The sequence below is a fragment of the Paenibacillus sp. Soil750 genome (assembly GCF_001428045.1).
GTDB lineage: Bacteria > Bacillota > Bacilli > Paenibacillales > NBRC-103111 > Paenibacillus_E > Paenibacillus_E allorhizoplanae.
In genome coordinates this window covers 343,120-804,492 of the sequence record NZ_LMSD01000012.1, presented here as the reverse complement: position 1 = coordinate 804,492, position 461,373 = coordinate 343,120, and the positions used below count along the sequence as shown (strand labels likewise).

General features: G+C 43.7%; 307 protein-coding genes and 5 pseudogenes (1 of these 312 only partly in view). 283 read left to right on the top strand and 29 right to left on the bottom strand.

Going from position 1 to position 461,373, the window contains the following annotated elements:
- The 26 genes from ASL11_RS15460 to ASL11_RS15335 all read left to right on the top strand — a co-directional run.
- Positions 1-112, top strand: partial view of an ABC transporter substrate-binding protein gene (locus tag ASL11_RS15460; RefSeq protein ID WP_056615828.1) — the final stretch only. 1,247 nt of this gene lie to the left of the window's left edge; 112 of the gene's 1,359 nt are visible here — the last part of the coding sequence; the start codon falls outside the window, past its left edge; the stop codon is at positions 110-112.
- 93 nt (positions 113-205) lie between these two features.
- Positions 206-1,081: a carbohydrate ABC transporter permease gene (locus ASL11_RS15455; protein ID WP_200962439.1), complete on the top strand. Its 876-nt coding sequence runs from the start codon at positions 206-208 to the stop codon at positions 1,079-1,081.
- On the top strand, positions 1,078-1,905 hold the full coding sequence (locus ASL11_RS15450) for a carbohydrate ABC transporter permease (protein WP_056615825.1): 828 nt from the start codon (positions 1,078-1,080) through the stop codon (positions 1,903-1,905). Before ASL11_RS15455 ends, ASL11_RS15450 begins: the two co-directional genes overlap by 4 nt.
- Positions 1,906-2,772: 867 nt before the next feature.
- A complete protein-coding gene (locus tag ASL11_RS15445; RefSeq protein ID WP_056615821.1) occupies positions 2,773-9,186 on the top strand; it encodes a discoidin domain-containing protein in 6,414 nt (2,137 codons plus the stop codon).
- A gap of 143 nt (positions 9,187-9,329) precedes the next feature.
- Complete coding sequence (locus tag ASL11_RS15440; RefSeq protein WP_056615820.1) at positions 9,330-11,543, top strand: helix-turn-helix domain-containing protein; 2,214 nt, start codon at positions 9,330-9,332, stop codon at positions 11,541-11,543.
- 406 nt (positions 11,544-11,949) lie between these two features.
- Positions 11,950-12,906: an ABC transporter permease gene (locus tag ASL11_RS15435; RefSeq protein ID WP_056615817.1), complete on the top strand. Its 957-nt coding sequence runs from the start codon at positions 11,950-11,952 to the stop codon at positions 12,904-12,906.
- Between the two features lie 11 nt (positions 12,907-12,917).
- Positions 12,918-13,808 (top strand): carbohydrate ABC transporter permease, encoded by an 891-nt coding sequence (locus tag ASL11_RS15430; RefSeq protein WP_056615813.1) that lies wholly within the window; start codon positions 12,918-12,920, stop codon positions 13,806-13,808.
- 90 nt (positions 13,809-13,898) lie between these two features.
- The gene (locus ASL11_RS15425) at positions 13,899-15,530 is read left to right on the top strand and encodes an extracellular solute-binding protein (protein ID WP_056615811.1); all 1,632 of its coding nucleotides are present in this window, start codon (positions 13,899-13,901) and stop codon (positions 15,528-15,530) included.
- Positions 15,531-15,609: 79 nt separating this feature from the next.
- Positions 15,610-17,694: a glycosyl hydrolase 115 family protein gene (locus ASL11_RS15420; RefSeq protein ID WP_056615808.1), complete on the top strand. Its 2,085-nt coding sequence runs from the start codon at positions 15,610-15,612 to the stop codon at positions 17,692-17,694.
- A gap of 19 nt (positions 17,695-17,713) precedes the next feature.
- Positions 17,714-18,823: a rhamnogalacturonan acetylesterase gene (locus ASL11_RS15415; protein WP_056615805.1), complete on the top strand. Its 1,110-nt coding sequence runs from the start codon at positions 17,714-17,716 to the stop codon at positions 18,821-18,823.
- Positions 18,824-19,087: 264 nt separating this feature from the next.
- Positions 19,088-20,437 (top strand): ABC transporter substrate-binding protein, encoded by a 1,350-nt coding sequence (locus ASL11_RS15410; protein ID WP_056615802.1) that lies wholly within the window; start codon positions 19,088-19,090, stop codon positions 20,435-20,437.
- 87 nt (positions 20,438-20,524) lie between these two features.
- A complete protein-coding gene (locus tag ASL11_RS15405; protein ID WP_157256934.1) occupies positions 20,525-21,472 on the top strand; it encodes a carbohydrate ABC transporter permease in 948 nt (315 codons plus the stop codon).
- Entirely contained in the window at positions 21,469-22,299 is an 831-nt protein-coding gene (locus ASL11_RS15400; protein WP_056615796.1) for a carbohydrate ABC transporter permease, read from the top strand. Before ASL11_RS15405 ends, ASL11_RS15400 begins: the two co-directional genes overlap by 4 nt.
- Before the next feature lie 96 nt (positions 22,300-22,395).
- On the top strand, positions 22,396-23,679 hold the full coding sequence (locus tag ASL11_RS15395) for an ABC transporter substrate-binding protein (RefSeq protein WP_056615792.1): 1,284 nt from the start codon (positions 22,396-22,398) through the stop codon (positions 23,677-23,679).
- Between the two features lie 38 nt (positions 23,680-23,717).
- Positions 23,718-25,496, top strand: a complete 1,779-nt coding sequence (locus ASL11_RS15390) for a sensor histidine kinase (RefSeq protein WP_056615789.1) — start codon at positions 23,718-23,720, stop codon at positions 25,494-25,496.
- 33 nt (positions 25,497-25,529) lie between these two features.
- A complete protein-coding gene (locus tag ASL11_RS15385; RefSeq protein WP_056615786.1) occupies positions 25,530-27,140 on the top strand; it encodes a response regulator transcription factor in 1,611 nt (536 codons plus the stop codon).
- A gap of 100 nt (positions 27,141-27,240) precedes the next feature.
- On the top strand, positions 27,241-30,600 hold the full coding sequence (locus tag ASL11_RS15380; protein ID WP_056615782.1) for a discoidin domain-containing protein: 3,360 nt from the start codon (positions 27,241-27,243) through the stop codon (positions 30,598-30,600).
- A 296-nt stretch (positions 30,601-30,896) separates the two neighbouring features.
- A complete protein-coding gene (locus ASL11_RS15375) occupies positions 30,897-33,059 on the top strand; it encodes a CBM35 domain-containing protein (protein ID WP_200962438.1) in 2,163 nt (720 codons plus the stop codon).
- Positions 33,060-33,279: 220 nt separating this feature from the next.
- Positions 33,280-34,593, top strand: a complete 1,314-nt coding sequence (locus tag ASL11_RS15370) for an ABC transporter substrate-binding protein (RefSeq protein WP_056615777.1) — start codon at positions 33,280-33,282, stop codon at positions 34,591-34,593.
- Between the two features lie 61 nt (positions 34,594-34,654).
- The gene (locus ASL11_RS15365) at positions 34,655-35,599 is read left to right on the top strand and encodes a carbohydrate ABC transporter permease (protein WP_157256954.1); all 945 of its coding nucleotides are present in this window, start codon (positions 34,655-34,657) and stop codon (positions 35,597-35,599) included.
- Positions 35,596-36,411, top strand: coding sequence for a carbohydrate ABC transporter permease (locus tag ASL11_RS15360; protein ID WP_056615771.1), 816 nt, complete (start codon positions 35,596-35,598; stop codon positions 36,409-36,411). The genes ASL11_RS15365 and ASL11_RS15360 overlap by 4 nt, the downstream gene beginning before the upstream one ends.
- A gap of 201 nt (positions 36,412-36,612) precedes the next feature.
- Positions 36,613-37,926, top strand: coding sequence for an ABC transporter substrate-binding protein (locus tag ASL11_RS15355; RefSeq protein ID WP_056615769.1), 1,314 nt, complete (start codon positions 36,613-36,615; stop codon positions 37,924-37,926).
- A 22-nt stretch (positions 37,927-37,948) separates the two neighbouring features.
- Positions 37,949-39,706 (top strand): cache domain-containing sensor histidine kinase, encoded by a 1,758-nt coding sequence (locus tag ASL11_RS15350; RefSeq protein ID WP_056615765.1) that lies wholly within the window; start codon positions 37,949-37,951, stop codon positions 39,704-39,706.
- The gene (locus ASL11_RS15345) at positions 39,703-41,193 is read left to right on the top strand and encodes a response regulator transcription factor (RefSeq protein ID WP_056615754.1); all 1,491 of its coding nucleotides are present in this window, start codon (positions 39,703-39,705) and stop codon (positions 41,191-41,193) included. Before ASL11_RS15350 ends, ASL11_RS15345 begins: the two co-directional genes overlap by 4 nt.
- A 1,136-nt stretch (positions 41,194-42,329) precedes the next feature.
- A complete protein-coding gene (locus ASL11_RS15340) occupies positions 42,330-42,905 on the top strand; it encodes an S-layer homology domain-containing protein (RefSeq protein ID WP_162261647.1) in 576 nt (191 codons plus the stop codon).
- 280 nt (positions 42,906-43,185) lie between these two features.
- Complete coding sequence (locus ASL11_RS15335) at positions 43,186-44,703, top strand: family 43 glycosylhydrolase (protein WP_056615749.1); 1,518 nt, start codon at positions 43,186-43,188, stop codon at positions 44,701-44,703.
- A gap of 129 nt (positions 44,704-44,832) precedes the next feature.
- On the opposite strand, the gene ASL11_RS15330 is transcribed toward ASL11_RS15335, so the two are convergent.
- Complete coding sequence (locus ASL11_RS15330) at positions 44,833-45,567, bottom strand: hypothetical protein (protein WP_056615746.1); 735 nt, start codon at positions 45,565-45,567, stop codon at positions 44,833-44,835.
- 435 nt (positions 45,568-46,002) lie between these two features.
- Here ASL11_RS15330 and ASL11_RS15325 point away from each other — a divergent pair, with 435 nt between their 5' ends.
- From ASL11_RS15325 to ASL11_RS15280, 10 genes and pseudogenes are all read left to right on the top strand, one after another.
- Positions 46,003-46,284, top strand: coding sequence for a hypothetical protein (locus ASL11_RS15325; protein WP_157256933.1), 282 nt, complete (start codon positions 46,003-46,005; stop codon positions 46,282-46,284).
- Entirely contained in the window at positions 46,281-48,797 is a 2,517-nt protein-coding gene (locus ASL11_RS15320) for a CBM96 family carbohydrate-binding protein (protein ID WP_056615740.1), read from the top strand. The genes ASL11_RS15325 and ASL11_RS15320 overlap by 4 nt, the downstream gene beginning before the upstream one ends.
- 337 nt (positions 48,798-49,134) lie before the next feature.
- Positions 49,135-49,797, top strand: a complete 663-nt coding sequence (locus tag ASL11_RS15315; protein WP_056617125.1) for a rhamnogalacturonan acetylesterase — start codon at positions 49,135-49,137, stop codon at positions 49,795-49,797.
- A gap of 277 nt (positions 49,798-50,074) precedes the next feature.
- Positions 50,075-52,126, top strand: a complete 2,052-nt coding sequence (locus ASL11_RS15310; protein WP_056615737.1) for a beta-galactosidase — start codon at positions 50,075-50,077, stop codon at positions 52,124-52,126.
- Positions 52,127-52,179: 53 nt separating this feature from the next.
- On the top strand, positions 52,180-53,073 hold the full coding sequence (locus ASL11_RS15305; protein ID WP_056615734.1) for an ABC transporter permease: 894 nt from the start codon (positions 52,180-52,182) through the stop codon (positions 53,071-53,073).
- Between the two features lie 3 nt (positions 53,074-53,076).
- Positions 53,077-53,970 (top strand): carbohydrate ABC transporter permease, encoded by an 894-nt coding sequence (locus tag ASL11_RS15300; protein ID WP_056615732.1) that lies wholly within the window; start codon positions 53,077-53,079, stop codon positions 53,968-53,970.
- A 61-nt stretch (positions 53,971-54,031) separates the two neighbouring features.
- Entirely contained in the window at positions 54,032-55,711 is a 1,680-nt protein-coding gene (locus tag ASL11_RS15295; protein WP_235550477.1) for a hypothetical protein, read from the top strand.
- Between the two features lie 333 nt (positions 55,712-56,044).
- Positions 56,045-57,817: a sensor histidine kinase gene (locus ASL11_RS15290; protein WP_235550476.1), complete on the top strand. Its 1,773-nt coding sequence runs from the start codon at positions 56,045-56,047 to the stop codon at positions 57,815-57,817.
- Between the two features lie 14 nt (positions 57,818-57,831).
- Positions 57,832-59,427: a response regulator gene (locus ASL11_RS15285; protein ID WP_056615726.1), complete on the top strand. Its 1,596-nt coding sequence runs from the start codon at positions 57,832-57,834 to the stop codon at positions 59,425-59,427.
- 48 nt (positions 59,428-59,475) lie between these two features.
- Positions 59,476-59,712: pseudogene (locus ASL11_RS15280) on the top strand (glycosyl hydrolase 115 family protein); the annotation flags it as partial.
- A 92-nt stretch (positions 59,713-59,804) separates the two neighbouring features.
- Here ASL11_RS15280 and ASL11_RS15275 read toward each other — a convergent pair.
- Positions 59,805-62,309 (bottom strand): discoidin domain-containing protein, encoded by a 2,505-nt coding sequence (locus tag ASL11_RS15275; RefSeq protein WP_056615722.1) that lies wholly within the window; start codon positions 62,307-62,309, stop codon positions 59,805-59,807.
- An 852-nt stretch (positions 62,310-63,161) separates the two neighbouring features.
- On the opposite strand from ASL11_RS15275, the gene ASL11_RS15270 reads away from it, so the two are divergent.
- The 9 genes and pseudogenes from ASL11_RS15270 to ASL11_RS15235 all read left to right on the top strand — a co-directional run bounded on the left by ASL11_RS15270 (position 63,162) and on the right by ASL11_RS15235 (position 75,244).
- Positions 63,162-64,187: a TniQ family protein gene (locus ASL11_RS15270; protein ID WP_056615720.1), complete on the top strand. Its 1,026-nt coding sequence runs from the start codon at positions 63,162-63,164 to the stop codon at positions 64,185-64,187.
- Positions 64,188-64,266: 79 nt separating this feature from the next.
- On the top strand, positions 64,267-64,542 hold the full coding sequence (locus ASL11_RS15265; RefSeq protein ID WP_056615717.1) for a hypothetical protein: 276 nt from the start codon (positions 64,267-64,269) through the stop codon (positions 64,540-64,542).
- A 559-nt stretch (positions 64,543-65,101) separates the two neighbouring features.
- Positions 65,102-66,115 (top strand): response regulator transcription factor, encoded by a 1,014-nt coding sequence (locus ASL11_RS15260; protein WP_056615714.1) that lies wholly within the window; start codon positions 65,102-65,104, stop codon positions 66,113-66,115.
- Positions 66,116-66,117: 2 nt separating this feature from the next.
- Positions 66,118-67,950, top strand: a complete 1,833-nt coding sequence (locus tag ASL11_RS15255) for a sensor histidine kinase (protein WP_056615710.1) — start codon at positions 66,118-66,120, stop codon at positions 67,948-67,950.
- A gap of 81 nt (positions 67,951-68,031) precedes the next feature.
- On the top strand, positions 68,032-69,549 hold the full coding sequence (locus ASL11_RS15250; protein ID WP_056615707.1) for an extracellular solute-binding protein: 1,518 nt from the start codon (positions 68,032-68,034) through the stop codon (positions 69,547-69,549).
- Positions 69,550-69,648: 99 nt separating this feature from the next.
- The gene (locus ASL11_RS15245; RefSeq protein WP_056615704.1) at positions 69,649-70,608 is read left to right on the top strand and encodes an ABC transporter permease; all 960 of its coding nucleotides are present in this window, start codon (positions 69,649-69,651) and stop codon (positions 70,606-70,608) included.
- On the top strand, positions 70,608-71,477 hold the full coding sequence (locus ASL11_RS15240; RefSeq protein ID WP_056615701.1) for a carbohydrate ABC transporter permease: 870 nt from the start codon (positions 70,608-70,610) through the stop codon (positions 71,475-71,477). Before ASL11_RS15245 ends, ASL11_RS15240 begins: the two co-directional genes overlap by 1 nt.
- A gap of 6 nt (positions 71,478-71,483) precedes the next feature.
- Positions 71,484-71,612 (top strand): hypothetical protein, encoded by a 129-nt coding sequence (locus ASL11_RS37855; RefSeq protein ID WP_268796199.1) that lies wholly within the window; start codon positions 71,484-71,486, stop codon positions 71,610-71,612.
- A gap of 931 nt (positions 71,613-72,543) precedes the next feature.
- Positions 72,544-75,244 (top strand): annotated as a pseudogene (locus ASL11_RS15235) (TrlF family AAA-like ATPase).
- 19 nt (positions 75,245-75,263) lie between these two features.
- Here the strand turns inward: ASL11_RS15235 and ASL11_RS15230 are convergent.
- On the bottom strand, positions 75,264-75,464 hold the full coding sequence (locus ASL11_RS15230; RefSeq protein ID WP_157256932.1) for a hypothetical protein: 201 nt from the start codon (positions 75,462-75,464) through the stop codon (positions 75,264-75,266).
- Between the two features lie 440 nt (positions 75,465-75,904).
- Between ASL11_RS15230 and ASL11_RS15225 the strand changes: the two genes are divergently transcribed.
- Entirely contained in the window at positions 75,905-76,813 is a 909-nt protein-coding gene (locus tag ASL11_RS15225) for an ATP-dependent DNA ligase (RefSeq protein ID WP_056615692.1), read from the top strand.
- Positions 76,814-76,892: 79 nt separating this feature from the next.
- On the top strand, positions 76,893-77,465 hold the full coding sequence (locus ASL11_RS15220; RefSeq protein ID WP_056615687.1) for a restriction endonuclease: 573 nt from the start codon (positions 76,893-76,895) through the stop codon (positions 77,463-77,465).
- Positions 77,466-77,507: 42 nt separating this feature from the next.
- Here the strand turns inward: ASL11_RS15220 and ASL11_RS15215 are convergent, their stop codons facing one another.
- The 4 genes from ASL11_RS15215 to ASL11_RS15200 form a co-directional block, all read right to left on the bottom strand.
- A complete protein-coding gene (locus ASL11_RS15215) occupies positions 77,508-78,710 on the bottom strand; it encodes an NAD(P)-binding domain-containing protein (protein WP_082595470.1) in 1,203 nt (400 codons plus the stop codon).
- Positions 78,667-79,155 carry an arsinothricin resistance N-acetyltransferase ArsN1 family A gene (locus ASL11_RS15210; protein WP_056615679.1) on the bottom strand — a complete coding sequence of 163 codons (489 nt, stop codon included), beginning with the start codon at positions 79,153-79,155 and terminating at the stop codon, positions 78,667-78,669. The genes ASL11_RS15215 and ASL11_RS15210 overlap by 44 nt, the downstream gene beginning before the upstream one ends.
- A complete protein-coding gene (locus ASL11_RS15205) occupies positions 79,146-79,631 on the bottom strand; it encodes an ArsI/CadI family heavy metal resistance metalloenzyme (protein ID WP_442953067.1) in 486 nt (161 codons plus the stop codon). Before ASL11_RS15205 ends, ASL11_RS15210 begins: the two co-directional genes overlap by 10 nt.
- Before the next feature lie 67 nt (positions 79,632-79,698).
- Positions 79,699-80,157 (bottom strand): MarR family winged helix-turn-helix transcriptional regulator, encoded by a 459-nt coding sequence (locus ASL11_RS15200; RefSeq protein WP_056615673.1) that lies wholly within the window; start codon positions 80,155-80,157, stop codon positions 79,699-79,701.
- Between the two features lie 94 nt (positions 80,158-80,251).
- Here ASL11_RS15200 and sigZ point away from each other — a divergent pair, with 94 nt between their 5' ends.
- The 22 genes and pseudogenes from sigZ (at position 80,252) to ASL11_RS15085 (ending at position 119,156) form a co-directional block, all read left to right on the top strand.
- Entirely contained in the window at positions 80,252-80,818 is a 567-nt protein-coding gene (gene sigZ, locus ASL11_RS15195) for an RNA polymerase sigma factor SigZ (protein ID WP_056615671.1), read from the top strand.
- 251 nt (positions 80,819-81,069) lie between these two features.
- On the top strand, positions 81,070-81,234 hold the full coding sequence (locus tag ASL11_RS36505) for a hypothetical protein (RefSeq protein WP_157256931.1): 165 nt from the start codon (positions 81,070-81,072) through the stop codon (positions 81,232-81,234).
- 614 nt (positions 81,235-81,848) lie between these two features.
- A pseudogene (locus tag ASL11_RS35860) lies at positions 81,849-83,106 on the top strand (glycoside hydrolase family 32 protein).
- A 145-nt stretch (positions 83,107-83,251) separates the two neighbouring features.
- Positions 83,252-84,844 carry a spore germination protein gene (locus ASL11_RS15175; protein WP_056615659.1) on the top strand — a complete coding sequence of 531 codons (1,593 nt, stop codon included), beginning with the start codon at positions 83,252-83,254 and terminating at the stop codon, positions 84,842-84,844.
- A 50-nt stretch (positions 84,845-84,894) separates the two neighbouring features.
- Positions 84,895-86,106, top strand: a complete 1,212-nt coding sequence (locus tag ASL11_RS15170) for a Ger(x)C family spore germination protein (protein WP_056615656.1) — start codon at positions 84,895-84,897, stop codon at positions 86,104-86,106.
- A 15-nt stretch (positions 86,107-86,121) separates the two neighbouring features.
- A complete protein-coding gene (locus ASL11_RS15165) occupies positions 86,122-87,213 on the top strand; it encodes a GerAB/ArcD/ProY family transporter (RefSeq protein WP_056615653.1) in 1,092 nt (363 codons plus the stop codon).
- A gap of 95 nt (positions 87,214-87,308) precedes the next feature.
- Positions 87,309-88,313, top strand: a complete 1,005-nt coding sequence (locus ASL11_RS15160; RefSeq protein ID WP_056615650.1) for a LacI family DNA-binding transcriptional regulator — start codon at positions 87,309-87,311, stop codon at positions 88,311-88,313.
- An 86-nt stretch (positions 88,314-88,399) separates the two neighbouring features.
- Entirely contained in the window at positions 88,400-89,314 is a 915-nt protein-coding gene (locus tag ASL11_RS15155; protein WP_056615647.1) for an ABC transporter permease, read from the top strand.
- 12 nt (positions 89,315-89,326) lie between these two features.
- A complete protein-coding gene (locus ASL11_RS15150; protein WP_157256930.1) occupies positions 89,327-90,223 on the top strand; it encodes a carbohydrate ABC transporter permease in 897 nt (298 codons plus the stop codon).
- 117 nt (positions 90,224-90,340) lie between these two features.
- The gene (locus tag ASL11_RS15145; RefSeq protein WP_056615641.1) at positions 90,341-91,999 is read left to right on the top strand and encodes an extracellular solute-binding protein; all 1,659 of its coding nucleotides are present in this window, start codon (positions 90,341-90,343) and stop codon (positions 91,997-91,999) included.
- A gap of 24 nt (positions 92,000-92,023) precedes the next feature.
- Complete coding sequence (locus ASL11_RS15140; RefSeq protein WP_056615639.1) at positions 92,024-94,267, top strand: GH32 C-terminal domain-containing protein; 2,244 nt, start codon at positions 92,024-92,026, stop codon at positions 94,265-94,267.
- Positions 94,268-94,303: 36 nt separating this feature from the next.
- Complete coding sequence (locus ASL11_RS15135) at positions 94,304-95,272, top strand: carbohydrate kinase family protein (RefSeq protein ID WP_056615635.1); 969 nt, start codon at positions 94,304-94,306, stop codon at positions 95,270-95,272.
- Positions 95,259-96,734 (top strand): glycoside hydrolase family 32 protein, encoded by a 1,476-nt coding sequence (locus ASL11_RS15130; protein WP_056615632.1) that lies wholly within the window; start codon positions 95,259-95,261, stop codon positions 96,732-96,734. The genes ASL11_RS15135 and ASL11_RS15130 overlap by 14 nt, the downstream gene beginning before the upstream one ends.
- A gap of 194 nt (positions 96,735-96,928) precedes the next feature.
- On the top strand, positions 96,929-97,936 hold the full coding sequence (locus ASL11_RS15125; protein WP_056615629.1) for a substrate-binding domain-containing protein: 1,008 nt from the start codon (positions 96,929-96,931) through the stop codon (positions 97,934-97,936).
- A gap of 38 nt (positions 97,937-97,974) precedes the next feature.
- The gene (locus ASL11_RS15120) at positions 97,975-99,579 is read left to right on the top strand and encodes a response regulator (RefSeq protein WP_056615626.1); all 1,605 of its coding nucleotides are present in this window, start codon (positions 97,975-97,977) and stop codon (positions 99,577-99,579) included.
- A gap of 12 nt (positions 99,580-99,591) precedes the next feature.
- Complete coding sequence (locus ASL11_RS15115) at positions 99,592-101,370, top strand: sensor histidine kinase (protein WP_056615624.1); 1,779 nt, start codon at positions 99,592-99,594, stop codon at positions 101,368-101,370.
- A 182-nt stretch (positions 101,371-101,552) separates the two neighbouring features.
- Positions 101,553-108,521: a GH32 C-terminal domain-containing protein gene (locus tag ASL11_RS35440; RefSeq protein WP_063795576.1), complete on the top strand. Its 6,969-nt coding sequence runs from the start codon at positions 101,553-101,555 to the stop codon at positions 108,519-108,521.
- 409 nt (positions 108,522-108,930) lie between these two features.
- Positions 108,931-112,980, top strand: a complete 4,050-nt coding sequence (locus tag ASL11_RS15105; protein ID WP_056615621.1) for a GH32 C-terminal domain-containing protein — start codon at positions 108,931-108,933, stop codon at positions 112,978-112,980.
- Positions 112,981-113,450: 470 nt separating this feature from the next.
- Complete coding sequence (locus ASL11_RS15100) at positions 113,451-114,449, top strand: substrate-binding domain-containing protein (RefSeq protein WP_235550475.1); 999 nt, start codon at positions 113,451-113,453, stop codon at positions 114,447-114,449.
- Positions 114,450-114,550: 101 nt separating this feature from the next.
- Positions 114,551-116,107 carry a sugar ABC transporter ATP-binding protein gene (locus tag ASL11_RS15095; protein ID WP_056615616.1) on the top strand — a complete coding sequence of 519 codons (1,557 nt, stop codon included), beginning with the start codon at positions 114,551-114,553 and terminating at the stop codon, positions 116,105-116,107.
- Positions 116,104-117,081: an ABC transporter permease gene (locus ASL11_RS15090; RefSeq protein ID WP_056615613.1), complete on the top strand. Its 978-nt coding sequence runs from the start codon at positions 116,104-116,106 to the stop codon at positions 117,079-117,081. The genes ASL11_RS15095 and ASL11_RS15090 overlap by 4 nt, the downstream gene beginning before the upstream one ends.
- Before the next feature lie 17 nt (positions 117,082-117,098).
- The gene (locus ASL11_RS15085) at positions 117,099-119,156 is read left to right on the top strand and encodes a methyl-accepting chemotaxis protein (RefSeq protein WP_056615610.1); all 2,058 of its coding nucleotides are present in this window, start codon (positions 117,099-117,101) and stop codon (positions 119,154-119,156) included.
- A gap of 207 nt (positions 119,157-119,363) precedes the next feature.
- Here the strand turns inward: ASL11_RS15085 and ASL11_RS15080 are convergent, their stop codons facing one another.
- Positions 119,364-120,245, bottom strand: coding sequence for a helix-turn-helix domain-containing protein (locus tag ASL11_RS15080; RefSeq protein WP_056615607.1), 882 nt, complete (start codon positions 120,243-120,245; stop codon positions 119,364-119,366).
- Positions 120,246-120,601: 356 nt separating this feature from the next.
- Here ASL11_RS15080 and ASL11_RS15075 point away from each other — a divergent pair, with 356 nt between their 5' ends.
- The 5 genes from ASL11_RS15075 to ASL11_RS15055 all read left to right on the top strand — a co-directional run bounded on the left by ASL11_RS15075 (position 120,602) and on the right by ASL11_RS15055 (position 126,713).
- Complete coding sequence (locus ASL11_RS15075) at positions 120,602-121,981, top strand: ABC transporter substrate-binding protein (RefSeq protein WP_056615603.1); 1,380 nt, start codon at positions 120,602-120,604, stop codon at positions 121,979-121,981.
- A gap of 69 nt (positions 121,982-122,050) precedes the next feature.
- Complete coding sequence (locus ASL11_RS15070; protein WP_056615599.1) at positions 122,051-122,932, top strand: carbohydrate ABC transporter permease; 882 nt, start codon at positions 122,051-122,053, stop codon at positions 122,930-122,932.
- Between the two features lie 16 nt (positions 122,933-122,948).
- Complete coding sequence (locus ASL11_RS15065; protein WP_200962437.1) at positions 122,949-123,794, top strand: carbohydrate ABC transporter permease; 846 nt, start codon at positions 122,949-122,951, stop codon at positions 123,792-123,794.
- Between the two features lie 39 nt (positions 123,795-123,833).
- Positions 123,834-125,333 (top strand): glycoside hydrolase family 32 protein, encoded by a 1,500-nt coding sequence (locus ASL11_RS15060; protein WP_056615597.1) that lies wholly within the window; start codon positions 123,834-123,836, stop codon positions 125,331-125,333.
- 36 nt (positions 125,334-125,369) lie between these two features.
- The gene (locus ASL11_RS15055) at positions 125,370-126,713 is read left to right on the top strand and encodes a NosD domain-containing protein (protein WP_056615594.1); all 1,344 of its coding nucleotides are present in this window, start codon (positions 125,370-125,372) and stop codon (positions 126,711-126,713) included.
- Positions 126,714-127,313: 600 nt separating this feature from the next.
- On the opposite strand, the gene ASL11_RS15045 is transcribed toward ASL11_RS15055, so the two are convergent.
- Positions 127,314-127,667, bottom strand: a complete 354-nt coding sequence (locus ASL11_RS15045) for a hypothetical protein (protein ID WP_056615584.1) — start codon at positions 127,665-127,667, stop codon at positions 127,314-127,316.
- A 1,140-nt stretch (positions 127,668-128,807) separates the two neighbouring features.
- Here ASL11_RS15045 and ASL11_RS15040 point away from each other — a divergent pair.
- From ASL11_RS15040 to ASL11_RS15015, 6 genes are all read left to right on the top strand, one after another.
- Positions 128,808-130,550, top strand: coding sequence for a sensor histidine kinase (locus ASL11_RS15040; protein WP_082595468.1), 1,743 nt, complete (start codon positions 128,808-128,810; stop codon positions 130,548-130,550).
- Positions 130,543-131,631 carry a response regulator gene (locus ASL11_RS15035; protein ID WP_056615579.1) on the top strand — a complete coding sequence of 363 codons (1,089 nt, stop codon included), beginning with the start codon at positions 130,543-130,545 and terminating at the stop codon, positions 131,629-131,631. The genes ASL11_RS15040 and ASL11_RS15035 overlap by 8 nt, the downstream gene beginning before the upstream one ends.
- Before the next feature lie 121 nt (positions 131,632-131,752).
- The gene (locus ASL11_RS15030; protein WP_056615577.1) at positions 131,753-133,063 is read left to right on the top strand and encodes an ABC transporter substrate-binding protein; all 1,311 of its coding nucleotides are present in this window, start codon (positions 131,753-131,755) and stop codon (positions 133,061-133,063) included.
- A gap of 34 nt (positions 133,064-133,097) precedes the next feature.
- Positions 133,098-133,985, top strand: coding sequence for a carbohydrate ABC transporter permease (locus ASL11_RS15025; RefSeq protein ID WP_056615574.1), 888 nt, complete (start codon positions 133,098-133,100; stop codon positions 133,983-133,985).
- Positions 133,982-134,842 (top strand): carbohydrate ABC transporter permease, encoded by an 861-nt coding sequence (locus ASL11_RS15020; RefSeq protein ID WP_056615571.1) that lies wholly within the window; start codon positions 133,982-133,984, stop codon positions 134,840-134,842. The genes ASL11_RS15025 and ASL11_RS15020 overlap by 4 nt, the downstream gene beginning before the upstream one ends.
- A gap of 35 nt (positions 134,843-134,877) precedes the next feature.
- Positions 134,878-136,530: a glycoside hydrolase family 5 protein gene (locus ASL11_RS15015; protein WP_235550474.1), complete on the top strand. Its 1,653-nt coding sequence runs from the start codon at positions 134,878-134,880 to the stop codon at positions 136,528-136,530.
- A 664-nt stretch (positions 136,531-137,194) separates the two neighbouring features.
- Here ASL11_RS15015 and ASL11_RS15005 read toward each other — a convergent pair.
- Positions 137,195-138,454, bottom strand: coding sequence for a molybdopterin-dependent oxidoreductase (locus ASL11_RS15005; protein ID WP_063795575.1), 1,260 nt, complete (start codon positions 138,452-138,454; stop codon positions 137,195-137,197).
- Between the two features lie 293 nt (positions 138,455-138,747).
- Between ASL11_RS15005 and ASL11_RS15000 the strand changes: the two genes are divergently transcribed.
- The 14 genes from ASL11_RS15000 to ASL11_RS14935 all read left to right on the top strand — a co-directional run bounded on the left by ASL11_RS15000 (position 138,748) and on the right by ASL11_RS14935 (position 165,097).
- The gene (locus tag ASL11_RS15000) at positions 138,748-140,067 is read left to right on the top strand and encodes an ABC transporter substrate-binding protein (RefSeq protein ID WP_056615562.1); all 1,320 of its coding nucleotides are present in this window, start codon (positions 138,748-138,750) and stop codon (positions 140,065-140,067) included.
- 230 nt (positions 140,068-140,297) lie between these two features.
- Positions 140,298-142,364, top strand: a complete 2,067-nt coding sequence (locus tag ASL11_RS14995; RefSeq protein WP_056615559.1) for an alpha-glucuronidase family glycosyl hydrolase — start codon at positions 140,298-140,300, stop codon at positions 142,362-142,364.
- Between the two features lie 221 nt (positions 142,365-142,585).
- Positions 142,586-143,497 carry a carbohydrate ABC transporter permease gene (locus ASL11_RS14990; RefSeq protein WP_056617113.1) on the top strand — a complete coding sequence of 304 codons (912 nt, stop codon included), beginning with the start codon at positions 142,586-142,588 and terminating at the stop codon, positions 143,495-143,497.
- Complete coding sequence (locus ASL11_RS14985) at positions 143,494-144,336, top strand: carbohydrate ABC transporter permease (protein WP_056615555.1); 843 nt, start codon at positions 143,494-143,496, stop codon at positions 144,334-144,336. Before ASL11_RS14990 ends, ASL11_RS14985 begins: the two co-directional genes overlap by 4 nt.
- Before the next feature lie 98 nt (positions 144,337-144,434).
- On the top strand, positions 144,435-146,168 hold the full coding sequence (locus tag ASL11_RS14980; protein WP_056615553.1) for a sensor histidine kinase: 1,734 nt from the start codon (positions 144,435-144,437) through the stop codon (positions 146,166-146,168).
- A 192-nt stretch (positions 146,169-146,360) separates the two neighbouring features.
- Positions 146,361-147,980, top strand: a complete 1,620-nt coding sequence (locus ASL11_RS14975; RefSeq protein ID WP_056617110.1) for a response regulator transcription factor — start codon at positions 146,361-146,363, stop codon at positions 147,978-147,980.
- A 75-nt stretch (positions 147,981-148,055) separates the two neighbouring features.
- Positions 148,056-149,132, top strand: a complete 1,077-nt coding sequence (locus tag ASL11_RS14970) for a Gfo/Idh/MocA family protein (RefSeq protein WP_056615550.1) — start codon at positions 148,056-148,058, stop codon at positions 149,130-149,132.
- A gap of 573 nt (positions 149,133-149,705) precedes the next feature.
- Positions 149,706-154,853 (top strand): cohesin domain-containing protein, encoded by a 5,148-nt coding sequence (locus ASL11_RS14965; protein WP_056615547.1) that lies wholly within the window; start codon positions 149,706-149,708, stop codon positions 154,851-154,853.
- Positions 154,854-154,928: 75 nt separating this feature from the next.
- Positions 154,929-156,656 carry an S-layer homology domain-containing protein gene (locus ASL11_RS36500; protein ID WP_056615543.1) on the top strand — a complete coding sequence of 576 codons (1,728 nt, stop codon included), beginning with the start codon at positions 154,929-154,931 and terminating at the stop codon, positions 156,654-156,656.
- A 199-nt stretch (positions 156,657-156,855) separates the two neighbouring features.
- Entirely contained in the window at positions 156,856-157,692 is an 837-nt protein-coding gene (locus tag ASL11_RS14955) for an AraC family transcriptional regulator (protein ID WP_056615540.1), read from the top strand.
- Between the two features lie 278 nt (positions 157,693-157,970).
- A complete protein-coding gene (locus ASL11_RS14950) occupies positions 157,971-158,915 on the top strand; it encodes an ABC transporter permease (RefSeq protein WP_056617107.1) in 945 nt (314 codons plus the stop codon).
- 14 nt (positions 158,916-158,929) lie between these two features.
- Positions 158,930-159,802, top strand: coding sequence for a carbohydrate ABC transporter permease (locus ASL11_RS14945; protein ID WP_056615537.1), 873 nt, complete (start codon positions 158,930-158,932; stop codon positions 159,800-159,802).
- A gap of 68 nt (positions 159,803-159,870) precedes the next feature.
- Positions 159,871-161,475 carry an extracellular solute-binding protein gene (locus ASL11_RS14940; RefSeq protein WP_056615535.1) on the top strand — a complete coding sequence of 535 codons (1,605 nt, stop codon included), beginning with the start codon at positions 159,871-159,873 and terminating at the stop codon, positions 161,473-161,475.
- Between the two features lie 1,033 nt (positions 161,476-162,508).
- Complete coding sequence (locus ASL11_RS14935; RefSeq protein WP_235550473.1) at positions 162,509-165,097, top strand: endo-1,4-beta-xylanase; 2,589 nt, start codon at positions 162,509-162,511, stop codon at positions 165,095-165,097.
- A gap of 250 nt (positions 165,098-165,347) precedes the next feature.
- Here ASL11_RS14935 and ASL11_RS38145 read toward each other — a convergent pair whose 3' ends face one another.
- Positions 165,348-165,710 carry a helix-turn-helix domain-containing protein gene (locus tag ASL11_RS38145; protein WP_162261642.1) on the bottom strand — a complete coding sequence of 121 codons (363 nt, stop codon included), beginning with the start codon at positions 165,708-165,710 and terminating at the stop codon, positions 165,348-165,350.
- A 397-nt stretch (positions 165,711-166,107) separates the two neighbouring features.
- Here ASL11_RS38145 and ASL11_RS14925 point away from each other — a divergent pair, with 397 nt between their 5' ends.
- The 4 genes from ASL11_RS14925 (at position 166,108) to ASL11_RS14910 (ending at position 169,653) form a co-directional block, all read left to right on the top strand.
- Positions 166,108-166,533: a hypothetical protein gene (locus ASL11_RS14925; protein ID WP_056615527.1), complete on the top strand. Its 426-nt coding sequence runs from the start codon at positions 166,108-166,110 to the stop codon at positions 166,531-166,533.
- Between the two features lie 180 nt (positions 166,534-166,713).
- Positions 166,714-167,373, top strand: a complete 660-nt coding sequence (locus ASL11_RS14920) for a type 1 glutamine amidotransferase domain-containing protein (protein WP_056615525.1) — start codon at positions 166,714-166,716, stop codon at positions 167,371-167,373.
- Between the two features lie 155 nt (positions 167,374-167,528).
- Entirely contained in the window at positions 167,529-168,560 is a 1,032-nt protein-coding gene (locus ASL11_RS14915; RefSeq protein WP_082595464.1) for an NADH:flavin oxidoreductase/NADH oxidase, read from the top strand.
- A gap of 220 nt (positions 168,561-168,780) precedes the next feature.
- The gene (locus ASL11_RS14910; RefSeq protein WP_056615522.1) at positions 168,781-169,653 is read left to right on the top strand and encodes a LysR family transcriptional regulator; all 873 of its coding nucleotides are present in this window, start codon (positions 168,781-168,783) and stop codon (positions 169,651-169,653) included.
- A gap of 98 nt (positions 169,654-169,751) precedes the next feature.
- Here ASL11_RS14910 and ASL11_RS14905 read toward each other — a convergent pair whose 3' ends face one another.
- Positions 169,752-170,720, bottom strand: coding sequence for a TIGR03571 family LLM class oxidoreductase (locus ASL11_RS14905; RefSeq protein WP_056615520.1), 969 nt, complete (start codon positions 170,718-170,720; stop codon positions 169,752-169,754).
- A 17-nt stretch (positions 170,721-170,737) separates the two neighbouring features.
- Positions 170,738-171,946, bottom strand: a complete 1,209-nt coding sequence (locus ASL11_RS14900) for an MFS transporter (protein WP_056615517.1) — start codon at positions 171,944-171,946, stop codon at positions 170,738-170,740.
- Positions 171,947-172,098: 152 nt separating this feature from the next.
- Between ASL11_RS14900 and ASL11_RS14895 the strand changes: the two genes are divergently transcribed.
- From ASL11_RS14895 to ASL11_RS37850, 34 genes are all read left to right on the top strand, one after another.
- A complete protein-coding gene (locus tag ASL11_RS14895; RefSeq protein ID WP_056615514.1) occupies positions 172,099-172,434 on the top strand; it encodes a winged helix-turn-helix transcriptional regulator in 336 nt (111 codons plus the stop codon).
- Between the two features lie 107 nt (positions 172,435-172,541).
- Positions 172,542-173,555, top strand: a complete 1,014-nt coding sequence (locus ASL11_RS14890; protein WP_056615511.1) for a LacI family DNA-binding transcriptional regulator — start codon at positions 172,542-172,544, stop codon at positions 173,553-173,555.
- Positions 173,556-173,649: 94 nt separating this feature from the next.
- Positions 173,650-174,684 (top strand): zinc-dependent alcohol dehydrogenase, encoded by a 1,035-nt coding sequence (locus tag ASL11_RS14885; protein WP_056615508.1) that lies wholly within the window; start codon positions 173,650-173,652, stop codon positions 174,682-174,684.
- Positions 174,685-174,717: 33 nt separating this feature from the next.
- Positions 174,718-175,761: a zinc-dependent alcohol dehydrogenase gene (locus tag ASL11_RS14880; protein WP_056615507.1), complete on the top strand. Its 1,044-nt coding sequence runs from the start codon at positions 174,718-174,720 to the stop codon at positions 175,759-175,761.
- A gap of 37 nt (positions 175,762-175,798) precedes the next feature.
- Positions 175,799-177,247 (top strand): aldehyde dehydrogenase family protein, encoded by a 1,449-nt coding sequence (locus ASL11_RS14875; protein WP_056615504.1) that lies wholly within the window; start codon positions 175,799-175,801, stop codon positions 177,245-177,247.
- 19 nt (positions 177,248-177,266) lie between these two features.
- Entirely contained in the window at positions 177,267-178,427 is a 1,161-nt protein-coding gene (locus tag ASL11_RS14870; RefSeq protein WP_056615502.1) for an iron-containing alcohol dehydrogenase, read from the top strand.
- A gap of 101 nt (positions 178,428-178,528) precedes the next feature.
- Positions 178,529-179,386, top strand: a complete 858-nt coding sequence (locus ASL11_RS14865) for a transketolase (RefSeq protein ID WP_082595457.1) — start codon at positions 178,529-178,531, stop codon at positions 179,384-179,386.
- Positions 179,383-180,351: a transketolase family protein gene (locus ASL11_RS14860; protein WP_056615499.1), complete on the top strand. Its 969-nt coding sequence runs from the start codon at positions 179,383-179,385 to the stop codon at positions 180,349-180,351. The genes ASL11_RS14865 and ASL11_RS14860 overlap by 4 nt, the downstream gene beginning before the upstream one ends.
- A 37-nt stretch (positions 180,352-180,388) precedes the next feature.
- On the top strand, positions 180,389-181,834 hold the full coding sequence (locus ASL11_RS14855) for an aldehyde dehydrogenase family protein (protein ID WP_082595456.1): 1,446 nt from the start codon (positions 180,389-180,391) through the stop codon (positions 181,832-181,834).
- Between the two features lie 46 nt (positions 181,835-181,880).
- Positions 181,881-183,284, top strand: a complete 1,404-nt coding sequence (locus ASL11_RS14850) for an NAD-dependent malic enzyme (protein WP_056615492.1) — start codon at positions 181,881-181,883, stop codon at positions 183,282-183,284.
- 183 nt (positions 183,285-183,467) lie between these two features.
- Positions 183,468-184,433 carry a phosphotriesterase family protein gene (locus ASL11_RS14845; protein WP_056615489.1) on the top strand — a complete coding sequence of 322 codons (966 nt, stop codon included), beginning with the start codon at positions 183,468-183,470 and terminating at the stop codon, positions 184,431-184,433.
- A gap of 21 nt (positions 184,434-184,454) precedes the next feature.
- A complete protein-coding gene (locus ASL11_RS14840; protein WP_200962436.1) occupies positions 184,455-185,381 on the top strand; it encodes a phosphoglycerate dehydrogenase in 927 nt (308 codons plus the stop codon).
- 27 nt (positions 185,382-185,408) lie between these two features.
- Positions 185,409-186,059, top strand: a complete 651-nt coding sequence (locus ASL11_RS14835) for a bifunctional 2-keto-4-hydroxyglutarate aldolase/2-keto-3-deoxy-6-phosphogluconate aldolase (protein ID WP_327205104.1) — start codon at positions 185,409-185,411, stop codon at positions 186,057-186,059.
- A gap of 5 nt (positions 186,060-186,064) precedes the next feature.
- Complete coding sequence (gene nagB, locus ASL11_RS14830; RefSeq protein WP_063795573.1) at positions 186,065-186,889, top strand: glucosamine-6-phosphate deaminase; 825 nt, start codon at positions 186,065-186,067, stop codon at positions 186,887-186,889.
- 143 nt (positions 186,890-187,032) lie between these two features.
- The gene (locus ASL11_RS14825; protein ID WP_056615486.1) at positions 187,033-187,854 is read left to right on the top strand and encodes an SDR family oxidoreductase; all 822 of its coding nucleotides are present in this window, start codon (positions 187,033-187,035) and stop codon (positions 187,852-187,854) included.
- Positions 187,855-188,020: 166 nt separating this feature from the next.
- A complete protein-coding gene (gene glpK, locus ASL11_RS14820; protein WP_200962435.1) occupies positions 188,021-189,517 on the top strand; it encodes a glycerol kinase GlpK in 1,497 nt (498 codons plus the stop codon).
- A gap of 33 nt (positions 189,518-189,550) precedes the next feature.
- On the top strand, positions 189,551-190,522 hold the full coding sequence (locus ASL11_RS14815) for a sugar ABC transporter substrate-binding protein (protein ID WP_056615483.1): 972 nt from the start codon (positions 189,551-189,553) through the stop codon (positions 190,520-190,522).
- Between the two features lie 35 nt (positions 190,523-190,557).
- Positions 190,558-192,078 carry a sugar ABC transporter ATP-binding protein gene (locus tag ASL11_RS14810; RefSeq protein ID WP_056615480.1) on the top strand — a complete coding sequence of 507 codons (1,521 nt, stop codon included), beginning with the start codon at positions 190,558-190,560 and terminating at the stop codon, positions 192,076-192,078.
- Positions 192,062-193,054 (top strand): ABC transporter permease, encoded by a 993-nt coding sequence (locus tag ASL11_RS14805; RefSeq protein WP_056615476.1) that lies wholly within the window; start codon positions 192,062-192,064, stop codon positions 193,052-193,054. The genes ASL11_RS14810 and ASL11_RS14805 overlap by 17 nt, the downstream gene beginning before the upstream one ends.
- A 75-nt stretch (positions 193,055-193,129) precedes the next feature.
- Positions 193,130-194,056 carry a MurR/RpiR family transcriptional regulator gene (locus ASL11_RS14800; protein ID WP_082595455.1) on the top strand — a complete coding sequence of 309 codons (927 nt, stop codon included), beginning with the start codon at positions 193,130-193,132 and terminating at the stop codon, positions 194,054-194,056.
- 162 nt (positions 194,057-194,218) lie between these two features.
- Positions 194,219-195,259 carry a zinc-dependent dehydrogenase gene (locus ASL11_RS14795; protein ID WP_056615470.1) on the top strand — a complete coding sequence of 347 codons (1,041 nt, stop codon included), beginning with the start codon at positions 194,219-194,221 and terminating at the stop codon, positions 195,257-195,259.
- Positions 195,260-195,276: 17 nt separating this feature from the next.
- Entirely contained in the window at positions 195,277-196,329 is a 1,053-nt protein-coding gene (locus tag ASL11_RS14790; RefSeq protein ID WP_200962434.1) for a galactitol-1-phosphate 5-dehydrogenase, read from the top strand.
- 15 nt (positions 196,330-196,344) lie between these two features.
- Positions 196,345-197,283 carry a shikimate dehydrogenase family protein gene (locus ASL11_RS14785; RefSeq protein ID WP_056615466.1) on the top strand — a complete coding sequence of 313 codons (939 nt, stop codon included), beginning with the start codon at positions 196,345-196,347 and terminating at the stop codon, positions 197,281-197,283.
- A gap of 27 nt (positions 197,284-197,310) precedes the next feature.
- Positions 197,311-197,892 carry a glucose-6-phosphate isomerase gene (locus tag ASL11_RS14780; RefSeq protein ID WP_056615462.1) on the top strand — a complete coding sequence of 194 codons (582 nt, stop codon included), beginning with the start codon at positions 197,311-197,313 and terminating at the stop codon, positions 197,890-197,892.
- A gap of 149 nt (positions 197,893-198,041) precedes the next feature.
- Complete coding sequence (locus tag ASL11_RS14775; RefSeq protein ID WP_200962433.1) at positions 198,042-199,241, top strand: sugar ABC transporter substrate-binding protein; 1,200 nt, start codon at positions 198,042-198,044, stop codon at positions 199,239-199,241.
- 35 nt (positions 199,242-199,276) lie between these two features.
- Positions 199,277-200,770: a sugar ABC transporter ATP-binding protein gene (locus tag ASL11_RS14770; RefSeq protein ID WP_056615459.1), complete on the top strand. Its 1,494-nt coding sequence runs from the start codon at positions 199,277-199,279 to the stop codon at positions 200,768-200,770.
- A gap of 3 nt (positions 200,771-200,773) precedes the next feature.
- Positions 200,774-201,766, top strand: a complete 993-nt coding sequence (locus ASL11_RS14765) for an ABC transporter permease (protein WP_200962432.1) — start codon at positions 200,774-200,776, stop codon at positions 201,764-201,766.
- Between the two features lie 31 nt (positions 201,767-201,797).
- Entirely contained in the window at positions 201,798-202,673 is an 876-nt protein-coding gene (locus ASL11_RS14760; RefSeq protein WP_056615455.1) for a D-psicose 3-epimerase, read from the top strand.
- A 26-nt stretch (positions 202,674-202,699) separates the two neighbouring features.
- Positions 202,700-203,497, top strand: a complete 798-nt coding sequence (locus tag ASL11_RS14755; RefSeq protein ID WP_056615452.1) for an SDR family NAD(P)-dependent oxidoreductase — start codon at positions 202,700-202,702, stop codon at positions 203,495-203,497.
- A gap of 78 nt (positions 203,498-203,575) precedes the next feature.
- Positions 203,576-205,279 carry a methyl-accepting chemotaxis protein gene (locus tag ASL11_RS14750; RefSeq protein ID WP_056615449.1) on the top strand — a complete coding sequence of 568 codons (1,704 nt, stop codon included), beginning with the start codon at positions 203,576-203,578 and terminating at the stop codon, positions 205,277-205,279.
- A gap of 226 nt (positions 205,280-205,505) precedes the next feature.
- Positions 205,506-206,951: a spore germination protein gene (locus ASL11_RS14745; RefSeq protein ID WP_056615446.1), complete on the top strand. Its 1,446-nt coding sequence runs from the start codon at positions 205,506-205,508 to the stop codon at positions 206,949-206,951.
- The gene (locus ASL11_RS14740; protein WP_082595453.1) at positions 206,905-208,173 is read left to right on the top strand and encodes a Ger(x)C family spore germination protein; all 1,269 of its coding nucleotides are present in this window, start codon (positions 206,905-206,907) and stop codon (positions 208,171-208,173) included. The genes ASL11_RS14745 and ASL11_RS14740 overlap by 47 nt, the downstream gene beginning before the upstream one ends.
- A complete protein-coding gene (locus ASL11_RS14735; RefSeq protein WP_056615440.1) occupies positions 208,170-209,267 on the top strand; it encodes a GerAB/ArcD/ProY family transporter in 1,098 nt (365 codons plus the stop codon). The genes ASL11_RS14740 and ASL11_RS14735 overlap by 4 nt, the downstream gene beginning before the upstream one ends.
- The gene (locus ASL11_RS37850) at positions 209,267-209,392 is read left to right on the top strand and encodes a hypothetical protein (protein WP_268796198.1); all 126 of its coding nucleotides are present in this window, start codon (positions 209,267-209,269) and stop codon (positions 209,390-209,392) included. Before ASL11_RS14735 ends, ASL11_RS37850 begins: the two co-directional genes overlap by 1 nt.
- A 229-nt stretch (positions 209,393-209,621) precedes the next feature.
- Here the strand turns inward: ASL11_RS37850 and ASL11_RS14730 are convergent, their stop codons facing one another.
- Positions 209,622-211,985, bottom strand: a complete 2,364-nt coding sequence (locus ASL11_RS14730) for a helix-turn-helix domain-containing protein (protein ID WP_056615437.1) — start codon at positions 211,983-211,985, stop codon at positions 209,622-209,624.
- 244 nt (positions 211,986-212,229) lie between these two features.
- Here ASL11_RS14730 and ASL11_RS14725 point away from each other — a divergent pair, with 244 nt between their 5' ends.
- The 9 genes from ASL11_RS14725 (at position 212,230) to ASL11_RS14690 (ending at position 221,958) form a co-directional block, all read left to right on the top strand.
- On the top strand, positions 212,230-213,210 hold the full coding sequence (locus tag ASL11_RS14725) for an ABC transporter permease (RefSeq protein ID WP_082595452.1): 981 nt from the start codon (positions 212,230-212,232) through the stop codon (positions 213,208-213,210).
- Between the two features lie 13 nt (positions 213,211-213,223).
- The gene (locus tag ASL11_RS14720) at positions 213,224-214,093 is read left to right on the top strand and encodes a carbohydrate ABC transporter permease (RefSeq protein ID WP_056615435.1); all 870 of its coding nucleotides are present in this window, start codon (positions 213,224-213,226) and stop codon (positions 214,091-214,093) included.
- Between the two features lie 73 nt (positions 214,094-214,166).
- Complete coding sequence (locus tag ASL11_RS14715; protein WP_056615432.1) at positions 214,167-215,747, top strand: ABC transporter substrate-binding protein; 1,581 nt, start codon at positions 214,167-214,169, stop codon at positions 215,745-215,747.
- A gap of 130 nt (positions 215,748-215,877) precedes the next feature.
- Positions 215,878-217,152, top strand: a complete 1,275-nt coding sequence (locus ASL11_RS14710; RefSeq protein ID WP_056615429.1) for a Gfo/Idh/MocA family protein — start codon at positions 215,878-215,880, stop codon at positions 217,150-217,152.
- 58 nt (positions 217,153-217,210) lie between these two features.
- A complete protein-coding gene (locus tag ASL11_RS38140; protein WP_200962445.1) occupies positions 217,211-217,318 on the top strand; it encodes a family 20 glycosylhydrolase in 108 nt (35 codons plus the stop codon).
- Between the two features lie 232 nt (positions 217,319-217,550).
- Positions 217,551-218,216, top strand: coding sequence for a GntR family transcriptional regulator (locus ASL11_RS14705; RefSeq protein ID WP_056615426.1), 666 nt, complete (start codon positions 217,551-217,553; stop codon positions 218,214-218,216).
- 43 nt (positions 218,217-218,259) lie between these two features.
- A complete protein-coding gene (locus ASL11_RS14700; RefSeq protein WP_056615424.1) occupies positions 218,260-219,357 on the top strand; it encodes a mandelate racemase/muconate lactonizing enzyme family protein in 1,098 nt (365 codons plus the stop codon).
- A gap of 212 nt (positions 219,358-219,569) precedes the next feature.
- On the top strand, positions 219,570-220,499 hold the full coding sequence (locus tag ASL11_RS14695; RefSeq protein ID WP_056615421.1) for a glycoside hydrolase family 43 protein: 930 nt from the start codon (positions 219,570-219,572) through the stop codon (positions 220,497-220,499).
- 295 nt (positions 220,500-220,794) lie between these two features.
- Positions 220,795-221,958 (top strand): DUF4317 domain-containing protein, encoded by a 1,164-nt coding sequence (locus ASL11_RS14690; protein ID WP_056615418.1) that lies wholly within the window; start codon positions 220,795-220,797, stop codon positions 221,956-221,958.
- Between the two features lie 426 nt (positions 221,959-222,384).
- Here ASL11_RS14690 and pdxR read toward each other — a convergent pair whose 3' ends face one another.
- The 3 genes from pdxR to ASL11_RS14675 all read right to left on the bottom strand — a co-directional run bounded on the left by pdxR (position 222,385) and on the right by ASL11_RS14675 (position 226,006).
- Positions 222,385-223,821, bottom strand: coding sequence for a MocR-like pyridoxine biosynthesis transcription factor PdxR (gene pdxR, locus ASL11_RS14685; protein WP_056615415.1), 1,437 nt, complete (start codon positions 223,819-223,821; stop codon positions 222,385-222,387).
- A 583-nt stretch (positions 223,822-224,404) separates the two neighbouring features.
- Positions 224,405-224,614, bottom strand: coding sequence for a hypothetical protein (locus ASL11_RS14680; protein WP_056615412.1), 210 nt, complete (start codon positions 224,612-224,614; stop codon positions 224,405-224,407).
- 204 nt (positions 224,615-224,818) lie between these two features.
- Positions 224,819-226,006: an RCC1 domain-containing protein gene (locus ASL11_RS14675; protein ID WP_056615409.1), complete on the bottom strand. Its 1,188-nt coding sequence runs from the start codon at positions 226,004-226,006 to the stop codon at positions 224,819-224,821.
- Positions 226,007-226,227: 221 nt separating this feature from the next.
- Between ASL11_RS14675 and ASL11_RS14670 the strand changes: the two genes are divergently transcribed.
- Positions 226,228-227,013, top strand: a complete 786-nt coding sequence (locus tag ASL11_RS14670; RefSeq protein WP_056617072.1) for an SDR family oxidoreductase — start codon at positions 226,228-226,230, stop codon at positions 227,011-227,013.
- 169 nt (positions 227,014-227,182) lie between these two features.
- Here ASL11_RS14670 and ASL11_RS14665 read toward each other — a convergent pair whose 3' ends face one another.
- Complete coding sequence (locus ASL11_RS14665) at positions 227,183-228,019, bottom strand: AraC family transcriptional regulator (protein ID WP_235550472.1); 837 nt, start codon at positions 228,017-228,019, stop codon at positions 227,183-227,185.
- 174 nt (positions 228,020-228,193) lie between these two features.
- On the opposite strand from ASL11_RS14665, the gene ASL11_RS14660 reads away from it, so the two are divergent.
- The 19 genes from ASL11_RS14660 to ASL11_RS14570 all read left to right on the top strand — a co-directional run bounded on the left by ASL11_RS14660 (position 228,194) and on the right by ASL11_RS14570 (position 261,170).
- Positions 228,194-230,083, top strand: coding sequence for a beta-L-arabinofuranosidase domain-containing protein (locus ASL11_RS14660; RefSeq protein WP_235550471.1), 1,890 nt, complete (start codon positions 228,194-228,196; stop codon positions 230,081-230,083).
- A gap of 157 nt (positions 230,084-230,240) precedes the next feature.
- Entirely contained in the window at positions 230,241-232,034 is a 1,794-nt protein-coding gene (locus tag ASL11_RS14655) for a cache domain-containing sensor histidine kinase (RefSeq protein ID WP_056615406.1), read from the top strand.
- The gene (locus ASL11_RS14650) at positions 232,012-233,613 is read left to right on the top strand and encodes a response regulator (RefSeq protein ID WP_056615403.1); all 1,602 of its coding nucleotides are present in this window, start codon (positions 232,012-232,014) and stop codon (positions 233,611-233,613) included. The genes ASL11_RS14655 and ASL11_RS14650 overlap by 23 nt, the downstream gene beginning before the upstream one ends.
- 267 nt (positions 233,614-233,880) lie before the next feature.
- Positions 233,881-235,224, top strand: a complete 1,344-nt coding sequence (locus ASL11_RS14645) for an ABC transporter substrate-binding protein (RefSeq protein ID WP_056615400.1) — start codon at positions 233,881-233,883, stop codon at positions 235,222-235,224.
- A gap of 91 nt (positions 235,225-235,315) precedes the next feature.
- Positions 235,316-236,218 (top strand): carbohydrate ABC transporter permease, encoded by a 903-nt coding sequence (locus ASL11_RS14640; protein ID WP_056615398.1) that lies wholly within the window; start codon positions 235,316-235,318, stop codon positions 236,216-236,218.
- A 1-nt stretch (position 236,219) separates the two neighbouring features.
- Positions 236,220-237,050 carry a carbohydrate ABC transporter permease gene (locus ASL11_RS14635; RefSeq protein WP_056615392.1) on the top strand — a complete coding sequence of 277 codons (831 nt, stop codon included), beginning with the start codon at positions 236,220-236,222 and terminating at the stop codon, positions 237,048-237,050.
- Between the two features lie 105 nt (positions 237,051-237,155).
- Positions 237,156-238,310: a glycoside hydrolase family 88 protein gene (locus tag ASL11_RS14630; protein ID WP_056615388.1), complete on the top strand. Its 1,155-nt coding sequence runs from the start codon at positions 237,156-237,158 to the stop codon at positions 238,308-238,310.
- A 16-nt stretch (positions 238,311-238,326) separates the two neighbouring features.
- Positions 238,327-239,919 (top strand): glycoside hydrolase family 43 protein, encoded by a 1,593-nt coding sequence (locus tag ASL11_RS14625; protein ID WP_056615386.1) that lies wholly within the window; start codon positions 238,327-238,329, stop codon positions 239,917-239,919.
- Positions 239,920-240,107: 188 nt separating this feature from the next.
- Positions 240,108-240,824 (top strand): hypothetical protein, encoded by a 717-nt coding sequence (locus ASL11_RS14620; protein ID WP_082595450.1) that lies wholly within the window; start codon positions 240,108-240,110, stop codon positions 240,822-240,824.
- Positions 240,825-240,933: 109 nt separating this feature from the next.
- Entirely contained in the window at positions 240,934-241,215 is a 282-nt protein-coding gene (locus ASL11_RS14615) for a hypothetical protein (protein WP_056615380.1), read from the top strand.
- 92 nt (positions 241,216-241,307) lie between these two features.
- On the top strand, positions 241,308-241,763 hold the full coding sequence (locus ASL11_RS14610; protein ID WP_056615376.1) for a DinB family protein: 456 nt from the start codon (positions 241,308-241,310) through the stop codon (positions 241,761-241,763).
- A gap of 154 nt (positions 241,764-241,917) precedes the next feature.
- Positions 241,918-244,245 carry an AraC family transcriptional regulator gene (locus ASL11_RS14605; RefSeq protein ID WP_056615374.1) on the top strand — a complete coding sequence of 776 codons (2,328 nt, stop codon included), beginning with the start codon at positions 241,918-241,920 and terminating at the stop codon, positions 244,243-244,245.
- A gap of 238 nt (positions 244,246-244,483) precedes the next feature.
- The gene (locus tag ASL11_RS14600; protein ID WP_056615371.1) at positions 244,484-245,467 is read left to right on the top strand and encodes an ABC transporter permease; all 984 of its coding nucleotides are present in this window, start codon (positions 244,484-244,486) and stop codon (positions 245,465-245,467) included.
- Positions 245,468-245,483: 16 nt separating this feature from the next.
- Complete coding sequence (locus tag ASL11_RS14595; RefSeq protein WP_056615368.1) at positions 245,484-246,365, top strand: carbohydrate ABC transporter permease; 882 nt, start codon at positions 245,484-245,486, stop codon at positions 246,363-246,365.
- 52 nt (positions 246,366-246,417) lie between these two features.
- Positions 246,418-248,031 (top strand): extracellular solute-binding protein, encoded by a 1,614-nt coding sequence (locus ASL11_RS14590; protein ID WP_056615365.1) that lies wholly within the window; start codon positions 246,418-246,420, stop codon positions 248,029-248,031.
- Between the two features lie 82 nt (positions 248,032-248,113).
- Positions 248,114-251,521, top strand: a complete 3,408-nt coding sequence (locus ASL11_RS14585) for a hypothetical protein (protein WP_056615363.1) — start codon at positions 248,114-248,116, stop codon at positions 251,519-251,521.
- Between the two features lie 39 nt (positions 251,522-251,560).
- On the top strand, positions 251,561-254,689 hold the full coding sequence (locus tag ASL11_RS14580; protein WP_056615360.1) for a heparinase II/III domain-containing protein: 3,129 nt from the start codon (positions 251,561-251,563) through the stop codon (positions 254,687-254,689).
- Between the two features lie 203 nt (positions 254,690-254,892).
- The gene (locus ASL11_RS14575) at positions 254,893-260,793 is read left to right on the top strand and encodes an immunoglobulin-like domain-containing protein (protein ID WP_056615357.1); all 5,901 of its coding nucleotides are present in this window, start codon (positions 254,893-254,895) and stop codon (positions 260,791-260,793) included.
- Positions 260,790-261,170 (top strand): S-layer homology domain-containing protein, encoded by a 381-nt coding sequence (locus ASL11_RS14570; protein WP_056615354.1) that lies wholly within the window; start codon positions 260,790-260,792, stop codon positions 261,168-261,170. The genes ASL11_RS14575 and ASL11_RS14570 overlap by 4 nt, the downstream gene beginning before the upstream one ends.
- A gap of 60 nt (positions 261,171-261,230) precedes the next feature.
- On the opposite strand, the gene ASL11_RS14565 is transcribed toward ASL11_RS14570, so the two are convergent.
- Positions 261,231-262,106 carry an AraC family transcriptional regulator gene (locus ASL11_RS14565; RefSeq protein WP_056615352.1) on the bottom strand — a complete coding sequence of 292 codons (876 nt, stop codon included), beginning with the start codon at positions 262,104-262,106 and terminating at the stop codon, positions 261,231-261,233.
- Positions 262,107-262,258: 152 nt separating this feature from the next.
- Between ASL11_RS14565 and ASL11_RS14560 the strand changes: the two genes are divergently transcribed.
- The 11 genes from ASL11_RS14560 (at position 262,259) to ASL11_RS14510 (ending at position 277,674) form a co-directional block, all read left to right on the top strand.
- Complete coding sequence (locus ASL11_RS14560) at positions 262,259-264,466, top strand: GH92 family glycosyl hydrolase (protein ID WP_056615349.1); 2,208 nt, start codon at positions 262,259-262,261, stop codon at positions 264,464-264,466.
- 406 nt (positions 264,467-264,872) lie between these two features.
- Positions 264,873-265,556: a hypothetical protein gene (locus ASL11_RS14555; protein ID WP_268796197.1), complete on the top strand. Its 684-nt coding sequence runs from the start codon at positions 264,873-264,875 to the stop codon at positions 265,554-265,556.
- On the top strand, positions 265,553-268,192 hold the full coding sequence (locus ASL11_RS14550) for a polysaccharide lyase family 8 super-sandwich domain-containing protein (RefSeq protein WP_056615345.1): 2,640 nt from the start codon (positions 265,553-265,555) through the stop codon (positions 268,190-268,192). The genes ASL11_RS14555 and ASL11_RS14550 overlap by 4 nt, the downstream gene beginning before the upstream one ends.
- 177 nt (positions 268,193-268,369) lie before the next feature.
- Complete coding sequence (locus ASL11_RS14545) at positions 268,370-270,085, top strand: extracellular solute-binding protein (RefSeq protein WP_056615343.1); 1,716 nt, start codon at positions 268,370-268,372, stop codon at positions 270,083-270,085.
- Positions 270,086-270,207: 122 nt separating this feature from the next.
- A complete protein-coding gene (locus tag ASL11_RS14540) occupies positions 270,208-271,107 on the top strand; it encodes an ABC transporter permease (protein WP_056615340.1) in 900 nt (299 codons plus the stop codon).
- 13 nt (positions 271,108-271,120) lie between these two features.
- Positions 271,121-271,999, top strand: coding sequence for a carbohydrate ABC transporter permease (locus ASL11_RS14535; RefSeq protein ID WP_056615338.1), 879 nt, complete (start codon positions 271,121-271,123; stop codon positions 271,997-271,999).
- Between the two features lie 52 nt (positions 272,000-272,051).
- The gene (locus ASL11_RS14530; protein ID WP_056615335.1) at positions 272,052-273,779 is read left to right on the top strand and encodes a sensor histidine kinase; all 1,728 of its coding nucleotides are present in this window, start codon (positions 272,052-272,054) and stop codon (positions 273,777-273,779) included.
- 8 nt (positions 273,780-273,787) lie between these two features.
- Positions 273,788-275,410 carry a response regulator transcription factor gene (locus ASL11_RS14525; protein WP_056615332.1) on the top strand — a complete coding sequence of 541 codons (1,623 nt, stop codon included), beginning with the start codon at positions 273,788-273,790 and terminating at the stop codon, positions 275,408-275,410.
- A gap of 117 nt (positions 275,411-275,527) precedes the next feature.
- Positions 275,528-276,646 carry a glycoside hydrolase family 88 protein gene (locus ASL11_RS14520; protein ID WP_056615329.1) on the top strand — a complete coding sequence of 373 codons (1,119 nt, stop codon included), beginning with the start codon at positions 275,528-275,530 and terminating at the stop codon, positions 276,644-276,646.
- A gap of 3 nt (positions 276,647-276,649) precedes the next feature.
- On the top strand, positions 276,650-277,354 hold the full coding sequence (locus tag ASL11_RS14515; protein WP_056615326.1) for an SGNH/GDSL hydrolase family protein: 705 nt from the start codon (positions 276,650-276,652) through the stop codon (positions 277,352-277,354).
- A gap of 107 nt (positions 277,355-277,461) precedes the next feature.
- Complete coding sequence (locus ASL11_RS14510) at positions 277,462-277,674, top strand: alpha/beta-type small acid-soluble spore protein (protein ID WP_056615323.1); 213 nt, start codon at positions 277,462-277,464, stop codon at positions 277,672-277,674.
- An 85-nt stretch (positions 277,675-277,759) separates the two neighbouring features.
- Here the strand turns inward: ASL11_RS14510 and ASL11_RS14505 are convergent, their stop codons facing one another.
- Positions 277,760-278,656, bottom strand: a complete 897-nt coding sequence (locus ASL11_RS14505; RefSeq protein ID WP_056615320.1) for a helix-turn-helix transcriptional regulator — start codon at positions 278,654-278,656, stop codon at positions 277,760-277,762.
- 144 nt (positions 278,657-278,800) lie between these two features.
- Here ASL11_RS14505 and ASL11_RS14500 point away from each other — a divergent pair, with 144 nt between their 5' ends.
- The 6 genes from ASL11_RS14500 to ASL11_RS14475 all read left to right on the top strand — a co-directional run bounded on the left by ASL11_RS14500 (position 278,801) and on the right by ASL11_RS14475 (position 283,855).
- Positions 278,801-279,886: a fatty acid desaturase gene (locus ASL11_RS14500; protein WP_056615317.1), complete on the top strand. Its 1,086-nt coding sequence runs from the start codon at positions 278,801-278,803 to the stop codon at positions 279,884-279,886.
- Positions 279,887-279,935: 49 nt separating this feature from the next.
- Positions 279,936-280,259: a MocE family 2Fe-2S type ferredoxin gene (locus tag ASL11_RS14495; protein ID WP_056615315.1), complete on the top strand. Its 324-nt coding sequence runs from the start codon at positions 279,936-279,938 to the stop codon at positions 280,257-280,259.
- A gap of 266 nt (positions 280,260-280,525) precedes the next feature.
- Entirely contained in the window at positions 280,526-281,728 is a 1,203-nt protein-coding gene (locus tag ASL11_RS14490; protein WP_056615312.1) for a multidrug effflux MFS transporter, read from the top strand.
- A 217-nt stretch (positions 281,729-281,945) separates the two neighbouring features.
- On the top strand, positions 281,946-282,692 hold the full coding sequence (locus tag ASL11_RS14485) for a phytanoyl-CoA dioxygenase family protein (protein WP_056615309.1): 747 nt from the start codon (positions 281,946-281,948) through the stop codon (positions 282,690-282,692).
- Between the two features lie 51 nt (positions 282,693-282,743).
- Entirely contained in the window at positions 282,744-282,965 is a 222-nt protein-coding gene (locus tag ASL11_RS14480) for a DUF1450 domain-containing protein (protein ID WP_056615306.1), read from the top strand.
- A gap of 35 nt (positions 282,966-283,000) precedes the next feature.
- Complete coding sequence (locus ASL11_RS14475) at positions 283,001-283,855, top strand: helix-turn-helix domain-containing protein (RefSeq protein ID WP_056615301.1); 855 nt, start codon at positions 283,001-283,003, stop codon at positions 283,853-283,855.
- Between the two features lie 10 nt (positions 283,856-283,865).
- Here ASL11_RS14475 and ASL11_RS14470 read toward each other — a convergent pair whose 3' ends face one another.
- Both ASL11_RS14470 and ASL11_RS14465 read right to left on the bottom strand, forming a co-directional pair.
- Positions 283,866-284,105 carry a Beta-galactosidase C-terminal domain gene (locus ASL11_RS14470; protein WP_162261641.1) on the bottom strand — a complete coding sequence of 80 codons (240 nt, stop codon included), beginning with the start codon at positions 284,103-284,105 and terminating at the stop codon, positions 283,866-283,868.
- A 15-nt stretch (positions 284,106-284,120) separates the two neighbouring features.
- Positions 284,121-284,402, bottom strand: coding sequence for a hypothetical protein (locus ASL11_RS14465; RefSeq protein WP_056615295.1), 282 nt, complete (start codon positions 284,400-284,402; stop codon positions 284,121-284,123).
- A 232-nt stretch (positions 284,403-284,634) separates the two neighbouring features.
- On the opposite strand from ASL11_RS14465, the gene ASL11_RS14460 reads away from it, so the two are divergent.
- The 19 genes from ASL11_RS14460 (at position 284,635) to ASL11_RS14370 (ending at position 328,446) form a co-directional block, all read left to right on the top strand.
- On the top strand, positions 284,635-290,082 hold the full coding sequence (locus ASL11_RS14460; RefSeq protein WP_162261640.1) for a family 43 glycosylhydrolase: 5,448 nt from the start codon (positions 284,635-284,637) through the stop codon (positions 290,080-290,082).
- Between the two features lie 30 nt (positions 290,083-290,112).
- A complete protein-coding gene (locus tag ASL11_RS14455) occupies positions 290,113-291,165 on the top strand; it encodes an S-layer homology domain-containing protein (protein ID WP_056615290.1) in 1,053 nt (350 codons plus the stop codon).
- Between the two features lie 453 nt (positions 291,166-291,618).
- Entirely contained in the window at positions 291,619-294,423 is a 2,805-nt protein-coding gene (locus ASL11_RS14450; RefSeq protein ID WP_056615287.1) for a family 43 glycosylhydrolase, read from the top strand.
- A gap of 187 nt (positions 294,424-294,610) precedes the next feature.
- Positions 294,611-295,642, top strand: coding sequence for an ABC transporter substrate-binding protein (locus ASL11_RS14445; protein WP_056615286.1), 1,032 nt, complete (start codon positions 294,611-294,613; stop codon positions 295,640-295,642).
- A 106-nt stretch (positions 295,643-295,748) separates the two neighbouring features.
- Positions 295,749-297,269, top strand: a complete 1,521-nt coding sequence (locus ASL11_RS14440) for a sugar ABC transporter ATP-binding protein (RefSeq protein WP_056615283.1) — start codon at positions 295,749-295,751, stop codon at positions 297,267-297,269.
- The gene (locus tag ASL11_RS14435) at positions 297,256-298,296 is read left to right on the top strand and encodes an ABC transporter permease (protein WP_056615281.1); all 1,041 of its coding nucleotides are present in this window, start codon (positions 297,256-297,258) and stop codon (positions 298,294-298,296) included. Before ASL11_RS14440 ends, ASL11_RS14435 begins: the two co-directional genes overlap by 14 nt.
- Positions 298,280-299,308, top strand: a complete 1,029-nt coding sequence (yjfF, locus tag ASL11_RS14430; RefSeq protein ID WP_056615278.1) for a galactofuranose ABC transporter, permease protein YjfF — start codon at positions 298,280-298,282, stop codon at positions 299,306-299,308. Before ASL11_RS14435 ends, yjfF begins: the two co-directional genes overlap by 17 nt.
- 51 nt (positions 299,309-299,359) lie before the next feature.
- A complete protein-coding gene (locus ASL11_RS14425) occupies positions 299,360-301,147 on the top strand; it encodes a cache domain-containing sensor histidine kinase (protein WP_056615273.1) in 1,788 nt (595 codons plus the stop codon).
- Between the two features lie 11 nt (positions 301,148-301,158).
- Complete coding sequence (locus ASL11_RS14420) at positions 301,159-302,361, top strand: response regulator transcription factor (protein ID WP_056615270.1); 1,203 nt, start codon at positions 301,159-301,161, stop codon at positions 302,359-302,361.
- 4 nt (positions 302,362-302,365) lie between these two features.
- Positions 302,366-304,267, top strand: coding sequence for a substrate-binding domain-containing protein (locus ASL11_RS35845; protein ID WP_200962431.1), 1,902 nt, complete (start codon positions 302,366-302,368; stop codon positions 304,265-304,267).
- A gap of 190 nt (positions 304,268-304,457) precedes the next feature.
- Positions 304,458-305,048 carry a TlpA family protein disulfide reductase gene (locus ASL11_RS14410; protein ID WP_162261639.1) on the top strand — a complete coding sequence of 197 codons (591 nt, stop codon included), beginning with the start codon at positions 304,458-304,460 and terminating at the stop codon, positions 305,046-305,048.
- 114 nt (positions 305,049-305,162) lie between these two features.
- Positions 305,163-309,320 carry a family 16 glycoside hydrolase gene (locus tag ASL11_RS14405; protein WP_056615264.1) on the top strand — a complete coding sequence of 1,386 codons (4,158 nt, stop codon included), beginning with the start codon at positions 305,163-305,165 and terminating at the stop codon, positions 309,318-309,320.
- A gap of 258 nt (positions 309,321-309,578) precedes the next feature.
- Positions 309,579-313,808, top strand: a complete 4,230-nt coding sequence (locus ASL11_RS35435) for a PA14 domain-containing protein (protein ID WP_063795572.1) — start codon at positions 309,579-309,581, stop codon at positions 313,806-313,808.
- 287 nt (positions 313,809-314,095) lie between these two features.
- Positions 314,096-320,878 carry a polysaccharide lyase family 8 super-sandwich domain-containing protein gene (locus tag ASL11_RS14395; RefSeq protein ID WP_056615262.1) on the top strand — a complete coding sequence of 2,261 codons (6,783 nt, stop codon included), beginning with the start codon at positions 314,096-314,098 and terminating at the stop codon, positions 320,876-320,878.
- Between the two features lie 233 nt (positions 320,879-321,111).
- The gene (locus ASL11_RS14390; RefSeq protein WP_056615259.1) at positions 321,112-323,475 is read left to right on the top strand and encodes a helix-turn-helix domain-containing protein; all 2,364 of its coding nucleotides are present in this window, start codon (positions 321,112-321,114) and stop codon (positions 323,473-323,475) included.
- Positions 323,476-323,675: 200 nt separating this feature from the next.
- The gene (locus ASL11_RS14385) at positions 323,676-325,313 is read left to right on the top strand and encodes an extracellular solute-binding protein (RefSeq protein WP_056615258.1); all 1,638 of its coding nucleotides are present in this window, start codon (positions 323,676-323,678) and stop codon (positions 325,311-325,313) included.
- Positions 325,314-325,384: 71 nt separating this feature from the next.
- A complete protein-coding gene (locus ASL11_RS14380) occupies positions 325,385-326,350 on the top strand; it encodes an ABC transporter permease (protein ID WP_056615255.1) in 966 nt (321 codons plus the stop codon).
- A 54-nt stretch (positions 326,351-326,404) separates the two neighbouring features.
- On the top strand, positions 326,405-327,283 hold the full coding sequence (locus ASL11_RS14375; protein WP_056615253.1) for a carbohydrate ABC transporter permease: 879 nt from the start codon (positions 326,405-326,407) through the stop codon (positions 327,281-327,283).
- A gap of 32 nt (positions 327,284-327,315) precedes the next feature.
- Positions 327,316-328,446, top strand: a complete 1,131-nt coding sequence (locus ASL11_RS14370) for a glycoside hydrolase family 88 protein (protein WP_200962430.1) — start codon at positions 327,316-327,318, stop codon at positions 328,444-328,446.
- Positions 328,447-328,569: 123 nt separating this feature from the next.
- Here the strand turns inward: ASL11_RS14370 and ASL11_RS14365 are convergent, their stop codons facing one another.
- Positions 328,570-330,429 carry a heparinase II/III family protein gene (locus ASL11_RS14365; protein ID WP_056615247.1) on the bottom strand — a complete coding sequence of 620 codons (1,860 nt, stop codon included), beginning with the start codon at positions 330,427-330,429 and terminating at the stop codon, positions 328,570-328,572.
- Positions 330,430-330,650: 221 nt separating this feature from the next.
- Between ASL11_RS14365 and ASL11_RS14360 the strand changes: the two genes are divergently transcribed.
- The 8 genes from ASL11_RS14360 to ASL11_RS14325 all read left to right on the top strand — a co-directional run bounded on the left by ASL11_RS14360 (position 330,651) and on the right by ASL11_RS14325 (position 339,858).
- Positions 330,651-332,384 (top strand): sensor histidine kinase, encoded by a 1,734-nt coding sequence (locus tag ASL11_RS14360; RefSeq protein WP_056615246.1) that lies wholly within the window; start codon positions 330,651-330,653, stop codon positions 332,382-332,384.
- Positions 332,381-333,166, top strand: coding sequence for a response regulator transcription factor (locus tag ASL11_RS14355; RefSeq protein ID WP_056615243.1), 786 nt, complete (start codon positions 332,381-332,383; stop codon positions 333,164-333,166). The genes ASL11_RS14360 and ASL11_RS14355 overlap by 4 nt, the downstream gene beginning before the upstream one ends.
- A gap of 171 nt (positions 333,167-333,337) precedes the next feature.
- Positions 333,338-334,999, top strand: coding sequence for an extracellular solute-binding protein (locus ASL11_RS14350; RefSeq protein ID WP_056615240.1), 1,662 nt, complete (start codon positions 333,338-333,340; stop codon positions 334,997-334,999).
- 85 nt (positions 335,000-335,084) lie between these two features.
- Positions 335,085-335,975 carry an ABC transporter permease gene (locus tag ASL11_RS14345; RefSeq protein WP_056615237.1) on the top strand — a complete coding sequence of 297 codons (891 nt, stop codon included), beginning with the start codon at positions 335,085-335,087 and terminating at the stop codon, positions 335,973-335,975.
- An 18-nt stretch (positions 335,976-335,993) separates the two neighbouring features.
- Positions 335,994-336,881, top strand: a complete 888-nt coding sequence (locus tag ASL11_RS14340; RefSeq protein ID WP_056615234.1) for a carbohydrate ABC transporter permease — start codon at positions 335,994-335,996, stop codon at positions 336,879-336,881.
- A gap of 21 nt (positions 336,882-336,902) precedes the next feature.
- Positions 336,903-337,697 (top strand): endonuclease/exonuclease/phosphatase family protein, encoded by a 795-nt coding sequence (locus ASL11_RS14335; RefSeq protein WP_056615231.1) that lies wholly within the window; start codon positions 336,903-336,905, stop codon positions 337,695-337,697.
- Positions 337,698-337,723: 26 nt separating this feature from the next.
- Entirely contained in the window at positions 337,724-339,028 is a 1,305-nt protein-coding gene (locus tag ASL11_RS14330) for a CehA/McbA family metallohydrolase (RefSeq protein ID WP_056615229.1), read from the top strand.
- Positions 339,029-339,090: 62 nt separating this feature from the next.
- The gene (locus ASL11_RS14325; protein ID WP_056615225.1) at positions 339,091-339,858 is read left to right on the top strand and encodes an MgtC/SapB family protein; all 768 of its coding nucleotides are present in this window, start codon (positions 339,091-339,093) and stop codon (positions 339,856-339,858) included.
- Positions 339,859-340,021: 163 nt separating this feature from the next.
- Here ASL11_RS14325 and ASL11_RS14320 read toward each other — a convergent pair whose 3' ends face one another.
- Positions 340,022-340,918, bottom strand: coding sequence for a helix-turn-helix transcriptional regulator (locus ASL11_RS14320; RefSeq protein ID WP_056615221.1), 897 nt, complete (start codon positions 340,916-340,918; stop codon positions 340,022-340,024).
- A 147-nt stretch (positions 340,919-341,065) separates the two neighbouring features.
- Between ASL11_RS14320 and ASL11_RS14315 the strand changes: the two genes are divergently transcribed.
- The 9 genes from ASL11_RS14315 (at position 341,066) to ASL11_RS14275 (ending at position 359,162) form a co-directional block, all read left to right on the top strand.
- Positions 341,066-341,926, top strand: a complete 861-nt coding sequence (locus tag ASL11_RS14315; protein WP_056615217.1) for a sugar phosphate isomerase/epimerase family protein — start codon at positions 341,066-341,068, stop codon at positions 341,924-341,926.
- Positions 341,923-342,924 (top strand): hydroxyacid dehydrogenase, encoded by a 1,002-nt coding sequence (locus ASL11_RS14310; protein ID WP_056615214.1) that lies wholly within the window; start codon positions 341,923-341,925, stop codon positions 342,922-342,924. Before ASL11_RS14315 ends, ASL11_RS14310 begins: the two co-directional genes overlap by 4 nt.
- A 76-nt stretch (positions 342,925-343,000) precedes the next feature.
- Positions 343,001-346,048 (top strand): glycosyl hydrolase, encoded by a 3,048-nt coding sequence (locus ASL11_RS14305; protein WP_235550470.1) that lies wholly within the window; start codon positions 343,001-343,003, stop codon positions 346,046-346,048.
- Positions 346,049-346,142: 94 nt separating this feature from the next.
- Positions 346,143-348,344 (top strand): helix-turn-helix domain-containing protein, encoded by a 2,202-nt coding sequence (locus tag ASL11_RS14300; RefSeq protein ID WP_056615208.1) that lies wholly within the window; start codon positions 346,143-346,145, stop codon positions 348,342-348,344.
- A 251-nt stretch (positions 348,345-348,595) separates the two neighbouring features.
- Positions 348,596-354,484, top strand: a complete 5,889-nt coding sequence (locus tag ASL11_RS14295) for a DUF4962 domain-containing protein (RefSeq protein WP_056615205.1) — start codon at positions 348,596-348,598, stop codon at positions 354,482-354,484.
- 213 nt (positions 354,485-354,697) lie between these two features.
- Positions 354,698-356,239 carry an extracellular solute-binding protein gene (locus ASL11_RS14290; RefSeq protein ID WP_162261638.1) on the top strand — a complete coding sequence of 514 codons (1,542 nt, stop codon included), beginning with the start codon at positions 354,698-354,700 and terminating at the stop codon, positions 356,237-356,239.
- Positions 356,240-356,339: 100 nt separating this feature from the next.
- Positions 356,340-357,248, top strand: coding sequence for an ABC transporter permease (locus ASL11_RS14285; RefSeq protein ID WP_327205103.1), 909 nt, complete (start codon positions 356,340-356,342; stop codon positions 357,246-357,248).
- 14 nt (positions 357,249-357,262) lie between these two features.
- Positions 357,263-358,129, top strand: a complete 867-nt coding sequence (locus tag ASL11_RS14280) for a carbohydrate ABC transporter permease (protein ID WP_056615198.1) — start codon at positions 357,263-357,265, stop codon at positions 358,127-358,129.
- A 16-nt stretch (positions 358,130-358,145) separates the two neighbouring features.
- Positions 358,146-359,162 carry a M14 family zinc carboxypeptidase gene (locus tag ASL11_RS14275; RefSeq protein WP_056615194.1) on the top strand — a complete coding sequence of 339 codons (1,017 nt, stop codon included), beginning with the start codon at positions 358,146-358,148 and terminating at the stop codon, positions 359,160-359,162.
- Between the two features lie 79 nt (positions 359,163-359,241).
- On the opposite strand, the gene ASL11_RS14270 is transcribed toward ASL11_RS14275, so the two are convergent.
- Positions 359,242-359,808 carry a helix-turn-helix domain-containing protein gene (locus tag ASL11_RS14270; protein WP_056615192.1) on the bottom strand — a complete coding sequence of 189 codons (567 nt, stop codon included), beginning with the start codon at positions 359,806-359,808 and terminating at the stop codon, positions 359,242-359,244.
- Between the two features lie 219 nt (positions 359,809-360,027).
- Between ASL11_RS14270 and tdh the strand changes: the two genes are divergently transcribed.
- The 14 genes from tdh (at position 360,028) to ASL11_RS14215 (ending at position 375,693) form a co-directional block, all read left to right on the top strand.
- Positions 360,028-361,122, top strand: a complete 1,095-nt coding sequence (gene tdh, locus ASL11_RS14265; protein WP_056615189.1) for an L-threonine 3-dehydrogenase — start codon at positions 360,028-360,030, stop codon at positions 361,120-361,122.
- Positions 361,100-362,275, top strand: a complete 1,176-nt coding sequence (locus ASL11_RS14260; protein WP_056615186.1) for a glycine C-acetyltransferase — start codon at positions 361,100-361,102, stop codon at positions 362,273-362,275. The genes tdh and ASL11_RS14260 overlap by 23 nt, the downstream gene beginning before the upstream one ends.
- Positions 362,276-362,618: 343 nt before the next feature.
- Complete coding sequence (locus ASL11_RS14255) at positions 362,619-363,479, top strand: DUF421 domain-containing protein (protein ID WP_157256926.1); 861 nt, start codon at positions 362,619-362,621, stop codon at positions 363,477-363,479.
- A gap of 275 nt (positions 363,480-363,754) precedes the next feature.
- Positions 363,755-365,317, top strand: a complete 1,563-nt coding sequence (gene hutH / locus ASL11_RS14250; protein ID WP_056617052.1) for a histidine ammonia-lyase — start codon at positions 363,755-363,757, stop codon at positions 365,315-365,317.
- A gap of 17 nt (positions 365,318-365,334) precedes the next feature.
- Positions 365,335-367,011, top strand: coding sequence for a urocanate hydratase (hutU, locus tag ASL11_RS14245; RefSeq protein ID WP_235550469.1), 1,677 nt, complete (start codon positions 365,335-365,337; stop codon positions 367,009-367,011).
- A 13-nt stretch (positions 367,012-367,024) separates the two neighbouring features.
- Entirely contained in the window at positions 367,025-368,338 is a 1,314-nt protein-coding gene (hutI, locus tag ASL11_RS14240; protein WP_056615180.1) for an imidazolonepropionase, read from the top strand.
- The gene (gene hutG, locus ASL11_RS14235; protein ID WP_056615178.1) at positions 368,328-369,290 is read left to right on the top strand and encodes a formimidoylglutamase; all 963 of its coding nucleotides are present in this window, start codon (positions 368,328-368,330) and stop codon (positions 369,288-369,290) included. The genes hutI and hutG overlap by 11 nt, the downstream gene beginning before the upstream one ends.
- A gap of 246 nt (positions 369,291-369,536) precedes the next feature.
- A complete protein-coding gene (locus tag ASL11_RS37845; protein WP_268796196.1) occupies positions 369,537-369,665 on the top strand; it encodes a hypothetical protein in 129 nt (42 codons plus the stop codon).
- Positions 369,666-369,869: 204 nt separating this feature from the next.
- Positions 369,870-370,010 (top strand): hypothetical protein, encoded by a 141-nt coding sequence (locus tag ASL11_RS36485; protein WP_157256925.1) that lies wholly within the window; start codon positions 369,870-369,872, stop codon positions 370,008-370,010.
- 352 nt (positions 370,011-370,362) lie between these two features.
- Positions 370,363-372,195, top strand: coding sequence for an FAD-dependent oxidoreductase (locus ASL11_RS14230; RefSeq protein WP_200962429.1), 1,833 nt, complete (start codon positions 370,363-370,365; stop codon positions 372,193-372,195).
- On the top strand, positions 372,152-373,768 hold the full coding sequence (locus ASL11_RS14225; protein WP_056615175.1) for a tannase/feruloyl esterase family alpha/beta hydrolase: 1,617 nt from the start codon (positions 372,152-372,154) through the stop codon (positions 373,766-373,768). Before ASL11_RS14230 ends, ASL11_RS14225 begins: the two co-directional genes overlap by 44 nt.
- A gap of 22 nt (positions 373,769-373,790) precedes the next feature.
- Complete coding sequence (locus ASL11_RS38135; protein ID WP_442953066.1) at positions 373,791-374,048, top strand: alpha/beta hydrolase; 258 nt, start codon at positions 373,791-373,793, stop codon at positions 374,046-374,048.
- A complete protein-coding gene (locus ASL11_RS14220) occupies positions 374,020-374,505 on the top strand; it encodes an alpha/beta hydrolase family protein (protein WP_056615172.1) in 486 nt (161 codons plus the stop codon). Before ASL11_RS38135 ends, ASL11_RS14220 begins: the two co-directional genes overlap by 29 nt.
- Positions 374,506-374,775: 270 nt before the next feature.
- A complete protein-coding gene (locus tag ASL11_RS14215) occupies positions 374,776-375,693 on the top strand; it encodes an aldo/keto reductase (protein WP_056617046.1) in 918 nt (305 codons plus the stop codon).
- A 76-nt stretch (positions 375,694-375,769) separates the two neighbouring features.
- On the opposite strand, the gene ASL11_RS14210 is transcribed toward ASL11_RS14215, so the two are convergent.
- A complete protein-coding gene (locus tag ASL11_RS14210) occupies positions 375,770-376,690 on the bottom strand; it encodes a hypothetical protein (RefSeq protein ID WP_056615169.1) in 921 nt (306 codons plus the stop codon).
- Between the two features lie 137 nt (positions 376,691-376,827).
- On the opposite strand from ASL11_RS14210, the gene ASL11_RS14205 reads away from it, so the two are divergent.
- The 20 genes from ASL11_RS14205 (at position 376,828) to ASL11_RS14110 (ending at position 406,455) form a co-directional block, all read left to right on the top strand.
- Positions 376,828-377,805 (top strand): phosphotransferase, encoded by a 978-nt coding sequence (locus tag ASL11_RS14205; RefSeq protein ID WP_056615165.1) that lies wholly within the window; start codon positions 376,828-376,830, stop codon positions 377,803-377,805.
- A gap of 69 nt (positions 377,806-377,874) precedes the next feature.
- Positions 377,875-379,629, top strand: coding sequence for a sensor histidine kinase (locus ASL11_RS14200; RefSeq protein WP_056615163.1), 1,755 nt, complete (start codon positions 377,875-377,877; stop codon positions 379,627-379,629).
- A 71-nt stretch (positions 379,630-379,700) separates the two neighbouring features.
- Positions 379,701-379,910, top strand: coding sequence for an alpha/beta-type small acid-soluble spore protein (locus tag ASL11_RS14195; protein WP_056615159.1), 210 nt, complete (start codon positions 379,701-379,703; stop codon positions 379,908-379,910).
- Positions 379,911-380,050: 140 nt separating this feature from the next.
- Positions 380,051-380,818 (top strand): sugar phosphate isomerase/epimerase family protein, encoded by a 768-nt coding sequence (locus tag ASL11_RS14190; protein ID WP_056615155.1) that lies wholly within the window; start codon positions 380,051-380,053, stop codon positions 380,816-380,818.
- Positions 380,819-380,986: 168 nt separating this feature from the next.
- Positions 380,987-381,433 (top strand): chemotaxis protein CheX, encoded by a 447-nt coding sequence (locus tag ASL11_RS14185; RefSeq protein WP_056615152.1) that lies wholly within the window; start codon positions 380,987-380,989, stop codon positions 381,431-381,433.
- 18 nt (positions 381,434-381,451) lie between these two features.
- On the top strand, positions 381,452-381,808 hold the full coding sequence (locus tag ASL11_RS14180) for a response regulator (RefSeq protein WP_056615144.1): 357 nt from the start codon (positions 381,452-381,454) through the stop codon (positions 381,806-381,808).
- 334 nt (positions 381,809-382,142) lie between these two features.
- Complete coding sequence (locus ASL11_RS14175; RefSeq protein ID WP_056615139.1) at positions 382,143-382,547, top strand: hypothetical protein; 405 nt, start codon at positions 382,143-382,145, stop codon at positions 382,545-382,547.
- A 20-nt stretch (positions 382,548-382,567) separates the two neighbouring features.
- Positions 382,568-384,142: a methyl-accepting chemotaxis protein gene (locus tag ASL11_RS14170; protein WP_056615137.1), complete on the top strand. Its 1,575-nt coding sequence runs from the start codon at positions 382,568-382,570 to the stop codon at positions 384,140-384,142.
- Between the two features lie 16 nt (positions 384,143-384,158).
- On the top strand, positions 384,159-385,367 hold the full coding sequence (locus ASL11_RS14165; RefSeq protein ID WP_056615135.1) for a chemotaxis protein CheW: 1,209 nt from the start codon (positions 384,159-384,161) through the stop codon (positions 385,365-385,367).
- Between the two features lie 16 nt (positions 385,368-385,383).
- The gene (locus tag ASL11_RS14160) at positions 385,384-387,534 is read left to right on the top strand and encodes an EAL domain-containing protein (RefSeq protein ID WP_056615130.1); all 2,151 of its coding nucleotides are present in this window, start codon (positions 385,384-385,386) and stop codon (positions 387,532-387,534) included.
- A 393-nt stretch (positions 387,535-387,927) separates the two neighbouring features.
- Entirely contained in the window at positions 387,928-390,183 is a 2,256-nt protein-coding gene (locus ASL11_RS14155; RefSeq protein ID WP_063795570.1) for a right-handed parallel beta-helix repeat-containing protein, read from the top strand.
- A gap of 169 nt (positions 390,184-390,352) precedes the next feature.
- Positions 390,353-395,695, top strand: a complete 5,343-nt coding sequence (locus ASL11_RS35430) for a carboxypeptidase regulatory-like domain-containing protein (protein ID WP_063795569.1) — start codon at positions 390,353-390,355, stop codon at positions 395,693-395,695.
- Positions 395,696-395,871: 176 nt separating this feature from the next.
- Positions 395,872-396,831, top strand: a complete 960-nt coding sequence (locus tag ASL11_RS14145; protein ID WP_056615117.1) for a carbohydrate ABC transporter permease — start codon at positions 395,872-395,874, stop codon at positions 396,829-396,831.
- On the top strand, positions 396,831-397,667 hold the full coding sequence (locus ASL11_RS14140) for a carbohydrate ABC transporter permease (RefSeq protein WP_082595537.1): 837 nt from the start codon (positions 396,831-396,833) through the stop codon (positions 397,665-397,667). The genes ASL11_RS14145 and ASL11_RS14140 overlap by 1 nt, the downstream gene beginning before the upstream one ends.
- A gap of 86 nt (positions 397,668-397,753) precedes the next feature.
- Positions 397,754-399,457, top strand: a complete 1,704-nt coding sequence (locus ASL11_RS14135; protein ID WP_056615113.1) for a sensor histidine kinase — start codon at positions 397,754-397,756, stop codon at positions 399,455-399,457.
- A gap of 31 nt (positions 399,458-399,488) precedes the next feature.
- Positions 399,489-401,045: a response regulator transcription factor gene (locus tag ASL11_RS14130; RefSeq protein ID WP_056615111.1), complete on the top strand. Its 1,557-nt coding sequence runs from the start codon at positions 399,489-399,491 to the stop codon at positions 401,043-401,045.
- 122 nt (positions 401,046-401,167) lie between these two features.
- Positions 401,168-402,493, top strand: a complete 1,326-nt coding sequence (locus ASL11_RS14125; RefSeq protein ID WP_056615110.1) for an ABC transporter substrate-binding protein — start codon at positions 401,168-401,170, stop codon at positions 402,491-402,493.
- Between the two features lie 74 nt (positions 402,494-402,567).
- The gene (locus ASL11_RS14120) at positions 402,568-404,652 is read left to right on the top strand and encodes a glycosyl hydrolase 115 family protein (protein ID WP_082595444.1); all 2,085 of its coding nucleotides are present in this window, start codon (positions 402,568-402,570) and stop codon (positions 404,650-404,652) included.
- A gap of 74 nt (positions 404,653-404,726) precedes the next feature.
- Positions 404,727-405,284: a GNAT family N-acetyltransferase gene (locus ASL11_RS14115; RefSeq protein ID WP_056615108.1), complete on the top strand. Its 558-nt coding sequence runs from the start codon at positions 404,727-404,729 to the stop codon at positions 405,282-405,284.
- Between the two features lie 466 nt (positions 405,285-405,750).
- Positions 405,751-406,455, top strand: a complete 705-nt coding sequence (locus tag ASL11_RS14110; RefSeq protein WP_056615106.1) for a phytanoyl-CoA dioxygenase family protein — start codon at positions 405,751-405,753, stop codon at positions 406,453-406,455.
- A gap of 23 nt (positions 406,456-406,478) precedes the next feature.
- Here the strand turns inward: ASL11_RS14110 and ASL11_RS14105 are convergent, their stop codons facing one another.
- On the bottom strand, positions 406,479-407,306 hold the full coding sequence (locus tag ASL11_RS14105; protein ID WP_056615105.1) for a helix-turn-helix domain-containing protein: 828 nt from the start codon (positions 407,304-407,306) through the stop codon (positions 406,479-406,481).
- A gap of 816 nt (positions 407,307-408,122) precedes the next feature.
- On the opposite strand from ASL11_RS14105, the pseudogene ASL11_RS37180 reads away from it, so the two are divergent.
- Positions 408,123-408,764, top strand: a pseudogene (locus ASL11_RS37180) (family 16 glycoside hydrolase); the annotation flags it as partial.
- An 81-nt stretch (positions 408,765-408,845) separates the two neighbouring features.
- A complete protein-coding gene (locus ASL11_RS37175) occupies positions 408,846-410,057 on the top strand; it encodes a right-handed parallel beta-helix repeat-containing protein (RefSeq protein ID WP_056617040.1) in 1,212 nt (403 codons plus the stop codon).
- A gap of 59 nt (positions 410,058-410,116) precedes the next feature.
- On the opposite strand, the gene ASL11_RS14095 is transcribed toward ASL11_RS37175, so the two are convergent.
- Positions 410,117-410,947 carry an AraC family transcriptional regulator gene (locus tag ASL11_RS14095; protein WP_056615102.1) on the bottom strand — a complete coding sequence of 277 codons (831 nt, stop codon included), beginning with the start codon at positions 410,945-410,947 and terminating at the stop codon, positions 410,117-410,119.
- A 170-nt stretch (positions 410,948-411,117) separates the two neighbouring features.
- Here ASL11_RS14095 and ASL11_RS14090 point away from each other — a divergent pair, with 170 nt between their 5' ends.
- From ASL11_RS14090 to ASL11_RS13950, 30 genes and pseudogenes are all read left to right on the top strand, one after another.
- Positions 411,118-412,311, top strand: coding sequence for an alpha/beta hydrolase family protein (locus ASL11_RS14090; RefSeq protein WP_056615101.1), 1,194 nt, complete (start codon positions 411,118-411,120; stop codon positions 412,309-412,311).
- Positions 412,312-412,430: 119 nt separating this feature from the next.
- Positions 412,431-413,993, top strand: a complete 1,563-nt coding sequence (locus ASL11_RS14085; protein WP_056615099.1) for an extracellular solute-binding protein — start codon at positions 412,431-412,433, stop codon at positions 413,991-413,993.
- An 89-nt stretch (positions 413,994-414,082) separates the two neighbouring features.
- A complete protein-coding gene (locus ASL11_RS14080) occupies positions 414,083-416,458 on the top strand; it encodes a glycoside hydrolase family 95 protein (protein ID WP_056615096.1) in 2,376 nt (791 codons plus the stop codon).
- 3 nt (positions 416,459-416,461) lie between these two features.
- Complete coding sequence (locus ASL11_RS14075; protein WP_056615093.1) at positions 416,462-417,478, top strand: response regulator; 1,017 nt, start codon at positions 416,462-416,464, stop codon at positions 417,476-417,478.
- On the top strand, positions 417,475-419,274 hold the full coding sequence (locus ASL11_RS14070) for a sensor histidine kinase (protein ID WP_056615091.1): 1,800 nt from the start codon (positions 417,475-417,477) through the stop codon (positions 419,272-419,274). The genes ASL11_RS14075 and ASL11_RS14070 overlap by 4 nt, the downstream gene beginning before the upstream one ends.
- Positions 419,275-419,288: 14 nt before the next feature.
- The gene (locus ASL11_RS14065; RefSeq protein ID WP_056615088.1) at positions 419,289-420,245 is read left to right on the top strand and encodes an ABC transporter permease; all 957 of its coding nucleotides are present in this window, start codon (positions 419,289-419,291) and stop codon (positions 420,243-420,245) included.
- 67 nt (positions 420,246-420,312) lie between these two features.
- The gene (locus ASL11_RS14060; RefSeq protein ID WP_056617037.1) at positions 420,313-421,140 is read left to right on the top strand and encodes a carbohydrate ABC transporter permease; all 828 of its coding nucleotides are present in this window, start codon (positions 420,313-420,315) and stop codon (positions 421,138-421,140) included.
- A 172-nt stretch (positions 421,141-421,312) separates the two neighbouring features.
- Positions 421,313-422,338 carry a response regulator gene (locus ASL11_RS14055; protein ID WP_056615084.1) on the top strand — a complete coding sequence of 342 codons (1,026 nt, stop codon included), beginning with the start codon at positions 421,313-421,315 and terminating at the stop codon, positions 422,336-422,338.
- Positions 422,338-424,167: a cache domain-containing sensor histidine kinase gene (locus tag ASL11_RS14050; RefSeq protein WP_056615083.1), complete on the top strand. Its 1,830-nt coding sequence runs from the start codon at positions 422,338-422,340 to the stop codon at positions 424,165-424,167. The genes ASL11_RS14055 and ASL11_RS14050 overlap by 1 nt, the downstream gene beginning before the upstream one ends.
- A gap of 165 nt (positions 424,168-424,332) precedes the next feature.
- Positions 424,333-425,298, top strand: coding sequence for an ABC transporter permease (locus tag ASL11_RS14045; RefSeq protein ID WP_235550468.1), 966 nt, complete (start codon positions 424,333-424,335; stop codon positions 425,296-425,298).
- Between the two features lie 18 nt (positions 425,299-425,316).
- Positions 425,317-426,213 carry a carbohydrate ABC transporter permease gene (locus tag ASL11_RS14040; protein WP_056615080.1) on the top strand — a complete coding sequence of 299 codons (897 nt, stop codon included), beginning with the start codon at positions 425,317-425,319 and terminating at the stop codon, positions 426,211-426,213.
- Positions 426,214-426,254: 41 nt separating this feature from the next.
- Positions 426,255-427,913 carry an ABC transporter substrate-binding protein gene (locus tag ASL11_RS14035; RefSeq protein WP_063795568.1) on the top strand — a complete coding sequence of 553 codons (1,659 nt, stop codon included), beginning with the start codon at positions 426,255-426,257 and terminating at the stop codon, positions 427,911-427,913.
- A 91-nt stretch (positions 427,914-428,004) separates the two neighbouring features.
- Positions 428,005-428,835, top strand: a complete 831-nt coding sequence (locus ASL11_RS14030; protein ID WP_162261636.1) for an AraC family transcriptional regulator — start codon at positions 428,005-428,007, stop codon at positions 428,833-428,835.
- Positions 428,836-429,018: 183 nt separating this feature from the next.
- The gene (locus tag ASL11_RS37170) at positions 429,019-432,342 is read left to right on the top strand and encodes a discoidin domain-containing protein (protein ID WP_056615077.1); all 3,324 of its coding nucleotides are present in this window, start codon (positions 429,019-429,021) and stop codon (positions 432,340-432,342) included.
- 163 nt (positions 432,343-432,505) lie between these two features.
- Positions 432,506-433,675: pseudogene (locus ASL11_RS37465) on the top strand (glycosyl hydrolase family 8); the annotation flags it as partial.
- The gene (locus tag ASL11_RS37460) at positions 433,673-435,043 is read left to right on the top strand and encodes a discoidin domain-containing protein (RefSeq protein ID WP_235550491.1); all 1,371 of its coding nucleotides are present in this window, start codon (positions 433,673-433,675) and stop codon (positions 435,041-435,043) included. The pseudogene ASL11_RS37465 and the gene ASL11_RS37460, both read left to right, overlap by 3 nt.
- 203 nt (positions 435,044-435,246) lie before the next feature.
- Positions 435,247-438,378 (top strand): OmpL47-type beta-barrel domain-containing protein, encoded by a 3,132-nt coding sequence (locus tag ASL11_RS14015; RefSeq protein WP_056615074.1) that lies wholly within the window; start codon positions 435,247-435,249, stop codon positions 438,376-438,378.
- A 196-nt stretch (positions 438,379-438,574) separates the two neighbouring features.
- Positions 438,575-439,525, top strand: coding sequence for an aldo/keto reductase family protein (locus ASL11_RS14010; protein WP_056615071.1), 951 nt, complete (start codon positions 438,575-438,577; stop codon positions 439,523-439,525).
- Positions 439,526-439,556: 31 nt separating this feature from the next.
- Positions 439,557-441,353, top strand: coding sequence for an alpha-L-fucosidase (locus ASL11_RS14005; protein ID WP_056615069.1), 1,797 nt, complete (start codon positions 439,557-439,559; stop codon positions 441,351-441,353).
- A gap of 33 nt (positions 441,354-441,386) precedes the next feature.
- The gene (locus ASL11_RS14000; protein ID WP_056615067.1) at positions 441,387-442,400 is read left to right on the top strand and encodes a glycoside hydrolase family protein; all 1,014 of its coding nucleotides are present in this window, start codon (positions 441,387-441,389) and stop codon (positions 442,398-442,400) included.
- Positions 442,401-442,432: 32 nt separating this feature from the next.
- The gene (locus tag ASL11_RS13995) at positions 442,433-445,033 is read left to right on the top strand and encodes a discoidin domain-containing protein (protein ID WP_056615063.1); all 2,601 of its coding nucleotides are present in this window, start codon (positions 442,433-442,435) and stop codon (positions 445,031-445,033) included.
- A 15-nt stretch (positions 445,034-445,048) separates the two neighbouring features.
- Positions 445,049-446,110 carry a beta-galactosidase BglB gene (gene bglB / locus ASL11_RS13990; protein ID WP_056615058.1) on the top strand — a complete coding sequence of 354 codons (1,062 nt, stop codon included), beginning with the start codon at positions 445,049-445,051 and terminating at the stop codon, positions 446,108-446,110.
- A gap of 262 nt (positions 446,111-446,372) precedes the next feature.
- On the top strand, positions 446,373-448,661 hold the full coding sequence (locus ASL11_RS13985; RefSeq protein WP_082595435.1) for a chondroitinase-B domain-containing protein: 2,289 nt from the start codon (positions 446,373-446,375) through the stop codon (positions 448,659-448,661).
- Between the two features lie 234 nt (positions 448,662-448,895).
- Positions 448,896-450,110, top strand: a complete 1,215-nt coding sequence (fdhA, locus tag ASL11_RS13980; RefSeq protein ID WP_056615051.1) for a formaldehyde dehydrogenase, glutathione-independent — start codon at positions 448,896-448,898, stop codon at positions 450,108-450,110.
- A gap of 159 nt (positions 450,111-450,269) precedes the next feature.
- A complete protein-coding gene (locus ASL11_RS13975) occupies positions 450,270-452,312 on the top strand; it encodes a MerR family transcriptional regulator (protein ID WP_056615048.1) in 2,043 nt (680 codons plus the stop codon).
- Positions 452,313-452,480: 168 nt separating this feature from the next.
- The gene (locus ASL11_RS13970; protein WP_056615046.1) at positions 452,481-452,837 is read left to right on the top strand and encodes a VOC family protein; all 357 of its coding nucleotides are present in this window, start codon (positions 452,481-452,483) and stop codon (positions 452,835-452,837) included.
- 92 nt (positions 452,838-452,929) lie between these two features.
- Complete coding sequence (locus ASL11_RS13965) at positions 452,930-453,694, top strand: MOSC domain-containing protein (RefSeq protein WP_235550467.1); 765 nt, start codon at positions 452,930-452,932, stop codon at positions 453,692-453,694.
- Positions 453,695-453,747: 53 nt separating this feature from the next.
- On the top strand, positions 453,748-454,503 hold the full coding sequence (locus ASL11_RS13960; protein ID WP_056615041.1) for an IclR family transcriptional regulator: 756 nt from the start codon (positions 453,748-453,750) through the stop codon (positions 454,501-454,503).
- A 157-nt stretch (positions 454,504-454,660) separates the two neighbouring features.
- Entirely contained in the window at positions 454,661-455,434 is a 774-nt protein-coding gene (locus ASL11_RS13955) for an SDR family NAD(P)-dependent oxidoreductase (protein ID WP_056615039.1), read from the top strand.
- Between the two features lie 46 nt (positions 455,435-455,480).
- Positions 455,481-456,389 carry a fumarylacetoacetate hydrolase family protein gene (locus ASL11_RS13950; protein WP_056615036.1) on the top strand — a complete coding sequence of 303 codons (909 nt, stop codon included), beginning with the start codon at positions 455,481-455,483 and terminating at the stop codon, positions 456,387-456,389.
- A gap of 108 nt (positions 456,390-456,497) precedes the next feature.
- Here ASL11_RS13950 and ASL11_RS13945 read toward each other — a convergent pair whose 3' ends face one another.
- The gene (locus ASL11_RS13945) at positions 456,498-457,244 is read right to left on the bottom strand and encodes a helix-turn-helix transcriptional regulator (protein ID WP_056615034.1); all 747 of its coding nucleotides are present in this window, start codon (positions 457,242-457,244) and stop codon (positions 456,498-456,500) included.
- Between the two features lie 169 nt (positions 457,245-457,413).
- On the opposite strand from ASL11_RS13945, the gene ASL11_RS13940 reads away from it, so the two are divergent.
- The 3 genes from ASL11_RS13940 to ASL11_RS13930 all read left to right on the top strand — a co-directional run bounded on the left by ASL11_RS13940 (position 457,414) and on the right by ASL11_RS13930 (position 460,959).
- The gene (locus ASL11_RS13940; RefSeq protein ID WP_056615032.1) at positions 457,414-458,331 is read left to right on the top strand and encodes a nucleoside hydrolase; all 918 of its coding nucleotides are present in this window, start codon (positions 457,414-457,416) and stop codon (positions 458,329-458,331) included.
- 156 nt (positions 458,332-458,487) lie between these two features.
- Entirely contained in the window at positions 458,488-459,387 is a 900-nt protein-coding gene (gene rbsK, locus ASL11_RS13935) for a ribokinase (RefSeq protein WP_082595433.1), read from the top strand.
- Positions 459,388-459,606: 219 nt separating this feature from the next.
- Positions 459,607-460,959 (top strand): hypothetical protein, encoded by a 1,353-nt coding sequence (locus tag ASL11_RS13930; protein WP_056615030.1) that lies wholly within the window; start codon positions 459,607-459,609, stop codon positions 460,957-460,959.
- Positions 460,960-461,373 lie beyond the last annotated feature (414 nt).

The following is a 461,373-nucleotide window of genomic DNA, read 5'->3' as shown; positions in this document are numbered from 1 at the left end:
GCAAGACATGCTCGTTGGTGGAAAAACGCCAGTAGACGTAGCGAAAGAACTGGACAATGATTTTGCAAAAGCAGCCAAGGCAAAACAAGATCCCAATTGGTCAGGGAAATAATTATATATTCATAGAGAAATGAAATTCGGTTGACTTACCTTTGATCTTAGAGGAAAGTCAACCGAATATCTTATTAATGGTAGGAGCGTATATGTGCTGAACAATTACACAAAAAGGATGTATCCCCTGTGGGGCTTGGCTCCAGGATTTATCGTTTACTTCGTTTTTTTTCTAATACCTTTTATAACTACTTTCTATTACTCATTTACAAGTTGGGATTTTTATACAGCTAAATTTATCGGACTTAGTAATTATCAAGATATAGTAATTGATCCCTTAATGAAAATTGCTCTGAAGAATACGCTGATTTTTACGTTTGTTACAGGTATTGCTAAGGTTGCATTAGGAATGGGGCTTGCTTTATTCGTTAATCAGAAATTAAAATCAAGTAATTTTATTCGGACCGTATTTTTCCTGCCTGCAGTATTAAATACAATTGCAGTCGGTATTTTGTTCACTGCAATCTTACATCCTACTAACGGATTGCTTAATCAGACACTAGGAAATTTGCACTTGAATGTATTCCAATTGAATTGGTTAACGGACATAAAACTTGCTATTTTTTCTATTGCTGGAATCGAAACTTGGAAGTGGGCTGGATATAATATGGTGATTATACTTTCCGGGCTGCAATCCATCTCTAAGGAGTATTATGAATCAGCAGAAATCGATGGCGCTTCGGGCTCAAAACGCTTCTGGCATATTACATTCCCGTTAATTATGCCTGCCTTCAATGTGGCTTTAGTAGGTAATATCATTGGTGGACTTAGAGTGTTTGACTTGGTTGCTGCGACAACCGGAGGCGGTCCAGGCCGGGCAACTGAGGTTTTAAATACAGCAATATTTGAAAATTTCGGAAACAATCTGCAAGGCCTCGCTAGTGCAGGGAATGTTGTATTGACTATATTCGTTGCGGTTACTTCCATTATTACTTACGTATTCATTCGTAGAAGAGAAGTGGAACTATGAAATTATCTATGCGTAAATTTTCCATGGAAACCATTGCGGTGCTGCTTAGTTTGCTAATCTTAGTGCCCATCTATATGATTCTTGTGAATTCATTTAAAGATTATGCCAGCAGTAACAAGCTAAGCTTGTCCTGGAATGGTGTAACAGTACATCAAATTATGAATAACTATAGCGAGGTCATACAGATCGCCAAACTTGCAACAGCTTATAAAAATAGTTTGCTAATTACATGTGTATCCGTCATTTTAATTGTCTTTTTTGGAGCTATGAGCGGTTTTATTATCCAACGAAGAAAAAGTCGACTGACAGAAGGGATAAACTATGCGATTATTGCTGGACTATCTGTTCCATTTTGTGCTCCAGCAACGTTCTTCCTAATTAAAAGCTTAGGACTTTCACAGACATACACAGGCATCATTCTTGTATTTGTTGCTTTATCGTTTCCAACAAGCGTGTTTCTTTTTACCGGTTATTTTAAAAGTATACCAATTCATTTAGACGAATCCGCAGCTCTTGATGGTTGTGGGCCTATCAGGTTATTCGGACAAATCATATTGCCTCTGATTCTTCCTGTTACTGTAACAGTTATCATAATCTCGTTTATGGGTATTTGGAATGACTTTTCAGTTTCGATCTTCCTAATGAATACACCCAAAAAGTTTACTGTTGTGTTGACCACTTTCAGTTTTTACGGACAGAAACACTCGGACTGGAATTTATTATTTGCTAATATAATTCTGATCTCGTTGCCAATTGTTGTCATCTTTCTTGTACTTCAAAAATATGTAGTGTCGGGGCTTACATCTGGTGCTGTGAAAGGTTAATCGATTAAGGGTGAATAACTGTTGATTTTATATAGAGAGACAGGAATGGTTTAATCGTTTCTGTCTGTTTTCTTTTTAATAATGAGTAAAATTATTTCACAACAATTAAAAAAGCTAACAAATTGAAATATATGTCCAAATAGTGAAATTATCATTTAACTTTCTTTCAATTAAAATGATGAAGTATACCTTCGCTATAGATATATTGGTGTTGAAACTGTTTAGTTGTGCTTTTTTGTTTGCTAGGTGTACCTGTCTAAGGGGAACGGAAAACAGTTAAGGAACTGAAATGAGTTTATTGTGAAGGATAGTGGCTTACTCTTATAGTGTGTTTTGTAAGCGTTTTATAATGCTGACTATTTGAGGAAGGAGAGTAGAAGTTAATATACAAATTAGATTCCAAAAAAGAAAAATCTAAAACTTAGTTTGGAAGATTTAGATGAAATTAAACAAATGGAAATTTCAGTATTAGAACAAGTAGTAAACAAAATAAGTAATCAGCATAATCCATAACTTCAGAAATTATTTAATTAAAAAAGCTAACGAAATGATACAAATATTAAAATATTGAAATTATCGTTTAAGTTTTTTTCCTTTAAAATGATGGAGTATTCCTTCACTTTAAGAAAAATAGGAGCTTTTGTAGTAGGGGAATAGATGATTTCATGAGGGATGTTTTTAGGAGGTATGAAATATTTTGGGGGAGAAGGCGGCGATCTACATACTTCGATGGGATCTTTGCCTTGAAATATAAGCGACGTCAACTGGTGTAGTTTTAGGTGTTTTGAAGCGGCCTTCAGCCTCATGTGGCTGAGAAATAGGCGTTTATATAGCTTCAAAAAATATACTTCGAGAGGGGAAAGTCAGATGGGTTTGTTTGTAAAGAGATTATCAATGACTGGGTTGGCATTCCTGTTATTTGTTTCAATTTTCATGGGGGCTGTAGGACCGGGACTGGTTCAAGCGGCGGGATCAACGACATTATCGGCAGATTATGATGTAACAACCGGAAGTTACGACAAGGTGAAAATACAGAATTTAGCGCGTGGTGGTCATTTAACAAACAACAACTTAAATTGGTTGCCATCGTATTATGATCAAATGAAGGAAATTGGAATAAAAGTCGTTCGGATCGATTGGGTCATAACTGACTTGTTCTATCATGTGGTTTCCCGCAACGCTGTTACTCAGCAATTGGAATATGATTTCACTAAATTGGACAAAGTTGTTCTTCCTCTTGTTGAGCGGGGAATGACCCCGATGATGTGCCTAGGGTATTTGCCAAGTGCACTAGGCGGAACCGGTATCTCGGGTGAAGGTGCGCCTTCTGCACAAGGAATTATCGAATTTGGTCAAATTTCGGGAGTAATTGCTCAGCATTATAAGAATCTTGGTTACACAGGCTGGTATTGGGAGTCTCATAATGAGCCGGAGAATTTCAATAAGCCGACAACTCCTGCACAGGTAGCACAAATGTACGGCGCTTTTGCAACTGCAATCCGAGGAGTAGATGCAACCGCTGTAATCGGGGGGATTGGCTTCAGGAACTTAAATATTGCAGATGGAAGTTGGAAACCGACCTTCATGAATTACCTGAAGAACAATCCAACAATTCCGTTCGACTACATTTCTGTCCATCAATATGGAGCGGCTGATTTCTCATCTACAAATATCTACAATTTGTTTTCCAGTAACAATGTTCCAGTAAAACCGATCAAATATACCGAGTGGAACTATGACTACACAAGTGGTGGTGCAGGGGGGACTCAGAAGGATACGAATTTGAACGCTGCCTATGCAGCAAAAAGAATGTATGATGCTGTTCTTCGTCCGGAAGTGGATCAAATCTACTACTTTACGCCTGTTGATGCTCTATCTCCAACAAGTTTGTTTTTTTCAGATTCCGGTATATTTACCATTGACGGACATAAAAAGGCTGTTGCTAATACGTTTGAGATGTATGACAATTTGGAATCACAAATTGTGCAGTCATCAATAACGGGTACTAATTCAGACAACAAAAATACTTACGGGTTCGTAACGAAGGATTCTGCGACAGGTAAAGTCTCAATGCTCCTTTGGAATTATTCCAATACTGACGTTAATATGACGATCAACCTCTCAAATCTACCATACCAAGAAATGGGGAAAAACTATAAAGTAACGAAAAAGCTTGTTGACAGCAATAACGGGAACTATTGGAGGGATTATGCTACAGGCTTAAGAGGATATCCTGTTGGTCCCTCTGAAAATGCGACACTAAAGGAAAGTTCCATTCAAAGCTCGTCGGGCAACTTTAACCGTATTGAGAACATGACTGCATATAGTGTTATGCAGATTGTGTTGGAACCAACTGATGGTGCGCCGACTGCCGGTCCTGTAGATAGTACGCCGCCTTTGCCGTTTGTCAATGTTGCAGCAGGACGCCAAGTTTTTGCCCGCACCTCTTACGAGAATCCACAGACAGGTTGGACGAAAAATTTACTAACCGATAGTATTATATTTTCGTTCACAATGGCGGATGTAGGCAATCCAAATAGAGGTTACTCTAGCTTAGGTTATGATACTCCTAATCAAACAGAATGGGTATCTGTAGATTTGGGTGAAACTCGCTCTATTAATAAAGTTGAACTGTACCCCAGAGATGATGAGGGAAATAGCGGTAAGGGATTCCCGATAGATTTCAAAATACAGGGTTCTGCAGATGGCGGACACTGGACGGATCTATCCTCTTACACAAATTATAACAATGGAGCAGCGGTTTCAGGCGTGCAGACGTTCAATTTCGATTCAGCTAATGTTCGCTATGTTCGCCTATTATCTACGCAGTTGTCTCAGGCTGATGGTAAGTATCGCTTGCAACTAAATGAACTCAAAGCATTTAGCGCTATAGCTAACGTAACGAATAATCCGTCCCCGTTGGTATATCCTGAGAATATCGCGAAGACTAAGACAATAACCGCAACAAGTTCGTTAATTTCTACGGGTTGGTCTAACGCTTACGTTGTGGATGGAGTGACGCAATCCAATTCTAGCAGTCTAGGTTGGTCGAGCTCATCTGGAAATGCTAGTAATCATACAGAGTCCTTGACAATCGATTTAGGTACGGTGAATTCAATTAATCAGGTTTCCTTATTTCCTCGTTCGGATGCTGGAAATTTGGGCAAGTATTTCCCGTCGGATTTCAATATCCAGCTTTCACAGGATGGAGTGAACTGGTTAAAGGCAATAAATGAAACCGACTATCCGAATCCCTCAACTGGCAATCCTCAGGGTTTTCAATTTGAGAATAAGCAAGCTCGCTATGTGAAGATTGAAGGGACGAAGCTTCGTAATGAAGGTGGAGCCAATTATATGATGCAGCTTGCAGAAGTAGAGGTATATCAAGCTCCTCATATTACGGCTACGGATGTTTTAATCACGGGTGATACTTCAATTTCACACGACCGTGGAAATTTGCAACTATCAGGCCAGGTTATTCCTTTTAACGTGAGTGACCCAACTATTCTTTGGTCAGTATCTGAGGTCAATGGCACAGAAACAGATCGTGCCTATGTGACAAATAGTGGAGTATTAATTGCGAACAAAAATGGACAAGTAAAAGTAACCGCAATGACCGCAGATGGTTCAGGAACGAAGTCTTCAATTATTGTTGATATCACTGGGCAAGATATATCCGATAACCGACTGCCAATATGGGGAGATGGTAAAGTTTCCGCCACGAACTTGCTGGCAACGGAATTGACGTTGAATTGGACTGAGGCAATGCCTAGAGACAATGTCTCTGAGTATCGTATATTGAAAGATGGCGTAGAGTTGACAACAGTGGAGGCAACATACAAGACATATGAAGTTAAAAACCTCACAAAGTTGACCAACTATACTTTTCAGATTCAGGCTAAGACAGGTACAAGCGATTGGAGCACTGATGGACCTACACTTACATTAACTACCCCTGATATTCCACAGCCTGTCAGCGGAGTCACCCTTAGTGCGGGAACTTTGAGCTTACTATCGGGGAACAAGGGTCAATTAACTGTAACTGTACAGCCAACTAACACTTTAAATAAAGTTGTACATTGGTCAAGCAGTAATGAAACTGTTGCAACTGTAGATATTAATGGAGTTGTAAAAGGTATAAGCAATGGAAATGCGACGATTACGGCAACAACTGATGAAGGTGGCTTTACTGCTACGAGTACTGTGACAGTAAGTAATCTGCTTACAAAGGGGAAACCCGCAAAAGCTCAGTCAACTGGTAGTAGCTCTTCAGCAAACAACTTTGTTGATGGGAATACGAATACAGCGTGGTGTAGCAATTCATCAGCGGTACCTCGCTGGGTACGAATTGACTTAGGTGCAAAAGCAAAGCTGTCGAGAGCCGACTTAGTTGCATTTGCAAACGTTTATAAGTACAAAGTAGAAATATCTGATTCCGAGACAACGGGGTATACCTTAATCTTGGACAAGACGAATAATAGCGTTGTCGGACCGAATTACTCTGATAATTTAGGGGATAATGCAGTCGGTCGATGGATCCAAATCACGATTACAGGTGTTACACCGTCATCACAATATCCTTGTATTGTGGAATTTCAAGGATTCGGTACGTACTTGACCTCTGTTTCTGGGATTCAAATAGATAATACAACTTTAACATTGGGTCAGAATACCTCAGCGCAATTGACTGCAACGGTGCTACCTGAAGATGCGGATAATCAGATGGTTACATGGTTGTCAAGTGATTCATCCATCGCCAGTGTTGATTCCCTTGGTTATGTAACTGGGCATAACGCAGGTAGCGCGACGATTACCGCAACTAGCGTGGATGGAAAATATACGGCAATATCTTCAATTTCAGTAGTAGGGAAAAACCTGGTAAATCTTAGTACTGCGATTGGCATGGCAGAAGCGATCCTAGATGATACTATTATTGGTGATAAGGAAGGACAATATACACAAGACAAAGTTGATGCCTTTATTGCTGTAATTGAAAATGCAAAAGCAGTACAAGAGGATCTATTGTCGACTCAGTCCGATGTGAATGCGGCCAGTTCCGCTTTATCGAGTGCAGATCTAATTTTCCGCAATTCGGTTAATACCATTGATCGTGGCCCACTTAATGCTGCTATTGCACAGGCACAATTGATAATCGCTAATTCAGTAGTGGGAGAAGATGAGGGTCAATATACATCGGAAATTGTTGACACGCTGCAAGAAGTCTTAAATCAGACATTAACTAAAAGTAGCAGTAGTTTATCTCAAACTGAAGCATACTCAGCAGTTGTAGACCTCCAAACAGCAATAGATACATTTCTAGGCAAGGTTAATGGTGTTAATAAAAATCTGCTTAGCAGTACAATTTCTGTAGCAGAAGCAGTATATCATGAGGCAATAATTGGAGAATTCAACGGAAATTATTCCATTGAGTCCAAAGCTCTTTTGCATATTGCAATTGAGACGGCATCAGAAGTTATTAATGATTCATTAGCCGATCAAACAATGGTGAATAATGCAAATGTAGCTCTAATGGTGGCAATTAAAGCCTTTAATTCTTCGGTTGTTGTTGTTAATAAGTTAACTTTATCAACGAAGATTGCAGCGGCCATTGATTTGATTGAACATTCTGAAGAAGGGGAAATGGGCAGTCAGTATCCATTAGGTTCGAAGGCTCTCCTGCAAACAGCACTCGATGCTGCGGAAATCATATACAACCGTATCAATGTCAGTCAGTCAGAGGTTGATGAAGTTGTTGCCAATTTAATTGCAGCTATTAATACCTTCTCCAACTCTGTCAACGGTGTGAATTCCTCAGCGCTTGACGCTGCCATTCAGAATGCCGAAGAACTGTACACCAATTCAGTGGAAGGAACAGAAAACGGCAATTACTCCACAGCGTCCAGAGAGGCACTGAGAATTGCGATCGAGTCAGCGCATACGATCTTAATGGATGGGGAGGCCGAACAAAGCATAGTGAATGAAGCAGTCACTCAATTGAATTTGGCAATCTCACTATTCAAGGCTGCTGTAATCATCAAAAATCCTACTCCTGATAGTAACAATAATAATGTTAATAACGGTAATGTGTCCATTATCGACAATAATCAACATGAAGTTACCGTGAGAGAAGGTACATTATTCGTTGCTCCGACTGTAGATGCTGCTGGTCATGTGCAGGTAAACATTAAGGCTGAGGATATCGCTAAAGCAATAGAATCGGCAACTGGCAAGCAGCTGGTCATTGAAGTATCGGCACTATCGGATTCTGGTGTCCAAAGCACAAGGATTGACATTCCAGTCCAGGGCGTTGTTGATAAAAATAATGAGATTTCGAAAATCGTAGTAAAATCTGGTACGGTCATAATCACTCTCAACGTGAATGAGTCTTCAAATATATTGAATCCAGAATCCAAAAATGTTGAACTGACGATTACTCAAGTGGACTCAAGCGCATTCCCTGTTGAAATACAGCAGAAGATTAATGGAAATACAGTCTATGACTTCAATTTACATGTTAATGGTCAGCGAGTAAGTCAGTTCGAGGGGACAGATTCAGTCAAGGTTGAGACCGACTATTCGCCAAAACCAGGTGAAAATCCACATCAAATTATCGTTTACTCACTATCTGACGATGGTAACTTGAGTATTGTAAAGACTGCAAAATACGACGTGACGACTGGGAAAATCGTATGGAATGCATCCCACTTCAGCAAATATGCAATCGCATATAATAGTGTTGGATTCACCGATCTTGCTAAAGTAACATGGGCAAAAGAGATTATTGAGTCACTCGCAGCGCGTGGGATCATTAATGGGATGGAGAATGGTAGTTTCGAACCAACCCGTCCGGTTACCCGATATGAATTTTTGCAAATATTGATGAACGCACTTGATTTATCAGAATCACAGGCGGTCAGCAAATTCACCGATGTGAAGGTGGGAAGTTGGTATTATGAAGCACTTTCTTCCGCTGAACAGCTTGGAATTGTAACAGGCAATGGTGATGGAACTTTCGGTGGAGAGCGTGTAATTACACGAGAAGAAATGGCAGTAATGACATATAGAGCACTTCTTCTTAATCGTATGATCAATACTTCAGCAGTATCTGATGGAGGATATATTGATCAAGCGATGATTTCTACCTATGCTTCTGAAGCCATAGCAGCATTAAAAGGAGCTAGTTTCATTAACGGGTTTATCGACGGCAGTTTTAAACCACAAGGTGTGGCTACTAGGGCAGAGGCAGCCACCGTCATATTTAATATTATGTTAGGTAATTGAACAACCCAGTAACCGGAATACTCTAACTTAATAACAATTGACTCTAATTTAATAACAAATGGCTCCTCTTGTTGATGAAATTCGAGATTACATTCAGCCTGAGGAGTTATTTGTATACAAGGGTAATGAACAGGAGTTTAAATATGAAAAATAGCACTTATATTAAACGTATGTTGTTTTCATATCTTCCTATTTTGTTCCTCACCATCAGTGTGCTAATCTTTATATTTATTACAATTTTAAACGAATTAAATGTGCGTAACGCGATTCAAGCTAATAAAGTAACAACTGAGTACATCAGTAATATGATTGATAATTCGTTAAAAACGATTGATACAGATGCCAGGAAATTGATTGAGGCTAATGTGGAACTACATGCATTCCTTGACAATCCTTCAGATAGATTGCTGAACGTTTCAGCATCTAACGTACTGAGCGGTATGATGGTTCAACATGCTTTCATCGATTCCGTCTATTTTTATCGGGCAATAGATAAGCAAGTGCTTGATCAAAGCAAGATTCGTCCCTTGGACGTATTTCCTGATCGCAGCGTTATTTCAGAATTGTTAGAACAGCCATATCCAGTGAATTGGTCTTCTCCGAGATTTAAAAAGGGGAGCAATGAGGAGGATTTGGCTATTAAGGTCATATCTTTGGGTAGAAAAATCCCGCTAAATACAGGCAGTCTCGGATATATAGTTATAAACGTAAAAGTCGACGCACTATCCAAATTCATCGATGAGATGATTGACCGTAATTTGACCAATGCACAAATTTATGATGATCAGCACGTTCCTTTTCTACCAGAAGTGGCTTTTGCTTCGAGTGATAAAGGAGTTCATGCTGAAGTCGTTTCGGATTATACGGGATGGAGCTATCAAACGGAGATTAAAGGTGGCAGATTGTATAGCATTTTACTGAATGGCGGCGTGTTTTGGATTTTTGCCATCCTTGGCTCCATCTTACTTGCCATTGGTTCAACCTTTTATGTAACACGTCGAAACTATAAGCCGATTGAGGCGATTTTACATCGGATAGATCGATTTTCAACGATAATTAAGTCTGCTGATTTGAAAAATGACAAAAATGAGTTTTCTTTTATTGATCAGGCTATTGAGCGATTAATTACTAATAATATGGCTTTTCAGGAGAAACGGCAGGAAGACTTAACGATACGCAGGCAACAGTTTTTGCTTAGTTTAATAAATGGTGAATATGAAGCAGAGAAGGCAATATGGGTACAAGAGCGTGAACATTATGCACTTAAAGAGGGTACCCGATTTGTTGCGACAATTCTTGAGATGGATCATTACGTACAATTTTGTTTGAAATATAACCAGAAGGATCAGTCTTTATTTAAGTTTGTTATTAATAGTGTTGTGGTTGAATTCGCCGAGCAGCAGAACCAACAAGTTATGATCGAGTGGATTGCCAAAAATCGGCTAGTCATTCTTCATATGTCTGAGGAAGATCAAGACATTGAACATAATGCACTAAAATTAACAGAGCAAATTCGTTCATGGATCGCAGATCAGTTGGATTTTACAGTTACATTCGGTATAGGTAACGCTACCGATTCGAGTATGATCAGCCGATCATATCAAGAAGCTACTCATGCGGTTAACCGCAAGGTTACGCTAGGAATTAACAAAATTATTGACACCGTTGAAGTTCAAGAAGGATTATCAGGTGAATGGTTTACCTATTTGCAATGGATTCAATCCGTTGTGCGTCAAGTTCGGCAAGCGGAATTAGGATGGCAGGAGCATTTGGTGAATTTATTTCAGGAAATGCGAAGTCAACAACTGCCCAAGGAAGATATTGATCGACTTCTCCATTATTTAATCTTTCAATTGGAGCGGGAATTAGAAGGTATTATGCCAGAGATAGGAAAGTACTGGCGATCAATTTTAAAGCCCGATTTACTGCTTGCCATGGAACAATCGGACACAATCGACCAGATTGAGACTAGTTATCGTCAAGGGATTGAACAGATGGTTGAGCAATTACTGGAACTTTCACAGAATCGAAGGCATCATGTGCTTATGAAAGAGATACGAAGTTTCGTCGCAGAGAACTTTAAGGATCCGAATCTTTCTTTGACCTATTTGAGCGACCGCTTTCAAGTTAATTCCAAATATCTAAGCCAGTTGTTTAAAGAAGAAATTGGCGAGAATTTCAGTGATTTTTTAATCTCACTTCGGATGGAATACGCCAAACAGCTATTGATTCAGACGAAAGAAAATGTTCAAGATATTTCGGAGAAAACAGGCTATAGTAGCTCTAACTCGTTCAACCGGGTTTTTAAAAAATTGGTTGGTATGTCGCCGAGCCAGTATAGAGAATCGCAGCAATGAGTAACTTTCTCATTGAGAAAATAAAAAAGCAGTAGTCTTGGAGATTTAAATCCTGACTACTGTTTTTTTATTAACGTTAAGATAGGACATTTTCGGAATCTTTAAGCTTAATTGAATTAACTTAATTCCGTTAATAACCCAATTTTCAGTTTTTTCCTATTATTGGGCTTAAATCACTAATATAAGGATTAAGCAAAGTAAGTATCTAGAAAGCGGAAATTTGCTTTTATTTATTGAAAAAGCCTATTAAATCAAGGGTTTCGGAATTTAGCTAATGACCTGAAATTAGAATGTTGTACCGTGTACGGTATTACTTTATATTGTGGTTATTCAACTGAATCAGTTCGCTCAGGCATGGTGGCCATATGAAATAGGCTGCCTAACTAAAAGAAAAGAAGGGATGCATATGGACCAAACTAATACACAAAGTAAGCTGCAATCGTTACCGGTGTCCGTGAGGCGTCGAAAAGAAAAGTGGTTTCGAAAGGATTTTCAATTATATCTACTGCTAACTCTCCCACTCTTATATTTCATTGTTTTCAAATACGTGCCGATGTATGGCGCGGCGATAGCGTTCCAGGATTACAGTATTTTTCAAGGGGTAACCGGCAGCAAATGGGTAGGGTTCCAGAACTTCCAAGAAATATTCGCAATGAGTCAGTTCTATACGGTTGTAAGGAATACACTAGTTCTGAACTTATTGGATTTGATATTTTCGTTTCCAGCACCAATTATTCTAGCGCTTCTGCTTAATGAATTGCGAGTGGTATGGTTTAAAAAAGTGGCACAGACACTCTTGTACCTGCCTCACTTTATTTCGTGGATCATTATCGGTGGTCTCGTCTATCAAATGTTTGCCACAAAAGGCGGCCTCGTTAACAACATGCTCAACTCGGTCGGCATTCCTGCAATTCCATTTTTAACGGATAAGATCAAATGGGTACTTGTGTACTTGGGAACAGGAGTTTGGCAAAGCGCTGGATGGGGAACGATTATCTACTTGGCGGCATTAACGGGTATCAATAAGGAACTTTATGAAGCGGTAGAGGTCGACGGGGCCGGAAGGTGGAAGAAAATGTGGCATATTACGCTCCCAGGCATTCGGTCGACAATCGTGGTACTTCTCATTATGCAGATTGGCCATATCATGACAATTGGTTTCGAGCGTCCTTTTGTAATGGGTAATTCACTTGTTAAGGATTATGCAGAAGTCATTTCCACCTATGTCTACAAAGTAGGTCTGCAATCAGCACAATTTTCTCTAGCCACAGCGATTGGTTTGTTCCAAGCTCTGATTGGACTCGTTTTCGTAGTATCAGCCAATATGATCGCGAAACGATTCGGTGAGGAAGGATTATGGTAGGAGGAATCAACATGAGAAATGAAATTTTACGTAGTAAACCTAATCGTTTGCGTGTAATCGACGCGGTTATTATGCTAGTAATCAGCGTGACGCTGTTGCTCTGCCTGCTGCCGTTTCTGCATATCATAGCGATTTCGCTTAGCTCGAAGCACGCAATTCTTTCTGATTTAGTTACTTTTTTCCCGCGTGAACTGGACTTTCACGCTTATGGCATCGTGTTTCAAGATGCGAGAATATTGTGGTCGATGGGGCTGACGATTATTCTAACAGTTACTTATACGGCACTGAGTATGCTTATGAGCATTTGTGCTGCATATCCGTTAACTAAAGATCGACTTAGAGGGAGAAAAGTGTTCATGATCATTATCGTGTTCACGATGTTTTTCAGCGGAGGTTTAATTCCCGAATATTTGCTAGTGAAACAACTAGGGATGTTGGATAGTTTGTCTGCGTTGATCGTACCTAGCATGATCTCAGCATTTAACCTAATCATTTTACGAACCTTCTTCTCCTCCATACCAGCCAGTTTGGAAGAGTCGGCCTATTTAGATGGCAGCTCCCACATCGGGACTCTCGTGCGTATCGTTTTGCCTCTTTCGATGCCAGCTTTAGCAACACTAAGTTTGTTTTACGCGGTATCCAGATGGAATGGATTTTTGGATGCACTATTTTACATCACCAACTCAGAATTGTATCCGCTTCAACTCAAGTTGTATCAGATCGTTGTAAACAGCCAGATAACGGATTTGACAGCGCAGGAAGGTGCTTCTCAGATCGAATCTGTACCGGAAAGTATTAAGGCAGCGAGCATAGTATTTGCTACTATTCCGATCTTAATTGTATATCCATGGCTTCAGAGGTACTTTGTCTCCGGCGTTATGATTGGAGCAGTGAAGGGTTAATTTGGGACCACTGAAATCGGTTAATTCCTCGTTTTATTCGAGGTCTAACATACATGTAAATTACAAACAAATGTGAAGGGGAGTTTGAACATGAAAGTTTCGCAACGTAAATGGTTTGGGGCTTCGACAACAGTTATCGTATTAGCTAGTTTGCTTTCAGCTTGTTCGAGTTCAACGAAGGAAGTTTCTCCCAGTGCTACAACAAGTGCTACGACAGGTGCTACTGCAACTCCTGCTGTGAGTAAAGATCCCGTTACACTTAAGGTAGAAGTATTCGACAGAGGGAATGCGCCAGCAGGTGCAGGTCCTGTTGACAACAACTTCTGGACACAATGGATTCAGAAAAATTTCGGCGACCCCAACAATATCAAACTACAGTTCATTCCTGTCCCACGGAGCCAAGAGGTGGATAAACTCAACGTTCTTATGGCTTCCGGCGATGCTCCTGATCTCGTGTTCACGTATGATACAACGACGATTAACAACTATGTGAAAAGTGGAGGCTTGACCGATCTCAGTTCGGTAATCGATGCCAATGGACCCAATCTGAAGAAGTTCCTTGGTACGGAAGTCCTTTCCTACGGTATCTTTAGCGGGAAGCAGTATACAATCCCTGCAAAGAGAACGCTACAATTTACACAGTCTTCCTACATTCGCAAGGATTGGTTAGATAAGCTTGGCATGCCGGTTCCGAAGACAACAGATGAATTTTACAAAACAATGAAAGCGTTTAAAGAGAAAGATCCTGGCAAAACAGGTGGTAAAGTAATCCCATACGATTTCAGTGCTCTTGATAGTGCGGCGATTACGTCCGCAGGTAGTATAACTTCGTTTATTAAGAAATTGTCAGAAGAAGATAACTATGCCTTGTCGACGTCGAATTACATCCCTGAATTGACGAAACCAGGTTATAAAGAAGGCATACAATTCTTGAATAAAATGAATAGTGAAGGTTTAATTAATCCAGACTTCGCACTTGATAAAGATGGCAAAAGCTTTGAGAAAGATGCTTCGAATGGTCTTGTAGGTGCCTTTACTGCACTTGCTGCTCATCAAAACTTATTTGGTACTGGCAATGTATTCGATACGCTCAAAAAGAATGTGCCAGGCGCCGAGTATGTTGCGATGGATCCATTCACGAATGAGGAAGGCAAGTCAGTAAAAGCAATTTACGACCCAATTGGCGCATATCTGATGGTTCCTAAGTCGAGTAAGCGTGCGGTTGAAGTCATCAAGTATTTAGATTGGATGTCGAAGCCAGACGTACTGTTCACACTGCAAAATGGTATCGAAGGCCAACACTATACGTTAGAGAATGGCTTTCCGAAAGCAATCACAACGGATGAAGCGAAGAAAACATTCTACAATAACGCCGATATTGCGATGGTGATTAACGGTAAAGATTTCGGTTCCCTTGATAAAAATATTGAAGCGACTGCTCTATCATTTCCTAACTATAAAGAACTAGCGATACAAACAATTAAAAATGGGCTTAAAGACGGCTACACGATTCCACGTTTCGATCGTCCTATTGATTCCGAGATTAAATATGGAAAAACCTTAAAGGATAAGGCGATTGAGGTTGTCATAAAAAGTATCATGGCGAAACCAGACGATTTTGGAAAAACATTTGATGCAGGTGTTCAAGAATATTTGAAGATTGGCGGTCAAACGGTTACTGATGAGCGCAGAGCTGCCTACAAGGATATGAAGAAGAAATAAATGGTTTGAGTAACCCCCATGCTGTTTATGGGGGTTTTCTAAATTTCATAGTGAGTTAAATGAAAGGATGTTATATGTAATGAGTAATCAAGCAATTGAACAACTGGATTTAAAAGGACAGGTGCACATTGAAGTCCCTGGAATACTGCTTTCATCGGTTGAACATGCCCTGAGGATGTTGGTAAGAGATTTCGAAACGGTATTGGGTACTAAGCCACAATTGGTAACGGAAGCTGATGAAAAATCACAGTTATGCATAAGGCTTGCCGTAGAAAAAGACGACATACCGAAACGATCTGAGGCGTTTGGCTTTCGTTTCCACTCGGATGGTGGAATATCCCGCATGGAGATTATTGGTCATGATGATTTGGGACTGGTTTACGGAATTCTTGAATTTAGCAGAAAATTCTTAGGCATACAGCCGTTCTGGTTTTGGGGCGATCAATCTATTGCTAAGCAGACCGGAATTAACATTCATTGTCTTGAATACGATTCCCCAGTGCCAAAGGTTCGGTATCGAGGTTGGTTCGTTAATGACGAAGTGTCATTGATTGGTTGGAAAGACCCTTATCCACCTACAAGGGATGTATGGGAACCCGTTTTTGAAGCGCTTTTACGTAGCGGTGGCAACATGGTCATTCCGGGTACGGACCTACCGAGAGATGGCATTCACTACGAGCTTGCCTCAGAAATGGGGCTATGGGTGACACATCATCATGCTGAGCCGTTGGGTGCAGAAATGTTTTTACGCGCTTTCCCAGGCAGGAACGCCAGCTATCAGGAGGCTCCGGAGTTGTTTGAAAGCTTGTGGGCAGAAGCTATCGAAGGGCAAAAGGACATGAAGGTCCTTTGGGTACTTTCCTTCCGAGGCCAAGGAGATGCGCCTTTCTGGCATAACGATCCTTCGTTCGACACGTCTGAAAAGCGCGGTGCAATGATCAGTAAGGTTATCCGCAAGCAGTACGATATGATCGGCAGTAGCGTGCAGAATCCCGTTTATTGCGTAGCTTTATATGGGGAGATCGCCGAATTGTTCAAAGGTGGCTATGTTGATTTGCCTGACGATGTGATTAAAATATGGGCTGATAACGGGTACGGGAAAATGGTTTCCCGGAGACACAACAATCAGAATCATCGTGTACCATCGCTTCCTACCATCGATGACAGAGGCAGAGATGGTCTGTATTATCACGTGACGTTCCATGATTTGCAAGCATCGAATCATTTGACAATGTACCCAGGGTCAGCGACATTTCTGAAGCAGGAGATCGAGACGGCGTTCGCTGCCGGTACTGACGATTATTTGCTAATTAATTGTGGGAATATTCGGCCTCATGTCTATTCCTTGGACATTCTTCGGGAGCTATGGAGTGCCGGAACTATTGATGTTAGTAAGCATTTAAAGGAATTCGTAAGTAGCTATTATGCTGGTCATCAAGATGAGCTAGAAGAACTCTATCAAAGCTATTCGGAAGCAGCGATACAATATGGACCCCATGCTGATGATTTAGCTGGAGATGAGTATTATCATCATCCTGCCAGACAAATCATCGGTCATTGGTTGCAAGGAAAGCGTGAACAGCCAGATTCGAGATTGTTCTGGGCTGTGGGAGATGTTCCATTTTCCCAACAAGTGAAGAATTTTGAAGATCTCCTGGCACAAGGTATTGAGAAATGGGGAGCTTGGCTTCAACGATGCGAAGAAGTTCTTACAAAATTAGGGACAGACGATGTGAGAAGGGCTGCGGACCACCTTCGTTTCCATGGAGCCCTGCATTTATCCGGATGCGAAGGATTTTACTGGCTGTGTCGTTCGTATAGGGAGTACCATGAGCAGCGATATCCACAAGCTTTTGTTTTCGCCTCTGAATCGATGTGGTCTTATAAAAAAGGGCTAGATATACTGAGAGATGCCGAACATGGAAAATGGGATCGTTTCTACCGAGCAGATTGGCTCACGAATATAGAGAGTACGGTTAATAACGTAGATACGGTAAGGCGGTTTTTGCGTATGCATGGCGATAGCCCGGATTTTTTCTTATGGTATAAGGAATATTTGATGCCAGAAACGGAAAAGCATATCTATCTGGAAAATACGCACCGAAACCCATTATCCGACAACGAGTTAGCTCTTCTTCTGAAGCAGCATTTTTCTCGCAGGTAACCAAGAAAGGAATTCTACGATGACACATGCGTTTAAGTTTGATTTCGGGGTAGCGAATCCCGAGCAAGGTTACACGAAAATCTCACCGGGTGACCAGTATGAGAAGGCAATTGGCTACGGATTCAGCAACGTGAAAAATGTCCATGCTAAGGATCGTGAAGAACCAGGCCCATTGCGCAGAGACTTTTGCATTCCGCTCGATACCTCGTTTCTCGTGGATGTTCCAGCAGATGGGAACTATAAGGTTTCGGTGCTAGTAGGCGATGAGATCGCTGAAACAGAAACGACGATTACCACAGGTGAGGGCAGACTTGTTGTGCATAAGCAGCGTACGTCAGCAGGACATTTTGTTCGTACGAGCTTCTCCGTGTGGGTGACGGATGCGCAACTCAAGCTAACATTCACAGGCAGAGCACCGCGCATTAATGCGTTGGAAATTGAGTATTTTCCAACTGCATGTACACTCTTTCTAGCTGGGGATTCTACCGTAACTGACCAACCAACAGATGGCTATCCATATGCAGGTTGGGGACAAATGCTGCCGCTGTTCGTCAAAGCTGATGCGTCAGTAGCCAATTATGCGCTGTCAGGTCGCAGCTCATTGAGCTTTATAGGCGAAGGTGTATTGGATACGATTTGGAGCAAAATCAAGCCACACGATTATCTGCTCATCCAGTTCGGGCATAACGACCAAAAGCCAGATGAAGCAAGGTTTACCGATCCTTTTACGACCTATAAAGAAACGTTAAAGATTTATATCGATGGAGCTCGCGAGCGAGGCGCCTATCCGATATTGGTTACGTCCGTACAGCGGCGATTCTTCGAAGAAGATAGTTCGCTTCGGGATACACATGGCGATTATCTGAAAGCGATGCGTGAGCTGGCCGTCGAACAAGAAGTGCCATTGATTGACTTGGCTGAACGGAGCAAGGTGTTATTCGAATCGGAGGGACCTGAGGGAACCAAACGGTTATTTATGTGGCTGGCACCTGGTGAATTCATGAACTTCCCTGATGGTGTGGAAGACAATACTCATTTCCAACAGCAGGGTGGAATTGAAGTTGCGAAGCTTGTCTACACGGGATTGAAAGAGTTGAAGATTCAGCCGTTAAACTTGTATTTGAGGTAGTGTAGGGGTCAAGAGCATCTGTCAGGCATGAACGAATGTACTTATTGAGAGAATTATTGTAAAAAAACGCCAAGACCAATCCGCAACTTCAGGAATTCTCGGCGTTTTTTCTGTAGGAAACGAATGAATAGGATCTGAAGATTTCGAAGGAAACTCGAAAGATATCGTATTCAAGGAGCGAGATTGAATCCGTATACTTTACTCATAGACGGAATGAATGCTAAATGCATTGATCCCGGTCTTCACTATGAGGGGGTAATGAATTTGAGTAATTTGAAGAAGATAACGAGTGCGGCATTTGCGGGTATTATGACCTTGGGCTTACTTGTTGGCTGCAGTGATTCTTCCAAACCGGAAGCAAGTGTTAGCAGTTCCGTACCGAAAGCGACTGCAGACAATTCTGCAGGTGCAAGCAAAACGGATAAGAAGCCGGAGGATTACAAAGGCGAAATCACAGTGTGGACTTGGTGGAAGCCCTATTTTGACGAATCCATTGCTGATTTCAATAAAACCTATCCGAACGTTAAGGTAAACCTGACCGTCATGGGCTGGGGAGACTACGTCACCAAGTTTGAGACGGCCAAAGCTTCCGGAGGAGCGCTGCCGGATGTGGCAATGGCTGAGTCGTACTGGTGGGGCAGATTCCTCTCATACAAAAATACGTTTGTCGATTTATCGACGCTTGGTTTCAAAAAGAGTGAAACTGTCGATGCGGCTGCGAATGCGGTCGTAGATGCCGATGGTAAATTCGTTGCCATTCCACAAGGTCTGGGGCTAGGAGCGATTTGGTACCGGAAGGACTTGGCGAAAGAAGTATTCGGTACGGATGATGCCGCAACAATCGTCGGCAAATATGCCTCGATGGATGAATTCATCTTGAATGCTGGTAAGGAAGTTAAGGAAAAAAGTGGGGGCAAATTGACCGCGTTTACGAATGCGACCGATGTGATGGAAGGCTTGATTGCTTCTCAGGTGTCGACCGGCAAAAGCTACGTGGACGGTGATACGCTGAAAGTAAAAGAAAACATGACTTCTGCATACAATACATTGGATAAGGCACTGAAAGAAGGGTATATTGCTAAAGTGAACGGACCGGCGATGGATGCTGCCTGGGCATCTGGCAAAGTCGTATTCTTCCCGTCGGCGGGTTGGAGAGAAGGAACGATTCCAGCCAGCGATAAAGATGGCAAAGGTCGTTGGGGTATGTTCGCGCCTCCAGGAGGAGAATATTTCCGCGGCGGCACGGCTGAACTGGTTGTGGACAAAGGCGATCGTAACAAAGCCGAGCTTGCAGCACTGTTTATTAAGCATCGCTTGTTCTCGGAAGCAGGTATGAAGGTTAACAACAAGTTCGGAAACCTTACCGCAGTCAAGGATATTCAACAGAAAAAATGGACGAACGGTGTAAATGACTATTTCAATCTTGACATTACGGCTTATTTCTATGACGTCATCAAAAATATGAAACCGGTGAAATATGGCAAACATGACAGTGTCATTGAAGATCAACTGAAAGCTGTTGCGCTGGACATGGAAAAATCGGGTCTGGAGCCGGACAAAGCTGTAGTTAAAGCCGTAGAGGCAATCAAATCGAAAGACGATTCGATCAAATAATTAAGCAAAAGAATTTAATGCAAGGGCTGGGTTTCCAGCCCTTGCATTATAATTCGGATAAGGAAGATTGGAGTGGGAAAGTTGCATATGGAAACGAAAGTGGATCGCCAAAAGCCAATGCTGATCAAACACACCGAGAATTACGGATACTTCTTTATTGCGCCATATTTACTTCTTTTGATCGTTTTTTCTTTGGCTCCAACGGTGTTCACGCTTTGGATCAGCTTCACAAAGTGGAATTATTTTAACGATATGACTTGGGTTGGTCTGGATAATTATATCCAAATTTTGAAAGGGAAGATGTTCTATAAATCCCTGCTGAATACGGTGCGTATTATTGTGCTGGCCTTACCCGCCTGTATCATTACTGCTCTTGGCATGGCTTATATGCTGGAGGTTAAATTCAAAAGGTTCTCACAGGCATTCAAATCTATTTCTTTCCTGCCCTATGTAACGACGCCAGTAGCGGTAGGCGTTTTGTTCGGTCTTCTGTTTGATTACCAGACCGGATTCATTAATATCTTTATACAGAAGCTAGGATTGGTGAAAGCACCTATTTATTGGATGGCGAATCCGAACTATGTCGTGTTAATTGTAGCATTAATAGTATTTTGGAAGAATCTCGGTTATTTTATGTTGCTGTATTTTGCTGGTTTAAAATCCGTGCCGGTGGAATTGTATGAGGCGGCCGATATTGATGGTGCCAGTACGTGGCAGAAATTTTGGTATGTGGCGCTGCCGATCATTAAACCGATTACAGTATTTATCGTTATCACTTCGATCATATGGGGGCTGCAAATATTCGATGAGCCTTCCTTGCTCGTCGTAGGCACGGATAGCAATTTGAGCATTGCAAGTACATTGGGTGGTCCAGAGAAAAGTGTGTATACGCTCGTCAGTTATGTTTACGAAGAAGGCTTTATCTTATTCAGAGCAGGAACGGCTTCCGCCGTCGCGTACTTGATGACGGTTGTCATTATCTTTTTGGCCTGGGTTGGCTTCAAAGTGTTGAATCGGGAGGGGAAAGGCAGATGAATTCAGGCAGCAAAACACATTTTGCGGGAGGGACTTTGTTCTATTCGATTGTCGCTGTATTGACCGTTGTCTCGTTGGCCCCCTTCTACGCCATGATCGTTATGGGAACTTACGACAGCTTTCAGATGTTTAGCTTTAATGGTCTCCCATCCAACTATATCTTGCAAAACTTCGTGACGATTTCGAAAACGTCGTTTCCGACTTTCATGAAGAACAGCATGTTGATGTCGATGTCCAGCGTCATCTTTTCCCTGTTGACCTCGGCGCTATGCGGCTATGGTTTTGCGAAGTTCCCATTCAAAGGGAACAAGTTGTTCTACAATATTGTATTGTTCTCTATGATGGTCCCCTCTCAACTGAGTATTGTCGCTTACGTATACGAAATGAAGCTCTTCCACTTGAATGACACGCTTATTCCTGCTATCTTGCCCTATGTATTTGCAGGATTTGGCGTGTTTTGGATAACTCAATATATCAAGGATATCGTTCCGATGGAGGTGCTGGAGAGCGCCAGAATCGACTCGGCAGGAGAATTTCGGATTTTTTTTAGCATCGTGACTCCCATGATTACACCTGCACTCATTACTTTAGGGCTGCTCAATTTCGTCTGGTCCTGGAATTCCTTCTTCGTGCCTTTGGTCACTATCAACGACAGCCGGATGTTTACGGTGCCGCTCGGTATCAACTCTTTCAATTCCTTATATTATCAGGACAATGGTGCTAAGATCCTTGCGCTTTCGATCGCTACACTGCCCGTGGTGCTGCTGTATTTAATTTTCTCCAACCGGGTACAAAGTGGTTTGACGGCAGGTGCTGTAAAAGCGTAAATGGCAGAGGCCAGGGTGCAGAGGATGGAGCGCTTCAGAGAAAAGGGACTGACGTCGGTATTATAATGCTTTTACTTTGCCTAAGGTGGTTTCAGCATGAGAATGAAACGATTGTCCTTTCTGCTTATCCTATCCCTTATATTCAGCTCAACTGGTTGCAGGGATGCAGCGATCGATGACGCTTTCCCGAATTCGGGGAACGAAGATGTGACGATTACGTTATGGGCTTATGACAAGGGCGTCGAAGACAAGATTAACGAGGAATTTAACAAGATCTATCCTTATATTCACGTTAATGTTGTTTTGGTACCCTGGTCGGAGTACGAAAATCGGTTTCTTCTTAATCTGAGTACGGGTTCGGATGTACCGGATATCGTGAAAGTCGAATCGTATTGGTGGGGCAAATGGCTTTCTATGGAAGGCGCTTTCGAGAATCTGACGATTTACGGGGTCGATTCGAACAACGTTGCTCCCGGCTTGACTGATGTAACGAGAAATGCACAAGGGGAGTTCGTCATTCTCCCAGTGGCTACGGGAATTGCATGTTTTTGGTACAATAAGGCGGTTGCCCGCCGCTATTTGGGTACGGACGATCCGGCTATACTTGCAGACCGGTTGAAGAAATGGGACGATCTTCTCGCTATTGGGGACACCATCAAAACGAACAGTGGCGGTAAAGCCTTTTTGTTTCCTGATTCCATGTCGATTGAAGAGCTGCTCGTCTCTTCCAACAAAAATTACCTCGAGGGCAACACACTCCTGTTGAGAGAAAATATGCTTCCGCGGTTTCGTTTCATCGAGACATTACTCGACAGAGGATACATCGCCAAATTTCAGGACATCAAACTGGAGCGTTCCTATACGGAAGATACCGTTTTGTTTTACCCGTATGCAGACTGGCATGCTGCCAGCATACAGAATGTAGACAAAGATGGCATCGGACGTTGGGGCGTTTTAGCCCCGCCTGGCGGCATCTTTTACCGTGGGGGGAATGGTTACGCCATGCCGAAGAAGTCCAATCCGAAACACAAAAAAGCCTCAGCTTTGCGGATGAATTTCGCCCTTTCCCGGCAAGGCTCAGAGGCTGTCATTCGTACGAACCAGTTCTCGGCCTACAAAGATGCTTACTCGGATGAGATATTGAATGCGGCCGATCCCTATTTCAATGATCGTCTTTCGAAAATGTTCTTTGATTGGACTGTCGGGAAACAGATCAAGCAGCAGTTCAGACCTTACGACAATGTGATTGAAAAAGAGCTGCGCATGCAAGCTTTCTATATGATGGTTGACAATATCGATGCCTCTATGGCTATAGGAAACGCCGTAAGTGAGATAAAAGCCAGGATAGGAACGGCAATCAATTTCGGCGATGATAGATGACGGACAAGAATTGTATCCGTTTCCGTCAGGAGGGTACCATGAGAAAATGGATTGCCGGTTTGAAGATACGTCAGAAGATATTTGTCAGCTTCATGTTGTTGATTTCATTCTGCTTGCTTACGACGCTTTATATCACTTCGACTCGGGTTAGAGAGGTTATCAGGAATAAAACGATCAATTATTCCCTTCAGCTCGTAAGTAAAACGATGGAAAATATTGAATATTACTTACTTGACACCCGTTATTTGGCCAAAAATATCGCACTCGATGAGCAGGTGAATCATAAAGTGCTCGAGTTATCGGAGCAAAAAGCAGCGGTGGATTACCGAACCCAAGGTCAATTGGGCGTCCTGCTGAATAAATACAAGTATTTGAAGACTTATATTACTGATATTACGCTTGTAGATGATAATGGAAGAGGCTCGGAGATATATAATCTTGCCTATGATAATAAGTATCACATTGCTGAGCAGACCTGGTACCAACATTTCTGGAATTCTGGCGCAGAGTGGATGTTTTCTGACTTGCATAAGTCAATTGTACGCGATACTTCAATGTCGAGTCTGGACACGTTCACTTTTTTTCAGAAGGTATATGATGCTGAACGACCGACCAGGTACTTATACACCATTGCCATCGAATTGGACGCGAGAGTGATAAGTGGTGCTTTGGCACAAGTGAATTTCAACCAAGGTTGGATTAACAGGGTCTATAACGGTAACGATGAGCCAATGATCGGCAAGGAAGATTCCCGATTTCCTAATAATGGGGACATTGCCGGACAGTTCGGCGACAAGTCGAACCAGATTGTACAAGTTGGCGGCGACAAATATACTCTGCTTCAGAGTGATTCGAAAGATTATGGCTGGCACATCAGGAGTCTTGTTCCACAAGAAGCCATTATGTCCGAAGCTAATTCCATTCAGCTATTCATCGCCATTATCGGATTGATTTTGCTGCTACTCGCCATTTATTTGTCGAACGTGATCTCGAAGAACATCACTCGGCCTCTTATGCAGCTGATGAAGGCGATCAGGGAAATTGAGAGAGGCAACTTTGATATAAAATCCATCGTGAATACCGGCGACGAAATTAAGGAATTAAATGACGTCATCCATTCAATGGCCTTCAACATTAAAGAGCTGCTGGTTCGTAACAAAGAGGAAGAGCAGGCCAAAAGGAAAGCAGAATTGACAGCATTGGAAGCGCAAATTAATCCGCATTTTCTCTATAATACATTGGAATCCTTGAACTGGTTCGCGGTTCGCAAGAAGGAGCCGGAGATCAGTGAAGTCATTACGAATCTCGGAAAGTTTTTTCGGATTAGCCTTAGCAAAGGCAGCAAGTTTATCACAATTGAGCAGGAAATTGAGCATGCTAAAAGTTATTTAAGCATTCAGAAATTCCGCAATGCGAATCGGTTCGAGTCCTCTATTCGGGCGGAGGAGGTCAGTTTGGAGCAATATACGCCCAAGCTGATATTACAGCCGATTATCGAGAACGCACTCATTCATGGTTTGAGAAACAAAGAATTGCCAGGACGAATTGAAATCCGAGTCGAACAAGAGAAGGATGCAGTTCTCTTTATTGTCTGGGATGATGGGGTTGGCATCGACGCAGAGAAGCTTGCGGAAATCCGAAGCGCTTTAGGCGGAACGAAAGCGGCCGTGACGGGCTCCTTCGGGTTGAAGAACGTAAACGAGAGAATCTGCTTGTATTTTGGATCATCCTATGGATTATTTCTCAACAGTTCCGCAAACAGCGGAACTGAAGTCCGTATCCGAATACCGATTTTGACGGAGCCACCTGGTGAATAAAGAGCAAGCAGACTAATATGCGGAGGAACGCCTATGCTGAAAGTTATGGTCGTGGATGACGAGGAAAACATCCGGCTCGGAATTGTTGAAGGAATAGACTGGGAGAGTTACGGGCTCGAAGTCGCATGCCAAGCCGCAAACGGCCGAGACGCGCTGATCGAGGCGAAGCTTCATCGGCCAGACATTATCCTGCTGGATATCAACATGCCCTTCGTCAACGGCTTGGAATTTGCCAAGGTGGTGAGGCCGTTATTACCCGACAGTTTTATCATTATCTTGAGCGGATACAACGACTTCGAATACGCCAAGGAAGCTATCAAATATGGCGTTAGTGAGTATTTGCTGAAGCCTATATCTCCACTTGAGTTAATGGAAGTAATCGTGAAGACCCGCGACAAGCTGACAGAGAACCGACGAAAGGAGCAGTTCCTGGAGAGCTTGGAGCAACAGTTCCGCGAGTCCCTGCCGGCTCTTCGTGAAAAATGGGTCTACGATTTGCTTCATTCCAGTTATTTGGATAGCGAAATCGAAATGAAAAATAAGTTGGGATGGCTTGGTATCGACTTTCCATCGGATAAATTCGCAGCTTGCGTCATCCGAATCGAGGATTTGGCCGAACGGTCTTCCGGCAATGAAGAGGGCAAGCACTTGTTCCTGTATGCGGTTAAAAATATTAGTGACGAAATATTAAATCAAAATGCCTGGGGACTATCGATCGTTACGAATGAAGGTCTCCTGGAAGCGCTTATCAGTCTCGACGGTAGAGATGGGCAACTGTATCAAGAGGAGCTAGAACAGAAAGCCGGAAGCTTGGAAAAGAGCATAGCGGAATTTCTTGGCTTGACGGTCACGGTACAATTCGGTTCCATCTACTCAGGATATGGACAAATTGCTTTTTCTTACAGAGAAGCTTATGGATCTGTTCAAAAGAGGAAATCGGATAAGAAAAATGAAAAAATCGGAAGGGGTATTGAGAAGGATTCTGTCTTGGGGCTGGTCTTCCCGTTCGAAAAGGAACAGGAAATTGTTCGTCACCTGAAGGCCATGAACGAAAGGGCGGTGAGCGTAACTGCGGATTTACTGGATGAGCTCGAATCGAATGAGTTGATTGCAGGGGAAACAGGGTATTTGGCCGAGGTTGCCATCCAAATCGCAAGAACAGTACGCAAGCTGCTGGCAGACACCGGGATCCATGCGGAAGACGCGGACCGGCAGTATGAGCAATTATGTGCAGTGGATGATCTCGCGTCGGAAGTAGCTTCCGAGATACGGACCAAGCTTTTGCAGTATGTCTCCTCTGGGTTAAAAGAAATCATCAAAACAAAGAGCAAACCTTATAGGGTCGAGATTGAGCAGGTCAAAAAGTACATTGAGGACCATTACAATCAAGATCTCTCTTTAAAGGCTATTTCTTCGAGTATCTTTATGAATCTGAATTATCTCTGCACCATATTCAAAAATGAAGTTGGAGAAACCGTTAACAACTATATTACGAGGGTTCGGATGGAGAAAGCTACGGAACTTCTTCGAACAACCGATTTGAAAGTTTTTGAAATTGCGGAGCGCGTTGGGTATCCGAATTCGAATTATTTTAGCTACGCATTTAAAAAATTTACAGGGGCGGCCCCGATTGAATATCGATAGGAGAAACAGAAATACTCTTTAAACTTAAATGTAAGCGGATTCAAATTTAAGCTGAAGATTTCGAAGGAAATTCCAAAGATATCGCATTCAAAGAGCAGAATTGCAGCCGTATACTTTACTCATTGACGAAATGAATGCTGAATGCATTGATTCCGATCAACACTTTGAAGGGGGGAATGAAATTGGAAAATCTGAAGAGGTAACGAGTGTGGGATTTGCGGGTATATGCAATAGACTCTCAGGTTTCAAAGTATCAGAATTTAAAATTGGAGGTAAATTGATGATGATATTAAGAGTAAAAGGTATGAAAAGAGAATTTTCTGCGTTTCTAGTTATGACAATGATACTAACAACTGTTTTGGCATTCATTGGGCTGGGCGGGCCCACAGTTTATGCTGCAGGTAATCATGACATATATGTTAACGCATATACGGCTGCTAACGACCAAAACGCTGATGGAGCAGGCATACAAAGTGCTATTAATGATGCAATCATATGGAAGAATTCACACCCGAATGATGCTATAAGAGTAATTTTTGATGCAGGTACGTATATATTGAATCAAAATAAAAACAGAATAGACATTGCAGGGGCAAAGGACCTAACAATTATGGGGCAGATTGAGGCTTCAGGGAAGCCTGGAACTCTTATACAGACTAACTTTGGCCAGGCAGGAGGGTTTAAAATAAATGGCGGTTCCAATATAAAAGTTCAGAATTTTTCCTGGGAAATTTCTCCGAATTGGTATACAATTGCACAGGTTATTGCAAAGGACAGTGGTTCGGTTACCGTAAATGTAATGAACAACACTACAGCGGATACCAGTACAGCACTGCGTTCTTCACCTTCTCAAACAAATGTTCCTGCAATGACGTTGTTCGACAAGGACAAAATGATGGCAGGTTATGGCCAGAACTACCATGAAGTCAATACATGGGAATCTCCGTATTGGGGGACAGACAATTATATTCTCTATACAAGTCAACCTGGGAAAAAATGGAGTCTTGTTTCAGGGTACACTTCCCGTATGGTAATGAACGATACAAAGCTTCCTACAGAAGTTGAGGTTGGGAATTATATTTTCTGGAAAACAACAATGCCTTCTGAATATTATCCCTTCAGTGCAGAAGACGTTGACGGATTGACTATAGAAAACCAGTACTGCTATAATTTCGGGAACTTTTACTTAAGCAGAGTTAATAATCCTACATTGAAGGATATTGACCTCGGTCCCAAATTTGACAGGGGATGGAATGGCTTTAATCTTGGAGATATATATGGTACACCTTGGTTTTTAAACTGTTCAGGGATAATTACGGTTGACCATTTTAGAGGTAGCGCGTCAAGAGACGATTTCATGAATAACGCTATTAAAGGTAAACCGGTAGTTGCAAAACCTGCTGCCAATCAAGTCATATTGAGTGATTTTAGCAATGGATATGAGGATCCGAGCAAAATATACGCTGGAGATACTATTGAATTTTATAAGAATACAGCAGATCACTTGACTGATTTAACTATGACGCTTGCTGGCTCTCCGCAAATCTACAAGTATGATTGGAACAACGACGGAAAACAAGAGGATTGCTGGCTGCTAACCTTTACATCTAATATCCCTTCAGGTTTTGACCCACTACAAACGCTGTTTGCTTTTCCGTCTAAATATGGACATACTGCAGAGATTTATAGGAATGTTGAATCTAACAGCTTAAAACAAGCAGAGATGCTGCTACATAATGGCGTTCTAATTGATAACAGTGTTATTAATTCCAATGTCAATATACGATCGGATGTGGAGTGGTATGAGGGGAGTTTCCCTCATGATATTGAGATGAAAAACTCAAGGTTCTATGACATGGGAATAATAAAAAACAGTTTAAACCATACATTGTTAAACACCGACCGTCCTTATTTTAACATTAATATTCACGATAATGTGTTTCTTCCTCTGGTTGACATCTATTCCTGGTCTAATGATAAGACGAGTATAAGACTGGATCATACCCTTAATGGATATGTAAACAACAACCGTTTTTCAGATGCTACCGAGAAATTTGTAGATTTGACCAACAACAATACCAATGTCTCTGAATCAAACAGCAGTATCTTGGCAAAAGGAACTACCGAAAATTTTCCGGATGGAAATCTTAACGGAGGGATGTCCGGATGGACAACAGTTGTAGGCTCCGGAATTGGAATCGAGAATGAAAGTGGGAGCAACAGGCTTATGTTCCCTGCCGGGAATATTTACAGCGAAGCAAGAAAGGTACTGACGGGTCTGAAGCCGGATACTTATTACTTTTTATCTTCTGATGCCAAGGTTGTAAATGGACATAACGGAACTAACAAGATATTTCTGACAGTCAATGACGTGATGAAAGGAAGTTCACCCTTTGCAGCAGCTTCTCAAACAAGTTACACCAAGATGAATACAGCATTTAAGACAGGTCCGGATGCTAACAATTGGAAAGATTATACGTTCACTGCGGATGTAATAAGGTATAGTGGTGTTGAAACTGCCTTGTTGGCTAAGTATGCAGCACCTAATAAGTATTATCAGCTTGTGATGAAGGATAACGTAATCCAAATCGACAAAAACGACGGTGGGTCATGGTCAACAATTGCAACTGCAAATTATACCTTTACGAATTATAATTGGTATAATCTTAAATTTGAATTGAACGGAAATTCACTTAAGGGTTATGTAAATGGGAATCTTGTAGTCCAAGGTACCGATGCTACTCCGTTTGCTATCGGTGGAATTGCGCTTAAAAACCACAACTCGGAGGCGGCATTCGACAATGTTGCTGTTATGCCTATGGAAAGGACTGCCAAGGTAATGATGTCTGATGACTTCAATGACGGAACTGCAGTAGGCTGGACTGCTGTAAGTGGTAATTGGTCAACTAATGAAAACGGTACACCTACGTATAGAAATACCGGTACTTCAGGTGAAGCAATAACAACATATAATAACACAAGTGTCAAACTCAAAGCCTGGAGGTTTGGTGGTACGAATAAGGCTTATCTTGATAATTTCTCAGTGAAAGAGCTTATTGGAGTAGAATCCAATCTTGGTCTTAATAAAGGAGTAAGTACAGATAGCAATGCAGCGAATTATAATGCAACCAATAGCAATGATGGAAACGCATCAACAGCATGGAAAGCTAATAATAGCAATGCTGGACATTCGCTAACGATTGACCTTAGCAACGAGTACTATATTACTGGTGTGGATTCCAATTGGCTTAGCCAAACCTCCGTATATAAGTACTATGTTGAAATCTCCAATGACGGGACCAACTGGAAGAAGGTTATAGATAAGAGCGGAAACACTATTGCGGAAGCTAAATCAAGGCTTATGTTTGATTCCGAAAAACGTGCAAAGTTTGTCCGTATAACCTTTACTAGTGGTTCTGCTCAGCCTGGAATCAATGAGTTTGCAGTTCTTGGTATGTAATTTTGTCTCAAGGTTTTGAAAACAGAAAGCAGACCGCACAAGGCGGTCTATTTTCTGTTTTTTGTTTCTTGCTCGAGGAATCGTTAGACATTTGTAAGCAGTAGTAAATAAGTACATCAAGCGTAGTTTCCAGTCTCACGAGAGCGCTAACAACGGTGCTATACTTTACTCACGGCCGAGATGAAAGCGCTTTAAACTGTCGCAATTATTTATAAGGGTGGTGAGTGTTTTCATCAATATTAAGTGTTCCTAGTTAGGAGAATCGAATTAATTAATCAGTTAGGGAGGGAATGAAGTTGTTCAAAAAAGTAACGATGATTGCATTCGCATGTTTGCTATCCTTATCCGTATTACCTGTAGGGCGTAGCTACGCCGCTAATCCTCAACTTCAAGTGAATTTGTCCTCGAATACAGGTCCCTTGCTTTATGGCGCTACAGGTTACCTCTATGGGCTTGGAAATGATGGGATTCCAACAGATAATATGTTGGCTCCGCTCAAAACGCAATATGCCAGTCAAAAGCCACCGAATGGTCTACAGCACCCGAACGGTGACGTATTTGATGTGCAGAATCAATTTTTCCGCACGGGTGGCAAACAAATCCAAGTGATTATGCAGGACATATATAAGAATTGGCCTTATGATAATTTAGGTATGGCTGATTATTTGGCCAAAGTAACTACGATGGTTACCCAAATGGCGGCAGATCCCAATCACAGTAATTATGTGTATGTACCTTTTAATGAGCCAGATTGGATTTGGTATAACAATAGTAATAAATTGCAGACATTATTCAACGATTGGAAAACCGTTTATCAGAAGATACGTTCGATTGACCCGACGGCTAAAATAGGCGGCATTAATTTCTCCTACTACGATAGCTCCGTATATCAGCAGTTTATGACTTTTGCCAAAAACAATAATTGTTTACCGGACGTTACGACTTGGCATGAGCTAGGAAATGACTTCTTCACAGACTGGTATACGCATTACAATCATTATCGCGGGGTGGAAACGAGCTTAGGCATCTCACCGAGACCGATATCAATAAATGAATATGGCCGTAGTTCCGGGGATATTGGTGTGCCAGGTAACTTAGTGCAGTTTATATCCAAATTTGAGAGCAGTAAGGTGTACGGCAGTTTGGCTTATTGGACAACAGCTGGTTCGCTTAATGATCTCGTTACACAAAATAATAAAGCAACAGGCGCTTGGTGGCTGTACAAATGGTATGGGGAAATGGTAGGTAATACGGTTGCTGTAACCCCACCATCAGTAACGGGGTCATTGCAAGGTCTTGCTTCTTTAGATAGCGTCAAGCAGCAGGTTAGAGTGATTTTTGGCGGCTCGGCGAACAGCACGAATGTGTTTAATACGGATGTTGTGGTCAAAGGATTAGGTTCAGCTTCTTATCTAGGCAGTACGGTGCATGCGACGGTATGGGGTGTTGATACGTCAGGGCTAAATCCATCTAGCGGTCCTTATATCGTTCAAGAAGGTGATTATGCTGTTACATCGGGGCAGATTACCGTTCCAGTGAACAATATGAAGGCATTATCAGCCTATCAAATGATTGTGACCCCGAATCGGGACTTGTCTACGGCTACAAACTCACGATATGAAGCTGAGTATGCCAGCATAGGCGGAACAGCGGTCGTCCATACCGGTACGAATACTGGCTACGCTGGAACCTCTTACGTCGAGGGTTATGGCGGTAGTAGTACGGCAAGTACGAACTTCGTGGTAACAGCACCAACGAATGGCTTCTACAATGTAACTTTGCGCTATTCTGCAGGTCCTCTAACTGGTGCTACAACCAATAGAAATGCGCGCTTTATGCTGAATGGTGTGCATCTGAAGGATTTAAGTTTGACGGGAACGACGAATTGGAGTACATGGGCTAGTAATACGACCAACGTTTTCTTAACTGCAGGTATTAATCGCATTGCAATGAATGCTTTCACAACAGATGATAACGACGCCTATAACATTGATTATATCGATGTAGCGGCATCTACAGGTACTATAACTGGCTATGAGGCCGAGGCCGCTGGTAATACACGTGCTGGGGCTGCAGTGATTACGAGCGACACTGCGGCTTCCGGTGGATCTTATGTGGGTTGGATTGGTGGAGGAGCAGCCAACACGTTACAGTTCAAAAACGTAAATGTAGCTACTGCTGGCGTTTATCGAATGATTATCACCTATGCAAATGGTGAGTTAGGTGCGGGTGCGTCGAATTACAATGCTAACATTGTTGATCGCTACGCGAATATTAGCGTGAATGGCGCCACCGCAAAAAAATTGTATTTCCGTAATACACTAGGGTGGTCGAACTTTGGTACAACGGTAGCGGATGTCACATTAGCTGCTGGGAATAACACGATTAAGTTTTCAAATAGTTCATCTGGATATGCGCCAAATATAGATCGTATTCAGATTGCTGCAGTGACAAATTAACGATAGCATGACTTGGAAAAAGCTATCTACCTGGGCGACTGCTCGTGGTAGATAGCTTTTTTTTGAACGCTCAAGAAACATTGTATACGCAGTAGAAATGAGAACATCTCTTGTAGTTTCCTTTCTCACGTAAGCGCTAACAAGGGGGCTATAATTTACGTATAGGTCGTTAGAAACAACCGAGGCCTTATCAAATAACAGATATCCAGGAGGGGTTACCATGTTTAAGAAATCTGTGTTTACTGTTTTAGCTTGCACATCAATCGTATCCTTAGCGATGGTTGGATGTTCGAACACAACTACGAAAGAAGCAGATCCGTCACCATCTGTAAGCACTACAGCTGCTCCAGCGAAAGTAGAGACAAAGTCAGGGGATAAGGTTACATTATCCGTTCTAATGAACGTGGCACAACCAGCAGGACAAGAAGCGTATAAAGTGGTTGCAGCAGATTTTGAGAAAGCAAACCCGACAATTAAAGTTGATTTACAATTCCCAGGTGAATACGAGAACTTGTTGAAAGTGAAAATGGCTGCAAGTGATCTGCCGGACGTGTTCGATACACATGGATGGGCGCAAATTCGCTATGGCAAATATTTGGCTGATTTGAAAGGCGAGAGTTGGGCATCACAATTGACGGATACGATTAAAGATGTCGTAACAGACAAACAAGGCAAAGTGTATGCGCTTCCGATTAGTGAAGCCAAAGATGGGATTTCCTACAATGTGAACGTACTTAAGAAATATAATATCGAGGTGCCCAAAACCTTTGATGAATTAATGGCAGCTTCTGAAAAGATCAAAACTGAAAGTAAAGGCGAGGTTGTTCCGTTTTACTTTGCGGGTGCTGACAATTGGACGGTGGGCGAGCATTTTGACTTGTTTGCTATCCCGCAACTCATTTCGCCGAAGGACAATTCAGCAAGTGCTTTATTGGATGGTAGCTTCGACTGGTCCAAATGGACACCGCTGCCAACGAAGTTCAAAGAGATGTACGATAAAGGGTATATGAACAAAGATGTCGTGACAGCGAAGTTTTCAGATCTTGCTAAACTATTCGCTCAAGATAAGGTTGCTTTCTTTGACGGTGGTCCTTCATTCGCTGACGATGCGTATAAAGTGAACAAGGATGTCAAAATCGGTATTATGCCAGTTCCTTCAATCGTTGCGGGAGATACACCGAATTTCTCTGGTGGAGAACGCGACACGATGGGGATTTGGAAAGACACGAAGCATATGGATGAAGCGAAGAAATTGCTTGCGTTTTTTGCGAAACCTGAGAACTTAGCGAAAATTTCCAATGTTATGAAGCTTCCGGCAGGTTTGAAGGGTGTTACAGCTACGCACGAATTCGCAGTCTACTATGAGCAATATAAAGACATTCGTGTATTCCCTTACTTCGACCGTGTATATTTGCCGAACGGGATGTGGGATGTAATGTGTACGAGTGGTCTTGATTTAATTACAGGACACATTACAGCAGAGAAATATAGTCAGATCATGAAAGAGAATGTGGCTCGATTATCGAAAAAATAACATCAATGACGGGTTCCCATATCACGACCCAAGTGGTATGGGAATCTTCATTCATCTAGAGATGGGAGGTAAGCCATTGGATACTGTTTATAAAAAGAGATCAGAACCCGTTGCAGCCCCGAGAAAGTGGGGGAAATCGTTAAGTTCGCCTGTTTGGCTTAATTTCCTGTATCTGCCGACGGTGATACTGCTCCTCGCTTTTGTTATATACCCTTTGATCAATGGGGTGAAAATTTCCTTAACAGATTGGGACGGCTTCTCTCAGGATGCCACTTGGATTGGAATTGATAATTATGTGAGGATGTTCAAGGAAGCAGATATCTGGACAGTCGTCAGAAATACGTTTATTTATGGCGTAGGCTCAACAATTTTTCAGAATAGTGTCGGTCTAGCTTATGCACTCTTACTTAACTACAAAATGCGTACAGCAGGCATTGCCAAAACCATTGTGTACATGCCAGTTATTATTAGCCCGTTAATCATGGGATATGTCTGGTACTTTTTCTTCCAATACAATGGCGGTGCGATTAACGACATTATTCATATTTTCTCACCCAAGACATTTAATTTGTTGGCAGACTCCAAGATTAACGTGTGGATTATTACCTTTGTGAATACGTATCAGTATCTCGGAGTCGCAATGATTATTTATTTGGCTGGACTTCAAACCATTCCCAAAGACTATTATGAGGCTGCTGATATTGATGGCGCTTCTGCTTTTTCTAAATTTAAACATGTCACGATCCCATTACTCTCACCTTCGATGACGATCAGTGTTGTTTTAAATCTCATCGGGGGCTTGAAGCTTTACGATGTAATCGTTTCGTTAACCAACAGTGGGCCAGGGGTTGCGTCAGCTTCCTTATCTACACTGATGTATAAATTATATTTCACAAGACAAGACGCAGGGTTCGCTTCAGCACTAGGAATCTTAATGTTTGTCCTCATCTCTGTCATCTGTTTGAGTGTCTTGTATTATCTGAGAAGAAGGGAGCAGGAACTATGAAGCAGGCAAAAGGTTGGATGAGCATCCTTGTACTGATCATTGGCATTCTTCACATCTTGCCTTTCTATATCTTGCTAACCAGCTCGTTTAAAAAGGATTCAGACCTCAGTTCGAAGTGGAGCATTCCCCACTATTTGTACACAGGGAATTTCACGAATGCGTGGGTGAATGCGAAGCTGGGTAAAGCCTTCATTAACACGAGTGTGATCACGGTTATAGTCATTATTTTACTTATTGTCTTAGGTACAATATCGTCGTATCCGTTGGCGCGATACAAGACACGCTTGAATCGGATGATGTATCTCTTTTTTATCGCAGCTCTGATTGTTCCGCCACTTACAATTCTAGTACCCCTCTACAAATTTTACGTTGATCTTGGAGCTTTAAACACCTATTGGGGGATCATTCTGCTGCATGTGACGTTCTATCTACCAATTACAATCTTTCTGTATACCGGATTTATCAGCTCCATTCCACGTGAATTAGATGAAGCGGCTATGATGGACGGTTCGACTAGGCTCGGAGTTATTTTCAAATTAATCGTCCCACTACTAAAGCCAGTAACGGCAACGGTCATTATTCTAAACGGGGTAAATGTGTGGAACGATTATCAATTCTCAACATTTTTTCTGCAAAAAACGGCCATTCGACCATTCACTGTTGCGCTTTCAGCCTTTTTCGGTCAGTATACGAGCAACGTAGGCTGGGTGGCTGCTGGTTCCGTAATTGCGGCATTGCCACTTGCGGTGCTGTACTTGTTCTTGCAACGGTATTTTATTCATGGGTTATCCGCTGGTGCGGTAAAAGGATAATTAACTCTTCGGTATAAAAAGGAACCCGGTGGACTTTTATGTCTTATCTGGGTTCCTTTTACGTTGGAAAGGGTGGAGTAGAAAAGTAGACAAGAATTGTAGTTTTCTTACTCGCGAAAGCGCTATCAACGATGATATACTTAGCACATAGCTGTTATCATAGAGAGACCGAATAGAGGTAAAGGTCCCTGGAGGTTCACCATGTTTACCAAAGCCGCGCTAGCTATATTGACATGTACGACTGCTCTTTCAATATTCTTACTGGGGTGCTCAAGCAGCATAACGAAGGATGCCAACTCTTCACAACTTGCAGGTGCTTTGGTGGATTCAACCAAGACGGGAGCAAATGTGGGTAATATTGTTACACTATCCGTTCTGATGAATGTCGCAACCCCTGCGGGACAAAATATTTACAAAGCTATTGCATTAGATTTCGAACGGGCTAATCCAGCGATTAAGGTTGATATCCAGTTTCCTGCCGAATATGAGAGCCTATTGAAAGTGAAAATGGCTGCGAGTGATCTACCAGATGTGTTTGATACCCATGGTTGGGCTCAAATTCGGTATGGCAAGTATTTGACAGATTTAAGGAATGAGAGCTGGGCTTCCCAGTTATCGGATAGTATTCGTGATATCGTGACAGATAAGCAGGGTAAGGTGTATGTGCTACCTATCAGTGAAGCCAAAGATGGGATTTCGTATAATGTGAATGTTCTCAAAAAATATAACATTGAGGTGCCCAAAACCTTCGATGAATTAATGGCAGCTTCCGAGAAAATCCTCACTGAAAGCAAAGGCGAAGTTGTTCCGTTTTATTTCTCTGGAGCTGATAATTGGACCGTCGGGGAGCACTTTGATTTATTTGCCATTCCACAACTAATTTCATCAAAAAACAATGAAGCTAACGCTTTGATGAACGGCAGCTTTGATTGGTCCAAGTGGACACCGATGGCCGAGAAGTTTAAAGAAATGTTTGATAGGGGTTACATCAATAAGGACATCATTACAGCGAAGTTCGCGGATCTTGCAAAGCTCTTTGCCACAGATAAAATAGCTTTCTTTGATGGTGGGCCCAATTTCGCTGAGGACACGTATAAGGTGAACAAAGACGCTCAAATTGGGATAATGCCGATTCCTTCGATCGTCGCGGGGGATACGCCAACCTTCTCAGGTGGAGAGCGCGATACCATGGGGATATGGAAAAATACGAAGCATATGACAGAAGCTAAGAAATTGCTTGCCTTCTACGCGCAGCCAGATAATTTGGCGAAAATAGCTAAAGTAATGAAGCTGCCGGTCGGTTTGAAAGGCGTTACAGTTAATCATGAATTTGCTAAGTATTATGAGCAATATAGGGATGTGCGTGTTTTCCCTTACTTTGACCGGGTTTATTTGCCGAACGGCATGTGGGATATCATGTGTACAAACGGACTTGATCTGATTGCTGGGCATATAACAGCAGCTGAATTTAGTACGATTATGAAAGAGAATGTAACCCGATTAGCGAGAAGGTAACCAGCAGTTATGGAGGAGTTTGATGAAATTTGCATACTCATTTCGGGTAAAGTTGTCTATTCTATTTTTACTGACGATTATTATTCCTACCCTGCTTATTACGATTGTTATGCCTTACTATTATAAACAAATCATTGTCCGAAACGCATTGACAGAAACGGACAGTGCGTTAGTCTCCATGAAACGTAATATGGAAATGTATTTAACGGACCTCGAGAAATTGACAATCATCCCCTATTTAAGTGAAGACGTCATGAATGCTTTGAAGCTAAAAGCAAGTCCAAGCTATGCCTCCTCAGACCTGTATACGACGTTAGTCTCCAATCGAGCTCTGTATAATACGCTTTTTACCTACATGAAAATGACGCGAGAAGATATCGTTGGAACGATGATTATTGCTAATGATGATACTATGTATGCCAGAATGGTGAATTCAACAGAAACGGTCGATCAATACCCCTATACCACTAAAGATTGGTACAAGAAAACACTGGCAGGCGACGGTCAAGTCGTATTCATTAGTCCCCATGCACAGGATTATTTGCGCAATCCGCCGGTAACTAACGTTTTTTCGGTAGCCAGGTTGATTAAGGATCCCGACACGGAAGCACATGTTGGGGTAATAATGGCAGATGCCGATACGAATGTTATGAAAAAAATTATTGGGGATATGCATTTGAATCCCAAATCGATCATTGCCATTTTAGATGACCAAAACCAACCACTTTATGCGACTTCACCTTTATCCACGGAAATTTTGGATGGAATTAAAGAGGATGTAACGAAGGTAAAAGGCAATAATGATTCGTATTTCGTCATTAAGAAAAATTTGGAGTTAGCCCATTGGAATATAGTTATATTCATCTCCAATTCGGGTATACAAGCACAATTTAAATGGGTGTATATTCTTGGCTTAGCCTTTGGAATTGGCGGGTTACTCACAACAATTATTATGTTCTTCTCTCTTTCTCGATGGATTATACGGCCATTTAAGAACATGGTTGCTTTAATGAAAAGAGTTCAAAGAGGAAACATAGACGCACAAATGGACGTCCACGGAAAAGATGAGATCGCACAAATAGGGATGGCGCTTAACTCGATGATTTCACATCTTAATGAGCTCATAGATAGAGAATATCGAGCGCAGTTAACCCTACGTAATACCGAATTAAATCTACGAAATGCAGAGTATCGATCTCTACAGGCACAGTTGCAGCCCCACTTTTTATATAATGTATTAAGTGGCTTTATCGGTCTGAATCGTTTGGGACAAAAGGATTTATTGGAGCGGTATATTGTTTCGCTCAGTCGAATGCTTCGTTATGTCCTGGATAAGAAGGATCAATCGACATTAAAAGATGAGTTTGACTTCCTAGTCAGTTACTGTAACTTGCAAAAGATGAGGTTTTCCCGAAAAGGGTTTGATTTTTCGATGGAATTAGACCCCGCATTAGGGAATTTATTGTTCCCGAAGTTGCTACTGCAGCCACTTGTTGAGAATTCAATCCTACATGGCATTGAACCCATAAATCGCGCTTGTTCGCTAGTAGTATCAGCTTCAATGCACATAGAGAATGATATTGCCTATGTGGTTATTGTGGTAAAGGATGATGGCGCAGGTTTTTCGAAAGAGCCTCATTCAGGGACACACGTTGGCTTAGACAACGTGCAAGAACGTCTACAACTGGTCTATCAACAGGCAACATTCGCCATTCACAGTGAGCAGGATGTTGGTACTCAAGCAACCCTTCAAATCCCATTAAAGGAGATGACAGCATGAGGATTGTTATTGCGGATGATGAATATCTGATTCAAGAAAGTCTCATTAGCATGATTTCGGAGCTTTCACAGACATGGAACATTGTTGGAACTGCATCGGACGGCAGAGAAATGATGGAGCTCATCCGGAATGAGCAGCCTGATTTGGCTATTGTGGATATTAAGATGCCTTATTTATCTGGCATTGAGGCTATTCAATTAATCAGAAACGAGTATCCGAAGATGAAATGGATCGTGTTGACGGGATACTCGGAATTCTCATTTGCACAAGATGCCATTCGGCTTGGAGCTTCCAATTACTTGTTAAAACCTGTAGATCAGGCAGAGTTAGCTTTATCACTTTCCGATATTGAACTTGCTTTGCTTACACAGAACGATGGAATGAACGTGAAGTTTGGGTCAAGGATGACAGATATTTGCCATGGGCTAGTCGTGGATGATGGGTTAGAAGATTCGGCTGAGCAGAAAATTACGGATTTTCATTTGTTCGTATTTTACGTGGATAGTGGCTTGGAAGAATCATTGAAATCCAGCAGGTTGAGCTCTTTTTATAAACAGATGCGGGAGCGAATCGGGAGCAGGCTGCAAGGACATTCGAAAATTCGATATTCCTTTATTTTTCTACCTAGTGGTGAATTGGCTTTGATTACTGAGAGTAATGAGCCGAATATCACTCGCTTAATGGGTAAAGTCGCACTAGATATGGAACAGGTGATGCAGGAGGCTGTAATCGGTAATGAATTTTGTTTAACTATGCTGACAGCACAATGTCACTCCTATTCAGGTGTGAAGGAGCAGTTGGATGGTTTGCAGCGTGTATCTGTTATGCGGATCGGCTATGGGATGAATCGAAGATGGCATTTGCAAGACTGGGTGAAGGGCACCGATGAAGAGCATTTACAACTATGTAAATGTGTAGAGAAGCTGGTCAAGCATTACGAGGAAAGCTCTTATGCACTGTATATTAATGCAATTAGTGAATGTAGAGAACGGTTTGAAAAGATGTGTCACGATCAGCAGCATAGAAAGGTAAAAAGCATGATCAGTCAATACTTGAGCTCGACCATCGGTTGCCGTTTGGATGTCAAAGAAACTGCTGACGTATGGATCAAACAACTGAAAGAGCATGGTCAACTTCTTCTATCTGTACATATTCCTAAAATGCAGAGGCCTCAGGATACCGTCCAGCAAACGCTTCTTTTCATTGAGAAGAGCTATATGAATGAGATTAGTATCCTACAAATCGCAGATGAGCTGAAGGTAACGCCAAACTACTTAAGCACAATATTTCATAAGAAAATGGGAACAACGTTTATTAAATATTTGACCAATATCCGATTGAAGAAGTCTCAAGAATTATTGAAAGACCCTCATGTACAAGTTCAGAAAGTTGCAGAAATGGTCGGATATTCAAATCCGCGTTACTTTGCAAAGCTGTTTACTGACCAGTATGGATGCAATCCTAGTGATTATAGGCGAACTCTTTAGTAAAAGGCGATTGTTTCTCAGATTCAAATCGACGAAGCTGGCATTTCAATCCTTATCATTAATTCGAATTCTATGCAGATAACTCGGGATCAGCATATTATTTGAAAGCATAGCAGTAATCTGTTACACGGCTTTTTACTTTGGAAAAAAATACGTACATAACCCGCTGTAGGATAAACCTATAAAAAACATCCGATCTAATCCCAAAACATCCGTTCTAATCCCCAGTACGAGACAAGTGAAAAAAGAAAAAAACGCAAACCCTTACCATTGTCGGTTGACAAGAACATTGTCAGAATGAAGTCCGCAAAATCCGCGGGCTTTTTTAGTTATCGGATCAAGTTCTTGTCAAGTGACGCCAACTCGCGATTGAGTAGATTCTCAGCCACCTGTTGCGGTGTAGAATTTTTTTATGGAATCGTAATTGAAGTAATCTCAGTATATCGAGTCAATTATGTGTGAACATACGTGGATGATAGAAGAGACTAGGCAGCGATAAGTGCCAAAGTTCTAAGCATAATGATAGAAATCTAATAGATGTCACATGGATGGCCGTCCTTTTCACATATAAAATGTATATTATAAATCTTTATAATTAATTTCCATACCACCGACACCAAAAAGGTGACTATGAATCTTTTACAGCGCTGCGATGAAAGATGGCTACACCTGTTTAAAAGAGCATGAGAAGTTCTTTATTCGTCAGTTAAAGAAATCAAAATATACTGCGAGGGAAAGCATAACGAAAAAAAGATGCCGGTGAAGTCTCTAGAGTGGCTATGGTCGGATATGACAGGAAACAGGTATTGGAGATTTCCGGTGAGCCATTTTTCTTTAATGGCATTCAGATCCGTATCGACAAGATAAAGGTTCACCGTTGTGAATGCACAGATTCGGTGGATGGATGTCCAACCAGATCAATCTTACATGGCTACTGAAACTACTTACATTGCGGATGGGAATTATCGGTCTTTGAATTTTTCTAACAGCAGTACCATCCAGACGGGATTCGGTCAAGAACATTCTTTTTCGCAATCCTTAGCCTATGTAAAATTTGATTTTAACTGCTTCAGTTAAGGCAAATGGTTACGTTTAAACCAAATCATTTTAGCAAATATGTGGCGTACCATTCCACAGTGTATTTTAAGGATATGGACGGATATGCATGGGCTGGTGAAGGCATTCTGGGGTTAGCTTCTCGTGAAATTATTGATGGTAGAAGCGAGGGCTATTATGTACCGGAAGGTCAGGTGACAAGAGCGGAGTTTGTAAAACTCCTTGTACAGCTTTTCGACCTAGAAGATATGACAGCTACTGCTGCTTTTTCGGACGTTGTGCAGGATTCTTGGTATTATAGCTCCATTGCTTCCGCCCAGAAATCAGGCTTAGTACAAGGTAAGGATAATGGAACTTTTGGGGTAAACGACGAAATCAGTCGTGAAGATATGGCTGTGCTTATTTTCCGCGTCTCCAAGCTGTTAGGAATAGCAAATGGCATACCTTTAAGCACGTACAACATAACAACTAGATTTCAAGATTTAGATATTGTTTCCGTCTATGCGAGAGATGCTGTCTCAGCGTTACAGCAATCAGGTCTAATGAACGGAACGAAAGAGGGTTATTTTGCTCCTAAGAACCCATCTACTAGAGCACAAGCTGCAACTGTCTTGTATAGATTGTTTCAAAGCATTAACGATAGCACTAGTGATTAACTGCTCCAACCATAGCTTTGGGTGATTTTGTCACGCAGTGGGAGACAGTAAAAACCAAGAGCAACTACAATAAGAGAACAGGTTTACAAATATTATATACATAAATACTTAATATCCCAACACCTCTGTCGAATGCATCCAAAAATTCTGACAGAGGTGTTTTATTTTTGCACATTCTCCTTAAGGGGGTGATCGAATGATTTAGTTAAGGTGAATTAATTGCTTTAAGTGTGTACCTCAAGTCTGATTTTAAAACTAATATTCGAAAGGATGATCCGAAATGAAAAATGGCTTTAAACGTTTATCTAAGTTCCCTGTCTTTCTATTACTTTTTGCTTTGGTAATATGCTTTGGGGTAACGCCAGCTAGCGCTGCCAGTCAGAAGCTTACGAATGATGTTTTTTGGAAAGATACTGCAGGTAATCCGATCTATTCGCAGGGAGGCGGTGTACTTAAAGTTGGGAATACGTATTACTGGTATGGGGTTAAGTATAATGGTGCCGTGACGTACTATAATAATCCGACATCCTTAAACAGTGATAGTAGCTTTAATGCAATTACCTGTTATTCATCTACTGATTTGGTGCATTGGAAATTTGAAGGTAATGTCGTTACTGCAGCAACAGATGGATCGACATGGGATGCAGATTGGATAGGTCGAGTTGGTGTGGCTTATAACAGTAACACACAGAAGTACGTATTAGTAACTCAATACCAAGGACCAAATGGTAAAGGAACTGCTTTTGCCACAAGTAGTACACCTACGGGGACTTTTACTTATAATAGTCTGCAGCCTATTATTACTAATGTAATAAATGAAAGAACTGGAGATCAATCTGTTTTCATTGATGACGATGGCAAAGCTTATTTGGTTTATAGTAATAGAGCGGGTCGTGCTAATATTTATATCTCAGCACTGCGTCCATCTGATTATTTAAACGTTGAACCGGCAACACAGATCTTAAATGTTCCAGCAGGTCGAGAAGGTAACGCTATGTTCAAGTATAACGGCGTTTATTATGTCTGCGGCTCTGAATTGCATGGATGGAATGCTTCGAAGACCTACTGTATTTCCTCTACGAACATTTATGGGCCATATTCGAGTGAGTTTGTCATGGGTAATACGGATAAAGACTTCTCACATGTTACGCAAACTGGATTGTTCGTTAGTGTGCAGGGTACTTCTGGCACTACCATCTTATTTGGCGGTGATCGTTGGAGTAATTTAGCGGGCAACGGTATCGGCTACAACCAATGGATGCCGCTTTCTTTTAACGGTACGACCCCGAGTATGAATTCTTTAAGTGAATTCAATTTAGATGCGGCCGCTGGAACATGGAGTGTAGGTAGCGGAAACAACTATGCATTGAATCCAAGTTATGAAGCTGATCGCGTTGCTCAAAATTCATTGGCAGGATGGACGACATGGACGAATGCAACAACCAATCCGAATGCCAATGCATTAGGCGGTCACTCAGGAAGATGGTCAGCTAAGCAGTCAGGGACAGCGGCTTATAGTGCTACCCGTTATCAAGATTTAACGAATTTGCCAAACGGAACCTATACCTTAAAGGCATGGGTAAAAAGTAGTGGAGGACAGTCTACTGCATACATATATGTCAGCAACTATGGCGGATCTGAGCTCAGATATAATGTTAATTCAGCAATAAGCAGCTGGACTCAAATTACAATTCCGAATATTAATGTAACGAACGGTAAAGCACGTATTGCACTATACTCTGTAGCAAATGCAGGAAATTGGGTCAATGTGGACGATTGGTCCCTGGTTAAAAACTAAACTATTTGAAATACAAACTCTAAGAACACCAATAGACAATGGAGTTAACACCAGGTTTTGATGTTATTAAGGAACAAGATCGTTACTCGGAACGCCTGTTATATATTTATGGGCGTTCCCTGTTTATGGCTAAAAATCTAGATTAATAGTAAGAAATAAGTTTGTTAATTTTAGAGTAGCCCAGGTACAGTGAGAATAAGAGGTGATGAAAAGATTTTGGGAGCATCCGTGTTTCACCATTGATAAAAGCGTTTTAAAATAAAAAGGAGGCAATAGAATGAGTAAAGGGGTTTTCAAAAAGGTTATATTTTCTTTATTGGCGGGTGTAATGGCATTCAAGGGTTCAACATAATCTAGTTTTGATCCATATTTAGTAATAACTTTTTTGATAATATCTTGATATACACTCCAGTCTTTTGGAACTCCTTTAGCGGTACCACTATAAGTAAGCCAAGGTGGAGCATAAAACATATTTAACATTGTAGTTATACCGTTTGCCTTCGCAAAATCAACCCACTGCAGTCCAGTCCAATCCCACGTATTTGGATCTTGTACATTATTTACATTATTTTTGTAATCCGCGAGGGTGATGTTGCTGGGCAGGAGAGTGTCCATATGGATCGTGCCTCGTTGATACTTCAAACCTGCACCTTTCAGTTTGGGATAAATATTTGAGTTATGTTCTGGACTAGGTTCATTGGAACCGCCAAATAACAATGGACTATCTGAACTGTTTGTTGCGGTTGTGTAGTTAAAAGTTACTGTTACGGCTGCATAGGCAGTTTGGAATGTTCCGATTATTGTAGTAGTGACGATTAAAAGAGACATTGCAATTAAAAATGATTTCAATGTTTTGGATTTCAAAATTTTCGCACTCCCTTCATAATAAAGCCGTTTTCATTTGTAAAGTGCCAAAGTTCTAAGCATAATGATAGAAATCTAATAGATGTCACATGGATGGCCGTTCTTTTCACATATAAAATGTATATTATAAATCTTTATAATTAATTTCCATACCACCGACACCAAAAAGGTGACTATGAATCTTTTACAGCKCTGCGATGAAAGATGGCTACACCTGTTTAAAAGAGCATGAGAAGTTCCATATTCGTCAGTTAAAGAAATTAAAATATACTGCGAGGGAAAGCATATGGTTGAATCACGAAAAAAAGATGCCGGTAAAGTCTCTAGAGTGGCTATGGTCGGATATGACAGGAAACAGGTATTGGAGATTTCCGGTGAGCCATTTTTCTTTAATGGCATTCAGATCCGTATCGACAAGATAAAAAAGTCTCTAGAGTGGCTATGGTCGGATATGACAGGAAACAGGTATTGGAGATTTCCGGTGAGCCATTTTTCTTTAATGGCATTCAGATCCGTATCGACAAGATAAAGGATATATATAAGTATACCGACGACGAGATCAAACATCTCTTCCAGGTTGCGAAGCAGGACGGGTTCACCGTTGTGAATGCACAGATTCGGTGGATGGATGTCCAACCAGATCAATCTTACATGGCTACTGAAACTACTTACATTGCGGATGGGAATTATCGGTTTAAGTATGAGAAACAAATTTGAACGACGAGATCAAACATCTCTTCCAGGTTGCGAAGCAGGACGGGTTCACCGTTGTGAATGCACAGATTCGGTGGATGGATGTCCAACCAGATCAATCTTACATGGCTACTGAAACTACTTACATTGCGGATGGGAATTATCGATCTTTAAATTTTTCTAACAGCAAAACCATCCAGACGGGATTCGGTCAAGAACATTCTTTTTCGCAATCCTTAGCCTATGTAAAATTTGATTTTAACTGCTTCAGTCAAGGCAAATTAGCTGGCGCGAAGATCAGGGTATTTGTCACCGAGGCGATGGCACAGGGCCATTCCATAAAGCTGTACGGAATTGAAGACGATTCTTGGGATGCTTCGACACTCACATGGGAAAATGCTTCAAACAATCAGGGGTATGCGATTAGTGAGGCGCATGAGGTCACCAAATCACCTTCCTATGATCTTGTAAAGGACGTTTTTTATTATGACTTCAATGTGACCGAATTTATCAATTCGTACTGTCTGGGAGATAAAAAGGCGAGCTTTATCTTGCAGTCAGAAACCAGTAACCCTCAGGATGGGCAAACGATTCAGATTGATGGTGCGGATGGTGCTCACCCGCCACAGCTGATTCTTTCAATTGATCAAGTTTATGATTGGGACTACCTTGATAAAGTGATAGGGTGGGCGGAGGATGCGGGTTTGAAGCTGGAGATATTGTGGTTTGGCACCGATACTTGCAGCCTCAGTATAGATAACCGTGTCCCCTATTATGTCTTTCACCAATACCAGAAAGCCTTGACTGACAAAGCCGATGGCAGACAGCTGTTAGAAGATATCCCGTTCTTTAGGAAAAATAAGGATCCAATGTACGGGGTATACCATCACCTCATGTGTAAGAATGATCCTAGCCTGCGTGAGCGAGAAAGTACCGTAGTTAAGGCCATGTTCGACCATATTGCGGATTATAACGTCAAGCATGGTTACCAAAACACAGTGATTGGCTGTCAGGTTTCGAATGAACCTGCTGTTAGTTTACTGCATGGGGGACGCAGAGTAAACAGCAGGGGTGAGCTAGTTCTCTATTGTCAGTGTGATAATTGCATGGAAGCTTTATCAGCTGCGGGGAACGACTTGCAGACCTACTATGAAGAAACCATGTGGAGGTACAACAACTCGATTGCCACAGCAGTCAAAGAATCTAGGTATTCGGTATGGGCACGCGTGAATAATTTCCATGTCCCGGACGCGACCGGTGTACACCTTAATGAAATAAAGAGAAGCACTACCGGAACCAACATAGACTTTATCGGGTTGGATGTGTACTCGGATGTTCCTAAGACTTTGTTCACCTACGGTCATGCCCCTATTACCTACATCGATCCTTTGCATCCTGGAAAAGTTCCAAACTATGCCGTAGGGAACAATTTGGTGATGAACATGGAAAACGGGGGGAGCGGCATCCACAAAGAGAGGCATGGCGATGATGGGCACAGTATAGGTACCCCGAAATATGCCAATCTCGATCGGTTACTCCTAGCCTCGCTAGCAGGTGGGGGCTTCCTGAACGTATATGACCTTTGTAGTCCAGACGAATTGGGTTTGTATGAAAATACAGAGGACCACATACCGATGCCAATCAATCCGGATGCTGTGGATAGGCTCAGGAAGACGCAGCTTATGTTAAATAAATTAGCCCATGATTTGGCGACGAAACAAGCGGACGGGGCTGGTGGCACTATGCTAAAATTCTTTAATCCAATATCGGATTTGGAGAAAAGCTCTGTTACCAAAAGTTTTAGGAAAAGCATACGTTCACTAGAGGTAATGTACACGACAAAGGACAATGGTGTAGGAATTGCTGTTGAAAGAGGGGAAAAAGAAATTGCGTTAGTCAGTACGACCGCGTCGGATTTTAGGTTGCAGGAACTGGCTAGGCATGGCGTATTTTCTATCACCCAAGGCTTCTATAATGCTGACAACAGGTGGATTGGCTCGGGCATAGCAGACTATGAGATTATCGGTGATGATGTTATTGTACACATGCCTGCCTATGGCTGTGTGCAAGTTCTAACCACGACCTTAATACCGGCAGTTGACACTTATCTCTATGAAGCGGAAGGTCTCCCTTATGATTTTTCCGGGAAGGCAAAAAATGAAATAGGGGAAGAAGGTGGGCATGGAGGACATTGGCTGAAAATTTCTTCGATGTCAGAAGGAATGTTTGGGGTAAACGATTTTATTACCTTCACGGTGCATGTCCCTTCCAATGCTTCGAAGTATGAAATTGTGACAGGCTACAGAAGTGCTGTGGCAAACGGTACTGTACAGCTTTCAATTGACGGTGAAGAGTATGGCAGCTCAGTCGATATGTATACTACGATACCCGCCTTCAAACAGGCGTCTGCCGGAATTGTAAGTTTTAGTCATTCGGGAGAGAAAAAATTCAAATACACAGTAATTGGCAAGAATGCTATGAGCACCGACTATCAATTGGGTTTTGATTACATTGAATTGATCCCTGTCATTGATTAGGTTCCAAAATGATACGGCTGTCGGCAAAATTAGGAGAAGTAGTTTCGAATATTTAATCCAAGCAGGCGCCTTGGCGTCTGCCTTTTTTCTGTGAGAGTCGCTAATGCGCATATGTTCGCACTCATGAGGCTAGGACGCCTAAGATCTGCACGAACCTCTCTTGGCACACTGAAATATGGGAAAAAACAACAAGATGCCCGGGCTTCAACGTTTTTCGAAGCCTGTTCAAGAAGCTATTTATAAGGGAATACTGTTAAGCCCCTTTGTGTGTCGGGGTTGCGGCGGGGAAACCATGATTGTTTTTGTTTACACCCAAATGGAGGGGAATGAATCGATAATGAAACAAACACTTTACTTGGCAGGAGACTCAACAATGGCAGATTATCCATCTAAATCGTATCCTATGCAAGGTTGGGGCAACAAGCTGCATTTATTTATTCCCGATTCAGTCAGTGTTGTCAATAAGGCCATGTGTGGAAGAAACTCCAAGAGCTTTATCGAGGAGGGTAGGCTAGATGAAATTATATATGTGATCAGGCCGAAAGACTACTTGTTTATCCAATTCGGTCACAATGACAGTAAGGAAGATGTCGAAAGACATACGGTGCCTTGGAGCACATACCATCAATATTTGAGACAATATATCGACGAAACTAGAGCGGCAGGGGCATATCCTGTACTCATTTCACCTCTTTGCCGTAGACATTTTGACGTTGACGGTTTACTAATCAATACGCATGGGGATTATCCCCGATCAATGGAAGCATTGGCAGCTCTGGAAAATGTACCTTTCATCGATTTATGCGGCCGAAGCGCCGTCGCGTTTAAGGAAATGGGAGAAGCTAGATCGAAACAATGGCTGACGTGGCTGAGCCCGGGCGAACATCCGAACTACCCGGAAGGGATCCAAGACAATACGCATTTGAATGAACCAGGCGCGGAAGCTGTCGCTCAAATGGTGGCCGATGCCATTTTCAACTTGATGCTGAACATCAGTTGATGTCTGCAGGAGCTTAATTCTTTCTGGTCATGACATCCTGTTGCTCCGGTATTAGAGAGCGGTGTAGTTCGTCACTGCTTCTTCTCCCTGTCCATAATACCGGGATACTTTAAACATCATATGAAATTGATAGTAATCTAATCGATGTTATATTTCGTTACTTCTAATCAATCGTTAAAATATAAGGAAATGCAGTTAATCTTGATGGAACTTCCATTGGCAAGACATAAACGAATTTGAATGTCCCGATTTTATCAAATGTGAGAAGGTGCACAAGATGACTTATGGAAACAAACCAAAAATTTGGTACGGCGGTGATTATAACCCTGATCAGTGGGAGAAGCCGATCTGGGACGAGGATTTACGTATGTTTAAGCTCGCTGGTATCGATGTTGCAACACTAAACGTATTCGCATGGGCGAAAAATCAACCTGACGAGGATACGTACGATTTCGGCTGGCTTGATGAAATGATGGACAAACTTCACGCAAATGGAATCGGTGTCTGTCTCGCAACAAGCACGGCTGCACACCCCGCTTGGATGGCTCGCAAATACCCCGATGTCCTTCAAGTTGATTTTTACGGCCGCAAAAGGAAGTTCGGCGGGCGACATAACTCTTGCCCAAACAGTCCAACCTACCGCAAGTATGCAGCGCGTATGGCGGAGAAACTGGCAGAACGCTACAAGAATCATCCGGCTCTACTCATATGGCACATTAACAATGAATACGGCGGAGCGGGGAATTGTTACTGTGACAACTGTGAAGCGGCGTTTCGCAAATGGTTGAAAGTGCGGTATCGTACACTGGATGCTGTAAACCGCGCCTGGAATACAGCATTTTGGGGTCATACATTCTACGATTGGGAAGACATTGTTTTGCCGAGTGGTCTAAGTGAGGAATGGATTGGTGCGAATGGGCGAACGGAAACGAACTTCCAGGGGCTCTCACTTGATTATATTCGCTTCCATTCCGATAGCCTGCTTGAATGCTACAAGATTGAATATGAAGCAGTCAAGAAACACACGTCGAATATTCCCGTAACCACGAATTTAATGGGAGCCTTTAAAAAGCTCGACTATCATAAATGGGCTAAGTATATGGACATAGTTTCTTGGGACAGCTATCCTCGATTCAACACACCGCACAGTTACACAGCCATGATGCACGATCTGATGCGTGGATTGAAAGAGGGCCAGTCATTCATGCTGATGGAGCAGACTCCCAGTCAGCAAAACTGGCAGCCTTATAATTCGCTCAAGCGTCCGGGTGTGATGCGGTTGTGGAGCTACCAGGCGGTGGCTCGAGGTGCGGATACTATCATGTTCTTCCAGCTTCGTCGATCGATCGGGGCCTGTGAAAAATATCATGGTGCCGTCATTGAGCATGTCGGTAACGAACATACCCGTGTATTCCGCGAATGTGCACAGCTCGGCGCAGAATTAGTGAAACTTAGTGATACGCTTCTAGGTGCCAGGGTTATGGCAAAAGTTGCGATCCTATTCGATTGGGAGAACTGGTGGGCGATTGAGATGTCAAGTGGGCCGACCATCGCCCTTCGATATGTGGATGAAACGCATAAGTTCTACGACGCGCTGTACCGTTCAGGGGTTGCGGCAGACGTCGTCAGCGTGGAAGCCGATTTGTCCGGCTACGAACTTGTAATCGCACCTGTTATGTACATGGTAAAGCAAGGCATATCCGATAAGATTGAAAGATATGTTGAATCCGGTGGCACATTTATCACGACCTTTTTCAGCGGCATTGTCAATGAGAATGACCTTGTTAAAACGGGTGGATATCCAGGGGAGCTGCGGAAGTTGCTCGGGATTTGGGCGGAAGAGATTGATGCACTTCTTCCTAACCAACACAATCGAATGATTATACAAGGCGACATTCCTGGTTTCAAACCGGAATATGAATGCGGCATGCTCTGCGATCTAATTCACTCCGAGGGCGCAGAAGTCAAGGCAGTGTATGGTGAGGACTTCTATCGAGGCATGCCGGCACTTACTGTCAATAAATTTGGTGCCGGAGAAGCATGGTATATGGCAACAAGTCCGGAAGCGGCATTCCTCCAGGATTGGTTGCAGCTGCTGTGCGCTTCTCGAGATATCAAACCATTCCTTCCAACTGCACTGGAAGGGGTCGAAACGACGCTCCGGCATAAGGATGGGCAAGAATATTTATTCGTGCTGAATCATAACGCAGATGCCGTTACGATTGACCTTGGAGCACGAATCGGAATCGATCTCTTAACCGGTCGGACATGGCAAGGAAGTAATATGGAGATTGCGGGCCATGATGTGGCGATCCTAAAGTTTAATTAACAATGGGCTCGTATGATTCATCAAAAAATAATAGTCAGACAAGGAGGGGCTGTATGATCGCACGCGTATATAAATATCGCTGGCAGTACATCATGATTTTACCTGCGATTATTTTGCTTTTTCTTTTTCAGTATATTCCAATGGCTGGTATTCAGATCGCTTTCAAGAACTTTGCTATCGGGTCTTCTATGTGGGAAAGTAATTGGGTTGGTTTGGACAATTTCTCATTTGTTCATGATTCGCAATTCTGGAAAATTGTGAAGAACACTCTGTCTATTTCAATCCTGAAGTTCATTTTTGCTTTTCCGATGCCGATTATCCTGGCTCTAATGATAAATGAGGTTAGAAACTCGACCTTTAAGCGTTTCGTGCAGTCTGTCAGTTATTTACCGCACTTCTTCTCCTGGATCGTGGTAGCCTATATCCTGCAATCATTCTTAACAATGGACGGTGGAATTGTAAACGATGTTATTGGACACTTAGGAGGGAAACCTATCTTCTTCTTAGGATCAACAGACTGGTTCCGGCCTATGATCATCTCGAGTAGCTTGTGGAAAGAAGTCGGTTGGAACACAATTCTTTACTTAGCGGCGATCTCCTCAATTGATCCGCAGCTTTATGAAGCAGCGAAGGTGGAGGGAGCTGGCAAGTTTGCGCAGATTCGTCATATTACACTTCCGGGCATCTTACCAACCATAACCATCGTTTTAATACTGAGTATACCGGGATTGATAAATGTGGGGCTAGATCAGATCTATCCGCTGATGAATTCAGCGAACCAGGAGGTTGCAGATGTTCTCGATACCTATGTGCTACGGAATGGTCTCCAACAAGGTTATTTCGGTATGGCCACTGCAGTCGGATTAGTGTCTTCAATCCTGGGTCTCCTTCTCGTTGTGACGACGAATTCGATCTCCAAGAAAATCAATGACGAGGGGCTGTGGTAACCGATGAAAGTAACGGCCTTAGAACGAGTTGGACAGTGGCTAATCATTCTACTCCTAACATTGTTGTGTTTTTCTATTCTTTTTCCCTTTCTCTATATGCTGGCGATTTCGCTCAACACTGGATCGGATGCGGCAAAAGGAGGTGTATATTTCTGGCCACGAGACTTTACTTGGCTCAACTATCAAATCGTACTGGGTAACGAGTTAATCCGAAATGCCTATCGAATCACAATTGCGAGAACGGTTATAGGTACGCTTGGCGGGCTTGCAGTCACATTAGCAGCTGCATTTGGATTATCGTATAAACTTCTGCCATTCCGAAGAGTCATTCTGACTTATGTTCTCATTACCATGCTATTTCATGGCGGTCTAATTCCTTTCTACATTCAGTTGTATAAGATGGGGTTGACCAATACCTTCTGGGTTTATATCATCCCAGGTCTATTTTCGGCATGGAATATGTTCGTCATGCTGAAATTTATACAGGGTATTCCCGAAGCATTGATTGAATCGGCGGAGTTAGACGGCGCAGGTCCCATTCGGATTTTATTGCAAATCATTGTACCTCTTTCGAAACCGATGCTTGCTGCTCTCGGACTATTTACTGCCGTGGGTCATTGGAACGATTGGTTCTCCGGCGCCTTTTATGTAACCGATCAACTATTGATTCCTGTCCAGACTTTTCTGCAACAGTTACTGACAGCGCAGGACTTGTCAAGTATTATGAGCTCTAATGAAAATCAGGATCTGCTCAGACAACAATCTCTGACAAACATCACATTGATGTCGGTAAAAATGGCTACCGTCATGATCAGTGCGATTCCGATTCTTATTGTGTATCCTTTCCTGCAGAAATATTTTGCCAAAGGTGTTTTGATTGGTTCTGTGAAAGGATGACTACGGGTATAAGGCTTTATTCATATACCGATTTTGTTTATATTAAAAAAGGAGGCAGAATATGAAGGTTATCAAAAGTAGGTATAAAGGTGCAATGGCTCTGACCTTGGCAACCTCGCTGATCTTGGCAGCTGGCTGCTCAAGCAGTAGTGGAGGAGTGAATTCAAAAGCAAATAGCGCTGCTGATGGAAAAAATACGGCGGCAGGGAGTAGCTCCAACGGCTTTAAGCTTTGGTTGGGCTGGTCTGTAACGGTTAATAACGACAGCTTGGTTCAACAATATTGGAGAACTGAGGAACCTGGCGTTGATGTTCAGGTTGAAGGCACACAGGGGGACGCTCCCACTGCGCTTAACCTCAAATTGAATACAGGCGGCTTTGATGATGCGGCTCTATTCGGAAGAAATCAGGTTATTAATGACGCTATGAAGCGCTCCAATCAGATTCTGCCACTTGAGAAGTACTTCAATATGCCAGACAAATACCCGAATCTGGCAGCGATTCCAAAGATATATCTGGATCAGATGAAGGACGCTGACGGACATATATGGTCGATTCCTGGTAACTTTGATATCAATCCAACCGATCCATTTCCGAGTTGGTCCCCCAACGCATGGATGATTCGGACGGACATCTTAGAGAAAACCGGAATGACGGAGAAAGACTTGACAACGCTTAAAGGTGTGGAAACCTATTTGGAGAAGGCATCGCAGTTAAAGGATGCATCGGGCAAACCGCTTCTTCCGGCTGGTATGCTATTGGATGGAAAGGATGAGAATGTTGTTCTCTCCTCTTTCGGAGTGACAGTCGCATCTGCGGGTGGGGTTACTCCGGTACAAAAAGATGGTGACAATTTTATCTTTGAATTCGACAACCCAGGTTTTAAATCAGCTTTCAAATGGATGAATGGCTTGTATCGTAAAGGACTCATTGACCCTGAGGCTGTTACCGATAAGGTAGAACGTTATAAAGAGAAGGTCAAGACTGGCCGGTATGCCATGAATATCGGGAGTTTCTGGAATATCGATACATCCATATGGGAGAAGTTAGATGGTCCTACTGGGCCTGGTTGGTTCTATAAACCGATTCCGTTCCCTCAAGTCGATGGTGTTAAGAAACTTGGTGTGAATCAAGTCATTAATCCATATCCGCAATTCGATACGTATATCAGCAAAAATACGAAGAATTTAGATGCTATCCTTAAGTTTTATAATTATGCGTTAAATCAGAAGCCAGAGTTTCTACATGTTATTAATGAAGGACCTGTAGGTAAGTACTGGAACTGGGTTGATAAGCCTTACGGAAAGTGGAAGTTTACGGATCCTCAATACGATGCTCTTCGCAATTCGGGCGACAAGGTCAAACTAGCTCAAGTAACGCCGCAATTGGCTCAGATCACGGCTCGCAGCAAAGCTTGGTACCCTTGGTGGACTAATGTGAACGAACATGCAGGATTTGAAAAAACAGCACAATTTTCACAGCAGATTAGCAAATATGGGGCTGTCAAGATTGCGGAGAATCAAGATATTGTGAAAGCTAATACTGGTGGGGTTTGGGAAAAATACGCGCCGGAACTTAACACAGTGTATAAAGAGTACAGTGCCAAATTGTTGATGTCTAAGGACGATGCGCAATTTGAACAGGCTTATAGCGAGTTCACTTCTGCTCTCGAGAAACGCGCTCACTGGAGCGAACTTAAGAAAGAGTGGAACGAATTGTATCAAGCGATTGGCAAGAAGTAAGTAAGTGTGAAGGTTAGTTAATGAGGAGCAACCTCTTATTGGGGTTGCTCCCTTTACAATTACACGGATAGGCTAACAAAAGCGCTATGCTGCTTTCTTTAATTCGGAAAATACGAAAGCTAGACGAACGTTGGAAAAGACGGCGCAGTTGAAGGATAAAACAAGCAATCCACTTATACTGCACAATGTACTTTGCTCCAAAGGTTCAGGCTGATAAAATAGAGTAATAAATTCATGATTGAAGCAATTGCAGAGCGCCCCGTTGGTTCGGGGTGCTTCCTTTGCAGTATCTCGTCCGTGTAGTGATCCGGGCAAAAGATGGGAGAATGCTAAGTGCGACGCTTGCTAGAAAGATATATCATCCGTCTGACCCGCACCATGAATCTTCGCGGCAAAATCGTCGTATTATACGGGCTGGTCGTGTTCGTTCCTACGTTTATCCTGGGGGGAGGTGCCGGATATTTGGCTCTTCAGAACGTCAGGACCAACTACATGCTTACGATTGATGAAGCCGTTCGGCAAACCACGCAGAGCATTGACTTCAGGAAACAAAGCTACGATCTTCTTGCCACCCGGACCGGGACGGACGGTGAACTGGTTTCCAGGTTGGCTCGAACCTATGAAAATATGTCGGATCAGCTTGAAACCGTTAATTATGTAAATCGTTCCTTTCAGGTCACAAGCCAGTACTTACCCGGGATCGCAGATTTCCGGATTTATCATGACAACCCTACACTTGTGCAAGACGGAGGTTTGTTGTGGAAGCCAACTGACCGCTCATTGAGGGGGATGAACGAGATGACCTGGTATCAAAGCGTCATTTCTTCACCGCTTACATTACAATGGTCATATATTCCGGGGAACACCGTTCAACTGATCGCATCTCATAGAATAACGAATGCTACCGGTTATGTTTTTGGTGCTATCTATATGCTCTTAGATTATGACAGTGTCTTTGGCAAATTGATGGATCATCCCTTTAACGGTTCCGGAAGATTGTATCTTTTGGACGAGTCAGATCGGATTGTCGCAGCCTCAGATCGTACGCTAATCGGTCAGCCGGTAACGGCTACCTCGTTGTCGAAGCTATGGAAGTATAGTGATGGAACCCAGAGTGTTTCCGATGATGGAAAATATTTTGCAGTCCAACGTATAAGTGGAAATTGGAAAGTCGCTGCTCTTATTGAGATGCGTCAGATGGAAAAAGAGTCAGCAATGACCGTATACAGCATTGTTGCAATCACTGTATTCTTCCTTTCCCTCTCTACGTTCCTTATCTTGATCGTCCTGAAGAACGTCGTTCGGCGTATTCGCAAGTTGGGTGACAAGATGAGTGATATCGCCGAAGGAGACTTCGAAGTTTCCGTATGGAGCCGGAATAGCGACGAGATTGGTGAACTGGAAGTTATGTTTAATCAAATGGCTGGACGACTTGGGAGTCTGGTCGAGATGTTAAGCAGTGCAAAAATAAAAGAGAAAGAATCGTCGTTTCAGGCACTGCAAGCGCAGATCAATCCCCATTTTATCTATAATTCACTTAGTTTGCTTCAATGGCGGGCTCTTGATCAAGGGGATCAGATTCAAGTTGAGGCCATTCAGTCCTTGACTACATTTTACCGGTTTGCACTAGATAACAAGTCAAATGTAACGTTAATTAAGAATGAGTTGGAGCATGTAAGAGCCTATCTTGATATTCAACAACTCCGTTATCCGGGGAATGTTCAAACCGATTGGAAAGTAAACGAGGAGACCTTAGAGTTGTATTCCATTAAAATGATTTTGCAGCCGATCGTTGAGAATGCATATATCCATGGGCGAATCTTTACTCGTCCCAACGCCTGTATTGTCATTCAAATCAAGAAAAATGATACTACGGTTCAATTTCAAGTCAAAGATAATGGGATTGGCATGAGTCCTGATACCCTCTCACGCATAAATAATGGTGAGAAAGCAGGATCGGGCAATGGTTTCGGGCTTTTGAACATACGAGAACGACTACGGTTGTATTTCGGAGACGCCGGTCGACTAATCATCGAAAGTGCTCCTGAGGTAGGAACGGTGGTCACGATTGAACTGCCTATTTATACGGAAAAGCCTCACATTTAACGGGAGGGATAATTATGCTTAAAACACTAATTGTGGATGATGAACCGTCTCATGTTCAGGGGCTGATACGGCATATTCCGTGGATGGATCTTGGATACTCTACTCCATTAACTGCGTTATCGGGCGAATCGGCCCTTCCTATACTTCAAAGCCATAAAATTGATGTCCTAATAACTGATGTATCCATGCCCGGCATGAACGGGATTGAGCTCGCTGCCACGGCCAAAACAATACATCCAGACATTCAAATACTGATCATCAGCGGCTATAATGAATTCGAATTTGCTCAGGAAGCTATCGATGTGGGGGCAATGGGCTATGTACTGAAGCCGCTTAAACTGCAGGAAGTCTTGCGAAAGCTATCAACCTTTCGACAAACCTTAGAGAATATTAACCAAATCAACGAACAAACAATGCGACTCAAAACAATGGTATCAGAAAGCCGGGAGCTGCTGAAGGATTCATTTATTTTTGATCTACTCGAAGATGAACCAGTGGAGGAGGATATGCTGGTCTCTTGGTGCCAGCTTCTCAATCTGCCCGAGTTGAAGGAGGGAATTCAACTCATTGTGGCCTCGCTCGATAATTATGCAGCTTCTGGTAACGACGCCAAAGAAAGACTTATGTTGAGTTCGGCACTCCTTCAATCTGTTACTGTCTCTTTACGAGACATGGGCGTCGTACTGGTATCGAAACTTAGACCCGACGAGGTTGCAGTCATTATGGTAAACCCTACAGCTGATTATAAGAGCGGAATCGACAAACAAATGAGTTTTGTTCAGGAGTTCATCCTCAATGCTTATAAAGCATCGGTCACGGTGGGCATCAGCCGGAGTGGTGATGAATGGAAAGAAAGCTGGCAGCTTTTCCGTGAGGTTAAGTATACGATTGCCGATTCCCGGCAGAGTGGAAGCGGTCTGCTCGTGCATGTTGGGAGTATGGAAAGGAAGGCCTACGAGGACTTTAGAGTTCGTGAAGCATTGATTCCCAGTTTGCTCACACTTGCAGAAAATTATGAGTCGGTTCAACTGTCAAAAGCGATTGGGCGAGCATTCAATGATTTAGACGCCAAAGCTCACTCTTTTGCTTATATCCAGTCATTCAGTATAAGCTTGTTAGGTGAGCTGACACATAAGTTTTGGCACGATACGGAGGTCATCACTTTCCAAAGCAAGCGTGTATTACATCGGTTGTTGGAGTGCAATACGGTGAGCGAATTGAAAGACATCGTACTCGAATATATCGATTCGGTTATCCTACTTGCGCAGAAAGAGCGTACGCTTCAGCAGCATCATCTCATCAATTGCATATCTTCTTATATTGAAGATCAGCTGCCGAGCAATGTGACAGTGAAACAGCTTGCTGATAAGTTTCATCTCAGTGCAGGGCACTTAAGCGTATTGTTTAAGAAGGAAACAGGACAGACAATTTCCGACTTCGTCAAGAAACTAAGAATGAAGAAGGCCAAGGAATTACTTCAGGACCCGACAATTAAAGTTTACGAAGTAGCTGATCGCGTTGGCTTTCAGACTCCCGCGTACTTCACCTATCAGTTTAAAAAGAATGAAGGCTGCACGCCGCAAGAATATCGGGACCGATTTTACCGTTGATAATTGCACCTGACCGCTAGCGCTTCATGTAGCTGAACACGACAATAGGAGAGTTTCTATCGTGCCGATTGGCTAACGAATATGGCAAGTACTGTAAATAATGTAGATACACTCCGTCGATTCCTGCGCATGAAGGGGGATAGTCCAGACTTGTTCCACTGGTACAAAGAATACCTCATGCCAGAAACGGAGAAATATATTTACTTGGAAAACACACATCGTAATCCACTTTCGGACGATGAGCTTGCTTTACAATTGCAGCACTATTTTAGTAATCAAGGGTAATTCATTATGTCATTGAGATCTGAGATTTCATTCAGCAAGAGACATAGAAAAAGGCGACCATTCCAGTATGAGGAATGATCGCCTTTGTTCAATTAATAGACTTCCATTTCTGGAATTTGCATCATATAGTTTAAACCGTCCTCAACCCTTAGGTTAGTACTCTCTACTTTTACATATCGAGCATTTACAGTTGCGAAGGTGAAGCTTTGAACACTGCCTGTTGTTGGTTTCGTGTAATTAGTTTTGCTGACGACTGTTGTCCAGGTTGTTCCATTTGAAGATACTTGAATTGTGAAGTCTATAGGAAAATAGCTTCCTATTTGCCCGCTGTCGTTTCTTGGATACAAATCGACTTTACTGATGGAATTCACTGTTCCTAAGTCGATTGTTACGGATTCAGTATGGTTTGTAGTTACCCCTAAAGCACTTGACCAACCACGTGCTGTACTTGATGTGCTGCCTCGCAGTCCATCATTTATTTTGGTTTTCAACCATCCGTAGTTTTCTACACTGCTTGTAGCGGAAACGCTTTTATTTAATGCCAAATTGAGAGGAGTAGTAGATGCACAACCGCTGAGATTTGTATTATAAACTTGAAACTCAGCTAGCTGCATTTTATAACTGCCACCTACACTTGAAAGTTTTGTAGCATTTACTCGTACATAACGATAGCTGCCGCTTGTAAATGAAAATGGTTGTTGCCAATTGACCGGATTAGCTGAATTAAAATTTGTTTTCGTCACCAAATCAGTCCAATTGGTAGCATCCGTTGATCCTTGTATTTTAAAGTCAACAGGAAATGCTTTTCCATCATTTGAAACATCGTTTCTAGCATACAGCACGATTTTATTTACTGTCGTGGATGTTCCTAAATCGACATATGCCCATTCCGTATGGTTAGGATCTGTATAGCCAGGATTGCTCGTCCATCCCATGTTTGTGTTGCCAACATCAGCCATTTCAAACGAGTAATTGATACCGTCTGTTAATAATGATTTTTGCCACCCTGTTGTTGGTGACTCTAATGAGGAACTTGTTACAACTGGTTTTGATGCTGCAAGGTTGCATGGAGGTAAGGGTGCAAGTGTATCAACCGGACCAGCAGTAGGAGCACTAGTTGTAGGTGATAGTGTTATTTGCATAACGCTATTTGCGGGCAATGTCTCGATTCTTGAAAAAGTTGAACTAGAGGATAAGATTGAGCTTTCCTTAAGTCCAGGATTTTCATTTGGACCTACTTGTGTTCCTCTGTATCCAGAAGCGTAATCAGCATAATAGTTTCCGTTTGTACTATCTACCAATGTTTTATTAACTTTAATATTGGTAGCATCAGCAAGATAAGGTAAGTTACTCAAGCTAATTGTCATATCTGCTGGAGTAGCTGTATAATTCCACAGGAGCATAGAAACTTCCTTGGTAACAGGATCCTTAGTAACTATTCCATAAGTATCACGGGTACTTGTTCCCGTACCAGCCAAAGTACTAGTTAATATTGTAGGCTCCAACTTGCTGTACATGTTAAAGGTATTGGCGCCAGACTTGCGATGTCCATCAAGCGTATAGATACCGGAGTCACCAAAGAATAGATCTGTAGTGGAGAGTGCATCAGCAGGTGTAAAGAACATGACTTTCTTCAGTTCCGGACGTAAGATTGCGCTGTACATTCTCTTGGCCATATATGCTGCATTAATATTGGTATCCTTTACCGAGCCTGCTGTACCGGATGTATAATCGTAATTCCACTCAGAATATATGATATCTTTTTGAGGAATGCCTCTGCTTGTAAACATAGCATTCAATGAGTCATTAAAATCAGCCCCTCCATATTGATGGACCGATAGATAATCAAACGGTATAGTCGGATTTGCTTGAATAAAATCCATAAATCCAATTATTTTGGTATTTGTAGCTTTATTGTTTGCAAATCCTGCCCCTCCGATCTTGGCTGTCGAGTCAACAGCACGAACGCCAGTAGCAAAATATTGATACATGGTATTAATTTGGGTTGCCGATAGACCTCCACCTACGCTAGCATCCGCTTCATTATGAGACTCCCAATACCAACCTGTATAACCGAGGTTTACGTAATGCTGAACAACTGCTTGCACGATGGCTTGATACTCGCTCAAGTTTGTTGGATATCCTACTCCGGAGACACCTGACCCGCCAATTACGCTTGGAAGATACGCCAAGCACATAAACGGTTTAATACCTTTTTGTACTAGAGGCAAAACAACAGCATCAAGCATTGTAAAATCGTAAACTAATTGGCCGGACCCATTACGCGAAACTAGATGGTAGAATTGATCGGACAGTACCCAATCAATCCGCATCATATCAATGCCATCGGCAGCCATCATATCATAATAAGAGGGAAGCCAGTGTAGATTCTTATTCGTCAGATGTCCACCACGAGCTACATTTAATAATTTTGTTTTATCGTAGTTCCCGGCATTTGTTGCGTAATTGGATGTAATGGAAACGGCGGTGTTTGCCGCATTTACCTTAGATGAATTAAGACTCCAATCAAATAAGGCGAATACTAATGAAAGAATTAAAATAACAACCACATTTCTCCTCAACTGCAGAATATACATTTTCAACCTTCTTTCTTAGATTTTTGATAATGGGGAGTTACAGGAACTAAAGAACACCTTAAAATGTAATCGCTTGCAAGTGCTCCTAACGTACCCTCCTTTTTATTTAGGTACTTACACTTAAATTTTAATTAATTAAAAAGGTGGTAACAATGTGATTTTATTAATATTCATTTCATTCTGTTAACTTGTTATGGAATCATGATTATTGAAATAACTCTAAATTATTTAATTAAAAGCTCCAAAGTTATACTGAGGCTGGATGAAGAACAGATATTAAGTGAAAGTAAATTTAGATTGAACATAAGCATAGTGTAGGAAAAAAAGTGCTCCAGTAACAAAATTTGACCTTGCGTCTAATCTCAAGAATGATGTTTTAGCAAGGCAGAGAAAGTGATAAAACTGGTTCGGAACTGAAACTAAATGGAAACAATAATATTTTCTCTTTGGTGCTGAACGCGTATTTACCTTGCTTCGTGTTCACAACCTCAATAGGAAGTGAACAATAAGTAAAACAGTATAAATGGTACAAACATACTTCAAGGATGTTCCGCTAGAAACCCTTACTCAAGTTGTTACATAGAAATAGCGCTAAGTTGTCGTGGAGATATCGCGGCTTAGCGTGTTAATGTTATTGTATAAGGTATTCTACCAACTTTTTAAGATACTCCGAATAAATCATGTTAAGAGTAGTGTTTATAATTATAATAATTTGGGAATCATAGTTAATAAATATGGATATCATTGTTAGTTAAATTGGAATGTTGAAGTAAATCTTTGTGAGAGAGGTATGATTAGTATTGTATCGTTTGTTAGGGAGAGATTATTGCTACTATAGAAACTTACTCAATTATGAATAAATATTCACAAAATATAAACGATGAAAATGTTTTGATAGAAAGTTTAATATCATTACCAAAACGACCTTTTCCATTTAGTGATGAAAGCCTAGGGAGTTACATTGTAAGATTAGCTCATGCAAATGGATATTCGTCATCGAAAGTATTATGCAAAGAAGCTGGATTAATAACGGGATTTTCAAGCAATACCGTATTAATAAGATTAAATACGATTGATACAACAAAGTGGAATTTTAAAAAACTCAGTACTTTAGGAAAAGTACCAAAAGAACAGCTTTTAGAATTAACATTTAATGCGCTTGACCGTGAAATTCCAGAATACGCACTTCACAATAAAAAAAGAAAGATTTGCCCGGAATGTTTAAAAGAACCTAAAGTATACGGTCGTAAATTATGGGATATTAACCTTGTTACCATTTGTACGATACATAATTGTCTACTAGTTGATGCATGTCCAAAATGTTCAAGTTTACTACACTGGGATAACATTTCAAAAAAATACTGTATTTGTGGTTATGATTTTTCACAAATTAAACCGCTAATAGTTGCCAAAGATGAGATCCAACTTTCAAATTATATTGAGTTGTATTTTAATGAGTATATAAATTTGAAGGAAAAATCGAGTGAGTTTGATTTATTTGATTTTCTGAATCTAGTCATATTTTTAATTGGTCAGTTCTTTACTCAATCACAAAATGATACGGATAATAGGACATGGAGCGGAAGTATTTTAAGAGCTATGAGAAATCAAGAGTTACATTTCCATATAAAGCTAGTTTTGAGGTTGTTTGATAACTGGCCAAGTAACTTCTTAGATTTTTTAAATAAATATAACCTTGAAAAGATGCGAGCAATGTTATCTAGTAAAAAGAATAATGCTATTACACTTTGTTTCTTTCCATATGTTTATGAAGAATTTTGTGAGGATGGGTTCATGTTTTCATTGGACAAAATGAAAATATTTGTTATGGTTAGAACAGAAATGATTCAAGAATATGTTAATAGATTACGTAGTTAAAAACCAATTAAACTTGATAACGTCAGTATTTGTTGTAAGATACATCAGAATTATTTTGCATCAATTGGAGTGATGTTAAATGTCAATAAATATTGAGCAAGAAAGTAATCACCTATCCGAGACAAAGCACAAAGTCTTGCCATCAATTAGTCGCGATGTACATAAAAAATTGCAATTGCTTGCCGTAGTATGTGACATAAATAAGACACAATTGGCAGGGGGAATTATTGAATTCGCAGTTAATAGTCCTGAAATAATAAATTGGTTTCAAGATAAATACAAAGTGAAACAAAAAGAAAGAATAGTACCATTTATTGATTCAGATGGAAAAACTATCTATAAAAGAAACATATAAATATTAATGTTAATAAGAAAATCACGAGCCATTTGGGTATCGTGATTTTTTTGCATTCTTTGATTGTTTTACGACATTATATATTACAATATTTATGTCAAATGACAAATTATAATACAAAAAGCGCCAAAACTTAAATGCTATAACATTAAAAGTAGCGCTGAAAAAACGACAAAACAAGTTACAACTCACATTATTTTGTGAAATTCCATAATTAATTAGAATTGTTTCAAATATCTTTGGAATATTTATTTCATAATTCGTTGGAATGAAATATTTATGCAAAAAATTGAATAAAAATACAATAAGGGTAGGCGAATATGAACATTGCCTACCCTTATTGTATTTTTGTTAATGGAGAGATTATTGAAATGAGGTTTTCTAACCATTTAGAAATGTATTCAAATGAGTCTTTTAAAGGATACCTTCATCGTTTAGCAATCATCAACCACCGTAAGATCAATGACTTCGACTTGGAGTAACAGTTAATATTCGAACTTGTTCTTCCCAAGAAAGAACAGAGTAAGCTATTCTTATAAAAAAAAGTATGGAGGCTCATATGTTAAAAGTACTAGTGGCAGAGGACGAACCATGGATCAGAGCGGCTATTGTCGAAGCGGTAGAAAGTATAGGACATGACATTAAAGTAGTAGGGGATGTTACGAACGGCGTTGAAGCTTGGCACGTGATTCAGCAACTGTGGCCAACTGTATTAATAACGGATATTATGATGCCGGAAATGGATGGACTGGAATTGGTTCGAAATATTTCGGAGAACAAAATCCCGATGGCCGTTATTATCATCAGCGGGTATGAGAATTTTCAATATGCGCAAAGAGCAATTAGTTACGGTGTGAATAAGTACCTCCTTAAGCCTGTCAATCGGGATGAATTGCGGGAAGCTGTGTTGGATGGAATGGGGAAATTAACGGAAATTGAGAAAATGAATCATTATTTGATTCGTATCCAAACCTATTTCGATACGATCAATGATTTGGACCCTAAGGAGGGTATAAAAAAAATATACAAACTTATTGATGATATAAAAATCATCAAGCATTTGAACTATGGCGCTTACTTAAGCTTGCTTAGAATTATCGAGTCCAAAATCTGCTCTTTGCTGGCCAGCATTGAAGCGGAGCATATGACAATAGCTCAATTCAACGGGGTTCCCGATCAAGAAATTCGAACGCATCTGGGCAAATTGGTGGAAGCCTGGTTCCTCCATCCGGAACGTAATAAAAAGGAATTCAAACAAATCATTAAATTCGCATGTGATTTTATTCGTGCCCATTATCAGGATGACATCACACTGACGCAAATGGCGGAGTATACAGATTTAAGCATCTCTCATTTCGGCTCCCTCTTCAAAAGATATACCGGGGAATCGCTGATAAGTTATATCAACCAAGTGCGAGTGGAGAAGGCGAAGGAGCTTCTTCGAAACTCTAAAGATAAAATATACGCAATTGCCGAAGAAGTTGGATTCTCGAGCCAAACCTATTTTATACGAGTTTTCAAAAATATGACGGGGATGTCCCCCAATGAATATCGGAAGAATTTGGGGATATGAACATGAAACATTTTCTCTATCGCATGTCCTTGAAACAAAAAATCATTCTAAGTTTTATCAGCATAGCCATGATCGCAGTATTGTTAATGAATTATGTCTCTCATTATTATTATAGTCGCTCGACCCAGCAGGATTTCTACAACATCGCAGAAACCACGACCGAAAGTCTTAACCATCAATTGGAAATCTATTTTCAGCAAATCGCTAAATCAACGTATGCCATGAATGCAGGGGTATTACGTTATTCAAGTGTACTCCTGCAGATAGGGGACTCGTCCATAATTCAGGATTGGCTTCGAGATGCGTCCTCGGTGGGGCCCGAAAAGCAGGCTATGATCAAAGAGATTCTCAATAAGTATATTGCGTTTAATTATCCAGAAATCGAGAACATGTATCTAATATCAAAGGATCGAAATGTTTTGCAGTCGTCAGGAACGACAACAGATACCGAATTGGCAAGACAACCGTGGTATCAGATGCCACCAAGCCCCAAATTAGAAATATTTCCCACTATGTACAGGGACGGTGGCAATATTCCTCTTATTGAAGCTGCCATTCCGATTTTTGACGTGAATAATACAAAGATATCGGGCCGCCTTGTGCTGCAAATGGGATTGACCGAGATCAAGAATATGATCGGGAGCATGCGCATTGGCAAAACCGGTTATATCTTTATGGTGTCAACAGATGGAAGAATCGTCTATCACCCTAGCTCTAATATGCTCTCATCTCCAATTGAAGACACGGAGCTTTCCTGGCTTACGCTGGATGAGCCAAACTCCCTGCAGCAATGGCGGGGGGAAGAATATCTTGTTTCCTATAGCATCTCAAACCTCACAGGATGGAAGACGATCGCATTAGTGCCGCTGAAGGAAATGGCGACAGGCTTGGCAATCGCTCAAATTTCCGCAATCGTCGTCATGGCGCTGCTCATTCTGCTTATTATCATAGCTGTACCGATTGCAGCTAATCGGATTACGCGTCCAATGATGCAGCTGAAGAAAGCGATGGAAAAGCTGCAGACCGGTGATTTATCCGTCCGGGCGCCTGTTACGCCAGGGCGTGACGAAATACAACTGCTGAGTGTAAGTTTTAATCGTATGGCGGAGAGACTGAATGAGCTTGTCAATACGCTGTACAGTATGGAGCTCAAGGAGGTCCAGATGCAGCTGCTTCAGAAAGAGGCGACGATTCAAGCACTTCAAAATCAAATCAACCCTCACCTCTTGTACAATACCTTGGATATCATCAAGAGTATCGCGTTCTTGGAGGGAGTTCCTAGGATAGAGAAAATGGCAGAAAATTTAGCATCCTTATATCGATTTACCGCAAGGTTGGAGCCGAAGGAGATTAGTCTTGAGGAGGAGCTGGAGAAGCTTAAGAAATACCTGGAGATCATTCATATACGTTTTACCAAACATTTCGAAAGCAAAGTTTATGTGGATGAGAAGTATTTGCTAACACCTATTATCAAGCTGTCTTTACAGCCCATTGTCGAGAATGCGGTGAAATATGCGGTTGAACCCCGTAACGGAAAGGCTGCTGTGCTTGTCAGTGCATATCCCGACGGTAATGACCTGATTATCGAGATTGCGGACAATGGTGTAGGTATGGATGAAACCATTTTACGCAACCTGAAACAACAGTTGGCAACCATTACGAATCAGATAGAGCAGGGAATGAAATCATATGAATCGCTTGGACTCACTAACGTTCATCATCGGTTAGTGCTTTATTACGGAAAAGGGTATGGCATCGACATCCACTCCTTTCCTAAGCAGGGAACAGTCGTTTCGGTGAGAATTCCTTTTCACAAATCGTATAACAATTCGTGAGATTGTACAATTTTCTGGGCTAAGGGAAGTTATATACTTAACATTGTCAAGAGAATATAACCAAGGGGAGTGTTACTCTAAATGAAGCTAACAAAGACGGTTACAGGATCCTTTCTTGCCCTTAGCCTGATCGCAGGTTGTTCATCTGGCGATAACGGTGGAAACGCACCGAGTGCAAGTACATCGTCAGATTCCGGGAAAAATAAAGAAAGAATCCCGATTACGATAGCTGCTCAGTACTGGAGTGGTCCGAAATGGGCAGAAGATCACCCAACTATCAAGTATTTAAATGAAAAATTTAATGTTGACATTAAGCTCCAGCTTATTAACGGACCTGAGTACAACGAGAAGTTGAAGGTTATGGCGGCGTCGGGTTCTCTGCCGGATTTATATCGAGCATACAGTGACACGTATATAACTTGGCAGCGTGAAGGTGCGTTCATGGATTTATCGGGAGTACTACCGGAATATAAGAACCTAAGCAAAGCTTTCCCGATGGATCATGAAGCTGTGAAAGTACTTAACCCTAGTGGAAAGCTGTACGGTCTCCCTGAAATTAGCTGGACTGTTAGGGATACGGTGCAAATCCGACAGGACTGGCTGGATAACCTCGGGATGAAGCTTCCTTCAGCAGATGAATTTACAGTTGACAAATTCTATGAAATTGCCAAGGCGTTCGCGAAACAGGATCCAGACAAGAACGGCAAAAATGACACGGTAGGCTTTGCAGCCAATAACATCTCTCTCCGTAATGCGTTCGGCATTGCAAACGAGTGGACAAAGAAAGATGGGAAACTAATCCCGCACCAGTTGCAAGTTGAGGAATATAAAGCTTATCTTGCCTTCATGAAGAAGGCTTATAGTGAAGGCGTGTTGGATCGAGACTTTGTGCTTCGCAAGACGCCTGAGATTGAAGATCTAATGAAGTCGAATAAACTGGGTCTGTTTCAGTACCACAACGCTTACAATGACATTGAGTCAGCTGTCAAAAAAACCTTCCCTGAAACGAAACCGGTTATCGTTCCTATGGCTCCACCTGCCGGACCTGCGGGACTTCGCGGAAACACGAATATGGCGATCGGCCTTACCAAGCAGGTTATCAACGCGAAGGCGGGTAAGGAGAAGATCGATCGCATTCTTCAAATCCTTGATTGGTGGGTCACAGAGGAAGGTACGAAGGTCATGAAGAATGGTGTCGAAGGTGTCCATTATAAGAAGAACGCAGAAGGGAAGTACGAGATCACCGATAAGTGGGAGCCTGACGTGCCACGCCACCTGAACAGCAATCTGTTTAAACGTCCAGGAACGGATTTCAACCTCTATTTATGGACTAGCCCAGCTGAAATTAAACGTAATGAGGATTACAAGGCACTTGTCGAAAAATATCCATGGCCGAATGCCGCAATGGGACTTGAAGTCTATTCGGATACTTACAAGAAGAAGAGCGCTGATTTGAACGCAAAGTTTCAAGAAGCAACGTACAAAATTATTATGGGTGAACAGCCAGTCGAATCCATCGATAAGGCTTCCAAGGACTGGGTTGCAAATGGTGGGGAACAAATCATAAAAGAAATCAACGAAGCAGCGGTACAGAAATAATGACTTTCACGAGCTTCGGTATGCACAGGCCGCATCTTTATTGCGGCCTGTCCTACTCTTCACGCTCGTGTTAGGTTGGACTTGGAGGTAGAGAAATCTATGAATCAAAAGGTATCACACACGAATATCGCAAGAGCACAATCGATTCCTTCGGCGAAAACAAAAGCAAAGTACTTAAAACGAGCATTCCCGTTTTATTTGATGATCTTTCCAGGGCTGTTGTATTTCCTAATTTTCCGATACGGTCCGATGTTCGGTCTATTCATCGCATTCAAGGATTACTCACCATTTCAAGGCGTATGGAAGAGTGAGTGGATCGGATTCGACCATTTCGTTCGATTATTCTCTGAGAGTGACTTTTTGCTGTTACTTAAAAACACATTACTACTAAATCTTCTGGATATCGTGATAGCTTTCCCATTCCCGATTCTAATCGCAATTTTGCTCAATGAAGTGAGATTTAAATACTTTAAAAACGCCATGCAAACCATATTGTACGCGCCGCATTTTCTTTCATGGGTTGTCATTGTTGGAATCACGATGATATTCTTCCGGGCGCAAGATGGCGGTGTAAACATGATGTTGGAAGCTTTGGGATATGACCGCATCAATTTGATGACGGATCAGCAATATTTTCGCTGGGTTTGGCTATTTCACAATATTTGGCAAGGAGCTGGTTGGGGCGCGATTATTTATTTGGCGTCAATCGCTTCTATCGATCCAGCATTGTATGAAGCTGCCAGGGTGGATGGAGCAAGCAGGATTCGCCAAATCTGGCATATTACCTTGCCATCGCTGAAATCCGTTATTCTGATCATGCTTATTCTGCGGGTTGGAAATTTTATCGATGTTGGCTTCGAACATATTTTTCTGCTGCAGAATCCAATGAACCTTCAAGTGTCGGACGTTTTTGAAACCTATGTATATCGCCAAGGACTAGTACAAGGCGATTTCAGCTATGCTACCGCGATCGGATTGTTTAAATCGTTCGTAGGACTCGTAATGGTCTTAGGTGCGAATAAAATCGCGAAACGGTTCGGAGAGGAGGGGGTGTATTAATGGTGAAACGCATTTCGAAGGGCGACCTCGTTTTTACGTGTCTCCTATACGCTTTTCTTATCATCTTCACGATTTCGATTCTGTTTCCGCTACTGTACGTAATTACGACTTCGTTCGCTCCAGTTCGAGATTACTACACGCGGGGCTTCTTTCTCCTCCCAAGCTCTTGGACATTGGAAGCTTATCAATACTTATTGAACAATCCCGGCTTTCTTAGCGCGTTCAAGAGTTCAGTGATCATTACCGTTGTCGGAACACTTATCAATATCACCCTTACTTCTTTGATGGCATACGGTTTGTCGGAATCTTGGATTAAGGGCAGGTCTGTCATTAACTTCTTAATCTTGTTTACGATGCTATTCTCCGGCGGCCTGATCCCGACTTATTTAATCGTGGACGGACTTGGGCTCACCAACACCTATTGGGCGCTATGGCTTCCAGTGGCAATCGCCCCTTTTAATGTGATCGTTATGCGCAGCTTCTTTGCGGCTCTTCCTAACGAACTTAAGGAATCGGCGAGGATAGATGGCTGCGGGGAGTGGAGGATGTTCGCAACGATTATCTTGCCTTTGGCGAAGCCTGCGATCGCAACATTTACCTTATTTTATCTGGTTGGAAACTGGAATACTTATTTTTCAGCCGTTATCTATTTAAATGACGATTCAAAGTGGCCGCTTCAAGTATTCTTAAGACAAATGTTGGTCCTTAATGATGAGAAAACTGGTCAATTGAACGAAGTGTTATTTACTTACACCCCTGCTGCGCGTATGGCAGCAATTTTGATTACGGCACTTCCGTTACTCGTTATCTATCCGTTTCTTCAGAAGCATTTCAATAAGGGGATGTTCGTAGGTTCAGTTAAAGGATGACTGTTTATGCAAGAGGAGGAGACTTACTTTGGCATTTCTCCATTAATCATTAACCGAATCAAATTACGCATACAGAAAGATCTGACTCGCCTGTCCGTCTGCATGGAAGATGGTAAAGCGCGTGACCATGAATAGGTACTTGGCACAGTTCCGGACCCTGTCTCGGGAGAGGAGGAACGAGCTGACGTCATGATCCAATATGCAGTACCCGAGAATCACTGCCCGGAGTGGTCGGAGGCTTATTGAATCCCATGAAAATGCTAAGAACTATAAGCTTTTCCTGATAAAAATTTTTCGATGAATATTTATGTATAAACCGTATTAAGGCTGAAATTTTTTTCTAACGAATTCTGCAACAAACAGTTATTTTCGCCGAGTCGAACTTTAAATCTAACAAATTCTGAAACAACAGAAACGGAGCCACGCGGGTTTGCGGACTCCGTTTTATAATTATTTATGAAACATCACAATTTTGTGAAATTCCATAATTCTTTAGAATTGTTGTAGGACTTCATTAGGTTTGACAATACGAGCAGAAACTCTGGCAAAGAAGGCGGATAGTTTGACAAAGGAAAGGCTTCAATCCCGCATTGTATAAGGATCATGGTTTCAAATGCTTGGCAAAAGTGTTGTTTTAACAACATGGAATATTATGGTGTGAATTGTCCATAGAAAGAATCAACAATTTTTAGTCATAAGGTGTGGCAAAAAGCTAAAAATCAATGTGTTTCATGGAGTTTGACAAAATGTTGTTTCATAAGCTGTGACAAAAAACATCGCCTAGAAAATCAATTTCTAGACGATGTTTTTTATGTTTACGGTAAGAGAATTTTAGTTTTTTCTATACAACAATGGGCAAATGAGTTAATCAAAGAATTACACATCATTATTCAATCGATAATTGTATAAACTTAAGTCGCAACTAGGAACACATGGTTCTATTTGAGTTAGCTAATCATTTTATAGTGGCTTCAGGGAGATTCCAAAAAAAGGAATTAGTCGATATTTAGCGAATATTACACATTTATGGTTTAAGTATTCTTCGTAATAATTGGAGGTTTCATAAATGTACATTGGTTCAAAATGGTGGAAATTTGATTTTCACACACACACCTATGTCTAATGATTATAGAGATATGACTCGAACTGCCAAACAGTGGCTTTTAGATCACATGGCACAGGAAATCGACTGTGTAGCTGTAACGGATCATAATTCAGGGCATTGGATAGATGAATTAAAGTCAGAGTTAGAATTAATGCGGATTGAAGGGGAAGAAGGATTTAGAGAACTTGTTATATTCCCTGGTGTTGAAATTACGGTGAATGGAAATATACATGTATTGGCAATATTTGATCCCTCAGATGGTTCAGAAAAAATCAGCAGAGTCTTAGGCAGATGCGAATATGAGGGACAAATAGGTGCGTCAGATTCTTGCACAAGAAAATCGTTCAACGAAGTTATAGATATTATTTGCAATTTGCAAGGTATTGCTATACCTGCACATGTAGATCAGCCATGTGGCCTTTTTGTAGAACAGAGAGGGAACTCATTATCAACATGTTTAACAGCTAAAGGTATTTTTGCAATGCAAGTGTGTAATCCAGAATATGAAAAACCCCAATTGTACATACAATCAAAACTTAATTATACGGAAGTATGTGGTTCTGATAGTCATCGGCCATCGCAGGTTGGGAGTAGCTTTTCGTGGGTTAAAATGGAACAACCTAATCTAACTGCCCTGCGACTTGCTTTACATGATGGTGATGATGGAGTTATTAGAGGGGATTGTTTTACAGGGAGTCCAAATGATTTAGGAAATAGATTTTATATTAATAATATCTCTATTGTTAATGGTGCAAAGGTCGGTCGGCCGCAGGCACTAGAAGTCTCATTTAGTCCTTGGTTAAACTCAATTATAGGTGGCAGGGGATCGGGAAAATCTAGCCTAATTGAGTTTATGAGGCTCCCCCTAGATAACACGAGAGGTATGCCTAAAAAGATTGAGGATGAGTTTTTGAATTTTAAAAAAGTTCCATCAGATAGAGGAAGACCAGGCATGTTATTGAGTAACACAAAAATAAGGGTTGAACTTAGAAAAGATGCAAGGGATATTGCACTAACATGGGAAAACAATACAATCACCGAGGAACATAAAGATCCGCAATCGCATGAGTGGCTTGCTAAGGAAGAGACTAGTGATATTGATATTAGGTTCCCGATAAGAATATTTAGTCAGAAGCAACTCCATGCACTAACTGAAGATCCAAATTCGATAATTAATATTATTGATGACCAATTCGATAAAAAGGGATGGAATGAAAAAAACAAAGAGTTAATAAGAAAATGGTTAGAACTTCGAAGCAGTCTAAGAGCAATAAATTCAGAAACCACTTCGAAAGTAGGGATTGTTTCAGAGATTGATGATATAAAAGCGAAGATGAAGGTATTTGAGGAGTCAGGGTATAAAGAGATCCTTGAGAACTTTCAAAAATCACAGCTTCTGCAAAATCGCATATTGGAAAAGTTCTCAACCATAGATGCCTTCGCTACAACCCTTAGCACAAATGTAATTGCTCATCCAGATATCACATTTAGTGAAGGTGAGCTAATTCAATTGGATACTGAAACAAAAGTAATAATTGAAGCTCAACTCCAGAGATATAGAGGACTAATTGAGCAATTAGTTGGTTTATCACTGGAGTTGAAAAGTTTTTCTGATTCAGCACAGGTAGCAGTGGAAGCTTTACCGTGGCAAAAAACACGCAATGAGCATCAAATAATCTATGAACAATTTGTTGAGGAACTGAGAAAAGCTGGAGAGAGAAATCCAAATGCATATGGGGACTTAGTTGGACGAAAAAGGGTCCTCGAACAAAAAATTATTGATATTGAAAAATTGGAAGTACAACTCGGTGCTCTAAAACAAGAAAGCAATTCAATTTATGCTCTAATAAATGAGCATCAAAAGGAACTTAGAAATTTAAGAATGCAAGTAATAAATCGATGGCAAGGTGACAATAGACATATTCGTATGTATCTCGAAATCATGGGCAATCTCGATGATGCAGAAAATAATTTCAGAGGTATTATTCGAAAAACTTCAAATGAATACTCCAGGGATATTCTTGAGAGGGATGAAGATGGCAACCCCTCAGGTGGATTTATTTATGAATTGTCAAAATCCGATGATCGTTGGGAATTCAGACAGGAAATTATTAAACGAATTGTAGCTGCATCAGAATCTGATACCAAGGGGCTAAGTAGATTTTTAGTTAGACATCTAGCCACAATAAACACCAGTACACCTGAAGATACGGACAGGCTAATCCTCTGGTATCCTGATGACAAGATAACATTAAAGATTGTAAGTCCCTCGGGACGGGAAGAGGATATTGAAACAGGATCTGCGGGACAAAGAACCGCAGCGATGTTGTCATTAATGTTACTTCTTGATGAATCTCCATTAATCATTGATCAGCCTGAAGAAGACCTTGATACAAAAAGAATTACAGATCTAGTTGTAAAGGGGCTTAGGGATTTTAAATCAAAACAACAGATAATTGTAATTACACATAATCCTAATATTCCAGTTAATGGTGCTGCAGAGAATATTATTCATATGGCATTTTCTGGTGGTCAAATTAGAAAACAAAGTTCAGGAGCACTTCAAGATAAAGACATAAGGGAATCTGTTTGTGAAGTAATGGAGGGTGGTAAAGATGCCCTTGATAAAAGGTATTTTAGAATATCGAAAGCATTAGGTTAATTTATCAGACTGTCGAATTCTAATTCGGCAGTCTGTTCATTTTATAAACCTTAACTGGTGTGGCAAAGCCATTTTTTAAATTTTCAATGTTTTCAATGTATGCTGTATAAATACCGTTTTGTTTAGCGTAATATGATTTAGCTCTCTCCAAATCACCGAACCGTGCTAAACACTCAGCATCTTTATTCTTTTCAAGCTGAAGAATTTGTTGTTTAGTCATCTCAATATACAGATTGTCCACCTCCATTTTCCATTATTTCTATTTTATAAAATTCATAGATATTCCATTTGTTTTCCTTTATATCGATATTCTTTTTTGCATTACTTTTAATTTGAGTGAATTTTTAAACACACCTATAAGGAATAACGTAATTCCTGCGTTATCCCTTCTAAATTGCGGATCGGCGCTTATTTCTAATTGTTTTGGAAGCAATATTTTATGATACATTATGTTATTGTTGTTTTGGTTTTCAACGAGCTCTAAATTGAGGTACTATTTGGTCTGGATTTTTGTTTGCAAAAAAATAAGTGGCATGATTACGAAGGGTTCTAAGTTATCTAAACAAATACAGGTAGAAAATGATAAGGAGTATGCTTGGATAGGGATCGAGGACATAATGGATATAATTCTACTCTGAGGTTAAAAAAAGGTGTAATTATATGCTATTTTCTCCTATAAAGCCAATGATTGTTTCCATCGGTAAAGAAGCTTTTGATGATAATGAATTTATTTTTGAACCCAAATGGGACGGATGGAGAATTCTCTTACACAAACAGGGTACACGTTTAGAAGCGTATACTCGAAATGGTAATATTGTAACGAGTAAATTTCCTGAATTGAAGGAAGCTGTTTCTTCAATAAAAGCAGATACGGCAATATTGGATTGTGAAGGTGTATGTATTCGAGACGGCAGATCCGTGTTCGATGATTTTTCCTATCGTGGTCGTATTTCTGATTCAGCAAAAATTAAAGCAGCACTTAGAACTCATCCTGCTACCTTTGTTGCTTTTGATGTATTACTTACTTCCTCTGAGCACCTAAAGGAACCACTTATGTCCCGTAAGAGTCGGCTGAATGAGATCATAAATAGTACAGACATTATTACTCCAACCGCTTTTATCGAAGGGCGAGGAAAGGATTTAAGCTCTTGGAGCATTGAACATGATATGGAAGGTATTGTTGCGAAACGAAAAGATTCAAAGTATGTCTTAGGTGTTGAAACGAAAGATTGGTTGAAAATTAAGAATTTCAAAACGATCGACACCATGATCTTAGGTTATCGAACAGAACCACAGTTTGGTTTGGTATTAGGACTGCACTTTAAAACAGTTAGGTATAAGCCTGTTGGTATTGTTGAATTTGGTTTTAGGGTCGATGACAAGCGAGCATTTTTAGAAATAGCAAAGCAGATACAGACTAGAATTGATAAGAAAACATATTGGATTGAACCAAAGCTTTGTTGTCGGATTCAATATCTAGAGCGAACCGATCAACATCAGCTTCGAACGACCATATTTAAAGGGTTTTTATTTGATAAGGACCCTGAAAACTGCTATTGGACGTATTAATTATCTTGAATTTTGTGTCTAGTTCACTCCCCAAAAGTCAATAATGATAATGAAAATTTGTTAAGGGGAGATTGTTACAATGTCATATGTAATTGTTGTGCTAATAGTCGCTGGTTTTATGGGGTTTTACCTTTTAAAGACGAAACAGGATTCAATAAGACGATCAGTTATTGATTTTATTTCAATCAACGAAGAGATGAAAAAAACGCTGCTTGTTGGTTTGTATCAGCGTTATAAGAAAAGTGATGATCCAGAAAAAGAAAACCCATTAGACTTTGAACGATTCGTTGCTAAGATTATGTCTGATGTAAATCAAGGTGAAGCATTTGTAACTAGTGGATCGGGTGATTTCGGAGTTGATATAGAAGAAAGACGTGGTGATGGGTTGTATCTAGGGCAAATAAAGTGTTATGCCGACTATAACCCAGTCTCATTTGATCCGATTGCGATTATTCATTCGCAAATGATAAAACAAAATGCTAAAGGTAGTTATGTAATTACCACGAGCACGTTTACCCCAAATGCAAAGGCTTATGCAGAGGGATTAAATATAAGACTAATTGAAGGACGAGAATTAATTGATTTGTGGGTTAGAAGTTTGGAGCATAAAAATGCTTCATCAAAATTCATATTCAATCCTTCTATTGCTTGAATTAAAAGGGAGTCCGCTATGTAAGCGCGGACTCCCTTTTAATTAACAGCATGCGTTAATCAGACCGCTCTTTACATTGATGTTTGTAATGATCGTTTGACTAGCTTTCTTTAAACCAAGAATGAATCTAAACGTTGGACCGTGTGAATGTGACGAAAGTGGTCCAGTAAAATAGAGCCCAGAAAAACTTGATTTGAATGATTCATCTAATTTTGGGAATTGAGTAAAATCATCTTCTCGAACGATGTTAGTGAGCAGTTCCTCGGTTAGGAAAGGAACTCGTTCAAGGTTAATTCGGAATCCAGATGCTGAAATGACATGATCGACAACACGCAAAGTTCCATCGGATAGGGTTAGTTTTACCTTGTCATCGGAAGTTTGTTCGGCTCTGACAATCGTAATGCCGCTTGTCTCAGGTACTTTTCCCTCCACGTAAGGTCTTAGGAAGTGTGCTACACTGCCTGGTGATTGACCCCATTCTTCTTGTTTTTCATCGTGGGGTAACTGATAAAAAACGTCCCCGAGATTACGAAGCTGAATTTCATCTGCTGTGCTTCCTGCATAATTGGCGGATTCTCTTCGATACAGAAGCTCAACTTCACTTCCAGCTATATGTAGAAGAGCGGCTGCCTCCCATGCGCTTTGTCCACTCCCAACAACGGCAACATTTTTACCTGCAAAAGTTTGAAAGCTTGTATAACCAGATGAATGAAAAACGAGGTGTGAAGGTAATGAACTAAACATCTCGGGCATGTATTTGTAATGTTCAACACCTGTAGCAATGATCACATTTTTAGCTTGAAAACTTTGTCCCATTTCAGTTTCAATCTTGTAACCTTCGCCTTCTTTATAGAGAGAAGAAACTAGTTCAGGAGTAAATTCTACACCTGCTTCTTTGGCGAACCACATCGCATAATCAACAAATATAGGTCGTGGCAGTGGCGTTACAAGTTCAATCCCAGTTTCCTTTGCAAAGCGTTGAATTGTAAGTTCATCCTGTGCGTCTGAGAAACTGCAAAAGTCGTGAGGCGTACGAATGAACATATTTTGTGGCATTTGGTTTTTCCAAAAATCCATTGGATACCCCAGAATTCTATAGCTCAAATTGTTAGCTATTGCATGTGCAGCGAGTGAGATCCCGTAAGGACCAGCCCCAATAATAATTAGGTCGTACATATTAGTGCCCCCTTTTATAAACGAGCTACAAAAGCTTCTCCATTGCCATAACATCAATAAAATTTCCATCTAGGATTCCTTGATTCTGAAATACACCGACTTCGCGGTAACCAGCTTTTCGATACAGACTCTGCCCGAGTTGATTAAACGGAAACGTGAATAGAACAATTTTGTAGAACTTATTTTCTTTTCCCACTGTTTCGATTTCACGAAGCAGTTGACTGCCAATCCCTTTGCCGCGATGATCCCGATGTATGTAAATCGATAAATCACCAACACCATCATAGGCACATCTGTTGCTATATGGGTTAATGGAAGCCCAGCCGACAACATTTCCATTATCTTCGGCTACAAGAACACAATATCGCCCTTGATGTTTCTCGAACCACTCTTGCATGTAGATCACATCTTTGACTTCGGATTCTAACGTAGCGATGCGGTCTTCGATCCCTTGATTATAAATTTGAAGAAGGCTTGAGATATCAGCTTCGGCGGCTCTTCGGATTAACAGCATGTATTTTTATCTCTGAAATCAGTTAATTTAATGCTTGTTGATGTCGGTTCAGGTGTTGTGCAACAGACAGAAGAAACAGGGATTACGTGATCTTCTGCTGCTTCGAATTCTGAATCTTCACGTGTATAAAATACTTCCCACGGGTTTCCTTCAGGATCGCTCACCCAAATTTTATCTTGAACAGCATAGCAACAAGTTGTATTCATTTCATCAAAGGAGACAAGACCTGCTTCTTGCAAACGATGCTTAGCCGCAAGAACTTCTTCTGTATTTTGTACTTGGAAACCAAAATGGTTGAGGACTCCCTTATTATCGTAGTCACGAACATTTAAAGAAAAATGTAGGGCTGGCTGATCTAGTTCGAACTTTGCATAATTCTCCTTTACTTTTGCTGGTTCAGCATCAAATAACTTTTTGTAAAACGCCAGAGATTGTTCAAGGTTTTTTACGTTAATAGCAACATGCATTTTCATAATTAACACACTCCTATTGAAATTTTCAATAATTGATATTTGCAACTATATGATAAAAATGAACTCCTCTTTATAGAGGAGGCGTGCAGCAATTTGGACTTTGACTCATTGCATCACTAAGAATTTGAAGACTTTCTAGGACTTGTTCCTTTTTTTCTGAAGGAACATGTTGAAAAATACCCAGAACATACTCTTCCATTGTCTTCGCTATTTCATGGTACTGTTTCTCCCCTGTTTCAGTAAGGGAGAGTACAACGTAGCGTCGATCCTTAGGATCAGGCAGACGGTTAATCAAATCGTTTTCGACGAGTTGCTGGACCTGGCGACTCAGCGTACTTGTATCAATACTCAAAATCTCGGATAGCTCGTTTAAAGAAATATTTGGGCGTTTGTACAGCTCATACATAATATGACTCTGCACAACAGACACGCCGCAGCACTGGGCACCATCTTTCTGAAGTAACCCAAAGCGTCTGACAAGTAATTGAAGGACTTCACGTACGTTTACGTACTGTGGTAATTGTTTCATTATGATCACCTGAAATATTTATAACATACAATAGTTGATAACTGCAAGTATTTCATTTAACATTTAATTATCGAATATATCGGAGGTAAATGAAATGAAAACTGAGGAGCTTTGGACGAGATTTAGCAAGGATTTATTGTCATTTATTCAAAAGCGAGTACGTAGCGAGTTCGATGCCGAGGATATTTTACAGGACGTATTTAGAAAGATTCATCTCTCCATTCATACATTATCCGATGAAAGTAAAATTCAAAGTTGGATGTATCAGATTACGCGAAATGCCATAACGGATTATTATCGTTCTTTTGCCCGTAGTAATGGAGCCGAGACACATTTAGATGATGAGATAGAACTTATAGAAGAAACCGAGGAAGCAAGCAATTTGAACAAACTTGTTAGTGGCTGGCTTACCTGCATTGCGCAAGGATTAGATGAAAAGTACAGAGAAGCAATTTTGCTGACGGAGTTAGGCGTTCTTACTCAAAAGCAGCTCGCTGAACGGCTTGGCATTTCGATATCGGGAGCGAAATCGAGAGTGCAGCGCGGCAGGGAAAAGATAAAAGAAATGCTCCTGGCGTGTTGCCATATTGAACGAGATCGCCTCGGAAACGTCATTGATTATCAGAGGAAATCAGCAAGTTGTAGCTGTAACCTTTGTTAATTTTGAAAAAGATCATCAGACTTGCGTCCTTTTGAATTTGCCTCCGTCTTAATAGCTGAACAAACAATTAGGAGGTTGATCCATATGACAGATGTAAAAAAGAATAACAATGATACTTGTTGTGCAGATGATTGCTGCACCGATAATCTCCAAATCGATGACTGCTGTGAACCAAACTGTTGCAAAACGGAAACAAAGAAGTCCTCTGGTTGCTGCTAATTTTAAGTTCTAAATGTTAAGGTGGGATTTGGATGTTAAATGAGTATGCGCTGGGTAAAATGGTAGAATGGAAAGCGAAAGAAATGGAACAATACTTCATTCAACGCGATCCACAAATCAAGGATGGCAGAATAAGTAGGCAATTGTCTGGTTTATTTAATAGTAAAAAACAGCAAACGATTTGTTGCAGCTGTTGACTGGTGTATTTGATTTTAACTCGTTAACTTAAAAAGCAATGGGCAGCCTCTAGAGGATGTCCATTGCTTTTTGGTGTTATTTGTTTATAGAAGGTATTACTTACCTCGTTCTTAGGAATTGACAAGTTTCCTTCGAATATTTCTCATCATTACTGTCAGTTACGATTTCATTATCGTGAGATTGTATGAGAATATCACGAAGTCGAAAAACAAAAAATAGTGAAGTATCCACAATAAAGCAAAAGAAAATACCGATGTATTGTAATTCGGCGTTTTCTTTTTTGTAAAAAGGATTAAGCAGCAGCAAAGAGAGGAGGTGTCAGCTTGAACGATACAATAAATTATAAGAATGCAGCAAAACGAACAGGTGTAGTTATGATTTGTTTCATTATTTTGATGACGATAGGGTTAGTGGTACATTATTCAGAAAGCAATAAGAAGAACGAAGCCAACTCATCAATAAATGACTCTTCCATTTGGCCAATTTTATAAATTATAAGAAAGCAGCAAAACGAACAGGTGTAGTTATGATTTGTTTCATTATTTTGATGACGATAGGGTTAGTGGTACATTATTCAGAAAGCAATAAGAAGAACGAAGCCATCGACACAGTTATGCCAACGTATCGAGCTAGTTATCATTTCACTACGCCWGACAAATGGAAAAACGACCCACAGCGGCCGATTTATTTGGATGGAAAGTATCATTACTATTATCTCTATAATCATGATTATCCGAACGGAAATGGAACCGAATGGCGGCATGCGACATCAACGGATTTGGTGCATTGGAAAGATGAAGGGGTGGCCATTCCTAAATATACAACCAGTAATGGCGATCCATGGAGCGGATCAGTCGTTGTGGACGAGAATAATACGGCAGGCTTTGGAAAAGAAGCGCTTGTAGGGGGAAGCATCGACATTGAGCGCTATATTACGCACCGTGCCTCCTTCGGTGGCCATTCCTAAATATACAACCAGTAATGGCGATCCATGGAGCGGATCAGTCGTTGTGGACGAGAATAATACGGCAGGCTTTGGAAAAGAAGCGCTGTTAGCGATCGTGACACAGCCGTCTGCAGAAGGCGGGAAGCAGGAACAATATCTGTGGTACAGCACGGACAAAGGAAAAAMATTTACTTCTTATCGTGACGATCCCATTATTCCGAATCCGGGTACAAAAGATTTTAGAGACCCGAAAATCATCTGGGATTATCCCCATAATACGCCAACTCTTCAAGAAGGGTTTAACGGAACGGATTCGATTGTTCGTCAAATTAACTTAAAACATGATGGCGATACGTATCGTTTGGTTTCACAACCCCATTGAAGCATTGAATCAATTGACAAGTACAACGGATTCGTTGAAACAAATAGAGGTTAATGGCTCTAAAACTCTTCATGTAACAGGCGATGCATACCAGCTTGAGACAGATATATCGTGGTCATAGATCAAAAATGTAGGATTGAGACTTCGAGAATCAACAGACAAAAACCGCCATGTAGATGTAGGTGTTTTTGCAGAGGGAAGGTACTCTTATGTCAACAGAGCTTTTACAGGTCAGCCTGACCTGAGTGGTAAATATGTTGAAAGCAGGGCCCCCTTTGATGTGAGTAAGAAGCACGTTCACTTAAAGATTCTCGTCGATAAAACAGTAAATATGTTGAAAGCAGGGCCCCCTTTGATGTGAGTAAGAAGCACGTTCACTTAAAGATTCTCGTCGATAAAACAAGCATTGAAGTCTTTATAGATGATGGAACCATCGTTTTTTCCAATGGAATTTTCCCAGAATTAAACGATCAAGGGATTACCCTTTTTTCGGAAGGAGGCACCGCGATCTTTCATAATGTTGTAATCAAGCACTTCAACTAGCCAAAGAAGATTATCTCATTAAGGGCTGCGTAAATCGCGGTTACGGGTATCTTTGTATGTTTATGGTGGTTCGATGAAGGTATATCTCTTGGAACCTAAGGCGAAAATGAATGGTATTATATGGCATACTTGGTGAGGCTATCGGATGAACAGACTTTTACAGAGATTTACTCGGAAATATAATGAGGGCTCACAACAGGATACTCAAGCAAAAAGCAAACAAATCGAACCCCTTTCCAATAGCTTACAGAAAAATATCAAGAATTTATCTGCGTTAACCGGTAACAGCTCAGATGTTGTCATCCGTACATTTCAAGGGGCTAATAGTTTACCTATGGCTATTGTGTATATAAGCGGTTTAACCGATACTGTGGTCATTAACGATCACATCTTGAATCCGATTATGTCGGATGCAGAAGTAAATGAAGCTCAACAGAGAAATTCATCCGATTCTTTGACGGTTATTAAAGACCAAATTCTTACTGTTAGTTCCACAAAAACGGTGAGTAATATAGATGAACTCATGTCTTCTCTATACAGCGGATCTACCGTTATTCTCGCAGAGGGCTGGGATCAAGGCATTTCCGCAAATTCAGCTAAATGGATGCAAAGGGGGGTAGAGGAACCCTCATCTCAATCTGTTATTCGCGGACCCAAAGATGGATTCACCGAGGATATTAGCACGAATATAGCATTACTTCGGCGCAGAATCAAAAGTCCGAATCTATGGAAAATCGACAGGCGAATCGGAAATGTGACCCAAACAGATGTTAGTGTGATGTATCTGAAAGGGACCGCCGATGATTTAGTCGTGAATGAAGTGCTTCGAAGGCTGGATCGCATCGAAATAGACGGCATACTGGAAAGTGGCTATTTGGAAGAATTTATTCAGGATCAAACCTTTACTCCGTTTCCAACAATTATTAACACGGAACGCCCCGATACGGTTGCGGGTTCTATCTTAGAAGGGCAGGTTGCTGTTCTGGTGGATGGAACACCCTTTGTTCTGGTTCTGCCAATCACCTTTCTTAAGTTCTTTTTGGCCAGCGAAGACTATTATCAAAGATTCGATATTTCTTCAGTTTTGCGAATTTTGCGCTTCTTTGCGTTTACCATATCTATGATTCTGCCCTCCTTATATATTGCAATTACGACTTTTCATCAAGAAATGTTACCGAGAACTCTCTTGGTCAGTCTTGCTGCACAAAGGGAAGGAATTCCTTTTCCAGCGTTCTTTGAAGCTCTATTGATGGAGTTAACATTTGAGGTGTTAAGGGAAGCAGGGGTTCGAATGCCTAGAGCTATCGGTTCTGCAATTTCCATCGTTGGAGCTCTTGTTTTGGGACAGGCAGCAGTTGAAGCTGGACTAGTCTCGGCAGCCATGGTGATCGTGGTAGCTTTTACGGCGATCTCTAGCTTCGTCGTTCCAGCTTTTAATATCTCAATTGCCGCCCGATTGATTCGGTTTATACTGATGGTTCTTGCCGGAGTTTTAGGGTTGTTCGGGATTATGTCGGGGCTCTTTTTTCTATTGCTCCATATGTTGTCTCTACGCTCTTTCGGAGTTCCTTACATGGCACCCATAGCACCTTTTATACCAAGCAACTTAAAAGATACGGTGATCAGGGTGCCTTGGTGGATGATGGTAACTAGACCGCGTCTATTTGCTAAGAATAATTATGTGCGCCAACAAGCAAACTTACGTCCGGAGCCCTCTGATAAGGAGGGAAAAAAGTAATTGTCTGTCATTCATACGGGTGGGAAACGGACATCAAGGGGGATTAGGAAGTGAAACGATGGATAATCCTGCTGTTGATCACTTTTATGCTAGTCGTTAATAGTGGCTGTTCGAACCATATCGAACTAAACAAATTGGGGATTATCAGTGCAATAGCCTTTGATTTAGATGAAAGTAATCAATGGGTATTAACCTTTCAAATTATCATACCAAAGTCAATTCAGAGTAAGTCCGGCGGAGGCAGCTCCCAATCTCCGGTTACTGTCTTTTCATCGAAGGGGAAGACCATACAGGAGGCCATTCAAAAGAGTGATTTAGAGGCTCCTCGTCACCTCTTTTTCTCCCATACTCAGGTCATTATTATCAGCCAACGTGTTGCTAGATATGGTGTCAATCAAATAGTAGACGCGTACTTGAGAAGTTACGAATCAAGGGAAAATACGAATGTTCTCCTTTCGGAGGGAGACGCAAAGAATGTACTTGAGATCCTTACTCCATTAGAATCCATTCCCGGAAACGCGATTTCCAATTTGGTAGGTGAACAAGCAGATTTAACCAACTTAGTCCCATCTAAAATGCACGAACTCATTTCCACAATGACAAATCCTACCGCTAGCTCTACAGTGCCAGAAATCAAAATCACAGGTCAGCGAGAGGGACAAAATTCTTTAGACGCACTCAAAGAAACGCGTAAATCCACCGTATTGAAATTGGATAGAGTCGGGGTATTTAAGGAAGATAAATTTGCAGGATGGTTAAGCCGTAATGAAAGCTTCGGAATCCCTTGGATAACGAATCAGATAAAGAAAATGACCATCGTTTTTTCTTGTGAAGGGGAGACGCTCAGTGAGAATCTTTCCTCCTTTTTGGTTGACAAATCCCACACCAACTTAAAACCGAAAATTTCGGATGGTAACTTGTTCATGACAGTAGAAATTGAAGCCAAAGGGAATCTGAATGAAACGGCATGTAATCTGAAACTGAAAGAGCCTAAAACCTTACATAAACTCGAGACATATATCCAGGAAGAAATAAAAAATGATGTGGAAGACTCCTTTCAAGCCGTGAAAAAGATGAAAGCGGACATACTGGGCTTCGGTGACAAATTCCACAAGTCTTACCCGCAAGACTGGAAAGAACTGAGTAAGAACTGGGAGAAAGAGTTCGCTGTGATCAGCTTGGACGTTAAAGTTCACGTAACAATTCGACGAACCGGAATGATTAATGACTCCTTTTCCAAGTTATCCGGCAAAAAAGAATAAGAAAGGAGGCTTCGTATGGCGCGGATCAGCAAATATCAGTTAGGTGCGATGATTATCTTATTTCAAATTGGAAGCACGCCATTATTTGAAATAGGAATCAAAACTGGTCAAGACGCTTGGTTGGTGGTAGTAATTAGTATGTTGCTAGGATTACTGCTGCTTTTTCTTTTTTTGGCGATCCAGTGCAGGGAACCTGAAAAAAATTTAAGCCAGTTATTGATTACTTATTTCGGTTCATTTGTGGGAAAGACCGTCTTATTCCTCTATGCCCTAATGTTTGCTTACGAAGCCATGCGAAATGTACGTGACTTTGGTGATCTTACGCTCTTGACTATTCTTCCTAAGGGTCCTATTTCAATCATTATGCTGATTATGGTGACTTTGTCGATTTATGCGATATACAAGGGAATAGAAGTTTTCTTTCGGTTGGCCGAATATATTGTAATGGGTGTGCTGGCTTTTTATTTTATTATACTTAGTATGCACTTTGTATCGGGTGTTGTTCATTTTGCTCATCTCCTTCCTATTATGGAAAAAGGGATTCAACCTATATTAAAAGAAAGTATAACTGAGTCCGTCTGGTTTCCATTTGGTCAAATGGTGATTTTTCTCATGTTCTGGAGTTATTTAAACGAGAAGAAAGAGCTGACAAAAACAACGATTCGATCTTTTTTTGTCTCTGGGCTTGTTATCATTCTCTGCAACATCATGAACCTGATCGTTCTGGGTCCGCGATTAGCTAACATAAGTACAGTACCCTTATTACAATCCGTACAACTGATTCAGATCGCAGAAGTATTTGAGCGTTTCGATGCACTGGTTATCTTACTTTTTTATGCTGGGATATTAATCAAAGCGACATTATGGTTTTTGGCCACCGTACTTGGGCTATCTCAACTGTTTCATACGGATTATCGAAGGTTTGCTCTTCCAGTCGGGGGTCTTATTTATATAACAGCTCTTCTGCCGACAAGTTGGCAGTCGCATTTAGAGATCGGGAAAATCGTGGCGAATCAATTTATGGTCAACAAGATTTTCATTGGAATCATACCGTCCATTCTTTTTCTCGTTATGTTAATGAAAGGCCGAGGAAACAAACCGCTATAAATCCCTGTAAAAAACATTGACAACTTAAATAAAGGAAACCTATAATTGAGAAAGCGGTTGCGTAAACGTTTTTATGAGAAATGAGGGCAATTATTATGCGTTCCGGTATTAAGCAGGTAGCCGAACATGCTGGTGTTTCAATAGCATCTGTGTCTCATGTTATTAATAACACCCGCTATGTATCGGATGAAGTTAAGCGAAAGGTTTACCAAGCGATGGAAGAGCTTGATTACCGTCCCAATTCAGCAGCCAGAAGTTTGCGCAGCCAGAAATCTAACACTATCGGCCTTATTGTGCCGGTACTTCCCTCGGATACCTCTAATTTCTTCTTTATGATGGTAGCGCAGGGGATTCAGTATACATTGAAGCAGCACGGGTATCATTTACTGCTGAGCAACAATACAACGGAACAAATTGAAGATGAACAAGAACAGATTAAATTGTTTAATTCCAAGCTGATTGACGGTTTGTTCATTGCTTCTATTGCTGAAGATGTCAGTTATTTAACCGATATCGTACGTTCGAATTATCCCGTCGTGTTTATCGACCGTAAACCTACCGGTTATAATGGGGATAGTGTACTGGCTGACGGCATCGGAGGCGCTTATGAGGCAGTCCAAACCCTTATTATAAAAGGCCACCGTCGAATAGGGATGCTAACCGGGGAACTTGGTATTACAACGAGCAATGAGCGCTATGAGGGATATAAAAAAGCATTAGCAGATCACGACATTCCATTTGATTCTTCCATTGTGAGGATAGCGGAATCCAATCTTGAGAGCGGTTACGAGAGTATGAAAGATCTGCTTGCAGAACAGGAAATAACTGCGCTGTTCATTGCTAATAATGTGTTAACAATGGGCGCCATGAAATACATGCAAGAAAGACGGATTCAAATCCCGGCCGAACTGGCCATTATTGGCTTTGACGATTATGATTGGACTCAGATTACTACCCCGCCGTTGTCGGTTATCCGGCAGCCTTCTTATGAGATTGGTGTGAAGTCGGCAGAGATCATGTTAGAGCGGATTGAGAACCCAGGTTCGCTTGGCAAAGAATACAGACTGCCAACTGCGTTAATCCTGCGAGGCTCTTGTTAAAAGCTGATCCGGCTTTTTTTTGACTATTAGAAAAACGTTTACGTAAACGATTTCCCGATAAAAAGAAAGGGGTTGCACCATTTAAAATGAGCATATTCAAAGAACCTCTCAAACAGATCAAAGCCAACTACGAGCTGTATCTTCTCATTTTGCCAACTGTGATTTATTTCATTATTTTTAAATATTGGCCGATGTACGGGGTCCAAATTGCATTTAAGGATTTCATCGCTTCCAAGGGATTCTGGGGAAGTCCCTGGGTAGGATTGACGCATTTTCAACGGTTCTTCGATTCTTTTAACTTCTGGACGGTCATTGAGAATACATTAGGACTTAGTCTTTTCTCGTTAGTGGTTTCATTCCCAGTACCGATTCTTATTGCACTGATGCTTAATCAGCTGCTCCACGAAAGGTATAAACGTTTTATTCAAACGGTCATTTATGCTCCTTATTTTATCTCTACCGTAGTGCTTGTTGGTATGATGTATGTTTTCTTATCACCTGGAAGCGGGCTCATCAATCACATTATTCAACTGTTTGGCGTTGAGCCAATCTACTTTTTATCTAAGGCAGAATGGTTTAAAAGCCTGTATGTCTTCTCTGGCGTTTGGCAAGAAACAGGATTTGCTTCAGTTATCTATTTAGCAGCATTAGCCGGTATCGATCCGCATCTTCATGAAGCGGCGGTCGTGGACGGAGCAACGAAATGGCACCGGATTTGGCATATTGATATCCCGGGGATTCAGCCGACAATTCTCATTTTGTTCATATTGGCGATCGGGAATCTTATGAATGTTGGATTTGAAAAAGCGTTTCTCATGCAAAATGATCTAAACGCCAGTTCATCTGAGATTATCGCTACGTATGTGTACAAAATTGGTCTGCAGCGAGCGGAATACAGCTTCTCCGCAGCAGTTGGTTTGTTCAATTCCTTGATTAATTTCGTCCTTCTGGTCTCCGTTAACCGTTTTGTCAAAAAAATAAACGGCAGTGGGCTATTTTAAAAGAGAGGAGGCATTCGCCTTATGATTACAGCAAAAAGCACTGCTGATAAATGGTTCGACGTTTTAAACATTCTAGTATTGAGTGGCTTTGCGCTGCTCATATTGTATCCGCTATATTTCGTAGTTATAGCTTCCGTCAGTGAGCCCGATCATATTTATGCCGGCCAAGTGTGGATTTGGCCCAAAGGTTTTACGCTTGAAGGTTACAGCAGAATTTTATCGGATCCCCAGATCTGGACAGGATATGGAAATTCTATTATCTATGCAGCCGCAAGCGCGCTGATCAGTGTTGCTCTAACGATAGGAGCCGCATATCCGCTTTCTCGTAAGGATTTTTATGGGCGTAATGTGTTTATGCTGTTTTTTGTATTTACGATGTTTTTCTCTGGCGGCTTAATTCCTACCTATTTGTTGGTCAAAAAGCTGGGTATGGTGGATACGATTTGGTCAGTCATTTTGCCATCAGCCGTGGATGCATTCGGAATTATTATTGCCCGGACGTTCTTCCAATCCACCATACCGGATGAACTTAGGGAAGCGGCATTCATGGATGGCTGCAAGAATACACGATTTCTTTGGAGTATAGTAATTCCTTTATCCAAACCGATCATTGCTGTGCTAGTGCTGTTTGCGGTTGTTCGGCAGTGGAACGGATTCTTTGATGCATTAATTTATTTGGAAAATGAAAAACTGTATCCTCTTCAGCTAGTTTTGCGTAATATTCTGGTCCAAAGCCAGCCAATCGGCGACATGGTGTCGGATATTGACTCACTTTTAGCTAAACAAAGGGTTTCGGAACTAATTAAATATGGGGTTATTCTCATTGCAGCAGGACCATTGCTCATTTTATACCCATTCTTGCAGCGCTACTTCGTTAAAGGTGTTCTAATTGGATCTGTAAAAGGTTAGAGATGCGAAGGCAAGCATTAGAGGAGGTGGTGGCGGTCTTGCGGTGATATTAAAAGAGTGCATCTAAGGATCAGTCATAAATCTTAACGGTTACATATAAAGAGGAGGGTATCGAGAATGAAGAAAAAATTAACGACAATAACGATGGTGACGATGAGTTTGAGTCTGGTGCTGGCAGCATGCAGTGACAAAACGCCTGAGGTAAAAGATACGGTAGCCCCGCAAAACAGCGAGAAAGCGGCAGCCAAGAACTTTAACGAAAGCGGTTACCCGATCGTAAAAGATAAAGTAACAGTGAAAATGGTATCGCCGAAAGCGCCGCTTGCACCGAATTACGGAGAGATGGAGATCTTCAAACGTCTGGAAGAACAGACCAACGTGCATGTGGAATGGGATAATGTGCCGGAAGCGAACTACAACGATAAGAAGAACATTTTGCTTGCCAGCTCCAACTTACCAGATGTCTTCTACGGTGCTCGATTCACAGATAACGATTTGATGAAATACAGCAAAGACGGCACGATTATTCCTCTGAATGACCTTATCGATAAGTATATGCCTAACGTGAAGAAGCTGTTTGAAAAAAGACCGGAGCTGAAAGCGTTCGTTACTGCCCCCGACGGGAAAATTTACTCCCTTCCTGTGGCGGAAGAGCTGGGCAAAGGGCAAGCTGGCATCGGTTCGAATCCGGATTTTCTCTTCTTGAACAAAGCATGGCTGGATAAGCTGAGTTTGAAGATGCCTGCGAGCATTGAAGAGCTGCATGATGTGCTTAGCGCTTTTAAAACGAAAGACCCTAATGGTAACGGTAAAGCCGATGAAGTGCCGATGTCTTTTATGAATACCTTCTGGACCGGCGATATCGGTTATTTATTCGGAGCTTTCGGAGTTCCTGACAAAACGTATCAGCCTGGCGATAACTCGTTTATTGAACACTTGAATGTGAAAGACGGCAAAGTGAATTATGCGGCAACCGATCCCAAATACAAAGAAGCAGTCTCCTATTTTCACAAATGGGTTGAAGAGGGCCTCATTGATAAAGATTCCTTTACTTTCAACAACAATCCGGCTCCTTACTTTGCAAAAGGAAAAACGAAGGATGTTACGCTAGGCTCCTACCTCTGGTGGGAAGAGACGGAAATTGTCGGACCGGACCGCGCCAAGGATTATGCGCTCGTACCGCCTTTCAAGGGCATGGTCGTGAAATATAATAATGGCTCTCCTTGGAGTCGTGGAGGTCCTGTCATCACGAAAGTGAACAAAAATCCTGAAATCACAGCAAGATGGCTAGATCTGCAATATGAGCCGAAGATGGCTGCGCAGCTTCATTGGGGACCGATTGGCGTTGCATTCGATGAAAAAGACGGCAAACTTGTACAGAAACCACTTGATGCAGGGGTAGCCGCAGGCGAATTCCGTCAAAAGGTTGCGCCGAACATGACGGGTGTTATCTTGGCTGAGGATTTCCAAAACCTCGTCGCTCCCGAGCCTCGCGCATTGGAAAGAATGAATCGCATCAAGGATACCTTCGTTCCTCAGATGGAAAAAGAGAATTACCCGAGTATTTTCTTTACGCCGGAGGAGCTGGATAAAATCGGTAAAATTAAACCTGATCTTGCCAAGCTGACCAATGAAAAACGCTCCAAATGGTTGATGGAAGGCGGCGTAGAGAAGGAATGGGATTCTTACTTAACGACGCTAAAGAAAATGGGATTAGATGATTTGTTGAAAATCTATCAAGACGCATTGGACCGCTACAACAAAGCGTCCAAGTAATGAGAAATCAGGAGGTATCCAACCATGGAACCTATTGCCTATTGGTCCTTCGATGAGGGGCAGGGGTGTATAGCGCATGAGCGAAGTACGAGTAGTTGGGATCAAATTCATTATGCGCTTGCCAAAGGCCGGTTTCAGCCTCCGCAAGATCCGGTTTGGCGGAAAGGCATTCGCGGATATGCCCTGTTATTTGATGGTTATTCAACATGGCTGCAGCGCTCAGTAGACCAAAGTCCAAGGTTGTCGAAATCGTTGACGATTACCACTTGGATAGCTCCACGCAGCTATGACTTCGGAGATGAGCAGCGCCTAGCAGCGGTCGTGAATCAACATGACAGAGAACGCTGCGAGGGTTATGTATTTGGATTATCCCGTCATGGGTCTTGGTCACTCCAGCTAGCGTTAGGCAAAGAGTGGGTGGAGCTCTGGTGCTATGATCACCCGATCCCTAAGGGAGCGTGGTCCTTTGTCTCTGCTACGTACGAAGCTTTAACAGGTCTTATGAAGCTATATTTAAATGGTTGTAAGGTTGCCGAAAAGCAGCTTTCAAAGAAGGATATAGGGATTACTGCAAGTACGGAAGATTTGTTAATAGGACGAAATAATAAAGGGGTTATCTTAGCAGAAGCCTTTACTATGAATATGTTCGACGGATTGATGGATGAGCTTCGTCTCTATGATCTTTCGATGTCTGAGGAGGATATCGCAAGATCATACCGGGATTATTTAAGCGAACACGGCGGGGTTGTACCAGCTATTCCTTACGAACATCTGGCCATTCATAGAGCTAACTTTGCTCAGGATCGGCATCGTCCGCAGTACCATTTGACTTCACCGGGTCATTGGATGAATGAACCGCATGCGCCTATTTATTTTAATGGGCTCTATCACTTGTTTTACCAGTTCAATCCGAATGGCCCTTTCTGGCATTATATCCATTGGGGACATTGGGTGAGTGAGGATTTGGTTCATTGGCGAGATCTTCCGGTTGCTTTAGCGCCAGAGCCCGGTATAGATCCGGACGGGATCTGGTCAGGCAGTGCGGCGTATGATGAAAATGGATATCCGACCTTATTTTATACAGCAGGGAATTACGCTTATTCTCCAAATCAATCGGTAGGTCTGGCTTATACGACTTATCCGCAGGATGGGGATCTAGATTTGAAAAAATGGGTGAAACATTCTGAGCCAATTGTTGTTCAGAAGCCTGGAATAGGATACTTTGGTGAATTCCGGGATCCCTTTGTTTGGAAAGAAAATGATACATGGATTATGCTCGTCGGTACGGGAATTGAGGGGAAAGGCGGTACCGCGATGGTCTACCGCTCAGAGAACTTAACCGATTGGGAGTTAGAAGGTCCCCTGTATGTAAGCAATTACGAGCAATACCCCTACCTTGGGGTTGTATGGGAGCTTCCTGTACTGCTGCCGTTAAAGCGTGATGGCCAGGAAACAGGTAAACATATTTTGCTAATAAGCCCATGGGGGCCAGAAGCAAAAGTAGAAGTGAATTATTGGATAGGAGAGTGGGATAGCAGCCGTTTCCACTTTATCCCTGATCATGAAGAACCAAGGCTCATGGATGTAGGTGATTTCCATTTCACTGGCCCAAGCGGCATGGTTGATCCTGTAACAGGAAGATCGCTGCTGTTTACGATTGCTCAAGGTGAGCGAACACCAGAAATCGATTACGATTGTGGTTGGTCGCACGGTGCCGGCATGCCGATCAGTTTGACTATGCGGGAGGATGGGCAGCTCGGGATTGAACCTTTCGAGGAGATGCGTCAACTCCGGGGCGCGCAGCTTCTGAACTTACAAAATGTTAGGTTAGATGAAGCCAATGAGTGCTTGCAGCACATACGGAATGATTCATTTGAGATCGAGCTAACCTTTGGTCCAGGAGCCGTGCACCAATATGGAATTTCGGTCAGACGAACACCGGATGGGGAAGAGGAGACGGTTCTATTCTATGATCAGGATCGCGAGCGGCTTGGCGTGAATCGTAATAAATCAACGTTAGATGTGCGTGAACGAACGACAGGCATTCAAGAGGGTTTGCTTGAACTCCATGGAGAACCACTGAATTTGCGGGTGTTTGTTGATCGTTCATTAATCGAGGCTTACGCTAACGGGCAAAAATCCTTAACGACACGCGCCTACCCATCTAGGTTGGACGCGTTAGGTTTACTTTTGCATGGGGAGCGAGACATTCGAATCATATCCATGCAAATGTGGGAGATCAAACCGGCATTTCAAGTGTCGGTGTAGAAAAAAGGAAGAGCATATCGGGAGGTAGAGAGAGCGATGTATGATATCGTTGCATTAGGTGAGGTGTTAATCGACTTCACACCAGCTGGGCAGTCAGATTTAGGATATGTTTTATTTGAACGCAATCCAGGAGGCGCGCCAGCCAATGTGCTGGCTGCATTAGCCAAGTGGGGCAAACGGACTGGCTTCATCAGTAAAGTAGGAGCTGACAATCACGGACAGTTTCTAGTGGATACGCTAGAAAATTGCGGTATTCATACGCAGGGCGTAGTAATGAGCAAGGAAGCAAATACGACGCTGGCTTTTGTTCAATTAGATGCAAGTGGCGACCGTTCCTTTAGCTTTTATCGTAAACCGGGAGCTGATACCCTGCTAGCAGAAGATGAAGTACGCTTGGATTTAATCGCAGATTCAAAGTTGTTTCACTTTGGTTCGTTGTCTATGACGAATGAACCCTCAGCTTCCGCGACAAAGAAAGCACTCCTTTTCGCCAAGGAAAATGGCTGCAAGATATCGTTTGACCCTAATTTGCGAATTCCGCTTTGGGACGATTTGGAACACGCCAAACGTATGATGGAGTTTGGGTTGGCTTATGCTGACTTCGTGAAATTATCCGAAGAAGAGCTCATATTCCTAACGGGTGTTACGGATCTTGAAGAGGGATCACGCATGCTATATGAGACCTTTGGTACTTCGGTCATCTTAATAACACTAGCAGAAAAAGGAGCTTTCTACCGCTTGGGTCAAAGAACGGGAAGCGTTCGTGGATATGCAGTAGATGCCATAGATGCTACAGGTGCGGGCGACGCGTTTTTTGGCGGTTTTCTTCACGGATGGCTGGATGCAAATCATGACGTTCACACCATGAGCGAATCTGACATTCAGGGCTTGATCACCTTCGCCAATGCAGCAGGTGCCTTAACCACGACCCGAAGAGGTGCCATCCCGGCGATTCCAAGTCTAGACGAGATACGAAAGGTGACGAAGATTCATGATAACAGCTAACAATCAAACACAATTCCGGCCGCAGCTTCATTTCTCACCGAAAGATCAGTGGATGAATGATCCGAATGGGATGGTGTTTTATGAGGGGGAGTATCATCTTTTCTATCAATACCACCCCGAAAGTACGGTTTGGGGACCTATGCATTGGGGTCACGCTGTCAGTCAGGATCTGGTTCATTGGGAGCATCTTCCTATCGCGCTTGCTCCTGATGAACATGGCGCTATTTTTTCAGGAAGCGCAGTGGTAGATAAGCATGATACGAGCGGATTTTTTGCTGGAAAATCGGGTCTTGTCGCTATTTTCACGCATCATGATACGATACCAGGGACGGATCAAATTAGGCAAAGACAGAGTCTTGCGTTCAGTATGGATCGCGGGCGCACATGGACGAAATATGCAAATAACCCTGTACTTACGGAGGAAGCTCTTCCTGATTTCCGAGATCCCAAAGTATTTTGGTACGTACCTGGGCAAAGCTGGGTAATGGTCATTGCTGCGGGTGACTACGTTCGATTCTACAAATCACCGAATTTGAAAGAATGGACATATACGGGTCAATTTGGATTAGGGCAAGGCTCGCATGACGGCGTTTGGGAGTGTCCGGATTTATTCGAGTTGCCTGTCGACAAGGACGTCAACAACACGAGATGGGTGCTTATTGTTAGTATTGGAGAAGATGTTAACTTTCCTGAAGGATCCCGTACGCAGTATTTTATTGGGGCTTTTAATGGGGACACTTTTGTTCCTGAGGAATGTCCTGCCCCCCTACTTTGGCTGGATCACGGGAGAGACAACTATGCAGGCGTTACATGGTCAGATGTGCCTGAACAGCAGGGAAGGCGTCTGTTTATCGGGTGGATGAACAATTGGAAATATGCCAACATCATTCCAACTGCCAATTGGAGAGGGGCGATGACGCTTCCTAGAGAGCTAACACTTGCGACAGAATCAGAGGGAGTCCGACTCCATCAGAATCCGATCCGCGAGCTGGAGGCTAAGAGGCGGAATAAAGTGGATCGAACAGCATTCGAGCTGAGCAATTCCGAAATAACAATAACTGACGGCGATTTATTTGAAATTATTGCTGAATTTGAAATTGGCGATGCCTTAGATTTTGGTTTGAAGCTAAGGTCCTCCGAGACAGAAGAAACGGTTGTAAGCTATGGCGTTCAGGAGCAATTGCTGTATATGGATCGAAGTCGTTCTGGAGTTACCGATTTTCATGAACATTTTGCATGCAAGCACAGTGTTGTATTGAAACCGGAGAATGGCATTATTAAAATGCATATTTTCGTAGACCGATCGTCCATTGAAGTTTTTGCAAATGATGGGAAGCGTGTCATGACAGATCAAATTTTCCCATTATCAACACTAGCAGAAATAAAAATGTACGCGAAAGACGGTACTGTTAGAGTGAAATCATTAACGATTTACACACTTAATTCCATATTGCTTGATTAGTATTTTTTATGAGAAGAAAGTGCTGCGGATAAGATTGCAAGAACCCCCTTACGGATGAAGGGGGTTTTGTTTACGAAGTACTTCGATAGAAGTTTTTCTCAATCAGAGTCTTAGAAAACTTAGCATCATCCTTTATTATTTTTTTAACTGGCAGGTTTCAATTGAAGGTAAATGATTATAGGGGATAGTCTAATATGAAAAGTATTAAAGTAGTATCGTTTATATTAATTGCCGTTGCTTGGGTTACACTTACCGCATGCTCTTCAAGTAAAATAACGGAACCTTCAGAAACATCTGAAGAAACGTTTGCACCTTTAGTAACAGAAAAAGCAGTACCGGCAAAAAAAGAGCAAGAAGTAGTGGTAGGATTTACTTTACAAAATTTAAGTAATCCATTCTTCGTCGCGATGTCCAAAGGTGCTACTGCAGGTGCTATGCTGCATGGTGCTGATGTAATCATAGTAAGTGCAGAAGGTGATTTGGCTAAGCAAACAGCTCAAATAGAGGATTTTATTACAAAAAAAGTAAGTGTAATTCTTCTAAATGCTGTAGATTCCAAAGGTATAGCGGGTGCTGTTAGCCAAGCTAGAGCGGCGGGTATCCCCGTCATTGCAGTTGACGTAGGTGCTGATGGAGGTGTGAACACGGTTGTAACCTCAGATAACTTTCTTGCCGGAAAATTAGCAGGGGAATATATTGTTAAGCGTTTAAATGGAAAAGGAAATGTTGTTGTCATTGATGGTCCTCCTGTATCTGCTGTAACGGATCGTATCAATGGATTTGAAGAAGCAATTAAAGCGACTCCAGGAATTAGGGTAGTTGCTAAACAGAATGGGTTTGGTAACCGTGAAACATCGGTTACATTGATGGAAACCATTTTACAAGTCAAAGGAAAAGGAAAGATTGACGTTGTATTTGCAACGAATGATCCTTCTGGAGTTGGTGCTAAAATTGCTGTTGAACAAGCAGGTCGGGACAAAGAAATGTTTATTGTTGGTGTAGATGGAGCGCCAGATGCCGTTAGTGCGCTTAAAGAAAAGAAAAGCTTCGTTGCAACCTCAGCACAGTATCCGTTTGAAATGATTAAATTGGCAATGGATGAAGGCTTTAAAGTTCTAAAAGGTGAAAAGGTAGAATCGTTAATTAAAATTCCTGTTGACTTGATTACTCAAGATAATGTGGAAACCTACAAAGGTTGGTAATATTCTTTATCAAATTCGAAAGCATAGTGGTGAAATGTATGTATAAGATTATCATTGCGGATGATGAAGATAACGTTAGGGAAGGAATACGAGATAGTTTAAACTGGGATGAGTTGGGATTTGAGGTGGTTGGCGACTTTGAAAATGGTCGTGAGGTGCTCCAGGCCCTTGAACAGATTCAACCTGATGTGGTTTTAACGGATATTAACATGCCGTTGATGGATGGTTTAGAAGTGTCACGCTATCTCTATGAACATTATCCGCAGACAAAAATAATTATTCTTACGGGTTACGATGAATTTGAATATGCTCAGCAAGCATTGAAGCTGAAGGTACATGATTATATCTTAAAGCCGAATACAGCTGATGAATTATGTCAAATCCTCTCCAAAGTAAAGGCGGATCTTGATGATGAGAATCGTAAGGTGGAGGATTTAAGCAAGCTTAAGCAGCAGCTAAGAGAGAGTTTGCCTCTCGTTAGAGAGCGGTTCTTGAATCAGTTGGTTACAGGAGAACTACGTGAAAGCAAGCTAGAGGATAAGCTTGCCTATTTGGATATTGATTTACCGGGAAGCCATTATTTAGTCGCAGTGATTGATGTAGATGATCATGGGGAACTGCAAAGATTTTATCCCGAAAGCGAGAGTGAACTGCTTTATTTTGCAGTGTGTAACATTAGTGGAGAAATTATTACAAGAAAAAAGAAGGGGATCGTGTTCCAAAACAATAATGAAAAAACAATTGTAATCCTCTTTGGCGATAATATGGAAACGCTCAGTGAAGAAGCACTGCAAATTTTCGAAGAGATCAACCTATCGGTAAGAGAGTATCTGAAGTTTACAGTGTCTATTGGTGTGGGAGATATTTGCTCTTCTCTAAATAAAATTCATCATTCTCATAAAAGGGCTTCATTTGCTCTTGATTATCGTTTTTTTCTTGGAAAGAATCGGATCATACATTTTGGCGATATGGAAGGGGGAATGAGTGGAAGAACTCCTTACGATAAACATTGGGAAAGGAAGCTCAACACTACCTTAAAGTCAGGAACTCAGCAAGAGATAGAATTGATCATTGAGAAAATTATTGAAAATCTTAAGGAATCCTATCTGCCTATGAATCGTTGTTATATTCACATACAGCAATTAATCGTCTCGATTTTGGATGTTTTGGATGAGCTTGAGATTCGCGAAACACTTCATAGCACATCTTCCAATCCTTTGACCGAAATTTACGCGTTAAAAACACTTGATGAAGTTGAAGATTGGCTGAAAAATTATTGTTTGCAAACCACAGGTTCCATCCTCGAAACAAGAAACAACTTTTGCAAGATGCAAGCTTTAAAGGCAGAAGAATATATAAAGGAAAATTATGCGGATGCAAAAATTTCCATGGATATGGTTTGTAAGTATCTGGTTCTAAGCACAAGTTACTTTAGCCTTATTTTTAAAAACCATACTGGAGAAACATTCATAAGTTATCTTACTCGGATTCGTGTAGAAAAGGCGAAAGAATTACTTAAATGTACGGATTTGAAGACTTATGAAATCGCAAATCGTATAGGCTATGTTGACCCCCATTATTTCAATTTAATTTTCAAAAAAGCGACGGGTATGACCCCGACTGTATATCGCAGAATGGTGTAAAGGGGCGTAAAAATGGTAAGAAACCGAATCAAGCACTTTTTTCATTTTAAAAGTATCCAGTCAACCATTGCTGTCGCTTTTTCATGCTTAATTGTGGTCACAATTACGGTGATTGCATGGATGTCTTATCACCTTTCTACAGATGCAGTGAAAAAAAATTCGCGGGATTATACCTATCAGCTTATGGGACAAGTAAGCTCGAATATAGATAGTTACATCAATTATATGGACAATATTTCGCGAATGGTTCTTTCCAATTATGATATTAAAGAGTACCTTTTGAAGCAAGTATATCTTGGTGCTATTGGTAAGGAAGACTTGAAACAGAAAATATCCTTCCAATTGAATACTGTGTTGAATACAAGAAAGGATATTTCGTCGATTCTTATATTTGGTACAAATGGGGAGATTATCCCTTACAATGAAAATATTAAACTAAATCCACAAGTGAATCCAACGGTGCAAAGCTGGTATAAGAAGGCAATTGAAGCGAAGGGGAAAGTCGTTATTTCTTCTTCACATGTTCAAAATATGATTCTTAACGACTATAATTCAGTGATATCCTTAAGTCGTGAACTGAGTAGTGATGTCGGGAATGAAAAGCTTGGCGTTCTGCTTGTAGACTTGAACTATAGTGTCATCAACGATATTTGCAATAAGATTAAACTTGGAAATAGGGGATATGTTTTCATTGTGGACGCAAATGGAAACATTGTTTATCACCCTGAACAGCAAATGATTAACAACAATCAGAAAATTGAATTGATCTCTGAAGTTATGCGTACTCCTGGCAGCAGCTTTGTGACTTCAGAAGGTAAAAATAGCCGGATGTACACGATTAAAACATCGCAAAGCACCGGATGGAAAATTGTCGGAGTCACTTATGTGGACGAATTAGTCTCCAATAAGAAAGAGTTGCAAATGTATACTTTTTTTGGAGGTATAGGATTTCTTATCATCGTAGTTTTGCTCTCTATTATTCTATCCTTACGTATTTCAAGGCCCATTAAACATCTTGAAAGTTCGATGAAAGAGGTAGAGAAGGGGAATTTCGACATTCAGGTTGATATTCAAAGCTCCAATGAAATCGGGCACTTAAGTAATCGATTTAATCGAATGACGACAGAGATCAAAGAACTGATGCTGCAAAATGTGAAGGAACAGGAGTTAAAAAGAAAGAGCGAGTTGCAGGTATTACAAGCTCAAATTAATCCTCATTTTCTTTATAATACGTTGGATTCAATTATATGGATGGCAGAGACTGGAAAGTCGAAAGAGGTTATCCTTATGACAGCTTCCTTAGCAAAGTTATTCCGTTTAAGCATTAGTAAAGGACAAGAATTCCTTTCTATTTTTAACGAAATCGAGCATATTAAGAACTATTTGACGATCCAGAAAATGCGGTACAAATCTAAATTGGATTTTGAAATCAATGTGGATAAGAGTATTCTTTCCTGTAAGCTGATCAAGATTATTTTACAGCCTCTAGTAGAAAATGCCATTTATCACGGAATAAGAAATAATGAAGGGAAGGGTAATATTCAAATAACTGGTATACGTAAGGGGGATCGTATTCTTCTTCAGGTCATCGATAATGGAATTGGAATGTCTCCCGAGGAGATCCAAAACATATACCATAAAGATCGTACGACTGCGAAAGGTAGTGGTATCGGCGTGCAAAATGTGGATCAAAGAATCAAGCTCCATTTTGGCGATCTGTATGGGCTGCATTTCGAGAGTGAATTTGGGAAAGGTACTACCGTCAATATTTGGCTGCCAGTCATAGAATAGAAGTAAATATATAGCCCTAGCCTGATTCTTCATAACAGGCCGGGGCTTTTTTGTTCTGTAGAAAAATTTCAACACTTGCAAGAGAATTTTCTATTATTTTTAGTTTTTATCGAATGTATGATGAAGACGAGGAAAAAACAAATATCTACTCATTTAGGGGTTTTATGAAAGGGGTTACAGAAATGGCGATTAGCGCCCGAAGGTTAAAAAGTAATGTTGCGTTAGGTTTAGCTAGTTTTATGTTATTTTCTAATGTTGTTGCTTTTAGTGGAATATCAACAGCCGCGAATGCTTTACAACATCCTGTCACAATTGAAAATCCTGATTTTGAAGCTGGCGATCTATCAGGATGGATGACAACCGGGAATGCATTTAGCGATCTGCCCTCATCTATACAGCATTTTTGGGGAGACCATCCTTTTAAACAGAACGAGACTTATCATGCATGGGGATGGAATCCGGAAGCAGTAGATCCAAGCGATAGCAGCAAAAACATCTCAGATTCAAGAACAGGTACGTTGAAATCTAGTACGTTCAGGCTTTCTGGGAATGGTGAGGTTAACTTCTTGGTTGGCGGAGGCAATGATATCGACAATTTGTATGTTTCTCTCGTTCGTGCCTCTGATCATACAATCTTGTTTAAAAGTGCGGGGGTCGCATTGCCGGATCAATTTGAGCGATATGTACGAGTGAATTGGCAAGCTCAAGATTACATAGGTGAAGATCTCTATATTGAAGTTGTAGATAATAGTACATATCAGCACATTAATGTGGATGATTTTCACGTATACAATGTAACGAACAGTATTGACAATCCAAGCTTTGAAACGGGAGACTTGAGTGGTTGGAACGCTGAGGGCGATGCTTTTTCAGTCTCAAACGAGGTATCTTATGGCGAAGATCAAACCTCTTATTATCAAAAAAGAAAATACTTTGTAACCGGCTTGACCGATGATGATGGGAGGGCAGAAGCGAAGTCAGGTTCTCTGCAGTCTTCCTCATTCAAGCTAGAAGGAACAGGCGAAGTAAACTTTCTTATCGGCGGAACGAATGATATAGATCATACTTATGTCACTCTAGTCAGAGAGTCCGACGATACAGAATTATATAGAGCAACCGGTTCTTCACTAGGTGACGGTCCAGAATCCATGAGAAGAGCGATCTGGGATGCTTCGGCTCATCTTGGCGAAGTGGTTTACTTGAAAGCTGTTGATCTGGGTCAAGGGCACATCAATGTTGATGATTTCCACGTATATAATACCATTCATAACATTGTAAACCCTGACTTCGAAACGGGCGACTTAACAGGATGGACCGTTGTATCCGGAGAAGCGCCCGGTCAAGTTTCGCCAACCGTAAAATATTGGCATGAAAATCCGATTAATAAGACAGGTCAGTTCCATTTTTGGGGCGATGACATGAAGCAAGGATCAATCAATTCCAGTGTGTTTGTCCTTGGTGGAACTGGCGAAATTAATTTCATGATGGGTGGCGGAAATCTTGATACGCAGTATGTTGCTTTAATGCGTGCTTCTGACAATACAGAACTGATGAGAGCAAATAATACACAATTTGCAGATTCGGAGGCGTATGCAAGAGTGACTTGGGATGCTTCGGCTTACCTGGGCGAGCAAGTCTATTTAATGCTTGTGGACCAGATAGCAGCAGGCGGGTGGCAGCACGTGAATCTTGACGATGTCCAAGTTTATAATCTGCCTCATGACATTGTGAATCCTAACTTTGAAACCGGGGACTTGACGGGTTGGACGGTTACGAGCGGAGAGGCGCCTGGTAGGGTTACTTCAGAAGTAAATTACTGGCATCCTGACCCAATTAATAAAGTCGGTGAGTATCATTTCTGGGGTGATGATTGGAAGGAAGGCAGTATCCAATCAAGCACGTTTGTACTTGGCGGGAACGGCGAAATTAATTTCATGTTAGGTGGAGGTAATTTCCCTCAAACGGAGTATGTTGCACTTGTTCGCGCTTCAGACGGGAAAGAACTGATCAAATCCACGCATACAGCTCATGCAGGCTCTGAGGGCTATGACCGAGTTGTTTGGGATGCTTCTGCATATTTAGGCGAGGAAGTGTATCTGAAAGCAGTGGATAGCGTTCCTGGCGGAGGATGGCAGCATGTTAACCTCGACGATATTCATGTATTCAACAACGACCCGGCAGATATCTTGAATCCAAGCTTCGAAACAGGCACTTTAGAGGGCTGGCAAGCTGCAGGTGATGCTTTTACAGGAACTGTTTCCGCTGAGACAATGTCGGGTGAAGACCCAATCAACCAAATAGGCAATTACTATATTCAAGGCTTAGCCGGGACCGGTTCCGGTAATGCGGATGCAAGAACAGGCTCTCTTCAATCGTCAGTTTTTAAACTTGGCGGTAGCGGTGAAATAAACTTTATGTTAAGTGGAAACCATGATCCGAATAATCTTTACGTTGCGTTAGTAAAGGCGGAAGACAATTCAATTCTATTCAGTGAGACGCCGGCAAATGGTGCGGTAAGTCCTGAATCTCTTCGACGGATCGTTTGGGATGCCAAAGCCTACTTAGGGCAAAAGGTGTTTTTGAAAGTTATGGATAATAGCCTAACAGGACACTTGAATGTCGACGATTTCCATGTTCGCAATACAGGTTCTCCTTCTTATGTGATGAATAATGAAGATTTTGAAAAAGGAGATTTATCTGGATGGACAGTAGTTGGAAACGCATTTTCAGTTTCTGATCAGGACAATGATTCTTCGGGAAATGCCTACGGGCAACAGCGCAATTATCATGTTATTGGAAATAACGAAGCGACAGGCACTTTAACATCCAGTACATTCAGGCTGGCCGGGACAGGGACTGTTAATTTTAAAATTAGCGGAGATATAGACGTTGACCATCTTTATGTATCATTAGTTCGAGCATCCGACCATAAAGAATTGTTTAGAGCAACAGGTCACATCTCTCACAGTTATCAAACTGTCAGTTGGGACGCTTCGAAATTTATAAACGAAGAGCTTTATTTCTCCATAGTCGACAATGTGGCGACGGGTCATCTCAATGTCGATGATTTCAACTATTATGTGTCTCATGAAGTTATGAATGGCGATTTTGAAAGCGGAGACCTACGTGGTTGGAAGGTTGTTGAGGGTAACGCATTCGATAATACGATTACTACGCAGGATAAATTCTGGGGAACAAAGCCATTTAAGCACAGTGGACTGTATCATCTCTGGGGCTTTCAAGGCGGCGGAGACGGTAGAAAGGGAATTATGGAATCCAGCCATTTCATCGCTTCGGGTGATAAGAATATCCCTACATCGGGAAGATTAACTTTCCTGATGGGCGGCGGTTCGGATATCGATAACTTATACGTTGCGCTAGTTAGGGATCGAACAGGCGAGATTCTTTTCACGACTACAGGCAAGGGTGATGAGCAATATTCAGAGCATGTTTTTGACGCTACCCCGTATGCAGGGGAAGAACTCTATTTCCGGATTGTGGACCAAACAACTGCCGGATTTGGACATCTCAACCTGGATCGCTTTGTAACGGTGAATGCAGTTTCACAATTGGAAAACTCTGATTTTGAAACTGGTGATTTCTCTGGGTGGACACTGGAAGGTGATGCATTCGCAGATTCTGTCTCAAATTTACCTGGGAATGGAAACTATGGAACGTATTATGTGAACGGGAATAAAGCGAATAACCCTGCCTTGACAGGTACATTGTCATCCAAAGTATTCCAATTGACAGGGACTGGTATTCTGAGCTTCTTGGTCGCTGGAGGTAAGGATTCTGATCAGCTGCATGTAGCCCTAGTCAGAGCTTCTGATCATATGGAACTGTTTAGAGCCACGGGATCGGACTCAGACAACTTTCAGGATGTTACATGGGATGCTTCAGCTTACCTAGGGGAAGAAGTATATTTTAAAGTCGTGGACAATAAGACCTCAGGCGCTTTTGGTTATATCAATGTAGATGATTTTCAATTGAGTATTCCGCGTGAAAACTATTCAGAACCATACAGACCACAGTTCCATTACACACCTGAAAAAAATTGGATGAATGATCCAAACGGTATGGTCTATTATAATGGAGAATACCATCTGTTTTACCAGTATACTCCTTCTTCCACATCCCCTGCTTTCGATAAGATGCATTGGGGGCATGCGGTAAGTACAGATCTTACCCATTGGAAAGAACTACCACCGGCAATAGCGCCTGATGAACATGGTGCCATATTCTCAGGCGGCGCTGTAGTAGATGCGCATAACTCATCCGGATTTTTTAATGAAGAAGGCTCCGGTCTGGTAGCGTTCTATACGCAAAATGGACCGAAGCAGGTGCAGAGTATCGCTTACAGCAAGGATAATGGCAGAACCTGGACGAAATATACAGGAAATCCTGTCCTGTTACCAGAAGCTGCAGCGGATTTAAGGGAACCTAAAGGAACTGCACCGGATTTTAGGGATCCTAAAGTATTCTGGCATGAGGCTACTTCCAAATGGATAATGTTATTAGCGGTAGGTCATCACATCGAGTTTTATTCATCGCCCAACTTAAAAGAATGGACTTATGAAAACTCATTTGGTTCTGACGGTCTTGGCTCACATTTCGGCATTTATGAATGTCCTGATTTGATCGAATTACCCGTCGATGGAGATCCAACCAAGAAGAAATGGGTTATGATCATTAGTACCGGCGATGGTAACGGAAACAGAAGAGATGTTGACCCAGAGCCTCCTGGCAAAGGATCAGGTATGATGTATTTTGTCGGCACGTTCGATGGCAAAACCTTTACACCTGATGAACGGCCAACTGCTGATCAATCCAATTGGATTGACTATGGTTCAGATTTCTATGCAGCAGTAACATGGAGCAATATTCGGGATGAGCTAGAAAGACCCGTATGGCTCGGCTGGATGAGTAACTGGAGATATGCGAGCAATACGCCTACAAGTACTTGGCGGGGTGCAATGAGCATTCCGCGTACGGTTGAGCTTAAGACGACAACGGATGGAATTCGTCTGATTCAGCAGCCGGTGCAGCAGTTGGAAGAATTAAGAAAGCCGGTTCTGCATTGGACTAATTTCCAAGTTGGGCAGGATAACAATGTGTTGCAAGCCGTATATGGAAGTACAATGGAAATTGTCGCGGAATTCGGTATTCAGGATGCATCAGAATTTGGATTCAAAGTTCGTAAGTCCAACTCTCAGGAGACAGTGATCGGGTATGACACGTCAAGTCAAAAAGTGTTTGTGGACCGTACACATTCTGGAGGGCCTGATGTAAGTGATATTGTCCCTGTCCGACAAGAAGCTCCTCTTATTCCGGAAAATAACAAAATTAAACTTCATATCTTCGTAGATGAGGATACCCTTGAAGTGTTTGCAAATGATGGGAGAAAAGTTTTCACAGATCAAATATTCCCTGATTCGAACAGTAAGGGCCTTGAGCTTTATGCTGAAAATGGGGAAGTGAACGTCAACTCTTTAAGTATTTATCAGTTTGACAGTATTTGGGCAGATAGGTCGATCAAGAAGCTTCAAATGGATAAAAGAAGCTACACGCTTGAAACGAATAGTACCCTCTCAACCGTTGTATCGGCTCTTGTTTTAAGTCCAATGACTCAAACTGTAAGCCAAGCGGTATACGGCGGTGCCATTCCAGATACAAGCAACTCTGTAACGGGAATCGTGTATGGAGGTTTGCAGGGTATGCCATTAACGGTATATGGATATGGCGATCTGACAAGCAAACAAATGGTTACGGACCAAGCCGTCTTCAAAAGCTCTGATCCTTCTGTAGCCATTGTGACTGCTGCCGGCATAGTGTACGGAAAGCGACCAGGTCAAACCTTGATTACAGCTGTGTATAAAGGACATGTGACAACAGCTTCTGTCACGGTTTTACAATCAAATGAAACTCATTCAGACCCTACACCAGAAACCCCAGTAACTACAGGGGCGGGCACAACGCCAAACAATCAGGGCCGACTTGTTGTTCCGACTAGTTTAATTAATAAAATTGCTGTGGGTAAAGTTTCGAAAGAGACGTTGAGTACAGCGTTGGATGCTGCAAGGGTTGACGCGAAAGGCACCAAAAAAATGACAATCGAATTAGACAAAGTGGATGATGTTAAAGGGTATAGCATCGAGATACCATCTGCGTTCATATCGAGTAATCATGCTAATCGACAATTTGAAATTCGTAGTCCAATAGGCACCATGACTTTATCGAGTCAGATGTTTACCGAAGGCGCGTTCAATGAGAATGACAACATTGTAGTAAGTATGACCCTTGTTGATCGTGATGCAGCTGGTAACGGCAAACAATCAGAAATCGGAGCAAGACCAATTCTTGAATTAATTGCCACTTTGAATGGTAAAGTTATTCCATGGCGTAATGCGGATGCTCCGGTACAGGTAGCTATCAAATACACGCCTACAGCAGAAGAAATGAACAATGCAGATCATTTAGTTGTCTGGTATCTGGATCCATCCGGCAGCATCGTGCCTGTTCCGAATGCCAAATTTAATAAAGCAACAGGTGAAATGATCTTTAAAACGATCCATTTCAGCTATTATGCAATTGCTTACGTGAATAAGTCCTTCGATGATCTTAATGATTATGCTTGGGGTAAAAAGCAGGTCGAACTCCTTGCATCCAAAGGCATTATTCAAGGCACAACAGAGACAGCATTTGCTCCGCAAGAGGATATTACAAGGGCAGACTTCATTCTGCTGCTTGTACGCGCACTTGAATTAACGGCCCAAGCGGATTCCAGCTTTGATGATGTTAACTCTGACGATTATTATTATGAAGCGGTCAGCATCGCCAAAAAGTTAGGCATTACCACTGGCATAGATGGGAGTCATTTTAACCCGAATGCTTCCATTACAAGGCAAGATATGATAGTTATGCTGAATAGAGCGATGGCTGCAGCGAAACGCGATACAGCCAAAGGTGCAAAATCGGATTTGACTGTATTCCAGGATAGTAATGATATTTCGTCATATGCCATTGACAGTGTTTCTTCTCTTGTGAAATCCCATATTATTGAAGGAAACAACGGGAAGATTCATCCACTCGATCATACAACGAGAGCTGAGACGGCTGTAGTCCTTTACCGATTATTGATACAGGAATAATCGCAGCCAAGACGAATAGTGTTGGTGTGAAGAGAAGTAACAAAATAGCCCTAGCCTGTCATAACAGGCTAGGGCTATTTTGTTTAGTGGGAAAATTTCAACTGTTGTAAGAAAATCTTCTATTATTTTTTGTGTTTATCACAGGTATGATTAAGGTGAAAAAACAACAATCCACTCTTTTAGGGAGTGCAAGGCAAATCGACAACATGACAACATGTGGCAACGTTACGGGAACAGACTTATTCTTGTTTCATTCGGAGCCAAAGGTTGTTTTTTTTCGTTTTGGCGAATTGCCATCAATAATCTGTTAAGGGGGTGATATCATGTCGTGAAAAAAATAGCAAGTGGAGAGAAGTTAAAATAATGAATTGCTGTACTAATTATCAGAAAATAAAAGGAGAGCTGATACATGAAAATTAAATGGACACAATTGCGGGTCCTGTTTTTCACAATGGTTATTTTTGCTTCAAGTATAGTGATTAATTCCCCGGTTTCTAACGCGGCTTCAAGCGTTGTCGCTCAATGGAACTTCAATGAAGGGACGGGCAATGTGACGAAGGAGCAAATTTCCCAGATAGATGATCCGATCCATTATTTTAAACCTGTGCCTGCTATTCCGGAATGGAAAACAGATGGCATTAGCAGCAGCGCTCTGCTTTTTGACGGCTATTCAACCTGGGTATCGCATCCTGCCATTTCCATTCCTCAGAGCAAAATAAGCGTTGAAACTTGGGTTGCTCCGCGGGCTTATACATGGGGTGATGATTTCAAACTGGATGCTATTGTCAATCAGCAATCCAAAAACGAAAAACAAGGGTTTTTATTAGGTATGTATCGTTATGGGACATGGTCCTTCCAATTTGGTTCGAACGGTACCTGGTACGATGTATGGTCCTATGAGCCCTTGCCTAAATTCGAATGGTCCCATATCGTAGCTACTTATGACAGCGCTTACGATAATGCGGGAGGGCTGGTTGTGCTTTACTTGAACGGCAAGCAGGTGGCTTCGAAAAGAACGCCACTCAATACGTTGATTACTTCATCCGCAAACAATTTGTTGATTGGGACTAATAACGAAAGCACATACGGCGCTAGTCCATCCTTGTTTCCGTATCATACATTTAACGGATTAATTGATGAGTTGAAAATTTATAACGGCGCTTTGACAGCAACTGAAGTCCAAAATTCGTACAACTCGTATTTGACCAACCTTGGCGGCAACTTGCCAACACCCGATTTGTCTTTTGATCGGAGGGTTTATAACGGGGATAATGACCGACCGACCTACCATGCCATTGCGCCCCAGCATTGGATGAATGAGCCACATGCATCACTTTTTTTTAACGGGCAATATCATATGTTCTATCAATTTAATCAGCAAGGGCCTTACTGGCATAATATGCATTGGGGCCACTGGGTCAGCACGGATATGGTGCATTGGCGGGATCTTCCCCCTGCGCTCGCGCCTTCACTTTTTCAAGTTGATCCGGACGGCGATTGGACGGGCAGTTCGGTTATCGATGACAGTGGGAATCCTGCGCTGTTTTTCACGGCGGGTAATGATGCAAAGGCTACTAATAAAGAAAATGTTGGATTGGCCAGAAGCACGTATCCTACAGATCACGATAATGATTTGAAGCGATGGGATAAAGACGCTTCACTTGCGGTCACTCAACAGGATGGTCAGGGAATACAAGGCCAATTTCGTGATCCATTTGTATTTAAGGATGGTAGCACCTGGAATATGCTTGTTGGATCGGGCGTTAACGGTCAAGGCGGAACAGCATTAGTCTATACCTCGTCGGACATGACAAACTGGCAGTATAAGGGACCGCTTTATCAAAATAATCTATACCCTGAGAAGTTGGGTAATGTATGGGAGCTGCCTGTTCTGCTGCCGATCAAGGATTCATTGGGCAACCAGAAATACATATTTATGGTCAGCCCTGTCGGGGGGCAAGCCCGCGTATTTTACTGGATTGGCACCTGGGATAACGTCACATCCAAGTTTAAACCTGATCCCGGTTCAGATGCGCCGCAGTTGATGGACTATGGCGGTTTCCATTTTACCGGGCCGAGCGGATTTGTAGATAAATCAACATCAGCGTACAATACACCAAATCGTACAATATTGAATACGATCGCTCAAGGAAATCGGAGTTCGCAGGCAGACTCGGATGCCGGTTGGGCGCACAATGCTGGATTACCTGTTGTACTGGATCTGCGTCCTGACGGTCGACTCGGCATCAATCCGATTTCTGAACTGCAATCGCTCAGGGGTACGCAGCTGCTGGATATCGCTACGGACACTTCGTTTACTGATGCGAACGAACGTTTGTCCCACATTCAGGGTGATACGCTTGAAATCGATATGGAACTAGCGCCCGGAGAGGCGGATAAAGTCGGCATGTATGTACGGAAGTCTCCTACCAGCGGTGAGAAGACACTGCTGTACTACAAAAAAAGCACGAAAGAATACGGAGTAGACCGGACGAACACCATCACCGGGCCGCCGCAGCAGGGCATCGACAGCGGCACGATCGATTTGGCCGGCGATACGGTAAAGCTTCACATTTTCCTCGATAAATCGATGGTGGAATCCTATTTGAACGGGCTGAAATCGATTACTACCCGTACATATTCAAAATCCGATGCGCTAGGTTTGGAGTTGTTCGGGGATGTCAACCCGGATACGATCAAGGTGAAACATTTGCAGATCTGGAACATGAATTCTGCCTATACTCCCGTACCCGTAACCGGAGTAAGCCTGAATACGGAGAGTTCCCAAGTTTTCACCGGAGGCAAGCAAACGCTTTACGCTACTGTAGCTCCGTCCAACGCAACGAATAAAGACATCGTTTGGATTTCAAGCAACCCTGCCGTCGCAACCGTAACAAATGGAAGTGTTCGCGGAAACTCGGTTGGAACCGCGATCATTACGGCGAAAACGCGAGACGGAGGTTTCCTGGCGACAAGCACCGTTACAGTTATTGCGCCTCCTGCATCAACACCTCTGACCAATGGCAATTTCGAAGCGGGGGACTTAAGCAATTGGACGGTCGTCAGAGGCAATGAATTCACCGATCCCGCCGTTGTGACCCAATCTCCAACCTGGTGGGGCGTGCAACCGTTTAACCAACAAGGCGCCTTTCACCTGTGGGGTTCCAATGGAGGTGGAGGAGACACCTCAATCGGCGAGCTTAGATCGCAAACCTTTACGTTAGGAGGTAATGGACAAATTAATTTCCTGGTTGGAGGCGGTATTGATATTGACAACCTTTATGTTGCTTTTGTTCGTTCTTCTGACGGCAAAGAGCTTTATCGGACTAGCGGGCCTGGGACCTATAAGGATTGGCCAGATCATAAAGGGAACACTGAACAGTATACGAGGAAGTACTGGGATGCAACCCAATACATCGGAACGTCTATGTATATTAGAGTCGTCGATAATAGATCCGATTCATGGGGTCATATTAATGTAGATGATTTCAATATACCAGTCCAAGCAACAGAGCAACTACCCAATCATAATTTTGAAGCAGGCAACTTGAGCAGTTGGATTGTGGAAAGTGGCAATGCGTTCACCGATGGTGATGTGAGCTCTGCATCGACTTTTTGGAATCCACCGCAATCTTTCAACAAAGAAGGCGATTATCACTTCTGGGGCTTCAATAATGGAGGTGATAATCGAGTTGGCGCGATGAGATCCGTAAGCTTTGTGCTTGGAGGGAACGGATTAATCAACCTTCGCGTAGGAGGAGGGCAAGACATTAATAACTTGTACGTTGCTCTTGTTAGAGCTTCCGACAACGCTATATTGTTCAAAGAAACGGGACTTAACAACGAGGGATATACAGTAAGTAACTGGGATGCTTCAGCTTATATTGGCACAAGATGCTATATTAGAGTGGTCGATAATTCGACAGGAGGTTTTGGCCATATCAATCTCGATGCCGTGAATGTTCCTGTTCAACCCGGTTCTTTGATAGGCCAGTTGGCGAACCACGATTTTGAACTCGGCAACTTAAGCGGTTGGAACGTGAAAAACGGCAATGCATTCACGGACGGCGACGTGAGCCCCGCATCGACTTTTTGGAATCCGCCGCAATCTTTCAACAAACAAGGTACGTATCACTATTGGGGCTTCAATAATGGAGGTGATGGCCAGGTTGGCTCGATGCAATCCACCAATTTTTTGCTTGGAGGGGACGGACAGATCGACCTTCTCGTTGGGGGAGGGCAAGACTTGAATAACTTGTACGTTGCTCTTGTCCGGGCTTCCGACAACGCTATCTTATTCAAAGAAACTGGACTAAATAGTGAGGCGTATACTCGAAAGAATTGGAATGCATCCGCATATATAGGAACGACATGCTACATTAAGATTGTCGACAACGCGATGGGTGGCTTTGGCCATATCAATGTTGATGATGTGAATGTTCCAATTAGAATCCCTTAAAACAAGATTTAAAGACTTAGCCTGATTCCACATCATGCTAGGTCTTTTTTATCACATAAGAAAGTATAAGTTTTCGGTTCCCGAAAAGAGGTTTTCTCATATCTGAATGAAGATAATAGAAAAATTTCAACAGTTTCAAGAAGATTTTCTATTATTTTTTGTATTTAACACAGGTATGATGAATACACAGAAAACAAACATCCACTCTTTTAAGGAGGTGAGATTTCTTTTAGGTAAGTGATTAGTGTCAATCATGCTTCAATTGGGGGATTTGGTTGTATCAAAAAAAGGAGGGAAAAAGAACATGCTAAAGAGTTTTGCAATTGGCTACTTGTGTCGCTAAACGTGATAGACAATTGGACTCTAAAACATGTTCATAGAAAAACAATTACACTTTAATTATCACATAGCTTCCTATTATTCGCCAAACTTATTTTTAAAAAAATATAATAATTCGGAGGAATTTGAAAATGAAAAACATGAAGATTTTCTTGTTACTATTTGTTGTATTTGCACTTTCGGCTTGTGGTAAAGCAGTGGAAACAAAACCCGCAGCAGCAACTGGGGCGCCAGCAGAAACAGCTAGCGCAGCTAAAGCAGCAGATCCGGCACCAAAGAAAAAAGTAGTTATTGGTTTGACCGTACAAAACTTAAGCAATCCTTTCTTCGTAGCGATGTCCAAAGGTGCAGCTGAAGCTGCTAAGAAACACGGCGGTGAAGTAATCGCCGTTAGTGCAGAAGATAATTTGGCTACACAAACCGCTCAAATCGAAGATTTTATTACCAAAAAAGTAAGTATGATTATTCTAAGTTCCGTAGATACCAAAGGTATCGCAGCAGCAGTGGGTCAAGCTAAAGCAGCAGGTATCCCAATCATTTCTGTCGATACAATTTCTGAAGGTGGCGTTAATGCGAGTGTAACTTCCGATAACGTTCAAGCAGGACGTATTGCGGGTGAATATTTGGTTAAACGGTTGAATGGAAAAGGAAATATTGCCGTATTAGATGGACCGCCGGTGTCCGCTGTAACAGACCGCATTGCAGGATTTAATGAAGCTCTCAAAGCAGCTCCGGGAATTAAAATAGTTGCAAATCAAAATGGTAACGGTAATCGCGAAACATCGCTTGCTAAGATGGAGACCATTTTACAAGCAAACGGTAAAGGACAAATCGACGCTGTATTTGCTATTAATGATCCAACAGGTATTGGCGCCAAAATCGCTGCAGAGCAAGCCGGTCGCGACAAGGAAATGTTTATCGTTGGTGTGGATGGATCTCCTGATGCAGTGACAACACTGAAAGAAAACAAAAGCTATGTTGGAAGCTCGGCACAAAACCCATTTAATATGATTACAATTGCGGTTGAAACAGCATTTAAAGTTCTTGCTGGTGAAAAAGTGGAACCATTAATTAAACTTCCAACTGACTTCATTACGACAGAAAACGTAAAAGACTATAAAGGCTGGTAGTTTTATTCTTGCGATGTGGTTACTCTCTACCTGAGTGCCACATCGTATTCATTCAATTGTCATTAAATGATATTCATTATTAAATTGGTTGGAGTGAGAACATGGAAGCTGTGCAAGCGGAAGTTGAAAAAAACATTTCCTCTGAATCATCGTCAATAGCGTTAAGCATGAGAGCGATCTCCAAGTCTTTCTCTGGGGTTACCGTTTTAAAAAACATAAATATCGACCTGCATAAAGGTGAAGTACATGCTTTAATGGGAGAGAATGGCGCCGGTAAGTCGACACTTATGAAGATTATGGCAGGGATACATCGTCCAGATAACGGCGAGATTAGGTATCGAGGCAAATCGATCACTTGGCGTAATGCGATGGAAGCGCGTGAGAAAGGCATTAGTGTCATTCATCAAGAGCTTAATCTTTCTCCGAATATAACCATCGGTGAGAACGTATTGATGGGAACCAAATTTCCTAAAAACAAGTTCGGTATGGTGGACTGGAAGAAAGTTCACGAACGAGCCCATTTTCTATTAAAATCAATCGGATCTGACTTGGATCCAAGATCATATGTCTCAACCTTAAGTGTTGCCCAACAACAAATGGTGGAAATCGCGAGAGCCCTCTCTATAGAAGCAGAAGTTCTAGTGATGGATGAACCAACAGCTTCGTTAACCCACAAAGAAATAGATAAGCTGTTTATTATTATCAATGAACTAAAACAAAAAGGTGTTGCGATTGTATACATTTCACATCGTATGGATGAAATTTTTAAAATTTCTGATCGGTGTACCATTTTGCGTGATGGAGAGTGGATTACAACGATCCCTATCGCCGAAACCAATCCGGAGCATCTGGTTAAGACAATGGTTGGCCGTGAATTAACCGATTTATTTCAAAAACCGCCTTCACATACGAGCTGGATCAAAGATAAAATGCCGGTTTTAGAGGTTAAAGGATTATCTGATAACAAAAATGTAAAGGATATTTCGCTAGAGGTGTATTCAGGAGAAATTGTTGGGATTTCAGGATTGGTAGGTGCAGGAAGAACAGAATTAGTCAGAGCGATCTTTGGTTTATCAGAAATATCAGCAGGTGAAATTCTGATTAATGGTCAATCTGTGAAAATATCTTCTCCAGAGGATGCCATGCGATATGGGATTGCCCATGTACCGGAAAGCCGTAAGGAACAGGGACTATTCCTAAATATGTCTGTCAAAGAAAATATTATGATGGCTGAAATGTTTAAATATCGAAAAGCATCGCTCTTAGATTGGTCGCAAATCAATGATGAAGCTGATATGTATATTAAAGAATTAGGCATTAAAACGGCAAGTAAAGAACAAAAGGTAGTTAGCTTAAGCGGAGGAAATCAGCAAAAAGCGCTGCTTGCACGTTGGTTATCCATCCAGCCTAAAGTGCTTTTGTTAGATGAACCGACAAGAGGTGTCGACATTGGCGCCAAAACTGAAATTCATAAAGTTATTTGTAAATTAGCCAAAAACGGCCTTGCTGTGTTAGCCATTTCCTCTGAGCTGCCAGAAATATTAGCGTTGAGTGATCGTATACTTGTTATGCATGAGGGGAAATTACGAGCAAACCTTAGGCGCGAAGACGCGACGCAAGAGAAAATTATGTATTATGCAACGGGGGAGATCAAATGAGCGCTGGAATGGAAGCAATCATTAATAATAAACGTAATATTGGATTATCCATGAGAAAAATTTGGAATCAACTAGGCATGTTAATCGTGTTAGTTGCTATTTGTATTATACTCGCCATTTTTGCACCTAATTTCACGGATACGGGGAATATTCTCAATATTTTAAAACAATCATCCGTTAACGGAATTCTTGCAGCGGGTATGACATTAGTTATTCTGACTGGCGGGATTGATTTATCTGTGGGATCTACGATCGCACTTTCGGGCGTTATTTCCGTCATGCTTTCCAAACAAGGAGTTAACCCTTTTATTTCCATGTTCGCTGGAATTGCGGTGGGATATGCAGCAGGATGGATTAACGGCTTTCTGACTGCAAGAACCAAACTTCCATCCTTTATTGTTACATTAGGAAGTATGACTTATATAAGAGGTGCTGCTTTCGTAATTAGCGGAGGATTACCTACGATACTGGCTTCGGAACCGTTTAAGTTTATTGGATCAGGGAAGATACTATCGGTTCCAACCCCCATCTACATTATGCTCAGTGTATATGTTGTAATGTTTATCGTACTTAAATACACGATGTTTGGCAGACATATTTATGCAATTGGGGGAAATGAAGAGGCAGCGAGATTAACAGGTATTAAGGTTGAAAAGACGTTAATTAATGTGTATGCCATTAGTGGTTTATGTGCGGGATTAGCTGGCGTAGTTCTAGCAGGCCGTTTAATTTCCGGTCAGCCGAATGCTGGAAGCATGGCCGAACTTGATGCCATTGCTGCAGTTGTTCTAGGCGGTACGAGCCTAGCTGGGGGAATTGGCCGAATTCAAATGACGATTATTGGTGTGTTAATCTTGGGCGTAATTAGAAATGGATTGACACTATTAAATGTTAGCTTCTTTTGGCAAACCGTTATTACAGGTGTTGTTATCGTTCTTGCGGTGCTTTTGGATCGTCTCCGTAGCGATAAGTAAGAGGAAGGGCTGTTAATATGGTGAAATTTCGTTTTAAAAGCATACGTACCCGCACAATCGTCACGATTCTACCAATGTTAATTTTATCCATGTTTGCGTTGTCTGCGTTAAGTTACAGTTATTCTAAAAATATCATCAATGCAGAAATTCAAGATAAAATGGCATATCAATTAAACGCAACGATCAACAATATGCAAACCATATTAACAGCGCACAGTAAAATACCTGAAAGCTTAGCACGCACGATTGAACCTGTAGGAGACAAGATTGATAAAGGTAAATATTTCCAGATTATTCAAGGTTTATTGTCCACAAACCCGGACACATTTGGAGTTGGGATATGGTATGAGCCCTATCAATATAAAAATTATTTGCAATATTACAGTTCCTATGCCTACCGAGACAACGGTCGCATTTTATTTTCCAATGATTATGATACGAAAGAATATAATTATCCCGAAAAAGAGTGGTATCTGCTTGGTAAAAACACAAAGGAAACCATGGTTTGGACGGATCCGTTTTTTGATAAAACCTCCAACGCTATGATTTTAACAACAGCGGTTCCATTTTACACCAATAATAAATTTCAAGGCGTAGTTACAGCCAACATCAATTTGAACAGCCTGCAGCAGAAGATTTCAGACATTCATGTTGAAAAAAATGGATGGGCATTTTTGTTGGATCGTAATGGGAACTTTATTGCTAATAAAGATAACCAGAGCGTGGCGAATCATCAAATCAAGAATGATTCTAATGTAGGCTTGGCACAAATTGGCCAAGAAATACTGGCGAATAATAATGGAAATGCCGTTTTTAGTGACGATAGGGGGCTCAATATCGTTTATTATCAGACGGTTCCAGATACATCATGGAAACTAGCCATGGTCATATCGCAGGAGGAGCTTTACCAGAAGCTAAACGATTATTTCATGATCTCGGTTATGATCATAATTGTATTGATATGTGTTGTTGTCATGGTGATTTATTTCTACAGTTTATACATCACCAATAACATTAAGAAAGTAAATATTCTTTCTCAATCGATGTCAAGCGGGGATTTAACCCAGACTATACCTATAAAAACGGTCGATGAATTTGGCCAAATGGGCACAAATCTAAATACAATGGCAAGTAACTTGAAGTCCATTTTATTGCAAGTATCTGAAAGCGCGAAAAGCGTATCTGAAACTTCTGTTCTTTTATCCGATAATGCGGAACAATCCGCGAAAGCAACAGAAGAAATTGCACAATCGATTCAAGAAGTAGCGGGTGGGACGCATACACAACTTTCATTAACCGATGAAGCTGTAGAAGAAACAAAAGTTATGTTTGTGAATATTAAAAAAATAACGCAACGAATTGAACTTGCAAGCCAATCCGCAAAGGAAGCGCTGCAAACGTCCATTGAAGGAAAAGCGGATATTGTGGAAGCAATAAATCAGATCAATTTGATTTCTCAAAACTCACTCGATTCGGTTGGAATAGTCCGACAGTTAGAAGATAAGTCCAGAAAGATCAATCAGATTATGACCTTACTTTCCACTATCGCCAAGCAAACGAAAATGCTTGCTTTAAATGCAGGTATTATTGCCGCCGAAGCGGGATCTAATGGTAAAACATTTTCGGTGATTTCTCGTGAAATTCGCCTTCTTGCTGAAAATTCAACGAAATCAAATAGTGAGATCGAAACATTAATTGCAGAGATCCAGGAAGATATTTCGCAAGTAGTGAAAGCGATGGAAAATGCAGATTCATCTATTCAAGAAGGGAAGCAGCTTACGACAAAGGCTGGAGATTCCTTCTCTACGATTCTTAACTTAGTCGATGGGGTATCTGGGCAAGCGGGCGAAATGACCAATGACATTATAATGATTCGAATGAATATGCAGAAAATGGTTGAAAACATGGAGGTAGTCTCTAATTTCTACGGAAGTTCAGCAAGTTCAACCAATCACATCTCGGCAACGACAGAGGAACAGACAGCGGCAATCCAAGAAGTTGCTTCTTATTCCAACGAATTAGCCCATATGGCTAAGGTCTTACAGCAATCTGTAGCTTCATTTAAACTCAAGTAATTTGTAAATCGGATGTGATTAAGCGATACATAGACTAATTGACTTTACGTGATGATAGTAACATTAGATGGTCTGCTTTCAGCTGATAGGCAATTTGGGGGAATCTCAAATAGCCTAGGGATAGCTATGCAGACCTTTTTTTGTCATTATATGTAAGCGGTTACACTGGGCAATGCTTGGACATAACACACATCTATGGACATGTAATTATGAGCGAGATGTTTTCTTTTTCCGATAAAAAGAAGGATTAACGCCTTCTATTTTTTTGAACGCTTTACTGAAAGAATGAATATCCGGAAATCCGATAAGTTCCGCAATTCGTTTTAAAGGTTCATCAGTGAATTGGATCATCTCTCTTGCTTTTTCTATTCTCATTAATTGGTGATAGTGGATAGGACTCATTCCAAATGTTTGATTAAACAGTGTGATCAAATAGTACTTGCTGATTCCAGATATTTTGGCAAGTTCATCTAAAGTCACCCTTTGACCAATGTTATGCTTTAAGAAAATTCTGACTTGCTCCAACTCATTGATATTGGAAAATAAGTGAGGATTTCTGTTCCAATAGTTTTCGCGCAATAATGCGGTGAATAATTGAATAAATAATCCCTTAATATTTAATTCATAAAATGGCAGCTTCATTTGAAATTCTCTTATAATTTCATAAAGTAATTTTTCTATAGCTAAATGATACCGCAACCGTATATGACTTGCTAGAGGAAGAGTTAATCTGTCAATCTCGTCGCTTCGGAACCACTTCATTTCATCGTTTGTCATATTTTCTAATTTTTTAAAAGAAACTTTAACATCGGGACTATCTTCTTGATAGAACAAATCAAAATGCAAATGGGGCTGTCGGACTAAATCAGTTCCAATTTTACTAATCGAATGCCTTTGTTTGGGGCGAAAGAAAAATATGTCACCTGGTTCTCCAAAATAAACATCATCCTCTACAGTAACTTTTAATCTGCCTTCTTTGAGATAAAGGATTTCATAGTCAAATAATACCCTTTCCTCTAAAAACCAAGGAAATGAGACGTAGCTATCCATAGCAATTCGTAAATAAGGAGACAGATTGTGTAAGTTCATGTAGTAACCTCCAACCAAAATATTTGACAAATTAATCATAATTTAAGCCAACGACAATGTTTCATTATTAGTATATCATTGGTTTTGTGGAAAAGAAAACGTTTAACTGAGAAAAGAAAACGTTTTTCTGAGAAAATCAAACGTTTTCTGAGAAAATCAAACGGTTTTCGAGAAACACAATTTTGGATAAACTTTTCTGTTTACTTGGGGGGGGCCTGGGGATATTTGAGTGTATTTGAAAGCGTAATGACAAAACAAATGAAAATGATGTAGGAACTTACTATGAACGCTTGGCAACCTAATAGTCCTTTAGAAGGACTACCATTTGTTAAATAATAATGAGGGGGTAACTTTTTATGAAATTAAAAGGTAAATTATTATCTGGTGTTCTTGTAATGTGCATGTCTTTTTCAGCGATTTTGGTTGGATGTTCTAGTAATGAAAAGAACCCTGAAAGCTCTGCGTCCAATAAAGGACAACAAACTTCTGAGAAAGGAGCATCTGGCTCGTCGAATAAATCTATCACGGTTCTGGTTGAGGGTGGAAGTCCGGCCAATACGGTCGCCAGCCAAACGGCGGAAGAATTTAAGCAAAAGACTGGCTATGAAGTGAAGATTGAAACGGTTCCCTACATCGGTGTCTATGACAAATTGAATGTAGAAATGAAAGCTAACTCAGGAGCATACGATGTTGCCACGATCGATATCTTGTGGTTTCCTGCTTTGGCAAAAAACTTGGTAGCTATGGATGACTTAATGACGGATGAGGTCAAAAATGATTTTGTACCTAATGTAGTCGATGGCGGTAAAGTGAACGGTAAAATTCTGGGCATGCCGGTTTGGACGAACTCAAAAATTTTATTGTATCGAACCGATTTGTTTAATGATCCGAAGGAACAAGATGCATTTAAGGCTAAATATGGATATGATTTGAAACCGCCTACGAATTGGCAGCAATACAGGGATGTCGCCAAGTTCTTTACTCGTGATACGAATAAAGATGGGGCAACTGATCTATATGGTACGGGCATATTAGGGATGAATAACGGGGATTCGGTTGCCAGTTGGTTGGACCATGCCGCTCAGGCAGGAGCAAAACCTTTGGTTGTGGGTAAAGATAATAAAGCCTTAGTCAACTCGGAACCATATGTAAAGGCTCTGGAATTTGAAACAAAGATTTTACGTGAAGACAAGTCTGCGCCAGAAGGTGCACTAAACATGGCCTCTTCTGAAATTTCTGAAATGTTCTGGAATGGAAAAATGGCTATGATGCTTGAGTGGGCTCATTTCTTTGTCCCTTCTAACGACCCAGGCAAATCGAAAGTATCGGGGAAAGTGGGCGCCGCTCCAATGATTGCTGGTGATTCCGGAGTAGGGGTTGTGCCTGGACCTTGGTATCAAGTGATCCCGAGCACTTCCAAAAAACAAGATATCGCAAAACAGTACGTGAAATTTATTTATGAAAAAAATGAATTGTTTATGAAAGCATTAGGAGTGGCTGCACGAAAATCGGTCTTTGAAAAATACGGTCAAAAACCTGAATATGCACACCTGAAAGCGCTTGAAACTACACTGGCTGCCAGCCAAACACAAAATCGTCCAATATTGCCACATTGGAACGAAATCGAAAATGAAGCATTAGTCTCTGCAATTCAAGTAGCTCTCTCCGGAAAGGAAACACCGCAAGAAGCATTAAACAGAGCCGCAGCAAAAATTAACGAGATACAAGGAAAATAAATGGAAAAAGGGGCTCAGGTTCGAGCCCCTTTTTAACCGAATTCCAATTCTCACAGAAGGATGATGGATATGTCCCTAAGAGATCAGAAGCTTTCTTTCTTATTTTTTCTACCAGCTTTCGTCTTCATGATCTTGTTTTTTGTTTACCCAATGATGTTGCTTTTTAAAGATAGTTTTTTTGATGATGAAGACCCTTCAAAATTTATTGGTCTACGGCATTATTCTCACGCTTTAACTTCGGACACATTCTATCAATCCTTACTCAATACGATTGTGTATGTGATAGGGGCAGTTGCAATTGAGTTAATATTGGGCATGTTTCTTGCTCTTCTGCTAAGTACAGGGTTTAAAGGCGCCAACATCATTCGTACTTTGCTGTTGAGTCCGTTAATGATTTCTCCTTTGGTTTGTGGTTTAATATGGAAATTTATGCTAAATGACCAATTTGGTATCTTAAATGTAATTATATACAAATTGGGCTTGATTAAGAATCCTCAAAGTATCTTGTGGTTATCTGACAGCAAGTTGGCTTTAATTTCCTGTATGATTGCAGATGTATGGCTTACCACGCCATTTATGATGTTGATATTATTAGCGGGCATACAAGGTATACCTGAAAGTTTATACGAAGCTGCCCGCATAGACGGAGCAAATAAGTTTCAAAACTTTTTACATATCACACTGCCAAGTTTAAAACCGGTCATTTTAGTTGCAGTTGTCATACGTATGATTGATGCAGCTAAATCCTTTGATATTATTTGGGTGATGACACAAGGCGGTCCGAATGGTTCCTCTTCCTTAGTAAGCACATTAATTTATAAATCGGTAGCCAGATACAATCAAGAAGGATATGCAAGCGCAATGGCTGTAATCTTTATGATTATCTTGCTGGCAATCTGTTCATTCTTTTTTAAACAGTTCTGGAATCCAAATAAGAAAGCGGTTCGATAGGAAGGAGATCAGCAAGATGGTTATTACCATGAGTAAACAAAAATCCAGAGTTGCCAGTTTATTTGTATTCGTCATCTCATGTATTTTTTTGGTTGTTACTTTATTTCCATACGCTTACCTTGTGTTATCTTCACTGAAACCGCCAAGGGAAGTGATTTCCACAACCCCTACGTTGTTGCCTTCTGTGTTTACTTTAGCCAATTATAATGCTCTGTTTCATCAACTGGCAATCGGCAAATATTTTGTTAACAGTCTTATAACTGCAATGTCAGGTACACTATTGAGTGTTTTTCTGGGTTCATTAGCTGCTTATGGCTTAACCAGATTCGCATCAAAGTTAGGGAATTTATTTCTGCTTTTTACTTTGGGTGTTCGTATGACGCCTCTGATTAGTGTTGCAATACCGATGTATCGTATTATTGGGCAATTAGGTTTAATGGATACAAAATTAGCATTAGTTTTAGTCTATACCAGCATAAACATTCCGTTTGTTATCTGGATGATGATTGGTTTTTTTGACAATTTGCCAAAAGAGCTTGATGAATCTGCGCGTGTCGACGGATGCGGGATGTTTGGAACTTTTATGCGTATTATCTTACCGATCTCGCTGCCTGGAATCGCAACTACCTCAATTTTTAGCTTTATGCTTTCCTGGAATGATTTCTTGTTCGCATTACTTTTAACAAGCACTTCGGCCAAAACGGTGCCAGTAGGAATTTCAGAGTTTTTAACAGCTTACGGTTTGGATCTAGGCCCCATGACGGCTGCGGCAACCATATTTAGCGTTCCTGTCATGCTGTTTTCGTTTGTAATGCAAAAATACATTGTTCGCGGAATGACAATGGGTGCTGTTAAAGAATAGAGAATTTGTATGATGAAATAAAGAGTGGAGGAAATATTGATGCAATATGATCACCATACGTTCCATAATCTCATGTTAGGTAAAGCAGAACAATCAGTTGCAACTATAAAGGACCATGTGGATAAAGACCCTATGCGCTTAAAGTTTCATTTTATGCCTCCGGCCTATTGGATGAACGATCCTAACGGGCTTATATACTATCAAGGAGAATATCATATGTTTTACCAGTTTCACCCCTATTCAGCCGAGTGGGGTCCGATGCATTGGGGCCATGCTAAAAGTAAAGATTTGGTTCACTGGGAACACCTTCCTATTGCACTTGCGCCAAGTGAAGTCTATGATCTTGACCAAAAAGGCGGATGTTTTTCCGGAAGCGCCGTCGATGACAACGGGATATTGACTTTGATCTACACCGGCACGATTATGAAGGAAGGGCGTGTCATTCAAACCCAATGTATAGCTTCCAGTACCGATAGCGTGACATTTCAAAAATATGTAGGGAATCCGGTTATCTCTGTTCCTCCAGAAGGGAGTTCCTCTGATTTCAGGGATCCGAAAGTATGGAAACACGAAGATAAATGGTATATGGTCGTAGGTTCAAGTAAAGATGGAAAAGGAAGAGCTTTGCTTTATCGCTCGAATGACCTGTATGTATGGGAGTATGTAAGTGTATTGGCTGAGAGTGACGGTACGATGGGTACGATGTGGGAATGTCCGGATATTTTTCAGCTTGGCGATCGTTATGTACTAATGTTCTCCCCAATGGGAATGGGAGAAAAAAAAGCGAGTTATTTAACTGGTTCATTAGATTATAGTAGTGGGAAATTTACTTGGGATTATTGTGGAGAAGTGGATTGCGGGTTCGAGTACTATGCTCCTCAATCCTTCCTTGATGATAATGGAAGACGAATTATTATAGGTTGGTTGAACGCTTGGGATTGGATGCCGTGGTTTCAAAATTTCGGTCCCACTTTTAAAAACAATTGGTGCGGCGCGATGTCCATTCCAAGAACTGTAGAAATGGACGATGACGGACATTTGAGATTTCTTCCAGTTGAAGAATTAAAGGCGATACGGGGGGGACATTTCCATCTTGACCGTACGGCGATAGAAGGGGAAATACAAGCGCTTCCCCGATCGATAGAAGGGGATAGTTTAGAGATTGTGGCGGAATTTAATCTGGAAAATTGTCACGCGGAGGAATTTGGCTTCAAAATGAGGGTGTCGGATGACGGCAACGAGGAGACGGTACTCTCTTATTCGCCTAAGACCGGAGAACTTCAATTTGATAGAAACAGATCGGACGGATGGAGTCAGGGGATTCGAAAATGTAAACTGGAATCTGCCGATAAGGATACATTAAGGCTGCATATCTACGTAGATACTTGCGTTGTTGAAGTGTTTGCGGATGAAGGGCGCACGACAATGACCAATAACATATATCCTAATCCGTACAGTATAAACTTGAAACTTTTTAGCCTCGGAGATAAGGTGGAACTCATTTCTCTTGATATATGGCAACTTCACTCTATATGGTGAAGGTAGAACACACTTAATTGATAGGAGAATTTATTTATGGCTAGTAAAAATTATTACGACGTAACAGAGTGGCCTGTCGGTAATCCGTATGAGGATATTGGTGAGGTAATCAATAGCATTATAGCAGATATTAAAAGTAGGCAAACGGACACTGATGTGAATAAAGGCGGAAAGCCGGGTGCGGTTATCTATATTCCACCGGGAGATTATCATCTTGGCAGTCAAGTAGTTATAGACATCAGTTATCTTAAAATTATGGGTTCTGGACACGGGTTTACATCTTCGAGTATTCGTTTTAATACATCTGAGAATGAATGGGCGGATTTGCATGAATTGTGGCCGGGAGGAAGTCGCATACTCGTAGATATTCCCCTAGAAGTAAATGACGAGGAATATAAAGGAGCTGCATTTTATGTTGAACGAAGTGGAAATCCCCGAATAAGTTCGGTAGAGTTTTCTGACTTTTGTATTGATGGTTTGCATTTTATTGGAGATGGTTTAGGAGAAACAAATCCGGAAAACACATACACGAACGGGAAAACGGGTATTTATGTTGCAAGTGCTTGTGACTCATTTCGGATTACAGGTATGGGGTTTGTGTATTTAGAGCATGGAATTACTATATATCATGCAGATGCACTGACTATACATGATAATTTCATAGCTGAATGTGGTAACTGTATAGAACTACGAGGTTGGGGACAGGCTTCAAAAATAACCGATAACTTGATAGGAGCCGGTTTTAAAGGATATTCAATTTACGCTCAAAATTTTGGTGGACTTTTGATTACAGCGAATAATGTTTTTCCACGAGGTGCGAGCAGTATCTATTTTGATGGTGTGACACGTTCCAGTATCACTAATAATAGACTTCATTCATTTTATCCAGGAATGGTGGTATTCAGGGAAAATTGTTCTGAAAACTTGGTTTCTTCAAATCACTTTTTACGTGACCATGAACCTTGGACTCCTTTTCTGGGAATAGACAATGGTTTAGATGATTTGTATGGTCTCCTCTATATCAGTGGCAATAATAATTCTGTAATTGCTAATCACTTTTCTGAAGGAATTAATACTCAGAACATCAAGCCTGTAGGTGCAACACCTGTAATCATACGTATTGTTTCGGGTAATGGAAATTATATTTCTAATAATCATGTTGTTGCCACGGAGGTTCATGCCAAGATAAGTGATTCTTGTTTTTCTGCGCAAGTAGACGCTTTGTTGACTACCAAAGCATCAAAGCCGCTTACCGTAACAACAGTATTGGTAGAAAAAGAATCGCTTCAAAATACGATTCTTGATTCGGGAAGTGATGCACAGGTTGTTATGGACAAGACTGTAAATGCATTCAGAGCCACTCCTACGCCAGGAGCATAAATAATATATTCAACTATGTTTTTATGGTAGTTTTTGTTCCAAAGTTTCAATTGCAAGTCGGACACTTGAATTATTTCGTTTGTCATTTAATTTTTTTGGTGCTTCCTAGCGATGGAAGTGCCTTTTTTCTCGTTCAAGCAGGTCAAGGCTACGTTTATGTCAAGAAAAACGGCGGTACCCAGATCAACCCAAATATTACTTCGAATAACAATTATAACAGCATGACGATTACGTTTACTACAGGAATTAAACCGGCGATTTCGAAAACAATAACAAGAAAAGAACTGACCCTGAGAGAGTAACTATTTCAGGGTCAGTCTCTTTAGGAATCCACATAGTTATATGAATAAGTTCTTTCGAAACTCGCCCGGCGTGATGCCTTCCATTTTCATAAATACTTTGTTGAAATAACTTGCGATGGTTAATAAATGAAAAAGCCTTGTCCTATCTGATGTTGTATGGCTCAATAAAATATTTGGTATTGTGGCATTGATAATTACAATTTAATGGGTAATTGCTATCTCACTTAATTCTTGCACCACAACCCATTCAAGTTCACACCTACGATTACACCTGATGATGCTCTCCTCAAGGATATTCCTATTTTTTTGTGAAGATATAATTCCTAACTTCTTTTTGGGAACACTTAAACAAATCCATATCTTTAATTTGTTCTTCAGTCAGAGTATTTGAACCCTTGTCCAGTACTTCAAAATTCTTATCAAGTTTTAAGATTTCTTTAAGCGAATAACCGCTAAATAAAATTTTTCCACACTGTTCTAAATCCTCATTATACATTGTATTTACGCGGTTTATAGTTACTTTGTTTATTTCCTCACTTCCCTTGTACGCCGTGTACCTATTGATCCCAACTAAAGTAAGATAACAGGCAGCATATAAAATGACTCCTGCACTACCTAGTATCCATCCGAGTTTTAATTTCCCGATTTTCATCGTTTACTTCCCCCATTTATTTATCTAAATGTTTTAATCTAACACTACTTCTTTCCGCCAGAAGGTTCAGTAAGATTCTCTTGCTTTACTTTTTCATTCAGAGTTTTAAAATTCAATAACTTTAGTAAGCCCCAAGCTGACCAGTTTCCTTCAGAAGCGGATGAGCCATATCCAATTGAGTTTAGAGTCAGTTCTTCATCGACTGGATTGTAGGATGAAGCTTAATAACATCGTCTATGGTAACACTCAATGTGCTCCCATTATTTAAATTATAACGGTTTAAGGATCATAACGAAAAATATAATTGTATTTAATGTTTGAGTAACTCCTAGATATGGCAAAACACATATCCAGGAAGACGAGAATCAATTTTTATCATAGCTTACTCAATTCAATCCAAGCCCTTTGCCTAAAGATGTTGTGGACAGCGCCGCGGGTTTGCGGGCTCCGTTTTCTAATTTATTTTGGAATATCACATTTTTTTCTTTTTTTGTTATTTTTCATAATTAACTAACTTGGACATGTCGGTGATTGGAATACGGTTAGTTCCTGATGAGAACGAACTTTCTATTAAATATTCAAACTCGGTCAGAGCGGTGTTGTCCCTGCATTAACTGAAGGGAAAACCTAGTAAGCGCTCCCAAGTAACATATCCGAAAATAGCCGGCACACCATGTTTGGAAGATGGTGTGTTGGCTATTTTCATAATTAATGTCCAATTATCACTATTTAATTACTTTCTTAGAGCACTACACAGAAAAAAATATTATTCATTTTGGGTAATAATTCATTTTATGTAAGTAAAAGTGACTTTTTTGTACCTATGCCTATATGCAACAAATCAGAAAACGTATCGATCTCATTACCGTTTCAATAATAAAGATATCCATCTTAATATTATCTCCTATTCCTGAGTTCACATGAGATAACCCCTTAAAATTGATGGACGTAGAACTTATGTTGAATAAAGCCGACTTTAGAGGATTCGCGGTATCTCACACGAATAGTTTCTTATGATCGTAGTATTGGGGATAAAATGAGATAAAGCCATGACTGCATTGTTGCTTAATACATAGCCAACAGCAAGCGTGAAATGAGGGGATACTACTGAAAAGAAAAATAGGAATCCGTTTTAGATTGATGGTCTTGATGATTTGTTTAACTACATTACCTGTTGTGACTGTAACTTGGCTTGCTAGTAACAATACACGGCATTCGGTGGAACAGGAAATAATTAGTGCTAATAACTCACGTATGGAATGGGCTAACCAATATCTGAATGAGCTTATTGAGCAGATGAACATTTTATTTTATACCGTTCAGATCAATTCGGAATTAATGGGTAATCTTCAACAAGTGGCTAATCCGAATTTAAATGTACAATATCAAACGCAAAAATATGTTGGTGATACGCTAACCTCATTATTACATTCCAATTCCCGTAAAATTGATGATTTTACGCTTTATATTCATGAAAACAAACAGGCATTATCCGTAAGTTATGTCGGCCAATTAATTTCTTTTATGGATATCCGGACTGGGCCATGGAGCCGGATGCTGGATACCCCGACTAATATTTATTTTAAGCAGGAACTAAATGGGGTTTATGCGTTTCACAGTATGAATCGATTTGAAGATCGTAAGTTGTTGGGTGGTCTTTCCGTTAAGATCAACCGCAAGGTTTGGGATGAGGTCGGCAGTATTCTTGGATCTGAACCAGACAGTTCCATCTTCTTGAGCAACGATGAAGGGGAATTATTATCTGGGTCAAAGAATGAACATGCATTAGGAGATATTCCTATTGTATTAAAAAGTCTCGCTGTACCTGATAGTGGTCTTGGAATTCAGAAAACCAATAAGTATTATTTCTTTATGCAAAAAGTTAGCAATGGTAAATTAACATTGATAAAAGCCATACCGCTTGAAACGATAAATCGCAGCGCTCAAGCTACGATTAATGCCGGTATTGTAACTGGGAGCTTATTTGTCGCTGCCTCGATTATTCTCTCTATCCTTTTTTCGCTTCGTATTAGTAAGCCGATTATAAGTCTAGCACGAACCATGAGAAGAGCGGAAATTCAAAGCTTTGAATTGAAATCTGTCAAAAACAGTGATGAGCTCGGACTACTAGAGCATGGTTACAACTCAATGATGCAACGCATTAAAGAGTTAATTGAAGTAGAATACCAAGGGAAAATAGACATTAAGACTGCGCAACTGAGGACACTACAAGCTCAAATCAATCCGCATTTTCTAAACAATACCCTTCATCTAATCGGAGGGATGGCTTTAGAGAAGGATGCGCCTGAAATATATCGAGTTACACGGGTGATCGGAGATTTATTAAGATATTCAATCAGTACGGGTAGCGATTTAGTTACGTTTAGAGATGAACTCAAGCATATGCAGAACTATATTTTCATCCAGGAGCAGCGGTTTACTGGGCGATGTCAAGTGGTGGTTGAGAAAGATGATTTACCTTCGGAGAGCCAGCTTCCCAAATTTACACTTCAGCCTATCGTAGAAAATGCATTTGAACATGGACTGCATAAAAAAGAAGGCAGTTGGCTCGTTGAGGTAAGAATCAAACGAATCCGTAAGAAAATTTTAATTGCTGTTCAAGATGATGGCGTAGGTTTAGACGAAGAGAAGCTTGGACATATCCGAATAGGTTTACGTTCTGGCAATGATACTAATTTGAAATTCTATGAAGATGAGCAGAGCGGAAAAAGAAAAGGTATTGGTTTGAAGAATGTCGATTCCCGGTTGAAGCTGCATTTTGGCGAAAGATATGGTATACGTATTTTCAGCAAGCCAGGGAAGGGAACGATCGTTTTATTCGTATTGCCGGTACAGGAAAAGGAGGAGTTTGAAGATGTATAAAGTGATGATTGTGGACGATGAGCCTTGGTCAAGAAAAGTGATCAAGCAGCTTGGAGAATGGGACAAGCTCCAATTAACGATAATAGGTGAGGCAGAGGACGGAACACAAGGATTGCAAATGGTCGCAGAGCTAGCACCTGATATCGTGGTAACCGATATGAGAATGCCGGGTATTGATGGTGTAGAGCTCTTAAAGGCGCTGAATGATAAACATCCTTCACTTAAGATCATTGTGATGAGTGGTTACGATGATTTTGTTTATCTAAAACAAGCTATTCGATCCCAAGCGAAGGAATACTTATTAAAACCGGTGGACCCAGAAGAGCTGAATGCTGCCCTAGCGCAATGTGTTCGTGAACTGCAGCAAGCCAAGCAAATTTCTGAAGTATCTTGGAAAACACCGCTTGTATTTGCCGATGCGGCTTCACTCGATAAGTATTTGAAATATCGTCAATTGGTCTACGGTTATATGTTGGATTTAAATGCATCAGGTATCAATCAAACGTTAAAGTCATTAGGGCAATTTATGGAACCGATACAGGCTGAACAATTCGATGGCAGTATGCTGAACAAAATAGGTCATGACTTTACTTTAATGCTCGAAGAGTTTGTTTCGACAAGTGAGCTAGCATGGAACCATATCATATCTGAATTGGAACAACCGCCGTCCGATCAAATGGGTTGGAATTCTGTCATAGAAACCATTGGACAGATTGAACGCATGTATAATCAGGCTATTGCTTTACTCCTGGAGGCACGGAAAAATAGAAATAAGCTGGACTTGCGAGAAGTGACCGCGTACATCAATAGGCATTATAAGGAATCGATTACATTGGAGTCACTCGCCGCTTATTTTTATATAAGTAAAGAGCACTTAAGTCGAGCATTCAAAACATTCACCGGGGAAACGATTACCGATTATATTCATCATAAACGCATGGAAAAAGCCAAAGAACTCATTGTGGATCATAAGTTATCTATTAAGCACGCTGCTGAAATGACAGGGTATCCAGACCTTGCCTATTTCTACAGGGTGTTTAAAAAACATTATGGAATTGCCCCGGGAGAATTACGGAAGTAATTGGATTGTTTTTCCAAGTTGTATCAATATTGTGCAATAGAAGATGTTAATATCCTGAAATGAATATAGAAAACGCTTCCACTATACTGAAGGAGCAGTTAAATCAGAGGGGGAACGATCCATGAAGAAAATGCTTAATATGAGTATTATCCTAGGCTTGATATTAGCTACAGGATGCGGCACTAGCACAAGTAAGACGAATACAGACGCTAGTAGTGCAGCACCTGCAAGTACACCAGTTAGTACAAAGGCGGCATCAACTCCGAAAAAAGTAGAACTGAATGTATTTATGAGCTATCCCCAGTATAAAGAACAATTTGAAAAATACTTCGAGCAATTTAAAGCAAAAGAATTGGCCGAGAAAAATGTAGATGTCACGATTAAAACGGAAATGCCTAATTCGGATCAAGCCAAGCAGATCTTACAAACTCGTCTAGCATCGAATGATGCACCAGATTTGTTTACCATTCATGCAAATGATATTCCGGCTTATTACAAAGCAGGTTACCTAAGTGATCTATCTAGTCAAGCAGCCATTAAAAGCTTGTATGAACCCGTGAAGAAAACCGTTACCATCGATAGTAAAATCGTCGTGTTGCCTTTTGAAAGCACAACATGGGGATACTTGTACAATAAAAAAACATTCAAGGATTTGGGCATAACACCTCCAAACACATTGGATGAAATGAAAGCTGTTATCGCAAAAATAACTGCAGCCAATATTGCACCATTTGAACTGGCTTTTCAAGAGTCATGGGTTCCACAACTTATGACTGCGCAATCGCTTGGTGGTATTGTTTCCTCGAAGCATCCGGATTGGATTGAAAAGATGAGTGCGGGTCAGGCTTCATATAATGACGTAGCAGCCATTTTTGATATTATCGATCTCATTAACGCAAACGGCACGAAAAAACCTTTCGAGGTTGGTAATGAAGCTGGTGCCGCTGAATTTGCCAATGGAAAATCCGCTATGTGGGTACAAGGCCCTTGGAATGCGGATGCCATTCTCAAAGTTAATCCAAGCTTTGAAATGGGCGTTGCAGCACTACCTGTAAGCAATGATCCCAAAGATACCATGATTAATCTTTCAACCTCTACTTCCTTAGCAGTATCGCCAACAACTAAAAACAAAGAAGTGGCACTTGATCTGCTGAATTATATCCTAGATGAGAAAGATTCTTCCGCGCTATTTAAACAATTGAAATTCAATCCTATCTCTACTGTGCATAAATTTGAAGTAAATCCGTGGGTGAAGGAATCCTCAGCCTATGTAGAAAATGGGAAAGCGTATCAGGATTTGAAGCTGCCAAACGGTGTTACAGACGAGCAAGCTAAATTGTTACAAAGCTATTATGCTAAAACCGTTACCAAAGAGCAGTTTATTAAAACAATGGATAAAACATGGGCAGCAGCAGTTAAAGCTACTAAATAAAGGCTGAGTAACGGTTAACTAGGAGTGATAGGAAATGATTTTCACAAAAAATAGGAAGCAAAACATCATCCTGTTAGCCTTCGTTTTTCCCGCAATACTCTTCTATTCCGTTTTTGTACTCGCCCCCTCTTTTGGGGGGATCTGGTACAGCTTAACGGATTGGAATGGGCTCAATCCTACCTATAATATGGTGGGATTGAGCAACTATATCGAAGCGCTCACAGATGATCCATACTTTCGGAATTCCATTTGGTTTACACTCAAATACGTTATATTCATGGTCGTATTATCCAATTTTTTGGCTATCCTTTTGGCAGTCTTCATAGAATCACAAAAACGAAGTAAGGTTTGGTTTCGGACGATCTTCTTTATGCCAAATATGATTAGCTTAATTATCGGCGGGTTTATGTGGATGTTTATTTTCACTAAGGTTTTACCCTATATAGCTGAACATACGATCTTTCACTTTTTAGACCAATCGTGGATTGGGGATCCCCAATTCTCCTTTTATACACTCTTGATTCTTTCCCTCTGGAGTGGAGTAGGATACTTAATGGTCATATACATTGCAGCGCTTCAAGGGGTGCCGCAACAGATGAAAGAAGCTGCTGCTATAGATGGGGCAAATGCGATGCAAACATTTCGAAATGTGACTCTCCCCATGATATATCCAGCTTTGACCATTGGTCTTTTCGTGACTTTAAACGGTTCCTTTAAAGTGTTTGATGCGGTATTTGCTTTGACTGGTGGTGGACCAGGCCGTGCTACACAGGTTATTGCACTTAATATATATGAAGAAGCATTTAGTCTGAGTAGTCGTTATGGTTATGCTAGCGCTAAGGCAATGATTCTGTTCTTGATTGTTTTGATCATCACGCTCGTTCAATTGTGGATCATGAAAAGAAAAGAGGTGGAAGCATGAGGAGTCAAGATGCACGTGTTGGTCTTAGTCTAATAGGTCGTCGTGCTGGTTCATCTCTTATTTTTCTCTTCCTGCTCGTCGGAACGGTTGTGATGTTATTTCCAATCTATATGGGGTTATTGAATTCTGTGAAAACGCAAAGCGAGATGCTGACGAATATTTTATCCTTTCCTACTGATTTTCAATTTTCCAATTATCCAAGCGCCTTTGAAAAAATACATTTCTTAAGAAGCTTATCGAATACGATCCAAATTGCTGTTGTTGGTTTATTTGGGATTATTGGTTGTGCTTCCTTGGCTGGATACAAGCTGTCTAGAACGAAAGGGAAATTGAGTGCTTTTTTGTTTGGACTTTTCATTCTTTCAATGTTAATCCCTTTTCACTCGGTCATGATCACCCTTGTGAAAATATCTAGAGAACTACAGATCCAAGGTTCGATTTATGGACTTGGATTAATCTATATCGGGTTAGGTGTGTCCATGGCCATTTTTCTATATCATGGTTTTGTCAAATCCATACCTCGAGATTTGGATGAAGCTGCAGTTATCGACGGCTGTGGAGAGTTTAAATTGTTCTTTACTGTGATTTTTCCGCTACTTCTACCTGTCACAGCTACCATTGCGATTTTGAATTTACTATGGATATGGAATGATTTTCTGTTGCCACTGTTAATATTAACCGATTCAGATCGATATACACTGCTCTTATCAACGAATATGTTGTTTGGTGAATACAGCAATGACTGGTCCAATATTTTAGCTGCCTTATTGCTGGCCATGCTGCCTGTCATTATCTTTTATCTATTTCTGCAAAAATATATTCTTAATGGGATTGCTGAAGGTGCGATCAAAGGATAATGCCATCAATTGAATTGGAGAGGGGGAATCTTATTTTGATAACTGGAGGGCATGAAGTAACTGGATTTTTAAAGGCCAAAGGCAAAAAGCTGATAAACGGTGAAGGACAAGAGATTCTGCTTCGCGGCGTTGGATTTGGCAGTTGGATGCTTCCGGAAGGGTACATGTGGCTTTTTCCTGATCAAGGGGATCGACCAAGACGAATCGAACAGATGGTTAAGGATTTGATCGGCGAAGAGAAGGCTCAGCAATTCTGGGAGATTTATTATAGTCGATATATTTCTGAGTCTGATATTCGGCAGATCGCTGCAGATGGCTACAATTCCGTTCGTGTGCCGATTCTTGCCAGGTTTTTGATAGAGGATAGTGACGGTGAGGTTGTTCTCTATAATTATTCTCATTTGAAGATCATGGACAACATCATTGATTGGTGTCGTAAGCATAGACTTTATGTGATTCTTGATCTTCACGGTGCTACAGGAGGACAGACAGGAACGAATATCGATGATTCGGAGTTCGATAAACCTGAGCTGTTTACGAACGAGCGGAATCAAGAGATCACAGTCGCGTTATGGCGAATGCTGGCTGAGCGTTATAAAGATGAGTGGATTGTAGCAGGTTATGATCTTTTGAACGAGCCGTTGCCTGAATGGTTTTCAGCTTATAATGATCAAGTAATGCCGCTTTATAAGAAAATTACCAAAGCTATTCGTGAAGTCGATGATCGTCATATGATCATTTTGGAAGGTGTGCACTGGGCTACAGATTGGTCGATTTTCAATGATAAATTTGATGATAATCTTATGCTTCAATTTCATAAATACTGGAACAACCCAGATACGGAGAGTATTCAGATTTATCTGGATAAGCGTGAAGAATGGAACGTGCCGATCTATATGGGCGAAGGCGGCGAGAATAATAAGGAATGGTATGCAGGTGCATTTCGATTATTTGAGGATCATGACATCTCTTGGAATTTCTGGACTTGGAAAAAAATGGACAAAAATAATTCGCCATGTACTGTGATCAAGCCAGAAGGCTGGCAGCAGTTGATTGACTTCTTAGAAGGCGGAGTTAAACCAGATGAGGCAGCAGCCGAGCACATTTTATGGGAATACCTGCACAACATTTCTTTCGAGCAATGTTTGTATCAAAAAGAAGTAACGGATGCCCTTTTCCGCAGACCTTCGACTCGTATACCAGCAATTTTCTATGGTTACAGGGGAGAAGGGATTAGCTACGGGACCAAGAATCGTATGGCTGAAAACATTGGATTTCGGATAAATGATAGAACAGATATCCGCTTTATAGAAGGAGCCAGATCGACACCTAACTTTCAACATGGCAAGGGGGAAAGTTGGCAAGCTGATGAACAATTATGTGTTCAATTAACAACTGAAGATTGGTTCGCTTATGAATTCACAGTTGGTCATGCTTCCAAAGCCGCGCTTTATACAGTTGATTTGCATGCTTTTGCACCTAATGAAAGAGCGCGGATGGCTGTTTCAGTCGATGATAAAGTAATTGAAATCGTAGAGGTTGTTGGGAAATCATGGAGTACACTGCGTTTGAATGAAGAATTTCAGCTTAGTCCAGGATTACATCGCATTGTTCTTAAATCCATGGAAAAGATAGTACGGATTGATTGGCTCGAAGTTATACCGGTGATTGAGTTAGAAGAGAAATAGGAGGTAAGGGCACAGGCGGGGACAAGCTTGTGGATCTGCCTACGGACGGCGGGCACTACACCCGCACCGTTCACTTCGGCCCGGACGGACTTATGTACGTAACGATTGGATCGAGCTGCAATGTCTGCAAAGAGAAGGACCCCCGTCGTGCAGCGATGTGGGTTTACAACGCCGACGGCTCCGGGGGGGCGTGTCTTTGCCCGCGGACTTCGCAATACGGTGGACTTCACCTTCCATCCACAGACTGGGGCGATCTTCGGTGTGGACAACGGGCGGGATATGCTCGGTGACGACCTCCCGCCGGAGGAGCTGAATCTGCTCCAGGACGGTAAGGACTAATTTACGGAGAATATTATTTGCTTGAGGCAATTTTCAAGCTAAAAGGAAATGATTTGTACTTGTGGTAAGTGATTGGCAGATTGGGGAGCAAGCGAAACGGGTTTTGAAGTTTAGGGATGGTAGATTGGTTCACTAGAATTGCTTAAATTAGAAACGTATGATTATTGCCTTACGAGAAATCGTAGGGCTATTTGTTATCATGAAAGAATACGGATTGTAGCATGTTATATGAAAGTGAGATCCCGTCACATTAGGAGATCTCACTTTTTTGAAATGGTAGGCTGTGCTACAAAGAGTACGTCATAATTATGAGAATCAATACGAATTACATAGGCGGAACCCAAATCCAGGCATCTTTGGCATAGCCCCGCTGTTCCCAGTAGCCAGTATGATCACTGTCGATGAGCTCGATCCGGTTCAGCCATTTTACTGATTTGTATGCATACATTTGTGGAACCACTAGCCGAACAGGGCCTCCCATGTCTCTGGGAATTGGCTTACCATCTAGCATGACTGCAACCATCACGTCCTCCATCCAGGTCTGTTCAATGGTGATATTGTCCGTATATTCGCCATCAGCTGAATGAAATTTCACCATCTTCACCCCCTCCTTAACTCCTGCTTGCTCTAGCAGTTTGTTCAGAGGAATGCCCTCCCAAGTACAGCTGTTGACTGACCAACCTGTGACACAGTGAAAATCGCTGACCTGCACTTGGCGGGGAAAAGCCAGAAATTCGGTCCAACTCGATTGGAAAGGCTGATTAACCAGCCCGTCGACAGTGAATGTCCACTTATCGGGATTAAACTTGGGTATGTCTGTCACTGTATAGATCCGAAAGCTGCCCTTCGCTCCGCCCCCCTTCGGTGGCAGTGAATCCGACAATGGCGTCGGCTGTAGAAAATCCGCGAACACGGATTCCTCTTCTTGAAGTGAGGAGAGGTTCGAGCCGCTTACTGCAGAATTCAGCCAACGGATAAAAGGGGGCATGGCGACCGCCACCACAACCGCCGCCACACCCGTCTTGATGAAGGATCTACGAGATATATGGCGGGAAATTCTGCCCGTTTTCGGCTCATACGTACCGATCTCTTTGACCTTCATTGGTTTGCCCAAGGGGGGATGTTGATTCCGACCAACTTCCCGGCCGACTTTTCTCAACCAACGACTTCGTGTGACGGAGTGGTAAACGGCGTATGGAATGCCGACCCACGTCAGCAAATCATGAACGAGTAATGCCGAATTGTTCCAAGCTGGAGGAAATGATCGATATCTCCATAAGACAAGGCCCGAGACAATCCAGCCTACCAATAGTACAAGTACAAGCATCAGATTACCCTGCTGGGCTTTGCGGGTAGTCAGCAGGCGAAGATGCTTGCGGATGTACGGAAGGTATATAATTATCAAAGCCAGAGATACCAATCCAGCTGCGATATGCAGCTGCTTCAGCCAAACCCGGCCCTCACCTAATAAAGCGCGCATGGGTGGTAGATAAAGTAAAATACCGCTAATTGCCAGAAACAATATGATCCAAGCATTTAAAGAATGCAACTTTTGCAGTTTTAGACCCAATCCCTGCTTTTTCACACGACTCCCCCCTTGTTGTATTCAATGTCAGTTAAATCCGCTTTACACAAAACCATTATAAGTATATTTCACCCCAAATTGATATCATTTTAATTTGATATAATTTTTAACTAGATGCTGGATACGACAGAGGGGAATGAAAGTTCATTTCTACCATAACTATGATTCTAGCTCCAAACATTTTCGGTCTTTTTTATAACAATTCGTGGATCATTCATATATCAATCTCATTGCTGAGTTGTTACGATAGTAACAGAAATAAAAACAATAAATGACATTTAGGAGGGGTAACAATGTTTACATGGAAACGTTCTTTAGCCGTTTTGGCTACAACAACTGCTTTGGTTGGATCACTGGCTGCTTGTGGTGGTGGCGACAAAGGAACAACTAGTAGTTCAGCACCAACTGCCGCACCGACAGCGACAGCCAAGGCATCCACCGAGCCGGTAAAGCTTCGTATTATGTGGTGGGGGGCTCAGAATCGTCATGACGCAACCTTGAAGGCACTTGAGTTGTACACGAAGAACAACCCGAACGTAACGTTCGAACCTGAGTACTCTGGTATGGACGGTTATCTGGACAAATTGTCCACGCAAGCGGCTGCCAACAATGCGCCGGATATTGTACAGCTTGATCCGGGCTGGACGCCCGATTGGGCTGCCCGCAAGCAATTAGTTGAACTGACTCCAACTGTGGATGTAAGTAAATTTGATGCTAAACTGATGGCTGGCGGACAATCCGGCGGTAAACAATTCGGTATTCCCCTTGGTTCTGTTGCCTTTGGTATGATTTATGACAAAGCGGCAATGGATAAACTAAGCATAAAGAATCCTGCTAATGGTTGGAACTGGGATGAATACTTTGCTCTAGCCAAAGAATCTAAGTCGAAATTACCTAGTGGAACGTATTTCACTAAGGATTACGGCGGTAATTACTTCGTTTACTCTGCCTATCAGTATGCTAAAGGGAAAGGTTCGGTTGTCTCCCCAGATGGCAAATTTAATGTAGATCAAGCGACTTACCTAGAATGGACTAAGAAATTCGAAGAATTGCGCAAAGATGGACTTGTTCCTCCAGCTGACGTAAATGCCTCTGACAAAGAAAATGATCCTAAATTGGACCTAATGGTTTCAGGGAAAATCTTGGTACGCTATGCTTTCTCTAATGGATATGGTACGTATGATAGCTTGAAAAAAGGTGCCTACGCTTTGGTGACCATGCCTCGCGCCTCCGCTCCGGGCGGCTGGTTGAAGCCTTCGATGTACTTGGCTGTTAGCGCAAACTCGAAGAAGCAGGAAGAAGCTAAGAAGTTTGTCAACTGGTTCGTTAATGATGCTGAAGCAGCTAAAATATTGGGAACAGTTCGCGGTTTGCCTGCTAACAAAGACATTTCTGCCCTTCTTCAATCTAGCTTTAGTGATCAAGATAAGGTCGGTTTGGATCTGCTTCGCGCAACAGAGAAAGACGGTCAAACTTGGGATTCAACAAGTGGCTGGACCAACTTTATTGACAAGGATTGGACGTTGGTCGGTGATCAACTTACTTTTGGTAAAATTACCCCACAACAAGCTTTTGATCAGTTGAAGTCTGCATCGAAGTCATACGAAAAGTAGTCTATGTCAGATACCCTGGAACAAATACTTGTTCCAGGGTATCTTTTAATCTTTTTGAATGGGATTGGAGGATATCATGGAAAGATTGATACTAACAGCTAGAAGCCCGTTAAGCACGGATTATACCGCTTTGGGCCAGTGGATGTATCATAGAAAGTCTTTCAGGTGTCATTTGGGAATACAAACACTGAGATAATAATGAAGACAACACGAGGAGGATTTATTTATACATGGGCACATTTTCTACCTTCCAAGCCGGCAGCGGATATCAAGCATGGCTAGGATACCGCCAATTGTTACCCGGTGATCGATTCGATCAATATGCGGTTTTTAACCGAATTCACGTAACGGAAAAGGATTCAGTTATTCAAACCGCAGTATCAGAATTAACCCATGGTCTAGAGGGGATCTTGGGCGTGCAGCCTGAAATTGCGGAACAAGGGAAACCTGTCATTGCGATTGGAACATTTGGCAACAATCCTCATGTAGATCGTATAGTAACAGCGGAGAAAATTACACAGGTTGGGCAGGAAGGCTATGTCATTATAACTGATAAAAAAACCGATTGTATTGCAATCGGTGCGGCTTCCGCCAAAGGAGTGTTATACGGAACCTTCCACTTGCTTCGTCTGTTAAGTACAGGCTCGGACATTAACGAATTAGATATTGTTGAAAATCCTATCAATATGTTACGGATGATCAATCAGTGGGATAATATGGACGGCAGCGTGGAAAGGGGCTATGCCGGCGAATCCATCTTTTTCAAAGATAACCTGATTACCGAAGATCATGGCCGTATTCGAGATTACGCAAGAATGCTTGCCTCCGCAGGGCTGAATGCAATTGTAATCAATAATGTGAATGTTCATAAAGTGGAAAGTAAACTAATTACAGAATTTTTGCCTGATGTGGCCAAACTGGCTGCTATTTTCCGTGAGTACGCAATCAAGCTGTTCCTATCGGTCAATTATGCCAGCCCTATCGAAATCGGCGGTCTGACGACTGCGGATCCCCTTGACTCGGATGTGCGCCAGTGGTGGAAAGAAAAAACAGCGGACGTTTATGCGGTTATCCCGGATTTCGGCGGCTACTTAGTAAAAGCGGATTCTGAGAACCGACCGGGACCTTTTACTTACGGCCGAGATCATGCTGACGGCTCCAACATGCTGGCTGAGGCATTAGAGCCATTTGGTGGCATGGTTATTTGGCGTTGCTTTGTTTATAACTGCAAGCAGGATTGGCGCGACAGAAAAACGGATCGTGCTCGAGCCGCCTATGATCACTTCAAGCCCTTGGACGGTCGCTTTATGGATAACGTCATTTTGCAGATCAAAAACGGTCCCATGGATTTCCAGGTCAGAGAGCCTGTATCTCCGCTGTTGGGAGCCATGCCGTCCACAAATCAGGTGCTAGAATTCCAAATTGCTCAGGAGTATACAGGACAGCAACGACACGTGTTTTATTTAATCCCTCAATGGAAGGAAATTCTGGACTTTGAAACCTACACCAATGGTGAAGGTTCATCCATTAAGCGTATTGCCAGCGGGGCGGTTCATGGCAATCGGTTGGCAGGCATTGCTGCTGTTTCCAATATCGGCGATGACATGAATTGGACAGGCCATTTGCTGGCGCAAGCCAATTTGTACGGCTATGGAAGGTTGGTTTGGAATCCAGAATTGACTGCTGAGAATATTGCAGAGGAATGGATCAAGCTTACGTTCGGCGATAATGAAAATATCATCCATGTGATTAAGAACATGCTAATGAGTTCGCCAGCCATTTATGAGAGCTATACGGCACCGCTAGGCGTTGGGTTTATGGTTACTCCCCATACTCACTATGGCCCTGATGTAGACGGATACGAATACGCCAAGTGGGGGACGTATCATTATGCAGATTGGCATGGAATCGGTGTTGATCGGACACTGGCAACAGGTACTGGATATACATCCCAATACAACTCACCAAATTTTGAACGATATGAATCTCTAGCAGATTGCCCGGACGAACTTTTGCTTTTCTTCCATCATGTTCCCTATATTCACGTCCTTCATTCGGGTAAAACCGTTATTCAGCATATATATGACACTCATTTCGAAGGTGTGGAAAAGGCAGAGCAGCTTGTTGCACAATGGTACAGTCTAGCTGGAACCATGAATGAGGTACTGCATAAGCAAGTTGCTGAGCGTATCGAAGAGCAAGTGGAGCATGCCAGAGAATGGAGAGATCGGATCAATACTTATTTTTACAGAAAAAGCGGGATTGCCGACAGTGCCGAACGATTGATTTATTCCTAAAGTAATTCTCCCTATGTATAACGCCATTCGAGGAAGCAGCCACGGCTAGCTTCTTCGTTTTTCGTTATATTTTATAATAATTCGATGATTTCCCTACTATAGACTGAGATGAGCGACTTATATAATAGAGTTATAAAATACCGATTATAAAGAAAGTACAGAGGTGATTATACTTGAACAATTCTACTACCGTTGCTGCAAACGGCGCTGAAGTGAAAAAGATGCGCAAGTTTCTCAGCAGATGGGATGCCCCGTTAGCAGGTTATTTGTTTATTTCTCCATGGTTAATCGGATTCTTTGGATTGACGGCGTATCCTATGTTTCTATCATTGTATTATTCACTTACCGATTATACGTTGCTCGAACCAATTAAATGGATTGGTTTACGGAACTATACCCGTATCTTTACAGATGATCCGAGATTTACCCAATCAGTCAAAGTAACATTTCAATATGTGCTGGCATCAGTACCGTTGAAACTGGTTGCCGCTTTGTTGGTGGCAACACTCTTAAATAAGGCTATGAAAGGTATTTCCTTTTACCGAACCGCGGTTTATTTTCCTTCTCTTATCGGTGGAAGTATTGCCGTATCGATTTTGTGGCGTAATATTTTTGGTGTTGACGGAATCTTTAACGAAATTTTGTCCATATTCGGAATAGTAGGAAAAGGTTGGATTACGAATCCTGGCTCTGCGTTATGGACGCTGATTCTCCTAACGGTCTGGCAGTTCGGTTCAGCCATGGTTATCTTTCTCGCAGGATTAAAGCAAATCCCAAACGATCTTTACGAAGCGTCATCCGTTGATGGTGCGAACAAGGTTTTACAATTTTTCAAAATTACGCTACCAATGCTTTCACCGATTATTTACTTTAATTTAATTATGGGTGTAATCAATTCATTCCAAATGTTTACTTCTGCTTTCGTAATTACCAATGGCGGACCGATGAATTCTACGTATGTATACGCATTATATCTATATGAGAGGGCCTTCAGTCGCTATGAGCTAGGATATGCTTCAGCTTTAGCATGGATTATGCTGGTCATGATTGTCATAGTAGCAGCCATTATTGCTGGCACTTCGAAGTATTGGGTCTTCTATGAAACTGACACAGGAGGTAAGAAAAGAAAATGAACATAAAATGGAATGCTACTGTCCGCCATACCCTTATGATTGTGTTCAGTATTGTTATGATTTACCCCTTAATCTGGTGGGTTGGTGCATCACTTAAATCGAATGCAGAGCTTGGATCGCCTGGGATCTTTCCTTCGGTTCCCAAATGGAGCAACTACACGGATGGATGGCATGCAATTCCCGGACGCACATTTACTGACTTTTATGTAAATACATTTAGTCTTGAAGCAATGGTTTTAATTGCAACGCTTTTTTCAACCACCTTGGTTGCATTCGGCTTTGCTCGTCTAGATTTCCCATTAAAGAATCTCTGGTTTTCTATTCTTATGATGACTTTGATGATGCCTTCACAAGTACTAATTATTCCGCAATATGCTATGTTCCACCAACTGGGTTGGGTAAACACCTATCTTCCGTTTGTGGTTCCTCACTTGGTGGCAAGTGGAGCGGGCGGTAGTTTCTTCGTCTTCCTGCTGATTCAGTTTATTAGAGGTATCCCAAAAGATCTTGACGAGTCTGCGAAGATTGACGGTTGTTCATGGTTTGGTATATTCTGGCGTGTGGTTCTGCCACTGACCCAACCCGCAATTGTAACAATCATGATTTTCTGCTTCCTGTGGAACTGGGATGACTTCCTTGGCCACTTGCTGTACCTAAACTCGGTAGATAAATACACCGTAGGTTTGGCGTTGCGGATGATCAATGATGCGCAATCAGCTCAAGAATGGGGCCAATTGCTGGCAATGTCTCTAGTATCTATACTCCCTGCAACTATCGTATTTACGTTTCTGCAACGTTATTTTGTTGAGGGCATTGCGACGACGGGGATTAAAGGTTAAGATAAATTTGAATATGCAAATTGGACGGTAAAGAGACGAGCTTCCTTCGTAGCTTTACCGTTTTCTTTCACAGTAATTACAGTTGGGAGAAACGCCAGATGACTAATATTTTCAAGAAGTTTCGAATTGAGAGCCTATTTTTCCGCAGCTTTTTTGTTCTCATCTTTCTGGTTCTAGTCAGTATTGTTTGGACGAGCTACAATATTTCTTCTAAAGCTCTGGTGAAAAACACCTCCCATTATCAACAACAATTGTTGGAAGAATTAAACAACGAAATTTCAACACGGCTAACAATGATTGAGCAGATATCCTTGTCCACTTCCCGTGACAATGAATTGATTAGACTTCTTTGGAATAGTCAGGATGAATTCGATCGGCACCAAAAAGCCGACAATGTCCAGAATACCATGGCCAACCTTACATATTCCATTCCTATCATTCAAGGTATTGATCTGTATATGGAGCGTCCGTTCCGGAAAGAAGAAAATAGTTACATCCAATTCTGGGATATAGAGGACTTGGATAATCGAAGAGAATGGAGCCAGTATTTGGACAAAAGTGATTTTGCCTGGACATCCGAGTATGAAATTCCTAGCTTCACGGGGAATGTTCCAGTTCTTAGCTTTGGGAGGAAAATATTATTTAATGATACTTTTTTAGGTGTTGTTGTTATTCATGTAAAAGCCGAAGAAATCCGATCCCTGTTAAAAGGCCGCTCAAGGGGTTCCAATCGGATTATGACAGACAGTAACGGGCAGGAAATTTTGAAAATAGGTGAAATGCAGGAGCAGTTCGAAATGAGTCAAAGGGCGAACATGGAAACCGAGAAATCCGGCTTTATCCATATCCGCGGGAATTCTACAGTGGGAGATTCGCTTTTGGTATATTCGAAGTTGTCTGACTCCAATTGGACTTTAGTAGAAATGACACCATGGGATCAGATTACTGCAAGTAGCGTCCATTTGGCGGAGGTTATTGTTATCATTGGTGTTGCCGCTGTACTGCTGATGTTAATGCTGACCCTCTATTTAAGTAGACAATTTACGAAACCAATTAATATGCTGGTATCTGCCATGAGCTCCTATTCGATCGGTGGTAAGAATCAGGACTTGCCAGGAGATTACCAGAACGAGTTTGGTTATTTATTTGCCGGCTACCGAAAGCAAAACGAGCGGATCGAAGATTTGTACTTATCCCTCCAGCAGCGATATGAGCAACAGCGTAAAGCTGAAATTGAAGCGTTACAGGCTAATATTAATCCTCACTTTCTCTACAACATGCTTGACCAGCTGAACTGGATGGCCATTGAGGCCGGACACGAAGAGCTTAGCCGAATTCTGGAACTGATGGGACAAATGTTTCGGATCGGCTTATCTAACGGAAACAGTTTCATTCCAATTGAAAATGAATTGGAGCATATCCGATGCTATCTGGAAATCCAGCAGCTTCGTTGGGGGAACGGCCTTAATTATGCTATTGATGTGCCAATAGATGTCATGGAACTGTATATTCCTAAACTAACCTTGCAGCCCTTCGTTGAAAATTCCATTGTTCATGGATTTAACACAAGGCTGACTGGTTCTGTCCATATTCAGATGAACCGTTTAGAGAATTCGCTCCAGATCATCATCGATGATGACGGTATCGGTCTCCAACAAGTGGTGGAGAATAAGCGTAAGCGTCACACGGGTGGTTACGGGATTCGCAATGTAAGAGAAAGAATTGCAGGCTATTTCCGTCATATCTACGGCGTTGAGCTGTACGAACGTGAAGAAGGGGGAACCCGTGTCGAAATATTCCTTCCATTATTGACAGAACCACCAACCAATTAACAATATACTAGAGAAATGAATGAAGAACCGTGATATTTTATAATAATTTGTGCATCATTCCTATTTAAACCTTTATCATAGGTCGTTATTATGAAGATGATGGCAGTCAGGAACGCCTAGAATCCAGTCATAGTTGTTAGACGTATTACTCTTGAATGCTAATAAATGTAATAGCTAAAGGAGGTAAATATGGTGTGGAAGATCGCGATTATTGACGATGAACGCCAAGTGCTTCAAGGAATGAAGCGCGCCATTCCTTGGGATGAATTGGAAGCAGAGTGGGTTGGGGAAGCCATGAATGGCGTCGATGGGTTAAATATGATCCGGATTACACAGCCGGATATTATTATAACGGACATATATATGCCCCTTATGAATGGCTTAGATATGATTGAACAGTTAAGAAAAGAAGAATTTCCTGGAAAGATTATCATTTTGAGCGGTTATTCTGATTTTGAACATGCCAGACAAGCTCTAAGGTATAACGTCAGTGATTATGTATCAAAGCCGATCAGTATGCCGACGTTAAAAGTGATTCTAAACAAGGTTATCCAAGAGCTGATAGATGTGGAAGAAAAGCGGATGAAGCAAGGCGAGTTGGAGCACAAGTTGATGCTGTATGAGCCGTTTATTGAGAAGGAATGGGTGCGTTCAGCTGTAGTAGGTACATTGGACAGTGCTAACCAAAGCGGAGAAATTCTGCCTCAGCCGTATCGTTTCTGGTCCAATACTTACCATGCAGTGATCGGGATTGAACTAGTTCGTGATGAAAGGGTACGTAAATTTTCAGTATCGGACTGGAACTTATATCGATTCGCCGTTAGTAATATTGTTTACGAGCTGGCTCGCAAGGTATTTCCATCTGTGGAGTATACAGAGCTTCACAGCACACGTGCTGTATTAATTATTCATCCGGAATCGGATAACAATGAACACACACACACAGCCATTAAAGATTTGAGTATTCAGATTATTGAAAGCGTTGCAAGCTATCTGAAATTGATGTGCCGTGTCGGAAGTGGAAGCATAAAGTCCGTTTGGACCAAAATTCCAGATTCAACGGAGGAAGCATTCCGTGCCATTGATACGAGACAACTACGAGTAATCCCATCCTTTGAGTTTTATGCTTATCAGAGGGAAGCGGTGACAGAACAGGAGCAGGTCGCTTTGTTTCCAGTGAAATTCTCTTACGAGCTCGCGAATGCCATGAAGTGTGCCCAGAAAACTAAGGCTCAGCAGCTGGTTGTTGATTACATTGGAGAACTGGAGAACCAGGTGGGGATAGGATCTGAATATGTTCAGATGTTAGGTAGTGAATTATGGGGGATTATCTCGTACTGTCTTTATGAGGCTGGACATGTACTTGACGATCTATTCACGAACGACCAGATTGCGAAAGAGATAAAGGACTTGATCCAGCCTGATCAGCTGCAGAAGTGGTTATCTGAAAAAATTTCCATTATATGCGACAGCAGACAATGGAAGGGGAGCAGTAAACACCGTCAGGTCGTTGATTTCATTACGCACTACATTCATGAGCATTATGCGGAGGACTTAACGCTGGCTATTCTGTCGGACAAAGTTTTCATTTCACGGAACCATTTGTCTATCATTTTCAAAAATATGACCGGTGAAACCTTCAATACTTATCTGACTCGTGTCAGGATTGAAAAAGCTCGCGAACTGCTTTTGGAACGGAATATGCTGGTTTATGAGGTTGCAGAGAGCGTTGGATACAAAAACTTTCCTTATTTCAGTCTTCTTTTCAAAAAAATGACCGGCATGAACCCTACAGACCTCATTAAACTATGATCTCAAAACCGTTCATCTACATATGTAATTATTTACTATAATTAGGTTTGCATTCAATAAAATGGGGTGTGTGTAATGGCGGTGAAAATCAGCATTATCGGAGGAGCTGGCTTCCGTGCGCAGTACTTTTTACGAATCGCGGAAGCGCTTCCGGAGCGGTTTCAGATCATCAGTATGGTGATAAGGGATCTATCAAAAAGGATCACGATGCAAGAACAATGGAGAGTACCAGCCTATCATTCCCTAGAAGAGCTTCTAAAGTATGATCAACCGGACTTCATTGTGCTATGTGTAAGCGGCTCTCAGAGCCTGGACTATCTGTTTAAGCTAGCGGAAATAGGGATACCGGTTTTGGTAGAAACGCCTCCTGCACCGGATATGCAGGGACTAGAACTTCTTCACGACAAGTTGACATTGACTGGAGCACGCGTGCAGGTAGCTGAACAGTATCAATTTCATCCCGTGCAGGAAGCACGTTTAGCCCTAATCCGTTCGGGAAAACTCGGGGTTGTTACGGAAACGACAGTTTCCATTTCCCATTTGTACCACGCCGTCAGTTTGATCCGTCGCATGCTCGGTATTACATTTGAAGAAGTCAAAATTAAAGCCATGCGTTTCGAATCCAGATGGGTTAACGGTCCTACCCGGAACGGTCCACCAGAGGAAGACAGGATGATTCCCATGCAAAGAGATATGGCATGGTTAGATTTCGGGGACAAATTGGGAATTTATGACTTTACCAAAGACCAGCACCGTTCATGGATTCGTTCCAACCATCTCTCCATAAGGGGAGAGCGGGGAGAAATCTTCGACAACCGTATTCTGATTCAGCAGGAGAACATGGTTCCATTGCAAATGGATTTGAAGCGAGTCAACCGGGGGGAGTATGAAAATGCAGAAGGTTATTTTCTGCAAGGAATTCTTTGCGGGGAACAATGGTTGTACCAAAATCCTTTTGCTCCAGCAAGACTTTATGATGATGAAATTGCTATTGCCAGCTGTCTGACGAAGATGGCTAATTATATCAATGGCGGTTCGGAGTTTTACAGTTTGTCAGAGGCTTCACAGGATCACTATTTAGGTATGATGATTGAAAAAGCGTTAATAACGGGAGAGACCGTGATCGCGTCTAGACCGTATTGGGCTAAGTAATGCGGACTATTAAGCCTGAATTTTCGGTCTATTTTATAACAAATCGTGGATCCTTCATATATATTACTTATTCCCGAGTTGATACTATAGTAACAGGTAGGACAAATTAGTTATATGAAAATAGAAAGGGGAACAATATTTAATTCGAAACATTCCTGACCGTTTTGACTATAACAAATGCGTTGTTGGAATGTGGGCTGGTGGTAGAAGTGATAAAAAGTACAAGCAGTCCATATCCTACTACCGCATTGTTGGAAAGGTATCTTGCGAATTATTCTAAGTTGTATGAATTATCTAATCATTCAAGGAGTGATTAGCGAAGATTCAAAGAAGGGGTGAATTTTTGCGATAACAACAAGCTCGTGGTTTCGTTTACTTTGTAATTCTGGGTGTGTTTTCTTTAACTAAGGGGAGTACAGCAGATACAGAATGCATCTCTCCTATATGTAAGCGTTTTCAATTAATTCAAGTTAGTTGAATGTAAGGAAAAAGTGGGACATGAGGAATGGTTGCAATGATGATCCCGCAATCACCTAAGGTACATTTGAATAAAGCTAAGGAGGAACAAGTAGAATGAATTTGAATAATTGGCGAAAGTCGCTTTCGATTAATTTAGTTAGCGCACTGATGATATCCGCTATTGCCCCTATGGTAGTTTCCACCTCGGTTCATGCAGCTGTTACCGCTGCACCAGTAACAGCCAACTGGTACACGCAATATCAGACGATGGATGGTTTAGGTGCCGCATATGCCTACACGGATTCCGTTCAAATGATGCAGCTTGCTGCAGCTGGTCATCAAGACACCGTAAGGCATCTGTTGAATCTGACATTCAGTGAAAAAGACGGAACTGGACACGACATTGTACGTGTGATCATCGGGGATAACGGCGGCCTAACCACCGCTAATGCTACAGCAACTAGCCCAGGCTTCAACCCGGTAACAGGTTTGCTTGCTGATGTCACCAAACCAGGTTTTGACATCCAAGGTAATCCAATTCCCATGAGAGGCACAGCCGGTCAGTACGGATATAAAATTGAGGCAAGTGACCGTTTCTATGATGGAAATACCGATAGCATTTGGCCAAACGAGCCAGAACATGCCCCAGGTACGCTTGTGCCTGTCGAAGGATTCGTATGGGATTACCCGTCTTGGAATCAACCGATTGCTAATGACGATGGAGGCCCCACCAATCTCTTAAGTGCACCCGGCCAAGATCCTGTAATCATCAAAAACTCTCCACGGACTCGAAAAGAGCTGTTCGATTTCGATCAGGTATGGACAATGCTTCAAGCTAAGCAGTATGGCGTGAATCAATTCTATGCCTGCACATGGACTGCACCTTATTGGATGAGTAATTCGTCAACCAATGCACCTAACAAGATTATTCGAGCGGACGTAGCTACAATTGACGGAAAGCCAGTGAAAATTTATTACCAAGCTTTTGCTGATTATCTTGTCAATTATATCCGAGGCATGTGGGAGCAGTGGGGTATTCCCATTACCGATATCAATCCCTTTAATGAGGTTGACCTTGCAGGCGGAAGCGCTGCATATGTGACAGAGCTTATTGACAGCTACATCGGTCCTACTCTGAAAAAATCGATGCAACCAGGCGGTGCGCTCTACGATATTAAGGATCCAAGTGGTAAGATTATTGATTTTATACCTGAGCTTGCTGCTGTAGATGGTACCAACCTCAGTGCATCAATAAGCAGAGGCGGTGCGGTATTTTCTGAAACTGACCCAGGTAATGCAACAGATAAAAATCCGTATCTCGACACGTTTACGACTCATTTGTATGGTACGGTCGGTATCGGTACAGACGAAACAAAGCTATACCATACCGGTGACTTTTCACAAAGTCCGTTGGATTATACGAAGGATGGATCCAAGTATCCGGAGTTTCTAACCAAATATAAGCTATGGCAGGCCGAATTCATGAATCAGGATACAGGCGACGGTTCTGCAGGAGCCTATACGCAACGATACGGCAATCAGAATATCAATGATGCTGTTCGTTGGTCCAACCTATTGACGAATATGTTTACCAGCAATCCCGGCTTCAACGGCTTCGTATGGTGGAGTATGTGGGATAACAACGGTGCTGATGGTTCCGACCTGATCCGTTTCGTAAACACTAACTCCCAGCAGAAGGCTGGGCACGCAAGTACACTAACTGGAGAGTACCGTTTGTTCAAACGCTTTTACGGCTATGGACATTTCTCTCGATTTATTAAACCGGGCGATGTACGCTTCGATGTAACACGAGCGCCTGCAACCGATATTAATGTTGTTGGTTTCAAGAACCCGATGAATAATGATTTTGCTATGACAGTCTCCAACGCAAAAAATGATGATAGTGTCCAGCCATTGGAATTCACACTGAAGGATTTCCCAGCAGGTACAACAAGTGTAACAGTGTTCCGTACTTCGGGTAGTGAGAACCAGAAGAAGCTGGCTACGATTCCTGTAAGTAATGGCAAGTTCGTTATCGACATCCCTTCGGCTAGCGTTGTTACCATCGTACCGTCCCAGGGCACCTTTGCCACTTATAACGGTCTTGATGGTGAACGCGATATTTTCTCTTCCCTAGAAGCGGAAGGAAATGACAATAGCGTACCTGGTAACACGACAGGAAATGCTGGTCGCGACAATGAAGCTGTCACACTTGGTAATGGTGAATACCTTGCATATAAAAATCTTAATTTTGCGGATGGTTCTGCAAATGGCGGTGTGGTCCGCAGACACTTGTTGTACCTAACCGCACAGACGAAGTCAACAAAAGGCGGCAATCTTCAAGCCTATGTATTACCAGTAGGAACACCTGTAAACAACACGGCTGATATTTTATCGAAAGGTACGCGGGTAGCTGATATTTACGTACCAGCTAATAATAAATACGGAAAATTCCAGGATATGGTAGATACGGGCGATCTTAGCGCATACGGCCATAAGGATCTCTATATCGTAGCTGCTGCGAACGGCACAAGTGATACAATCACCGTAGACCGCTTCTTATTTGGGGCAAATGATTCCGATTGGAGTACAGCCGCTAACAACTCAACGGTTTCCATACCAGGCAATATTCTTCTTAATGGAGACTTTGACACGACAACTGCGTCCAATACAAACAATTGGTCTACTGGTCGTTATAACAATGGAACGTTTGAACAGACCGTCACAGGACCTGTATTAACAGCGGATAACATTCAGAGCTACTCGGGTATATCCCGTTATCTGAAAAACAGCAACACATCGAAAGTAGCTGGATCTGGAAAAATTGCCAACCGTATCAATGCCCAAGAGCAGTATGACGGATTGTGGCAGGATGTCACCGGTAAACTGGCCAAGGGAGAAAAGTATAACTTCAAAGGGTACTTCCTCGCCATGAAGAGTCGTCCAGAGAGCTATGATATTGCAGCTGAAAACCCTGGTGACGTGGAAGCCGAACTCGTGTATTACGACAGCTCAGGACAGCAATTGGGTATGACACGGATCAATGGTCGTGATATGCCTGAACCTTACGCAGCCCGTGAGGCCGGAGATCCTGCCTATTGGAGCAATGGCCAGTTAGTTGGCCGCATCCTTGAGGGCGGACCAGTCAGTTTAACCTCCTTCCAGCCTGTAGATATAAAGATTGCAGACTGGCATGAGACACCTAACCAATCATTCACTTATAATGAACCAGTTGGTACTGCTAAGGTGGTTTTGGCACTCTATGCGAAGGATTCCAACATTCTTTATGCAGACCAGCTGTCACTAACACCTGATTTGATACCAACATACAGTATTTTCGTTGATGGAGCGCAACCTTCCAACTTTGATGCTAACAAGTTTGATTACACGTATACGGTAACTGGAAGTACAATCCCAACCGTAACGGCATCTACAAATGATAATGATGTACAAGTAAGTATTTCGCAAGCGGATAGTACGCAAGGTACAGCTGTTGTACGTTTTATTAAAGGTCAAAATGTGAAAACGTATAAGATAGCACTTAGTACTACTGAGGTCATAAGTTTTGCCAATGGGCTTCCAACAGGTTGGCAGGTAGCGAACCCAACGGATCCTCAAAATCCCCAAAGTGCTGTAACTTACAGTGCAACGGGAGCATCAATCGCAACTCAAAAAGCGGATACCGATTATCCGATTAGCCATAATATCCTGCAATTCCCGGGTACTGCTAATGGGAACTGGACACTTTCAGCGAAGCTTACCGTGAATAAAGCACTAAGTGACTCTTCTTTTGCAGAGAATACGCAAATTGGTCTAGGTATGAGCCGAGTTTCAACAGGTGAATACTTCAGAATCAATGCAAGAAAAAATAGTACTGCTATTAAAATTAATAATTCGGATATGGTTGGTACCACACCACATTCTAATACAACTGGTCAAACAACCTTAAGTGGTACAGACTATTATCTTCGCATCGTGAAGACTGGAAATGATGTGCAAGGGTATTATTCAAGGGATAATGGTTCTACCTATTCACCATTAGGGAATACTTCGTCAAATGTCGCGACGACTTTCTCGCCGGAGTTCTTTACTGATGCGAAATTGCAATTGTACGCAATCAACCTTAGTGCTACAGCAGATTTGCAAGCGACATTCTCCAATGTGACATTAGTGAAGACATTGGCTAATTCTGGCGATGTTAGTGCGGATCAACAGGCAGTGGAACAAGCAGCAACTCTACTTGGTAACAGTATCACGGTTCCGAATGCAACTGGTGATGACGCAGCAACACTGAAAACAAAAGCCCAACAATTACTTAATAATAATGCTAATCTGAATTCATTAGGGATTACCACCCAAATTCTTGGTGATGGTGCAGATGGCAAATTTGTACTGAACATATCTAAAGGAGCCTCAACGATAACTGTAAATGGTTTTACCATCATCGGTCAGGCGGGTTTCTCAGCGGCATTAACGGGGACAACCAGCGTTACTCCTGGTCAGTCTTTTAACGTAAACTATGGATTAGTAAACGTAACACAAGGTGTGTATGCCCAAGATCTAACCCTAAACTTTAACGCTTCCCAGCTCGAGCTTCAAGGTGTTCAATCCTTGAAAACAGGTGTTTCTGTAGCAGATAGTCATGTTATAGCTCCGGGCCAAGTTCGTGTCCTGGCCTACTCTCAAGGCGTAGCGAATGCGGTGTACGGAAGCGGGGATCTTCTTCAGTTTCAGTTTAAGGCACTTTCTTCATCCAGTACGGTGATTAGTTCCGTATACCTGTCAGAAGTTAAAGTATCCGACGAAATCGGAACGGTCACGACTGTGAATAGCGGATCCACGTATAACGTTACCATCGAAGCAAACATAATCGATAAAACTGCTTTAAATGGTACTATTGCTACAGCAGTCGCGAGTCTCGATGCGGCAATGGAAGGTTCTCTGTGGGGACAATATCCAGCTGGCGCCAAAGCGGCATTGCAAACGGTCGTTAGCCATGCACAATCAGTGGCATCGAATGCCTCAGCTACGCAAGATCAGGTAAATCAGACGCTCGCTCAGCTTAGCAGTGCACTGCAAACCTTTACTAGTTCTATTCGTACCCAAGCTACAATAGGTGATTTGGGAGTCCTAGCTAATCACTACAATAAAACCTCCGATTCACCGGACTGGAACATCTCTAAGCGTTACGATAATAATCATAACGGACGGATTGATATCTCTGACCTTGCGTACATCGCAAGACTTATCCTGAATTACTGAAGCAAGCAATGATTTCCGGAGGAAGGTTACTCTATACCTTCCTTCCGGTATTTTGGTGGAGAGGATGAAGAAGCTATGCTTAGAAGACAAGGTATGATGGGAAAGGTTCTTGCAATAATGTTGTTATGCACAATTTATTTGCTTCCTGTATCTCCTGTACATGCGGAAGATTCACCTCAATTTATTTTGACAACAACATCCGACTCGACTACAGTTGGTAGCGAACTGAAGGTTAGCATCCGAGGCATGCAACTGAATGACTTGTATGCCTATGAGTTAAACCTTACCTATGATTCGACAAAACTCCAATTTAAAACTGCAGTAAGCAATGTAACAGGTGGATTTACAGTCCCCACCATTCTTAACGGGAACCAACTTCAATTGGCACATACAAGTTTAGGACCCAATAGGGGATTAGATGGGGATAACAATCTATTTACACTTACATTTACAGGTCTTTCTACTGGAACAGCCGACATCTTGCTTGACAAAATCACCTTAGTGGACTCCCAATTGAATTCTTCTGATGTAGTCGGTGGTTCTCAGAAAACTATTACCATTGTGAATAGCGGTAACGGAAATGGTAACGGAAATGGTAACGGAAATGGTAACGGAAATGGTAACGGAAATGGTGGTGGAAATGGTAGTGGTAGTGGAAATGGTAGTGGTAGTGGAAACGGAAACGGAAACGGAAACGGAAACACTCCCCCTAATACTGACCCAGTAAAGATTACGGATGATGGTAAAGGTAAAAAAACCATAGAGCTTCCGGCTGCTGCCAATGAAGTGAACATAGCATTGAACCAAATTGGAACAGATCCCCAGACTCATTTGGAGATCAAGAAGGAAAATCTTAGTGTGGAACTTCCTCCTGAGGTATTGCTGCAACTAAGAGATAATTTATCTGTTGAACAATGGAATGACAGCAGGCTTTTATTCACTATGAATCCCCTGTCACTTAAAGAAGCAGATACTCTTATAGACAAGAGCCAACAGTCATATAATGTCGATTTAAAGCCATCTGGCAACGTATACGAATTCAGTTTGCAATTAGTCACAAGTGACAATCACATTACGTCATTAAAAAATTTCACCAAACCAATTACTTTGCGTTTCAAAGTAGATCCTTCCTTTAACGCTAAGCTTGTCTCCATTTATTACATTGCAGATGATGGGAAGCTTGAGTTTATTGGGGGTACCTACGCAACCGGAGTAATTTCAGCCGAGATTTATCACTTTAGTAAATACGCTGCTTTAGAATACACTAAAACCTTCGAGGATGTTCCCAATATTCATTGGGCGAAGAATGTGATTACGGAGCTTGCTTCTAGGCATATTGTAACAGGTACAAGCAGCACGAATTTCGAACCAGAACGTCAGATCACTAGGGCTGAATTCACTGCTTTACTGGTGAGAGCACTTCATTTAACCGACAATGGAAATAGCAATTTTTCGGATGTTTCGGTATCAGACTGGTTCTACCCTGAGGTTTCAATTGCGGTGAAGTCAGGAATTGTAGAAGGAAAGAGTGAAACGACTTTTGCGCCTCACGCATCGATTACACGAGAAGAAATGGTCGCTATGCTTATGCGTGCTTATGAAAAGCAACACAGTAATGCTGCTATGTCTTCGGTAACCGCTTTTGATGATGAGGACGCTATATCTTCATGGGCCACGACTTATGTCAAGAATGCGCGAGCTTTACATTTTGTTGAGGGTCGAGAGGGCAATTTATTCATACCTCAAGGAGTCGGAACTAGAGCAGAGGCTTCTCAAGTTATTTATAATTTCTTGGGGCAGTAAAGTCGTAACTCCTATATTCGGTGATTTGGGAGTATTGGCTTAGCACTACAATCAAACTTCTTATTCATTAGACTGGAACCTCTATAAACGTTACGAAACAAATTATAGCGGCCAAATTGACTAATAGCCCTTGGGCGCTCCAGTATGAGCGTTCAAGGGCTGTTATTTTTAAAATATTATATTTGAAAGGATAATTTCTATGGAATATTTCGGGATTAATCCTCAAATTGAATTATTCATCAATAGACACTCCACACCTAATTGGATTATTGAAGATGCGACAACAGATTTTTACGATTTAACATATATCTTCAAAGGAAGGGCTTACTACTGCATTAATGGAAATGTGTATGAAGTAAATCAAGGAGATCTCCTGTGCATCCCTAAGGGCAGTCGCCGAAGTGCAACCACTGACTCTGCAAATCTAATGACCAGTTATGCGCTGAATATTCAACTCTACGATAAGGAAGGCAAGGATGTTAATCTACCGTTTCCATTAATATCTCATATCGGTGAGCCCGAAGAATTACATTCACTGTACAATGAATTAACATTTGAATGGTTAAAAAAAAATAAAGGTCATGAAATGAAAGCACGCGCATTGTTGCTTATGATCCTTCATTACTATTTCAAGGCTTTATACTATAAAGACAACAATGTGAACATAGACAAACGAATACAGAGATCCATTAGATACATTTTAAGCAACTTGCAAAATCAAATAGAAGTTGAGGTGCTAGCATCCATTGCTGGCTTGACCACTGCGTATTTTGGAACTCTATTTAAGAAATACATGGGTGCATCCGTTAAAGAATATATTAACAGAATGAAAATCAATAATGCTGAGAATATTCTCCTTAGCGGTGAATTTACTGTACAGGAAGCAGCTTATAAATGCGGCTTTGAAGATATTTATTATTTCAGTAAGGTATTCAAAAAAATAAAAGGTTTCCCTCCATCCAGAATTTTGATAGAGAATAGTAGGTCTGATCGACAGGAATTTGAAACCCTAAGCAATAGGATATTAATAGGATAATCTATATTTCTGAAACGAATGCACGCTAAACAACATATAGTGTTGTCCTAACCTGACAAGAACCTTTGATTCTCGCTTATTCGGAGGTTCTTTTCGTTTTTGTTATGAGCGAAACAAAAAGTCATCCATAATTTATACAAACGGTATAAAGTTTTTCCATGGATTTTGAAAGCGCTTAAATTTACAATTTAAGTATAAAAAGAAAGAATCATAGAAGCCAACGAGATTATGTAAAAAATACACATAGGTGAGAAGACCATATGGAGAGGAACGATGTAATGAAAACTGAAGCTAGCACAACAACCTCCATTCCTACAGTCAAAGGAGGTGGCGTTGCCTATTTGAAAAGACAGTGGTCACTATATGTGATGATAGTCGTACCAATGGCATTTTTCATCATTTTTAGGTATATTCCGATGGCTGGCGTTATGGTTGCTTTCAAAGATTACAACATATTTAAAGGGATTTGGGCCAGTCCATGGGTAGGGTTCGCAGTCTTTAAGGAAATCTTCGCCATGCCCGAATTTTATAAGGCACTTCGAAACACGTTGTTGTTGAACGTGCTCGGATTGCTTACCTTTCCGGTTCCCATTATTTTAGCACTTCTTCTAAATGAACTTCGGGTGCAGTGGTACAAGAAGATTAGCCAGACGTTGATGTATTTGCCCCATTTTATTTCGTGGGTCATTGTAGGGGGGATGGCCATAGAGTTGCTATCAACCAATAATGGTTCGATTAATCATATGTTGATGGCAATTGGGGCTTCCCCCATTCCATTTTTGGAAAAACCGGCGCTATGGATTGCAACTTATGTTGGGGCAGGGGTTTGGCGCAATGCCGGATGGGGAATGATTCTGTATTTAGCAGCACTTACGGGAATTAATAAGGAATTGTATGAAGCGGCAGAAGTGGATGGTGCAACCCGAATGCGTAAAATCTGGCATATTACTTTACCAGGCATAAAGCCTACCATTGTCGTCCTGTTCATACTTCAGATTGGTAATATGGCCAATATCAGCTTCGAGCAACCTTATGTTCTGAAGAACTCATATGTGATGGATTACGCTCAAGTAATCAGCACCTATGTATATTCTGTAGGGATTCAATCCGCAAGATTTGCACTTGCAACTGCTGTCGGTTTGTTCCAGTCCGTAGTCGGATTAATTCTTCTTCTGTCGGCAGAGTTCATTTCGAGAAAAATCAATAATCAAGGCATTTTTTAATTGGGGGTACATCTATGATTCAAAATCCGGCTGAGAAAATAGGCAATACGGTTATTATGCTTCTACTGGGCATCTTTTGTTTGTTCTGCGCGGTGCCCATGATCCATATTTTCTCGTTATCGCTCAGTGGTAATCGGGCAATCATGTCTGGCGAAGTGACATTATGGCCGATAGATTTAAATTTCGAACCGTATAAGAACGTATTTGGTGACCTAAGCATGATCCGCTCGCTATTGTTTACGATCTGGCTTGTTGTCATTTACACAATTGTGAGCTTGATTGCCACGATCCTAGCTGCATATCCACTTAGCCGGCGGAATTTTAAGGGGAAGAACATCCTGTTCGCTCTAATCATCATAACGATGTTCTTTAATCCAGGGATTATCCCAAACTACTTGTTGATAAAAGAGCTTCATATGTTGAATAGCGTATGGTCGCTGGTCTTACCTCTGCTCATTAATGCATTCTTGTTAATTATCCTGAAAACATCGTTCACCCAGATCCCAGCTGAACTAGAAGATTCTGCCTGGATGGACGGATGTGGTCATTTCCGCTATTTGATGCGAATCGTGCTACCGTTGTCACTACCGATTTTAGCGACATTGGCTTTGTATTCTGCGGTCGATCGATGGAACATGTTTCAGGATGCGCTGTTCTATATTAACGACGCACACCTATATCCGATTCAACAAAAGCTATATGAGATCGTGATTAACAGCCAGGTGAACGATGCCATAGCCCAGGAAGGATTTGGAGGTTCTTCTCCAGTGCCAGAGAGCTTGCAGGCGGCAAGCATCATGTTCGCAACTGTGCCAATTTTACTCGTATACCCATGGCTCCAACGTTATTTTATCTCTGGTATGCTTGTGGGTGCAGTTAAAGGCTGATAGCTGTCTCGACCGTTTCAAGCGGTTGAATTCACTATACACTTAAAAGATTAAAGGGAGGATTACGCATGCGAGTAAAATTTCGCAAAACCATTACAGTAGCAATGGCAGTTTTAGCGACGTCTGCTATCGCGCTAGCAGGCTGCAGCAACTCACAAAACAGCCCAAGTAACTCAGCTACTCCGGGAAGTTCGACAGTTGCGGGCGAGACCCCGAAAGGTCCACCGATTAATTTGACGGTTGAGCTGTTTGATCGAAGTAATACGCCAGCAGGCGCACCGCCAATCACTGACAATTTCATGACGCAGTATGTTCAGAAGAACTTCGGAGATCCGAACAATATCACGGTTAAATTCATCACTGTCCCTCGCTCCGAGGAGGTCAAGAAATTGAATGTATTAATGGCTTCCGGAACTGCGCCCGATCTCGTCTTTACGTACGACAAGCCAACTGTTCAAAGTTACGTGCAAAGCGGTGGTATTGCGGATCTTGGGCCAGCGATTGAGAAATACGGACCACAGTTGAAGAAAGTACTTGCTCCAACACTGAAGGACGGCGTTTTTAACGGCAAGCAATTTACCATTCCAGCGTTACGGGTTATCCAATCGCAAACGACAAGTATTATCCGTAAAGATTGGTTGGATAAATTAAATCTGCCTTTGCCAACGACGACGGATGAATGGTATCAAACATTGAAAGCGTTTAAGGAGAAGGATCCGGGTAATACTGGCGGAAAAGTGATTCCTTTTACGTTGATAGATATGTTCCATATTAAACCGTTGACCAACTCATTCTGGGATTGGAATAAAATTACCGAAGAGGACTTGTTCGCTGATCCAGATGGGTGGACATTGCCTGGTAACAAGGAAGCTTTCAAGTTCCTAAACAAACTATACAACGAAGGCTTGCTCGATAAAGACTTCCCGCTTGCGGCAGACTTCAGCCAGACATTTAACAAGCAAGTCGTAGGCGGTCTTGCAGGTTCTGCCACACCGAACACAAACGATCCTATTTACAGTGGATACTATGCAAACCTGAAGAAAAACAATCCCGAAGCTGTTCTCGCGACGATTGATCCGTTCAAAGCATCGAACGGCAAGTATCCTAAACCAATGTATTCTCCTAGCGGTGTTTATCTGATGGTTCCAGCAGCGAGTAAAAACGTTGATTCAGTTATCAAATATTTGAACTGGATGGCGGAACCGAAGAATCTTATCGCGCTGCAATTCGGACAAGAAGGCGTTTCTTACAAAACAGGTGACGACGGCATTCCATTTGCTTTGACAACGCCTGAAGCTAATCAGATTCTCTTTAATAATCAAGATTACGCCATGATTATGAATGGTAAATACGTGAGCACGGACACACCAGAAAAGAACATGGCAGCCAATGCGACCGACCCGCAATTTAAAGACTTCACCATCAGCAGTATTAAGACGGGTGCTCGTGACGGGTATACAGGCCCGCGCGTGGACATTCCGATTCAGGCAGAAATTAAGTACTCGCAGATTCTGAATGACAAGGTCAAGCAGATGCTTGCAAAAATTATTACGGCCAAGTCTACCGAAGTCGACAGTATCTATGATCAGCAACTTAAGGAATGGAAGGATGCTGGAGGCGAAGCCGTTATGAAAGAAAGAAGACAGGCGTATCAACAATCCTACAAGAAATAATTCTACACCGTCGGTGACAAACAGCTGAGCTGCATTCAATTGTTAAAGCTGTAGAAGGTCGAGACCTTGTATTCGCCTTGGTGAAAACGTTTTCGTGATCTGCCAGCCAACATTAGAGGGAGGTGTTTATATTGATCGTCAAGCCCGTACGACGTAACCCAAGGGACAAGTGCTCAGTAAGAAACGGAGGCATATTTGATGGTCAATTCATTAAAAAAAACCAAAATCTTTAACAAAAACAACATTTTTATCAGTAAAGTTGTAAAAAATTCCGAAATCTAAAAATTTGGCGACTCTAAACCGAGATTGTAGAGGTTGCCTTAAGAAAAGGAGTAAAACGAAGATGAACCGTGAAAAACCATTAATCAACGTCTCCCGCATGCTCGTAGTCATCATGCTGTTATCTTTATTCGCATTTGCCCCCGTCCCGGCCGCTGCGGCCGGAGGCGAACTGACACATGAACTGAACGACCTCGTTGCACAAGCCGAAGCTTTAAAAATCGGCAACGAGGAATTCCCGCTCCAGATTAGCAACACTGACGTTGGATCCGATGTGAACCAAGCTTTCCCATGGGTGTACACCGACGAACTCAAAGATCTTAATAACGCGCTTGCGTTCGCGCGCGATGCGCTCACTCCCGCCGGCGAAGCCATAGCCAGCCTCGAAAACGCAATAGTGAGTTTCACTGGAAAAATCAAAGCGGACGGTTCAAATCCCTATTTCCGTCTTGATCCGGGTTCCGGTAAAATACCAGTAATAATTACCGCGCCAACAAATGCTTGGACCTCAAGAACTCCCCTTGACAACCGTGTCCCCGCCGACTTTGCTGGTGGTACATACAAAATGATTCCGTATCCTTTTGCAGATTCCCAAGGCAAGGCTGATGTGCTCCAGATCAATTACGTCCATAACGGAAAGACCACCTTCGGAGGAATGACTCTTCAATCTCCGTTGTCGCCGAGTGTAGATGTCCCCGCAGGCTCAACTATTGAGTTTGATGTGTTCTATCCCAAGAGCGCGCAGGGAAAATTCATGAGGTGGAGAATCAGGAATGCCGGCTCTGACATCGATTCCTACCTCAGGGAATACGAGTACAACAACCTTAACCCAGACTGGATTGGCAGCTACAACGGTGAAACTTGGTTGTTAAAGCATCACAGCATTACCGCCACAACAGGCACTTCCTCGAACTTCATTCTTGAGCTCCATGGCGAGAATGGGCGTCCCGCAGAAACTGGTATGCTTCTTGTCGCCAACATCAAAATAACCGCACCGGACCCCAACGGCGTTGCGCTTCCGAACGTTGTCAACAAGGAAAACCAGAGTGTCGTAACGCCTTTAAAGAATGTTTACAACAAGCAAAATGGCACGTTTATGGTCGGTACGATTGGAACCGGAGCAGTAACCGGAACAAGAGCCAATCACTATGAAATCTTTGTCGACGGCAACAATCTCAAGGCCGATGGAACGCATCCCCGCGGTCCAAGCTGGCTGAAAAGCGTTACTGGTGAGGCGCTGAGCGGCGCAACCACCACCCCTGGTATAGGTGAATACAGTTTACCGACCAGCTCTTATCAAGCGATCAGGGATTCCGGAACTCCTGGACAGTATAAGTCTCACGCCCACGTTTTGGCATGGTACAACCAGGCCCCTGCATGGATGAGACAGATGATTCCCGCGACCCTTTCATTGGGATATAATGGAACAACCGATTACTACGGATTGGGCAACGGCGTTACAACCACGGTTAAGGTAGACAAAGAAATGGCAAGAAGAGTGCAGTTTAACCACACTATGTATGTGATGCGGCACTTCCTGACCACAGACACGAAGTATGGCTCAAGTATATCCCGCGGAGTAATCCCCTTCAATTCATGGGACGTACTCAACGAAGAGGTCCACGAAAGCAGACACAGCGAAACCATCCCCGCGGATCCGAACAGCTGGAGACAGACACTCAAAAACACCAACTGGCTTTCTGCAATGTCGGATGATCTAATTGGCGGCGACATCTCCGAGCATTACATTTACTTGCTCTTCAAAAACGCGCACATCGCGGCCCCAAACGCCAAGATGGCGGCGGCATACAAAGCCAACTACGCTAACCTTCCCGAGTACATGAAGCTCGACGGACACGACAACGTTGGCAGCATTGACGCGTATATCGTTAACGATCCTCCGAAACTGACCTATAACGATTACGACATTTCTAATCGCACCAAAGCGAGGACTGTATACAACATGGTTCGCGCACTGAACACCGCATGGCTCTCCGATCCGCTATATGACGGAAGACCACTTATCGAAGACATCGGTATCCAGGGACACGATTCGATTGGAAAGACCCTTGCAAGCGATAACCAATATGCCATGGCCCTCTATGCTTCTCTCATTGACGAAGGCCTTCTTTCCGGTATTGCCTACTCAGAACTTGACCTTAAGATGCCGACTAACACGCCAGGCGGCGGCGCGGTCGCTCCCGCAGTGCTCAATGTGAGACAGTCTGACGCCCTTGGTTATGAGTACGCGCTGATGTACAAACTGTTCAATAGGTTCGCCCCTTACATCGATCACATCATCAGCTGGGGCGTAGCCGGATCAGGATGGCAGGGAAGCTATGTGCTGTTTGACAGTCAGAGTAATGCCAATGCCGGCTACTATGGCGCCGTGAATCCGGACAGATTCGTTCTTGGGCATTCATACCTGGATGATTTCTTTGCAGGCGAATACGAGAAACTTCAGAGCAGCTATGCAATTGACCTTGGCGATCTTGGAATCTATACACCCGGTACTGGAGAAACCAAATCGCTTACAGCAACAATCGCAGCTAACAACAGTGTGACACCTGGAAGTACTTTCACAGCAGCTGTTAGCCTGGATAGCGTGACACAAAGCGTGTACGCACAGGATATCACGCTAAGCTATGATTCCAGCGTATTCGATTATGTCAGTGCAGCGGGTGCAACCAGTAACATTCAGGTTCTGAGCGAAGATACTGCTACCCCTGGAAAAGTGAGAATCATTTCCGTGAATATCGGAGGGGTAGCTGGAACTAGCACACCTGTTTTGAATATAACTTTTAAGGTGAAGTCCGGTGTTCAAAATACAACTGGAACCATTGCAGTCTCTCAAGCGAAGACTGGCGGTCCTGATGGAACCGTAACAACTGCGGCACTGAGCAGCAAGACTATATCCGTTGGTGCTATTCAACTGGATAAAACTGCTTTGAATGCAACAATTACGAGTGCACAATCCCTGTACAACGCGGCTATAGTAGGTACTCGACCTGGCCAATATCCGCAAGCAGCTAAAGACGCACTCCTTGGAGCAATTAACACAGCAATTGCTATAAGAGACAATGCAAGCGCAACTCAAGCCCAAGTTGACAGTGCTCTCGCAGTACTCAACACCTCGATTGATACATTCAAAGCAACAGCTAATAAGTCTACAGACATAAACGGAGATGGCGACACCAACGTAGGTGACCTCGCGATTGTAGCTTATCACTATGGCAAGAACTCCACCAGCGCAGATTGGGCAAAAGCTAAGGTTGCTGATATGAACGCCGATAACAAAATTGATATCTGGGATCTTGCGTATGTCGCAACTACTATCAATTAATTCATTAACCCTATCGTAAAATAGCAATCCCAACTACAAAAAACTGCTGCAATGAAGGAGACCACTGAAAAAGTCCACTAAATACAATCAAAGGTATAGCTTACTCAAAAATTGAGGATGCTGTACCTTTTTTTTCGATTCCAAAAGTTCCTTATAGATGCTATTACCACCCATTGAGATCAGCAATTGCTTAACCCTAAGCTTCACATGGGAGTAAGGAAATGGTTGTAACTAGTTGTCTAAGGAATTGTTAATTCTTCTGATGAGTTTTGTTATCCATCCGGTATTTCAAAGGATTTGTTAGAACTAACTTCTTGAATGTTCTGTTGAAATAAGTAAAGTTGTCAAAGCCTACGGCTGCAGCAATTTCGCTCATTTTTTTATTGCTTTCAAGGAGGAGATGCTTGGCATGCCTAATTCGAACATGCTGAATGTAACCAACGAAGGTAAATCCAGTAATGGCTCTGAAATTTCGGCTTAAATAGGCTGGACTGATAAATACAAGCTGGGCAACCTGTTCTAAGTTAATCTTTTCTGAGAAATTCGCATCAATATATTTTACGACATGTGTGATCCTGCCATGCAGTGAGCTAGGAATTATCTCCGTTAGCAATGGATATTTATTGTCGAGCGGGCTAAGGCGATAAAGATTAGAAGTGGAATGAAAAATATACAAAATTGAGGGGGGGTACTTTATCTTTACAAAGTCAAATAGGGGAAATATAGAATAACAGGTAAACTAATATATAAAGTCAGTTTGTACCGTTTTTGGTCGAAAAATATTTCATCGATGCCCAAGGGTTGGGATGGTGGGGCGAAATGCACAATATGAACTACTTATGGCTTCATACTCAGAAGAAACAAGTGTTCAATTGGATCATTAATTTATACAGTAGCAGCTTCCAAAATGTATTGCTTGGTTAACAGTATGGAAAAGGTAGCTTCAGGATGCCAAGGAGTTACATGCCAATACACTTGATCTCAGAATCCCCGAAGATGCAGCGCAGTGGATGCAAGTTGCACCCGATCTTGTTCATGACTTCGCTATTCGTGGTGGATATCGATTCGTACTAAATCAAATTGCCTATCCAGAAAAGATGACAGAAGGCAAGAGATATGTAATTCACCATTCTTGGAAGAACACAGGAGTAGGGAAATTACCAAACAGTTTAAAAAACTGGGGATACAAATATAAGCTTTCATTCGCATTATTGAATAAAGATACTGGTAATCTCTCTTATCAGATGCTCGATATGGCTGAATCACCAGATGGGCTGAAAGGTTTTGAATATAAGTATCAATCTCGTTTTTGCCCTCGTGATGTCCCACCTGGCACCTATCATTTCGGGATAGCGAGCGTCAATACGGCAAACAAGTGTGAGCCAGAGATCAAACTAGCTATCGGCAATGAACGCACGAACCGGTTTTGTTTATAAGTCGTTCTAATAATAGCCTCTATCGAAGTGTGATTAAAACACGTGGATAGAGGTTTTTCTTACTATGTAATGTATAAATATTTTTATTGATAGTCAACTATAATCTAATTGGATTTATAGAAGAACTGAAGATACAATAAGACCGTAACAACAAATCACAATCAGAGGAGAGAAATCAAAATGAAAAAAAATATATTAATCGTTGTCACCTCAGCCAATCAAATTAATAGCGAAAAGTCTACAGGACTTTGGCTTTCGGAATTTGCTGAGTCCTACATTGAGTTTTCCAAACATGGTTTTAACATCACAGTAGCTAGTCCTTTAGGAGGTAAAACTCCGATTGATAAAAATAGTTTGAGTGAAGAATTGCATCAAGAAATTCTGGATACGGAGAAATTTCTTGCGGATACAATGAAACTGGATGGGGCAAAAGCTTCAGATTACGATGCTATTTTCTTGCCAGGAGGCCATGGGACGATGTTTGATTTGCCTGATAACGAAAACCTACAATCTTTACTTAAAGAGTTTTATGAGTCCGGCAAAATTGTAGGGGCGGTATGCCACGGACCAGCTGGTTTGGTTAATGCAAAGTTATCGAATGGGAAATATTTAGTAGAAGGTAAACGAATTACAGCCTTTACAGATTCGGAAGAAAAAGCTGCTGGTTTAGATCAATATATGCCTTTCCTTTTGGAATCCAAACTTCGTCAATCTGGTTCTAGCTTTGTTACCGCACCGGATTGGAGCGACCATTACGAAGTTGACGGAAATTTGATAACAGGTCAAAATCCTCAATCAACAATTAGCGTAGCCAAAGAAATTATTGCCAAATTGAAATAAATAATCTGGAGTAGAAAAGGTTAAAGCTAAAACAGGACGACAGTTTGCAGTTGTCCTGTTTTATTTACATGTAAAAAATTAAATGGAGGAGTAACAAGGAAGATATTGAGACTATTTTAAGAAAATCATTATAACAATTTAAGGGGTGTTTTGTTTTGAGTAATCAACTGTTCTCTCCTTATAAACTTAAGGGATTAGAATTAAAAAATAGAGTTGTAATGGCTCCTATGTGTCAATACTCCGTAACCGCTAAGGATGGCAAACCAAACGAATGGCACTATGTTCATTATCTTAGCCGCGCCATAGGTGGGACAGGCCTAATCATCTTAGAAATGACAGACGTTGACCCTGATGGTCGAATCACGGATTTTGATCTAGGTTTGTGGTCCGATGAGCAGATTCCGGCATTTTCTAGAATCATCGAAGGTGTTCATGCTCATGGTGCGAAAATTGGAATTCAAATTGCTCATGCGGGTCTAAAAGCTGAAGATGCTACAGAACCTGTGGCCCCATCAGCAATAAAACTTCCAGAATCTCATTATAAGATGCCCCGGTCTCTTACAACTGATGAAGTTAAAGATATGATTCAACTCTTCGCCGATGCAACTCGCCGTGCCATCCATGCAGGCGTAGATATGATTGAACTTCATGGAGCCCATGGATATTTGATTCACCAATTTCATTCAGCCTTAACCAATAAGCGCGAAGATGTTTACGGAAAGAATCTGGATAAATTTGGTGTTGAAGTGATTAAAGCCGTCAAAAAAGAAATGCCAGCAAACATGCCGTTAGTCTTCCGAATTTCTGCAGTTGAATATGCGGATGGCGGCTATGATATTGAGCATGCTATTGAGTTATGTAAAGCTTACCAAGCTGCTGGTGTTGATTCATTTCATGTAAGTTCTGGCGGGGAAGGACTGAAAGGGAAAAGGAAGCCTGGCAACTATCCAGGCTACCAAGTGCCGTTCGCACGGAGGATCCGAGAATCTCTTAGAATACCTGTTATTGCTGTAGGCATGCTTGAGGAGCCGGCAATAGCAGAGTCAGTGATTGGCAATGAAGACGCAGATTTGGTGGCAATTGCACGCGGCATGCTTCGGGATCCTTATTGGGCAACAAATGCTGCCATTTCACTGAGAAGCGAAAATACCAACGTTCCAAAACAATATGAGAGGGCTTATCTATAAACAGACAGGTGAAAAATTAAAAAAAATGGGATCAGGAATGCAGTAATGAAAAAAGCGATTGCGAGATGAGGGAGTACCCACTAATAGTTCTCTGACTATTAGTAGGTACTCCCTTAAGCATGTTGGTTATAAATATGTAGTGAGGTAACCGTCTTATATTTATAGAAAAGGATATATAATAGATGTAATGAGACAGGATTGTACGAGAGGAACTTGTTCAATGGCTAATTTTGAATGGTATCGGAGTTTTATCAGTATTTATAAACATAGTTCTGTATCGGAAGCGGCGAAGACACGATTTCTGACGCAGCCTGCAATGAGTCAACATTTAGCCTCACTTGAAGCAGAGGTTGGTGAACCTTTGTTTACAAGAATATCGCGGAAAATGATTCCGACTGAACGTGGAAAAGAACTTTATACGCAATTAGCACCTCTAATTGAGTCACTGGAGGAGGCAACGCTAAGTTTTAGAGCAGTCTCATCTCCCACACTGCCGATTGTAAAAATTGGCACTGCGCAAGAGTTTTTTAGAGAAAGAATTGCGCCATACCTCGGAAGCTTTAACATACGTGTAAATGCCTATTTCGGGTTGGCTTCTTATATTTTAGAATTATTAATTGATGATAAGGTCGATTTGATCGTGACTTCACAAAAGTATTCAGAGCCCGGCGTAGAGTATATTCAATTTGTAAAAGAAGAGTTTGTTGTAGTAGCACCATATCATTTTCATGAACCTGATTTTATTAACGCAAAACAGTTAGAATCGTGGCTGTGTTCACAAGCATGGCTTAGTTACGGTCTTGAATTGCCTATCATTAGAAGATTTTGGAGGGAGAACTTTCAAAAACGTCCTCAACTGAAACCAGAACATGTATTACCCGACTTGCATATTATTTTGTCTGCAATCGAGCATGGTGCTGGAATTAGTTTATTGCCTTCTTACATGCTGGCAAGCGCCATACAAAACAATAAAGTAAAGATCATTTGTGAACCTAAAAAAGTAACTAATGATTTATATTTTGCTTATAAAATAAAAAATCGGAACATGCCCAAATTAATAATGATGATAGAAGCTCTTAAAATAAATAATTAACCTCAATTTAATACGACTTAATGATTACATTTCGAAACTGAAATTAATATACACAGGACAACGTTCAGCTGTTGTCCTGTGTATTATTAGCACGTTGTTCATATAATAGTATTATCGGTCTGATGCGGTGGAAAGTACGGTAGCACATATTCTCCAAGTTCTTGAATAACTTCGTTTGCGGGACGAAGGCTATCAAATAGTGCAAAGAAAAGATGATTGACACCAATACCCTGGTATGTTTTTAGTAATTCAATTAATCGATTCCGTCCAATTCGAAAACCAAGCCGAATGGAGGAGGCTTCTTCGTCGGGATTCTCCGCTAAATCGAGATGCATGGGCATAGAGAAGGGACGAAATGTGTTCTTGTCTTGACGTGCTGCTGATTCTCGCCATGCCGTGATGGCCTCCAATTGACGGATTGGCGCTTGTGGATAATACATCCATCCGTCGCCATTCAGCCCAAGCCAGTCGAGATTCTGTTGCGCAAAGCCCGTGACCATAGTAGGGATTTTTTGCTTCAGTTTTGGGACAAGTGTGGCTTGTTCGATCTGCCCATAAATGGAGTCGATGACAGGATAATGCTCATAAAGCGCCCTTTCGAGATAAGACAGTGCTTCGCGGAACTGTTTACCGCGGCTTGGATGATCAATACCAAGACCTTTGAAGTCAGCCCTTCTATCTCCGGAGGATATCCCCATAATGAGCCTTTCCGGGAAAAGAGCTTCAATCGTTGCAACCTGTTTGGCCAGTCTCAATGGCTGGTGAAGAGGCAGAACTAGTGCAGATGTTCCAAGGGCAATTTGTGTTGTCTGACTGAGCAGGTGCGTGCCGTAAATCAGAATATCATAAATTTGGCCGACAGCAGGATCTCCGAAATTGGGATCTTCCAAGATAACGTCTCTGAGCCACAGTGTAGTAAATCCGTAAGCTTCAGCTGCCTGAGCCATTTCGACTTGCTGAGCCATTGTTGGTGAATTCATTTGATAATTTTCTAATGGAATATGGAGACCAAGCGTTAATTCGCCTTCTCTATACATTCGTTGATAGGTTTGATGATGATCAAACATGCGAATTCCCCCTTAGCTTATTTACGTTCAAGTTTGGCAGAAATGCCGCTGAGTATGATGGCAATGACAACCATGAGAGCACCGATCCAAGGGGTATGAATAAGTCCAAAAGAGTCGATAACGACCGCGCCGATGATTGAACCAACCGCAATACCGATATTGAAAGCAGCGATATTGATTGCTGAAGCTACATCGACTGCTGAAGGAACATACTTCTCAGCGAGTTGAACGACATACAGCTGAAGACCAGGCACATTCATGAAGGCTAGCAAGCCCATTAATAAGACGCCAATTACACCAGCGATTTTAAATGGAACAAGGAATGTCAATAGAACGAGAACGGCCGCTTGAATAATAAACATCCAGAATAGAGCGCGAATCGGGTTTTTGTTGGCTAATTTACCTCCAACGGAATTACCAAACGCCACCGTAATACCATATGCGATCAATAAGATGTTAATAAATCCTTGGCTTAAGCCAGTCACATCGTGCAGCAACGGTGTTAAATAAGTGAAGGCAACAAATGTTCCGCCGTAACCGAATGCTGTGATCAGAAAGCCGAGCAGCAGGCGACCATTTGTAAGAAGTTTGATCATATCCGATATTTTGGCAGGAGGGGATTGCTTTAAATTTTTGGGAATGAGTGCGGCGCTGGAAATGATTGCAATGACACCCAGCAAGGCAACTCCCCAAAACGTAGCTCTCCAGCCAAATGCCTGGCCGATAAATGTTCCGAGAGGAACACCAGTAACAATAGCGATAGTTAAACCTGTGAACATGAGGGCAATGGCACTGGCCTTCTTCTCAGGAGATACTAGTTGTACTGCGATGGTTGCTCCAATGGAGAAAAAGACACCATGCGAGAAGGCAGTGATGAAACGTGCTATAAGAAGTATTTCAAATGAAGGGGAGAGAGCGGCGACAGCATTTCCGATGATGAAGACTACCATCAGCAGCATGAGCAGTGACTTGCGGCTCATGCGATTCGTGAGAGCGGTTAGGATAGGAGCTCCGACTGCGACCCCGATGGCGTAGCCCGAGATAAGCAGACCAGCCAATGTGATACCGATGTTTAAATCATCAGCGATGGAAGCAAGCAAGCCTACGGGAACAAACTCCGTTGTTCCGATTCCGAATGCGCTAATCGCTAAGGCCAGAAGAGCCCATGTTCCTGTCTTTGGCGCGACTTTATGGTTAGATGCTGATTGTGCAATAGATTGGCTCATAATAACCTCCTGATAGTTTATATTTGATAGAAGCAGGCTTTACTTCCTGTTTACGAGTGTTATTATATATCCATGAAGCACTTATTGATAAGTACGCACTTTTAAGGTATATAGGCACTTATAAGTTCCCATATGAATAGGGAGGTGTTTTAATGGTATATAATATTCCCGTTGAAGCAACACTTGATGTAATCGGCGGTAAATGGAAAGTTGTTATCATGTGTCATTTAATCAAGGGAGAGAAACGTACTAGCGAGTTGAAAAAATTGATGTGCGGCATTACGCAAAAAATGCTTACCCAACAATTACGTGAACTAGAACAGGATGGCGTTTTGCAAAGAACAATTTATAACCAGATACCTCCTAAAGTTGTGTACTCTCTAACGGAATATGGATGGTCGCTTAGACCCATTCTCGATGCTATGTGTTCATGGGGGGAACTGCATGTTGAGCTAACTCAGAATAAGATTGTCGTCGTCGAGAAATGATGAAAGAAGTCTCTAGACAAAAAAAAATATCTATGATATCGTAATATCTAATCGATTAGATGAAAAATATTTTAAAGCAATTTGATCATGGATGGTGGTGTTGAACGATGACGACAATTAAAGATATTGCTCACAAGTCAGGTGTCTCGGTTGCCACCGTATCCTACGTTCTCAATAATACACGTTGGGTTCATGAAGAGAAGCGAAAACGAGTTTTGGAAGCTATTTCTGAATTGAACTATGTGCCCAATGCAGTAGCCAGAGGTTTGCGGGTACAGAAGAGCAAGGCGATCAGTTTTGTTGTTTCGGATATTACGAACCCGTTCTATCCGGATTTGGCCAAGGCATGTGAGGATTTGGCTCAAACCAAAGGTTTCACCATCAATATTTTGAATACAGATGATAAACCTGACCGAACACAACTTGCACTTAACCAAGTAAGAGAAGGGAAAGTGGATGGGATTATTGTCACTTCCGCTTTGGAACAGGATAGAGAACACTTTCAGAAATTTATGGAGCAAGGATATGTGCTTGTACTCGCAAACCGCTTTATAAAGGGGCTTCAAGTGGACTCCGTTGTGGCAGATAACTTCAATGGTGCTGTCATGGCTACGAATCATCTAAACCGGCTTGGACACCAAAAGATTGCCTTTATGCCCGGCATTACCGGTTCTTCCATTACGGAGAGCAGAATGAATGGCTATGTGAAAGCGATGACAGATGCTGGCTTAACGATCTATCCGGAATGGAAGACTTCGGGGGGAGCAAGATATTCAGGGAGCTACGATACGACGAAATTTCTACTAGGGCTTCCCGAAGAGAAGAGACCCACGGCTATTCTTAGTTTAACTGACATTGGTGCGCTAGGTGTGTTGGATGCTGCAACTGATCTTGGTGTATCTGTTCCAGACGATTTGGCGGTTATTGGATTTGATGATTTGTTTATATCCGGGACACGCAGTATTCAATTAACGACAGTTAGTATTCCCAGATACGAAATGGGTAACTTGGCTACTACTTTGCTTTTGGATAGATTGGAAAAGACGGCAAAGCCAGAATTTCAAGAAATAGTGCTTCCTGTACAATTAATTGTTCGTAAAACCTGCGGTAAACAGAAATAAAATGCATGTATGAAGGTTGTAACCACTTCATGCACTTTATTTCAGTAATATCTAATCGATTAGATGATGAATACTTTTAGTGGAGGGCAATAATATGAAAGCGATAGTAAAAGAAAAATCGGGCTACGGAAATGTCGCGTTACTGGATGTTCAAGAACCTGTGTGTGATTCTGACTCTGTAAAAATTGAAATTAAGTTCACGGGTATTTGCGGTACAGACTTGCATATTTATCACGACACATATAAAAGCAATCCGCCTGTCATACTAGGCCATGAATTTTCGGGAATTATTACAGAAGTAGGTAAAAACGTACAGCGCTTTCAGCTTGGCGATAAAGTGACAGCGCTTCCTTCGACGGCTGTAACCTGTGGATCCTGCATACATTGCCGGACTGGGAACTATATGTTTTGCTCGAAACGAAAGTCGCTGGGATCAGGTGTAGATGGGGCTTTTACGAAATATGTGGTGGTTCGGGAAGATATGGTTTATCGAATTCCGGAACATATCTCGCTTGAGGAGGCCGCTTTAACCGAACCGCTGGCTTGTGCAGTCAAAGCAATTGAAGAATTAACGCCTATCCATGTAGGAGATACCGTTTTACTCTCAGGACCTGGTCCAATTGGTCTGATCTGTTTAGCTTTGCTCGTTATGAAAGGGTGCAAGGTCATCGTGGCAGGGACGACCGCAGATGCTTCAAGACTTGAAATTGCCAAGGAACTTGGAGCTGACGTCATTGTCAATGTTAGCGAGGAAAATCTGCACGAAGTGATTGAAAGAGAAACGGAGTTTCAAGGGGTTGATGTTGCGGTGGAGTGTGCGGGAGCAGGGCCATCTGTATCAAGCTGTTTGCGGGCACTGAAGAAAAGAGGCGCCTACATTCAAGTTGGGATTGTGGGGAAAGAGATCACCATTGATTATGACACCATTCTGTTTAAACAACTACAATTAGTTGCTTCTTATGCGCATTCTATCGAAACATGGGAGCGTGTAATGAACATTTGGAAACAAAACAAAATACGGTTGCAGCCGATCATTACGCATAAGCTTCCTTTAAGTCAGTGGAAGGAGGCGTTTGAAATCTGCGAGCAGAAAATCGGTGGAAAAGTGCTTTTATCATACGATGAATAATAATAAAAAATGGTAGGGAAGGGAGCAAATAAAATGAAAAGTTTGATTGTTGACAATAGTGGAGCATTATCCGTTCGCGAAATTGCTAAGCCCACATACGGTGAATATCAAGCGTTGGTCAAAATGGTAAGCTGCGGAATTTGCCGTGGAACCGATATGAAACTGATTTCTGGGGAGTTTAAAGGCTTTGACACGTATCCCGCAGCTCTTGGGCATGAGGGGGTTGGTCGTGTAGTGGAGAAGGGAGCGCAAGCACGGCATCTGAATGTCGGCGATCTGGTTATTCTGCCCTTCTTGGAAGGTGAGATCGACGGTGTTTATTCCGGGTGGGGGGCCTTTTCCGAATACGCGGTCGTAGCGGATAGCAAGTCGTTGCTTGAGGATGGCAAAGGTCCAGGAGCTCCCGAGTTTTCGGAAGCCTACTATGCCCAGCAGGTACTGCCGGCCGATATCGATATCGTGGCTGCGCCAATGATCGTGACATTCCGTGAAGTGCTAGGAGCTTGTAAGCGCTTTAACTTCCGGCCGAATGCTAGTGTTGTTGTTTTTGGCGCAGGACCCGTCGGATTGACCTTTATGAAGTTCGCTAAACTGCTAGGCATGGGGCCGGTGATTGCTTTGGTGACAAGCGACGCAAGGATAGATGAAGCGCTTGAGGCTGGAGCCGATTATGCTTTCAACAGCAAGAAGTGCGATCTGGTTGCTGAGGTAAGGAATGTTTGCAAGGATGGTGTGGATTTCGCTGTTGATGCCGTTGGTAAGAATGAAATTATCAATCAAAGCATGGAATTGCTAGCACCATACGGACATATTTGCGTCTACGGTATCTCACCCGAAACCGACATGCGATTAGATTGGAGCAAAGCGCCCTATAACTGGCATTTGGATTTCAATCAATGGCCATCGAAGCTGGATGAATCGGAAAGTCATCTGCAGGTGATGAACTGGATTGAAGCTGGCGTTCTGAAGCCGGAAACCTTTGTCTCGCATGTGTTTGGCTTCAATCGGATTCTGGAAGCATTCGAGGTGATTAGTCAAAACAGCGGATTGAAGAAAACCATTATTACATTTGAGTGATTAGGCGGGTTGATTAAACAATAAGGAGAGTTGAACGATGGACATGTATACGAATGGAAAATGGAGAGCTAGCAGAGATGGGAAAACGGTTGAGGTCTGCAATCCGACCACGAAACAGGTTATTGATAGCGTACCTTTTGCAACAAGTGAAGATGTTCAAGATGCCCTGGAGGCAGCTCAGTCGGCCAAAAAAGGATGGGCGCGCACACCGCTCTGGAAAAGGGGAGAGACGATGCTTCGTTTTTCGGAACTCATCCTTCAACATAAAGAGCGATTGTCTTCTTTGTTGAGCCAAGAGGTAGGCAAGCCTATCGGCCAATCGGAAAGCGAGATTGAAACAGTAGCACGACTATTCAATTCATTTGTCGGGCAAGCCAAAACGATGTACGGCCTGAATATCCCGCTGGATCAGCAAGCTGGCGTAGAAAATGATATTTATCTGACACGTAAAGAGCCGCTTGGCGTCATTGTCGGTGTTGTTCCTTTCAATTTTCCTGCGGAGTTGTTTTCCCAGAAAGTCGCTCCTGCCATCGTAACTGGCAATGTCGTCATTATCAAACCAGCGAATGTTGCGCCGCTAACTATTCTGGAGATGACTAAACTGCTGTATGAAGCGGGCTTACCGGATAATGTACTGCAAATCATCACGGGCGCGGGTAAAGTAGTTGGAGAAATGCTGACGCAAAGTCCTTTGGTCAATGCGATTAGCTTAACGGGGAGTACAGAAACAGGGATCAGAACTGCCATAAACGCTGCCAAAAACTTGAGTCGCTTGAAGCTTGAGCTTGGCGGGAACGATCCTCTGATTGTATTCGAGGATGCCGATCTTGAGCTGGCTGTGGAGCAGACGGTTTTTGGCAGAACATTAATGAATGGTCAGACCTGCTGTGCGAATAAGCGCATGATTGTTCATCGTTCGAAGGTTAACGATTTTACTGACCTTTTAACGGAGCGTTTAAAGCAAATCCAGGTTGGCAACCCATTAAATCGTGGCGTAGGCATGGGGCCTCTAATTGATGAAGAAGCGCTGCGAACCGTTCATAGCCAGGTGCAAACGACGATAGGTCAAGGCGCCAAAGTAGTTCTAGGCGCAGAGATTGTAGACAATACGTGGTATTTGCCGACGGTATTAACGAATGTCGAACCAACTTTCGAAGTGGCGCGTGATTTGGAAATCTTCGGACCTGTGTTTCCGATCATTTCTTTTAACACGGATGAAGAGGCTATTGAGATTGCCAATAGTTCCATTTACGGTTTGAATGCTTCCGTGTTTACAAGAGATATAAATCGCGCGATGAGTGTGTCTTATCAAATAGAATCGGGTATCGTCGCAGTAAACAATACAGGTACCTATCGACCAGATACGGCTTTCTTCGGAGGGTATAAGATGAGCGGCCTTGGCAGAGAGGGACTCATTGGGGCATTGGAAGAAGTAACGCAAACCAAAAGCGTAGCCATTAGAAATTGTCTGAATTTATTTGAATAATGGAAATGGAGGAATCTCTTTGTTTACATGTTTTTTGCCCAAAGTGGAATTCGGTGCCGGCAAAGTAAATCATATTGCAGATTATGTACAGGGATTAGGAACGAAGGCGGCAATCGCCATTGATCCCTATATGAATTCTATTGGACTAGGGGATCAAATCGCCGCTCAATTGAAAAAGGTGTTTATTGAGAGCGTCATATTCGCTGATATTGAACCAAATCCCAGTTGTTTTAAAGTGGACGAAATGGCACAGAAAGCTAAGGCTGAACGGTGTGATTTCGTAATCGCGATAGGCGGCGGAAGCGCAATCGATTATGGAAAAGGATTGGCTGTCATGGTTAATAGTCAAGGTTCTTCCTGGGATTATACAGAACGCAATGACCATGACGTACTGCGGCCTGGAAGTAATACGCTGCCGCTTGTTGCGATTCCTACTACTTCGGGAACAGGTTCGGAATCTACGCCTTTCTCTGTTTTGAATAACCCTGTATTGAAAGAGAAAAGCACGATTGTCAATGAGCGGATATTCCCGAGGCTGGCGATTGTGGATCCGGAATTGATGGTATCCATGCCTTCCAAAATTACCGCATCGACAGGATTTGATGCTTTTGCCCATGCGCTTGAATCTTTCATCAGCTTAAAGGCGAATCCCTATACGACAATGGTGAGCAGGGAAGCTATGAGCATTGTTGTTAGAAATCTTCCTGAGGCTGTGGCGAATGGAGGCAATGTGAAAGCCAGAGAGAATCTGGCTTGGGCAAGTACGCTTGCCGGGTCTGCCATCGCTCATATTGGCGTGACTTTGCCGCATTCCTTAGCTCAGCCAGTGGGCGGCATGTTTGGGGTTCCGCATGGTGACAGCATCGCCGCATGTATGGTCAATGTGCTGGAAGTAAGCTGGCAGTCTGATTTGGAGAAATTCGCTGCCATTTCTACGCTTATGGACCCTTCAATAAGTTCGTTATCACTGCGACAAAGAGCCGAGAAGTGTCCAGACTTAGTGAGCAAGCTGTTGTCGGATATCAATCTCCATGTCAAATTCTCAACCTTCGGCATGACGGAGAATGATATTGATAAAGCAACTTCCATCGCGCTTACAGGCTATTATTTCGATATCGAATGTCATCCCAAGAAAGTCACAAGAGAAGAGATTCGTCAAATTTATAAAGCTTGTTTATAAGTATGAAGACAAGGGGGAAAGAAGTTCAAATGATAATCCCCTTTTTCAATCACATATCTAATCGATTAGATGGTGTGAAAACCTATAGAGGAGTGAAGAGAATGGAACATATGACAAACGAAAATATAGAGAAATTGAAGGTGCTCGCAGCAGAAATCCGCAGAAATGTGGTCAAGACGGTATATCACGCGGGAGCGGGGCACTTGGGCGGCCCCATGTCGGCCATTGACATCTTAACGGCGTTATACTTCGAAGTCATGACGATTGATCACGACAATCCAGCTTGGGAAGAAAGAGACCGGTTTGTATTATCCAAGGGGCATTCAGCGATTGCCTTATACAGCACACTAGCAGAAAGAGGCTACTTTCCAAAAGAGGAGCTTCATACGTTCGATGAAATCGATTCACGTTTGCAGGCGCATCCGGACATGAATTTGCTGCCGGGTCTGGATATGTCGACCGGTTCGCTGGGCCAGGGCATTTCAGCAGCTGTCGGCATGGCGCTCGGTGCCAAGCTTAAACAGCAGCCATTTCGCACCTATTGCATGATTGGCGACGGAGAATCCCAAGAGGGCCAGGTCTGGGAAGCCGCGGACATTGCAGTGAAGTATAACCTGGACAATTTAACAGTCATCCTGGATTACAATCATTTACAGCAATATGGATGGAAGGGGACGGAAGGAAGAACGAGGGAAATCCCTGTCTTCAGCCCAAGCTCCCGCTGGGGAGCGTTTGGCTTCCATGTTATTTCTATCGATGGACATGATTTCAAACAGATCATCAAAGCCCTTTGTGACGCACAACGAATTTCCGGTAGACCAACGATTATTGTGGCTCATACCGTCAAAGGCAAAGGCGTCAACTATATGGAAAACAATTATTTGTGGCATTCCAAGATACCTACCGATCAGGAGCTGGCTCTTGCTTTAACTGAACTTCAAGGAGGCAACGTACAATGAGTCAAATGACAACTTCCCCTCAATTCGTTTCCATGCGCGACGTATTCGGCGACAAATTGCTCGAGCTATCAAAGCGGGATCCGCGAGTATTCGCCTTGGATGGTGACTTAGCGAACTCAACCAAGCTGGATAAAGTGGCAGAGAATAATGAAAGCAAATTTCTGCAAATGGGCATTGCCGAGCAAAACATGCTGGGTGTCGCCGCAGGCTTGGCGTCAGTAGGACTGCAGCCGTGGGTATGCTCGTTTGCAGCATTTATCGTCAAACGCGCCTTTGACCAAATTGTGGTAAGCATTGCGCAGCCAAAGATGAATGTGAAGATGATTGGGGCCTATAGCGGTCTTCTGAATGGCTGTACAGGAAAGACTCACCAATCGCTTGAAGACTTGGCCATTATGCGTACACAACCTGGGATGGTCGTATTGGCACCAGCCGATTCCGTCGAACTGCGGCAAATGATGGAATATGCCAATCAATATGACGGCCCCGTCTATATTCGAGTGGCTCGCGATTCGTATCCCGATCTGTTTGATGAACAAAGCTACCGATTTCAAGTTGGGAAAGGGGTTACCTTGGTTTCTGGAAGGGACGTTACAATTATTTCGACCGGAACACAAACCAGTCGCTGCCTGGAAGCCGTTGAACTATTGAAGATGGAGGGGATTTCGGCTGAGCTGATTCACTTGCCATCCGTGAAACCATTAGATGCCGAAGCGATTATCGCCTCCGCAAGGAAAACCGGGGCCGTTGTGACTGCAGAAGAGCATAGTATTTATGGCGGATTAAGCAGCAGCGTGGCAGAGGTATTGGTGGAAAACTTCCCTGTTCCCATGGAGAGGATCGGCGTACAGGATAAAAATTCAGAATCGGGTTCTAATAGCGCATTGCTGAATAAGTACGGTCTGACTGCTGAACATGTGGCGGAGAAGGCAAGGAAAGTGATAGCAAGAAAGAAGATGCTCTAATAGATGCCAAGAAGAATACAAGGAATGGAGTGAAAACATGTCTGGTAAAGTGATGCATGCAGGTTCAATCATTGATGGACAGGAGCTTAAAGGAGGCAGCCGTCAGACGAAGGAAGTTCGAAATCCCTATAGCGGCGAAGTTGTGGGGAAAATCGATTACGTGGAAGATGGCGATCTGGACCGCGCGATTGCAACCGCGGAACGTGTATTTCATGAGACTATGCGCCATATCCCAGCCTATCAGCGCTCGGCCATCTTGCGCAAGACCGCAGATTTATTAGAGGCGCGAAGCGAAGAATTCGCCAGAACACTTGTGCTTGAAGCGGGCAAACCGATTCGTGATGCACGCGGTGAGGTTGGCCGCGCCGTACAGGTCCTTCGATTTGCTTCGGATGAGGCTAAAGCGCTGGGTGGCGAGCTCGTACCGATGGATGCTGCTGTCGGCGGCGAAAACAGGATCGGGATGGTACGACGTTATCCGTTAGGGGTTGTGGCGGCCATTACGCCATTCAACTTCCCGTTGAATCTGGTTCTTCATAAGCTGGCACCGGCCTTTGCTGCGGGGAATACCGTTGTATTAAAGCCTGCCGACAAGACGCCTTTGTCTTCCATTGCATTGGCGCATTTATTCGCAGAGGCAGGACTTCCCAAAGGGGCGCTGAATGTCGTGCTCGGAAGAGGCTCGACCATCGGGGAGCCGCTCGTTACTGATCCACGAATTGCCAAAGTTTCCTTTACAGGCAGTGTTCCGATCGGACTTCAGATTCAAAAATGGGCAGGGCTCAAAAAATTGACCCTCGAGCTCGGATCGAACTCTCCAAACCTTATCTTTGACGACGCTGATCTGGATGCGGCTACTGCAGGCTTGGTCAGGGGAGCCTTTGCTTTCTCCGGGCAAGCCTGCATCTCGGTGCAAAGAATCTACGTTCAATCTTCTGTCTACAATGATTTCCTGGTCAAATTCGTGAAACTAGTTAAACAGTTACAAGTTGGGGACCCAATGCTAGAGTCGACCGATATCGGGCCGATGATCAGCGAAGACGAAGCGAAGCGCGCCGAGGCTTGGGTAAGGGAAGCAGAACTCGATGGGGCGGCTATTCTAAGGGGGGGGAGACGGAACGGGACTGTTATGGAGCCTACGGTGTTGGCTAACGTTAAATCAAACATGAAAGTCGTCTGTCAGGAGGTCTTTGCGCCAATCGTGTCCATTATTCCGTTTGAAACGGAAGAGGAGGCGGTTAGGATGGCGAATGATTCGGATTTTGGACTTCAGGCCGGCGTATTTACGAATAATATCAACCGCGCTTTGCGATTGGCTGACCAGTTAGTTACCGGCGGCGTCTGGATTAATGAGATTTCTACGTATCGACAGGATAATCATCCTTATGGTGGCGTTAAGTTAAGCGGAATCGGCAAGGAAGGCGTCAAATATGCGATTCAAGATATGATGGAAAGCAAATTTATCGGGATTCATATACGATAGTGACGCTTCATGAAGTACGGGTTGAATAGAAGGGGGAGAAATTTAGGTGGCGTATAACAGCATTATCCTTCGTCTGGAGCTGAACCATGAGCTGAATCATTTTGGCGAGGTCGCGACCGCGATCAGTAAGGCCGGAGGCGATATGACGTCGATCGACGTGATCCGGACGACATCAGAAAGCTCTATTCGTGACATTACGGTTCAGGTATCGGATCAGGGGGAATCACAGGTCACTGAATTTCTGAAAGAATTGGCCGGCGTTAAAATTATCAATATGTCCGACCGAACGTTCCTGGCCCACTTGGGTGGAAAAATATCGATTCATCCGAAAATACCGATCAAGAACAGGGACGATTTATCAAGAGTATACACACCGGGTGTGGCAAGGGTTTGCACCGCGATACATGAAGATACCCGTAAAGCTTATTCGCTTACTATCAAACGAAATACGGTAGCCGTTATTACAGATGGAACAGCCGTTTTAGGACTGGGCGATATCGGTCCACACGCATCCGCTCCGGTTATGGAGGGAAAGGCAATGCTGTTCAAGCAGTTAGCGGATGTTGATGCGTTCCCAATCTGTCTAGATACCAAGGACACGGAAGAAATCATTCGTACGATCGTTAATATCAGTCCAATCTTTGGCGGTATTAATTTGGAGGATATCAGTTCTCCCCGCTGCTTTGAAATCGAAGCCCGATTGTCCGAGCTGTTGAGTATTCCTGTCTTTCATGACGACCAACATGGTACGGCCATTGTGGTCCTTGCAGGATTGTTGAACGCGCTCAAGCTCGTGGGGAAACGAATCAACCAGATTCGGGTAGTGGTCAATGGTATCGGTGCCGCGGGTGTCTCTATCTGTAAAATGCTGCTGTCAGCAGGTGTCACGCAGTTGGTTCCTGTTGATCGGGAGGGGGCTATTGTTCGTGGCGAACAGTATTCGCAGCCGATGTGGCAATGGCTCGCTGATCAACAACAAGTGGAGAATCGGCCAGGCAGCTTAAAAGAAATGATTCGTGGAGCAGACGTGTTCATCGGGGTATCGAGAGGCGGGCTGCTTCATGCAGAGGATATGCAGCAAATGGCGGTTGATAACATTGTATTTGCCATGGCTAATCCTGATCCAGAAATCGATCCGATTGAAGCGGGGCCCTATGTTCGGGTGCTCGCGACCGGTCGAAGCGATTATCCGAATCAAATCAACAATGTACTTGTATTTCCAGGCATTTTCCGTGGTGCTTTGGATTGTAGGGCCCATCATATCAATGAACCGATGAAACTGGCAGCAGCTCGCGCGATTGCCGCTGTCGTTTCGGATAGGGAATTGAACGAACTCTATATCATTCCGAGTATTTTTAATGAGCAGATCGTAGCTAAAGTCAGACACGCGGTTATAGAGGCTGCTATTCTTACGGGAATGGCAAGACGTATACCGCCAGATTTTCGCTAGATAACGGCAAGACAGACAGTGAGAAGAGGCAGATCTACGCAGATTTACGCAGATCGTTGATCTGCCTTTACTTGTAAATATAAAATAAAATTTTATTTTATATTTACAAGTAAAGAATTAAATTCTATAATGAAGTTGTGATGGAGCTCATCATTTACGACAAGGATTAAGCGTTTACAGGGGGTGACCGCTACGGGAATTATTCGCACCGTTTTAGGGGATATCCCTAACGAACAACTAGGATTCTGTCATAGCCACGAACATCTCTTCATTGCGGAAGGAACGCCTTCAAGGCTTAATCCCGTTCTGCAAATTGACGATTTTGGCCAGACGAAGGACGAATTAATGGTATTCAAGAGCCTGGGGGGCGAAGCCATAGTGGATGCCCAGCCTATCGGATGCGGACGGATGGCAGATATGTTGTCTGAGGTATCCAAGCAGACAGGCATTCATATCATAGCCTCTACCGGTTTTCACAAGAGAAGCTTTTATTCCGACAATCATTGGCTGTTTCGCGGGGATATCGAGCGCTTGGCGAATACCTTTATCGCTGAGATTGAAGATGGCATGTATGTCCATGCAGATAATCAGGATCCGCGGTTCCAAATTACCGCCAAAGCTGGACTAATCAAAACGGCAATTGATGAGGACTCTCCGGGTTCAACTTGTATCGACCTGTTGAATGCCGCAGCTATGGCCTCCCTCGCTACAGGGATTCCCATCATGTGCCATACGGAAACCCACCGCCAAGGGATTGTTGTGACCGAACATTTGATGAAACGCGGCATTGCTCCAGAGAATCTGATCATCTGTCATTTGGACAGGACACTGGGCGATTACAGTGTTCATCGACAGCTTGCACAATTCGGTGTTTATCTGGAGTACGATACGATTGGCAGATTTAAATATCACAGCGATGAGGAAGAAGCCGATCTGATCGTGCAGATGCTGGAATGGGGCTATGGGGAATCACTTCTTCTAGGTTTGGATACAACTCGGGCTAGACTCAAGAGTTACGGTGGAGAGATCGGTTTGGATCACATGAAGGTCAATTTTATCCCACTGTTGCGTCAACGCGGTGTTTCGGAGACTGCTATTGCTGATTTGATGATTCATAATCCTTCCCATGCTTTCACACGAAAAAAATGACAGCCAGAGAGGTGAAAACAAGTGACTTATAAAGTAATGGTAACCCCTCGTTCCTTTGGTAAAGGCAACTCTCAACCGATCGACATGTTAAGGGAGCATGGCTGCGAACTTATTCTTAATCCGTACGGACGCATAATGAATAAACAGGAAATGGTTGCTTTGATCAAGGAGGTAGATGCCGTAATCGTCGGGGTCGATCCCATCGATCAAGAAGTTCTTGATCATGCGTCTAAATTGAAGGTCATTTCCAAATACGGTGTCGGTACCGACAATATTGACCTGAATTATGCGCGGGAGAGAGGAATTCCTGTAACGGTGACTGCTGGAGCTAATAAGGATGCCGTTGCTGATTATACGATAGCTCTTATGCTCGCTGCTGCCAGAAGAATGCTTCCGATTGATAAAGCTTGCAGGCAATTGAATTGGAATAAGATCACTTCGGTTGATGTATGGGGCAAAACATTGGGTCTCATTGGTCTTGGGGCCATTGGCAAAGGCGTTGCCGCAAGGGCGCGGGGGTTTAATATGAACATCCTTGCTTATGATTTGATCCAAGATGAAGCCTACGCGGCTGAACATCAGATCGATTATGTAGGTTTAAATGAGCTTCTGAGCACCGCAGACTTTATCAGCTTGCATTTGCCTTTAACGGAACAGACGCATCATTTGATAGGCGCGAAGGAACTCGCAAGCATGAAAGAAACCGCTGTCATCGTGAACACCGCCAGGGGTGGGCTTATCGATGAACAAGCGCTTCTTGCGGCTTTGCAGGAAAACCGAATATGGGGAGCCGGAATGGATGTATTCGAGCAGGAACCTCCGGAAAATAAAGGTTTTCTGGAACTGGATAACCTAATTATCGGATCACATTGTGCTGCCTCAACGTATCAAGCCATCGAGAACATGGGAGTCATGGCTGCAGCGAATGTCCTTGAATATTTGAGGTAATCAATAAAGAACAAGGGGAAATGATGAATGTCCATGAATAAGCTGCAAGTGATTAGCAGACTTTGTGAGGAAGGAATTGTCGCGGTCATCCGTGCTGACAATAGCGAACAAGCGGTCAAGATCGCCGAAGCGTGTCTGCGGGGAGGGATTTCCAGTCTGGAAATTACGTTCACCGTGCCTTATGCGCATCAAGTGATTGAGAAATTATCGAATCATTTCTCGCCTGGAGAGGTTACGATTGGCGCGGGGACAGTACTCGATACGGAAACTGCTCGTATCGCGATTCTATCGGGCGCGCAATTTGTTGTTAGTCCGTTTGTTAACACAGAAGTGATTCGCTTATGCAACCGCTATGGTATTCCCTGTATGCCGGGAGCCATGACCGTCAAAGAGGCGATTGAAGGGATGGAAGCGGGCGCAGATATCATTAAATTGTTCCCAGGTGAGACGTATGGCCCATCCATGATCCGCTCCCTGAAAGGCCCGCTGCCTCAGGTGAATCTGATGCCAACTGGCGGCGTAAATCTGAGTACCATTACAGATTGGTTCGAAGCGGGTGCCGTTGCTGTAGGTGTCGGTGGTTCTTTGATTAGTTCGGCCAGTCAAGGAGACTATGCAACTATTACCGAAAAAAGCCGTCAACTCGTTGATAAAGTGAAAGCCTTTCGAGGGGTGTAACGATCATGAGAATTGCTGTTTTTCGCGATGCCCAGCAAGCTGATCGCATTGGAGCGGAAGTCCTGGAAAGGTTTGTTCGTGAAAAAGCCCATCCCAAGCTTGGCCTTGCCACGGGTTCATCGCCTGTTGGGATTTACAAAGAGTTGGTTGATAGGATCAGAAGAAACCCTTGTAGCTTTAAACATGTAACTACCTATAATTTAGACGAGTATGTCGGTCTGTCAACGGAGAATCCTCAAAGTTATGCTGCCTATATGCATGAACATTTATTCCAGCATCTCGATATGCTGCCGAGTCATATTCATATTCCTAATGGTACGACTCATTCGATTGAAAAGGAATGCATTAGATATGAAACGCTGCTGAGGGAAGCTGGAACGCTGGATGTCCAACTGCTTGGTATTGGGTTAAACGGACATATTGGTTTCAACGAACCGGGACAGCATCTTTCCAGTGAGACGCATATTGTGGCGTTAACGGAAGGCACTCAAAGTGCTAACGCTAAATATTTTTCTGCTGAAGAACCTATTCCTAGCCATGCTATCACCATGGGAGTGGGGCCAATTATGAAGGCAGAATGCGTGCTATTTATCGCGCATGGCGAGGCAAAAAGCAGCATTATTCAAGAAGCATTTACGGGACCCGTAACGACAAGTTGCCCGGCATCCTTCCTTCAATTACATTCGAATGTGATTGTGTTGTTGGATGAAGAAGCGGCAGATGGCCTGCTGAATGGCGGCAAACCGCGATATCGAATGATAGGGAATAAGCGAATAGAATTTCTTTATGATCCGAAAATAGAGGGAATAATCGGTGAAATGGGATTGTAATTAATTTTTGTAAACCCTTTATCGAATAAAATTTTATTTTAATATTGACAGTAAAGAATAATATTCTATAATAAGAGTATAAGTCCTTATTCAATTCATAAACGCAACCAGAACAGAATTCAAAACCAGAGAGGAAGAATTATATGTATCCTAAAGGAACTCAATTAGAAGGTAAAGTTGCGATCGTCACTGGAGCCGCTTCTGGAATCGGTGAAGCCGTTTCTAAAATTTTCGCTGCCAATGCCAGTAAAGTTTTATTAGTGGATATAGATGAAGAACGTATGAAGCAGGTTGCTGCTGAGATCGAAGCAGAGAATGGCATCTGTGATTGGATTGTCGGCGATGTAACAGAAGAAGATGAAGTTGCAAATTTCTTCAAGTATGCGAATGATAAATGGGGCAGCGTTGATCTTCTAGTGAATAGTGCAGGACGTGATTCATTGTCTCCGCCAATCGGCCAGACCACACTCGAAGAGTGGAACAAAACAATTGGCCCCAATTTAACCGCGGTCTTCCTGTGCTGCCGAGAAGCGTTCCGTTACATGGAAAAACAAACGACGGGTGGCAGAATCATCAATATGGGTTCTTCTTCAGCCAAAGTAGCATCTTGTCCGGGACATAGTCCTTACCGCGCTTCCAAACATGGCATGATGGGACTTAGCAAAAATATTTTGTTGGAAGGTAAGGATAAAAATATCGGTGTAACGGTGATCAATCCTTCTCATGTTAAGACGCCAATGACCAAAGTCATCGATTCAGGGATTTATGACGGTGATCTTGCTGCTTATACGGATGGATGGCTGGATGAAAAAGAACTTAAAGAGGGAATCTATAATAGCTGCATCGATGTAGAAAATGTTGCAGAAGCGACTCTTTTCGTAGCAACAAGAACACCGGATGTTACGATTCCTTCGTTCTCCTTTTATCCAACGCATAAGGTGCACCGTTATGGAATGGAAGTATAAAGGATTGCTGACAGTATAAAAGAAAAACGTACATGATTAGCTCGAAGTCCTACATGGCAATTATGACAAGTTGCAGTGGATCATTGAGCTAATCATATATAAGCATTTGTAAGCGGTTAAATCGTGTGGATCAAGCTATAAATGCATAGGAAAGTGGGAGGTTGGCGTGACAGAGAAATATGTGATGTCATTTGATTGTGGAACAACTAGCACAAGGACGATTTTGTTCGATCATAATGGCAATATTGTTTCAGTGGCGTATCAAGATTTTGCCCAAATCTATCCAAAGCCCGGTTGGGTGGAACACAATCCCATGGATATATGGGAAGCACAATTAAAAACAGCTAAAGAGGCCCTGAAACAAGCGAATGCTTGTGCGTCGGATATTGTAGGGATCGGAATTACCAATCAGAGAGAGACCACTATTATATGGGATAAGGCCACCGGTAAACCAGTTATGAACGCAATTGTTTGGCAGGATCGACGAACTGCAGACGTTTGTCAAGAACTGAAAGAACAGGGATTGAGTGAATACGTCAAAGAAAATACGGGTTTATTGATTGATTCTTATTTCTCTGGGACAAAGATTAAATGGATCCTCGATCACATCGATGGGGCAAGAGAAAAGGCCGAAAAGGGAGAACTGCTTTTCGGTACCGTAGACACTTGGTTGATTTGGAAGTTGACTGGTGGCAAGGTGCATATTACCGACTATTCCAATGCTTCTCGCACTATGTTGTTTAACATTAATCGGATTGAATGGGATGACAAACTATTACATGAGTTGGGCATTCCTCGGGCCCTGCTTCCTGAGCTTCGCCCTTCCAGTGACGTGTACGGCTTGACTGACGAGACACTATTCGGAGCCAGCATTCCGGTTGCAGCAGCTGTTGGAGATCAGCAAGGCGCTCTCTTCGGCCAGGCATGCTTCCATGAGGGAATGGTGAAGGCCACTTATGGAACAGGAGGATCTCTGTTAATGCATACCGGGTCTAAGCCGATCCGTTCCGATTCTGGTCTTCTTACCACAGTGGCATGGGGACTGAACAACAAGGTGGAATATGCGCTGGAAGGTCTGCTTTATGTGGTGGGTGCTTCTGTACAATGGCTGCGGGACGAACTGAAACTTATTTCCGATGCCAATGAGACAGAGCAGCTTGCACAAGAAGTTGCAGATACCAATGGCGTTTATGTGGTTCCCGCTTTTGTCGGACTTTCGGCTCCTTACTGGGATCAGTATGCGCGCGGCGCTATCCTTGGGTTAACGCGTGGTGCCAATCGCAACCACATTGTCCGCGCAACCCTTGAATCGATAGCCTATCAGATTCGCGATGTCATTACTTGTATGGAACAGGATTCAGACATCAAGAATAGTGAGTTGAAAGTCGATGGTGGTGTTTGCTGCAATAATTTCGTCATGCAGTTTCAAGCTGATCTTCTCGGTGTGCCCGTGATTCGACCTAAGGTTGTAGAATCAACCGCGCGTGGAGCCGCATTTCTAGCGGGTCTAGCAACGGGGTTCTGGCAGAGTCAAAGCGAGCTGCTGGATACTTTTGAATTAGATCGCAGGTTTGAACCTACATTTGATATTTGTAAGCGTAATCAGCTATATGCTGGCTGGCAAAAAGCGGTTGATCGAGCGAAGGATTGGGAAGAGCATTAATACCATTTATATTTAAAAAGGGGGATTTATGCAATGAAAACAAGTAAAAAAATGAAGTCGGCTTCCCTTATTCTCACATTGATTCTAATCATGGTTACGATGGTTGCTTGTGGTAGTAAAACGCAAGAGACGAGCACGACAACCAGTTCGAAAGAGACCAAAAAACATACATTTGCCGCTTCTTACTTCACTTTGAATAACCCGCATTTTATCGATTGGAGCAAAGGTTTGAAGTCAGAGATCGTTGATAAACACGGCGACAAGCTGATTGAAGTCGATGCACAGTTGGATATTAACAAACAGATCTCGGATGTGGAAGATTTCATCCAACAGAAGGTAGACGCCATCTTTATTGCTCCGGTTGACAGTAAAGGGATCAAGACGGCGCTGCTTTCGGCTAAGAAAGCCAACATTCCAGTTATTATTATGGATGTCCCACCTCAGGATACAGATCTGGTTACAGCCATGGTAACGACGGATAACTTCATGGCAGGCAAAGTGCTTGGCGATGCCATGGTTAAAAATACAGGCGGCAAAGCCAACGTGGCCATTATCGATTGGTCTGTCGTGCAAGCGGTTGTGGACAGAACAGATGGCTTCACAGCAGCTGTCAAAGCATCTCCCGGCATTAAAGTCGTCGCCAGACAAGACGGTAAAGCATCAACGGAATCCGCGCTTCCGATAATGGAGAATTTCTTGCAGTCCAACCCTGAAATCAATGCTGTCTTTACTATCAATGATCCATCAGCTGTAGGAGCGTTGGCGGCTATTGAAGCAGCGAAACGAACGGACATCAAGATTTATTCCATCGATGGTTCGCAGGATGCGATTAAACTGGTCAAGGATAATAAGATCGCAGGTACTTCCGCTCAGTTCCCTGTCAAGATGGGGCAAGTTGCTGGTGATTTAGTTTACAAGATTCTAAACAAAGAAAATGTTGAAAAGTGGGTTAAGGTCGAAAGCTTGTTCATTGACCAGTCCAACTATCAACAATATTTGAAATAAAGCCATCTGTACGCCGTAATAAAGGAAGGTATCCTATGGAAAACAATATGCCTCTTTTGCAAATGAAACATATCAGTAAGAGCTTTCCAGGAGTCAAAGCGCTTGATCGTGTGAATCTTGAAGTCCATGGAGGAGAAGTTCATGCTCTGCTTGGCGAGAATGGGGCGGGGAAGTCTACACTGATCAAGATTCTTGGCGGAATATTGGTTCCAGACGAAGGTGAGATCATCTTTGACGGTAACAAAGTGGAAATTAAGGATGTAAGTTTTTCAGAAAGCATCGGAATCAGTGTTATTCATCAGGAGTTGTGTCTCGCGCCGAATATGACGGTAGCAGAAAATATTGTGCTAGGCAGGGAGCCCTCAAAGGGCCCCTTGCAACTAGTCAATAGGAAAGAAATCATGCGATATGGGCAGAAGATTCTCGATCAGTTTGAATTAGATATCGACGCCGACGAGTATGTAAGCCATTTGACGGTTGCCCAGCAGCAGATGGTTGAAATCGCTAAAGCTTTATCTAAGGATAATCGAATTATCGTGATGGATGAACCTACGTCATCGTTAACCGAGAAGGAAGTTGTCAAACTGCTGGATACGATAAGGGGATTGAGACGGAAGGGTGTCTCTGTTATTTATATATCCCACCGTATGGAAGAATTATTTGCAATCGCAGATAAAGTGACAGTATTAAGGGACGGTACTTATGTGGCGACCCGGGAGATGAAGGATACCAGTTACCAAGATCTCGTTCATTTAATGGTTGGAAGAGAACTGTCAGAGATCTATGCCAAACCGATTATCCAGCCTGGAGAGAAAATTCTAGAGGTGCGGAATCTTTCCAGCGGTACGAGAGTCAATAACGTCAGTTTTAGTCTCTACAAGGGAGAGATTCTTGGGTTTTATGGTTTGGTGGGTTCGGGAAGAACGGAACTTATGAGAACCATTTTTGGCATCGACAAATCCAGCAGCGGGGATATCTATTTAAACCAGAAAAAGATACGGATCAAGAACCCTAAGGATGCCATTCAAAGCGGTATTGGATTTGTCCCAGAGGATCGCAAAGAACAAGGAGCCATTCTGATTCAAAGCATTTCCTACAATATAAGTCTCAGTGTGCTGGACTCCATGGTAAAGTTCTTCCAAGTGGATAAGCGAAAAGAAGAAACGTTGGTGGACAAATATATTGAGCGGCTTTCCATCCGCACCCCCTCTCCAGAGCAGCAATTGATGAATCTAAGCGGCGGGAATCAGCAAAAAGTGATCATCGCCAAATGGCTTGCAATGAAACCGGATATTTTGATTCTTGACGAACCAACGCGAGGTATTGATGTAGGTGCCAAAAAAGAAATCTATTCGTTCATGTCCATTTTGGCGCAGTCGGGGGTCAGCATCATTATGGTCTCGTCCGAGCTTCCGGAAATCATTAATATGAGCACACGGGTTATGACCATGTATCAAGGGGAAATCAGCGGTGAATTAACGATGGAAAGCGAGATCACACAAGAGAATATTCTAATACATGCAACAGGAGGTGTGAGAAATGAATCAAGTTCTTAGCGAGATAGAACGAAAGAAAAGTGATTCATGGCGAAAATGGCCCGTTGTACATTATGTCGTATCTAACTCGGGAATCTTGATTGCCCTCGTGAGTTTGATTGTATTTTTTGCTTTGACGACATCGACATTTTTGTCTACTAGCAATGTATTGAATGTGTTGAGACAAATATCGATTAATGCCATCATCGCATTTGGCATGACTTTTACCATACTGATCAACGGAATTGACCTATCTGTTGGCTCGATTCTAGCTGTTTCACAAGTGATAACCATCGGTTTATTGTTTATGGGTGTTCCCATTGTTCCGGCTCTTATAGTTGGGGTGTTGATAGGTGCTGTTCTAGGACTTATGAATGGATTTGTCATCACAAAAGGCAAGATTCCCCCTTTTATCGTAACTCTGTCCATGATGATCATGGCTCGAGGATTTGCGTACGTATTAACCGGGGGCAGACCGATGAGCTTTAATAATGAGATCTTATCCTTCATCGGAAATGGTTACATCGGGCCGATTCCAGTGCCCATCATTATTATGGTTATTTGTCTGATTATCACTTCTTTTATTTTGAATAAAACGAAATTTGGTAGACATGTCTATGCGGTTGGCGGTAATCGGGAAGCTGCCAGGTTCTCGGGCATTCAGATTTCAAAGATTGAAATGCTCGTCTATACCATATCGGGACTTCTCGCAGGATTAAGCGGCGTTATTCTAGCTGCGAGAATGTCATCCGCACAACCAACGTCTGGCAGTGGATTTGAGTTAGACGCCATAGCAGCTGTAGTCTTGGGTGGCACAAGCTTCTCTGGAGGAATAGGTAAGATAGGTGGAGTTTTCATAGGTGCATTGATTATCGGGGTTCTCAATAACGGGTTGAATTTAATGCATGTATCGTCCTATTGGCAGATGATAATCAAAGGACTTGTTATTGTAACGGCTGTTTACGTCGATTCACTCAAGAAGAAAAAGCGTGCTTAGTTGAAAAAAAGTTCCTACTTGAATAGAATAGGCTTATCGCCTCCTTAGGATTAACGTAAATCCCGGTGAATATTCATGATACGAGGTGTACCGCCATTGGAAGAAGGAAATCATACCCTACACCAGGATGTTTTTAGACTTATTAATAAAAAGATTGCCTATCTGAATCCTGCTCTTCGTCGGATTGCTGATTATATTCTGGAAAATCCGAGTCAGTGCAAGATCATAACCACCAAGGAATTAGCTGCCGCTTGTAATGTTGCAGAATCCACCATCACGCGATTCGTCAAAGAAATCGGCTTGGATAGCTATCAAGAGTTGAAAATCGGTATTGCCGAGGCATTAACGATGAATGATACGTCCAGTTTGTCCACGGAAGATAATTATGTCTATGAGGACATTACTCGCACGGATACACCAGAAATGATTCTGGAGAAAGTTCTGTACCGCAATGTTCAAACGATGACAGAAACCAAGCAGCGCCTTAACATCGGGGAGCTTGGCAAAGCTGTGGAAGCAATCGACCAAGCCAATACGATCCTCTTCAGCAGCATGGGATCTTCAAGGGCAGCAGCGGTATCAGGTGTTATGCGCTTCACGAGGGCAGGCAAGAAAAGTATGCTGCTCGGCGACACAAGTTCGCTGCTGATGAGTGCAGCGATTGCAGGTCCTGAAGATGTACTGATTGGGATCAGCAACTCGGGACGTTCTAAGGATGTTGTCGATTCAATGAAACTCGCTCAATCCAAAGGAGCACGAACGATTGGCATTACTTCGTTTGAAGATTCACCTTTAACGAAGTATTCGGATATTATCTTGTTCACTTCAGCCAAATCGTCCAATGAGGGGTCTGCGCTTTATTGGGAAGCGGCTGCATCCAAAACAGCCCAGATTCTGGTGCTGGATTTAATCTACGCCTCGTACGCAGCGAAAAATTTCACGAAAACGATGAGTTATATGGAAGAAACTTTTAAGGTGCTTCGCAGTTCAAGAGAGAAATGATAACAGGATCTCTTAGTTGACTCTGTCAAAGTAAGCGAAAGTTACTTTGATAGGGGGCCTTGCGCCTCGAATCGAATAAAATAATATTTTATAAAAAAATATAGGGAATAAAATTCTTAATAATTGAATTATTCCAAATGTTGACCAGAGAGGAGCTTACACATGAAAGCAGCGTACTACTACGGTATTGGTGATATTCGTATAGAAGATGTACCCATTCCGGATATACAAAACAACGAGATGCTTGTAAAGGTTAAGGCTTGCTCGGTTTGCGGAACGGACAATCGCATTTATAGATACGGGCATTTCAAAGTTCCAGAGGGTGTAAAACGAGTGCTTGGACACGAAACTTCCGGAGAAGTCGTCCAAGTTGGTTCCGCGATCAAAGGCTTCCAGGTCGGAACGCGCGTTGCTCTGCCACCCAATGTGGGATGCGGTACCTGTCATATGTGTATACGAGGTTATAACCAGCTTTGTCCGAATTATCAAGCTTTCGGAATCAGCATGGATGGCGGCTTTGCGGAATATGTCAAAGTTCCTTCCTTTGCCGTAAGCAACGTAATTAAAATTCCGGACCATGTAAGCTACGAGGAGGCAGCCATTGCAGAACCGCTTTCTTGTGTGCTGCATGCCTATGAAGCTCATCGAACAGTTCCTGGCGATACGGTGCTGATTATTGGTCCCGGACCTATCGGTGCCCTTCATGTAATGATGAATAAAATGGCCGGCGGGCGCATTATCGTTGCGGGGAGATCAGATGCGCGTCTTGAACAAATCAAGCAATACGGAGCGGACATTGTTATTAACAACAGAGAATCCGATTTAAAAGAAGAGATTGACCGAATCACTGACGGACGCGGCGTAGATGTCGTGATTACATCGAATTCCGACCCCGAGATGCAGAAGGTCGCGCTTGAAGTCGCAGGTTATCACGGCCGTGTCTCGTTATTTGGAGGATTGCCTAAAGGCAAGGAATTTGTGACGTTGAATACGAACCTCATTCACTATAAGGAACTTCTCGTAACGGCGACTACAGGCTCTAGTTTGCTGGATGTACACAAGGCTATGGATATGATTTCTACTGGTAAAATCGATGTGAAATCGCTCATCACTGCGAAATTTTCAATTGAAGATACGGTGGCTGCTTTGGACTATGCGGCACAGGGCGCTGGTATGAAGGCACTGATCACATCCGAACTTTAAACTTTAGGAGGAAGCTTATGAACAAGCTCATGAATGCTGCAGTCTTACATGCACCTGCCGACCTGAGATATGAACAGGTAGCTGTGCCGTCCTATGAAGACAATGAAGTTCTGGTGCGTGTCCGGGCAGCTGGCGTTTGCGGCTCCGACTTGGGACGCGTCATGAAGACGGGAACGTACAGCTTTCCAACGATTCCAGGCCATGAATTTTGCGGCGAAGTTGCCGCGGTTGGCGGTGATGTGAAGGATTTCAAACCAGGCGACCGTGTGGCCGTTGCTCCTATTCTCCCATGTGGAACCTGCGAGTTTTGCGAATCAGGAGATTATGGGCTCTGCGATAACTATAACTATCTCGGTTCCAGAACGCACGGCGGATATGCCGAGTATACGGTTGCTCCATCCAGAAACCTGATCAGGCTGCCAGACAGCTTATCATTCGTCGAGGGAGCCATGGTTGAACCGGCAGCTGTGACTTTGCATGGCATGATGCGAGTTGGCGTTAATGTTGGCGATACAGTTGCTGTTCTTGGATGCGGCACAATCGGTTTGTTCGCGATACAATTTGCCAAAATTATGGGCGCGACTCAGGTGATAGCGACGGATGTCGCTGTGGATAAGTTGGAACTGGCGAAACAGCTCGGTGCTGATGTCGTGATAAATTCAGGTGAGCTCGACGCTGTTCAGAAGATTAAGGAGTTGACTGGCGGCAAAGGGGTTAATGTCGCTGTAGAAACGGCCGGGGTCGTACAAACGCAAGAGCAATGTTTGAGAATAGCAAAGAAAAAAGGACGCGTTCTCTATTTAGGAACTGCACATAGGGATGTTGTTTTACCTCCCAAAAGTTTTGAATGTATCGTCAGAAATGAACTGACCCTTGTCGGCTCATGGAACTCTTACAGTGCACCCTTTCCAGGCGTAGAATGGCAAGCAACTATCGATTATGTGAAGAGCGGCGCTTTAAAACTGCAACCGCTAGTAACTCATACCTTCAGGCTTTCTGATGCTCCCAACGTATTCGTTGATCTTGTAGAACGCAAGTATCCTTTCACCAAAGTTATTTATGAGATCTAATAAAGGAGAATAACCATGAAACTTCCATCAAAAGCAACTCAGCCGACCATGTACTTCATTGGGGTAACCACAACAAAGTCCTCGATTATGAAACTTTTTCCGCTTTGGGCGGAGGCCCTCGGGCTGAAGAACGCTGTGATTAAAGGAATCGATATCGACATTCATGCCAAGCCGGAAGTGTATAGAGAAGTCGTGGAATTTATCAAGAATGATGAATTATCTCTCGGTGCTTTGGTAACTACGCATAAGATCGACTTATATGACGCTGCCAGCGACCTGTTCGATTATTTGGATCCCCATGCGCAAATGTTCAAAGAGCTTTCTTCCATTTCCAAGAAAGAGGGGAGATTGGAAGGTTACGCCAAGGACCCGATATCCAGCGGATTGGCGATGGAGGCTTTTATTCCAGACAATTATTGGAACAACGGCGGTGAAGTATTGATTCTTGGATGCGGAGGAAGTGCATTGGCGATCAGTTCTTATTTGACGGAAAAAGAGCATGGCAGTCACCTGCCCTCCAAAATAATTCTTACGAACCGAAGCAAGCCAAGGCTGGATTCAGCCAAAGAGCTGCTGTCGCAGCTTGATACCAATGTTCCGTTTGACTATCATCTATGCCCCGATCCGACCCAGAATGATGAAATCATGGAAGCACTAAAGCCCTATTCGCTGGTTATTAACGCAACGGGCCTTGGTAAAGACAGACCTGGATCACCGCTCACGGATGGAGGCAAATATCCGCTGAATGGGTTGGTGTGGGAGCTGAATTATCGTGGCGAACTTGATTTTATGCATCAAGCTTTGAGACAGAAGGAGCAGCTTAATCTGCATGTCGAAGACGGATGGATCTATTTTATCCATGGCTGGACGCAAGTTATTGCAGAAGTGTTTCATGTGGATATCCAAGGTGAAGTCTTGGAGAAATGCGCCAGAATTGCCGAAAGCATTAAATAATAAACTAACTTTCAAGGGGTGCTTAGAATGAGTCAGGATCTAACAGTCAAGCCATTTTCCATGTATTTTGATTTAATCAGCGGAATGTCGAACGAGAGAAGTACAACGAAGCGACATCTCTCCAATATGAGAGGCATGTTTTCAAATGGTGAAGCGTTGGAAGCGATGATCGAAAAAGAGAATTCATTGATGTATGAATTTTTCGAACTCGAAATGCCTGAAAAAGATGGTCATTTACTATTCGGCACCAGTATCGTGTATCCAGGCAAAGTTGGCAATGAATATTTCATGACCAAGGGCCATTTTCACACAATCTTGGATACCGCTGAAGTCTATTACTGCTTGGGTGGCAAGGGCTATATGCTCATGGAAAATCCTGAAGGGGATTGGATCGCTGAAGAGATGACTCCAGGAAAAGCCGTGTATGTACCAGGTCGATATGCGCATAGAAGCATTAATGTAGGCGATGAGCCTATGATTACTTTCTTTGTTTTCCGAGCAGATGCCGGTCATGATTATGGAACCATTGAAACCAAAGGCTATAGAAAATTGATTGTGGAAAATGAAGGTAAGGTTGACATCGTAGACAATCCCAAATGGGGAATTTAATAAGCAAATAGCAGTCAGGGACCTGAATCAACGCTCAGGTCCCCCCTCTTGGGGGATTTGTCTAAATTTAAGATTAGGGAGGGCTATAAGTAATTCATTCGTAAAATGTAAGCGCTTTAAAATTATTTCCAAAAAAAGGGGAAATGAACATGAGTAAAATCCAACTGCTGCGTAAATCGTATTTGCTGCTTATCTTCACGATGCTTACGGCTTTATTGTCATCTTGTTCGAATCAAGCCAACCCTGTGAACCCAGATAGCAAAGCAGGGCAAACTCAAGTCTCCACTGCGACTGATGATGCTGCCAAAAAATTGGGCAAAATCGTGATTGGCTGGGTACCGCCGGATATTACGGGTGTATACAAAATTGCAACGACATACATGGAAAAGTCAGCAGAAGATGCTAAGAAGTCGGGGCTGGATGTTGAAATCCTGACAAAAGCGAGCAATAACCATGGGGATGCCAATGCTCAGATACATAACATCGAAGATATGATTCAAAGAAAAGTCAGCGCGATTATTATTTCTCCAGCAGATGTAGAACCGCTGAAACCTGTCTTGAAACAAGCCAAGGATGCTCATATCCCTGTGATAATCGTTAATCTGCTAACACCGATTGAGGGAACTCAAGTCGATACTTATATTGGTTTTGATAATGCGCAGGCGGCAGAAGTATCCGCATATGCCATGTTAAACGCGCTCGGCGGGCCAGGCGTACTGGATGGAAAAGGAAAAAAAGTGGATGTTAAGCCTAATCAAGAACTGGATTTGAAGTGGTGGCAGAACGTGTATAAAGACGTTGATCCGAATTCAATTAAGGGGAAAATTGCTATCCTTTCAGGAGTTCCGGGGAGCTTCTATGATAACGAACGCCAAAAAGGCTTCGATAAAGTGTTGAAATTGTTCCCGAATGTTCAAGTCGTTACCAAGCTTCCTGCGGATTGGAATCGGCAAAAAGGCGTATCTGTCACAGAAAACATTCTGCAAAAGCACAAAGATATTGATGGCATCTGGGCTGCTTCGAATGAAATGGGATTAGGCGCCATTAATGCGGTTCAAAACGCAGGGCTTACTGGAAAAGTATTCGTTACGACGAATGATGGGACGTCGGAGAGCGTTGATCGAATTAGAGAAGATAAGATCTTGTCGGAAACTTGGCACGGGTTCCCTGAATGGGGCTGGTACGGTGTGAAATTCGGAGTGATGCTCCATCTTGGAGAAGAGACGCCGAAAACCTATGATATCAGACCAAGAACAGAGTATAAAGCCAACGCCAATGATTTCTACCCGAATCCTGTGTTGGAACCGATCAATTGGAAGCAAATTATCACCAATGCGAAGCTCAAATAATTGCATGATGAAATTTGGAAACAGGAGGGGTGGAGATGGCGGCAACCCTATTGAAAATGAGCAAAATCAAAAAGCGATTTTATGAAACAGTGGCCTTGGCTGAAGTGGATTTGGAAATCAAAAAAGGTGAAGTTCATATCCTGTTAGGTGAAAATGGTGCTGGCAAATCGACGTTGATGAAGATTCTATCCGGCTCCTATGTACCCGATGAAGGGGAGATTTATTGGGAAGGCAGACCTGCTGCGATCAAATGTCCCGCGGACTCGCTAAGTTTAGGTATTGGTATGGTATACCAGGAACTGACGATGATCAAAGAGCTCAGCGTGATGGAAAATATCTTCTTGGGGCGAATGCCTAAGCGCAAGGCTCTTCCGTTCGTCGATTGGAAACAGGTGATCGAGAATACAGGCAAAGTTCTGAGTACCTTAGGGCTGGAAATTGATGTTCATGAAAAAATATCTCAGTTTGATTTAGGCATTCAACAATTAGTAGAAATTGCAAGGGCAATTTCCAGAGACGCGAAATTAATTATCCTAGATGAGCCTACCTCCGCTTTGACGGATAAAGAGGTCAGATCTCTCTTTTCAGCGATCAAACGTTTAAAAAATCAAGGAATTTCTTTTGTTTATATTACGCATAAGCTTGATGAGGTTTTTGAAATAGGCGATACAGTAACGGTATTAAGAGACGGTCATTCCATTGATACGATCAACGATATTTCAAGTGTTACACAAGACTTGCTTGTGTGCATGATGGTTGGCCGCTCGATTGATGAGCAGTACCCCAAAATGAATCACTGCACATCCAAAGAAGTATTGAAAATAAGTGGACTTGGAGATGGAAAGGCCATTAAGGATATTTCTTTCACGCTGCATGAAGGAGAAATCTTGGGGATTGCCGGTCTTGTCGGTTCAGGCATCACGGAATTGCTCGAAACCTTATTCGGTTTAAGGAAAGCTGCGGAAGGGAGCATTCAATTAAACGGTGAAACGTATTCACCTCTTAGTCCCAAAAGCGCAATTGACCGTAAGTTGGGTTTTGTTACGAAGAATCGGAAAGAAGGTCTTCTCTTGCACATGTCCGTGGCTGAAAATATTACGGTTTCCAGCTCTATTGGTTTTAGCAGATGGGGGGTTAGGAACAAGAAAAAGGAGTTTGGCGTGTCGGAGGATTATAGGAAGCTGTTGAAAATCAGTACGCCAAGCGTATCCAATCCTATCGGCAAGTTAAGTGGCGGCAACCAGCAAAAAGGCGCTATAGCCAAATGGCTCTGCAATCAAACAAAGATATTTATTATGGATGATCCGACCCGCGGAATTGACATTGGGGCCAAAGTGGAAGTGTATAAATTGTTAAATCAAATAACGGAACAGGGTGGATCCATCCTCTTGGTATCGACAGAACTGCCAGAATTAATCGGACTGTCTGACAACATTGTCGTGATGAACAGAGGCAGGCTGGTGGCCAGCTTTGATGCGCGTGAGTGCAGTCAGGAACTTATTATGGAGAAAGCGGCAGGAGGGTTGTAACCCATGCAAAGTATGGATTTAAACATGAATCAACATGAAAAAGCCCAAGTGAAAAAGAAATCAATGATGCATTACATCAACAAGATTAGTCCTGTAATCCCGTTATTGATTTTAATTGTTTATATGGCCATTGCGAATCGTGAATTTTTCACGCTGAGCAATTTCTTGAATATTTCCAAGCAATCTTCGGTTATGGGGATTTTGGCGATAGGTCAAACTATGGTGATCATCGCTGCGGGTATCGACTTGGCCGTAGGTTCAGTAATGGCACTTACTGGCTGTATTACCGCAGTAGCCATCATCAATTGGGGTGTCAATCCAGTCGCTGCCGTCTTGATCGGCATTGTGTGCGGAGTGATAACCGGCTCATTGATTGGTCTAATCATTACGAAAATCAAAGTTCAAGATTTTATCGCGACGCTAGGAGCGCTTACTGCGATTCAAGGCTTTGCCTTGTTAACGAGCGGAGGATTGCCAATTTCGGGGCTGCCGCAAGGGTTACTGGTTATAGGAAATGGGAATATCGCCAAAATCCCGATTTCATTTCTGGTATTCGTCGGTGTTGCCCTATTGGGTTGGGTCATATTAAAGCATACGACGTTTGGCCGCAATGTCTATGCGCTTGGCGGAAACCGCGAAGCGGCATGGGTTTCGGGGATTAATGTCAATCTAACGAAAACACTCGTGTATGCGTTTTCAGGATTCTGCGCATCGATTGCAAGCATCGTTATGTTAGGTCGTCTTAACTCTGCCAATGCTTTGATGGGGGACGGGATGGAACTACTCTCTATCTCGGCAGTCGTTCTTGGAGGCACAAGTCTCTTTGGCGGTGCTGGAGCAATCGGTGGAACGATTATCGGTGTCATCACGATGGGTACGCTCAGCAATGGATTGAATTTCCTGGATATTTCGGCTTTTTGGCAAAAGGTTATTTTAGGCCTGGTCATTATTACGGTAGTGGCACTTGATACGTTTAGAAGAAGAGTCTCAAAGTAGAGGTTACCCCATCATTGAGGAGGTTATTCCCATGTACAAATATGGCGTACACAGTTCTTTTGGTGAGAAAGATTGGAATTTCGACTTATTTAAAGCTGTGAAAAGACATGCGCTAAACGGGTTTGATGTTGTGGAAATTTTTATTCCTACACTCTTGAGCAGACCCAAGCATGAGTATCAAGAATTGAAACAACTCGCAGACGAATGTGGTATTGAAATGACGTACTCAACGGGGTTAGCAAAAGAACACGATCTGTCATCCAAGGATGAGCTTATCCGTCGGCAAGCGATCGAGTATGTCAAATACGTTATGCAGATCATAGCCAGCATGGGAGGTAAAGCTTTTGGCGGTGTCAATTATGCAGCATGGGCAGGGAAACTTGAGCCATGGGAGCTAGATCCCCAAGCCTATATAGAGAATAGCATTAAGAGTATGAAGGAGCTGGCGAAAACAGCTGAAGATCTCGGCATTACGTATATGTTTGAGGTTGTAAACCGCTTCGAGACGACGGTGATGAATACAGCCTCAGAAGGTATTGCGTTTATCGAAGAAGTCGGAAGTCCGAATTGCAAACTCGTGCTCGACACGTTCCATATGAACATTGAAGAGGTTAGCTTATCGGATGCCATTGTAACGGCTGGAGATCAATTAGCGTGTCTGCATCTGGGTGAATGCAACCGCAGTCTTCCGAGAAAGGAAGGAAGAACGGATTGGAATGGCTTGTATCGAGCGCTGAAATCCATTCACTTCGGCGGGGTTCTAACTATTGAATCTTTTATTACCACAGGTGGACAGATTGGAAGGGATATCGGATTGTATCGAGACCTTACGTTCGGGAAAGATGACCGTCAACTGGATGTATCGATAAGAGATTCTTTGAATTTTCTGAAGTCTCTTGAAAACTAAATCATAATTTATTGGAGGATATAACTATGGACACTGGTTTAAGAGGAAAAAAAGTACTGGTAACGGGATCCACAACTGGGATCGGCAAAGGGATTGTAGAAGCCTTCGCGCAAGAAGGAGCGGATGTGATTCTTAATGGCTCTTCGGTAGAGCGTGTAAATAAAACGGTAAATGAATTGCAAGCAAAGTATAAGGATGTAAAGATATCAGGTATCGCCGCTAACCTGGCCATTCCGGAAGAAGCCAACCGACTCTATGATGAAGCAAGTAAAGACGGTCAACTTGATCTTTTGATCAATAATCTAGGTATCTTCCCTGTAAAACCATTTGAAGATATTACAGACGACGATTGGTATCATATTTGGAATGTAAATGTGATGAGTACGGTACGTCTTTGCCGAAGAGCGCTTCCCGACATGCTGAAGGCAAACTCGGGCAAGATCATCAATATCAATAGCGAAGCAGGTTACCGGCCAAATGGCGACCTTGTCCACTATTCGACCACGAAGTCAGCACTTCTCGGTTTGAGCCGGGCGATGGCAGAGCTTACCAAGGGTTCGAAAGTTACAGTAAATAGTGTATTGCCAGTTACGACTTGGACGCCGGGAATCGAAACCTACCTGCAAGGCTACGCAGAACGTGGCGGTATAAGTTTGGAACAAGCAAAGATTAATTATTTCAAGGAAGGCAATGACAGTACCTCCTTGCTGCAAAGATTTCTGACGGTAGAAGAAGTTGCGAAAACGGTTATTTTCGCCGCTTGCAACGATGGCATTAACGGCAACTCTATTTTAATAGACGCAGGCGTCATCCGTCATATTTAATACCTACCAATACCGGGCTGTAAAGCCCGGAATTTTGTTTGTTTTTTGCATAGAAATAGTAGTAGAAAGGAACTCACGATGAGGTTTACCATTGGTAGAAAAATATTGACGGGGTTTTTAATTGTTTTGTTCTTATTGGCTATAGTTAGCGGGATCAGTGTTCTGAAAATGTCGGATATGGGGCAAGAGGCAGTCTCAATTGAAAACAAATGGATGCCTAGTGTTAAAACCTTAGCAACGATGCAGGCGGATCTGTATGATATACAGCATTCATTGTTGGAGATTATTTTGGAAAACGATGACCAAAAAATAGTTCAATATCAAAGCAAAATGAATGACTCGATTGCAGAATTGAAAACGATTCAAAGGAAATATACGTCCGCTTATACAACGAATGACAATGAAAGAACATTTCTTAAACAATTCATCGACTCGGAAGAGCAGTATTTGAAGTCTTTTCCAGAGGTCATTCAAGCTAGAAAAGGCAATGATTTCATAACTGCTAATTTTCTTATATCCCAGTCGATCCCGCATTTTAATCAAGCCATGAATTACTTGTCACAGTTAATAAGTTTTAACGATTCAGGTTCTAATCTGGCGACAGGTAGTTCAATTCAAACATTCAAATCAGGAAGGATATTTGTCATCGTTTTAAGCATTATCACTATTCTTGCAGGTGTTGGCATGGCATTTATCATTTCTCGGATGATTTCCATACCGCTTACTAGGGTAACAACAGCGGCAGAGCGTTTGGCAAACGGAGATTTAACCGTCCAAGATCTCATAATTAGAAACAAAGACGAACTAGGAGATTTAGCTAAATCTTTTCATCATATGACTTCCAATTTGAGAGAAATCATGTATCAAGTCGGCATCCATTCTGAGATGGTTGCTGCTTCTTCGGAAGAACTAACCGCTAGTGCGGATCAAACCAGCTCAGCTTCCGAACATGTGGCCCTACATGCACAAAACGTTGCAACCGATGTTCATAAGCAGGTTCTGGATTTAGAAGATAGCAAAAATACGATTGGTGAGATGTTGGAAGGCAGTAAACAAATTGTCATAAGGGTACAAGAGACTTCTTCTGCGGTAAACCAAGCAACCCAATTGTCGTTGAACGGGAATGAGTCGATTCAGGCCTCAATGAAACAAATGGATATCATCCACAGCTCCGTTGAGCAATTAGTGGAGATTGTGAAGAAATTGGGTGAAAACTCCATCGAAGTGGGCAAAATCATTAACGTTATTACCGACATCGCATCTCAAACCAATTTACTGGCTCTTAATGCAGCTATTGAAGCAGCGAGAGCGGGCGAACATGGCAAAGGATTTGCCGTAGTGGCTTATCAAGTGCGTATGCTAGCAGATCAAACGGGAATGTCTGCCAAACAAATTTCAAACTTGGTTACTAACAATCAGTTTGAAACTCAGAAAGCCATACAATCTATGGAGAAGAATGCTAAGGAAGTAACTGAAGGAATGTTTATTATCAATGATGCAGGAAAATCTTTTATGCATATTCAAGAGGCCGTTAAATCCATAGAAATTCAGACAGAGGAAGTATCTGCGGCTGTGGTGCAAATGGCGGCTGGAGCCGAACAAATTGCAAGTTCCATTGCTATTGTTATTGATTTGGCTGAGAAATCAGCAGCCAATACACAAAGCGTATCGGGGGCTGCAGAAGAACAACTTGCTTCTATGGAAGAAATTAATGCATCTGCAACTGCACTTTCAACGATGGCAACAGAGCTGCAGAACATAATAAGTAAATTTAAAGTATAGAATGTCTCCTTCATAAAAAAACAACTAGTGGAATCAAAATTCGCTATACGCTAAGCCTTCTTTCTTGAAGGCTTGGCGTTTTTTCTTACTCTAAGCGGGATCAGGGATAAATGACCGGTAATTATTGAATTAAATTGAGTAACTCAATAAAGAATCGACAGTAGGATTTTATTTGGTAAAAATGGGCATATTAATTTCAACTTTGAAGGTAAAGGAGGGGATTCGGGTGACAGAGCCATATCAAGAGAACATGATTTCGGGGAACTTAGTGAGGGATGAAGCGCGTTTTCGTACGCTTTTCGATCGGTGTGATGATATCGTATTTCGAAGCTTTCGTTTGGGAGGTAAACAGGCAGCTCTTCTTATATTTATGGACGGCATGGTGGATGAGCTGCGAGTGGAGTCCGAAATACTTAAACCTTTATTATCGTGTGGTCAATCGGAGGAAGAATGGGAAAACGATGAGTGGGCATGGCTGGCATACCAGGTGCTGCCAACAGAAAAAATCGCCAAAAAAATGCGAGAGGATCAGGCAACGCAGGCTGTATTAAGCGGTGATGTACTTTTGCTGGTAGATGGAGTGCCAGGCTCACTACTGATTGGCATGTATTCGATTATAACGAGATCCATTGAAGAGCCGGAATCAGAACCTGTTATTAGAGGACCCCGGGATGGATTTACGGAATGTTTGCAGATTAATATTACGATGATCCGGCGCAGGTTGAGAACGACCAAGCTGAAAAGTGAAACTTTTCATGTAGGCACATTATCTCAAACAAAATTGAGTGTCATGTATGTAGAGGGTGTTGCTCAGCAAAATCTAATCGATGAAGTGAAAACAAGGATTAAGAATATCCATATCGATGTGGTGCTTGAAAGTGGATATATCGAAGAATTAATGATGGATGACCGTTATTCAATCTTTCCGCAGTTGATTTCTACCGAGCGCCCTGATCGCGCTACAGCCATGCTTGCAGAAGGGAGAGTGGTCATTCTCGTTGATAATACGCCATTCATCCTTATAGCACCTGCGACTTCACATGAGATGCTTCAAGCCGCAGAAGATTATAGTCAGAATTTTATCGTAGTTACAGCGACGCGTTGGCTCCGATTAAGCTTGTCGTTAATTGCCCTGATTTTTCCCTCCATGTATATTGCGATAACTACGATGCATCAAGAAATGCTTCCGACCGATCTTCTCCTAAGTATCGCTTCTTCACGAGAGGCAGTGCCATTTCCGGCTATCGTGGAAGCTATCATTATAGAAACTGCATTTGAAGGCTTGAGAGAAGCAGGGATTCGGCTACCCCGCCAAGTAGGACAAGCCGTTAGTATCGTAGGTGCATTGGTCATTGGACAAGCGGCAGTGCAGGCAGGCCTCGTAACTTCCTCTCTTGTCATTGTCGTGTCGGCAACAGGAATTGCTTCATTTATATTCCCGACATACAATCTTGGTTTATCCATTCGCTTTCTACGTTTTCCCCTCATGATCATTGCAGGAATACTCGGCCTTTACGGCATTTTCATATTTTTACTTGCCTTGCTTATTCATTTGACGAAATTGAAGTCTTTTGGTGTACCCTATCTTTCCTCCATATCTTCAATGAACAGCGTTGGGTTTAAGGATGCTCTATTACGTTTACCCTGGTGGTATCGTGCAAAAGGAAACTAATGACTCAAAGTTCCGAAAGGGAAAATGGCAGATGCTGTATAACATCAAGCGAATTGTTATCATTATTCTTACTGTACTACTGCTCACCGGGTGCTGGGGACGAAGGGAAGTAAACGAAATCGCTATCGTAACTGCCACAGGTATAGACTTGATGGAAAATGATTCTATTCGTGTAACATTGCTCTTAGCCGTTCCACGACTTATTGGAACATCTTCCGTGAACGGCGGAGGAGACTCCAAGTTGGAAGTTACCGCCGGTTGGGTTGTTTCGGAACAAGGGAAAACAGTTATGGAGGCATACAACAATTTGCAAGGAAAGCTCCCACGCAAAATATTCTTTTCGCATAATCGAGTCATTGTTATCGGTGAGAAGCTTGCAAGAAATGGCACATTACCGATCCTTGATTTTTTTATACGCAATAAGCAGTCACAGCTTAAAAGCACCATTATCGTCACGAAGTTTGAAGCAACTGATGTGCTTAAATTCAAACCTAAATTTGAAAAATTAGCCTCTGAAGTCATGAAAGGAGAATTGCACGAGAGTAGTGGCACATCTGTTCAATTGGGACGTTTTATCACCATGCTAATGGATGAAGGGCAGGAAGCTTATGCGCCACAAATCTCCATTGTCCCTTCGGAAAAAGGGGGGGATGGTTCAACTAACTTAATGGTATCCCAAGGTGCTGCTGTTTTCCAAGGCGATCGGTTGGTCGGATGGCTCAATGACATAGAGATTATGGAATTGCTATGGCTTAGAAATGAGAAACAAGAAGGCGTTGTTACTTTAGAAATTCCAAAGAAATTGGGTGGTGGATACGTAAGTGGAGAAATGACGAATGTTCATAGCAAAGTAGTTCCCATTCAACAGAATGGCACGATTACGGTAGATATTGAGATTTCTTCCTTACTAAACGTCTATGAAAATACATCGAAACTTGATTTGAATTCGCTCAAAGATAGGTCAATTCTAAGCAACTTATTTGCTAAAGAAGTAATGGGAGATATCGAAATGCTTTGTACGAAGGTACAGAAAGAATTAAGGTCTGATATTTTTGGTTTTGGTCAAAAAATGTATAAACAAGATCCTCAAATATGGAAAACCAATTACGCTAATAATTGGAAAGCGATGTTTCCGGAAATCGAAGTCGATACTTTGGCGAAAATAATGGTTGTACAGACAGGATTAATAGGTAAAGGTGCAATAAAGGAGGATATCCGATGATTTCGATCTCGCCTTATCATTTTTTTTCATTAATGGTTTTGTTTGAACTCGGAACAACCGTTATTTTCGGATTCGGTTCCGACTCAGGACGAGATGCGTGGATCTCTGCATCGATATCTTCTTTACTTGGGGGGATACTTATTGCTGGTTATGTAACCATCTCAAAATTAAATGATTTTGTATCAATGGTGGGTTGGTTTACTAAATGGTTTGGCAAATGGCTCGGAACCCCAATAGCTTGGCTTTATCCCCTTTTCTTCGTTTATACAGCAGCACGCATAATTTGTGATCTTAGGTTCCTCCTCCCAATTACGCTGCTTCCCAAAACACCTCCATGGTTTTTTATAGGAACACTTATCCTATTAATCTTATATGTTATGTATGCTGGAATTGATGTTTTATTCAGAATCGCAGGTGTACTTTTGCCCGTGGTCATCTTATTTATTTTGTTTGAAACCATTATCCTCTTCGCTTCCGGAAGTTTGCATGGCGAATATCTTAGACCTGTACTAGCTGAGGGATTTGGTAGAGTTTCAAAAAATATTTGGCCCGTCGGCGTTACGACAACATATGGAGAATGTTTCGTGATGTCTGTCTTTTGGTGCTTGTTAAAAAAGAAAGGATATTTGGGGCGTATTAGTATTGGGGCGGCCCTGTTCGCTGGATTATTCATTGTTTTGTTTGATGTGTTGGCGATAACGTCTTTAAGTGAGCACCTGTTCCAGAAGATGATTTTTCCAGTTTTTACGATATTGAAACTATCAAGTGTTGCTGATTTTCTAGAAAATCTGGAGGTTCTTGGCGCGATGTACTTTATGTGTTCGGCATTCATCAAGATATCCGTCTACTTGTTTGCCGCTGTTCTATGTATACGAGATCTGACACATGCTGCTAATGATCGCCTTGCCATCTGGATAACAGCTATTTTTGCCTATGTGATGGCAATGACAATGGCTAACAATTTACCCGAACATTTACAAGTTTGGTTGGGAAGTTTAGCTAAGATTATAGTGGTCCCTATGTATATCGTTCTACCCGGGATTATACTTTTGCTTTCATTATTCGGTAAATTGAAAAATAGGAGGACGGCTTAGTGGGATTTCACTTTCCATGGGAATCAAGTAGTATGCTGCAAAAGCCTTGGCTGCTGCCAGTTACAATGATCGCTACGGCCTTGCTGCTTTCTTTGATAAGTTGGTTTAAACCAAGAAAAAAGTAAAACCAGTAGCATTTGCCAACTTTTCAAGGGAAACTGTGTGATGAGATGATTGTCGAGAGATTTCCTAGGAGCAAACGAAGATTAAAAATCGAATTTCCTCTTTCTTAGATCGATTCAGACTACTAAAAAGCAGATGAGACAACTCCTCATCTGCTTTATTAATAATTTTCATTTCGGTAATGTTTTCGTCTTCTTAATCCAATTCGTATCGCCAATTTACATTCAAATATTAATCACTTTTGATTTTAACACCATTAAGCCGGTACTCCGTTAAAGACACCCCGAAATGCTTTTTGAAACTAGTGTAAAAATAATTGCTTTTTTCCATGCCGCACTTTTCCAAGATGTCAATGATGGGAAGCTGTGAATGTTCCAAATAATGTTTAAGCTTCTCCATTCGTACCACCGTAATGTACTCGGCGACAGATTTGCCAGTGGCATTTTTGAAGAGCTTGCCAAGATAAACGGATGAAATGGCAAGCGTTTCCGCACAGCTGATAAGCGTTAGATTTTTATCCTGGTAGCTTGCGTGAATCAGGCTCATGACACTTTTAACAATTTCATCTTTCTTATGATCCTTGGCCCCTTCTTTCAAGAGCACGATATCATCGATCAAGGAAAAAAATGTTTCCTCCATTTCATCAAGTGTCTCTAATCCTGTTACTGTATGAAGAAAATCGATCGAAATGATGTTCATCTTGGCTTGCGTACCTTCTGCAATTCGATTTAATTCGTTGTAAATGGCGTAGAACAGATAAATGATCGAGGTGATGATATTGTCATAAGTGGAACGCTCGATCAGCCGGATAATCTCTTTGTAGGCCTCCTTGGATGCTTTGCCGTTTCCGAGTTTCAGCGCATCGATGAGCTGTTTTTCTTTGGTCGTCGGGAATGTGAATCGTTCGCTGTCAACTTCTTTCAGAGTTTCGGGTGATAGGATACTAGCGTGCCCAAATCGGATTCTATACAAGGCAAGACTAACTGTTTCTTCATAGAGACTTTTGATTTGCTCAGGAGAGTTAATCACATAACCTAGTGTACCTGATATTGAAATGTTTAAATGCTTTGCAACATAGTGCTGGATGCTTTCGACAATGTCATGAAATGTGTGATAGAGTGTGCTGGAATCTGCCTCTGAGTTACTGATATTAGCCAAGACAATTAACTCATCGGCAGCGGAATCAATGACTTCATTGCTGTAATGGTCAGCCGTAAACTCTTTGGCGATGTTTGCGATCGCATACTTATACAGAGAGCGATCCTTCTCACTATGCTTTAAAATGAAAGTGTTATAGCCATCAATCTTCAACATAAACAAGAATAATGGTTCCGTAAATTTGACAGTAATGTCCAGGTCCTTGTCTGTATGAGAGATATGATTAGGAAGTACAAGGCTAGAGGAAGATAAGACATGCTTCAAGTATTCATTCTTTAATACGGGCATGCTGTTCCTTTTCATACTCTCCAAGGAGTCCGTTTTGTCCAGCATGCCACTGAAAGCACTAGCTAGGAATCCGACTTCATCAACGAATTTTTCGGATTTGTTGTTCGAATGAAGTCTATTCTTAATTCCGCTTGTGAGCTGACCAATAGGCCGATACAACTTTTTAGATGCGAGAAATGCGTAGAAGAGCCCTAGCAGTAATATAAGTGCGCAAAAAGTAACGGTGATGGTGCGGTTGCGTTTTACACTTGCAAATACAGCGTTATATGGTGTAATACTGACAAACTTCCACCCTAACTCATTGGAAGAAACATATGAGATCACGTGCTTTTCACCTTCAAAATTATCGAAAATAGTTCCAGATGAAGCCGCGGATGCGTTCATTTCTTTGAAATAGGAAAGATCAGCAATGTTTCTCATAAACATCTCCGGTGAGGAATGGCTGACAATTGAGCCGTTTTCATTGACTACGAATAGCTCGCTCCCATCTCTGCTCATGTTCTTATCGATAGACGACAGTGTCATACGGAGCCAATCAGCATCAACGTTTAGAATAATAGCATTGCTGTAATTTTCTCTGTAATCGCTTACATCGAATAAAATATACGTGTACACATTGACCAAGTTCGAGTTGGCTTCTGCGTTAGCTTTAATTTTCCTTGATATCGGATAAAGGGTAGGTAGACTCTTAATGTACTGTAGGTTGCCAAGCCATTGCGTGATTTCTTTATCGTAGAAGTCTGCGCTGTTATAAAAAGTATCTGACGGCGTGGCAATCATGGTGTCAGTTTTACGATTATAAATGTATGCGGAATGTATATATGTATTCGGGATCGCGAGTGAACTTAGGGTTTGAATCGCCTTGCTAGTTATTAAAATATCTTCTTCGTTACTGTTGGCGAAAGCGATGAGGGGATTATTTAAAGAAAGTGTTTGGCAAAACTTCTTAGCCAGTGTATCCATGTAAATAGCGCTATAGCTCGTTTTGGACAAGATATCGGTTTTCATTTCCTTGAGCATGTTGATGGAAGAGGATGTGTAGTTATAGTACAGCAATGATGAAAGCACCAAAATTAAAGAAGTGATGATGACAACGAATGAAATGAGTAACTGATTAAAAATACTGGTACGGGTATTTATTGTAACCAACGTAACCACCTCGATTGTAAAATGCTTTCAATATTGTCATGTTTAGTTTAGCCGATTCTGCCCATTTCGAAAAGACATGGTGGAGAAAGTACCCCACTTTCATCATTTTTTAGAGATTTGCTAATTTTCGGAGAAGGTTCAGCATTAAAAATTGGAGATATATTGAATTGTTATTGTTTCAATTCGCGATTTCATGGATTACGATAAGTCTACGAAAGCATCCAATACTGGAGGAGATAACCCTATGAGGTCGACGGTCGTAAAGTCCAAAATGTATGCCATGAAAAAACGAAGGCGAAGAGCTCTTCCAGTGGTTAGTGAATTGATTAAAAACAAAACCTTTTATGCCATGATGCTTCCCGGTCTTCTTTTCATCCTTATTATCTACTATATGCCGATGTTCGGGGTGGTTATCGCATTTCAACAATATAACCCGTTCAAAGGAATTTTCGGAAGCCCTTGGATCGGATTTAAGAATTTTGAGTTTCTGTTCAAATCAGATGCCATTTACCAAATTACGTTTAATACGATCTTCTATAATCTTATCTTCATTATTCTTGGGATAGGTCTTGCGTTAGTGGTCGCCATTCTGATCGATGAAATCGGAAATCGCTTTCTTGCGGGGGCCTACAAAAGTATATTGCTGCTTCCCTACCTCTTGTCGTGGGTGGTGGCTGAATATTTATTAAATTCCTTTCTGAGTCTGGATAGAGGCATTATCAATCAATTGCTTCAATTCGTGGGAGCAGATCCTGTTCAGTGGTACTCGGAGCCAATGTACTGGCGATTTATTTTGCCTGCTGCCTATGTGTGGAAAAATGTAGGTTACTTTGCAGTTATTTTTGCAGCTGGAATCGCGGGCATTTCAAGTGAATACTACGAAGCAGCTAAAATGGACGGAGCCAGCAAGTTTCAACAAGCCATTCGGATTACAATTCCGCTGCTCGCCCCGATTACGATTACACTCGTGCTTTTACAGGCAGGCAAAATCTTCTATGCGGGATTCGGGGATTGGGGTATGTTTTATAACCTGCCCAAGGAATCCGGTGTTTTGTTTAGCACTACGAATGTAATTGATACCTACGTATATAGATCGTTGAAAAAAATGAGCGATTTCGGTATGTCCTCCGCTGTCGGCTTATACCAGTCTTGCGTCGGCTTCATTCTCGTCGTCGCTTCCAATTACGTGATTCGTCGATACGATCGCGACAGTTCCTTGTTCTAGGAGGTTTACCACAATGAAGCAGCTTTCCTTCTCACGAATCTCGTTGAATGTTGTTTTTTTCTTGTATTCGGCACTATCCTTAATTCCGCTACTAATCATCTTATCCGTTTCGTTCACTGACGAGCAGTCGATCTTTCAGAGCGGATACGGGGTAGTGCCACAAAAATTCAGCTTGAATGCTTATTCCTACATTCTTGCAGGGAATTCGCCAATCATCAGGGCATACTTGGTTACCATTTTTGTTACACTTGCAGGAACTGCGCTGCATTTGATTATATCCTCCATGTTTGCTTACAGTCTTTCAAGGAATGAAGTAAAGTACAAAAATATGGTCTCATTTCTGGTTGTATTCTGCCTTTTATTTAATGGAGGCTTAGTACCATGGTATATCTTGCTATCTAAATATTTACACCTGAAAGATACGATATTCGTGTTGTTTGTGCCTTATCTGGTATCCTCTGTTAACGTTCTCATCATGAGGAATTTCTTTAGAACGATCCCTGATTCAATCATTGAATCCGCACGCATTGACGGGTCCGGCGAGTTCAATACGTTTATCAAGCTTGTTATTCCCTTATCAACGCCTGTACTAGCAACAATTGGTCTATTCGTAGCCGTGTTTTATTGGAATGACTGGTTCACAGCAGCGATTCTCGTTGAAAACAGTAAGTTGTATACGCTTCAGTTCCTGCTGCAATCCATCATGAATAACATTGCCTTCTTACAAGGAAACGCTTTGACTGTGCGAGCAGCCGCCATGATGCCGGATGAAACGGCCAGAATGGCAACCTGCGTGTTAGCCGTAGGGCCTATTGTGCTCACGTATCCTTTTCTGCAAAAATATTTCGTCAAAGGATTAACGCTTGGCGCAGTCAAATCGTAAGGTTGGCTTTACCGGGAAGCACAATGCACCCGTTAAGCATAAATAAGACATTAACATGGAGGTCAAAATCAATATGGTGAAAATGAAAAAAGCGCTAGGTATGATTGCAGCTCTATCCATTGTACTTGCAGGCTGTGGGTCAAATGAACCCGTTCAAACGGCTTCGCAAGAAACAGTAAAACCAGCTGAAACAGCAGCCGCTGTCGCAGCTCAGTCTACTCCAGAACCATTGAAACCAGTAGAACTGACGTATTATTTTCCGAATTCACCTCAGAAGGATCTCCAAACTGTTGAAGATGCTCTAAACAAGCTAGTTAAACCGAAAATCAATGCAACTGTACATCTCAAACTCATCGATTGGGGAGCATACGAGGAAAAAATGAAAGTAGTCATGGCATCCGGTGAGCCGTATGATCTCGTCTGGACAGCTGCAGGCTTCAACAACTATTTCCAAAACGTTGCTAACGGGGCTTATGCTCCGCTGGACGATCTTATTACCAAATATGCGCCAGACACGAAAAAGGGCATTCCCGACATGTTCTGGAACGCTGTGAAGGTGAAAGGGAAAACGTATGGTGTTCCTGTCTTTCAGCAATCAACAGCGGGTTATGGCTATTTAATTCAGAAGGCAGTGGCGGATAAATATAAAATGGACTGGAAATCGGTGAAAAAGCTGTCCGATCTAACACCATTCCTCGAAACTGTGAAGAAGAACGAACCTAATCTCATTCCATGGGAATATTCCCAAAACAGCGACGCTTTCTTTACAGCACCGCCGATGTTCGGTATGGAATCTCTAGGCGATACAAAGACACCTGGTGATCTTTATTTGAAAGACGGCGCGAAAGTTATTAACCAGTACGAAACGCCAGAATTCAAAGAATACATCACCATGATGAGAGACTGGTTCACAAAAGGATATTTGAGAAAAGATGCAGCCACCTTGAAAGAAACTGGTGCAGATCGCAAGGCAGGTAAGAATGCGCTGCAGCTCGGTCAAATCGATATCGACTCACAAGGATTCGAGCAAGCTGGTTTGGCAGCGACAGGAAGAATGTCGAATTTCAACCCAGATACGCAATCGTATGATTTGCAATTTGTAAAGCCGCTGCTCACGACTGACAAAGCTGCTGCGACGATGACAGCCATTGCCGCTAATTCGCCAAATAAAGAACGCGCGATGATGTTCCTTAATCTGCTCAATACAGACAAAGACATCTATAATACACTTGTTTGGGGTGTTGATGGCAAGCATTACAAGAAAGTTGCGGATAATCGGATTGAAACGAATAAAGATGGCGGGTACCAAATCTTTGCGCCTTGGGAATTCGGTAACATGAAGCTGACGTACATTTTTGAAGGTGACCCTAAGGGTGGGGAAGTAAACAACAAGTTCACGAATATGTGGGTGGATCTCAATATGAAAGCAACACCATCCAACGCGCTCGGCTTTGTCTTTGATTTTACGCCAGTTAAGTCAGAGAAGGCGAACGTGGATGCGGCCGTCGATGAGCTTTACTACGCGCTTGCCAGCGGTTCCATTGATCCAGAGAAATACTTACCGCAATTTCTGGATAAATTGAAAAAGGCAGGCGCTGACAAAATTATCGCTGAGAAGCAAAAACAATTAGATGCATGGAAAGCGACCAAATAAATAAGTCTGTTCAAAGGAATGTGAACTTGTTTACTGGAAAACTGCGTAGAGGACACTATTCTATGCAGTTTTCTGCTTTTATGAAAAGTATTAGAGAAAAGTGTATTTTAAGCCAAGGAGAGATTATGTAATGGGAAAAATAACAGCAGTCTTGATCGGAGCTGGACAAAGAGGTGCTGGTGCGTATGCGCCCTACGCCTTGGAGCATCCGGATGACATACAATTCGTCGCAGTAGCGGAGGCGGATGCTGAGCGCAGAGATCGCTTTCAGCAAGCACATCATATTGCTGGCGAATATAGCTTTGCGAGCTGGGAGGAGTTGCTGGCAGGACCTAAGCTTGCGGATGCGGTGCTTATTTGTACACAGGACAACATACACTTCGCACCTACGATTCAGGCATTGGAGAAGGGGTACCATGTGCTTTTGGAAAAGCCGATGTCTCCTGACCCTGCGGAATGCTTGATCATGGCGGATTACGCGGAATCCTGCAATCGTGTGTTTTCGATTTGTCATGTGCTGCGATATACGGACTTTTTCGCCACGTTGAAAGGGATTATTTCGGATGGGAGAATTGGTAAGTTGGTTTCTATTCAACATACGGAAAATGTGGAACATCGCCACCAAGCGCATAGTTTTGTGAGAGGCAACTGGCGCGATGCAGCGAAGTCCAGCCCAATGATTCTAGCTAAGAGCTGCCATGATATGGACGTTCTGCAATGGCTGGTTGATTCGGAGTGTACGAAAGTATCATCCTTTGGCTCGTTAACCCATTTTCGCCAAAATAATGCCCCTGAAGGTGCACCCACACGTTGTTTGGACGGTTGCCCGGTACAAGAGACATGCCCATACTATGCGCCTAAAATGTACATAGGAAGGGACGATTGGGTAGGTACTGTGCTGCGGCAAGTTATCAGCCATGATACGAGCGACGAGGGCGTGCTTCAAGCCTTGCAGGATGGCCCGTATGGAAGATGCGTCTACCATTGTGATAATAATGTAGTTGATCATCAGGTCGTCAATTTGGAATTTGCTAATGAGGTGACCGTTGCTTTTACGATGAGTGCTTTTACATTTGAAGGCGGTAGGTCATTGAAAATTATGGGGACACTGGGCCAGATCAGAGGCGATATGGAGAAAAATGAAATCGAGGTGACTAGCTTTATCACCCGTGAGAAGGAAATAATCCGTCTAGATACAAATTTAGCTGGGCATGGCGGTGGCGATGCGGGTATCATGCGGGATTTCGTTCGCCTCGTTCGAAGCGATGGCAAGGAAAAGAGTCTTACTGGCGCGCAGGTTTCGGCGCAAAGTCATCTCCTTGCTTTTGCTGCTGAAAAGTCAAGGTTGGAAAGTCGCGTTATTATTATGGCAGATTATAAGTCTGAACTGAAAAACAACGCATAAGTGGCTCTCGCACATGTTACTTGCGACTGAGCGACACCATAAATAGACTGTACCCTGGATATGCTCGTATCTCTGGCATTTAACTGACGATCATGGCTGGCGCATCGAAAGCAAAATCTTTCCGAAGTTGAATGAAATCGGTTCCTCCGGCAACCACCCACATTAACCGTTCTTTCTGTCAAGAGAAATCCTCTGAAAAGAACGGTTTTCTTGTATGACTCAATGTACTCCCTGGCGTTCGGAAAATAAAGCGTCTGACAGCATATAAGTTGGTAAAATATGATGTAGTAATCATGTGGATTACTGCATCTAAAATAAGTATTTAAAAATAAACTATTTATTTCACATCATAAATCGTGTATGATTTACGATATGAGATTAAAGAAAAGGTGATAGCAATGAAAAAAGGCTTAAGTCGTTATGTTTTGACCGATGAAATTTACACCTTATTAAAGGAACAGATCCTAAACCATGAGATGCCCTCTGGTGAAAAGATTAATATTGATCAACTGGCCCGTGATCTAGAGGTCAGTAACATTCCAATTCGCGAAGCACTTTCCCGATTAATGGCAGAGGAATTGGTGTACACGGTCCCCTTCAAAGGGATGTACGTGGCTCAGATTTCGCTGCAAGAGTTGGATGAAATGTTTGAAATTCGTAAGGAGCTGGAATCGTTAGCGATTCGCAAGGCGGTGTCACAAATTCCTGAAGAGAAGTTAGCCCATTTGGAACAGGAAATGAAGACATGGGCCACAAGTCATCCGGCCGATGATGAGGAGAAAATCAAATTAATCGCTGACATGAATCAGAGCTTGCACGGTTTGATTCTCGACTATTGTAATAACCAATCATTAGCCAACCTGATTCACGTCTATATTGATCGCATTCAAAGATATTCAGCACTCTTTCACAAGGGGATGGAGCAGCAATTGCTGCAAGAGGAATGGGATGAACATATGTTAGTCGTTCAAGGGTTAGTGGCAAGGGATGCGGCGCTGGCGGAAGTATCTTTACTCAAGCATTTGAACAATTCACATCTTAGAACTCGAGGATTTATTCTCTAATATTGATACATAGCAATCACCCATATTAAAGGAGATGGATCACATGAAAATTACAAAAGTAGAGAGCTTTGTTTTACATGTACCGATTACGCCACCGATTACAGATGCTATCAATGTGGCTACACACTGGGGATTAGCGGGCGTTCGTATTTTTACCGATGAAGGCTTTATTGGATATGGATATACAGGAACTTGTGCCCATGGCGATGATATGATCGTGGATACGATTGATAAATACTATGCCCCTCTATTGGTCGGCAAAGATCCGTTTATGGTTAGAGCGCTCTGGGAAGAGATGCGGTTTGGTAAAATGCACTGGATCGGCCGATCAGGCGTGACGCATATGGCGCTTGCTGCGGTGGATATTGCCCTGTGGGACATTATGGCGAAAGCCTCCAATAAGCCGCTTTGGCAGTACCTTGGCGGAGCGAAAACGATGCCGATCAAAGCCTACAACACCAACGGTGGTTGGTTGAACTGGTCGCAAGATCGTTTGCTCAAGGATGTAACGGAGATCGTGGAAGCAGGTTTTACGGGTGTCAAAATCAAGGTCGGCAAGCCGGATCCGCGTGAGGATTATGCTCGCTGTAAGGCTGTTCGTAAGGCGATCGGTGATGATGTTATTTTTATGATCGACGTGAATCAACAATGGAACATCAGCACGGCGATGACGTGGGGCAAAAAGCTTGAAGAATTCGACCTGTTCTGGCTAGAAGAACCGCTAAATCCGGATGATATTATGGGTCATAAAAAGCTCGCTGATGAGCTGAACGTTCCAATCGCACTAGGCGAGCATGTCTATAACAAATACGCTTTCCGTGATTACATTCACCAAGGTGCTATCGAATATTGCCAAGTGGACGTTACCCGTGTAGGTGGGATTACCGAATGGCTGCAAGTTGCCGGCTTAGCGGCGTCGTATGATGTGCCGATCTGTCCGCACGTAGGCGATATGGGCCAAATCCATCAGCATCTCGTTGCTGCCACGCCAAGCGCGATTATGCTGGAGTACATTCCGTGGATTCGACATATCTTTGAAGAGCCAGCTACTGTGGTAGACGGCCATTATTTGTTGCCGCAGATGCCGGGGGCTTCGACAACGATTTTGCCAAGGTATTTTGAGGAATATCGGATTCGCTAGAGATATTTTCTGGTGCTGATGATATATACATATTATGCATGAAATTGTAGCCGTAACTAATCAGATTAATCATGATTTATCTCCATAAAAGCACGATAGGTCAGTTTTTAACCATTATAATGAATTGTTTTCAGATCAACAAGTCCTTAAAATCGAAAGAAGTTGACTAATTTAGAATCGTCTACGGACATCGAGAGAGGTGCTTTATTCGAATGGAAGCTTATTTATTCGTACATTTTAAGGAAAAGAAGTCCCCTGACGGGGAGCAAGTCTATTTTGCACTTAGTACGGACGGTTTTAACTGGGAACAGGTAAACGGAGGACAACCCGTTCTCTGGAGTGAAAAAGGTGATAAGGGAGTTCGTGATCATACAATCGTTCGAACCAAGTACGGTAAATTTTATATTATTGCTACCGACTTAAGCCTTGCTAATCATTTTGATGGTAAGTACAAGGGGAAGTGGGAGAACATTGTCAGAGGAGGAAGTAAATACCTTTCATTATGGGAATCAGACGATCTTCTGAACTGGTCGGAACAAAGAATGATTGAATTAGGTGATGAGGATTTCGGTTTTCTTTGGGCACCGGAAGTGTTCCACGACCTTATGGAGGAAGATTATGTCATTCATTGGACATCTGCTCTTGCTTCCAATCATTTTGAGCAAAAGTCCATCTATTATTCTCGAACAAAGGATTTTGAAAGTTTTACTAAACCGCAGTTGTTATACCGTAAGGAAGATAGCGGGGTCATTGATTCTGCTCTCTACGAAGAGAATGGTAAGTACTACCGTTTCGTGAAAAGCGAGGACAATCCTAAAGGCATAATCATGCAAAAGGGGACTTCTCTACTCGGTGAATACGAAACCGTCGATGCTTTTAGTGGGGAAATGGCAAAGCTCGGATCTTCCACCTATGAAGCACCAACTGCGTATAAGCTTAGTAATGGAAAATGGTGTTTAATGCTAGACTTTTTCGGTGTTGAAGGTGAAGGACAGGGCTATGTTCCTTTTGTAACAGATGACATTGAAAGTGGGCTTTTTATCCGATCGGATGAAAGCTTTAGCTTCCCTTACCGCTTTAAGCACGGCACAGTGCTTTCTATAACGATGGAAGAGTATAGCAGGATTAAAAACGGGTATTAACTATATGATCATTGAAGAAGATTAGAATCCATGAAAAGTACGGAGCGCCGCGGGTTTGCGGGCTCCGTTTTCTAATTTTTTATGAAACATCACAGATTGTTTTAAGATAAATCCTCAAAATTGTTGAGAAATCTATCATTATGAATTAACATACAGGAAGTGTTCAGAAATAAAGGGTAGTAACGGTGGAGGCCCTTCTCATGAAGGGCTTTTGTCGTGATGTGAGTTTTACAATTGTTCAGTGCCATTAATTTTTCTAGTAAGGCCAATTCACTTCTTAGGAGTCTGACGGACCATGGTAAAAAAAGAAATCGCACATATTCGCAAGCACTTTAAATTGGATAACGAAATGCTTAAAATTCACGAGATTTTAAACGTGTATATCATGAAGGAAACCAACGAGATCTACCACTATGAGCGCCAATCTTTTGCCTTAGTGGACAGGGAGAAGCAGGAACTATATATGCTCAATTTCAAAAAACTGCTGACCGGCGAATTAGATCAGAAGATGTATGAATTAAAGTTTCAGGAGGAAGCGGAGCAGCCTACACAGGTGCTTCTCCATCAAGGTTTAGTGACTGGTAATGCGGAAGAATGGCAAGATCTGATGCTTTTGTTAGTAGAGAAAATGTTGGTGGATACCCAATACGAGCAGGACACAGTGATCACTTTCGTTCGCGGACAATATTCACGGCCGACTAAGAGTAGGAACGAAGATGCCATGGAAAGCGAAAAGAACGAGATGTTCGCGAATCTATTCATTCTGTGCAGCGTGAATTCGACGGAACAACAAAAGAAAACGCTCATGTTCGACTATGTGGAGAGGGAATATAAGTATAATGTCTTCGTAGATCCCATTATCAAATTGAACACGCCGGAACAAGGTTTTTTCTACCCTAGTGTGACGGACAATTATTCCGACGTGAATCGCATTGTGTATTGCTCGGGGAGAGCGCATGAACCGAATTGGCATTTCATCGAGCAAGTCTTAAATGCCGAGAAGACCGTGACAGCGTTAGAAGAGAGAGCTATTTTTGAAGAGATCGTGAAAGAAGTGGCGGGCGATCAACTTGATGCCTCTACGATCGCTCATGTATACGAGGAAATTCATAGGGTTATCGAGTCCAACGAGGAGGAAGAGCCTCCAAAGTTGGATTATAAAGATGTGGAACGCATGCTGTCGACGAGTGGCGTAGAAAACGTGACGATGGAAAGGGTGGAACGAGCATTCCAAAACATCGTCGACGACAAAAACTATGAAATCAAAGCGAGCAGCGTCCTTCCGAAGTTCACATCGAAATCGATTAAGATTGATACGAAGGTAGCCACGATTACGGTCAGTCCGCAAGATTTAAAATACGTGAAACAGGTGAATTATCAGGGGAAACGATGTATTTTGATTGAAATTGATGAAGACGTCGTGATTGAAGGATTTACGCTCAATACGGAGACTTTGTAGAGTGGTGAACGTTTTCGGCTACGGGACATAATTCTAAATAATTCAGAAACAACATAAACGGAGTGCCGCGAGTTTGCGGGCTCCGTTTTTTAATTATTTATGAAACTACAGTAGTTCGAGAATCAGTGAGGATGGCAAATAAATAGGAAGCGCTACAAGATCGCTGAGGGAGCAAGGCTGCCCTTTACAGCATTCAGCTGTTGAAGGGAAGGGATGTTGGATACAGCGATGTGACAACCTTTGGACGCATATTTAAGAAGATGGAAGGTATTACGCCGGGGAAATATAAAAATGCTTAAACTCGTACCGAATATTACCTAATAGTGTAATATATATAAATGCCTAGTCTGACTAATCAGAGCTAGGCATTTTTTATTCAAACGGAGGACTTTTCAAACGTTGTCCCAAAAACAGCTTATTATATCTTCATTCAATCAGCCCACGCAGTGCCTCAGCAAATCTGGATATCCCCAATGCAATCTCCTCTGACTTCGCCCTTGCGAATGTAAATCGCACATATCCCGAATCGGAACCATAAACACTCCCAGGTACCATTACGATTCCTTTCTTAATGGATTCTTCTAACAATATACCGTCCGGAATACTCGGAATCAATTTACACCAAAAATGAATGCCTCCTGCCGGCACCACGTACTCGATTAGACCTGAAAGTTCCTTTTCTAAAGATTCGATGAGTAAATCACGTTTAAATTGAAGCTGAATGCGCAAACGCTCCAAATGAGGACCAAAATAATCTGACTGTAAAAATTGTCCCGCAACTTGCTGTGGAATGATGCTTAATCCAAAATCCATCTGTTGCCTAGCATCGGCTAACCGTTCCACAATGGAACGAGGTGCTACCATCCATCCTATACGTAAGCCTGAAGCTGCTATCTTGGAGAATGAGCCAATATACAGAACAGAACCCGTCGTATCCATGGATTTGAGCGACAAAGGAGGGATTCCATCATAGGAGGTTAAGCTATATGGATCGTCTTCAACAACAGGAAGTCCCAATTCACTAATGATATCAAGAAGACGTTTGCGTCTTTCTTCACTTAGTAGCGCTCCAGTTGGATTCTGATAATTAGGATTCAAGAACACCATCTTAATACGGTGCTTTTTGTATAAAGTGCGAATATCCTCTGGCTGTACGCCATGCTTATCGACGGGGAGGCGGAACAAGCGAAGGCCAGCTGATTGAAACATGGGCAGCGAATAGCAGTAGGAAGGATCTTCTATGGCAACTGCGTCACCTGGAGACAGAAGACATTGTGTAATTAAAAATAATGATTGCTGAGAGCCCGATGTGATAAGAATGGAGGATTCTGTTGTTCGTATTCCTCGGTAATTGTTTAGATAATCGACTAAAGCCTCTCTTAATGGCGTTGCACCTTGAGGGTTAACGTAACCCAAATAGGATGTGTATGCGTTTTTACCCATGAGTACAGCAATTTCATTTGTTGGAGCCAAATCAGCAGATAGTTCACCGCTCGCAAAATCGATTAATGTTGGATTGTGAGTTAGCGCTTCGCGGATCCTCCGTAAAAAGGGCAGGTTAGGAAGAAAGCTTCCTCCTTCTGCAAACCGACTCCAGTTTGGTGTATGTTTTGGAGTTGCTCCCCATTTGGATGTACTTACTCGAGTTCCGCTGCCAATGCGGCTCTCGATAATCCCCATAGATCGCAGTTCTGCGAATGCCGAAATGACAGTGCTGCGGTTCACATCAAATTGTTCAGCAAGTTTTCGTTCGGGGGGAAGCAAACTGCCTGGAGGAAACTCCCCATATGAAATTCTTTGCTCGAGATAGTCGGCAATTTGCTCATATAGTGTTTTTTTACTATTGCGATCAGGTTTCCACATCTTAAAAATCCCCTTGAGTATGAGATCAAACTAGACAAATTTTACATTTATAATACCACTTATCTATGAAAATTAATCGTTTTTTTCGACGATAACATGTAGCATTCTGTGAACATGGATTTCATCCATATTGGATGGCATTAATAATGAGTAATTGGTTGGTTACATTCGTCCTCTTCAAATTTATCATAGTTAATAAGTTGCTTGTTGTTTAAACTTGTGGGAAGGAGATGGACCAGTGGCGGCTTTGATATCTTTTATTATGCTTTGTAGTGCACTTGTATCAAGTCCTTTGATTATCGCTATAGGCGGGGCTCGTCTCATTCGTGAAGATGAACGTGAAATTGAATGTAATAAGGTCAGAAACAATATAATAATCTCGTGAAAAAAGGAGAGAATAAGAATGAATAAATCACATAGCAACAATTACGAGCAGAAATTGGATGGACTTCTCCCATTAACAATCATATTTTTTCTTTCAATTTTTTCAGGGTTCTTTTTCTTTCTAATCAACCATTTTGTATAGAAGTAAATAGAAATGAAAGAACCTTAGCACAGTGATTCACTGAACTAAGGTTCTTTGTCATTTGACAATATAAACGATCAAAGCTAACAATCCTAGAGGGATGATAACCGCATAATAAAGAGTAAGATTAACAAATATGCTTTTTGTTTGGCGATCATATCCCGGATTACCTTCTTTATTTGTATTAGAGTGTCCAATCGCTATTGTTGCTACTCCACCGGTAATTAAAATAGCAGCAAATATTATATAGTAAAAATATAATGACATATAGTTTCACTCCTTTACGTTTTTCAATACCATACTATCAAAATCATAGTATCAGTTCATCGAAGCTATGTAACCATCCAATCAGCAATCGATATAGCCAACCAATTGTAAACGAAAGAGCAAACCTCTAGGAAGAGAGGCTTGCTGATGGGTAATTTCTATGCCGGATTGATTAGTAGGAAATTAGAGAGTTTGATTGAAAATTTAATTTTTTGGAAGATTAATCATCCACGATGGTTTCGGAAATGAAACGTTGAACGGACTATATTGAGGGATATTGATGTTGTCGTTTACCTGTCCGAAATTATTGGCTCCCCATGCCCAAAGTGTTCCATCTTGCCGTGTGGCTGTATTAAAGCTTAAGCCTGAGCTAATCGCGGTAATATGGTCCAACCCCTTAACTTGCACAGGTGTGGTAAGACGTTTAAAATCATCGATTCCATCAATAGTTAAATATCCCCACTCCCAGATCGTCCCATCTTCTTTGAGTGCAAGACTATGCGTATATCCAGATGTTAACGAAATAATATCAGTTAGCCCAGGCACCTGAATGGCTTCTACCGCTTCAGCATCCCCGAGTTTGCCTATCAGTTGACCATTATGGTTTTCACCCCAAGCCATGACTGTCCCATCTTTTTTCAAAGCTAGCAGGTGCCTTGTCTTCGTTCCTTTTCCTAATTCAATAATATCCGATAAGCCTGGAACTTGTTTTGTTTTAATGTTATAGGATGTATTTTCAGTGATCTGTAAATTCCAATTTGCTGATAGATTGTAGATATAATCTTCGAATCCAGAGGAACTAAATACAGTCCCGTCTTCTTGTAAAGCAATAACCTGATCGTTAAAAACGGTAATATCTTTTACTTTTTTCAGCCCAGGAATCGGCACAGGGGCTTTTTCCTTTCTTTTCTCCAGGCTGGTTTTGGAATTCCACACCCAAACGGTACCCTCTTTATCCAAAGCTGCGTTTAATTGTTGAGAATTTTCAGCTACCTTAACAATATTTTTTAATTGTGGAATTTGGACCGGAGAAGAAACGGGGAAATACCAGGTTGTATCCTCAGGTGAATTATTCTGATAGGAATATTCCCACACCGTTCCATCTTCCAGAGCAGCTAACCCCCGGTCATTGAAAGTAAAATCAGAGACTTTCTCCAACCCCTTTACTTTAGTAGGGACGCGCTTTCCCATTATCCAAATATGTCCCTCATTGTCAAGCAAGCTGTACGATTCCAAACCAGCAGATAACTTTATCGGTTGCGGTGAAATAGAGGTGGATTCCACGGCAGCTTGCGCGGAAGATACGATAATCGGACTTGTACTCAAAAGTCCTACAGCAGTACCAATTAACAAAAGCTTCTTGAGATGTAATGTATGAAAGTGCGTTTTCATCGTTCAACCTCGCTTCTTTGGTATAAATGGATAATAATTGAAATCAAAACATTATACTGTAAAATATAGGAAAAGTTTCGGAGGCCATCTATTGAGTTTGGATGATGCGGGGCATGGGTATAGTAATTTTAGTACGAAGCTAAACCATGAGGAATTGAATGCAGTCTACCATTACAGGTTAGGAGTGAACATTAACCGTGCAAACAGGACAGAAGTCTTTGATGGTACTACCGGATTTAAAGGACAGGGTTGCATTGATTACCGGAGCAGGTTCCGGCATTGGACGAGCTGCCGCCTTGCTGCTAGCGCAGCAAGGAATGAAAGTATGCCTTGTGGATCTGAAGGACGACCGACTAAAGCGGACGAAACAAGAGATCGAATCAGCAGGCGGCCAGGCTATGACGGTCGAAATCGACATCTCCGATCCGACCCAAGTTGAAGAGGCGTTCGAGCAAACAGCAAAAACCTGGGGGCGGATAAACTTTGTCTTTGCCAATGCCGGCATCAATGGGGTGTTGGCGCCAATCGAAGACATGAAGTCAGAGGATTGGGATCGTACGCTTTCCGTCAATCTAAAAGGGACGTTCCTCTGTGTAAAGCATGCGATACCTCATATGAAAGAAATTGGCGGCAGCATAGTAATCACGAGTTCCATTAACGGAAGTCGCACCTTCTCAGGGTTCGGTATGACGGCTTATAGCTCATCAAAGGCAGGGCAAGTTGCATTTGCAAAAATGGCCGCGTTAGAATTGGCCCAGTACAAAATACGTGTCAATGCCATCTGTCCGGGCTCCATTAAGACCAATATTGGAGAAAATACGCAACCGACGGCGGAGCTTGAGAAAATTAAAATTCCGATCGAGTACCCAGAGGGAAACCAGCCATTGGAACATGCGCCTGGACAGCCTGAGCAAGTTGCCAATCTGGTAGCTTTCCTTGCCTCAGACACTTCTAACCACATTTCCGGGACTGAACTGTTCATGGACGGCGCCGAATCGCTGCTATAACTAATCTGTGAGTATAGCTCCACTTAAGCGTTTCGCTTCCGTCAGAACAGCCAGCCGTTCTGCTGCCTCACTTCATCCAATTGATTCCTTGGAAACACGAGAATGCCTAGTCTGATAAGTATCAGAACTAGGCATTTTTAATTGACTATTGCAGGGGAGAATTACTTGTCTAAGATTTATAGAAATGACTCATATAAGCAGAGGGAGATTCCCCTATCACTTTTTTAAACACTCGGCTGAAATAATAAGGATTCTTATATCCTAGTTTCTCACTAATCTCAGATACATTGAGAGATGTGCTTCGCATCCAATCCATCGCTTTGTTTATTCTTAATTTCGTATGCGTTTCAATTACGCTAAGCCCTGTTTGTGTTTTAAAGGTTGCGGATATGTAACTATAGTTTAAATTCAAATGGTTACTTAGTTTCTCAGAATCAAAGTCCTCGTTCGTATGCTGCATAAGAAAAGTCATCACTCGCCCTGCAACAGTGTCCCCTTTTCCTGAGTTTCTTGTTGAATGGCTATGTTCTTTCATCGATTTATGAAGCTGTAGAAACAACTGATACACTTGAATGCTGAGTTGAACCATACCATGCTCTGTTGGCTTCCCAAAGTCCGCCACTAGCAGTTGTAATTTATTTTCTAAAGTTCGATGGAAGGGTGAAGTTCCATGCTTTGGCATTGGGAAACTGTAGGCATAATGATCGGGATAAAAAAAATCGATTTCAGGCAAGGGGGTGTGCTCTTTATAGGAAGGGGAATCATATTCAGGTGAATTAAAGTGCACCCAGAACCAAGATGTTCCTGGAAGTGTTTCAGGGCGTCCCCAATGATGAAGTCCTTTTTTTAAAAATAGATGCTCCTTCTCCTGAATGATATATTCCGTGGTCCCCTCAACGACCTGCATTCGGCCATTCGTAACAAATACAAAAACGTCGAAGTCCAATATGCGATCGTGATGGGTATAAACGGTATCTACCTGGTTCCAGCCTAAATCTCGTACCATGGGGAACCGGTCACCTGTTAAATAAACGAACGAATCGATCTTGCAGACCTCCTTTCGTATACGGATACAGTATTTACCCAAAAAAAGTATATGTAATTAGATGATTTGTGTATTTTTATCAATCATAGCAAAGTTCTATAATAAATAAAAATATAAAAAAATGGAGGTATTAATATGAGATCAATCAGAATGAAAGAATATCAGGCAGGACGAGTAAAATTGTCAGCAGGGCCGCTTACAGCACGCTTCGAGCTCAATAAGAAGTATGTCATAAGCTTAACAAATGAAAATTTACTTCGTACTTTCTATTTGGAAGCTGGATTATGGAGTTACAGTGGAAATGGCGGAACCACTAGTGCAACCACGACGAGTATGGACGGACCCGAGCACTGGCATTGGGGATGGGAATCACCGACTTGTGAGTTGCGAGGCCATATGATGGGGCATTGGTTATCTGCGGCAGCACGTATTTATGCACAAACGGAAGATAGGTTAGTTAAGGCAAAGGCGGATTTCATTGTCCAAGAGTTGGCTCGCTGTCAGGAGGCGAATGGAGGAGAATGGCTTGCCGCATTCCCTGAGTCTTACATGAACAGAATAGCCAAAGGAAAGTATGTGTGGGCACCGCATTATACGATTCATAAGCTTTTGATGGGGCTTTACGACATGTATGCAGTTGGTCAAAATAAACAAGCGCTCGACCTAATGCGCGGTTTAGCTTCTTGGTTCTACCGCTGGACGGGGCAGTTTAGTCGAGAACAAATGGATGATCTCCTTGATTTAGAAACGGGTGGGATGTTGGAAGTATGGGCAGATCTTTATGAAGTAACTCAGGATGAGACACATCTCGAATTAATCCATCGATACGATCGCCGTCGTTTTTTTGATGCTTTGTTGACGGGACAAGATGTACTGACGAATAAACATGCCAATACGCAGATTCCTGAAATTTTGGGTGCCGCTAGAGCGTGGGAGGTAACGGGGGAAGTTCGGTTTAGAGAAGTCGTAGAAGCGTTTTGGAAGTGTGCGGTTACCAATAGAGGATACTATTGCACTGGCGCTGGCGATGATGGTGAATTATGGGTACCCTCGGGGCAAATGGCGGAAAGGATGGGCGAAGGGCAGGAACATTGCGTCAATTACAACATGATGCGACTTGCTCATGTGCTGCTCAGATGGACGGGAGAACCAGAATACGCTGACTATTGGGAGAGAAGGTTTTATAACGGAGTTCTTGCTCATCAGCATGGAGAGACAGGCATGATTTCTTATTTTCTGGGAATCGGTGCAGGGAGTCATAAGAAGTGGGGATCCGCTACACAGCATTTTTGGTGCTGCCATGGTACGCTTGTTCAAGCGAATGCCTCTTATGAACAGCAGATTTTTATGGAGGAGAAGGATGGCGTAGCGGTATGTCAGTGGTTTCCAGCTGAAATAAATCTAAAGATAGATAATCGTACCGTTACCATTAGTCTTAAACAGGACGGGCAATATGGTGTCTATCCATTGAATAGTTGGAATGTTACGGGGATGACTGCTATAACGAAAATTGATATGCCACCTATTCCTCGGCATCGACCAGACCGATTTATCTATCATTTGACCATCAATTGTGACAATCCTACGGAATTTACTTTAAAACTTAGAGTACCAAGATGGGTGAAAGATGAGCCTATTATTTACGTGAATGGCGTCCGATTGAGTGATCCAGTAAGACCACAATCATTCATCGAAATTCGTAAATCATGGAGCAATGGAGATATCGTACAGATCGAGTTTCCTAAGTCATTGACAACCGAGACACTACCTGGCGCAGAAGATATGGTAGCTTTTATTGATGGTCCAATCGTATTGGCGGGGTTGATTGAGCGTGAACATAGATTGGTTGGGAATCCTAGTTTGCCAGAAACAATGCTCGTAGCCGATCGTGAGCGAAATCACAGTTGGTGGAATGTCGGCTACTATCGAACGAAGGGGCAAGACAAGGGAATACGGTTTATTCCTCTATATGAAATTAAGGATGAGACTTACACGGTTTATTTTCCTGTGGATCAGATCCAATAATAAGAGCGGCTTCTTTCGACAACGGCATCCGTAAGGGTGACGTTTTTTCTCATATCTTAAAAAAGCGCACATCCAAATTAAATTTCAACGGTAGTATCACGTGTGAATTCTGTTAAAATAGACTTACTCTAAATCAAAAGAATGAGGCGGCTCACAGATGGCATCGAACCCTTTTCGGCTGCATAAAAGCATTTTTGCCAAATTTACACTTTCTTTCATTTCGGTAGGACTCATTCCGTTGCTCATTCTTAGTTATATTTCCCTGCAGACGTTCAGCGGCTTCATGGAGCGTTATGCGACGAATAACTATGAGCAAATGCTGTTATTTGCGAGTCGCAATGTGGATGATATGTTCGTTAAGTACAATAACATTTCGAAGCTTATGTATTCCTACGGGGTTGGCGGGCTCTATGGCCAATTGGGACAAGCCATTGCAGCGCAAAGCAAGGAAAAAGACATCAGATTAACGATGACAATTAACGATTTCTTGCAAACGGTGTTATATACGGAACGTAATCTGCAAAGTGTCTTTTTTGTTCTGCCGAATGGGACTTTTGAAAGCCTATCTAAGAACAATGTTGCTCTGGATTACCAATATCCATATCCAAAGGTCGAATGGAAAGAGCAGACGAAGCTCAATCGTAACGGACTCAGCTTTTTTCCGACGCACAAACAGGATTATTTTCTTGGGGCTACGGATCCAGTGATGACGTTTGGCCGCAACCTTACTGATGTCCTGGGCTCATCCAAGGTTGAAGGTGATATTGTCGGTACATTTTACATGGATGTGGGACTTGGTGTGTTTACTGAGATTTTTAAACAGATGGTCCTGAATAAACAAGATACTGTCTATGTCGTAGATAATCAGGGGGTTATCTTATACAGCAATCAATTAGAGCTAATCGGTACGGTTTTCCACGCCAATACGTCGGATGATTTCTTACATCTGCAACAGGCAACAGCAGAGAATAACATCCAAATTGTCGGTGAGTTTTATAAAAAAGAACTGTTTCTCAAAGTCGAACAGCTCATACGGACAATTACGATTGTCATTGGCCTGTGTATCGTTTCGTTGATTGTGGTAGCAGTTTGGTTCTCGAATCGCTTTTCTAATCCGATTCGTAGTATTACACGAGAAATGGCGAAGGTGGAATCCGGTAATTTCGATACGAATGTAACCGTGAAGACAGCGGATGAGTTGGGGCTTCTTTCTCACGGCTTTAATAAAATGGTGGGGCGGCTGAAGGAATACATTGACGTAGTGTATGTTGCGCAGATTAAACAGAAGCAAGCTGAACTGAACGCATTGAAAAGCCAAATCAGGCCGCATTATTTGTACAATACGCTCGAAGTGATTCGGATGAGCGCTGTTGCGGAAGATGCGAATGAGGTGGGCGATATGATTTTGTCATTATCCCATCAGCTCAAATATGTACTCGATTACGGTGAGGAAACCGTTACAATCAAGTCAGAGAAGACCAATGTGGAGCAATACTTTCAATTGATGGTGATCAGGTACGGCGAGCATAGGCTAGGTTTAGACTTCCGGTTCGATGCGGACTTAATGGACTGTGCGATTCCGAAGCTGTCCCTGCAGCCGATCGTCGAAAACGCTATTTATCATGGTATTATGCCAAAGTCAGGGAAAGGTACGATCCGCATTTCAATTGAAAAACTGCCGGATAACCTGCTTGGTATTACGGTGGACGACGATGGTGTAGGGATGATTGAAGAAACACTTGAACGGGTTCGTCTAAAGTTGGCACAGGGCAGCTCGCTAGATATAGGGAGCAGTATAGGGCTAATTAATGTCCATGAACGCATCGTGGGACTGTATGGGCACGGTTATGGCGTAGAGATCAACAGCAGCCAACATATTGGTACGACCGTCCGTCTAGTCATTCCGTTAACGAAAGAGGTGAGCGTCCGTGTTGAACGCCATTCTAGCTGATGATGAACCGATCATTATCAAAGGGTTAAAAAAGCTCATTCCATGGGAAGAGCTAGGCATTACGATCGTCGGTGAAGCGATGACCGGAAGAAGTCTTATGGAGCAAATCGAAGAAAAGTTGCCTGATCTTGTTATCACGGATATTAGCATGCCGGACGGTTCGGGCATTGATGTGATCAAGGAAGTACAACGGCGGCAGTTGCATACGAAAATTATTTTCGTCAGTGCGTATCAGGAGTTTTCCTATGCGAAGGATGCGTTAGCCTTCGGTGCGGTTGATTACTTGGTGAAGCCGATCGAGAAAAGTCTGCTGCTCGAGGCGGTAGGCAAAGCTATGACGCAGCTGAAGGAAGCGAATGATGATCAATCCTCCAAAGGTAAGCTGGCTGTTTATGAACAAAAAGATAAGAAGACGCAACTCGAGGAGCTATTTGACAGACTTACCCAAGGGGATATTCGGTGGGAGGAAGCTCAGCGTAAACTTCAGGCTTTGAACATGCAGTTTACGGGCTCGTGTTTCAGCGTCCTGTATGTGGAGCTTGCTCATGTACAATTACAGGATGGCAGATGGGGAGAGCATGAGAAGCGTCTAATAGTGTTTGCGGTATCCAATCTGGTAGATGAGCTGATCCAGCTATATGGCAGCGGTCTCGTCATTCGAAAAGGCGAAAATTTATGCGTTATCGTGAACCACATGCGCATAGAGGATGATTTGCAGCGTCTTGCGAGCGAAATGCGGGATAAGATTTTATATTACCTTAAAATTCATGTGACGATCTGTATCGGTAGGCCGGCCCTCAGCCTGCAGGACCTAAGGCAATCCTATATGTCGGCCATTGAGATGATGAATTATAGCTTTTTTGAAAAGGAAGGGACGATTCTGTCTTGGTCGCAGGAGGAGCGCCGTGGCGGCGGGGATCAGTTTCTAGCAGAAGCCAAGCATGCCGTGATTAAAGCGGTCATTGCTAAGGAAAAGCAGCAAGTGCAGGAGTTGCTGGTCAGCTTTTATGAGCATGTTACAACCAGCGCCAATGGTCGCAAAGAATCGGCTGTATTACTCCTATATGCTATGTTAACGGACTTAATGGAGGAGATGTCGGCTGTCGGGATTGACCTTCAGGTGTCACCTGAGCAGCGGAAAGATTGGCAACAGCGGATGCATCAATTCTACCGATTTCGTGATCTTACAGATTTCATAACGGATCGTATTTTGGACATACTGGAACAAGTAAGCACAGCTGGCGGCAGCCGCGAAGCGCAGCAGATGAAGATTATTAAGGAATACATTGAGGAGCATTATAGCGAAAATATCACACTGGAAAGCATGGCTTCCCAAGTGTTTATGAATCCATATTATTTTAGCAGTTTCTTTAAGAAGCACACGCATGAGAATTTTAAGCAGTACGTCACCAACATCCGGATGAAAAATGCAGTCCGACTGCTCTTGCAAACAGATTTGCTCGTTTATGAAATTGCAGAGCAGGTGGGTTATCATAATCCAAGGCAATTTAGCGACATGTTCAAGAAAAGTTATGGCAAGCTTCCGCAAGAATATAAGAGTCAAATCAAGGGGAACTAGTTAGGGATTCTAATTGTTCCGGGGAACAGCTTCTGCTTAGCTTCGTTTTGAAGCGTTGGCGAAAGCTGTTTTTTCATGTCGATTATCTCCATAGCCTGCGGTCACATCTTCTTAAATTCATGCATATCGAGCTTAAAAAACTTCATTCTAAACGATTTGGGCGTATGTTAGTCTTAAATCAAGGAACAGAACAGTACCTGATGAGTCGAAGCACACAGCTTGAGTTGTTCACAAGAAGCTAGATATTAAAGGGAGGTTACTTCAACCATGGTTAAAACATTTTCCAAAGTACTCGTAGGATCGACAGCATTAGCACTCATATTGGCAGGCTGCGGTAACAACAGTGATTCCGCAACTTCAACTTCAAGCGCCGCTCCGGCTGGCACAGCTGCAGCGACGACGGCTCCGAAGAAAGACGTAACATTCAGTGTCATTTATGCAACTGGTGATCCAGCGACCAAACAAGCAGTAGCGGATGCCATTGCTGCATACACGAAAGCAAACCCGAATGTTAAGATCAAAGATTTGAGTGAAACAACGACAGCTGCTTACCTAGACTTTTTGAAAACGAAAGATGCAGTTGGCGAATTCCCAGATCTTGTGGAAATGCGTGATACACAATTGTTCGCAGACGCCGGCAAGTTGGCTGAACTTCCCAAAGATCTACAAGGTTTGTTTGAAAGTGTGCCACAAGTAAACGGCAAGGTCTACAATGCGCCAATCTCGCTACCTGCACCCCAAGGGATTATTTACAGCAAGAAAGCTTACGCAGATGCAGGCATTACAGATGAGCCTAAAACATATGCGGATTTCATCGCAGCTCAAGAAAAACTGAAAGCAAAAGGCATTTCACCGATCGTAGTCGGTGGTAAAGATATTTTCCACTGGGGCTTCTGGGTCAATAAATTCTTGATCGACGAAGTGTTCGTGGGTGATGCAGATTGGAATTCCAAGCGTTCCGAAGGCAAAGTCAGCTTTACAGATGCTGGTCCTGCGAAAGCGATGCAACTGATGACCGATCTGTTCACCAAAGGTTACGTAGACAAAGGTTACATGAGTACGGCGGATAATCAAACGGCTTCCATGCTCGTAACAGGTAAAGCAGCAAGCTTGTTCTCTGGTCCTTGGATGTTCCCAACGATCGCACAAGCAGATCCAAAATTTGACTTCGGATGGTACCCTGTACCGGATCAAAAAGGGGTTGTAAACGTTGTTGGTCTTGCTCAACCAGCAGGTTGGTCTCTATCAGCTAATGCTGCGAAAGACGCAGACAAAACAGCTGCAATCTCGGATTTCATTAAATTCTTCTTCAGCAAAGAGCAATATCCAAAATATTTGAAAATAGCAAGCGCAATCCCTTCGACAAAAGAAAAAATGAACTATGAAGCTTCCCCTCAATTGCAAGAAGTTCTGACAATGATGGCAGATCCGAACGTTAAAAAATCGCTTCAAATTAATAACTTCTGGGGAGCTAATCAAATCCCGCCGCAATTCCGTAACTGGTTCTACAAATCCGTTCAAGATTGGTTAGTAAAAGGTGATTTCAGTGCTGACTACTTGAAAAAAGCGGATGCTGAGTGGGACACTGAAGTGAAGGCAATGAAAAAATAAGACATACAAAGGCTGCAAACGGAGAACCTCTGCGTCACTTGCGGAGGTTTTCCTGCTACTGCCTTCATAATCCAATAGGAGGCATAAGAGAATGTACACCATACAGCCTATTAAGAGAAAAAGAAAATGGCTAACCTTTTCCGTCGTGTTTCTTATTCCAGCACTAATTCTCTATACCTTGTTCGTCATGGTACCGACAGCGAGCAGTATCTACCTCAGTTTTACTTCTTGGGATGGCGTTAGTCCAGATATTCGCTTTATTGGCTTTGATAACTTCGTAGAGATGTGGCACAGCGAGCGTGTGCATAATGCACTGAAAAATACGTTAATCTTATCCGTAGTCTTAGTTGTGATTGAAAATGCCGTTGCCTTGCTACTGGCGATGCTGGTCGATCAGGTGAGATGGTTCCGCAACTTGTTTCGCAGTATTTTTTACTTCCCGACGCTTCTTAGTGGGATTGTTATGGGATTTGTCTGGACAATTATTCTGAATTACAACTTCGGTGTAGTTACGCAATTGCTCGATAAACTACATCTTTCCTTCTTGAAGATTGATTGGCTTGGAAATCCGGATTACGCATTGATCGCAATCATTTTTGCAACTGTATGGAAAGGTGCTGGCTATTATATGATTATTTATTTGGCTGGTCTGCAAGGCATTCCGCCAGAGTTGTCAGAAGCCGCAAGTATTGATGGAGCGAACCGCTGGCAGCAATTCCGCCACATCACGTTCCCTCTGCTGGCAGGTGCCTTTACAGTGTGCATGATGTTATCGATGATTGCGTCTCTCAAAATATTCGATCAGATTGCCGTCATGACGGACGGTGGACCTGGTTTTGCTACTGAAACACTGACGTACATTATTTATAAAGTCGGGTTTGGCGAGCTGCGGCAAGGCTTCGGTACGGCGCTATCACTTGTTCTCTTTATCCTGATCCTAATCGTATCACTGATTCAAATTAAGCTGCTTCGCAGCAGGGAGGTGCAGTTATAAGATGAGAAAACAGAAAAGCATACTAGAGATTCTACTCTTTGCACTGACACTCGTCCTTGCCATTATCTTCTTCTTCCCGATTTACTTCAGCTTGATTTCCGCTTTTAAAAGCAACGGTGCGATTATGCGGGATGCGATCTCGTTCCCAACCAGCTGGTATGTGGACAGCTTCGTCTATCTGTGGACCAAAACGGATTTCCCAAGAGCGATGGTCAACTCGATTATTTTGACACTGAGCTCGATTATCGCGATGATTGCAATCATCCCAATGGCTGCTTACGCGATTGAGCGGACGAATAAAAGATGGACGAATATGGTCTATATCTACTTTCTAGCGGGCATGATGATTCCCTTTCAAGTTTATATGATTCCATTGTTCAAAGAAATGAAAATGATGGGCTTCTATGGCAGCTTGAGTGGGCCGATTCTCATCTACATCTCCGGTTCGGTAGGATTCGGCGTGCTGCTTTATACAAGCTTTCTCAAAGGAGTGCCGCGTGAAATTGAGGAAGCTGCTGAAATCGACGGTTGCTCCAAATACGGCATTTTCTGGCGGATCGTGTTCCCTCTGCTTGGGCCGTGTACAGCGAGCTTGGTTGTGCTTAACGGTCTCGGCATTTGGAACGACTTCCTGATGCCAAGCTTGGTGTTGCCTTCAGATAAGCCTAAAACGATGATCGTCGAAATTTTCGGCTTTGTCGGCGAATATGCTTCCCAGTGGGATATGGTATTCGCAGGTACAGCGATTTCAATTATCCCTGTCTTAATCGCGTTCATCGCGTTGCAGAAGTATTTTGTCAAAGGGATTGCCGCGGGTGCGACGAAAGGTTAATCGTCAAGAGGTCGCGACACATGGGAAATCTCTCTATCAACTATCAGGGCGGGTAGGGAGGTTTTTTAAAATGAAAAATATAATGGGGAAAGTGGGCAGATACGCATGTTAAAAGGGCAGGATCAACAATGGTTAAATGAAGTGATTGATAGAATATCAACGAAAATGGACTGGGTTAGCGAAAAGTCCAAACATAAAATTCCGTTCACGACCATTAATGGCACACATGATAATCGCATCGTGGATAACCCAACAGGTACTGAAACAGATGGAATTAATTGGTGGACGAATGGCTTTTGGGGCGGCATGATGTGGCTTATGCATCACGAAACCGGCAACGAGAAATATAAAGACATCGCGCAAATTTCCGAAAAAGAATTAGATCGATGTTTTGATGAATTTTACGGCTTGCATCATGATGTTGGCTTTATGTGGTTGCCGACAAGTGTGGCAAATTATAAAGTAACGCAGAATCAGGAATCTCGCAAAAGAGCGCTTCATGCAGCTAATCTGTTAGCAGGACGCTTTAATTTAGCAGGAGGATTCATTCGCGCTTGGAATGATTTAGAGGGCTCCGATACAAGAGGCTGGGCCATTATCGACTGCATGTTCAATATCCCGTTGTTATACTGGGCTTCTGAAGAAACTGGTGACCCACGGTTCAAGCAAATCGCGATGAAGCATGCTGATACGGGGATGACAACATTCGTTCGACCGGATGGTTCTGTCAATCATATTGTGGAATTCGATCCTTTTGAAGGTGGAGTGGTTCGAACGTATGGTGGCCAAGGATATGAGGAAGGATCCTCTTGGACGAGAGGACAGACTTGGGCACTATATGGGTACATGATGAGCTATATTCATACGCAAAAGGATGAGTATTTGCAAACCGCGAAGCGGATTGCCAACTATTTTATCGCGAATATTCCTGCGGATGGCGTGATTCCGGTTGATTTCCGGCAGCCAAAAGAACCGAAGAGAGAAGATGATACGGCAGCAGCTATTGCCGCGTGTGGTCTAATTGAAATTGCGAAAGTTGTAGGGGAGCATGAAAAGGATCTGTATCTTGGTGCTGCCGTGAAGTTGCTCCAAACGTTGGATAGCTCACGAATCAATTGGACAACAGAGAGTGATAGTTTGGTTCAATACGGTACAGGTGCCTATCATTCGGCAACCCATCATCATGCGATTATTTATGGTGATTACTATTTCATGGAAGCGATTTTCAAGCTAAAAGGGAACGATTTGTATTTGTGGTAAAGGGGAGCACGACAGCATGATTGAAAATCCAATTCTACGCGGCTTCAACCCGGATGCATCGATCATTCGGGTTGAAGATGACTATTATATTGCAACATCTACCTTCGAATGGTTTCCTGGCGTGCTCATTCATCATTCCAAAGATTTAATGAACTGGAGGCCGTTGACACGTCCACTAGATCGGGTAAGTCAACTTGATCTGCGGGGTGTACCAAGCTCAGGCGGTATTTGGGCGCCATCCTTAAGCTACTCCGATGGTACTTTCTATTTGTGCTTTACGAATGTGGTTGGTCGAAAAGGGGTTTATAAGGATCTGCACAACTATATCGTGACAGCACCTTCGATTGAAGGACCATGGTCTGAACCGATCTATCTGAATTCTAGCGGTTTCGATCACTTTTTGTTTCACGACACGGATGGCCGCAAGTATTTGTTTAATATGCAGTGGGATTTTCGCAAAAACAAAAGTAGATTCGCCGGAATCATTATGCAGGAATTCTGTTCTGTTGAAGGCAAGCTGATTGGCGAGATAAAGCTTGTCACGCAAGGGACAGATTTGGGTGTTACGGAAGGTCCAATGGTATATAAGAAGGATGGCTACTACTATTTACTGGTGGCAGAAGGTGGAACCGGGCCGATGCACGCCGCCACCCTTATGCGTTCGACTACCATAGACGGTCCCTATGAAGTTGATCCGGACTACCCGATTATTACAACAAGAAATACGCCTGAGCATCCATTACAAAATGCGGGTCACGGTTCTTTGGTGGAAACGCAGTTGGGTGACTGGTACATGGTATTCATTTGTTCCCGTCCTCTTCAAGACGGGAACAAGCTCAGTCCATTAGGGCGAGAAACCTCCCTGCAAAAAGTAGTATGGACATCGGACGGATGGTTGAAGCTCGCCTCAGGCGGAAAGCAGCCGCAGCTGCATATTCCGGAGACGGAGCTCACGCCGTATCCGTTTGCGCCAGATCCGGTTCGGGATGATTTCGATTCAATCAGTCTTAGCGTGCATTGGCACACACTTCGGGTTCCGGCTGACGAGTCATGGTTAAGCTTATCGGAGCGTCCCGGTTTCTTACGATTAAAGGGACGAGAGTCGTTAACCTCCTTGCACAACCAAAGCCTTGTGGCACGACGTATTCAAAGCTTTCAGTGCGAGATGGTGACATGCGTGGAATTCGAGCCGGTATCCTTTACCCAAATGGCTGGACTGGTCCTCTATTATGATGAGTCTGATCATTATTATCTGCGCATTTCCCATGATGAGCAGCTCGGCAAGCATCTAGCGATTATCGTAAGCGATCAGGGGCAGTATGATGAATTGGACGTTTATGTGCCGATTCCTGAAGGTGAGCGCATCTATCTGAAAGCAGCAATGAATTTCGATAAGATTCAATTCTCTTACAGTACTGACGGTCAGTCGTGGCAACCTATTGGTCCGACGTTGTACTCCGGCAATCTTGCGGACAGTTATCAGCGCAAATTATCCTTTACTGGTGCTTTCGTTGGGCTTTGCGCACAGGATTTGCGAGGAACTCGTCTGTATGCTGACTTCGACTTTTTTGAATATGTATCGGGAAATGAGAGTTCAATAGCTAAATGAAGAGGCAGCCAATCCAAGTGGATTGGTTGCCTTTTTTTCAACAAGTAATGGTCAGATTAATGGAATAAAATGTATGATATAAGGGGCAATAGTTAATAAAGGGGGCAATCCGTATCATTACTCATTACGAACAATTTCAATTAAACACAGTCTCCATTCAAGGGGTTAAACAATTTTACTTCGAGCAATTGCGATTCCCAATTCTTCTTGAAACTAAAGATGAAATATGTTTCCAACCAACTGAAAACTTTAAATTATCGTTTAAAGAAGCTATGGATCCAATAGCTCCAGCTCATTTTGCTTTTGAAGTACCCGTTTCAGAATTTGAAAATGTGGTCAATTTGCTCAAAAGTAAGGGGATTACACTTTTAAAATGGTCTAATGGCAGACATATTGATGATTTCGAAACTGGTAAAAACGTATACTTTCGAGATGGTGATGGTAATCTGCTAGAGATTATCACACATCATTATGTGAGGGAAGGAATACTTACCCCAGCAGGAGACTTAAAATTACTGTACCTTAGAGAAATTGGCTTTCCGGCAGATAGCGTTAAGGAATTTAGAGAATTTTTTGTAGACATTTTTGAGCTGAAACTTGATAAAGTTAGAGATGACTTTACTTTTGCAATAGGCGGTACATCGCATATGGTCATACCTTCAAAAACGAGAAAATGGATACCCATAGAAATGGTTGCTTTACCACCAACTATGAATGTCATATTCGGAGTAAGTAGTACAGATTTTGTTAGTAAGGTTAGTAAAAAACTTACAGATAAAGGCGTGCCATTTTGTATGCGAGATGGTCATCTTAATTTTAATTTTAAAGAGTACAATATTACTTTAAAAGTAACAAATTTCCATCCAGAAATACCCGCACTTTTGAATTTACCTTATTCAACTTAGGTTAAATCCCTCTTGTTTAATTGTATTTGGCAACCCATATAAAATGGAAACTTTTCACACACTCCCTTCGTCTTATTTTTAAAGAACTAAGTGTTGGGAGGATGATACAATGATGTCGAAGAGGAAACAGATTTGGATGATATCCATCACGACATTGTTAGTGATTTATTTGTTTTTCTTTCCCAATCCAACGGCGGAACTAGCGGTTAGGAAGCATTTATTCTTCTCTCTCCATCCAATTAAGGCTCTCAGTGTTCATGTAAAGGAGGCAGGAAGCACATCGTTTGGTGGAGCTAAATTATTCTATGTTGATGAAGTGTCAAAATCATTTATTTGGGTGAAGAAAAATTGGTTAGGTTATCGTGTGATTACGGATGGAACTGGACCCTGATTTATACGAAGCACTGAGGTCCAATACCTGTTCAACTCTAATGGGTAACAGTAGGTTCAAGTAATCGATGAGACGAAGAGGGGGAAATCGAAATGAAGACGATTAAGTGCATGATGGACCACCTGATCTGGGCGGACGGACGCATCTTGGACGCTCTCGAGGAGAGTGAGACGAAGAACAAGGACCTTCTAAAGTTGGTTCGGCACGTCGCGGTCGCGGAACGAGTTTGGCTGTCCCGATTGCAGGGCAAGGGCAGCGCGCAATATTCGTTGTGGGAAGAAGCAGAAGACCTGACGTCGATCCGGACGATGTTTGAAGAAAACGCCGAGCAATATCGCGTCTATATCGAAGGGCTCGAGGAATCCGAGTTGGACAAGATGATCGACTATGCGAACCAGAGCGGGGTTCCGTTCCGAACGTCGGTCCGGGACATCCTGTTGCAGGTCCTCTTACATGGGCAATATCACCGGGGACAAATCAATCGGGCACTTCGGACCGATTCGGCAGAGCCAGCCCAAATCGATTACATCACATTCGCGAGGCTGTAACAGGGCCTGATGATTTATTCAATTCTTAAAAAAGCGCATACATCTGTTAAAAAACTTCATCCAAGTTCCTTCACCCTTCTGATACAGTAAAAAGAGGCGACCTATCTAACGGCTGTCTCTTTTTTCTTTTGCCATAAACCAGAGGAGGATCGTGATGAAAAGCTTACAGGCCTTCTTGAAAAATAAGAATATGTTGATTCGAATCATTTTGTCCTATCTGCTGGTAGGGCTTTTAGTCATTGCCGTGCTGACGTTTGTCATCGCTTCCAAAGTGTCCCGAAATTTAACGGAACAGATTAATCGATCAACGGATACGGCTATTGAACAGTCTTTCAATACAGCGAACATTTTATTGACATCGACATTCACTAATTTCGGAGGTCTGTTTAACGGTCCTGAAATTCAGATGAGCTTTTACAATATGGATTTCAGTACGAGTGAACTTGGTCGAATTGGCAACAAACTCTATGAATTGACAAGTACGAATCCACTGATCCACTCGATCTACTTGTTGAATGATCAGAAGAAGCTGGCTTTCTCATCACTAAGTACCGTCAAATCATTTGAAGATTTCTATGACCTAGATGTACTCAATCTATTGGCTAGTATTCAGCCGAATCGCTCGAACATTTTTTATCCCAGACATATCGATTATGCCATTTATGATAGGAAATATGAGATGAATGTGATTTCTCTCGTATTTCCAAATGCAGTTGGCAAGGTGGCGAATGGCGCGATGGTGCTTAATTTGGACCAGCGTACATTGCAAAGCATGGTCATGAACGGCGCGCAAGGCAGTTTGTTCGAATCCATGATTTTGAATAAACAGGGCACCGTGATTACTCACTCTACCAACGAGATGATCAACACAAATTTAACTGAAGAGTCATATGTTCAGTCGATTAGTAACTCGCCTACACCGAAAGGTTCTTTTGAATTTAAAAAAGAAGGTCGCAATTATCGGGTTTCCTATATCAAATCAGAAAGTTTGGGATGGACGTTCATCGGCTTAATCGATTATGAGAAGCTCCTGAGTGAAGTCAGGGAAACGCAACGGTTTATTTTAATGGTGACTGGCTGTTTACTTCTGATTGTTTTACTTGTAGGCGGATTCTTTACGAAGTGGATTTACAGTCCTATTCATCGTCTCCTTGCGAAAGTGAATCATTCCTCCGGCGGCACCAATAAACTGCAAGGAGAATCCGAGTTGGACGTGCTCGGAAGGACTTTTTATTACTTGGATCATCAGATTCAGGATCTTCAGTTGAGCGTACAGGATTATCGTTCGGCCAAAAGGCATGAGGTGCTTCGTCTGCTGACATCTGGAGGCTGGTCGAATGAAGAGGAGATGGCTAGAAAACTGGCCAGTGTGGGGATCGAATTCACTTATCCGAGATATGTCGTATGCTTGCTCCGACTAGATGCCTACCGTCAGCTGCTAGCCACGTATAAGCAGTCAGATATTGCTTTGCTAAGATATGCGATATCGAATATTGCTGTTGAGGTCAGCTCAAGTCGAATGCCTGCTGTGTGTTTTGACTCTGGCGATGATGGAATCGCAATGATTGTGAACGTACAGATGAGTACGGAGTTAGTGCCGCAACTCACAGAAATGCTGCAGAATATCCAAGACAATGTCGCTCGCTTTCTACATCTATCCGTTTCAATTGCAGTGGGATCGGAGAGCATACGTTTATCGGAAATCGGATCCTCAAGGGAGGCGGCCAAGCTTGCTTCTGCTTATCGCATCATCTTTGGGAACGAAGCCATTATTCATTCAAGCATTGAAATGATAAGAGAGCCGCTGCAAGACAGCCAAGTGTCTGCTATGGAGAAACAGATCACGGATCAGTTAAAGCTCGGGGATATGGCGAGCATCAGAGAGGCTTTTGCTGCCTTCCTTGCCTATACCCGCCAAGCTACGCCTGATGAGTTGATACTCAGCTTGACACAACTGCTCATTTCAACAGCGCGAACAGCTAAAGCAATGACCATGCAGAGCAGCACGGGGTCAATCATGGATATCGGCAGCCTCATGTCTACGCTCAATCAGTGGGAGACGCTAGAGGAAATTGAGGCCTGGTATTTAGAGGTATGTGAGCAAGCCATAGGCGCTAGAGACTTGCAATCGCAGCAGAAGAACAAGTGGATTGTAGATAAAATAATTCAGCATATTCATGAGCATTATGCAGATTCAAACTTAACCGTGGAGTCATTGGTGGAAGTCGGCGGCCTCTCCATGAATTACATGCGCAAAGTGTTCAAAGAGATTGCGGGACAATCGATTACCTCTTACTTGATCGAATTCCGTTTCGCCAAAGCCAAAGAACTGCTCGTTGAAACGGATCTTCCAGCAAACAAAATTGGTGAGATGGTAGGGATGGAAAATACGAATTATTTTTACGTCTCGTTCAAAAAGCATTGCGGCAAGACGCCGGATCACTATAGGAAACATCACAAGTTCAGCGTACAAGAAGCATGATCGTAGGTTTCCAGCAAAATGAGACATGTTTAAATTCCAATGGCGGGCATATGAACTTTGGCACGATAAGTTCATATGTTCGCTTTTTCAGTTGATAAAAGCATATATGAATGAAATTGGTGTAATTTCACACATGGATTTCGGTGAAAATCAGTGATTTTGTCTACATCTTAAACTTTTATGAAGGAGCGATCCAACGTACAGTAGAGTCATCGACCTAGTGAAAGGAGGAAACAAGATGAGCAACACAATGACATCCACACAAACAACGATGAAAGCATCGGAAGCTAAGAAACAACGGGGTACGGTTAGCGCTTTTTTCCATGAGCTGAAAATAAATAAGTTCATGTACGCTTTGGCACTCCCCGGTGTTGTCTGGTTTTTAGTCTTTGCTTATCTACCAATGGGAGGGATCGTTGTCGCCTTCCAAGACTTCAAAGCGGTGAAGGGTATTACTGGCAGTAAATTCGTCGGATTAAAAAACTTTCAATTCTTCTTTAACTCCAGCGATTGGATTAAAGTCGTGAGCAATACGGTATTTCTGAACGTACTGTTTATTACATTCGGAACGATAGCCGCTGTGGCGATCGCGATCATGGTGACGGAGATTGGAGGTAAATGGTTTAAGAAAGTTTCCCAATCCGTTATGATTTTCCCGCATTTTCTCTCTTGGACGGTTGTTGCCATGTTCATGACCGCTTTCGTGGCGACAGACGGAGGATTCTTAAACCAATTCATAGGTATGTTCGGGATTGAACCCATTCAATACTTGTCTTCTCCACACTACTGGCCAGCCATTCTCGTTATGTTGAAAATTTGGCATGGAGCTGGTTTCGGATCCATCGTCTACATGGCCACGATTTCTGGTATCAATCCGGAAATTTACGAATCTGCCGCCATGGATGGCGCGAGCCGCCTCCAAAAAATTCGCTTCATCACGTTGCCGCTTTTGAAACCGACAGTCATCCTTTTAACCATACTTGCAGTCGGGGGCATCTTTAACGGAGATTTCGGTATGATTTATGCGATTATTGGCAGAAATCCGCTTCTTTATCCATCGACAGATGTCATTGATACCTACGTTTTCCGTGCATTGATGGATCTTGGGGATATGGGGATGTCGGCCGCTGTTGGCTTCTTACAATCAATTATCGGTTTCATATTAGTAATCACAGTGAACTATGTGGCTAAGAAAACATCGCCAGACTCGGCTATCTTTTAAGAAATGGAGGCTGCATATGATTCAAGAGAGTTTATCAGATAAGCTGTTGAAATGCGTATTTTATCTCATTCTTGTGTTGTTCTCAATTTACTGTTTGATTCCTTTTATTTCGGTTCTGGCAAGCTCGTTTGCTACAGAAGGCGAGATATTGAAGAAAGGCTATACGTTCTTTCCCAAAGAATTCTCGCTGCAGGCGTACAAATTGATTTTTGAAGATAATACGATCTTCCGCGCATATGGCGTGACCACTTTTGTTACTCTTGCTGGCACGACGTTATCAATGATTTTTACCAGTGCAATGGCTTATGCCATCTCTGTTAAATCTGTTAAATATCGCAATAAAATCGCTTTTTTCGTTTATTTTACGATGCTGTTCCATGGAGGTTTGGTCGCTTCCTATTTGTTAATTTCCAAATATTTGGGAATGAAAGACTCGATATGGGTACTCATCATCCCGAGCATGATCAGCGCTTGGAACATGTTTCTACTGCGAAATTTCTTTGCAACAATTGATGAATCGCTTGCGGAATCCGCAAAGATGGATGGCGCAAACGATGCCTATATTTTATTTCGCATTATTCTTCCAGTTTCGCTGCCCGCACTCGCTACGATTGGGTTGTTCTACGCTTTGAGTTATTGGAACAATTGGTTCAGCGCGTTGCTGTATATCAACGATCCACATAAGTTTCCGCTGCAATATTTGATTCAGCGCATTATGAACAATTTGGACTATATTAATCAGGTTTCAGCCGATGTGAATATCCCCAATTTTGTCCCTCCAGCGATTACAGTTCGGTTGGCTACGACGATCGTTACGATCGGACCGATCATATTTTTGTATCCGTTTTTGCAAAAATATTTCGTCAAAGGTTTAATGGTTGGCGCAGTAAAAGGCTAGTTCCGCTATTGGCGGTTTAGTATAGATGAGGAACATTAGGGAGGATAAAGATATGAAAACAAGAATGGTTTCTACTTCGTTACTGGTAGTAGCAGTAATTACCACGGCTACGGCATGCAGCGATTCCAAACAACCAGAAGCAAGTACTGCTGCTACTGCTGTTACTACCACAGCACCTGCGAAATTAGCACCTGTTACACTGAAGGGGATGCTGTTCGGCGATCCGCCCAAAGATATGCAGCTCGTCATGGATGAATTCGAGAAACGGTCAAAAGACACGCTGAATACGAAGTTGAATATTCAATGGAATCCCAGTGCTGATCATAAGCAAAAAGTGAAGTTGATGATGACTGCTGGCGAAGAAGTTGACTTTGTGTTTGACGCTGATTTCATGAATCTGAAAGAGCTTGTCCCACAGGGTGCTTATGCGCAGCTCGATAAGTATTTTAATAATGATGCTTATCCAGGTTTGAAGAAAGCGTTTACTCCTGAATTTGTAGAAGCGAATAAGCGTTTTGACGGTCATCTGTACACGATTCCGTTCACGCAGTATTTCTATGATTTGCCTGTCGTGTATATTCGCAAAGATTTACGTGAGAAATACGGTTTAGGCAAGATTAATAGTTATGAAGATCTAGAGAATTTCTATAAGAAAGTACAAGAGGCTGATAAAACGCTAACTCCTCTTGCGGTTAAAGGCAATGGCGGCTTTCAGGAAATTTGGACAGGTGAAAATAATACGAAGATTCCTAATGTTGGTACAGTTGGCATTGCTGGCATTCCTATCCTTGTTCAATTATCGGATGATGGGAAGAAAGTGCAAAATATGGCGGCGCTGGGTGACGAAGCTGCAGCGTTTGCGAAGCTGCCAGCTCCCTTCAACACAGCTAAGACTGCTTACCCACAGTACGATAAATGGGCGGAATGGAGTAAGTATTTAGAGAAAGATGTTGTTAGCCAAAAGGATAACAAAGCGTATTTCATGTCCGGAAAAGCGGCTTCTTATTACGGCACAATTAGTTCCTTTGCTGCAGATAGAAAGAAGCTGAAGGAAACGATCTCTACGGCAGATCTGGAGTTTTTCGTGCTTAGAAAAGATATACGTGATATGAAACCCCAAGCCATCAGCACAAACTACAGATCAAATAACTCGATCGCAATTCCTACAACTTCTAAAAACATTGATCGAACAATGAAGTATTTCGATTGGTTGTTCAGTAGTCAAGAAAACCACGATTTAATCGAGTACGGCATTCCAGGGAAACATTGGGAAGCTGTTGGCAGCAATCAAATCAAATTACTGGATGAGTCGAAAAACTATATTTTCAACGCATTTGAAATGTCTTGGAATCCCAACATGATCCGACTTAGCAGCGATTTGGATGAATCATCACGCAAATATTTTGAGTACTCAGCAAAAGCGGATACGTACTATTCAGCTCCGCTAGCCATGTTTACTTTTGACAGTACAAATGTGAAAGCGGAAGTTGCAAGTATTACCTCCAAAACGGATCCATTTATTCAACTATTGAAAGCTGGTCAGATCAAAGACTGGGAATCGCAGACGGCCAAGTTGAGCGGTGAATTGAAAGCCCTTGGTATGGACAAAGTCCGTGCTGAGCTGCAAAAGCAAATCCAAGCTTACTTGGATAAAGGCGGAAAATAATAGGCACGGGGCGACAGTTGAATATAAGTTCAATTGTCGCTTTCTTTTGTCATACTTTTAGAAGTAAATAGGAGTGAATCAGATGGCAAATCAAATAAATATGTTAGAAGAGTGGCATCAGGCAGGCGCCAAAGGCGATTATGGGTATCAGCTGAAAGAGAGCTTGAAACTGGAATTTCCAACCCCAGATGGGTCCGTTGGTTGGTATCCGATTGGTTTTGAAAGAGGAAATGATGCGGCGCTGGATGTCATGGGCTGGCATGGCTTAGAGCTTGTCGTGCATACAGCAGGTGAAGAGACTGAAGTCATTGTTAAAGCAGGATTTATCGACGATCGATCTGTTTCCGCAACAGTCTTGCTGGCAGGAGCGGGAGAGCATCAAGTCAGCATAAAGTTGTCTGATTTTGATATGGAGACATGTAAAGGGAATATTTGGCGCTTTCTCAAACGTTTTGAGTTGTGCGGTGAAGCTGAACTTATTCGGGCGGAACTTCGAAGAGGTCAGAGAATCTATGTGGAAAGCGATGTACGGGGCAAATCCGGTGAGATTGGTGACGAAGTCGTTTATACGATGACGATTCATAATTGCACGGAAGTTAAGCAAAGCGTTACCGTCAAGCAAGTGTTTGAAGGCTGGGAGTCCCTGCTGCCAATCGTCACACCTTCGCGATTCATACTCGAGCCTAATGAGAAACAGGAAGTTACAGCGAAGGTTAACGTACATGAACGCATGGTGCCTGGGGGGCATGAAGCGACGGTACTTCGTTTTATCGCAGGCGGAGATAGTGGAAGTGCCGTTCATGTGGAATTAATAACAATGCGTAGCTTGCAGCATCCTTACATTTATCATAATGAAGAACAATGGAAAGCGGTTAAGACGAAGATCGATACCCACGCTATCTTTAAACCAGGGTATGACAATATCATCGGAGTTGCTGATCGGTGGGAGCTGACTCCGCCGCTGCCTGTAGATGAGAGAGACTACTGCTATGACACAAGTGAAGAATACGGGATTATGTCGGCCGCATATGCGTACGCATTAACCAAGGAATTAAAGTACGCGGAAAAAGTAGCGAAATTCTTGCGTTATTTCATTGATGAAGAAAACGGATATCCGAAAAAGAAGAAGGGATGCAGCCAAAGCTATGTGCAGGAGGGGCACTTTTTCCAGCATTTAGCGATTCCTTACGATATCATCCATGATGCGGGTGTGCTAACCGAGGAAGACCATAGAGGCATTGAAAAATCGTTCCGAATCTACATGGACATTCTGGATCACCATCTCCAAAGAGGTCATATTTCCAATTGGCTCTTATCCGAAATCACAGGTGCCTTGTATTGTGCACTAGCGATTCAAGATATGGAAAGAGCACTTCGCTTTGTTTATGGTGCTGGAGGCTCGATTGATCAATTGAAATACGGTTTGTTTAACGATGGTTGGTGGCATGAATGTTCCGTAGGATACAACACATGGGTCTCCTCCATGTACATCCATACTGCGCATGCGTTACTTCCGTTCGGATATAATCTGCTGCACACGCATTTCAGGATTCCGTTCAATGATGAAGTTAACAGTACCTATGACGGTCAAGAAGCGGAAGTAAGATTCGGCATGTACAACAAGAAGTGGGGAGGCAATCGAAAAAGTTATGTCTGTATCAAAGATTTGTTTGATGCCGTCATTCCGTTTCTCGATGATCGAGGCGTGTTATTCGGCATCAGCGATTCCGATGAGAAGAAGCTGAATGGCGTTCATTTCGGGTCTACGTTTGACTTGGCCTATCAGTATTATCAGGATCCGGAATACATCGCGGTTATTCAGCGTTTTGAACAAGCGGATCCTATATTCGGGCATGCCGAGCTACCAGAGTATGCGTCAACATATACGAAGAAAAACGCTTTTTCAGATAACGTTGGTATCGCCATGTTAAGAAGTCAGACGGAAAACCGAGAGCAAAAAGATCAAATCCAAGCAGTCTTACGATATGGTTCACATGGCTATGCACACGGGCATTTTGATCGCACAGAAGTGCTATCCATTATGCGCCATGGACGCAGTTTCTTTAATCCCGAGCATGTCTGGTGGGGCTATGGGCATTTTATGTATAAGTTTTATGTGCAAAATTCGATGAGCAAGAACATGGTGGTTGTCGATGGGAAAATGCAGGTGCCAAGCGACTCCAAACGCCTGATGTTTTACAGCGGCCATGCGATTCAGGCTACGGCAATCGAAACCATGTCACGATGGTCTTATCCACCGTATGGCGGCATGATTTATAACGACAATGAAACACTAGCAGATCGATGCCTGATGAATGCAAGCTGGCTGCCAGAAGTGAAGGATGCACCGCCATACGGTGCTTTATCGGATTTCACGGAACCGATCTTACAGCGGAGAGTGATGGCGGTTACGGATGACTATTTGGTTTTGTTCGATTATGTAAAAGGAGAGAGTGAGCATCAGTACGATAGCTTATTTCAAATAAAAGGATTTAAAGGGATCCAAGGGGAGGAAGTAAGATATAGCCAGCATACGAGTCAATGGACGGATAATCCTTTGTCAGACGCTCAGTTTATTACCGATTGCCATTGGTATGAAGTCTCTGGCTCAAGTGTCGCTAGCTTCGAGACAGTGTACGGTGAAGGGGAAGATATGCGCGGGAATCGCACAGCACATAATATCCCTGGCGTATTGAAAATGGACGTCCATACCGCTTGGCCACGGCAATCCGTTCAAATTACCGGGAGAGCAGCGGAGCATCATGGTATTACAATCCCATTCGCATACGAAGTGGAAGTTGACGGCGAAGTTCAGGCACAGGGCGAGTTCGGGGCATGGTTACTGGGTGTAGGGAAATGCGATATCGATCTGCAAGGAGCAAAGACGATAAAGTTAAGAGTGAACAACCATCCCATCTATAATGAGCAGAAATATCCACAACGAACCAAACAGGGGCTTTTCTGGGGAGATGCTTATCTAGTCCTGGCAGATGGAAGCAGAAAACCACTATCTGAGCTAACCTTGGTGTGTGAGAATATCGATCTTGGTTTCGGCATTGGCAAAGATTACGAAGACGGACGGGTAACGATTGTTGGCAATGCATATGCGAATGCGATTCCGACGAGTCCTATCGATCATGGCAAGGAAGGAACAATTAGTTTGGATCTGTCTGGGATGGGAGCTGTGCGTTTTGTAGGGCTCATCGGCGCCGACGCGTTTCCTGGCGACGAAGATCAACGCCGTATCACGTATGCAGTCCGAACAGAAGGGCAGATTGGCCGTTTTATTACAGTTGTTGAGCCCTATGAATCGCAAGCGATGGTTGTATCTGTAAAGGCAGTTGATGACAGCACAGTGGAGGTACAGCTGAAGGACGGTAGAACACAAGTACTAACTGTTGACCATATCGAGGCTGAAGATGTATCCGTCCGAATCGTGGAATCCAAAGACGGTCGAATCATCCGTGAAGAACTCGCTTTAGGCAGATAAGGCACAGCAATATGTATTATATACAGGAGATGATGGACAATGGGAGAAAAAACAGAACATTCAGCACGCTTACAATCGCTCGTTGATAGTGCCGAAAACTTATTAAAAACAAAGGGAGAGTATTTTACCGAGGGTACCAAACTGGCCTTGACCGCAATGGTTAAGGATGCAGTTCTAGCTTTAAGTGGAAAGTACCATGTTCCTTTCACCAGAAACCGTGAATTCTACAAACCTAGAGAAGAGGAAGCTGTTTTATTTACGACAAAGCGTTTTACAATGGCGCCTACCTACAATATGGACGGGAAAGTTTATCATGAATATGGCTTGGAGCCTGCTCTAGCATGGTTTAAAGAGCAAGACATGTTGAACAAAGATTTAGAAACGTTGCAGGACTTGGCTGACTTAGCCATTAGCAAAGCGGAGGAGTTGTTAGCCTCTTCGACGATTGGCACAGCAATAGGACAATTCGATACCGATTCAGCAGGTAAGCTGAAAGCTGCAATCCAGGAATTGACCACAGTCAAAGCGGGTTATGCTAGCTCAGTTGAGCCTTTAGCAAAGGCCGTTGTGCATGTTTTTAATATGAGTAGAGAGGTTCGTTTCTCGCGAGTACTACGCACGGATGTTGATATGGCTTCCACATTGTACCTGACACAAGAGGGTTTGAAGAAAGTAAAGGAAATGGCCCAATCCGATGCACGGATTCAAAAACAATATGAGCAAATCGTTAACATCGCAAACACATACAGTTTGGATTACATCGAAAAGGCACTTGATTTAGTCATGAAAGAAGATGCGGATTATGAGGAATTGAATAAGCACTTTTACGTATGGAGCTCCACAGATAAAATCGTTAATTTCCGAGCGCCGGAGGGAGCGGTGAAAGCGGCGTTATCTTTCATTCTTCCTGCTCAAGAGAATGAACAGGAGGGACTGGGCCATGTCTGGATCGACAATGTGAATATCCTTTCCGCTCAAGGCGGCAGCTTGACGATTGAGAATGGCGGATTTGATGAAGGTGATGACATGCCGTTTCACTGGCAGAGCGATTTACTTCGTGGCACCCCGATACTTAAGTGGGAGGGAGAGTATCCATTCTGCGGCGGAGGAGCCAAAGGGGAAGTAGTTACAGTTAACCCATCATCGCAAACGGAATTCACCTATAACGCAGATACCACCAAGCATGCCATTTATATCTGTAATCCGACACCTGAGGACGAGGGGGGATGGTCGTACGACAAGGAAATTCCGATAACTGGCGGCTTAGCCTACACGTTAACCTTCGCTGCCAAGATCGATGGGAAATTGAAACAGGGGTTAAAAACTGTTATTACGTTTAAAGACGAGAACGATCAGGTCCTGGACGTGTTTGATTATGATTTTAATCGGAAATCCTCGTTGCCTAATTCCTGCTTTCTGCTAACGATGCAGTGCGATGCTATTCAGTACGCATTTACACAAGACATGACGTATGCCTTCAAAGCGAAGAATGAAATCTTATATACGTTGAATGATTTCTGTCAAGGGGCAGAGCATTGGCTAGCTTGTAATTCACGTCCTGATGGGAGTGATTCTTACGGGGCCGTTCAAGGTGGAAGAGTCCTATGCAGCGTGGCTGTAACGTTTTCCTTCATTAAAGAAGCGGATGTGTTTACCGTTGAAGAGAAAGAACGTTTCTATGCCATGATCGCATATTTGCTCCCTTATATGCTCGATTTAAGGGATCGTACTGAGCTCTCTCCACTAGATGCCCAGCATGGCAGCGGCAATTGGCAAACGGATATGTGTGCGGGGACCGCTTATATGATGATGGTGCTGGACGATTTCCCGAATCGAAAAGCATGGTTCTATAATGCCTATATGGTCTTGAAATCTCAACTGGAGTTAAACGTTAATCCGGATTCTTCGTGGCCGGAGTCAATCCGTTACCATCATGCGGCTTTGGAGCGGTTTGCCGGTTTTGCGAGAGTGCTTGATCATGCCATCGGAGAGAATTGGTTCGAGACGACACCGCTCGCCCGTATGTTTGATTTCAGTATCCATGTACAGACACCGGGGTATGCCTTTTTTGATGGACACATTGGAACACCGCCGTTCGGAGATCATGCTCTAAGCGGGGGCTCCGAATTTGGGAGTTACGGAACGTATTTAGGCGACGTCGAAAAGGTTGATAAAGCATTAGCGGATCGTATGTATCATTCGTGGAACATGGCAGGTAAGCCGTTTAAGAAGTTCTGGGGTGAAGGCATTGCCCTCGATAATATTCTCGGTAAAGGTGATTCTTACCAGGCTTCTGGATCCATTTCCTTAGATTCAACCCTTCATTATAAGAATGCAGGAATTTATGTATTCAGGAAAAATTTTGGGAGCACAAATCAAAGTTATTTTGCGATCATGTCGAGTCCTGAGCCGATCGCTCACGGACATCTGGATCAAGGTTCGTTTATTTTATATAAAAACAGTATTCCGCTCGTGATGGATTCCGGTATTGAAGGGTATTTCGACAGCAGTACCAGTTGGCATATCAGTTCCTATTCGCATGCCTGTATGCAGTTCGCAACTCAGAAGACCATACAGGAGAAGTCTGGAAACGGATTAATTAATCTGTCTGCAGGAACGTATAGTTTAGAGCGAGGGTGGGTTGATGTTCCCAGAACAAGTAAGGTTGTGAGCAGTAGCCTTGGCAGCCATGTAGAGACGATTAGTATTCAGATTGCGAATCCTGAAGGCAGGGGCATTCACACTCGAAAAGTTATTTATGTAAAGGAACATGATCTCTATATCATCCGTGATACCGTTCAGGATTTTGAAGGTGAGTTATTGTTCAGTTTACCAGTGGCGGCAAAGCATTCCTACATGGAAGGTAATCGCGTTTATTCCGAAGGGATGTACAATGTGGATTTGGAGACAGTCTTCGTCAGTAACGTGAACCGAATAGAGTTAGAAAAGGGGCGCTCCACCACATTTTTTGAGAGTGAGCAAAATCACGTATGTTTGATGGATTATGTACGAGCCACTTCCGATGCCCGAGAAGGCTTCCTAACGATTCTGCATCCAAAAGAAAGAGGAGAGAAGAGTTTGAAAGTAATGAAACTCAATGAGGATACACTTCTCATTTCTATTGGGGATGTAGAATTAGAAATAGATGTGCAACGTGAGCTTCCATAGGTGTGTTTATTTTATAGTTTCTTCAATTCATAACGGTATTAAAAAACAGCAGAAATACCTTAAATAAGTTCGTGCCTGTGTATGCTAATCTTTTGGTAAGCAGTAACACGAATCATTGCGAGCGTAGTCAGGGGGGGATTATTCGTAATACCTGCAACCGGTTACATGATAAACAATAACAGATTATTTTGGAGGTACTCCTAATGTTAGTGAAATTTTGGAAGAGAAGAGTTTCAAGTATTTTGGCTTTTTGTATGTTTTTTAGTTTGTTTTTTGGAACGGTATCACCTACGCTGGCTGCAGATGATTCTGGAATGAGCGTTGTCGTGGTGAAGAAGACCCCGACGGACGATGCTACGATTCATTCGGGGAGTACCACTACCAATTATGGAACTGCTACCTCACTAGTTATTGGGAGCAGCAGATCCGGTTTAATGAAATTCGACTTATCCGATATCACGGATCCGATTCAAAGTGCTACATTAAAAATTTATAAAGACAATACGAATGCGACAAATTTTACGGTTTATCGAAGTGTTTATGACAATTGGTCAGAGAGCACGATTACATGGGATAAGTGGTACCCTAAAGTGAGTGGCGTGCCAGATCTGACTCAAGCCGGTGAATCCTTGATCAGTACGGCTTGTGCAACCACTCCTTGTGCAGCGAGCGGTGCAGCTGGCACGCTGGTTTCCATTAATTTGACCGATACGGTCGTACAGGAAATGCTGGGAGATAAGAAACTCTCACTCGTGTTTAAACGAACGGATGCTAATGGAGTCGACAGCATTGCACTAACTTCAGCCGATATCGCTTCCAAAGAGAACATTAAATCGTCAAATGGTTACAGACCGGTACTCGAAATATCGACACTCAAGGCTATGACAACAGCTGATCGCATCGCCAATGATAAGGCAAAGCTCCTCGAGCAGTTCAACAACAAGTCCGTATCGGCCAATCTGTCTTTACCGACAGAAGGGGCGACCAATACTGCTATCACTTGGACTTCAAGTCAACCGACGGCGCTTTCGAATTCGGGGGTAGTTACGCGTCCCGAATATACACAATCGGACATTCCTGTTACCTTAACCGCGACGCTTACGTATGGTGGCTTAACGGATACGGCAACAATGAATGTCACAGTCCTTCGCATGCCAACCCCGACGGATGCCGAGCGGGTGGCGAAAGACAAAGAGCTTCTCATTGCGAAGTATAATAACATGACGGTTTACGGCAATGTACTTCTGCAACCCATAGGTACATATGGATTTTCGACGATGTCTTGGAAGTCTGATCAATCGGTAATCGTTTCTGATACAGGGGTTGTGCAACGACCACTTGCTGATCAAACAGACGTTAAAGTGAAAATGGAAGTTAATATTCATTTCGGAACGGTTACTGAGGTTACCTATGTTAATTTTCTCGTCCCCAAGTTGACCATACGTACCGCAACCAAGTTGCAAGCTTTAGAGAATATGATTCTAGAGGCCGGGAAGTTGAAGGAACAATTTAACGTCGGAACCGCTCCTGGGCAAGTTGTACAAGCAGCTAAAGATGAATTTGCAACCGTGATTGCGTATGCCCAAACTGTTGTAAATAATCCTGATGGGGATCTCGAGCTCGGGATGGATCGTCTAAGGACGGCAGGAAAGACCTTCATCAGTACTGCTGTTATTTCCAATACGGTCATTGACGTTAAGGAAAACAAGCTGGCATATTCCACGTACCGTCAAGAATTGACTAAGCTCGTATGGGAAGCCAAGGGTATGTTGCAGATTGATCCGGACATGTACACGCAAGCTTCCAAAGATACCGTTCAGGAACAAATTGATCATGCAGAAGCTGTATTGAACGGAACGTACAAAGTACCTTTTGTACGTAACAGAGAATTTAATAAACCAAGACCGGATGAAGACATTCAGTTCGCGATTGATCACTATTCTAAGGCGTCACTTCCATTCGCAGAGAAATATGGCCTTAAGGAATTAATTTCGTGGTATGCGAGCAATCATATTTTGGCAGGCACTTATTATACAATTCAACTTTCTCCAACAGATGATGCTTTCGTCTGGGTAACGGAGAAGACGAAACCGCATAATGGAAATACGCTCATTTACAGTGAAGGCCGGACGGCGTACATGAAGTTCGATCTGTCCTCCATTACAGCCAACGTGATGAAAGCAGATTTACATGTATCGAACTTCAAAACGGATCGAAATAACACGCAAGTACATGTCGAAAGCAATGATTCTTGGCAAGAAGACACACTTGTATATCCGACATCTGGCGATCCAGTTCTCGGCCCTATTGTAAATACATTTATTCTTGGTACGAAAGATGCGATTGGTGCGGGTACCGTTGATTTGACGAGTTCGGTAAAAGTTGAATTGCTTGGTGACAAAAAGCTGAGCCTTAGCTTTGATAATACGCCGGGAACGACCTACGCTTCTGAGATATATTCAAACAACACATCCGATCCTGCTAAACGTCCCTATCTGGAGCTCTCTTTGAATCAAATCGTGGATGCGAAGCTGCAGCAAAAATACGACCGAATCATCGCAGACGCTAATTCTCTTGTTCAACAGGGTGTTATCGGCTCTGGAGCATGGCAGTATCCGCAAAGTGTAGTAAATGGCGTGAACTCAGCTGTGACAGCAGCTATTCAAGCCAATCAGAATGGTAATACCGAAGCGATAGGTGCGGCACTTGTTCGTGTATATAATGCAATGAACATCATGCGGGATGCACAAATACTGCGAACCGAAGCGGAACCGAATTCGAACTTATATTTCACGGAAGCGGGACTGCAAGAGCTTCGCGACAAGATCACTCAAGATCCTCAATTGAAGGCTAAATATGAAGAAGCCAAACAAATTTCCGATCAACAAACACTTGCGGAGCTGGAAAGCTACAAACTTTTCCTGAACGATCAAGTGGACTACACGGATATGAACTCGAAATTTAAGCTGTGGAGTACCTCATCTACACTTAATTTCAATCCACCTGCTGGAACAGCAACGGCAACGCTGCAGTTTACGTTAGATTCAGCTGATAATGAAGCGGCTGGTTTGGGCCATGCATGGATTGATAGTGTCAAAATCTCCCCTCCAGATGCGGCTGATTTGGATATTTTAAACCCTGGTTTTGATACAGGAACCAATGTTCCGGATTATTGGCAGCCAAGCGCTGTCAAAGGAAGCCCTATTATGCGGTGGGAAGATAGGACCAACTACAGGAATGATGGAAGTCGTTCCATCTATATTGAAAATCCAACCGTCAATGATCAAGGGATTTGGACATCGCAGCAGAATATCCCTGTAACTCCAGGCTTGAATCACACACTAACTTTTGCAGCTAAAATCGATGGGAAGTTGAATAAAGGTGTCAAAGCTATTATTACCTATAAAAATCAATCGGGTGCCACAATTGGTTCTGTTGAACTAGTCAACAATAAGAAATCTACAATGGGCCCGAACTCGAATTTGAGCATCCAAGCAGATGCTCTGGTGTATGCGGTTACTGGTGATATCACTTATGCCAAAAAAGTAAAAGAACGAATCTTTTACAATCTGAATGATTTTCTTCAAGGAGCGGAATATTGGCAGCTTACCAATGCAAGACCTGATGGTATTGATGCATACGGTAAAGTACAAGGGGGAAGGGTTGCGTCTGTTGTTGCATCCGCATACACCTTTATCAAGAATGCTGGAGTTTATACGGAAGAAGAGCACCGTGATCTGATCGATAAACTTACCTATTTCAATCTCTTCTTGAACGACAGACGTGATCGTGGTGAATTGGATGATTACACAGTTCAACTTGGATCTGGTAACTGGGAGTCCGATGCGGTCACAGGGGCTAGCATGCTTGCAATGGTCTTTCCTGAGCTTCCTGCTAGCAAACTGCTGATCGCCAACGCGAATAAGCTACTGAAAGCTCAGTTAAATTATCAAGTCGGAGCTGAAGGAGAATGGCCGGAATCAGTACGTTACCATTTTGCCGTGCTCCAGCGTTTGGCAGTCTATGCGAAATCTCTTCGCAACCAGACAGGGGAAGATTGGTTCGCCAATCCGAAACTGGTCAAAATGTTTGCGTACAATCTTGAAGTTCAGACTCCGCCTTATGAGTATACGGATAACAAGATCAACTCGCCAATTTTCGGTGACGACATTATGACGAGCGGGAATGAGTTCTCCTTACTAGGCGTTTATTATGATGAAGTTGGTCGTACCAATGAAGCGCTAGCCTCCAAGATGTATCAGACTTGGGTGAAGGCGGGAAGCAGATTGCCAGCAAACGGTCTAGAGACGATTCTGCTTGAAAGCTTCTTTACACCACTTCATTACACGCCGTCTTATACGCCTTTGGATTTGAAATCGACAGATAAATATCAGGGAGTCGGACTTGTCATGTTCCGTAGCCGTTACGGTAATCCCAATGAGACGTTCATGTCGATTATGGCGAACACAAAAGCACTTGGGCACGGACATTTTGATCAAGGATCTTTTGTTCTGTATGCGGGCGGATCGCCTCTAGTACTGGATTCCGGTGTCGAAAGTTATTTTGCGGGAACCAAAGCGTGGTATACGGGTTCATCTTCCCACAGCACAGTTCAATTTAAGAAGACGGATAACACATCGTATTTGAACACACCTGCGACTAGTGATAATCATAGCTTTTCGACGAATACACACATAGATACGACATCGCTGCGCGTTGCTGATCCGAATGCTAACTCAACCGGTTCTCAGACGCGGAAGATTGCCTATGTGAAAGATGGCATGGAAGCTTTCGTCATTTGGGATCAAATTAAGGGTTCCAGTTCCAGTACAATTTGGAATTTGCCAGTTGCTGCTTCTCAACTGTCTGATATTCAGGGAAATAAAGTTACTTCCACAGGCCATTACAATATGGACTTGGAAACAACTGTGCTTCAGCCGGCTAATCCAAACATCAACCAGGAGTGGGGACGTTCAACTAATATGGTTCCGAAAGTAGACGGCGACAATAAGCTGAATTACATTCGGATTACGAATCAGTCCAATCAGAATTACTTGACAGTTCTCTATCCGAAAGGCAAAGGAACACAAGGGCTGGTTACGGAGCAAGTACCTGTCAGCAGTGTTCAAGTTGATGTATACCGCTTGCAAACAGTGGATAATCATTGGGCATATGTAGCACTTAACAACGGAGCTACGGATGCAAGTGTTTCCGTTCCAGCTGACTCAGACTTGATGGACTTGAAGACCGAAATGCTTTATCCGGTTACTGATGGAAATGCCTTAATTCAAGTTGGGGCTGGTGAAATGGTTGTTTTGAAAAGTACGACGACCGAGGAACCTCCGATTCCAAATACAGGAGGTAATACAGTTCCCCCTACAGAACAACCATCCTCACAGGTTGACCATAATAAGGTAACGGTTGAGGTTAAACTGGATGACAAGGGGACGGCTTCAGCCGTAATCACAGATAGGGATTTGGCAAAAGCCATCCAAAACTCAACGGACAGCACGGTTATCATTTCTGCGAAAGCGACTGGAGCGGCGAAGGCAGTAAAGGTTGACATTCCTGTACAAGAATTCCTTGCTGCTGGTAAAAATCAAGTTGATGTCCTTAAGGTCGATACCGGATTCGCTAAAGTTTCGTTGTCCTCGAAGCTACTCGCAAAAGAAGGTGCTACTCACATTCAACTTCAAGTTGCACAGGTAGATACCTCCTCGTTATCTGTGGAGACGCGCCAACAAGTTGGCTCCACTGCAGCGATTTATGATTTTAGCTTAATGGTGAATGGCAAGCAAGTAACGGATTTTAATGGCAATGAGGTCAAGGTGGAACTGCCATATACCTTAGCGCCAGGTGAGAATCCGAAGAAAATTGTCGTTTATTATTTGACAGACGATGGCAAGCTAGAGGTCATTAAGAATGGTAAATATGATCCCGCAACTGGAATGGTGGCATTTAATGCCAAGCACTTCAGTAGATATTTGGCAGCTTATACAGAATTGAGTTTCCATGATCTTGCGGGTGTAAAATGGGCGAGCGACGCGATTGAAGCGCTAGCGGCAAGAGGCATTGTTCAGGGAGTAGGGAATTCCCGGTTTTGAACGATCCTACAGCGGCTACAACTCTGGCAGATGTTCAACCCAATTCCTGGTATTACAGTTCAATTGCAAGCGCGCAGAAACTAGGAATCGTAAATGGTCAATCAGCTACCGTATTCGGTGTTAACGACAGAATCAGTCGTCAGGATATGGCTGTCGTGGTGTACAGGGCGATGCAGGCGATGAGTGCTCATTCAGCGACAAAGAATACTTTAATTACATTTACAGATCATGCATCAATTAGCAGCTATGCTCTGGAAGCTGTTGCTAGTATTCAGCAAGCAGGCATCATTCAGGGGATGGACAATGGCAATTTCGAACCCAGTTCTTTGGCAACAAGAGCTCAAGCTGCCGTTGTGATTTTTAGATTGTTTGAGTAGGAGATACAAAATGCAAGCTGTTTGAAGAAAGTGGTCCCCTTAAGATTAAGGGGACTTTTTTTAATTCCTTACCTTCGAACTACTATTAAGCTTCCTATAAGCAGACGGAGTCATATGAAGCCGTTCTTTAAATACGCGCGAAAAGGTGGCATAGGAGGTAAAGCCAACTTCGAAACAGACGGAGGTCACGGGCTCATTGCCGGAAATCAGCAAGCTGCAAGCGTGCGAAATTCTTATTTTCTCTAGGAAAATATGGAAATTTTCCCCTATACTAGATTTAAATGAAGTGCTGATATGTGGAACGCTAAGATAGAAGCGCTCTGCCAACGTTTCCAATTTAATATCGTCGCGGAAATGTTGGTAGACGTAGAGAATGATCTCCCACATTTTCCCCTTCTTATTAGGGGTTCTATTGGTATCCATGTCTTTCTTGGTAAAACAGCTTCGCTCCAATAAGATCAAGGCTTCGGTTAATTTTGTTATGAACATGAGCTGGCTCAAGGGTCTACTGCTGAGGATTTCCTGATGCATACTTTTGAAAATGGGAAGAAGCTGCCCGCAAAGTTCATCCTCCAACTGGTAGGATGGATCTCCCTCCGAACCCGCACGTAGCAAGATGTCGCTAAAAGAGGCAGCACCGCCATCGGAACCATAAATAGCTTGAAGCCCGATGGCTCCAATATATAAATGCAGCTCTTGACCTCGGTCTATTCTAATTTGATGGACTTGATGTGGAAGTAAGAGGGTGAAGGTGCCTGGTCCAATCGGACGCTCAATGCCGTTAATAATTTCAGTGCCGCTACCGTAAAAGGCGTAGGTGTATTCAAGAAAATTATGTGTATGCGGAGGGACATCGGCGGTTAATTTATGAATTTTGAACGTATACGGAAATAAATTGTGCAACTCCTGGTCGCCAGGTAAGTTAAAAGGAATCATGGCATCACACGCCTTAGAAGAGAATCGGTTATTTCTATCATAATCTAAAATCTTAAAAAATGAGATGTTTTTCATAATTTTGATAAGTAGTAAAATGACCTACTGCTTACAATGTAAGAAAAAGAAAGTCTGAAGGGAAGGTTGTTACGGTCATGAATGTTTTGCAATATGTGAATCCTTTGCAGGGGACAGCTTCTACATTTCGATTCTCCAATGGAAATACACTGCCTCTCGTTGCACGACCATTCGGTATGGCGGCATGGAGTCCCCAGACGGATGAAGCAGGAAAAGGCTGGTTTTTCCATCCATCCCATCGCCATTTTGAAGGTATTCGGCTCACGCACCAACCAAGTCCATGGATTGAAGATTACGGGCATCTAACCATTCTGCCGCAAACGGGACCACTTATCGTATCCGCCGCGAAACGGTCGTCCTCATTCCGTAGCGAGGATATGTCCATCAAGCCCGATTATTTCCGTGTAAAGCTGCGTCGTTATAACACGTTATTGGAACTGAGCCCGACAGAACGTTGTGCAAGTATGCGAATGACTTTTGAGGCTATACAAGAAGCGAGAGTTTTGGTGGCGCCATTTGCTGGAGAATCGTCCATAACCATAGACCCTGGAAGAAGAAGGCTGACGGGGTATACCCGTGCGAATTCGGGTGGTGTTCCTGAAAATTTTGCGATGTATTATGTGATTGATTTTGATTGTGATTTGGATGTGCAAGCGAGTGGTACTTGGGATCAGGATGGTAAGGCATCGATACACTTACATGAAGTAGGAAATCGTACAAGTGCATTTATTGGACTTAACATCCCAGAATCAGGTGAGGTTAATCTTCGAATAGGTACCTCCTTTATAAGTTTGGAGCAAGCAATAACCAACCTTACACAGGAAATAGGCTCAAAATCATTCGACTTGGTTAGAGCGGAAGCAACGCAGGCGTGGGAAGAAACGTTAAACCGCATCCAGGTTGAAGATCAAGATGAGGATAAAATAAGCACGTTTTACACTTGCTTGTACCGAGTTTGCTTGTTTCCCCGGATGTGGCATGAATTTACCGCTCAGGGGGAAAAGGTGCATTACAGTCCATATAACGGTCAAATTGTGAAAGGTCCGATGTATTGTGATAATGGATTTTGGGATACGTATCGCACCTCTTATCCTTTATTTAGCCTTCTTTTTCCATCTCGCTTAGGTGAAATCTTAGAATCTTACGTTAACGCCTATAAGGAAGGCGGTTGGATGCCAAAGTGGTCTTCCCCTGGAGAACGCAGTGCCATGCCGGGAACGTTAATTGATGCGGTTTTTGCAGATGCTTTTGTAAAAGGCATAGAAGGGTATGACGTACAATCGGCTTATGAAGGCTTGCTAAAGCATGCCTCACAAGCGGCGGAAGATGCTCATTTCGGCAGGAAAGGCGTTCGTGCTTATCAAGCGTTTGGATATTTGCCAGCGGATCAGTTTCACGAGAGTGTCAGTAATACGTTGGATTATGTATATGGCGATTTTTGTATTGCTCAGCTAGCCAGAAGTCTCGGAAAAGATGAGGAGTACACACTTCTAATGGATAGGGCTAGGAATTACGCCAAATTATTGGACCCTTCTGTAGGTTTTATGAGAGGGAAAAGGGCGGATGGTAGTTGGGATGAACCCTTCGACCCGATAGAGTGGGGAGGTGCTTATTGTGAAGGCGGCGCCTGGCAGTGCAGTTGGGCTGTTCAGCACGATATTGTTGGATTAGCCGAGTCAATGGGAGGAAAAGATGTTTTCTTAGCCCGCATGCATGAGTTATTGTCGACTGCCCCTTTGTTTAAAGTAGGCAGCTACGGTTTAGAAATTCATGAAATGTCAGAAATGGCTTCAATTAACTTCGGGCAATTTGCTATCAGCAATCAACCGAGTTTTCATATCCCTTACCTTTTTGCAGCAGTAGGGTCGCCTGCTGGGACGCAATACTGGGTCAGAAAAACAGCAAAGGAGCTGTTTAGTTCTGCACCTGACGGTTTGCCCGGTGATGAAGACAACGGGAGCTTGTGCGCTTGGTACATTTTTGCCTGCATGGGGATGTATCCGTTATGTCCTGGTGTGCCGGAATATGTGATCGGAAGTCCGATGTTTGAGCGGATGACACTTCACTTGGAGAAAGGCAAACAGATCGTGATAGAAGCTGCTTGCAACGCGCCTAACAATTGTTATGTGCGAAGCGTACAAGTGAACAATGAGTCACATCAGCCTTTGTTTTTTACACATGATCAGCTAATCGACGGCGCTTTCATTCAATTCGATATGTCGGACATTCCGCAAGTTAAACATGTTGAGGATAAGAATTTGCCTTACTCGATGTCCGTAAGGTGATAAAGGATACACAAACAAATAATGACCTGCGAATGGAGCGATCGCAGGTCGTTATTTGTTTTCATGTAGAGAGATAATCATTTTAATAGGAACATGGCTAATGAATGTTCATGTTCTTTAGAAACGTTCATATTACTAGGTTTGCTCATGATTTTGAGTCTTTTATGTTCCTGTTTCTCACAAATTGGAATTAGCCATGTTCGTGCAAGTGATACGTATGATGATATGAGAGTAAAATGGGCGGATACACTCACTGGGGGTACTGGAAACAATACATCTGATCCAGATGTAGCAAAAAAACTCAGCATGATCGCCCAGACCAGTTGGAGCACAATGAATAAAGCTGCTAACAGAACGTACTTGTGGTCCGCCTACAACACTTCTGATCCAGTAAACTCGCAAAATTTTGTCACATACACGAAATCGGTACAACGAAACGCTTTTTGGGCCTGAGATAACGGGGACATGGTTTGATTTGGAGATTCAATCACCGATTCAGATCAAAGATATCTTAATTTTAATGTATGATGATTTGATTACGACAAATCCAGGTCTAATCACTAACTATATGAATGTGATTTCTTACTACAACACGGATCCAACCGCCATTCAATATGCTGCACCTAATCCAGCCTATGGCGCTAATCGTGTTTGGAAAGCCCTGATTGTTGCAGGGCAAGGTATCATTATGAAATCAAGTGCCAAGCTGGAGGCTTCAAGAGATGCATTAAATCAAGTCATGGACTATGTGATTAAAGGAGATGGATTTTACGAAGACGGTTCATTCTTGCAGCATGGTACTATCGCCTACACGGGCGGTTATGGGGCCAATCTCCTGCCGGATGTGTCCAATCTCCTCTATTGGTTGAACGGTTCGCAATGGGAATACACATATGCGAACTATTCTAATGTATTTAAGTGGATCTATGACAGCTATGAGCCAGTCATCTATAAAGGCTTAATGATGGACATGGTGAGAGGCAGAGAAATTGCAAGTAGTTCCACGCAAGGCCGTGTTATCGGTAATAAGGTAATGGGAGGCATTTTACGATTGGCGCAGATCGCCCCCCTACGGATGCGCAGAGAATGAAGGCCATGGTCAAATATTGGGTTCAACAAGATCTTACAGTCAGTATCTATAAGGATGCAAATTTGAGCATTCTTCAGCTGGCAAAGGCTGTGATGAATGACACCAACATTATCCCAAGAGGAGAACTTGCATTAACGAAAGTATTTGCTGGTATGGACAGAGCAATCAGTTTGAAGCCAGAATCCGGATATGGATTTGGCGTCAGTATGTCTTCTAATCGTATCGCCAATTATGAAAATGGTATTAATCAAAATGTAAAGGGTTGGTATACAGGCGAAGGGATGACTTATTTATATAATAACGATCTGCGTCAATATATCGACTATTGGCCTACAGTGAACAAGTATCGATTACCAGGTACAACGGTTGATACCAGAGTAAGAGCGGACGGATCCAATGCAAACTACCTAAGTCCTAGTACATGGACAGGTGGAACAGAACTGCTTAATCAATACGCAGCGGTGGGAATGGATTTGCAAGGAGCTGGAAGCACGCTGAAAGCCAAGAAGTCTTGGTTCACTTTCGATGATGAAATCGTCGCCCTTGGGAGTGGAATCAATAGTACAGATGGCAGAGTAATTGAAACAACCATTGAGAATAGAAGTCTTAATAAAGAGACGATTCCCCATGGAATCGATACAAGTTCTCCGGTTGCAACCCCAACGAGCGGCGAACCCATGCGATTGATGGTAAGCCAGGTCACCGATAGCGGCAATGATGGCAACATACCTGAGAATACGTTAGACAATAACATAAGTAGTAGATGGACTTCCGTAGGTGATGGTCAATGGATTCAATATGATCTAGCCAAAGTGCAGCCAGTTGGGTATGTTGGTATTAATTTCTTAAGTCAGGCAGCCAGAGCCAGTATGTTCAATATCCAAGTTTCCAGCAATAATACAGTGTGGACGACAGTATACAGCGGAAGCTCAATAGTAGGAGTTTACGCATCGACCATTCAAGTGTTTGATTTTCCTGATGTATATGCGCGGTACGTTAAGATTGTCGGTCATGGTAATACCACTAACGCATATAACCACATCCAAGAGGTGCAAATCTATGCCCCAAATCCACAAAATTTAATTATTCCACCTTCGGTTGTTCCTTTGCAAGCGTTATCAACAACGAATAATCTTGAAACCAATGACAATGATATCTTTACACGTTGGTCATCTGTAGGCGATGGCAATTCGCTGAAATATGATTTTGGTAGTAATGTTACGATTGGATACGCAGGAATAGCCTTCTTTATCGGCAGTATCCGGCAATATTCATTTGAAATTCAGACCTCATTGGATAATACGGTGTGGACAACGGTATATGGCGGTCAAAGTGCGTTGACATCTGAAGTAAAAGCGTATGATCTAGTAGATTCGACTGCTAGATACGCGAAAATCATTTTCCATGGGAATAATGTTGATCTAGGCAATCGGCTTTCAGAGATTCAATTCTATGCGCCCAATGCACTGGGGACAGTATTAACCCCTGTGCATTCCATTACAACTTACAAAGGCGATGAGCAGCTTGTTGTAAATGGCGTGACGAAGCCTTCAGGAATGGGATGGACAGAAAACATGAGTAATGTATCCACTGTGTATATGGAAGGCACAGGAGGATATTATTTCCCGCAACCCGCAGCGATTAAAGGCATTCGTGAATCTCGACAAGGCACCTGGGGACAAATGTTTTCAGGAGGCTCGACAGATGTGATCAACAAAAAATACCTTACGTTCTGGTATGATCACGGTACTAACCCCGTTAACAAAGACTACGCTTATGTGATGCTGCCAGGCAAGACGGCAGAACAAACCACTGCGTACAGCAATAGTCCAGATGTATCGATTATTGCTAACAATTCGAGTGTTCAAATGGTTAAAGAAAATGGACTTGGCCTCACAGGCGCTAATTTCTGGACGCCGGATATTGCTGCTGGTATTATTGCCTACAATCCTTCTTCCATTATGGTAAGGGATCAGGCGGGGGTATTGGATATTGCTGCATCAGACCCTACACATCTTCAGACCAAGATAACGTATGAAATCACAAAAACAGGAGCTACTTTAATTCAAAAAGACGCAAGTATTACGATTTTGCAATTAAGCCCTACAATTAAATTTGAAGTGAATACGGAGGCCAAGGACGGCAGATCGCATAAATTGTCCATTCAATATGATACCAATGCCCCGATTCCACCTACCAGCAGTGTCACTATCGTTGATGATCTTAATGATTATACGAAAATTTTCTCGCGTACCTCTAAATTGATTTTAAGTGGTTCCAATGCGGCGAAATATGGCGGAGATACTTCTAGATTGTCAAGACTTAACACTTTACAAGAAAATGTGGTTTATAAAGCATTTGGCAGCATGAATATGGATTCATTCGCTCTAGACACTTGGTTTGCCTACAATGAACCGATCAATGATTTTGATATTTATTCGTCGCCTGACAATGTTACCTATACCTTAGTTACTCCGAACAGAACAGTAGTGCTAGGTGTAGGAACGAATTATCATAAGGTTAGCTATGATCAACAATTACCTGGAGGCACCAAGTACGTAAAGATCGTATTTAAGAACGACCTGACCTATTACTCTCCGGCACTTGGTAGGGCTGTATTTACGAGTAAACTATAACGAAGAGCAAGGTCTCTATGAGTAAAAAAGCTTTCCAAAGCCAAGTGGCTAAAGGAAAGCTTTTCTCATTGTAGGAATGACTAATCAAAGTTCATAATCTTTAATATCGATCATTTCATTCAGTTGGGACGAATGCAATAATTAATAGTGTAAGATACATTCCATAAGGGGGTTCACATGAAAAGGAATCGTAGAACAGTAGCCATATTAACAGGTATCACCCTTTGCATGAGCATGATTGCCGGGTGCACAGGCGGAGGTAACGAGGCATCGGAAAGTACCAGTCCGACGAATTCAGCTAGTCCAGTTGCGACAGGCACTAATCAGTCGCCGCAATCGAATGCCCGTACCAAATTTGATCCTCCGGTTACGATATCCGCCGCTATTACATTGAGACCTTCAGATAAACTCCGTTTTGGAGATACGCCAGAGAATAATCCGGTCACGCGATGGTTAAGTGAGAACTTGGGAATTGTAACTAAATTTCAATGGGTAGTTACAGATACAGCAGCATTCGAGACGAAAGTACGATTGGCAATGGCAAGCGGGGAACAATTACCGGATGTCCTTTATACAGGGGGAAGCTTGCTTGAGGAATTGATTGATTCAGGTAAAATTCAAACGATTGACGAAGCTTTTGAGAAATATGCATCACCCAGATTAAAAAATTTATACGCAAAAAACCCGGCAGTTTGGGCTACAGCTAAAAGAAACGGCAAAGTAATTGGTTTACCGGATGTCTCAAATGGCGTGGTTGGCGAGAATATCATGTGGATTCGTCAGGATTGGCTGGATAAGCTGCAAATGAAAGCCCCAACCACTATTGAGGAATTCGAAAAATTATTGGATGCGTTTACGAATCAAGATCCGGATGGAAATGGCAAAAAAGATACATTCGGTTTGGCATTTGGAGCAAACACAGGCTACCACAAACCAACGAATAATTACATGACCAATGTCGAGTTTATTTTCGGGCAGGATCAGCCCTATATGTGGCTCAAAGGGCCAGATGGCAAATTGGAATACGGTGCGAATAGACCAACTGTTAAAGCAGGTCTTGCCAAATTAAATCAATGGTTTAGCAAAGGTTATCTTAATCCTGATTTTGGAACCATGGATGCAGCAAAAGCTATGGCTGATTTTACTTCAGGGAAAGCGGGGATTGCAATTGCCGCAGGTTGGGCAGGCGCTTGGCCAATTGGAACTGCAGTATCGGAAGCGAAGAGCAAGAATCAAACGCTTAATATCAAACCCTATCCGATTCCATCCGGAATTACGGGTGAGGTTGGACGTCAGGAATCACAGCCATCCTATGGCACTTATGTATTTCGTAAGGGATTTAATAATATGGAAGCCATTTTTAAATATTATGACACCATGTATGGTTGCCTGATCGAAGATGCTTCCTGTCCATTCGCGGTAGGGCAAGGGGAAGGGTACGATTACGTAATGAAAGATGGAAAGCCAGATTGGAAAACGGTTCCGGATGGCATTGTCAATCTTAGCCGATATTTAATATTCCCTTCAAATGGAACGGCACCAACGAATGTAATGGAAGGTCCGAGCATCTACCAGCGTGTTGCAGCGGGGAAATTGGATAATGTATTTGAACAAAAATTAGCTGCAAGCAATGACAAGTTGGCCATCGATGGTTTTTCCGTGGGTTACCTGCAAATGGACAAGGATGTGAAAAACGGATTCTATGGCGCTAATACTCCAACGATGAAAGAGAAATGGGAGCAGCTGAATACGTTGGAGGATCAAGCTTACTTGCAGATTATTTATGGGAAACAGAAACCGGATTATTTTGATACATTCCTTAAGCAATGGCATGAGCAAGGTGGCACACAAATTACCAAAGAGATTAATGAAGCTGTTTCCAAACAGAAATAAGGAACTGACTTCATAAGGGGAAGTAAATACGGAGTACAGAGATTCACTATGTTTCTCCGTATTTAGTTTCTTCAAAATTACCATTTTATCTCGATATTGAAAGTCGATAGGAGATTATTTGAATGAAAAGCTATTTGAATCTAAGAAAAACGTGGCCGTTGCATCTGTTTTTATTGCCTTCCATCATTTTGCTAATTATTTTCAATTATATCCCCATGGTTGGGTTTATGATTGGCTTTGAGGACTTCAAGCCTTGGCTTGGCGTTTTCAAGTCCCCGTTTGTTGGACTGAAGCATTTTAAATTTATGTTCCATGATCCTGTTGCCTTGCAGGTTATCTGGAATACGTTGTTTATCGCTTTATTTAAAATTGTCGTTGGTGCAATTGTTCCTTTCAGTTTTTCCTTATTTCTTAATGAAGTACGTATGGTGATATTTAAAAGAACGATTCAATCCCTAGTTTATTTGCCTCATTTCATTAATTGGGTGATTCTTGGCGGGATTTTGACGGATATGCTCTCAACCAATGGCTTGATTAATCAATTTTTAGGTTGGATTGGCTTGGAGCAGATCTCTTTCCTACAGAGCGGGAATTGGTTTCGGGCTACATTAATTACAAGCGATGTTTGGAAGGAATTTGGGTTTGGAACCATCATCTATCTGGCAGCTATGGCTGGAATTAATCCGAATATGTATGAAGCTGCTGATATCGATGGTGCCAATAATTTGCAAAAAGCGGTTCATATTACGATACCCGCTGTTATTCCAATTGCTATTGTTATCGTTACATTATCACTTGGCAATATTCTGAATGCTGGGTTTGATCAAGTCTTTAATCTGTATAATCCCTTGGTCTATCCCAAAGGAGATATTATTGATACGTATGTTTACCGAGTAGGTTTGAAGCAAGGTTCTTTTAGTTTAGCCACAGCGGTCGGATTTTTTAAATCGATTATTGGGTTTATTCTTATTGCGACAACGTATAAATTAGCATCTAAATATGCAAATTACAGGATTTTCTGAGAGGATATATGCTATGTTAAAACTATCGTTTTCAAACAAAATGTTTCAATTCACCAATAGTTTTTTCTTGTCGATGATGGCTTTTTTATGCATATTGCCGTTGATCCATGTGTTAGCTGTATCCTTAAGCTCGGACTATGCAACGACATCTTATTTGGTCAAATTCTGGCCGATCGGCTTTAATCTGGATGCCTATAAAACGGCATTAAATAGCAATAATTTCTTGATTGCCTTTAAAGTGAGTGTATTAAGGACGGTATTGGGTACGTTGCTAACGATGTTTCTTACGATGCTGGCTGCTTATTCGATGTCCAAGGAGGATAGGTATTTTAAAGGGAGAACGTTGTACGCTTGGTTTTTCGTATTTACCATGCTGTTTCACGGCGGATTAATCCCCACTTATCTAGTCGTACAAAAGACAGGGTTGACCAACACCATATGGGCCTTGATCCTACCTGTCGCAGTGAATGTATTCAATGTTGTGCTCATGATGAATTTCTTTCGTGGAATCCCTAAAGAGCTGGAAGAGGCAGCAATGATAGACGGCGCAGGACATTTCCGTGTCCTATTCACGGTATTTCTTCCGATCTCATTGCCTTCTATAGCAACACTTTCCTTATTTACTATGGTGTTTCATTGGAATTCTTGGTTCGATGGAATGATCTATATGAATAAAGCCGATCAATTCCCACTGGCTACATTTCTTCAAGCCTTAATTGCTGGATTTGATTATACCAAGATTGGTCTAAACCCGTCTGATTTGGAGGAACTATCGGAACGCTCCCTTAAATCGGCACTTATGTTCATCGGAATTTTCCCAATCTTGCTCGTATATCCATTTCTGCAAAGATACTTTGTAAAAGGTATGACTTTGGGATCTGTCAAAGAATAGGAAATAAGATTATGATAGAGCTGTAAGTAATGTGAGTGAGTGGGGGAACCCAATGAATCTGATTACGAAAGTTATCTTGCTGATTGTTATGATTTTAATCCCCATACTAGGCCTCTATGCGTACTCCTATCAACAGACTATCCATGTCATAGAGAACCAAATCAATACGAGAAATGAAGAGAAATTAGCTAACTTTCTGGGTCAAATCGAGATCTTACTGGACCAGAACATGCTGTTCGCGGCATTGGCTACCAAAGATCCTGAGATCAAGAGTGTGGCATTTGGAAATTTGCCTACATCTGGTTATGATCGGTTGAATGTTATTCAAGATGTTCAGAGCAAGCTCAGTTTGTTTAGCATTACGAATAATATTATGAATATTATCTCCATCTATTTTCCGAGAAGTCAATTGTTTTTGTCCACGGATACAACTACAGTGTTCGATGAAGATGAGATTTTAAAAAGCTACACCCCCAATTGGCGACTGAATAAAGTAGGTGTTAACGGTGTCCAAATGGATGCCTTTTCCCGTTTTTTTGTATCACCTTTTCATGAGGATCCAGCAGATATCAAGAATTCTGAGCTGATCATTCGCGTGGATTTCTTTACTCAGAATATTACCAATTTGCTGGATAGTTTTAAGCTGGCAGGTCATAGCGATGCCTTTTTCTATCATAGCAAAGATCAAGTGGTTTATAGCAGCACAGCCAATACCCAAAGAATTCAGCAACTCATGCAAGACTACCCCTTGGATCAATTCACGAGCAAGTCAAAGTTCCACGATATCGTATCCATAGATGGGAAGAAATATCTTCTGTATACACTAGCCTCAAGCAAAGTCGATTGGAGTTTAGTAGATATCGAACCGCTTGACGAGATCCTACAGCCGGTCGTTCACAGCCGAAATTTATTCTATATGATCTTGCTATTACTACTATTATTTGGCACAATCGCTGCCTTCTTATTGTACTTTCATATTCAAGTTCCCATTCGGATATTAATTCGTGGAGTAGAGCATATCAAGAATAAGAATTTTGCTTATCGGATTAAAAGAAAGCGAAATAATGAATTTCAGCAGTTGTTTGATTCTTTTAATGGCATGGGATTAGAAATCGATCAGTTGATAAAACGCGTGTACATAGAAGAGATTCGCTCTAGAGAGGCTGCGATGAAGCAACTTCAATCCCAAATCAATCCCCATTTTCTTTACAATTGTCTTGCCTATATCGTCAATATGGCAAAAATGAATAAAAACCAATCGGTCATCGCTATGGCACATAATCTAGGGGATTATTACAAATATACGACTCGCAATGAAACACTAGTCACGACATTACATAGCGAAATAGAGTTAGCGGTTAACTATATGAATATTATGAATCATCAATTGGATAAGTTTCAATATACGTGTTCGATTCCCGAATCCATGAAAACGATCCAAATTCCTAAACTAATCTTTCAGCCGATTATTGAAAATGCGATTGTACATGGCTTAGAAGAAATTTTAGAGAATGGTTGGATTACCATCGTAGGATTGGAGGACCCGAATTCATATCGTCTCATCGTTGAGGATAATGGGCCAGGATTATCAGCGGAGAAATTGCAAGCGCTTAAAAGGAAAATCAGTATGGAGGATAACGAAAGCGAACAAACCGGATTATGGAATGTTCACCATCGTTTTAACTATTACTTCGGCAAGAATTCAGGAATGTTGCTAGACCACTCGACATTGGGCGGCTTAAAAGTCGAGCTGTATTGGGAAAAAGTAGAGAGGGAGTGAGTGATTGCATGTTTTCTTTATTGATCGTTGATGATCATAAACATCAGGTGGATACGCTAGCTGCCACGTTACCCTGGAATGAAATAGGCATCACCACTGTTCACAAGGCTTATGGGGGGCAAAGCGCTCTAGCCCTCATAGAAGATCACCCGATTGACATTATGATAGCCGACATTCGTATGCCTGGCATCACAGGACTTGAGCTCATCCAGTTCATCAATCAGCGTAATAAGAAGATAGATTGCATCTTGCTCACAGGGTATGCGGAATTTGAATATGCCAAAAAAGCGATCGAACTGCATGCCGTTGATTATTTTATCAAGCCAGTCCGTGATGAAATGTTACTAGATTCGGTAAAAAAAATAATCATTAAACGTCAAAATGATTTACAGCAGCATCAAATTTACGAGCAAGCAACGTCACTCCTTCATCAGAATTTACCATTGTTGAAAGAGAATTTGCTGTTTGAAATTTTACAAGGCGCAAATATCGGGAACAGTCAACTGTCGGAAAAGCTCAATATGTACCAAATCCCTATGACTTATGGAGATGTTATTAAAATAGTCGTCATTAAATTTGATCCCTATTTTTACGAATCCTACAATGCTTCCGATATGAAACTATTTGAATATGCCATAAGGAATATGGCAGAGGAACTGTTGTCACCTCACTTTCATTTGTGGTCAAGTAAAGCTACCCAAGCCAATCTCCCCTTATTACTCCTGCCCAAAACCACAGAAAATTCTGAGACAGATACATGGCATCCGTCTCACCAAGATTTGTTAATTTCCTTGGCCAATCGGTTGGTAGAACAAGTTGATCACTATTTAAAAGGAAACATTTCTATTTTCATTTCGAATCAAGCACAATTTCCAAAAGACATTCATTCCGTCTTCTTGTCTGTACGGTCAACAGTCATGAAATCGGCAGAGCGACAAGGAATTTTTGTTTTGGAGCAGGATATCATTCAAAATCGAAAATTGGCGCCATTGAGCACGCTATATCAAGTACCAATGTTGATTCAACTCATGGATATGGGCAATATGGAAAAAATTAATGAGAAATTCATAGCGATATTTCATGAACTTGAACAAAGTCAGTCGGACTCGCAAGCGCATATCCGAGAGGCCTATTTACATTTATTAAGCTGCTTCACTTATCTGGCACACAAAAAAGGGATCGTCTTAGAAGATATAATAGGCACTTCATCGCATTCAGAAAGCCATGTGATTCATTCTGCCAAGCAATTAAAAACATGGAGCGGTATTATCATGGAGGCACTGATGGATGGTGTGCCTTTAATGAATGATGAGAATCACCAGCAACTGGTTAACAAAATTCACCACTACATCCAGCAAAACTTGGGGAAGGATGTCACCCTGCAAACCATCAGTGATGCGGTTTATTTGCATGCTGTTTATTTATCGAAAATATATAAAGAGATAACAGGTATGAATCTGAGCGAATATATTCTTCGAGTACGTATGGAAGAAGCTAAGAATTTGTTGGAAAATACATCTTGCAAGATCTATGAAATTACAGAAAAAATCGGTTACCAGAGCCCGCAGCATTTTATTAGGCGCTTCAAACAATATTACGGAGTTACACCTGAGATCTATCGAAAGCAATAATAAAAGTTGGTCAAACATGATTAATGAATGTTCATGATCTTTAATTTCAATCATGTTATTCTCTTTTTTCGGATGCCATAATGAATGATGTAGAAGTTGGCAGAAGGAAGGTATCGGATGAATAATAAGGCGAATTGGATAGAAGAAGCATGGCAGCAGGTGGTCACAAAAATCGATAGAACCAGCTATTCGATTGGAGCATCATTTCCGAATGGCTCAAGAGATGGACGTTACACGAAGAGCCCTGCCCATGATTGGGTTTCGGGATTTTGGCCAGGATTGCTTTGGTTGGTTTATCAAGAAACACAAAATGAACGATTAAAGGATTTGGCTGTACAATGCGAGCGAGAAATCAGTCAGTCGCTATGGGAATTTGATTCCTTGCATCATGATGTTGGATTTATGTTTGGTTTAAGCAGCATCAATCAATATAAACTCTTGCAAGATGAGGAAGCCAAGCGCCACGGGCTCATGGCTGCCAGTCTGTTAGCCGGAAGATTTAATCCAGCTGGTGGGTTTATCCGTGCGTGGCCGAATTGGGGCGGGGAGGATCACAGTGGCTGGGCTATTATCGACTGTATGATGAATCTGCCACTCCTCTATTGGGCTTCGCGAGAAATCGCAGATCCTCGGTATCGTCTTATTGCTGAAATTCATGCGGATACTGTGCTTCGGGAGTTTGTCCTTGCAGATGGATCTGTTCACCATATCGTGTGCTTCGATCCGGAAACAGGGGAGCGAATAACGGCGATTGCTGGACAAGGGTATGCCGCGGATTCGGCCTGGTCAAGAGGAGCAGCATGGGCATTGTATGGGTTTGCTCTTAGCTTTGCATATACGGGCAAGGTGACTTACCTACTTGCAGCCAAAAAAGTGGCACGTTTTTTTCTGGATCATTTGCCAGCGGACTTTGTACCCTATTGGGATTTCCGATTGCCTGCTGAAGATGAGGGTATGCCAAGAGATTCCTCGGCAGCAGCCATAGCTGCTTCAGGACTGTTGGAACTCGCATCGTTGTTACCAGAAGCGGATGGAAGGGAATATAAACGATCGGCGGAGAGCATTCTGCGTTCGTTGTATGAAAACTACACAGCTCGTGAATCGGATGATGAAGGGCTGTTGTTACATGCGACCGGCTATTTCGCTGAAGATATTTATGTAGATACACCACTTATTTTTGGTGATTATTATTATGTCGAAGCGTTGAGGAAGCTTAAGAATAATGGGAGGAAATAAGAAATGACGACTAAGCGTGTAGAAACAGTGAAACCGGGGTACTTTGGTACAGCTGCTGCAGCAGATAGCCGCAGAGGAGAATTTGATTTTGGCAATGAGGTTATAATTGCGCACGAAGTACCTGTTGATTTTGTATTTATTGGCGATTCGATTACGCATATGTGGGAGTTGAATGCCTATTTTGGCCGCGGCAGTCGTTTTATTGTAAATCGAGGAATTGGTGGAGACATTAGCAACCATGTGCTCAGACGATTTGATGCTGATGTGATCCAATTGAAGCCAAAGCATGTGGTGATCAAAATTGGTGTGAATAATTTTTGGGCGCTGGATGGCGCTACAACGGAGCAAAGGAAGACAGCGGAACAAATTACGACTGGGCTAGTAAATGATATACAGGGAATGGTTAAGAAAGCGAAAGACCACGAAATTAAGCCGGTGATCTGTTCCATTCTCCCAACGAATTTGCCGCAATCGGGAAACAATAGGATACGAAACACGACAATACGCAGTGTAAACGAGCAACTTCAAAGAATAGCGAACGAACAAGGGGCTATTTTTGTCGATTACCATTCGCGGATGGTCACAGAAGATGGCATCCAATTGCGCGAGGAGCTTGCAGACGATGGGCTTCACCCTCATGTCCTTGGCTACGACATTATGGCTCATGCTCTGCGTGAAACATTGGAATATAAGGGGATTCAAATATAAGAGAGCGTCTCAGATGAAAAGAACAAAAAAAATTTTATAGCACATGTATAATATTTTTCAAACTCCACATGATAATATCACACCAAGAAAAGGAGTGAATAACAATTATGGCTAACAACACATTGGCAGTTCCACAAGCAAAAGCAGCAATGGATCAACTGAAGTATGAGGTGGCACAAGAGTTAGGGATTCAGCTTCAAGCATACAATGGCAACCTTGCATCACGCGATGCTGGCTCTATTGGTGGCAACATTACGAAGCGCTTAGTGCAAATCGCAGAACAACAACTTTCTGGTTCGGCAGGAAGCTTCAGACGCTAAGTTGATCGTATTTGTAAGTAAACACAAAAGACTACAAGCACCTATTCCTCCTTGGGTGAATGCAGTCTTTTTTTATTTTATCAGACTAAAAAGGATTTGAGCGCCACTCACTTGGAGAACTGCCGATATGTTTGCGAAATACGGTCGTGAAGTGTTGACTGGTCTTAAACCCTAGCTCAAAGGCAATTTCCGTAATGGAAACGCTCGTTTGCAGAAGGGAGCAAGCGCGCTCCATTCTTATGCGTTCCATATAAGCAGCAGGAGACTGTCCGTATATGTTGTGAAACACTTTATAGAAATGAGACTCGCTCATCTGAGCTGCACGGGCAAGCTCCGCAACAGAATATCGCGTATTAGGCGCTTGCGTTATTTGATGGACGGAGCGGATCACCGCATCCTTGACTCCGGGCTCTATTGACTTGGAAGAAGTAGGCTGCAGAAGTCCCATGATGATGTCTAGAACCTGATGTCGGGCAAAAAAAGCTTGATCAGGGCCCTCTGTTTCTAATGTCGCCTTCAAGCGTATGAATTGTTCGTGCACGCGATGACCTGCGCGAAATACCCGTGGAAGTTGCTGTAAGCGAGAACCGGCCAACTCACGATCAAAGCCTTCCAAGCGGAACCAGTTCGGGGTGCCCTCTGGATCCTGTACAATCATCCACCAGATCCGACTAGGCTCCAAATGATTAAACCGAGCTTTATGAAGTTCTCCTGGACGGGTGTAAAACCATTGCCCAGCACTCATCGGATAAGGGATACCGTCGAGCTCCCATGTTGCACTTCCGCTATGTAAATAGACAAATTCATATGCGTGATGATGACAATGAAGGGGGATGGGATACGCTTCTGCATATTTTTGATATCCTACGACGAACAATTCCGGAACGAGTCGGATGGTGGTCGCGCTTTCAAATCTCTCAGGATTATCTTCATGCGGAGGGAAAACCCATCGCATCGAACTAGATGAGTGCATCATAGTCATTTATAGCTCTTCCTTCCATGCGTTCGCATTACTCTTATGTGTCTGATCCTATTTAATAAGTTCTGGGAAGTCAAGTACTATCTGATCTGGTACGCTTAGCATATTCAGAACTGAAGAAAATACAGACTGACGAGGAGAGATCATATGGGGAACACCATACAGCGGGACTATAGTATTCTTGGACCAGAACGGCAAAAAGCGATCGAGAAAGGGCTTGTTTCAGGAGAATGGTATCAATGCCCCGTTCCCCGAAAGCGTATGAAAGAGCTCATGATACGCAAGAACGGGCCGGCAATTCGTGACACCTTGCTCTGGATCGCCTTAACAGTCGTTCTGGGCTATGTAGCTTATCTGTCGTGGGGATCATGGTGGGCTTTACCCGCTTTTATCGTATATGGAACTGTCTACACGGTACCTGCCGTATCCAAATGGCATGAATCCAGCCATGGCACAATGTTTCGAACGGCGTGGATGAACGAAGCCTTGTATCAATTCACTTCGTTTCTGATCTTGATTCAAGCGACGAACTTTCGCTGGACGCATGCCCGCCACCATACGGATACGATCATCGTGGGCAGCGATCCGGAAATAATGGAACCGCGTCCTCCGAAATTGCAACGTGTGCTTCGATATATTATCCGAGAATCATTCATTTACAATACTTGGCCCTACCTGTTCAAACATGCAATAGGACTTCTAAGCGCCGAGGAGAAGGAATTGGTCCCGACCAACGAGCAACGGAATTTATTCTTGGAAGCACGTGTATTTATTATTGTTTATGCGGTTATTATCTCTTTGTGCTTTTATTTAGATAGCATTTTACCACTCATGTTCGTTGGGCTGCCTGCGTTCTATGGCGCTCTTCTGAACGGTTTGTTGGTCTCAACGCAGCATGTCGGTCTATATGAAGATACGCTCGATCACAGGCTTTGTGCGAGGACTTTCTATACAAACCGTATTCTTCGGTTTCTGTACACGAATATGAATTATCATATTGAACATCATATGTTTCCGTTGGTTCCGTATTATAATTTGCCTGCTTTGCACGAGGAGATCAAGCAGGACTGCCCAGCTGCTGCTCCGAGTTTCACGGCTGCTGTCCGCGAGACGTGGGCAGCGATCTGGAAGATGCGGAAAGACCACTCCTATGTCGTACCCAGGTGCCGTGAATTTGCTCAGCATCGGAAGGTAACTGATCGAAATCTTTCATCGGTATCCCAGTCGGGATGATAAGCAATGATGATAACTTAAATAAATCTTATCTTACTTGGAGGCTGGTATGCATCATATCGAGGGTTGGGTTGAAGCTTGTAAAGTCGATGCTATTGAGGAAGAAGATGTTATTCGTTTCGATTATCAAGATCGTACGTTTGCTATATATCGCTCAGATAAAAGCCAATATTATGCAACGGATGGATTCTGCACCCATGAGAGATTTCATTTAGCTGATGGGCTTGTCATGGGAAACACCATTGAATGTCCTAAACATAATGGCAGGTTTGACTATATGACGGGTGAAGCGAAGCGTAAGCCAGTATGCGTCAATCTAAAAGTATACCCGGTAAAGATTGAAGCAGACAAAGTTTTCATCCATATCGACTGAAGGGGGAAAAGCAGGCAGCTGATGAATGATCAAGTGCAGGTCGTTGGTTACCCCGCATAAAATACGAATAAAGGTTAAACAGGAGAGGAATCTTCTATCATGAAAAATCGAGAAGCAGTTGATTCAGAAAACTTCTGGATCGGCTGCTTTTTCATTTCGATGCACACAATTAACTGTTGTCAAAAACTATACAGTTATGTTATGGTGTAACCAAATACAGAGAAAAGTTCCGGATATGGAATGGGAGTATAGGAGAAACTCATAATATGACAAACAAGAACAATCAGCATGCCGTTCGACTAGCGCTGCTGCTAGGTTTATTTTCGACACTCGGACCTTTTACTATCGATATGTACTTACCGGCCTTTCCACAGATTGTGGAAAAATTCGGTACAACTGCATCACTCGTACAGCTCAGCTTGACCGCCTGTTTACTTGGACTTGGTGTCGGGCAAGTGGTTATGGGGTCGCTCAGTGACGTTTACGGTAGGCGCAAACCGCTTCTTATTTCTATGGCTCTCTATGTTGTGGCATCTATAGCTTGCGCGATCGCGCCGAGTATATGGCTGCTGATCTTTGCACGACTCGTGCAGGGGTTTGTTGCGTCAGCGGGTATTGTCATTTCCCGGGCAATTGCACGTGACATGTTTAGCGGCCATGAACTCACGAAATTTTTCTCGCTGCTCTTACTTGTTGGAAACTTGGGCCCACTCGTGGCGCCAGTGGCCGGAAGCGGAGTTCTATCATTAACGAGCTGGGTTGGCGTCTTCGTTGCATTGGCATTGCTGGGGATGTTCCTCCTTGCCATGACCAAATGGCGTCTCAAAGAAACGTTGCCCATCGAACGCCGCAGTCCTAGCAATTTTGCGCAGCAACTGCGTAACTATGGATCGCTTTTGCGTGACCGCTCATTTACGGGGTATATGCTCGCGCAGGGGGTCATGATCGCAGGGGTATTCGCTTACGTTTCGGGTACACCATTTATTTATCAAAATATTTATGGGGTTTCCCCTACGGTATTTGCATTGTTATTTGGATCCAATGGGATCACCTTGATTATTGGTTCTCAGTTGGTCGGTCGGATGGCTCACCGTGTGTCGGAGCAGTTCTTCCTGTTGTTCGGACTATATATGGCTGGCGCAGCCAGTATTGCCGTCTTGCTAGTGGGTATTTTCCACGGGCCGCTGTACGCACTGGTGATTCCACTCGTTTTCTTTGTAGCGTCCATCGGGATTACTTCCACGGCAGCATTTCCGCTTGCGATGGAAAGTCAGGGACATATGGCAGGCAGCGCGGCTGCGTTGATGGGTGTCATTCCCTTTTTGCTCGGAGCAGTCGTTTCCCCGCTAGTCGGGATTGCTGGGGAACACACGGCGGTTCCGCTGGGGGTCATTATATTGACTACGAGTGCCGCAGCGATGTTGTCTTACTTCCTTTTAGTAAAAAAAGGGGCGAAGGCGAAGACTTGAGTTGAAAACATACGATTGATCACAAAATAGTTAAAGCGTAGTTTCTGCCTAGGCAGAGCTGCGCTTTTTGTTATTTATTTTTATCGGACTGTTACCTACAATTCCTCAAAAAGAGTAAAAAACACAATGGAATAGTGGAGCGAGCAAATTGTGAGAAAGATCCATTTATAAGATGATTGCAATGTAAGAATTTTATTTGCGAGGGAGCGATTGAAGCATGTTAACACAAGAGCAACTGCAACAATACCAAGAAAAAGGGTTTATCATTTTTGAAAATTTATTCTCTAATGAAGAAATGGATCGCGTACGCACCATCATTGATGGTTTGGACGAGGAATCGGAGCGTCGTCTTCGCGAGGCTGGGCAAGGTTTTAACAACATACCGAATCAGATCAATTTTACCAGTGGATTAAATTTCATGAGACCTGAACTACAGCAGTTTACGGCTGATGATCGTTTTATAGACATAACAACGTCAATTCTTGGACCAGACATTCGTTTGTATTGGGATCAATCCGTCTATAAACGGCCAGAAGCCAAGCGTGACTTTCCTTGGCATCAGGATAATGGCTATGCACCCATTGAGCCGATGCATTATGTAACCTGTTGGCTTGCACTTGAAGACGCTACGCTTGAGAATGGTTGCATTTGGATTCAAGAAGGCTCGCATCATAAGGGCTTTGTGGAGCATGTGAAAACGGACATCGGTTGGTTGTGTTACTATGGGGACGTTGAGGGGACGCCAGTACCTTTGAAAAAGGGAAGTATGGTCGTATTCCACTCGTTGTTGTTCCACCGCAGTACGCCGAACCAAAGTAAGGATACACGCAAAGCTTATGTGATTCAATATGCAGTTGAAGGCTCTACAGATCCAAAAACCGGCGCTGAGTATAAGAATGGACCGATCATTTCACAGAATGGGAAAGCAGTGTATGAACGCTTCCAATCTAAAGAAGAGGTCTAGTCACGAGGTATTCTAGGACTTGTGAAAATCGGTGATAAAGGGGGTATTGTCATGGGAAAGCAGGTGCAATGCTGTATTAGAAACTTTCAGCAGTTTCAATATGGTCACATCTTACAAGAATTGTCGGAGGATGCTCACGAGGTTCGATTGGAGCGGTGTCAAAGCCAGTGTATGGGGTGTCGGCAGCAACCAGCAGCCATCATCGAAGGCAAGTGGGTGGGGTTTGATAATTCCGAGCAAATGCGGCAATATGTAAGTGAGAAGCTTTCATAAAAAAAGCTTGAAAGTGATGGTTAGGAGTGAGCTTGGTGAAGGATCCAAAAGGATTGATGGACGAATACTGGCATATTCGCTTATTTCAAGTGGAGGAAGCCTTCTATAAGGCCATCGATATACAAAACCTGATATATCCGTACTGGGTTGTCAGCTTTATCGTGGAAGGACAGGTGGAAGTGGAGGATGGCAGCAAGACGCAAACGGCGAGGGCCGGACAGGTCATGCTGCATGCCCCAGGAACGCCTTTCGCTGAGAAAGCAACAACACCCGGTCTGCACCTTTGGATGTTAATCGATGTAAGAAACAGCTATCAGGTTGATTTGTTCCGTTTATATCCCATAACCGAAGTCATGACAATGATTGATCCAGCGGCATACTCCGCCATTTTTTACAAGCTTTTGGCAGCCTGGCAGAAAAAAGACTCTCCCTTCCGGGAAATAGAAATATCAGCTATTGGGATGCAAGTAGTCCATTTATTATTGGAGAGCTGGGATCAGAACGGTCGTGTTCAACGCAATGTCCAGGCAGGCAGAAACGGCGAACGTTTAGAGAAGGTCATCTCTTATATTCATACCTCTTTTCATGAGAAAGTGACGAGAAAAACATTAGCCCATCTCTTGCATTTAAATACGAACTATTTGGATAAAATTTTCATGGAAGAATACCAGATGAACCCGATGCAGATGATACGTGAGCTTCGACTAAAGAAAGCCAAGGGAATGCTAGAGAACGGCAACGACAGTCTTACAGATATCGCTTCTGCATGCGGCTTGGGGGATGCTTCTTACCTGAGTCACCAATTCGTCAAGAGATTTGGCGTCAATCCTGGCAAGTATAGAGAGCAGGTGCGTCAAACGAGACAGTCGTATTATCAATTAGGAGAATGAAGTTTAATACCTATTCATATTGGAGCAGCATCACACCATAGGGGGCAATCTTTGTTTCCCCTTGAACAGATTGTCCGCTCAGCCTGTCAGTTGCCGTCTCATGAACGTCTAACGTCTGCGTCTCACTCGTATAGTTCAAAATGAAATCAAGTGGCTGCCCACCATGCCCTCTGCGTGAAACGTTGTACCCGCTGCATGGGCCAAGTACTAAAGTCCCGCCTTGTTCTGCGTACGCTTGCAACCGCTGCACATCGTCCGCATCCAACTATTGAGCGTTCAGATAGAAGACAACATCATACCTTCGGACGCTTTCTTTGGTATGTAGATGACGGACAGATAAGCTATCTATGGTCCAGTGCTTCTCTGTCAAACCACGAAAAATAGCCCCTACATGACTTCCTTGCGAATTACCGATATAGCTGTCGATATGGTTGTTGCTGTCATTGTCATAGTCGGAATGAATTGCGATTTGCGCATCTACACAGCTCTCAAGGATCGCTTCCTCGGCGAGTCTGATTTCTCTTCCGATTTGCTCAGCTTCCTTCAATAGACGGTTTCTTCAGCAGGAGGGTGTAACGCCAACCGAATACCGGAAACTGCATCTCGGCAAGTAATTATATAATTTTTCGCCCAACCACATCATGAAATGGTTGGGCTTTTGTGCGAATTGTCGGAAAAGTATAAAGGAATGCCAAATAATCTAAATACATGAAAGTGATCATCGTTCAAAATAAGGATAAGCATGAATGACATTGTTGATTGTAGAGGGAGGAAATCGTTTGAAACGTGTAATGGCTTTTCATCGCAAACAGATTCGACAAGCTTGGGCGTATATGCTGCTATTATGTATGACAGTTTCGTTATTGCCTGCTGCATCCGTATCAGCAGCAACGGGTGATCCATTACCTGTGTTTAGGGAGGATTTCAATGATGGAAATGCAGGCGGATGGACAACCTATGGGTCCGATAATGCAGGGAACAGAGGAACTTGGACAGTCAATGCCGCGAATCAGTATAGAACGACTGGTTCCCCAGGATCTAAGACGGTATTTCAGAATACTAATTTTAAAGATTTCGTGTATGAAGCGGATCTCCAAGTGTCCGGCATCAATTCAGATCAATCGGGGTTATTATTTCGCGTCACTTCGCCGACTGGTGACGTGGCTGATGGGTATAATGGCTATTTCGCTGCATTACGTGTGGACAAAACGCTTATGCTCTCCAGGGTTGTTGGTGCAGGCGGCAACGAATATAAGGAATTGAAAACGGTATCTTATCCGTACGCAAGTGGTCATTTGAAAGTTGTCGCAGTAGGCAATCACATTCAAGTATTTGTCGAGGATATGATAACGCCGAAGATTGACTTTGTTGATAATGACGGCAAACAAATTACAACCGCTGGTTCGATTGGTCTTCGAACGTGGTGGGGGACAACGAACTTTGATAATCTCGAGGTCAAAGAGTATGCGGCTTCGGAGACAGCTGCCCCAGTGTTCGGTACATCCCAGGGTGTTTACAACAGCGAGCAGCATGTAGCGCTTACGACACCAACGGCAGGGGCAACGATTCGATATACGCTTGACGGCACACTGCCGAATACTTCTTCTCCAATGTATACTTCACCGATCGTGGTGACATCGGATGTAATCATTAAAGCTTATGCAGAAAAAGCAGGCGAAATGGTCTCTAATGTGGTGACGTCTTCCTATGTTATTGCGGATAGTACACCAGGATTTACGGATGATTTTAACGATGGTAATGCGCAAGGCTGGACGAATTATTTGGGCCAACCTGTCCAAACCTCATGGTCCGTAACGCAAAGCGTTTATAACTATGTGGCTGTTAATCCAAGAGGGGCCAAGTCCGTCGTGGAGGGTGTTTACCAAGACTTTGTGTTTGAAGTCGATATGAACCCACAGGATGCCGTGTCTTCCAATAGCGGCGTGGTTTTCCGAGCATCGGCGCCAGCGGATGGTGTGGATAAAATGAATGCTTATTACGCTGGTATGAATGCTGCTGGGAAGCTTCAAATTGGTAAGATGAGCGCTGCGGGAACGAATGGCGCGTGGACAGAAATAGCCTCAACGGTTGTAAGCGGCGTCAAGCCGAACGACTACAATCACTTGAAAGTGATTGCAGTTGGAACGCATTTCTACATTTACGTAAATGAGATGTTAGCCTACGATTTTACAGATGCAACGTATGCGGTGGGGACAGTTGGGTTGAGAGCATGGAATGAGAATCTACAAGTTTCTTATGACAATGTTTCTTTGAAGCAATTAACACATGTTGTCCTACCTGTGGCAGCACCGGTTATTAATCCGAATTCGGGTTCATTCCCTAGTTCGCAAATCGTCACAATATCGAGCCCGACAGTCGGTGCCGACATTCACTACACAACCGATAACAGCACGCCTACAGCGGCGTCACTTGTCTATAACGGTCCAATCACGTTGACAGCAACAACGACGGTGAAAGCTATTGCAACTAAAAATGGTATGCTCGATTCCGCGGTTCAAAGTGCGACGTTCACGTTAGTCAGCCATACATTCTCAGATGATTTTAACGATGACAATGCGAATGGCTGGACGACCTATGAAGGAACATGGAATGTTGCGAACAAGGCTTATCAAATAACGGATAAAGGTCCAGGTTTTAAATCCGTTGCTACGGGTACTTCTTTCGACAACTTTGAATATGAGGCCGACGTTACGTTGAAAAACGGTGTGAATAATGATAATGCAGGCTTAATTTTCCGAGTTACGAATCCGAGCAATGGCGGAGATAACATGAAAGGTTATTATGCGGGACTTACCTCAAATGGGCGTGTGCAGTTGGGGAGACTGAATAATAACTGGAAAGAGCTCGCATCGATTATTTACCCAGTTACGCAAAATGTCGTCTATCGCATGAAGGTGAAAGCGGTAGGCAGCCATATTGATATTTATATCAATAACGAGCTTATCGTAAGTGCGGTTGATACGACCTATACAACTGGGGCGATCGGTGTTAGAGCACATTACGTTGCAACAAGCTATGACAATATTAATGTCAAAGACTTAGGCGAAGTTCAGATGCCTACGTACGACTGGTCTTGGGTGCAAGGCGCAGTTTTCGTACCAACGAACGTTGTGAATCAGATTCAGCAATGGAACGAATATGATCACGATATTAACGATCGCGAATTAGGCTATGCGGAATTGTACGGCATCAACTTTGTACGGGTATTCGTACATAACTTGTTGTGGGAAAACGATAGTGTGAGATTGTTAGCCAATCTGGAAGATTTCTTGCAACTAGCTGACAAACACGGTATCAAAGTAGAACTTGCCTTTTTCGATGATTGTTGGAATGACAATCCGGTCATGGGGCCACAATTAGCTCCCCTTTACGGTGCGCATAACAGTCGTTGGGTAGAAGGTCCAGGGGATGCAGTTAAATCCAACTATGCAGCGAATAAAGCCGCATTGAAAGCGTATGTGCAAGGAATTGTCGGTGCACATAAGAATGATTCACGTATTGCTTTCTGGAACATTTATAATGAGCCGAGCAATGGCGAGAGTGGACTTATGGATCAAATTACGAAGCAGATCATGAATGATGCACGTATTTGGATCAAAGAAATCGATACCAATCATCCTGTATCCTCAACAGGTGGCCAATTTAGCGGTGATCCTACGTCAGACTTCATTACTTGGCATCCGTATGAGTCCGATTATCCGACACCTTACGGAGTCAGCAAGGGAATTCTTGCGGATGAAGCGATGAACAGATCGACGCAAACGGTAACAGGTATTGTGGAACACTATGGTCAAAAAGATATCGGTTTCGTTATGTGGGAATTCGGTATTGGTCGAGATAACACTCGCTTCCCTTGGGGATCGGATACGAATCCATTGACGTCTGAGCCGACGATGCCTTTCCATGGGATCACCTATCCAGACGGGCACCCGTGGGATGTGAACGACATTAAGGCATTAACAGGAACAGCTTTCAATACGCTGCCCGTGTTTAACGTGAGCTATTTCAAGGATGAGAATTTTACAACTTTAGCTAAAACATCGTTCACACCGAAGATTGATTTCGATCTTTGGAATGAGAAGGGCACAGGTTCGCCAGACCCAACGGTAGGCATTGGTGAGGATCATTTCTCCACGCGCTGGGTGGGAACCGTGCAGCCGACAAATTCTGGGACGCATACGATTTATGTGGATAGTGATAATGTTGGTAGAGTGTGGATCGGCGACACGTTGGTCGTTAACAAAACAAGCAGCACCAAAGAGGAAATAAGCGGTACGATTGCACTAACAGCTGGAGAAAAGTATCCGGTTAAGGTCGAGTATGTTCACGCAAGCGGTGATGCTAGTTTACATGTTAAATGGTCGCATACCCAGCTAACCAAACAAGCAGTAACTCCTATTTATGCGGGGAAAAGTGTAACGTCTGTTACCTTAGATGCTTCAGTATTGACGGTGAAAGTGGATGAAACGAAAAAGCTGACAGCAACCATTTCACCTGGAGATGCTTCCAACCAGCTGCTTACGTGGAGTTCGAGTCACACAGGCACTGTACAAGTGGATACGAGCGGGAATGTGAAAGGAATCAACAAAGGAACTGCGACGATTACAGTCACGGCAGCTGGTGGGAAAACGGCCACTGCTGTAATTACTGTGACGGATAGTGGCATGTTCAAGAACCCAATCGTACCTGTCTCAAGCGGAGCTGGTTCGGCGGATCCGAGCGTAGTTTTCAAAGATGGCTACTATTATTATGTGAAATCGGAAAATGATGCTGCGATTCAAGTCGTGAAGGCGAAACGTCTGCAAGATATTGGAATCGAGCCTCGTGTTACGGTCTATACTCCGCCTAGTGGACTAATGTATTCCAAAGGGTTATGGGCGCCTGAGATTCAGAACATCAATGGCAAATGGTACATCTATTTTGCAGCAGATGACGGTAACAATAATAATCACCGCATGTATGTGCTCGAAAGCGATACGAATGATGCTCAAGGCAGCTATACGATGAAAGGTAAGATTGCCGATGCCTCAGACAAATGGGCTATTGATGGCACTGTCTTAGTGAAAAGCGACAATTCTATGTACTTCGTATGGTCTGGTTGGGAAGGCGATACGAATGTGAGTCAAAAGATTTACATCGCACCGATGAGCAATCCATGGACGATCAGCGGACCTCGCGTGTTGCTATCTTCACCTGATCAGGCTTGGGAGCTTGATGGCACACCGACGATTAATGAAGCTCCGGAAGTTCTGATCAAGGACGATAAAATCTTTATCGTGTATTCGGCAAGCGGCAGTTGGACAGATAATTACAATTTAGGCATGCTGACCAATACCGATGGAAATGTCCTTAATCCAGCTTCGTGGACGAAGTCAGGTTCCGTATTCAGCAAATCCGTCGGAGCATTCGGTCCTGGACATAACTCATTTACGAAGTCGCCGGATGGTTTAGAAGATTGGATTGTCTATCACGCGGATCTTAAATCGGGCGGAAGCTGGGCGAATCGTTCCGTTCGTGCTCAGAAGTTCACTTGGAATCTGGATGGCACGCCAAATTTCGGCACACCGGTTGCTTATGGGGCTTTAATTCAGGAGCCATCTGGTACACCGTCAATCCCCATGTACAACTATGAAGCGGAAGATGCGATTCTTGGAGGTACGGTGAGAATTAACAATTCCGACGAAGCTTCTGGCGGCAAGGTGGCTGGTCATGTGGACACGGCTGGAAGCGACTATATCTTATTTCAAGTAAATGTTGAGAAAGCAGGCACTTATCAAATGACGGTTATGGCTGCCAATGGAACCGGAGGTACGGTTATCGCTCAGCAAGACGTTTCCGTTAATGATGGAGCCAATCAAGTCATTGAGTACAAACAATTCGGATGGGGACGTTACAATCCATCTGCGATCACGATTACGTTGAATCAAGGTTTGAACACGATTAAGTTAACCAAAAAGACGAATTTTGCCGAGATCGACAGGCTTATTCTTGAGCTTTTACAGCCATCGGGTCCACCTGTCTATCATACGGACATCAACGGAAGTGCTGGTGTTACAATCGGGGATTTAGCGATGGTGGCGGCTTTTTATGGTAAGCAGCAAGGCGATGCCGATTGGGATGCAGATGCAGCGAAAGCAGATATTAATAAGGATAACAAAGTAGATATCGAAGATCTTTCCATTGTTGCTAGTGAAATCATGCAATAAGGATAACTGTAAGGGAGGATGTATATCGACATGAAATTTCATAAATGGTTTGTAGGTTGTCTAATGCTAATTACGACGTCAAGTGCTGTACTTCCTAGTGCATTTGCGGCAACAGAAACGACAACGCCTTCTTACACACTTACACTTTCAAACCCAAGTCCATCCAAAGGGGAGAAAGTCGAAGTGCTCATTAAAGGACATGAGTTGAAGGATCTTTATGCGTATGAATTGAATGTGGACTTTGACGCGTCACTACTTACTTTGAAAACCGCTACGACACAAATCCCAGGCTTCTCCGTTCCTTATGTCGTGAAGGATAACAACATTCAGCTGGCTCATACACGGGTCGGGAAAGTGGAGGGGGACAGTGGCGATCAAACGTTGTACACATTGGTGTTCGAGGCGATTGGTCAAGGAAAAGCTGAAATGTCACTAAGTAAAGTGAAATCCGTCGATTCACACCTTGCTAGTACCAATCAGCAGCCAGATGCGAAGGCTGAATTCCAAATCGACAGCTCGCAGCCTTTTGATGATTTAAGTGACTTCAGCTGGGCGGAAGAAGCGATAGCCTACTTAGCGGGCAAAGGTGTTGTAAACGGTACTGGCGATCGTGTGTTTAGCCCAGAACTTCCTGTTTCGCGTGCAGACTATGTTGTTCTATTGATGAGAGCGCTGAATCTGAAGGGATCTGCGGGAGCACACTTTGCGGATGTGGAGCAAGGGAAATACTACGAGGAAGCCATTAACACAGCCAGAGATTTGGGGATCGTCGAAGGAGATGAGAGCAATTTCTTCCATCCACAAGCTTCTGTAACCAGAGAAGACATGATGGTACTTACTGAGCGGGCTTTGGCTAAAGTTACGAAACTAGCTAGTCAACAAGACGCAGCTGCTTTACAACCGTTCAACGATGTCGCGGATATCTCAGACTATGCGCTAAACAGTGTATCCACCTTGGTCAAATTGGGTCTGGTTCACGGATACGGGGATGGGATTCACCCGAAAGATTCAACAAATCGTGCGCAAGCAGCGATGCTGATTTATAACATTTTGAAGACGCCAGACTTATTGCCAAAGAAGTAGTACAGAGAAGGCCTTTAGGGTACTAACCCTGGAGGCTTTTTTTTCATGGCGAAGTGTAGCGCACTCCAAAGTAAACAAGGTGTGATGATGGGAGACGTTTTGGTTACGAGTAGAGTTGGGGGGAGTGGAAAAAGAGAAGTAGTATGGTCAGTTGAGTAGCAGGCTCTTCAAATAAATGTAAAAAATACATCTAATTTTACTGATTTCAGAGATATTTAGTGAATAGATGGAAGAAGTAGAAGTAGAAGTAGAAGTTGTGGCTGAAGTAAAGGATGAAATTTGAACAAAAGAGCGGGATATTACAAATCTAAATTTGGATAAATATGCTAAGTTTAAAGCAGATGTTAAGTATGGATGAAGGAGGAACAAGGTAGGCAAGTTTAGCAATCCAATCAGATGTTTTATTAGTATGTAGCCATAGAAATGAATACGAGAACGTAGGAGGAGCAACAAATGAAAAAAGCAATCATCGGCATACTCATGGCCTGCATCCTTGTCACCGGCACAGTAAACGTACCTTTGAACGTTCGTGCAGCAGATCCAACTTCGGATGGTCATGGATTAATGGGAGATTTCTACAAATGTGAGAAAAATCCAAATGATCGACAAGATATAACGGTGTTTAACTTCGATAACTTTCGTGGAGAACGAGCTGTTGCTAATCTAAATGGGGATTCGTTTACAAGTATTTTTAACCAATTGTCGGGAACACCCGATTATAATACAGCGCGATTTACTGGAACCATTGTCCCCCAATTTACAGAGGACTACACGTTCCATATGGTAGGCGATGATGGTTTCCGATTATGGATTAACGGCGAGAAGATTATTGACTTCTGGCAACAAACATGGGATGTCCCGCAGGATAGTGTTGCCATTTCGTTAGAAGCAGGCAAGCATTATGATATCAAAGTTGAATATCTGCAGGGCTGGGGCGGATCTTGGCTGCGCATGGAGTGGGAAAGCGCAAGTCAACGCAGAGAAGTCGTGCCCGAATCAGCGCTGTATCTGCCTTCTGATCATATCCTCCCCTCCAAGAAAGAGGATTTGACAGCAGAAATACAAAAGATTGATTATTTAACGGGCAACTTTGCAGGCGAAGTAACCCCAGGTGCTTTAAATGACCTTCAAGCAACAAAGGTTACTGCCGAGACAACGCTAAACACGATTGATTCCCAAGCTATGACGGATGATGAAAAGGTAGCGCTGCTCTCGCAAGCGATCCAAAACGTATCCGTTGCCAGATCCGCTTTTATGAAAGAATTGGGCGTCACAAGCAAGACGGTATTTAACAAGTTTAACAACCCGCTTTATCAAGGGCAGGATCCCTTCGTCACGTATCATGATGGTTATTATTATTTCGTATCTTCGAGCAACTTGGACTCCAACAATAAAGTGTATGTATCCAAATCGCGCACGCTGACTGATCAAGGTGAAAAGGTACTTGTATTTGATTCACTCGGGTCACAAACGCGTATCTTCGCACCCGAAATCTTTTTCTTTAATGGCAAATGGTACATCTACTATTGTGCAGATCGGCAGGATTACGGCTATCAACATATGGCGACCGTTTTGGAATCTACCACTTCGGATCCGCAAAGCCCATTCGTAGATAAAGGGGCGATTTATGCCGGTGAGAATGGTGTTAATAAGCAAGCGAATGACTTTACAGTCTTTGAGCATCAAGGACAATTGTACGCCGTGTGGGGAACGTTAGGTGCAGGTGAACCAATTGGACCCGCTATTGCACCTATGGATAATCCGTATACGATTTCAGTGGATCGCTCCTTCTTACCAGGCGGAGGCGGGGAAGGTCCACGTGTGTTACAAAAAGACGGCAAAGTATTTATCACCATGTCAGAAGGTGATTACGCGTCCAATGGCTATCGGTTGTCCTATTTTATGAACACCGATGGGAATATATTGAATCCGAGTTCATGGTCGCGCACGAATGATGTTTTCGTAGCAACGAGTGAAGTATCGGGTCCTGCTAGAGCAGGATTTGTGAAGTCTCCTGACGGCACGGAAGATTGGATGATCTATCATTCACGCGTGTACAAAGATACAGGACGCAATTGGTGGCGTGAAGTGAATATCAAGAAATTAGATTGGAATCCAGATGGAACACCTAACTTTGGCCAGCCCGTTTCACCTAATGAATGGCAAGACCTACCTTCTGGAGATCCCGGTCAAGGGGATATGTATCAAGCTGAAAATGCGGTTCTTTACGGTGATATTACTTCGGACACTACACATGCCAACTATCAAGGAACAGGATATATTCATTTGCCGACAACATCTGGAGCTGAAGCTAGTTTCGTCGTACAGGCACAGGAAACCGGTGATTATATCGTTGGTACACGATATGCTTATGGGGTTCAAGTGAATGGGGAATCTACCAATAATCCGACAACGCAATTGCCTGGCAGAGCCAAAGTGAATGTCTATGTTAATGGCAAATATGTAAAATCAATTGCACCCGATAAAACAGCGATAAGCTGGGATGAATGGTTTACCGATTCGCAACGATTGAGCTTGCAACAAGGGAAAAACGTCATCAGTTATCGCATTGATAATAGTTCAATTGGTAATGTGAATGTGGACTATCTAACGATGTACAAGGCAGATGTGCCAAATGTTATCGATACGAATCAAGTAACGGGGAAATTGTCGGGTGCGACGGCCATTCAAGCTGGTCAACAATTTGAGATGAATTATGGCTTGACCCATGTATCAAGTAGAGGGGAAGACGCGATTTACGCTCAGGATCTGCTCATTAACTATGATGCGGATAAACTTGACCTTGAATCGGCGGTTTCTAAGAAGGAAGGTCTTGCTGTTCTTGGTTTTAAAAAGGTAGCTCCAGGGCAAGCACATATCCTGCTGGCTAGTCTAGGCGCAGCGAATACAGTAACCACAGATGGCGATTTGTTAACGCTACATTGGAAAGCACTTAAAGCGACTAACGATGCGAGCATTACGATTTCTCCAGTGCGAATTGCCAATTCAAAAGGCGTGGAGAGGTTGTTGGCACCTATCGCTTTTAACATACAAGTAACAGGCGGCGGAACGTCAAACTCGCCGGATGTTAATGCTGATGGCAAAGTAAGTATTGGCGATCTTGCTATTCTAGCCTTCAGCTATGGCCTATCCGCATCCAGTCCGAATTGGGCGCAAATACAGAAGTTAGATTTGAACCATGATGGTGTCATTGATATTGTCGATCTGGCGGCACTAGCAAGAGCTATTATTCAATAACATAGACTAGGTTCAGCACGTTACAGAGAGGGGCAGATCCATGAGATCTGCCCTTTTTGACATCTTTGCCTCACTTTTCAGTGGGTATGACGGAATAGTGCAAAAAATGACTTTTGCGTGTAAAGACGCTCACAACGCATAAAGCTACAATAACATTGTAAGCATTTAATTAGAGGAGGAAACACAAATGGTGCAAAAAAAGAGATTCATGGGGGCCCTAGTGGCAGCAACGGTTTTGGCTACATTGGTATCCGGATGCGGGACCAAAACAGAAACAACTTCGGCAACGAAAGCGCCTGATACGGCAAAAACATCGGAAGCGCCAGCGAAAGCAGCCGACAGCAAGCTTGTCATCGGTTTTTCGCAAATCGGTGCAGAAAGCGGCTGGCGCGGTGCCGAAACACAATCCATTCAAGATACAGCTAAGGCTGATCCGACGATTGACTTGAAGTTCTCCGATGCCCAACAGAAGCAAGAGAACCAAATCAAAGCAATTCGTTCATTTATCGCCCAAAAGGTTGATGTTATTGCCATGGCTCCTGTTGTTGAAACAGGTTGGGAAGCGGTTCTAAAAGAAGCAAAAGATGCGAAAATTCCAGTTATTCTTGTTGACCGTGGTATTGATAAGAAAAACGAAGATTTGTACACAAGCTTCATCGGTTCTGACTTTATCACGGAAGGTCAGAATGCAGCTAAAGCGTTGGCCGAGCACATGGGTGACAAAGGGAACGTAGTTGAGCTTGAAGGAACAGTTGGTGCGAGTGCAGCGAATGATCGTAAAAAAGGTTTCGATGATGAAATGAAAAAACATCCAAACATTAAAATCGTCAAATCCCAAAGCGGTGATTTCAATCGTGCAACAGGTAAACAAGTGATGGAAGCGATTCTGAAATCGCCAGAAGGTAAAGACATTCAAGGCGTTTACGCACATAACGATGACATGGCTCTAGGCGCGATTCAAGCGATTGAAGAAGCGGGCAAAAAGCCAGGTACAGATGTGAAAATCGTATCCATTGACGGGATTAAAGAAGCTTTCGAAGCGATTAAAGCTGGCAAATTGAATACGGTAGTAGAATGTAACCCGTTGTTAGGGCCACAATTATATCAAGCTGCGAAAGATTTGAAAGCAGGTAAAACTGTACCGAAATGGATTAAATCCAATGAAGACGTGTTCTCTGGCCAAAAAGCAATCGACGCGCTTCCTAATCGTAAATACTAATCGAATTGGTTGACAAGATACAGGAGTCATAGAGAGAAAACGAAATCAAGAGCGGATTCGATGCTCTTGATTTCGTTTCATAAATCGATAGAGGAGCGAGTGCCATATGCAAGAACATCCCTTATTAGTGATGAGTGGAGTCAGTAAATTTTTTCCTGGTGTCAAAGCTTTAACGAATGTGGATTTTCAGCTTCGTAGAGGAGAAATTCATGCATTGATGGGACAAAATGGCGCAGGAAAATCCACCTTGATTAAAGTTTTGACAGGTGTCTATGAGATGGATAAAGGCACGGTCATCCTTAACGGCCAGAACGTACGCATTAAGTCACCGAAAGATGCGCAAGCATTGGGGATTAGCACGGTTTATCAAGAGGTGAATCTATGTCCCAACATTTCCGTTGCTGAGAACTTATTTATTGGTCGGCAGCCACGCAAGCAAGGCGGGATGATTGATTGGGGCGTCATGAATCGCCAATCGGAGGAACTGTTGGCACGACTTAGCATTCAAATCGATGTCACGAAGCCGTTGGCTGAATTCTCCATCGCACTTCAACAAATGATCGCAATTGCACGTGCGGTTGATATTTCATCCGGATTGCTTATTTTAGATGAACCGACGTCGAGTCTCGATCAACAGGAGGTCAAAGAGCTATTCCGCATTATGCGCAAATTGAAAGAGGAAGGCATGGCGATCGTCTTCGTGACACACTTTATGGATCAAGTGTATGAAGTGTCGGATCGAATTACTGTGCTTCGAAATGGTGAACTTGTTGGGGAGTATCCAACAGAAGAACTTCCTAGAATGCAGTTGATTTCCAAAATGATTGGCCGAGAGTGGAAAGAAGAAGAGAAGAAGAGCAAAGTAGTTGGCATGAAGAAAAGTGAAGTGTGGGTTTCAGCGAATCAACTGGGCCGTAAAGGCTCTATTAATCCATTCGATTTAACGCTGCACAAAGGTGAGATTTTGGGACTCGCTGGGCTGCTCGGTTCAGGGCGCACAGAGATGGCGAAGTTGATTTTTGGTATTGATAAGGCCGATGAGGGAGCATTATCTATTGGCAGTGAACAGATGAGAGCCATGTTTCCTATGAAAGCGATTGAACATGGGTTTGCCTTTTGCCCAGAGGAACGTAAGGTTGAAGGGATTGTCGGTGAGTTGACGGTTCGAGAAAATATTGTTCTCGCTTTGCAAGCGAAACGCGGATTGTTCAAACCGCTATCCCTACGCAAACAGCAGGAGATTGCCAACCATTATACGGATCTACTGCACATTAAAGCGTCCAGTATGGAGCAGCGCATTGATCAGCTGAGTGGGGGGAATCAACAGAAAGCCATTTTGGCTCGTTGGTTGGCTACGAATCCGAAGCTCCTTATCTTGGATGAACCAACACGGGGAATCGATATTGGGTCCAAAGCGGAAATTCGCAAATTAATTATGTCACTCGCAGCAGAGGGCATGACGATTCTGATGATCACATCGGAATGGGAAGAGATTATAGGGTGCTGTGATCGTGTCATGGTACTGCGAGATCGCGACATTATTGGCGAGCTGACGGGTGAAGAGATTACGGAGCAACGGATTATGCATATGATCGCAGAAGGAGGGAGCAGAGATGAAGCCATTTAACACCCTATATGAGAATTTGGCACAAAAGAAGTTATTATGGCCCTCTGTTGGTATTATTTTAATCTTGATCTTTAATGCATTTTTTACACCAGGTTTTTTCAATATTCGCATGCAGGATGGTCATTTATTCGGGAGTCTCATTGATATTCTGAATCGTGGAACACCAATTTTAATTATTGCGCTGGGGATGACGCTAGTCATTGCGATGGAAGGTATTGATATTTCGGTAGGCTCTGTACTGGCCATTTCGGCTTCCTTGGCTGCTTTTCTTATGCAAAAGCACGTTCCGTTCGTTTTCGCCTTAGGAGCAGGTTTAGCGATTGGTGCCCTGTGTGGCTTCTGGAACGGCATACTGGTTGCTAAATTGAAGATCCAACCGATGATTGCCACACTGATTCTGTTGACGGTTGGACGTGGTATCGCGCAACTTATCTCAGGAGGTCAAATTATTACGATTTCCAACAAAGCCTATCGGTTTGTAGGCGGTGGGTACTTGCTAGGCATTCCTTTCTCAGTTGTTATAGCAGCCTTTGTTTTCCTAGCTCTCTATTTCATCACACGGAAGACTGCGTTTGGCTTGTTCCTGGAATCGGTTGGCTCCAATCGTGTATCCAGTGAGTTTACGGGGATCCATGCGAGCCGAATCATGTTGACGGTATATATTATTTGTGGGTTTTGCGCCGGGCTTGCTGGTATTATCGTTTCCTCTAATATTACGGGAGCCGACTCCAACAATGCGGGGCTATGGTTCGAGCTAGATGCAATTCTAGCTGTCGTCATTGGGGGAACCTCGATGCGTGGAGGACGTTTCTATTTAGGTGGTACTGTCTTAGGGGCACTCTTCATTCAGACAATGACGACAACCATCTATACACTAGGCGTTCCCTCGGAATCCGTTATGGTCGTAAAGGCTGTCGTGATTATTCTAGTAAGCTTGGTTCAATCTGAAGTGTTAACGTTGAAACTAAACAGTCTATTCCATAGAAAAAGTGAAAAGAAGGTGCTTGTTAATGAAACTACGATTTAGAATTACATCGGCTAACATCACCATTCTAGCGACGATTGTCTTATTCCTCTCGCTGTACGCTGCGGGTTCAGCGATGTTTGATAGCTTTTTTTCCATGCAAGTATTTCTGAATTTATTTGTAGATAATGCCTTTCTAATTATTGTAGCAACGGGCATGGCGTTCGTCATTATTACTGGCGGAATTGATTTATCGGTTGCCTCTTTAATTGCTTTAATCAGTGTTATTTCAGCCGTGATGCTGCGAGCAGGTATTCATCCTTTTGTCGTGATGCCATCCGTGCTGGTGCTTGGTACAGGATTTGGCTATGTGCAAGGGTATCTCATCTGCCGTTTTAACATCCATCCTTGGATCGTTACGTTAGGCGGTATGTTTTTGGCAAGAGGTACGTGCTTCTTGATAAGTCCTGAAAGTATTGTGATCGACAATTCGATCTATAGCGCAATTTCGAACTACCGAATTCCGATGCCAGGCAGCGGCACCATCTCGGTTGGTGTTGTTATCGCCCTAGTTACGGTAGCAGCAGCTATCTACGTGTCCAAATTCACAGCATTTGGCCGCAATGTGTACGCGATAGGCGGGAATGAACGTTCCGCTGAACTAATGGGTCTGCCCGTCTATGCTACGAAAATGGCTGTGTATACGATCAGTGGTTTTTGCTCCGCATTAAGCGGTATCGTGTTTACCTTCTATATGCTTTCTGGTTATGGCTTGCATTTGATGGGCGGAGAGATGGATGCGATTGCAGCTTGCGTTATTGGCGGTATTTTACTAACTGGAGGATTCGGTTATTTAGTTGGTCCTATGCTTGGGGTATTAAGCGCAGGCGTTATCCAAACGATTATTATGTTTCAAGGCTCGCTAAGTTCATGGTGGACGAAGATCGTAATCGGTTTCCTATTGTTTGCTTTCATCGCGTTACAGCGTGTCATTGTTGCTCGAAGAGAAAGGAACCGCAATCCAGCCACGAGCAAGAAGTTGAAAAAGCGAATCCAAAATGCCGTTGAGATATGATAGTATAAGAAGAACTGGAAAGAGAGGAAGATACGACAGAGGAGGATCGGGGTGAGTGTACTCATTCGTTACTGGCAGGATCGCAGCATCCGATTTAAGCTGAATAGTATCTTTCTAATTATCATTCTCATTTCGATTCTTGCGTTAAGTTTATGGGGGAGCAGGGCCTACAGCACTTTTTCTGAAAATCAAGCAGATGCGAATACGCTGCAAATGATTCATCAGGTTGAAAGTAATGTCGATCTCTATATCCATCACCTAGAAGATGTACTCTCCTATATTAGTGAGGATGCATCTTCTAGTCAGTTTTTGAGAATGGCTACGGTTTCAGGACCATTAACTGGAGACAATTCACAGATTACGAAAATGATGACGATGTATGCCATGAGAAACAAGGAAGTAACCGGAATCATGCTTGTCAACCAGAAGGGGGCCTATGTGTCTTATGAAATGGATCGGATCACACGGGACTCGCTAACGGAAGAAGACTGGTATCAGGACGCGATTAAAGCACCAGGTGAAACGTTGATCATTAGTAATCCCATTGGACGTAATGTTGCCACCTCACAGAACTACAGTTCCTACGATGTCTTATCGTTAGTACACGCTGTGCAGGATCCGCAAAGTCATGAAATCCTAGGTGTCGTTCTGATGGATTTGCGCATGGATATGCTGAAATCGATATTCGAGAATCTCAAACTAGGTAAGTCTGGATTTATGTACATTCTCGATTATCAAGACCAAATTTTGTATGCCCCAACGAACAATATTGTGTATCGGATTCAGAGCGATATGCTGCATAACGGCCAGCAAGGAAGCTTTACGCAAACGATTAAAGATCAGCGATATCGCATTCTGTATAATGACTCCAATACGAATAATTGGAAGTTTATCGGTGTCATTCCGAATGATGATTATGAGAAGGTTGTTAAGGATATTCAACTGTACACCCTGATTGTAACCATTATTACCTTGGCGCTGGCAGTGTTCTTATCGACGTATTTTACGGGGACGCTCATTCGACCTATACGCAAGTTAATGAGTTTGATGACCAATGTCAAGAATGGGGAATTAAATCAGCGTTTCGTTCCAAAAAGTAAAGATGAGATTGGCCAATTAGGGAATAGCTTCAATCATATGTTGGAAGAAATTAACAATTTAATCAATCTTGTTTATGTGGAACAGAAGAAAAAGCGGGAAGCGGAGCTGCAAGTGCTGCAAGCGCAAATTAAGCCGCATTTTCTCTACAATACGCTGGATACCATTCAATGGATGGCGCAGGAATATGAAGCTGACGATATTATTGAAATTATTGGGGCGCTGACGAATTTATTCCGGATTGGCTTGAATAAAGGCTATGAGTGGATTCCGATTCGAGACGAAGTCAAGCATGCTGAAAGCTACATGATTATTCAAATGTCACGTTATATGGATAAGCTGGATATTCAGTTTGACATTTCGGAAGAGCTGTACCGATACTTTGTGCTGAAGCTCATTTTGCAGCCTTTGATTGAAAATGCGATCTATCACGGGATCAAAGCGCGAACAGGGAAAGGTACGATCACCATTAGTGCGGAGAGACATTTGGATATGATTTATTTCCGTATTCAGGATGATGGGGCGGGTATTCCGCCAGAGAAATTGGAAGAGCTAAATCAGATTTTACGCGGTGAAAAGCAGCGTTCGGATCAGTATGGCATCGGTTTGTTCAACGTGAATGAGCGGATACAGCTCACCTACGGTATGGCTTATGGCCTTCAGATTTTTAGTGAACTTGGCAAAGGGACAACTATTGAAGTGAGGCATCCTTTGATACAAGTTGTTAAAAAAACAGGATGAGGTGACAACGGATGTTGAAACTGATGATTGCAGATGATGAGCCTCGCATTCGCAATGGTCTATGTAAAGCGCTGCCATGGGGAGATATGGGCATACAGGTTGTGGCTGAAGCTGAGAATGGCCAACAAGCTCTTGAAGTAGCTGCTACCGTACGTCCAGATCTCATGTTTGTCGATATTAATATGCCTATTATGGGTGGACTGGAACTTATTGAACGTTTGCAAAATGAGGTTCCTGGATGCTTAGTCATTGTGATATCGGGGCATGATGAATTTTCTTATGCGCAACAGGCGGTTAGACTGAATGTCTTCGATTATTTATTGAAGCCTGTTCAGAAATCGGAACTTCAAGCCGTTGTAAGCAAAGCAGCAGAGGTTTTAAACAAAGATCGGATTCAGCAAAGATACACACAGTGGATGAATCATAAATTTGAAGACAAAGCCGTGACCATGCGGGAGGATTTTTTGCGCAGTTGGATTACGGAAAGACTGACTCAAGATCAGTTTGAAGAAGATCATGAGTACTATCAGCTGCATTTTCAAGGATCAGTCAGTCTACTTCTAGTGAAATCTCTGGGCAAAATGACGATTAATGCGCCAGCGAAGACATGGGATCCGCAGCTGCTCGAGTTTGCAATCAAAAATATTTTGACCGAAATGCTTCCTGAGGTTCCGATATCTGCGGTTCTCAGCGTTGAACAGGGATTCATTGCTGCGATCTCGCAAGTAAGCGATCTGACGGGTTTGCATGGGAAGTATGAGGAGTTTGAACATTCGGTGCAGCAATATTTAGGTGTCAGCATGCTCATTACCCATGTTGTCACCGAACAGCTGGAGGAGATTCCTTCGCTTTATCATGAGTTGAAGAACAGCCTCAGCAAGGAAAATACATTAACACCGATTGTGATGATGACGAAGAAATATTTGGAAACCTACTATTACAGAGAAGATCTATCCCTGTCTGAGGTTGCCGAACAGATGAATGTGAATGCGACGTATTTAAGCAAATTGTTAAAAAGAGATCTGGGCAAGTCATTTATTGACTGCCTAACCGATATTCGAATCAAAAAAGCAATTCAGTATTTGAATGACCCCACATCTAAAATGTATGAGATTTCTAGGCGAGTGGGTTATCAATCACAGCATTATTTCAGCCATACGTTTAAAAAAGTGATGGGTGTATCGCCATTGGAATATAGAAAACGTGGGGAATAGACATATGAATGTGAACGCACCGAGGCGTTTATTAGGATATGGATTTTTTGGAGTGATGGTGCTAACTGCCATCATTCTAGCCATTTTTGGCGTTGTTAGCTTAAAGTCGGATAAGGCTGACACGGAGTTCCTCATTGGGATTAGCCAGCCGAACTTGAATGAATCCAGGCAAATTGCGATGTACAATGAAATTCGCAATGAGGCCGAGAAGCATAAGAATGTCAGACTCATTTTTACGGATGCTGCTGAGAATAGTGAAAAACAAATCAATGATGTGCAGAAGCTTTTGCATTATGGAATTGACCTTCTCATCATCTCGTTAAATGATTCGGAGAAGCTAACCCCTATCGTCAAAGAGGCCTATAAGGATATGCCGGTTATCGTTCTTGGCCGAGGTGTCACGGGGTATGATTATTCGATGTTCATTGGTTCTGATAATTTAGCCATAGGGAAGAAGTCGGGCAAGTTGACTGCTGATTTATTAGGAAGTAAGTACTCAAAAATTGTAGAGATCAAAGGAGCGATAGGCTCCTCTTCCGTAGAGGAAACAAGTCTCGGTTTTCGTGCTTATTTGGAGCGGACCCCGTCGCTACATATTACCAAAGTCATTGATGGCAATTGGCGGCGCGATCAGGCGGAAGATGAATTGAGACGTACACTAACTGCGGAGCCAGATATCAAGCTCGTATTTGCTCACAGTGATGCCATGGCGCTTGGGGCGTATCGTGCTGTCGAATCACTAGGTTTACATGATGTGAAAATCATTGGCATTGATGGACTCGAGACAATGAACGGTGGATACGATCTGGTTAAGCAAGGCACACTCAGCGGTACGGTAACAAGTCCAACGGGTGGGAAAGAATCGATTCAGTATGCCCTCGATATTTTGAATCAAGAAAAGGTCATTCCGAAGAAGATCATTTTACGCAGTCATGTGATTACAAATGATAACGCTTACCCTGGCAATGAGGATGTTGCCCATGCGGAGTCCTTGTCCAAAGTCCTTACGGGGAGTGCACTCACAAGGAAGATCAAGCTTGGCGTCGCCGTTGTTGGCTCGGAAAGCAGTTGGCGTGCAGCCAACACGGAATCGATTATGACCACTGCGGGGAAAGATCCTGCCATTGATTTGCTCATCCAGAATGCAGAAGGAAATCAAGAAAGACAAATAGCCATCATTCGCAACTTTATTAAGTCAAAAGTGGATGTAATCGCATTTACGCCGTTCGTTGAATCAGGTTGGGATGAGGTATTGGCTGAGGCCAAAGCTGCGGGCATCCCGATCATTTTGACAGATCGCAAGGTAAAAGTGGAGGATGATTCCTTATGGACTACGTTCATAGGGTCTGACTTTGTTGAAGAAGGACGCCGCGCTGCGCGTTGGCTTGTCGAGAATAAGAAAAATGTAAGCGGGGTCACGTCAATTGCAGAATTGCAAGGGACTTCGGGTTCTGCCCCAGCGATTGAACGGAGACAAGGCTTTGAGGAAGTACTTTCTCAGCAAGCCAGCTTCCGCATCATCGCCTCGAAAGTTGGAGATTTTACGTATGCAAGCGGTCAACAATTGATGTCGAGGATCATTGCTGATGGTCAAGTACCTGACTATGTGTTTGCTCACAATGATGATATGGCGTTGGGTGCAATTAAGGCCATTGAGCAGGCGGGGATGAAGCCTGGCAAAGATATTGGCGTCATATCCGTGGATGCCACGAAGCTTGCTTTTCAAGCTATGACTGCTGGGAAGCTGAACATGTCAGTGGAGTGCAACCCGCTATTGGGACCACAAATTATTAAAGCTGCTAAGGAGCTTGCGGCAGGGAAAGAAATTCCGGTCAATATTATTACAGCAGAGGGGATCTTCGCGCAAGACACAGCCAAACGCGATGTTACGACACGCAAATATTAAAGAAATCAGGAAGACAAGTCTAGTAAATGGCGCACGATGGAGCCTTTTGCTAGACTTGTTTTTTTGTACACCAGTTAGGGAGCTCCGGCTGCGTAAACATTTATCAGAATCACGTACATTATATCTGTATTGTGTAAAGACGGTTATTTTTGAGATTACTATAATGTTAGTAACGGAAGGGGAGCTGTACATGAGAAAAAACTATATTTTACTTTGCGGCATTATTCTACTGAGTTGTCTGCCTTTATATTTACTGTTCTCTCATAAGAGCACGGATCCCATCGTGAGTGAGGGAGAGCGGCTGGATGTCCATAAACTGGAAAGTATCGTAAATTTGGCAAGTTCACGCGGAAAAGCTGGACCGAATGATGTTAAAGCACCAACCTTTACGCTGAAAACGTTAGACGGTTCCTATGCTACGATTGGCGGCAAGCGGGATAAACCACTCGTTGTTCATTTCTGGGCGAGCTGGTGCGAAGCATGCTCTGTCGAAGTGCCAACGTTAAGGAAGCTCTATGAGCAATACAAGAATCAAGTGGATTTTGTAGGGATAAATGTTGCGACAGAAGAGAAATTGGAAAATATCCAAAAGTTTGTGCTGACGAATCATATTTCTTATCCGGTACTCCTAGATGAGCATAAGCACGCAGCAGATCTCTATGAACTCCATGCGCTGCCAACTGTTTTTCTAATAGATACGAATGGATATATTATGGATACCTTTCATATGGTTGACCCGCTTGAGCTAGAAGAGAAAGTCGAACGTTTAGCCAAGCGATAAATAACAAATATGGTGAACCTGAAACCCCGTGCAGGAGGAGTGATAAGGATAGTAAGCAACAGGAATGACGAAAGTTCTGAAATAATTCTATAAGGGAAAAGAGGTCTCACGGAAATGAAAATAAAGACGTTTATCGTCCAATTATTAGTTATTGCCTTGTATATGACCATTATTTCGCCATACCCTCCTGCCAAAGCAGCGGAGGTAGAACCCCTGCCAAGCTACTTTGCTGATCATTTCGATAAGGTGACGATTGATGGTAAATGGAATGTGATCGAAGGGCCTTGGGCAATTGATGCGGGTAAACTGACTGTTGCCAAAGGACAAGGATTTAAGGCGATTACGAGTGAAGAACATTCGTTCGGTGATATGACCGTAGAGAGTGATATCAGCTTGGCTGACAAATCAGGTGATGCGGGCGTATTGTTTAGAACGATCAGCGCGACGCCAGGGGCCGACAATGTGAAGGGGTATTATGCAGGTATTAGTGCAAACGGAACAGGTGTCGTGACGCTTGGACGCATGAATAATAGCTGGACGGAGCTCAAACGAGCTGCAGTTACGATTAATCCGAATACGAGTTACCATTTGAAAGTATCTGCTGTTGGCGATCTAATCAACGTCTATGTGAACGATGTATTAGTATTGACGCAGTCCGACAGTACGTATACATCGGGTAACATCGGGGTAAGGATGTACAATTCGCTGCCGACTTACGATAATCTCGTAGTTAAATCTACCGAGGGAAGCACGTTATTCGAAGATACTTTCGAAACGCAGGCAGAGCAAAGTCTTGGTCAGTGGAATCAAATTGATGGCAGTTGGAAGCTGCAAGCGGGTACGATTACAGTGAATAGCGGCGATGGCTATAAAGCGCTTGTCAAAGATACGGAATTTGAGGATATGACCCTCGAAACCGATATTAAACAACCTAGCGGTAATGGAACTGGTGATGCGGGCGTGCTGTTCAAAACGCAAAGTGCTGCACCTGGCGCAGACAATGTCCGTGGCTATTACGCGGGATTAAGCAATAATGGTACTGTTATTCTTGGCCGAATGAACAACAACTGGCAGGCACTGAAAACGGTAAAAGCACTGCCGAGTGTGGATACGAACCGTTCTTATCATTTAAAGGTTGTTACCTATCAAAATCGAATCAAAGTGTATGTCAATGATACGCAAAAGCCAATTATCGACTATACCGATGATAGTGCGGATAAGTACACCAAGGGTGGCATTGGTTTGAGAAGTTATCGTTCGGTTCCGCAGTTCGATAACTATATTGCGAGTGAATATGTGGTGCCTGACCAATCCTTCGTAGCACCTGTAGCGAATAAAAGTCCGCTAGTGCAAACGCCATTTACTCCGCTTCCATTGGGTTCCATAGAGGCGAAAGGCTGGCTGCTCAAGCAACTTGAACTTCAGCGTGACAACTCTACGGGCTATTCAGAGGATTTGTATAGTGAGCTCGGCACCAACGCAGCTTGGCTTGGCGGCACAGCGCCAGATTCCGATTGGGAGCGTCCGGTTTACTACTTGAAAGGGCTTGTTCCTTTGGCCTACACGTTAAAAGACAAGGACCTCATCGCGAAATCTCAGAAATGGATTGAAGCGATTCTGGCCAGTCAGCATGCGGATGGTTCTTTCGGGCCTGCGAGCAGTGATGATTGGTGGCCCCGCATGGTCGCACTTTATGTTATGAAAGATTATTATGAAGCGACCAATGATGGGCGTGTCCTTCCGTTCATGACGAAATATTTTCATTATCAAGTGGCTCAATTGCCGGATCGACCGTTAAGAGATTGGGGCAAAATTCGCGTAGGCGATAATATTGACACCGTGCTCTGGTTGTATAATCGAACGGAAGATGCTTTTCTGCTCCAATTAGCAGATACATTAGCTGATCAAGGTTATCCGATTTCCGATATTTATGCCAAAGATGAATTTCAAAACTTCGGTAATGATTTCCAACCGACCCATGCCGTTAATGTGAATGAAGCAATCAAGATGCCAACCATCTACTATCAAAGATCGCATGATGAACAAGATCGTGATGCTTTCCAACAAGGCGTAAGCAATTTGGCAAAGCATGAACAGATCACGGGGATGCAATCCGGCACCGAAATGTTGGCAGGCATTGGAGCTACACAAGGTGTAGAGCTCTGTGCCATTACAGAACGGATGCAAAGTAACGAAGAAGCAGCGATGATTCTCGGTGATCCGCATATAGGCGATGCACTTGAGAAGATTGCCTTCAATTCCTTGCCTGGCGCTATGGATAAAGAGTTGAAGAACCATCAGTATTATTCCTTACCGAATCAGGTCGAGAGCAACATTGCGGATCATGGTTATAAACAGAATTATGAGAATGGGACGATGCCGTCTCCGACATCGGGTTTTCCATGTTGCCGATTTAATATGCATATGGGCTGGCCGTATTTTGTGAAAAATATGTGGGGCGCCACACCGGATGGTGGTCTCGGTATTATTGCGTATGGACCCAACCGCGTTTCCACCAAAATCAAAAATGCAAACGTCACGATTGATGAAACGACGAATTATCCATTCGAAGAGCAAATCGGATTCGATGTGACAACGTCGGAAGCCGTAAGCTTCCCGCTTAAGTTAAGGATTCCTGCATGGTCGAATCAACCGACCGTAACGGTCAATGGTCAAGCTCAGCAAGGCGTTATTGCTGGTGAATATATGACGATCGACAGAACTTGGACGACAGGCGACCGTGTTGTGCTAACGGTGCCAATGAAATTGAAAACAACAACTTGGGTGAATAATTCGGTTGGAATTGAACGCGGACCGCTTGTGTTCTCCCTGCAAATCCAAGAAAATTGGCAGGTTCAATCTAATCCGATTGGCGCCATTCCAGGCTTTGATGCAGGAGCACTTGGCTACAACCAATATCGTGTATCATCGAGCAGTCCGTGGAACTATGGATTAGTGATTGACCGTGAACATCCAGAGCAATCGATTGAAGTCGTGAAAGGTGAGATGCCAGAGAATCCTTTCATCCAAGCAACAAGCCCAATTAAATTGATTGCGAAGGCGAAGAAAATTCCAACATGGGGGAAATCGGCCAACAACGTCGAAGCGACTGAACCGCCTGTAGGACCAATCTTATCGACAGAACCAACTGAGCACATTACTTTAGTGCCCTATGGCGCTGAGAATTTGAGAGTCACCTATTTCCCAGAGGTGACGGAACAAGCAGAAGAAGCCATGACCATGAAATATGAAGCTGAACAAGCCCAAATTGGCCATGCGAAAGTGAATACGAATAATAATCGTGCTTCGGGTGGCAGTTATGTCGGAGAGATTGATTATCCAGACAGCTATGTTCTTTTCAACGCGGTACAAGTTCCTGCTGCTGGCACATACAACATGGATATTTGGTTTGCTAATGGCGGCGATTATACAGCGGCTACGGGAAAAGTTCTCGTTAACGGCGAGGAGCAATTGGTAAAGCTTCAGGGTACACAAAACTGGGGACGCTTCATGGCAATTCCTCTAACAGTCGATCTCCAGGAGGGGACGAACACGATCAAGTTTATGAAAAGCGAAGGCTTTTATGAACTGGACTATGTGGTTGTTCGACCGCTGGAAGTGAAAGCACCTGAGCCTACGTTGCCAGCTGTCGCTAGCTTGTCAGGACCGGATGCCGTTCAAGCGAATCAGACCTTCGATCTAGAGATGGGTATAGCGAACGTTACACAAAGTGTGTACGCACAGGATGTAACTGTGTCATATAATCCTAGCCAAGTGGAATACATGGGTGCTGAGGCTTTGACAGAAGGGTTTGTATTAGTTGGTGAATCGAAGTTGACAGGTCAAGTGCGTTTGCTAATGGCGAAAGTAGGTAAATTAAACCTTGATGGTTCATTACTTAAGCTGAAATGGAAAGCCAAGTCTATTCCCAACACAGCGAACACTGTCATTTCCTTGTCAAATGTTATCATCGCTGATCAACATGGGGTAGAAACAACGCTAGATACCGCCCAACACACGATGCAACTTACGGTTCCAATAGTCAACGTGGATCCAACAGACGATACAGATACAATTGTGCCTATACCTTTACTAGGTGATCTCAACAACGATGGCAAATATTCCACCGATGATTTAGACATTTTAGCAGCATTCTATGGTGTATTGTCAAATAGTGCATCGTGGGAGCAATTGAAGAATCTAGACTTTAATCATGATGGTCAAATTGACTTAGTTGATCTTGCAGCAATGGCACAAATGATTTCGCAGTAAAGCATAGAGCTTTGGAATCCCGCATATTTACGATACGACTTGTATCGTTATATGTGGGATTTTTACATAAAAAATCCTATTAATGTAAATACATGTTGAACGGCGTTTTCTATAATAAAGAAGTTCCAATGTTGAGAAATAAAGGAAGGAGGCAGCACGAGGAGACTGAATATATCAACATGAATCTATACATAGCTAGGTAAGGCCTCCCCAAATTTGATACGTTATGCATCTAAAATAAGAGAGGTTGGTTCAAGCATGAAGTTCAAAGACGTGCAGAAAATGCTATTAATGCTTGTCATGGTTGTGAGTTTAGCTCTTCCTTCCCTATTGATTACACATCACGTTCAGGCTGCAGAAGCTGAAACACATGGCTTGAAAGGTGACTATTATACGAGCTCAGGCTCACCAAGCTTTAATTTTGGAACTTTAAAAGCGACTACGGTCGACGCAAATTTGGATTTTAGCTCCTTGGAAACAGCGTTGAAGTTGATGACAGGGCAAAGTGATAATGTGAATGTAAGATGGACGGGATCGATCGTTCCTGCCTATTCTGAAAATTATACATTCTCCATTATTGGCGACAATGGATTCCGCCTGTGGGTGAATAACCAACTTGTGCTTGATCATTGGGTCAATGATTGGGATAAAGAGCAAACGGGCATACCGATCGCTTTGGTCGCAGGCCAGAAAGTGGATTTCAAGCTCGAATATTTCGAAGCAACAGGCGGATCTAATCTGCATGTGAGATGGTCCAGTCCTTCGCTTGCTAAACAGGCGATTCCTACGGATGCGTTGTTCACACCAGCTGGTTATAAATCCGCAGGCCGCATCTCCGAGGATGGAACGAAGGCAGAGATCAACTTTGATAACGCCTTATCCGCTCCGCCTACAGGCGGGTTTGGTACGCATCTGAAGGTGGATGTCGCTGGAACCAACTGGCCAATTGCTAGCGCGGCACTTCAATCAGGTAATAACAGTGTTCTCGTGCTCACATTTGAGAATCCGATTTACTCCAAGGATGTTTCACAGGTGGGGATTAGTTATGACGGGAATGGCGGTCTTCAACAAGGGGACGGAAGTGCCATTGGCGCTTTCTCCAAATTTTTGAAAAATGACTCGACGTATCAAATTATGACGCCATGGGCGGAACAACTGGATCCAGCTAACGTGTTGCCAGAGTATCCAAGGCCACAGCTGGCTCGTGCGCAATGGATGAATCTCAACGGTGAATGGGAATTCCAGGCTGCCAAAGCTAGCGATGCGCTTCCAACCGGTCAAACTTTAAAAGAGAAGATTCTCGTCCCATTTGCGGCAGAGTCGATTCTATCCGGCATTCATCGTACGGAAAGCTTGATGTGGTATAAGCGATCCTTTACGATTCCCGATAGCTGGAGCGGTCAACGGGTGAAGTTGAACTTCGGGGCTGTCGATTATTTGGCTACTGTCTATGTCAATGGACAGCTTGTAGGCAGTCACAAGGGTGGATTCACGGCATTTAGCCTGGATATCACAGATCAATTGAAGACGGGACCTAATGAATTGATCGTGAAAGTGTTAGACAACACGGACTCAGGAGAAGATCAAGCGGTAGGGAAGCAAACTGTGAAGAAGCTTGGTGGCATTTGGTACACATCAAGTTCAGGTATATGGCAAACCGTTTGGATGGAACCAGTTGCCCCAGCTCATATTGACAAGCTAGACATGGTACCGGATATAACCAACCAGGTGCTAAAGTTGAAAGTGACTGCTTCTGGCGTGCAAGGTGAAACTGTCAAAGCGACTGCTAGTATCAATGGGCAAGTTGTTGGCACAGCGACAGGAACTCCAGGAACGAACATTGCGATTCCGGTTCCAAATCCAAGATTATGGTCACCTGATGATCCGTTCCTCTATGATCTCAAGGTGTCATTAAACAACGGGACGCAATCCGTTGACCAAGTAGATAGTTATTTTGGGATGAGAGAAATCAAGACAGGTCTGGTTGATGGTGTCATGCGTACACTGTTAAATGGCAAATCCGTCTTTATGATGGGGCCGCTAGATCAAGGGTACTACCCAGATGGGATTTACACCGCACCAACCGAAGAAGCGCTGCAATTTGACCTGGCAACGATTAAACGGATCGGCATGAACACCGTGCGCAAGCATATCAAAATTGAGCCGGCACGCTGGTATTACTGGGCAGATAAAATGGGCTTGCTGGTCTGGCAGGATATGCCTAGTTTAGAGGATCGGCAGGGGAATAAAGGAAGTGATATTTCTCAAGCGGCGAAAACACAGTGGTTGAAAGAATATAAGGAAATGGTCGACCAGCTTCAAAGCACGCCTTCGATTGTGACATGGACGGTGTTTAACGAGGGATGGGGGGAATTCGATCAAGGCGGCCAACTGTCCAAAGATGCCGTGAATCTAGTGAAAAGCTGGGATTCCACACGCCTCATAAACGGCAGCAGCGGTTGGTGGGATACAAGTGTAGGCGATCTGAACGACGCGCACAGTTATCCAGCGCCTGCTTCACCTGCGCTATCAGCGAACCGTGCATCTGTCATTGGTGAGTATGGCGGACTTGGTTTGCATGTGACAGGACATGAATGGACGCCGCTTACCTTCTCTTATCAATTAATGAGCAGCAAACAGGAAATAACAGATAAATATATTGGTTTTATCGATTCTCTTAAGCAACAGAAGGCAAATGGCTTAAACGCAGCGATCTATACGCAAATTACAGATGTGGAGTATGAAATTAACGGACTGCTTACGTATGATCGTAAAGTGGAAAAACTTGATTTTGACCGGATCGCTAAAGCCCACCGAGAGTTGATCGGCACAGCGAATAAAGCAGATTTGCTTGCGCAACTTGCCCTTGAAGAAAGCTTCCTTGGCGCCATTCACATCGGATCACAACCTGGCGCATATCCACAAGCTGCTGTTGATCAGTTTACGACAACATTAAATGCGGCTAAGGCGGTTAATCAAGATGTGAACGCAACGGTAGGTCAAATTCAAGGGGCACTAGTTAGCTTAGTAGCTGCACATCAGCAAATCTTATCTACCGTGCATGCGCCCATTCCTAACGGTTTTACGACAGATTCATTTGATTCCACAACGCTAGCGCCAGGTTGGACGATTTTCCGTCCAGATAACACTAAATGGAGTCTAACTGCCAATCCAGGGAGTATCCGCCTGCAATCTTTGGCTGGAGATATGTTCGGAAACTCCAACGCAAGTAAAAACGTATTTCTGCAAAATGCACCTGCCGGAGATTTCGTGATAACCACCAAAATCACAGGTTCGGTGAACAAGAATTATGAGCAAGGTGGTTTGCTCGTTTGGCAGGACGAAGATAATTATGTGCGTATAGGTCATGTGTGGGATACCACGGGTGCTACTGGGAAAAATCTAGAAAGCGCATTTGAAAAAAATGCCGTATACACCAAAGCAACCAATGTTGCGAAGCATCCGGGGACAGATTCGGTGTATCTGATGATAGCGAAGGTAGGCAATGTCTATACGACATCCTTCTGGAATGGTTCCGCTTGGCAGCAAGCAGCTGATCCGATGACAGTCAATTTATCGAATGTCAAAGTGGGCTTCTATGCGATGTCAGCAACAGATGGTACGTCCATCCCTGTAGATGTTGATTACTTCTCGATAGGTCCTGCTGTGGATGAGCCGTCTTTCACATGGACAGGTTCAGCTATCGTTTCCAGCGGGCAGCCATTTAACGTCACATTAAGTCTTGGCTCGGTTACGGAAGCTGTTTACGCGGAGGATCTGACCGTGACGTATGATCCGACGCAACTCGAATTTGTCTCTGTGGAGGAGTTGCATGCGGGGGTTACCGTGGTGGATAAAGCCGTGACACCAGGCAAAGTAAGGTTGATTATTGCCAATATCGGCGTCACCGATGTGAATGGCGCGATGCTTAAGTTGAATTGGAAGGCCAAATCATTGACGAGTACTGCAAATGCGACGGTCCTGCTTTCAAGTGCTGTGCTTGCGAACGGCACAGGTGAAGAAAAGACATTGGATCAAGCTAGCTTGGCTGTTCAAATTACGGGATTAGTGAATAAAGCCGTATTGAACGATCTGATTTCACAAGCACAAAGCAAACATGATGTGGCACTTGAGGGAAGCATTGCGGGACAATATCCGAATGGTTCCAAAGCAGTGCTCCAGACAGCGATCGATGGAGCTAAGGCTGTAGCTGTGGATGCAAGTGCATCAACTGAGCAAGTCACACAAGCTGTGAATGCGCTTCAGTCTGCGTTGAATGCTTTCTTAGCCAGCGTGCATACCGCAACGCCTGGTGACGTCAATACCGATGGCAAATTCTCCGTGGGAGATTTGGCCCAAGTTGCTGCTGCATACGGTAAAACATCGGCTGATCTTGATTGGGAGCAATACAAGCAAATGGACGTTAATGGCGATCATATCGTTGATATTGAGGATTTGGCGGCGGTCGCGCAGTTGATTTTGCAGTGAGGTAGTGTCGGAATGGGGAAGGAGCTAAACGGCGTGGTGCCGTTTAGCTCCTTTTTTTGTGAGTTGAGCGTAAATGGCTAATATGCGAGAGTACAACCTTTGCGAGACAAAAGGCTATACGAAATATGACCTTGGCGTAGAGTTGAACCGTTTTGTTAATCGAAGTGGACATATTGTGCATGGGGGAAATAATTTGTTAAGCCCTTTGGATGAAATGGAAATATGAGCGCCGCTATATGCCTTCTATAATGAGCATGTAGGTATCCATTCAAGAGGGGGAGATGTCCATGTTTAACAAAAGGAGGAGTGCTTGTATCCTCATTGCCGCCATGGTAAGCAATTTGTTCATACCACTGAGTATGACAGGACCAATTACGGCACAGGCTGCAGTAACCACTTATGTGGGGGCAAGCTTTAATACGTACCCTACGGCGCCTTCAACCTCAGGGCCAGCTGCAGAAATAGGAGGGAATTGGGGGTTGTATAATGCCAAAGCTGGAACGGATTATACGGTTGGGGAAGCCGTTTACGGTCGGAGTGATCTCAGTTTGAAGCTGGTGTCAGGTACTGCTGGCACGCAACTGTACACGGGTAAATTCGGTTTGAACATTGCGGGTAAGGTAGTGTTGGAAGCATCGGTACGAGCACAAGACACCGGGCATATCCGATTGCTGGATGTGAAAAGTACAAGCGGGGTATGGAAGAACTTTCTCACACTCACAGAAACAGGGCAAATGTCCATCTTGAATACGTCTTTAGGGACATATGCACCGAATACGTGGTATCGCGTCAAAGCGATCATCGATCAGACCGGCAAAAAGGCGGATGTGCTGTTGAATGATGTTCAAGTTGTAACCGGTGTCACATTAGGGGCTACTTGGGATACAATTAACACGCTAAAATTTACACAGACAGGAACGGCGCTGCCGGGAAGCTCCTATTTGGACGATGTGCGGATTTACACGTACGCGCAAGTTGAAAGCGTTTCCGTAATGCCTGACGCGGCTACGATTGGTGTGGGTAAGCAGCAAGTGCTTACCGCTCAGATAATGCCTGAAGATGCTGCGGATCAACGTGTGGTTTGGAGCTCGGAAAACCCAGCAACAGTGACCGTCGATACGTATGGCGTGGTTACAGGTGTGGGTGTTGGAACGGCACGGGTTACGGCAACGGCATTGGATGGCGGAAAAGTAGCCTCATCCAACATAACCGTTTCCAATAATGTGCCGGTTACAGGCATTGCTTTGCCGGCTGAGCAGACTATAGCAGCAGGTGGGACTGCGCAGCTTACACCTGTTATCATGCCTGCAAACGCTACGAATCCTAAGGTCACATGGACAAGTGACAACACGGCGATCGCCACAGTCGACGCGCAAGGGCTAGTCACTGCACAATCGGCGGGGCAAGCCGTGATTACTGTACGAAGTGAAGATGGCAACCATAACGCGACGACAATGGTGACCGTGCTGCAGCCAGGCGTGGCTTCGATTTCTTTGCCAAGTCAGGCTACAGTAACAAAAGGAGACACGATTACGCTAGTCCCGACTTTTCAGCCGGCACAAGCAAGCAATCAGCAGGTCATCTGGTCGATCGGCGATGCGACGATTGCTTCTGTCGATTCGGCAGGTGTAGTGACTGGTCTTAAGCTTGGCGAGACGTCGCTTACAGCGACGAGTGTGGATGGAGGTAAAACGGCAAGCACCATGATTAAAGTCATTGAGAAAGCAACAGTTTCTGATGAATTCGAGCGCTTAAGATTGAAACGCAAAGCCGGACTTGACGGTGGAGATAGCTTAGATACCGCAGACACCGATGTGCAGGCAAAGGTAGCCACGTTAACAACCAACGGGCAGACCCGTTGGTCGACTTTGCAGAAAGCGGCAGACCGCCAAGTGCTGTGGCCGGATTCCGTTGTGAGCAGCGGAAATTCCGATGCCATCCATAACAACATTTCGCGAATTCGCGAGATGGCGTATGCCTATTCAACGAAAGGCGGGGCATTGTACCACAATCAGCAATTGCAAAACGATATTGTTTCCGCACTGGAGTGGGTGTATGTCAAGCAATATAACGAGACAGGCACGGCTTTTGGCAACTGGTGGAATTTCGAGATAGGCATTCCGGCTAAAATAACAGATATCATCGTGATGATGTACGATGCGTTGACACCGGAGCAAATCACTCGCTATATCGCAGCAATTGATCATTACACTCCAGATATCCAATCGAATTTGTTTGATACGAGCTCTTATTATACAGGGGCGAATCGTTCCGATATTTTGATGTATAAACTCGTGGATGCTATTTTGTTGAAATCGGAGTCACGCATACGCGCTGTAGCATCCGAAATGTCCCCGTTGTTTGCTTATGTAACTTCAGGAGATGGTTTTTACGATGATGGATCTTTCGTGATGCATACATCCGTCGCCTACACGGGGAGTTACGGCTCAGTTATGCTGGAAGGAGTCAGCCAGCTGCTATACTTGCTGAACGGCAGTCCTTGGCCGATCACCGATCCAAATGTGAATAACTTTTATAAATGGATCTATGATGGGGTTGCCCCGTTAATTTATAAAGGAATGACGATGGATATGGTGAACGGTAGATCCATTGTTCGCGGATCAGATAATGCACAGAAAACCGCAGCAGGTATCATGTCAGCGCTCGCAAGGCTTGCACTAAATGCACCAGCGGAAGATGCGCAGAAGCTGAAGAGCATGCTGAAATCGTGGATTACGCAGGATCAGACTCAGTTTAACTACTACAATTACTTATCCTCCATGAATTTGATCGGTTCTGTGAAGCATTGGGTAAGCGACGCATCGATTGTTCCAGATAGAGAAGCCGCAGGATATTATGAGTTCGCGGGTATGGCTAGAAGTCTGCAAATTCGCGATGACTATTCGTTCGGCGTCAGTAAGAGCTCGAAGCGCATCCAGACCTATGAGCTAACCAACGGTGAAAATGGCGAAGGTTGGTATACTGGCGACGGCATGACCTACCTGTATAACGGCGATCAGTCACAATATATGGAAGATTACTGGGCAACAGCGAACCGTTATCGCTTGCCGGGCACAACGGTAGATACAAGACCGCGTGTGTTTGATAACTACCAGAACGGAGACGGTGAAGGCAAGCCAGCGAATGCATGGGCAGGTGGCGTCGAGATGGGATCCTACGGCAGCTCCGGCATGCAGTTGAAACAGATTGGTACGACGCTGCAAGCGAATAAGTCATGGTTTATGTTCGGTGACGAGATTATTGCGCTGGGATCTGGCATTTCGAGCAGCGATAACCGGACGATCGAGACGATCGTGGAACAGCGCAAGCTGAATGCAAATGGCGATAATCCGTTGATTGTCGATGGGCAAGCAAAGTCCTCCGGACTAGGCTGGACGGAGAGAATGGCGGGTGTGCAGTGGATGCACTTCAGCGGAAACGGTGCGCAATCGGATATCGGGTATTATTTCCCGGATCGACCGACGATGAATGGGCTCCGGGAACAGCGGACGGGTCGGTGGAGCGATGTTAATCAGAGTGTGGCCCAATCCGCACCGGTATCTCGCAACTACCTGAGCTTGTGGTTTGACCACGGGAAAAGCCCGCAGGGCCAAACGTACAGCTATGCCATTTTGCCGAATAAAACGGCTGATCAAGTGAAGCAATTCGCAGAGCATCCCTCTTATGAGGTACTCGTGAATAATGATCAGGCTCAGGCGGTTCGACATCAAGGACTTGGCCTCACAGCGGTGAATTTCTGGAAGGACCAGAAGGTGAAGGCGGATTTGGTGACGAGCTCCAGACAGGCTGCGGTTATGATTAAGGAGGAGAATAATCGTTTAGAGGTCGCTGTCTCTGATCCTACGTTGGAGAATTCAGGTGCCATTGAGCTTGAATTGGATCGCTCCGCTGCAGGCATGCTGCAGGCAGATCCGCAGATTATGGTCACCCAGCTTTACCCGACGATTCGATTGGTAGTCCGTGTGAACGGATCAGTAGGACGTACGTTCCATGCGGTGTTCGATACGGATCCTGCAAAGCCGAGACCGTCGGATCATCCGCCGATTCCAGCCATCATCAATCCGAGAGGTGTAAGCAGTGAACTAGACCATTCGGCTAATCTGTACGCCGCCTTCGATAACGAAGGCAATGGACTGGAAGCCATCGGTGGCGGTCCAAGTGGATGGAGTGTTAGTAGCGAGCAACAGACGATTGTGACTCTCGAGCGATTGCCAGAGGAATCTAGCAACATTCTTAGACTGCTCGATATGAGCGATCAAGCCTCGGCCGTTGCTACCCGAACGTTCCCACCTGTCTCTGAGCTGGCCGAGGTGGAATGGATGTTTGCGGAACCGTATGGTCCGAAAGGTGAGGAATTCAAGCTGCTCAGCGGAGATGCGTCTGCCATTCGCTTAGTGACACGCTCTGGTGCGCTTTATTGGCTTGACGGACAAGGTGCCGAGCATTATATTCAACCCATTTCGGCAGCTACTTGGACGAAAATTCGGCTGACGATCGATATTCCGCACAACAAATATGATGTTTATGTGGACGGTAAATTGGCGGCAGTTGGCGCAAGTTTTGCTAATTCGGTTACAGCAATTAACGGCATCCGCTTAGAAACAGGTGCGTCGCAAAAGGACGCAATCCTTTACACTGATGATATCACTGTGTATCGTTTTGGGGAGCAGACGCTGGTATATAGTACTTTTAATTCAGGAAGTGGCTCCTGGCAAGTAGCTGAGAGTACAACGGCACCTGTACAGGTTGTGGAAGATCCGAATCCGAACAATAAGAGCATCCTGCTGAGTGATAATGACAACAAGTTTAGTGCTTCGATCAAGCAACCGTTTGAGGAGCAAACCGGCACCTTCGTGGCGGAATGGGATTTGAAAGAAAAAAACAGCGGTAAAACACCGTTCTATGAACTGCGACAAGGTGAGAAAACGGTTGTTCGCTTGTTAACCAGTGGCACACTGCGCTACTTGTACAAGGATGGCAAAGTGGATACGCTTGGATCCGTTCCAACAGGGGTATGGCATCACATCCGATTGGAAGTTGATGTTGCGAACCAAAAGGTCAATGTCTATTTAAACGGCATACTTCAGAAGGAGGGACTCAGCTTCTACGAATCGTCGTCCTCAATCGATAACATCCGGATCTATACGTCTTATGGGGCGGTGGATGCACCGTTATGGATCGATAATGTGAAAATGTACACCTATCGTCAGCCAATTCAGCCGCAAGGATTGGAGCTGAGTACGGTGGAGCAAGCGGTGTTTTTGGATCAGCCGTCTGAAGAGGCTGAGCAGACAATGATATCGCTTAACGCGGAAGTGACACCTTCGGACGCTTATGATACGACTGTTCGCTGGATTTCCTCCAATGAGAAGGTCGCATCTGTGGATTCCAGCGGTTTGGTAACAGCGAAGCTGCCTGGCAAAGCGATCATTACAGCAACAACGGCTCACGCGGAGCTGCAAACAGCGGTCACTGTGTATGTGGTGCCAAAGGCACCTGAGCTCACAGCGGATGACGCTGCGAATACGGTGACGGGGATGGCTGCTGGGTTGGAATTCAGCTTGGACGGTAGCGAATATGCACCATATGATGCTGAAATATTCAAGCTCATCAATTTTAACGGGCTTCATGAACTTTATGTCCGTTGGGCGGCCAATGAGTCCACTGGTGCACCTGCAGGGAAAGTGACGACCCTGCGATTCGTCTCATTGAACCAGTCAACAGGCTCTGGTTCTGGAACTGGTACTGGCTCTGGCTCCGGCTCCGGCGAACCATCGAAACCTGTGACGCCTCCGAGCAAAGAATCGAAAGATAGCATCATTCAAATATTACTATCGGAAGATGCGATAAAAACAAGCAAAGACAGCCAAGGAAGAGAAGTTACAACGGTTTTCGTGGATGCCGATGCCCTTAAACAAGCTTGGTCTCCGACAACGTCGGCAGTCGTCATTGCTCCGCCTATTAGTAGCAGTTCATTCGTTGTGAAGCTTCCGGCTAACGTCCTTCAAGAAGCATCGGGGACAACACCTGAAGGTGTAGTTATCATTCGATCGCTGCAAGGTGAGATCTCCTTGCCATTGGCGTTGTTTATCCCTGGCGGCGCCTTGGAGAATCTGTCGCAATCGTCGACAAGTACCTTGTCCGTCACGATAGAAAAAGCGGATTCTACACTGGAAGATCGCGTGAAGAACGCTTCAGGTCATCACAACGTTTCAGTACTAGGTCAGATTGTGGATTATAAGGTGACATTGGAGCAGAATGGTACAATTGTCCCAGTCTCGCAATTCGGGAATCTCTATGTGGAGCGTACCCTGTTCATTACATCGAAACTGAACGCGAATAGGGCAACTGCCGTACGGTATGATTCGGAGACAGGCAAACTGACTTATGTCCCAGCGGTGTTCATCACAGGGTCAAATGGTCAAACGGAAGTACGCATGAAGCGAAACGGCACCAGTATTTACACGGTCGTCCAGGGTGATAAAACATTCGATGACCTCGTTGGTCACTGGAGCAAAGCCGATGTTGACAAGTTAGCCTCCAAGCTAATCTTGCAAGGTCAATCGGATAGTCGCTTTATGCCAGAGGCTTCAGTCACGCGGGCGGAGTTCGCTGCAATGCTCGTTCGCGCACTTGGCTACCAAGCGAAGCCGGTTCTTCAACCTACGTTCAACGACGTTGCGCCGACCGATTGGTTCTATGATGCTGTTGAGGCGGCGGTACAGGCGAAGTTGATTGAAGGCATCACTCCTGAGACGTTCATGCCGAATCAGCCGATAACGAGAGAGCAGATGGCCGTCATGATCGCGTCAGCGATGAAACTAGCAGGGAAGCAGGTGCAAATCGACGCAAGTCACAATACGTTGAAGTCGTTCTTGGACCAATCACAAATTAGTCCATGGGCGAAACAGCCGCTTACAGCAGCTTTGCAAGCTGGACTAATAAACGGTAGAGCTGACAACCAGATCGCGCCAACTTCCAATTCAACAAGAGCGGAAGCTGCCGTAGTGCTGAACAGATTTTTGATTTACGTGAACTTTATGAACTAATTCTAGAAGGGGGAGCCGATGGCTCCTTCTTTTGCATTAAAACGTAATTATTTTTAACAACGCAATTGGACAAAATAGACATTCCCTTTCTTAGGGGTTAACCGTCATAATGGAGGGAGTCGTATTGCCAGAAATCCACACTATACGGCTATTTAGCAATATGAAAGAATACGAAGTATGGGGAAAAGAACGGAATGCTTACCTACTAGACGACACCCCAAAGGAGAGAGCGCATGCCGATCAAAATCAATCTATGGAAGAAGCGCAAAAGTGTTATTTTTACATGGCTCATTTCGTACAGTGCTGTCTTTTTTATTCCAATTCTTATGAGCTTAATTTTATATAGGGAATCAAGCGATACGTTGCGCGGTGAAATTCATCGCGCTAATGATACCATGCTCCAACAAGTGAGAGAAACCATAGATTCTCAAATTGAGATGATGCAGCGGCTAAGCATGGAGCTTACCTGGAATACGCGAGTACAGAGTTTGATCTATACGCGATTGTCCAGCAGTGATGAACAATATACGGCGTATCAAGTTGCGAAAGAATTTCAAATGTATCAGACTTCCTATGCCTCTGTGGATCAATTTTATGTAACATGGGAGGGGGAGAATACTGTTTTGCTGCCCGGGAGTACCCGGGATTATCAAGCTGGTTTCGAAACCATTCATGAGACAGGTGTAATCAGCTATGCAGATTGGTTGAAGTTGGTAAAGCAGAATAGGAGCACGACCTTTACGATGCTGCCTCGCAAAGACAACATGTATTCCAAGCAAGCATTGGCGCTAATTACTCGTCTACCTGCTGGGGCGATCAGCAGACCGACGGGTTCAGTAGTTGTTATGGCCGATGTGGAACGCTTCAATAAAGCGATTGCCAAAGTGCAATCGTTTAGCGGCGGGGACGTGTACCTGCTGGATGAAGCGCACCACGTATTGCTGTCCAATACAAGTACAAGCCTCCCAGCCTCAATTCTGGATCAACTAGGTGCGAGGGAAAGTGGTGTTATTTATAACAAAACGAGCGACGAGCAATCGGAGATTTATTATCTCCATTCCGAAGTCTCTAAACTCACTTATATATCGGTTATTCCAAGCAAATTGTATTGGCAAAAAGCTGTCTATGTCCGCAACGTGATGTACCTTAGCGTCCTGATTAGTCTCGTCGGGGCGGCCATCTTAACGCTCTTCTTCATGCGCAGGAATTACTCGCCTATCCAGCGATTAGTGCAAGTGCTAGCCGGGGCTGAAGCGGCAAGGGGCAATGGAACCCAACAAGAAGGGAATGAGCTCAGCTTTATTCACCGTGCAGTCTCCGATACGCTCAGTGAAAAAGAAGCGATACGAGTCCAACTGCAGCAGCAGCATAATATGCTGCGTTCCAATATGCTCGCGCGACTGCTTAAAGGTCGGCTGGATGGACCTATCCCGCTCCAAGAGGCGCTGTTTTCGCATCAAATTGAGCTGCATTCCGATCATTTTGCCGTTTTATTATTTTTTATGGAAGCGCCTGAAGAAGTCAATATCAGTATTTCATCTATTGGGCCACATGAGAAAAGTCGGTTGGCACAGTTCATTTTAACGAATGTGGTGGAAGAATTGGTTGGTTTGCGTGGACATCGAGGGTACGTAGCAGAAGTTGGCGATATGTTGGCTTGCATTGTGAATTTCGCGAAAGACGACGAGGAAGGTCGTATGCAGCAGCTCGTTTCGATTTCCGAAGAGGCGCAACAGTTTCTATTCGAACGATACCGGATGAAACTCACGTTATCGATTTCGAGAGTACAAGCGACGATTGCTGGCATTTCCCAAGCTTATCAAGAAGCGCTGGATGCCATGGAATATAAACTCATACTGGGCAAGCAGAAAATTATTGCCTATGATCAGCTCCACAAGGAACCTATGACGGGCTACTACTACCCGTTGCAGATTGAACAGCGATTGATGAATTTTATTAAAATAGGCGATTTGGAACGCGCAAGAGAAGTGCTAGACGAGGTTATTGAGCGCAATTACGGCAAATCGGTAACCTCTGTGACACTGGTTCGTACGCTGATGTTTAACTTGATCTCCACGATGATGAAAACAATCCATGAACTTGGGGAAGTGGATGAAAGCTTCCTAGCCCAGCATCCGAATTGGATGGAGACGATGGCCAACAGTGATACGGTTAAGGAAATGGTTGAGCAGCTAAACCTGCTATTGGAAGATGTGTGTGAATACACGGCAGCCAAACTGGACGTAAGCATAATAAAGGGGCGCTCGGAATCGCTGCGGGAATTGATTTTTAAAGTAAATGTCTATGTAGAAACGCATTATCAGGATATGGATTTAAATGTAGGGATGCTTGGAGAGCAGTTTCAATTGAAAGCGAGCTACCTGTCCAAGCTATACAAGGAACAAACAGGCGAGGGGCTGCTCGATTATATTAACCGCGTTCGCATTGAGCAGGCCAAATCGCTTCTGGGCTTCACGGATCAAGCGATTGTGGAAATTGGCAAGCAAGTTGGTTTTAATGAAGCGGCGACGTTTATCCGTGTATTTAAAAAGTTCGAAGGCATTACGCCGGGCAAATTTCGTGAGCTGCGGGGGTAGACGGGCGGCCACGAGGTGGTTGCCCGTTTTCCGTATTAAAATGACATGGAAATTGGCGATTTTGTGGATAAACAAGCTTGTTTTAACAATGAAATTGGAACTTTTCGTTATATCTTTTTGTGATCGCAAGCGGCAATATGAAGGCTGTAAGGACCGAGGCGTTACATAGACGCTGTCAAATGAAAAGGGAGGTAGGCAATATGAAAGTTACAAAAAAGATCGTAACATTGGCAACTTTGCTAGCTCTATCAGGTTCCGTTATCGCGGGCTGTTCCAAGGAGACGGCAACGGAACAACCGAAGGATGGGGCAAGTCCAACACCTGCGACAACGACAGGTACATTCAGCTATCCGATGAAAACGGATAAAACACTCACCTACTGGGCGGAGCTCAATGGAAACATCGGAAGCGTGAAGCCGACATTCCAAGAGGTACCTTTCTTCCAAGAGTGGCAGAAGCGGACAGGTGTAAATTTGAAATTCATTCAACCGCCTGCGAATCAGGCGAAGGAAGCGTTGAACGTATTGCTGGCTTCAGGCGAGCTTCCGGATATGATCGAGTACGTGTGGAGTTCTGGTTTTCCAGGTGGTCCAGAAAAGGCGATCAACGACGGCTATATCCTTAAACTGAATGATGCGATGGATAAGTATGCCCCGAATTTAAAGAAGTATTTGAAGGAGCATCCCGAAGTCGATAAGCAAATTAAAACGGACAGCGGCAGCTATTACGCATTTCCGTTCATTCGCGGAGACGATCTGTTGAAAACGTATCAAGGGCCAATTATTCGTAAGGACTGGTTGGATGAACTGGGACTCCCGATGCCGCAAACGATGGATGATTGGTACAATGTGCTCAAAGCATTTAAAGAGAAGAAAGGTGTTGCAGCCCCTCTTACCTTCTTAGGTATGCCTACAGCTCTATTTGGCTTGGATGGCGGCGCATTCACCGGGGCTTTTGGGGTCATCAAGAACTTCTATCAAGAAGATGGGAAAATCAAATATGGCCCCATGGAGCCTGGGTATAAGCAATTCCTAGCAACGATGCAGAAGTGGTATGCAGAGGGATTAATTGACAAAAATATAGCCACTGTGGATACCAAAACGATGGACTCCAATATGACTTCAAGCAAGAGTGGAGCAACGGTGTGGAATTCCGGTGCGGGCATTGGTAAATGGCAGCCGATCGTCAAGGAGAAAGAACCGAAAGCTCAGTTCGCGCCAGCGCCATACCCAGTTCTGAAGAGTGGTGACAAGCCAAAGTTTGGGCAAAAAGACTTTTCTTTTGTGACAACTGGCGGCGTTGCGATTACGGCCAACTCGAAGAATGTGGAAACGGCCGTGCGTCTACTTGATTACGCGTATGGTGAAGAAGGGCACAACTTCTTTAACTTCGGGATCGAAGGCGTGAGCTATAAAATGGAAAACGGCTACCCAACGTATACAGATTTGGTTATGAAGAATCCGGATAAGTTGGCTCCTGCACAAGCGTTGGCGATGTATGCACGCAGCGGCTACAACGGTCCTTTCGTTCAAGATAAGCGCTATATCGAACAATACTTGACGATGCCGGAGCAAAAAGACGGGATCACGGTATGGTCGAAAACCGATGCAGAGAAATACCTGTTGCCGCCAATTACGCCTACACCGGATGAAAGTTCGGAATTCGCGACGATTATGAACGACGTGAAAACATTAGTGGATGAAATGTCGTTGAAAATTATTTTGGGCTCAGAGCCGATCGATTCATTCGATAAGTATGTTGATAAAATCAAATCGCTGAAGATCGAACGTGCTATCGGGATTCAGAAAGCGGCACTTGATCGTTACAACAAGCGTTAATCCGTTGCATAAGGAGAGGCGATGACTTCCATCAAAGCCTCTCCTCACTTATAAAAAAAGGAGATCTGTGCATGAACCGGAACCTGCAGAATACTGCTACCCCCGTTGCTCCGTCCCGTGCCGGTTCCCTACGTAGAACCGTTGCGAAAGATTTTATCACGAATAAATATTTGTATCTGATGATTTTGCCCGTGCTTGCTTATTATGTCTTGTTTCACTATGCGCCGATGTATGGAGCGATGATCGCCTTCAAAAATTACTCGCCCATGAAAGGCATTTTGGACAGTCCTTGGGTTGGCTTTGCCCATTTTGAGAGCTTCTTTAACAGTTTCTACTTCTGGCGCATTTTTAAAAATACGATCCTTATTAGTTTGTACTCACTTTTGTTTGAATTTCCGATGCCGATTCTGCTCGCCCTGCTTCTAAATGAAGTGAAAAACAAAACCTTCAAAAAGACAGCTCAGTCCATTACTTACATGCCTTATTTCATTTCGATGATCGTCATCTGCGGGATGATTAAGGACTTTACGAACAGTGGCGGCTTTATTAATACATTCTTCGTTTCGGTGATGGGTACGGATGGTCAGGCGATGCTGCAAAAGCCAGAATTATTCCGTTCTCTCTATGTGATCTCGGATATTTGGCAACGTATCGGCTGGGAGTCCATCATCTATATGGCTGCACTCACAAGCATCGATCAGGAACAGTATGAGGCAGCGCGCATCGATGGTGCTTCACGCATGCAGCAAATACGGAACATTACCCTGCCGGGTATATTGCCGGTCATTGTCATTATGTTTATTCTCCGATCTGGAAATTTGCTGAATGTCGGATTTGAAAAAATTATTCTATTGTACAATCCAGTCGTGTACGAAACGTCAGACGTCATTTCTTCCTTTGTGTATCGGAAAGGTTTGCTCGAATTTAACTGGAGTTACAGTTCTGCTGTCGGGTTGTTCAATTCTGTTTTGAATTTGTTGCTGTTGATAGCAGCGAACCGGTTCAGTAAAAAAGTTACTGACAATAGTTTGTGGTAGCTTGCTTAGCAGGTTGAAACGGGGTTTGATTTTAAGAAGAAAGGTAGTGCCCGGATGTCTATCCAATCGAAGTGGGAAGAGCGGATCTTTAATGCCGTCATATATACGTTGTTAACCTTGCTAATGGCCGCCACGATTTACCCGCTGCTTCATGTGCTTTTCGCCTCTTTCAGTGACGCTGATCAGATTGTGTCTCATGAAGGTATATTATGGCGGCCGCTTGGTTTTAACTTGGAGGCGTATAAACTCGTTTTCTCCAATTCAGCGATTATCGTAGGTTATGGAAATACGTTGTTTATCGTTATTGTTGGTGTTGCCTTTAATCTACTTTTGACAGCGCTTGGCGCTTTCGTGCTTTCCCGCAAAAACGTGTTCTGGAACAAATATATCATGTTCGCCATTTTATTTACGATGTTCTTCAGCGGTGGGTTGATCCCGATGTATCTTATTGTCAAAGGCGTGGGTTTGCTGGATTCCCTCTGGTCCGTGATCATTCCTTTTGCTGTTAGTACATTCAATCTCATCATCATGCGGACGGCGTTCGCCTCCATTCCGGATGCTTTGGAGGAGTCGGCGAAGATCGATGGAGCGAATCATTTTGTATTGTTATTCCGTATTATTATCCCATTGTCCCTGCCTACGCTCGCTGTAATCGCATTGTATTATGCAGTCGACAAATGGAACGGGTGGTTCTACGCCTCAATCTTTCTCAAGGATCGGGAGCTGTTTCCGCTGCAAATTATTCTGCGTGAGATTCTCATTTCAAATTCAACAGATAGTATGTCCTCTGGGACGGGTGGAGATATGTTTCAGATTGGGGAGACGATCAAGTACGCTACCATTGTTGTAGCGACCTTACCTATTCTTTGTGTGTATCCGTTCCTGCAACGTTTCTTTATCAAGGGCGTTATGGTTGGGGCTGTGAAAGGGTAGCGGTTTAATTAATAGAAAAGGGGCGCTTGACGATGTGGTTGGAAGCGTTAACGCATGCTGTGGAGAAAACACGGCGAAATATAGATAAATTCGAGAATCTTTTCCCTTGGACGGGACTTGATGGCGGTGATTATAAAAGAAGTGATCATCAGGACTGGACCGAAGGATTCTGGTCTGGCATGCTGTGGCTCAGCTATGAAGCAACTGGAGACCTGAAGTTCCGGGATGCCGCTGTACGTACTGTGCATAGCTTCCGCCATCGACTTGATACATTCAAGGTGTTAGATCACCATGATATTGGATTTCTCTATTTGCCGTCGGCGGTGGCGTGGTGGATGCTGGAAGGTAAGGAAGAGGCAAAGGTGCTGGGGTTAGAGGCAGCGGATGTACTTGTGAAAAGGTGGCGTCCTGCTGGAGGATACATTCAGGCTTGGGGACCTGCCGGCGATCCCAAAAATGGCGGCCGCATCATCATCGACTGCCTGCTGAACATTCCGCTTTTGTACTGGGCGTATGAAAAGACTGGCAATAAGATGTACTTGGAAGTTGCGCTTGCGCACGCGGAGAAGAGCCGTCGATATCTTGTACGTGGGGATGATTCCTCGTACCATACGTTCTATTTTGACCAGGAGAACGGTGAACCGGTTGGGGGCGGTACGCACCAGGGCTATAATGATGGCTCAACGTGGACGCGCGGACAGGCTTGGGGCATTTACGGATTTATTCTTTCATATAAATACACGAAGAACCCGGTGTACCTGGAGGTATCGCGTCGAATGGCTGCTTATTTCATCTCGCGTCTTCCAGCCGATCAGGTGACGTACTGGGACTTTGAGGTACCTATTGAAGCGGGAACGCCACGAGACAGCTCGGCTACGGCCATTGCCTGCTGCGGTATGCTGGAGCTTGTAGACTGCTTACCGGAAGGAGATCCTGACCGAGAGCGATTCGTAAGCGCGGTGTTTCGCTGCATGAAGTCGCTGACGGAGAACTACCTAACCAGCGAGGATCCGGATGCAGAAGGCTTGCTGCGTCACGGTTCCTACCATGTACGAGGAGGCATGTCTCCAGATGACTTCGTCATCTGGGGGGACTACTTCTACATGGAGGCGTTAATGCGGCTTGTCCGTGGGGTTCCGGGGTATTGGTATGAAAGGAATTGAGCTAATACAGTAAGCCAAAGTCCGCTGTCTCCTGATCGGGAGGCGGCGGACTTTGGTTATAAGCAAAGCTATCTTGCTGGATCAGGTTCACACAACACTAGGCTCTAATTCTCCATGTAAATGTTAAGCCAGCTGTTCAAAATGAAACGCGAAATGCAACCTTCGCTCCAAATCGTCCGTCACGCGTACCCTCATACTCAACGCGTAGTACATCTTTTCTTGGCCAAAATGGTTCAAGGAGGGCAGCGGCTCCACGACTGGCTCCATTAATCCTTCGTCATAGCTCAATACAAGTTTGAACGCAGCGCCCACGAGCTCGACCCGACCAGCTCCCGCAACCTTAGGCTGTACTTGGCAAATAAAACGCTCGGTTAACGCAGCGCCTGCTCTTTCTGAGAACACATAGTGATCTTCCAGATCCAACCTAGGCAGTCCGGCGTTTTTATGCCAAGTCCAGCTTCGCTCTAGCTTCAGCAGTCCCGGGATATCATAGGCATCCTGCAGCTCTACGACGAACCGGTCATAGTCGACAGTAATCTCGGCCTGTCGTACGGTTGCTTTATATGCTGCACCAGCCTGTTGGCTAACTCCATCCATCATAGGGACAGAGTGGCCCAGCGCACTGTTGCAAATAAAGGAATACCTCGTAGCGGGCGCGAAGTACGGCTTCGTATAAAACCCAGCTCCTATATCAGCCAGGAACGTCTCTTGCCCAGCTAGGACGATGAAATGCCCGACATCGTTATGATTATGGGGTTCATCGTTATAACCGCCTTTGGCGGCAAAGCTGAACATGCCTTCCTCCTTCTCGACTCGCGATACCATCCACTGCGCATCCGCTAGATAGATCGACTCCGCCTTCCATCCTTCCCCCTGCGTTCTCGGCTCGTACCAAATCAAATTGCGAAACGCAGGCGCCCATCGGCCGCAATGGTCATAAACCGCCTTGTCCTGAAATGTATATTCAGGGAGTTGCACTTCCGGAAACCTCCGTGCCATTTCATGGGTCAGCCCGATGTACACATCAGATTCCTCTGGCGAATCGGAGAAATTAATGATCTTGCGACCGTGAAGGAAGCAGTTCTGTTGAAATAAGGCTACCTGCTTCACCTTAGGAACGGCGAGTAAATCTACTGCTCCGTTGGTTCTCCGGGAGAGAAGCTCTGCGAAATACGTATAGAAACCGAATCCATACCCCCAATACATATATCCTTCCAAGCAGGCACCGTCTTCTCCATAGCCCTCCAAGAACAAATTGACCGTAGGCAGCGATTTGTTCAATACGAGAGCCAATTCCTGCTTATCCTCAATTAAGTAGATGGCTGCAGCGCCGATCGAACCGGCACACACCGCCGCCCAGTTATTACGCACATGCTCCCAGAAATAATCATTCACTAGAAAAGGTGTAAATACGCGGCGGTAGACTTCTCTATATACACGATCGCGAATGGTCCCTGGCCAACGATGCCCCGTCAGCATCATCACCTCAGCCAGTGCGAAAGCAGTCTCCGCAGCAAACAGATCAATCCCGACTCCTGGGTCCGGCACATTGTGCTCATGCACGGAGTATCGATCCGTTCTAAGTCCAGGCGGGCTGTCAAAAGTGACCGGCACGCACCAGGAAAATTCTCCGCAAATGGCCCACACCGTATCCAAAAGTCCGTCGTGGTAATCGGAGCGTTCAGGCATTAGCCAGCTCAACAAGCCAAAAGTTGTTAGACGTTGTCTCCTGGAGAAATAGACGGGCTCATATGTTTTGCGGAAGCCATCCTCCCAAACTCGGCGGAATAGCGTCCAGGGCAATTCCGTAATAGGCTGCCCGAGAAATCGTTCTCCATCCGCAGCCAATCGTTCAAGAATCGGCTGGAATTCGGGCTCGGACATGATTCGACTGCGTACGGCTTCCCGATCTTCCCGAAAGAGCCAATTGCCGATTCCGGCACTGCCGTCGGCCAGCTGCTCGTAAATGGAATTATGAATCATAGACTCCAATGCCTCCCTGTTCAGTAAACTATTAGAACTAACGTATTCACCCTCCAGTATAGTGCAGTGGTTAGGATCCCTCTATCGGGGGACGTGACACGATTCTTGTTTTTATGACTTATCTACGTATAAACTCCAATTGTCACCACGGTTGTTAGCGCTTTATTTGTTTTGTATACTAGGCAAGACAAGATTAAATAACGACAAAGCGAGGCTGAATCATGACAACATGGAAGAAATTTGCATTACCACCGAAGCCGCATTCGTTAAAATCTCGGCTCATCATAATTCTGTTTATTAGCTCGCTTGCACCTTTAATTTTAATTGGAAGCATTTCCTATTTCTCTATGTATGCCATTTTGCAAAATAAGGCGGAGGGCGGTGCCCTTAGTAATTTGCATCAAGTCAGGATCATGTTGGAGGATACCATAGGCCAGTTGAATCACACTTCCCAGCAGCTTGCCTTTGACGGTAGAGTGGGCAAAAGTCTTGAAACGTATTTGTCGGCTGATATCTATGAGAAGAAAAGATTGAACGACGAGATCAGAAGTGAATTAGGATTGATTCACTTTACGAACCCTACACTGGGTTTGATGTTTTACTATTTTGAGAATGACAATCAGGTGCTATTTGAGAATTTTAGTGTGAATGATAAGCATGATCTTAAGAATCTTCCAGTCCTCATCAAATTCGATAAACTTACGTATATGGGACCGCACCTATCTCTAAATCCAATTGATGGCAATCAAGTGCTTTCGATTTTGCGTAAAGTAGAGCTGCCAGATCGTGATGATGTGTATGTCTATATTGAAACGAATTTTAAATTAGCCGAAAGTATTCTCAAAGACAATGATCAATTCGGCGGTAACTTGGTGCATCTAATCCTGGATAATTACGGAAAAATTGTATATAGCGAGAATTCTGAAGACTTCCCAGTGGGGATGGTGTATGCCGCTGACGATTCGAATAAGGATATCACAGGCAAATATCGGATGTTCGAAGAAGCAAGTAACCAAACATGGAAAGTGATGTCTGCGGTTCCCAATTCGGTCTATAACCTCGAAGTATATAGATGGATGAAACAGTTTGTGTTTTTTGCCATTTTAACGTTAATCGCAAGTTTCTTTATTGCCTGGTTAATTTGGCGAACCGTGTATCGTCCGCTGAACCTGCTCAGTACGGATATTCGCAATGTCAAAAGCAATAATGAGGTATTTCCTAGAAGACAATCGCAAATCTCAGAGTTTTCTATGATCTACAGAGAGTTTGCTGAAATGAGAAGTCGCATTTTTGAACTCATTAGCGAGGTTGAGCAGAAAGAACAGAGTAAAGCCTTTCTTGAGGTTGAGAAATTAATGACCCAAATCAATCCTCATTTTATTCATAATACATTGGATACGATTCGATGGCTGGCACGTGCCAATGGACAGAAGGATATTGACAGGTTGGTATCTACTTTGAATAAAGTGCTCTATTATAACCTGGGTAAAGGCGGACCTGCACGAATTAAAGATGAGATTGAGGCTCTGAAAAATTATGTCGAGCTGCAAGGGATCCGCTATAATTTTCATTTTGATGTGAAGATTCATGCAGATTCTGAAGCTCTTGAATTGGCAGTTCCCCGATTTATTCTTCAGCCGCTAGTAGAGAATGCGTTATATCATGGCTTGGGTGACAATGGTGTGATTGAAGTAAGTGTAATCGAAGATGGCTTCTCGCATGTCATTATAGAAGTGAAAGACAATGGAGATGGCATGACAGAGGAAGATATCACGCAATTAATGAGTGAAAACACGATAGAGAAAAAGAAGGTAGGCATGGGCATTGGACTTCAATATGTGTATCGTATGGTTAAGTTCCAATTTGGACCAGCAGCCAGTTTTCATATAGAAAGTACAATCGGTGCAGGGACGACGATCGTTCTTCGTCTTCCAATAGGAGGAGTTGGCTTATGATAAAAGTTATGGTTGTAGACGATGATCACTTGGTACGTAAAGGTTTCATTACAATGATGCCATGGCGGGAGCATCAATTAGAAGTTGTAGGCGAAGCAGGGAATGGTAAGAAAGCCTTGGAGTTTCTTGCGGATAATCAAGTTGACTTGCTCATCACAGATTTAGCGATGCCTGTCATGTCGGGTATTGATCTAATGAGGGCCGTGAAAGAGAAGTACAAGGACATCAGCATGGTCGTTTTGACGTTTCATCAGGATTTCGAACTTATCCAGGAAGCACTTCGTTTGGGGGCGCTGGATTACATAACGAAGGTCGAGCTTGAACATGAGCACATGGATGAGGTTCTCAGGCGAATTGTGAACAAGATGGCAGAGCAACATATGCGAACTAGAGATACACAAGTTCAACCTCTTCCTGTGACCACGCTCGCGGATGAAGACGAGGGACCTTACTCACCAGAAGTAAATGCAAGTGTATGGAAGGCCGTCGATATAATTCATGCGGAGTTTCAACACGACCTTTTATTGCCGGATATTGCGAAAAGGGTGAATATGAGCCGCAGCTATTTCAGCCGTTGTTTTCGGGATATTGCGGGTAAAACGTGTAATGATTTTATCCGTGAAGTGCGAGTGAATCACGCGAAAGCCATGCTTACACAAACGAACAAATCCATTGGATGGATCGCCACACAGGCTGGGTATCCGAATGAAAAATATTTCAGTAAGGTATTTCGGGAGTTAACGGGCATGCTGCCTGGTGAGTTTCGGAAGAGCCAGTCATAACTAGAAGAAGAGGTCGCAAATCGTCTCCTAAAAAGTGCACTTTCGTCTACTGGAAGTTCCATGTAGCCAATTACGAGACGATTTGCTCCCAAACACAAGACGGAATTGAACCCGAATGCCTTTCATTTTCTTTAAGATGTAAGTGTAGGGTAATTAAAGAGGAGGGGCATTATGAAGAATAAAAAAGCTCTAATTTCCATGATGGCAATCGCTGTACTGATGACAGCATGTTCAAACAACACAGGGACTAAGGATGGTGGGCAATCGTCGGCGGATTCCAAGGTGAAAGTGGATCCTTTCAAGATGCCAAATCCGATTGAAGTTACCACGTTCAAAAGTTTAAGTCCTGGAGCTAAGCTGCCAGCTGGTGACACAGTGGAAAGCAACCAGTACATGAAATACATTTCAGAAAAAACGAATATTAACTTTAAAATTCTTTGGTATGCTGCTCCTCAGGATCACGAACAGAAGATGAAGTTGGCTATCGCGAGCAATGACTTACCGGACGTTATGCTTGTGAATGAGCAAATCTTTCTAGCTTTAGCAGAAGCAGGCCAAATTGAGGATTTGAGCAAAGTATACGAGAGATATGCCTCTCCATTGGCCAAAGAATTGTATGGTTCAACGAATAATAAAGCGCTTGAGAAAGCGACCTATAAGGGGAAGTTAATGGGAATACCGAACATCAGCGTGCAAGCCGATGCGGCAAGTATGGTGTGGGTGCGTAAGGATTGGATGGATAAATTGGGGCTTCAACCTCCGAAATCGATTGACGATGTAACCGCAATTGCCAAAGCTTTCGTCGAGAAAGATCCAGACGGTAATGGCAAAGCGGATACGATGGGTATTGCTGGGTATGAGAAGTCGCTCGCAGTTAACGGGAAAGCACAACGTGGGGATTTCAAAGGTATTTTCCAAGCGTTCGGTGCGTATCCATCAGGTGGTGTTGAAGGCGTTTCCAACTGGATTAAAGATAGCTCAGGCAAGGTTGTCTATGCTTCGATCACACCAGAAACGAAACAAGCACTCAGTAAGCTGCGTGATATGTATGCCGCTGGCGCGATTGATAAAGAATTCGCACTGCGTAAAGAGCCGAACGAGAATATCGTTTCTGGCAAATCGGGAATTTTCTTCGGACCATGGTGGTCCGGCGGTTTAGCAGCTGACACGATGAAGCTCAATCCAAAGGCTGACTTCGTACCATATTTGATCCCTGATGCGAAAGGCACAGTAAATACAATGATGGTGCCAGTGAGTACACAGTTTATCGTTGTGAAGAAAGGCATGAAAAACCCTGAAGCCGCAATGGTCTACGCAAACACCTTTATCAATGCGCAACGTAAAGTAGACCCGGATGCATTGAAACTTGATTTCTCTGTAAGTGCAGAACACTGGCCAATTGGGAACGCGACCTTCGATTTTGCCGATGCGGTAGAAAGAAAGTCAGATATGTTGAAAAAGGCAATGGGCGGTCAAACCAAGCCTGAAGAACTGAGTCCAGAAATGAAAGAAATGTTCGATAAAGCTACGCGCGATAAAGCGAAACCGAAAGCGGATTTGAAAGATTGGTCTGGCTATTATGGCTACACAGCACCTGCCGATTTGTTGAAGCAAAACATGAATAAAGTGTATAGCGAATTTACAGCAAACACGAAAACGATGGAAAGAAAATGGGCTAATCTGCAAAAACTGGAGAAAGAAACGTTCTTCGGTATTGTAATGGGCGAGAAGCCACTAGAAGCCTTTGATAAGTTCGTAACCGATTGGAAAGCGCAAGGCGGCGACGAAATTACGAAAGAAGTTACGGAAGAACTGACTAAATCCAAAAAGTAAACATGAAATAGCCAAGAGCGCACCGCCTAACCGATTGGTGGTGCGCTTTTTGTACAATCATGATGGGAACAGAGGTGTATAGCTGATGAATATTCGATCATTTTATAAGCACTATCATTTGATGCTCTTACCGGGAATTGTGCTTCTTATTATTTTTCACCTCATTCCGATGTTCGGAATCGCCATTGCGTTCCAAAACTTTAAGATTGGTTTGGGGATCTGGGATTCGCCTTGGATTGGGCTTGAAAATTTCACGTATATGTTTGAGCTGGAAGACAGCAAAACAATTTTCTTTAATACCGTATTTATCGCCGTATGTAAAATTATTGCACATCTCATTGTTCCACTTACATTTGCCATATTGCTGAATGAAATTCGCTTTCATATTTTCAAAAGATGGGTGCAGACAGTGGTCTACCTCCCTCACTTTATTTCTTGGGTTATCTTAGCTGGTGTCGTAATGGATATGTTGTCATTGGATGGCATTATCAACAGTGCGTTGAAAATGTTTGGTTTCGAACCGATCATGTTTTTGGCAAAAAACAGTTGGTTCCCTTCCATTGTGGTTAGCTCAGATATTTGGAAGGAATTTGGATTTGCTGCCATCATTTATTTAGCTGCTTTAGCTGGCATTAATCCGTCGCTATATGAAGCGGCTGAAATGGATGGCGCTAATCGCTTGAAGCAGTTATGGTATGTGACCTTGCCAAGCTTGGTTCCTACCGTCGTATTGTTGGCTACCTTAAGCATTGGTAACATTCTGAATGCAGGTTTTGATCAAATTTTCAATTTGTATAATCCGCTTGTTTACCAATCAGGCGATATTATTGATACGTATGTTTACCGGGTTGGGCTCGTGCAGGCACAATATGGCTTAGCAACGGCCGTCGGACTTTTGAAATCAATGATTGGATTTATACTCATTATCCTCTCTTACAAAATAGCGTATAAATACGCAAACTACAGAATTTTCTAATGAAGCAGGTGAATACCCATGGTACGTAATAAAACATTATCCGCTCAGGTAGCTGAAGCCATTCTCATCTTCGTTATGCTGCTCATCTCGTTCATGTCGCTTGCACCTGTGGTACACGTATTCTCTGTCTCGTTTAGTGATAACGCTGCAGCGGCAGGCGGCCTCGTCAAGTTTTGGCCCGTTGGTTTTACTTTGGAATCTTATCGTAAAATTTTGGAAGAGCCACACTTTTTTAATGCTTTTCTGGTCTCTGTCAAACGGGTATTACTCGGCGGCGGCATTAACTTCGTCTTAACGGTCATGATGGCTTACCCATTGTCTCGAAGTAACAAGGAATTCCCGCATCGGACCATCTATATGTGGTTTATGTTATTCACGATGCTCTTTAGCGGTGGCATTATTCCTTTATATTTAACGATTAAGTCGTTAGGGATGTTCAATACAATCTGGGCGCTTGTATTGCCAGGTGCTGTACCCGTGTTTAACGTTATCTTGCTAATGAACTTCTTCCGTAACTTGCCGAAGGAACTTAGCGAAGCGGGTTATATGGATGGAGCTGGACCATGGTACATGATGATTCGTGTCTATCTGCCGCTTTCATTGCCCGCCATGGCAACGGTTACGTTATTTAGTATTGTTGGTCATTGGAATGCTTTCTTTGACGGGATGATTTTTATGCGCAGCGCGGAGTTCTATCCGTTGCAAACGTATATTCAGCAGCTCGTTGTGAGTCAGAATGCGATGTTGGAGCTGGATTCCTCCAAATTGGAATTATTAATGAAGGTTTCGGACAAAACACTCAATGCGGCCAAGATCGTTGTATCTATGGTGCCGATTCTAATTATTTATCCATTTCTGCAAAAGTACTTTATTCACGGTATTATGCTAGGTTCTGTTAAAGAATAGATACAAAAGAGGTGCAATGAGATGACTTGGAAGGTCATGACGTTCAATTTACGCTACAACGAGCCGAAAGATGGGGAGAATGCATGGCCTTATCGTGTTAAGCGTGTTTCTCAAACGATACAAGAACACGACCCCATACTATTCGGTACACAAGAAGGCTATTATGACATGCTGATGGAGCTTCATGAAGAGCTGCCAGCCTACAATTGGGTCGGCACAGGTCGGTTTGGCGAACATGAGGATGAGCATAATGCTATTTTTTATAAAAAAGATCAGCTTGAAGTTCTTGAAGAAGGGCATTTCTGGCTATCGGATACACCAGAAGTTGTTGCCACGAAAAGCTGGGACAGCATGTTCCCAAGAATGTGTACCTGGGTTCGTTTCAGAGACAATCGCAGCCATAAAGCATTTGTTGTCTACAATACGCACCTGGATCACCGCAGCCAGAAAGCTAGAGAAAACGGTGTGAAGATAATTTGGAATTACATCGCCACTCATCAAGCTAACCAACCCTTACCGGTTATTCTTATGGGAGACATGAATAGTCATCCGAGTAATGCTACTATCCGTTATTTAAGCGGGGAGTCAAGGGAAGAAGGACCGCAAGGTTGGTTGAGAGACGCGTATTCTCTTCTAGAAGGAGAGATAGGTCGGACTGCGCACGATTTTAAAGGTGGAGCAGATGAAGCGCCTATTGATTATATCTTCGTATCACCGGAGATAGATCTGGTAGAAACAATCGTCGATAGAAGGCAAATTGGAGGGGGCTACCCTTCCGATCATTACCCCATTATTGCAGCTGTGCGCCTACCCTAAAACGGCGCCAATCAAGGAGATAAGCGATGAAACCTGAAAATAGAAACCGTTCAGTTATGACAATTACGCGCGAAATTGCTCATTCCGAGCAAAGCGCTTATATCGAAGTACCTTTTGAAATGCCTGAGCACGTTGAGGAGCTAGTGGTATCGTATTCGATTGAATCGCATGGTAAACAGAAGGCAATCATTGACCTGGGGCTAAGGGACCCGATGAGAGTAAGAGGTTGGAGTGGAGGCGCGCGCAAACAGTTTCAAGTTGGACTGGAAAAAGCTACGCCTGGTTACATGTCTGGCGACTTAACGCCGGGTAATTGGGCGGTATTGCATAACGCCTACAAGGTGCCGAACGAAGGTTGTTCGGTTCATGTTACCATCCAATTTCTGTTTAAAACGCCTCGTTGGCTTAAAGGAGATCTGCACACACACAGCGTGAATAGTGACGGTACGTTTACGCTAGAAGAAAATGCAGCCATTATGGAAGAGCTCGGCTGCGATTTTATTGCCATGACAGATCACAATACCGTCAGCCAAAACCTGACGTACCCACGAAATACGAATGTTCTCATGATACCGGGCATGGAGTTTACAACGAACTTCGGCCATAGTAATTTTCTTGGCGTCGTTGATCCCATCCTTGATTTTCGAGTGAAAGGGCAGGAAGATGTCGAGGCTAAGATTGCCGAAGCACAGGCAAGTGGCGCGAAAATCGTTATCAATCACCCGCATTGCGAGTATTGCCCATGGGAATGGGATTTTAATGTTGCTCATGATTGGGTTGAAGTGTGGAATGGGCCGTTTGCAGATCGGAATGCGAAAGCCCTGCAATGGTGGCATGATCAACTGGTCTCGGGCAGAAGACTTGTTGCCGTTGGCGGCAGTGATACGCATCGCCCAGATCCGTATGTAAAGCATGCCATGCCTTGTACATGGGTGTACGCTTCTGAGAAAACCGTAGATGGCATTTTGGGTGGGATTGATCGGGGTCATGTTTGCATTACATATGCGCCAGAAGGACCTTTTGTACAGCTGAAATGTGGTGTCTATATGGTTGGAGATGTGGTCCCTGTTGGGGAAATTAGCCAGGTGGTTTCTTTCACAGCCGAGGATCTGAAAATCGGAGATACGGTGAAATTGATTAGCAATCGCGGATTGGAAAAGGAAGTTGACGTATCGGCAGATGGCGTTCTTGCGAGCCAAATCGACGCACAGGGCACGACATTTGTACGTGCTGAAGTTTGGCGGTATTTCCAAGAGGTCGATATGACGTTGCTGGCTGCGCTAACGAATCCTATTTATTTTGGCAACGCGTGGATCGTGCCAAACAATTAGCAGAAGAAAAAGGGGTAACTTTAGCTCAAATCTCATTGGCTTAAGGGAGGACTGGGAAGGTTATGACGGTAATCTCCAGTGTTTGGCATATTTCTCACCTAGATCTATTAATTCGGATGTTGATCGCTACACTGCTGGGTGGATTAATTGGATTAGAACGGGAATGGAGTAACCATGCTGCCGGATTTCGAACACATATTTTAGTTTGTTTGGGTTCTACCACGATCATGCTTCTATCCATTTATGGGTTCTCCGAATTCGTCAATGAATCGAATGTGCGTGCGGATCCAGCAAGACTAGCAGCACAGGTCATCAGTGGTATTGGTTTTCTTGGAGCGGGAGCCATTCTACGGAATGGCTCCGTCGTCAGTGGGCTCACGACGGCTGCCTCCGTATGGGTTGTGGCTGCAGTTGGACTATGTGTCGGAGCCGGGTTTTTCTTTGTGGCTGTGTTGTGCACCTTCTTGGCATTAGTTAGTTTGCTATTATTGAACAAATGGGAGAAATACCTGCTAAGAAATCGTCGTGTCCATGAGATTACCGTTAAGGTACTGGATCATCCAGGAGTGCTAGGCAAGATCGCATCCGCATTAGGAGATCAAGGCATTCATATCATGAAGATGAAAATGATCCCTGATGTTGAAATAACCGGAAATAGCCTCGAGAAGCCTACCATGAAGCTATGTTTCACGATGAAGGCACCGGAGAAAGGTAAGCTTCTTGCCGCACTTGATGAAATTCATCGGTCCGAATATGTGTTGTCGGCCGATTCCCCTTGGTTGGAAGGACTTCCAATCAAGCGAGTGATAAAACCGGTGAGTATGCCGTAATACGCGTGATTCTAATTAGGAAATAACAAAAACGGAGTTCCATGAGTTCACGGGCTCCGTTTTTGTTAGGATTGCGAAAACTAGATAGTAGAGATAGATCAATAACTATGAGTTTTATTGAAATAAATAAGATGAAAAAGACCGCCAAAAAATGGCGGTCTTCTTACGTTTGATGCTTCCGGTAATCTCCCGGCGTGATGCCAGTATACTTTTTAAACGTTCGATTAAAATGGCTGATGTGATTATAACCGACCTGTGCAGCAATTTCAGTCACATTCAAATCGGTATCTTTGAGCAGTGCCATGGCTGACAGAATGCGAATGTCCGTTAAGAACTCGATATAAGTTTTGCCTCTAACTAGTTTCAACATATGACTGAAATATGAAGGGGCCATCAACGCTTTGGCTGCTACATCTTCCAAATGAAGCTCCTCATGGTAATGCGACTCCATATAATGAATTGCCTCATAGAAAGCTTTTCTATGCAAGGCTACTCTGTGGCTATCCTGATGACTTTGCAAGTGGATAAACCGTTTATATTGTCTGACAGTAATGACGAGAAGTCTGAGCAGTTCGGCTTTAATCGCCAGCCGGTAACCTTCTTCTTGAGACTCCCATTCGGCGAGAATGACATGGAGAAGGCTTTCAACCACAGTTTGCGTAGGAGGAGGAAGTGTCATTTTGGGAAGCAAGTCCGCGTCGGTAATAAGAGGCCTAATATATGCGAAATCAACAAAGGTCTCCATATGCGCCAAATCGCGAAGGCTGTCATTGAGGGCATGGGGCATAAAATCGACCTGGATCATAACGAAATCCATCGATTCGCGGATCTCCAAGCGATGCTCCTGATAGGGGGGGATCGAGAATAGATCACCTTTTGTGAGCACATATTGCTGACCAGCCACCCAATGTAGGCAACTGCCAGACAGCATATAGCAAAGTTGGAGATGCTCGTGCGCATGCAGGATGCGATTCATGGAATGCGGCCTGCGAATTTCTATTTTGAAGGGAAACGTTTCATCAAGCATTTCTTTGGTAGCATAGATCGGATAATCGGACATATAGACCTCCGCGAGTTTCAATTGTCCTGCATTTCTATTTTATGATACATGGAATCGTTGATTTATTCAAAGAAATCGTGGAAAAGGGAAAGCGTTTACTATTCGGTCCTGCCATAATGATTCTTATAGCGAGAGGAGGTATAACGCATGACGAGATTGGCATTTAGCACGTTGCCCTGTGATGGCTGGTCCTTGGAGGATATGATTCAGCTAGCGAAGAAGTGCGGCTTTAGCACAATGGAACTGCGGGAAGGAACGAACTGGGGGATTTCAGCTGAGATGAACACTCAAGAGAGACAATTAACGGTTCAGAAATTCGAAGAGGCAGAGTTAAGGATTAGCAATATCGGTTCAAGCGTATGCTTCACTGGCTATGCAGGAGATCAAGAACAGTTGAATCAGTTTCAAAAGGTCGCCTCACTTGCCAGTGATTTAAAAGCTAGTGGCGTGCGGATCTTCCTAGGCTACTTTCGTAATCGTAGAGATCATTCCGTCCCGGCCATTAATTACCCTCAAATTGTGAAAAGTGTTCAAGAAGCTTGTGATTATGCGGGCGCTTACAATGTCCAGGTGTGGGTCGAAACTCATAATGAATTTGCTACGGGGAGATCGTTGAAGAAGTTGCTGGAAGATGTGGATCGGTCCAATTGTGCGGTTATTTATGACATCATTCATCCGCTAGAGGAAGATGAACTGCCGCTGGATACAATCGCTCTGCTTGGTTCAAAGTTAGCTCATGTTCACATAAAAGATGGTACTCCCTTTGATGATCCGTTGGAGCTGAGTTGGAAATATACCAAAGTGGGAGAGGGTCAGGTCCCCGTCAAAACTATTATCCAGCAGCTGGAACTAGCGGGTTACAAGGGATGCTATTCTCTGGAGTGGGAGACCAAATGGCGTAAGGAACTGCAAATACCTGGTATGTCGCCGGATATTGTGTTTCCTTTATACATTGCATTTATGCGCGATGCTTGTCAGAGCCTGAAGAAACGAGGGAATGATCTGTGAAAACATTAGTGACCATTGCTGACGAAGGTCTGCGCAATTTATTGTGGTCGGATGTAACTATGAAGAAGTTAGCCGGCATTACGGATGTGGATTTCGTTTCACTCTATGAGAGATTCACCAGTGAACTGCTGGCTGAGCGAATTCATGAATATGACGCTTGTATCACATCATGGGGATCTCCGATATTCACTTCGGAGGTGCTGGCGCGCGCGCAGCGATTGAAGTTTATTGGCCATGGCGCGGGCAGTGTTGCGGCTATTGTGAATGAAGAGGTTTTTGAAACGCCGATTGCTGTCACATCAGCGAATAAAGTACTCGCGCTATCTACCGCCGAGTGTGCGGTATCCTTAATTCTTGCCGGCGCATGGGACCATGTCGGTACTAACAGCCGACTCAAACAGGGCCATTGGAGTCAGAATAACCGCGATACGATACTTGGCGTGACGCGAAGAGTGATCGGGCTGGTCGGCTTTGGAGAAATTTCCAAGCAAGTGATACGCATGCTGCAGCCTTTTCATCCGACTCTCCTTCTGCATTCCAGTTATTGCACGGAAGAGGAGGCTGCCGAATGGGGTGTTGAGCTCTGTGAGCTTAACGAACTGTTCGAGCGCAGCGACATTGTCTCGCTTCATAATACGTGGACGCCTCGCACGCAAGGGATGATCGGAGGGGAGCAGTTGAAGCGGATACGTAGTGGTTCGCTCCTTGTCAATACTGCGCGCGGTCCAATCCTGCAAGAACAAGCCCTCCTGGAAGAGCTTCGTACAGGACGAATATCTGCTGCACTCGATGTCTACGATCAAGAGCCGCTACCTGCGAATCATGAATTATTATCGCTGCCAAACGTCCTGTGTCTGCCGCATATCGGCGGTTTTCATGGATTGCTCAAACGTGAGCTTTGCGATTTCATCGTAGATGAGTTGTACCGTTATGTGAACGGACAAGAGCTTCTAGGTAGAGTGACGTTGGATCACTATCGGCGATTAACGCCTAGGTAAGTATGCATGGTTGAACTGAGAAGGGAGAATAGCATTGAATAAATCTGGATTGTTGCAAAAATTTGAGAATCCTCCTGTGAAACACCGATCGGTACCCTTCTGGTCTTGGAATGGCACCATGGAGCAGGAGGAGCTGGACCGACAAATCGAGGGCTTTAAGGAACAGGGCATGGGCGGATTTATGATGCATGTGCGGGAAGGTCTCGAGACGCCTTACATGGGTGAGGAATTCATGGAGCGGGTTAAGGATTCCGTAGCGAAAGCGAAAGCGGAAGGGGTTCACGCATGGCTGTACGACGAGGATCGTTATTCTTCCGGGATGGGAGGAGGCCTTGTGCCGCGCATTGGCGGCGATGCCGTGCGGGCGAAAGCTTTAACACTGACGGTTTCTCACAGCTCGCAACAGGATGACACCGTGCTAGCCATGTATCGCGCGAAGCTGTCCGGCAGCGAACTGTTAGCCTGCGAGAGGTTAACACCATCAAGTTTGGATTCGATGACTCTCTCTGAGGATGAAGTCTATTTGATCTTTCGCCGAATCGTCGCTGCCCCCAATGAATGGTGCCATGGGGATACGTATCCGGATCACTTGAATCCCGAAGCCACCAGAATTTTCATCGAGACGACGTATGAGACCTATAAGGCTGCGGTTGGAGGGGAGTTCGGTCGGACAGTTCCTGGGATTTTTACGGATGAACCCAGTCTGCTCGGTTTTAAAGAAGAGCTGAAAGCACCGGAAATGACTTGGATTACATGGTCCGATGAATTGCCGCAAGCTTTTTTGGAAAAGAATGGCTACGCCATTTGGGATGCGCTGCCGTATTTCTACTATCACGGGGCGCCTTCAGCTAAAGTCCGTTTCGATTATTGGAAAACGGTAACCGAGATGTTCTGCCAGTCCTTTACGAAGCAAATCGGTGATTGGTGCAGGGAAAACGGTCTTGCTTTTACAGGCCATTTCTGCGATGAGGCAGATCTGGTTGGCGCAGTCCGGCATCAAGGCGCGCTCATGCCGAATTATCGCTATATGGACATCCCCGGCATCGACATTCTGTGCGAACAAACGGACGAAAGTTTGGGCGTCAAGCACGTTTCGAGCATTGCCAATCAATATGGCAAGAAAAAGGTAATCACCGAAACCTATGGTGTAACGGGGTGGGGATTCACATTCGAGGGCCGTAAATGGGTCGGTGATTGGCAATATGTCCTTGGCGTCAATCTTATGACCTACCATGTGTCCCTATATTCACTTCGAGGATGCAGAAAACGGGATTATCCGCCTTCCTTTAACTACAATACGAATTGGTGGCCGCACAATCATGTGATGGAACAGTATTTTGCTCGGTTGGGTGCAGTCCTATGTGAGGGACGTGTCCGAAGAGATGTGCTTGTCATTCATCCGTCGACAACCGTATGGTCGCAGCTCGGTTGCGATGTGAAAGGGAAAGAATGGCGTAACGATGGAGGTAATATCGAAAAGCTTAACGCCTATAACCGTGAGTTTAATGCTTTTGTTCAGCATTTGCTCAGCCAGCATGTTGATTTTGACTTAGGTGATGAGCTGTGTATGCAAGAAGACGGCTTTGTGGTTGAGAAGCGATTTGGCATCGGTCAAGCCAGCTATCCCGTCGTTATTTTGCCTTCGCTGAGCAATTTACTTCCGTCAACCTTTAAACTATTGATGACGTTTATGGATGCCGGGGGAATCGTTCTGGCTTATGGCCAAGTTCCGACCCTGCTGGATGCGGAGCCATCTAATGAGTTGCACCTTCTAACTGGCCATCACGGATTTAAGCATAGGAACAGTTGGAACGAACTGATCCTTGAAATCGAGCGGATTGCCCCGCGTACTGTGCGTCTTACGGCATCAAGTGGAGAGGAATCCGAACGACTCTTGTACATGCGGCGCGAGCTGCCGGATTGCACGATCGTCTTCGTCGTGAACAATGATCGCGAAGCTTCATACGAAGTGGAGGTTGGGATCGAAGGAAGCGGAGGGGTCGAAGAATGGGATCTGCTATCCGGAGAGGTCGTTGCAAAGCAGGCGCAAGCTAACAACGGTTACCTGCATTTTGAGGCATGCTTCGGTCCTGCGGAATCCAAGCTGTATGTGATCTCCAAAGGAAGCAAGCGAATTCTGCCAAATGCGAAGAAGCATAGTCCACTGGGGCAGGGGATGAAACTTCTGACGAAAATGGAGGGAAGTACGAGCTTTTCCCGAACCCATCCGAACGCCCTCGTCATGGACGCTTGCCAGTACCGGCTGGGAGAAGCAGCTTGGTCGGACACAATGGAAGTGTGGCAAGCACAGCAAGCGGTTCGGCAGCAGTTGGGCATGCGGCCCGTTTATGCGAACGGAAAGCTTCAAAGACATTTCTGGATACACGAGCCACATGCATCGGACGGCACTTCGGTTGCATTCCGCTTTACTTTTCATGTGAAGAACACGCCGAAGACAGATACGCAACTCGTTTTCGAGCAGCTGGAGCGATTTCATGTTGAATTGAACGGACATCCGGTTCCGGGAAAGCCGGACGGCTGGTTTCTGGATCGATCAATGTCATCTTTAAAGCTGCCCTCCTTGCGTGAAGGTGAGAATGAACTAGTGATTCGCTGCGCTTATACGCATGACATGGAAGTGGAGAATGCCTTCTTGATTGGTGATTTTGCCCTCGATCACGATCGCAGTCTTATTCTTGAACCAGAGCGTCTTGTTATCGGGGATTGGGCTCGGCAGGGGTATCCACACTACTGCGGGAGCATGATCTATCAGTACGATTTGGAGGCAGACATTAGTAAAGGCAAACGAATTATGCTAAAGCTAGGGGAATATGAAGCGATTACGCTGCAGATAACCATCAATGAAACGCATCGGCAAGCAATTCCATGGCGGGCTGCAGGTACTGTTGAGTTGACCAATTGGCTTGTGCAAGGACAGAACCGTATCGACGTTGAGGTAGTCGGCAGTCCCCGCAACTTATTAGGACCGTTTCATGAAAAACCAAATGATCGGGGCTGGACGGATTGGTGGTCTTTTCATCCGGATGAAGCAAATTATACGCCGGCATATCGATTGCAGCCCTATGGATTAATGGGGGCTGTCGAGATCTATCAAGAGGAATGAATCGAGTGATTTACACCTGTGGGCCTGTTTGCTAAGATAGACACAAGTCGACGATGTAAACACGAATATATCCTGCATAAAAAGTGGGGATTGCATGAAAACCTTACAACCGATTATTTTCATCCGTAACAAGTCCAATTCGCTCTTTATACGGCTAATTGCAGGCTTTCTATGCATCATTCTGCTGCTCGCCTCCCTGATCGTTTACGCTGTCTCGGTGTCCAAACAGAATGTGAGGCAGGAGATCGTCAAGTACAACACGCTGATGCTCGAAAATACGAAGAACAATTATGAAAAGCATTTGGACTTGATCAAAAAGCAGATGTATCTGTTTTTTTACAGTGATGAGGTGCAAAGGTTGCGCAGTGCCCCCAGTTATAGCCGTTTTCCGGATGTTATTCGGGAAATATCCAGCTTCACAACAAATCCTTACCTATTTATTGATGACATCGTTTTTTATGCCAAACAAGGCGATCTTGTGGTGGAAAAAGGCACGAGTACGAACGCCGAAGCGATGTTTCAAGTGTTCTATAAAAGCGAATCGTATCCGCTTGATTTCTGGCGCCGGCAGTTTACGGAATCGTTTGCCAACCGTATGCTGCCTGCTGCGCCAATGACGAATCATATTTTTCGAGACCGTCCTCAACCGCTTGGGGACATGATCCCGCTGCTGATTAAAAACAGTGATGATTTCTATATGATCGTGTTTCTCGATGCTGCCAAAATGTATAAAGCGTTTCACCAAAGCCTTTATAACGATTTAATTATTTATAACCAAGATGGAGAGCCACTATTTAAAAGCACGGCGCAAGAAGCCGCACTTGCGTTTGACGATCTTAAGCAGGCAGAAGGCAATGATTTTATTCGAGATAGCAAGTACCATTTTACGATGAAAGGCGAAGGCACTGGTTACACCTATCTGTACCGGGTTCCCGTTGAGCGGATTACGAATCAGTCCCGGTTCAGCATTACGGTTGTTGCTATTCTTGCAGCTGCAATTCTGCTCAGTGTAATCTTCTCGTTCCTGTTTGCTGCTAGGATTAACAACCCGTTAAAGAAAGTCATCGAATCCTTGCGGCAGATGAACGAACCAACACCATTTAGATCCAACATTAAGGAATTTAATATTATCTCCCATGAAATTCACGGCAGTCAAATGATTCGTAAGCAGCTTTCCTTCATGAACCACTTGAAAGCAATTCGTGGTCATGAACATGATGCGCATAAGCTTGATTTTGCCGATAAACCTTTCTTTTTTGTTCTTTTTCAAATCCAACCTTCACTCAAGTCGCCATCTTCCAACGCTTCCTTGCAACAATGGGCCTATTATATGAAAACGTATATCGACAGCACAATTCAGCCAAGTTACCCGGACTCCATGACCTTTCAAATTGAAAAAGATCAAATACTCAGTCTCGTTTTCACAGACAACAAAGCCCAAATCACTGATCTGCTTGGGGCAATGAAGCAAGTTTTTGATCATGATAAAGAGTTCGGGGTCATCACGATTGCCGTAACTTCTGTTTATACGGCATCTACGCAGCTGACTTCGGCCTTTGAGGAGGCAGAGGCGCTGCTTGAAGAACGGCTGCTCATAAACGAAACTCAGCTTATTCAGGAACGCAGGTCGGTGCCGATTTCAATTGGCTTATCACCTGATCAAGAAAAAGAGCTGGAAACGCAATTACGTGAAGGAAATACGCAGCAGCTTGTAGCGCTGTTAGAACGCCTTTTTGCCAAATGGCGAAGCAAGGCATTGACAGCTTCTGTCATGCAGGGGTTTGCCGACTCCCTTGCAGGTAAAATTCGAAACGCGATCGCGTCTTACCCGATCGATACTGAGCGACTGGCCTCTCTTTACGGCAAAGCGGGGGAGCGTATTCAACAATGCAGCAACATGGAGGAGCTTGAGCAGCTGATGCTCGAGTGGGTGACGCTTTCGTCGGAAGCTGTCCGAGATCAGAAGGAAGAGAAATACCCAGTAACCTCTTTCGTCATGGATTATATTCACGAGCATTTATCGGAAGAAATCTACTTAGACATTCTCGCCGAGAAGCTAAAAATGAGCAGCGGGTATTTATCCTCTTACTTCAAAGCCAAGACCGGTAAGAACATTGTGGACTATATCAATGAAACACGTATTGCGAAAGCGATAGACCTTCTAGCCGATAGCCGAATCAAAATCCATGATGCCGCCAAATCAGTGGGGTATCAGAACATTACTTCTTTCAATCGGATGTTCAAGAAATACACTGGCGTTACACCAAGCGAATATCGAAAAAGAACGGATTCCTAAGCAGTGAAGCATAGAAACGGATTAAGCCACATAGCTGGCTTATCCGTTTTTTTCTTCTTTTAAGGGGAATGAAAAGGTAGGCTGTTTTACGAAAAGTGGCATTTTTTTATGAAGAGTCAAAAAAAGTTGATCATCACAGGTTTCCGTTAATATACGAACCATTTTAGAGGAGGTACGATGATCCTAGTGAAAGGGGGAACAATTTGTAAGCGATTTCATTTCTTCGGGATTCGGCAGAAGGTAAGCTATGTATGAAGAAGGGGATGATAGGATTGTCGAGGAGTTGCTTGAAGACGAGGCTTGCTTTAGGTATGGTTGTCATTTTACTTACCAGTTTGTTTGATTTAACGCCTTTTTTTAACACGAACGTTGCGAAAGCAGCATCGAGTTGGCCGTCAGCTGTCTTAACGGGGCTGAATACGCCATTCGCACCGGAGGATCGACTTGTGACAACGCAGAACCCGCCCGATTTTCGTTGGCCTTCGGTGCCGGGGGCGGATCAATACGACCTCCAAGTGAGTCAAAGTCCTACAGTAACAAATGTCGTTTACGAAAACGATGCGGTTCGTGTGAACTATTATAATTTTCCTCACCTTTTTGAAGCAGGGACTTGGTATTGGCGGGTCCGATATCATACGCAATCCGGAGGATGGTCGGATTGGAGTCAGATTCGCAGATTCCGTATTGATGCGGACTATGTTCCTTTTATCGTGCCTTCAGTCGATACGCTCTTGAGCCAAGTCGGCAGCCAGCATCCGCGCATTTGGACTAAACCGGAGACGCTTGAATCGTTTAGAAGTTTAGCCCAAACGTCGGGAAAAGCTTTCTATGAAGCCAAGCTAGCCTGGGCTCTAGCCAATGTAAGTACGGCTTTGCCCAAGGAACCGACTGCCGTCGACCGTGCCTATTCCGACGGTGTCGTCAATGAAATGATGGATATGGCTTTGGTCTATCTCATCTCGAACAATGAAACAGTGGGGAAAAGAGCGATAGATCGTTTGAAAGATATTGCCAAGTGGAATACGTCAGGGGTAACCAGTTATGCCTCTCACGATCAAATTCACCGCTATATTACGTATAAATCGGCTATGGCCTATGATTGGCTCTACGGCCTCATGAATCAGGACGATCGCAATAAAGTTAAAGCCATGGTGCTCACTCGAACGAAAACGATGGTTGACGCTCTGACAACTCAGCATCCGATTCCGAAAAATCCATTCGACTCCCATGGGTGGACAGCTTACGGGTACATAGGGATCATTGCAACGGCTATGCTTCACGATTTGGATGATGCCGAGTCTTGGTTCCGCTCTGTTGTTCCTTCCTATATCAATTTAATGCCGCCTTGGGGAGGCGAAAATGGGGGATGGGCGCAGGGAACCGGCTACTGGCAGTGGTCCTCTCTGTTTGGCAAAGAATTTATGGATGTACTTCTTGCTGCCACAGGCTTTAATTTATACGATAAGGCCTATTCGCGCAACGAGGGTTTATATCCACTTTATGCGTTCCCAAAAGGCAGCCCGAAAGGTATTTTTGGTGATGGCAGTGAAGATTCGCCTGGTGGTCCGAACGTGTCCAACTACAATCGCCTAGCGCAAATGTATAAGGACCCTCATCTAAAATGGGCGGCTCAAGCCGTCGGAACCAGTATGTATCCTGATTTGAGCAACTATTTTTACGGTGCGCCTGACGTAGAGGCTAAACCGCCGGTAGATATGCCAGATTCCCGTTGGTTTCAGGATATCGGGCTTGTCGCCATGCATGAGAAGCTCTATGATCCGGACAGCGTTTCTCTCTATTTTAAATCAAGCCCTTACGGCAGCTTTAATCACAGTCATGCTGATCAAAATAGCTTCATTATCAACGCATTCGGTGAACCGCTTGCCATTGAGGGCGGATTCTATGATGACTATGATACCGATCACGATAAATATTATGCTAAACAGACGTTGGCTTCTAACGCAATTACAGTTGATGGGAAGTATGGTCAGCCAGTGAATAGTATCGATGCGGATGGCAAAGTGGTGGGCTTCGTGACTCATCCCGACTTTGATGCGGTCAGTGGTGATGCATCCGTCGCATACGCCACTGCGTTGTCCAAAGCTGATCGATCCATTATTTACGTCAGACCGAAAATGTTCGTCGTGATTGATAACCTCCAATCCAAGAAAGCGGATGGGAATGAGTTTGAATGGCGCCTTCATGCCGAAGACGATCTGACCCTTGATGCGGATCAGGCGGGAGCGACCATTTTGAAAGGCGAAGCAGCACTGAAAGTCCGGTTCCACGCACCGCAGCAATTACGCACGGAATACGAGGAACAGTTCCTTGGCATTGGCGGAATGGAGCTGCAGCCGACAAAGGCTTTCAGCGGAGAACAGCAAAAGCATGCAGCATTCATCACGCCAAAAACGGAGAAGGCGACATTTGTTTCGACGTTAGAAGCGTACAAGAGGGATTCAACTCCACAGAACGTTATATCCGAAAACCATGGTGATTATCTGAAACTCGTCTTCACAGACGGAACGATCGTCTATGTCCGGATGACGGAGACAGCAGGGGAAATTGTTGCGGGTAATATTCGTTTTAACGGAAGCGCAATTGCATTCAAAGACAATTCCATCTTACTCGTCGACGGGACGAAGGTCGTCAAGGACGGCCTCACGTTAATCGAAAGCGATCAGAAAGCCACAATTGCCTATGGACGTGATCGACTGTCCGTTTCAAGTCTTTCCGATACCCAAGTGCGCATTCATGCACCAGGAGTCAATAAACTGGTTGATGGCAGCAATGGGAAAGAGATTCCTCGGGGAGGTTCTGCCCCAGAAGCTAGAGCGCTGCGCGGCGTGTACTGGGATTCGGAAGAGAGCAATCTGCTTGTTCACGCAGAGAGCGGTCAGCGAGACTTTAAGCTGAATCAAGCTCCGATGCCAAGTCCGCTTCCTGACGTATCGCTGCCTGTGATCGTCGATGGCGTATCCAGCACGGTAACGCTGCAAGCGTATAGCGACACGTTAGGAGCGCCTGTCGCATGGGGAAATCTGTCCAATTCACCTGGTTTATATGTGGTGGAAGAAGCGCCAAGCGGCCTGTTTTTTGAGCAGCATGGACGGCGTGAAAGCATATACCTTGAAGCCAACGCCGCAGTAATTTTACAAGGTGATCCCGGACTCCTAAGGTTAAGCAAGGTTCAAACCAATGCGCCTGCCGTTTCTGAGTTGTGGACGGATCCGGATACGAAGCGAAATACGTTATATATGCAGTGGTTGGAGGCAGAATCCATTGCAGCCTCGGGCGGGAAGAGCTTTAGCAAATATGCGAATAGGCCATTTCTATCTGGCGGCATCGGCTTAGGGGCATGGGAACAGCCAGGACAATGGGCGAAGTGGACGATTCAAGTGCCTAGGTCAGGCAAATATGATCTCGTTTTAAAATATGTGGCATGGGATCCTCCTGCAGGTAAGCTGACGGGGCGGTTGGCCATGATTGGCAACAAACCATATTATTTGGAGGCGCCGACGACGTATGATGCTACGGGAACGCCTGACTGGGGAAGAACGCCTGAAGTTTGGAAAGGGCTTCGCGTCAAAACCGGTCAGCAGCTGGAAGCTGGACCTGTCGATGTCACGATGTGGCTCACGGGTGGTCCTATGAATCTGGACTGGATTGCCTTGATTGAGAATCAGTCAGATGAAGTGCGACCAACCGCACCAAGTCATCTTCAAATCACCGCTCAAACGGATTCGACTGCGACTATAAGTTGGACGCCATCGACCGATAATGTAGGGGTTAAGGCATACAGCCTTTATGTTAATGGGGTACAGAAAAAGGTTATTCCTAGTGGCACCACATCAGAAACCATCACAGGTTTGACACCGGCCACATCGTATACGATTACCCTAACTTCAACGGATACAAGTGATAATCGTTCCTTAACGAGTGTGCCCTTGGTATTCGCAACATCGGATACGAATGCGCCTGACTGGGGAAGCTCGAGTACGCTAAAAGCGGAGCATTTATTTGCTTCTACTGCGAGGCTGACTTGGAGTCCGGCAACAGATAACTCGGGCAAAGTAGTTTCCTATTCCATCTATCGGGCAGACGGTACGGTTGCCGGAACGGTTGCTGGGCATCTGAATGCCTATGATGTAGACGGTCTGGTACCGGGAGCTTCTTATACATTCCGAGTTGAAGCTGCGGATGCGCAAGGAAACCGTACAGCTAACGGTCCTAGCGTTACGATTGTGATGCCGACTGCAGCGAACGGCGGGGAGTACTACGAGACGTTTGACAATATGTCATCTGGAAATTTAGCCGCTCCCAACTGGAAGATTAATTTAATTGCAAATTCGATCTCTACGGTAACCGTTGAACCGTTTGTTCCATCCAGCGGTAAGGTGCTGCTTGTGAAAGATTCGACGTTCCCGGCGGATAATGAATACGTAGAAGATCCAATTGTGACGAGAAGCAACACGGCGATAAAAGGAAAGGCGGTCTTCGAAACCCGGTTTATGTATAATCGCCTATGCACCGACTCGAATGATCGCATGTGTACGAATATCGGCAACTTTGAACTCAAGCTGGGCAGTTCCGGTTCGGACATTGTACGTTTCTCCGGGTTCTCGGACGGTACTTTCGGCTTTTGGAACACGCCATCCACGGCGTTCAAAATACCTAAGCCGGTAGGTTTCTTTCTCCCTCAGAATCAATGGGTTACACTGCGAGTTGACTTAGATACAGCACTTAAAAAGGTTGACCTAACCGTACAAATGGATGCATTAAAAGGCTATACCGGCATTGTTGATGATTATGGTACTTTAAATCGGGCAACAGGTGTTTATAAAGTGAAAGGAATCCCTTTTTATACGGAACCGGTCAAAGAGGGAATCGATTCCTTCCGTTTCAGCGCCAATCGCTTTACGGGCAAATACGCGTTTGACTATGTGACACTGTACCAACAAGACGCACCGGATCAAACTGCACCTGTAACGACCGCGAGCTTATCGCCTTTACAGCCAGATGGACCAAACGGTACTTACACGAGTCCAGTTACCGCTACACTTACCAGCAGTGATGACGCGTCAGGCGTAGCCAAAACCGAGTACAGCTTGGATAACGGGGCAACCTGGCGGACTTATACAGCTCCCGTTACGTTTGACAAGCAAGGCGCCTATTCTTGGCTCTATAAATCAACTGACAAATCTGGGAATATGGAGTCCGTCAAGCAGCTTAATTTTTCTCTTGCAGCAACTGCTGTCAAGGTTCTGCTAAAAGATAGCACGGGTCATCCGCTCAGCGGAGGTGTCGTCTCTTACTATGACGGTGGCTGGAAGCCATTTGGCATCACAGATGCGTCAGGTTCGGTCAGCAAATCACTGCCTGACAAATCCTATGCGTTCGCCATTTTGTACGAAGGCACCCGATTGCAGCTTTCCCAACACACGGGAAGTGATGCACTTGTCCAGTTCCGAACGGTGAACGTCAAGCTGCTCTTTAAAGATAGCCAAGGCAATCCGTTAAATGGTGGGGAAGCCAGCTATTATGCAGACGGCTGGCGGACATTCGGAACGTCTGCCAACGGTGAAGTCAGCAAGGAATTGCTGCCCGGAACGTATTCGTATGCGATGTCCTACGAAGGAACACGCCTGCAATTGCAGCAGAATACGGCCGAAAGGCCTGTTGTTCTTTTCCAGACCGTGAATACCAAGCTGCTCCTCAAAGATAGCCAAGGCAATCCACTTGGTGGAGGGAGTGCGAGCTACTATGCCGATGGCTGGCGAACAGTCGGAACCGTCGTCTACGGGGAAGTCAGCAAGGAACTGCTCCCTGGTACGTATAGCTTTGCGGTGTCTTACGAAGGAACGCGCTTGCAAAAGCAGCAGAATACGGCTGATGATCCAGCGGTACTTTTTCAGACAGTGAATACCACAGTCCAGCTAAAGGACGCGCAAGGTAACCCGCTTAATGGCGAAGTTTCTTATTATGCAGACGGCTGGCGCACATTTGGAACAACCGTTCTCGGCGAAGTGAAAAAGGAGCTTCTACCCGGCACCTATACGTTTAGCGCTATAACTGGCGGAATTCGCAAGGAGCAGCAAACCAATACGGCAGTAAATCCGATATTCATTATTCAATGGTAAGCTAGTCTGCGGTCATGGAGGTGTATAAGCTTTTTTGCAGAAGATGGTATTATTATTAGAAAAGCGGAAAGTAGTTGCAACTTGTTCGGTTCTGCTGATTTACCTCATATGAAATGTTCCCTTATGATGACGATATCAGCAAGGATATAGCGGTAGTAAGCGCATTCATTGCTGCTAGCTCTAAGACCAATGAAAAGGGATGGTGCATGTAACTTGATACCAAAGAGAAAAGTAAAAAGCGGCGCACTGGCCGTCACCATGGTAACTGCTCTATTAACTGGCTGTACAGGACAACAAAATCCTGCTGCAACCTCAAGTGCCGCTCCAAATCCGAGCGCATCTGCCAGCGCAACGGCACAAACCAAATTGCCTGAACCGGCAACACTTCGTATGCTGACTGATCTATCACCAGCATGGCCGGTCAAGAAAGATTGGGCAGTATGGAAATGGATCAAGGAACGGACCAATATTACCATTAATCAAGAAACGCAAACCGGTCCGGAGTCGCTCGCTCTCGCAATCGCTTCTGGCGATATGCCAGATCTGATGTCGGTCTTTCCGCCAGACGCTCAGAAGTATGGTCCACAAGGTGCGTTTCTCGATCTCTCCAAGCATTTGGATAAAATGCCGAATCTGAAATCGTTCCTTGCTTCCCGTCCGGAAGTCACCCAGCGAATTACCTCACCTGGAGGCGAAATGTATCATGTACTGAACGATGGCATGGGTGCGGGGAATCAGCTCGTGTATTTTTATCGCGACGATATTTTTAAGAAAAATAACCTGCAAGAGCCTAAGACCTGGGATGAACTTTACGAGACGGCTAAAAAGCTGAAAGCACAGTACCCTGATAGCTACCCATTCGTCTTCCGGCATGGCATTAATACGTTAAAATATTTCGGACCTTCGTTTGGCGTCTACCCGGGATTCTTTGAAGATAAAGCAACCGGGAAAATCAAGTACGGGGCAACCGATCCTGGATTCAAAAAAATGGTGGAATACTTGAATAAGTTTTATAAAGAAGGGTTAACGCCACCGGATTGGCTTTCCATGGACTATAAGGCGTGGACGCAGTTCATTGCCACGAACAAATCGTTTATGACGCTTCAGTTTATTGGTCAAATCGAGATTATGAACGATCAGCTTCAGAACGGGGCTCATCTCAAATTTATGGCGCCTCCGGTCGGGTACGGTAGCAAAGGCTACATTCCGAAAGCGGATCTTGAAGAATATGGCTTTGCCGTATCCTCCAAGACGAAGAACCTAGACGCTGCGCTGCGATATCTTGATTTTATTTACTCGAAGGAAGGAAAGGACCTCCTGAGCTGGGGGAAGGAAGGGGAATCCTTCACTGTTGAGAACGGAAAGCGTAAGTTTCTGCCGCAATTCAAAACGCCTAATGACCTACGCAAAGAGCTGGGTCTTATGACCACAGGCGCGTATGGTGTCGTTGATTTTGAGTCGTCGAAGTCGCTCAGCAATGAAAATGAACGGTTTTCTTTTGATGAGGCGGCGAAATATCATTTCCCAGTGATCAATGCTTTACCTCCGCTTACGAGCGAAGAAAAAAGCTCGATTTCGGTGATCGAGGACCAACTGAATAAATACTACGAATCTTCCGTAGCCAAATTTATTATGGGCGAAACGCCGATAACCGAGTGGGATAGATTCATTGCTGAGCTCAATAAAATAGGTGCGCAAAAGCTCATTGACACGTATCAAACTGGTCTTGATCGATTGAAAAAGAACACAAAATAGCGTTGATTTGACGTTTTAACATCTATTGCTGTAATAATGAGAAGGCTGAACGTCATTTAGCTTGACTTCAGCCTTCTCGCTTCAGGAAGGGGACTTGTCGTTGAAACCATCCATCTTCAGGCAAATGAGTCGAGACCGAACTTTTTTACTACTGCTGGCTCCTGTACTTGTGTATTATATCCTGTTCAAATATGTCCCGATGTTCGGCATTGTCATTTCCTTCATGGACTACAATTTGTTTAAGGGAATCGCTGGGAGCGAGTGGGTCGGACTTAAGTATTACAAGCTGTTTCTTGAAAATCGGGATGCCTTGGTTATCATTAAAAACACAGTTCTCCTTGGGGGATATAAGCTTTTATTTGGCTTTCCCGCACCTATTATTCTCGCCCTCATGCTAAATGAACTGCGAGGATCACATTACAAGCGATTCGTTCAGTCGGTGAGCTATCTGCCTTATTTTTTATCCACTGTCGTTGTATCCAGTATTATTGTGATGCTGTTGTCTCCAAGTTCTGGTTGGGTTAGTCACTTGCTGCAAGGGTTCGGTATCCCACCTATCAGTTTTTTGCAGGAATCCGAATGGTTTCGTACCATCTATGTGACCTCGGAAATTTGGCAACAAGTGGGATGGGGTTCTATTATTTTTCTGGCGGCTATCACGACGATTGATCCTCAGCAGTATGAAGCGGCGAGAATGGATGGAGCGGGCAGATTCAAGCAAATTTGGCATGTGACGCTGCCTGGCATGGCGACGACGATCGTCATCATGTTCATTTTACAAATCGGGCAAGTGCTCGAAATCGGTTTTGAAAAGGTGTTTCTGTTATCCAATGCAGCTACGTATGATACATCAGACATTATCTCCACATACGTCTATCGGATTGGCATTTTGCAAGGAGGCTTCAGCTATGGGACGGCCATTGATTTATTTATGGGTATCATTGGATTCATACTTGTCTACGCAAGCAATAAACTCAGCCGCAGATTCGGAGAAACTAGCCTATGGTAAGGGAGTGACGTTGTATGCTCAAGCGTAGAAGTTTTTTTGATATGGCCAACATCTTGCTGCTGGGAATTTTTGCTTGCACCATGCTGTTTCCCTTCCTTCACATGGCAGCAGTTTCTATAAGCTCCGCGGATAACGTGACGACGAATCAAATCAGTCTGTGGCCCAAAGGCATCAACTTTGACGCTTACACCGCCGTTCTTCGTGATGAGCGCATCCTTATAGGATACAAAAATACGCTCATTTATGTCGTGCTGGGAACCACACTTTCGCTGATCTTCACGACGATGGGAGCCTATTCCTTATCGAGAAGGAACCTCGTTTTTGGCAAAACATTCATGCTCATGATTGTATTTACCATGTTGTTCTCTGGCGGCTTAATTCCCACGTATCTCGTTGTCCGCAATTATGGGCTGCTGGATACCATATGGGCTATGGTGCTGCCCGGACTTGTGTCCTCTTGGTACTTAATCATTATGCGAACGTTCTTTCAAGGCATTCCAAAGGAACTCGAGGAGTCAGGGAAAATTGACGGGCTATCGGATCTTGGCATCCTGATTAACGTCGTTCTGCCTCTTTCTAAGCCGGTTATCATGACGATCTCGTTATTCTATGCCGTGCAAATTTGGGGTAATTTCTTCTACGCTCTAATCTTTATTCGGAATGCAGATCTGTTCCCACTGCAAGTGACCATTCGGAACATCGTACTCGTCGGTCAAATGACGGATATGACCGTAAGCTCGGCGATCGGCAATAAGCAAGTCGTGCTGGAGTCACTCAAATATGCCGTTATTTTGGTGGGTACACTGCCCATTCTGCTCGTCTATCCGTTTATTCAAAAGCATTTTGTCAAAGGCGCCATGATGGGGTCAGTCAAAGGGTAAGGGGGAAGGGAAGAGGATGCGAATCCCGTATTGGAAGAGTCAATTATCGGAGATTGAAGCTTGTGTACACAGTGTGAAGCGGGGAACCACGAGTGTGCTTACGGAATCGGCGGGTGGAAGAAGCATTTATACCGTCGCATATGGTGAGAAGGATAGTTTTGAGCGAAAAGCGAACTACAATTCAGCCTGCGGAGCGGGCAATCCGAAGCATTACGCGGATAAAACCAAGGGAAACAAGCCTGTGTTATTGCTGATCGGAGGCGTTCACGGAGGGGAGCTAGAGGGGATAGTGGCTGTTATGAACCTCATTCACCTCCTTGAAACCGGAACGGATTTCCGGGGGAAACGACATGATTACATTTTGGAAAATGCGCCTAAATTCCGGTTGCTTCTTATTCCGTGCATGAATCCAGATGGCCGAGCCCGCTTGCCGATCGATTCACTCATCGAAGTGCCATTTGAGCAGTCTGTGTATTACATGCAAGGAACGTGGAAAGATGGTTCGCTCTGTGGGTGGCCGGACTGCAAGGCTGTGCATCCGATTAAAGAGGCTTCGGATTTTCTAGGTTCTTATTTTAACGATGATGGTGTGAATCTGATGCATGATAATTTCTTTGTCCCGATGGCGCAAGAAACCCGTGCGCTGCTAGAGCTTGCGGATGGGGAAGCGCCGGATCTGACCGTGCAGCTGCACGGGGGCGCGAATAACGCCAATCACTTTGTGGAGATTCACTATTTGCCCTATGTGGTCATGCAAAAGCAACAAGCGTTTAATCAGCAGCTTTCTGTTGCTTTTGCCAAACAGGGGTTGCCTTTTGTAGAACGAAATCAATTAGTGGTCGGAGAGGGGGTTGTCGCTCATCCTTCGTTCAATCTGACCTCTGCCATCCATCATGTCTGCGGAGGCATGAGTATGACCTTTGAATCGAACATGGGGCTTGCGGCTCCAGGCGTGAAACTAACACCAGATGAGATTCTAGACAGTCACTTCGTCTTGTTTGAGGAAATGCTTCGGTTTCAACAATTCGTCTAGTGGAAAAAACCCACCGCTTTTCTATTGCGGTGGGTTTTCGACATCTAGCAATGAAGAATTAACGCTCACAAGCAGTAATTCACGAAGGATACACAATGATCGTATGGTACATGGTTTTGATATCTGCGGTATTCCGGTACGTATGCGGTTGATCAGCAGAGAAATGAATAGCATCTCCCACCGTCATTTGGAAAGTTTCTTGGTGAAACGTCACTTCAAGACTGCCCTGCATCATAAGGATGTATTCCTCAACGCCTTCATTATGAGGCTCCGACGCGTGACTGCAGCCGGGATCCATCTCGACCGTATAAATTTCGAATTGCTTCTTCTGATCAAAAGGAATGAGCGGGAACGCTCGATAGTGGCCGTCTTCTTCCATCAAGGGTTCTGTGTCGGAGAAGCGAAAATGTGTTACCTTCGGCTCCTCATCTTCAATCAATGATGTAAAAGAAATATGAAGGCCATTCACGATCTTCCAAAGGATCGAGATGGTCGGATTCGAATCTCCGCGTTCAATTTGTCCCAACATTGCTTTACTCACACCGGTTAGCTCTGCCACCTGATCTAAGCTCAACGACCTCGCTTTACGAATCGCTTGCAGGCTTTTGCCGATTTTTTTATGAATCTGTTCGTGCTCTTGTTCCACTAATGGTTCCTCCTGCCTACCTAACGAAAACGGTCGATTTGCTATTCCTCATTATAAACCAACCCTACCAATTGGCAAACGACTCCTAGAAAATTTTTAATTCATAGGCGGAAACCCTATATACAATATAACGCACATGTGTATAATATGATGTATGAGAGTTGTATAACGCACAAAAATATACTATAACGTATTTTTTGTAATCAGGGGGAATATACGATGGGAACGATGATGGGGTTGGTCAAAACGCATCGAGCACCGGGAGCCGTTTTGAAGGAGTTGCCGATTCCAAGCTATGGGCCGGATGAAGTGTTGGTTCGGGTAAAAGCGACTTCAATCTGTGGTACGGATGTGCACATTTATAAATGGGACTCTTGGGCCGAAAGCGCAGTCGTTACGCCGAATGTATTTGGTCACGAATTTGCGGGTATCGTCGTGGAAGTGGGCAACGATGTGAAGCACGTAAAGCCCGGGGATCACATCTCGGCTGAAGGGCACATGGTTTGCGGTGTATGCAAAACTTGCCGTACGGGCAACGCACACGTCTGTCCGCACACGCGCAGTTTCGGTATTACAATGCCTGGCTGCTTCGCGGAGTATGCGGTCGTGAAGGCGTCTAACGTGATCCATAACCGCGCAGACATGCCTTACGAGATCGGCTGTTTGCAAGATCCGTTAGGCAATGCGGTGCAAACGGTGCTTTCGGGGGATATCGTTGGCAAGTCGGTTGCCATCATCGGCGTTGGGCCGATCGGTCTGATGGCTGTCGCCGTTGCGAAGGCTAGCGGGGCAGGTTTGGTCATCGCAGCCGACGTGAATCCATACCGATTGGAGTTGGCTAGGCAGATGGGAGCCGACATCATGATTAACAGCACCCAAACTCCACTTGCAGACGCGATTATGGCTGCTACTGCTGGAGAAGGCGCTGAGGTCGTGCTGGAAATGTCTGGCCATGCGGATGCCATTCGCGCTGGCTTCGAAGCTGCGGCTCCGGCTGCTCGATTATCCTTGCTAGGGATTCCGACCAAAGAGGTTTCGCTGGACTTATCCAAACATATTATCTTCAAAGGACTTCGGATTGAAGGGATAACCGGCCGGCGCATGTACCAGACCTGGTATCAGCTGAAGGGGCTGCTTGAGCAGAAACGAATTGACCTGCGCCCCCTAATTACACATACATTTACGCTGGATCGTTTTGAGGAAGCGTTTGACCTAATGGCTTCCGGACTATGTGGCAAAGTGATATTCACACATGACAGTATGCCGCTGCGGCAGAAGGAGGAAATCGAATATGGCCAATTGGAGCTCACTTGAGCATGAACTGGAACAATTGAAGAAGGAGGGACGTTATCGTCCAATTTCTGTGTGGGAGTCCGGCTCTGACACCTGGATGAACATCGGTGGTCGTCGCGTACTGCAGATGTCTTCAAATAACTACTTGGGGCTGACGAATCATCCGGATTTGAAAAAGGCAGCCATCCAAGCAATTGAACAATATGGAGTTGGCAGCGGCTCCGTACGAACGATAACCGGCACGTTGGACATTCATGACCAGTTGGAGCAAGAGCTGGCGGCATTCAAAGGAACGGAAGCCGCTTTGGTGTTCCAATCCGGCTTCACAACGAACCAAGGTGTGATGACGATTTTGGGGACTGATGATGTCGTCATCAGCGATGAGTTGAACCATGCCAGCATTATCGACGGCATCCGATTGACAAAAGCGCAGCGCCGCATTTATGCGCATAAGGATATGGACCAGCTCGAGGCAGTGCTTCGCGAGTGCAGATCATTTGCGAAGCGCGTCGTGGTAACCGACGGCGTGTTCAGCATGGACGGTGATATTGCACCGCTCCCCGCCATTGTTGAGTTGGCGGAGAAATACGACGCCATCGTGTTTGTTGACGACGCCCATGCGAGCGGCGTGTTGGGACGCAACGGCAAAGGGTCCACGGACCACTTTGGCTTGAACGGACGCGTACACATTCAAGTAGGCACGTTGTCTAAAGCGGTTGGAGCGGTTGGTGGTTATGTGGCTGGCGATCAAGTGCTGAAGAATTTCCTGATCCAGAAGGCACGACCATTTCTGTTCAGCACCTCTGCGCCGCCTTCGGTGGCCGCAACCTGCTTGGCTGCAATTCGCGTGCTAAAGCAAAGCGAATCGTTGATTGGCAGGTTATGGTCGAACGCGACCTACTTCCGCACGAAGGTGCAGGCGCTTGGTTTCGACACGGGCGCTAGCGAAACGCCAATCGTACCCGTCATCGTCGGCGAGCCGGCCAAGGCGATGTTGTTCTCAGATTTGCTGCTGCAGCAAGGCGTGTTCGCGCAAGGCATTGTCTTCCCGACGGTCGCGATGGATAAAGGCCGCGTGCGGTTCATTGTTACGGCAAAGCATACGTTAGAAGATCTTGATTTTGCTATTGATGCGTTAGTTATAGCTGGAAAGAAGCTTGGGCTTTTGGCATAGGGATAGGCGGTTGAGTAGAGTCGAATAGGATGATATACAACCGGGACTCCGTTTGGAGTGCCGGTTTGTTGTTTTTTGCATAGGTATTGGGATCGAACGGGCAGGATAGTGGAATAAGCTACCAGTGTGACTGCTTCGGCAGTCCTTTTTGACATTCATTCAGTCAAAATTAAGCAATAGTCCGAATCAAAGACATAATCGGACTAATGGCGAAGAGGGGTTAGGACGGCATTGAGTTAATTTGGTGTAACTGGAACATTTTCCTTTTATTTGCATAAATTTCGCGCATTCAACAAACAATTGAATACAATTGGAATTTTTCAGCATCAAGAGGAGGATTATCGTGTTAGATTGGGTTGAAATTGTTTTACGCACATTTTTATCAATTGTGGTGCTTTTCCTGATGACTAAGCTGTTGGGTAAGAGGCAAGTGACCCAGCTCTCCTTCTTCGAATACATAACCGGGATTTCCATTGGTAATCTCGCGGCGTATATCTCGTTGGACACGGATACGACATGGTATCTAGGGTTGGTCGCTATAGGGGTATGGGTAACATGTACGTTAGGTATTGAATTTCTGCAGATGAAAAGTAAAAAAGCGCGGGATTTCATTGATAGCAAGGGGACAATTCTCATTAGAGATGGCAAAGTAATGGAAGATAATTTAAAGAAAGAACGCCTAACCACGGATGAACTCATGGAGCAACTACGCAAAAGGTCGGTATTTAAAGTGGCCGATGTGGAATTTGCCATTATGGAACCAAGCGGAGAAATTAATGTCCTCTTAACGCGCGAGAATCAACCACTGACGCCCAAACATTTAGGTATCCAGGTTGCACCAGAAAAGGAACCACAGGCAGTGATCATGGATGGTGTAATCATGGACGAACCTTTGGCTACCCTAGGTTTTAGCCGGGCATGGTTGGATACGGAGTTAGTTAAAATAGGTGTCACGGTCGAAAATGTATTTATTGGTCAAGTGGATTCTTACGGCCAATTGTTTGTGGACTTGTATGATGACAAGATCACGGTACCTGTACCACAGGAAAAAGCAATGCTATTTGCAACGCTAAAAAAGTGCGAAGGCGATTTAATGTTGTATGGATTGTCCACCAATAATAAAAAGGCCAAAGAAATGTACGAGCAATGCTCGAAGCAAATGGAGGATATCATTGCACAATTGAAGCCGATACTTAAGCATTAATGCGTAATTCGACAAGATAGGAGGCAACAACTAGGCTTTCAGCCATCTTGACAGTTCGCGAACCAGCGTGTGAAAATTAGATTAGGTAAGATTAAGCAAAAACATAATAAAAGATAAAGTGGTGATCGCGATGAAGGATCGGCTGGAGCTTGATACCGGACAATCGCATATAACCCTCTTTTTTAAAAAAGGGACCGTATGGAAGCTAACAACTTCCGTACGGTCCCTTTCTTTTGGTAAAGCGAGAAAGGAAAGGAGTCTATGTTGACATGGCGATGGTATACAAACAGCAGGAAAGCAGCCTAGAAGCGACCCCAGTGTTATTAAACGGGGAGCAATTGATACCTGAGTTAGTCGCGGCGGTTGTTTATGATCAAGTGCCGGTCGGACTGGATGAACAGGCGCTCCAGCGTGTGATTGCTTGCCGCAATATGGTGGAGGAACTGGTCGCAGCGGGCCAAGTGGTCTACGGGGTCACGACGGGGTTCGGCAAATTCAGCGACGTGACGATTTCACCGCAAGACGCTGTCCAGCTGCAGGTTAACCTGATCCGCAGCCATGCATGCGCCGTCGGCAGACCGCTGCCGGAACCGACGGTTCGCGCTTTGATGCTGCTGCGCGCAAATGCGCTGGCCAAAGGACATTCCGGCATCCGCCCGGAAACGCTGCAGCTATTGATTGACTGCATTAACCGGGGCGTGCACCCTGTCGTACCGGAACAAGGCTCACTAGGCGCTAGCGGAGACTTGGCTCCGTTGTCTCATTTGGCACTGGTTCTGATGGGCGAGGGGGAAGCATATTACCAAGGTGAACGCCTATCGGGTGAGAAGGCGCTCGCAAATGCAGGGCTCAAAGCGATTAATTTACAGGCAAAAGAGGGGCTTGCGCTTATAAACGGCACACAGATTATGACATCCATCGGTACGCTGGCACTTATCAAATCACAACGACTTGCGAAAATCGCTGATGTGATCGCATCACTGACGGTTGAATGCTTGCGCGGTATTCCGGATGCTTTTGCGGAAGAGGTGCATCAGGTACGCCCTTATCCAGAACAGATAGGCGTAGCGAAGAACTTGTGCAATCTGCTGAAGGGCAGCAAGTTGACCACACGCCAAGGAGAGCTTCGCGTACAGGACGCTTACTCACTGCGCTGTCTGCCCCAAGTGCATGGTGCGACACGCCAAGTACTTGCCTATGTTCAGGATAAGATTGTGATAGAAATGAACGCAGCGACCGACAATCCGTTGTTATTCGTGGAAAAAGGTCTTGTCATTTCCGGCGGTAATTTCCATGGGCAACCGATCGCATTTGCCATGGATTTTCTGAAAATCGGTATGAGCGAGCTTGCTAACATTTCGGAACGGCGTACTGAGCGGCTAGTCAATCCAGCGCTATCCGGGGGACTGCCTGCTTTTTTAAGCCATAACCCAGGGGTGTGTTCCGGTATGATGATCACGCAATATGTTAGTGCATCTATTGTTTCGGAAAATAAAGTGCTCGCCCATCCGTCAAGCGTAGACTCGATACCTTCTTCAGCGAATCAAGAGGACCATGTGTCTATGGGAACAACGGCCGCGCGCCATGCCGCACAGGTCATCGACAACGTGTCCAAGGTGTTGGCTATCGAGTTGATTTGTGCAGCCGAAGCTGCCGAATTTGTAGGGGCCGAGGGACTTGCTCCGGCGACTAGGGTTCTCTACGACAAGCTGCGGGCGCTCGTTCCCCCCGTTGTGGAGGACCGTTCTACTTCCCGTGATATCGAAAACGTGGCGACGGCTTTGCTGGAAGGCGAGTGGCTGCAAGCGGTTGAGGCTGTGACTGGCAAGTTATTTTGATATGAGAGGAGATCACTATGATGAATCCTTATCCTCAAAAACGAGTAATTCGCGCCCCTCGCGGTACTGATCTATCTTGTAAAGGCTGGGTTCAGGAAGCTGCCATGCGTATGTTGATGAATAATCTTGACCCGGAAGTCGCAGAACGGCCGGAAGATCTCGTCGTCTACGGCGGTATTGGTAAAGCGGCTCGCAACTGGCCTTCCTATGATGCCATCGTCCGCGAATTGCAGCGCCTGGAAAGCAATGAAACGCTGCTCATACAATCTGGCAAGCCAGTCGGCGTTTTCAGAACCCATGAACGTGCACCGCGTGTGCTGCTCTCTAACTCTGTACTTGTGCCCAAATGGGCGAATTGGGAGCATTTTCGTGAGCTAGAGCAAAAGGGGCTAATGATGTACGGGCAAATGACTGCGGGCAGCTGGATTTACATCGGGACACAGGGAATTCTGCAAGGTACGTATGAAACCTTTGCCGAAGCGGCTCGCCAGCATACAGGAGGTTCGCTCAAAGGTACGTTGACGTTAACCGCAGGCCTTGGCGGCATGGGCGGTGCTCAACCGTTAGCCGTCACCATGAATGAGGGCGTCGTCATTGCAGTCGAAGTTGACCGAACGCGCATTGAGCGCCGAATTCAAACTCGTTACTGTGATGTGCTGGCTGAAACACTGGATGAAGCGCTGCTGCTAGCAAGTAAAGCGATGGAAGAGAACAAGGCGCTATCCATCGGTCTGCTGGGGAACGCAGCGGAAATCTACCCCGAATTCGTGCGTCGCGGCATCAAGCCACATTTCGTGACAGACCAAACGTCGGCTCATGACCCGCTAATTGGCTATATTCCAATTGGCTTTACGTTGGCCGAAGCAGCGCTACTTCGTGAGAAGGATCCTGAGCAATACGTAAAGCTTTCGAAGAACAGTATGGCGACCCATGTGCAAGCGATGCTTGACCTTCAGCAAATGGGCTCTGTCGTGTTCGATTATGGTAACAATATTCGACAAGTCGCCTTCGACCAAGGGGTTGCCAATGCTTTCGATTTCCCTGGCTTCGTTCCAGCTTATATCCGGCCGCTTTTTTGCGAAGGTAAAGGACCTTTCCGCTGGGTAGCGCTCTCAGGCGATCCGGAAGACATTCGCAAAACAGACGAACTAGTGATGAAGTTATTTCCAGACAATGATCGCCTGCGCCGCTGGATTACGATGGCAAGTGAGCGTGTCGCGTTCCAAGGCCTCCCGGCGCGTATTTGCTGGCTCGGCTATGGAGAGCGCGAAAAATTCGGTCTGGCATTGAACGACATGGTGAGAAATGGCGAGTTGAAAGCACCGATTGTGATCGGTCGCGATCATTTAGATTGTGGCTCTGTGGCGTCGCCAAACCGAGAAACGGAATCGATGAAAGATGGTTCCGATGCCGTTGGAGACTGGGCGATCCTGAATGCGTTGATCAACACATCAGCAGGCGCATCTTGGGTTTCAATCCATCATGGCGGTGGCGTCGGGATGGGCTACTCGCTGCACGCAGGGATGGTGATCGTAGCGGATGGGACGGATGCGGCAGATGAGCGTCTGCGAAGTGTGCTGACTTCTGACCCAGGTATGGGGGTTATCCGCCATGTGGATGCGGGCTACGATGAAGCGATTGAAACGGCGGAAAAGCACGGCATTCGCATCCCGATGCGTGAGCAGGGTCAGTGAAGGAGGGGAGCAGATGGAACGGATTGATTTGCTTATTACGGGGATTGGCCGTTTGGTTACTCCACCGGGGAATGCACCGCGCTGCGGACAGCAAATGAAGCAAGTCGTTGTAATCATAGACGCAGCGTTAGCTATACGTGAGGGGAGTATCTTCGCGTTTGGCACATCACAAGATGTTCAGGAACTTATGAGAGATCTTGAAGTCGTAGAAACCATTGACGTTGGTGGGCGTATGGTTACACCTGGGCTGGTCGATCCGCACACTCATCTCGTTCATGGCGGTTCCCGTGAACATGAGCTGGCGCTGAAGCGATCCGGCGTCTCCTATCTGGACATTTTGGCGCAGGGTGGAGGCATACTTAATACGGTGCAAAGTACACGCGCAGCCAGCGAGCAGGAACTCTATGATAAGGCGCGTCGAAGTTTGAACGAGATGCTGTTGAATGGTGTCACGACGGTTGAGGCGAAAAGCGGCTACGGTCTCACCCTGGCAGACGAGCTGAAGCAATTGCGTGTGGCAAAACGTTTGAACGATACTCACCCAGTCGTAATTGTTTCGACATTTATGGGGGCACATGCGGTCCCGCTGGCGTATAAAGGTCGTCCCGAGGAATATATAGACCTCATCGTCAATGAAATGGTTCCCAAGGTGGCTGAAGAGGAGCTTGCGGAGTTTTGCGATGTGTTTTGTGAAAAAGGTGTTTTTTCCATTGAGCAGTCGCGCCGAATTCTGCTGAAAGGAAAGGAGTGCGGTTTGCTTCCGAAAATACACGCAGACGAGATAGAACCGCTTGGCGGGGCGGAACTGGCGGGCGAAATCGGTGCAATATCCGCTGAACATTTGCTGGCTGCGACCGATAAAGGATTCGCTGCAATGGCGGAACATGGCGTGATTCCAGTGCTCTTACCGGGCACTTCGTTCAACCTAGGCCTGGCCAAACATGCGCGTGCACGAGACATGATCGACACCTATGAATTGCCGGTGGCACTTGCTACGGACTATAATCCAGGGTCCTGTCCGACGGAGTCGATCCAGCTCGTCATGATGCTGGCGTCCCTAAACTTGAAAATGACGCCGGAGGAGATTCTGACTGCGTGCACGATCAACGCGGCCAATGCGCTGGGACGTGGGGAAAGTATCGGTTCGATCGTAGTAGGAAAGCGTGCGGATTTAACCATTTTTGATGCGACGAATCTGGCTTATTTGCCATATCATTTCGGAATTAACCATACGTTTGGGGTTATCAAAAACGGAAACGTGATCGTATGGGACCGTACTATTGTGACGGGAGTAGCTAGAAAGGAGGAGGGGCACGATGAGCCATGAAATCCCTTTTCTCAAACCACCTGATCAAGCTATGTTCAGAGATCACATGGAAACCAAGGTTGTCCATTGGATTCGCCAGTGGGACGGTCAAGAGCCATTGCTTGCAGGGATCATTGGCATCCCGCTGTCTAAACCGTCGATCTCGCATTCAGGCGCTTCGACGACACCGGCGGCTGTGCGTGCGGCGTTCAAGTCTTTTACTACATACTCGATGGAGTATGGTGTTGATCTGCAAGACTTAGCCGTTCGCGACCTCGGCGATATCCAAATGCATGTGACGGATATCGCGGAATGTCACCGCCGCATTGAGGAAAGCTTGCGCGCGCTATATAGAGAACAGCCGGGGGTGATCCCGATCATCTTTGGCGGCGATCATTCGACGAGCTGCCCGTCGATCAAAGCTTTCGTAGGCCGTCATCCTGGGAAAAAAGTGGGTATCCTTCATTTTGATGCCCATCATGATGTCCGTAATTTTGAGGACGGTGGCGTCACCAACGGTACGCCGTTCCGCGGTATCCTCGAATCGGGTGTGGTAGAGGGACAACACATCGTACAAATCGGCATTCGAGGTTTCATGAATTCGAAGCGTTATCATGACTACGTGAAGAGTAAAGGGGTACATGTATTTTCGTCACGTGAGATACGTCGGATGGGCATGGATGCGGTGCTCGACCAGGCGCTTCATCTTGCGGGGAATGGCACGGATGTGCTGTATGTGAGTTTCGACGTGGATGTGATCGATCAGGCATTTGCACCGGGCTGCCCATCGATCGGCACTGGCGGGATGAATCCATGGGATGCGCTGGATGCCCTCTACCGACTCGGATCGCTGCCACAGGTGCAAGGACTGGACTTCGTCTGCATCGATCCGACCGTCGATGTACGCAATGTGACCTCGCGACTAGCGGTGCAGTTCATGCTAAGCTTCTTGGCGGGGGTCGCTGCACGCTAGTAATAACATAAAACGCCGCTAGTTCCGTAAAATTGGAGCTGGCGGCGTTTGTTTGTGTAGGAGGGTTTCCTTCTTATGATTGTGTTTACAATGCTATTCAGCGGAGGCTTAATTCCAACTTATTTAATTGTGAAAAATTTAGCCCGCAAGGCCGGAGGAAGAAGGACTGCAGCTGGAAGACTCAGGTCGCGGTAACAATATAAATTTTAAAAAATGTATATTATACTAGAGGAAGAAGGGGTTTCTATGAAAAAGAACTTATATGCACCGATGCTGGCAATGACGTTAACAGGAGCTATGTTGATTGCTGGTTGTGGAGGTTCGCCTGCAGTTGATAAAACCTACAGAGAAGGCTGCGGAGAAGCCGGCGGTTAGCAGTACGTCAGCAGCCAGTGCAAAGCCAGTTAAGCTGGACATCAGATTGGCTTGATAAACTAAATCTAAAAGTTCCTACACACCAGAAGAATTGCTCGAAGTTGCGAAAGCGTTTACAGAGAAAGATCCGGATGGCAATGGGAAGAAAGATACATTCGGCATCACAAAAATATGGTTGCTGCAGGTGTCGTTGATCCTGAACTCATGGCAACTTCGCAAACGCAGGCTATGCAAAAGGCGATCAAAGGACAAACGGATATTTTTTACACAGCTTGGTCGGACATGACAACTGCCCGGAACGTTGAACAGATGAAAGCCATCAATCCCAACGTCAACTGGGTGTAAATCGATGCGTTGCAAGGTCCAGGCGGTAAATTCACGGCATCTTGGGATATAAGCAATCCCGCAGGATTGTATGCGCTATTTCTGGCTCTACCAATTTACCGGCCGTCCTGAGATGGAATATTTGTCCGTGAAATTTGCTCCACAAAATTAATTGACTTTGCCAATAAACAGCCACGCCTTCAAGCGGTGAACGGTTTTATTGATTTCCCGAGTGGCTATAAGCGTTATTAGAGACATCTGAGAAAAAAGTGAAAGAGCTCGGATACGTGAAGTAGGTAGAAAAAGGTTGAAAAGGGATGAAGAGGCTTCTGGCTTCATCTCTTTCTGAAACTGATCTTGGGGGAGAATTGTAATGATGAGTGGAGATAACAAGAAACAACGAATTCAAACAGATATCCTAGTTGCCGGAGGCGGCATTTCGGGTGTTGTAGCTGCCATTGCGGCTGCGAGGAACGGTGCTAAGGTTACGCTTTGTCAGGATCGCTCTGTTCTGGGAGGCAATGCCTCTTCCGAGATCCGTATGCATATCGTAGGGGCGGCGCATTCCAAACGGGGGACAGCACTCGAAACAGAAGCAAGGGAAGGGGGCATCCTTGAAGAAATTCTTCTGGAGTGCGCCGTTCGCAATCCACAGCGAAGCGCTTCGATGCTGGATCTCCTCTTATATGAAAAGTGCAGAGCGGAACCGAACCTGACGCTGATGCTGAATACGGCCATTATCGGCGTGCGAATGGATGGAAACCGAATCGTGTCAGCTTGGGCAACGAGGGAAAGCACGGAACATAGCTTCGAAATATGTGCGAACATTTTCATGGATTGTACGGGAGACGGACGTCTCGGCAAAGAAGCAGGAGCGCGATTCACGACAGGTCGTGAGTCTTCTGAACAATATGGAGAGTCTTTCGCTGGGGCAGTAGCCGATACGTATCGTCTCGGTTCTTCGCTGTTATTTACGGCTCGAAATATGGGCAAACCGATGGCGTTCATCCCCCCTGTATGGGCGAAACGCTATTCCGAAGAAGATTTGAAGTACCGCAGTCATGCTTCATGGGAATATGGTTATTGGTGGGTAGAGTTCGGCGGACTATTGGATACAATCTCCGATAACGAATTCATTCGTGACGAACTGCTGGCCATAATGATGGGCGTGTGGGATCATATCAAAAATAGCGGTCATCACCCAGAGTCTGAGAACTGGGCACTTGATTGGTTCGGCTTCGTGCCTGGCAAGCGGGAATCTCGTCGATTCATCGGTCAACACGTATTGACACAAAAGAATCTGGAAGAATCGGTTCATTTTGAAGATGTCATTGCATATGGGGGGTGGCCCATGGATACACATCCACCACAGGGGATTGAGGCCATAGAGATTGATCCTTGCCATCAACCGCATACAAACAACGTATATGGTATTCCTCTGAGGTCATTGATCAGTGCGAATGTGGAGAATTTGATGTTTGTTGGACGCAATATATCCGCTACACATATTGCCTTTTCAAGCACGAGAGTCATGGCTACTTGCGGTGTAATGGGGCAAGGTGCGGGAACATTCGCCGCTCTGGCCATTCAAGAAGGTATTTCACTTGAGATGGCGTATAAGAATCAAGAATTAATTCGGAAAACGCAACAACGGCTTATTCACCAGGATGCGTTTCTACCTGGTATTCCGGCTATCGATAACTTGTCTAGCCAAGCGACAGTTCGAGCTTCTTCCGAACAACCTCAAGGCCAAGCATCGAATGTAATAGATGGCTATACCCGTGCGATGCATGGCACAAACGGTGTTAGGCTGGATCTGGTCGTTCCTGGTTCCCACAGGTGGATGTCACGTCCTGATGATCATGCACCTTGGATTGAATTAACATGGGAAACACCGGTTTCCATCAGCGAGATCACCATCGTGCTAGATACAGGCATGCATCGGAGACTGACACTGACACAAGAGGATCAGCTGCATAAGAAAAATGAATGGGGGCCGCAGCCGGAAACGTTGAAGGATTTCCGAGTCATTGCTTATGCTGCGAATCCAGACGAAGCTTCTCGTCAAGTGATGAATATTCAGGATAATTACCAACGGCAAGTAACACGCCATATAGGGTTAGAGCAAGTAAGTAAGCTTCGATTAGAAGTCTTGAGCACTAATGGATTGGATCATGCTCGAGTATTTGAAATCAGATGTCATTGAAGTAAGTAGGGTGGACATCTCTGAGGGGGACGGCATTTTGCAAGGAATATTTGAAAATGTTGACATACCAGGTTGTACGATTATGGATGTTCAAATGGTGACAGAAGGAAGTCTCAACCTAGCTGACGATAGAATAATTACGGATTTGCCAGCATTTTGCCGAGTTTCCCTCCAACTGAAGCCAACCATGGAATCTAACATTCGTGTGGAGCTTTGGTTGCCACAAGAGTGGAATGGCAGATTCCTTGGCACGGGAAATGGTGGTAGTGCAAGTTATATTAGCTACAATCCACTTGCATTTGGGGTTCGGCGAGGCTACGCGACAGCGAACACGGATATGGGTACCTCGCCAAATGCCTTTGAGGCGATTGGCCATCCGGAACGATGGGTGGATTTCGGTTATCGTGCCACACACGAGATGACGAAAGCAGCGAAATCGCTCATCCAATTATTTTACAATCGATCAGCCAGCTACGCTTATTTCATGGGTTGTTCAACGGGTGGGCAACAAGCACTAATGGAAGCGCAGCGCTATGCGTCTGATTATCAAGGCATCATCGCTGGGGCGCCAGCCAACAATCGCACTCACTTGCATACTGGATTCTTGTGGAATTTCAAAGCAACGAATCAAGGAACAGGCGCGCACTTTTCTAAAGAACAAATTGCATCCATAACTCGTAAAGTTGTCGAACATGGACAGCGGAAGGACGGCGGTGTTCTCCAAGGTGATAACTTCTTTACTGACCCAAGGGTTCTGCAATTCGACCCAGAGACGTTGGCTGCTTTACAGGTTGACGTTGCCGAGATTGGCCTCACCAACGAACAAATCTCCGCATTGAAGCTGATTTATGCGGGTCCAACCAATCCAAGAACAGGCGAACGTATTTATACGCCACTTCCATATGGAAGTGAGGATTGTGGGGGAGGGTTGGATCTTCAACAAGATCCAGAACGGTTACCGTTGTCCTTGTTATATCCATTTCATTGGGTGTTCGGGGCGGATTTCGATTATACGACATTTGATTTTGATCACGATTTGGATACGTTGAATGAGCGATTGGCGTCGATTCTTAATGCGAATAATCCTGATGTCAGTGAGATGAAAGCTTTAGGTGGGAAAATCTTGATGTACACGGGGATGGCGGATCCGCTTGTTCCGTATCAAGATGCACTCCACTATTATGAGCGAGTGATTGAACAACAGGGCGGCCTTGAACAAACGCAGGATTTCTTCCGGTTATTCCTTGTGCCAGGAATGGGCCATTGCGGAGGGGGACCGGGGTTAAATGATCTAGGCCAAGGTGGCCATTCGAATTTGCCAAGAGATAGTGAACATGACATTTTAACCGCATTAGTTGAATGGGTTGAGCACGGAAAAGCACCGGAGAAAATCATCGCAACCGCGTTTAAAGATGGTTTTGCTCCGAATGGTATCAGCTTCCAAAGACCCATTTACCCTTATCCGAAGCTTCCCAAGTACATTTCAGGAGATCCTAATTTACCAGCTAGCTATCAAGGTGTCGAACATCCTCGAGGTGGAGTTCTTATTCCAGCGGCAAAATACCTCGTTTAAATGATTTCAATGACAGCAGCCGATACGAGATCTTTCCCGCGCGATGATCATCATCCGTGAACATGCAGAGCAATGGCGCATTAATCCTGATCATATTGCTATTTGCGGATTTTCTGCCGGTGGACACCTCGCAGCGAGCCTAGCTGTACATTGGAATACTCCTGGATATCAGAGGTATCCAGGAGTATTCCAACAAGCCAAATGCCGCCATTTTGGGTTACCCCGTCATCACGACAGGGGAGTTCGCACATATGGGATCGTTTTACAATCTGCTTGGTGAGGATGCTAGTCAAGATCAACTCGCCGAAGTTTCCCTTGAACATAGTGTGGGACCTCACACGCCGCCTGTGTTTCTCTGGCATACCGTTGAAGACTTAACCGTTCCTGTTGAGAATGCCATGATCTTCGCCTCGGCGTTAAGGAAGAACACGATACCCTTTGAATTGCATATCTTTCCATTCATCGGCCACGGCTCTTTAACGTCGGATGAAACGTGGTATACGAGGGGCCAAGATTACCTGAACTCGGACTCCGCGCAGCTTTATAGGCAAACAGCCATTAAAGAATTGACTGAAGCAAGTGGGAAACCAACTGTCAGTGACGCTGAACTTCTGGAGTATTTCAATGAGCCAGCAGTCAAATATAAGAAGCCCTTGCCAGATCCAATGAACTATAATCACAATGCAAAATGGGTCAAACTATGTATTGAATGGCTGAATATTACGTTCAGAGAATAGCCCCAAGGACTGTCAAGTGATCAACCTGATGGTCCTTTTCGTATTGTAGGGAATCGAAAGTCGCGTAGGGTTCTAGAAATAGAGTCCGATCGCAACAATGGGGACATTTTCGCAGAATCTCTGTATACTTTAGCCAGATCTTCACCCCCTTCGTATAAGGGTACCTTGTCATACATTCTTGAATATGAGTTAACAATGTGTGACAATAGGAGAGGTAACTTCAGGAGCAAATAATAAGTGATGCAGTTTTGAAGGAGGAATTATTTTATGATAAAAACAATGAAACTTGGAACCAGTCCCTTAGAAGTTCCGGTTATTGCAGTAGGCTGTATGAGAATTAACTCGCTGGACAAGCTTGAAGCGGAACGCTTCGTCCAAGGGGCGATGGATATCGGTGCTAATTTCTTCGACCATGCGGATATATACGGTGGGGGTACTTGTGAGGAAATTTTCGCGGATGCGATCCAAATGAACGCTAATGTACGTGAGAAGATCATTCTACAATCCAAATGCGGGATTCGAAAAGGGATGTTCGACTTTTCCAAAGAACATATTTTGGAATCCGTTGACAACATATTGAAAAGACTCAAAACGGAATACTTAGATATTCTGCTTCTGCATCGTCCAGATGCTTTAGTGGAGCCTGAAGAAGTCGCTGAAGCGTTTGATCTACTGGAAAGCTCAGGGAAAGTCAGACATTTCGGTGTTTCCAACCAGACGCCTCTGCAAATTCAATTGCTGAAGAAATCGGTCAAGCAGCCAATTGTGGCGAATCAATTGCAATTGAGCATTACGAATGCAACGATGATTTCAAATGGTATCAATGTGAATATGCTGAATGATTCCGCAGTGGACCGTGATGGCGGCATTCTTGATTTCTGCCGATTGAATGATATCACGATTCAGCCTTGGTCACCTTTCCAATACGGATTCTTTGAAGGTGTATTTCTTGATAACGAGAAATTTCCAGAGTTGAACTTGAAGATTGATGAAATCGCGGCGAAATATGAGGTATCCAATACGACGATCGCGATTGCGTGGATTCTTCGTCATCCAGCACGGATGCAGCCAGTTACTGGGACAATGAATATCAATCGATTAATCGATTGCGCGAAAGCTGGCGATATTCAGTTGACTCGTCAAGAGTGGTATGAGATTTATCGTGCGGCAGGAAATGTTCTTCCCTAGATCTGGGGATTGGAATGAAAAGGGGCTAAGCGGGGTGTACCTGCTTAGCTCCTTTTTTATGACCGATGTCATAAATTTAATGATTGGAAACTGTATCCAGTATTGTTCGAACATAGGCATCAATACTGAACCAGCGCGTATCTATGGTAACAGGGACTTTATTTTCTACCATGTCAATAGCTTCTCTTGGATGCAGCAAATCGTATCTAGGGCTGTACATTTCGGTGAACGGAGGCAGATCATCTCGTCCCTTGGGAGCAATTGGTGTAGCACCTAGCAACTGAGCTTCGTAGAGTGCTAAGGTGAGACTACCACCAATCGTGACAGATACCGCTGCTGTTGCTTTAGATAGCAGCTGATAATACTCAGCATGCGGAAGCCTTCCCACTTCAATGCCTAATTCTCTCCACATGGCAACAGGATAATGGGACAAAGGTGTAACAGGCGAGGCGATTACCACGCGATATCCTAACTCCATAAATTCAAATGCCAAGCGGACGGAGAGATAAGGCTGATAAAATTCATTCATACGGCCTGGGAAGACAATTAGTTTCTCCCGCTCATCAGAAGGTGTGATACCTTTTAAGGTGGCATTCACATAGTCATGATCATAAGGAAAGCCTGCTGCGATAACTTCGACTTGTGAACCGGGAGGCAGGCAACGTTTGCCCCAAGGCACCATGCTTGGATTTGTATAGAAAATAGCTTTCAAAGAAGGATGACGGAAAATCCATAATGACTCTAAGTCTAAAACGTTCGTAAAAGGGTTCCAGACGTCATGTTCTTGAATATACAGATGCTGAGGAACTGGACTTGCTTCTTTGATCATATCAAATAGAGTGAAGCGTGTGATCAAAACAGGAGTCTGTGGGTCCTTCGGCAGCGTAGGGGAAAAGGTATATGGGACTCCCGCGGAAACAAGTCCTTTTTTTAAACCGCTGAGATAATTGGGATACCACGCTGTTTGATCATTTTCGTCAACAAGTACATGTAACATGATAAGTAAGCCTCCATCGGGACTATGTATTAACTTTATATGCAAAATATATCATATTTTCTTGTGTATATCATGCCTATTCACTTATGTGATATGGTAAGTTTAAATTATGAGTAGGACGAGGACGGTGAAAAATAATGGCTGCTATGGAAGAGGAAATTTTCTTAGAATCTGGCAAAGTTCGTGACGGTATTCCGCATGAAAGAGAAGTTATCTACGTGGGTCGTAATGGTCAGAAGGTTGAGCGGGTTCAAGTGAATGTAGATGATGCCATGACTAGCTTTATTTATAAACCACTTACGAACTATCCGAATAAGGGAAAAGAAGTATGGTTGCAAGTGAATTTATTCGTCCGAATTCCTGAGGTGAACATCCCCAAGATCCTCTACTTTTCTCAAGCGCTAGAGCCGGAAAAGGAATGGATGGTTTTCGAAGATTTGGGCGAATTGGAACATAGTTTCAGCTGGGATATGATGTTAAAAACGTCAGAGTTCATCCCTTATTGGCATCTCTTGCCGACAACGGTGCTACCTGGAGAATTTGAGGGTCACACGTCGAAAACGAAGGAAATTCAAAGCTTTATTTTGGCTAAGGATATACAAACGAAGCAATTATTCAAGAGTCTAGGATTTCTAGATGACCAAATCACTTACTTTTATGAAGATATTCTACGCCAGGATCAACTTGAAAATGAAATCGTCATTTCGCACGGAGATTTGTATCCGTTAAACATCGCCGAAGTGAATAATCAAGTCTATATTTTCGATTGGGAGTACGCTCATACGAATAGCGTTTTCTGGGATCTGTATACGTTGATGGACATTACGAGCCCGCAATACAGGCGATTGATCATCGAGCAGGATTCACGTCTCGCAATTCTTACTAGATATATCTCCGTTCGCGAGAACCTTCAATCTCCAACACAAGGCAACTTCATTATGGATTATCACAAATATAGTGCGTTGTATTCTGTGTGGCTGTTGCTTTTAATAGAAGAGGATATCGCCCAAGAAAGATTTGAGAAATCAGCCCTTTTGCGGCAGTATAATGAAACGCTTGAGATTCTAAAAATTGTTCTCGGCTATTTAAAATACACCAACGGACAATTTTTTTAAAAAAACTGCAAAATTCGACAAAATTGCTTTATAATAAGGATACAAAATGCTGTTGAGGGAGTCGTAAGCATGTTTTCATCATTAGACAAGTTCCCATTAAAAACAATATTAATTTTCTTAATCGCCATATTAAGTATGAATTTAACGTATTTTCAACATTCGAAGGTGCTTCTAAATAATCATCAAAAAGAGAAAATACAATTAGTGACTTCTACGATTTCTGCCGAACTTGGTAAGCAAAGTGAAGTAGAGGCAACTTATGATGAAATGCTGGGTCATGAACTACGTACCGCCTCGATTGTTATTCAGAAGACCTTACATCCTGATTTCCACCAAGTTACGAACGAACAACTGGTCTCCTTGGCGAAGGAATTGAATATTGAAGGGATTACGTTATTCGAGAGACGAGATGATGATTTTATTGGGGTAAGATCCTCGGATCCCAAAGAAATCAATGCAAGCTCCAAAACGTGGGGGATCGTGTATTCCGCACAATTACAGTTAACGGATCGAAAAACTGTAGACGTAGGTACCGGCTTGACCCTCGAAAATTTCTGGAGTGGCCCCATTGATACAGCTTCGACGGATAGTGCAAATATCAGGAAATGGGGAGAATATTACGACGGAACGACCAATTATATTATTAATCCCTATTTGGACGTATCAAGCAGTCTTGAACACTATCGCCAAAAAGTAGGTGTGGATGCTAGTATTCACGAGCTTCTTGAAAATAACAAAGGAAATTTAATTGAGATTGGCGTCCTAAATCCGGAAAAGATTTTTGATAAAACGCCAACACCAAATAATAGGGCTAGCTGGTATTCAGAGCGTCTCGTATTAAATGGTAGTTATAAGTATAGAGATGGCGTTGAGGAGAGTAAAATCAAGGAAGCGCTGACCAAGAACAGTACGGTTTTTTACAATGTGGTTTTGAATGGGACGAACATTCTGAAAAGCTTTACACCGATGGTCACAACCAATCTGAAGTATAAGCGCGATGACTTACCCAAAGTGGTTATGGTTGCAACCGATTACACACAGATCGAAAAAACATTACATCAGCAGTTTCGTGAAGTTTTTATATTCATGAGCATTGTTACTCTTCTCGTTTGTGTTGTAATTATAATTCTGTATTCGATCACGCGGAAGAAGAATGAAGGAGCTGTGAAAACAGTTCAAGATGTGTATCTGGCGAATATTAATTCGATTGTTCAGTCGATCAAAGAACAGCGTCATGATATCATCAACCATATCACGACCATCTCGTGGATGATTAAATTGAAGAAATATGAAAGTCTACAAGACTACATAGATCCACTAATCCAAGAAGCGAAAATGATGGATAACAAAATTAAAGCGGTTGAAATTAATATTCCAGCATTAAGCGGAATTATCCAAGCTAAGTTGGCACAATCCGAAGTGCATAACATTGACATGCAGGTTGATTTTAAAAATATGGAAAATTTGCGACTCACGACGATTAAGACCACTGACTTAGTCCGCATATTAAGCAATTTGATCGATAATGCGTTTGACGCGACGATCGAGCTGCCTGTTAACGAAAGGAAAATCACTGTGGAAGGCATCGTTCAAGCTAACCAACTCACGATTCAGGTGCAGAATTCTTGTAATCCCGTCACTCCGGACATACACACACGAATATTTGAATCAGGCTTCTCGACCAAAACAGGAAAGAACAATAAAGGTCTTGGGCTTCATATCATCAAGCAGTTAATTGAACGTTATAAAGGAAGGATTGATTTCACAACGCAAGAGGCTGGTGTAACGTTCTCCATCGTCATACCATTAAAACATGAAAAATAATAATTTGAATGTATAAGATTTCCTTACACTCCACATCCTATGTTTACACCACAAGAAGGAGTGATTTACGAATGGCTAACAACAACACATTGCTAGTTCCACAGGCTAAAGCCGCTTTAAATCAATTGAAGTATGAAGTTGCGCAAGAATTAGGGATTGCCTTGCAACCAAATGGTTATAATGGAAACCTCCTTACACGCGACGCAGGTTCAATCGGTGGTACAATCACGAAGAGACTAGTACAAATCGCTGAACAACAACTGCAAGGCTTCAAACGCTAGACCATTGTTCTAGGTACATGTTTAAAAAGACTGCAATCACTTTTCCTACTCGGGTGATTGTAGTCTTTTTTTTCTTTACAAATCAAATCGTTTAGGGAATTATGTAAGTTGAGACTATGTTAAAGTGAGAGGAAGCAACTATGATTTTACCTGGACTTGTATCCATCACATTTCGTGAAAGATCAGCAATTGAAATTCTCGAATTAAGCAGCAAATGTGGGTTGAAGGCCATTGAATGGTCGGAGAACGCGCATGTACAACCTGGGGATGTGGCTGGCGCACACAATCTGTACACAAGAACAATCGATTCCGGGATGCAGGTAGCTGCATATGGTTCTTATTTTCGATTGCTTGCAAACCAACAACCTGAGCAAGTTTTTCGAGAGAGCCTGATTGCTGCGAAAGCGTTGCATGCTCCGCTCATTCGCATATGGGCAGGAACTGTACCCTCTTCGGCAGCAACCCCTGAATATTATGCTCGCATAGCTAAAGAAGCTAAACTTATTGCTGAGATGGCTGCAGATGAAGGAATAAAACTTGCGCTTGAGTGGCATAGAGGGACTTTAACGGACACGAATCATTCTGCTCTGCAGCTGTTGGATGAGGCAGATCATCCCAATCTATATTGTTTGTGGCAGCCAACACCGGAACTCTCCATGAAGGAACGTTGTGAAGGACTGCATGAATTAGCGGCGCGCAAGAAGCTGTTAAACCTTCATGCTTATTATTGGGATGGCGATATTCGCAGACCATTTGCTGAGGGGATTCACGAGTGGTCTCAGTACTTGGCACTGATAGATAGCCATGAACATCGCTACATGCTAATGGAGTTTGTTATGGGTAACACAGTTGAACAATTTAGAACAGATGCCGCAGCATTAACGCAATTATTAAATCATTTATCTTAAAGTCTTAAACATATAAACGGAGCACCGCGATAAGCGAGCTCCGTTTTTTTCCATTTTCACATACATCTTTAACAATTAGGAGTGTAGTTACCTAACAATTATAGGCTAAAGTGAGTGTATTGAACGAAGTTATAACCGGTTACAACCAACTGGATAGGGGAGAGAAGCATGACTCAGAACTTGCAAAATTTATTATTGGATAGTGTCCGAGTATCAATTGGCAACATGCTACCACAATCGTTAGATCAAACCGAAGTTAGTATAAGTAATGAACCGATCCGTAAGGATGAGATTGGCGTCTCCATCAATTTCACGAATAGTGAGTATTGTATGATTCTAGACGGGCAGCGCGTCGTATTTAGCCGAATGAGTGAAGCGATTTTTGGGATGTATATGGAAGGTGAAATGCTGGATAGCTGTGTGAGTGAAATTGCCAACATTATTGCAGGCAGAACCACCACGATCCTTGGTGAACAAGGTGTTGCACTGGATATTACGCCGCCGTCTTTATTGGAGGAAAATTATCATTTTGACAATCAGGCCAACAAGCTGATGTTGCCCATATCCATTCAGACGGTGGGAGATATCCGTGTAGTTCTATTGAAAGAGTATTGATAAGAGGAGTGAGAGATCATGGCAAAAATTTTAATCGTAGATGATGCAGCTTTCATGCGTATGATGCTGAAGGATATTTTGACGAAAGGCGGACATGATGTTGTTGGTGAAGCAGAAAATGGACTTGTAGCTATCCAGAAGTATCAGGAGCTTAAACCGGATATAGTAACCATGGATATCACGATGCCTGAGATGGAAGGTGTAGAAGCTGTTAAGGAAATTAGGAAAAAAGATGCGAATGCGAAAATTGTGATGTGCTCAGCCATGGGGCAGCAAGGCATGGTTGTACAAGCGATTCAGGCTGGAGCCAAGGATTTCATCGTCAAGCCATTTCAAGGTGATCGTGTTCTGGACGCCATACGTAGAGCTATATAATACATAAAGAAGAACGCTCATCCTTCGCTGAATCAAGCATAAGGGTGGGCTTTTTTTTGTCCCGTTTTATACGTGGATAGTCAATGGGATTGGGTTCTAAGTCTTATATTTGTAAGGAATGTGTAGGTCTAAAGACTATTAATTACGACAAATTCCTTACAAATTAGGACTTTTCTCATGATTTTTACCCGATTTCAAATAAACATTAGCTAATTATTAGTAAAAAACATGTTTAGCTAAAATCCGAAATAGAAGTTTCACAACATTTCATAGATAAGATAAGGATACTGAGAAATAACAAACTTTGTTATGGAATTGCGAGGTGCCTACAACTATGAATCTAATCCACTACTACCGCGAGCAATTTCTCGAATTAAAATCACAATTCGAGCCGAATTGGGAAGAGGAGCCATTCTTTCAATATGGATTTCGATGGAATGCGTTTACGACGAATATGTATAGAGAATTTTTTCAGATGTCACAAATGCAAAATGAACCATTGTGCTTAATGTATGCGATTGAACTTCCTGAGAAATACAAGAACACGAATATAAGTGAAGTTGTTAAGAGTGTATCTTCTTCCTACGAGCTTTCCATGTATTATTTCTCGGACAAGATTCTTTTAACATCTTGTATCTCGATTGAAAATTTACAACAAACATCATTAGGTTTTTTAAATCAAGCACGTGGGGAAATCATTGATATTGTGTTCTCAGCCATTCAATTAAAAGAAGTGTAACCAACAATTAGGGGGATTTAATGATGAAGGCAACAATTAGAATGAAATTATTAGCAGGATTTATCCTTGTACTCGTACTCACATTTACAGTAGGGCTAGTGGCTATGATGAGTATGAACTCCATTCAAAAATCAGCAGTAAATGTACAGGGGAATTGGCTGCCTAGTATCCTCAAAATAGATCAAATCAAAACTGATTTCTTTGAAGTTAGAGTGGCTTTTCATCAAATCATTCTTGAAACAGATCCAGATAAAATCGCTAGTGCTCAGACCAACATCCTACAAAACAAAGAAAATGCATTAAAAGAAATGAAAGCATATGCGGAATTAGTAAACTCAGGGGAAGAAACGAAAATTTATGACGAGATATTGGCTTCAATGACAACTTATATGAACCAAGCGGATACGATTATTGGGCTAGCAAGCAAGAATGAAGATAAGTTGGCATATGATGCGATCACGCAAGTAAGACCAGCTCGTACACAAACAACGGATTTATTCGAAAAGTGGATCCACTATAATGAGGTAGGTGCCAAAGATGAAGTGGATACAGCTGTATCCGAGAATCAATCAGGCACATTGACCATTATTGTACTTGGTGCATTTGCAATCTTGATCGGGATTAGTGTGGCTTTGTATATGTCAGGCAGTATCTCGAAAACCGTTCAATCCCTTCTATCCGTCGTCACGAAAGCATCTGAAGGCGACTTGAGAGAGAAAGCAACTTCGAAAACTAAGGACGAGCTTGGCGCATTGGCCGAGGCGTTTAATGATATGCTAGAAAATCTCCGAGTGCTCATCAGTAAAACGGTATCTTCCTCTCAAAATGTTGCAGCTGCTGCAGAAGAAATTTCTGCGACAACGGAGCAAATCGCCAAAGGTAGCATGCATCAAGCGGAATCAACGCAAACCGTAAATAGCTTGTTTAAAGAACTTTCACTTGCCATTGACTCTGTTGCTCAAAATGCAGAGGTGGTTGCGGAGCTGTCAGAACAAACTAGAAACGGTGCCAAAGAGGGTGGAATCGCTGTACAAGCTTCTATTACTTCAATGGGGAATGTATCGAAGCAGATGTCTTTACTTGAGCAAGATGCACAAAAGATTGGCCAAATTATTGAGGTCATTGATGATATTGCTGATCAAACAAATTTATTAGCACTTAATGCTGCAATCGAAGCAGCAAGAGCAGGGGAACAGGGCAGAGGCTTCGCGGTGGTTGCGGAAGAGGTTAGAAAACTAGCTGAACGCAGCGGTGAAGCGACGAAGCAAATTGCCATTATTATTAAAGGCATGCAAACGAATACGGATTTGAGTGTCAAAGCTGTTTCAGAAGCTGCCGATCTGTCGGAACGCACAGGAATCCAGTTTGATAATATCGTTCGGATGGTCGCGAATACGGCACAACAAGTGACAGAAATCGCTGCCGCTAGCGAGCAGCAATCTGCTCAATCAGAAGAAGTGCTCAGCTTTATTCAAAACATTGCCTCCGTAAGCCAGGAATCTGCGGCTGCTGCCGAGGAAACGGCAAGCTCTTCGCAATCCTTAGCTTCCTTAGCAGATGATTTGAATCAATCCGTTTCCAATTTCAAAGTGTGAGAGGACAGGGTTGCACATGACAACGACGGTCACTCCTTTATATGTTGAAGGTCAGATTGGGCAGGAGCATTATGCCTTCTCTATCGCGTATATTCAAGAAATCATTAAGATGCATGAGATTACCGTTTTGCCAGGAAATAAGAAAAATTTGCGTGGGGTCATCAATTTACGCGGCATTACGGCAGAGCAAGTAACGGAATTGTCAGGCAGAGGCGTTGGGATGGATATTGTCCGTTCGCATATTGAGAAGTTGAATGGGCTGATTGACATCGAGACAGCAATTGGCAAAGGAACCACGATTACCTTGAAATTGCCTTTAACTTTGGCCATTATTCGCTCGCTTCTTGTCCGTCAAGCTCAGCGGACGATCGCAGTACCTCTATCGAACATTATTGAAATTTTCAGATACAATGAACAGGAAATTCAATTGCTTCATGGTCAAGAAATTTGTCATGTGCGAGGTGAAATCCTGCCTTTACTGCGGTTGAATACCTTACTTTCGCCTGGGAACAGCTTGAACGAAGAGGCTTCTACGACCAAGAAGTCGATACTTATGATTGGGATGGCAGAGAAACGGATTTGTCTTGTCGTGGACCAATTAATTGCCAACCAAGAAATCGTCATTAAATCCTTAGATGATATCGTTGGTCACATTCCGTATATTGCTGGAACGACTATCCTTGGAGATGGACTGGTTGCCCTCATTCTAGATGTGAACGCGATGATGCAGAAATCATCATCTGGACATGTTCGTTTCGGGATGAAGGATCGAGCCAATAAAGGCAAACACAATACGAAGCGAGAACTGGTCACCGTTCATTTCGATGCGGAATGGTACGGCTTCCATCTGGAACATGTGCAAGAAATTTTGGCGATGCCATCTTTGACGAAGATTGCTGGGGCTGCCCCTAATGTGCTGGGCGTCATGAATATTAGAGAAGAATTGCTGATGGTTTATGACTTGCGTAGCAGTATGGGATTGTCAACACAATCCCGTTCCGCGAAATCTCGTGTTCTCATCGTGCGGGATGAGGAACAATCCATTGGTATTGCTGTGGATTCCGTAACCGAAATTGTAACTGTGTTTGAGCACGATTCCAATGAAGAGATTGTTCAAAGCAGAGCCTCGCTTTCTACGATTCGGAGTATTTATAAGAAAGATGATCGGCTTATCCAAGTTTTCGATCGAGAGCAGCTCCTCTCGCAGTTGAAGATGAATACTTAAGAATCAGGTGACAAGTATGAGAACATTCCGTGTCTTAATTGTCGATGACTCCATCGTAATGCGAAATATGATTGCCAAACTCTTTGATCAAGATCCACAATTTACGGTAGTAGGATTCGCAGTTAATGGTGCTAATGCATTGGACAAAATCGTAGAACTACAGCCAGATCTGGTCACACTCGACATCGAGATGCCGGAAATGGACGGTTTAACGGCTTTGAATCAAATTATGACGTTTCATCCCGTACCGGTTATTATGCTGAGCAGCTACACGGAAGAAGGCTCAAACGCAGCGATGAAAGCTCTGGAGTACGGAGCAATGGACTTTTTTCAGAAGGAAACTCTTTTTCAGAAAACACGTAATGCGCTGACGGAAGAAGAATTTCTGCTAAGGTGCAAAACCGCCATGAGAAAAAAGTTATTCCTACGTAATGAAACCAACATGCTAGGGAAAGAGCAATCCGTCAAAAGTCATATTGAAATGCTCACCTTTCTACTTAAAATGGAAGAGGATCTGCTTCAATTTCAAGAGGAGCTTCATCAGAAGATTAGGCAGCAAAACGGACTGTTAATGAAATTTCGAAAAGAACAGGATGAATTTATCTACACCACATGGCAAGGCTCCTTGTTCGATCGACTGGGGATCAAAGAGGCACAAGCGATTGGTAAGGATATCCACACTATCTTCCCCAAATATATGGCAGATCACATGCTGCAATACTATGAATGGGCTTGGTCGATGGGAGAGGTTGTTGATTTCGAAACGGAATGGCATGGCTATTATTTCTTAACGGTGCTTCGACCGATCAAAAATAATGGCGTCATTCGCGAGATCATCTCCTTAACTGTCGATATTACGGAGTCGCGGAGTATGGAGGAGAGGATTCGGTATTTGGTCCATCATGATCCCTTAACAGGCCTTCCCAATCGACAGGTATTAACGAAATGGATTGAAGAGGCCATCGTACAGAAGGAGCGCTTCGCCGTAGTATTCGTGAATCTAGACCAGTTCAAATTGGCGAATGAAACGTTAGGGCATGATATTGGTGATCGGATTCTTCAGGTCATCGCGCGGAGATTGAAGAATAGCTTTCTGACTCATAATCTGCATGTTTTTCGAGTTGGCAGTGATGAATTTATCGGGCTCGTGAAGCATACATCGAAGGATGAGCTGGATGTCTATACACAGAACATTGTTCAAAGTATCAATCAACCGATTCGGATCCGGGAGCATGAGATCTACATTTCACCATCCATTGGGATTAGTCAGTTTCCAGAGGATGACCAAGATCCTGAAACGCTCGTTCGTTTCGCCGATATTGCGATGGATTACGCGAAGGAGCTCGGCGGAAATCAAGTTCAGTATTTCAGCCCGCACATCTATGCCAAAATCGAGAGGCGAATGACGCTTGAAAAGCATCTGCGTAAAGCGCTGGAGAAGAACGAGTTTATCCTGATGTACCAACCGCAGGTCAACGTGATTGAAAATAAAATCGTCGGCTTTGAAAGTTTAATCCGTTGGGATAGCCCACAGCTTGGGCTGGTTTCACCCCTAGAATTTATTCCGATTGCGGAAGAAACAGGTCTTATTTATCCCATTGGCAAATGGGTGATCGAGGAGGCTTGTTCTCAGAATAAGCACTGGCAGAGGCTAGGATTACCAAAGGTGACCATGGCTGTGAATTTATCATCGAAGCAGTTCTACGATAGATCGCTTTGTGAACAAATTTCCAATATCCTACAAGATACGGGGCTCGAGCCTCAGTACTTGGAGTTGGAGATTACAGAAAGTATGACGATGGATGTTCAAGTCGCTCTAGCGACATTAAATAGCTTTAAGAATATGGGGTTGCAGATCGCCATGGATGACTTTGGGACAGGCTACAGCTCATTGAGTTACTTGAAAGAATTTCCGATACATCATCTGAAAATTGACCAGTCTTTCGTGAAGGATATATCAGTAAACCCGACACATGCAGCTATCGTCAACACCATCATCACCTTGGCTCGCAATCTGAAGATTAATGTCATTGCAGAAGGGGTAGAGAATGAGGAGGATTTACGCCTGCTGCAAGACTTTCATTGCGATACGGTACAAGGGTACTTGTTTGGTAGACCAGTCGAGGCAGACCAAGTACCTGAGATTTTTGCAAGGTTTGGAAGATGACCATTGGGAATCCGATAGTATGGAGGGGATTGTACTAAATAAATAGTTGAAATTCTGTCAGCGATGCCTAGTGGCATTCGCTTTTTTTTTTTGAGATATGACTGTGGGCAGGTGCCGCTAGGGGTAGGAGGAATCCATCCATTTATTTCCTTATAAAATGAAAGAAAATTGTTCATTTCCCCCCTATGTTCTGCCTTCATTGTCAACTATACTGAACTCAAAATTGAATAGGCAGGCAAAAACAACACGACAGTATGAACTATCGACGTGCCAGGTTGCTTAGCTTAAGGGAGGACTGATTAGAAAGAAGGTTAGGAATGAAGCACGAACGCAAGTAAGTCGTTTTATTTTCATAAAAAGTTAAGCGCTTACAATTAGAAGGAGGCAAGGATCATGGGATTATTATTGAAAAAAGGTAAGAGCTTAGGTGCTTTCGTCGTAACCATTATGATGATGTTCTCATTATTGATAGTGCTCCTACCGGCAACCGTATTTGCTGCAAATACAACTTACTATGTCGACGCTGTCAACGGCAGCGATTCCAACAATGGCACAAGTACGGCAACTGCGTGGAAAACATTGACGAAAGTGAATAGTACAACGTTCCAGCCAGGCGATCGCATTTTATTTGAAGCCGGAAATACCTGGGTGGGTCAGTTATATCCGAAAGGCTCGGGTACATCAGGGAGCCCAATCATCATTGATCAGTACGGCACAGGAGCCAAACCAAAGTTTCAAGGACAAGGCGCGGTGAAGGCTACTGTCTATTTGTACAATCAGCAGTATTGGGAAATTCACAATCTAGATATTAGTAATCAAACAACGAGTTCTGTAGGTGATCTTCGAGGTGTACATATTACCGGTGCAGATATTGGTACGCTCAGTTACTTCCGTTTAGATGGGCTAAATGTTCATGATGTGAGCGGAGAAGTGAATTGGATTGGCGGCGATGTGGCCGATAATGCAACAGGTATCACGTTCCAGACGGGGTGGGATCGCTCCAAACGAACTGGCGGCATTGTATTTGATATGTCTACGAACGTGCTAGCGCCGGCCGCAGCAACCATAAAGAGCAAATTCAACGATGTGGTCATTTCCAACAGTTCTATTAAGGACACTTCTTTTGGGGGGATTATTTTCAAGCAATATACGGGGGATGGAAAAGATAACAATGGGAATCCCTCCGTTTCGGTAGGTTGGGGTGTTCGCAGCTCCGCTTCGGATACGAATTGGTATCCTTTTACGAATATCACGATTAAGAATAACTTCATTAGCCAAGCAAACACGATTTATGGTTGTAATGGTATTTATATGACAGATGTTAAGGGTGGGTTGATTGAGAATAATGTCGTTGCTGCGGCGGGGACTTCGGGTATCGAAACCTACTATGCGGACGATGTTGTTATACAGAAGAACGAGACTTATGGTGTGGTGAAAAAAGCCGGTGGTGCCGACTACAACGGCATCGATACGGATAAAGGTACGACGAAACAGGTCGTCCAATACAATTACATTCATGGCAATGGGGATGGGATCCTGCTGTGTCAATTCAGCTTTGGCGACTCGATCATCCGATACAATGTAATTACAGGCAATTCGAGATATCAAATTTATCTCCATTCCGATTCGGCTGCGACCTCGCAAATTTATAATAATACGATCTATAATACGAATAGCACGTATTTGATTTATGGCTATGGGTCCTATATTAATGCTAGCTATAATATAAGAAATAACATTCTGGATTCAACACAGAGTTCAGCTGTACTAACGACTGGCGGAGGCATTGCCTACAATACGAATAGTTATTATGGGACTGGACTTACCATTCCAGCGGGAGATGCGAATCCGAGAACAGGCGATCCGAAATTAGTCAGCCCAGGGACTGGCGGAACGGGTACTGAAACGAGTGGACCTGCAATGAGCACATTAGGGGGCTATAAGATTCAAACGAGCTCGCCGATCATTAATCAAGGAGTTACGATTACATCCAATGGTGGATTTGATTTCTGGGGGGATACGTTATACACAGGCGCAGCAGATATTGGTGCTGATGAAACGCAGATTACGGGAGGCACTACGGGACCTACTTACTTGGTAAATGATACATTCGATGCGGTGACTACTGGCAGTGCCCCAACAGGTTGGACCATTGCCAACGGCACCAGTCCGAATGCCATTACCGTGCAAGCCGTACCAAGTGCAACCGATAAGAGCGTACAGCTTAGCAAGCCGACAGCATCGGCCAAAACCTCTATGTCCAAATCGTTTGGAGCAACAAGTGGTACAATTACTATTGAGGCCAGAGTTAAACGAAGTGAAACAACGTCATGGTGGTGCTTGCCGTACCTCTATGACAGCACAGGCGTCGTTGCTGAATCAATCGCTATGGATACAGGGAATATCAAAGCGAATGTTAACGGGACTTGGACGACCATTCAAGCCTTCACGGCGAACACTTGGTATGATTTCAAAGTTGTTCTAGATACGAATACCGATAAATTTGATTTCTATGTGAATGGCACGTTGAAGCTATCCCAGGCAACGATGCGAGCAGCTGTTTCTAATGTTTCCAAGATTGAATTCTATGGGGATAACTCACAAACGGGTACAACGAACGTAGACAATGTAAAAGTATATACACCATAACGATTTGTATTGTTAAATCCCGAATTGCCGGAGACGGCGATTTGGGATTTTTGGTGCGAAGTGAAGCGGAATGCTTGAATAGTGAAAGAGAATCATTCATTTACCTACTGGTTTTGAGCGGAAAATCGATCGTATAATATGGCATATTGAAATTAAGAGGAGGTCACACATGTTGCTTCAGCCAAAAAGATTGAAATGGTCATCCTTGATCCTCGCCATTGTACTCGTGTTTGGAATTGTAAGTTCTCTTCTTCCTGTATCACGCGTTCAGGCATCACCCGTCACGGGGATGACCTACTATGTAGATGCGACAGGAGGTAATGATTCGCATACAGGTACGAGTGAAAACTCAGCATGGCAAACGTTAGAAAAAGTAAACGCTACCACGTTTCAACCTGGGGATCAGATTTTGCTGAAGTCAGGTGAAGTTTGGGAAGGTCAGTTATGGCCTAAGGGCTCAGGTAGTCCAGGTATGCCAATCATCCTTGATCAATATGGCAGTGGGAATAAGCCTATTATTCAAGGGAAAGGCTTGGTAGAAGATGCGGTTCGTTTATTCAATCAGGAGTATTGGGAGATTCATCATTTAGATGTATCCAACGCTAAGCCAGCAACGGCAACACCAGGCGAGAACCTTGGTGATTACAGAGGCATTCATATCTCTGGTGATAATAGTACAACATTGGACTATTTCCGTATCGTAGCTGTCGATGTTCATGATGTAACAGGGCAAATCAACTGGATTAGCGGTACACAGCCAGTTCCACCGCAACCGGGTATTCGCTTCAAGACAGGCTGGGACGGCTCCAAAAAAACAGGAGGCATCGTATTCGACACGGCAGTGCCGAATATATTTAGTCCCCCGAGTCAAGCGACTGTTATAAATGATGTAGTCGTGGAACAATCCACAATTACGAATACTTCTTTTGCGGGTATTACTTTTAAGCAATACACAGGGGATGGGAAGGATGCGGATGGGAATACCATTGCCGTATCGACGGGCTGGGGCGAACGTGCCAATGGAACCGATCCGAAATTCACACCGCATACCAATATTATTATTAGAGACAATTATATAACGCAAAAAGATACGGCATATGGCTGTAATGCGATGTATTTGACGGATATAAGAGGCGGACTTGTTGAAAATAATGTCGTCTATAAAGCAGGAACATCAGGGATTGAAATGTACTATGCAGATGATATCGTCGTGCAGCACAATGAGGTTTATGAGACCACGCAAAAAGCGGGCGGAGCCGATTCCAATGGGATTGATCCAGATAAAGGGACTACGAAGATTGTCATTCAATATAACTATATTCATGATAATGGGGATGGCATTCTCATTTGCCAATTTGTATTCGGCGATACTGTGATTCGTAATAATGTGATTAAAAGCAACACCAGATATCCCATTTATCTGCATTCGGATAAGAAGGCGATAGCTGAAGTGTATAACAATACGATCTATAATGATAAAAGTAATTATTTGATCTATGGATATGGCACATCCTTAGACGCTACCTACAACATTCGTAATAATAATCTGTATACGACACGTGCAGGCGCGACGATTACTACAAGTGGAACTACGTTCTACGAGAATAACAATTATTTTGGTACCGGGTTAATGATTCCTACTAGTGATACCAAGGCCTTACAAGCAGATCCGAAATTTGTTAGCACAGTGACGGGCCCTTCGGGAACAATCGAAACAGGACCTAGATTAGATTCAGCGCTGGGTTTTCGTTCAAAGTCAGGTTCAGCTATGATCAATGCCGGAATTGCGATGCCAAATAACGGATCGAAAGATTATGCAGGTAAAACGCTGTATAACGGACTCCCGGATATCGGGGCATTTGAATATTACACAGGAGCAGGCAGCACAACCGAATCAGTGAACGGAAAAGTAAAGGATGGCTCTGGCAAAGCAGTTGCTGGAGCGAAAGTATCCATGGTTGTCAATACGGTGAATTATTCGGCAACCAGTGATGCGAAAGGCTCTTTCGTGATTGCAGATGTACCTTTAGCTACGGGGGTAGAGCTTAAAGCTGAAAAAACGGGTTATTTGACCTCGACCTCGACAATCGCTATTCAACCACCGAATATGACGACATTGGATATTGTCATTACCTCCACAAGTCCTTATGGCAGCCTGCGCGGAAGCATTTTGGATGAGAAGATGTCCGCTCTTGAGGGAGTTTCTGCCAAAGTTATGTATGAAGGTGAGGAAATTGTTAGCGGAACAACCGATAGTACGGGAACTTTGCAATTAGGCCAGGTGCCGATCGGTGAGAATTACACAATTATGCTCTCGAAAGCAGGCTACTTTACCGTGTCCAAAGGGAATGTCACCATTACACCAGAGAGTCTTACGGATATTGGCAAAGTCCTGCTATCGAGCAAACAACCGCAAGTGCTTTACAATCATACATTTAATAGTCTTTCAACAGGAGCATTGAGCTCGGGGAATAATTTAACAATCAGCACCAGTGGCGGAAGTGTTGAGGTCGCTGAGGTCCCTAGTGTGTCAGATAAAAGTGTTCTCTTAACGAGAAGCAGCAACTCGGAAAGCACGAGTCTGTCTCAAACATTTGCTACACCACTAACGGGGATTGTCACCATTGAAGCCGATTTGAAACGAAAAGACACGTATGTCAGTGGGAATAACTGGATCAGCTTGCCCTATGTGTATGGCAGTACGAATCTAACGAACCCTGGCATTAGCTTTGCTTTTGATAAAGGCACGATGAAAGGATATAAAGGTACAACGTCGACTGATTTTATGAAGTATGTTGTAGGCCAATGGTATAACATGCGTATGGTGATCGACATGGCTGCACAAAGTTTCGATCTATACATCGATGGTCAAAAGATAGTAGACCATGCCGCATACCGAATCGCAATGGCGGATATTAAGAAGATCGATTTCTATGCGAATAGCTCCAATTATGGCAGTGTTTATGTCGATAATATCCGAGTTACGCAAGGGATTGGTTACTCAAAAACAGATGCAACACTTGCAGAGTTATCCAGTGATGCAGGAACATTAACACGTTCGGATGAAACACATTACGCGATACAAGTGCCAAGTAATGTGGAGCATGTGAATCTGACACCTATCGCTAGCAGTCCGAATGTAAAATCAATTCTTGTAAACGGCGTACCTGTGGGAAGTGGAAATAGTTCTGATTCCATTACTTTAACTGGAGATGACACAAACATTCCCGTTGTTGTAACAGCAGAAGATAATTTGACAACGGTCGTAAATACGGTTTCAATTCATCGGATCTCTGCTCAAGTCGATGCATCTTTACAAGGTCTACTTGTGAATGGTGGTACATTATCACCTGATTTTGATCCGAACATAACGCTATATCAAGTCAATGTACCCTATGATATTCATGACATCACACTCGTTCCGACAGCAGGCAACAGCCAAGCGGATATCACGATCAATGGAAAAACGGTGTTAAGTGGTGCAACTTCAGATGCAATTCCTTTATTGGAAGGACAAAATAGTGTTGTGGTTTACGTAGTCTCACCTGATGGAACTGCTAACAAAACATACGAGATTACCGTCAACAGGGCAAATAGTCCTTATGGTCAAATAGCAGGAACTGTCATGGATCAAAGCAACCATATCGTATATGGTGCTCATGTGACGCTTACTAAGCTTGGCGAGTCAAGAACTACGATAACAGATGCTTCTGGTACATTTACCTTCTCTGACGTGGTGCCTGATACAGAATATACGATCACAGCACAAAAAGCAGGCTATGATGAAGCGGCGTTGGACAATGTCACTGTGACGGTTGGACAGACTACATTGGTGAACCCATTGTCCTTACAAGCACACGGAGTAATAGCATCTTTAACAGGCGCCGCAGAAGCGAAAACGGGACAATCGATGCAATCTTCGTTCCAAATTAACAATGTGTCAAGCAGTGTGTACTCGGCCGTGTATTCGGTTGACCTCATCGTCGACTTCGATTGGACAAAACTGCAGTGGATATCTACACTTCCAAGCTCATCGCAATTGCAAATTATTCAGGGTGATCAAACAACTGAGGGATCACTTACGATAAAGGTGTTGATGGCGGATGTCAATCAAGCTATCCCGCCTGATACCGATCTCTTCGTTGTAAATTGGAAGGTTAAAGATTTAGTTTCCTCTGGTGAAACAGTAGTCAGATTAACGAAATCTGATTTAACGAATGGTCGGGGAGATCTATTTCAAGCAACGGCTTCAGAGCATGCGTTTGAGATCAAACGAGAAGTGATTGTAGATCCAACACCTGATCCAACGCCAGATCCAGATCCGACACCAACACCTGATCCAGATCCTGTGACGAAGCCAGACACCGGACAGAATACGACGAAAGACCCGTCCCAACTTTTGCTAGAGTCGAACGACCAAGGAACTGCTATGATTTCGAGGGCTAACTTAGCAAGTGCTATTCAATCAACACCAAATGATCCAAATGGCCAAAAGGTGATCGTTGTTAACTTGAAATCCAACCCGTCTATAGATCAATTTGGCCTGCTGCTCCCAGCAGATCTGTTGAAGGCGAACGAGCATGCATTTGAACTTAAGCTTCAATCGGAGTTGGGCACTATTGTAATCTCTGATCAAATGCTCAAAGGTCTCGACAATGTAGGTGACATGGTGGAAATTCGCTTAACGAAAGCTAACTCGATTGACAATCATCCTGTTTACGACGTACAACTGTTTGCGAATGGACAGTCGATTGCATGGCATAATCCTGAAGCACCAGTCACAATTCAGATTCCTTATTTACCATCAGAACAAGAAAAGCAGAATCTGGATCATATCGTCGTATTTTATATCGATCCACAAGGACAGATGATACCTGTACCGAATGGGCATTATGACGTCCAGTCAGGTCAAGCCATCTTTACAACTAAACATTTTAGTCAGTATGCAATTATGTATAAGAGTCCGACTTTCACTGATCTAGCTTCAGTGAACTGGGCTCAAGCGTCGATTAAAACACTTGCAGCCAAGGGAGTTATTGAAGGCAGAAATGTACACGAGTTCGACCCACAAAGCAGCATTACACGAGCAGATTTCATTGTTCTATTGATGCGAGCATTGGATCTACCAGCGCGTACAGCGGATGCCTTCACGGATGTTGAAAGCAGTAACTATTATTTCAATGCGCTTACCAATGCTAAGGCATATGGCATTACAACGGGTACTGGAAATAACCTTTTTGAACCGAGTAAACAGATCACACGTGAGGATACGATGGTACTGACCGCAAGGGCGCTTCAAGTAAGTAAGCAGCTGCCTAGTCGTCCAAGTTCAATAGAGGCAAAACTAGACTATAAAGATGCTTCCGACATTTCTGACTACGCCAAAGGTAGCATTGCAGCCCTTACCGCCGAAGGCTTTGTTCAAGGTGATGAAACAGGCATTCATCCGAAGCAGGACCTCTCCCGCGCACAAGCGGCCGTTCTGATTCATCGTATTGTAGTGAATAAGTAAATCGTATATAGGTAAGACCCAGAGCGACAGTGCTCTGGGTCTTCTTTTTTTTACTGTGAAATAGTGAAAGAACTTCATTCGATGCGCAATGTAACTAATATGTGATGCCTTTTATAATAAAACTATAAGATAACAAGCGAATCACGTAGCGCTTTGAACAGGGAGTGGAATGATTAATGGAAAGCACCGTGCTGCAAACAGACCGTTTGCTTGCAAAACCGAAGAAAAAGAAAATCCCGTTTCTGAGCCGATGGGAATCTCCCTTGGCCGGATACCTCTTTTTATCCCCATGGCTGATTGGTTTTTTCCTGTTAACACTAGGGCCAATATTGATGTCCTTGTATTACTCGTTTACGGATTACTCCTTGCTGGATGCGCCACATTGGCTTGGGGCACAGAACTACAAGCATATCGTGATGGAAGATGATACCTTCCGCGAGTCCATCAAGGTAACCTTGCTATTCGTCGTATTCTCCGTACCACTAAAGCTCGTAACTGCTCTGTTGGTGGCGATGCTGCTGAATAAGAAAATCAGAGGGATCTCCTTCTATCGGACGATGATCTACTTCCCATCATTGATCGGGACGAGTATCGCAGTGTCGATTCTATGGAAAAATATTTTCAGCAAAGACGGTTTTATTAACCAAGCCTTAGCGCTTGTAGGGATTCAAGGTAAGTCGTGGATTGCAGACCCTGACACTGCTTTAGGGACACTAGTACTTCTCATTGCGTGGCAATTTGGATCGGCGATGATTATTTTCCTTGCAGGACTTAAACAAATTCCAATGGATTTGTATGAAGCTTCCTCCGTAGATGGCGCTAGCAAGGTACGTCAATTTTTCACGATCACGCTGCCGATGTTGTCTCCGATCATTTTGTTCAACTTTGTGCAATCAACGATTAATTCTTTCCAGATGTTTACACAGGCATTTATCATCACCAATGGGGGACCTGTGAACTCAACCTATGTATACGTCATGTATTTGTATGAGCGAGCTTTCTCGAAGTTTCAAATGGGCTATGCCTCCGCGCTAGCTTGGATTCTACTAGTCATTATTGCAGCGGTAACAGCGCTTATTTTCGCAACCTCTAAATACTGGGTTTACTATGAGACGCAAGGAGGGAAGGGGAAATGATGGCAAGACGCCAAGGTTTGACCCATCTTTTATTACTAATTTCAAGTATCATTATGATGTATCCCGTTTTCTGGTGGCTAGGAGCTTCGCTCAAAACGAATGATGAGATGCGCTCACCGAATTTATTTCCCGATACATTCCGATGGGCTAACTACACCGAAGGCTGGGTGTCGGTTCCTAATTATGACTTCAGTGTATTTTATATCAATAATTTTCAGTTAATTATTGGCGTACTATTCACAAGTATCGTATCTTGTTCCCTTGTTGCCTTTGCTTTTGCTCGCCTGGATTTCCCGCTTCGTAAGATGTGGTTCGGCATTCTGCTTGTGACGTTAATGCTTCCGACACAAGTAACGATCGTACCTCAGTATGTGTTATTCAGTAAATTTGATTGGATAAATACGTATTTACCGTTCTATGTCCCTCATTTGCTCGCAGGTGGCGTGGGAGGCCCCTTCTTCATCTATTTGCTTGTGCAATTTATTCGTTCCATACCGAAAGAGTTGGATGAGTCTGCGAAAATAGATGGATGTTCATGGTTCGGTATTTACTGGCGCATCATAATTCCATTGACCAAGCCTGCGCTGGTTACTGTCGCTATTTATTGTTTCCTTTGGAACTGGGATGATTTCTTTGGTCAATTATTGTATATCAATTCCGTCGATAAATACACGGTTAACTTAGCATTGAAGCTGTTCATTGATTCTGCGGGAACGGTGCCGTGGGGGCAAATGTTAGCCATGTCTTTAGTGTCTGTTATGCCTGCCGTGATCATTTTCTTCATAGCTCAGAAGCATTTCGTCGAAGGTATTGCTTCGGGTGCTTTAAAAGGATAAGCTTAGGAATGACTAGGAAAGCTGCTGCATTTGCTGCGGCTTTCTTTGCATAAGAGCTTAGTTTGAAACATACGGAGGGCAGACATATGCTGCAAAATCCATTCAAAACGTATCGCATTATCGCGGTTTATTTTTTCAGCTCAGCCGTCATTATTGCTATGTTGATCGGCATTGTTATTGCCGTTAGTTATTCGGGGACTTCGAGCGAAATTGCTTCCAATACTTCCTTTTATCAGCAACGCTTGCTGAATGAATTGAGCAAAAAAATGAGCACAAGCTTAATTGGTATTGAGCAGACCTCGGGTACCTCTGCCAAGAATGTTGATCTCCTTTACGGCCGATTACGAGATAAGGACGCTTATGAGCGCCTTCAAATCGAGACGGATCTGCAGAGTCAATTGAACTATCTTGTCTTCGGCACACCGATTCTGCAATCGATCCATGTGTATTCGGATTACCCCTTTACATCGGATACCCAAGGTCCTGTTACGTTTTTCCAGATGTCACAATTAGATAAGGAAGCATGGTATCCGAGTATTCTAGAAACGGATAGCGCTTGGCTTGGCGAGCACAAAATTATGACCAATGGACGTGAAGAATCAGTAATAAGCTTCGCCCGAAAGGTCATCAATAATAGCAATCAGTATTACAGTTTAATGGTTTTTAATATTAAAGTATCGAGCATTCGACATCTGATTTCAACGGAAGACGATACGACCAATATGGCGTTACTTGATGCAGCAGGCAGGTTGATAACGCATGCTGGCAACAGCAGCAAATTGCAGCAAGCGACACTCACATTGAAGGGGGAGATGGATAAGCCAAGCGGTTCCTTACGGGTGGAGGATGATTTCTTCGTGTGGGCCAAATCACCAGATTCTCAGTGGACACTCTTCGAGGCAAGCTCTTGGAATGAAATGACCAAAGGCAGTAAAAACATGGCGAAACTCTTCCTTCTTCTCGGGGCTACCTCGATAGTGCTCGTGCTGCTGCTTACCCTATTCTTATCCCGCCGATTCATGAGACCGATGAATCAATTGATTCGAGCCATGGGGCAGTATTCACCAGGGGAGAACCAAGGTTTACCTACCGACTATAAGAATGAGTTTGGTAAATTATTTCAAGGGTATCGTAAGTTAACACAACGAATAGAGGACCTCTATGAATCTCTGCGGGAGCAGCATGTGCAGCAGCGGGCAGCAGAGCTGAAATCGTTGCAAATGATGATCAATCCTCATTTTCTATATAATACGCTTGATCAGATTAACTGGACGGCGATTGAGGCGGGGCAGAATAAGATCAGCTCTATGCTAGCGCAAGTAGCGAGTATGTTTCGCTTAGCGCTATCTAATACGAATAGTCTTGTGGCTGTAACAGAGGAAGTCGCGCATATTGAACACTATTTGAAATTTCAGCAGGTGCGTTGGGAAGATAAAATGTCGTATCTAATTAAAGTGAATGAGAACTGTAAGACCTCACTGATGCCGAAGATATTTCTGCAGCCGTTCGTAGAAAATGCTTTTATGCATGGCTTTCATGGCGCTTCCGAGGCCGAGATAGGAATAGACATTTATCGAGATGAGAACAGCTTATATGTAACCATTACAAATAATGGCAAAGGGCTCAGTGATAACTGGCAGAACAAGCCTAGGAAGCGCGGAGGCTATGGACTTCGTAATGTGAAGGAAAGACTGGATGCCTTATTCGGCAATCAATATAGTTTACAACTGAGTAACCGGGAGCAAGGCGGCGTTCAAGTTAACATCCGATTCCCTCTATCAGATGATTAACCATATTCATATCATAAGGGAGTACATGAGCATGTGGAAAATAGCCATAGTGGATGATGATTTTCAGGTTTTACGAGGTTTACGACATATCATACCTTGGGCCGAGCTGGATGCTGAATTCGCGGGAGAGGCGATTGACGGAGAAAGTGGACTAGAGTTAATCCGTGAAGTAGAGCCCGATATCGTCATTACGGATTTATATATGCCTGGCATTAGCGGGATTGAAATGATCGAGAAACTGCGGGGGGAAGGCTTCCAGGGCAGATTTATTATTCATAGCGGTTATACCGATTTTGAGTATGCAAGGCAAGCGATTCGACTTGATGTCGACGATTATTTGAATAAACCAATCACGATTGAACAGATTCGTGAAGTCTTGTTTCGGACGATTGGACAATTAGAAGATTTTTATCTGGAAAAAATGGAGAAAAAGCGGCTTGTTCGTTTTGTTCAAAACTATGAGAAACAAATGGCAGATGAGCAGCTTGCAGCTCTGCTTAATGGTACTCTTCAGCCTAATGCGGCTGACATGAAGCTGCCCACAGTCGAAGTGTACTGGACAAACTATGATCAGCAGGTAGTGGTGCTTGAACTGGTGAAAACAGACCGGATTACCGATATCTCGGTGGCAGATTGGCATTTATTTCGCTTCGCCATGTCCAATATCACGAAGGAGTTGACACAGCAGGAATGGCCAGAATCAGCGTTCATTTGGCTATTCGGACCGTATTCAGCACTTGTACTACATATTCCTCGGGACGAAGCAGATGAGCAATCTCTTGAAAGATCTGCACGTTTCATGGAGACATTAACAAGCAGTATGCTGCGTTATTTGGGCTTAACGGTGAAAGCTGCCCTAGGTGAACGCATAAGTAAATGGGAAGATTTGAAAAAGTCGGCAGACGTTGCTTTCGAATCGTTGCAAGCATTTGAACAAGGACAAGGTGCGGTGGATCTGGTTCGTTATCTTTCCCAGTCTTTGCAGGAAAGCAGTGAAGAAGAATTATGGTCGCATATTCAGCGGTTCATTAATCGGCAAGAGGCGTCGGCCAAAGGTGGAGACCCCAAGCTATTCTATCGCGTCTTAGCTACGGAAATTTGGACGCTGCTGCAATATGCAGCGCAGCAAGCTGACATGTCGATCACCCCTGCGGATGAGAATGAGTTGGTTACGTCAACCGATACGATTATTCATCGTGCGGATGTGGAGAGCTTCCTGCAATCGAAGGTGAAGAGCATAGGACTCAAGCGACAGCCAAGCATTAACCAGAAGCATAAAGGGGCAGTCGATTTCATGCTTGGGTACATTCATGAGCATTATGCGAAAGACATTACGATGGATGAGTTGGCGGGACAGTTATTTATCTCGAAAAATTATTTGAATCAGTTATTTAAAAAGGTGACAGGAGAAACCTTTATGAACTATGTTATTCGTGTCAGACTTGAGAAAGCGAAGGCTCTTCTCTTAGAAGGGAATTTGTTGATTTATGAAGTCTCTGAACAGGTTGGATATCAAAATGTGCCATATTTCAGCACGCTTTTCAAGAAATATTGCGGAATTAACCCGAGTGATTTGCTGAAAAAGTAGATTTTCTCCCCACTTGTTTCAAAAACTGAAAGAAATCAGTTCGATCCTCTCCTATACCGTTCAGGCTTTCAGCGATACGATAAGTGTGTGAGATCGACATATGCGAGAGGGGTAATTATACAATGAAGAAAAAATTAATGACTGCTGCACTATCACTTGTTGTCATGGCATCCGTATCAGCTTGTGGATCCAAAACAGAGGAAGCTCCAGCGAAAGCTTCGGTTCAACCATCAGCGGCAGCAGCTGCAACACCAAAGGCGGAACCTGCTTCGCCTGTTAAACTTCGTATTGCTTGGTGGGGTGCACAAGAACGTCATGATGCGACACAGAAGGCACTTACGCAGTATACAGCCTTACATCCGAATGTTACTTTTGAAAGCGAATTCTCGGGTTGGGATGGCTACTTCGATAAGCTCGGCGTTCAGTTCGCAGCGAAAAATGCCCCTGATATTATCCAAATGGACGCTGCTTACTTGAATGAGTATGTTGGACGTAATTTGGTTGCTGATCTTGCAAGCATTAATGTTGCAGATATGGATAAAGCACTTATCGAATCAGGCAAAGTGAATGGCAAGCTCTTCGCAATGCCGTTAGGAACTGCCGCACTTGGCATGGCTTACGATAAAACGGTGATCGAAAAATTAGGTTTAAAGGCACCAGCATGGGACTGGACTTGGGATGATTATTATAAATTCGGTCTAGATGCCAAAGCCAAGCTAGGGAAAGATAAATACGTGTTCGTTGATCAAAGCTCAGATTTAGTTGACTATACAGCTTATCAGCTTAGCCAAGGCAAAGGGCAGTCTTTTACAGATAACAAGCTATCCATCGATAAAGATACATGGATTACATACATGAATAAGCAAACTGAAATGCGTAAAGCTGGCATCGTTACACCTGCTGATATTACGGTCACAGACAAAGAACTTGATCCGAAAATGGATAGTGTGGTCAATGGAACAGCGCTTGCTCGTCACATTTTCTCCAATCAAGTGGGTGCTATCAATGGTCTTAAGCCAGACGCTTTTGGATTTACAACACTTCCGAAAGCAGGACAAACGGGTGGTTGGTTGAAACCGGGCATGTTCTGGAGTGTGAACGCAGGCTCCAAGCAACAAGATGAAGCGAAGAAATTCGTTGATTGGTTCATTAACGACCAAGAAGCAGGGAAAACATTATCATTAACACGTGGTATTCCAGGAAATGCGAAAATCGTAACGACACTAGCACCAAATTTCAGCGCGTCTGACAAAACATCCGTTGATTTTATTAACAAAGTAGGACCAGCAGCACAGAAATTCGTCGCTGAACCGCAAGGATGGGGTAACTTCAAGAAAGACTACAAAACAATCGTAGAGAAAGTCATGTTCGACAAAGCAACAGCTGATCAAGCTTATGAAGAATTGATGAAAAAAGCCAAAGAGTATGATACAGCAGTTAAAAAATAATAGATTGTATTGAATCATGGCGTTGTCGCTTCTTAGGACGCGTCATGATTTTTTCTTTCGATAGGGGTGTAGGGATGAGTTCAGAGGGTAAGAGCCATGCAAGTATGCGACTAGAGGGAAGGATATCAATATGTTTACCTGATCGATTAGCTTCTTCTGTTCATCATGCTTTAGAAATGTTTATAAGAGATTACAGGACTGTGCTTGGCGCTGAAGCAGTTACTGTCAACGATCCGGTGCAGGCAGAGCTTGTCATTCGCTATGCACGGGAGAGCGATCACTGTGCGGTGCATCTAGAAGCATTCGCACTTCGTTTTACACACGAAGGTGAGAAGACGCAGTTGCATATCGTTGCGAATGATGACTTGGGGTTCGTTTACGGTATCTTGCATGTGAGCGAGACGGTGTTAGGGATTCATCCATTCTGGTTCTGGATGGATCAGTCGATACAGACACGGACTTCGATCGATTTGAATTGTGAACCGTATTACTCACCTGTTGCTAAAGTTAGATTTAGAGGGTGGTTCGTTAATGATGAGGTCTGCCTCATCGGTTGGAAAGAAGCTTACCCGCCATCACGCGAAGTATGGTTACCTGTTTTTGAGGCGCTGCTTCGCTGCGGTGGAAATATGGTGATTCCGGGGACGGATCTACCGAAGACAGGCATTCATTTGGAGTTAGCAGCAGAAATGGGGTTGTGGATTACCCATCACCATGCGGAGCCTTTGGGCGCAGAAATGTTCCTCAGAGCATATACAGGGAGATCAGCCAGCTATAAAGAGGCCCCTGAATCATTTGAAAAGTTATGGCTGGAAGCCATTGAGAAGCAAAAGGATCAAAACATCCTGTGGGTGCTCTCCTTCAGAGGTCAGGGGGATAAGCCTTTCTGGGAGAATGATCCATCCTTTGATACACCAACAAAGCGTGGGGAAATGATTTCCCGCGTTATTTATCGCCAATACGAGATGATTAAGGAAGCTGTTGATAACCCCGTCTATTGTGTAGCTTTATACGGAGAAATTGCCGAGCTATACAAAGGCGGTTATATCGAATTGCCTCACGATGTGATCAAAATTTGGGCCGATAATGGGTATGGCAAAATGGTTTCGCGCCGGCACGGCAATTTGAATATGCGGATGCCAGCGTTACCTGCTGCGGATGATGGTGGTCAGCATGGTATCTATTACCACGTTACCTTCCATGATCTTCAAGCATCGAATCATTTGACGATGTTTCAAGGTTCGGCTGCCTTTGTGAAGGAGGAAGTGGAGAGCGCTTTTGAAGCGGGATGTACCGATTATCTCCTGCTCAATTGCGGGAATATTCGTCAGCATGTGTATATGCTTGATATTATTCGTAAGCTGTGGGTTCAAGGAACGATGGATATTGAGACGCACTTGAAGGCGTTTGTTCATCGCTATTTTGCTAGCCACCAGGAAGAAATTTCTAATTTGTATCGCACCTATACAGATGCCTCCATTGCTTATGGGCCTCATGGTGATGATTTGGCAGGAGACGAGTTTTATCATCATCCTGCGAGAAGATTAATCGGGCATTGGCTGCAAGGCCGCACAAGTGAAGCGGACCGCGGGTTGCTGTGGGCGACGGGAGAAGTAAGTTTCGCTGAGCAAATACAATGGTTCGAGCAGCGAGCTGAAGAGGGGCATGCTTCTTGGTCTAAATGGGTTAAGGAATGTGAGGAGCTGCTCAGCAAGTTGGATGGTGAGGACAAGCAGCGAGTTCTTGACCATTTGTGGTTGCCGGGCGTCATTCACCAGACGGGTTCGGAAGGATTGATTTGGCTCTGCCGTTCTTATGCTGCGGCACGTAATGATCTGTACGCGCAAGCCTTCGTTTTTGCTTCTCAATCCATGTGGTGCTATAACAAAGGTTTACAAGCACTTCGCTTGGCCGAGCACGGCAAGTGGGCGAATTTCTATCGTGCCGATTGGCTAACCAACATCGCGAGTACCGTTAATAATGTAGATACACTGCGCCGATTCCTGCGCATGCAGGGGGATAGTCCAGACTTTTTCCACTGGTACAAAGAATACCTCATGCCAGAAACAGAGAAATATATTTACTTGGAAAACACACACCGAAATCCACTTTCGGATGATGTGCTTGCTAACCAATTGCAGCTCTATTTTAATAAATAAAAATAGTGTCATTTGAACCATTCTTCATTCCGACGTATAATAACAGGACTTCTTGATAAAGGATGATGGTATTCATGAATGACAATAATGGAAGAGTCTATATCCGGTTTCTGGGTGTAGACGACACAGATGATATGCTGGATCTCATGCTGCGTAATCGTGAATTATTCGAGGGCGTATGTCCTAAGCGCAATGAATCTTTTTATACAAGAGAAGTACAAGCGAAAAGTATCGAAAACAGTATCAAACAAAAGGAAGAAGATAAACGATACGCTTTCGGCATTTTTCTAAGGGAAACGGATCAACTCATTGGTGATATTTCGCTTTTTGAGGTACAACGTGGGCCGCATCAGAAATGTATTCTCGGTTACAGTATGGATCAGACGCACAATGGAAAAGGATACATGACAGAAGCGATTCAACTTATCATGAAATTCGCTTTTGAGGAAGCAGGCCTACTGCGTGTAGAAGCAGGTGTTATGCCGCGCAATCTGGGCTCGATGCGTGTGTTGGAAAAAGCGGGATTCAAGCAAGAGGGACTGGCTCGCAAGTTGTTGGAAATTAACGGCGTACGTGAGGATCACGTGTTGTTCGCTATGCTGGCTGAGGACTATTTGACTGGTTTGAAATGATGATGATCACAAGTGAAATGTAAAGGTAGCTCTAGACTTATTCTTAGATTAAACAAGCTGAACGAACAGTTGTTCATAAATAAATGGAAAATATCCAGTTATTTCAACTCGATTTGACCCAAATGCTATTAGAACTGGAAAAGCTCCATCTATTTTTCATGTTTCGGCTACAATTGCTAAGAAATCTTAATTTTAGTTGTATGTTTTCCAGTTAATTCATAAAAGAAGGAAGAAAACGCGAAAATAGTTGTACTTTATCCATCTATTCCAACAGAGCGCTTCAACCTATTTCAATTGAACTGCCGCAGATCACTAATCTGCGGCAGTTTCTCTTTCTCATGAGCCATGGAACATCCCGCTACTGAACAAAATTGCTAATTTTAGCTATTCACACTGCAAGAAAATTCTCGCTGAATTCAGTACGATGAAAGGGAAGTTATCAAGGGATCTTAAGGAGGCAGTCGCGATGTCAAGAGTTACGAACTTTCAGTTAACAGAGGAAATGATCAATCAGTTTTATCGGGAGGGATATTTCTATGCACCAGGATTTATAACTGCGGAGACCGTGGATGCGATTAACAATGAGAATGCCGTGTTTGCGAATACGTTAGGCGACGGGCAATGGAAAAGTCATGCGATTATCGATATCGCCAAAGAAAAAGCTATGTATCCTGAAACTACACGCTTTCTGACGAATCAGGATGTCGTTCGTGTGTTTGAACGGATTTTGGGCGATGACGTCAGGCTCTGGATGGGGATGTACGCTGTTGTGGATCCGCAGGGGAAGGGACTCGAGTGGCATCAGGATAATCAATATACGCACATTCTTGGTCATATGCTGAACGGTTTTATTGCGCTTGATCCGATCACGCAGGAAAATGCGGGGCTTTGGCTCGCGCCTGGCTCCCATCTACTGGGTCGGCAACCGAATTTAAATACAGAGGAGGGGCATAGGCGAGCTGCTGAGCCGGCCAATGGAACGCCATGCAACCCGATGGCACCGGGGGATGCCGTGTTTTTTCATCGCGAAACGCTCCATCATAGTAAAATGAACCTTACGGATAAGCCAAGACGAGCCTACGCTTTCCAAGTTGGAGCGGCGAACTGCCGTTACGCGAAGACGGGCAAGTTGTTGGAAGACCGCATACAGCTGTCAGGATACCAACTTTAGGTGGAGTTGGGAACGGTAAGGGGTCAACGCTTACGGTAGTCCCTTGGCGTCAAATGGTGGAACTCTTTAAACACTTTATTGAAATAACTCGCTGACCCGAAGCCACAAGTTAGGGCGATGTCCGTAATGGACTTCGCTGTCGATTGAAGCATATGACCGGCATATTGAAGCCGTAACCGAACGATAAATTCATTCGGAGTTAAGCCCGTCACTTCTCTGAATTTGGTATAAAACCACGTTTTCTTGATGAGCGATTGTTCAATCACAATGTCCATATCTATGTCCTCTGCCCAATGCGCCATGAGATATTCGATTGCCTGGATAATGCCGTGCGCGGAGGAATCCTCTTGCAGTTGATCGCGGTTATGCATCATATAGTACCTCTGCATGTGAACAAGCATTTGGATCATCAAAGTTTGCTGTTGAAGTTCCCAGCCGGGAAGTGCTTGCTTTGCTTCCTCGAGGGCTTCAATGGCCAATCTTTGCACCGCTTGTGCGTGGACCGAATCCGCAGGAATGAGGGGTGACGTATTCGTCATATAAAAAGGTGTAAGCAAGCTGGAACCTCGGGGTATGAAGCTGACAAAGGAGGGAGAGAAAAGCAGCATGATCCAGCGACTAGGCTGTCCCTCTTCTTGGGTTAGATTCCAATGCGGCTCAAAGGGACGGAGCAGAAAGATATCCCCAGGACCCGCGTAATAGCAGGCTTCTCCGATCTTGTATTTCATCCCTTGGTCCAACGCTATGCTGACCTCGAGTGCATCGTGCATGTGTAATTCATGGTCAGTGAAATGGGCGAATTTCTCTTGGATCATGTACCCGGAAGATAGGGGCAGGCGTTCATACTGCAAGGATGGATCACTCCTTTAAGGGGATTCATTGGATTAAGTATAACTTTTTTGAAAAAAGGAAAACAGCTGTATATTCGAACTTGGAGCTGGATGAATGTTCACCTTGTGAATGGAGATCGACCGAGTGAAGCACGCGAGCCGTTTTATTGCATAGCGCTTATTGAAGCGATGCAGTGGAACGGTTTTTGTTCGTTTGTTTGTTCGTTTGTTTGTCTGTTTGTTGAGGTTCGTAGTAGGGAATCGATTTGTACAATTGGATGAGCGGTCTAGGAATTGAAGCTGGTTAACGGACACAACATACCTTATTTGCTCCAAATCAGTGGTTTTCAAATTCTAACGGACACAAACGCCGCTATTCACTAGAATTTTGCTTATTTCGTGCTTTCAGGTGCAAATAACCGCAGTCGTGTCCGTTAGAATCAGGGAAGACTCTTTCCAATCCAAATAGCGATTTTCATGTCCGTTAGGAGTTGAAAGAATCTGAATTAGAGATGCAATCCTTTGTACTCGCGGTGACGAAGGGCTATATAAAACCTAACGAGAACGCACCTTCATAGCAGCTCTCAAACTTCAAAACTAACCAAATGATTATCAACTGAGGTAGTGATTATTCCTGGTTAAAGAGACCTATGTTTACAATGAAAAGTTAATTTATGTAAAAATGATTATTGCCGCACCTGGTAATCACTGGATATAGTCGGATAGTGACTTGGATACAGGATACAGGCTAGTTCCTCTTTGAAGCCGGGAGAAATAGGGATGAGGGGGTGTCTAGTTAGCGGCTTAGCATCACTATAACGTGGCAGTATGAAGTAAATGTTAACGTGTTCATTAAGCAAGAAATTACTTGAAGGAGGAAATTCAATAATGAAAAAGCTTAAACCTACACATACCCTTACGGCACTAATAACATCCTCACTGATTGCTGGCGTGTTGGTCATCCCTTCTGTCTTCGCAGCAAATCTACTCAGCGATAACTTTGATGATGGGAATGCAAACGGCTGGACCACGCAGAATGGTACTTGGACGGTCGTTCAAGATAATGGCTCTTATGTGTATCGTCAAACAAGCTCAAGTGAAGGTCGAGCTTCAGCCGGTACTGCGTCCTGGACGGATTATGCGGTTGAATCCAAAGTCAAAATTGATAATTGGAATGGATCCAATCGAGCGTATCTAGCGGGGCGCTATCAAGATGGAAATAACTTCTATGCGGCATCCTTGTATAACAGTAACGGAGGGAAGCTAGAAATTCGCAAAAAAGTAAGCGGTTCCACAACGACATTGGCAACATTAGATTATCCACTTGCAGTAGGAACTTGGTATACAGTCAAGCTAGAACTAGCTGGATCGACAATTCGTATGTATGTGAACGGGACCTTACAGCTTACAGCAACAGACACGAGCCTAAGCTCGGGTGGCATTGGTTTAGTTGGCTACAAAGCGGCGGTAAGCTTTGATGATATCCTCGTTTCCGATAGCGCTGGTTCAACATCGACACCGTCGCCGACGCAATCGCCGTCACCGTCGCCATCACCATCAGTGCCACCAAGTCCGTCACCTACACCTCCTCCAACGGCAGGCGCGGTCTATGTGGATCCAAATGGCTCTGTAAGCAACCCTGGGACATTGACAAGCCCAACAACACTGAGTTCGGCGCTTACGAAGGTAGCTCCCGGCGGTGTCATTTATTTACGTGGTGGCACGTATAGTTACAACAGTCAAATTACAATTGATCGTGCGAATAATGGTACCGCAAGCGCAATCAAGCAAATCATGCCATATGGAACCGAGAAGCCAGTCTTGGATTTCTCTTCACAGAGCTATAATCTAGCAGATGTATCCCTGAATGCAAGAGGATTGCAAGTGAATGGCAGTTACTGGACGATTAAGGGGCTCGAGATTAAGGGAGCCGCCGATAATGGTGTATATGTAGCAGGCAATAACAATCGTTTGGAGAATTTGGATGTCCACGATAATCGGGATACGGGCGTTCAGCTTGGTCGCTATGCCTCAACAGCAACTCGCAGTGAATGGCCAGCAAACAATAACATTGTGAACGTGTACTCACACGACAATTTCGATCCCGATAACGGGGAAGATGCGGATGGGTTCGCTGCTAAACTGACTACAGGACCTGGCAATGTGTTTGATGGTTGTATTTCATCTTACAATACGGATGATGGTTGGGATTTGTATACCAAATCAGATACGGGACCGATTGATCCGATCACAATTAAGAACAGCGTAGCCCATCATAATGGTCAAACATCATCTGGGAACTCGACAAGCAGCAGCGACGGTAATGGGTATAAATTAGGTGGGGAACAAATAGCAGTTAACCATATCGTTACGAACTCCGTGGCTTATCTTAATAAGAAACACGGATTCACCTTCAACAGCAATCCTGGCTCCATTACGCTGACGAATAATACATCATTTAGTAATGGTGAAGGCAATTTTACTTTTGACACCGGTACACATACGTTCACGAATAACTTGTCTTACAAAGGAACTTCGAGTGATAAGACGAGCGGAACGGATGTAGCTAGCTCGAATGTTTGGTGGAAAAGCGGGAAGAGTACCAATGCTGCAGGTCTCCTAGCGAGTGATGCAGACTTCGTAAGTTTAACGCCAACGCTCACACGGAATGCCGATGGGTCTCCGAATTTAGGCAATTTCCTGAAGCTTGCCACCGGCAGTGATTTAATCGGCGCAGGAACTCCTAGCGGAACGAATATTGGCCGAAATTAACCAACAGTAAAGTAGTAAGGCTGTATCTCTCGTAGATCTATTACAGAGATACAGCCTTTTCATGTTGTTTTGTACACGTTTCGGAAATGATTTGGCGTAATGCCTTCACTTTTTTTAAACAACTTAATAAAATAGCTTGGACTGTCAAAGCCAACTTTCTTAGAAATGTGGCTAATTTCGAGATCAGGATATAATTGAAGAAATTCTTTGGCTTTATGAATACGATACTGATTGATGTAGGCGAAAGGCCTTGTGCCTAACGTTTGTTGAAATAAAACACACGTATATTGCGGTGTAACACCCAATTGATTGGCCAAATGCCGAAGTGTGAGGGGCTGAGCGTAATGCTGTTGTATATAGTCGATAACGGGTTTTAATTGCTCCAACTGCTCCTGATTAGAGCGAGTATCTGCTGTGGACGTATATCGGAATAAATCCATAAGCAAGCCATACAGCAGATGGGAGCCATCATAGCTAGAGATCTGATTTCGGATACTGTATACATGATTGATTTCATTGATTCTGGCCTCGACGAGATCAGGCTTCGTCATGAAGAGGAGCATAGAGTTGTTAAATTGTAAGGATTGTAGAAGTCGCCCAGCGAAATCGCCATTGAATTCAACCCATTGTACCGTCCATGGCTCCACTACGGGATAATACCGGTGAGGGACCCCTGGGTATAGTAACATCCCCTGTCCTCTGGAGATCGTTAGTGATTTTCCTTCGATTTCAAGTATGCCTTGCCCATCAAAGCATTGAATCCATTGAAAAGACTTGTAGCCATCCTTTCTCACTACGGGTGGCTGATTCACCCAGTAGCCCGTCGAGACCAGATAAAGAGGTAATTGAAAGTCAATATCGGTCAGGACATGCCAGAAAAAGTGCTTCATTGTCATCAACCTCATTCCGCACATTAATATTGTTATACTATCATAAATATTCTTTGATTGTTGAAGGTTTTGTACAGGGATATAATTTCAATAAAGTTATATAGTGTGTATTTATTTTTTGCAGCTTTAGGATTTGCGCACGATAATGCGAGGGAGAGTGGTCATAAGCTATGGGAAAAGAAAGCCAAAATAGCAACATCAATCATCCGCCTCTGCCATGGAACCTCGAATCACTGTATCAAGCGGCACATGTTGTATCCATTCCTGAAATGGATAATGATCAGATCAAAGCCATGATGTATGAGGCGTTGCCTTACCAAGGCAAGCAAACACGTGTATTTGCCTATTACGGGATACCTGATACTGCATTGGGAGATAAGGTGCCAGGTGTAGTCCTCGTACATGGAGGCGGGGGGACTGCTTTCAAAGAATGGGTTAAGCTGTGGAACGATCGAGGGTATGCAGCTATCGCCATGGATCTGGAGGGGCATCTCCCAACAGCCAAGAATAAGGATGGTTTGTGGCCAGAACATGACTGGAGCGGACCTTCTCGGCAGGGCGAATTCGCGGATTATGCAAGCCCTGTGGAGGACCAGTGGATGTTCCACGCCGTTGCGAATGTCATCCTGGCACATTCATTTCTGCGCACTTTTGAAAATGTGGCTAGCGATCAAATTGGTTTGCATGGAATTTCATGGGGAGGAATCGTGACCGGTATTGTTGCAGGTGTGGATGAACGGTTCTCTTTTGCTATTCCCGTCTATGGATGCGGTTATTTGTTCGAGGCTAGCAATAAGTACGGACAAAGTTTTCAGCAAATGCCGCCAGCGTATGCTCATCAGATTAAGCAATTGTGGGATCCTTCGGCTTATTTCGATCGCATTACGATTCCCATGCTATGGGTGAATTGGAGCCATGATCCTCATTTTCCGCTTCACTTATTTAGCAAATCGTATCAAGCATCGCGTAATGGAAACATGAATTCCAGCCTTAGCATTCATTTTGGACTGAGACACTCGCATGCAGCGGGATGGAAACCTACTGAGATATATGCCTTTGCGGATCACATAACGAAGGGTGGTCGCGCACTGCCACAGATTCTACGTGAAGAAGTGAACGAGGGAGAAGTAGTAGTCGAATTTAGGTCAGAGCTGCCCATTGTGAAGGCAGAGCTGCGATATGCGACAGAGATATCAGATTGGTTTGATTTTGAATGGCTTACGAAGGAAGCACACATCGCATGTGGTCCAAATGAAATTCGAGCATTACTAGAGGAAAATACGTCTGCGTGTTTTATTCAAATCACAGATGAACGCGGTTATATCGTTAGTACGCCTGTGCATATCTTTACGCACATCAACTAGCCATTTTCAAAAGAAACACAAGTTAATTGTAAAAAAATACATGTCCTTTGGTTATTTGGAAGATTAAGATGGGAATAACCAAGTGAAACTTGAGAAAATTTTGAAAAAGAGGTGGGCATGTGAAACAAATATGGGGTAAGGTGTGGCTCGGTGTCTTGGCGATTAGCGTTATTTCAGGATGCAGCAGTGAAGTTACACAGAAGAGCAGTGAAGACACTGCAAAGGTTAATGAAAAGTTAAAATTCTCCATGTCAATAACAACATCTGGGAATAAATATGCCGAGAAATCAGCAGATATCAATAAAGAAAAGTGGGTTATGAAGCTCGAGGAATTGACCAAAGCAGACTTAGACCTTCGAATGATTCCACTCAAAGATTTTGATTCCAAAATGTCCTTGATGTTTTCATCTAATGATATTCCTGATGTCGTGCAAAATGTTGGAGGTGCCACCACAAAAGGCATGTCCGGTTCTGTGGAAGCCGGTGTGTTCATGCCGCTTGATGATCTATTGAAACAATATGCACCGAATATTATGAAAGCGGTACCGAAAGAGGCATGGCAAGAAACGAGCTTCAACGGAAAAATATATGGCATTCCCTCTTGGTTATCCAATCCATCCAGGCGTGCGACATTCATCCGAGCTGATCTGCTAGCCCAAACGGGTTTACCGGCGCCGAAAACGGTTGATGAGTTCTTGAATGTCATGCGAGCTTTTAAAAAGATTGGAGTTGAAAATCCCTATCAATTGCGTGAAAACTTCAAATATGCGGATACCATACTGGGAGCTTATGATGTCCTGCCGTCCCAATTCGAAGTACAGGGAGACCAAGTGGTCCCGAAATTTTTTGATGTAGACAATATGTCGAAAGCGCTTCAAGCGTACAAAGCCATGTTCGATGAAGGATTAATTCCAAAGGATTTTGCATCCATTTCCTCTACGGACTATGGGAAAAACATAGATGCCGGCAAAGTCGGGATGTGGTCCGCCAACGCGGCGGGTCTATCCAATTATCGCAATAAAGTGAAAACGGCAGTTCCGACAGCTCAAATTGACATTATTGCATCTCCACGTGGACCTGAGAATTGGGGAGGTCACATGCTGTATTCAAGTATTAACACATCCTACTACTTGAATAGTAAGGTATCGAAGGATAAAGCGATAAAAATCATTCAATTCTTTGAATGGATGACGACACCGGAAGCTGAGAAATATTTCTCTTTCGGCATTGAAGGCGAAACGTACACCATGGAGAATGGCAAAGTGAAGTTTACGCCGCCAACCAAACCAGAAGAGATCGATGAGGACGGATTCCGAGGCATGTTCTGGTTCGTCCATGATGCTAAATACAATAAGGCAAGAGAAGAGTTGACGCCTGAAGGTCGAGATATGATTCAATATTTGGATACCGTTGTTTCCAAAGAAGGTCTAGGAGCGGTTCGTTTTGTACCAGGGCTTGAATCCTTCTCCAGATATCCTGATTTGGCGCCAATCGGAGATGATGTAGGTCCTAAACAGATCATTGACCATATGATCAAAATGATCTATGGCAAAGAGCCGATATCAGACTGGCCGAAAGTCATTGAAGAATACAAGAGCAAAGGCGGGAACGAGATCCTTAAAGAAGCAAACGAACGTTATAAAAAGGGTTCAGGTGTGATCGTTTCTAGTAATCGAAAATAGCTGCCAACGTGCAATATGGAAAGTATTTGTTTGGTCTTCCGAGCAAATACTTTTCCGTTCTTTATGCCCAAAGACAAGGAGGATACATCATGAACACGAAACATCTCATCTCAATGAACTATCCGGCTTCTTGGTGGCGTTCATTATGGCGGGAAGCACTGCCTTCTGGTAACGGTAGGATTGGAGCGGCTGTCTACGGAGGGGTTCACGAAGAGACAGTTCTGCTGAATCATGAGGATCTGTGGTGGGGTGGTGTAACGATGCCACTGCCGGATGTGAGTGACCGATTGGCAGAGGTAAGACGCTTGCTGAATGAAGGTCAGGCTCCAGAAGCAGACAAAGTGCTTTCAGATGCGCTGAAAGATCAGGGTTACCAACCCAAACTGGCGTCTCCCCTGCCACTTGGGGATCTTAAGATATTCATGCCCTCGCGACGAGCATTTCGCTCTTATAAACGAACATTGCAAATGGAGACCGGAGAAGTGTCCGTTAGTTGGACAGATGGGGATACCCGTTATGAGCGAAGGTTGTTCGTATCTCGAACAGCGGATGCCGTCGTAATGGATATTCGCAAATGGGGACCGCATTCGATTGAAGCAAGGTTACGCATGCAGCTTCATGATAAACGAGATGTTCGGAGGTCAGGCATTGTGTTCCCCGAAGGCGAAGAAATGAAATCTACGGGTGACACCATTTATTATGCCGCTCAACACCCGGACGGAAGTGATTTCGGAGGTGTAGCCCGCGTCATCCATCAGGGAGGACACACAGCTTCTGGTCAGGAAGGCTTAAACGTGAAGAATGCGGAGTCTGTGTTGGTCATAATTAAGTTATTTACTGGTGGAAATAGACGAGATGAATGGCGCAGATTGGATGAAGAACTGAGCGTGCTTCCAATCTGCTATGATACCTTGCTTTCAGCTCACGTGCTTGAACATGGCCGCTTGTTTCACGCGATGGAGTTTGACATCGCAGCAGTAGGAAGGGATCTCTCCAACGAAGAGTTGCTGATGCAAGCCTATCAAGGAGAAACACCGGATGCACTTATTGAGAAAATGTGGGCGTATGGACGCTATTTGCTCATTTCTAGTTCGCGTGCGGAAGGGCAGCCCTGCCATTTATATGGCTTATGGGTTGGCGATTATGACGCTGTTTGGGCGTTTCACATGGTCAATGAAAACCTGCAGATGATGTATTGGCAGGCCTTGTCGGGCAATATGACAGAACTGCTGCTTGCAGTCTTTAACTACATGGAAAAGCTGATGGATGATTTCCGTGTCAATGCCAGACAGCTATATGGCTGTCGTGGAATCTTTATCCCGGCTCCAAGCGTACCCGGTTCAGGGCTGCTAAAACATACATCCCCCCACATTATTCATTGGACCGGTGGAGCGGGATGGGTCAGCCAACATTATTATGATTACTACCTGCATACGGGAGATTTGGTATTTTTGCGAGAGAGGGCGCTGCCGTTTATGCGGGAGGCTGCTTTGTTCTATGAAGACTTTTTTACGATGGATGATGATGGTTACTGGATGAGTTCCCCATCCAATTCACCCGAAAATACCCCGGGAAATTATTGGAAGGGTCCTGGCATGTCGATGGGAACGACTATGAATGCGACGATGGACTTTGCCATTGCCAAGGAGCTTTTGACACATCTGATTGAAGGGGCGCAGATAACTGGGATGTATCTGGAAGCCATTTCGACCTGGCGGCAAATGCTTGAACGAATCCCACCATACCAACTAACGGAAGATGGAGCTGTTAGAGAATGGATGCATCCCTATTTTGAGGAAAACGATCATCACCGCCATGAATCGCATGTCTACCCTGTTTTTCCCGGAACAGAGGTGACGCGTGGGAATGATCCTATTCTTTACAAAGCTTTCGTCAAATCCATTGAGAAACGCTTAGGATTGGGACTGAAAGAACAATCGGGCTGGTCGCTGGCGCATATGGCGAACAATTATGCGCGAATGGGTCAAGGCGATTCAGCACTCGAATGTCTCGAGACATTGGCTCGCTCCTGCGTCATGAACAATCTAATTACCCTGCATAATGACTGGCGCGGTATGGGAATCGGCGTTGACATGGGTTGGGCACCCGTACAGCTCGATGCCAATATGGGATGGACTTCAGCGATTCAGGAGATGCTGCTCTTCTCGATTCCCGGTGAGCTTCATATTTTACCTGCGCTGCCTGCTCGTTGGAGAAAAGGAAAAGCGGGTCCATTGCTTGCGCGTGGTGGAGTCGAGTGCACCTTAGAGTGGGACGTTTCGGAGGAGCGGCTCGACATCATGCTTCGCTCAACGCAAGGATGCAAACCAATAGATCTAGTATTGCCTAAAGCAGCTGTTGGACTAAGAGACAGCTCGGACCCATTTGAATTGAAGCTGAGGCAAGTAGTGGTCTCGGAAGCTCCGCTTCATCTATCAGTCATACTTAGGCGTATGGAGGCTTGAAGAATGAAAGTACTGATTGTGGATGATGAACCGATAATTCGCAGCGGGATGATGAAAATGGCACAACAATACACACAACCGTTTCAAACGATTGAGACGGCGAATAACGGACTCGAGGCAATCGATCGGTTCAGCCAATTTGAGCCTGACCTACTCATTACCGATATACGTATGCCCAAAATGGACGGATTGGAGCTTTGTCGGATCCTGCATAATAGTCATCCTAATTTGCTTAAGGTCGTCATTTCTGGCTATAACGATTTTGAGTATGCACAGAAGTGTTTGTCTTACGGGGTTAAGCACTATTTGTTGAAACCTGTTACACCGCCTGATCTACACGATATATTCGATCAGATTCTCAAGCTGCGTGTGCAAAGCTGTATATCGATTTCAAAATATGTAGAGTGGATTGAGCGTATAAAAGGGAGTGTTTGGTCGCTGCAGATGGATGAAATGTCCCGACTCCTGGCGGAGTGGCGAGAAAGCTGCAGCTTGTTAACTATCAATCAAATAAAACATCTATTGGATGAGGTATTGCATCTATTGGATAACTATTTTCAAGAAAAGAAACAATTTAACATGCCAGGATTGCAAGAACCGTTAAGTGCTGCTACAAGAGAGGATCTATATATCTTGTTTGAGTGTCGCATGAGAGCGTTGATGAAAGAACTACAATGTTCACGGCATGGAAATTACAAGGATCCGATGGAAGAAGCGAAGGTCTACATCGATACGCGATTATCTGTGGAGGTCACGCTAGCAGAGGTGGCGGATTTGATCGGAATTTCTCCCTCCTATTTCAGTACGTTGTTTAGAAAGATGACGGGCGAAACGTTTGTCAGCTATCGGATGAATAAAAGGATGGAGAAAGCAAGGGACTTGCTGTCCATCCCCCATAAACGAACGTTTGATATTGCCATTGAAGTCGGTTATGAAGATTATCCGCATTTTACAAAAACGTTTAAGAAAATTTATGGCGTGTCTCCGTCGGAATACCGCAGCTCTATGGGGATTAAATGAGAAATTTTAATTTATATCAAAAGTTGTTTCTATCTTACCTCGTCGTTATATTAATTTCTTTAACCAGCGTTGGTTACTTTTCGTACAAAGCCTCTTCGCGTGAGTTGGAACACATTGTAGAGAAGCAGTTGACACAAGTCGTAGGTAATGCGGTGTACCATACGGACTATTATATTCGCGCATATGAGCGCGCAATGGTGTCTCTACTCAGCAATAACGATGTCAAACGATTCATTGATTTACCAGAAGGGGAGATCGGATATCCGTATTACGAACTACGTAAACTTGTCAAAGAAGTTGGCATCGAACCTATTTTTATCAGAAATCCAGAAATTACTGACATCTTTTTGATGAATTTCAATGGTAATGCCATGTATGTTTACAATGGGATTAACGCGGGTTCGTTCACGAAGGAGCAAATAAAAGAGCAGTTAGACTATTTCCGAAATAATACGACGGCGAATGGCAGTTTGGCCGTACTGAATCATAGTATTTTACCGGAGCAAACCAATCAAACACTGACACTCGTTCGCCGTATTCGTGGACTTTCTTCGACTGAACTTAAGGGTGTTCTCGCCATTGAGTTGAGAGCCTCTGAGCTTTCTGAGTTATGGAAGGGCATTGATTTAGAGAGTGATGGTTATTTCTTTATTACCGATGGCAATGGGAACTATGTTTACCATCCGAATGCTGCGCAGATCGGCAAAGGGATGCAGGAATCGATTCATCAACAGGTTATCGAAGCTGAAACTCATGCATTTACCTCTACGATTGATGGGAAATCACGCATGTTTATGAGCCGACGCTCCCAATATGGCAATTGGCGGCTTGTCGTATCCATGTCCGTAGATGAATTGCATAAACCAACAGACACGATTCGTACTACAACGCTTATTGTTGGCGGTTTTACACTCATTCTCGCCTTATGGCTCGCCATCAGGTTTGGTAAGTCGATCACAGGTCCGATACGCAAACTAAAAAGTGCGATGCGTGAAACGGAGAAAGGAAACTGGGTCATGCTACCACTTCCCAATCACCGTGATGAAATTGTAGAGCTGATTAATCGCTATAATCTGATGGTCAGTCGACTAGCAGAGCTTGTTGATGAAGTGTATCAGGCCGAGTTAAGGGATCAGGAAAATCGAATTGAGCGTCAGAAAGCTGAGTTACAATCGCTGCAGCTTCAAATTAATCCTCACTTTTTGTATAACACGTTAGAAACGATTGTTTGCTATGCGGTTATTAAGGATAGTAAGGAAATCTATGAGATCGTGAAGGCAATGGCCTATATGCTTCGCTATTCTGTACAAACCCATTTGGAAGAAATCACGGTAGCTAATGAACTTAAACATGTCTTGCACTACTTACTCGTGATGAAACATCGGATCGGACGAGAGTTTGATATGGAAGTGGACATTGATCCGGCGTATTTGCTTCGTCATATGGTGCGGTTAACACTTCAGCCGTTAGTAGAAAATACGTTTCAGCATGCCTTTGCGGACGGAGTGGAGGACCACCATTATATTCGTGTTCACGCGGGTGAAGACGATGCGCTTTTTTGGATCAGCGTAGAAGATAACGGAGTGGGGATTGAAGAAGTGAGGCTGCGAGAATTGCGCGAGAAGCTTAGTGAAAACCGGCTTGCAGAGAGCGGGCGGACGAAAGGGATCGGTGGCATTGGTATCGTTAACGTGCACCGTCGAATTCAGATGGTGTTCGGCGAGAAGTATGGGCTGCAGATTGTCAGCGAGATAGGCCAAGGAACGAAGATTATTATGCTGATGCCAAAAAAATGAAAGGAGCTGATCGTATGGCTTCGAAAACGGACATCTCTGGCGAGAAACAGTTCCAGTTTGTGAATTCGCGAGCTCAGTGGGCATTTATTCAGAAATATTGGCCCTTGTATGTGCTTTCAATTCCCGGACTCTTGTATTTTGCCTTGTTTAAGTATATCCCCTTGTTCGGTTCCTCCATTGCTTTTCAAAATTATAATATTTTCAAGGGGGTATCCGGCAGCCCTTGGGTAGGTTTGGCACATTTCAAACGGTTATTTACGTATCCAGAGTTTCTGATCATTCTGAAAAACACGCTGTTAATCGGTATGTATGATCTGATATTTGCCTTTCCAGTACCTATCATTCTGGCTTTATTGCTGAATGAAATTCGGTTCAACGGTTATAAGCGGGTGGTGCAAACCGTCATCTACATGCCGCACTTTCTGTCATGGGTCATTGTCGGCGGGATTATTATTGGGTTGCTGTCCCCGACAACGGGGATTGTGAATCAAGTGATGGGTTGGTTTCATATGGAGTCCATTTATTTTATGGGCGAGAGCAGTTATATCCGCTCTATTCTGATTGGATCTGGGATATGGAAAGACAGCGGATGGGGAACCATTATTTATCTTGCTGCCATAGCAGGCATTAACCCAGATTTATATGAAGCTGCAGAGATCGATGGAGCGGGTCGGTTTCGTCAGGTGATGTCGATTACCTTACCTTCCATTCTCCCTACGATCACCATTCTACTGCTTCTCCAAATCGGACATTTTATGGATTTCGGTTTTGAACGCGTGTATTTATTTCTGAACCCTCTAAATAGCGAAAACGGAGAAATTCTGGATACCTATGTGTACAGATCAGGTCTGGTCGACCGACAATATAGCTTCACCACCGCGATTGGACTTTTTAAGTCTTTTGTTGGATTAGCATTGATCATGATCGGTAATACCTTAAGTAAAAAAACGTCGGGAGAGAGCCTATACTAACATTCGTCATAAGGAGGTCAGGGATGTGATTTCTACAACTAGTCAGAGAGCTTTTCAGGTAGTTAACATGATGTTACTGTTGATGATTGGACTAACTATGCTGCTCCCACTTCTTCATGTGATCGCTCAATCCTTTAGCGACGCTGTTGCAATCAACAACAGACAGGTCAGCCTATGGCCGGTAGGATTCACGCTTGAGAATTATCATATGATATTGAAGGATTCCACGATCTGGATGGCATTCCGCAATAGTGTGACAATAACTGTACTCGGAACGTTCATCAATTTGGCAGCTACATCAAGTTTAGCGTATCCGCTATCTCGTTCAGAATACGTATTTCGGAAACCTGCATTGGTCTATGTTTTGATAACCATGATATTCCATGCACCTCTGATTCCGAATTATCTGCTATTGAAAAATCTGCATATGCTTAATACACTCTGGGTGTTAATGATTCCATCCGCAATCAGCGCTTTTAATCTGTTCGTTATGCGTTCTTTTTTTATCCATCTGCCGGTTGAGCTGTTGGATTCTGCCCGTATTGATGGATGTGGCGAGCTGCGGATGATATGGAAAGTCGTACTGCCACTGTCCAAACCGGTCATGGCAACAATGGGGATTATGTATGCGGTATCGAATTGGAATATGTATTCACAAGCCCTCTATTATATTGATAAACGCTCGCTGATTACGCTCCAAGTGCGGTTACGCGAGATTGTTATTACGGATAATATGGGATCATCGGATACTACCTCAGACTTGATGCTCTTGGTATCACCCGAGGGATTGAAAATGGCTGTTATCGTCGTTGCTACATTACCGATCATGTTGGTGTATCCGTTCTTGCAAAAGCATTTCATGAAGGGAATGATGGTTGGGTCTATTAAATCGTAGGTAGAGCTGGGGATGGGATTCAGTAAAATAACAAATAGGATCGTAAGAAAACATAATACATGGGGATGACGACGAGGCGTATAGTGTAGAAAAAAGTTACTTATGAATTAGCACTGTGGTAAAATATTCACAAGGATTTTTTTAACCTAGCGTAAAAGGGAGTGCTTGCGAAGTGAAATATATCCTCATTGTGGATGACGAACCGATGGTTCGGATGGGGCTAGCCCAGCTCGTCAGACAGTGCAGCCCCTTGTTTCGCACGGTTGTCGCAGCGAATGGCATCGAGGCACTTGAACAAATCAACAAACAGCGCCCTGATTTGCTTCTAACCGACATTCGTATGCCGAAGATGGATGGTCTGGCCTTGTGCAAAGCCATTCAAGAGCTGCAAGTGAATTTCCCTGTTGTTGTCATTTCTGGTTATGATGATTTCTCTTACGCGCAGAAATGCCTTACTTTCGGCGTCAAAGAATACTTACTGAAACCGCTTACGGAACATGAATTGTATCCCGTGCTTAATAAATTGCTCGTACAACAGGATCAGGTGAAGCAAATCTCCTTCTTTCAAATAGAGGAGTGGCTGGAACGCGTTGAAGCAACGATTTGGTCTGGGGATTTGGATGCCCTCCATGCCCTACTAGATGAGTGGTCACAAAGCGACATGTTGAAAGGGATTCAAGTTCAGCAGTTGGATCAGATGATGGCAGATGGGTTGAAGAGTGTAGTCAAAAAACTGAACGCTCGTGGCTTAGTGACTTTTACGACGCAGGCTTCGCCAGTACAATTGAATAGCTTGACGGAGGCTATGGACTATTTACGGTCAGAGTTCGTCTATCTGTATCATCAATTATTTCAATGGCGGGGTGGGAATCAGAAGAGCTTGTTTGAAGAAGCGAAAACCTACATTGACAATAACATTTCCGAAGAGTTGAGCCTCGAAGAAGTGGCAGAGAAGATGGGACTTGCACCTACCTATTTCAGTTATATTTTTAAGAAAATGACGAATGAAACATTTGTTCAATACCGTATGAAGAAGCGGATCGAAATGGCTAAGAAACTTCTCGAAATGCCGCACTATAAAGTTGTTGACGTGGGTGTGACGATTGGCTATCAGAACTATCCGTATTTCACTAAGATTTTCAAGAAGATGACCGGCTGCTCGCCGACGGAATACCGCAGTATGTTGGGGATCAAATAATGAGATCTAGCTTGGCATTGCGTATGTTCGTTTATTTCGTGATCGTCATTGTGATATCTTCCTCTATTGTCGGCCTAGTCCTGTATGTTCAATCCACCAAGGAAGTGGATAAGCAAACCAATGAGCTCTTAACTCAAATCGTCGATAATGCGATGAATCATACGGATATGTATTTGAAGAAATACGATCGCGCTACCGTTTCGATGATAACTTCTACGAATGTGAAAGAGTTTTTGAATTTAGATGGTAACAATTTCATTCCATATTTTCTATCTATCAGACCGATGAAAGAGAAGGTCTTTCAGCCACTTTTTATTAATAATCCTGAAATTAGTATGGTGTATTTGCTCGGATATAACGGGCTTAGCATCTATGATCATAATGCGGATACGTCAGATTTCAGCAACTCGATCCTGCTGGATAAGCTGGACTCCTTGAAAGAAATTACAAATAAAGACGGCAAATTAACGATTATGGATTGGAGTTTTCTGGACGGGAAGCTAGCACTAACACGGAAAATCTCAGATCGCCAGACATCGAAAATCTTTAAAGGGATACTTGGCATTGAGCTTAATATAGAAGAGTTGACATCTTTGTGGAAGGGTATTCGTCTTGGGGAAACCGGTTATTTCTATATTGTAAATGACACGGGGAAAATCATTTATCACCCAATGTCCGGCATGATTGGCAAGCAGTTGGACACTAAGCTTTTTACCAAACTGCGTGAAAATCAAAATCAGATTTTCAATTATAAAGACGATGTTGAACGTGTCCATTTTAACCGAAGATCGGACTATACAGGCTTGACGTTGGTAGCATCCATGCCGCTTGATGAGCTTAGAGCCCCTGCGCTAAATATTCGTAAAACAACGGTATACACCTGTGCGATTGCGTTAATCATTGCGTTGATTCTTGCCTACCGATTCGGGCAATCCATCATTCGGCCCATCAAAATGCTCGAAAACGGCATGCGCAAAACGGAAAAAGGTAATTGGACACATGTCGCCATCAGCGGTAGAACGGACGAAATGGATCGTCTTACGATCAGCTACAATATGATGGTCTCACGACTGCAAGAGCTTATGGAGCAAGTGTATGCCGAGGAGTTGAAGAATAAGGAATATTTGCTAAAAAGGCAGTCTGCCGAATTTCAAGCGTTGCAATTGCAAATCAATCCTCACTTTCTTTACAACACGCTCGAAACGATCGTCTGTTATGCCGTCGTGCAGGATTCGCAAGAAATCAAAGAGATCGTTAGATCTCTGTCGTATATGCTTCGTTATTCGGTACGTGCCGACTTAGAGGAAATAACGGTTGCCAACGAGTTAAAGCATGTGCTGCATTTTATGAACATTATGAATTACCGCTTAGGCCACGAGTTTGAAATTGAAGTGACGGTTCCACCGGAGCTTTTATTGAAAAAAATGGTGCGCCTCACCCTACAGCCGTTAATCGAAAATGTGTTTAAGCATGCTTTTCCTGATGGCATCGAGAGCCACCATCAGATCCGTATTGATGCCTGTATGGATGAGGATGATTTCATCGTAACCGTTACGGATAATGGCGTGGGTATAACGCCAGAAAGACTGGAGGAGCTGCAGGCTAAGCTGGCAGAACAGCATGTGAGCACGTCACAGCTGCCAGTTCGTATAGAGCGCGAGGGTGGAATCGGATTAGCCAATGTACACAGCCGGATTCAAATTGTTTTCGGTGAGCAATATGGGTTAAGTATTTGCAACAATGAGATTACGACAGGTGCTCAGCTAACGTTGCGCATGCCGAGTCAACGAGATGAGCCGAGATACGCCTCAGCTGCAATAGCGATATAGTGAAACAGGATGGAGTTCCTTCAATAGGAGGTACGCCATCTTTTTTTGTGCGAAAAGATACATGGAAAACCATAAATTAGTTATCTAGGTGCTTAAAAAACTAGTATGTTCGCCTTCTCTTGAAAACGTATCATGAAGATAACAAAAGAGAGGAGGAAGCCTGGAGTGGAAATCGTCAGTAAAGTGACTAGCTCACAACATAAGGTAAGAGCCAATTTCGCTAGTAAGTTATTGGCTAACATTAGAAAAGTGCCTCAATTGTATCTACTATCCATACTGCCCATCTTGTACATTCTCATTTTTAAATATATACCGATGTACGGTGCAGTTATTGCCTTTCAGGATTATGTACCTCATAAAGGTTTTTTTGGAAGTGACTGGGTTGGATTGAAGCATTTTAAAAACTTTTTTAACTCCTACGAGTTCTGGAAGGTGATTAAAAACACGCTTGGCTTAAGCTTCTACAGCTTGCTTGCAGGTTTTCCATTCCCAATCCTTCTGGCACTTTGCTTAAACTACGTGAATCGGTCTTTTGTCAAAAAATCGGTGCAGTTGATTACCTACGCCCCGCATTTCATTTCGATGGTCGTGATGATGGGGATCATCATCCAACTGCTCGATCCCAAAACCGGTATCGTCAACATGATTATTGCACAACTGGGCTTTGAGAAAATCGATTTCTTCGGAAATCCGGATAACTTTAAGTCACTGTATGTCTGGTCAGGTATTTGGCAAAATGTAGGCTTTGGCTGTATCATTTATTTAGCTGCTCTGGCAGCCATTGATCCTTCTCTGCATGAGGCCGCTGTCATGGATGGTGCGAGTAAAGTTCAACGCATGAGGCATGTGGATATTCCCGGGATTTTGCCGGTTGCCGTTATATTGTTGATTCTTAGTGTTGGGAATTTAATGGATGTTGGTTTTGAAAAAGTGCTGTTGATGCAAAATCCACTGAATCTCAGTTCATCTGAGGTTATTGACACCTATGTGTATAAGGTGGGCCTGCTCTCTACGGGAATTAAATATTCCTACGCTTCTGCGATTGGATTGTTCACCTCTGTCATCAATCTTATTTTATTGTACACCGTCAACAAAGCAGCCAAAAAATTAGGGCAAACCAGCCTGTGGTAGAGAGGTGCAAAGAAAAGAATGAAGTCGACCCGAATTCAAGAATCGAGAGGCGATCAACTATTTAATATCGTGAACTACACGGTGCTTTGCCTCTTTACACTGTCTGTCTTATATCCGCTCATTTATGTGTTAAGCGCTTCCTTCAGCTCATCAACGGCTGTCATTTCAGGAAGAGTATGGTTGTGGCCTGTCGATATCACATTGCAGGGATACGAAGCCGTATTCAAGAACAATCGCGTGTGGGTTGGGTTTGCCAATTCATTGTTCTATGCGGTTGTAGGAACCATCATCAATGTGATGATGACCCTGATTGCAGCGTACCCTTTGTCACGTAAGGACTTCTATATTCGCAATGGGGTAATGGCTCTCTTTGTATTCACCATGATGTTTGGCGGAGGGTTGATACCTAACTATCTCTTGATTAAGGAACTAGGTATGCTAGATACCCGCTGGGCATTGATTATCCCAGGTGTCATGAGCGTCATGAGTGTCATCATTGCAAGGACGTATTTCCAAACGACGATTCCCGATGAAATCTTAGAAGCCGCACATCTGGATGGGTGCAGTGATTATAAATTTCTAGTGAAAATCGTGGCACCCTTATCAGGACCTATCATTGCTGTGCTCTCGTTATTTTACGCTGTAGGACATTGGAATACCTATTTTGCCGCTCTACTTTATTTGAAGTCACCGGATCTGTTTCCCCTTCAAATCATTCTGCGTGAAGTGCTTGTGAAGAACACATTTGATGAAGAAATCATCACGGATGTCGTAGGTGCAGCACAACGAGAAGGTATGAGAGAACTTCTCAAGTATTCATTAATTGTTATTGCGACAATTCCTGTTTTAGTTGTTTATCCTTTTATTCAACGTCATTTCGTTAAAGGGATGATGATCGGTTCACTAAAAGGGTAAGCTTATATACATTTTATAGATAAATAAGGGAGGATTTTCACATGCAAAGAATGAAGTTGTGGGGCCCAGCGATCAGCCTAATCTTAAGTGCAACAGTGGTGCTAAGCGGTTGTAGTAAAACATCGGATACGAGCTCTGAGGCTACGAAACAGCCTGATTCAACAGCAGCAGCACAGAACGAAGTCGTAAATCCACCGGGGGTGCTTCCGATTACCAAAGAGAAAACGACACTCAAAGTATTGTCGCGAACGAATCCAGCGGTAGAAAATTTTGCAACGAACGAGTTTACTAAATGGCTGGAAGAAAAAACGAACATTCATCTCGAGTGGGAAGTGGCAAGCGATCCCAAACAGAAGTTAAATATTTCTCTTGCAAGCGGTGACTATCCGGATGTTTATCTAGGATTTAACATTGATCAAATCCAGTTGACCTTATATGGCAAAGACGGTGTGTTTATCCCACTGAACAAACTCATCGATAAATATGGTGTTGAATCCAAAAAAATGTTTACAGCACTCCCGTACACGAAAGAACTCTCTACTTCACCAGATGGTAACATTTATGGTCTACCGTCAGTTAACGAGTGCTTTCACTGTACACAGCCTACCAAATTATGGATTAATCAGAAGTGGCTCAATGCGGTTGGTATGAAGATGCCAACAACGACAGATGAGTTTTATCAGGTATTGAAAGCGTTTAAGGAGAAAGACCCGAATGGCAATAAAAAAGCGGATGAAATTCCGTTTATCGGAGCCAACATTGCCAACTCTTACATTGATACTTTCCTCTTGCAAGCCTTTATTGACAGCGACCGTAATATGCAGTTTATGAAAGACGGCAAAATAAACGCAGCCTTTACGCAACCGGAATATAAGGAAGGACTTAAGTATATTAACAAGTTGTTCAAAGAAGGCTTGGTTGATCCGCAATCATTAACGCAGGATCGGAATCAATTAAGAAAATTGGGTGAAAATCCAGACAATGTGATCTTGGGTGTAGTTGCGGCACAACATCCTACAATTTTCAACACATTGGAGGGAACACGTTGGTTGGATTACGTTGCTGTGCCGCCTTTAAAAGGTCCTAATGGTGTCCAAGCATCCAAATACATTCCACAAAGTATTACATCTGGATCATTTGTGATTACGAACAAAGCCAAGAACCCGGAAATTGCCATGCGCTTAGCAGATTTCCTTTACTCCGAGGAGGCCACCAATCGCGCCATTCTGGGCAGACCGGACATGGAATGGAAAGTAGCTGGTCCAAATGAGATCGGTATCAATGGCAAGCCTGCCAAATATACGTTAATCGGTAATACTTCCCCTGGAGCAAAGAATGCAACTTGGGGACAAGTGGGTCCTTCGCTGCGTACGAACGAATGGCGTTTAGCACAAACAGCTGATCCAAAAAATCCGCTGGAAGACATCCTGTATAAAGAAACGTTGACGAAATATGAGCCGTATAAACCGGACCCTAAGAAGATGATTCCGGCTTTAAACTTCACAAACGAGCAGACGGATGAAATCGCTAATATTAGTAAAACGATTGATGATTATCGGAAAGAATCAACCGCGAGAATGATTATCGGGGACTTGGATATTGATAAAAAATGGGATGAATATTTGAAGAATTTGGATAATATGAAACTGCCGAGGTACTTGCAAATCTACCAACAAGCATTCGATACAAAGAAAAAATAAGGGCAAGACCTTTAATGACTAATGGGAACTATGCTTCGCCTGCCTTATGGCAGGTGGGGCTTTTCTCAATTCGATAAAGGATGTGGAAGCTGTGCCCATAACAAATCACATGTTGTATCATCAGCTTTCCGATTTAAGAGTGAAATTACTATATGCGAAGCATTCCGTATGTACCCAGGACTGGAAACATCTCAATTTTATTCCCGCTTATAATAAATTCTATTATATTTGTGAAGGCGAAGGATGGATCCAAATTGAGGGAAAGCTGTATCAACCGAAGTCTGGGCAATTGTTCTTCGCTCCAGCAGGGGTTAACCAGTCCTTTTCAGTAACAAACGGTCCACCGTTTACCATGTACTGGTGCCATTTCACATCCAATATTCGTTTCAATCAACTCTTTCGATCGATCGAGATCCCCCCTATTATTACTGTGGGGAATAGTTCGCGATTGTTGGGTTATTTCGAGGAATTGATTATCAATCGAAGGCATGTTGGACTGACATCTTCTATTAAAATCCAGGCGGCCTTGCTTGAAATGATGGCTTTTTATATCGACGAAGGATGGAAGGAAACAAAAATAAATATCAAGCTTTCATCCGTGAACAAATTGGTTAACACAATCAAATACATTGATGAGAATTTGGACAAAGAATTGACCATTCAGGAGCTATCGCAAAGGGCACATTTTCATCCCAATTATTTCATTCGTTATTTTAAAACACATTTCGGCGTCTCGCCAATGCGGTATATTTACGATCGAAGGATGGAGAAGGCCAAAGAACTACTCGTGTACTCTTCCTTCTCTGTGACCGAAGTGGCTTATATGACAGGCTTTCAAGATGGCTCCTATTTCTCAACCACCTTTAAAAAACATGTAGGCATGTCACCATCCGAGTATCGTCAGGTTTATCAACTAGGTTAGTTTAACAAAAAAAGTAGTTAGTAGCCCTTATTCCTATTTTTATGAAAACGCTTTAATATGAGTGGGTGAATGAATAAGGAGGTGCGATATCTCCAATTAATGATGTTGCATGGCATGCCATGAAGTCGAGCATGATGTCAGCAAATACCCCAGCCGATGGGGATGTGTAAAGAGGGTTGTATAATGTCAGCTTTCATCATTTCTCACCTCAAGAAGAAGCATTATGGTTTTACGTTCTCCCAAAAACAACTGATTTTATTTGGACTCATGTTTGCTTTTCTCATTGGTATGTTCCAGGGAAACCATGCCTCGGCCGCCGGGCCAATGGTGGTTGACAGTTTCGATGGACCCATCACTCAGAACGAAATAAACTCCTTCAAATCCTATATTCAGACGGTGGAGCCTGTTGTCTGGCCCAATACCGGTTCCATGCAAAGCGAATATGCGCAGGGTAAAAGTGGTGAGAACATCAAAGCGATGGGTCTCATGTATGAGTTAACGAATGATACGGAAATCCTCGACCGTATGATCTATTTCTGTGACGTGCTTCTTTCCCAGCGAAACGATATTCTCCCTGCTCCATATGGGCAGCGCACAGTATGGACCAACACGATTGCGCCAGTATGGCCAGGGAATAATACGGGTACGGCTACTGCTGACTCAGCCAATGGAGACTCGATTGGTCATCTTGCCTATTGTGGCAGACTGATCCTCCAGACTCCGGCAATTGCGAATACGACTGTTCCAATTGGCGACGCTTATGGGCATGGCGCGACCTATGTTCAACGTGCAAATACCTTTATTACTGAGGCCGATTATGTGGTTAGCCAATTCCTCTTTCCGAAGCTGTTAGATCTTTCGAGGGGGAATAAACTGTATTTCCAAACGCAATCGCCTTACATGCCAGGCGGCGTATTCCCGTGGAATCAGCAGATGATGATCACATATGGCTTACAGAATTTAGCAGCGGCTCATGCGATTAAAGGAGATAATCCTTCTCTCGTTTCACAATACGACGGGATTGTTCAGACGAATCTTAATTGGTTTTTTAGCGATAATTCAGCCAAACAAACTTATACGGACAGTAAAGGAAACACAGCCTATAACTGGGGCTATAATCCGACCCTACTGGGAGGCGAAGATTCCAATCATGGCGCACTGGATATATCAGGCTTTTATCGAGCGTTTCTGATCGGTCGTTATGGTATTACAGCGTCGATGATGACGCCATTTGCCAACATGTATGCCGATGTAATGATGAGGGGACCTGGTGATTACGCGGGTCGAGTTGACGGAACGGACGGGACGGGGCATGGTGCGCCGACGACTTATCCTCGCAGCGGCAATCTCCAATTAGCAGCGCTCCGCCCGGATGTTTATTACACGTTGGCTAATGCGACCATGCCTAATATGACAAGTACAACGATGGCTTCATTCGCCCGTCTTATGTATTTGAAAAACCAAAGATACACGGGCAGTGATACGCAAGCACCGACTACACCGACCAATTTGACCGCAACCGCAGCATCAAGCAGTCAAATCAATTTGAGCTGGACGGCTTCTACAGATAACGTGGCCGTTACTGGTTATAACGTCTATCGTGGTGCAACATTAGTCGGTACTTCTACAACGACATCCTTCACCGAAACAGGACTCAGTGCTTCGACGGCCTACAACTATACGGTAAAAGCGAAGGATGCGGCAGCTAATGTATCAGCAGCAAGCAATACAGCTAGTGCAACGACATTGGTCTCATCTGGCAATCTCGCGTTGGGCAAAACTTACAGCGCGTCCACCACATGGAGCGCAGCATACTTGGGGGATAAAGCCTTTGACGGAGATACAGCGACTCGCTGGTCTGCATCGAGTGGTTCCTTTAACAATCAATGGATTAGTGTTGATTTCGGCTCACCTGTCACGTACAACCAAGTCGTGATCAAAGAAATTTCGTTCCCAAGGGTCACGGCATACAAGCTCCAGTCCTCGACGGATGGAACGACCTTTACGGATATAGCAGGAACCACAGGAACGACAATCGGTTCTAATAAAACGATTACTTTTTCGAATGTAAGCTCCAGATATGTCAGGCTTTATATCACTTCAGCCAGCAACATACCGAATATCGAAGAGATGGAAGTATACGGCACAAGCGGAACGGATACTACAGCACCATCGGCACCGACCAATTTAACAGCAAATGCGGCATCCAGCTCTCAAATTAATTTGAGTTGGACAGCTTCGTCAGACAATGTAGGGGTAACAGGGTATAATGTCTATCGCGGTGCCACATTGGTCGGGACTTCGACGACAACGTCTTACAGTGATACAGGACTCACTGCCTCAACAGCCTACAGTTATACGGTAAAAGCGAAGGATGCGGCAACTAACATTTCAGCAGCAAGCAATACAGCTAGTGCAACGACGCAAGCGCCTTCAGATACCCAAGCGCCGACAACACCGACGGGCTTGACTGCAACGGCAGCATCTAACAGTCAAATCAATTTGAGCTGGAGTGCTTCGACAGATAATGTGGGGGTAACGGAATACAATGTATACCGGAATGGCACATTAGTTGGGTCTTCAACATCGCCATCATACAGCGATACGGGGCTTAGTGCTTCGACCGCATACAGCTATACGGTAAGAGCAGAGGATGCTGCAGCAAACTTGTCCGCAGCAAGCAATACAGCTAACGCAACGACGCAATCGGGCGGGGGCAATCTCGCTTTGGGCAGAACGTACAACGCATCTACGATTTGGAGTGCCACTTATCCTGCGGCGAATGCGTTTGATGGCAGCTCAGCTACCCGCTGGTCAGCATCAAGTGGTTCCCTGAATAACCAATGGGTCAGCGTCGATTTGGGTGCCGCCACCTCGTTCAATCAAGTCGTTATCAAAGAAATTACCTTCCAGAGGGTGACGGCTTTCAAGCTTCAGTCCTCTAGCGACGGCACGACCTATACAGATATTGCAGGTACATCGGGCACCACGATCGGCGCAAGCAAGACGATCAACTTCACAGGTGTGAACGCCAGGTATTTGCGATTATATGTAACCACTGCCAGCGCTGTACCGACAATCGACGAGATAGAGGTATACAACAACATTGGGAATCTCGCTTTAGGCAAAACGTATAATGCATCTACGATATGGAATGCGTCTTATCCTGCCGCAAATGCGTTCGATGGAGATACCACCAATGCGTCCCGCTGGTCAGCATCGAGTGGTTCCCTGAATAACCAATGGATCAGCGTCGATTTGGGTGCGGCCACCACGTACAATCAGGTAGTGATCAAAGAAGTCACGTTCCAGCGAGTAACGTCTTACAAGCTCCAGTCATCGAGCGATGGCACAACCTTTACGGACATAGCTGGAACATCGGGAACGGTAATCGGTACCAATAAAACGATCAACTTTTCCTCCATTTCATCCAGATTTATGCGACTTTATATCAGCACGGCAAGCGATACTCCGACGATAAACGAGATGGAAATATATAATCAGTAAGTCAATTGTCTCTTTTATCTGCGAACATACTTGAAGTGGAGGTATTAGCATGGATGAGATCCAAGTAAGACCTGTCACAAACAGGAGGAACAAGTGGTCAATTGCTGTGATATGCGTTACCCTTTTTATGGCACCCATTCTTTCGCCGGCTTTCGAGCAGAGTGCGCATGCGGCAGGTGAGCAAAAGCCTTTTCCACAGCAAGTCAACTATCCAGGGATTACAAAGCCTGATCATATTTCGCAGTCTCAAATGAATACAGATGTCGCAGCGTACTATAATTCATGGAAATCAAGCTATTTGAAAAACAACTTGTCCTCCTTGCCTGGCGGTTACTATGTGAAAGGGGAAATAACTGGTGACGCAGATGGGTATGTCCCCCTAGGCTCTTCTGAAGGTCAAGGATATGGCATGGTCATTACGGCGTTAATGGCAGGCTATGACGCCAATGCAAAAACGATTTACGACGGGCTATTTAAGACAGCTAGGGCTTATAAAAGCACACAAAATGCCAACTTGATGGGTTGGGTAGTGGCAGATAACGCGGGCGCACAAGGACATTTCGATTCGGCGACTGACGGTGATATGGATATTGCTTATTCCTTGATTCTGGCTCATTATCAATGGGGATCAGCAGGAACGATCAATTACTTAGCGGAAGCCCAAAAAATGATTACGGACGGAATTAAAGTCAGTAATGTTACAACCAATAATCGATTAAACTTGGGCGATTGGGATGGCAAAAGCGTTTTGAATACGAGACCGTCTGATTGGATGCTCTCTCATTTAAGAGCCTATTACGACGTTACAGGTGATCAAACTTGGCTGAATGTCATTAACAATCTGTACAGTGTTTACAGTTCGTTCAGCACTTCTTATTCGCCAAGTACAGGGCTGATTTCGGACTTTGTTGTCGGTAATCCCCCGCAGCCAGCTCCCGCCAATTATTTGGATGAGTTTCCTGAAACGAACGAGTATAATTACAATGCGGCTCGCGTACCGCTCCGAATCGTTATGGACTACGCGCTCTATGGAGATGCGAGAGGAAAAACAATCGCTGACAAAATGGCTGTTTGGATTAAGGGGAAAACAGGCGGTAATCCAAACAATGTGAAAGACGGTTATAAGTTGGATGGAACCGTGACTGGTTCAGCTAGCGGACCAGCAGGCGTTTTCGTCTCTCCTTTCATTGCAGCAGCCGTTACGAACAGCAGCCATCAAGCCTGGATCAATGCAGGATGGGATTGGATGAAAAGCCATAAAACAGGCTACTACGACGAAAGCTATACGTTGTTAAACATGCTTTTCATCTCAGGTAACTGGTGGAAGCCAGTGGCAGGTAGCACACCGGATACACAAGCGCCGACAGCACCAACGAATTTGACAGCATCTGCCGTATCGGGCAGTCAAATCGATTTGAACTGGGCGGCTTCAACAGACAATGTAGGCGTAACGGGCTATGATGTATATCGTGGAGCTACTCTTGTCGGATCTTCGACGACAACTTCATACAGCGATACGGGACTTAGCGCATCGACAGCTTATAGCTATACGATCAAAGCCAAAGATGCGGCAGGAAACGCATCCGCTGCAAGCAACACAGCAAGCGCAACGACGTCATCTTTGTCGGGGAATCTCGCTTTAGGTAAAACATATAGTGCTTCAACGACATGGAGTGCATCATATTTAGGTGATAAAGCGTTTGATGGTGATGTTGCGACTCGTTGGTCTGCATCGAGTGGTTCCTTTAACAATCAATGGATTAGTGTTGATTTCGGCTCACCTGCCACGTACAACCAAGTCGTGATCAAAGAAATTTCGTTCCCGAGGGTCACGGCTTACAAGCTCCAGACCTCTAGCGACGGTACCACTTATACAGATATCGCCGGCACGGCAGGTACGACAATCGGTGCCAATAAAACGATTAACTTTGCGAGTGTGAACTCCAGGTATGTAAGACTGTTTATAACCACAGCCAGCAACATACCAAACATCGACGAAATGGAAGTATATGGCCCAAGCGGAACAGATACAACGGCACCAACAGCACCGACAAATGTGACAGCAACGGCAGCATCAAGCAGTCAAATCAATTTGAGCTGGAGCGCTTCGACAGATAATGTGGGCGTAACGGGGTATGATGTCTATCGTGGCGCTGCCTTGGCCGGATCTTCGACGACAACTTCGTTTAGTGATACGGGACTCACAGCATCAACCGCATATAGCTATACGATAAAGGCGAAAGATGCGGCAAGTAATGTTTCTGCTGCTAGCAATACGATCAGCGCAACGACTTTGGCAGCAGGAGGCAATATCGCATTGGGCAAAACATATAGTGCTTCAACAATATGGAATGCGTCTTATCCTGCCGCGAATGCGTTTGATGGCGACATCTCGAATACCTCTCGTTGGTCCGCATCCAGTGGTTCTCTGAATAATCAATGGATTAGCGTCGATTTCGGTGCTGCCGCCACGTTCAATCAGGTAGTGCTGAAAGAAATCACGTTCCAGAGGGTAACATCTTACAAACTGCAGTTCTCGAACGATGGCACATCCTATTCGGATATTGCCGGAACATCGGGAACCGCGATCGGTCCTAGCCAAACAGTGAACTTCTCTCCGGTGACTTCCAGGTACCTGAGGCTGTACATCAACACGGCAAGCGCGGTACCGACGATTAATGAGATTGAAGTGTATAATTAATAAAGACATGAACGACTACATAGCCGTAATAGGTTATGTGGTCGTTTTTTCGCACAGGAACTTAGCTACGGTCCACGATTAATGGAGAATCATAATTTTGTTGAATAGGTGCTTAAAAAACTAGTATGCGAGCAAGTGACACAAAAACTATGATAAATGATGAAAGCGATTACAATAAATCGCAAAAATAAGGAGGGTACATAATGTTAGCTGCAAATCCAGCGAAGATGACAAAAGGATGGCGTAAATTACTGGTCTCATGCTTGGCGATTACGCTAAGTTGCTCGGGAATATGGGCTCCTTTAACGCCAAACACATCTGCTGCCACAGGGGCGCCTATGGTGGTTAGCAGCCTAGACGGTCCTGTCACACAAGAGGAGATTAATTCATTTAAGCAATATATCTTATCTACTTCTGTCGGTCTGCCGGTTAGTAATATAGGCAATGATTTCGTCTATGGTCCTAGCGGTCAGAATGTAGAAGCAATGGGCTATATGTACGAAATTAGTGGAGATCAAGCTATACTCGATCGGATGATTTCATTTAGCGAGAATATGCTTTCTGCTAGGAATAATCCAGTTACCGGCCGTGTTTTATGGAATGGAAACAGGGAGCTGGCATGGCCAAACAAAAAGGTTGGCGAAGTTAATAGTGATGGCTTGCTCATTGATGGTTATTCAGGCAGCGAGAATGGCGATGTGATCGGACATATTGCATACAGTGCGAAACTGATTCTTCAAAACAAGTCATTGTGGAATAAAGTTGTTCCTTATGGCAATGGCTTGCTATACGGTGAGACCTATTTGCAGCGCGCGAAATCATACATTACCGAGTTAGATAAATCCATGGATACGTATATGATCCCGAATTTCGTAAAGCCAGATACATTGCGTCAATATTGGCCGAACGATACACGGTGGAGTACCACAGGAAGTGGAGCACCTAATTCCGCTATTCCTTGGAATCAGCAAATGATGATCAATAACGGTTTTATGCGTTTGGCGGAATGTCACGAGCTGTTAGCGGACGATCCAACTAGAGTAGACCTCTATGACCGCATTGTCCAAGCGTCGATCGATTGGTTTACGGCTTCCTTACAGCCCTATCAAGTGCAAGGCCACGATGTGTATAAATGGTGGTATGTGGCTGACTACTTCGGCAAAGTCGAAGATGCGGATGGCGTTCACGCAGCAAATGATATTATGGGCATGACGAGGGCATACGATCGTGGGAAATATGGCGTTACGCAAGACACATTAATCAAGCTCGCCAATACGATTCGATATGTAATCTCAACTGGCACAGGTAATTTCTATTGTAAAGTGGATGGACTTCCAACAAGCTGTACATTGACAAATCTCTGGAGTGAATATCTGCATATTTCACCTTACACGACGGATTCAACCGTATATAAATTGCTTGCAAATCCGTACTATATGAGCACGGTATTGACCAGTCCCATCTACTTTGCCCGTATTATGTGGGTGAAAGACCATACGAGCTGGACTCGTCAGGTTGATGCAGATTTATCTCCAACGTGGGAAGCGGAAAGTTACGCGAGCAGGACGGGTTATTTTATAAGAGGGGCTTGTGACACATGCTCCAAAGGCGCTTTCATGCAATCTCCTGAAGAGGGGGCAGCCTCATTAACCTATGATTTGAATGTCACGCATGGCGGCAGTGTGTACCTACATGTGTTAGGCTCCTCAAGTGGTGCAGCTGAAGGAAGCCTCCAGGTATCCGTGGATGAAGGGACTGAAGTTCATTTACCTGTAGCTGTGGGATCGACTTGGGGATGGACGACGGCCGAACTGCCTTTTTCATTAACAGATGGATTTCATGAGGTTAACATAAAATCGCAAGGAAACAGTGCCCGGCTGGATAAGCTCGTTTTGTCTAAGAGCCCTACACCGCCAATTGAATCATTATTGCCAAAATTAACGGATATTCAAGTCAACGGTGTATCGATCGCCAGTTTCTCACCTTCGACGTATACCTATGCCGTAGCTCTGCCGTTGGGTACGAAAGTTATACCAACAATCAGCGCTGTGAGCGATCATATTGTGGAGATTGCGCAGCCGCAGCAGTTGTTCGGAACAGCTGTCGTTACCGTGAAGGATCGACAAGATCCCTATTTGCAAGCTAAATATGAGGTGCAGCTGACGGGTTACCCTATTTACGGTGAGGTGCCGGATCGTTTCATTACTTATCCCATTCAAGCTGTGTCGGCTAGCGCAGGTTATCATGCGAGCTTCCCGCCTGCGAGTGCCATCGATGGTGATTTGACTACCCGTTATGCGGCAAAGGGGATTACGCATTGGATTCAATTCGATCTAGGTGTAGTGAAACCTGTACGTTCTGTACTTCTTGCATTCCTGAAAGGGGATGTCGACAAGTATAACTTTGATTTGCAGGTATCGGAAGATGGCGTCAGCTGGAAGACTGTGTATAGCGGGAAAAGCAGTGGCAAGACTGCAGGATTAGAGATTTTTCAGTTCGGGAAAGAAAATGCGCGATATGTCAAATACAACGGGAAAGGCAATTCCAAAGATACGTGGAACAATATCAATGAGATTTATATTGGCGGAGATTCGGATGTGACCGCGCCAGCCACGTCAGATGATGTGGGAAGCGGATGGCACAAGGATACACAAACGATTCATCTCACTGCTACGGATGGAGGAAGTGGCGTTGTAAATACGTATTACAGTGTGAACGGTAGTACCTTCACAGAAGGAACTACCATTCAGATTGATAGCGAAGGTACGACGGAGCTCAGGTATTATAGCGTTGATGGAGCAGGGAACGAGGAATCTCCGAAGTCCGTCATGCTTCAATTGGATCGAAGTGGTCCTCGTATCACCACATCAGTTTCCATGGCTGTTTACGTAACAGACACCATTCACTTGGACTTTGGCATTACGGATGCCCTAAGTGGCGTTGCCAATCAAACGATTCAACTGGACGGCAAACCGATTGATTCACCGTATGTCATTGAACCGATGTCACTTACACTGGGGAACCACTTGGTTTCTGTTACAGCGACAGATCGAGCTGGCAATACAACAACGCAGCACTATGATCTGCAAGTTCATATGGATGTAGATCACTTGGACGAAGTCTTAGCTGTTGCGAAACAAAAGGGGTGGATCAAAAACGAAGGCATCTACAGAGGCTTAATGTCCCTCGTAAACCTGATTCAGAGGGCTTCCAAACAAGAGCTCAATCCTAAGCTAAATGCACTACAAGCACTTATTCAAGCACAAAAAGGCAAATTCATCGAGGAAACAACGGCAGCCCAATTGCTGGATTGGTTAAGAGCTTTACAGAATTAGACTTAAAGATACCGAACAAGAACCGTCCGGGTGTACGACCTAGGCGGTTCTTTGTGTCATAAACAGCGCTCCATCATAAAAAAAGACATAGGGGTATAAGTATGAACAATGACAAAGGGGAACAGGGAGAGTAACATCGAATCGAAGGTCGAGTATTCACACTTTCTTTGGCAATTTCTGATAAGGAGGTCCTAGCATGCAGTATAGACGATTAGGCAACAGTGGTCTAAAAGTAAGTGAACTCAGTTTAGGCAGTTGGCTAACCTATGGTGGAGCGATCGATGCCAAACAATCGGAATCGATTATTGATAAAGCCTACGAGTTGGGCATAAATCTGTTTGATACAGCGAACGTGTACCACAAAGGAGAGGCAGAACGTGTAATGGGCAGGGCACTGTCCAAGTATCCAAGGGATTCCTACGTGCTAGCAACCAAGGTGTGTGTGCCCATGGGTGACGGACCTAATGACCGCGGATTGTCCCGTAAACATATTAGGGAGCAATGCGATGCCAGCTTGCAAAGACTCGGCGTGGATTACATTGACCTGTATCAGTGTCATAGGTACGACACGGATACTCCGCTGGAAGAGACACTATGTGCGTTGGATGATCTGATTAAGCAAGGGAAAGTACTTTATACAGGTGTCAGCATGTGGAAAGCTGAGCAACTGCTAGATGCCGTTTATATGGCTAAGGCGCTGCGATTACATCCAATTATCTCAAACCAACCCCAATATCATATGTTTCGGCGCGGCATCGAAAAGGAAATTGTCCCCTTAAGTGCAAGGGAAGGGATCGGGCAGATTGTATTTTCTCCGCTAGCTCAAGGGATATTGACAGGTAAATATAAACCGGGAATGCCGTTCCCAAGCGATTCAAGGGCAGCAGATCCTGAGCAGAATGGCGCTATTTTTCAACTGATGAAGGATGAGCAGTTAGGTAAGGTGGAGAAGCTAATACCCATCGCAGAGCGAAATGAATTAAGTGTGGCACAGCTAGCATTGGCATGGATTCTCCGCCTCGACAATGTTGCTAGCTGTATTATAGGTGCTTCACGCCCCCAACAAGTGGAAGAGAATGTTAGGGCGTCGGGGGTCAAGCTATCCGAAACGGATTTATTGGAGATTGAAACGATATTACAGGCTTAGGCTGTTGCAGAAAAGGGGGGGGGGAACTACCATGTCGACGAAGGATCATCTCATGGATAATGCAGAAGCGAATAATCTACAACAGATTCGTTTCCAAGAGGAAGAGGTGCTGGCAGATGAACAGCGCGAGCAGCGAATAGCGTGGTGGCGCGAAGCAAAAGTAGGCATGTTCATTCACTGGGGATTATATTCATTGCCCGGGGGTGTTTGGAAAGGTGATCCCGTCAATGCAGCTTACGCGGAGCATTTGCAGCTGAGGGCTCAAATTCCGATTCACGAATACGAGCAGATAGCCGATCATTTTCATGCTTCACAATTTGATGCGACTGTGTGGGTTCGGGCTGCGAAGGATGCTGGGTTGAAATATATGATTTTTACAGCTAAGCATCATGAAGGTTTCGCCATGTACGATTCGCAAGTCAGCGATTATTCGATTGTTAAAGCAACTCCTTTTGGCAGAGATCCGGTGGCGGAATTAGCGGCTGCTTGTCAGCGCGAAGATATGACTCTTTGCTTATACTACTCGCATGCAATGGATTGGCATCATCCAGATTCCCAAGGAAACACATTGGATTATCCAGCTAATATTGGCGCTTATGATGCGCTCCACACCTGGGAGAAGGATGATAACAAAAGCACCCGTTATGAGCGATACTTACAAGAAAAAGCCTTCCCCCAAGTGAAGGAACTTCTAACACAGTATGGCCCTATCGGCATTCTTTGGTTTGATTGTGGACATAAAATTACGGATGAACAGGGTAAGCAATTTGTGGATTTGGTCCATGACGTGCAACCAGGCTGTTTAGTCAATCGCCGGGTTCGTCGTGAGGGATTCGGCGATTATGAGAACACAGGTGATAATCAACGCCATATGCGAACACCAAGGAGAGACTGGGAATCGATCGCAACGTTAAATCATTCGTGGGGCTATAACCAAACCGACCAACAGTGGCGAAGTTCCGAAGATATTCTCCATGATATGATCCATGTCGTTAGTATGGGTGGGAATTATGTCATCAATGTAGGGCCAACGGGGGATGGAGAGATTGACGCGAAATCAATCGAATTACTTGGCGTCATCGGCACTTGGTTAAAGGTGAATGGTGAAAGCATATATGGCTCTCAAGGAAGTCCGATCGGTAGAACACCATGGGGCCGCTGTACGTTGAAAGGAAATACGTTATATCTGCACGTTTGGGTTTGGCCTGCTCGCGGGGAGCTATTGCTGCCTGGTTTGCTTGATCCAATTCAGAAGTGTTACCTGTTGGGAGATTCGTCGAAACGAAACTTACCCCATCAATTGTTGAATGATTCTGGTGATCATATCCTCCACCTGCCTAGTGAAGCTCTTGATCCAATCTGTACTGTAGTAGCTGTGGAATTCCAAGGAGAAATAGCTTCAAATCCGAAACAAGTGGTAGTTGCCAATGGTGTGTCTCATGTATTCGGGGTATTTGATGGTGAACTAACCGGACAGACAATTCGTTATGATACGGGGAAAAAAGGGAGAGACAATCTTAAAAACTGGTCTTCCATGCAAGACTCAATCTCATGGGAGTTTCGCGTGATAAAGGGTGGCGCATATCGGGTTGCTGCTGTGTATGGGGCAGGTGATTCATCCGTTGGAGGCATCTTCGAGATTGCAGCGGGTGACAATAAGTTAGTTGCTAGCGTCATGCAAACAGGTGGGGAATACGAATTCCAGAACTTTGAGATAGGGCCATTTTATTTTGAAAATTTAGGTGAATATACACTGACTGTCCGGCCTCAAGCTATTTGCGGTGCTGTATTAATGAACTTAAAAGAAATTAGATTAATGAGTGTCTAGATGACGAATAAACAATAGAAGGAGAGCGATAGTATGCTTTACAATTTCATGCCTGCACCTGTGAACGGGGGCTTCCAAATGGAAGATTACTGGGTCTGGTGCGGATCCGTAGTTCAAGCCGAAGATGGCAGATTTCACATATTTGCCTCGAGATGGCCGAAGTCACTTCCGATGCATCCAGGGTGGCTTGTCCAGTCGGAAATTGTACGTGCTGTTGCCGATCAGCCCGAAGGACCCTTTACGTTTCAGGAGGTAGTCCTACCTGCTCGTGGAGCCGAATATTGGGATGGCCGCAGTACACATAATCCGCATATCGTTAAGCATAAAGACAAGTATTTATTGTTCTATATGGGGTCAACACATCCTTTTCCTGATCCAATTGCTGGTGATGGATATGACCTCCAAGATCCGCGATGTATTGTAGCGCGAGCGAACAAGCGCATTGGATTAGCGGTAGCAAACAGTGTTAACGGACCATGGGAGAGACGCGATGTCCCTATTGTATCTACAAGGCCAGGGAAGTTCGACAGCTTCTTAACGTCCAATCCTGCACCATGTGTAGAGGAAGACGGTTCTGTGTTATTAATTTACAAAGCTAGACAATATGAAGGTCATGGCCATGGGAAGATGACGTTTGGCGTTGCGCGTGCGCCACATTATGAGGGTCCTTATCTGGTGATGAGTGAAGAACCGCTATTCCCGCCAGACGTTCATCTGGAAGACCCTTTCATTTGGCGAACAGAGGACGGATATGAATTAATAGCGAAAGACATGGACGGCAATTTGTGTGGTGAAAAGTATGGCGGCGTACACGCATCTTCGACGGATGGCATGAATTGGCGAATCCATCCCTCACTCGCCTATTCCCGAAATGTGAGTTGGGATAATGGGGTCACACGTACAATGGGCAATTTGGAGCGACCTTTTCTATTCTTTCAGGATGGGAAGCCAACGCATCTGTTCGCAGCTACATCGGATGGAACCAAGGGCTTTCATGATGCGACGCAGACGTGGAATATGGTCATTCCGATAGGCCAAGATGAATAACAACTGGATCAACGTAAGGAGGTTGAGGCGTGATGTCTAGAACGGAAGCTGTGCGCGAAGCCAATCTCGCACTAGCATGCGCGGTAATATGTAGTTCAGAAAGTGCGAATGGCGCTGGCAATCAAGCGGTAGATGGTTCCGAAAGTACCTATTGGCATCCATTAGGTTCTGATCAGAAGGATGATAACCTCGTCTGGTTAACGGTTGATCTTGGCCGAAATTTCTCGTTCAATAAAATCCAATTAAAGCTGGCGTCAGGCTTCATAAGTAGCTACCGTATCCGTTATTCTCATGACGGAGTAGCTTGGCAGGATGCGTATAGTCGGCAGACAGCTGTAGGCGGAATTCGAACGGAAGAAATAGCTGTTTTCCCGAGAGTTATCGGACGTTATGTATCACTGGATGTGATGCTATTTGATCCTGAACGGGATGTTCAACTCATCGATTTCGGCATATATGAACAGTCTTCCATTCCGTCGGGTCCCTTGTTAGATCACCTCGTTCTCACTGTTGGAGGCATGAATTACGGTCAAGACGATACGTTAGCAATGCAAGTGAACAACCAAGCGGAACTGGTAGTGAGAGGGATTCTGACAGACGGTTCGGACGCCGATTTGACGAAAGCGGAGGTCACATTTAGCAGTAGCAACGAAAATGTGATGTCGGTAAATGAAAACGGCAAACTGACCAGTCATCAATCAGGTATCACCCAATTTCTAGCTGTTGTAAATTTAGATGGTGTGACCAAAGAATCTAGTTTCTTCGTCGATGTTTTTGATTCAACAGAGTGGGTGGTCGATCTTTCGTTGGAACATCCTTCCTTAGTCTGCGAGACGGGGCAGCCAGCTTTCTTGGATATGGACAGCCCATTTCCAGCATTGCATGTGCGAACGACTGATGCGATGACTGTGCAAGTAACCTTAGTGAATGTATCTGCTGATCAGCAGATGTGGACACATCCAGCAACGAAATTTGCAGCGGGCGAGGCAGCAATATTTACATTTCCTGGCGAAGTGAGGGAGGCCGGGCAATACCGGATAAACATAGAGATTGAAGTAGAAGGTGGACGCACTTACTTTGATGCCTTTTATTTTACAGTCCAGAATCCGCTGATTCCGTTGGAAGGGCAAAGTCGCATCGTTCATATAGGCGAGAATGGGAAATTGGCTTATGTGCCTGATTTCAAGGGGAATCAGATCATCGATTTCTCCAATTGCGGCTATGGTGGAGGCGGCGTAGTGATCCCTGAAATTGCACCCGTTATTTCACTTGAACCCGTGGATGGAGATAATACGACGCACATTCAGGACGCGATTGATCAGGTAGCTGCATTACCTAGATCTTTGTCAGGGTTTCGGGGCACTATTCTACTAAAGAAGGGCGTCTACCCTATTGAAGGTACATTGCAAATTATAGCAAGCGGTATTGTATTACGCGGTGAGGGCCACGAAGATGGCGGCACCTTGTTATATGCGACAGGGACGAAACAGCGGGATCTCATTGAAATTAGAGGGGAAGCATCTCCTAACCTATTACCGGATACACTAACCTCCATTAGTGATCTGTATGTACCATCAGGTGCACGTACGATCCATGTGCAGGATGCTTCTTGTTATCGTGTAGGCGACACCGTCAAGGTGCTTCGATACGGAAATGAACGCTGGATTCATGCTATTGGCATGGATGCGATTCGGATGAGACCAGTTACAGGTGGAACCGTTCAATGGCCTCCGTTCCAACTGGAGTTCGACAGAGTCATCACCCATATGGTCGGCAATTGCATTACACTTGACGCTCCTATCGCGAATGCGATTGAAAGCCGCTGGGGTGGCGGGGCTCTTATGAAATACGAGGATGAAGGCCGTATTGAACAGATCGGTATCGAGGATTTGCGAGTGGTTGTTTCGTATGATCCAGGTATCTGTGACACGAGAATTGATGGCAATGAGGGCACTGCAACCTACATGGCTGATGAGCAGCATGCAATTAATTGTATCTACCTGGATCATGTCATAAACGCATGGGTACGCAATGTGGTTGGCTTCCATTTCCAACACGCATTAGTGCAGGTTGGGCGCGATACGAAATGGATTACTATTCAGGATTGCTCGGCATTCGCATTTATCAGCGTGATTACAGGAGGCCGTCGGTACCCGTTTCATCTCATGGGTGAGTTAACGCTTGTTCAGCGAGCTTATACAGAAACCGCAAGACATGCATTTGCAGTTGATGCGCGCGTTGCAGGACCAAATGTATTTCTCGATTGCGAGTCACAAAAGGATTACAACTCGAGTGAACCTCATCATCGGTGGTCAGTGGGCTGTCTCTATGACAATGTAAAGGGACGCATCCATATTCAGGATCGAGGGTGGTTAGGGAGCGGCCATGGATGGTCTGGGGCCAACTATGTTACTTGGAATACATCGAATGAGTTGCTCTCCCAACAGCCTCCAACCGCTCAAAATTATGCGATCGGACACGTCGGAAGTCAAGGCAAGCCACTCCTCCCAAGTCCCTACGATCAACGTCTTCGCAAGGAAGCCTACTGGGAAAGCTTTGGAAGCCATGTGGAACCCCGCAGTCTTTATATGCAACAGTTACAGGACCGTCTCTTACAACCTAATCTCACATAAGGAGTGAACTAAGTTATGTCCAACGCTGCAACGATTGAAAAGTATGAATACATCATCACGAAGCTTATACGACAAATGAAAAGTTTAAAACCAGCCTTTCAAGAAAATGTTGCGATTGGCATTGTTTCGATGGACAATTGGGAGTGGCCTCAGGGCGTTGGATTGTTTGCTTTGTACTCCTATTATAAGGAGACAGGCAACTTGACGATTAGAAATGAGCTCATTCAATGGTTTGACAAGCGGATCGCTGAAGGTTTACCAGACAAGAACGTAAACACGATGTGCCCAATGCTGACGTTAAGCTATTTGGCTGAGGAAACAGGGAATCCGACTTATGTGGCGCTTTGCAAAGAATGGGTCACCTATGTCATGGAAGACATGCCTAGGACGGACGAAGGCGGGCTTCAACATTGTGTTACCCGGAATCTGAACGAGGGACAATTGTGGGATGATACGTTGTATATGACCGTTTTGTTCGTTGCACGTATGGGTGTCCTGTTACAAGATGATGCCTATTTCCAAGAGAGTATCAGACAGTTCTTAGTCCATCTCAAATATTTATCGGATGTGAAGACAGGACTATTCTTTCACGGGTGGACATTTCTCGGGCATCATCATTATGCGCAAGCCTTATGGGCACGTGGAAATTCTTGGTATACAGCAGGACTGGTCGATTATCTGGATATCGCTCCTCTACCAGCGGGGGTAAGTCAGTTCCTGATCTCGTCGCTCGAACGACAGGTGAGAGCACTTGCCGCACTTCAGCATGAAAGCGGCCTATGGCATACATTATTGGATCAGCCTGATTCGTATTTGGAAACTTCGGCTTCTTCAGCATTCGCCTATGGCATCTTGAAGGCAGTGCGAAAAGGTTTTATTGATGAGCGTTATCGCGCTGTGGGACTGAAAGCACTGGAAGGAGTCATGAGCAAAATTGATGATGAAGGAATTGTCCATGGCGTTTCTTACGGTACAGGCTTAAAGGATAACCTTGATTATTACCGCAACATCAAACAATGTCCGATGCCGTATGGGCAGTCCATGGCATTGATGCTCATGGTGGAAGCATGTAAATAAATCAAACGAATCTCTCTCGGAAGTCCATGCAAGTGAGCATGGGCTTCTTTATATGCCATAGATATCCATATTTGAATAGCGAGTTTAGGTAATGAGGGTAATCAGTTTCGATTTTGAGGATGCATTCACGATTATGATGATGCTTATTTTCAGTGAGTTGTATTAAATTGGAGGAGAGTGTACGCACTCGACTTGAATGAAAGGAGTTCAAAGATTAGATAGGATGCAAGAGTTTAAATGAAAATTAAGGGAGGATGTATTTATGCGAAAAGGTAAAAAAGTAGGTATTGTTATGTTATTAATTAGTTTGTTTCTTACCATGATTCCTTTCGTTGGTTATGCGGCAGACGCGAAACTGACGGTCGCGGCATCTGGGGTAACGGCAAGCAGCGATGATGGGAATGTGCCTGCCAATACGGTGGATGGCAACTTAACGACACGTTGGTCAGCAAGCGGAGATGGGCAGTGGATTAAATATGATCTGGGCGCAGTGAAAAAAGTATCTTTCATTAAAATCGCTTTTATTAGTGGGGATACGAGAACCTCGAATTTTGATATTCAAACATCGACAGACAATGTTACGTTTACGACGGCTCAGGCGAATGTGACGAGCAGCTTAAATACAAGTTTGCAGACCTTTGATTTCCCTGATGTAGACCCGGCCCGTTATGTGCGGATTGTCGGACATGGCAACTCTGCGAACTTATGGAATAGTTATACCGAGGTAGAAATTTACGGTGACAATTCTGCAAGCGCTTCCGTAGATACGAAATTTGCTATCGCTGGGGCTTCCGTAACTGCAAGCGCGGATGATGGCAACGTGCCTGCTAACACAGTGGATGGCAACTTAACCACTCGCTGGTCAGCTAGTGGCAACGGTCAATGGATCAAGTACGATTTAGGCTCAAACGTCAGGGTTGCCTATATCAAAATGGCCTTTGTAAGCGGGGATACGAGAACCTCCACGTTCGATATTCAAACGTCCACGGATAATGTGAATTTCACGACGGTTCAGGCGAATGTGACGAGTAGTTTGAATACAAGCTTACAAACTTTCGACTTCACGGATGTAGCGTCAGCTCGCTATGTACGAATTGTTGGGCATGGCAACTCCGCAAACTTATGGAACAGTTATACCGAGGTGGAGATTTACGGTGAAGCCCCAGTAATACCGGGTGTTTCTGTTTCCACTTCCGCACAGTTAGCAACTGCCTTAAGCAATGCAAGTGCAGGTACGACCATCGTGCTAGCCAATGGGACTTATTCGCAAACAGGACCTTTTGTCCTAAGCAACAAAAATGGCACAGCGAGCAACCCCATTACGATTAAAGCAGCTAATTCAGGTCAGGCAATCATTTCCGGCGGTGCTTCACTTCAAATTCAGAATTCGTCTAATGTCGTAATCGAGGGATTGAAGTTCACAAACTTAGGAAATACAGCACTCCTTTTAGATGCTTCTAATAACATTCGAGTGACTCGAAATCGATTCGCTTTACAAGCAACTGGAGGAACACTGATCTGGCTGCAGGTTAGTGGCGTCAATAGTCATCATAATCGCATTGACCATAATGATTTTGGTCCGAAGAGCGACACGGATCCGCTTATTGCCTATCAAGGTGACGGTAACGGAAACATTTCTCAGTACGACATTATTGAATATAATTATTTTCATGATGTGGGTCCATGGGTCGCGAATGGCAAAGAAACAATCCGTCTTGGTTTATCCGGAATTTCCTTGTCCAATGGGTATAATACGATCCAGTACAATCTGTTTGAGAATTGCGATGGCGAACCCGAAATCGTTTCTGTGAAAAGCAGTAATAATACGGTTCGCTATAATACCTTCAAGACGTCCAAGGGTGGACTCACGTCAAGACATGGGCATAGCAACTCCTTTTACGGCAATTATTTCCTGGGTGATGGTGTAGAATCAGAACAAGCGGGCATTCGTATTTATGGGAATGATCATAAAATTTACAACAATTACATGGAAAATCTAACAGCCAACGCGATCATTCTTGATAATGCGGATTATGATGGTGGTACAAGTGGCTATCCGTCCAACCCATCAGCGGATGATTTGAAAGCACAATGGAAAATTTACCGAGCACAAGTCGTCAACAATACGATTGTGAACAGCACGACGGGGATCATCGTAGGTTCTGGTAAACCCTTAGCTCCACAAGACAGCAGGGTAGCTAATAATATCGTAAAAAATTCCACAGGGACTCTGTATTATGAAGTTGGCACCACCAACACGGTATTTGAGGGGAACATAGGAAACGGCAGCACTGTAAGCAACAATGCTTCGAGGACAACTGCGCAAATCTGGGCAACAAACCCATTACTCACGACGGTAAACGGTTTGCAAAAGTTGTCATCCACAAGTCCGGCGATCAATGCAGCAGTAGGAAGCTATACGTATGTGACAGAGGATATGGATGGAGAAACACGTTCTTCTAATGACGTTGGAGCGGATGAACGCTCTTCAAGCACATCCTTTGGGAAACATCCACTGGTAGCAACAGAGGTTGGACCTAATGCACCATAAGTAAGGTATCGTTCGTATAGAGATGATTATAAATCAAGAGCGCAACAGCTTGGCTGTGCGTTCTTGATTTATTTTGTAATCGTTATCATTTTCATGGTGTACAGGCAGGATAATAGGTGTGAAAGGAGAATAGTATTCTTGTGTTTGCGTTACTTCCGAGCTTTTACGATCTTAGACACTGTTTATGAATGGGACTAACTCAGCATAATAACTGTGTGAGGGGAAGAAGAGAAGATGGCAGGAAATAAAGCAGTTGTTTACAGCAAACCAGGAAGTGTCGAAATTCGTGACACCGATTATCCAGAATTAGTATTAAAAGATGGACCAGGCGTTAATCCATTAAATATCGGTAGAAAATGTGAGCATGGTGTTATTCTTAAAGTTGTAACGACCAACATTTGCGGTAGTGATCAACATATGGTAAGGGGTCGTACAACCGCACCCTCAGGGCTTATTCTAGGTCATGAAATTACGGGGGAAGTCATTGAAGTAGGTCGTGATGTCGAGTTTATTAAAAAGGGAGACCTCGTTTCCGTACCTTTTAATATTGCCTGTGGTCGATGCCGTAGCTGTAGAGAGCGGAATACGAATGTTTGCTTGAATGTAAATCCAGATCGTCCAGGCTCTGCCTATGGCTATGTAGATATGGGTGGATGGGTTGGCGGACAATCCGAATATGTGATGGTTCCCTATGCCGATTTTCAGCTGCTGAAATTCCCGGACAAAGAGAAAGCGATGGAGAAAATTCTAGATTTGACGATGCTTTCTGATATTTTCCCAACAGGTTATCATGGCGCTGTTAGCGCAGGCGTTCGTCCAGGCTCGACCGTATACGTAGCTGGGGCAGGTCCAGTAGGTCTTGCTGCTGCGCACTCTGCACAGTTGTTGGGAGCTGCAGTTGTCATTGTTGGGGACCTGAATGCAGAGCGCTTAGCACAAGCGAAAAGCTTTGGCTGCGAAACCGTTAACCTGCGTGAGAATGCGGATCTAGCCGGGCAAATCGATCAGATTCTGGGATCGCCTGAAGTGGATTCAGCGATTGATTGCGTAGGTTTTGAAGCACATGGTCATGGCAAAGCACATGGCGAAGCACCAGCAACCGTGCTCAATTCCATCATGGAAGTTACGCGTGCAGGAGGCAGCTTGGGGATTCCGGGACTTTATGTCACAGGTGACCCTGGTGCAGTAGATGAAGATTCTAAGATTGGGACGTTGAAAATTCGCTTTGGTTTGGGCTGGGCCAAATCACATACATTTGTTACCGGACAGACACCCGTCATGAAATATAACCGAGATCTGATGATGGCGATTCTTAGTGGCAAAGCACAGATTGCCAAAGCGGTCAATGCGACTCTCATTTCCTTGGCCGAGGCACCTCAAGCGTATCAAGAATTTGATCGTGGTGTGTCTCGGAAGTTCGTCATTGATCCACATGGACTTGTAAAGTAATTGCATTATTATAATTTGAGGCTGTCCTACATATGGGACAGCCTCTTTGCGTTGCTAACTATTTGACGCTTTCATTGTCAATTGCATAGGGTCCTGAATACCTTGTTATAGATGCCTAAGCCTACGGGATATAAGAAGAAAGGATATGATCGCTAACCAATGAAAAGGACATATAAGGTCAATGAGATTGCACGTTTAGTCAAAAAAACGCAAGGAACAGTCGTGGAATGGTCCAAACAATTTGCTGATTTTCTTCCGACCACCGCTGTTGGAGGAAGCTTAAGATACACAGAAGAAGCTATTGAAGTTTTTCGAATCATTGCAAAAATGAAAGATGCGAATAAATCACATAAGATGATATACGAACACTTGCAAGAACTGAGCCAGAAAGGAATTCGTACGCCAATTGGTGAAGAGAACCCTGTCACTCCTTCATCTGTGACTGTTCCGGAAATGAACGTAGAACTTGTAGAAAACAAAGTTAACCCGAATATAAGTAATGAAATCTTGGAATTACGTAACTTGATGCAGTTTTTAACACAAAAAATAGAAGCCAATAAAACCCCGAAGCGTATAAACGAACAAGTAGATGACAGTCAAACGGTTGGTATATCATCTATTTCAAGTGCTAGACAAGTCGCGCCAACTAAAAATTACGTCAACGTTCTGTTCGATGAGCTTACGAATGAAGTCGCAGAACTTCGTAATATTGTTCTTACTTTTATGGAAAAGATGATTGAAGTCACGAAGGACGCTAATCAGGATGAACGTTTTACAAAAATAGCTGAATCCTTAAATCTTCAATTTAATGGCATTTCCGAAGAAGTTGCAGAGCTGCGTAATATCATCAAGATTTTTACTTACAAGGTAGCTGAGGTCATTGAACAAGACGACAGCAACGAAGTTGCCGCTAACATTGATGTACTCAACCTACTATATAAGAGTGTTTCAGAGCAGGTTAATGAACTACAGCATGTGCTCTATACCGTTCAGCCTAAGATAATAGAAACGCTGGAGCACGATCTCAAAGGTGAAATGCTTGCAGGAACGAAGAAGCTGCAAGATCAACAACATGAAAGCTTCACGAAGTTAGAAGATGAGCTCCAAGAGCTCAATACCGTTCAGCTCAAGACGACAGAAGCTCTGGAGCAAAGTCTCAGAGAAGAAATACTTGCTTCAACCAATGAGCTGCATAAGCAACAACAAGAAAGTGTCTCGACGTTGGAACAAGAACTCCAAGAGTTCTATACGGTCCAGCCCAAGATGAGAGAAGCTTTGGAGCATAATCTCAGAGGCGAAATGCAAGCAGTGACAAGTGAGTTGCAGAAACAATTTCAAGAAAGTGTCTCGACGTTGGAACAAGAACTCCAAGAGTTCTATACCGTTCAGCCCAAGATGAGAGAAGCTTTGGAACAAAATCTCAGAGACGAAATACTGGCATCGGCAAGTGAGTTACAGAAGCAGCTTCAAGGAAGTGTCTCAACGTTGGAGCAAGAAATCCAAGAACTCCAAGAGATCACTACAGTTCAGTCCAAGTCGACAGAAGCCCTGGAACAGAATCTCAGAGGTGACATTCAGGCCACAACAAGTGAGATAGAGAATCAACTCCAAGAAAGTATCGCCAGATTGGAACAAGAACTCCAAGAGATCACTACTGTTCAGTCCAAGTCGACAGAAGCCCTGGAACAGAATCTCAGAGGTGACATGCAGGCAACGACGAGTGAGTTAAGGAATCAACTTCAAGAAAGTATCGCCAGATTGGAACAGGAGCTCCAAGAGCTCACTACGATTCAGCCCAAGTTGACAGAAGCTCTGGAACAAAATCTCAGGGGCGACATGCAGGCAACGACGAGTGAGTTAAGGAATCAACTTCAAGAAAGTATCTCGAAGATGGAGCAAGAACTCTGTACCATTCAACCCAAGATCACTGAAGTTTTAGAGCAAAATCTCAGAAATGAAATGCATGCAGTGACCTATGAATTGCGCAAGCAACATAAGGAGAGTATCACAGAATTAGAGCAAGAAATGCGTAATAATTACGCTATCAATACACAGAAATTAAATGAGCTAATCGATGAGGCAGTTAACAATCAAGTAGCTTCAAATGAAGAATTACTGGACAATCGATTTGACACGATATCGATACAGTTGTCTTCTCAACAACGTTTGCTCGATAAGCTTGCCAAATTTTTAGGCATTTAAGCAAGGACGGCATATAGAAAGCCACACGAACTGTGTGGCTTTTTTCATGTGCAGACTTTTTTGTTCGATACGATGCTCCATACCGAGAAAACGCCCTTATTTTACCAAATAGTATGATACAATAGATCTTAAAAATTAATATGTTAATAATGATGGAGTGTGAAAAATGTGAGCGTTATTTTAAGTAAAGTCGGAGGCATTTTTATTCCTGTGAGTAACATTAGAGACGCAAGAGAATGGTATTGCGGCATTCTTGGACTGGAGCCTACATTTAATATTATCGCTGACCATCTTTGTTGTATACCATTGGATAATAATGGGTCAAATCTTATTTTGGACAGTAAAATATATCATGTGGATGCTACTTATAGAAATCCAGCATTCCATTTTAACACAGATGATATACACAAGGCTTACCAATTCATGATAGATAGCAATGTTGAAATAGTCACAGGTATCGAACATGGACATTGGTTTAATTTTAAAGATCCAGATGGCAACTTGTTGATGGTTTGCAAATGTTGAGGGGGTAATGCGAGGATTTCTATACATATGAAGCTCACTATGCTTACTTGAGTTTCGCTTGCGTCAGGCGTCCTAGCTCTGCGGAGTACGACATGATAAAATGGTTGCGTGCGCGGAATATAAGAATGATGGAGGAACAACCTGTGCAAGTAACCATTGGTAAAATAAGTGAAATCAATAGGTATCCTATTAAGTCATTCGCAGGTGAGCGGTTGACATCTTGCCAAATTGAAGCCTATGGGATGCTAGGAGATCGGTTTGGGGCCTTTTATGATGAATCCAAATCGGGCTGGTGGCGATATGTTACGGCACGAAATATGCCTAGCATGTTGACTTATCAAGCAAATTATCTCAATGGAGATATCCATATAACAGCTGCTGATGGGCGAACATTCGGCTGGGATGACGCACTATTGAAAGAGATGCAAACCCAAACGAAGACTCCCCTTACCATGTCGCGATTAAAAGAGCAGCATCCAGAGCATCCACATCTGCTCTCCGTTGATGGTGCCAGCATTCTTCTTATTACAGATGCTAGCTTAAGAAAACTCGAGAGTTTGCACGGCAAGGACTTGGATCAACGACGGTTCCGTGGCAATTTCGTAGTCGCGTTAGATGAACATGCCTGCTCCGAAGGAGAATGGATAGGTCGACAGATTGCTATAGGCGAAGTACAATTGCAGGTAGACAGCTTCTGTGATCGATTCATGATGATCACGATAGATCCAGATACGCTGGATAAGGATCCTTCGGTACTCAAAAAAGTAAACGAAGGCTTTGACCTGCAGTTTGGTGTCTATGCTTCTGTCGTTCAAACAGGTCAAATTCGACTAGGCGATACGGTCAAATTCCTGTAATTCAGCATCATTTGTAGCGGATATGGACAGTCAAGTTTAAGTGAGGTATGCGCATGGAAAGAAAATATTGGGTCCCAGCACTGGAAAGAGCACAGGATGTTCTCCAGTTAGTAGCGGAACAGCCCTCTAGGCTAAGGTTGATGGACTTGAGCATTGCAACGGGGATTAATAAGAGCACGATGTTTTCGCTTTTACATACGATGGAGACGTTGAATTGGGTCATCAGAGAAAAAGGGGATACCTATGTGCTCGGCTCCTTTTTCGGTGTCATTGGCAACGCATATTTCGCTGGCATGTCGCTAGTGAAATTATTTGAGGAGAAAGCTACTCGTTCCGTGGAGCGACTCGGCGAAACCTTTCAGTTGGCTAGATTGGAGAAAGGTGAGCTTGTGTATTTGGCCAAAAAAGAGGCACCAGCGCAAGTTCGTCTCATCTCTGAGCCTGGCATGCGTTTGCTTGCTTACGCGACGGCGATGGGAAAAGTATTGCTCTCTGCTTTGGAGGATGCACAGGTGCTTGCCTTGTACGAAGAAGGCAGCTATCATGCTTTTACCCCGAAGACTGTTCAAAGCGGAGAAGAACTGCTGAAACAGCTTCGCATGATTAGAAAGCAAGGCTTTGCAGTGGATCAAGAGGAGATCGTGCTCGGCTTCTGCTGCATGGCTATGCCGGTTGTTGATCGTAACGGTAAGTGGATAGCGGCTGTAAGTTGCTCGATGCCCGTACATCAATGGTCGCAGAAACAAGAGCTAGCTAAGGAAGAGATTCAGATCCTCACTCAGGCGTTATCGGCAACCGTGCCACTATAGCCACCAAGACGAAGTTTCAGGTAAACCAGTTAACACCCGCGGGTATCGGGTTGTATCTGGTTTATTTTGCGTTGACGCGAAAGATAGCTGATGATAGACTTAGTCTATGGTATTTTATAAACTGAGTTTACTATAATAAACTAAGAGGTGAAGCCAAGTGAGATTACTGAATAAAGTAATTCTGATTACAGGTGCTGGATCAGGTATCGGGAGAAGCACAGCGCTTCTTTTTGGAAAAGAAGGAGCACACGTGATCGTCAATGATTTGGATGCGGTCAAAGGTGAAGAAACAGCCTCCGAAATTCAAGCTAACGGTGGAGAAGCGCTCTTCTTGCAAGCCGATGTAACGGATCCAGATTCCGTCAAAACGATGGTAGACCGAGCAATCGAAGCGTGTGGACGAATTGATGTGCTATTTAATAATGCAGGAATTAGCGGTGTTGGTGCCCTGCATGAGCTTGAGCCAGACCAGTGGGATCGTGTCATTCGTGTGAATATTCGCGGCGTTTTCTTGCCATCCAAATATGTAATTCCCCATATGATGGAAAAGCATAGTGGGTCCATTATTAACATGTCCTCCTGTATTGCGGAGATCGGGTTAGCAAGACGTGCTTCCTATGCAGCTACCAAAGGTGCTGTACTGGCGTTGACGAAATCGATGCAGGTCGATTATGCCCCCTACCAAATTCGGGTAAATGCCCTGTTGCCTGGCACGATTTTAACACCTTTTGTTGAGAATTATTTGAAAACCTCTTATGATGATCCTGAGGCTGCCATTGCCGCTCTGAAAAGTAGACAACTTAGCAATGAGCTCGGAACTCCAGAGGATGTAGCGCAAGCTGCCTTATTCCTAGCATCCGATGATTCCAAATTCATGATGGGCTCTCCCTTGTATGTTGATGGTGGCGTTGTGTTCGGTAAGAATGCGTAAATAAAGGACCCAATTTCCAATTATTTGAAAAGAGAGGATGTTAACTTTGAAACTAGTCACAATTGATCATTCCGGTAGTCGTCATCTTGGTGTGAAGTTAGACAACAATGTATTTGATATAACAATGGCATTGAAAGCGTTCCCGGAGGAAGGGATTCCAACGGATATCATGTCCGTCATTGCGAACTCTGAAGCTGTGATTCCTGGGCTTGAACGTTATATTGCAAGAGTTCTTGAAGGGGCAACAGCGGGAACTCCTTACCTTCTGGATGAATCTCAAGTCAGTTATGGTCCTTGCGTTACCAATCCCGGTAAAATCATCTGCGTTGGCTTGAACTATCGTAAGCACGCCGAAGAAACGAATGCGGCAATTCCTCAGTATCCGATTTTGTTTAATAAGTTCAATAATACGATTGCCTCACCTGACGATGATATTCCGCTTCCGAATCGTGTCACAAGTCAGGTTGATTATGAAGCTGAGCTTGTTATCGTCATTGGAAAACAGGCGAAATATGTGTCCAAGGAGCAGGCATTAAGCCATGTGTTTGGATATTGCAATGTGAATGATTTATCGGCGCGTGATTTGCAAATGCGTACACAACAATGGCTGCTGGGGAAATCCTGTGATAAATTCAGTCCACTTGGTCCGTATCTGGTTACGGCGGATGAAGTCGGTGATCCGAATCAGTTAACGATTACTTGCACGGTAAATGGAGAGACAAGACAGAGTTCGCATACATCGGATATGATTTTCCACTGTGATGAAATCGTCAGCTATATTTCCCAGCATATGACGTTGTCGCCTGGTGATATTATTTTGACAGGAACGCCTGAGGGTGTTGTGCTTGGTAAGCCGGTAGATCAGCGTGTTTATTTGAAACATGGCGACGTGGTTACGATTGAAATTGAAAAATTAGGTGCGTTAACGAATCGCATGGTGGATGAGCAGCTATAGCCGATTTCGTAGATAACATGTATGATAAACCAATATCGCTTAGTGAGAGAAGAGACAGCCTGCGGGTTGTCTTTTTTTTGTTGACGGGTTCATGCAGCTCCTTCATGTTCATTGTTGCATGCGATATTGGCGAGGAGATAGACCTGTCGTTTTCTTAAAAAGCGAGCAGAATTGCGTATCGTTGGAGAAACCACTCTCATTAGAAATGGTTGATATGGAGAGATCCGTTTGTTTCAACAGTCGTTTGGCCAGTTCGAAGCGCTTGGACATCACGTATTGCATAGGTGAAAGACCGTATTCTTCTTTGAATAGATGGCGGAATCGATCATAGCTGTAGCCAACCAAATCTGCTAATAGGTCAACGCTGATTTTCTGACTGACATTCTCATCGATGTAGTTTTTGGCATATATGACCTTATCAACAGATGGCTCGGAGGTAGTGAATTCATCATAACGGAGGAGTTCAATAATTAATTCGCCAACAAGATGATTCAGCTTAGCCGTATAGAAAGAACGTTTATTCTGCATTTCAATGATCATTCTTTGCAGCAAGGCAAGAATCGCTCCCTCCGATTGGTCGAGATATAAACCTTCTCGAAGGGGATATTTGCCAAGCTCCGTTTGAAATCCTACAAATAGAACTTCGCTGTCAGTCACATGTTTCTCGTCATGCAGAGTATGAGGCTTAATTAACGTGAAGGTGTCATTGTGAAAATGGTGAGTGTACTCTCCAACTCGAGTTGAGCCACTTCCTTGCATATAATAAACCAATTCATAGCACTGGTGTCTATGAGGATGAATCATCCCATTCTGAGGTCTTGTTGTTCGAAAAAGAAAATCCAAATGTCCATTCATCGCAGATGATCCTTCCACATGAAATATACCATAGATAGCCGAATCGTATAAAAAATAAGCCGATCTATGATAAAAATATACCACGAATTTAGGTAGAATATCTGTATATTCTCGATTGTTGAGTAAATATGTAAGCCAATTCATGATATAAAATGTGAGGAGTTGTCCTATGGAATATCCAATAATAACGGAATCGCAACGAATGGAACGCTTGAATGCAAGAACCGGCAAGATAAGAATGGTGTTGGATACGGATACATTTAATGAAATTGATGACCAGTTCGCTGTTGTGTATGCCTTGCAATCGCCAGAAAGACTTCAAGTAGAAGCCTTCTATGCAGCACCTTTCTTTAACGATCTGTCGACTGGGCCGAAGGATGGCATGGAGAAGAGTTATCACGAGCTGCACAAAATAGTAAATCTGATGGGGCGCACGGACATTCCTATTTACAAAGGGTCTGAGACGTATCTACCAGGTCCGGAAACACCGGTGGAGAGCGATGCAGCCCGCAATTTGGTAGAACGTGCAATGGCTTCTTCTCCGGAGGATCCTTTGTATGTTGTCGCCATTGGCGCCATAACGAACGTGGCTTCCGCCATTCTCATGGAACCTCGTATCATCGAGAACATCGTTGTCGTTTGGTTGGGAGGGCATGCACTCCACTGGCAACATACGCGGGAATTTAACTTGGAGCAAGATATTCCTGCGGTACGAATTATTTTGAATAGCGGTGTGCCACTCGTATTAATTCCATGTATGGGCGTTGCCTCGCATTTACAAACAACGTTATCCGAGATGAAAGATTTTGTGAAGGAATCCGGTGTGATTGGTGAGTATTTATACGAGACTTTCCGACAAGTTCATCCTGATCATTTCGCTTACTCTCGTGTAATTTGGGATATTTCAACGATTGCGTATCTGGTGAATGAACGAAACACACCGAGTGTACTTCTATCAAGTCCGATCGTATCCGATGAGGCTAGATGGAGCCAAGATCAATCACGACATCTCATTCGATATGTTCATTATATTGATCGTAATCTTGTATTTCGAGATTTTTTCCAGAAGCTACATGGCTCCATCTAGGTTTTGATGGCACAAGGCTGAAAGGGGTTACCGTAAGTTCGATGATAGGCGTGTTGCTTGGCAATAAAGGAATTTCTGCCCACTGGATAGAACCTGTAATGACACCTTGTATTCACCCTTCATATACAATTTGAAAGAAAAAGGAGTCTAACCTGTATGAAGTCAGTACGCATAGCTGTTGTAGGCAGCCTGAATATGGATTTAGTCGTGTCCATGAGCCGTATGCCTAAGATTGGCGAAACTTTGCAGGGAGATGAACTGCATACCATCCCTGGAGGCAAGGGGGCTAATCAAGCTGTCGGATGTGCGAAACTCGGAGCACAAGTTGCCATGATCGGCGCGGTGGGCCAAGATAATTTCGGGGATGTGTTGCTAGCCCAAATGACCGCTCATGGCATTCACACAGAGGCCATTGTTCGCAGGGATGATTGTTCCACAGGTACGGCAACCATCTTACATACTTTCAATGACAATTGCATCGTCATTGTGTCAGGAGCAAACGGCAAAGTAACGCCCGAGCAAGTACATCAGCATGCTCAGCTCATTCAAGAAGCGGATGCTTTGCTGGTGCAGCTCGAGATTCCGCTGCCTGCTGTGCAGGCAGCGCTAGAGATTGCACGTGAAGCAGGCGTTCGCACCGTGCTCAATCCGGCACCAGCGGTTAAACTGCCTGCTGAGTTGCTGCAGCTCGTTGACTTCATCACACCGAATGAAACGGAATTTGAACTGCTCAGCGGAGCTACTTATGCTAATGAGAGCGAGCTGCAGGGGGGCATGCAGCAATGGGAAATGACGGGACCTCGGTTGTTGCTCACACGAGGTGAGAAGGGCGTAGCTATGCTGGTAGCGGGTAGCCTAACCACGATTCCAGCACCTCGCGTCCAAGTTGTGGATACGACGGGTGCAGGGGATGCGTGTAATGCAGCTTTCACTGTCGCATTAGCTCGAGGTGAGGAAGTGCTTGAAGCAGCGACGATTGCTGTTAAGGCGGCCTCATTGTCGGTGACGCGCTTTGGTGCACAGGCGGGGATGCCGCTGCTTGCGGAATTAAGCTAGACGCCATATATGAAGCTCGGCCGGTGATTCTCACGGCCGGGCTTTTTGCATTAGTCCGATTTCTCCGAATTTCGGACTATTAGCTACCGGGGGAGAATTCCGCACGGAGAGCTCATACATATGCCAATATTCCGATTTAAAGACACAATAACGATTTGTCTTTTATTCATGAACAGGGGTATACTTGATCATATTGATGATGCAAAGGAGCCGTCACACATGGATATTCCGAATCGAATTGCCATTGGGATATTAGGGCCAGAGGCTCTTGTGAATAAAGTATTGAGTGTGATTGCGACGTCCTTCCCATCCTTCGAGCCTATCGCACGCGCATGTACGGCAGAAACGGCGTCAGAGATTGCCGAGCAACTGCTGTTAGAAGTGGAAGTGCTGCTAGTTACAGGCCCGACACTCTATCGACGAGTCAAAGAGAACGTTCTTACCCATTTGCCTGTGCATATGATCCCGTTGACTGACACCGGGCTGTTTAGTGCGTTATATCGGCTGCGCAGTAAACCGCAGCTTCATGCGGTGGATGCGATTTTTAGCATTGATTCTTTTACATCCTCAACGTTAAGTAGACATGTCAAAGAAATCGGTGAAACCCCATCGAGCTTCCTGATCTATGATGGCGTACCGTACCCTCAAGTGGAGACGATGACGCAATTCCATGAGGAGGCTTTCCTTAGGGGAGCAACGAAAGCGGCGCTTACCACAGATATTCAGGTCGCTGACGCGCTTAACAAGCAGGGGATTCCGTGTGAGTGGATTACACCGACCGATCAGAACATAACGGTGGCCCTGGAACGTGCGCTCCTCTCAACGGAAACACGGCGCAGCAAAGAAGCGCAGATCCTAGTTGGCATGATCAATGTAGATGAATTCGGCAAAAAACTGCAGCAACAAAGTACAGAGCATGATATTCAACGCTTCAAGCTAGAAGTGCACAGAAAACTGATCGACTATGTAGAGTCGTTAGATGGTTATTTAACACATCTGGGCGCTGATGAGTATTTGTTTTTTACGACACGGGGGATTTTCGAACGCGAGACGGTTGGCTATAAATCGGTTCCACTCGCGCGGGAAGTTTGGAAATCACTGGGTCTCTCTCTTAGTATGGGGATCGGCTTCGGTCGCAGTGCGAATGAAGCGGGTACGCATGCTCGCCTGGCGCTGCGCAGATGCAAAGAAGCGGGAGGCAATACCTGCTTTATTGTGCGGGAAGATAAGACATTAATTGGCCCTCTGGAGATGGCTGACCCACTCAGCAGGGATTTGTCGATGACAGATCCTGAGTTACTGAAGAGTGCAGAAGATGCCGGGATGACATCGACGTATTTGAGTCGTCTTATGACGACTGTAGCACGGACAAGCAAGCTGGATTACGAAGTGCATGAGTTAGCGAGTATCCTTGGGGTAACTGTCAGAAGTACGCATCGGCTCCTGCTGCAATGGATGGATCACAACTTGATTACGAGTGTTGGCTATGTGAAGGTGCCGAAAGGAAGACCGAAACAAACGTTCCGACTTCACTTTTTGGAAAATTTGGCCGCTGATCCCAGCAGAGTCTAAGCTCAAGAAGATAAACCGTTCCAGCGCTGGCTTCAGCCACATGGAGCGGTTTCTTTCTTTTTAGACATGTAAGATTGTAGTTATTAGAGGTCTTGGGGCAAGCGAGTCTTACCCCTTATCTAATAATGGCGCAATGAAGTGTGACATGAGCACCAGGCGATTAGATGGATTTCTTCCAATTAAATTTTGGAATTTCCCGTTAAAACGCAGAATAGCTGGAAAACATACAGTTAATTTTGAGTTTTATAGCCGATCGGAACAAAAAGAGACAGTTTTAGCTGCATGTTTTACAGTTAAATTGAGTTTCCAAGGAAATTACGAATAATTTGCTGTATATTTTACAGTTAATGGAATATTTCACAGCTCATGCTGCTCCAAACCTACAAACGCCACCAACTACCTCCCGATCGTCCT

Excerpts from the sequence above, each read along its gene's own strand:
- ASL11_RS14760 (WP_056615455.1), top strand. The coding sequence starts at position 201,798 with ATGTACAAATATGGCGTACACAGTTCTTTTGGTGAGAAAGATTGGAAT.
- ASL11_RS15035 (WP_056615579.1), top strand. The coding sequence starts at position 130,543 with ATGTATAAAGTGATGATTGTGGACGATGAGCCTTGGTCAAGAAAAGTG.
- ASL11_RS35430 (WP_063795569.1), top strand. The coding sequence starts at position 390,353 with ATGTTGCTTCAGCCAAAAAGATTGAAATGGTCATCCTTGATCCTCGCC.
- ASL11_RS14705 (WP_056615426.1), top strand. The coding sequence starts at position 217,551 with ATGAAAAAAGGCTTAAGTCGTTATGTTTTGACCGATGAAATTTACACC.
- ASL11_RS14195 (WP_056615159.1), top strand. The coding sequence starts at position 379,701 with ATGGCTAACAACAACACATTGCTAGTTCCACAGGCTAAAGCCGCTTTA.
- ASL11_RS14605 (WP_056615374.1), top strand. The coding sequence starts at position 241,918 with ATGAAAAGCTTACAGGCCTTCTTGAAAAATAAGAATATGTTGATTCGA.
- ASL11_RS14155 (WP_063795570.1), top strand. The coding sequence starts at position 387,928 with ATGGGATTATTATTGAAAAAAGGTAAGAGCTTAGGTGCTTTCGTCGTA.
- ASL11_RS14345 (WP_056615237.1), top strand. The coding sequence starts at position 335,085 with ATGAATATTCGATCATTTTATAAGCACTATCATTTGATGCTCTTACCG.
- ASL11_RS15245 (WP_056615704.1), top strand. The coding sequence starts at position 69,649 with ATGAATCAAAAGGTATCACACACGAATATCGCAAGAGCACAATCGATT.
- ASL11_RS14350 (WP_056615240.1), top strand. The coding sequence starts at position 333,338 with ATGAAGAATAAAAAAGCTCTAATTTCCATGATGGCAATCGCTGTACTG.
- ASL11_RS14800 (WP_082595455.1), top strand. The coding sequence starts at position 193,130 with ATGATACGAGGTGTACCGCCATTGGAAGAAGGAAATCATACCCTACAC.
- ASL11_RS14765 (WP_200962432.1), top strand. The coding sequence starts at position 200,774 with ATGCAAAGTATGGATTTAAACATGAATCAACATGAAAAAGCCCAAGTG.
- hutU (WP_235550469.1), top strand. The coding sequence starts at position 365,335 with ATGATGAATCCTTATCCTCAAAAACGAGTAATTCGCGCCCCTCGCGGT.
- ASL11_RS14260 (WP_056615186.1), top strand. The coding sequence starts at position 361,100 with ATGGCCAATTGGAGCTCACTTGAGCATGAACTGGAACAATTGAAGAAG.
- ASL11_RS15135 (WP_056615635.1), top strand. The coding sequence starts at position 94,304 with ATGTATGATATCGTTGCATTAGGTGAGGTGTTAATCGACTTCACACCA.
- ASL11_RS15250 (WP_056615707.1), top strand. The coding sequence starts at position 68,032 with ATGAAGCTAACAAAGACGGTTACAGGATCCTTTCTTGCCCTTAGCCTG.
- ASL11_RS14530 (WP_056615335.1), top strand. The coding sequence starts at position 272,052 with ATGAATCTGATTACGAAAGTTATCTTGCTGATTGTTATGATTTTAATC.
- ASL11_RS15075 (WP_056615603.1), top strand. The coding sequence starts at position 120,602 with ATGAAATTAAAAGGTAAATTATTATCTGGTGTTCTTGTAATGTGCATG.
- ASL11_RS14855 (WP_082595456.1), top strand. The coding sequence starts at position 180,389 with ATGTCTGGTAAAGTGATGCATGCAGGTTCAATCATTGATGGACAGGAG.
- ASL11_RS14535 (WP_056615338.1), top strand. The coding sequence starts at position 271,121 with ATGTTAAAACTATCGTTTTCAAACAAAATGTTTCAATTCACCAATAGT.
- ASL11_RS15295 (WP_235550477.1), top strand. The coding sequence starts at position 54,032 with ATGAAGGTTATCAAAAGTAGGTATAAAGGTGCAATGGCTCTGACCTTG.
- ASL11_RS14885 (WP_056615508.1), top strand. The coding sequence starts at position 173,650 with ATGAAAGCGATAGTAAAAGAAAAATCGGGCTACGGAAATGTCGCGTTA.
- ASL11_RS14490 (WP_056615312.1), top strand. The coding sequence starts at position 280,526 with ATGACAAACAAGAACAATCAGCATGCCGTTCGACTAGCGCTGCTGCTA.
- ASL11_RS15385 (WP_056615786.1), top strand. The coding sequence starts at position 25,530 with ATGCTGAAAGTTATGGTCGTGGATGACGAGGAAAACATCCGGCTCGGA.
- ASL11_RS13975 (WP_056615048.1), top strand. The coding sequence starts at position 450,270 with ATGAAAAGGACATATAAGGTCAATGAGATTGCACGTTTAGTCAAAAAA.
- ASL11_RS14325 (WP_056615225.1), top strand. The coding sequence starts at position 339,091 with ATGACGGTAATCTCCAGTGTTTGGCATATTTCTCACCTAGATCTATTA.
- ASL11_RS14190 (WP_056615155.1), top strand. The coding sequence starts at position 380,051 with ATGATTTTACCTGGACTTGTATCCATCACATTTCGTGAAAGATCAGCA.
- ASL11_RS14080 (WP_056615096.1), top strand. The coding sequence starts at position 414,083 with ATGAACACGAAACATCTCATCTCAATGAACTATCCGGCTTCTTGGTGG.
- ASL11_RS14060 (WP_056617037.1), top strand. The coding sequence starts at position 420,313 with ATGATGTTACTGTTGATGATTGGACTAACTATGCTGCTCCCACTTCTT.
- ASL11_RS14355 (WP_056615243.1), top strand. The coding sequence starts at position 332,381 with ATGATAAAAGTTATGGTTGTAGACGATGATCACTTGGTACGTAAAGGT.
- ASL11_RS14275 (WP_056615194.1), top strand. The coding sequence starts at position 358,146 with ATGCGAATCCCGTATTGGAAGAGTCAATTATCGGAGATTGAAGCTTGT.
- ASL11_RS14755 (WP_056615452.1), top strand. The coding sequence starts at position 202,700 with ATGGACACTGGTTTAAGAGGAAAAAAAGTACTGGTAACGGGATCCACA.
- ASL11_RS14905 (WP_056615520.1), bottom strand. The coding sequence starts at position 170,720 with ATGTTTGATCATCATCAAACCTATCAACGAATGTATAGAGAAGGCGAA.
- ASL11_RS15045 (WP_056615584.1), bottom strand. The coding sequence starts at position 127,667 with ATGAAAATCGGGAAATTAAAACTCGGATGGATACTAGGTAGTGCAGGA.
- ASL11_RS14205 (WP_056615165.1), top strand. The coding sequence starts at position 376,828 with ATGGCTGCTATGGAAGAGGAAATTTTCTTAGAATCTGGCAAAGTTCGT.
- ASL11_RS15140 (WP_056615639.1), top strand. The coding sequence starts at position 92,024 with ATGGAACCTATTGCCTATTGGTCCTTCGATGAGGGGCAGGGGTGTATA.
- ASL11_RS37845 (WP_268796196.1), top strand. The coding sequence starts at position 369,537 with ATGAAAAAGAACTTATATGCACCGATGCTGGCAATGACGTTAACAGGA.
- ASL11_RS14725 (WP_082595452.1), top strand. The coding sequence starts at position 212,230 with ATGAGGTCGACGGTCGTAAAGTCCAAAATGTATGCCATGAAAAAACGA.
- ASL11_RS15435 (WP_056615817.1), top strand. The coding sequence starts at position 11,950 with ATGGACCAAACTAATACACAAAGTAAGCTGCAATCGTTACCGGTGTCC.
- ASL11_RS14420 (WP_056615270.1), top strand. The coding sequence starts at position 301,159 with ATGTTGAAACTGATGATTGCAGATGATGAGCCTCGCATTCGCAATGGT.
- ASL11_RS14335 (WP_056615231.1), top strand. The coding sequence starts at position 336,903 with ATGACTTGGAAGGTCATGACGTTCAATTTACGCTACAACGAGCCGAAA.
- ASL11_RS14300 (WP_056615208.1), top strand. The coding sequence starts at position 346,143 with ATGAAAACCTTACAACCGATTATTTTCATCCGTAACAAGTCCAATTCG.
- ASL11_RS14810 (WP_056615480.1), top strand. The coding sequence starts at position 190,558 with ATGGAAAACAATATGCCTCTTTTGCAAATGAAACATATCAGTAAGAGC.
- ASL11_RS14010 (WP_056615071.1), top strand. The coding sequence starts at position 438,575 with ATGCAGTATAGACGATTAGGCAACAGTGGTCTAAAAGTAAGTGAACTC.
- tdh (WP_056615189.1), top strand. The coding sequence starts at position 360,028 with ATGGGAACGATGATGGGGTTGGTCAAAACGCATCGAGCACCGGGAGCC.
- ASL11_RS14200 (WP_056615163.1), top strand. The coding sequence starts at position 377,875 with ATGTTTTCATCATTAGACAAGTTCCCATTAAAAACAATATTAATTTTC.
- ASL11_RS14520 (WP_056615329.1), top strand. The coding sequence starts at position 275,528 with ATGAATAATAAGGCGAATTGGATAGAAGAAGCATGGCAGCAGGTGGTC.
- ASL11_RS13940 (WP_056615032.1), top strand. The coding sequence starts at position 457,414 with ATGGAATATCCAATAATAACGGAATCGCAACGAATGGAACGCTTGAAT.
- ASL11_RS15425 (WP_056615811.1), top strand. The coding sequence starts at position 13,899 with ATGAAAGTTTCGCAACGTAAATGGTTTGGGGCTTCGACAACAGTTATC.
- ASL11_RS15440 (WP_056615820.1), top strand. The coding sequence starts at position 9,330 with ATGAAAAATAGCACTTATATTAAACGTATGTTGTTTTCATATCTTCCT.
- ASL11_RS14095 (WP_056615102.1), bottom strand. The coding sequence starts at position 410,947 with ATGAAGCACTTTTTCTGGCATGTCCTGACCGATATTGACTTTCAATTA.
- ASL11_RS14735 (WP_056615440.1), top strand. The coding sequence starts at position 208,170 with ATGATTTCGATCTCGCCTTATCATTTTTTTTCATTAATGGTTTTGTTT.
- ASL11_RS14675 (WP_056615409.1), bottom strand. The coding sequence starts at position 226,006 with ATGAAAACGCACTTTCATACATTACATCTCAAGAAGCTTTTGTTAATT.
- ASL11_RS14500 (WP_056615317.1), top strand. The coding sequence starts at position 278,801 with ATGGGGAACACCATACAGCGGGACTATAGTATTCTTGGACCAGAACGG.
- ASL11_RS15360 (WP_056615771.1), top strand. The coding sequence starts at position 35,596 with ATGAAGCAGGCAAAAGGTTGGATGAGCATCCTTGTACTGATCATTGGC.
- ASL11_RS15445 (WP_056615821.1), top strand. The coding sequence starts at position 2,773 with ATGGGTTTGTTTGTAAAGAGATTATCAATGACTGGGTTGGCATTCCTG.
- ASL11_RS15355 (WP_056615769.1), top strand. The coding sequence starts at position 36,613 with ATGTTTACCAAAGCCGCGCTAGCTATATTGACATGTACGACTGCTCTT.
- ASL11_RS14125 (WP_056615110.1), top strand. The coding sequence starts at position 401,168 with ATGAAGAAAAAATTAATGACTGCTGCACTATCACTTGTTGTCATGGCA.
- ASL11_RS15240 (WP_056615701.1), top strand. The coding sequence starts at position 70,608 with ATGGTGAAACGCATTTCGAAGGGCGACCTCGTTTTTACGTGTCTCCTA.
- ASL11_RS14405 (WP_056615264.1), top strand. The coding sequence starts at position 305,163 with ATGAAAATAAAGACGTTTATCGTCCAATTATTAGTTATTGCCTTGTAT.
- ASL11_RS15300 (WP_056615732.1), top strand. The coding sequence starts at position 53,077 with ATGAAAGTAACGGCCTTAGAACGAGTTGGACAGTGGCTAATCATTCTA.
- ASL11_RS14145 (WP_056615117.1), top strand. The coding sequence starts at position 395,872 with ATGGAAAGCACCGTGCTGCAAACAGACCGTTTGCTTGCAAAACCGAAG.
- ASL11_RS14860 (WP_056615499.1), top strand. The coding sequence starts at position 179,383 with ATGAGTCAAATGACAACTTCCCCTCAATTCGTTTCCATGCGCGACGTA.
- ASL11_RS15415 (WP_056615805.1), top strand. The coding sequence starts at position 17,714 with ATGACACATGCGTTTAAGTTTGATTTCGGGGTAGCGAATCCCGAGCAA.
- ASL11_RS14835 (WP_327205104.1), top strand. The coding sequence starts at position 185,409 with ATGTCCATGAATAAGCTGCAAGTGATTAGCAGACTTTGTGAGGAAGGA.
- ASL11_RS14075 (WP_056615093.1), top strand. The coding sequence starts at position 416,462 with ATGAAAGTACTGATTGTGGATGATGAACCGATAATTCGCAGCGGGATG.
- ASL11_RS14910 (WP_056615522.1), top strand. The coding sequence starts at position 168,781 with ATGGCTAATTTTGAATGGTATCGGAGTTTTATCAGTATTTATAAACAT.
- ASL11_RS14585 (WP_056615363.1), top strand. The coding sequence starts at position 248,114 with ATGGCAAATCAAATAAATATGTTAGAAGAGTGGCATCAGGCAGGCGCC.
- ASL11_RS14115 (WP_056615108.1), top strand. The coding sequence starts at position 404,727 with ATGAATGACAATAATGGAAGAGTCTATATCCGGTTTCTGGGTGTAGAC.
- ASL11_RS37170 (WP_056615077.1), top strand. The coding sequence starts at position 429,019 with ATGTCAGCTTTCATCATTTCTCACCTCAAGAAGAAGCATTATGGTTTT.
- ASL11_RS13965 (WP_235550467.1), top strand. The coding sequence starts at position 452,930 with ATGATAAAATGGTTGCGTGCGCGGAATATAAGAATGATGGAGGAACAA.
- nagB (WP_063795573.1), top strand. The coding sequence starts at position 186,065 with ATGAGAATTGCTGTTTTTCGCGATGCCCAGCAAGCTGATCGCATTGGA.
- ASL11_RS14955 (WP_056615540.1), top strand. The coding sequence starts at position 156,856 with ATGGAATATTTCGGGATTAATCCTCAAATTGAATTATTCATCAATAGA.
- ASL11_RS15095 (WP_056615616.1), top strand. The coding sequence starts at position 114,551 with ATGGAAGCTGTGCAAGCGGAAGTTGAAAAAAACATTTCCTCTGAATCA.
- ASL11_RS14640 (WP_056615398.1), top strand. The coding sequence starts at position 235,316 with ATGTACACCATACAGCCTATTAAGAGAAAAAGAAAATGGCTAACCTTT.
- ASL11_RS14050 (WP_056615083.1), top strand. The coding sequence starts at position 422,338 with ATGAGATCTAGCTTGGCATTGCGTATGTTCGTTTATTTCGTGATCGTC.
- ASL11_RS14175 (WP_056615139.1), top strand. The coding sequence starts at position 382,143 with ATGAATCTAATCCACTACTACCGCGAGCAATTTCTCGAATTAAAATCA.
- ASL11_RS14525 (WP_056615332.1), top strand. The coding sequence starts at position 273,788 with ATGTTTTCTTTATTGATCGTTGATGATCATAAACATCAGGTGGATACG.
- hutH (WP_056617052.1), top strand. The coding sequence starts at position 363,755 with ATGGTATACAAACAGCAGGAAAGCAGCCTAGAAGCGACCCCAGTGTTA.
- ASL11_RS14365 (WP_056615247.1), bottom strand. The coding sequence starts at position 330,429 with ATGATTCATAATTCCATTTACGAGCAGCTGGCCGACGGCAGTGCCGGA.
- ASL11_RS14540 (WP_056615340.1), top strand. The coding sequence starts at position 270,208 with ATGAAAAGCTATTTGAATCTAAGAAAAACGTGGCCGTTGCATCTGTTT.
- ASL11_RS15390 (WP_056615789.1), top strand. The coding sequence starts at position 23,718 with ATGAGAAAATGGATTGCCGGTTTGAAGATACGTCAGAAGATATTTGTC.
- ASL11_RS14455 (WP_056615290.1), top strand. The coding sequence starts at position 290,113 with ATGAAATTTCATAAATGGTTTGTAGGTTGTCTAATGCTAATTACGACG.
- fdhA (WP_056615051.1), top strand. The coding sequence starts at position 448,896 with ATGGCAGGAAATAAAGCAGTTGTTTACAGCAAACCAGGAAGTGTCGAA.
- ASL11_RS15090 (WP_056615613.1), top strand. The coding sequence starts at position 116,104 with ATGAGCGCTGGAATGGAAGCAATCATTAATAATAAACGTAATATTGGA.
- ASL11_RS15175 (WP_056615659.1), top strand. The coding sequence starts at position 83,252 with ATGAACAGACTTTTACAGAGATTTACTCGGAAATATAATGAGGGCTCA.
- ASL11_RS15020 (WP_056615571.1), top strand. The coding sequence starts at position 133,982 with ATGAGGAGTCAAGATGCACGTGTTGGTCTTAGTCTAATAGGTCGTCGT.
- ASL11_RS14445 (WP_056615286.1), top strand. The coding sequence starts at position 294,611 with ATGGTGCAAAAAAAGAGATTCATGGGGGCCCTAGTGGCAGCAACGGTT.
- ASL11_RS14230 (WP_200962429.1), top strand. The coding sequence starts at position 370,363 with ATGATGAGTGGAGATAACAAGAAACAACGAATTCAAACAGATATCCTA.
- ASL11_RS14610 (WP_056615376.1), top strand. The coding sequence starts at position 241,308 with ATGAAGACGATTAAGTGCATGATGGACCACCTGATCTGGGCGGACGGA.
- ASL11_RS14895 (WP_056615514.1), top strand. The coding sequence starts at position 172,099 with ATGGTATATAATATTCCCGTTGAAGCAACACTTGATGTAATCGGCGGT.
- ASL11_RS14740 (WP_082595453.1), top strand. The coding sequence starts at position 206,905 with ATGCTCTATTACGTTTACCCTGGTGGTATCGTGCAAAAGGAAACTAAT.
- ASL11_RS14035 (WP_063795568.1), top strand. The coding sequence starts at position 426,255 with ATGCAAAGAATGAAGTTGTGGGGCCCAGCGATCAGCCTAATCTTAAGT.
- ASL11_RS14065 (WP_056615088.1), top strand. The coding sequence starts at position 419,289 with ATGGCTTCGAAAACGGACATCTCTGGCGAGAAACAGTTCCAGTTTGTG.
- sigZ (WP_056615671.1), top strand. The coding sequence starts at position 80,252 with ATGAAAACTGAGGAGCTTTGGACGAGATTTAGCAAGGATTTATTGTCA.
- ASL11_RS15315 (WP_056617125.1), top strand. The coding sequence starts at position 49,135 with ATGAAACAAACACTTTACTTGGCAGGAGACTCAACAATGGCAGATTAT.
- ASL11_RS14140 (WP_082595537.1), top strand. The coding sequence starts at position 396,831 with ATGGCAAGACGCCAAGGTTTGACCCATCTTTTATTACTAATTTCAAGT.
- ASL11_RS15160 (WP_056615650.1), top strand. The coding sequence starts at position 87,309 with ATGCGTTCCGGTATTAAGCAGGTAGCCGAACATGCTGGTGTTTCAATA.
- ASL11_RS14950 (WP_056617107.1), top strand. The coding sequence starts at position 157,971 with ATGAAAACTGAAGCTAGCACAACAACCTCCATTCCTACAGTCAAAGGA.
- ASL11_RS14395 (WP_056615262.1), top strand. The coding sequence starts at position 314,096 with ATGTTTAACAAAAGGAGGAGTGCTTGTATCCTCATTGCCGCCATGGTA.
- ASL11_RS15305 (WP_056615734.1), top strand. The coding sequence starts at position 52,180 with ATGATCGCACGCGTATATAAATATCGCTGGCAGTACATCATGATTTTA.
- yjfF (WP_056615278.1), top strand. The coding sequence starts at position 298,280 with ATGAAACTACGATTTAGAATTACATCGGCTAACATCACCATTCTAGCG.
- ASL11_RS14560 (WP_056615349.1), top strand. The coding sequence starts at position 262,259 with ATGAATGTTTTGCAATATGTGAATCCTTTGCAGGGGACAGCTTCTACA.
- ASL11_RS15080 (WP_056615607.1), bottom strand. The coding sequence starts at position 120,245 with ATGAACTTACACAATCTGTCTCCTTATTTACGAATTGCTATGGATAGC.
- ASL11_RS14890 (WP_056615511.1), top strand. The coding sequence starts at position 172,542 with ATGACGACAATTAAAGATATTGCTCACAAGTCAGGTGTCTCGGTTGCC.
- bglB (WP_056615058.1), top strand. The coding sequence starts at position 445,049 with ATGTCCAACGCTGCAACGATTGAAAAGTATGAATACATCATCACGAAG.
- ASL11_RS14280 (WP_056615198.1), top strand. The coding sequence starts at position 357,263 with ATGCTCAAGCGTAGAAGTTTTTTTGATATGGCCAACATCTTGCTGCTG.
- ASL11_RS15040 (WP_082595468.1), top strand. The coding sequence starts at position 128,808 with ATGGTCTTGATGATTTGTTTAACTACATTACCTGTTGTGACTGTAACT.
- ASL11_RS14550 (WP_056615345.1), top strand. The coding sequence starts at position 265,553 with ATGAAGGCCATGGTCAAATATTGGGTTCAACAAGATCTTACAGTCAGT.
- ASL11_RS14710 (WP_056615429.1), top strand. The coding sequence starts at position 215,878 with ATGGGAAAAATAACAGCAGTCTTGATCGGAGCTGGACAAAGAGGTGCT.
- ASL11_RS15060 (WP_056615597.1), top strand. The coding sequence starts at position 123,834 with ATGCAATATGATCACCATACGTTCCATAATCTCATGTTAGGTAAAGCA.
- ASL11_RS15335 (WP_056615749.1), top strand. The coding sequence starts at position 43,186 with ATGAAAAATGGCTTTAAACGTTTATCTAAGTTCCCTGTCTTTCTATTA.
- ASL11_RS15220 (WP_056615687.1), top strand. The coding sequence starts at position 76,893 with ATGTCATATGTAATTGTTGTGCTAATAGTCGCTGGTTTTATGGGGTTT.
- ASL11_RS15430 (WP_056615813.1), top strand. The coding sequence starts at position 12,918 with ATGAGAAATGAAATTTTACGTAGTAAACCTAATCGTTTGCGTGTAATC.
- ASL11_RS14750 (WP_056615449.1), top strand. The coding sequence starts at position 203,576 with ATGAGGTTTACCATTGGTAGAAAAATATTGACGGGGTTTTTAATTGTT.
- ASL11_RS14315 (WP_056615217.1), top strand. The coding sequence starts at position 341,066 with ATGACGAGATTGGCATTTAGCACGTTGCCCTGTGATGGCTGGTCCTTG.
- ASL11_RS15310 (WP_056615737.1), top strand. The coding sequence starts at position 50,075 with ATGACTTATGGAAACAAACCAAAAATTTGGTACGGCGGTGATTATAAC.
- ASL11_RS14580 (WP_056615360.1), top strand. The coding sequence starts at position 251,561 with ATGGGAGAAAAAACAGAACATTCAGCACGCTTACAATCGCTCGTTGAT.
- ASL11_RS15210 (WP_056615679.1), bottom strand. The coding sequence starts at position 79,155 with ATGCTGTTAATCCGAAGAGCCGCCGAAGCTGATATCTCAAGCCTTCTT.
- ASL11_RS15200 (WP_056615673.1), bottom strand. The coding sequence starts at position 80,157 with ATGAAACAATTACCACAGTACGTAAACGTACGTGAAGTCCTTCAATTA.
- ASL11_RS14120 (WP_082595444.1), top strand. The coding sequence starts at position 402,568 with ATGAGTTCAGAGGGTAAGAGCCATGCAAGTATGCGACTAGAGGGAAGG.
- ASL11_RS37855 (WP_268796199.1), top strand. The coding sequence starts at position 71,484 with ATGCAAGAGGAGGAGACTTACTTTGGCATTTCTCCATTAATCATTAAC.
- ASL11_RS14225 (WP_056615175.1), top strand. The coding sequence starts at position 372,152 with ATGGATTGGATCATGCTCGAGTATTTGAAATCAGATGTCATTGAAGTA.
- ASL11_RS15025 (WP_056615574.1), top strand. The coding sequence starts at position 133,098 with ATGATTTTCACAAAAAATAGGAAGCAAAACATCATCCTGTTAGCCTTC.
- ASL11_RS35440 (WP_063795576.1), top strand. The coding sequence starts at position 101,553 with ATGGCGATTAGCGCCCGAAGGTTAAAAAGTAATGTTGCGTTAGGTTTA.
- ASL11_RS15030 (WP_056615577.1), top strand. The coding sequence starts at position 131,753 with ATGAAGAAAATGCTTAATATGAGTATTATCCTAGGCTTGATATTAGCT.
- ASL11_RS13930 (WP_056615030.1), top strand. The coding sequence starts at position 459,607 with ATGGATATTCCGAATCGAATTGCCATTGGGATATTAGGGCCAGAGGCT.
- ASL11_RS14005 (WP_056615069.1), top strand. The coding sequence starts at position 439,557 with ATGTCGACGAAGGATCATCTCATGGATAATGCAGAAGCGAATAATCTA.
- ASL11_RS15395 (WP_056615792.1), top strand. The coding sequence starts at position 22,396 with ATGAGAATGAAACGATTGTCCTTTCTGCTTATCCTATCCCTTATATTC.
- ASL11_RS35845 (WP_200962431.1), top strand. The coding sequence starts at position 302,366 with ATGAATGTGAACGCACCGAGGCGTTTATTAGGATATGGATTTTTTGGA.
- ASL11_RS14485 (WP_056615309.1), top strand. The coding sequence starts at position 281,946 with ATGTTAACACAAGAGCAACTGCAACAATACCAAGAAAAAGGGTTTATC.
- ASL11_RS15120 (WP_056615626.1), top strand. The coding sequence starts at position 97,975 with ATGTATAAGATTATCATTGCGGATGATGAAGATAACGTTAGGGAAGGA.
- ASL11_RS14680 (WP_056615412.1), bottom strand. The coding sequence starts at position 224,614 with ATGTCATTATATTTTTACTATATAATATTTGCTGCTATTTTAATTACC.
- ASL11_RS14795 (WP_056615470.1), top strand. The coding sequence starts at position 194,219 with ATGAAAGCAGCGTACTACTACGGTATTGGTGATATTCGTATAGAAGAT.
- ASL11_RS14665 (WP_235550472.1), bottom strand. The coding sequence starts at position 228,019 with ATGGTACGAGATTTAGGCTGGAACCAGGTAGATACCGTTTATACCCAT.
- ASL11_RS14375 (WP_056615253.1), top strand. The coding sequence starts at position 326,405 with ATGTCTATCCAATCGAAGTGGGAAGAGCGGATCTTTAATGCCGTCATA.
- ASL11_RS15155 (WP_056615647.1), top strand. The coding sequence starts at position 88,400 with ATGAGCATATTCAAAGAACCTCTCAAACAGATCAAAGCCAACTACGAG.
- ASL11_RS14210 (WP_056615169.1), bottom strand. The coding sequence starts at position 376,690 with ATGTTACATGTACTTGTTGACGAAAATGATCAAACAGCGTGGTATCCC.
- ASL11_RS14170 (WP_056615137.1), top strand. The coding sequence starts at position 382,568 with ATGATGAAGGCAACAATTAGAATGAAATTATTAGCAGGATTTATCCTT.
- ASL11_RS14600 (WP_056615371.1), top strand. The coding sequence starts at position 244,484 with ATGAGCAACACAATGACATCCACACAAACAACGATGAAAGCATCGGAA.
- hutG (WP_056615178.1), top strand. The coding sequence starts at position 368,328 with ATGAGCCATGAAATCCCTTTTCTCAAACCACCTGATCAAGCTATGTTC.
- ASL11_RS15065 (WP_200962437.1), top strand. The coding sequence starts at position 122,949 with ATGGTTATTACCATGAGTAAACAAAAATCCAGAGTTGCCAGTTTATTT.
- ASL11_RS14980 (WP_056615553.1), top strand. The coding sequence starts at position 144,435 with ATGACTAATATTTTCAAGAAGTTTCGAATTGAGAGCCTATTTTTCCGC.
- ASL11_RS14720 (WP_056615435.1), top strand. The coding sequence starts at position 213,224 with ATGAAGCAGCTTTCCTTCTCACGAATCTCGTTGAATGTTGTTTTTTTC.
- ASL11_RS15225 (WP_056615692.1), top strand. The coding sequence starts at position 75,905 with ATGCTATTTTCTCCTATAAAGCCAATGATTGTTTCCATCGGTAAAGAA.
- ASL11_RS14565 (WP_056615352.1), bottom strand. The coding sequence starts at position 262,106 with ATGATTCCTTTTAACTTACCTGGCGACCAGGAGTTGCACAATTTATTT.
- ASL11_RS15100 (WP_235550475.1), top strand. The coding sequence starts at position 113,451 with ATGAAAAACATGAAGATTTTCTTGTTACTATTTGTTGTATTTGCACTT.
- ASL11_RS13945 (WP_056615034.1), bottom strand. The coding sequence starts at position 457,244 with ATGAATGGACATTTGGATTTTCTTTTTCGAACAACAAGACCTCAGAAT.
- ASL11_RS15255 (WP_056615710.1), top strand. The coding sequence starts at position 66,118 with ATGAAACATTTTCTCTATCGCATGTCCTTGAAACAAAAAATCATTCTA.
- ASL11_RS14780 (WP_056615462.1), top strand. The coding sequence starts at position 197,311 with ATGAGTCAGGATCTAACAGTCAAGCCATTTTCCATGTATTTTGATTTA.
- ASL11_RS14130 (WP_056615111.1), top strand. The coding sequence starts at position 399,489 with ATGTGGAAAATAGCCATAGTGGATGATGATTTTCAGGTTTTACGAGGT.
- ASL11_RS14320 (WP_056615221.1), bottom strand. The coding sequence starts at position 340,918 with ATGTCCGATTATCCGATCTATGCTACCAAAGAAATGCTTGATGAAACG.
- ASL11_RS14985 (WP_056615555.1), top strand. The coding sequence starts at position 143,494 with ATGAACATAAAATGGAATGCTACTGTCCGCCATACCCTTATGATTGTG.
- ASL11_RS14670 (WP_056617072.1), top strand. The coding sequence starts at position 226,228 with ATGGTACTACCGGATTTAAAGGACAGGGTTGCATTGATTACCGGAGCA.
- ASL11_RS14495 (WP_056615315.1), top strand. The coding sequence starts at position 279,936 with ATGCATCATATCGAGGGTTGGGTTGAAGCTTGTAAAGTCGATGCTATT.
- ASL11_RS14995 (WP_056615559.1), top strand. The coding sequence starts at position 140,298 with ATGGGCACATTTTCTACCTTCCAAGCCGGCAGCGGATATCAAGCATGG.
- ASL11_RS15130 (WP_056615632.1), top strand. The coding sequence starts at position 95,259 with ATGATAACAGCTAACAATCAAACACAATTCCGGCCGCAGCTTCATTTC.
- ASL11_RS14615 (WP_056615380.1), top strand. The coding sequence starts at position 240,934 with ATGATGTCGAAGAGGAAACAGATTTGGATGATATCCATCACGACATTG.
- ASL11_RS15085 (WP_056615610.1), top strand. The coding sequence starts at position 117,099 with ATGGTGAAATTTCGTTTTAAAAGCATACGTACCCGCACAATCGTCACG.
- ASL11_RS14635 (WP_056615392.1), top strand. The coding sequence starts at position 236,220 with ATGAGAAAACAGAAAAGCATACTAGAGATTCTACTCTTTGCACTGACA.
- ASL11_RS36505 (WP_157256931.1), top strand. The coding sequence starts at position 81,070 with ATGTTAAATGAGTATGCGCTGGGTAAAATGGTAGAATGGAAAGCGAAA.
- ASL11_RS14695 (WP_056615421.1), top strand. The coding sequence starts at position 219,570 with ATGGAAGCTTATTTATTCGTACATTTTAAGGAAAAGAAGTCCCCTGAC.
- ASL11_RS15405 (WP_157256934.1), top strand. The coding sequence starts at position 20,525 with ATGGAAACGAAAGTGGATCGCCAAAAGCCAATGCTGATCAAACACACC.
- ASL11_RS14390 (WP_056615259.1), top strand. The coding sequence starts at position 321,112 with ATGCCGATCAAAATCAATCTATGGAAGAAGCGCAAAAGTGTTATTTTT.
- ASL11_RS14510 (WP_056615323.1), top strand. The coding sequence starts at position 277,462 with ATGGCTAACAACACATTGGCAGTTCCACAAGCAAAAGCAGCAATGGAT.
- ASL11_RS15115 (WP_056615624.1), top strand. The coding sequence starts at position 99,592 with ATGGTAAGAAACCGAATCAAGCACTTTTTTCATTTTAAAAGTATCCAG.
- ASL11_RS15270 (WP_056615720.1), top strand. The coding sequence starts at position 63,162 with ATGAATAAATATTCACAAAATATAAACGATGAAAATGTTTTGATAGAA.
- ASL11_RS14785 (WP_056615466.1), top strand. The coding sequence starts at position 196,345 with ATGAAACTTCCATCAAAAGCAACTCAGCCGACCATGTACTTCATTGGG.
- ASL11_RS14815 (WP_056615483.1), top strand. The coding sequence starts at position 189,551 with ATGAAAACAAGTAAAAAAATGAAGTCGGCTTCCCTTATTCTCACATTG.
- ASL11_RS14040 (WP_056615080.1), top strand. The coding sequence starts at position 425,317 with ATGAAGTCGACCCGAATTCAAGAATCGAGAGGCGATCAACTATTTAAT.
- ASL11_RS15125 (WP_056615629.1), top strand. The coding sequence starts at position 96,929 with ATGAAAAGTATTAAAGTAGTATCGTTTATATTAATTGCCGTTGCTTGG.
- ASL11_RS14000 (WP_056615067.1), top strand. The coding sequence starts at position 441,387 with ATGCTTTACAATTTCATGCCTGCACCTGTGAACGGGGGCTTCCAAATG.
- ASL11_RS14185 (WP_056615152.1), top strand. The coding sequence starts at position 380,987 with ATGACTCAGAACTTGCAAAATTTATTATTGGATAGTGTCCGAGTATCA.
- ASL11_RS14595 (WP_056615368.1), top strand. The coding sequence starts at position 245,484 with ATGATTCAAGAGAGTTTATCAGATAAGCTGTTGAAATGCGTATTTTAT.
- ASL11_RS14410 (WP_162261639.1), top strand. The coding sequence starts at position 304,458 with ATGAGAAAAAACTATATTTTACTTTGCGGCATTATTCTACTGAGTTGT.
- ASL11_RS14545 (WP_056615343.1), top strand. The coding sequence starts at position 268,370 with ATGAAAAGGAATCGTAGAACAGTAGCCATATTAACAGGTATCACCCTT.
- ASL11_RS14660 (WP_235550471.1), top strand. The coding sequence starts at position 228,194 with ATGAGATCAATCAGAATGAAAGAATATCAGGCAGGACGAGTAAAATTG.
- ASL11_RS14990 (WP_056617113.1), top strand. The coding sequence starts at position 142,586 with ATGCGCAAGTTTCTCAGCAGATGGGATGCCCCGTTAGCAGGTTATTTG.
- ASL11_RS14655 (WP_056615406.1), top strand. The coding sequence starts at position 230,241 with ATGGCATCGAACCCTTTTCGGCTGCATAAAAGCATTTTTGCCAAATTT.
- ASL11_RS15275 (WP_056615722.1), bottom strand. The coding sequence starts at position 62,309 with ATGTATATTCTGCAGTTGAGGAGAAATGTGGTTGTTATTTTAATTCTT.
- ASL11_RS15420 (WP_056615808.1), top strand. The coding sequence starts at position 15,610 with ATGAGTAATCAAGCAATTGAACAACTGGATTTAAAAGGACAGGTGCAC.
- ASL11_RS14340 (WP_056615234.1), top strand. The coding sequence starts at position 335,994 with ATGGTACGTAATAAAACATTATCCGCTCAGGTAGCTGAAGCCATTCTC.
- ASL11_RS15105 (WP_056615621.1), top strand. The coding sequence starts at position 108,931 with ATGAAAATTAAATGGACACAATTGCGGGTCCTGTTTTTCACAATGGTT.
- ASL11_RS14135 (WP_056615113.1), top strand. The coding sequence starts at position 397,754 with ATGCTGCAAAATCCATTCAAAACGTATCGCATTATCGCGGTTTATTTT.
- ASL11_RS13985 (WP_082595435.1), top strand. The coding sequence starts at position 446,373 with ATGCGAAAAGGTAAAAAAGTAGGTATTGTTATGTTATTAATTAGTTTG.
- ASL11_RS13995 (WP_056615063.1), top strand. The coding sequence starts at position 442,433 with ATGTCTAGAACGGAAGCTGTGCGCGAAGCCAATCTCGCACTAGCATGC.
- ASL11_RS14220 (WP_056615172.1), top strand. The coding sequence starts at position 374,020 with ATGGGATCGTTTTACAATCTGCTTGGTGAGGATGCTAGTCAAGATCAA.
- ASL11_RS14385 (WP_056615258.1), top strand. The coding sequence starts at position 323,676 with ATGAAAGTTACAAAAAAGATCGTAACATTGGCAACTTTGCTAGCTCTA.
- ASL11_RS14825 (WP_056615486.1), top strand. The coding sequence starts at position 187,033 with ATGTATCCTAAAGGAACTCAATTAGAAGGTAAAGTTGCGATCGTCACT.
- ASL11_RS14165 (WP_056615135.1), top strand. The coding sequence starts at position 384,159 with ATGACAACGACGGTCACTCCTTTATATGTTGAAGGTCAGATTGGGCAG.
- ASL11_RS36500 (WP_056615543.1), top strand. The coding sequence starts at position 154,929 with ATGCTTAGAAGACAAGGTATGATGGGAAAGGTTCTTGCAATAATGTTG.
- ASL11_RS14805 (WP_056615476.1), top strand. The coding sequence starts at position 192,062 with ATGAATCAAGTTCTTAGCGAGATAGAACGAAAGAAAAGTGATTCATGG.
- ASL11_RS13960 (WP_056615041.1), top strand. The coding sequence starts at position 453,748 with ATGGAAAGAAAATATTGGGTCCCAGCACTGGAAAGAGCACAGGATGTT.
- ASL11_RS14925 (WP_056615527.1), top strand. The coding sequence starts at position 166,108 with ATGCAAGTTGCACCCGATCTTGTTCATGACTTCGCTATTCGTGGTGGA.
- ASL11_RS15350 (WP_056615765.1), top strand. The coding sequence starts at position 37,949 with ATGAAATTTGCATACTCATTTCGGGTAAAGTTGTCTATTCTATTTTTA.
- ASL11_RS14370 (WP_200962430.1), top strand. The coding sequence starts at position 327,316 with ATGTGGTTGGAAGCGTTAACGCATGCTGTGGAGAAAACACGGCGAAAT.
- ASL11_RS15230 (WP_157256932.1), bottom strand. The coding sequence starts at position 75,464 with ATGACTAAACAACAAATTCTTCAGCTTGAAAAGAATAAAGATGCTGAG.
- ASL11_RS14700 (WP_056615424.1), top strand. The coding sequence starts at position 218,260 with ATGAAAATTACAAAAGTAGAGAGCTTTGTTTTACATGTACCGATTACG.
- ASL11_RS15000 (WP_056615562.1), top strand. The coding sequence starts at position 138,748 with ATGTTTACATGGAAACGTTCTTTAGCCGTTTTGGCTACAACAACTGCT.
- ASL11_RS14015 (WP_056615074.1), top strand. The coding sequence starts at position 435,247 with ATGTTAGCTGCAAATCCAGCGAAGATGACAAAAGGATGGCGTAAATTA.
- ASL11_RS14160 (WP_056615130.1), top strand. The coding sequence starts at position 385,384 with ATGAGAACATTCCGTGTCTTAATTGTCGATGACTCCATCGTAATGCGA.
- rbsK (WP_082595433.1), top strand. The coding sequence starts at position 458,488 with ATGAAGTCAGTACGCATAGCTGTTGTAGGCAGCCTGAATATGGATTTA.
- ASL11_RS14970 (WP_056615550.1), top strand. The coding sequence starts at position 148,056 with ATGGCGGTGAAAATCAGCATTATCGGAGGAGCTGGCTTCCGTGCGCAG.
- ASL11_RS14480 (WP_056615306.1), top strand. The coding sequence starts at position 282,744 with ATGGGAAAGCAGGTGCAATGCTGTATTAGAAACTTTCAGCAGTTTCAA.
- ASL11_RS14935 (WP_235550473.1), top strand. The coding sequence starts at position 162,509 with ATGAGGTGGAGAATCAGGAATGCCGGCTCTGACATCGATTCCTACCTC.
- ASL11_RS14865 (WP_082595457.1), top strand. The coding sequence starts at position 178,529 with ATGGAACATATGACAAACGAAAATATAGAGAAATTGAAGGTGCTCGCA.
- ASL11_RS14090 (WP_056615101.1), top strand. The coding sequence starts at position 411,118 with ATGGGAAAAGAAAGCCAAAATAGCAACATCAATCATCCGCCTCTGCCA.
- ASL11_RS14945 (WP_056615537.1), top strand. The coding sequence starts at position 158,930 with ATGATTCAAAATCCGGCTGAGAAAATAGGCAATACGGTTATTATGCTT.
- ASL11_RS14625 (WP_056615386.1), top strand. The coding sequence starts at position 238,327 with ATGATTGAAAATCCAATTCTACGCGGCTTCAACCCGGATGCATCGATC.
- ASL11_RS14965 (WP_056615547.1), top strand. The coding sequence starts at position 149,706 with ATGAATTTGAATAATTGGCGAAAGTCGCTTTCGATTAATTTAGTTAGC.
- ASL11_RS14790 (WP_200962434.1), top strand. The coding sequence starts at position 195,277 with ATGAACAAGCTCATGAATGCTGCAGTCTTACATGCACCTGCCGACCTG.
- ASL11_RS14515 (WP_056615326.1), top strand. The coding sequence starts at position 276,650 with ATGACGACTAAGCGTGTAGAAACAGTGAAACCGGGGTACTTTGGTACA.
- ASL11_RS15365 (WP_157256954.1), top strand. The coding sequence starts at position 34,655 with ATGGGAGGTAAGCCATTGGATACTGTTTATAAAAAGAGATCAGAACCC.
- ASL11_RS14770 (WP_056615459.1), top strand. The coding sequence starts at position 199,277 with ATGGCGGCAACCCTATTGAAAATGAGCAAAATCAAAAAGCGATTTTAT.
- ASL11_RS14110 (WP_056615106.1), top strand. The coding sequence starts at position 405,751 with ATGTCAAGAGTTACGAACTTTCAGTTAACAGAGGAAATGATCAATCAG.
- ASL11_RS14630 (WP_056615388.1), top strand. The coding sequence starts at position 237,156 with ATGTTAAAAGGGCAGGATCAACAATGGTTAAATGAAGTGATTGATAGA.
- ASL11_RS15285 (WP_056615726.1), top strand. The coding sequence starts at position 57,832 with ATGCTTAAAACACTAATTGTGGATGATGAACCGTCTCATGTTCAGGGG.
- ASL11_RS14180 (WP_056615144.1), top strand. The coding sequence starts at position 381,452 with ATGGCAAAAATTTTAATCGTAGATGATGCAGCTTTCATGCGTATGATG.
- ASL11_RS14450 (WP_056615287.1), top strand. The coding sequence starts at position 291,619 with ATGAAAAAAGCAATCATCGGCATACTCATGGCCTGCATCCTTGTCACC.
- ASL11_RS14940 (WP_056615535.1), top strand. The coding sequence starts at position 159,871 with ATGCGAGTAAAATTTCGCAAAACCATTACAGTAGCAATGGCAGTTTTA.
- ASL11_RS14880 (WP_056615507.1), top strand. The coding sequence starts at position 174,718 with ATGAAAAGTTTGATTGTTGACAATAGTGGAGCATTATCCGTTCGCGAA.
- ASL11_RS14505 (WP_056615320.1), bottom strand. The coding sequence starts at position 278,656 with ATGACTATGATGCACTCATCTAGTTCGATGCGATGGGTTTTCCCTCCG.
- ASL11_RS15370 (WP_056615777.1), top strand. The coding sequence starts at position 33,280 with ATGTTTAAGAAATCTGTGTTTACTGTTTTAGCTTGCACATCAATCGTA.
- ASL11_RS14295 (WP_056615205.1), top strand. The coding sequence starts at position 348,596 with ATGAAGAAGGGGATGATAGGATTGTCGAGGAGTTGCTTGAAGACGAGG.
- ASL11_RS14380 (WP_056615255.1), top strand. The coding sequence starts at position 325,385 with ATGAACCGGAACCTGCAGAATACTGCTACCCCCGTTGCTCCGTCCCGT.
- pdxR (WP_056615415.1), bottom strand. The coding sequence starts at position 223,821 with ATGTGGAAACCTGATCGCAATAGTAAAAAAACACTATATGAGCAAATT.
- ASL11_RS14070 (WP_056615091.1), top strand. The coding sequence starts at position 417,475 with ATGAGAAATTTTAATTTATATCAAAAGTTGTTTCTATCTTACCTCGTC.
- ASL11_RS14715 (WP_056615432.1), top strand. The coding sequence starts at position 214,167 with ATGGTGAAAATGAAAAAAGCGCTAGGTATGATTGCAGCTCTATCCATT.
- ASL11_RS14575 (WP_056615357.1), top strand. The coding sequence starts at position 254,893 with ATGTTAGTGAAATTTTGGAAGAGAAGAGTTTCAAGTATTTTGGCTTTT.
- ASL11_RS14875 (WP_056615504.1), top strand. The coding sequence starts at position 175,799 with ATGGACATGTATACGAATGGAAAATGGAGAGCTAGCAGAGATGGGAAA.
- ASL11_RS15055 (WP_056615594.1), top strand. The coding sequence starts at position 125,370 with ATGGCTAGTAAAAATTATTACGACGTAACAGAGTGGCCTGTCGGTAAT.
- ASL11_RS14435 (WP_056615281.1), top strand. The coding sequence starts at position 297,256 with ATGAAGCCATTTAACACCCTATATGAGAATTTGGCACAAAAGAAGTTA.
- ASL11_RS14645 (WP_056615400.1), top strand. The coding sequence starts at position 233,881 with ATGGTTAAAACATTTTCCAAAGTACTCGTAGGATCGACAGCATTAGCA.
- ASL11_RS14900 (WP_056615517.1), bottom strand. The coding sequence starts at position 171,946 with ATGAGCCAATCTATTGCACAATCAGCATCTAACCATAAAGTCGCGCCA.
- ASL11_RS14775 (WP_200962433.1), top strand. The coding sequence starts at position 198,042 with ATGAGTAAAATCCAACTGCTGCGTAAATCGTATTTGCTGCTTATCTTC.
- ASL11_RS15265 (WP_056615717.1), top strand. The coding sequence starts at position 64,267 with ATGTCAATAAATATTGAGCAAGAAAGTAATCACCTATCCGAGACAAAG.
- ASL11_RS14690 (WP_056615418.1), top strand. The coding sequence starts at position 220,795 with ATGGTAAAAAAAGAAATCGCACATATTCGCAAGCACTTTAAATTGGAT.
- ASL11_RS15450 (WP_056615825.1), top strand. The coding sequence starts at position 1,078 with ATGAAATTATCTATGCGTAAATTTTCCATGGAAACCATTGCGGTGCTG.
- ASL11_RS14330 (WP_056615229.1), top strand. The coding sequence starts at position 337,724 with ATGAAACCTGAAAATAGAAACCGTTCAGTTATGACAATTACGCGCGAA.
- ASL11_RS14590 (WP_056615365.1), top strand. The coding sequence starts at position 246,418 with ATGAAAACAAGAATGGTTTCTACTTCGTTACTGGTAGTAGCAGTAATT.
- ASL11_RS15215 (WP_082595470.1), bottom strand. The coding sequence starts at position 78,710 with ATGGAAATTTTATTGATGTTATGGCAATGGAGAAGCTTTTGTAGCTCG.
- ASL11_RS15400 (WP_056615796.1), top strand. The coding sequence starts at position 21,469 with ATGAATTCAGGCAGCAAAACACATTTTGCGGGAGGGACTTTGTTCTAT.
- ASL11_RS14440 (WP_056615283.1), top strand. The coding sequence starts at position 295,749 with ATGCAAGAACATCCCTTATTAGTGATGAGTGGAGTCAGTAAATTTTTT.
- ASL11_RS15165 (WP_056615653.1), top strand. The coding sequence starts at position 86,122 with ATGGCGCGGATCAGCAAATATCAGTTAGGTGCGATGATTATCTTATTT.
- ASL11_RS15070 (WP_056615599.1), top strand. The coding sequence starts at position 122,051 with ATGTCCCTAAGAGATCAGAAGCTTTCTTTCTTATTTTTTCTACCAGCT.
- ASL11_RS15145 (WP_056615641.1), top strand. The coding sequence starts at position 90,341 with ATGAAGAAAAAATTAACGACAATAACGATGGTGACGATGAGTTTGAGT.
- ASL11_RS14360 (WP_056615246.1), top strand. The coding sequence starts at position 330,651 with ATGACAACATGGAAGAAATTTGCATTACCACCGAAGCCGCATTCGTTA.
- hutI (WP_056615180.1), top strand. The coding sequence starts at position 367,025 with ATGGAACGGATTGATTTGCTTATTACGGGGATTGGCCGTTTGGTTACT.
- ASL11_RS15260 (WP_056615714.1), top strand. The coding sequence starts at position 65,102 with ATGTTAAAAGTACTAGTGGCAGAGGACGAACCATGGATCAGAGCGGCT.
- ASL11_RS14920 (WP_056615525.1), top strand. The coding sequence starts at position 166,714 with ATGAAAAAAAATATATTAATCGTTGTCACCTCAGCCAATCAAATTAAT.
- ASL11_RS35435 (WP_063795572.1), top strand. The coding sequence starts at position 309,579 with ATGAAGTTCAAAGACGTGCAGAAAATGCTATTAATGCTTGTCATGGTT.
- ASL11_RS15345 (WP_056615754.1), top strand. The coding sequence starts at position 39,703 with ATGAGGATTGTTATTGCGGATGATGAATATCTGATTCAAGAAAGTCTC.
- ASL11_RS36485 (WP_157256925.1), top strand. The coding sequence starts at position 369,870 with ATGGCAACTTCGCAAACGCAGGCTATGCAAAAGGCGATCAAAGGACAA.